The sequence below is a fragment of the uncultured Candidatus Pelagibacter sp. genome (assembly GCF_943788075.1).
Taxonomy (GTDB): Bacteria; Pseudomonadota; Alphaproteobacteria; order Pelagibacterales; family Pelagibacteraceae; genus Pelagibacter.
This window is the reverse complement of record NZ_CALSOW010000001.1, coordinates 1-416,645: the sequence shown is the minus strand read 5'-3', so window position 1 is coordinate 416,645 and position 416,645 is coordinate 1. Positions and strand designations below refer to the sequence as shown.

Sequence of the window (416,645 nt, the reverse complement as noted above, 5' to 3'; positions counted from 1 at the left end):
ATTATCTTATCAAAAACTAAGGAAAGCACAGAGTTTAATGAAAAAATATTAACTGTTAAATTAGAAAAAAAAATTATTTACAAAGAAAATATGATTTTACAAAGCCTATACAAAGCAGCCACAGATGAAGATATTCCACCAAACACAATAATTGAATTTGCAAGAATTTATGGTTTTCAAGTAGACTTTCAAAGAGATATTAGAAAAGAAGATAAATTTCAAATAATGTATGAAATCTTCATTGATAAAAATGATAAAATAATTGAAACAGGAGAAATTCTTTTTGCAAACCTTAAACTAAGTGGTCAAGATAACTCATTATATTATTTTGATAAAAAAAATATTGAAGGTCATTATAATAAAAATGGAAAGAGTGTACAAAAAGCATTAATGAAAACACCTATCAACGGTGCAAGACTATCTTCCTCCTTTGGGATGAGAAAACATCCCATAGACGGATTTAATAAAATGCATAGAGGAACTGATTTTGCTGCACCAAAGGGTACTCCAATTATGGCTTCTGGAAATGGTACAGTTAAAAAAGCCGGTTGGTGTGGAGGTGGTGGAAATTGTGTAAAAATAAAACATAATTCAACATATGAAACCGTCTATGCTCACATGTCTAAATTTGCACGAGGGATTAAAAAAGGTGTGAGAGTTAAACAGGGTCAAACTATTGGATATGTTGGTTCGACTGGAAAATCAACGGGACCTCATTTGCACTATGAAGTTATTGTAAACGGAAAAAAAGTGAATTCTCAAAAATTAAAACTTCCGTCAGGTAAAATTTTAAAAGGAAAAAATAGAGAACTATTTGAGACTAATAAAATAAAACTAGATGTTCTAAAATCAGAAAAAATTATTGGATTAAACTAATTTGAATCAGTTGTTTTTTGAGATTTGGGCTTAATCTCTGCCACAACATTCTTATTTTCATTTTTTACTTCTTCAGATTTATCAGATGTTTCCTGTATTTCTGAGTTGCTTTCTGTAGATTTGCTCTCTGCAAATTTTACTCTTTTATAATTTTCTTGTTCATTCAAAATTCTTGTAAAGTGATCTGCATGTTGAAGATAATTTTCAGATAATATCTTGTCTCCATTAGAAGAGGCCTCTCTTGCCAAATCATTATATTTTTCTATTAATTTTGGAGCATTATGGTTATTTCTACCAGGAGCTTTTCTTTTAAAGTTATCGTTGTTTGAATAATTTGATCCAAATTTTGGTCTATCTCCATTACTTTTAAAATTTCTGTCGTTTCTTCTGAAATTATTTCTTCTAACGTTATTATTGTTTCTAAATGTTACCATATATTTGATTAGTTAAATTTTAGTACTGACAATGCAACGATCATTATTTGCAAGATCCCTAACTGTACTGTTTATATAAAAACCTTTGTTGTTTAATAATTTAATAACTTTACTTTTTTGATCAAAACCAATCTCTAAAATAAATTTTCCATTTTTTTTTAACAGTTCAGATGATTTTTTAACTACTTTTCTGATTACTGATAAACCATCTAATCCACCATCTAGAGCTAATTTGGGCTCAAACTTTAGAACATCACTCTCCAAATATTTTAAATCGCTGTTTTTAATATAAGGGGGATTAGAAACAATCAAATCATATTTGCCTTGATTAAATTTGTCAACATCTGATTTATAAAATTTTACTCTTTCATCCACAAATAGCTTTTTTGCATTTAATTTTGATATTTCTAATGAATTTTTACTAATATCTACTCCTGAACCATAAAAATTTTTTCTTTCTTTTAGAATACTCAAGAGGATACACCCTGAGCCAACTCCAATATCAAGAATTTTTAAATAATTCTTATTCTTGGTAACTTTTAAAATTTGTTCTATTATAATTTCTGTATCAGGACGTGGTATTAAAGTATTATTATTGACATAAAATTCACTTTTCCAAAAAAACTTTTTATTTAAAAGATAGGCTATTGGTTTTCTTGTAGCTCGTTCTTTAACCAGTTTTTTAAAATATTCTAAATTTTCAACATTTAAAACTTTATCATGATTTAAAATTATGTATTCACGATTTTTATCTAAAGCTTTAGCCATTAAAATTTCTGTGTCGAGTTGAGCTGATGGAATAGATTTATCTTTTAAAACCTTAGTTCCCTCTATAACTGCTGACTGAATATTCATTTAATTTAAACTACTTAAACTCTCTTCTTGTGCTTGCAATGTTAATGATTCAATCATTTCATCAAAAGCTTCTCCCTCTAAAAATTCTTCTAATCTATGAAGTGTTAAATTAATTCTATGATCTGTCACTCTTCCTTGTGGAAAATTATAAGTTCTAATTCTTTCAGACCTATCCCCTGTTCCTATTTTTGTTTTTCTATCTTGAGACCTTTCTTGGTCAATTCTTGATCTTTCTAATTCATATAACCTTGACCTTAAAATTTTCATACCTTTTGCTTTATTTTTATGCTGGGATTTTTCATCTTGTTGTGAAACTGATAATCCTGTTGGAATATGGGTAATTCTAACTGCACTATCAGTTGTATTTACTGACTGTCCTCCTGGCCCACCTGCTCTAAAAACATCTATCCTTAAATCAGACTCATTTATTTTTAAATCAACCTCCTCTGCTTCAGGCAATACTGCTACTGTTGCAGCTGAAGTATGAACTCTCCCTTGTGTCTCAGTATCTGGCACTCTTTGAACTCTATGAACTCCACTTTCATATTTTAAAGTTGAATAAATATTGGTTCCTTTTATTGATGCTATAACCTCTTTTAACCCTCCAGCATCACTCCTGGAAATTGAAATTAATTCTAATGCCCATTTTTTTTTATGACTCACTTTTTCGTACATCTTAAAAAGATCTGAAGCAAATAAGCTTGCTTCTAATCCTCCAGTTCCTGCTCTAATTTCTATAATAGCATTTTTTTTATCTGCCTCATCTTTTGGAAGTAAAAATAATTTCAATTTTTTTTCATTTATTTCAAATTCAATCTTTAAATCTGACAATTCAAGTTCGGCCATATCTTTTAATTCTTTATCTGCAGAACTGTCGTTTAAAATTTTTTCTAGATCTTTTTTATCATCATCGTATGATAAATATTTACTGGCATTTTCTATGATTTCGTTAATATCAGAATACTCTTTTGATTTTTCTGCAAATAGTTTTTTGTCTATTTCACCAGAAGACAGATCTTTTTCTAAAGTTGAATGCCTTGACATAAGTTCTTCAATTGTTTTTTTAGGTATCATTATTTTTTTCTAACTCTAAAGCTTTTTTTTCTACTTCAGCTACAACTTTGTCAATTATTTCATTTGTTAAGACTTTTTTACTCTGAACACCAGAAAGATAAAGCATATTGTTACCTTTTCCACCACCTGTAATACCCACGTCTGTCATTGCTGCTTCACCAGGACCATTCACTACACATCCAATTATTGATAGGGAAACTGGAGTTTTAATATGTGATAATTTTTCTTCTAAAATTTTAACAGTGTCAATTACTTGAAATGCTTGTCTTGCACATGATGGACAGGATATAATTTTAACTCCTCTATTTCTTAATCCTAATGACTTTAAAATCTCATTGCCAACTTTTATCTCTTTTACTGGGTCATCTGAAAGTGATATTCTGATAGTATCTCCAATTCCATCTAAAAGTAACGCTCCAAGCCCAATTGATGATTTGACACTTCCAGAAACAAAACTGCCAGCCTCTGTTATACCAAGGTGGAGTGGGTAATCCATTGCTTTTGAAAGCTGGCGGTAAGCTGCAATTGATAAAAAAATATCTGATGACTTTACGCTAACTTTGAAGTTAAAAAAATTTTGATCTTCTAAAATTTTAATATTTCTTAAAGCACTTTCTACCAAAGCTTCTGGGCAAGGTTCTTTGTATTTTTCAAGAATATCTTTTTCTAGTGACCCTGCATTAACCCCAATCCTTATTGAACAATCATTATTTTTGGCAGCAGTTAATACGTCATGAATTTTTTGTTTTTCACCAATATTACCTGGGTTTATTCTTAAACATTTAGCTCCATTTTCAGCAGCCTCAATTGCTCTTTTGTAATGAAAATGGATGTCAGCAATGACAGGTAATTTTACATTTTGCGTTATTTCTTTTAGCGCCTTTGTAGACTGTTCATCTGGACATGAAACTCTTACGATGTCTGCACCTTCTTCGTGAATTGCATTTATTTGATTAATTGTTGCTCTAACATCAGTTGTTAAAGTGTTTGTCATTGACTGAACTGAAATCGGATTGTCCCCACCTATTTTTACATCACCAATATTTATTACTCTGGTTTTTTTTCGATCAATATTTCTGAAGGGCCTGAGGCTCATAAAATTTAGTCTAATTTAAATTCTTTATGCAATACTGCTATAGCTTTTTTTACTTGATTAGTAGCAACTAAAACTGAAATTTTAATTTCAGATGTAGATATTACCAAGATATTTATCTTTTTTGAAGCTAAAGCTTGAAACATTCGATAAGTTATTCCAGGAGTTGTTATCATTCCAACTCCAATTATTGAAACTTTGGATACATTTTTATCGAAAGATAATTTTTTATAGGATATTTTTTTATTCTGTTTTATAAATTTCTCTGTTTTTTTTAAGTCATCTGATTTGATCGTAAATGTAAGATCTGTTTCTTTGCCATTGAGCGAAATATTTTGAACAACCATATCAACATTTACTAGATTTTGAGATAAAGGTTTAAAAATAGACGCTGCAACTCCTGGTCTATCTTTAACTCCCTCAATTGTAATTTTTGCATCATTTTTTGTTGATGAAATTCCAGTTATAATTTGATCACTAAATGCTTTAGCTGAATTTGTGATTAATGTTCCAGGCTTTGAAACAAATGAGGACTTAACTTGTATATTTATTTTATTCAATTTTGCATCTTGTACAGAAGTTGGCTGCATAACCTTTGAACCTAAAGATGCCATTTCTAACATTTCATCATAAAATATTTTTTTAATTTTTTTAGCATTTTTGTACTGTCGAGGGTCTGTCGTATAAACACCATCTACATCAGTATAAATAATACACTCATCTGCTTTAACAAATTTAGCTAACATAATTGCTGTAGCATCTGAGCCACTTCTACCAATAGTTGTTAACCTATAATTTTTATTTATTCCTTGAAAACCTGTGATTACAGGGATACCTCCACTTTTAAGATAGTTTAGTACTTCTTTTGAAACAACTTTATTAATCCTTGCTGCTGAGTAAGGACCTTCAGTGATAATTGGTATTTGCCAGGATAACCAAGATCTAGATTTAAACCCAATATGATTCAACCTTCCAGCTATTAAAGCACAGGAAACTTGCTCCCCTGTAGATAATAAAGTGTCATATTCTGCTTTATCAAAATTATTACTAATTAATTTAGACTTATTAACTAGTTCATTAGTAACACCACTCATAGCAGAGGAAATCACCACTACTTTGTATTTCTTCTTTTTGTAAGAAGATATAATTTTACATACTTTTTTAATTCTATCGATACTTCCTACAGAAGTTCCACCAAACTTTAAAACAACAGTTTTCATTGATCAAATTTATTTATTATAATTTAATAAACAATTGATAAAATACATCTTAGTTGTTATGTCAACTAATTATCTATTATGAGCAGCGTAAATAAAAAAGAAATTGAAAAATTTTCAAAAATGGCAGCTGAATGGTGGGATCCAAGTGGAAAATTTAAGCCACTTCATAAATTTAACCCAATAAGAATTAAATATATAAAAGAAAATATTATTAATAACTTTAAATTAAAAGCTAAAAAAAGACCTTTAGATAAAATTAATATATTAGATATAGGATGTGGAGGTGGACTTCTTTCTGAACCAATGACAAGATTGGGTGCAAATGTGACTGGAATTGATGCATCAAATAAAAATATTACCATTGCAAAGTTACATGCAAAAAAAAATAATCTTAAAATTAATTATTTATGTTCATCACCTGAAAAATTAAAAATTAAAAAAAAATTTGATGTTATTTTAAATATGGAAATAATAGAACATGTTGAAGATATTAATTTTTTCATAAATTCATGCTCCAAACTTCTTAAAAAAGATGGTCTCATGTTTATTGCAACTCTTAATAAAACTTTAAAATCATATATGTTTGCAATAATTGGTGCAGAATATGTTCTAAGATGGCTTCCTATAGGAACTCATGATTGGGAAAAATTTGTAAGACCAGAAGATCTTAAGAAAATATTAAGCAAAAATAATTTAAAGTTAGAAAAGTTAGATGGGATGAATTTTAATATAATAAAAGATGAATGGAGCATTTCTTCAGATACTTCAATTAATTATATTATAAAATCTATCAAACTCTAATTATCTTTGTCATCTACCCATGGTATTACCTGAATATCAATACCTTCTTCCTTAAGTTCCATAAGATCTTTTTTGGTAGCATTTCCATAGATACCTTTGGTTTTTTTTGGAGGGCTATAGTGTATGGATCGGGCTTCATAAGCAAAATTTTCACCAACAAACTTAAAATTTTCTTTAACAAATTTTTGATAACTTTTAAGAGTTTTTTTCACATTTTCATATTTATCTAATTGCAAGTCATTTTTTATATCTTTTTTATTATTCCTTACACTTGGTGCCATAAGTGTTTTATCTACTTTTGCAGAGTTGCAAATATGACAGACTAAAAGATTTTTTTTTTTTAATTTTTCAAATTCTTTAGATGAGGCAAACCAACTATCAAAATTAGTCTCACAATTTGCACATGCCAATTTATATTTGATCATTTGATAGAATTAATAATTATAGTAAAATTTTTAATACAACTAGCTTCTGTAATCTGCATTAATATCAATATATTTTTTTGTAAAATCCATTGTGTAAACAGTAAAACTTTTCTTTCCAGTAAAAATTTCAACATGAAGATCGATATTGTCATTTTTCATATACTCAGAAGTTCTTGATTCATCGTAACCCTGATGTAATTTTCCATCTTGAACAATTTTCGAATTTCCAAATTTAATTGAAAGTTTTTTCAAATTTATCTTTGGTCCAGCTTTACCTATTGCCATAATTATTCTACCCCAGTTAGGATCTTCGCCAGCAATTGCAGTTTTAACTAATGGGGAATTGGCAATTGAAAGACCAATCTGCTTTGCTTCTATTTCTGATTTACATTTTTTAACATTAACCGTCACAAACTTTGAAGATCCCTCTCCATCTAAAACTACCCTTTTTGCCAAATTTAACAAAACACTATTTAACGCCTTATCGAAATTTTGTATCTTTTTGTCATTTATATTTTTAATTTGAACGTTATCTGCTTTACAAGTTGCAAAGATAGTCGCCATATCATTAGTACTTGTATCCCCATCGCAAGTTATGGCATTAAAAGTCGTTGTTATATTTTTTTTAAGTAGCTTATTTAAAATATTATTAGACAGATTAGCATCTGTGAAAATATAAGCTAATGTAGTTGCCATATTAGGATGGATCATGCCTGAGCCTTTTGCTATTCCATAAATCTTAATTTTTTTATTTCCAATTGTACATTCTTCCATTGCTAACTTTGGCTTAGTATCAGTTGTCATAATACCAAGTGCGGCTTTCATCCAAATAAATTTATTTTGTGTATATTTAATTTTATTAATTAAATTTGGAATATGATAAGAAATTTTCTCATAGGGATAAGGTTCCCCTATAGTTCCTGTGCAACCAAACATTATATCTTTTGGAGTAATTTTTTTTGAGATATCCTCATCTTGCTCTTGTTTTTTTGTTAATTCAGATGAAATAATTTCTGACAATTTTTTTAAACTTAAATATCCTTGTTTGCCTGTAAAAGCGTTAGCATTCCGGGTATTAACTAGAAGAGAATAAATTCTTTTGCTGTTTTGATTTTGATTCCATTTAATATTCTCAGATACTATTTTTGACCTCGTATATACTGAAGCATAATTTGCTCCATCTCTAAAATAAAACATAGATAAGTCATCTCTATTATCATTGTACAAATTTGCACTTACTACAGAAATAGACAGACCATCAACATGATCTAGGTCTTGAAAATCGATCATTCTAGCATTTTTTGATTTAGAAGATAAAAAATTTGATAAATTAATTCCCATAGTGTTTAAAATAATTATTTAATTCATATATTAAACAATATAAGTAAACAATAAATCAAATACTCATGTTTAACCCATTAAATTTAATTACAAAATTTATTAAATCTAGCAATCAAAAAGAGTTAGATCGAATTGGTAAAATTGTAAAAACAATAAATTCACTTGAGGATGAATTTAAAAAACTTGATAACTTAGATTTCCCAAAAAAAACTCAAGAATATAAAGAAAAAATTAAGCAAGGAAAAACCTTGGATGAACTTTTGCCACAGGCTTTTGCATTGGTGAGAGAGGCCTCAAAAAGAACTAGAAATGAAAGACACTTTGATGTTCAAATTATAGGAGGAGTTGTTCTTCACGAGGGGAAGATTGCTGAAATGAGAACTGGGGAAGGAAAAACTCTTACAATTTCTCTAGCTGCTTACTTAAATGCTCTAACTGAAAAAGGTGTTCATATTGTTACTGTGAACGATTACCTTGCAAAAAGAGACTCCATAGAAATGGGTCAAATATATAACTTTTTAGGTTTAACATCAGGCTACATCAATAACGATCAAGATGATAATGAAAGAAAGAGAAATTATAATTGTGATATCACCTATGCAACTAACAGTGAACTAGGGTTTGATTATCTTAGAGATAATATGAAATTTTCAGAAAATGAAATGGTTCAAAGAGAACATTCATTTTCTATTGTTGATGAAATAGATTCTTGTCTAATCGATGAGGCTAGAACTCCATTGGTCATATCTGGTTCAGCTGAAGATAAAACTGCCCAGTATCTTGCTATTGACAAACTAGTAAGACAGTTAAGTGATAAAGATTATGAAATAGATGAAAAAGAAAAAAGTATTCTTTTAACTAATGATGGAATTAATAATGTAGAAAGAATTTTTTCTAATGCTGGTATTTTAAAAAATAATAACTTTTATGATCCAGAAAATTTACATCTAGTTCATCATGTTAATCAAGCACTTCGGGCTAATCATTTATTTGAAAAAGGTAAAGATTATATTGTTAAAGATGAAAGCTTAAAAATTATAGATGAACTCACAGGTAGAATACTGGAAGGAAGAAGATTTGGAGATGGTTTACATCAAGCGTTAGAAGCAAAAGAACGAATAAATATTCAAGCTGAAAATCAGACCTTGGCTTCAATAACTTATCAAAATTATTTTAAACTTTACAAAAAAATATCTGGATGTACCGGTACTGCAGCAACTGAAGCTGAAGAATTTTTTGAAATTTATAATTTAACTGTTGTTATTATCCCTACTAATAATGAAATGATTAGAAAAGATTATAATGATCAAATTTTTAGAACTGAGAATGAAAAAAATGACTCAATTGTTGAAAACATTGTTGAGCGTCATAGCGCTGGTCAACCTATTTTAATTTTCACATCTAGCATTAACAAATCTGAAATTTATTCAACCTTGTTAAATAAAAAAAATATTAAGCATGTTGTATTAAATGCTAAAAATCATGAAAATGAAGCAGAAATTATAGCTAATGCAGGTAAAGAAAAATCAGTGATTATAACAACAAGTATTTCTGGAAGAGGTGTAGATATTCAGCTAGGTGGTAAAAAAGGATCTATCGACGAGACTCAACTTAAACAAGATAAAAATAAAATAAAATCTTTAGGTGGTTTATTTGTGGTTGGAACTGAAAGAATGGAGTCAAGAAGAGTTGATAATCAAGCAAGAGGAAGGGCTGGAAGACAAGGCGATGAAGGTAGCTCAATTTTTTATGTAAGTCTTGAAGACGATCTAATGAGAATTTTTGGATCAGAGTCTATGAATAAAATGCTAGAAAAATTGGGACTTAAAGATGGAGAAAGTATAGATCACCCATGGATTAATAAAGCTTTAGAGAGAGCTCAACAAAAAGTTGAGGCTAGAAACTTTGACATTAGAAAAAACCTAATAAAATTTGATAATGTTTTAAATGATCAAAGACATGTCGTATTTTCTCAACGAAAAAATGCAATGAATAGTCAAAGCATATTTGACTATTCTGATGAATTTTTAAAGGAAATAATTGAAGATATCATCAAATTAAAAATACAAAATTTATCAAATCCCAAAAGTAATGAATTTAGTAATCGTCTAAGACTAATTGTTGGTAAAAGTTTTGATGATTCGGAGTTAAAAGAATTAATTTCTGTGAAAGATAGTGATCTAAGGGAAAAAATTATTAATAAATTTTCAAAAACTAGAGAAGAAAGAATAAAAATTTTAGGCGAAGATCATGCAAAAGAAATTGAAAAAAGAATTTTCTTACAATCAATAGATCTTAACTGGAAATCCCATATTCAATATTTAGAACAACTAAGACAGGTAATTGGATTAAGATCTTATGGACAACGAGATCCTTTAATTGAGTACAAAAAAGAAGCTTTTGATTTATTTTCTAACCTCCTTGATAAATTAAAATTAGATTTTGTAACCATTCTAATGAATTTAAAAGTTGTTACAGAGCAACCAGAAGAAACAAAAAATCAATGGTGGATCAAATTAAAAGTGGGAAAAAAATTGGAAGAAACGAACCTTGCTCATGTGGATCTGGTAAAAAATTTAAGCATTGCTGTGGTGCTTTATAAAATTTAGAACAGACTAAAAGCAACAAGCAATAAAACTAAACCTATAATTGTTGAACCAATTAAAATTTTTTTTGATTTTAAGATTTTATCAAAATTATTATTCTTAATTGTAAGTGTGCTTAAATCTTCCGAATTACTAATAAATCCTTGATTTCTTCCAATTTTTAAAAACTTATTTTTTCTTTCATTCATAATTTCTTCAGATGATAAGTCTTTAAAGTAGTTTAAATTTTTTGAAATAGAATCTCTTAAATTATCTAACATTTGATCTTTATCTCTATGAGCTCCACCTAGTGGCTCAGGAATTATCTCATCAATAACTTTTAATTCTAATAAATCTTTTGCCGAAAGCTTCATAGCTTTTGCAGCATCAAGCATTTTTTTAGGATCTCTCCATAAAATAGTTGCACACCCTTCTGGAGAAATTACAGAATAAATTGCATTTTCTAACATAATAACTTTATTTGACGATGCTAAAGCAATTGCCCCTCCAGATCCTCCCTCTCCAATAATAATTGCTAGAGTTGGAACACTAAGTTCCATGCAGCACTCAATTGATTTAGCAATAGCTTCTGCTTGACCTCTTTCTTCTGCTCCAACCCCTGGATACGCTCCTGGTGTGTCAATAAATGATATTATTGGAATATTAAATTTATTAGCTAAATTCATTAATCGAATTGTTTTACGATATCCTTCAGGTCTCATCATCCCAAAGTTTCTTTCAATTCTAGTTTCTAAATTTTCACCTTTTTCTTGACCTATTACTAAAACTGAACTGCCATTAAATTTAGCAAATCCTGTTAAAACAGATTTATCCTCTCCATAAAAACGGTCTCCTGATAAAGAAATAAAATCATCAAACAAGTTATCAATAAAAAACTTAGATTTTGGTCTATCCTCGTGACGAGCAACCATAGTGGTTTGCCAGGGGTCAAGGTTAGAGTAAATATCTTTTAATTTTTCATCAAGTTCAGCTTGTGTACTAGAAATTTTTTGAGTATCTACCTCCGAGAGACCATCTTGATTATATGGGTCTTTTAATTTTTCTATCTCGATCTCTAAATTTTTTATATCAGTTTCAAAATTAAGATAATTTTTCATGAAATGTTTATATTAGAAAGTTAAATTATAAAAAAGGCAATAAAATGTTAATTTTAAATAAATTTTAGCATTATTAATTGACTTCAAATATTTAAACTATACAAATTTTAAATCGGGAGAGACTAACAATATTTTAGCGCCGAAGGAGCAACCACCCCGGAAACTCTCAGGCAAAAGGACCGATCAAAGCATAACACTCTGGAAAGAGATTAATTTCCGCCGAAGGAGCAAAACTCTCAGGCAAAAATACAGATGGGGTAACAAAAGTGCTATGCCAGATAAATATATAAATATTCATACTCTCAAAGTTTCAGAAAGCTTATCAAATTTTGTTAACGAAGAGCTTTTAACAGACACAGGTATTTCATCAGATAATTTTTGGTTAGGTTTTGAGAAAACTGTTAATGAACTTGAACCTAAAAATAGAGAGTTAATTAGCTTAAGAGAAACTTTACAAAAAAAAATTGATGAATGGCATATTAAAAACAAAGGTAATGAAATTAAACTAGATGAATATAAAAATTTTTTACTTGAAATTGGATATTTAAAAGAAGAAGGAGCAGATTTTTCAATAGAAACAGAAAATGTAGATGATGAAATAACAAAAATAGCTGGCCCACAACTAGTCGTACCGATTATGAATGCACGTTATGCTCTTAACGCAGCAAATGCAAGATGGATGAGTTTATACGATAGTCTATATGGAACTGATGTTATAGAACAATCTGAAGATAGTGTGTCTGAAAGATATGATCCTTTGAGAGGAGAGATGGTTATTAAATATTCAAGAGATTTTTTAGATAATCATTTTCCACTTAAAAATCTTAGTTGGCACAAAATTACAAGTATAGCTGTTAAAGAAGGTAAACTAAAAACTCTTAAAGGTGCTGATATATTTGATCTAGCTGAAGAACAAAAATTTATTGGCCATAGAGGTGAGGCCGATAACCCTTCTGCAATTATATTAAAAAATAACAACTTACATATTGAAGTTTTAAGAGATCCAAGAGCTTTTAGCGCTCAACAAGATCATGCAGGAATAAGTGATATAATTTTGGAAGCTGCAGTATCAACAATTTGTGACAACGAAGACAGCGTTGCCGCTGTGGATGCTGAGGATAAAGTTATTTGTTATAGAAACTGGCTCGGTTTGATGAAGGGTAATCTTAAAACACAATTTGAAAAAGATGGTAAATTATTTGAAAGAAAACTAAATCCTAACAGAAGTTATGTTTCGAAAGATGGTAAGGGACTTAAATTACATGGAAGAAGTTTATTATTAGTTAGAAACGTAGGTCATTTAATGACAAATCCATCTATAATTTTAAGTAATGGTAACGAAGTTCCTGAAGGTATTATGGATGCGTTTATCACTGTAGCTGCAGCAATTCATGATTTGAAAAATAAAACAAATTCAAGAACTGGCTCGATCTACATAGTAAAACCAAAAATGCATGGACCAGATGAAACTGAATTTACAGATTTAATTTTTTCCAAAGTTGAGGAAGTATTGGGTTTAAAAAAATACACTTGCAAAATAGGAATTATGGATGAAGAGAGAAGAACATCATCAAATTTAAAAGAATGTATAAGAACTCTAAAAAATAGAGTTTTCTTTATTAACACTGGGTTTTTAGACAGAACAGGTGATGAGATGCACACTTCAATGGAAGCTGGGCCAATGATCAAGAAAGGAGATATGAAATCTTCTAAATGGATTTTAGCATACGAAAATAACAATGTTGATGTTGGATTAAAGTGTGGTTTATCAGGAAAGGCTCAAATTGGAAAAGGAATGTGGGCAATGCCAGATAAGATGAAAGATATGATGGAACAAAAGACAGGACATTTAAAAGCAGGAGCTAATTGTGCTTGGGTCCCGTCCCCAACAGCAGCTGCTTTGCATTCATTACATTATCATGAAATAAATATCTTTGATGAACAAAAAAATATTGAAAAAAGAGAAAAGGCAAAACTAGATGACCTTTTAACAGTACCTGTTGCAAATAGACCAAATTGGTCAGTGGAAGATATTAATAATGAAATATCAAATTCAGCACAAACATTACTGGGCTATGTAGTTAGATGGATTGATCAAGGAGTAGGATGTTCTAAAGTTCCAGATATTAATAATATTGGGTTGATGGAGGATAGAGCAACACTTAGAATTTCATCACAACACATTGCAAATTGGATACATCATGGAATAACCACTAAAATTCAAGTTACAGAAATAATGAAAGAAATGGCGAAAATTGTAGATAATCAAAATAAAGATGATCCAAAATATGTTAAGATGAGTGATGACTTTGATCGATCTTTAGCATTTAAAACAGCATGTGATTTAATTTTCAAAGGTAAAGAGCAACCCTCAGGCTATACTGAACCACTATGCTACATCAAAACAGATTAAAAAAGAAACTTAATCTGAATTAGAATTTAGAGTTAGATCTATTTTTAAAAGCTGAAAATAACGTTCCATCATCTAAACTTTCAATCTCACCACCTACAGGCAATCCTTGAGCTAATTTAGTAACTTTAGCATTAGTATTCTTTAGGCTGTCTTGAATGTAATAAGCTGTAGTTTGTCCCTCAACAGTTGCACTTGTTGCAAGTATAACTTCCTCTATGTTATCTCTATTTACTCTCTCGACTAAAGAATTAATTAAAAGATCTTCTTTTCTTTGACCAACAGAAGAAATGGTTCCTCCTAAAATATGAAAGTATCCTTGAAAAATATTTGAGTTTTCAATTGACCATTGATCAGCAATATCCTCAACAACACAAATCTTTGGTATATTTTTCTTTTAAACTTTCACAATTAACACAACCATTTAAATTAGATTTTAATGAACCACACGAATTACACCTGGTTACATTTTTGTAAACCTGAGCTAATGTGCTAGCCATAGGTTTTACTAATTCATCTCGATTATTAATAAGTTTAAGAACTATTCTTTTAGCTGACTTAGGCCCTAGACCCGGAAGCTTTGAAATTAATTTAATTAATTCCTCAATCTCACTAATATTCTGCATTAATTATAACGGCCATTTGAAACCAGGAATTCCAAAACCTCCTGTGGCTTTTGAAATCTCTTCAGTGGTCTTTGTTTTCAGTTGTGATTTTGCACTATTATGAGCAGCAACAATTAAATCCTCAATTATTGTTTTATCCTCTTTAATAATTTCATTCAGATAATTCAATTTTTTGCATTTCACCTTCACCATCAAGAGTAATTTTAACTGAATTAGAACCTGAAACTCCTTCAGCTTTAATTTCTTTAATTTTTTCTTGGCTTTCTTTCATTTTAGCCTCTAGCTCTTTCGCCTTATCTAAAATCTTTGTAAAATCAGTCATTTTAATCCTCTTTTTTTTCGTTCAACTTAACATCTATAAGTTCTGCATCAGGAAATTTTTCCATTACTTTCTTATAAATTTCTAAACTTTTAACTTCATTCATTAATTCATCTTTTTTATTTTTTTGTTTTTCTTTAACTGACATCTCACCTTTAGATTTACTAAAGTAATTATCCATCTTTCTCCAGTCCATTCATAGAGTTTTGAAGAAAGATCTTTTACAAAATCTTTATCTAAATTATCATTAAAAGAAATTTCAATTCTATTTCTTTCAAATTTTACAAGATTTACATTTTTTTCTAATTCATATTTTAATTTAATTTCTTTTTTTGAAGTACAGACGTTTAGAAGATCATCAAAAGAATTAATTAAATTTTTATCAATAGCTTTTATCTCTGGTTTGGCTTCTGGTTTCTGTTTTTCCTCTTGAGCTATATTTTTTATTTGATCTAACAGTTCTTGAATTATCTTTAAAATTATTGTTGTTTTCTTCTTTGGTTTATGATTATCTCAAATTTTCATTGCTTTCATCTTGATCTAATATTTATTTAACTTAATTGAACTTAAATGCATTAATCTTATTAAAAACATTTCAATTGATAAATGTTGATTAGAAACTATATCTAATTCTTCAAGTGAAGATATTGCAAACTGCCAAAATAAAATTAAAACTTCAGAGTCTACCTGATTAGAAATATCTTTAATTTTTGAAAATTCCTCATCATTAAGAGAAAAATTTGTACTTTCTAAAGATAATGAATTTATATTTTTAAAGTAATAAAGTATCTCTAAAAAATCATTAATAAATACTTTTGGCTCAACTCCTTGATCGTAAATTTTTCTATAGATATTAATAACTTTTTCCTCTTCACCTCTTAATATTAATTCAAATAAGTTAATTAACTGAGATTTATCAAAATATCCAAAAATTTTTTGGGCAGCATTAAGATCTAGTTCTGTTTTTTCATCTAAGCTTAGCAAAGCTCTATCTAATAAAGATAAAGCATCTCTTACAGATCCTTCAGATATTTTTACAATTAATTTTAAAGCTTCATCTGATGCTTTACCATTTTCTTTTTCTTTTATATTTTTAATAAACTCAAATAATTCTGATGATTTAATTCTAGACAAATCAAATCTTTGACACCGTGAAACCACAGTAATAGGTATTTTTTTAATTTCTGTAGTTGCAAAAATAAATTTTAAATATTCTGGTGGCTCCTCAAGAGTTTTTAACAAAGCGTTAAATGCTTGTTTGCTTAACATATGAACTTCATCAATTATAAAAATCTTATATTTTGCTGATGTTGGACCATATCTAGAAAATTCAATTAGATCTCTTACATCATCCACGCCCGTTTTACTTGCAGCATCCATCTCAAGCACATCAATATGGCTAGAGTCTGCAATAGATTTGCAATTATCGCACAAATCTTTCTTTGCACAAATTTTCTATACCATTTAAACAATTAAGTGCCTTTAGCAACAATTCTGGCAGTTGTAGTTTTGCCAATTCCTCTTATTCCAGTGAACAAGATAAGCATTAGGAATTTTATCTGACTTTGATTGAATTTGTTATAGTTTCAGCCACTACTTCTTGACCAATAAGATCATCAAAAGTTTGTGGTCTATACTTTAATGCTAATACTTTAGAGTTATTGTTCATTTAATTTATTTTAAGGAGACTAGAACCTGAATAACTGTCTCTACGACTGCTTCCGTTAGGATCTGGTCGGGTTCAAGCAGCATCCACCTCTAGCCTCCAAAACTATTATAGCAGTTATATTTTCTATTCTACAAGAAAAGATTAATTTTTTTTCTCTCTTAACTTATCAGCCTCAAAAACACCTAAGACGTGAAAATCCTCACAATGAAGGCCCAGCTCCTCTAAAGATTTTTGGACTTTTGGGTCTTCAATATGGCCATCCAAATCACACAAAAAAAAGAATGAATCGAAAGTATTTTTTTCAGGATAACTTTGTAGTTTAGTTAAGTTTACACCATTGATCGCAAATCCACCTAAAGATTGATAAAGGGCGGCAGGCTTACTTTTAAGTTTAAATAAAAAAGAAGTAATATATTTATTCTCTCCAAATTCAGGTTGAGAAATATTTTTACCCATTACTAAAAATCTTGTTAAATTACCACTTTCATTTTCAATATTTTTTTTAACAATATCTAGTCCATAAATTTCAGCACTTAAAGAGGATGCTATTGCAGCTTGCTTAATATCTTTTGGTTTTTGAAATCATTTCTGCAGATCCAGCCGTGTCTGCTCTAATATGCTCAGCTATATTATTTTCTTTTATAAATTTAGAACATTGAGACAAACCTTGTGCATGAGAATACACTTCTTTTATATCACTAAGCTTTGCACCAGGTATGACCTAATAAATTATGTTCTATTTTTTGAAAATGCTCTTTGTATATATTTAGTCTATGTTTGAATATTAAATATTCAATGCCAATATTTCCTGTAATTCTATTAGATTCAGGAATAATTATTTTACAATCTGGTTCAAGACTTGCTTTATTAAAACAATCATCAAATGTTTTGCATGGTGATTATTTCTGCATCTGGATCAACTGCTAATGCAGCTAAATGTGAGTATGCCCCAAAAGTACCCTGAAAATAAATTTTTGCCATTAAACTTTATATTCCATAATTTTTTTTAAGGCTAGATAATCTTCCTCTGTATCAACTCCTATTGGAGAAGAATGCGGCAAGAGCAACATTTATATCAATATTATTATCTAATGCCCTCAACTGTTCTAATCTATTTTCAATTTCATTTTTTGATTGATTTAAGTCTAACAAATTTTTTTAATGTTTCAGTTGAATAGCAATAAATTCCTATATGGTGATAAATATTATCTATTTCTCATCGATGTTCTTAAAAAATTATTTGCCTTCAGAAAACTCTTGATTGTTTAAATTTTTGCTAGTTACAACTTTAACAATATTTTCATTATCTAGAGTCTTTGAGATCTTTCATTTTAGCAGCAAGAGTACCCATATTAGATTGATTGCTAACCATTTTTTTATTTAAGACTTATAATGTCCTCAATATTAATTGCTGGCTCGTCACCTTGTAGATTCATTATAAAATCTACATCTTTTAGCTCTAATTTTTGCAACGCCTCGTAAATTCTATCAGTTCCAGTTTTATGATTTTTGCCTGTTAAAATGGCTCTACCTCCATTTTTGATAACATCATCTACTATTTCTTGATCCTCCGCTGCAACAACAACATCACCAATATTTGCCTCCTGAGCTCTTCTAAATACGTGAGATATAATTGATAAATCATTTATTTTTAACAAAGGCTTTCCAGGCAACCTGGTTGCTGACAATCGTGAGGGTATAATGGTTAATGTTTTCATTAATAATTGAATTAATATTATACCTATTAAATAGAAGTAGAGGCAAATTTATACATTAAATTTTAGTAATTTTTCAATTTATCGTGATATATGTTCCAACATAATATTTAGAAAAATGGATTCTTTTGAAATTAATAAAATAGTAGCTGCTGTGCTAATGGTTGCACTCTTAATCATTGGTATTGGTAAATTATCAAACGTCATATTTCATGTGGAAAAACCTAAAACTCCTGGATATGCAGTTGAAGTGGAACAGGCTACAAAAGTATCATCAACAACAGAGAAAGCTGTAGAAGAAAAAGTTGATATAGCTGCATTGATGGCGATGGGAGATATTGCTTTAGGTGAAAAAGTTTTTAAAAAATGTGCTGCATGCCACTCTATTGTTAAAGGTGGAAAAAATAATATTGGTCCTGCTTTATATAATGTAGTTGGAAGAAAAACTGGAGCAGTTACAGATTATAAATATTCTAAGGCTTTAGCATCATTTGACAAAGAATGGACACTTGAAGAGCTAAACGGCTACTTAACAAAACCTGCTAAATGGATTAAGGGAACAAAAATGGCATTTGCCGGATTAAGAAAAGAAAAAGATAGAGCCTCAGTTATAAAATATTTAAATCAAAATTCAGATAGCCCAATACCACTACCTTAATTTTCCAAAACAATATAATAAAATACTTTTTTGAACATGAACTCTATTAAGAGCTTGTTGCCAAACGTGAGATTTTTTTCCTAAAAAAACTCTCATCAGTTACTTCAGATCCACGAGGCAAACAGTGAAGAAAAATACAATCTTTTTTTGCATAACTCATTAGTTTTGCATCTATTTTAAATTTTTTAAATTGTTCAATTTTTTTCTTTTTATTACCTTTGTCATTAAGAGATATAACTTTATCTGAAAATATAACATCTGCTCCAATAACAGCTTTTTTAGGATCATTATAAATAAATATTTTTTTATTATTATTCTTAACCCAAGTTCTAACTTCTTTACCTGGTTCAAAATTTTTTGGACAACCAATACTAAGTTTAAATGAAAATTTTACAGATGCTGCAATTAAACTGTCTAAAACATTATTGGAGTCTCCAATCCAGCAAATATTTAATTTAGAAATCTGGTTTTTTCTTTATTTCTTCAACAGTAAAAACATCAGATAAAACTTGAGTTGGGTGTGAAGATGGACTTAAGCCATTTATTATTGGAATTGATAAATATTTTTTAAAATCTTCAATCTTGTTATCACTATCTGTTCTTAACATAAAACCATCACCATAAGTTGACAATATTTTAGCTGTATCAGATATACTTTCACCACCTTGACCAAGATGTAATTCATTGGATCTAAGAGTTAAAGTTCCTCCCCCAAGCTGCTTTATTGCTAAATAAAAGCTTATTCTTGTTCTAGAACTTGCTTTTTCAAACATTTGAATAAGCATTTTACCTTTTAATGGAGACCCTCTATCAACCTCTAAAGTGCTTAACTTTTTTCTAAGGTTTTTTCTTTTTTTTGCATCAATAATAATTTTTCTAAGATCTTTTGCGGGTATATCTTTCAAATTTATAAAATGTTTCATTTTAATTTAATTCTGAACAAACTTTTTTTATTATTTTAAGTGATTGGTTAATTTCACTCTTTTTTACATTAAGCGGTGGTAAAATTCTAACTACATTTTCAGCAGCTCTTATTGTTAATAAATTATTATCCATAAGCTTTTTTATAAATATTGCTTGATTTGATTTAAGTTGTATTCCAATTAATAAACCTCTGCCTCTTATTTCTTTGATAATATTTGGATACTCATCTTTAATTTTATTAAGATTTAAAAAAAAATATTTTGAAATATCTTTTACATTTTTTAAAAATTTTTTATTTGAAATTACATCCATTACTGAATTACCAACCGTCATTGCTAATGGGTTACCACCAAAAGTAGATCCATGGGTCCCAGCTGTCATTCCTAATGCAACTTTTTTATTCATTAGAAGTGCTCCTATTGGAAATCCACCCCCAATACCTTTTGCAATTGGAACAATATCTGGTTTTACCTTAGATTTTTCATAAGCAAAGAAATCACCTGATCTTCCAATTCCACATTGAACCTCATCCAATATTAATAAAATATTTCTTTTATCACAAATTTTTCTTAGCTCTCTTAAGCACCAATCTGGAATTACTTTTATACCTCCTTCGCCCATAATAGTTTCAACCATTATAGCTGCTGTATTTTTTGTAATTTTCTTTTTTAAAGATTTGTGATTACCAAAATCAAAATGATCAAAACCAGTTACTTTTGGTCCAAAACCTTCAGTCATTTTTTTGGAACCACTTGCATATATTGCCGCCAAAGTTCTTCCATGAAAACTATTTTTAACACATAAGATTCTATTTTTTTTAGGTTTTCCAATTGAATAGAAATATCTTCTTGCAGCTTTTATTGCTGCCTCAGTTGCTTCTGCACCACTATTTTGGAACATAACAAAATCAGCAAAAGTTTTTTTTGCAAGTTTTTTAGCTAAAATTTCTCCTTCTGGAATTTGAAATGCATTTGACACGTGCCAAAGTTTTTTAGATTGTTTATTTATGGCATTCACCAATTTAGGGTGCGCATGACCCAAAGAATTTACAGCTATACCTTGAACGAAATCTAAATATTTTTTTCCATTAGTTGAATATAAAAAGCTTCCCTTTCCATATTTAAATGAAATTTTTTTTCTATTATAATTTTTTGCTAAATAGCTCATAATTTTAATCAGTTTTTATAAATTTTAATTATTAGATACAAGTTATGATTGAAAATATCTGTAAACCAATTTTAATTTATTTTTGTTGATAACTCTGAGTTTTTGCTTGTTTAATTTCTCAATGTATCAGTATATTGTTGTTTTTATAAACTATTATACAACATATTGATATGAGCTGGAACGAAGAAAAAGTAAACAAATTAAAAGAACTTTGGGGCAAAGGAAACACTGCGAGTCAAATTGCGGAGATTATCGGGGGTATTAGTAGAAATGCAGTGATTGGTAAAGCCCACAGATTAAACCTTTCAGCAAAAATTAAAACAAGAGCAGCTACCTCAAATCAAAATTTTGAAAACTCCTTAGAAGAAAAAAATATTAAAAGCAAAAGAGGGCGAAAAAGTAAATTTAAATCTTTAATTATTGAAAAAGACTTTGAACCAGAAAATCCTAAACAATTAGAAGAATTAGATGAAAGCTCATGTAAATGGCCTATTGGACATCCAGACGAAAAATCATTTTATTTTTGTGGAAGATCTTCATTAAAAGACTTTTCTTATTGTAAGCTTCATCTTTTGTATGCTTATCAACCTAAAGGTAAAAAAGAAGAAGTTGCAGATAAAGAAGAAGTGCCAGAATTTATTGAGAAAAAAATAAAATCTGCCTAAAAACTAATTATTAGTATTTTCTAAATCTTTTTTTATAAATATTTTTCAGTCGAAAATTGCCCACCCTCTCTCCACATGTAGCAATACTTTTTAACTTCCTGATCAAATAACCTAACGCTAGGAACTCCTATATCTGAATTAGTTTTATATTTTCCAGATGTAACATTATCATATTTTAGTAATCTCAATTGATCTCTTGTAAGTAACGGGGTTGGTAGCATTTCAAAAAATCTAGCTGTCAACTCAGCAATTGGCAAAGGGAAAGGTAACAAAATTCTTTTTTTACCAATTAATATCTGTAATTTTTCTAGGAGCTCTTTAAATGTTATAATTTCCGGACCAGTACATTCAATTATTTTTGAATAAATATTTTTAGAAATAACATGATAAATGAGTATCAGTTAAATCAGAACAATGAATTGGTGTAAATTTTGTCTTTCCCTCATAATAAATTGGAAAAGCTGGCAACCTATTTAGTAAGGTCATAAAATTAGTAGTAAAGTTATCATCTACAGAATACACTACTGATGGTCTTAAGATTGTAGCTAATGGGAAATTTTTTAACACATTTCCTTCTCCCTCTAATTTACTTTTTGCATAATCAGAGTCTATTGCATCATTTATTCCTAAAGCTGATAAATGAATAAAATGCTTAAGATTGTATTCTTTACAGAGTTTAGCTAACAATGAAGGCAAAACAGAGTGAATATTTGTAAATGTATTGCCTCTTTTTTTTTCAAACAAAATTCCGATTAAATTTATGCAAATATCTGCTTTTTTAAAAAGACTTCTAATTTTATTTTCATCAAAAATATTAGCTTCTACTACATCAATATAGCCAGCATTAGCCTGGGTTTTAATTATGTAGCTCTTTTGATGAATATTTCTTGTAACAACTGTTACTCTATAGTTATTTTTTGTTAACTTCCTAATTAAGTTTCGACCAATTTGACCACTGCCACCAAAAATTAGACAATTTTTTGCTTTCATTTGAATTCCATTATATATGTTTAGAAATGAGTAATAATATTCAACTTCACAAAAATGATTTACCAGATGATTTAGATTTAGGCAATCTAATAGCTGTTGATGGTGAGTTTATGGGTCTGAATGTCAGACGAGATCCTCTTTGCTTAATCCAGATATCTTCAGGAAATTCTGATGCTCACATAATTCAATTTGATAGGAAGAATTACAATGCTCCAAATTTAACAAAATTACTTGCTGATGAAAATACCACAAAGATATTCCATTATGGAAGAGCAGACATGGCTCATATCAAATATTATTTAAAAACAGAAACTAATAATATTCTTGATACTAAAATTGCATCAAAATTAGCAAGATCATACTCTGATAGTCACTCATTAAAAACATTGATAAAAGAATTTATTAATATTGATATAAGTAAACAGTTTCAAAGTTCAGATTTTGGTGGTGAACTTTCTCCAGCACAACTAAAATATTGTGCTAATGACGTGATATATTTGCACAAAATACATGTAGAATTAAATAAAATATTAGAAAGAGAAAATAGAATAGACCTTTATAAGGATTGCTTAAAATTTTTAAAAACTAGAGTAAACTTAGACTTAGCATTATTTAAGGATGATATCTGGTCCCACTAATGACTAAAAAATTCATACCCCTAGCAAAAAAAGTAATTGATCTTGAAATTCAAGCATTACAAAAGTTAAAAAAAAAAATTGATAATTCATTTAATAAAGCTGTAATCGAAATTGCAAAATGTAAATCTAAAGTAATTTTGTGCGGCGTGGGTAAAAGCGGATTGATAGCAGCTAAAATATCTGCTACTTTATCTTCTGTTGGAACTCCATCTTTCAATTTATCTGCAAGTGACTCCTCTCATGGTGATTTAGGAAGTATTTCAAAAAAAGATATTTTAATTTTAATAAGCTACTCAGGTAAAACTAGTGAGCTTAGAAATATAATTCAATATGCAAATAGAAATAAAATTATGCTGATCGGAATTATGTCAAAAAGAGACTCTATTTTATACAAAGCATCAGATATTAAGCTTATAATTCCTGAGGTAAAAGAGTCAGGTGGTATCGTGCCAACTTCAAGTACTACAGCTCAGCTAGCTTTAGGAGATGCATTGGCAATATCAGCTATGCAATATAAAAAATTTGGTAAATTTGATTTTAAAAAAATACATCCTGCTGGTAGTCTTGGAGCTCAATTAAAAACTGTTGAAGATATAATGTTAACAGGAAACAAAATTCCTTTTGTGAAAGAAAATTTAGATATGAAGAATGCTATCAAAATATTGAGCAATAAAAAACTAGGAGTTTTAATCGTTCAAAATAAACAAAAAAAAACTACTGGTATAATTACTGATGGTCAAATTAGGCGCTACAATGAAAAAAAACAAAATTTAAATGAGATGAATGTTACAAAAATAATGACAAAAAACCCGATAAGCATAGATAAACAATCTCTAGCAGCAAAAGCTTTGGCGCTAATGAATGAAAAAAAAATTACCTCGCTTTGTGTACATGATAAAAAAAACAAGTTTAAAACGATAGGTGTTCTTCATATACATAATATTTTGCAATCAAATATTGATTGATGAAAAAAATAAATTTTTTGAAAATATTATTGATATTAATTTTAATAATATTCACCTGGTTTATTTATTCTAAATATTTTAAAAAAAGTAATAATTTGATATCTGATGTAACAAATACAACTGATGACAATACAAATGAACAAATACAGCTGATATTAAGACTGCTATTGAGGAAGAAGTTATTTACAACTCAAATATAATCAAAGATATAAGTTATACATCCAAAGATTTAAAAGGTAACGAATATATTCTTGTAGCAAAAATGGGTGAAATTGATTTAAATAATAGTGATATTATCTTTCTAACTGATGTCACAGCCAATATCAAATTAGCTAAAAATTCTGAACTTATCATAATCACCTCTAATTATGGCAAATATAACACGATTAATTATGATACAATTTTTTCAAAAAATGTAAAAATAGATTATGTTGACAATATAATAACAGGCGATTATCTAGATTTTTCAATGTTAGACAATTTGCTTATTATTTCAAGAGATGTTGTCTACAAAAATTTAGAAAACACAATGAAAGCTGATGTGCTTGAATATGATATGAAAACAAAAAATACAAAAATTTATATGTATGACTCAAAAAATAAAGTTAACATAAAGAATATGGAATAAGATGGGATTAATAAAAAAATTTAGAATTAAATCTCACAAAAAACCTAGCCCTATAATCTCTTTTGAAAATATAAACCTTTCATATGGAAGTAGATTAATTTTAGATAATATAAATTTTAAAATCAACGAAGGTCAAATATTTGGAATGCTTGGCCCAAATGGAGTTGGGAAAAGCACAATTTTCAATTTAATAACTGGGCTTATTCCACCAAATAGTGGAAAAATTAAATTAAATAATACAGATGTTTTAGATTACCCAATTTATTTAAGAACAAAAAAATTTCATATAGGTTATGTTCCTCAATATGGTGGTTTTTTTAATGATCTAACATTATATCAAAATTTAAAAGCAATCGCTGAAATTGTAATTAATGATAAAGGAAATGAAGATTATAAAATAAATTCCTTAATTTCAAAATTTGAATTAGAAAATTTAAAAAATGTTAAGGCTAAATTTTTATCAGGAGGGCAAAAGAAAAAATTAGTTATTGCTTTATCATTACTGAGTGATCCAAAAGTTCTCCTTTTGGATGAATGTTTTGCAGCACTTGATGTTTTGACAATTAAAATGTTGCAAGAAATAATTGTTAATTTACAAAAAGAGTCAAATATCACAATTTGCATATGTGATCACCAAGCAAGGGACTTATTGGCTTGTGTTGATAAAGCAATGATACTAAGTAACTGTAAAATTGTTGCAGAAGGTTCTCCCCAAGAATTAGTGAATAATATTGATGCTAAGAGTGCTTATTTTGGCGACTCATTTAATTATAAATAAATTTTATGCCCAATCACATCATTGTAAGAAATACGATTAAAAATTTTAGTAAGAGTATAATTGTTTCGGGTGATAAAAGTTTAAGTATTAGATGGGTCTTATTTTCTTCAATCGCAAAAGGTAAATCCAAGGCTTATAATTTACTTTTATCAGAAGATGTTCTGGCTGCAATCAATGCAGTAAAAAAACTAGGTGCTAAAGTAAAATTAAATAAAAATTATTGTACAATTACTAGTAATGGACCAAGAGGCTACAAGTATAAAAAAGACATAACAATTAATTCAGAAAATTCTGGTACTTTGGGAAGATTAATTATGGGTTTATTAATTGATACGCCTCATAAAATTAAAATTATTGGTGACAAAAGTTTGTCTAAAAGAGATTTTAATAGAATTGCAGAGCCATTAAAAAAATTTGGTGCAGATATCAAACTAACGAATAAAGGATTGCCCTTAACAATAAAAGGAAGTGAAAATCCTTTGCCAATTAATTATTTAGAAAACAAAGGTTCAGCTCAAGTAAAAAGTAGTATTATTTTAGCAGGTTTAAAAACAGAAGGTAAAACTTTTATCAAAGCCAAACCAAGCAGAAATCATACTGAGCTTTTGTGCAAATATCTTAAGCTTCCTTTAAAAGTTAAAAAGAAGAAAAATTATGATCTAATAGAAGTTGAAAAAATTAAAAAAATAAAACCTTTAAATTACAAAATACCTTCAGATATAAGTTCTGCTGCCTTTTTTATTGTTTTAACTGCTCTATCAAATAACTCAAAATTGTTGATTAAAAATATAAACATTAATCCATCCAGGATTGGCATAATAACTATTTTAAAAAAAATGGGTGTTAATATTCAGTTTAAGAATAAAAAGAATTATAAAGGTGAGCTTGTAGCTGATATATCAATTATTAGCACAAAAAAGCTAAAAGCAATTAATTGTCCATCCAAATTAAATAGTGGGGCTATTGATGAATTTCTAATAATTTTTTTGGTTGCTGCTAAAGCAAGTGGAGTTTCTTACTTTAAAGATATTGGTGAGCTTAATCAGAAGGAAAGTCCTAGATTGAAATGGGGTGCAAAAATTTTAAGTAAAATGGGAATTAAAACAATAACAACTGATAACTCAATAAAGATTTATGGTAACCCTAAATTAAAAATTAATAAAAAGATTGTTATTAAAGATTATCTAAAAGATCATCGAGTTTTCATGACAAGTGTAATCGCGGCCTCAGCTTTGGGGGGAACATGGAGTATTCATGATAAAGACTCTATTAAAACTTCCTTTCCTACGTTCTTGAATATAATAAATGATTTAAAAAGATAATGATTAAAAGAAAAAATATCATTAAAATTGCAATCGACTCTCCAGCTGCTGCAGGAGCAGGGACATTAGCAAAAGCAATATCCAAACATTACAATCTTTTTTATTTAGATACTGGAAAAATTTATAGAATGATTGCCTATCTAAAAATTAAATTTCCTAAAAAATTTAATCAAAGCTTTATCAAATCTAAAATTAAAACTCTCAAAGTAAAAGATCTTGCAAATAAAGCTTTGCTATCAGATGAAGTTGGAACAGAAGCGTCAATTATTTCAAAAGTGAAAAGTACAAGAAAACTTGTTCATTCTTTTCAATTAAATTTTGCCTATAATCCTCCGAAAAACTATAAAGGATCATGTCTTGATGGAAGAGATATCACTTACAATATCGTACCAGATGCTGATTTTAAATTTTTTATAACAGCAAATGTAAAAACAAGAGCCCTTAGAAGATATAAAGAGCTAAAAAGTCTTAAGAAGGAAATTTCTTTTCAAGACGTACTAAAAAGTATTAAAAAACGGGATAAAAGTGACTATAATCGTAAAATATCACCTTTGAAGAAAACTAAAGATTCAGTGTTGCTAAATACATCGAAACTTACTAAAAGAGCGTGTTTTTTAAAATTAAAAAAAATTATAGACAGGAAAATTAATACTTAATGGAAATATACAAAGATCTTTCAAATCCAGCATCACAAGAATTCGAAAAATTACTTAATAGCCAACTCTCTAAAATCCAAATTGAAGAAGGTAAAATCATAGAAGGTAAAATTAACAAAATTACAGAGAAATTTGTTTTTTTATTTGTTGAAGGCTTAAAAAGTGAACCAGTTCTTGATGTTAATGAACTAAAAAGCATGGGTCTTGGAGAAAAAATAAAAGTTGGTGAAACTATTCCAGTATTATTAGAAAAAATTGAAGATAAACATGGTGAAGTGCTAGTTTCTGCTAGCAAAGCTCAAAAAATTAAAGGTTGGGACAAGCTTGTTGAAGCTTATGAAAAGAATGAACCAATCATGGGTAAAATTACATCAAAATGTAAAGGTGGATGTATTGTAGAACATATTGATACTGGTTCTCTAATGTTTTTACCCGGATCACAAATAAGTGACAAACCATTAAAAGATATTAGTCATTTAATGAATGAGCCTCAAAAATTTGCTTTAATTAAATTAGATAAGATTAGAGGAAATGCTTGTGTATCACGAAGAGAAATAATCTCTTCATTTAAAAAAGAAGACAAAGCAAAAATTATTGAAAAATATAAAGTTGGAGACATCATCAAGGGTGCAGAAGTTAAAGGCTATAGTTCTTTTGGATGTTTCTTTAATGTTAATGGTGAGTTAGATGTTTTAGTTCACTTACAAGAAATTTCGTATTCAAGAGTTAATCATCCAGATGAAGTTTTTAACATTGGTGAAAAACATGATTTAAAAGTAATCACTGTAGATAAAGAAAAACTACAAGTTGGTTGTTCAGTTAAACAACTATCTCCAGATCCTTTTGAACATATTGAAAACTATGAGTTAAATAAAATTTATAAAGTTAAAGTTGTTAAGCTAATGGACTTTGGTGCATTCTGCGAATTAGAGCCAGGACTTACAACACTACTTCACTCAAGTGAGTTAAGCTGGACTAAGAAAAATATTTCAGCTAAGAAAATGTTTAAAGTTGGAGATGAAATAGACTGTATAATCACTGAAATTGATAAAGATAAAAGACGTGTTGCGATCTCACATAGATTAACTCAAGATAACCCATTTGAAACATTTGAAACCAAATATCCAGTTGGAACAATTGTTGAAGGTGAAGTTGTGAATAAAAATGAATACTCACTATTTGTAAAAGTTGAAGATTTAGATATAGATGCATTTTTACACTGCAATGATTTAACTTATCTTAACAATGGTGAAGAAGAGTTAGAAAAGTATAAAAAAGGTGATAAAGTTAAAGTTAAAGTATTAGAAGTAAAAGCTTCTGAACAAAAAATTAGAGTTGGTTTAAGACAAACTCAAGCAGATCCATTTGATTACTTTAACGATAAAAAGAAAAATCAAACTATCACTGTAAAAGTAATTTCCACTGACAACAAAAGTTTAACGGTTAGACCTGAAAATTGTGAAATGGATTTTCAAATTAAAAAATCAGAAATTGCCATCAATGCAGCAGATGCACGACCATCAAGATGGACTGGTGGTGAAAAAGTTGATGTAGCTATAAAAGAAATTCAAATAGATAAGAGAAAAGTAGTTTTAAGTATCAAACTGTTAGAAGAAATTGAGAAAAAAGAAGCTTTAGATAAATATGGATCTGAAGGTTCTGGTAAAAACTTACCTTTCTCATCACTTTCTGATGATTTAAAGAAAAAAGAAGAAGATAAAGAGTAAACAGAAGATTTAAATTGGCTATTGTAAAATCAAAGCTTTTAAAACAACTCTCAGAGAACTATCCCAATTTTCTTAAAAAAGACCTCGAAAAATTTACTAATATAATTTTAAGTGAAATTAAGCGTGCTCTTAAAAGAGGTGATCGAGTTGAGCTAAGAGGTTTTGGAGTGTTTTCAACTAATATCCAAAAAGCTCGTATTTCGAGAAACCCTAAAACAGGCGAAAAAGTAAACACACCAGAAAAGAAAACAATTCACTTTAAAATGTCAAAAGACTTGTTTAAAAAATTAAACCATGAAACATAAAAACATTTTTGTTGCTTGCGATAATTCTAATTTAAATGAAATAAAGAAAATCATAAAACAAACACAGACAAATAAACTCAAAGTTGTTCCAAAATTTGGCCTACAATTTTTTTACTCTAAAAATGGAAGAAAATTTTTAGAAAATTTTAAAAAAGACTTTTGGCTTAGATTTAAAAATTAACGATATTCCACAAACAGCATTATCTGCACTAGACAGTTTAAAAGATCTAAAAAAATGTAAATATATAACTGTTCATGCAAATGGTGGTCTAGAAATGCTTAAGGTTATTAAAAAAAAAGCTAAATCAATTAATAAAGATTTAAAAGTACTTGGTGTTACAATACTGACAAGTTTAAATAACAAATCACTTAAAGAAATAGGACACACAAAGTCTGTGGAACAACTAGTTTTGAAACAAGCTGGACTAATAAAGAAATCAGGTTGTGACGGCTTAGTTTGTTCTGCGCAAGAAGCCAAAATGGTTAGAAAAAAATATAAAAACCTATTTATTGTAACGCCTGGAATAAGATTGCCTGGTGATAGTGCTAACGATCAATCAAGAGTAATGACCCCTAATGATGCTTTTAAAAATAAAGTATCAGGTATTGTAATGGGAAGATCGTTAATAAAAGGAAATATAAAAAAAAATACTCAAAGATTAATTGATCACTTAAATAAATGATCAATGGATCTAAAATCTGTGGGATTTCAGATCTCGATACTCTTGATTTTATAATCAATCACCCTTACCCACCTCTATTTATTGGTTTCATTTGTAATTATAAAAAAAGCTCAAGATATGTTGAGGTTGAAAAGCTTAAATGAATTATTAAAATTAGATAAAAAGAAATCTAATTTTGTAGCAGTTCTTGTAAAACCTGATGGAGATATTCTAGAAAAAATTAAACATCTTCCTTTTGATTATTATCAAATTTATGACTGTACACCTGATGAAATAAAAGAAATTAAACAAAAGTATAATAAAAAAATTATTACTGCTTTAACTATAAAAGATGAAAAGGATGTTGAAAAATATCAATTATTTTCTGAGGTAACCGACATTTATTTATTTGATAGTAAAGGCTATGAAAAAAGTATGGCTTTTGATCACTCACTTATTGAAAAAATAAAGATTAACAAACCATTAATGATAGCAGGAAATATTCAAGTGAATGATAATCTTGAAAATTATAAAAAAATAGCAGATATTATAGATATATCTGGGGGTCTTGAGACTTCTGGGGTAAAAGATAAATCCAAAATAGATATATTTTTAAACAAGGTAGAGCAGGTAAAAAATGAAACTTAAAAAAGGAATTCCTTTAATTGATCAGCACGATCAACATGGCTTTTGGGGTGGTAAATTTGGAGGAAGCTTTATTCCTGAGACTTTAAAAAAGCCTGTAGAAGATTTAACAAATGAATTCAAAAAATTAAGAAAAGATAAAAAATTTTTAAAAAGAAGAGATTTTTATTTCAAAAACTATATCGGAACCCCTACTTCATTCGTAAAGCTTGATAATCTTACAAATCATTTAGGTGGTGCTCAAATTTGGGCAAAGGTTGTTGCTGAGGCTAATGGAGGTGCGCATAAGATATATAATGCAACTGTCCATGCTCTTATTTGTAAAGCAATGGGCAAAAAATATATCGTTGGTGATACAGGAGCAGGTTATGCAGGAAAAATGCTTAGTATGGCTGCTAAAAAATTTGGCCTTAAATGTAAAATATTCATGGGGGCAAAAGATATAAAGAGACAAAAACCTAACTGTGATGCAATGAGAAAAAATGGAGCCGAGATAGTTCCAGTTTATTCAGGTAGTCAAACTTTAGTTGATGCTGTTAGTGAATGTATGAGATACTGGGTGTCTAATTGTGATAATACTCATATGTGTGTTGGAAGCACAGTTGGACCTAATATATTTGTTAAAATCTGTGGTTGGAGTACCGCACAAATCTCCAGAGAACTTAAAAGTACAATTAAAATCAGAATTTAAAAAAATTCCTAATAAATTAAAATTAATTAACTGTGTTGGTGGAGGAAGTTCTGCTTATGGTTTTTGGAGTGAATTTATTGATTATGATAAAAAACAAATTGAATTAATCGGTGTTGAAGCAGGCGGACCTAAAAAGTCAAAACTTCATGCAGCACCTTTAAGTCGAAATGCTAAAATTGGAATTTTACATGGAGCGGCATCATATCTTTGTCAAAATAATGAGGGACAAATTAATGATACAGAGTCTATTAGTGCAGGATTAGATTATCCAGGTGTGAGCCCTATTCATTGTTTTTTAAAAGATACTAAAAGAGCAAGATATACTTATGCAACAGATGAGGACGCTCTTAGTGCACATGTAATGGTTACAAAATATGAAAATTTAAATCCAAGTTTAGAGCCTAGTCATGCTTTTGCAGAAGCTATCAAAATTGCACCTAAATTAAGTAAAGATACAATTATTATTGTTAATTCATGTGGGGATGCAAAAAAAGACAGAGATATTTTGAGAGAAAGATTAGGTAAAAGATAATGGCTTCATTATTAAGTCAAGCATTTCAAAATGCAAAAAGTGAGAATAGACCTGCCCTACTTACCTATACTGTTGCAGGTGATAACACTAAAAAGAAGTCACTAGAAATTCTTAAATCAATATCTAATTATGCAGATATCTGTGAACTAGGTTTTCCTCATAATACTCCAATTGCAGATGGTGGCCAAATTCAAACTAGTGCATACCGTGCAATTAAAAATGGGATTAAAATCAATGATGTTTTTTCAATAGCTAAAGATTTTAAAAAATCAAAAAAAACTAAACCAATTATTTTGATGGGTTACTACAATATGATCTTTCAATACAATGAAAACAAATTTTTAGATAAATGTAAGAATGTAAAAGTTGATGGTTTAATAGTAGTTGATCTACCTTATCCAGAAAATAAAAAATTTGCTGCTAAATGTAAAAAAAGAGAAGTTAATTTTATTCAATTAGTTTCTCCAACAACATCCCCAGTAAGATTAAAAAAAATTATCAAAGATTCTCATGATATGGTTTATTACATTAGTATGCTGTCAACTACTGGAGGAAAGCTTAAAGTTTCACCTAAAAAAATACTTGAAAGATACAGTAAAATAAAAAATCTAAATAAATCTAAAAATATTGTTATTGGATTCGGAATTACTGAAAAAACAATAAAATCTCTTAAAAAAGCTGATGGATTAGTAGTTGGAAGTGCAATTTGTAAAGAAATTTCAAGCTCTATTAAAAAGAGACAAAATCCTGTCACAAATGTTACTAATATCGTGAAGAAGATTAAAAAATAAAATTAAATGAACTGGATTACAAAAATAATAAAAGCAGGTGAAAAGATTAAAACTGCTTTTCACGAACGAGCTTCAAAAGAAGATATCGCAAAAAGTGATTGGACAAGTTGTTGTAGAGGTCCAATTCTTAAAAAAGATTTAGAGCAAAACTTATGGGTTTGTCCTGATTGTAATAAACATCACCGAATTAAACCAAGCCAAAGATTTGATATTTTATTTGGTAAAAATAACTATGAAGTATTTAAAACTCCAATTCCAAAAGATGATCCATTAAATTGGACAGACTCAAAATCATATAAAGATAGATTAAAAGCTGCTCGTAAAAAAACAGGAATGGAATGTGGAATGATGGTTGCATGTGGAACTATCAATAATATAAAAATTACAGCAGTTGCATCTGACTTTGATTTTCTAGGTGCTTCAATGGCTGCTGCTGAAGGGGAAGCTTTTTTATATGGAATTCAGCATGCGATAGAAAACAGAACACCTTTTTTATGTATTAGTGCTGGGGGTGGAATGAGAATGATGGAAAGTTTAATTTCATTATCTCAAATGACTAGAACAACTCTTGCAATCAATGAATTAAAGAAAAATGGTTTACCTTATCTAGTTTGCATTACAGATCCAACAGCTGGTGGTATTACAGCTTCTTATGCAATGTTGGGAGATATTCATATTGCAGAACCTGGGGCATTAATTGCATTCGCTGGTGCTAGAGTTATTCAAGGAACTGTTAAAGAGGAATTACCTGAAGGATTTCAGAAAAGTGAATATGTTGAAAAAACAGGTTTCGTTGATTTAATTGTTGAACGTAAAGATCTTGTATCAAAAATAGGAACTTTATTATCAATATTGTTAAAGCAAAATTCTGTTATAAGTTCTGAGCAAAATGAAACTTCAGAAGATAGTCAGTCGCTTACAAGAGCTGCATCCTAAAGAAATAGATCTAAGTTTAGATCGTATTCAAAATCTCTGTCAAAGATTAGGAAATCCTCAAGATAAACTTAAAGCAATTTCAATTGTTGGAACAAATGGAAAGTATTCAACCATCCAAGCGATGTTTGCTATTTTAAAAGAAGCAAATATTAAATGTAATATTTACACTAGTCCTCATATTAAAAGTATTAATGAAAGATTTGTTTTTAATAATGAAGAACTTAATGATGAAGAGTTAGCAAGTTTGTTTGAAGAAATTGAAAGTGCTAATAATAATGAACCCATTACTTTTTTTGAGATATTGACTGCAGCTTATTTTTTAAAAGCTTCTCAATATCCAGATAATATCAATTTGATAGAAACTGGCTTATTTCATAGGTTTGACGCGACTAATATACTTAAAAATAATCTAGCCAGCATTGTAACTTCAATTGGACTTGATCATTTAGATTGGCTACCTGAAAATGAGCAAACTGTTGAAAAAATTATTTATGAGAAAACTTCAACTCTTTTAAATTCAAATATTATAGTTGCAAAACAAAGTTCTAAAGAAATTACAGATAGTATTAAAAAAACAATATCAAGTAACAGCTCAAATAAGTTTTTTCATAATGAAGATTATAGTTTTACAATAAAAGAAAATGATTTCTTTTATTATGAAGATCAATTAGGTGGAATAAAATTACCAATGCCAAATGTTAAAGGTCAATTTCAATTAGAAAACATCTCAACTGCTATTGCAACGTTAAGAACTATAAAAGATTTTGATATAAAAGATGAACATATCAAACAAGGAATTACAAAAATAAATAGTATTGCAAGATTACAGGAAATTAAATCAGGTAAACTTAAAGAACTTGCAAAAGATCATCAACTTTTTGTTGATGGCTCACATAATCCTTTAGGAGCAAAAGTGTTAAATGAATACTTAGAAAGTTTAAATTGTAACAAACATATCATCTTAGGAATGATGGCCAATAAAGATCATAATGAATACATGAGTTACTTTAAGGATGTTAAAACCTTGACCACTATAGATATTCCTAATCAACCAAACTCCATTAAAGGAAAAGAGCTTAAAGATAAGCTAAATAGCTTCAAAAATATCAATTACCAAGAAAGTATAGAGGATGCTATCAGGTCAATTCCAGTCAAGGAAAACGATATTATCCTAATTACTGGATCTCTTATATCTTGCTGGGGAAGTATTGAATTTAAATTAGATATTTTTATCTAAAAACTCTTTCATGTGGCTTTCAGGAACTCCACCAACTTTTCTATCTACTTCAACACCTTTTTTGTAGATAATAACTGTCGGCACACCTCTAATTCCTGCAGCACTTCCAGTATTAATTCCACCATCTTCGATGTCTGCGTAATAGAAACCAGCTTTATCTTTATATTCGTCTGAAAGCTTAGTCATTACAGGAACAAGAGCTTTACAAGGTCCACACCAAGCAGCACTGAACTGGATAACTGAAATATCTTCGTTTTTTATTTTACTATCAAAATCGTCGTCTTTAAAATCATTAAGCATATTACTGATATAATTGATTCAATTGATTATTCAATGGGCAAAAATAAATTTTTTTGATTTATTAAATTATGCGTCTGAATACTTTTGCTCTAGATTCATCACATAATCATTAATTCCATCAAGAAATTTAAGCTTTTCATCTACTGTTTTGAACGAAAACATCTTATCTTCATTTTCTCTAATCTCATCACACTCTGAATAAAAAGCAGAAATTGTCCACCATTTCTCCTTATTAGTACTTAGAATTCTTGAAGCTATACGTCGTTTTATTTTTTTATGAATTTCTTTTGGTAGAATTTCAGGTGCCTCATTAAATATCAATCCATGACCAAACGTAACCAATCTTTCATCTTCAAATTTATCTAATAGTGCAAACTTTTCTTTCCAATCCCCTGTATGAAATTTAGGAAATAAAGCTTGATCTTTAGCAGACGTAAATCCTCCAGAATAAATAGATTCTTCTGGCTCGATATCTTCTTGTGAAGAAGTTTCCATTTTCTCCTCAGCAGCTTCTCTTAAAATATTGCAAACATCTTGTGAAAACTTTTCATTACTTTTAACTAGTTCAGCTCTTTTTTTAATTAAGTTAGGATCAAGTTTACTATAAGGCTCAACTTTCATTCCAAAACTTGGATCTAAAATTATTGGTGCTTTATTCGATCTAATAGTTCTTAAAAACTTCGGAGACTTTTTCATCTCTTTTTTTAAATCTTCATAATTTAATTTTTGAATGGCCTCAATATCAACTCTAAGATCTACTGCTTGACCCCATTTATAAACTGGATGCATGCAAGCATTAGGGTGAAGTGGTGCACATAAATACAATCGACTTGTTCCATAAAAATACTCATTTAATGTAAATATTTTTTCTTGCTTAACCATGTTCTCGACAATTACTTTGCTACTTGTTTTAAAATATTCTTGCCAAAGGGTTGGCTGTTTTTGTTTAATTAAATCTAAAACCTTAACAGTAAGCTCTGTATCAAATAATGCAGAGTGAGCTCCAGCAGATTCAAAACCATTTAATCTTGCTAAAGACTCCAGCTTCATTGACTTATTTCCTTTTGGATTTAGTTCTGTTTTTAAAACATCATCATCGATTGCAAATGCTGCTCTAACTATATTTAAAGCATCATGACGAACATTTCCCTCTGTATTTGTTAAATAAGGCTTTCTTAAAGATTTAAAAAATTCTTTTCTAATTACTTCATCATCAAAATTAATACTTGAATAACCTAAAAATGTTGCAGGTGACCATTCTCTAAATTTTTGCTCAACCTGAGTTAACATTTCGTAATGACTTAAATTACCTTTAGTTAATAAATCTACATTTGATTTATTAATACAAAGTGCAGTAGCACTTGGAACTCTATCCTGAGGCAGCCTACATCTTGCTTGAAAACGCTCTAATTCTTTGAAGTTTTCATCTAATAATATTCCACCTATTTCAATAATAGTTGCCCAATCTGTCTGAGCAGAATCTGTCTCAATATCCCACACTACGTAATTCAATTTGCTCTCCTTTGTGCATAAAATTGTTCAACTTTTTCTAAAAATTTATTTTGGTAATCTTTTAATCTGTCACCATCTATTAAAAACCTTTGAAACATATTGTCTTTTGTACAAAGCAATATAACTGCTTGAGTAATATTAGATCCATGAACTGTATTATGGGCTAAAGCATAAGCACTACATTGCAAATAATAATCATCAATCCATTCATCTTTTTTTGGCTTATTACTTTGTTTAAAATCAATTATGGTTTCTTTATTTTCATAAACGCCAACACAGTCAGCAGCTCCTGCATATTTACCTGGATAATATAATGTTGCCTCACAACCCCAAATTTCATCAAGTTTATTTCTTAAACCATTTTCAATAATCTGATCAGCCATCATTCGCTCTCTAGTATTATCTCCCAATAAATCTAAATTTAATTTACCAAGCAAAAATTTTTCTAAGTATTCATGCATAGAACTACCCCTGCTACTAGCCTCACGAGTGATAATTTCAGCCTGCTTTTGACCAACCCTTTGCTTCCAAGCTTGAAGAGATGCTTTTTTTTCCTCAGACTCAGTTGCTTTTAATATTGTTGTAACCGATGGCAAGCGTTCTTCATTTACAGAGTAATGCCTTGAGCCATCTACTATTGATCTAGTTGATTTTGGATAAATATATTTATTATTCCACTCCATGTGATTTCTTATATTCGCTATTTTAGAAAAAAAGAAATTAATTATTTGCTTGTTTTGAACGATCAACAAATTTTTCTACATTTTCTGTTTGGACTGCTTTTTCAAGTTGTTCAGGATCTTTAATACTTTCAAGAGTTCTAGTAATTGATCTAGCATCTGTTCCAAACTTATCAACAACAGACATAGCTTCTTCTAATTTTTTTCTAAGAGAAATTATATTATCAAAGTGCTTTCCAAATCTTGAGGTAATTGTTTTTAAGTGATTATAAATTTCGGTAGCACCTTTTTGAACTTTTAAAGATTGAAATCCCATGTGAAGAGATTGCAAGTAAGCTGAAAGAGTATTAGGGCCACAGATTACAACTTTATGTTTTTTCATTAATTCTTGAGTTAATAACTCTTTAGTACTTGGATCTTGGTATTCAGTTAATTCTTTGTATAAGCTTTCCGTTGGAGCATAGACAATTGCAAAATCTGTAGTTTTTGGTGGAACAATATATTTTTCATTAACACTTTTAGCTTTAGCTTTAAAAGCAGTAGCTAATTTTGTTCTAGCATCTGCAACAGCTCTTTTATCTTGCGCGTCATGACCATCGGTAATTGCTTTAAATTTTTCCACTGGAAAATGACTATCAACTGGAACTAAAACATCTCCTTGAAGTTTGATTGCAAATTCAACATTTTCACTGGTATCTTCCTTCATCTTAACATTAGTCATGAATTGTGAGGCAGGCAATAAATCTTTAATTAAAGCATCCAAACTAAACTCTGCAAGAGTTCCATATTTTTTAACACCTGCTAAAATTTTAGTGATCCCCTCTTGGCTTTGATTTAATAATTCAACCTGACTGATTAAAGTTTCCAACTTTTTCATCTACTTTAGTTAAAGCTTCTGTCATATCTTTAGTGACACCTGTTGAAAGATTATTAAATGAAGTCGACATTGTGCCAAGTGAGGTATTAATAGTATTATTTAGAGTATCTTTTAAACTTTGTATTTCAGTCTTTAAATTAGCTATTTCTTCAGCTTCCTTATTTTCATTCTCATCTTTAGGCTTAGATTTGAGATTTAGATAAAGAATTGATGAAGCAATTCCAACTAATAACACTAATAAAACAACTAAAATTATATCCATGATTCTAATAATTTATTTTATAGTAAAAATATGATTAATATATTTAATTATTAAAAACTTACCTCATGGAATTATTCTTAATATTAAAAATTATATTTGTTATAGGAGTCATAATCGCAATTTATGCTGTTGCTAGAAACCTTGATATTATTAAGATTATTTTAATTTATTGGAAAGATCTAATTCTTAGAAAGTAATTTAACTAGTTTTTTAACTTCTAGTTTTTTTACAGATGAGTTTTGATGTCATCATACAAGCCTCTGATTTTAATATTTCTCCATCCTTTAAAATACGAAGATTATTAGCTCTTAAAGTTTCACCAGTTGATGTTATATCAGTGATAATTTCACTTGATCCTGTAAAGGGATAAGCCTCTGTGGCTCCAAGAGAGCTTACTAATTTAAATTGAGTAACCCCTTTTGAAAATAAAAACTCTCTAGTTAAATTTGGATATTTGGTTGCAACTCTTAATCTTTTCTTCTTTTTATCTTTAAATTCAAATGCAATTTCCTCTAAATCAGCAACCGTTTGAACATCAATCCATGGATCAGGAATTGCAACAACTAAAGTTGCTTTTCCAAAATCATATCTTTTAGATACATTGATTTTATTTTGAATATTTACTTCACTCTCTTTTAATAAATCAAATCCTGAAAAACCAAGATCTAATGAGCCATCTCCAAGTCTTTCAACAATCTCTCTTGCATGAAGATATAAAACTTTAACATTTTTTAATTGTTTTATGGATCCTAATAAATCTCTTTCCCCTCTTTCAGAAACTAGATTTAATTTATTTTTTTTAAATATTTTTAAAATATCTTTTCTAAGTCTACCTTTGCTTGGAATACCAATATTAATAATATTTTTGTTCATTAGTAATTTAAATTTAAAGCAGCTCCAACTGCTGCTACTTGATTTTTAGCTCCAAGATCTGAAATTAATTTATCATATCTTCCACCATTAATTATGTTTCTGTTTTTTGATTTAGACTTGATATCAATTTTAAATACCATTCCTGTGTAGTATTCTAATTGTCTTCCAAATGAAGCTGAGAAAACAACATTAAGTTTTGAAATTTTATTATTTGAGATTGGAAAATATTTTTGATCAACTATTAAATTAATCTTATTCTTTTTAAAAAACTTATTAAGTTCACTTGCAGCTTTATTAATTGGGCATTTAATCTTTAAAAACTCTTTAATAATCTTTGATACATTTTCACCCTTTTTTGTGCCTCTTGGATCTCTAATTTTGTTATCAAATCTTTTTAAAATTTCATTAATTGATCTTCCTGCGATAACTTTGGATAGATCTTCTTTTAACATTTTAAAATATCGTTTCTTATCAATCTCAACGATAGTTGGATCTACATCTGAATTAGTTTCTAATCTTTTTAATAGATCATTAAAATATTTCTCTCTCCAAAAATGTCTTGATAATCTTAACTTCCATCGTTTTGGAATATCTAGCTTTGAAATTAACAAATTAAAGATTTCAACATTTCCAATTGTTAATGTTCCTGATGTATATTTAATATTTTGAAGCGATTTTAAAGATGTATTGATAATTTCTTTGTCATCATTCTTTTCATCTTTAGATCCAATGATTTCAAACCCAACTTGGTCTCTAATTATAGAGTCTTTTTTATTTTGTGATTTTCGATAAGCCTGACCACTATAAAAAATCTTCTCTTTTCCTTTTAAATTATTCTCTAAATACCTAAGACATGATGCAATAGTTAAGTCGGGTCTAAGGCAAAGCTCACTTCCATTTTGATCAATAAAAGAAAATATAAACTTTCTAAAGTTTTCACCTGATCTTTGGACAATATGATTAGCCTCAATTACTGAAGGTAAATCAATATACTTAAATCCTTTAGATTTGACTGATCTAAGGATATTTTCAGATAAGTTTTTTGATTTCATTAATTAAATCAGCTTTTGGAATTGTTTGATTATTTTCACCCTTAACGCCTTTAAGGTTTTTAATAGTAACTGTGTTATCATTAAATTCATTTTCCCCACAAATAACGGCAACCGGTAATTCACGTTTATTTGCAAAGGTTAATTGTTTGCCAAGATTTTTTTTACTATCTAAAAAAACTTCAGCATTAATATTATTGTCTCTTAATTGATCCACTAATTCATAATAATTTTTCAAATATTTTTGATCCATGACGCAGACTAAAACAGGTTTTTGATCTTCAACTTTAATTTGATCTAATTGCATTAAAGCAAATAATAACCTATCTACACCAAAGCTTATTCCTGTTCCTGGAATATCAACGCCTCTAAATCTAGATATCAATTTTGCATAAGCTCCACCTGAACATATACTTCCAATATCTACTTCTTTTCCTTTGTTATTAGTAACTTTGAAATTTAAATTAGTCTCTACAATAAAGTCGGAATAATAAGCAAGACCTCTTACAATGGTAAAATTCGTCTTAACTTGATTTAAATTTGATCCATATCCTAATACTTCAAATACATTCTCAAGCTCACTTACCCCTTCTTGAGATAATGGATTTTTTAAAGTTTCTTTTAATTCTTTTAAATCTTTTATTTTTAAAAAATTTAATATTTGTGCAGCTTGATCATCTGATAGATCTGCACCTTTAGTAATAGCCCCACTTTGATCTTTTCTTTCTTTTTTAAGTAAATCTTCAACTCCTTTTAATCCAAATCCAGGCTTATCTAATTTATCAATTGCTCGAATAACTTTAATTTGTTTTTCTTCAGAAATTTTTAATTCATTAATTAATCCTTGAACAATTTTTCTATTACTTACATTGATGGTAAATTGATCTTTGTTTAATCCACAATCAGATAATGTACTTGAAATTAAATTACAAAGTTCAGCATTTGCTTGAGCAGGATTAACATTTCCAACGATATCAAAGTCTGCTTGCATAAATTCTCTGTAACGTCCATTTCCAGCTTTTTCGTTACGAAATACATTTTGAATTGCATATCGTTTATAAATTGAAGGTAGCTCTTGATTGTTTTGAGCAACAAATCTTGCTAGTGGGCTCGATAGATCGTACCTAAGCGTAATACTTTTTTCACCATCTTGAAATGAGAATACATCAGACATAGGATTACTATCGTCTTCTGCAAGAAAAGATCCTATGTTTTCACTAATTTCAAACGAAGGGGTTTCAAGAGCCTCTGCTCCAAACTTGATAAAATTATTCTCAATCGCTTTTAATAGCTTTTTTTTGAGAAGAAGTTTTTTATCCCAACGATCTTCAAAACCTGAAGGTAATCCAGGTACTAATTTATTTTCTTTATTCATTTTTTGGTACCCGGGCTGAGAATCGAACTCAAACTTAAAGTTCCACAAACTTTCGTGCTAACCGTTACACCACCCAGGCATTCCTTGTTTTTATATTATTTTTGTGTGGATTAAAAATTATATTATAAATAAATAGCCTACAGGCTATGGAAACAGATTCTATGAGTGCTTCTTGAAGTCTCTCTGTATGTAATATTTATAATCATGAGCAGTCTTTTAGACAATAATTGTCATTATTCAAGTAAAAATAAAAAGGACGTTAATCTATTTATAGATTTAACGCCCTTTGAAATATTTAAAATTAATCTATTTTTTTTAGATTAACTGCAGAAGGGCCTTTTGGGCCATCTTCTAATGTAAACTCAAGTTTATCCCCTTCGTTTAGATATCTCATGTCAGCTGCTTTAACTGCTGATGCATGCACAAAGGCATCTTTTTCTTTGTCATCTCTTTCAATGAAACCATAGCCTTTTTTACCATTATACCATTTAATTTTACCAGTTAGTGTACTCATCTTATTTCTCAGTCCTTATGTTGTTTATTATTCCATAAAGCTAATTTGATTTTTTAATTATTTCAAGATGAAAAGTGGATGGTGGTGCCTCGGGAAGGATTCGCACCTCCGACACAAGCCTTTTCAGGGCTCTGCTCTACTCCTGAGCTACCGAGGCAAAAATTAACCCCTAAAGATTATTCTACCTTTTGTAAGGTCGTAAGGTGTCATCTCAACTGTCACATTATCGCCTTGCAATACTCTAATTCTATTTTTTCTCAACTTACCAGCAGTATGAGCAGTAACCGTATGCCCATTCTCTAGCTTAACTCTAAACATTGCATTTGGAAGTAGGTCCATGACCTTTCCTTTAAATTCAAGCAAATCTTGTTTAGACAATTTTATTTTCTCCTAATTCTTTTTTTTACAGATTGAGCGTGTCCTGCTAATCCTTCGTAATTTGCAAGTGTTATAACTGAAGGACCAAGACTTTCAATACCCTTTTTAGATAAGTTTATATAGGAAATCCGTTTATAAAATTCATTTACACTTACTCCACTTGAATATTTTGCCGAACCATTTGTTGGTAATATATGGTTAGAGCCAACATTATAATCTGTCATTGCCATAACAGCATATTTTCCTAAACAAACAGATCCTGAACTTTTAATTTTTGGCACAAATGAATTATAATTTTTAACATTTAGCTCCAAATGTTCAGGTGCTATTTTATTTACAACATCAATTATTTTCTTATCAGAACTAATATGCATTAAAATTCCATTACTGGATAAGCTTTGTCTTGCAATAGATGATCGTGGAATTTCTTTTAATTGTTTAACAATTTCATTTTGAACTTTATCTATTAAAGATTTATCTTTTGAAATTAAAATACATTGAGCAAGATTATCATGTTCTGCTTGACCTATTAAATCACTTGCAACCCATTCTGGATTTGAAAATTTATCACAAACAATAGTGACTTCTGAAGGGCCTGCAGTCATTCCTTCAATTCCAACATCACCAAAAACTTCTTTTTTAGCAGCAGCCACATATGCATTACCAGGGCCCACTATTTTATTAACTTTATTTATTTTTTTTGTTCCATAAGCTACAGCTGCAATCGCTGAAGGCCCACCTATTGAATAAATTTCTTTAATTTTACATTTACGTGCCGCATATAATACTGCTGGATTTTGTTTTCCTTTAAATCCAGGATTAATCATTACAATTCTTTTAACACCTGCAACAATTGCTGGAATAGCATTCATTAATACACTTGAAGGGATATGAGGCTGTTGAACCAGGCACATAAATTGCAACAGATTCTAGAGGTATATATTTATACTCAAGTTTATTTTTATACTTATCGACATAAGAAATATTCTTAAATTTTTGAAGTGAGTGAAATTTGTAAATTCTATTGTAAGCAATATCTATTGCTTGCTTCACTTTTTTATCTAGTGATTGTATTGAATTAGAAATCTGTTTTTGAGAGGGGACAATTATAGTATTTTGATTAAATCTCTTTTCATATTTTACTAAAGCTTTGTCTCCATTTTTTCTAACATCTTTAATAATACTTGAAACTGAAACTGAATTAGATTGTACTTTTTTCTTTCTTTGTAAAAGTAAACTATCTAAGACTTTTATCAAAATTTTTATTATTACTATTTAATATTTTCATTAGTCTTTAATTTCGTTTTGATCTTCTAGTCTTACTTCAATTGTTTCGGTAGTCAAAGCAATGTGAGCATTATTGTTAAAAATTAAATTAATTTCATAATCATCTTTATTTTTTAGATAATCAATTGCTATCAATTCTAAAACTAAATCCTCATTTTTTTGATCTATATTTTTAGATTTAACTTTATCCACAAAATCAAACCTACAAATACTATTAATTTTCTTATCTTCCTGATCTGTTTCGATTTTAGTTCTCTCAATTGATAATAAGAAAACTTTATTCTCTGCTAGATACTTTATGCCTGACACCTTTACTTTGGCACCAGCACTACATGCTGAAATCATTTGTAAACCTTCATTATCTGAAGCTATAATTTTTGCTAAATATTTCTTATTCATTAATTAACTCTTCTAATTTTTGCTCCAACTTTTTTCAATTTCTTTTCTATATTCTCATATCCTCGATCTAGATGATAAATTCTATTAATCACTGATTTCCCTTTAGCAGTTAAAGCTGCAAGAATTAGTGAAACAGAAGCTCTTAAGTCGGTTGCCATCAATTCAGCTGCCTCAAAATTAATATTACCAGTAACTTTAGCCTTATTCACATCAGTTGAAATTTTAGCACCCATTCGATTCAGTTCAGCAACATGCATAAACCTGTTTTCAAAAATATCTTCTTTAATTACTGATTGTTTGTTGGCCTTACACAACAATACCATCATTTGAGCTTGTAAATCAGTTGGGAAACCAGGATATGGAGCAGTTTTGATATTGATACTTTTAATTTTTTTATTACCCATAATATGAATTTCATCTTTTTAACTATGATTTTTGCACCTATCTTTTTTAAAGTATTAATTTCTGTTTGAATAATTTTAGGAATAATATCTTTTATTATTAAATTTCCCTCTGTTACAGCTGCTGCAACTAAATATGTTCCAGCTTCTATTCTATCAAACATTATTGAATAAGTAGTTTCTTTAACTTCAAATACCCCTTCAATTTTGACTGAACGCTTGCTAATCCACTTAATATTACATCCCATACTTTTTAAAAAATTAACTAAATCTTTTATCTCAGGTTCAATTGCACAGTTATTTAAAATAGTAGTTCCTTTAGCAAAACTTGCTGCAATTATTAAATTTTCGGTAGCACCCACTGATATTTTTGAAAATTTTATTTTATTTCCAATTAATCCTTTAGGCGCGGTAGCGTGTACATACCCTTGAATAATTTTATACTTAACTCCTAGCTTAGATAAAGCATCCAAATGTATATCAACAGGTCTGGTACCAATTGCACAACCACCAGGTAGAGAAACTTTTGCTTTTCCAAATTTTGCAAGCAATGGACCAAGAACTAAAATTCCTGCTCTCATAGTCTTAACTAAGCTGTAAGATGCAAAACTTTTTGTTTGTTTAATATTATCAATAGCTAAATTATTCTTATTAAAAATAATTTTAGAACCCAACGATTGAAGTAAACTTACCATCGTCTCAATATCTTTTACTCTAGGTAAATTTTTTAGATAAACTTTTTTACTTGATAATAAGGAAGCAGCTAAAATTGGAAGAGAGGCATTTTTTGAGCCTGATATTTTTATTTGTCCTTTGAGCTTTTTGGCTCCAAAGACTTCTAGTTTTTGCATAACTATACTTTAGGTAACGTTACCCCAGTTTGGCCCATATATTTTCCATCCCGATCAGCATATGTCACTTCTGGTTTTTCATTTCCTTTTAAAAAGATAAATTGTGCAACCCCTTCATTTGCATATATTTTTGCAGGCAAAGGCGTGGTATTAGAAAACTCAAGCGTTACATACCCTTCCCAACCTGGTTCTAGAGGCGTAACATTTACAATAATTCCACATCTTGCATAAGTAGATTTACCCAGACAAATAACCAATACATCATCTGGAATTTTAAATTTTTCAACCGTTCTTGCTAAAACAAATGAATTGGGTGGAATAATACATTCTGATGTATTTTTGGTTACAAAGTTTGTTGGTTTAAAATTTTTTGGATCCACTATTTCTGAATTTACATTTGTAAAAATTTTAAACTCATCAGAAACTCTTGCATCATAACCAAAAGAAGACAATCCATAAGAGATGCTATTTCCTCTGACTTGTTTTTCTTCGAAAGGAGAAATCATTTCCTCTTCTTTGGACATTTTTCTTATCCACTTATCTGATAATACTGACATTATTTAGTTTTCTTCTTTGTCTTCTTTTGAAAAAGTTTTCTTTTTTTTAAATTTTTTCTAAGAGCTAAGCTTAAACGCTCATTTTTTTCTTTAGAATTCATTCTTTATCTGGATTAGTAAGGAAATCTAATGTGATAGGTTTAGAGGCATCTAAAGTTTTTGGCTTAGGCTCCTCTACTTTTGGTCCTTCTTTAGCTAAACGTTTAGCTTTTTTTTCAGCAAGCTTCTTTTCTCTTTTAGCTTGCTTCTCCATAAGCTTATTTCCTTTAGTGGATTTATAATCGTAATGAATTCCCATAAAATTTTCCTCAAGTAGATATAAAGCATATTCATCAAAAAATTAAGGCAATATTTTGAAAAAAATGCTTTATTATCAGTAAATATTATTTTGATCATAAGCTCCTATAGATAAATGGTATATCAAGTCATTGGTAATGACTAATTCCCTGGTCAGTACAGGGTGGGAGCACCAAAATTAATTTTTGTAGAAAAGTTTTCTTAAAAAAATTGATAATATAATTAATCCAAAAAAAGCTAAAATTGGCAAATAAATATCTGCTGAAAAAATAATATCTGTTATTCCTGGAACTTCTGAATTTTGATCAATAACTTTTTCTAAACCACTACCAATAGAAACAGCTAAGAAAATTTGAGGTATAATTCCAATCAATGTTGCAAAGAAAAAATTATTTACTTTTACATTAAAAAGAGTGGGTAAAAGACAGCTTAACTGCCAAGGTATTCCTCCTATAAAACGATATATTAACAAATAAATAAATTCAGATTTTTTAAATTTTTGTTCAAGATTTTGAAATTTATTTAAAAATTTTTCTCTAATTAATTCTTTTAAAAAATAATTACCAAATAAATATATAAAAGTTGCACCAATACTTAATCCTAAAACAACAAGGAATGTTCCAATCCATTTTCCAAAAATAAATCCACCCATCAATGCAACAGGAGAACCAAATCCTAAAAATGGAAACACCCACAATATCGTTAGTCCTAGAAAAATTATTGATAGTAAAAATAAATTTGAATTTTTAAGTTCAAAAAAATAAGATCTATTTTCTCTGATAAAATCATAAGACGTTAATTCCTGAAGGCTAAATTTTGAAAAGAAAAAATATAAAAATAAACAAATAGCTGTAAGATAAAATAATCCTATAAATAATTTAATTTTTTTAGCTTTTTCCATTAAATACAATGCTAATTATATAATCTTCTATTTGCTATTTATATATTTAGTTACTATAAAGGGCGAAAATTAATAAATTTTAACCACATTTTATGAAGCGAACATACCAACCATCTAACGTTAAACGAGCCAGAAAACATGGTTTTAGATCAAAAATGAAGACTAAGGGTGGACAAAAACTTTTAGCTAGACGAAGAGCAAGAGGAAGAAAATCGTTAACTGTATCAGTCTAGATAAATGAAAAGCAAAATACTTGCTCTTTCAAAAAACGAAGAATTCAAAAATCTATTAAAACAAAAAAAAATTTCTAACAAATATGTTACGATTTTTTTTGGCAAACTAGCTAACAAAGATGATCAGTAAACTTAATATTAGTTTTGTGACTAAAAAGAAAATTGGGAATGCGGTAAAAAGAAATAAAATTAAACGTAGATTAAGAAATATTCTTAATGAAGCAGTTAAAAAAGTAACATTAAAATTTAACTATTCATATCTTGTTATTGCTAAGTCAACTATGTTAAACAATGAATACAAAAATATAAAAGAAACTCTATTTCAGGATTTAGAAAAAATTAAATAATGAACATTTTCACAAATATTTTAATTAAATTTATAAAAGGCTATAAATTCCTAATTAGTCCACTACTTGGTCAATCATGCAGATATTTACCAACTTGCTCAGAATACAGTATAGAGGCTTTAAAAGAATTTGGTCTAGTTAAAGGAAGTTTCATGAGTTTAAAAAGAATTTTATCATGCCATCCAATAAAGTTTTTAGGAGGTGGAGATGGTTTTGATCCTGTTAAAAAAGAAGTGAAAGCAAAAAAATAATGGATACTAAAAACGTAATTGCAGCTATTTCTTTATCGGCAGCAGTAATAATTTTATATTCACTTTTTTTTGCCCCACCACCAGATTACTAAAGAACAATTGGCAGAAAAAAATAAAACTGAGACAAAATACAGATGCGCCAAGTTTAGACCAAAAAGAAACGGTAACTGAAATAACAAGAGAAGAGGCTTTAAACCAAAGTAAAAGAATTCAATTTGAAAACCAAAATATAGTTGGTTCAATTTCTTTAAAGGGTGCTGCAATCGATGACTTAACTTTTAAAGAATATAATGTCGCTTTAGAGAGTGATGAGAAAGTTAAACTTTTATCACCAAGAAACACTAAAGATGGGTACTTAATAGAAAGTGGATTTATAACTACAGATAAAAATATTGATATTCCAAATTCCAATTCTGTATGGTCAGTATCTAGGAAATAATAAACTAACTAACCAATCCCCTGTTAAATTATCCTGGACTAATAATCAGGGAATTACTTTTGAAAAAGAGATAGCTTTAGATGATAAATTTTTATTCTCAGTCAAACAAAAAGTAATCAATTCTACAAATAAAGAGTATGATTTCTATTCATATGGACAAATAATTAGAAAGCAAATTCCTGATATATCAAATTTTTATATTCTTCATGAAGGACTTTTAGCAACCTTAGATGATGAGCTAATTGAAGAAGATTATGATGATATCCAAGAAGAAAAGTTTTCAAGAACCTCACAAAAAGGATGGCTAGGAATTTCTGATAAATTTTGGATTACTTCATTAATACCCCCAAGCGGTAAAGAATTTAAAACTACATTTGATTACAAAGATAAATTTCGAGCAAATTTTGTAGCAACTGAGCCTCTTGAACTAAAGGGAAATTCCAGCATAGAAGATAAGATGCAAATAATTGTTGCAGCAAAAAGAGTAGATGTAATTGATGGATATGCAGAATCTTTAAATATAGATAAATTTGATTTAGCAATTGATTGGGGTTTTTTATATTTTATCACTAAACCTTTATTTTATGGGATAGATTACTTCTTTAAATTACTTGGAAACTATGGTCTTGCAATTATTGCAATAACGATTTGTATTCGACTTGCATTCTTCCCACTTGCAAACTTTTCATTTAGAAGCATGGCAAAAATGAAAGCTCTCCAGCCTGAAATGGTGAGACTAAAAGATCTACATAAAGATGACAAAATGAAATTGCAGCAAGAAATGATGGCACTTTATAAAAAAGAAAAAGTAAATCCTATGTCTGGATGCTTACCTATACTAGTTCAAATTCCAGTATTTTTTGCATTGTACAAAGTATTGTTTGTAACAATTGAAATGAGACAAATGCCATTTTTTGGATGGATACAAGATTTATCAGAAAGAGATCCTACGTCACTTTTCAATTTATTTGGTTTATTGCCTTATGATGTTCCTTCATTTTTAATGATTGGTGCTTGGCCTATTGCAATGGGTGTATCAATGTTTATTCAGCAAAAACTTAATCCTGCTCCAACAGATCCTATGCAGGCAAAAATATTTATGTTCTTTCCACTTTTCCTAACAGTAATACTGGCACCATTCCCTGCAGGATTAGTAATTTACTGGACTGTTAATAATATTTTAACAATGGCTCAACAAGTGTTCATTATGAAAAGAACTACTATTAAAACAGCCACTTAATGTTGGAAGTCAAAGAAGAAGAGTTAAAAAAAATCCTACCATCTGATGGTCCCTCAATTGATGAAGTAAAAAGATATCTAGAAAAGTACAACGATGAATATATTGTTATTAAATGTGGTGGAAGTGTTTTAGTCGATCAAAACTTATTTAATATTTTTATAAAAGATATTACAACATTAAATAAGTTAGGTTTCATTCCTATAATTGTTCATGGTGGAGGTAAAAGAATAAGCAATAAATTAAATGAGCTTGGAATAAAAAGCGAATTTATTAAAGGACTTCGAGTTACTGGAAAAGAAACTAATTGAAGTAGTTGAGAAAGTTTTAATAGAATTTAATCAAGAAATAGTTGAGGCCCTTGAAAAACAATCTTGTAATAGTGAAACAATAAACTCCAAAATTAATAATATTATTGGTGCAATTAAAGAAAATGATGAATTAGGATTTGTTGGAACACCAACTAAAATTGATCAATCTATTATTGATAAAATTGTAAACGATAAAAAAGTTCCAGTAATTGCGCCATTGGGCTTAGATGAAAATAACCAAACTTATAATATAAATGCAGACACAGCAGCTGGCTCTATTGCAAAAAAAATTGCAGCAAGGAGATTGATTATTATGAGTGATGTTGAAGGTGTTTTGGATAATAACCAAAAACTAATTACAGAAATTAACTCGACTTCAATCAAGGAATTAATTGAAAATGAAACCATTACTGGAGGCATGATACCTAAAATTAACAATTGTTTAGATGTTGCAAGTAATGGAGTTAAAGGTGTAGTAATTATTGATGGTAGAAAAAACCATTCTATTCTTTTTGAACTATTATCAGATAAAGGATCGGGAACCTTGATAAGACAATGAAAGATTTAATCGATATAAAATATTGGATATTTGACCTAGATAACACTCTTTATAGTGGTCAAACTCAGGTTTTTTCTGAAGTAGATAAAAAAATGTCTTCTTTCATCTCTGAAAAATTTAATGTTGATCTTGTAAAAGCAAAAGAAATTCAAAAAAAATATTTCTATGAATATGGGACAACACTCTCAGGCCTAATGAATCATGACAATATTGATCCAAAAGAATTTTTAGAATTTGTTCACGATATTGATATTAGCTGGTTGCCAAAAGATAAAGTTTTAAGAGAAGAGCTGATTAAGATAAAAGAAAAAAAGATTATTTTTACTAACGGATCTCATGCTCACGTTGAAAATGTTACAAAACAACTTGGTATTGATGGATTATTCGATGGAGCCTTTGATATCACCGATGCAAATTATGTGCCAAAACCACATTTAGATCCCTATCAAAAATTGATTAAAAAATTTGATTTAGATCCAAATCAATCAATTTTAATTGAAGATATCGCTCACAACTTAGAACAAGCTAAAAATTTAGGAATGAAAACTTGTTGGTTGGAAAATGAAGAAACTTTTGCTAAAAAAGACTCGGACAAACCATATATAGATTATAAGATTAAGAACTTGCCTTCTTTTCTTCAAGAAATTAATATATTAAAGAACAATTAAATTAACTATCTAAATAAAAAATATGAGTGATATCGAAAAAATAATAAATGATGCGTGGGAAAATAGAGATAACGTAAACCAAGATTCTGAACAAAGTTTAAAAGATACCATCAATCAAATGATTGATGATTTAGATAGTGGTAAAGTTAGAGTTGCGGAAAAAATTAATGGGGAATGGGTTACCCATCAACATATTAAAAAAGCTATTATGTTAAGCTTTAGAATTTATCCAATGGAAAATTTAAATGGACCTTATAGTAGCTGGTACGATAAAGCTCATTTATTAAAAGGTAAGACAGCTGGTTGGACAAAAGAAGATCATGAAAAAGCTGGATTTAGAATGGTACCCAACTCTCCAGTTAGAAAAGGATCTTTTGTTGGTAAAAATGCAGTGCTAATGCCATGCTATGTAAATATTGGAGCATATATCGATGAAGGCACTATGATGGATACTTTTAGTCGTGCTGGTAGTTGTTGCCAAATTGGAAAGAATTGTCATATCTCTGCAGGAAGTGGAATTGGCGGAGTGTTAGAGCCAGCCCAAGCATTACCAACTATTATTGAAGACAATTGTTTTATTGGAGCAATGTCAGAAGTTGTTGAGGGTGTTATCGTTGGAGAAGGATCTGTTTTAAGTATGGGAATGTACATAGGTCAATCTACTAAAATAGTAAATAGAAAAACTGGAGAAATAACTTATGGAAAAATTCCTCCTTATTCTGTGGTAGTACCTGGATCATTACCTGACAAAAATAATGCCTCTGCCCCATCTCTTTATTGTGCAGTCATTATTAAACAGGTTGATGAAAAAACAAGATCTAAAACTTCTGTAAACGATCTTTTGAGAGAATAGATTTATGGCTTCAATTAATGAACTTCAATTAGCTAAGGAGCTAATTAAATTTCCAACAGTAACACCTATTGATGCTGGAATAATGAAGTTTTTAGAAAAAAAACTTAAAATACTTGGATTTAAAACTAAAATTTTAGAGTTTAAAGAGAAGAACAGCAAACCAGTAAAAAATCTTTACGCAAGACTTGGTAATCAAGGTCCAAATTTCTGTTATGCAGGTCATCTAGATGTTGTGCCTGCTGGAAATTTAAAAGAATGGACAGTAAACCCATTTAAACCCTCTGTTAAAAAAGGACACTTAATTGGAAGAGGTGCTAATGATATGAAAAGTTCGATCGCAGCATTTGTCTCTGCAGTGAGTAATTTTGTTGATAATAAAAGAAAATTTAATGGTTCTATTAGTCTTTTAATTACAGGAGATGAAGAAGGAGCAGCAATCAATGGGACTAAAAAAGTAGTCGATTACTTAAAAAAGAAAAAAGAAAAAATAGATTTTTGCTTAGTGGGTGAACCTACAAATCCAAATAAATTAGGTGAAATGATTAAAATAGGGCGAAGAGGAAGTATGACTGGTAGACTTTCAATTATAGGTGTTCAAGGTCATGTAGCATATCCGCAAAGAGCAAATAATCCATCAACTGCACTTGTGCAAATTTTAAATGAACTAAAAAAGATTAAATTTGATAATGGCACAAAAAATTTTCAACCTACAAACCTTGAAATTACTAAAATAGATATTGATAATTCTGCAGATAACGTAATTCCAGGCTTGGCTAATGCTAAATTTAATATTAGATTTAATAACAAACACACCTCAAGTTCTATAAAAAAGAAAATTGATAGAATTATAAGAACAATAAGTTTAAAAAATAAATCAAAATATAAAATTGACTATAGTGTTTCTGGAGAAGCATTTCTTACAAAACCAAATAATACAACTTTTATGATTAGAGATATCATTAAAAAAATTACAAAAATTAAACCTCAATTGTCAACAACTGGTGGTACTTCTGACGCAAGATTTATTAGAAAAATAGCTCCCTGTTTAGAATTTGGTTTGGTAGGTAAAACAATGCATAAAGTAGATGAGGCTGTTTCATTGTCAGACTTAAAAAAACTTACTTTGATCTACTCAAATATTTTACAAAATTATTTTAAGTGAAAACAGGTCTAGTTACCTCTGATACTTATCAAAATCATAACACAGGCGAAGGACATCCAGAACAAATAGATAGAGTTACAGCTATTATTGATAACTTTAAAAAAATTGATAACAAAAAATTAATTTGGAAAAAACCAGCAAAATTTGATCAATCCTTTTTAGTTAACACACATTCTTCTAGATATATTGATCATGTAAGTAAATCATTTCCAGAAAATGGCTTGGCTTTTCTTGATGGAGACACGGTTGTCTCGCCCGGAAGTAAAGAGGCAACAAAAGATGCTGTGGGATCAATAATTACAGCTATAGATGGTGTTCAACAGAAAGAATTTAAAAATGCTTTTTGTGCTGTAAGGCCACCTGGGCATCATGCAGAAAAGGATAAGGCAATGGGATTTTGTATATACAACAATGTTGCAGTTGGCGCTAACTATCTAATTGAAAAATATAATTATAGTAAAGTTGCAATTATTGATTTTGATGTTCATCATGGAAATGGAACTCAAGATATTTTTTATGATAATAAAAAAGTGTTATATATTTCAACACATCAATATCCTTACTATCCTGGATCTGGTTCTGAAAAAGAAACAGGTAAATTTAATAATATTTTAAATATACCGCTTAAAGCTGGCACTACTGCTGAAGAATACCTAAACGCATATGAAAATGTTTTAAAAAAATTGAAAGAGTTTAAACCTGAATTTTTATTATTTTCTGCGGGTTTTGATGCCCATATTGATGATCCATTAGCCCAGCTAAGGTTGAGTTCAGAAGATTTTTATCATTTAACAAAAAGGACATTAGAAATTTCTAAATCAATGTGTAATGGAAATGTGGTCTCAATTCTTGAAGGTGGCTATGACCTTAAAGCTCTTCAAGATAGCGCTAAAAGACATGTGGATGCTTTGATAGAATTTAATTGATAATTCAAATATAAACTCTAAAAAACTTGTATGAAAGCTTATAGAATTAAAAAGTCAGACATCGATAAAAAAGGTAGAGGTCTATACGCTACTAAAGATATTAAAGAAGGTACAAAAATAATAGATTACATAGGTAAATTGATCACCAAAAAACAAACGGAAGAGTCTGATAAATACGATAATAGCAAACCTATATATTTATTTACAATCAATAACAAATACGACCTTGATGGTGATTTTTCATGGAATACTGCAAGATTAATAAATCATTCATGTAGTAATAATTGTGACTATGATGGTAAAGGTTTGAAATTATGGGTGAAAGCTATAAGAGATATTAAAAGAGGTGAAGAACTTACTTGTGATTATGGTTTTGGTTATGATGAAAATTACAAACAATTTCCGTGTAAATGTAAATCTAAAAATTGTTGTGGGTATATAGTAAGAGCAGAGTCAAGATGGCGAATTAATAAAAAATTTGCCATGAAAAACAAAAATAAATTAATAAATAACTCTCATTAAAAAAAGGCCCTCAGGTGGAGCTGGTGGAGCACAAAGAATTCTTCTCTTCGATTTAAAAACTTTATTAAATTTTTTTAAATCCCATTTTTTTTCACCTAAATATTTTAAACAACCAACCATAGATCTGACCTGTTGTTGTAAAAAAGATTGTGACTTAAATTCTATTTCTATTCTATTTTTTGATGATTTAATTTTCACTGATTTGATTGTTTTAATAGGACTTTTTGCATGGCAACTTGAAGATCTAAAAGTAGAATAATCATGAGTTCCAACTAATTTCTTAGCTCCTTTTTTAATTAAATCTAAGTCTAATTGTTTTCTTACGTGCCATCCTCTCTTTTTTTCAATTACAGGAGCACTTATCTGATTAAAGATTATATATTTATAAATCCTTTGTTTTGCAGAAAATCTCGAATGGAATTTATTACTTCTTTTTCTTATTTTTTTAATAGCCACACCTTTATCATTTAAAAAATGATTAATTGATTTTAAAAACTTTGTTAAATCTATAATCTCATTTTTACTATCAAAATGACCAGACTGTTCAATGGCATGTACACCAGTATCAGTTCTGCCTGAACCATTTAAAATTATTTTTTCTTTTAGAAGTTTTGTGAGTTTTTCTTGAATAAGTCCTTGAATAGTCGATCCTTTTTTTTGAATTTGCCACCCTCTAAAATCTGTGCCCACATATTCAATAAGTAATTGATACCTGGCCATTTATATAATTGCACCTTTTTTTATTTGCGAACCAAGCATAAATTCACCAATATTTTGAGGCTTTTTTCCTTGTCTTTGGATCTCTTTAATCTTTACTGTTTGCTTGTCACCACAAACAACCTCTAAGTAATCAGAAACAATTTCCCCTGGCTTTCCAATCCCATTACCAATATCCGCTTTTAAAATTTTGTATCTTTCACCTTTGTATATAAAGAAAGCACCTGGCACAGGATATAAACCATTTATTTTTCCAATAATAATTCTTGCTTCATCATTCCAATTAATTTCACCTTCAGCTTTTTGAATTTTAGATGCATACGTTGCTTTTGAATGATCTTGATCAATAAAACTTGCTTTATCCTCCAAAATATTATCCACATTATCTAATATCTTCTCAGCTGCTATTAATGATAGTTTGTCAGCTATATCACTTGCATTTAAATCATTTTCTAAATTTATTTTATAAGTATTGCAGACTGGGCCTGTATCAAGTTGTTCAGCTATTTTCATAACACTAATACCTGTTTCTTTATCAAGATTCATTATTGATCTTTGTATGGGCGCTGCACCTCTCCATTTTGGCAATAAAGATGCATGGATATTAATAAATCCCTTTTTAGTTAAACTTAAAAATTCTTTAGGAATGATTTGTCCATAAGCAACAACTATTGCAAGATCAGCCTCTATACTTTTAAAGTAATCATATTCTTCACTATTATCTTTTAAATATTTTGGAATTCTAAAATCTAAACTTAACGTTTCGGCAATCCCTTGTATGGGTGATTTATTAATTTTTTGTCCACGTTGTGATTTTTGAGGAGGTTGTGTATATACGTCTGATATTGGATAACCATTTTGATACAATGATTTTAAAATAGGCACAGCAAACATTGGTGTACCCATGAAAACTATCTTTTTTGCCATCAATTAAATTACTGCGGTATTCGATTTTAATTTAGATAGCTTTTTTATAATCATGGATCTTTTTAATTTTGATAGATAATCAATAAATAATATTCCCTCTAAATGATCCATTTCATGCTGAATACATGTTGCAAGCAAGCCTTCAGCTTTCAACAATTGTTTTTTCCCATTATAATCAAGATATTCTACTTCACATTTACTGGGTCTATCTATTTCTGCAAATTGTTCTGGTACAGATAAGCACCCTTCTTCATGTGTTTTTTTAATTGGATCTTTATTTACAATAACTGGATTAACAAAATATCTAGGTTCTCTTTTTTCATCTTTAGCTATATCCATTACAATAATTCTTTTTGGGATACCTATTTGAATTGCTGCAAGACCTATGCCATTAGCATCATACATCGTTTCCAACATATCATCCATTAGATCTTGTTCTTCCTTACCAACATTATCAACAGGTTTTGAAATCTGTCTAAGTATTTTATTTGGTTCGGTTACTATAGTTTTCACAGTCATTACAGATTATTTTATTATAATTTCTAAACTTTTAAAGGAAGAATTTTTAACAAAAGTTTATTTCTAATTAAATCAGTATTTAATTGGTTAAGTGTATTAATTATAAAATAAACTGTATCATCATCTATATCTTCAATTTTTTCTGGTCCAATAACTTCTGTAATTCTTAGTAATGCAGCTCCAATTTCCTCATTATCAATCATTTTTTGAATATCTAAAGGCATCTCTGATTTATTAATTGTATATAAATTTTTATATTTTTTTGGGATCTCAATTCCATCTGATTTTAAAGCCTCAAGAAAAATTATATCTTTTTTGGATAGAAAGTATTTTTTATCTTTTTTTATCTTTTTTAAAAACTTATTTAAATCTTCTTCAATTTTTGATTTTGCATAATCTCCATTAAAGTAATTTATCAATTTAGATTGGTGTAATACTTTGTTGTTATATTTAATTTTTTTATTAATGATTTTATCATTTGTCGCATGTTGTTTATAAAAAGTAGTAAAATTTGAAGGGACATCTGCTTCATCAATCTCTTTTAATAATTTTTTGAGCTCTTCATCAAAAGCGTTTCCTATACCTTCAGACTCAAAAATATCTTTTAGGATTTTTATTAATTGAAGTTTTAGTTTTGGCTCTTCTGATAAAAGTAATCTTTGATACACTAAAGCTTTACCTTCGATGGAAGAAAGAGATTTATAAGACTCTTTTGTATTTAAAAGCTGATTTATATTAAATTGAAATCTTAGATAAAATTCAAATAACTTTTCTTCTGAATAATTTTTATCATGTGTGGCTCTTTCAATGGTTGAAATTTTTTCTATATCTGTAATTTCTACATCTTGAATTTTATATAATAAGTTAGATGATGATAAATACTTCCATATCAACTTGGGCGTATCTTTGTTTGGTTCATATGCAAAATCTGGATTTGTTCGATGAGCTAAATGAAAATCTAAAATAGAATTTTCCGAAACATCCTTATTCGCTTCATCTAAATATCCAAATAAATAATTAATCTTATTTTCATAGTATTCATTTTCAAAACCTAGTTCTTTTTTTAAGTCTAAAATTAATTGAGCTTCCTCATTTTTTCCATAATTAATTAAACAGTATAAATTAAATCTTGATAAATACTCATTTTCTAAAGGTTCTTTAATTTTAGAAAAGATTTCACATGACTTCTTAACATCCGATTTAGATAAATATCTATCAACTATATATTTCATGAGTTCTGGATGTTGGTTTGAAATTTGATTCTTAATAAGATAATTTTCAATTAATTCTAAATCAGAATTTTTAATAAGCCATCTTGTTTTGAATTCAATAAAATCTTTATCTGTAATATTTTGATCTGGATAATAAGCATTTGTTAATAATGAAATATTTAAAATTTCAGAAGCATCTTTTGAAAGATCATGCCTATCAATATTTTTAAAAAGCTTTTTTAATGTTGAACCATCAGAATTTGTCCACATATCTATACTTAAGCCATAATCTTGTGGATCATACAAACCTGCTATTTTTATCGTTTTAGATGTTAAATCACTGTCCAACATTATAGAGTCCTGATTTTTATCAACTTGCATTTTATAAATATTACTTTGAAATTTTTTTTCAGAGTTTCCTGAGGATAAATTTTCTTCTGAAATAGTCTCAGTTTCTTGCTTATCTATATTCCAAATATCTACAGGTTTTTCTTCTGCAGTTGAAAATAAAGGTAACAGTAGAGAAATAATTATAATTGATAAATTTTTCTTATTTAACAATTTTAAAATTTTCATTTGGAATAATTTTTTCTATTTCTTTTTTTGGAGCTGGAAAATCAACTTTACTTATAAAAAAAGCAACTCCCAAAATAACTGCAAGACTAATTATGGTTTTAATAATTATACCAATGATATTGGCTTTGCCTGAACTTGTATTTTGATTGAATTGCATATAGTTTTAATTAATTTCAAATTAAGACATATTTGTGTTTTTTCAATAAAGAAACTTATGAAATCAAAAGAAAATCTTGTATTTTTAGGTATGATGGGATCTGGAAAGAGCTCTATTGGTTCGCTAGTTGCAAAAAAATTAAAAGTTGAATTCATAGACGTAGATAAGGAGGTTGAAAAAGAGTTGGGTGTATCGATATCAAAAATATTTGAAACAAAAGGTGAAGATTATTTCAGAAAATGTGAGGAAAAAATAACTCTTAGAGTATTAAAAACGAATTCAATTGTGGTATCTCTTGGTGGAGGGGCATTTGTGAACAAAGTTATTAGAAAAGAAATTCTCAAAAACCATGTTTCTTTTTGGCTAAACTGGAATCATGAAATATTATTAGATAGAATTAAAAATAGCAAAAAAAGACCCCTCGCTTTCAATGCAACAGAAAATGAATTGATTGATTTAATAAAAAAACGATCTAACATTTATTCTAAAGCATTATATGAAATTAAATGTGATAAAATGTCTAAAAGTGAAATTGTTAAAAAAGTTTTAAGTAATTATGAAGCTCACTAAATTAAAAATTAATACCAAAACTCAAAAATATTCAATTATTATTGGTTCTAATTTAGTAGCCAATGTATCGAAAATTTTAAAAGAAAACTCAATTAATTTTAAACAATGTTTACTCATTATTGACAAAAATATCTCTAAGCAATTTATTTCAAAGATAAAAAAATCTCTTCATACAAAAAAAATTTATGTTCATTTTTTTAAAGCAAATGAAATTAACAAGAATTTTGGTAGTGTTAATAAAATCTTAGATACCTTACTTGACAAAAATTTTTCAAGAGAAGATTGCGTTATATCTATCGGAGGAGGAATTACAGGTGATATAAGTGGTTTTGCAGCTAGTCTATTTAAAAGAGGATTAAAATTTATCAATATTCCAACCACTCTATTATCTCAGGTCGACTCATCGATTGGTGGAAAAACAGGGGTAAACTCTAAATATGGAAAAAACTTAATCGGAAGTTTTTATCAACCCAACTTAGTTATATCAGATGTTAAATTTTTAAAAACATTACCAAAAAGAGAATTAATTTGTGGTTATGGTGAAATTTTAAAACATTCATTAATAGCTAATAAAAGTTTTTATAATTTTTTAGATAAAAACAGTGATAAAATTTTAAAACTTTCATCTCCATTTATTGAAAAAGCTATATACGAAAGTTGTAAAATAAAAAAAAATGTCGTGGAGAAAGATGAAAACGAAAAAGGGCTAAGAAAAATATTAAATTTTGGTCATACATTTGCTCATGCTTATGAAGCTTCTTTAGGTTATTCAAAAAAACTTAATCATGGTGAAGCTGTAATACTTGGTATGCAAAGTGCATTAAATTTTAGTTTAAAAAATAATTTAATTCAAAAAAAAGACTGTGACTCAATCTTAATGCATATTTCAAAAGCAAATTTGCCATCAAAAATAAAAAAATTTTTTAAAATTAAAGATTTAAAAAAAATATTATCTTTTATGACTAAGGATAAAAAAAACAATTCACATAAAATTAATTTAGTTTTACTAAAAAAAATAGGACATCCAATTATTAATAGAGAATACGAAAAAAATAATTTGTCTGAGTTTCTAAAAAGTGAATTAAGAAATTAATATTTGTATTGAGTGAATACACTCTTTTAATTCTTTATCCAAAATTTTATAGATTTTTTTATTACTTTCAATTCTATTCAAGGCCTTCAATTCACTTGAAATCAAAATAATTTTCAAATGATACTTCCCCTCTTGATTGCCTGAATGATTTTTATGAAGAAAAGACTTATCCTCTATTTCAATACTGCCAATATCAATTTGATCAGTAAGTTTCTTTTTTACAATTGCAATTAACTCATTTATATCCATAAACTTAACTTATTATACATCATGAAAAATATTTGCGACTGGAATAATTGTAATGAAATTGGTGATTACAGAGCTCCTGTTGAAAAAGATAATAGTAAAAAATATAGAATGCTTTGTCTAGAGCACGTGAAAGAATTCAATAAAAATTGGAATTATTTTTCAGGAATGAATGATGATCAAGTTTTAGATTTCTTAAAATCAGATATGATTTGGCATAAACCCACACAAAGCTTCAGCTCTTCTGATAATTTCTTCAAAGTTCTTTGGAATAACACTTTAAGAGATGAATTAGATAAAGATAAAATTAACGGTGACTATGATCATATGCGTCAATTTAAATTTAATCACAAAGATATTAAAGCCTTTGGTATATTGGGAATTTCTGTAGGATTGAAGTGGACAAAAGTCCAAGATAAGTTCAAATTGCTTGTCAAAAAATATCACCCAGATATAAATGCTGGTAATAAAAAATATGAAGAAAAACTTAAATTAATTACTTTAGCTTATACGCAGCTTAAAAATACTTATAGAGATAAAATTGACACCAAATCTTAACATTCAACCTGATATAAAAGTTTCATTAAAACAGACTTTTGGAATCGACTCTGAAATGGAAGTAGATGCCTTTTCAAAAAAAAATGAGTACGTTCCTGAAATAGACAAAAGTTACAAATTTGATAGAGACACTACAATGGCAATTATTTCTGGATTTGCCTACAATAAAAGAGTCTTGGTTCAAGGATATCATGGCACAGGAAAATCAACTCATATAGAACAAATAGCTGCTAGGTTAAACTGGCCCTGTATAAGAGTAAATTTAGATAGCCATGTTAGTAGAATAGATTTGATAGGAAAAGATGCAATAGTTCTTAAAGATGGAAAACAAGTTACACAATTTAACGAAGGTATTTTGCCATGGTCTATACAAAATCCAGTTGCACTTGTTTTTGATGAGTATGATGCTGGTAGACCAGATGTAATGTTTGTAATTCAAAGAGTTTTGGAAGCCGAAGGTAACTTTACTCTTCTTGATAAAAATAAAGTTATTAAACAGAATAAATTTTTTAGATTATTTGCTACATCTAATACTGTTGGATTGGGTGATACCACAGGTCTTTATCATGGTACTCAACAGATAAACCAGGGTCAAATGGACAGATGGAATATCGTAACAACGCTTAACTATCTTGGCCTTGAAAGAGAATTAGATATAGTTTTGGCAAAAAATAAAAATCTAAACAATGCAAAAGGTAAGGAAAAAGTTGCTAATATGATAAAAGTAGCTTCCTTGACAAGAAAAGGATTTATTGCAGGTGACATTTCAACAGTTATGAGTCCAAGAACTGTAATGCATTGGGCCGAAAACTCAGAGATTTTTAAAGATACAGGTTATGCTTTTAGAGTAACTTTCCTTAACAAGTGTGATGAAATTGAAAAAAATACTATCGCAGAATATTATCAAAGATGCTTTGGTGAAGAGCTACCTGAGTCGTTGATGAATATTCAAATTTAAATGAGTGATAGGATAACTAGTTTAAAAGAAAAATTTAGAATTGCATTAACTTCGACGGCAAAAGTAATTTCAGATGATTTTGATTTTAAAGATAAATCATCAGAAAATGATAAAAAAAAAGATTTAAATTTAATTGAAATTGACAATCTAACTAAGCCAAGTGATTTTATTAAATTACGTGCTGAAACTGATTCTTCTGCTTTAAAAAAAAAATTTTCCAATGATGCTATTTATAGAAAAAATCTACCATCTAATACATCCTCAAGATCTCTATACAATATAGCAGAAAAAATAAGGTATGAAGTATTAGGTGGCAAAATGCTTAAAGGGATTGAAAAAAATTTTCATCAAAATTACTCACACATAATTAATACAAAAAGAAAAGACCAATTAAAAACGAAAGAAGATGTGTCTGTAACAGAAGCCTTTGAGCTATATATGCTAAAAAACTTTCATCAAATAAAATTAAACCCATTAACAACAAAAATGTTAAATTTTTGGGAAAAAGACTTTGAACAATCAGTAGAAAAACATAAAAAATTTTTAGAAGATAATTTAGAAAATCAAGAGAACTATAGCTCAAGATTTTCTCAAATTTTGGAAGAAATGGATATTTTTCAAAGTGAAGAGGATGAAGAAAAAAAAGAAGAGAATCAAGATCAAGGGCAAGACAATCCCTCAAATGATGATCAGGACAAAGATAAAGAGGATAATAAAGATGAGAATAATGATCAGGAAACCCAAGCCAGTTTAGACGCTGATTATAATGTTGATGAATTTAATCTAGATGAACAACTTTCAGACACTGAGTCAGATGAACAAAGCTCAGAACAAATTGTTCAAAAAACTCTTGATAATATTAATTTAGATTACAAAGTTTTTACAACTCAATATGATGAAATAACAAAAGCCGAGAAATTAGAAAATACAGATGAAGCAGCAAAACTTCGTAAAACATTAGACCAGCAACTAGTAGGGTTTCAAGATGTAATAACCAAACTTGCCAATAAACTACAAAGACAGTTGCTAGCAAAGCAAAATAGGGCATGGAATTTTGACTTAGAAGAAGGGTTACTTGATAGTTCAAAGTTACCAAGAATTATTATGGACCCATATAATTCACTATCATTTAAAAAAGAAAAAGATTTAGATTTTAAAGATACAATAGTAACTTTATTAATCGATAATTCTGGATCAATGAGAGGAAGACCTATTACGATAGCTGCAATATGTGCAGATATATTATCTAGAACTTTAGAGAGGTGCTCGGTTAAAGTTGAGATTTTAGGATTTACAACAAAAAATTGGAAAGGTGGACAAAGTAGAGAGCTTTGGAATAAAAATTTAAAACCCAAAACTCCTGGAAGACTAAATGATTTAAGACATATAATTTACAAAGGAGCTGATACTCACTGGAGACAAGCTAAAAATAATTTAGGACTAATGTTGAAAGAAGGTCTATTAAAAGAGAACATTGATGGAGAAGCTATTTCTTGGGCTTACAATAGAATCAAGAAGAGAAAAGAAGAAAGAAAAATTATGATGGTAATTTCTGATGGTGCTCCAGTAGATGATTCCACTCTTTCAGTAAATTCCGGGGATTTTTTAGAAAAACATCTCAAGAAGATGGTTAAATTCATAGAAACCAAAACTGAAATTGAAGTTTTAGCAATTGGTATTGGTCATGATGTTTCAAGATATTATGATAAAGCAATAAAAATCACTGATGTAAATGAATTAGGGGATGTTATGATATCTCAATTAAGCTCTTTGTTTGAAACTAAAAAAAAATTTCATTAAATATTAAATAAATCTTTATTTTTCCATTTAATAATCACTTCTGCACCACTTCTAGTTTTTGAGTTTCTACAATTGATTGAGGCAAAATTTTTTTCTAAAAGTGTTTTTCCAATAAATAAACCTAACCCCAAACCTGCTTTTGATTTTTCAGTGAGATCTTTTGACCTTAAATATGGTTCTCCAATTTTTGATAGAACATCTTTTGGATAGCCATTGCCATCATCCTCAATAGTAATTTCTGTAATTTCACTATCACTTTTTAAATTTATATAAATTGCCTCTTTTGAAAATTTATTGGCATTTCCAATAAAATTTCTAAGGCCATATACTATTTCTATAGATTTGGTTATTTTTTTTAGATTTGAAAATTGATCATGATTAAAAATAAAATTTTTTTGGCTAATCTCTTTAAATGAAGATATAATTTCACTTAAGTAATCTTTCATAGAAAGATCTTTATCAATGAAATCATCTTCTTCTACAGGATTTAAGGTTAATCGTTTTAAAATTTCATTACATCTTTCTACCTGACTAGACAGCAATTCTATATCTTTTTTAATATCATCTTGATTTTTAAATTGTTTCTCTAAATCATGAGCAATAATCTTAATTGTAGATAAAGGGGTTCCTAGTGAATGAGCTGCTGCAGCGGCCTGACCTCCTAAAGATAAAAGCTCATGTTCAGTAGCCATCACTTCTTCCATTTTTGCTAATGCTTCTCTTCTTAATCTAGATTGTGTTCCAAATGACATTGCTAAATAATTTAAAAAAATCAAAGCAATTATTAAAGCTATTGGAATTGAGTAAAAATAGTATTCACTAACATGAAAATGATCACTAATTGGGGACGGTAATTCTAATGAATAAAATGTAAGTATAAAAATTATGAACACTGTAAGCAATACTAATAAAGAATTAGTTTTAAAACTTAGATTTGATGATGAAAAAATGCTTGGTATTAATAAAAAGATACTAAATGGATTAGCTACTCCTCCTGTTAAATAAAGCAGAGCACCTAGTTGCAAAATATCTATTACTAAAAAGATAAAAGCTGACCTATCTGATAATTGTGTTTTTTTATATATAAAGATTAAAAATAGATTACTTAAAATCCCCAAAAATATTATTAAGTTACAAACGATAAAATTAAAATCAAAATTTAAAAAAAAATAGACAAAGTTAACTGATATTAATTGTCCAACAATACCAATCCATCTTAAACTAATATAAGTTGATTTTTTAAAAAAATGATATTTTGAAGTTTCAAAGAACTTCATTATTAAATATCTAGATTTTGTACATTAATTGCGTTAGAAATTATAAAATCTTTTCTCAGAGCAACATCATTTCCCATTAAAGTGTGTATTAAACTTTGATCTTTCTTAAGATCTTTTGAATACTGTACTTGTAAAAGATTTCTTGTTTCAGGGTCAAGCGTTGTGCTCCACAACTCTTCTGGGTTCATCTCTCCTAATCCTTTAAACCTTTGAATATTCATTTTTGATTTTTCTAAATCTAATTCTTTTACAAACTCTTTTGATCCTCTTTTTAATTTTTTCAACTCTTTGTTATTATTAACAATATAATCCTCTAATTCTTTTTCATCTTTAATATATATTCCTTTTGTTCCTTTATTTATTTTAAATAATGGAGGTTGGGCTAAATATACATGTCCATTTTCAATCAATTTATTAAATGGTTTATTATTAAAAAAAGTTAATAGAAGGGCTCTGATATGGGATCCATCTACATCAGCATCCGTCATAATAATAATCTTTCCATATCTAAGATCTTTTAAATCTATTTCTTGAACCTTTGGATCTAAACCTAATGCATTAATTAAAGTAACTATTTCATTGGATGATATCATTTTTGACAAAGCTTTAGTTCTTTGTTGTTCTGAGCTATCACCATTGCCATTCTTTTTAGTTGCTAAATCCTCAACATAAGTATTCAAAATTTTACCTCTAAGAGGTAAAACTGCTTGATTGGATCTATTTCTACCTTGTTTAGCTGATCCACCCGCTGAGTCACCCTCTACAATAAACAATTCTGTACCATCTTGTTTTCCTATTTGGCAATCAGCCAGTTTTCCAGGAAGGCCACTCAATTCCAAGGCACCTTTTCTTCTTACATTTTCTCGCGCTTTTCTAGCTACATCTCTTGCCATTGCAGCTTGAATAACTTTTGCTAAAATTATTTTAGCAACTGATGGATTTTGATCAAACCATATAGATAATTTTTCATTTACAACAGTTTCTACAATCATCCTTACTTCTGATGAAACTAGTTTATCTTTTGTTTGAGATGAAAATTTGGGATCAGGAATTTTAGTAGATAGTACACACGTTAGTCCCTCTTTAATGTCATCTCCTGAGATCGCCAATTTATTTTTCTTGAGTAAATTGTGTTCATTTGCATATTTGTTAACAACTCTAGTTAATGCGCTTCTAAAACCTAGTAAATGGGTTCCACCATCTTTTTGATAAATATTATTAGTATAAGGAAAAATATCTTCAGCATAGCTTCCATTCCATTTTAAAGAACACTCAAGTTCGATGTTATCTTTTTTTCCTTCTATATAAATTGGTTTTTTAAATAAATCATTCCCATTTTTATTTTGTAGTTTTTCTCTTTTTTCATCAAGAAAATCTACAAACTCAAGTACACCACCATCGAATTTAAACTCGGATACTTTCTCTTTTTTTAAACTAGCATCTGTAAAAATTATTTTAATACCTTTATTTAAGAATGCTAACTCCCTCATTCTTTTTATAAGAATATTTGCACTAAATTTTATAGAGGAAAAAATTTCTTTTGATGGCAAAAATGTTATTTGTGTACCAGTTTCTTTAGATTTTCCAGTAACTTTCAATGGTGCTTTTGCTTCACCATTTTTAAATTCTATAAAATGTTTCTTTCCATCTCTACTTATCTCTAATTGTAATGACTCTGACAAAGCATTAACAACTGAAACTCCAACTCCATGTAGCCCACCTGAAACTTTGTATGAGTCGTGATCAAATTTACCACCAGCATGTAGTTGTGTCATGATAACTTCTGCTGCTGATTTTTTTTCTCCTTTATGCATATCAACAGGAATTCCTCTGCCATCATCATTAACTGTGATGGTTCCATTTGGATTAATTCTTACATTAATATTCTTACAATGGCCTGCTAAAGCTTCATCTATAGAGTTATCAACAACTTCATAAACCATATGATGCAAACCAGTTCCGTCATCTGTATCACCAATATACATTCCTGGTCTTTTTCTAACCGCTTCAAGACCTTTTAAAACTTTAATGGAGTCTGCTTGATATGTATTTTTATTTGTCATTTTTTAAATTTTTGGAAAAAAAAATTATAACATTTTTTATAAAAAATGCTGATTTATCTTCACTTAATTGAGTCAAAATGGGTTAATTAATACTATAAATAAAGGCTTATTTGATGGCGGAGAGAATGGGATTCGAACCCATGAAAGGATTGCTCCTTTACACGCTTTCCAAGCGTGCGCCTTCAACCACTCGGCCACCTCTCCAATTATTTTTCTTTTGAAATCTTGAGAACACCAATAAATGCCTCCTGAGGAATTTCTACTCTTCCAAATTGTTTTGATCTAGCCTTACCCTTTTTTTGTTTTTCAAGAAGTTTTCTTTTTCGGTCTGTAGCTCCACCACCATGAATTTTAGTTAAAACATCTTTTTTAAAACCTTTAATAGTTTCTCTAGCTATTATCTTTCCTCCAATTGCAGCTTGAACAGGTATCATAAAATTATGTCTTGGTATTAAATCTTTTAGTTTTTCACAAACTTCTCTTCCAGTTCTTTGAGCAAAATCTTTATGGATCATCATTGCTAAAGCATCCACTGGCTCAGCATTAACTAAAATTCCAAGTTTTACTAAATCTCCTTCTCTATGTTCAATAATTTCATAATCAAAACTAGCGTATCCACTTGTCATAGATTTTAAACGATCATTAAAATCAAAAACTACTTCGTTTAAGGGTAATTCATAATTTACAACAGCCCTATTTCCTGAATAACTTAAATTGGTTTGTATTCCTCTTTTATCCTGGCACATTTTCATAATTGAGCCCAAATATTCATCTGGGGTAATTATTGTTGCTTTTATCCAAGGCTCTTCAATTAACTTAATTAAAGTTGGATCTGGTAAACTTGATGGATTTTGGAGATCAATTATATCTCCACTATTCATATAAACTTTATATACTACCCCTGGAGTTGTTGTTAACAAGTTTACATCAAATTCTCTTTCTAATCTTTCTGTAACAATTTCTAAATGAAGCAATCCTAAAAACCCACATCTGAAACCTAGTCCTAATGCTGAAGATGATTCAGGCTCAAATGAAAAACTTGCATCATTCAATTGTAGTTTGGCTAAACCATCTTTTAATTTTTGATATTCAGAACTATCTACTGGAAATAAACCACAGAAAACAACAGGCTTACTAGGTTTAAAACCAGGAAGCGCTTCTGTTAAAGGTTTTGCAGCATCACATATAGTGTCACCAACTTTTGTTTCTGATAAAACTTTTATTCCAGTTGTTATAAAACCTATTTCTCCAGCATTTAATTCGTTGATATCTGTAGCTTTTGGAGTAAATACACCTACTTTTTCAACAATATATTCTTGATTAGTTGACATCATTTTAATTTTCATATTTTTTGAAATCTTTCCATCAATAACTCTAACTAGAATAACGACTCCTAAGTAGGTATCGTACCAACTATCAACTAATAAGCACTTCAAATCTCCTAAACTTTCACCTCTTGGGCCAGGTAAAGCTGTAATAATTTGTTCCAAAATATCGTCAATGCCTTCTCCTGTTTTACCCGAACAAGGAATTGCACTTTCTGTATCTATACCTATTACTTCCTCGATTTGTTTTTTTGTTCTATCTAAATCTGAAGCTGGAAGATCTACTTTATTTAAAACTGGTACTATCTCATGATCTATATCTAAAGCTTGATATACATTTGCAAGTGTTTGGGCTTCTACTCCTTGAGTGCTATCAACTATTAAAATCGAGCCCTCACAAGCATAAAGAGATCTACTAACCTCATAACTAAAATCTACATGACCTGGTGTATCAATAATATTTAAGATATAATTTTTACCATCTTTGGCTTTGTAATTAAGCTTTACTGTCTGAGCTTTGATTGTAATACCTCTTTCACGCTCAATATCCATCGAGTCTAAAACCTGCGCCTTCATTTCTCTTTCAGTCAATCCACCACAGCTATGAATAATTCTATCTGCTATTGTTGATTTACCATGATCAATATGAGCAATGATTGCAAAATTTCTAATGTGATCAATGTTTGTCATTACTACGATCTTATTTTAGCGTCTATTTTTGACTCTACTGTAGAGATAATTGATTGATTTATCTTATTTAAATCATCTTCTGATAAGGTTTTTTCAGAAGACTGTATGGTTACATTTAAAGCAATTGATTTTTTATTTTCTGGAATATTGTTACCTTCGTAAACATCAAAAACTTTAACTGATTTAATCAAATTTTTATCCACATTAGAGATAACCTCTATAAGTTCTTGGACAGGAAACCCTTTATCTAGGATAAAAGCAAAATCTCGCTCAGATTTTTGGAAATCAGAAAATTTAAAATTTGTTTTTTGATCTTTTAGTGATTTTTTTGGTTGCTTAATGTTATCTAAAAAAATTTCAAACCCTACCAATGCTTCAACTTTGATATCTATTTTTTTTAGAATACTTGGATGAATATCACCAAAAAAAGCTACTACTTTTTCTTTACCCCTATTTAGAAATACTCTACCTGATTTTCCAGGATGATAATAATTTGGTGTTTCTGTATCAAAATACAATTTATCTTTATCATATCCTGCTTCCATTAAGCTTTGAACAACATCACTTTTAACGTCATAAACATCTACTAATCTCTCTTTTTCTAACCAATTTTGTCTAGAAAATTTTCCAGATTTTAACCCCCCAATTACTGTTTGCTGATCTCCTGGTTTTTCACCAAAAAATGCAGGACCTATCTCAAATATTGATAAATCTTTAAATCCTCTATCTAAATTTTTATTTAAATGAATTATCAAATTAGAAAAAATTGAGCTTCTCAAAACATCTAAATCTGAGCTTATTGGATTAACTATTTTAATTTCTTTATTATTTTCAATAAACAATTGGTTAATCCTGCTATCAGTAAAAGACCATGTAATAGCTTCTAAGTAACCTTTTGAAGCGACAGCTCTTTGTAAAAAATGAAATAATCTTTGCTTTTTATTTAATGTTGGTTTCTCTCGAATCTTTTTAGGTTCAATCAGTTTGATTTTATCATAACCCTTGATTCTAACTAGTTCTTCCACAACATCTATTGACTGAAAAATATCCGGTCGCCAAGTTGGAATTTTTAATTCAAATGATTTTTCGATTTCTTTAACTTCAAATCCAAGTTTATTTAAAATTTTTTCAATTTCTGAATTTTCAATCTTAATACCTGTAACTTTTTCAAATAAAGACGGGTCAAATTTTAAAGATTCTTTTTTATAATCTTTGATTTTTTGAACGTCAAATTGACTTATTTTTCCACCACAAATTTCTTTAATTAAGCCTGCAGCTTTTTCTAATCCTTGCTCAATTGATAACGGGTCTATTCCTCTTTCAAATCTAAATTTAGCATCTGTATCTATATTCAAAATTTTTGATGATTTTCTAATCGATCTTGGAGAAAAGTATGCTGACTCAATTAATACATTTTTTGTATCTAATTCAGTACCTGATCTAGTTCCACCAATTATTCCTCCTAATCCTAGGACACCTGAGGCATCAGATATTACACACATTCCATCTTCAAGTTTATAATCCTTATTATCTAAAGCTTTAAAAGTCTCATTTTTTTTTGAGTTTCTAACAACTATTCCTTTATCAATTTTGCCAACATCATAAGCATGTAATGGTCTATTTAAATCAAACATTACATAGTTTGTTATATCTACAATAGCTGAAATTGGTTTTTGACCTATAGAAATGATTTTTTCCTTAAGCCATTCTGGACTCTCAGTATTTTTAACTCCAGTAATTAAACAACTACCAAATACTGTACAAGCTTGTTCTTCCTCATCTTCAATTTTGACATTAACTGTCTGTTTTTCTTCTTGTAAAAGTTTATTTACTTTTAAATTTTTTAATGTCCCTGAGCCAGCAGCAGCCAGATCTCTAGCTATACCACGTATTCCCAAACAATCTGCTCGATTTGGAGTAATCGATATATCAATCACATTAGAATTGTTTTTTGGAAAATAACTTTTTCCAATTTTGTTTTCAAATTTGTCTAATGGAAGTTCAGTAATTCCATCACTTTCATCTGATATGTTTAATTCTGACTCTGAACATAGCATTCCATATGAGGTAACACCTCGGATTTTACTTACTACTAGTTTCGTTTGATTTTTTGGAACAATCGCACCAGGTGGAGCATAAATTGTAATTAAACCATCTTTAGCATTAGGAGCTCCACATACAACTTTTATAAGGTTTCCCGATCCAATATCTACATCGCAAACTCTTAGTCTGTCTGCGTTAGGGTGTTTCTCTGCTTTAATAATTTTTGCAACTACAAAACTATCAAGTTCACCAGATTGTTTTTCAACACTTTCAACTTCTAAACCAACATCAGTAAGTTTATCTATTATCTGATTTTCATTAAAATCTGTGTCTAGATGATCTTTTAGCCAATCTGTTGTAATCTTCATCTGCTTAAACCTCTATAACTTGAAGGTACATCAATTGGGTCGAATCCAAATTGACTTAACCATCTATAATCACAATCAAAAAAGGCTCTTAAATCATTAATTCCATACTTGAGCATTGCTAATCGATCTATTCCAATTCCAAATGCATAACCTTGAAACTCATCTGGATTAACATTTACATTTTTAAGCACATTTGGATGAACCATTCCACAGCCTAAAACTTCCAACCATTTGTCTCCCTCACCAATAATTATTTTTCCATTTTTTACTTCATAACCAATATCTACTTCGGCTGATGGTTCTGTAAAAGGAAAATGGCTAGGTCTAAATCTCATTTTTATCTTATCAACTTCAAAAAATTCTTTAATAAAATAATTTAAACATCCTTTTAGATGTCCCATATTAATATTTTTATCTATATGTAAACCCTCTACTTGATGAAACATTGGTGCATGAGTTTGATCACTATCAGATCTGTAAGTTCTACCTGGAGCAATTATTTTAAAAGGAGGTTTGTCGTTTAACATAGTTCTAATTTGAACTGGTGAAGTATGAGTTCTTAACAACAGCTCTTTTTTCTCATCTAAATAAAAAGTATCATGCATATCTCTTGCAGGATGGTTGTCAGGGGTATTCAGTGCTGTAAAATTATTATATTCATTTTCAACATCTGGTCCTTCTTCAATACTAAAACCTATTTCTGAAAAAATAGAAGAGATCTCATCAATTACTTGTGAAACAGGATGTATCTTACCTTGAGGGACTGGACGCTCAGGCAATGTAATATCAATTTTTTCTTTTTCTAATTTTTGATTGATCTCTTTTTTTTCAATCTCTTCAATTTTAAAGGCAATTAAATTTTGTAATTCATCTTTTATAATATTTAAATCTGAAGCAAATTTTTTTCTTTCTTCTTCTGGAATTTTTCCAAGTTGTTTAAATTGATTACTGATCAGACCATTTTTGCCAAATAAATCTGTTTTTATTTGATTAATTAAATTTAAATCTAATTGCTCGTTTAGCTTTGCAAGATATTCATCTTTGATTTTTTTAATATCTGACATTTTAAGAGATTATTTCTTCACCTGCGAAAAACAATAGTGAAGATTAATTTAAAGCAGATTGTGCTTTTTGAACAATAGTTTTAAAGGCTTCAGGGCTATCGTAAGCTATTTCTGCAAGTATTTTTCTATCTATTGTAATGCCACATTTGCTAAGACCATTAATGAACTTGGAATAAGTTAGGCCTTCAGCTCTAACACCAGCATTGATTCTTTGTATCCACAAAGATTTAAAATCTCTTTTTTTATTTCTTCTATCTCTATAAGCATATTGCATCGCTTTTTCCATTGCTTGCTTAGCGACTCTGATTGTATTTTTTCTTCTGCCCCATTGACCTTTGACAGCTTTTAAAACTTTTTTATGTTTTGCTTTACTAGTTACGCCTCTTTTTACTCTTGCCATTATTAACCTCTTAAACTGTAGGGCATGTATGATTTAACAATTTTGCTATCTTGTTTAGACATAGTTGTTGTGCCTCTTAATTTTCTTATTTGAGAATTCGTTCTTTTAATCATGCCGTGTCTTTTGCCAGCTTGGGCAGTCATTACTTTACCCTTAGCAGATATCTTAAATCTTTTTTTTGCTGAGCTTTTTGTTTTTAATTTTGGCATAATTCTGCGGTGTTATACAAAGATTGATATAAATTTACAACCTATATTAAGGCCTATAAAGGCTGAATTACCATGATCATTTGCTTACCATCAAACTTAGGGTGCAATTCTACCTTACCAATATCCTTCATGTCCTCTTTGATCTTATCCATCAATTCTTTTCCTAAATGAGAATGTTGTAATTCACGACCTTTGAATCTTACAGTAAATTTTACTTTATCCCCTTTGGCTATAAATTTTTTTGCATTTTTAACCTTAAAATCATAATCATGAGTTTCTGTTACAGGTCTCATTTTAATTTCTTTTAATAAAACAATTTTTTGTTTTTTCTTTGCAATATTTGCTTTCTTTTGAGCATCATATTTAAACTTACCCATATCCATAATTTTACAAACAGGTGGATTTGCATTAGCTGCTATTTCTATTAAATCCAATCCCTGATTTTTTGCCATTGAGATTGCTTCATTGGTATTCATTACACCAAGATTTTCACCATCACTTGCTATAACCTGAACATCAGGAGATGAGATTCTATTGTTAGACCTAGGACCTCTGTCTTTTGTTCTTCTTTGAAAGTAATTTTGTTTAAAATCTGCCACTTAATTTGAGGATGCTTTATTTAAAGCAGAGAAAGTTTTTAAGAATAAATTTAAATCCATATTTTCTTGTTTGTTCGAGTCTAATCTTCTAATCGTTACCGAGTTAGAGTCAACTTCTTTTTTACCACAAATTAATAAAAGAGGTATTTTTGCTAATGAATGATCTCTTATTTTGTAATTTAAATTATGTTTTTTTAAATCAACGTTTGAACTAATACCTGCTTGTTTAATTTTTTTTGATACTTCAATAGCGTAATCATCAAATTCTTCAGATATTGGTATCACAACAGTTTGTAATGGAGATATCCAAAAAGGAAATTTGCCAGCATAATTTTCTATAAGGATTCCTATAAATCTTTCTAAAGAACCAAATAGCGCACGATGAAGCATAACAGGTACTTTTTTAGTTCCATCTTTATCAACATAAGAAGCATCTAATCTTCCTGGTAAATTCAAATCAACTTGCAAAGTTCCGCACTGCCAATCTCTACCAATTGCATCTCTTAGTACAAATTCAATTTTTGGACCATAAAATGCACCCTCACCCTTATTAATACTATATTCTAACTTAGATGCTTTAACTGCTTCAAGTAATGAAGCCTCCGCTTTGTCCCAAACTTCATCTCCACCAACTCTTACGTCTGGTCTATCTGCATATTTTAAAATTACATTTTCAAAACCTAAATCTTTATAAATATCTAAAATTAAATTAGTTACTTCTAAACATTCACTTGTAATTTGGTCCTCTGAACAAAATATATGAGCATCATCTTGAGTGAATGCTCTTACTCTTAATAAACCATGGAGTGCTCCAGATGGTTCATAACGATGTACTTTTCCAAATTCAGTTATACGTAAAGGAAGATCTCTATAACTTTTCAAACCTTGATTAAATACCTGAATATGGCCAGGACAATTCATGGGTTTAATCGCAAATATTTTTTCGTCTGGAGTTTCTGATGTGTACATATTTTCACCGTATTTTTCCCAATGACCAGATTTTTCCCACAATTGTCTATCTAATATCTCTGGTGTATTAACCTCTTTGTAACCAGCAGCATCTTGTCTGCCTCTCATATAATTAATCAATTTTTGAAATAAAGCCCAACCTTTTTCGTGCCAGAATACTGAGCCTGGACTTTCTTCTCTAAAATGAAACAAATCCATTTCTTTACCAAGTTTTCGATGATCTCTTTTTTCAGCTTCTTCTATTCTTTTCAAGTATTCATCTAGATCTTTTTGTGTTGCCCAGCTTGTACCATATATTCTTTGCAACATTTCATTATTAGAGTCACCTCTCCAGTAAGCTCCTGAAACTTTTGTAAGTTTAAAAAATTTTCCAATTTTACCTGTTGAAGAAAGATGTGGTCCTCTACATAGGTCATGCCATTCACCATGAAAATAGATGGACACATCTTCATTTTCTGGGATTGCTTCAATTAATTCTGCTTTATAAGTTTCTCCTTTTTCTTTAAAATGTGAAATAGCTTTGTTTCTCTCCCAAACTTCTCTTTTTGTGATTTCATTTCTATCCACAATTTCTTTCATCTTATTTTCAATTTTTTCTAAATCATCTTCTGTAAAAGGTTCTTTTCTTGCGAAATCATAGTAGAAACCACTTTCGATAACTGGACCAATAGTAACTTGTGTTCCTGGAAACAATTCTTGTACAGCCATTGCTAATATATGTGCTGTATCGTGTCTTATAGTTTCTAATCCCTCAGGATTTTTTGATGTAAAAATTTTTATAGAACAATCTTTTTCTATTAAGAAATCTAAATCTTTTAAATTACCATCAACGCTTATAACCATAGCTTGTTTGGCAAGTGACTTACTAATTTTTTCAGCTACATCTAGACCTGTAACTTTGTCTGGAAATGTTAAGTTATTTCCATCTGGTAATGTAATTATAGGCATTAATTTAATATTCTTTTATACTCTGAATAAGTAGAAAAGCACATTTTTTCAACATTAAATTTTTGAATTATGTTTTTTCTTCCTTCTTTACCTATCGATTGTAATGATGCTTCATCCATAGAAAGTACTTTTAAAATTTTTTTACTTAATGATTTTGTGTTGTTAGACTCGAATAAAAAACCTGTTTTTTCATCAATTACAGTTTCATTTGACCCACCAATATCACTTGCAATTATTGGTTTTTCCATCGATTGAGCTTCAACAGCAACTCTTCCAAAAGCCTCGGGCTCAATTGATGCTGATATCACTATATCTGAAACTTTGTAAGCTAAAGCCATATCATCACAATGATCTATAAATTTTACCTGATTATTTAATCTATGTTGCTCGGTAAGTCTGATAAGTTTTTTTTTATATAGATCTCTACCTTGATTACTTCCAAGTATTACAGCGTAAAAAGCCTGATACCCAAGTTCAATATTTACTAAATTAATAGCTTCTATAAAAACTTCTTGTCCTTTCCATTCTGTTAGTCTCCCAGGTAAAAGAATTATCTTTTTATCTTTTTCTATTTGCCATTTTTTTAATAGTTTTTTTTCATCAACATCTAATTTGGTTGTTGGTTCAAAATAATCAACATTAATTCCTCTGAAGATAACTAAAAGTTTTTTTTTAGCATCAAGATACTTTGTATAATTTTCTTTGATATGAGAAAAAATGAAATTAGACCCTGCTATAATTAAATCAGACCTAACCATTACAGAATTGTAAAATTTTTTAATTTTACTACTAAAATTATAAGTCCCATGAAAAGTAGTAACGAATTTTCTGCCAGTAATTTTGGCTGCAAACAAACATGACCAAGCAGGAGCTCTGCTTCTAGCATGAATAATTGAAATATTTTTAATAAGTATAATGGCAACTAAAGCTAAAAAATTAATAAAAATAATAAGTGGATTTTTACTATGAACAGGAAGTTTAATTATTTTTACTTTTTTTTTGTCAATAAATTTAAGAAGTTCTCCTCCACTAGTGACAATATAAGATTCACAATCATTTTCTGGCAAATAATGAGCGATGTCATAGCAACCTGTTTCTGCTCCTCCATAACCTAATTTTGGTATAACTTGTAAAACTTTTAAATTAGATGACATTTGATATGACTATATAATATTAGAATAAACATATAAACGATTATGACTCACTTCAAATATCACAAAATCTCAAAAAGTAAGAAAATAAGATTTATTTGCAACATTCACAAAGGTGCTCCTTTTATTGTTTTTTTACATGGCTTTATGTCTAATTTAGAGGGAAAAAAACCAAATACTTTTTTAAAATTTGCAAAAAAAAATAAACTTAGTTTTTTAGCTCTTGAATATTCTGGACACGGAAAATCATCAGGAAAATTTACAAATGGCAATATTACAAAATGGAGTAATGAAACTTCAACTCTTATTAAAAAATTTGTAAAGAAAAATGACTTTACTGTCGTTGGTTCAAGTATGGGTGCGTGGTTAGCACTTAAACAATTTCAAAAATTTAAAAGTCAAATAAAAGGATTTTTAGGTATTGGCTCTGCACCAGAATTTTTAGAAAACTTGATGTGGAAAAAATTCACAAAAAAAATGAAGTCTGAAACTATTCAGAAAGGAATATTGCAATTGAAACATGGTAATTATGAATATCCAATTACTTTTCAATTAATAAAAGATGGAAGAAAAAATAAGGTTTTAAACAAAAAAATAAATTCAAAAATAAATGTTACCATGGTTCATGGTCAAAAAGATGAGGTAGTGCCTGTTTCTTATTCAAGAAAAATTTTAAAACTATTTCAAAAAGCAAAAAAAAAATTAGTTATTATTAATAATGGTGATCACAGTTTATCAAGTCAAAGATGGCTTAAAATAATAATAAAAGAGCTTAAACTAATTATTTAACTAACTTCTTTAATAACTTGTTTATTACTAATTGGATTACTTAACTTGCCTAACATTTCTTTTGGACAAACTTGAACAAAATTTTTTAACTCTTCATCATAATTTTCAACTAACATTTTTGATAAATTAGACCCAGTTTCTTCAAAATGTTCTTTGATTAAATCTTTAAGAAATGTTTTCCAATAATCTGTTTCTACATTTTGCCATACAACAGATTCATCATTAACTTTTTTTTCAAATTCTCTTGATTTGTCATAGATAAATGCCATTCCCCCTGTCATACCAGCTGCAAAATTATCACCGACATCACCTAAGATTACTACAGTTCCACCCGTCATGTATTCGCAACCATTTGAATCACATCCTTCAATTACCGTAGTTGCTCCAGAATTTCGAACAGCAAATCTTTCTCCTGCCTGTCCCGCTGCAAATAATTTTCCTGATGTTGCACCGTATAAAACTGTATTACCTATAATAGTATTTTCATTTGAAATTAAATTACTTTCATCAGACAATTTGATTGAAATTATTGCTCCTGATAATCCTTTACCTACATAGTCATTAGCATCTCCTTTAAGAACAAGTTTTAATCCTTTGGCTGAAAAAGCACCAAATGACTGTCCTGCTGATCCCTTGAAATTTAATACTAAAAAGTTTTCATTAAGTTTTTCATATCCATATTTTTTATAAAGGTGATGAGATATTCTAGTTCCAACAGCTCTATTTGTATTTTTAATAATGTATTCTTTTTCTACTTTTTCAGAACTATTTAAAGATTTTTCAATCTCTGGCCAAATTTCTTGATCAAGTGTATCAGGTACGTGGTTTATTTCTTGATTTTCACAATATCTTTTATTGTTACCGTTATCTGCCTGTACAAAAAGTGGGTTTAAATCTAAATCATCAAGATTTGGAGAAGCTTTACTAACCTGCATCAAAAGATCTGTTCTTCCAATTATATCATTCAATGATTTAAAACCTATTTTTGCTAAAATTTCTCGTACTTCAGATGCTATAAAAGTGAATAAGTTAACTACTTTTTCTGGAGTACCTGTAAATTTTTCTCTAAGTTTATCATCTTGAGTACAAACTCCAACTGGACATGTATTTGAATGACATTGTCTAACCATGATACATCCCATCGCAACTAAAGCAGTGGTTGCCACACCATACTCTTCCGCTCCCATCATTGCTGCAATAACAACATCTCTTCCCGTTTTAATGCCACCATCAGTTCTAAGAGTAACTTTGTGTCTAAGATTGTTTAAGGTTAAAACTTGATTAGCTTCTGTTAAACCCATTTCCCATGGTATTCCAACATACTTAACACTAGTTTGTGGCGTTGCACCTGTCCCACCATTATGTCCTGATATCAATATTATATCTGCTTTTGCTTTAGCAACGCCAGCTGCGATTGTTCCTACGCCTGATGAGGCAACAAGTTTAACTCCAATTCTTGCCTTGGGATTTATTTGTTTCAAATCATAAATAAGTTGAGCAAGATCTTCTATTGAATAAATATCGTGATGTGGAGGAGGTGATATTAAAGTAACTCCAGGTGTTGAATGTCTTAGTTTTGCAATCTCATCAGTAACTTTAAATCCTGGTAGTTGCCCCCCTTCTCCAGGTTTTGCACCTTGTGCTATTTTAATTTCAATTTCATTACAATTATTTAAATAATTAACCGTTACACCAAATCTCGCAGAAGCTATTTGTTTTACTCTAGAATTTGCACTGTCACCATTTTCTAGAACTTTAAACCTACTCTCATCTTCTCCACCTTCACCACTACAAGAAGCACCTTTAATTCTGTTCATTCCAGTAGCTAGAGTTTCATGAGCTTCTTTTGAAAGCGCTCCATGTGACATGCTTCCACTTCCAAATCTTTTAAGTATATTTTGTATCGGTTCAACCTCTGAAATATCTATTGTTCCTTTCAATTTTTTTGACCTAAAATCAATTAAATCTCTTAAATTAATTGGCGGTAAATTATATATTCCTTCTGCGTATCTTTTGTATGCTTCATAAGAATTTGATCCTACAGCACTTTGTAATAAATGAATTAATTTTCCTTGATATTGATGTGTCTCTCCATTTTTACGATATCTATATATTCCACCTATTGGCAAAATAGTTTCTGAACTTTCAAACGCCTCTTTATGAATAGATCTAATTTTTTTTTCTATTCCTGTCAATCCAATCCCAGAAATTTTAGATACCACACCTGGAAAATAATCAGCAACAATCGTTCTACTCAATCCAACAGTTTCAAAATTACATCCCCCTCTATATGAACTCAAAACAGAAATTCCCATTTTAGACATGATCTTTAAAAGTCCAGCATTTACAGATTTAATGTATCTTTCCACACATTCATCAAAACTAAATTTTCCAAAAAGTTTTTTTTCATGTCTTTGATATAAGCTGTCAAAAGCAAGGTATGGGTTTACCGTAGTTGCACCTACACCAATTAAGGTTGCAAATGAGTGTGTATCTAATGCTTCTCCAGATTGAACATTTATCGAAACATATCCTCTTAATTTTTTTTCTATTAAGAATGAATTGATTGCTCCTACACATAACAACATAGGAATAGGTAAATTAGTTTCTGATAATCCTTTATCACTCAAAATTAGTTGAGTAACACCCTGTCTTACAGCAATTTCTGCATCTTTTTGGACTTGTTTTATTGCCTCAAATAAAGACTGATCTTTAGAAAAAGTACATTCTATAACTAAAGAATTTTTACCAAAAAAATTAATAAATTTATCAAATTGGGAATTTGATAAAATTGGACTATTTAAAACATAAATATTTTGCTTAGTTAGATTATCAAAATCCAAAATATTACCTAAATTTCCAAATCTTGTTTTTAGACTCATAACCTTATTTTCTCGAAGCGAGTCAATTGGGGGATTAGTTACTTGGCTAAAATTTTGTCTAAAAAAATGATAAAGAGGTCTATATTTATCAGATAGCACTGCAAGAGGAGTATCGTCACCCATAGATCCGATAGCCTCCTTTGCATCTTCAGCCATTGGGTGCAAAATAAGCTCTAAGTCTTCAAGACTCATTCCAAATGTGTACTGTCTTCGTCTTAAATCATCTCCAGAGAATGAATGCTTTTCTCCAGAGATAGTAATTTTTTCATCTAAATCGATAATTTGAGAATTAAAGTGTTTGTATTCTTTAGCTAAATAATCTTTGATTTTGCTATTAGTAAATACTTTTCCCTTTTCAATTCTAACCCCAATTATTTCTCCTGGCCCCAATCTTCCCTTGGTTAAAATTTTTTTCTCATTAAGTTCAATCATTCCTGTTTCTGAACCTGCAAATAATAAATTATCTTTAGTAATTGCGTATCTCAATGGTCTCAATCCATTTCTATCATTTGCAGCGATTACCCATTCATTATCTGTTCCAGCAATAGCTGCAGGCCCATCCCACGGTTCCATAGTACTATTTAAAAAATTAAATAATTGTTGATGATCTCTAGATAAAGTTTTATTTTTTTTAGACCAAGCATCTGGCACTAACATTAATTTTGCTAAAGGTGCTGGTTGACCTGAAATATTTAATAATTCAAAAACATTATCCAATGCAGCTGAATCTGATGCACCCTGTTGAATTACTGGTTTTAAATTTTCTATGTTATCAAAAAGTGGGCTATTCATTTCTTGTTCATGAACTTTCATCCAATTTTTATTACCACGATATGTGTTGATTTCTCCATTATGAGCAATTGCTCTAAAAGGTTGAGCTAGATTCCAACTTGGTGCTGTGTTTGTAGAAAATCTTTGATGAAAAATTGCATATCTTGAAACAAATCTTTCATCTTTTAAATCTAAAAAAAAATCTGAAATAGCTTCTGCTAAAAACATTCCCTTATAAATGATTGATTTTGAACTAAGTGAACAAATATAAAAATTATTTAAAGAAATCTTAAAAGCTTTATTTTCAATTATCCTTCTTGTTTCATAAATTTTTCTTTCAAGATCTTTATTCAACAATTCTGGATTATTTGATTTAAAAAGTACTTGAATAATTTCAGGCATTGTCTGAAATGCTTTTTCACCTAAGACCTTTGGGTTGACTGGAACTTGCCTCCAACCATAAATGCTAAAATCATTTTTGGTTAGTTCACTTTCAACTATTGTTTTACAGCTTTCTTGTGCTGCATAATCATTTCTTGGTAAGAAAATCATTCCAACACAGATTTCTGAATTATCGTGTATGTGACCTGTAACCTCTATTTTTTCTATAAAAAAATCTTTTGGTATTTCTACATGTATCCCAGCACCATCACCTGTTTTTCCATCAGCATCAACTGCTCCTCTGTGCCAAACTGCTTTTAAAGCTTCAATTCCATATTCAACAACTTTACGTGATTTTTTTCCTTCCGTAGACGCAATCAAACCAACACCGCAAGCGTCATGCTCCATCTCTTCAGAATAAACATGGTTTTTTTTTAATATTTCAAAATTTTTTTTATAATTTTCCATTAAGCTACTTTTGACTGTTTTAATTCTTTATTTTCTAAATGCTTTTTAATCGAAGCTGCTGCATCTCTTCCATCTTTTATCGCCCAAACAACTAAAGATGCACCTCTAACTATATCTCCTGCAGCAAAAACCCCACTCAAATTTGTCTCCATTGTATCAAAATCTGTTTTGACAGTTCCCCACTTTGTCACTTGCAGTTCGTTAGAGTCAAATAAAGTTGGTAAATCTTCAGGATCAAAACCTAGAGCCTTAATAACCATATCTGCTTTGATCTCAAAACTTGAATCTTGTTGAACCTCGGGTTTTCTTCTTCCACTTTCATCAGGATCACCTAATTTTATCTGGTCAACAATTAATTTTTCAATTTTATTAGTACCCTTAAATTCCTTAGGACTTGATAACCAAACAAATTCTACACCTTCCTCTTCAGCGTTAGCAACCTCTCTTGCTGATCCAGGCATATTCTCTTTATCTCTTCTATATAAACATTTAACTGATTTTGCTTTTTGTCTTATTGATGTTCTTACGCAGTCCATTGCAGTGTCACCACCACCAATTACAACAATATCTTTTCCCTCTGCATTTAAAATTCCTTTATCAAATAATTCTACTTTATCGCCTAATCCTTTTTTATTAGATGCTGTTAAAAAATCCATCGCAGGAAAAATATTGTTTAAGTCATTACCTGGAAGTTCTACCTCTCTAGCTTTGTAAACTCCTGTTGCAATTAGAATTGCGTCATGTTTTTTTCTTAATTGTTCTAAGTTTGCATCTTTTCCAACTTCAAAATTTTGAATAAACTCAATTCCTCCATCTTTTAAAAGCTTGGTTCTTCTCTCAACAACTTCTTTTTCAAGCTTAAAATTTGGTATTCCATAAATTAATAATCCACCAGCCCTATCATATCTGTCATAAACTGTGATTTTGTATCCATTTTTTCTCAGTTCTTCAGCTGCTGCTAAGCCAGCTGGTCCAGCACCAATTATTCCAACACTTTGATTTTTTTCATGAGAAATATTTATAGGTTTTACCCAACCTTGCTCCCAAGCATTATCGGTAATATATTTTTCCATTGAACCGATGGTTACTGTTCCATGGCCAGACTGTTCAATAACGCAATTTCCTTCACACAATCTATCTTGTGGGCATATTCTTCCACAGACTTCTGGCATATTATTTGTGCTTTGGGATAATTCGTAAGCTTCCTTAAGTCTTCCTTCAGCAGTTAGCTTTAGCCAATCAGGAATATTATTACTTAGTGGACAATGAACTTGACAAAAAGGAACACCACACTGAGAACATCTGCTAGATTGTTCTTTCGCTTTATCGCTAATAAATTCGTCGTAAATCTCATTAAAGTCTTTTTTTCTGACATCAATCTCCCTTTTAGGTGGAGTTTGTTGACCTATTTTTACAAACTTTAACATTTTATCAGTCATAATTTTTATAATTTATGGCAAACTATATATTGTTTTTACTAAATAAAGCTTAAAATAGGTCAGTTATTATGACCTTATTAAGCCATATTAGTTTGAAATTTATGGCATTTTTAATAGTTGCATAGCTAATATGCTTAAATCGAATTGTTTTAAATGAATATTTTTTAAGCTAGTTAGATAAAATGTTTCAGAACATTATAGAAGTTTTAATACTATCAGCCATTCAAGGCATATCAGAATTTTTACCAATAAGCTCTTCGGCACACCTAATATTAGTTTCAAGTTTATATGAATTTAAATCTAGTTCATTATTAATAGATATAAGTCTTCACCTTGGTTCCTTATTTGCAATTATCTATTTTTTTAGAATGGACTTACTAGATGTCAAAAATAACAAAAGACTTTTAAGCCTAATTATTCTTGGATCAATTCCATTAATCATTGTTGGATATATCTTATATTCAACTGGCATCATTTATGAACTTAGAAACATTAAAATTATAGCTTGGACAACTCTAATTTTTGGAATTGTACTATTTATCGCAGACAGAAATCGATTTGATAAAAAAATTTCTTCAAATTTAAATCTTCGATCAATTTTATTTATAAGTTTATTTCAGATTCTTTCTTTAGTGCCAGGGGTAAGTAGGGCAGGTATAACTATTACAGCTGCAAGAATATTGAGATTTAACAGATTAGACTCAAGTAAAATATCATTTTTACTTTCTATTCCAGCTTTAGGAGGTGCAAGTTTTTTAGGATTAAAAGATGTGTTTTCTCAATCAGTTGAGTTTAACTATTTAGTAGTTATTGCAATTGTAGCATCATTTATTTTTTCTTTTGTAACTGTAAAATTTTTTTTAATTTATATAAATAAATTTTCAATGAATGCATTTGTTATTTATAGAATAATAATAGCGTTGATTTTATTTGCTATAATTTATTAAGAATATTTTTTTTGAACCAAAGGCAACAATTGAGATAATAAAACACCACATAGAATAAATAAGCATCCAAGTAAATTATTAATATCTAAGATCTGATTTAAAATGTACCAAGCTGCAATAGTTGCAAATACTCCCTCTAATGAAAAAATTATTGCTGCAGGGGCTGGGGTTATACTTTTTTGAGCATAAATTTGTAATACAAAAGCAAAACCTCCAGATAAAATACCAGCATATAAAATAGAGTTTATTTCCTTCATAATCTCGATGTAAATAAATTCTTCATAAACAAGTGCTATTACAAAAGAGAATAAAGCAACAATTAAAGTTTGCAACGCACCTAGCGTTAGTGGAAGATCATATTTTTTTACAATTATTCCTGTGAAAATTATATGAGTGCTCCAGAATAAAGCCCCAAGAATTACCAAACTATCTCCAAGTCTTACAGTTGCATCATAAAAATTTGTTAATAAATATCCTCCAATTAAACACAAAACTACAGATGGCCAGACACTCCAATGAATTGATTTTTGACTAAACAAAAAAATTATAATTGGTACTAGTGGAACATAAAAAATCGTAAAAAAAGCAGCATTTGCAACATCTGTGTATAGAAGAGCAACCTGTTGCAAAGCTGAGCCTAAAAATAGAGATAATCCAATCAAAAATGAAAGATTAATGAAAGTTTTAGTGTCCGATTTAAACTCAGATTTAAATTTTTTTATTTCAAATAAAAAAACTAATGGTGTGATAGCCAAAAAACCTATGAAAAATCTTACAGCATTGAATGTGAATGGACCAATGTTGTCCATACCAGTATCTTGAGCAATAAAAGTTGTGCCCCAAATAAAAGTACACAGCAAAGCACTTAGTAAAGAGATTGTTTTTGACATAATTTATATTAAACAGCTAACTTATAAGCAAAATTCTTGCCTAGATTTTCTTTAAGATCATTATTAAATCTTGCTGCTTCTGCTCCATCAATAATTCTATGATCATAGGACAAAGATATAGGCAACATTGTTCTTGTTTGAAATTTTCCATTAATGAAGATTTGTTTTTTTTGAGATTTACCTACTCCTAAAATTGCAACTTCTGGAAAATTTATAATTGGAGTAAAAAATGATCCTCCTATTCCACCTAAACTAGTGATGGTCATAGAGCCACCAAATAATTCCTTTTTATCAATTTTTAGATTTCTACAAAGTTCGCTTACTTCTTTTAATTCTTTGCTAAGTAGTGAAATTTTTTTATTATTAACATTTCTAATTTTAGGAACCATTAAACCATTGGGTGTATCAACAGCAATTCCAATATGAAAATATTTTTTTAATGTCATTTTTCCAGTTTCAATTTCATCTATAGATGAGTTAAAACTTGGGAATTTTTTTAAGGACGCAACTAGTGCTTTAATTATAAATGCCAAAGGAGTAATTTTAATCTTTTCTCCTGTATACATATTGGTTAAAGAACTTCTAAAGTTTTCCATTTCCGTTATATCTGCTTCATCATGGTTTGTAACATGAGGTATCGTCGTCCATGAATTAATTAAATAAGTTGAAGATAATTTTTTTACTCTTGGAATATCTTTAATTTCAATTTCTCCAAAATCTGAATGCTCAAATTCATTTTTAATTTTATTTCTCTTATCATCTTTAGTTTCATTAATATTTTTTGGCTTAGATAAAACAAATTTTTTGATATCATTCTCTATAACCCTTCCATCTTTTTCACTTCCTTCAACTTGAGTAATATCTACACCAAGTTCCCTAGCAAATTTTCGGGCTTTTGGGCTTGCAGATGGTACCTCATGAGATGAGGATTGAGCTTGTTTAACAGAAGAAGGTTGCTTTATTTCTGGTTTTATTACTTTAATTTTTTTGAACTCTTTTTCAATGTTTGGTTTTTCTTCCTCACTTTTCTCTGTTTGTGATTTATTTTCTATAATTAATATTAAATCACCTTCTGAAACTTTATCTCCTACCTTTAATTTTAAAGACTTAATTTTACCCTCAAAGTTTGATGGAATTTCTACACTGGATTTATCACTTTCGATTGTTATCACTGGGTCATTTTTTTGAAGAATTTGACCTTCAGAAACCAAAACTTCTATTATCTCAACATCTTTGAAATCTCCAATATTTGGTACTTTGATCTCGGTTTCTGACATTATAATTTAGTGGGTATTGGTTTTTCACCATCAATATTATATTTCTTTATCGCTTCTTTTGCATATTTTGAAGCTATTAATTGTTCTTTAGCTAAAACACTCAAACTATAAGCAACCAAATGTTCTTTATCTACTTCAAAGAATTTCCTTAAATTTTTCCTAGTATCACTTCTACCAAAACCATCTGTTCCTAAAGAATAAAAACTTTTATTAGTATATGGTCTTATTTGATCTGAATTCATTCTCATATAATCTGATGCAGCCATTATTGGCCCCTCAGATTTACCTAAACATTTTTCAACAAATGAAGTTTTTTGTTCTTTGTCTGGGTTTAAAAGATTATATCTTTCGACTTCCATCCCATCTTTTCTTAACTCATTAAAACTTGTCACGCTCCAAATTTCACTATCAATTTGATATTCATTTTGAAGAACTTCTGCTGCTGCCATCATTTCTCGAAGGATAGTGCCTGATCCTAAAAGCTGAATTTTTGTCTTCTTAAACTTATTAAATTCTTTAATCTTATACATCCCCTTAAGAATACCCTCCTCACAATTAATATCTTTTGGCATTTCAGGATGAGAATAATTTTCATTCATCGTAGTAATATAGTAAAAAACATTTTCTTTTTTTTCATGCATTCTTCTTAAACCTTCTCTAAAAATAACAGCTAACTCGTAATGAAAAGTTGGGTCATAAGTTACACAATTAGGTATTGTCGATGCTATTAAGTGGCTATGTCCATCTTGGTGTTGAAGCCCTTCTCCAGCTAAAGTAGTTCTTCCTGCTGTAGCTCCAATTAAAAATCCTCTTGCTTGGCTATCACCAGCAGCCCATGCAAGATCACCAATTCTTTGAAAACCAAACATAGAATAAAAAATATAAATAGGAATCATTTCTATATCGTGGTTTGTATATGCTGTAGCAGCCGCAATCCAAGATGACATTGCACCAGCTTCATTAATTCCTTCTTCTAATACCTGGCCACTCTTATCTTCACGATAAGAGCTTAACTGAGCAGAATCTTCTGGCTCATATTTTTGACCTTCATGAGCATAAATTCCTATTTTTTGAAAAAAACCTTCCATTCCAAATGTTCTTGCTTCATCAGGAATTATTGGAACTAACCTTGGTGAAATATTTTTGTCTCTTAACAAATTTGTAAACATCCTAACCATTGCCATGGTAGTTGACATTTCTTTTTCACCAGTTGAAACTTTCATAAAATCAAAAATATCTTTTGATGGTGCCTTAATTGGTTTTGCATAGGTTGTTCTTTCAGGTAGATAGCCACCTAAATTTAATCTTCTTTCTTTTAAATATTTAATCTCAGGAGATTTTTCATCAGGTTTGAAATATTCTATATTTCTAACTTGCTCATCTGTTAACGGAACATCAAATCGATCTCTATAGTATAACAAATCATCAACATCTAATTTTTTTGTTTGATGGGTTGTGTTCACACTTTCACCTGTCTTACCCATTCCGTATCCCTTGATAGTTTTTGCTATAATAACAGTAGGACTTCCTTGGTTTTTTGTAGCCTTATCATAAGCGGCATATACCTTGTGAGGATCATGACCACCTCTATTTAACCTCCAAATGTCTTTGTCTGACAAGCTTGATACTAATTCTTGTGTTTCAGGATATTTACCAAAAAACTTTTCTCTCACATAAGCTCCATCTCTAGCTTTCATTGCTTGATATTCACCATCAACTGTTTCGTTCATTATTTTAACTAAATGACCTGTTTTATCATTTGTTATCAACGAGTCCCAATATGAACCCCAAATTACCTTAATTACATTCCAACCAGCTCCACGGAAACTACCTTCTAATTCTTGAATAATTTTTCCATTTCCTCTTACAGGTCCATCAAGTCTTTGAAGATTGCAATTCACTACGAATATTAAATTGTCTAGCTTTTCTCTTGCTGCTAGTCCAATTGCACCCATCGACTCAGGTTCATCCATTTCTCCATCACCTAAAAATGCCCAAACTTTTCGACCCTCATCTTTAATAAGCCCTCTGTTAATTAAATATTTCATGTATCTTGCTTGATAAATTGCAAGCATCGGACCTAAGCCCATTGAAACAGTTGGAAATTGCCAAAACTTAGGCATTAACCATGGATGTGGATAAGAAGAAAGTCCACCTGAATTTACTTCTTGTCTAAAACTATCTAATTGTTTTTCATTTAATCTTCCTTCTAAAAATGCTCTAGCATACATCCCCGGAGCACTGTGGCCTTGAAAATAAACTAAATCTCCACCAAATTTATTATTTTTTGCTCTCCAAAAATGATTCATACCAACATCATAAAGAGTTGCAGCAGATGCAAATGTACCTATATGGCCACCTAGTTCTGGAAATTTTTTATTTGCTCTAACCACCATTGCAGCTGCATTCCATCTAATTAAAGATCTAATTCTTCTCTCAATATTTTGATCTCCATTTGATTTAACTTCTGCTTCAGGAGGTATCGTATTTATATAAGGGGTATTTTGAGTGTAAGGAATATTTGCACCCTCACGATAAGCTTTGTTAATTAATTCTTTAATTAAAAAATGAGCTCTTTGATTTCCATCTTTTGAAATAACTGCTGACAAAGACTCCAGCCAATCTTGAGTTTCTAAAGGATCTGTATCTTTACCGTTAGTTGCCTGAATAGTTGATTGTTCTTTCTTTTGAATAGATTGTTGAGTGACTTCAGCCTCATCTTTTTTCACTGCTAAAGCTGCTTCAGCTTGTTTAATAATACTTTCGGTATCTTTTGGAATTGGATTTTCTTTTTTATTTTGTTCTGAAGGAACAATATTTAAGATTATATCTCCTCTCGAAACTTTATCTCCAACTTTAACTTCGACTTTTTCAACCTTTCCAGCAATAGTTGAAGGGATTTCAACACTTGATTTATCACTTTCAATCGTAATTACTGGATCGTTAATGTTTAATTCATCACCTTGTTTTGCAAGAACCTCTATAACTTCAACTTCCTCAAAATCTCCGATATCTGGGACAAGTAATTTTTCACTCATTATTTTAAAGTGTTTTATATACCTATTAATATTATAATTAAGTTTATTTTGACCTGTTATTAGGCTTTTTTATGAAATTCTGTAAAAAAATTGTACAAAAGTTGAATATTTAATTTCTCTCAACACACATAGCTATACCCATTCCACCTCCAATACATAATGTGGCACAACCTTTGCTTTTATTTTGCTTTATCATTTCGTGTATTAAAGTAACTAGTATTCTTGTTCCTGATGCACCAATTGGATGGCCTAAAGCAATAGCTCCACCATTAACATTAACTATTTCTTTAGGAATTTTTAACTCTTTTATTACTGCTATGCTTTGAGCTGCAAAGGCTTCATTTATTTCAAATAAATCAACATCGTCTACACTCCAACCAGCTTTATTTAGCGCTTCTTTAACTGCTGGTATGGGCCCTAATCCCATCAAAGATGGTTCTACACCACATGATGCCCATGAAACTATTTTAACTAATGGTTCTACAGACTTATGTTCAGCTTGTTTTCTTGTCATTAATACTATTGCAGCTGCGCCATCATTTATTCCTGATGAATTTCCAGGAGTAACAGTTCCATTTTCTTTAAAAACAGTTTTTAATTTTTTCAAATCATCTATAATTAAATTACCTCTAGGATGTTCATCTTTATCTAAAACTAAATTTTCTTTTTCTTTATTAATTTGTAATTTGATTATTTCATCTTTAAATTTTTTTCTATTTAAAGCATCTTGAGTTTTTTTTTGAGAATTTAATGCAAAGTTATCTTGTTCATCTCTAGAAATTTCAAATTTATCAGCAACATTTTCTGCTGTTACCCCCATGTGATAATGGTTAAAAGAGTCTATCAATCCATCATTGATCATTGTATCTATTAACTTAGACTCATCTAATTTTTTATTTTCTCTATAGAACAATGAATGAGGTGCTCTTGACATATTTTCTTGACCCCCTGAAACTATAATTTTATTTTCCTCTAATTTGATTGATTGAAATCCTGAAACTATAGATCTTAAACCTGATCCACATACTTGATTTACAATATGTGCAGGTTTAGATACTGGGATACCAGCATGAATGGAGGCTTGTCTTGCTGGGTTTTGACCAAGACCAGAAGTAAGAACATGACCCATAATCACTTCATCAATTTGCTCAGGCTTCAAATTTGATTTATGTATAACTTCTTTAATTGCTAGTGCACCCAATCTATCAGCACTCAAATCTTTTAAAGAACCTTTATATGTTCCAATTGGTGTTCTTAAAGCAGAGGTAATTACAACATCATCTAATTTTTTGCTCATTAATTACTCAACATAATATTTTATAAGTTAAATTACATCAAAAACTTTGATATATTGAAACAATTATTAAATTAGGACCGCTGGCCAAATTGGATAAGGCGCTCGGCTACGAACCGGGAGATTCCAGATTCGAGTTCTGGGCGGTCCACCAAAAAGGAAATTAAAATGTTAGATTGGCTTATAAAAGCATCGTTACAAAAATCAGTTATATATTTTTTTATAATTGTTTTAATAATTTTATTAATCTTAACTTTTGTATTATAAAAAATTATGAGCAAAGAATTTGAGCAAATAAGTATTAAGCCTGGATTTATGAAGCACAATGGAGGTGTTTTATTTAGAACAGTATCTGAAACTGAGTATGAATTTAAATCAACGATTAATGAAAATCATTTAAACGCTGCCAACATAACTCATGGTGGTTATTTATCAGCGTTAATCGATGCTGGAGCAGGGACAGCAGCTCACAGGGCTAGTGGTAATTCACCATGTGTTACCATTTCGTTAGATTTAAAATTTATTGGAGCATCTAAAGTAGGTGATGAAATAACTGGATTTACAAAAATATTAAAAAAAACAAACACACTTATATTTTTATTTTGTGAATTAAGATGTAATGACAAAATTATTACCTCTGCTTCAGGCGTTTGGAAAATTTTAAAGATAAAACCCTCAAATTTAGGTCCTGGTGGTTAATTTATCTTTTCTTCTATAATTCAGGTAGCCAAAAATTAACAACAATAAAATTGCTATTGGATAAATGACTTGTTTGCTTGGCCTACTTGAATTTTCTATTTTAAGTTCACTTATATAATCACCGATTTCAAAGCCACTTTTTTTCGCTAATCCATTCCATTTTAGATTATCAACAATAATTTTATTTTTTTTTCTCACTAAGCTAATTCCATAATCTTCTAGTTTGTACTCTTCTTCAAAAGAATTTTTATCAATCACAAATAATTTATATCTTTCACCATAAGGACTCGGTCTAGTAATTTTAAAACGCACTTCTTTTTTTGGATCTAAAATAACTGAATTAATGTTGTTAATATCTTGGTATTTATATTTTGGATAAAATTTATTAAGAACAAACTCTGGTGAGAGCAATGAAATAGATATCATTAAAAAAATAATTATCTCATACCATTTCAGTTTATTAATAAACCAACCTTGAGTTGCTGATGTAAACACTAATATTCCTGCCAAGGAAGTTGTTATTACAACTAATGCATGCCAAATATTTTCTATTCCAATCAAAAGAAGTTCATGATTAAATAAAAATACAATTGGAAGAATGCCTGTTCTTAAACTATACCAGAAAGCTTGTAGTCCTGTTTTAAGTGGATCACCTCCAGAAATAGCTGCCGCCGCATAAGAAGCTAACCCAACTGGTGGAGTAACATCAGCCATTAATCCAAAATAAAAAACAAATAAGTGAACTGCTATTAACGGAAAAATAAATCCAGACGCATTTCCAACATCTACCAAAACAGTTGCCATTAATGATGCAACAACTACATAATTTGCGGTTGTTGGTAATCCCATTCCTAACAATAAACATAATATTATTGTCAAAAATAATAATATTGTGACATTATCTTTAGCAATAGACTCTATAACTATGATTAAATTTGTGCTTAATCCTGTTGATCCAACAGCTCCAACTATTATTCCGGCTGTTGCTATGGCTATACCAACACCAACCATATTTAAAGCACCTTTTTCAAAACCTACGATAGTTTGATTAAACCATATTTTAAGAGAGTCTTTAGAAAAAGAATTTTTGATGAGCAAATAAATTAAATTAACTAAAATCAAAGAAATCGTAGCATAAAAAATTGAATAAGACGCAGTGAACCTTAAGTAAACTAACATATAAATTAGAACAAAGATTGGAATTAAAAAGTGAAGTCCTGATAAAAATGTTTTTTTTAAATTTGGTACATCTGCATCATCCATCCCTTTTAAATTTAATTTTAAGGCCTCAAGATGAGATATATAAAATAGAGCAATATAAGAAATTATTGCTGGTAAAAAGGCATGTTTTACAACTTCAAAATAAGTAACACCAATAAAACTAGCCATAACAAATGCTGCTGCACCCATAACTGGTGGCATAATCTGTCCATTAACAGAAGATGAAACTTCTATCGCTCCTGCTTTTTCTTTTGAAAATCCAGTTTTTTTCATAATTGGAATTGTAAAAGTTCCAGTAGTAACAGTGTTTGCAATTGAAGATCCTGATATTAAACCTGTCATTCCTGAACCTAGAATTGCAGCTTTAGCTGGTCCGCCTCTCATTTTACCCACCATTGCGAATGCTAGATCTAAGAAATACTTTCCTCCACCAGCTGTTTCTAGAAGTGCACCAAATAATACAAACAGAAAAATAAAATCTACAGAAACACCTATTGGAATTCCAAATATGGCTTCCTGATCCAACCATTGAAAACCAACCAATCTATTAAGTGAAAGTCCACCATGAGAAATTATTTCGGGTGCGTATCTTCCAAAATATGAAAACAATAAGAAACAAATAGCAATTATTACTAGAGGTAAGCCTATTGCTCTTCTTGTTGCCTCAAGCAAAATTATAATACCAAAACCACCAATAATTAACTCAATAGGTAATTTAAAACTATCTCCTATTACAACACTTAATAAAACACCTCCACGATCAACTAACTGATCATAAAAAAAATATATATATAAACAAGAAAAAGCTCCAATAAAACTTATTAAAATATCAAATACAGAAATTTTTTTTTCTTTTGAAATTGGGTAAATTAAAAATGCTAAAGTTAATGCAAAACCAAGATGAATAGCTCTTGCTGGCAATCCTTTAAACATTCCAAAATTAAAAATGAAAGGAAATGGAGATGCATACCAAAGCTGAAATAAAGACCAAATAATTGCAATTGCTGCAACAATCTTTAGGTGTAAACCTGTAAGATTTTTTGTTGGAGACAAATCCTCATTAATTTTATCTTTTACTTTTTCACTAAAGATTTGACTCATAAAAAATATGATACCTCATTATAAAAAAAAGGCCCGATTAAAAATCAGGCCTTTTAATTTAATTAAGATTGTGGATTACATTAATCCAGCTTCTTTGTAGTATTTAATTGCTCCTGGATGTAACGGAGCAGATAAACCATCTTTAATCATATTTTTCTTTTCTAAAAATCCAAAAGCAGGATGTTGCTTTTTAAAATCATCAAAATTTTCAAAAACAGCTTTTACTACTTGATATACTAAATCGTCAGAAACATATGCACTAGTTACTACAGTAGCTTTTACACCAAATGTAGTCGCATCTTTTTTCTGTTTTGTATAAGTGCCTTTAGGAATTACAGCTTGTGCATAATAATCAGCACCATCTATTAAACCTTGAACTTCAGGTCCTGTTAAGTTGATTGGTGAGGCTTTAGCAGCACAAGTGGCAGCTTGTTCCATTGCTCCATTAGGAAATCCTACAGAATAACCAAAAGCATCGATTTTACCATCGCACAAAGCTTTTACTTGTTCAGATGAAGTAAGCTCAGTCGTAGATTTAAAATAACTATTATCTACACCCATTGCCTTCATTAACTCTTCCATAGTTCCTCTTTGACCTGAACCAGGGTTACCAATGTTTACTACTTTTCCTTTTAAACCAGCAAAATCTTTAATTTTTGCTTTTTTTCTTGCCCAAATTTGAAAAGGTTCATTGTGGACTGAAAATACAGCTCTTAATCCACTAAACTGTTTTCCTTCCCATTTACTAGTTCCATTTACTGCATGATATTGCCAGTCAGATTGAGCAACACCAAATTGAAATTCATCGGCTGCAATTTGGCCAATATTATAGTTTGATCCACCAGTTGATGGTGCTGTGCATCTATATGCTTTAGCAGAACCTTTTTTTCTTCCATGCTCAGCACTGATTGCTGATTTGTGTAACATTTTACAAATAGCATTACCTGTTTGGAAATAAACTCCAGTAGGTCCACCAGTTCCTATTGTGAAGAACTCTGCTGATTTTGCAACACCAGTTAAAGACAAAGATGCAGCTAATATCAGTAAAGCACTAGATAAAGATGTAATTATTTTTTTCATTTTTTCTCCCTCTATATCGTTATTTTTATATTACAATTTTAACAGTAATTAATTAGGTATGTATAGCTAGATTTTATATTGAATCTGACCATTTTTTTAACTTATCAACACCTTCAATGATTTTAGGTGCAAAGTTTGCAATATGATTATTATCAATTTTTTGATTATCTTCAATTTTGTCCATAAATTCTTGGCCATCAAAATCAGTAAAGCTCAATCTTGCCAGCATTCGGGTTTGATCAAAGCCAAAATCGGTTCCCGGTAACAAAGCAACACCTGTATCATTCAATATACTGTCACACATTTCTGATGATGAATTAAATTTTTTATTTAAAAACTCCGGCATTAAATAAAATCCTCCTTGAGGTTTATTAATTAGAACTTTATTTGATTTTAAATTTTCATAAACATAATTACCAACTGCACATAATATATTTCTAGATTTATTAATATAATTTGAATGATCATTCTCATATGCTTTTATTGCTGCATACTGAATGGGTGCACTAACAGCTGAAAAAGTTTCACTTGCTAACACATTAATCATATTCTTAATTTCAATTAACGAGTCTGGTACTAAAAAATAACCTAACCTCCATCCACCAGCACCACACCATTTACTTAATCCAGTACTAACAATTGTTTTCTCAGGACAAAAATTAGAAATAGATTGATAATTATCTTTAAAAGTTAATTCTGAATATATTTCATCAGACAAAATAATTAGATTATATTTTTCAGTAATATTTGCTATTTCTTTTAAATTCTCACAAATTTGACCAGATGGATTGTTTGGTGAATTTAAAAATAATAAATAATTTTTATTTTTATCTTTCAAAACAATTTCTTCAATTTCTAAAGCAGTTGGAAACCAATTATTCTCTCTTTTTGTTTGTAGAATTTGTGTTTTATTTCTACCTAATATTGCTTGAGGAGCATATGAAACCCAACTAGGAGCAGGCAATATAATTTCTCCATCAAATATAACATGTAATAAAAACATTAATTCTTTTGAACCAGGTCCAATAATTACACTTTCAGATTTATAGTCATAATTCTTTTTTTTTGATGTGTATTTTGCAACTACATCTCTTAGTTCAGAAAGACCTTGCATTGGCAAATATTTATTTTGGTGTGCATTATCTTGTAGTTCTTTCACAATATCTTCTGGAACTTTAAATGGGGATTGCCCAAAACCAAATTTAAATATTTTTTTTCCTTGCTCTTCTAATCTTCGAGAAGTTTCATTTATAAGCAAAGTTGAAGATGGCTTTAGATCTTTAACTAAATTTTTAAGCATTTTTATTTCGTAAATTACTATTATAGAATTAATCTTAATTATGCTAATCTAAGAAAAGTTAATAGCAAAATGAGAACTTTTTATCGTCCGATTCGGTCATGTTTTAGTCTATTTTTGTTCTTTAGCACCAACAATATCTGGTAGGTAAAAAAAAAAGTACACCAAAAGTAGAAATGACAAAACACAAAATTACTGCTGTTCTAGGACCTACAAATACTGGAAAAACCCACCTTGCTATAGAGACAATGCTCTCATTTGACTCTGGTATGATAGGTTTTCCTTTAAGGTTGTTAGCCAGAGAAGTTTACGACAAAGTAATAAAAAAGATTAGTGTAGATAAAGTTGCCTTAATAACAGGTGAAGAAAAAATTATTCCAGCCAATGCTAAATACTTTTTGTGCACTGTAGAGTCTATGCCAATTGATAAACATTTAGATTTTGTTGGTGTTGATGAAATTCAAATGTGTGCGGATCATGAAAGAGGTCATATTTTTACAGATAGACTCTTAAACATAAGAGGTGAAAAACTTACTATGCTTATGGGTTCAAGTACTATCAAAAATATAATTTCAAAACTAAATGGTGATGTTGAATTTATAAATAGGGAAAGATTGTCAAAATTAACATATGCGGGTCATAAAAAAATTTCGAGAATAAATAGGAAAACAGCAATAATAGCTTTCTCAGCAGAAGAAGTTTATGCAATAGCTGAATTAATCAGAAGACAAAAAGGTGGGGCTGCGATTGTAATGGGTTCATTGAGTCCAAAGACAAGAAACGCTCAAGTGGAACTTTATCAATCAGGAGATGTTGATTTTTTAGTAGCAACTGATGCTATTGGAATGGGTATTAATATGGACTTAGATTATGTTTTTTTCTCTAATCTTAAAAAATTTGATGGAAAAAAATTAAGAAAATTAAATTTATCTGAAATAGGGCAAATTGCCGGTAGAGCTGGAAGATACTTAAATGATGGAAGTTTTGGTATTACAGGTGATTGTAAAGATATTACAGCTGAAGATGTAGAGTTAATAGAAAGCCACAAATTTGAGGAAATTAGAACTTTATTTTGGAGAAACTCAAGCTTAAATTTTAATAATCCTCTTAGTTTGATTAAGTCTTTAGAGGAAAAACCACAGATGGGATGGTTGCGTAAAATTCATGAATGTGAAGATGAAAAAGCCCTTAAATATTTTTTAAAAGATAAAAGTCTTATAAATTTAAATTTTGATAAAAAATTACTCAGTCTTTTATGGGAATGTTGTCAGATACCTGATTTTGTAAAAAAAACATATGGTAATCACTATGAAGTCATAGGAAATGTTTTTAGATATTTGAGTAGTGGAAAACAGCAAATTACTGATGAATTTATGAGATTACAGCTAATAAAACTTGATAAATTAGAGGGAAATGTAGATTCTTTATCAAATAGAATTGCAAATGTAAGAACTTGGTCTTATGTTTCAAATAAAAATAATTGGACAGAAAATCAAGACTATTGGATTGAAAAAACAAAACATTTAGAAGACAGACTTTCAGACAGACTTCATGAAGAGCTTACCAAAACATTTATTGATAAAAGAGCAAGTGTTCTAGCAAGAGGCTTAAAACAGGATATGGAATTCAAAACAAAAATACTTGAAAATAATGATGTACTAATAGATGAACAATTTATTGGTAAAATAAATGGACTTAAATTGATACTAGATTTAAAAAAAGGTGCATTAGAAACAGACATCAAGTCATTAAAAAAAGCAGCCAGACAAACTATTGGGCCAGAGTTAGAAAAAAGAATTCAAACTATTATTGATACAGGGTTAATTGAATTAAATAATGATTTCAAAATTTATTGGAACAATTTTCCGATTGCAAAATTATCTACTGGTCATGATTATTTAAATCCAAATTTTGAATTAATAGTTGATGATATTATTGAACCTATTCAAAAACAAAAGCTAAGTGAGTATATTGGTAAATGGATACAAGATAAAATTAACCTAGTTCTTAAAAGCTTAGTTGATCTAAAAAATCTTAAAGATAAAAATTCATCAATCAAAGCTTTGGCATATCAACTTTATGAAAATAATGGTGTATTAAAAAGAGAGCAAGTTTCTGAATATCTAAAATCTCTTGGTCAAAATGAGAGAAAAATTTTAAGAGAATTAGGAGTAAAATTTGGAAGGTATCATGTGTTTTTATATCAATTAATTAAACCAGAAGCTGTATCAATAAGAACATTATTATGGAAAAATTTTCATCAAAAACATTATAACATTAAGCCGCCAACATTTGGATTAAATTTTTTAGATGACAAAGAGAATAGAAATAGAAATTTTATGCTTTTATGTGGATTTGAAAAATTTGATACTTTGTTTGTAAGGATAGATATTCTAGAAAGATTATTTATGCTAATTATAAATTTATCAAACTCAAAAGAAAATAAAGAAATTAAAATAATACCAGAAATGTTAAATTTATTAGGCTGTAGCAAGGATAATTTTAAAAAACTTTTACAAAAAATGAATTATAAAATATTTGATAAAGATGATGAAACTTATTTTAAATATAACCCTGTTAAAAAATTTAAAAAAAACTTTGTAAAAAAAGTTTCAAATGAAAATCCGTTTAAAATTTTAAAAAATTTAAATCTTAGTTAAATTTCATGTTTTTTAAAAAAGACTCAACTGAAACTGAAAAAAACTTTTTAATTAAAACATGTGCACTATTAATTCATGCAGCTAAAATAGATGAAAAATATACTGAAAAAGAGGAAGAAATTATTAAAAAAACTCTCTTAGAGTTAAATGCTAACAAGGAAAAAATAACTCAAATTATTAATGATGCTAAATCTATTGAAGAAAATTCAAATCAAATTTTAGATTTTACAAGAGAAGTAAAAAACTTACCCGAAAATGATAAAATTAAAATTATAGAAGCCTTGTGGTCTATTATTTACTCAAATGATGAAGCTGATATTTATGAGACAAATTTAATGAGACGTTTGGCGGGCTTACTTTACATTGACAGTTCAACGATGGGCGATATTAAAGATAAGATTAAAAATAGAAAATTATAATGACATATATTGTTAATGATAAATGTATTAAATGTAAATTGACTGACTGTGTTGATGTTTGTCCAGTGGATTGTTTTTATGAAGGCAAAAATATGCTTGTAATTAAACCGGATGAGTGTATAGATTGTGGCGTTTGTGAGCCTGAATGCCCAGTAGATGCCATTAAAGCTGATACTGAACCTGGTAGCGAACAATGGTTAGAAATCAATAAAAAATACTCTGAAGTCTGGCCAAATATAAGTGAAAAAAAAGATCCTCCAACGGATCATGAAAAATTTAAGAATGAGCAAAATAAGTACGAAAAATATTTTAAAGAAAATCTTTAAATCTAAACCTGAAAAAAAAGTGAAAAAAAAAGTTACTATCAAAAAAGTTGTTAAAACAAAAAAAGTAACAAAAGATAAAGTTAAGAAAGCCAAAAAAGTTGTTGCCAAGAAAGCAAAAAAAGTAACCAAAAAAATTACTCCAAAACCAATTAAATCAAAAAAAGCTATAAAAGTCTCTGAACTAAAAGAAGAGACAAAAGTTGATAATCTAAGAATTTCTAAAAGTAACGAAGTAAAACCTGAAATTAAAAAAGTCAAAAAACAAGAAACTGAAAAAAGAGAATATAAAATAAAAGATTATGTTGTTTACCCAAAACATGGTGTTGGTCAAATTACTGAGTTTAAAAAAATTAATATAGGCGGGATTGACGTTGAAACTTACGTTATCAAGTTTGAAAAAGATAAAGCTAATGGAATGGTTCCAGTGAATAAACAATCTCATTTAAGACCTTTAGCAACAATCAATCAAGTAAATAAGTGTATTTCTATATTAAAAAGTAAGCCAAAAATAAAAAGATCTATGTGGAGCAGAAGAGCACAAGAATATGAAGCTAAAATTTCGTCTGGTAAAATTTATGAATTAGCAGAAGTCGTAAGAGATTTAAATAAAGGTGATGATCTTATGGTTGACCAATCTTATAGTGAAAGGCAATTATTTGAAAAAGCTTATGAAAGAATTTTATCTGAGTTTCAGATTGTTTTGAATGTATCTCTAGAAGATACACAAAAGAAACTTGATAAAGCTTTAAAAAGAAACTTGGGTGGTCAAGCTCAACCTGTAGCCTCTGTGCCAAAATCAACTACAACTGAATTGCCTGTTGAAGAACCTATTGCTGATTCAGACGATAATTTAGACGAATAAAAAAAACGCCTCTCATACAGATTGTAATGAGAAGCGTTTTTAGTAAAGATTAGTAAATTACTATCTTTTTCTTTTTTTAGCTTTTTTAGCCTTTTTTGCTTTTTTCTTAGTTTTCTTTGCTGCTTTTTTCTTAGTTTTTTTAGCAGCTTTTTTTCTTTTCTTAGGCATCTTTAGCTCCCTAGTTAAGTTAAACGAATCAAGTTGATTCGCTATTAATATATTTTTATTTTTTTATACAAGTTATGTCAATTCTTTAATTAAAAAGTAAATTTCTAAAAAAATTTTTTTATTTTTGTTTTGTTATGAAAATTTTTTTTATTAATTATGTTAATGTTTATGCGGATAATAATCCAATTTTTAAATATAACTTAATAAAGTTTTTCTAATTGAATTTTATATTTTTCTGTAACTTTTTTTCTTTTCACTTTCATTGTTGGTGTCATTAAACCATTTTCTATAGAAAAATTTTCATCTATTAATTGAATTCTTTTTATTTTTTCTAATAAAGTTAATTTTTTATTTATTTTTTCAATTACATTATTAATTTGTTCTTTTTCTTTTAAAAAATCTTTACTAGGCACTATTAAAGCAACCAAATAATTTTTTTTATCCCCGTAGACCATACATTGATCAATTTCTGGCTCATTAGTAATAATATTTTCAATTTTAGCTGGTGAAATATTATCTCCACCTGCACTTACTATAATATCTTTTTTTCTATCAGTAATTTTTAAATAACCATCCTCAGGATCTATTTCTCCAATGTCCCCTGTATGAAGCCATCCATCAATAATTACTTCATCAGTTTCCTTTTTCTTGTTCCAGTACCCCAACATCACATTTTCACCTTTGACCAAAATTTCTCCATCATCAGCAATTTTAACTTGGTTTCCTCTAAAAGGCGGTCCAACAGTTTCTACTTTTATTTTGTGTATGGGATTACAACTTACTACTGGGGACGTCTCAGTTAAACCATAACCCTGTAATGTAGGTAGCCCTACTGAATTCAGAAATTCTCCTATTTCTTTATCTAATGCACCACCACCAGAAACAAAAGCTTTTAATTTTCCACCAAACTGTTTTTTTATTTTTTTTCGAACTAATATCTCAACCATAAAATTTAGTAATTTCTCTGAAAAAGTCATTTTTTGATTTAATAATTTTTTCTTACCCAATCGTAAAGTCGCTTCAATTAGTTTTGCTTTAAAACCAGTTTGTTTTTTTAAATTGATATTAATTTTATTATAAAGATTTTGATAAAATCTAGGGACGGCTGTCATAATTGTTGGTTTTGCTTCAGATATATTTTCTAAAAGTTTTTCTATTTTTTCTGCATAAAATACTTTTGCCCCAACTGCTATCTGGGCAAATTGTACACAATGTTCATAGGAATGGGATAGAGGAAGCCAGGTTAAAAATATAGGTTTGGAGCTAAACAATGGTTTCATAATTTCACAAGCTCCTACAAGATTATTTAAAATTCCACCATGACTTAAAATTACACCTTTTGGATTTCCACCAGTTCCAGATGTATAAATTATACAAGCAGGAGAAGTTCTTTTCAATTTGTCATTTTTAATTTTATCTTCTTCTAATAAGTCATTATTTAATATGATATTAAAGTCTAAATACTTATCTCTATTTATTATATCTAAATTATAAATTACTTTATTAACTTCATCTAATGTTATGACTTTTTTAATAAATTTTTTTTCGTTAATTGTAATGCTTAGTTTTTTTAGCATCTCATTATTGGAGACTATGACGAGGCTAGGTTCACAATCTTCTATTAAATACTTATAATCCTCTTCTGTGTATGTTGTATAAGCAGGAACAGTAATTCCGCCTGATAACATTATTGCCATATCTGAGATAAACCATTCTGGTCTGTTTTCTGAAACTAAGAGACATCTATCTCCCTCTTTTATGTTTTTTTTAATTATTTTTGATAACTTTAAAATATTTTTTTGTGTTTCCTCCCAAGTATATGTTTTTTTATTCTTTGGGTTTAACCATTGTAAAAAAATGCTTTTTTTGTTTTGTTTTTCTGCTTGATAAGAAAATAATTCAATTAAGTTGTTTGTATTATCTAAATTCATATTTTTTGGTGGGCGAAGAGAGAATCGAACTCTCACTTCTTGCGAAACACGATTTTGAGTCGTGCGCGTCTACCAGTTCCGCCATTCGCCCATTATATCCAATTAATTATATTTAAATAGTATAAGAACTAAATTTATATTAAAACCAAAAAATGTTTCAAACACTTTACAAAAAATGTTTAAATCTAGCTGCACATAAAAGTTCAAATTTTTATTTGGGTCTTGTATCTTTTATTGAAAGTTCATTTTTTCCAATACCACCAGATGTAATGATTGTTCCAATGGTTATTGCTAAAAAAAAAGAGTTCATCAAAATATTCTTAATAGCATCTTTATTTTCAGTTTTAGGTGGTATTTTAGGATATTTAATTGGCTACTTATTTTTTGATTTAGCAATGCATGTTATCGAGTTTTATAATTATGAGGATAAGGTTGAGGATTTGAAATTAAACATGTCTGAGGGAAATGGCTTTCTTGCTTGGTTAAGTATACTTTTTTTAGCAGGCTTTACGCCTTTACCCTATAAAGCTTTTACAATAGCTAGTGGCTTAATTGCTTTCAATCTACCAGTTTTTATAGTTGTTAGTTTAATTTCAAGAAGTCTTAGATTTTTTATCGTTGCTTTTTTATCTTATAAATTTGGAGAATTATTTACTGTATACATGAACAATCATGGATCAAAATGGTTTACTGCTATTGGGATTTTTATAGTTATAATATTTGGATTTGTATATTTTGTTTTAAAATTTAATGGTTAAAAATAGTAAAAATTTATTAATAAAGTTCATTTTTTATGTCAGCATTATTGCTTTAGTATCTGCATTCTTTATTGAATATGTTCTTGGTCATCAACCTTGTAATCTCTGTATATTAGAAAGAATTCCATACTTGTTGGCTATAATAATAGTTTTTCTTAATTATAAATTTATTATATTTGAAAAATTCTTTATACTTTTACTCACAATTATATTTCTAGCTGGTACTACTCTATCACTATATCACTTAGGTATTGAGCAAGGTTTTATTCAAGAGTCATTAGTTTGCGATCTAAAAAGTGGATCAAATTTATTGTCAAAAGAGGAAATTTTAAAGCAATTAAAAGAAAAAAGTGTTAACTGCAAAGATGTAACATTTAAAATTTTTGGATTATCACTTACAAGCTATAATATTTTATTATCTTTACTAATTTGTATTAGTAGTGGAAAAATTTATTTAAATTATGACAAAAATTAGTAAAAAAAAAGTTGAAGAATTTATTAGAGTTGACCATGCAGGAGAACGTGGAGCTGTTAAGATTTATGAAGGACAACTATTAGCCTTAAACACTTTTGTAAAAGATGAGAATCTTAGAAAAACGATTGAAGAAATGAAAGAACATGAAAAAGAACATTGTGAGTTTTTTGAAAATGAAATTAAAAAAAGAAATATCCAACCAACAAAATTTCTACCCTTGTGGGATTTGCTAGGTGTTGGCTTGGGATTTGGTTCAACATTATTGGGAAAAAAAGCTGCTATGCTATGTACTGCCTCTGTTGAGGAAGTTATAGACAAGCATTATTTAAATCAAATTAATCAACTTGATGTTAGCGAAAAAGAACTTAAAAAAAAAATTACAAAATTTAGACAAGATGAAATAGACCATAAAGATATAGCTTATGATAAAGGTGCTACAAAAAAAGGTCCCTACTTATTATTAGATAAAATTATTAAAACAGGTTCAAAAATTGCAATAAATATCTCTGAGAAAATCTAGGCCTCTAATTCAACATCCCAGTATAAATAATCCATCCAGCTTTTATGTAAATAATTAGGTGGAAAATTTTTACCATTTTTGTGCAGATCTTCAGTTGATGGACGATAAGGATGTTGGTTAAGTTTCATATCTGAGTTTTTTAATAATTTGCCACCCTTTTTTACATTACATGCGGAACATGCAGTTACAACATTGTCCCAATTAGTTTCACCACCTTTTGATCTTGGTAATAAATGATCAAAAGTCAGTTCCTCGCCACTGCCACAATATTGACAAGAAAACTTATCTCTCAAAAAGACGTTAAACCTTGTAAAGCTAGGTCTTGTTTGTGGAATTATATAATCTTTCAACGCGATAACACTTGGTAATTGCATGTTAAATGAAGGACTTCTTATAACTCTTTCATAATTACTTACAATTATAACTCTATCTAAAAAAACAGATTTTACAGTATCTTGCCACGACCATAAAGATAATGGATAATAACTTAGTGGTCTATAATCAGCATTAAGAACTAAAGCTGGACACTTTTCTAATGAAACATTTTGTTCAATAAAATTATTCATTAAGTATTTTTAACTTACTTAAACAATTTTATCAATAATAAGAGATGTTAATTTTTTTTTAAAATATAATTAAGAGCTGTACTTGAAGCTTCCATAGGAATATGATGATCACAATTTTTTATCAAAAGTGTTTCAATACTAATATTATTTCTAATTAAAAAATCTTTTGCTTCCAAAAGATGTGTTGAGGGTACAACTTGATCTGCATCACCATGAATCAATAAAGTGTCTGTAGAATTTTTAATTCTAGATTTTAAATTATTTTGATTAATTATTTTTCCAGAAAATCCCACAATACATGAAAATTTTTCTTCAGATGTTAATCCAACATTCAATGACATCATACATCCTTGACTAAAACCTGATAAACATATCTGATTATTTTTTAAGTTAAATTCTTGCTTAATCTCATTAATAAATGCTTTAATCTTCTCTTCAGCTTTGATTGATTGATCCAGTATATAATCTGTGTCATCTTTGGTAAGATCAAACCATTGAAATCCTGATGGATTTATAGGACAAGTTTCATGTCCATTTGGGCAAATAAAAACTGTATTTGGCATATGCCTTTTCCAGTTTAAGGTTAACATACTTATATCCTTACCGTCTCCCCCGTATCCATGAAGCAAAATAATAGCACTCTTTATCTCTATTCCTTCTTCAGGTTTTATTATTATTGAATCTAGGCAAAATGTCATAGTTAATTAATTATGTTTTTTATTTTTTAAAAACAATCTACAGTATTTATATGATTTCAGGAATATTTGTTAAAATCCTTTCTATAACTCTTTTGATAGCAGTAGGTATTGTTTTAATTTTAGGGATTGGAACTCTTTTCAAAGGAGGAGAAACCAGCAAAAAATACTCAAATAAGTTAATGCAACTAAGAGTGATTATTCAATTTGTAGCAATACTTGTTCTGGTTGGGTTTGCTTATTTTTTTAAAAATTAATTGTAAGTTTTTAGCCAATTTATAAATATTTTATCATCAAAGTCTATTGATCCAAAAATTCTAGCAAATTCTTTTCCATCTTTATCTATTAGAATTGAAGTTGGAACTCCACGTAAAGAAAATGTTTTTGCAAGAGTGATTGGTGTATCAAAATATGGTTCTAAATTTTCAATATTTAAATCTTTAAAAAAACTATCAACTTTTTTTTCATTTTCTTGGGATATATTGATTGGAAAAATTTTTAGATTACTCAAATTTTCATTTATTTGAAGTCTGTCTAACGATGGCATCTCTTCTTTACATGGCTCACACCAAGTAGCCCAAAAATTTAATAAAAGTAAATTTCCATTAAATTCTTTAATGTTAATTTTCTTATCATTTTCATCTAAAAAGATAACATTATCATAGACTTTTAGAGTTTTATGAATGACAATATTTTTTATTTCAGATACATCATTAGCAAACACATTAGTTGTCAAAAAAATAAATAATATTAAAAATCTCATGTTAAATAGTTATAATTAAATATCATGGCAAAAAATAAAAACAACCAAGCAATCTGGAATACACGTATAAAAAAAAGTGCATCATCTTTGTTTCAAAAAGTTGGCAATTCAATTGATATTGATAAACGACTTTATAAAGAAGATATTCAGGGATCTATTGCTCATGTAGAGATGTTATTTAAACAAAAAATAATATCTTTCAAAATTAAAAATAAAATTATTTATGGTCTTACAAAGATAGAAAAAGAAATTTCTAATAAAAAATTTGAATTTAATAAAAAATATGAGGATATTCATATGAATATTGAAAAAAGACTTTTTCAAATAATTGGTGAAGAAGCGGGCTATGTTCACACAGCAAGATCAAGAAATGATCAAGTAATTACAGACTTTAAAATTTGGATAAAATCCTCAACTAAAGAAATAAATCTTAATTTAGATAAAGTAATTAAAAGTACATTAAAATTAGCAGAAAGAAATATTGATACTATTATGCCTGGCTTTACGCACCTCAAAAATGCTCAAGCTATTTCATTTGCTCATTATTTAATGGCTTATGTTGAAATGTTTAATAGAGACAAAAAGAGATTCACAAACAATTTGGAAAGCTTAGATGAAAATCCCTTGGGAGTAGCTGCGCTCACTGGGACTTCTTTTAATATAGATAGGAATTATACTAGTAAAAAACTTGGATTTAAAAAACCAACAAACAATTCAATTGATACTGTCTCTGATAGAGATTTTGTTTTAGATTTTTTATATAGTGTCTCTGTTTGTTCAATGCATATTTCAAGAATTGCAGAAGAGCTTATTATCTGGAGTTCAGATGGTTTCAATTTAATTAACCTCTCAGACAAAATTGTAACTGGGTCATCAATAATGCCCCAAAAGAAAAACCCTGATTTATTAGAATATTTGAGAGGAAAATCTGGAAGTAGTTATGGAAATTTATTTTCAATGCTTACAATTTTGAAAGGTCTACCACTATCTTACTTTAAAGACCTTCAGGACGACAAAGAAATTGTATTTAAGTCTAATGATACTTTAATCAACTGTCTTAAAATTTTTGATGAAATATTAAAAAATTCTAGCCCTAACAAAAAAAAAATGATTGAGCTTGCAAACTATGGCTATATCACTGCAACAGATTTGGCAGACTATCTTGTCAAGAATCACTCAATGTCTTTCAGAAAAGCTTATCAAAAAACAGCCTCTGTTGTTAACTTAGCTGAAAAAAAGAAAAAGAAGCTCAATGAACTAAGCTTAGAAGAATTGAAAAAAATTGAACCAAAATTAACTAGCGACGTTTTAAAAGTGTTTGATTTAAAGAATTCTGTAAATTCAAAAAAATCTTATGGAGGAACCGCTTTTGATAATATCAAAAAAATGATAATGAAATATAAGAAACAAAAATGATTAAAAAAATTACCTTTATTTTTCTAGTTTGTTATTTACTAGCCTCTTGTGGAAAAAAAGGAGATCCTGAATACAAAGACCCGGAGCAAAAAGTTGAAAAGATAACAATCCTTAAAAATAAGGCTTAATGAAATACATCAAAAAAAAACTTACAATTGATAAAGTAAAAATAGAAGATATTGCTAAAAAATTTGGTACCCCATCTTATTGTTACTCTTATCTTGAGTTAAAAAAAAATATCAATAATTTTAAAAAGAATTTTAAATCCTTTTCACCCTTAATTTGCTTTGCGATTAAATCAAATACAAATGTAAATTTAATTAAAGAAATTGCAAAATTTGGTCTTGGTGCTGATGTGGTATCTTTGGGTGAATTAATGAAAGCACTTAAAGCTGGAATTAAACCTAATAAAATTGTTTTTTCTGGTGTAGGTAAAACTTCTGAAGAAATTAATTTTGCTATTAATAAAAAAATACTTTTGATTAATGCAGAGTCAAAAAGTGAAATTTTTGAAATAGAAAGAATTGCCAAAATAAATAAAAAAAATGTGTCTGTAGGTATTAGATTCAATCCAAATGTAGATGCTAAAACTTTGAGTCAAATTTCTACTGGTAAAAAAGAAAATAAATTTGGTATTGGTGAAAAAGAATTTTTACAACTAACTAAATATATTAAAAAATCTCATAGTTTAAATTTAAAATGTTTAAGTGTTCATATAGGTAGTCAAATACTTGATGTAAAACCATATGAAAATATGCTCAATGCACTAAATAAAATTATAAAAAAAACTAATCACTCCTTTGAATATATTGATCTGGGAGGAGGAATGGGAATAGATTATAAAAATGATAAGAAGATACTAAATCTAAAAAAATATTCACAAAATATTCAAAAATTTTTAAAAAACCATGATTCTAAAATAATTTTTGAACCTGGCAGATCTATTGTAGGAAATATTGGGACATTAATTTCTAGAATTATTTATATTAAAGAAGGCTATAAAAAAAATTTTATAATACTTGATGTTGCAATGAACGATTTAATGAGACCTGCATTATATAATTCTAAACACAGAATAATTCCAGCTTTAAAGATTGAAAAAAAAGTTAAGAAAATATATGAATTTGTTGGTCCAATCTGTGAAAGTACTGATAAGTTTTTAACTATAAATAATTTTCAAAAATTAGCTGAAAAAGACTTGGTTGTTATTTGTGATGTTGGTGCATATGGAATGTCACTAAGTTCAAATTATAATGTAAGACCTAAGGCAATAGAAATACTGATCAAAAACTCAAAAATTAAAGTTATTAATAAAAGACAGAAGCTTAAAGATATAGTTTAGCTTCTGATAAAAATGATTAGAAACACTATTTTTTCAATTTTTTTCTTTAGTGGAATAATAATTATTTCCATAATTTTTTTACCTACTTTTTTGCTTCCTCAAAAATTTGTTTTATTTGGTGGCAAGCTAATGGGTTATTGGACAAGTTTTTGTCTAAAGTTTTTTTTAGCTACAAAAATAATAATCAAAGGTAGAGAAAATATTGTAAATAATGAGAAGTTTTTTATTGCTGCATCTCATCAATCAATGTTTGAAACCTTTTATCTTCAAACAATTTTTAATTCACCAGTTTTTATTTTAAAAAAAGAATTACTTTTAATTCCAATTTTTGGTTGGTATCTAAAAAAAATTGGCTCAGTATCAATTAAAAGAAATAAGGTTACCAAAGATAACTTGGGGTTTTTTCAAGATATATCAAAAATAATTAAAGATTCGGACAGACCTCTAATAATATTTCCTCAAGGTACAAGGGTTTTACCAGATGAAAGACCCCCTTTTAAAAAAGGTGCATCAAGAATTTATGAAGAATTAAAAATTTCTTGTCAGCCAATTGCAATTAATTCTGGTTATGTCTGGCCAAAAAAAGGTCAAAAAAGCATAAATAAAGTAATTACCATTTCAATCTTGGAACCAATAGTAGCAGGTTACTCTAAAGAGGAATTCATTAAGATTTTAGAAAATAATATTTATGGAGAACTTAATCTGTTAAATTAGCCCTTCATGGGCATCACTACAAATATACTGTCAAAATCTCCTGGATCTTTAATTAAAGCTGGAGAACCGGTATCATTAAAAAATATTTCAACTCTTTCTCCATCTAATTGTGAAGCAACATCAATTAAGTATCTTGAATTGAAACTTATTTCTAAATCGTGGTCAAATTTAACATTTAATGTCTCTTTTCCATCACCACTATTTGTATTGTTAACCGAAAGATCTAATGTATCTTTTGATAAATTAAATTTTACCCCATCTTTTTTATCTAAAGAAACCGAAGCAACTCTATCAACAGAATTCAAAAATAATTTTAAATCTATTTCTAATTTTTTTTGATTATTTTTTGGAATCACCTGAATATAATTGGGAAATTTACCATCAATAAGTTTTGATATTAAAATACTGTTATTTAATTCAAATTTAATTTTTGATTTGATATTAGATACTTTAACATCTCCATCATAATTTTCTAATAAGGAACACAGTTGAAAAATAGTTTTTTTTGGTAGTATGATTGGATCAAAATCAATTTTTTGATCTAATCTTATTTTTGAAATAGACATACGATGACTATCAGTAGCTACAGCAGTTAAATGATTTTTATCTTCGACTTCAGTCTGATGTAAATAAATCCCACTTAAATAATGTCTTGTTTCATCATTAGAAACTGAAAATTTACATTTATTTAATAGTTTTAAAAGCTGCTTAGATTTAATTACAAATTCATTTTGATTAAAATTTTCGTCAGTAAGTGGAAATTCTGTTGCACTAATACAATTTAAATTGAAAATAGATTTTTCTGACTCAACTTGTAATTTGCTTATATCTGACAAAGAAAGGTTTATTTTTTTACCTGACGAAAATTTTCGGATAATATCATACATAATCGAAGAGGTTGTTGTTGTTCTTCCTTCTTCTAACACCTCAACATTATTTAACTGATGAATAAAAATTAAATCCAAATCTGTCGCTGTTATTGTTAATTTTGAATTACTTGCGTCTAATAAAATATTAGACAGTATTGGAAGTGTGCTTCTTTTTTCAATTACACCTTGACAATAATTTAGTGCTTGCTGAAGGTCTTGTTGGTTTACATTAAATTTCATTATCTTTATTATTATATAATATCTGATTTTTAAGTTTATTAATATTGTCTACCATTTCGGGGTCTTTTTCCTTAATTTTCTCAATAGTTTTAACTGAATGAATTATAGTTGTGTGATCTCTATTAGAAAACTCTCTTCCAATTTCAGGTAAAGATTTAGATGTTAGAATTTTAGTTAAATATATAGCAGTTTGTCTAGGTCGGACTAAATATCTAGATCTTCTTGAAGACAACATTTCATTTTTACTTATTTTAAAAAATTTACAAACTGTAGTTTGGATCAAATCTATTGTTACTTTATTTTCAGCTAAATTTAATAAGTCCTTTAAAACAACCTTTGTTTCAGACAAATTTGGAACTTTGTTGTAGATTCTAGAGAATGAAACTACTCTATTGATTGCCCCAACTAACTCTCTAATACTTGCTGTAATTTCTGTACTTATAAAATCTTGTATCTCTTTTGATACATGCAATTGATCTGCATACAGATTATTTAACTCTTCGGTTTTCATTTCAACAATTTTTTTTCTAAGCTCAAGATCTGGTTTTTGAATATCGACTACTAAACCACCAGAAAATCTAGATTTAATTCTATCCTGAATTCTAGATAGTTTGTTTGGAGCCCTATCAGCTGAAACAATTATTTGTGAACCTTTATCTAGTAACGCATTAAATGTATGAAAAAATTCTTCCTGCATTGCTTCTTTGCCACTTATAAATTGAATATCATCAATTAATAAAATATCTGTATTTCTAAAATATTCTTTAAACTTAACCATATCATTAGCTTTGATTGATTTTACAAACTGATACATAAAACGCTCAGCTGAGATAAACATTACTTTATTATTTTTTTTTAGTTCAATTCCAATTGAATTCAAAAGATGAGTTTTACCCATTCCAACACCACCGTAAATGTAGAGTGGGTTATAATGAGATATATTTTCTGAAACTTTTATTGATGCTTCATAAGCAAGCTTGTTACTAGACCCAGTTATAAAATTATCAAATCTTTTATTTGGATCTATTCGATTATATTGAAGATAAGAGTCTTTTATGAACGAAACGTTCTCATTTATGTCCGGTACTTTTTCATTAACATTTGTATTTTCATAATTTTGATTAATATTTTTATCATCAATCTTAAATTCAATTCTAATAATATCTTTTTTATATAAACGTATAATTTGTAAAATTTGATCTATATATCTTGAAGTAATCCAATCTCTAATAAATCTTGTTGGTACAGATAATAATAAATAGTTGTTAAATTCATCTACAAAAGAGATTTTTTTAAGCCAACTTTCATAAACATCTTGTCCTAATTTATTTTTCATTTCTGATTGAATTAATTTCCAATCAAAGTTTTCGGACTTAAAACTATTTAAATTATTTATATTTGTAGATTTGTTCATAACGTGTAAGGAGATCTCAGTTAGAACTAAATAAAAAAATTTGCAACAACTTATTATTTTTTTTAAAAAAAAAATAAAATCTACGATTGAAGATTTAATTTTAAATTAAAAAAGATTAATCTTATTTTTTATTTTAAACTTTTAATTTGAATCAAACATAGATTGAATCATCTACTGATTGAATTATAAAATAATTTTTATTTACCAAATCTAGATATAGTAAAATATTAAAAAATTTTTAGTATATGATGTGAATACTAGAGGTTGTTCTTTAAAAAGAATGTAAAATTTTTAAATCTAGATTGTAGAAATCTTTTTTGTAATCCTAGAAACATTTCTTGAAGCGTTTTGCTTCTTGATGATACCAGTTTTAGCAATCTTCATCAGTTCTGAATTCAATTTTGGCAAGAATTTAATAGCTTCGTCTTTCTTTTTATCATCAATTAGAAGGTTCATTTTTTTTAGAGCGTTTCTAAATCTGCTCTTTCTCGCTTTATTAACTGCTGTTTGCTTAGAAATTCTTCTAATTCTCTTAATTGCTGATTTTGTGTTTGCCATATCCGCAGGGGTATAGCTTGAGAATTTATGGTGGTCAATAAAATAATTGGCTATTTTTGACAAGAATCACAAAAAAAAGTTGATCTATTAGAGATTATTTTTTTCTTTATGAAATCAGAACATCCCACACTTTTACACTGTACCCCTTCTTGCTGATAAACTTTAAATTCATTTTGAAACCCACCCTCTAATCCTGATGTATCTTTAAAATCTCTTATACTTGATCCACCCATACTTATAGCTTTAAGTAAAATTTTTCTACTATTAGTTATAATTTTTTGGCATTCTTTTTTACTTAATAATTTTACTTTTTTTAATGGATTGATTTTACTCAAAAATAAAATTTCACTAGCATATATATTTCCAATTCCAGAAACAAATTTTTGATCAAGTAAATAATTTTTTATATCCTTACTTTTATTTTTAAAAAAACTATAAACATAATTTAAATTAAAATTCTCATCAAATGGTTCAGGACCTAAGTGGCTAAATCTTTTAATTAGGTCAGAATTATTTTTAATAAGTTGAAAAAAACCAAATCTTCTTGGATCGTTATAAATAATCTTGAAATCTTCAAATACCAATTCCACATGATTGTGTTTTTTTGGCAAAAATGGTGAATTATAAAAACTAGCATTTGTATATTTGTTAATTAATTTGTTATGAACTACATGTATAGTTCCCGACATACCTAGATGAATTATGCAATAATTATCTTTTGGCAAATATATAATTATGTATTTAGAAAATCTGTCTACTTTAATTATTTTTTTATTTAAAAAATAAGTACCAAAGTTTAGTGGAATTTTTAGTCTTAAATTTCTATTTCTTATTATTACTTTTTTAACCTTTTTTTGTTTAATCTTTTTATTAAGAGATTGTCTTACAATTTCTACTTCTGGTAATTCTGGCATTTCACACTATATTGAATATATATTTTTTTTTATGCAACAATATCTTCAAAATAAAAAGGGCCTTGTAGAGGGAGTATTTGATCAAGTCTACAATAAATATGACCTTATGAATGATTTTATGTCACTTGGTGTGCATAGGTTATGGAAAAAAAATCTAATAAATATGATGAACCCATCCTTGGGTAAAAATTTAATTGATGTGGCTTGTGGGACAGGTGACATAGGTAAACTCTATTTAGACAGTACCGATAAAAATAGTGAAATTACTTGTGTTGATCCAAACAAAGGAATGGTAACCCAAGGTAAAAAAAAGCTCTCTAATTACAAAAATATTAATTGGGTTATTTCTCCTGCAGAAAAATTACCCTTTGAAGACAATAAATTTGATTTTTATAGTATTAGTTTTGGACTAAGAAACACAAAAAACTTAAACAAAGCGCTTTCTGAAGCATATAGAGTTTTAAAACCAGGCGGAAGATACTTATGCTTAGAATTTTCAAAAATACAGAACTCAAATCTTGATTTTATTTATAAAAATTACTCAAAACTAATTCCAATTGTTGGTCAATTTGTTGTTGGTGAAAAAGAGCCCTATGAATACTTAGTAAAAAGTATAGAGCAATTTATTAACCAAGAAGAATTAATTGAATTAATGAAAAATAATAATTTTCAAAAATGTTCTTACAGAAACTTTTCTGGGGGAATTGTTTCAATCCATAGTGGATGGAAGTACTAATGATCAAAAAACTCATAACTTTATTTAAATTGGGAAGAAAGATTGCCAAGTCAGATATCTTGAACATTGCTTCAAAATTTAAAAAACCACCTGTTGCAATAACGATATTATTTCAATTACTTTCAATTTCATTTGCTAAAAATAATCAGCAAAAATTAAATACAAATGAGGGGGAGAGATTATCTAATTCTCTAGAGTCTATGGGCACCACATTTATAAAGCTTGGACAATTTTTAGCAACGAGACCTGATATTATTGGTGAAGAATTATCAACTAAACTTGAAAATTTACAAGACCGCCTTCCACCTTTTTCTATTAACCAAGCACAGGAAATAATTAAAAAAGATCTTGGCGAAGAAACCTATAATTCAATAATTGATTTAAGTGAACCTGTTGCAGCAGCATCAATAGCTCAGGTACACAAAGCTAAAATTAATGATAATGGAACAATTAAAGATGTAGCAATAAAGATTTTAAGGCCAGATATTAAAAAAACATTTAATGAAGAAATTGATGCAATGATGCTATTTGCTTTTATTGTTGAGTCATTTGTAAAAAAAACGAAAAGATTGAAACTTGTTGAAGTTGTATTTTTATTAAAAGAAATAACAAATCTTGAAATGGATTTAAGATTTGAAGCAGCTGCCGCTAATGAATATTCAGAAAATACTAAAAATGATGCTGGGTTTAAAGTTCCTCAAATTTATTGGAATTTTACTAGTGAAAATGTAATGACACTTGATTGGATTGATGGTGTATCTATAAGAGAGACTGAGGAATTAAAAAATAGAAATTTAGATACAAATAAAATTGCAGAAGACATTATTCAACACTTTCTAAGGCACGCTGTAAGAGATGGTTTTTTTCATGCCGACATGCATCAAGGAAATATTTTCATTGATAATAGTGGTCAAATAGCTCCCATAGATTTTGGTATAATGGGTAGATTAGACAAAGTTAGTAAGAGGTTTTTGGCTGAAATTTTATATGGATTTATTCAAAGAGACTACAGAAAAGTTGCAGAAGTACATTTGATAGCTGGATTAGTTCCAAACAATGTTCCAATTGATGATTTGGCTCAAGCTTTAAGATCAATAGGAGAGCCCATATTTGGGCAAGCAGTTAAAGATATATCCGGTGGCAAATTACTAAAACAATTATTTGATGTAACTGAAAAATTTAACATGCAAACTCAACCTCAATTATTAATGTTACAGAAAACTATGGTTGTGGTTGAGGGTGTTGCAAGGAAATTAAATCCGGATACTAATATATGGACAACGTCTAAACCAGTACTTGAGAGTTGGTTAAGAGAAACAAAAGATCCGATGAACACAATCAAAGATACTTTAAGTAATACATCTGAGGTTGTTAAAAGATTACCAGAATTTCCTGAGATTATGGATAAAGCTAATCAAGCTTTAACATTTTTAGCCAGTGGTCAGATCCCACAAAACTCAAATTCTTACACGGCCTTAAATAATAAGAAATCTGAAATGACTGCTTTTAGAAATCAATCTATTATTGGTTTATTAGTTCTTGTAATTGTAGGGTTATTGGTATTTTAATTCGGCAAATGAAAAATCTGATGGACAAAAAAATTTTGTATATAATTTGTGGTGGAATTTCTGCTTATAAAAGCCTTGAAACAATTAGACTTTTCAAAAAGAATGGAGCAGAAATTAAAACAATTTTAACCAACAGTGCTAAAGAATTTATAACACCTCTTTCGGTTGCATCCCTTTCACAAGGTAAAGTTTATAGCGATTTATTTAGTATCGAAAATGAAACGGAAATGGATCATATTGCTTTATCAAGATGGGCAGATGTGATCTTAATTGCACCAGCTACAGCAAACACTATTTCGAAATTAGCTCAAGGAACAACTGATGATCTAGCATCAACTGTGGTATTAGCATCTAACAAAGAAATTTATTTAGCCCCAGCAATGAATGTTAGAATGTGGGAGCATCAATCTACAAAACAAAACTTAAAAAAACTAATTAATTATGGTTATAAACTTATCGGTCCAGAAATTGGTGAAATGGCTTGTGGAGAGTATGGTGAAGGAAAAATGTCTGACCCTGATAAAATTTCTAACGAAATAAATAATTATTTCTCAAATCTTAAAAAAAATAAAAAATTAAAAGCACTAGTTACAGCTGGTCCAACAAACGAGTACATTGATCCGGTAAGATTTATTACAAATAAATCTAGTGGTAAACAAGGGTATGAAATTGCTAAATCTTTATCTAAAAAAGGTTTTGACACAACTCTTATCTCAGGCCCTACTAATTTGAAAGTTGAAGATAATATTAAACTTATCGAGGTTGAAACTGCAGATGAAATGTTACTAGAAACTCAAAAAAATTTGCCTGCCAATGTAGCGGTTTTTTCTGCGGCAGTAGCTGATTTTAAGATTAATAAAAAATATAAATATAAAATAAAAAAGCAGGAATCATTAAATTTAAATTTAGAAAAAAATGTAGATATATTGAGTTATGTTTCAAACCATAATTCTATGAGACCAGAACTTGTTATAGGATTTGCAGCAGAAACAGATAATATTGAAAATAATGCTGAAACAAAATTAAATAACAAAAATTGTGACTGGATTATTGCAAACGATGTATCCAATAAAAAAATTGGATTTAATTCTGACTTTAATGAAGTAACGATTCACTATAGTGACAAAAACAAAGAAAAACTTGCCTATAAAAAGAAATCTGAAATATCTGATGAAATAGTTGATAGAATAATTAATCAGTTAAATTAATGACAAAAGTTCTTATAAAAAAATTAAACTCATCTGTTGAGTTGCCTGCATATAAAACTAACGGGGCATCGGGCATGGATTTAATGGCTTTTATAAATGATCAAATAACAATTAAACCTCAAAATTCTAGTTTAATCCCAACAGGTATATCTGTTGCATTCCCTAATGAATTTGAGATTCAAATTAGGCCGAGATCTGGTTTGGCTGCTAAAAATAATATTAGTGTTTTAAACACTCCAGGAACAATAGACAGCGATTATAGAGGTGAGATTAAAGTTATTCTTTACAATCATGGTGATGCTGATTTTGTAATAAATAATAAGGATAGGATAGCTCAAATGATTTTAACTCCTGTTATTAAAATGAATTTAGAAGAAACAGATACTTTACCTGAAACAGTTAGAGGAGAAGGTGGATTTGGCTCAACTGGAAAATGAGTTCAAAATTAAGTAAAAATCAACTTGAGAAGTATTCAAGACAGATTATTTTAAAAAATATAGGCATTCTAGGTCAAAAAAAAATTTTTAACTCAAAAATATTAATAATTGGTATGGGGGGATTAGGTTGTCCAGTTGCCGAATTTTTAACCAGATCAGGGGTTGGATCTCTAGGAATTGTTGATCATGATTTAGTTAGTCTTTCCAATATTCATCGACAAACTTTATATGATGAAAAAGATTTAGGAAAATTAAAAGTTAAAGCTGCAAAAAAAAAATTAGCTAACATTAATCCTAAAACTAAAATTAATATTTATAATTTTAAGTTAGATAAAAAGAAATTTAAAAAAATTATTAAAAATTATGATTATATTGTTGATGGTACAGATAATTTTGAAACAAAATTTTTAATAAACGATATAAGTCTAAAGTATAAAAAATTTTTAGTAACTGGAGCTATAAGTAAATTTGATGGTCATATATTTACTTTAGATTTTAATAATAAAAAAAATCCTTGTTTAAGATGTTTTTATCAAGAAGAAACTATTTCTGATGATATATTAAATTGTGAATATGAAGGAATACTTGGGACTGTGGCTGGTATTATTGGCACTATGCAAGCAAACGAGGTTATAAAAAATATTTTAAATATTGGAAAAGATTTAAATGGATATATTTTAATTTTAGATTTTTTAAATTTAAACTTTCGAAAAGTAAAATTTAATAGAAGAAAAAAATGTATTTGTAATTAATGTATAAAATTATTTACACACTATTTTGTTTAATAATTATAATATCATCTTCTTTTGCTGAAGAAACTTTTGTTTCTTTAAAAAAAAATAAAGTTAATGTTCGTTATGGTCCTAGTTTTGACTCAGATATCAAATATGTTTATAGGAAAATTAACTTTCCTTTGAAACAAATAGATAAAAAAGAAAATTTTAGAAGAATAATTGATTTAAAAAATAACAGTGGCTGGATACATATTTCACAATTAAAAAAAAATAATTCTGTTATTACAATGCAAAATAAAGTTTTATTTAAAGAACCAACTTCTTTTGCAAAACCTATAGCTCAAATAGAGAAGGGCAGACTATTAATTATCGATAAATGTCAGGAAAAATGGTGTAAGATCAAATCGAATGATTATCGAGGATGGATTAAAACTAACAATATTTGGGGCTTAATTAACTAAAATCAGCTGATAAAGAACTTATGTTTGCTAAACTTAATTTTGTTGTATGTGAATATTCTTTATGATCTATCCCGATCTCAACTCCAACACCGTCTGATTTGAACTTTTGAATTTGATCGTCACTAAATTCAAAATGTATAAATTGAACTGAAGAAGCTTTTCCCTCTGCAGAAGTTCTGTCAACATCTTCTTCTGGGATTGCTTTAATAGACTGACCATTAATTTTAATAAAAACTTTTTCTTCTATTCCTCCAACCTTGCTTAAAAACGCAGCTCTTGAAACTGGATTATCAATTTCAAACATTAATGTAGCTGTCAGTTCTTTTCCATTGGGTATTAATGGATTATAAGCTGTAAGTTCATCTTTTAATTGTTCATCTCCACCTTTTTCAATGTAAAGCATCTCTTGAACTTGTGCTAACATTGTTTCGTAGCTTTCAAAATAAAAAGTAGCATATGGACCCAGTGCTATTCTTCTATCTTTTTTAAAGTTAACGATATTTTTTCTAAGCTCTTTTCTATTTTTTATGTAGACATCTAAAGGCATAATGTCTTCTTTTAGAATTTCTCTTTTTTCTCTAGGCATAATTATAGTCTATAACTTTTTGCCATTAATTCGATAGGATGTAACGCCTCATCATTAGAAATATTTGTATCAACCTCTAATTGCTTCAAGTGTTTACCTGCAAGTGGACAATCTGAAGCCATATATTTATTATTCTTATTTTTAATTTGTCTTGCCGTTGGTCTTCCAACTTTATTTGCCAAATCATGAGTATCTTTCATCACACCAAACGTACCTCCATGGCCTGCACATCTTTCAACAACATCCAACTTAACATTTGGAATAAGTTTCAGCATATCTCTTGATTTGATACCCATATTTTGTGCTCTTGCATGACAAGCATTGTGAACTGTAACACCACCATCTATTTCTTGTAATCCATCAGCCAAGCCTTCGTTGTTTGCTATATCAACAACGTATTCGTCAATATCCATAGTATTTGATGATAATCTTTTAATATTTTCATCTTTAGGTGATAAAAGTGGCCATTCAAATTTTAACATCAAACCACAACTGGCTGTTAAAGTGATTACTTTATAACCTTTATCGACCCACTCTAATAAATCTTTAGATACTTTCTTTGCTTGTTCCACCACTTTAGGCAGATCTGCTTGTTCTAAAAAAGGCATACCACAACATCCTGGATAAGCCTCTTGAACCTCAACTCCATTCTTTTTTAAAACTTTTAGAGCTGCAACTCCTGTATTTTTTTTATTAAAATTCACGAAGCAAGTAGTATAAATTACAACCTTTCTATCTTTATTTAGAGTTTGAAAATTTATTTGATCTTTATTTTTTTTAAAAAAATTCGAAAATGTTTCTGAATTATATTTTGGTAGTTGAACTCTTTTATCAATTCCAGCAACAATCTCTAAAATTTTTCTAAAAAATTTGTTTTTAATGCTAGAAGCCCAGTTAACTAATTTTGAAAACATGACACCAATTTTCGCATTTCTATCTATTTGGGCTAATTGTGTTGGTACACTCGGCAATTTTCCTAATTTTTTCTGAGCTGTTCTATATCTCAACATCAAGTGAGGAAAATCTAAATCAAAATCATGAGGAGGCACATACGGACACTTAGTCATAAAACACATATCACATAAAGTGCACGCATCAACAACAGGTTCAAATTGTTCACTTTTTAAGCTTTCAACATCCTCATTTTCAGACTCATCAATCATATCGAATAGTTTTGGAAACGAGTCACATAAATTAAAACATCTTCTGCAGCCATGGCAGATGTCAAATGCTCTTCTCATTTCAGCATCTAACTTTTCAGGATTTAAAAAATCAGGATGTTCAAAATCTATTGGATGTCGAATAGGGGCGTCTAAGCTTCCTTCTTTGCTCATAATTTAAATTGAATTTTTTTGAGTATTTAGTGGGCAAGTTAGTGCCCACTAAAGTAATTTATTAGCTAATAGATTCTAAAGTTTTTTGGAATTTACCAGCATGAGATTTTTCAGCTTTAGCTAAAGTTTCAAACCAATCAGCAATTTCTTCAAAACCTTCTTCTCTAGCTGTCTTAGCCATACCAGGGTACATGTCTGTATATTCATGTGTTTCACCTTGTACTGCTGATGCTAGATTAGCTTTTGTTTCACCTATTGGTAAACCAGTAGCTGGATCACCAACTTCTTCCAAGTATTCTAGGTGACCATGTGCGTGACCTGTTTCACCTTCTGCTGTTGATCTAAATACTGATGCAACATCATTGTAACCTTCGATGTCTGCTTTTTGAGCAAAATAAAGATATCTTCTATTTGCTTGACTTTCGCCTGCAAATGCTGCTTCTAGATTTTCTTTTGTCTTTGTTCCTTTTAATGACATTTTATTCTCCTTAATTTAATGATTGAGAACATATAATACTTATAAAATTAAAGTCAATAGTTTAGAATAATTATAATGTATAATTTAAGTTATTGATTTTATTGAATTAATTATGATTTTGATTATCACTCGCAACTTTAATCAAAACTTCTACTGAATTAATTTTTTTTCCAGTAATATTGTTTTTAACATTAATAGAATCAATGTTGCTTTGGTCACAATCTATTAATTCGTGAGTATCCTCATCATAAAAGTGATGGTGAGCTGTTGTGTTTGTATCAAAATAGCTTTTATCGCTATTTATTGCGATCTCTTTAAGGTAGCCTTTTTTTTGAATGGCGTGAACTGTATTATAAACAGTAGCTAAAGATATTTTTTCATTTAAATCTTCTGATATTTTTTTTGCAAGATCATTAATTGTAAAATGAAAAGTTTTTTCTCTATTAAATAATATTTCACAAATTTTTACCCTTTGCTTAGTGGGTCTTAATCCAGCTTCTCTTAATTTATCAATAAAATTGCAGTTTTTTGTCATAATTGTTTATAATAATTCTAAACTAAGAATAAATTATACTGTTTTATTATATTATATTATCATTAAATCAAGTATTAAGGGAACTCAAATTTTATGAAAAAAAACTCATATACCTACAATGACCTCATAACATGTGGAAATGGTGAGCTTTTTGGTCCGGGGAACGCAAAATTACCACTTCCTCCAATGCTTATGTTTGATAGAATAACAGAGATCAATGATAATAATGGCAGTTTTAATAAGGGATCGTTAAAAGCTGAACTAGATATCAAAGATGAGCTGTGGTTTTTTGAATGTCACTTTAAGGAAGATCCAGTCATGCCTGGTTGCTTAGGTCTAGATGCAATGTGGCAGTTAGTAGGATTTTATTTGGGATGGCTTGGAAATCCAGGTAGAGGACGAGCTCTTGGAGTGGGCACAGTAAAGTTTACAGGTGAAGTTATTAAAAGTGTAAAAAATGTTAGGTACGAAATTGATATGAAAAAAATTATGTCGCCTGGTGGGACTACAGTTGGTTTAGCAAATGGTTTGGTATTCGCAGATGATAAAAAAATATATTCAGCAGAAAGTTTAAAAGTGGGGTTATTTAAATAATGAGAAGAGTAGTAATAACAGGTTTGGGGATTGTGTCTTGTTTAGGAAACAATCAAGAAGAAGTTCACCAATCATTATTAAATTCCAAATCAGGAATTTCTTATGCAGAAGAATATAAAGAACATAATCTTAAAAGCCATGTCCATGGCAAACCAAATATAAAATTGGAAGATCACATTGATAGAAAAACAATTAGATTTATGGGCTCAGGTTCAGCTTACAATTACATTGCAATGAAAGAGGCAATTGAGGACTCGGGGTTAGAAGAAACTGAGGTTAGTAATTTTAAAACTGGTATTGTTATGGGTTCTGGAGGACCTTCAATTGAAAATGTAATTTTAGCAGCAGACAAAACTAGAGCTAAAACTCCAAAATTAATGGGGCCATTTATTGTTCCAAGAACAATGGCAAGTACGGCGTCAGCAACACTTGCTGTTCCATTTAAAATAAAAGGAACAAATTACACAATGAGCTCAGCATGTGCTACGAGTGGACACTGTATTGGAAATTCAATGGAATTGATTCAAATGGGTAAACAAGATGTTGTCTTTGCAGGTGGAAGTGAGGAAGTGCACTGGGCAATGACTGCTATGTTTGATGCTATGACTGCATTATCATCAAAATATAATGATGCGCCTGAAACTGCATCGAGAGCATATGACAAAACAAGAGATGGTTTTGTTATCGCTGGTGGTGCAGGAGTGCTTGTACTTGAAGAATACGAACATGCTAAATCAAGAGGTGCGAAAATATACGCGGAATTAACTGGTTATGGAGCAACTTCAGATGGATACGACATGGTGGCACCATCAGGAGAAGGGGCAGTAAGATGTATGCAGATGGCTATGTCTACTACTAAAAATAAAATTGATTATATCAATACTCACGGAACTTCTACTCCAGTTGGAGATATTACAGAACTTAATGCAGTTAAAAATACTTTTGGAGAAAATATTCCTAAGATTAGTTCAACTAAATCTTTATCGGGCCATCCACTAGGTGCTGCATCTGTTCATGAGGCAATCTATTGTTTGATCATGATGAAAAATAATTTTATTGCTGGCTCAGCAAACATCAGTGAGATTGATGAAGAAGCTAAAAAGTTTCCAATAGTTGCAAAAACTGAAACTGGTGCAACTTTAAACACAGTAATGTCTAATAGTTTTGGTTTTGGTGGAACTAACGCTGCTTTAGTTTTTGAAAAGGTTTAAACTATGAGTTTGATGAAAGGTAAAAAAGGATTAATCATGGGCGTTGCAAATGAGAGATCTATTGCTTGGGGTATTTCACAAAAACTTGCTGAAGCTGGTGCTGAACTTGCGTTTACTTATTTAGGTGATGCTCTAAAAAAAAGAGTAATCCCTTTGGCAGAAAAATTAAATTCAAAAACTACATTTAGCTGTGATGTTGAAAAAAAAGAAGATGTAACAAAATTATTTGAAGATGTTAAATCTCAATGGGGTGAAATTGATTTTGTGGTTCATGCAATTGCATTTTCTGACAAGTCAGAATTATCAGGTGAATATTTAAATACATCACGAGAAAACTTTTTAAGAAGTATGTTAATTTCATGTTTCTCATTTACAGAAGTTGCAAAAGAAGCCTCTAAGGTAATGAAAGAAGGCGGAAGTTTAATTACCTTAAGCTATGAAGCAAGCAAAGCTATTCCAAATTACAATGTAATGGGTGTATGTAAGGCAGCTTTAGAGTCTAGTGTTAAGTATCTAGCAAGAGATTTGGGTGCTAAAGGCATGAGGGTTAATGCAATAAGTGCAGGACCTATTAAAACACTAGCAGCTTCTGCCATCGGAGATGCAAAATTTTTATATAAATGGAATGAAGATCATTCTTTCTTAAAAAGAAACGTAGATATCCATGATGTTGGAAACTCAGCATTATATCTATTAAGTAACCTTGCAAACGGTGTTACTGGTGAAATTCACTATGTAGATGCTGGATATAACAAGGTTGGGATGCCAGATCCTAAGAATATTACTTAAAATATAGTTAAATTTAATTAAAAACAAAAAAGACTTAAAGGGAACAATGTATGAAAGGCTATAGATTTATCACAGACGACGATACATCAAAATTTTGTCATCGTGTAACGGAAGCCTTATCAAATGGATGGAAACTATACGGTGAACCAAAAATGACTTTTGATAAAAAACGAGGTGTAATGCGTTGTGGTCAAGCAGTTATCAAAAACTCCCCAAAGAAAAAATATACAAAAAAAATTAGTTTAGCCTCAATATAAAAAACCCCCAGAACTTTTATTCTAGGGGTTTAGAATTTTAGTTTAAGATATTATTCAGCAGCTTGTTTCATAGAAAGCTTAACTTTACCTCTATCGAAACCAATTACTTTAACTTTTACCTCGTCACCTTCTTTGACAACGTCAGTAACTTTAGCAACTCTTTTATCTGCTAGTTCAGAAATATGAACAAGTCCATCTTGTTTTCCTAAGAAATTAACAAATGCACCGAATTCCATAATCTTCATAACTTTACCTGAATAAATTTTATTCAGTTCAGCTTTTGCAGTGATGTCTTTAATAAACTGCATAGCGATGTTTCTAGACTCTTCATCAGGTGCAGCAACTGTTACAACCCCTTCATCATTCACATCAACTTTTGCACCTGATTTTTCAACAATCTCTCTGATTGTTGCACCACCTTTACCAATCACAGCGGCGATATCTTTTTTATCAACTGTAATCTGTTCCATTTTTGGAGTGTGTTGTCCAACATCGGCTCTTGATTCACTTAAAGCTTTATTCATTTCACCTAAGATATGAACTCTTCCATCTTTAGCCTGTTTTAAAGCCTGCTCCATGATTTCAAAAGTAATACCAGTAATTTTGATATCCATTTGAAGTGAAGTAATACCATCTTTAGTTCCAGCAACTTTAAAGTCCATGTCTCCCAAGTGATCTTCATCACCTAAAATATCTGATAGGACACTAAAATCATCTCCTTCTTTGATTAAACCCATCGCAATACCTGCCACTGGCTCTTTAATTGGAACGCCAGCATCCATTAATGCTAGAGATGCACCACAAACAGTAGCCATTGAAGAAGAGCCATTAGACTCAGTAATCTCTGATACTATTCTAAAAGTGTAGGGAAAGGCCTCTTTTGAAGGAAGTGAAGAATTGATTGCTCTCCATGCCAATTTTCCATGACCAACTTCACGTCTTCCAGTTCCAATTCTTCCAGTTTCGCCAACTGAAAAGGGAGGAAAGTTGTAATGAAGCATAAATCTTTCTCTGGACTGTCCATCTAGACTTTCTATTCTTTGTTCATCATCAGAGGTGCCTAAAGTAGTAACTACAATTGCTTGTGTTTCCCCTCTAGTAAATAATGCTGAACCATGAGTTCTTGGTAAAACACCAACTTCACACTCGATAGCTCTTACATCGGCTAAACCTCTACCATCAATTCTTTTTTTATTTTTAAGAATATCAGTTCTAACAATTTTCTTTTCAAGATTTTTTAACTCATCATTAACATTAAAATCAGAATAATTTTCATTATCAGCAAAAAGCTGCTTAGCTTTTTCAGATATTTCTGAAATTTGATTTGATCTATCTTGCTTATCTATTGTCCCAAAAGCTTTGGTTAGATCTTCAGTAAATTCACTCTCAAGTTTTTGCTTAACTTCAGATAAATCTTTCTTTTCAACAGTCCACTCGGGTTTTCTACATTCTTTTGCAAGTTCCTCTATCATTTCAATAACTGGAACAAATCCCTCATGACCAAATTTAACTGCATCTAACATTACTTCTTCTGTTAAACCTGATGTTTCAGATTCAACCATAAGAACAGCATCCTTAGTACCTGCCACAACTAGATCTAAGCTTGAATTTTCTAATTCAGCTTTTGATGGGTTAAGAATATACTTACCATCAATATAACCTACTCTGGAAGCGCCTACAGGGCCCATAAATGGCATTCCTGAGATAGCTAACGCTGCTGAAGATGCAGTGATTGCTAGGATGTCTGGTTGATTTTCTTTATCATATGAAATTACTGTTGGTAGCAACTGAACTTCATTTTTAAACTCACCAGGAAACAAAGGTCTGATAGGTCTATCAATTAATCTTGATATTAATTGTTCACTTTCAGTTGGTCTTGCTTCTCTTTTAAAAAATCCACCTGGAATTTTTCCACCTGCATAATATTTTTCTTGATAATTTACAGATAAAGGAAAATAATCCATATCAGGATTAACTTTTTTTGCCCCTACCACTGTTGCTAAAATAACTGTTTCACCACATGAAGCGATGATTGCTCCGTCTGCCTGTCTTGCTACTTTTCCCGTTTCTAAACTTATTTTCTTTCCTGCTACTTCTATTTCCTTCTTGTATACTTTAAACATTTCATTTCCATTTCGTTTCGTTCGTTTCGTTCCATTCTATCTATCTTGATCTTTATTTTCTTAATCCCAATTTCGACAGTACATTTTTGTAAGAATCCATTTTTGTATTTTTTAGGTATTCTAACAATTTCTTCCTTCTATTTACCGCTCTCAACAATCCAACAGATGAATGTTTATCTTTCTTGAATTGCTTAATATGTGTAGAGAGAGTTTCAATTTTCTCTGTTAGCAAGGCAATCTGTACCTCTGAAGATCCAGTATCTTTTTCGTGCATTGCTAATTCTTGTGCCTTTTTGTTCATGCCTCTTTTTTCCTATTTATTTGTTTGTTTTATTAAGTTTTCTATTTTTTCCGCATACTCAAAAGACTCGTCTTTTCTAAAGAGTAATTTTGGTAAAAATTTCATAACCACTTTTTGTGATAATATTTTTCTGATCAAAAATGAGTATTTTTTTAACACAGCAATAACTTCCTCGGCATTTTTTCCTCCAAGTGGAAGCACATATGCTTTAGCTATTTTCAAATCTTGACTCATTCTCACCTCTGTAACCGTTATAGTATTAGTTTCTAAATTCGGGACCTTAGCCTCATTTTTTATAAAAATCATGCTTAAAGACTGTTTAATCATTTCCCCAACTCTTAGCTGTCTTTGTGATATAGGTTTTCCAATTCTATCCGTCATTAAATCATTCTATCAGTTGATGTTACACTAAACGCTTCTATTGTGTCGTTTTTTTGAAAATCCATATAATCTTTTACAGTAATTCCGCATTCTTGACCGTTGCTAACCTGTTTTACCTGATTTTTTTCTCTAAACAGAGTTCCAACTTTACCCGTATAAATGATTGCTCCATCTCTTATTATTCTAACATCTGAAGCAGTAGAAATTTCTCCCTCCATAACTTTTGATCCTGCAACTTTTCCAGCTCCTGAAACTTTAAATATTTCTAAGATTTGAGCTGTGCCTGTAACAGTTTCTTGAATATCAGGTGATAACAAACCTGACATCTTTTGTTTGATGTAATCTAGAACTTCATAGATAATATTATAAGAAGAAATTTTTATTTTTTCATTTTCAGCTAATTTTTTTGCTTCTTTACTTGGCTTAACATTAAACGCTATTAAAACTGCATTTGAAGCCTTTGCTAATGTAACATCTGTTTCGGTTACCATTCCAATATCTGCTAAGATTATTTTAGGTTTAACTTCATCATGTTTGATTTGACTAATTGCATTCTTAATTGCTTCTGATGACCCATGAACATCTGATTTAATTATCAAATTTAATTCTTCTGCTGAATTATCTGAAAAGGCAGAGTCTTGAGTGGCAAATGTTAGTGGGTTTTTAGTATCTTTGCTTTCTTGTGCTCTATTTTCACTTAAAGTTTTTGCCTCTTTTTCATTATCAACTACAATAAAATCATCTCCAGATTTAGCTGCACCGTTAATCCCTAAAATTTCGACTGGAGCTGATGGGGGTGCTTCATTAATATTTTTTCCTTTATCATCAATTATCGCTCTAACTTTTCCCCATTTCAAACCACTTACAAAAAAATCACCTTTTTTTAAAGTTCCCGTAGTTACTATGATTGTTGCAACAGGTCCTCTTCCAACATCAATTTTAGATTCTAATACAATTCCTGTGGCCTTTGACTCAAAATCAGTTTTTAAATCTAATATTTCAGCTTGTAAAACTATCGCTTCAACTAATTTGTCTAAATTCTTTTTAGTAGTTGCTGAAATTTCGACCATTAAGGTGTCACCAGATAAATCTTCAGCAATTAGCTCATGTTCTAATAACTGGTTTTTTATTTTTTGTGGATCTGCATCTGGCAAATCACATTTATTAATTGCTACGACGATTGGAACATTTGCAGCTTTAGCATGTTTAATAGACTCCACTGTTTGCGGTTTAACGCCATCATCAGCCGCAACAACCAGAACAACAACATCAGTTAATTTTGATCCTCTTGCTCTCATTTCAGTAAAGGCTGCGTGACCAGGTGTATCAATAAAAGTTAGTTTATTAGATTGGCTTTCTATTTGATAAGCTCCGATGTGCTGAGTAATTCCACCAAATTCTCCTGAAACAACATTCGCACTTCTTAAAACATCTAATACTGAAGTTTTACCATGATCTACGTGACCCATTACAGTAATAATTGGTGGTCTATTTTTTAAATTTTCAACTCTGGTAGCTTTAATCTTCTGAATTATTTCTTCAGCTTTTTCTTCTCTTACCGGATTGTGTCCAAATTCTTTTACTAAATACTCAGCAGTATCAGCAGCTAAAGTTTGATTGATAGTTACAGTAACGCCCATTCCAAATAAAAATTTAATAACATTGCTCGATTGTTCGGCCATTCTATTAGCAAGTTCTCTAACCGTAATAGCTTCTGGAATATTTACGTCTCGTTTAACAGGTTTTAAATTTTCTTGAGCTTCCTCTTTAGTTAAATTTTTATTTTCTTTTTGCCTTGCTCTCTTAACAGAAGCTTCACTTCTTGCTCTTGCTTCAATTTCATCACTTAAAGCTCTTGAGACTGTTAATTTTAATTCTCTTTTCTTTGCACCTGCTTTTAATGTTTTCTTATCCTTATTATCATCTCCTTTAAGTCTCTTTGTGGCTCTTTGCTCTGCTAGCTTTCTTCGCTCAAAATCATTTGTTATTGGAGGTGATTTAGGTGCAAACGATGGCTTTACTGCAGCACCCCTGTTAAATGTTGAGGTAGTTTTTGGCTTAAAACCTCCAGGTCTAGACGATCCACCTCTACTTGGAAATTTGCTTGGTTGTTTTTCTATTACTACTGAGTTTTTTCCTTGAGTTTTCGCAATCTCAATATTTTTGAAGGATTTTTTGGCAGTGCCAGATATTGTTAATTTTGTTTTCTTTTCCATAGCTCATCACTCAATCTTTGTAGACAATATTTCTCGCAGACATTACCAACTCATCTGCTTCTTCTTTTGATAAAGCAAAATCTTCCAGGTAACCTTGGATTTTTACTCTTTCACCTTTGACGATATCAAATCCACCTGTTAATTCATCTGATGCTAGATCAGCAAAATCTTCTAATGTAAGAATTTTCTGTTCACCTAAAGTCATCAGCATTCCAGGGGTTAGTCCTTTTAAATTTATTAAAGCATCTTGAAGACCTAATTCTTTAATTCTCTCAGAAATATCCTCTTGGTCTTTTTGATGAAATTCTTTTGCTCTTTCTATTAGAGCTTTTGCTGTATCTTCTTCGATACCTTCAATTTTCATTAAGCTTTCTGCAGTAGTATCTTTTATATCGTCTATTGATGAAAACCCTTCCGCAACAAGTAGTTGACCCAATGTTTCATCTAACTCTAAGTTTTTTACAAAGTTTTCTGTTTTTTCTTTAAATTCAGATTGTCTTCTTTCAGAATCTTCTGCATCAGTCATTATATTAATTTCATAATTTAATAACTTAGTTGCAAGTCTTACATTCTGACCTCTTCTTCCAATAGCTTTACTCAAATTTTCTTCGGTTAAAATTACATCTAATTTTTTCCTTTCAGAATCTACATTTACTCTTTGAACTTCTGCTGGCGATAAAGCATTAGAAACTAAAATTGCTGGATCTTCTGACCAATTTACAATGTCTATTTTTTCACCCTGTAATTCATTTACAACAGCTTGAACCCTAGAACCTCTCATACCCACACAAGCTCCTACTGGATCGAGAGATGTATCAACTGCTTTAACACAAATTTTTGCTCTACTACCTGGGTCTCTTGATGATGATTTAATTTCAATTAGTCCATCGTAGATTTCTGGAACCTCTTGTACAAAAAGCTTTTCCATAAATTTTGGATGCGCTCTTGATAAAAAAATTTGTTGACCTCTTGGCTCTCTTCTTACATCATAACAATAAGCTTTAATTCTATCTCCAGCTTTAATATTTTCTCGTGGTATCATCTCGTTTTTTTGAATGATCGCTTCAGTACGCCCAAGATCAGCAATTACATTTCCAAATTCTAATCTTTTAACAATACCACTTAAAATTGAATCTTTTTTATCAATAAAGTCATTGTATTGTCTTTCTCTTTCAGCTTCTCTGACATTAAAACTAATTACTTGTTTAGCTGTTTGAGCAGCAATTCTTCCAAAATCAAATGATGGTAATGGTTGTAATACCTCATCTCCAACTGCTTTATCTTTGTTGGTCTCATTTAGATTTATAGCATCTTCAAGTTTAATTTCTGTGTTAGAATTTTCTGGATTTTCAGCTACAATTAATTTTCTAAAAATTTCAATATCACCATTATCTCTATTGATTGAAACTTTTATTTCATTTTCCTGACCAAATTTAGACTTAGCCGCTTTTGCAATTCCTGTTTCCATAGAACTAATAATTAGTTCTTTATCAATAGATTTTTCTAAAGCTACCGCTTCAGCAATTCTTAATAATTCTAGTTTGTCTGCTCTTTTATTTAACATGTTTTTGTTTGCTCCAAAAAAAAATGGGCTAATGCCCATTTTGTAAATCCAATAATGTAAGGGCAATATAGTAAAGTTTTTTTTTAATTCAACAGAAACTATTTAGAAAAATGGCTTGTTTTATCAGTTTTTTCCCATGAAAATGAACCGTTTTCATCCGGTGTTCTTCCAAAGTGGCCATAGGCAGCTGTTTTCTCGTATATCGGCTTATTTAAATTTAACATCTCTCTAATTCCTCGAGGACTTAAGTCAAAATTTTCATTTATCTTATCTAAAACAAATTTATTTTTATCTAAATCATTATCAAATAAATCAACGTAAATTGATAATGGTTTAGACACACCAATTGCATAAGCTAATTGAATTAAACACTTGTCTGCAATTTTGGAGGCAACAACATTTTTTGCAATATATCTTGCCGCATAAGCTGCAGATCTGTCTACTTTCGTAGGATCTTTTCCCGAAAAGGCTCCTCCACCATGAGGTGCGGCTCCACCATAAGTATCTACTATAATTTTTCTTCCAGTTAATCCACAATCTCCATCTGGACCTCCAATTACAAAGTTACCAGTTGGATTAACATAAAACTCATCTTCACTAAAACCCTTAAGAAAATTTGATGGAATAGATTGTAGCATATAAGGTCTCAATAAATCTCTAACTTGTGATTGATTAACATCAGCAGAGTGTTGAGAAGATATTACTACTGATTTTACTTTGGTAGGCTTTCCATCTACATATTCAAAGGTAACTTGGCTCTTACTGTCTGGTTCTATATTTTTTAATTTTCCTAACTTTCTATCTTCTGCCATTAATCTTAAGATTTTATGTGAGTAATGAATAGGTGCTGGCATTAAAACATCCGTTTCATTACAAGCATATCCAAACATAATACCTTGATCTCCAGCTCCCTCATCTTTATTTCCAGAGGAGTCTACACCCATTGCTATGTCAGCAGATTGAGAATGAAGATGACTTTCTATTTTTGTTGCTTCTCTCCAGGTAAAACCTTCTTGATCATATCCAATATCTTTTATGCAATTTCTAACTTTTTCAATTAATTCATCTTGTTTTATTTCAGGACCTCTAACTTCTCCTGCTAAAACTACTTTATTAGTTGTCGTAAGTGTTTCGCATGCAACTCTTGATAATGGATCTCCAGAGAGATAACTATCAACAACCATATCTGAAATTCTATCTGAAACTTTATCTGGATGACCCTCAGATACCGACTCACTTGTAAAAAGAAAATTTTTTAAATTACTCATTTTTAAATCTATTAAATGAAAATATTATAAAAATATAGAATAAAATTAATGTTATAAAAATTTTATTTCCATATTTAGAGAATAGTGTTGATTGTATTTTTTGAACTTTTTTAAAGTCAATGTAGCCTGATTTTCCATACTCAACACTTTGTTCAACAATGCCTAAAGGATTAACAATAGCTGCAATTCCATTATTTGCTGAACGTATTAAATATTTTCCACTTTCAATTGCTCTAAAAATGCTATGCGTAAAGTGTTGTTTTGGTCCTATTGATTCACCAAACCATCCATCCTCTGAAATATTAATTATCAAATCAAAGCTTGGATTTTTAAATATTTTACCTGAATATATTACTTCATAGCAAATCAATGGTAATATCTTTAAGGAAAAATCATCTCTTTTTATCTCTATGATTTTTCTCTCCTTTCCATTTGAAAATGATTGATAATTATTTGTAATTACACTTAAACCAAAATTTTTTAAAAAATTTTCAAAAGGTAAAAATTCACCAAATGGAACTAGATTAATCTTGTTGTAAAAATTTAATATATTTAAATTATGATCATAAATAGAAAGGGAATTAAAATAATTAATCTTTTCTTTGATCATTTTTTGACTATTAATCCCAATAAATAAGAAATGATTTTTACTAAAAGTGTTTTCAAACAACCACTTATATTCAATTAATTCATCTTGAGAGACATTAGGCAGAATTCCTTCCGGCCAAATAAATATAGTTTTATCATTTTTTTGCGGCTTACTTATATCAATCAATTCCCTTATAACTGAGATCGGATCAATATTTGAATAAAATCTATCAAGACTAATATTTGAACCTATAGCTCTTATTTTATAATCGTAATTTGTAACTTCTGATGAACTAAATTTTTTTTTGTAGAATGATCCATACGAATAAAACAGAAATGGTAAAATTAGAAAAATAACACACACTCCAATATCTTTTTTTTTTTCTCTCAATATGAAAATTGCAGGACTAGCAAACAGTGAAATACAAAATAAATTAAATCCATAAGTTCCTATTAAAGAGGTAATGCTTAATATTTCTAAATGATTAACAAAACTATAAGCTATTAAGTTCCAAGGAAAACCAGTTAAGATTGAACCTCTTATAAATTCAAAAACTCCTAAAAATAATGAAAAAACAAAAAAAGAACTTACTACTTTTTTAGGTTTTGAAATTATAAAACAGAATGTAGCCAATCCATAAAAAATTCCTAGAAATGAAGGTATCAAAATAATAGTTACAGGAATTAAAAATTTGAAATTTTGATCAAATGTTAATGATATTGATATCCAATATAAGCTTGATAAAAAATAACCAAATCCAAATAACCATCCATAAAAAAAGAAATATTTTTTACTTCGATTAATTTTAGATTTTTTAAATAGGAATACAAAAAAAGCACTAAAAGTAAAAAAATTTATTATCAAGTAGTTGTAAGGAGGTAAGCTTAAAGATGAGGCTGCACCTAAAGTAATTAAAAAAACTATTTCAATGTAATTTTTTTTTATCAATCTAGTTAATCTTTGAAATTACTGATTTATATATTTTTTCTTCTTCACTAAGCATTCTTTTATAATCTTTATCTTTAATATGATCAAAACCCAGTAAGTGAAGAAATCCATGTATAAAAGTTTGTATTACTTTTTCCTTAAAATTTTTAATATTTTGTGATCTGGGTTTATCCATAAAGTTATAACTAATTATCATGTCTCCAATATAAGTTTTTTTAGATATCAATATTTTTTTAGATAAAGGAAATGACAAAATATCTGTAGGCTTATTTTTGTTTCTAAAATTTTTATTTAATTTTTTGATACATCTATTATTTGAAAGAAGTAAAGTGAGGGTTATTTTCTTATTAGGAAATCGATATTTTCTTGGAAAGAATTTACAAATTTCTTTGAAAAAAATTTCTTTTTTTCTAAGTTTTTTTGACCAAGCTTTCTCCTCTGAGAAAACTTCAACACTAATCATTTTTTGAGTAGGCTTTAACTATTTTGGAAACAAGTGGGTGTCTAACTACGTCAGAATGATCAAAATCAACAACAGATATTTCATTTAAATGACCTAATAATTCTTTTGATCTAACTAGGCCGGACATTTTTTTATTTGGTAAATCAATTTGCGTTGGATCTCCATTAACAACTATTTTAGAGTTTTCTCCTATTCTAGTTAAAAACATCTTAATTTGGGTATCAGTTGCATTTTGTGACTCATCTAAGATTGCGAATGAGTTTTTTAAGGTTCTTCCTCTCATAAAAGCGAGTGGAGCTATTTCTATATCACCAATTTCAATCATTCTTTGAATTTTTTCAAAATCAAAAAGGTCGTACAAAGAATCATATAAGGGCCTTAAATAAGGATCAACTTTTTCTTTCATATCACCGGGTAAAAATCCTAATCTTTCTCCAGCTTCAACAGCAGGTCTCGATAAAATTATTCTTTCAATTTTTTTTTCCAACAACATCGTAAGTCCTACGGCTACAGCTAAAAAGGTTTTACCAGTTCCTGCTGGACCTGCTGAAATTATTATGTCACTTTGTCTTAAAGCTCTTACATAATCCTTTTGTTTTTCTGATCTTGGTATAATTGATTTTTTTGGAGTTTTAATTATATCTGTAACATTATTATTTTTAACTTTTTCATTAATCATAAAATTATCTACTGAAGAAACTATATCCTTGTTTTCAATACTACCATTGTTAATAAATTGATTGGATAGAAACTTTATAGCATTTTTAACTATTTCATTTTTTTCAGGATTAGACTTAATTAAAATAGAATTACCTCTAGAATATAAACTTGTTTTAGTGATTTTTTCTAATTCTTTTAAATTTTTATTAAACTCCCCTACCACACCAATCAAGAGTTCATTATCATGGAAAATAACACTTAGAGAATTATTATCAGAGTAAACAAACTTTAATGAAGTATCGACTATTTTTTTTTGTTAAACTACTCAATTTTTATGCTACCTTTTGATTAGAGCTATAATCTCTTTCACCAAACAAAGTACTTCGATTACTTCTATTTATTTTCACAGGCACAATTTTTCCAATGTCATCTTTTTTACCATTAAAAATAACTGATGTCATATATTCAGATCGACCAAAAACTTTGGATTTATCGTCTGTTAAATTTTCAACTAAAACGTTAATTGTTTTACTCTCTATTGATTTATTCATATGCACCTGATTATCATATAACTGGTTTTGAATTTTTTCTAATCTTTCCATGGAAATACTCTTATCAATCAGTTTTAAATCAGCTGCGACTGTGCCTGGTCTTGGGCTAAAAATAAAAGAATAGGAATTTATAAACTTAATCTTTTGAATTAGTTTAAAAGTATCGTTAAAATCTTTTTCTTCTTCACCTGGGTAGCCTATTATAAAATCACTAGAAAATTGTATATTAGAGTTAATTTCTTTTAGTTGATCGTATATTTGATAATATTCATCAATAGTATGTTTTCTATTCATAAGGTCTAAAACTTTATTAGATCCACTTTGAACTGGCAAATGTACCAGTGGCATAAGTTTTTTTGAATGCTTATAGGTTTCAATTAAGTCATCCGACATATCTTTTGGATGGGATGTTGTATATCTTATCCTTTTAATGTTTGGATAATTTTCTATCTCTAATATTAAATCTGACAATCTATACTTTTCATTATTGTAAGCATTAACATTTTGTCCAAGCAAAATTATTTCTTGAGTACCTGACTCTGCTAAATATTTAGCCTCATCTAAAATTTGTTTAAATGGTCTAGAATATTCTGGTCCCCTTGTATATGGCACCACACAAAAATGGCAGAACTTATCACAACCTTCTTGAATTGTTAAAAATGAAGAAATTTTTCCAGAATTATTTTTAATTTTATTAAAATATTCAAATTTTGAAATTGCATCAAATTCTGTTTCTTCAACTTTTTTGTTTTTTTCTATATGATTTAAAATTGTATCATTAATTTTATGATATGCTTGGGGTCCAATAACAAGATCAATGTAAGGTTCTCTTTTAAGCATTTCCTGATTTTCTGCCTGTGCAACACATCCAGCTATGATTACTAGTGGTTTTTTTTTTAATCTAAAAATTTTTTTAACTCTTCCAATTTCATGATAAACTTTTTCTTTTGCTTTATCTCGGATATGACATGTATTTAGCAAATAACAATTTGCATCCTCATAATTTTCTGTTTTTTCATAGCCAATTTTTTTAACTGAGTCATATATTCTATTCGAGTCATACTCATTCATTTGACAGCCAAATGTTTTGATAAAAATTTTTTGTTTCATTAATTAGGATTTTTTCTTTATCCCATACAATTCAAGTTTGTGGTCTACTAATTTGTAACCATATTTTTCTGCTACTTTTCTTTGAAGTTTTTCAATTTCCTCATCCACAAATTCAATAATTTCACCTGACTTAACATCTATTAAATGATCATGGTGTCCTTCATTTAACTCCTCGTATCTTGCTTTTCCACCTTTGAATTCATGCTTAGCTAATATTCCTGACTCTTCAAATAATTTTACAGTTCTATAAACAGTTGCGATGCTTATCTTTGGGTCAATTTTGGAAACTCTGTTATATAATTCATCCACATCAGGATGATCCGATGATTGAGACATCACTTGCGCAATTACTTTTCGTTGATCGGTTAACTTTACACCCTTTGACAAGCATTTTTCTTCAATAGTTTCTGACATATTTAATTTTAACTTATATAAATAGGATTAATCAAATTTTTTTTAATTTTATATTTTTTACATAAATTGGGGATATTTTCATATCTCAAATCTTTTTCATCTTTAAAATCATCAAAATTATAACAGTAATAATCAATATTTTTCGCTACATTAAAGGCTTTAACAACTGATATTGAATTTCTTATACCAGCAAAGCTTCCTGGTCCTTTATTGATGTAAATTTCATTAATTTCTGCAATTTTAAGATTTTTTGAGAAGAGAAAATCCTTAATAATTATGCTTAATTTTTCATAATTAATTTTAGTATTCTCTTGTGTAATATTATAAATACCAGCATTAGTAATGATCATTAAAAAAATTTTTTCATTAGCAACATCTATAATAAGTTTGTTCATTTTTATTCTGTTTGTATGTTCAAATTCTATTTCAGATGAAAATAATATCAAATACTATTCTAGTGATGAAGGTATTTTATCATTAATGTACCATCGTTTTAACGAACATAAATATCCTTCTACAAACATTCAAATGAATGTTTTTAAAAAACAAATGGAAATAGTTAAAAACTCTAATTATGATTTTTCTTATCCAAAAAAATTTGAAGAAAATTTTAATTACCCAAAAATAAATAAGGAAATTCTTATAACGATTGATGATGCATTTTTATCTTTTTATCTTGAAGCATGGCCATATTTAAAAAAAAACAAGATTCCTTTTATCTTGTTTGTTTCAACAGAACCAATTGGGAAGAAGGGGTACATGACTTGGGAACAAATCAAGGAAGTTGAAGCTGAAAAATTTACAGCGATAGGTCACCACTCACATTCCCATGGATATCTTGTTGATAAAGATAATGATTTTTTTATCTCAGATATAAAAAAGGCAAATGAGTTGTTTTTGAAAAATTTAGGATATATACCAAATATATTTTCTTATCCTTTTGGTGAATACTCAAAATTCATGAGGGATTATATTTCTCGAAATTTTGATTATGCTTTTGGTCAGCACTCTGGAGTAATTGATTTAAATAAAGATAAATTTGAACTACCCAGATTCCCAATAAATGAAAATTATGGAAAATTAAAAAGATTTAATTCCATTATAAATTCGTTTCCACTTGAATATGAAAAATTGCTTCCTCTTGAAAAGAAATTATCTGCAGAAATTAATCCACCTGATTTTAAAGTTAAGTTCTTTAAAGAACAAAATAACATTAAAAATATTAATTGTTATTCTAATGAATTAGATAAGTGGGAAAAATCTAATATTATTTTTGATAATGATGTGTTAACCATAAAATTCAGGGGTCCATTTAAACCTAGAAGAGGTAGAATAAATTGTTCTCTTAATGATAATGGAAAATGGAGATGGTTTGGGATCCAATTTCCAATTAAAGAAAACTAAATAAGACTTTCTAAATCAACACTTGAAGGTAATAATTTAGCATCATCAAAATCTTGTAATTTATTCTGCTTGATTATTTTTTGTAATACATCAACATATTGATTTCCTGTCTCAGCATATTTATTAAGGTATTTTGAAAGCTCTATGCTATCTAATGGTTTATTAGAGTCTCTTAATTTAGCTCTAGCTTTTCTAAAACCTTTATAAGTAGAATGAGTGTTTAAATTTCTTTGGTAAGCCCTAACTGATGCTTGAAGGATGTTGAATTTCATAACTTTATGGCCTTCTCCTTCTTTTGCTTCTTTTGGTTTTAAACCCTCTCCTGACCAGGTCCATTGACCAAATAAAGCGTTACCTTCTTGGGCAAATCTAGAAGTTCCCCAGCCTGTTTCTTTAGCAGCTTGGGCAATTGCTAGGGATACAGGTATTTCATCCATTCTTATTTTTAATGTGGATAAATCTTTAGATTTAATACCATATTGTTTATATTTTTTATTAAGCCATTGTTTTTCTGAATTCGTGTTATTGCTTTTATTTATAATATTAAAAAGAGTTTTTCTATCTAATTTAATATTGTTGTTCTCTTGGATAATCAGAGGTAGGACGATTTGAATAAAAAATTCTTTTCTCTTTTTTGTATTTTCAATCATTTTAATTTCTTGAGGCAATAAAGTTAGTGCGACCGGTTTAACTAACTTCTTTTTTCGAACATCATTAAGGTCATAACCAGTATCTTCGAATAACTGCTTGATGGTTGAAGCGCTCAATCTCACAGAGTCAGTCTCTAGATTATTCAAACTGAAAATATCTAACAGTAAATCTTCTTCTTTTAAGGCATCACTTTCTTTTTTATTCTTATCTCTTTTATTAAGTGTATAGGCTAATATTTTTTTTGAATTATTTGTATATTCTTTTGTATTAAAATTTTTATCAGCAAAATTGATCAAAATTGGAGCAATATAAAAAAATGAAACCAGCACAAAACTACTTAAAAATATTCTTGATATAGAATTAATAGTTTGAGTTGGAGAGATAACTTTATTTTTTTTCTTTGGGCTTTCAACAAAAGTTAACTCTAGTTGGCTATTATTATGAGTTGTTATTTTTGATTTTTTTTTTTTACTTACTTTTATTTTCATATCCAAGATTTATATTGCGATAACTTCTTTTACTTCTGGTAAATAATGGCATAGAAGGTTTTGAACACCTTGTTTCAAAGTCATAGTTGAACTTGGGCATCCAGAACAACTTCCCTGTAGTTGAACCTTTACCACCCCATCTTTGAACTCTTTAAATTTAATATCACCACCATCTCTTGCTACAGCTGGTCTTATTTTTTGATCTAAAATTTTTACTATTCTTTCTTCAAGTTCACTTAGATTTGAATTTTTCTCATTTATACTTTCATCAATAACAAATTCTTTTCCTTCAGAATAAAAATCATTAATAAATGAAATAACAATGTGTTTTATTTCATCCCATTCAGTTATTTCTTTTTTATTAATAGAGATAAAATCATCGCCTAGAAAAATTCCCTCTACTCCATTTATGGAGAGCAGATTTCTAACAAGTATATTTTGAGTTTCATCTTTGTTGGTAATTTCATAAGGTCCACTATTAGACACTTTTTTTCCAGGTAGAAACTTAAGCGAATTAGGGTTTGGTGTTACTTCGGTTTGAACAAACATGAATTATATATAGTTGAATATTCAAAAAATTTAAACTTGTTAGTAAATTTTATTTAAAAACCCACTATTTCTTTAATTTTTTCGATCTTTTTTGAAGCTATTATATTTGCTCTTTCAACTCCTTCTAGAAGTATATTATCTAAATACAATTTATCATTAAGTAATTTTTTTATCTCTTCTGAAATAGGTTGAATTTTATCTACAAGAACTTCAGATAATTTATCCTTAAATTCTGAAAAATTTTTACTAGCAAACATTTCTACACTTTTTTCTAAAGAAGAATTTGTTAAGCTTGAATATATTCCTAAAAGATTTTTTGCCTCTGGTCTTTCCTCAAGATCTCTTAAAGTAGTGGGCATTGGCAAAGGGTCTGTTTTTGCTTTTTTAATTTTATTAATAATCATATCTTTATTGTCTGTTAGATTTATTCTACTTAAATCTGATAATTCTGATTTACTCATTTTTCTTGAACCATCTTTAAGACTCATTATTCTTGAAAAGTTTTTTTGGATTAGGGGCTCTGGGACTTGTAAAAAATTTTCTACTTCAAAATCACTATTAAACTTTTGGGCAATATCCCTGCATAACTCTAAATGCTGCTTTTGATCATCACCAACAGGAACATGTGTTGCATCATAGAGCAGAATATCAGACGCCATAAGAACAGGATACGAATAAAGACCTACACTTGCTTTTTCTTTGTCTTTGCCAGCTTTCTCTTTGAATTGAGTCATTCTATTTAGCCATCCCATTCTTGCAACACAGCTTAATATCCACGCACCTTCAGCATGAGCTGGTACTCTAGATTGATTAAAAATTATACTTTTTTTAGGATTTATCCCACTAGCAATAAATGTGGCTACTGTTTCTTGAATATTGCTTCTTAACTCCTTAGGCTCTTGTTTAACTGTGATGGCATGTAAGTCTACAACACAAAATATACAATCATTTGTATTATCATTATTTAAATCTACAAAATTTTTTATTGCCCCTAGGTAATTCCCCAAATGAAGATTCCCTGTAGGTTGCACACCTGAAAAAATTTTTTTACTCATTATATTTTAATAGTTTAGTTTAAAATCGCTTATTTTAAAAGCTTTGATCATATATGAAAAGAATAAATAAAATAATAAGCTCATCATAACACTTAGAATTAAATAAAATGATTTCATATTTTGTTCAAAAGCTAATTGGTCTTTAAAATAAATTAATAAAAAATTAAATAAAACTCCCATGAATACAGAAGCAAAAATTATTTTTATAAATCTTAAAACGAATTCTTTATTAAAATTAAATAAATTATCTTTCTTTAAAAGAATAAATAATAACATTCCATTGATCCATGAGGAAACTGATGTTGCTATGGGGATAATAATAAAACCTATTTCTTTGAAATAATAAAGGCTAATAACTATGTTTAAAGCCACTGACAACAATGAAATATAAAACGGAGTTTTTGTGTTGTGGTTAGCAAAGAAAAAACTAGAAAAAATTTTTATTAATGAAAATGCAGGAAGTCCTAATGCAAAAAAATAAAGTGCTTTAGCTGAATTTTGAACAGCCACTTCATTGAAAGAACCATAACCAAATAAAGCTGAGGTTATATATTCAGAACCAACAACTAAAGCAATTGACGCCGGAATGCTTAGGAATAAACTTAATTCTAAAGCTTTATTTTGAATCAATAAAATTTTATTTTTTTTTTTAGACTGAATATGTTTTGAAAGCTGAGGTAATATCACGACACTAATTGCAATACCTGCTAACGCTAAATTTATTTGATAAATTCTATCTGCATAATATAAATAAGATACAGCACTAGCTTGAAATGAAGCGATTATAGTTCCAACTAAAATATTAATTTGAGTTACTCCAGATGCAAAAATGCTTGGTAAAAGTTTTTTAAAAAAAATTTTAACTTGTTTGTCGACTTTTATTTTAAAATTAAATTTTAAGGAATAAAATTGACCTACAATTTTATACAAAAATAACAGTTGCAAGAGGCCAGCAAACGAAACAGCGTAAGATAAATAATAAACAAGTTCATCACCAAGAAATTTTGAAAAAAATAAAATTATGATTAAAACGATATTTAAAATAATAGGAGCAGCTGAAGCGGCTGCAAATTTATTGTGGGAATTCAGTATTGCTGCAAAAAATGAAGCTATACATATAAATAACAAAAAGGGGAAAGTTATTCTTGTTAGATTTATCGCCAAATTCATTTTACTATCATCATCAACAAAGCCAGGAGCTATCATTGTCACAAATGTAGGCATAAAGATTTGAACAATTAGAACTAAAAAAAATAAGACTAAGAATAAAAGATTAAAAATATTATTAGCAAACTCATTTGATTTTTTTTTTCCTTTTGCTAACTCTGAAGAATAGCTGGGTACAAAAGCTGCATTAAAAGTTCCTTCCGAAAATAACCTTCTAAAAGTATTGGGGATTCTAAATGCTACAAAAAAAGCATCAGCTAATACCCCTGTTCCTAAAAATACTGCAATAAGAATATCTCTTAGATAACCAAGCAACCTGCTTATTATAGTAAAAAAACCAAATGTACCTGTTGACTTAACTATGTTCATAAATCATATTAGTCTTAATTTTACCCTAATTGTACAATTATTATAAGAATATATAGATCAAATATTATAAATAATAAAAATTTTTAAAAAGAGTAAAGATAGAATTAAATTTAATATAATTTAACTAGAATGAAAAAAACTAACATCAATCACTATACAGATAAAGAAGCTCTAGATTTTCATAAAGACAAAAAACCTGGAAAGATTGAGATCATTTCATCAAAAAATATGACTACTAAGAGAGATCTTGCTTTAGCATACTCTCCAGGTGTTGCAGCTCCTGTTAGGATGATTAGTGAAAACCCAGAGACTGCTTACGATTATACAAGCAAAGGTAATTTGGTTGCTGTTATAAGCAACGGTTCTGCAATTTTAGGAATGGGCAATTTAGGAGCCCTCGCATCAAAGCCTGTAATGGAAGGGAAAGCAGTACTTTTTAAAAGATTTGCAGATATAGACTCTATTGATCTTGAAATAGATTGTTCTGATGCGGATGAAATTATTAATTCAATTAAAAACTTTGCTCCAAGTTTTGGAGGAATAAATTTAGAAGACATTGCTGCTCCTGATTGCTTCATTATTGAGCAAAAATTAAAAGAAATTTTAGATATTCCTGTCTTTCACGATGATCAACATGGGACAGCTATTATTACTACTGCAGCATTAATAAACGCATTAGACATAAGTGGTAAATCAATAAAAGAAATTAAAGTGGTTGTTAATGGAGCTGGCGCATCTGCTCAAGCATGTACAGAGTTATTTAAAAACTCAGGTGTACCAAATGAGAACATTATTATGTTGGATAGGAAAGGTGTGATTTATAAAGGAAGGCCTGATGGAATAGATCAGTGGAAATCAAGATATGCAATTGAAACTGATTTGCGGACTCTTGAAGAAGCAATAAGAGGTGCAGATGTTTTTCTTGGTTTGTCCGCTAAGGGCGCGCTTAAAAAAGAATTTGTAAAAAAAATGGCAAAAAATCCTATAATTTTTGCATGTGCAAATCCTGATCCAGAAATTACTCCTGAAGAAATAAATGAAGTAAGAAATGATGCTATTATTGCAACTGGTAGATCAGACTATCCAAATCAAGTAAATAATTTAATTGGTTTTCCTTATATTTTTAGAGGAGCTCTTGATGTTAGATCAAAGACAATAAATGAAGAAATGAAAGTTGCTGCAGCTCAAGCGATTGCAAAACTTGCAAGAGAAGATGTGCCAGACGAGGTTGTGGCTGCTATGGGAGGTGAAAGACCACATTATGGTAAAGAATATATTATTCCTTCTACATTTGATCCAAGATTAATCAGTATAATTCCAGCTGCCGTTGCAAAAGCTGCAATGGATAGTGGGGTTGCGAGAAAAAATATTAATGACTTTGATTTATATAAAGATCAACTGAAACAAAGATTAGATCCTACAGTAACCATTATGCAAGGTATAAACTCTTACATTAAAAAAAATCAAAAAAGAATAGTATTTGCTGATGGTGAGGATGAAAACACACTTAAAGCTGCAATAGCATTTAAAAATTCTAAATTAGGTATCCCAATTCTTGTTGGTAAAGAAGATAAGATAAGAGAACAAATTAAAAATATTGGTTACAGTGATAATTTTGATATTGAAATAGTTAACTCTAAAGATGAAGAAAAAAGAAATAAATATGTAAAACACTTATTTCAAAAATTACAAAGAGAACAAGGATTATTAGAAAGAGATTGTGACCGACTTGTTAGAAATGACAGGGTTATATGGGCAACAAGTATGGTTGCATGTGGTGATGCGGATGGTGCAGTAACTGGAAATACAAGACGGTTTGGAGCTTCTTTAGATAAAATAAAACAAGTAGTTGATGTTAGAGATGGTGAAATCATGTTTGGACTCAATATGGTAGTTCATAAAGGTAAAACTATTTTTGTTGGCGACACCAGTGTTCATGAATATCCAACATCAGAACAAATGGCAGAAATTGCAATTTCAACAGCTAGGGTGGTAAGACTATTTGGTTTTGAACCTAGGGTGGCATTTGTTTCCCACTCTACATTTGGCCAGCCTCTTACAAGCAGAACAAAGCATATTAGAAACGCAGTAGATATATTAAAAGAAAAAAAAGTAGACTTTGAATTTGATGGTGACATGCAGCCAGATGTTGCCTTAAATCCTGAGTATGAGGAATTGTATCCATTTTCAAAAATTGTTGGTAAAGCAAATATTTTAATTATGCCTGGACAACACAGTGCAGCAATATCTTATAAAATGATGAAAACATTGGGAGATACTAAAGTTATTGGACCTTTATTAATTGGGCTTGGATTGCCAGTTGAGATTGCTCCTTTAAGATCTTCAACATCAGAACTTATTAATTTGGCGTCTATTGCAGCTTATTCTGCAGATGTGATTGATTATAAAAAATAATTACTCTTTTTGAATTCTTAGATCTTCTACAAGAATAATGCTTGCTATAACATCTTCTACATCCAATATTTCTTTAGCTTCACTAATTACCAAATCTTTTTCCTCAGAGGTTAATGCAATTCCATAAACATAAATTTTTTTCTTGTAAGTATCTATTTCATAATTAGTTGCTTTAATATTCTTATTTAAAATTATAGCTGTTCTAAGTTGAGAGGTTATCAAAATATCTTTTGCAGATCTTTTAAAGTTAAATTCTTCCTTTATCTTAATATCATTACGAACAGATCTAGCACCTTTTGTCTCCCAAGCTAATTTTGTTAATAATAATTTTTCCTCAGGACTTTCAACTTTTCCTGTTAAAAAAATTCTTCCATCTAATACTTTGGATTTTACTGATAATAGATATTTTTTATCTTTAACGATAATACGTGCAGCTAAATTTTTTTGCATGATCGAGTCGTCCATTTGCGTACCAAGAGTTCGAGGATCTAAAGCAACACTAACTCCTGTACCAAAAACACCTTTTGAAGACACTCCAATACAGCTAGATAAAATTACACTTAATAAAATAAATAATATAAATTTAAATTTCATTTTTTATTTTTAAACAGTAGTTATAAATTTTTTTTTTTGAAATATCTCTATTTTGACTAATAATTTCTGTAACCTCTTTTATAGTTAATTTATTAATCATCATTTTAATGCTTATCATATCTGATTCACTTAATTCTTGTGAATAATTTTTATCAATTTTTTTTTCAGAAATTACTACTGTTAGCTCTCCTTTTAACTCCTTATCAAATATTTCTAAATCATCCACATTTTTTCTTATAAATTCCTCATATATTTTTGAAATTTCTCTACAAAATATTATTTTTCTTCCACTAAAGTTTTTTTTTATTTCAGGAATAATTTTATTCACTTTTTTTGGAGATACAAAAAAAACACATGTTTCATCAAATTTTGATATTTTATTGAAAACGTTAATAAATGCCTGTTTTTTTTCAGGTAAAAATCCATGAAAAATAAATTTTTCTGAAAAACCACTTATTGATACTGCTGTTGCAACAGCTGAAGGTCCTGGAATTGGTGTAATTATAATATTATTTCTAACACATTCATTCACTAGTATTGCACCTGGATCAGAAATGCTGGGTGTTCCAGCGTCTGAAATTAATGAAATTATTTCTCCAGATTTAAGAAGATCTATAATCTTATTTAAATTTTTTGTTTCATTAAATTTATGGTTTGAAATCAGACGTGATTTTATTTCATATCTATCTAATAAAATTCTAGAAACTCTTGTATCTTCACAAAGGATATAAGTTGATTTTTTTAATATTTCTATAGCTCTTAAAGTAATATCTTTTAAATTACCAATTGGTGTTGATACCAAATAAAGACCATTTTCATTATTTTTTATTTGAGATTGTGATTTTATGATCATAATTAAGCTTAAAAAATATTATACTAACATTAAAATGAGTAAATTTATTAAAATTATTTTTTTGGTAGTATTAAATTTTTCTCTATTATTTTCATTTTCCACAAAAGCTTCAGAAAAAATTAAGATTGGCCTCATGGTTCCATTAACAGGCTCAAATAAAGAGTTGGGTCAATCAATTATCAAAGCAGTTAGGTTAGCTGTGAAAGATATTGATAATAATTTGCTAGAAATAATTCCAAAAGACACAGCTTCTAAAGCAAACAAAACACTTAAATCGGCGTTTGAGTTAAAACAAATGGGTGTAAAGATTGTAATTGGTCCTGTTTTTCATGAAAGCATATCTTATCTAGATGAAATAAAAGACATAACTTTTTTATCTTTAACAAACAAAACATTAGATCTTCCAAAAAATGTAATTTCTGCAGGAATAAATTCAACTTCGCAATTCAATACTATAAAAAAATTTATAGAAATAAATAATATAAAAAAAACAATATTTTTAACACCAATTCAAGATTATGAATTTGAAGTTAAAAAAGGAATTAAGGACTCTAGAATTAAAATATTTAAAGAATATGATTATAGTACAGAGCCTACAAAATTGACTAAACAAATTGAAGAAATTACTAATTACAGAGTTAGAAAGCAAAACTTAGAAGATGAAATTTTAAGATTAAAAAAGTCTAATCAATCAAACAAAGAAAAAAAAATTACTAAACTTGAACAAAGATATACTTTAGGAGGCTTAAATTTTGATGCAGTTGTTATTGCAGATTTTGATGAAAGCTTAAAAAGTGTATCTACATCACTTTTATACACGGATGTATCTCCTAAAAAAAAATATTTTATTACGTTAAATCAGTGGTTTGATAAAGCCCTATTAAATGAAACAGATATTCAACCCTTATATTATCCGTCAATTAATCAAGATAATTTTGAAAATTATAAAGATAAGTTTTTTAGTGAGTTTAAAGAATATCCTTCACACTTGGCTTTATTAAGCTACGATCTTGTGGGACTTGTCTATTATTTATCATTAAAAACTAATCTATCTAATTTAAACAAACTTTTTAAAAAGAAGAATTCTTTTAAAGGCAAGATTGGTATTTTTGATATTAAGAATAATAAAATTAATCATCGTTTAAACTTTTATAAGATTGAAGATAAAAAAATTATAAAAATTTTTTAATTTTTTTAAATGCATCAAAACGATGATCTATTTTATATTTTTGTATAGAACCTATTTCACCAAAAGTTTTTCTTTTATTTTTTGGAATAAAAATTGGGTCATAACCAAAACCATTCTTTCCCTTGGGTGTTGTTGATATGTACCCTTCAACTTTACCCGAAACAGATGCTATTACTTTGTTTAGAAAACAAATCGATAATGCACAAATAAATCTAGCTTTAACTTTCTTGTACTTCCAGTTTTTATCTTTTTTTGATAATTCTCTATAAACCTTAGATATTGCTTTTTTAAAATTACCTTTTTTCCCAGCCCATCTAGCTGAATAAATTCCAGGACTTTTGTCTAAAATATCTATCTCAAGCCCCGAGTCATCAGCAAGACAAATTTTTTTTGTTTTTTTTGAAAAATACTTAGATTTTATGATTGAATTTTCTTTGAATGTCAGCCCATCTTCTTTTGGGCTCTTAAGCTTAAATTCAGAGGTTGAGTAAGTTTTGATGTATTTTGGTAATAAATCTTTAATTTCCTTATATTTTCCCTTGTTATTAGTGCCTATAAGCAATTTTGAAATTTTTTTCATTAATATCTAGCAATTCTGAAATTTCTTACCATATAAGCTTTCATGGAAAAAGAAGAAAACCTAAACCCAGAAAATACTTCACCGGAAGTAATAAATGAGAATAATGAAGCTGATAAACAATCAGATGATAAGCAAGATGAAATCAAAGACTCAGAAGAAAAAGTAGAATTATCTTCTGAAGACAAAATAAAAGAATTAGAAGATAAATTAGCAAGAACTTTTGCTGAAATGGAAAATCAAAGAAGAAGGTTTGAAAAAGAAAAAGATGATGCATTTGATTATGGAGGTTTTACATTTGCAAAAGAAGCTTTAAATTTGATTGATAACCTTGCAAGATCAAAATTAATTTTAGAAAGTGATGAGGCCCTTAAAGGTACTGAGGCATTAAAAAAAACCTTAGAACATTTTGATATAATTAATAAAGATTTAATCTCTATTTTTACTAAGAATAACATTAAACCAATTGATTGTATTAATAAAAAATTAGATCCAAACTTACATCAAGCAATGATGGAAATAGAAGATAATCAAAAAGAACCTGGAACTATCGTTCAAGAAGTTCAAAAAGGTTTTATGATAAAAGACAGATTGCTAAGACCATCCCTAGTTGGTGTGTCTAAAAAAAGCGAAAACAAAGATAATAAAAGTGAGGAAAATAAGGAAAATTTAGACAAATAATTACATTTGTTGAACTTGTAGAATTAATATTAACACATATATGAAAGAGAGTATTTAAGTTATGAGCAAAATTATTGGAATAGATCTTGGTACAACAAACTCATGTGTATCAATTATGGAAGGAAGCCAGCCTAAAGTATTAGAAAATGCTGAAGGAGCAAGAACAACCCCTTCTGTTGTAGCTTTTACTGACGATGGAGAAAAACTAGTTGGTCAACCTGCTAAAAGACAAGCTGTAACTAATCCTGAAAATACAATTTTTGCTGTTAAAAGACTTATTGGAAGAAATTTTGAAGACCCGACAGTAAAAAAAGATATAGCCGCAGCTCCTTTTAAAATAGTTAACTCTGAAAAAGGTGATGCTTGGATTGAAGCAAAGGGAGAAAAATATTCACCTTCACAGATATCTGCTTTCATTCTTCAAAAAATGAAAGAAACAGCTGAGAAATATTTGGGACAAGAAGTAACTAAAGCTGTAATAACAGTTCCCGCATACTTTAATGATGCACAAAGACAAGCAACAAAAGATGCTGGTAAAATTGCAGGTCTAGAAGTTTTAAGAATTATTAATGAACCTACTGCAGCATCACTTGCTTATGGATTAGATAAAAAAGAAAATAAGAAAATTGCAGTATATGATTTGGGTGGAGGAACATTTGATGTTTCTATTCTTGAATTAGGAGATGGTGTATTTGAAGTTAAGTCAACTAATGGAGATACTTTTTTAGGTGGTGAAGATTTTGATAACACAATTGTTGAATACTTAATTGCAGAGTTTAAAAAAGATAACGGTATAGATTTAACATCAGATAAGCTTGCACTTCAAAGGTTAAAAGAAGCTGCTGAAAAAGCTAAAATTGAACTTTCTTCAGCTGAACAAACAGATATAAATTTACCATTTATTACTGCAGATAAAACAGGTCCAAAACATATTAATTTAAAAATGACTAGAGCTAAACTCGAAGCTCTTGTTGAAGATTTAATCGCTAGAACATTGCCACCTTGTAAGACAGCCTTGAGTGATGCTGGTATATCAGCGAGTGATATAGATGAAATTGTTATGGTTGGTGGAATGACAAGAATGCCAAAAGTTTTAGCTGAAGTTAAAAACTTTTTTGGAAAAGATCCAAATAAAAGTGTTAATCCAGATGAAGTTGTAGCTATGGGTGCAGCGATTCAAGCTGGAGTACTTCAGGGTGATGTAAAAGATGTGCTTCTTTTAGATGTTACTCCATTATCTCTTGGTATTGAAACTCTAGGAGGTGTATCAACTAAATTAATAGAGAAAAACACAACAATACCAACAAAAAAAAGCCAAGTATTTTCTACAGCAGAAGACAATCAGCCTGCAGTTTCTATTAGAGTGCTTCAGGGTGAAAGAGAAATGGCGACTGATAATAAAATGTTGGGAAACTTTGAGTTAGTCGGTATAGCTCCAGCACCAAGAGGAGTTCCTCAAATTGAAGTTACTTTTGATATTGATGCTAACGGTATAGTCAGTGTTTCAGCAAAAGATAAAGGAACTGGTAAAGAACAAAAAATTCAAATCCAAGCTTCAGGTGGATTGAGTGGAGAAGAAATAGAAAAAATGGTTAAAGATGCAGAGGCTAATAAAGAAGAAGATAAAAAGAAAAGAGAGTCTGTAGATACTAGAAATCAAGCTGACACTTTAATTCATTCAACCGAAAAGAACCTTAAAGAGCACGGCTCTAAAGTTACAGATGCTGAGAAAAAAGCAATTGAAGATGCTTCATCTGATTTAAAAGAAGCTCTAAAGGGAGCTGATAATGAAGATATTAAGAAAAAGACAGAAGCGTTGGTTCAAGCATCAATGAAATTAGGTGAAGCTATTTATAAAGCTCAGGAAAAAAAACCAGATTCACCTGATAATAGTGAAAATAATGATGAAGGAAAAAAAGACGATAACGTAGTTGATGCAGATTTTGAGGAAGTAAAAGAAGAGAGTAAAGAAGAAGGCAAAGAAGAAGATAAAGAAAAAAGCGCTTAAGACTATCAACGACTATTATCTCAAGGTAATTTATGTCTAAAAGAGATTTCTATGAAGTTTTAGGTGTTGGTAAAAATGCATCTCCTGATGAGCTAAAATCAGCATATAGAAAACAAGCTGTTAAATATCATCCTGATAAAAATCCAGGGGATAAGGTTGCAGAAGATAAGTTTAAAGAAGCTAGTGAAGCTTACGGAATTCTATCAGACAAAGAAAAAAAACAAAATTATGATAACTTTGGACACGCCGCCTTTGAAAATGGTGGTGGAAGACAAAGTGGTGGCTTTGGAGGTTTTGGTGGCGCAGATTTTTCAGATATTTTTGAAGATTTTTTTGGAGATTTTGGTGGGGGCGGAAGATCAAGAAAAAGAAGTTCTAATAACAGAGGCTCAGATCTAAGATATGATTTATCAATTACACTTGAAGAAGCTTACCAGGGCAAAAAACAAGATATAAAATTTTCAACTACAGATAAATGTAATACTTGTAAAGGTAATGGCTCAAAACCTGGTCATTCTCCTGATAGATGTACATACTGTGGAGGAAATGGAAAAATCAGGTCTAATCAAGGCTTTTTTACAGTACAACAAACATGTCCGCAATGTAATGGTAATGGTGAGGAAATTACAAATCCTTGTAATGATTGTAATGGACAAGGAAAAAAGCAAGCATCTAAAAAAATATCCGTTACAATTCCTAAAGGCGTTGATGATGGAACGAGAATTAGATTAGCAGGTAAAGGCGAAGCTGGAAGTAGAGGTGGTACAACGGGTGATCTATATTTGTTTATTAATGTTCACTCCCACGATTTATTTAAGAGATCAGATGAAAATTTATTTTTTGAATTTCCAATTTCTCTTGCAGATGCTGCTTTGGGAACCACCATTGAAATTCCAACTATTGATGGAGGCAAAGCTAAAATAAAAATTCCTGATGGAACTCAAAATGGTAAACAATTCAGATTAAAAGGTAAAGGAATGCCTTATATGAGAAGAGGTGATTTTGGTGACTTGTATGTTCAAGTAAAAACAGAGGTGCCTGTATATCTAAATAAAAAACAAAAAGAATTACTAGAACAATTTAGAGAAATTGAAAACGATAAATCAAATCCAAGTATTAAAAAATTTTTTCAAAAAGCAAAAGATTTCTGGAAAAATTAAAAGACTAATCTTCTAAAAAAGGTTAATATTTAGAGGAATGAAAAAAATTAATTTAGCGATTTCAGGTTGTATGGGAAGAATGGGCCAGCAACTAATAAAGTCTTCCAAAAAAAATAAAAATTTTAGACTAGTAACACTTACAGAGAATTGGTTAGTTAACAAAAAATTTAATGGAGTTAAACCAGAATTAAATTCTGATAAAGCATTTAAAAATATAGATATAATTATTGATTTTACAGTTCCTGATTGCACCCTAGAAATACTAAAAATAGCAGCCAAACTCAAAAAAAAAATTGTAATTGGAACAACAGGCTTCAATAAAAACCAAGAAAATGAAATTAAAAATTTTCAAAAAAAATACCTATCTTAAAAGCTGGAAATATGAGTTTGGGTGTAAATTTGTTAATGTATTTAACTGAAATTGCTTCTAAATCTTTGAATGATGAATATTTAAGTAAAATATTTGAAGTGCACCATAAACACAAGAAAGACTATCCATCAGGCACAGCGTTAATGCTTGGAAAAGGAATTGCTGATGGTAAAAATAAAAACTTATATAGTTTAATTGGTAACAAATTTTTAAATAAAAAATCTTTTCCATATGGGAAAAAAATTAATTTTAATTCAATAAGAAAAGGTGAGATTATTGGAGAACATGAAGTAAAATTCTCAAGTGGTAAAGAAATAATTACACTAAACCATGAAGCTTTTGATAGAGCGCTTTATTCGGATGGAGCTTTGACAGCTGCCAAATGGTTGATGAAAAAAAGACCGGGATTATATTCTATGAGAGATTTGCTCAATTTTTCATAATGAATGAAGGATCAAAAGCAAAAATAATAATTAAGATTCTAAATAAGATTTATCCTAAAACACCAATTCCTCTTAAAAGTAAAAATACTTTTACGCTGTTGATTTCTGTACTTCTTTCAGCGCAATGTACTGATGTAAACGTTAACAATGTAACAAAAGATATATATCCAAAACATTATAAACCAGAACATTTTGTTAAATTAGGAAGAAAAAAAATTGAAAGATTGATAAAAAAAATTGGTATTTTTAGAGTTAAAGCTAAAAGTATTTATTTAATGTCAAAACAAGTTTTAGAAAAACACAACGGAAAAGTCCCTAAAACCTTTGAAGAACTAGAAAAATTACCTGGTGTGGGTCATAAAACAGCTAGCGTAGTGATGTCTCAAGGTTTTGGATATCCAGCATTTGCGGTTGATACTCATATTCATAGACTTGCACAAAGATGGGGACTAACAAATGGAAAAAGTGTAGTTGAAACTGAAAAAGATTTAAAGCGTATATTTCCTAAAAAAACTTGGTCTAAACTTCATTTACAAATAATTTTTTATGGAAGAGAATATTGTAAAGCAAGAGATTGTTATGGTTTAACCTGTAAAATATGTACTACTTGCTACCCAAGTAGAAAAAAACCTGTTATTACCCAAAAAGCTTAGTATGAAAATTTTAGGAATAGGAAATGCGATAGTAGATGTCATTTGTAAAGTAGATGACAGTTTTATTGATAAAAATAATCTCACAAAAAGTACAATGAAATTGTTTTTTGATGAAAAAGAATTCAAAGATCTATTAACTAATCTTAAAATTGAAAAAACTGTTTCTGGAGGTTCTGTAGCAAATTCTATAGTTGGGTTGGCTCAACTTGGTAACAAGGTAGGTTTTATTGGAAAAGTTTCTGATGACGACTTTGGTAGACAAATACGAGCAAGGTTTAGAAAAAGAAAATGTAGAGTATTTTTACTCAAAAAAGAAAGAAGAATTACCGACAGGTACTTGTTTAATATTGGTTACTCCAGATTCTGAAAGGACGATGTGTACATTTCTTGGAACAGCAGGAAAAATTAATGAAAATGATGTTAGCTCTGAAGCTATTAAAAAAAGTGAATTAATATTTTTAGAGGGTTATTTGTGGGATGAGGGAGAGCCTAAAAAAGCATTTGATAAAGCAATTAATAATGCGAATAAAGTAGCAATGTCGCTTTCTGATCTATTTTGTGTAGATAGACATAAATCTCATTTTTTAAACTTAGTAAAAAATAAACTAGATATAACTTTTGCAAACGAACAAGAAATTACGTCATTAATTGAAGCAAAGAATTTTAACGATGTTATAGATTTTTCAAAACAGCTTAATAAGTTAATAGTTGTAACTCGAGGTGAAAAAGGATCGGTAGCAATTAATGGTGAGGAAATTTTTGAGTGTGATATAAAAAAAAATCTAAAAATTGTTGACCTTACAGGTGCTGGTGATTTATTTGCTGCTGGATTTCTTCACGGATATATTAATGGGTTATCAGTTAAAGAATGTTTGGAACAAGGTACTGAATTGTCATCAAAAGTAATACAACAAATCGGTGCAAGACTTTAATTTTAACTTTTTTTTCTTTTAAAACTTCCCTTGCCTTTTTTGGGCTTAACTACTTTTGGCTTATACTTTTTTGTAAATAGGTTTTTAGCTATTAGATTTTTCTTATTTGATTTGATAACCATTTTTTTTACTAACAATAAATTCATTATCATTAAAAGTATTTAAAATTTTTTTTCTTAATCGATAAATATGTGTCTCGACCGTATGAGTTTCTATATCAGATTGATAACTCCACACCATTTTTTGCAACTCATCAATACCAACAGGTTGATTTGAATTAGACAAATAAATAATCGTATTGATTTCTTTTTCAGTTAATTTTAATTTTGTATTTTGTATTAACATTTCCCTTGAATTTAGATCTATAATATATGATTTAACTTTAACCTGGGATTGATTATTAAATTGAAGTTTTAAAAATTCGATATTTATTTTTTCTATTAATTTAAAAATTTTAATTGGTTTGTTTTCTAAAACAAATTGATTTTCAATATCTAGATAATTTTTACTGGATATAATTAAATAATTATTATGATTTTTTACTTCTTTGTTCAAAGAGCTCTCGCTATCAATAAAACAGATCTTAAAATTAAGATCTAAACTAAGTTCTTCAAGAATGTGATATAATGGAGTAAACTTGTATATTATTAAATTCTGCACGTTCATAAAAGAAAGAATATGACAATTTTAATTAAAAATAAACATACTCTTCAAATAGATCAATTTAAATTTAGATGTTGTATTGGAAAAAGAGGATTAACAAAAAATAAAAAAGAGGGTGATAAAAAAACACCAAGAGGAACTTTTGGGATTGAAAATCTTTATTATAGGAAAGATCGTTTAGAAAAACCACTTACTTCTCTAAAATGCATCAAAATTGAAAAAGATATGGGTTGGTGTGATGATATTTTTGTTCCAAAAAAATATAACAAAATAATTAAAATCGACAAAAAAATTAAACATGAAAAGTTAAATAGAAAAGACCATAAGTACGATTTGCTAATTCCAATAAAATACAACTTCAAAAAACCTATTTCTGGTTTGGGTAGCTGCATATTTATTCACTTAACTAAAGATTATAAGCCTACAGCTGGATGTGTTGCTTTAAAGAAAAAAGATTTTTTGATTATGCTAAAATTAATCAAAAAAAATTCAAAAATAAAAATTTTTTAATATCTCTTGCCAAAAATACTTGAACCAATTCTTACATATGTTGAAAAATGTTTTGCTGCTTTAAGAAAATCTGAAGACATCCCCATACTTAATTCATTAAAACCTGAATTCTTATTTAGTTGGTTCATCTCATCAAAGCAGTTTTCTGGATCAATATTTACTGGAGGAATACACATCAAGCCAATTAAATCTAAACCAATCTCCTTACAGTATAAAATTAGTTGGTTAATATCATTTTTATTAATACCCGATTTTTGATTTTCATCACCAATATTAACCTGTAAAAATATTTTGATTTTTTTATTTATCTTATTTTGTTCATCCGCAATTTTTTTAGCCAAGTTTTTCACTATCTACCGAATGGATATAATCAAATATTTGAACAGCAAATTTCACTTTATTTGTTTGCAATTTACCAATCATATGTAATTTTATATTTGAATTTATCTTTTTAATTTCTGTCCATTTTTCAATTGCTTCCTGGACTTTGTTTTCACCATAATCTATATGGCCATGTTCTATAAGTGGTAAAATTTTATCAATTTTAAAAGTCTTTGATACAGCAATAATTTTGGGATTATTATTGATATTTAATTTATTAAGATAAGTATTAATATTATTCTCAATATCTAATAAATTTTTTACAGTATTATGCATACAAATATGATTAGTAAATATTACTTTATAAATAAATTTGATACAAATATTATCAATAAACAAGACAAGCAAACTGTTATTATCTATAGGAACTATACTTTAAATATAAAAAATAAAGATCTCATTTTAAAAATCAAAAATCATTGTAAAAAAAGAGGAATAAAATTTTATTTATCTAATGACATAAAACTTGCAATTAAACTTAATTTAGATGGAGCATATATTCCTTCTTTTAATAAAAACACAAATCACTTAGCTTACTCTTATAAAAAAAATTTTAATATCATTGGATCTGCACACAACCTTAAAGAAATAAGAATAAAAGAAAAACAGGGTGTTCAAAAAATTTTTTTATCTTCTTTATTTAAAAAAAACAAAAATTTTCTAGGAATTAATAAATTTAAGATACTATCAAATTTAACTAAATTAAATGTTGTTGCTTTAGGTGGGATTTCTAAAAGTAATCTTAAAAAACTTAATTTTTTAGATCAATCAGATTTTGCAGGTATATCTTATTTTGAATAAAAAAAAGGCCCCTAAAAAGGGGCCCTTTTAATAATTTAAATCTAAATTAAATTAGAATGCAAATGAAAGACCTACGTTCCATTTTGATTGCTCTGATAGCCTGAACCAGTAACATTTTCAGCATTGTTTGCTAACAGAAGCTGTTAAACCACCAGTAGTGTATGAAACTGAAATTTGTCGAACTCTTCGTCAGTACTTGACCAGTTGTTTCATGAGTTTCAGATCCGTAAGAAACTGAAAGTTCATCACTTACTGTGTAAGAAAGTTTGTAAGAACTTTGTTCCTCATTAGATGCACTAGTTATGTCATAATCATTAATTGACATAGCAGCTGTAACTGGACCAAAAGCAAATGAAGCTTTCATAGTGTTACATCAGCACCGTTGTACCAGCAGTATTACCTCAACTTCACCAGCACCATAACTTAACTGATAAACCTTCAACACCAGTATAAGTTAAAGCATAACCAATGTTGCTTCTTCACCAGCTGAACTTCCAGTGTATGAAAGTTGTACAGCTAAACCATCAACCATATGACTGGTAAAGTCCAAGTAAAGTTTTAGCCTGCACTTGCATTTGTTGGTCCTAGTGTATAAGCATGAAAGTGTTATCCCAGATATCACCAGCAGCTGTAGTGTCTATAGTGTTTTGCGCACTTGAAGCACCTTCACCAGCAAATGTAATTGTTCCCATTGCATCTGAACATACAGTGATTGAGTGACTGATCAAATGGACTGTCCAGCGTGTTAGCTAGCTCAGCGTTATCACCTTGGTCTAAGATGAAAGATAAAGATACATTCATACCATTATCCATTTCACCACCACCAGTGAAAGTTAATTGGTTACCCATAGCCATTGTTTTACCACCTTCAGTACCAGCGTGGTTACTCATTGTCCATGAAGCAGAACCAGCAACTGACATTTCGCCAGCGTATACTGAAGTAGCAACTAAAGAACCTGCTAATGCAGTAAGTCCTATTTTTTTAAAGTTGTTCATATTAATTACTCCTTATTGTTTAATTGTTATTATTAATAATAAACGCTGTGTGTTTACCATTTAGATCAATAATTTTCCTAAAAAATACTATTTTATTGAATAAATTTAAATGTGTTGTATTTTTACATCATCTTTTTTATGAAATTGATATAAAATTACTAATCTCTAGAAATTTATGATGTATAAGCATGAAAAAATGAATTCAAAATACTATTTTATCAAAATCTTTAAAATCTTAAGTTTTGTAACTTTATTTGGCTTTTTTCAATATGGTTGCAATGGAAAACTACCTGGTGGTGATGCTAGAAAATTTCCTGATGATCCAAAATTAAGAGTTAAACAAAATCTTGAGGAAGGGCGTGGATTTAAATTAAATGATATGCTTAAATCAGGATCTAAAGGAGGAGTTTTTGAATTTGCAAGCTCAAACGAACTTTGGAGAGCTTCTCTTGATGTAATTGATTTTATGCCACTTGCTTCTGTAAATTATAGTGGAGGAATTATCATTACTGATTGGTACACGAATGAAAGAATTCAAAATGAAAGTATAAAAATTACAATTCGTTTTCTAACCAACGAAATTAGATCGGATGCATTAAACATTAAAATTTTTACAAGAAAATGTAAAGAAAGTTTAATTAACTGTAAATATATTCAATCTAACAAGTCATTAGTTGCAGAACTTAAAAAAGAAATATTAAAAAGAGCAACTAAGTTTCAAATAGAAGACAAAGAAAAGAAAAAAAAGAAAAAATAAATATATTTTAAATCATAGTGGCAATAATAAATAATTCAAATTGTGGAACGTTATAATTTTAAAGAAATAGAAACCAAATGGCAAAAGATTTGGGATCAAGAAAAAAAATTCTCAACCAAAGTAGATAAAAATAAAAAAAAATTTTATTGTCTTGAAATGTTTCCATATCCATCTGGAAAAATTCATATGGGACATGTGAGAAATTATACTATTGGTGATGTGTTGGCTAGATACAAAACCTTGCAAGATTTTAATGTGCTGCACCCTATGGGATGGGACTCTTTTGGTATGCCAGCTGAAAATGCTGCTAGACAAAATAAATTAGATCCTAAGACATGGACTGAAAAAAATATTTCAGTTATGAAAAGTCAATTAAAAAAACTAGGGCTATCAATTGATTGGGATAAAGAAATATCTACTTGTTCACCTGATTATTATAAACACCAACAAGAATTTTTTTTAGAACTTTATGATAAAGGATTGGTCTACAGAAAAGAAAGTTACGTAAATTGGGATCCAGTTGATAAAACAGTTCTAGCCAATGAACAAGTAATTGATGGCAAAGGGTGGCGTTCAGGTGCAATAGTTGAGAGAAAAAAACTTAACCAATGGTTTTTCAAAATTACTAATTTTTCCAAGGAACTTTTGGAAAGTTTAGACAGCCTAAATAATTGGCCAAATAAAGTAAAAGTTATGCAAAAAAATTGGATTGGAAAATCCTATGGTTGTGAAATTAAATTTAAGATTAAGTCTGACAGAGAAATTGATGAAATAAAATGTTACACTACAAGACCGGACACTTTATTTGGTATGTCTTTTTTAGCACTATCTATTGATCACCCTATTGCAAAATTTTATTTAAATGATCCAGAATTTATTAAATTTAAGACAGAATGCTCTAAAACTGGTACCACAGAAGAATCGATTGCAGCAGCTGAAAAACTGGGTTTTAAAACTGATTTATTGGCTATTAATCCTCTGGATGAAAATAATAAAGTTCCCGTTTATTTTGCAAACTTTGTTTTAATGGATTATGGCTTAGGTGCTGTATTTGGTTGTCCTGCGCACGATCAAAGAGATCTAGATTTTGCTAATAAATATAATTTAAAAGTTACACCAGTTGTTAGACCTGAAAAAGATAAAGATTTGTTAATTGATAAAAAAGCTTTCACAGACTCTGGCTATTTATTTAATTCAAAATTTTTAAACGACTTAAAAGTACCAAATGAGTCAATAGATAAAACAATAGATTATTTAGAAAAGAATAATATTGGTAAAAAAAAAATAAATTATAGATTAAAAGATTGGGGAATATCACGACAAAGATATTGGGGGTGTCCTATACCAATAGCTTATGACGAAAATAGCAATCCAATAAAAATACCAAAAGATATGCTTCCTGTTGAATTACCTAAAATTGATAAACTTAGTTCTATTGGAAATCCTCTTGATGAAATGTCTGAGTGGAAAAATATAACTATTGATGGAAAAAATTATACTAGAGAAACGGATACACTTGATACATTTGTAGACTCTTCATGGTATTTTCTAAGATTTTGCTCACCTCAGAAACAAGATTATGGATTTAATATTGATGAAGTAAAATATTGGATGCCAGTAGATCAATATATTGGTGGAGTTGAACATGCAATTCTACACCTTTTGTACTCTAGGTTTTTTATGCAAGCTTTATCATATCAAAATAATACATTTGACATTAAGGAACCATTTAGCGGTTTGTTTACGCAAGGTATGGTTTGCCACGAAACATATAAAGATAAAAATAATAATTGGATAAGTCCTGATGAATTAATTTCTAAAGATGGAAAAAAATTTTTAAAAGATACAGAAGAGCTTATTAAAGTTGGTGCTTCAGAATCAATGTCAAAATCGAAAAAAAATACTATTGATCCTGAAAAAATTATAAAAGACTATGGAGCAGACTCTGTGAGATTGTTTATACTATCTGACAGTCCTCCTGAAAAAGATGTACAGTGGTCAGACGAGGGAATAAAATCATCTTATAAATTTATTCAAAAATTATGGGTTTTAAATCAAAAAATTATTGAAGAAATAGAAGTCAACCATCCATCTAATTCAAATAATGATTTGGAGAAAATAACTAATAAATTTCTTAAAGAAGTTACTCAAAATATTGAAAATTTTGCATACAATAAAATTATTGCTAATTTTCATGAAATTTATTCGTCTCTAAATAAAGTAATTTTAAATAAAGTTGAAAAAGAAAAATTGGTTGAAAATTATAAAAAAATATTAATAGCTATCAGTCCTGTGATACCTCATTTTTCAAACGAATGTATGACAATGTTAAACACTAATGAAAAAATATTGTGGCCAAAAATAAATGAAAAATTTTTATTAGAGGAAAATATTAAATTTATAATTCAGTTTAATGGCAAAACTAGAAAAATTATAATTTCAAAAAAAGATACTAGTGAGGATTTGTTATTAGAAAAAATTAAAGAAGATAGTAAATTAAATGAGTTTTTAGATAATAAGAATATTCAAAAAAAGATATTTATCCCTAACAAATTAATTAATATAATAACTAACTAAAATGATAAAAATAAAAATTATATTCATATCTTTAATATTTTTATTAGCAAATTGTGGTTTTAGCCCAATATATATGAAAAATACAAATGATAATTTTTCAATTGAAAATGTGATTTATAATGGAGATAGAGATCTTAATAATTTTTTAAAAACTGATTTAAAAAAATATAAAAATGCAGATGCAAGTAAGAAAATTTATATTGAAGCTATAAGTGAATATAAAAAAATCATTTTAACTAAAAACACAGCAGGTAAAGTAACAAACTACAAATTAGTGGCAAAAGTTACATTTTTAATAAAATCAACTAATAGAAAAATTAATATTACTGAAGAAAGAATTATAAAAACTTTGGATGATAAATTTGAAGAAGCAAGAAAAGAAAGGGCTATTAAACAAAATTTTGCCTTATCAATATCCAATAAGCTTTGGTCAGAACTAGTTATTAATTAATGATTTTAAAAAATTATGAAATTAATAAGATTGAAAATATTAATCATTTTATATTATTTTATGGAAAAAATGAGGGCTTAAAAAATGAAGCTCTTAATATCTTAATAAAAAATAAAAATAATATTTCAAATTACGATGAAAAAGAAATTCTAGATAATGAAAATAATTTCATTGAAAGTATTTTATCAAAATCTCTTTTTGAACAAGAAAAAACTGTTGTTATTAAAAGAGCTACAGATAAAATTTTAATTATAATCCAAAATTTGCATTTAAAAAAATTAGAAGAAGTCACAATTATCTTGAACTCTGAAAATTTAGATAAAAAATCAAAATTAAGAACTTTTTTTGAAAAAGATAAAGAATTAATTTGTGTTCCTTTTTATCCAGATAATGATCAAACATTATCAAAACTAGCATATAATTTCTTAAGAGATAAAAATATTTCAATTTCACCTTCAAATATAAACTTAATAGTAAATAAATGCAGTGGAGAAAGAGAAGCACTTTTTAATGATCTTCAAAAAATTGAGTATTTTGTTAAAAATGGAAAAAAAATTAATGATAAAAATATATCGAAATTAATTAATTTGAGAGAAAATCATGGCATATCAGAACTTATTGATAATTGCCTAGTGCAAAACAAAAAGAAAATAATAAACATTTTAAATGAAAATAATTTTAGTAATGAAGACTGCATTATGATTATTAGATTTTTTTTAATAAAAGCAAAAAAATTGCTTACGTTATCATCAACTTTTGAAATTAATAAAAATATGGAACTAACAATATCCTCTGCAAAACCACCAATATTTTGGAAAGAGAAAGAAATAACAAAGCAACAGATTCAAAAATGGAGTCCTAAAAATATTAAACAACTTATCTACGCATTAAATGAAACGGAATTACAAATTAAAAAGAATATAAATAATTCAATAAATTTAATTACAGATTTTATTTTAAGCCAATCTTCAGCAGAATTTAATAGTTAGATTTGATTATATCTATAATTTTATTTAACTGATCTAGGTCTTTATACTCAAAAGAAATTTTTCCTTTATTTCTCATATTGTTTTGTATTTCTACATTTAATCCAATTTTATTGGATACAGAAAGTTCAAGAGCAATAATATTTGTATCTTTTGTGGTTTTTGACTTTTGCCTTTCTTTTTAAACAATTGAACAAATTTTTCTGCTTGTCTTACAGATAATTTTTTTTCAATAATTTTATTCGCAACAAAAGAAGCATTTTCTAATCCAACTAAAATTTTTGCATGACCAGCAGTTAATTTTTGTGTCTCCATTAGTTTTATAACTTCGACTGGTAAGGTTAATATTCTTAATGAATTGGTTATATAGCTCCTACTTTTACCTATAAATTTTGATACTTTTGCCTGATCATAAGAAAATTCATCTATCAATCTTTTATAACCTTCGGCTTCTTCTAAAGGGTTTAAATCATGCCTTTGAACATTTTCAACTATTGCAAATTCTAAAGATTTTAAATCATCGGCCTCTGTGATTACGACAGGAACATTGTGAATACCTGCTCTCTGTGCTGCTAACCACCTTCTCTCACCAGCTATTATTTCAAACTTTGAATTTTCATTATTTGATTTTCTAACTATGATCGGCTGTATCACTCCTCTTTCTTTTATAGAATTTGTTAAATCCTCTAAGTTTTGCTCATCAAAATTCTTTCTTGGTTGATATTTGTTTGGTGTTAAGTCACTTACCGCTAATTGATTTTTTTGAACCTCTACTTTAGTTTCGCCAATTAATGATGACAAACCTCTTCCAAGACCCTTTTTAATTTTATCCATTAAGCAGCACTCCCAATTGTTGACTCTTGATTTATAAATTCATCAGTAAAACTAAAATAAGATTTACTTCCAATACAAGATTTGTCATAAATTAAAACTGGCATCCCATGTGAAGGTGCTTCTGACAATCTCACATTCCTTGGAATTACTGTTGAGTAAACTTTTTCATTAAAATAATCTCTAGCTTCCTTTTCAACTTGTGAAGAAAGTTTATTTCTTTTGTCATACATGGTCAAAAGAATCCCTCGGATTTTTAAGTCTGGGTTTAAACTTACTTTTATCCTTTCAATAGTTTTCATCAATTGGGTTAATCCCTCAAGAGCAAAGAATTCTGTTTGCAAAGGTACCAAGAAGTGAGTTGGAGCAGACAAGCGCCATAACTGTAAGAAGACTTAGGGAAGGGGGACAATCAATTATAACATAATCATATAATCCTCTAGAATTGTTTAAATAAGCGCTTAATTTAGCTTTTAATATGAAAGCTCTATTACTATCATCAGCTGTTTCAACTTCAAGTCCTGATAAATCTACATTGGATGTGATGATATCTAAATTTTCAAACTGTGTCTTCTTGATTATATCGTTAATCTCTCTAGTTCCATTCAATACACCATAAATTGTGTCACTTGAGTTATCTACATTAGATAATCCAAGACCTGTTGTGGCATTTCCTTGAGGATCTAAATCAATAACTAAAATTTTTTTATTAAGTTGAGTCAATCCAGCTGCTAAATTTATAACGGTTGTTGTTTTTCCAACCCCACCCTTTTGATTTATTACTGAAATAATTTGCATTTAATTTTTGTTATATCTTTTTTTATTTTTCTTAGTAATTTTTTTTATATTTAATAAAAATGAATCCTCATTAGTTAAACTTTTTTTTTCTATGTACTCTAAATCCCAATCATTTTTAGATTTTTCAAATATTTTTTTTCCACTCTTTCCCATAAAAAAAATTAAATTTTTATATTTTGAAAAATTTTCATAAACTAAATCTAAAACTACTGGCATTGGCTTGAAAGCTCTTGACATTATAGTGCCTGTTTCTAAATTTTTTATTTCAAAAATATTTTTTTGAAAAATTTTTGTATTTAAATTTAGTTTTTCTGAAACTTCCTCTAAAAAACGGCTTTTATGGTAGCTTTTTTCATAAAGGTGCACATTCATACTATTTTTCATGTTTTTAAGTATAATTGCTACTACAATTCCTGGCATACCAGCTCCTGAACCTAAATCTGTAGTTGTATTGCAATTAAAGTCAACAAAATCAATAATTTGTGCAGAATCAATAATATGACGCTCAATTATAGACTTTTTTGATGATGTTTTTTGGCTGATTATGTTAATTTTTTTATTTTTTTCAATAATCATGGATATATAGTTTTCAAAGTCCAAAAATGTTTCACGTGAAACATTTAAGTCATTAAGTTTAGAGTATGAATTTAAAATTTCTTGATCCATTAAGCTATATGCTTAATAGACTTTCTTTTAACGTGTGACAACAAAATATATACAGCAGCTGGAGTAATTCCATCAATTCTCAGTGCTTGTCCCATTGTTTTTGGTTTTATTTCTTTAAATTTAGCTTTTACTTCATTTGACAACCCTGAAAGGCTATCATAATTAATTTTATCAGGTATTATAAGGTTTTCATCTCTTTTAAAAGCCAAAATATCAGCTTTTTGCTTTTTTAAATAACCTCTATAATGTGCATTAATTTCAACCTGCTCATCTATTTCATTTGCTAAAAAAAGGTATATCAGGCCATATTTCTCTAATTTTGATCATATCAACCCCTTTTTGAGTTAATATTTCATTAGAAGATCTTAAAACTCCATCTTTTGCTATTTTTACACCAAATTTCTCAGCTTTATTTGGTGATATAGTTGATTGACTCCATTTTTACATTTATTTGACTAATTTTATCGAATTTATCTAAATATAAGACTTTTTCTAACATCACCAATTAACCCTATCTCTATTCCTTTGGCAGTTAATCTTTGATCTGCATTATCAGATCTAAGACTTAATCGATATTCTGCTCTTGATGTAAACATTCGATATGGTTCAGCAACACCTTTGGTTACTAAATCATCAATCATTACTCCTATGTAAGCATCAGATCTATCAAGAATAAAAGGTTCTAATTTTTTAAAAGATAGAGCAGCATTTATCCCAGCTATAAGACCTTGAGCTGCCGCTTCTTCATATCCTGTTGTTCCATTAATCTGACCAGCAAGGTAAAGATTGCTAATCTTCTTAGTTTCAAGTGTTAAAAACAGTTCTCTTGGATCTATATAGTCATATTCTATGGCATATCCTGGTCTTATAATAGATACATTCTCTAAACCATTGATATTATTACATATTTCTTGTTGTACTTCAGCTGGAAGTGATGTTGAGATACCATTTGGGTAAATTGTATGGTCATTAAGCCCTTCAGGCTCTAAAAATATCTGATGTCGACCCTTATCAGCAAATTTTACGATTTTGTCTTCTATCGATGGACAGTATCTTGGTCCAACACCTTGTATGCTACCAGAGTACATAGCACTCTTAGATAAATTTTTTTCAATAATTTTATGAACCTTATCGTTAGTATAAGTCATACGACATGAAACTTGTTTGTTAATATTTTTTTTAGTTAAGAAAGAAAAAAAATAAGGATCATCATCTGCAAACTGTTCTTCTAAATTTTCATAATTAATTGTTCTTGAATCAAGTCGGGGAGGGGTTCCTGTTTTTAATCTTCCTATTTTAAAATTATATTTTTCTAATTGTTCACTTAATCCTGTTGAAGGTTTTTCATCATATCTTCCAGCAGGTGTTCTTTCATCGCCTATATGTATCAAACCATTTAAAAAAGTGCCCGTTGTTAGTATTAGCTTAGAACATAAAACTTTTTTACCTTCTTTAGTTATAAAGCCAGTTATTGTATTTTTATCAAAAATAAACTTTATTACAGGATCAGAAAAAATGCTTAAATTACAGTAGTTTACAAGTTTTTCTTGCATATATTTACGATATAATGATCTATCAGATTGAGTTCTTGGTCCTCTTACAGCTGGACCTCTACTTCTGTTTAATAATCTAAATTGAATACCTGATTTATCTGCAACCTCACCCATAACACCATCAAGAGCATCTATTTCTCTTACCAAATGACCTTTACCCAAACCACCTATTGCTGGGTTACATGACATCTCTCCAATTGTTTCTATCTTATGAGTAAATAGAGCAGTGTTAACACCTAGTCGTGCAGAAGCTGCAGCTGCCTCACATCCTGCATGACCACCACCTATTACTACAACATCAAATGATAAATCATTTTTCATAAGCTAAATTTATAACTGATTATTATATTTACAAGGTGACGTATAGTTTTGCTTAAATAAGCTTAATTATCAACGTTTTTTAGTAAAAAAGGCTTAAAAACAAGGAAAATAGGGTATTATTTACCTATACAGAAATCGTTGAAAATACTGCCTAATATCTCCTCAACATCGACTTTTCCAACAATCATACCAAGATGTCTAGTAGCTAACCTTAAATCTTCTGCAGCTTTATCAAAATCTTCAACTTCATTTTTTTTATTAAAATTTTTAAGATGCTCTAAACATTGTTCAAGATGTTGTCTGTGTCGTTCTCTTGTAATTAAAATATCATCACTTGTTATAAATTTATTTTTTAAATTATTTTTTATTTTTAAAATTAATTCATCAATGTTTAAATTTTCTTTAATTGAAATTAATACATGATTTAATTTTTTGATTTCTGGATCAATATCTCCTTCTAAAAGATCTGATTTATTTATTACTAAAATTGCATTTTGATCTAACAAACCCTTCAAAACATCAGTAAAATCAAGGTTTTTAGCATCAACAACTACCAACTTTAAATCAGCTTCTTCTGCTCTATTTAAAGATAATTTAATACCTTTCTTTTCAATTTCATTTTTAGATTCTCTTATCCCAGCAGTATCAGAAACAATTACTGGATAACCATCTATGTTAAGATGAGTTTCAATTACATCTCTTGTTGTTCCTGCAATCTCTGAAACTATTGCAACATCTCTATTTGATAGATGATTTAGTAGACTAGATTTACCTGCATTAGTGGGTCCAAGAATTGCAATCTTAAAACCTTCTCTAATTCTTTCTCCAACTTTTTGATCATTTAAAATTTTTTCAATATTTTTTAAAACATCATCAGAACTTTTTTTAATTTCTTTCAAAATATCATTTGGTAAATCTTCATCTGGAAAATCTATTTTAGCTTCAACGTGTGATAAAATTTTTAAAAGTTTTTCTCTTAAAAAATTAAATTGATCAGCAGATTTTCCATTCATAATTTTAATTGCTTGCTGTCTTTGAATTTCAGTTTCAGAAGAAATTAAATCTGCAATGCTCTCTGCTTTAAGTAAATTTATTTTTCCATTTTGAAATGCAAGTTTTGTAAACTCACCTGGTTCTGCTAAACGACAATTTTCAATATTTGAAATAGAAGTGTGAAGAGCATCAATACAGCCTTGCTTCCATGTACCTGTATTTCAGCCATATCTTCACCTGTGTAGCTCTCAGGCCCAGGAAACCATAGTATTATGCCTTCATCAATTAGCTCAGAAGTGTTGATTTTATTGATTTTTCTAAGTGTTGCCACCCGTGGTTTTGGGACACTTTTGCCAGTTAATAATTTAATAGCTTTGGAAGTTTCTTGTCCTGAAATTCTTATAACAGCAATTCCAGATATCCCTGGTCCAGAAGATAATGCATAAATAGTCATCAATATTTTATAAATATACACCTTACATGAACGAATAAATATTATAAATTTATAATTATTGTATTTAAAAAAATATTATTATGAAGTCAGATGAAGTATTATTTAACGAGGCTAAAGCGCTTCATTTAAAAGGAGAAATTATAGATGCCCAAGAAATTTATTTACGGCTACTAAAAAAAAATTCAAACAACAGTAATTTATTATTTTTACTTGGAACCACATATGTGCAACAAAAAAATTACCAAAAAGGAAAAAGCTATTTAGATGTATCCATTAAAATAAATAGTAATTTTCCAGAGAGCTATAACAGTAGAGGAATAATTTTTGCAGAAGAGGGTGAATATCAAAATGCAATAAAAGATTATGATAAAGCCTTATCATTAAAACAAGATTATTTTGATGCTAATTTAAATAAAGCAGTTGCTTTAAGAAATATTTCTAAATTCGATGAGTCAATAAAATATTTAGAAATTTGTATTAGATTAAAACCTAATGATTCTAAAATTTACAATAATTTTGGAAATTTGTGTAAAGATTTAAAAAAATATAACACTGCAAAGAAATATTACACCGAGTCAATTAGATTAAATAAAAATTTTGCTGAAGCTTATAATAATAGAGGTGAATTATTTCAACTAAATTTTAATGAATTTGAAAAAGCTATTCAAGATTTTGATAGTGCTATAAAAATAAATAAAGATTTAGATTACATAAAAGGGAAAATATTACATGCTAAAATGTCTTTACATGATTGGAGTACTTATAATGAAGACTTAAAAACAATAAAAAATGAAATAAAAAATAAAAAAAAAACAATTTACCCATTTGCACACATGTCATTAATAGATGATCCTGGGCAACAAAAAATTATTACAGAACTATATTTAGAGAACAATAATTTAACTCCATCAAAAGTAAACATTAACTTAAAAAATAAAAAAATAATTATAGGATATTTTTCAGCTGAATTTCATAATCATGCTGTAATGCATTTGATGCTAGATGTTTTTAAAAATCACAACAAGTCTGAATTTAAAATTTATGGATTTAGTATTGGTCCTAAAAAAGATGAATGGACTAAAAAAGTAAAAGTTTATTTTGATGAATTTATTGATGTATCATATATGTCTGATACTGAGATAAAATCATTAAGCAAAAAACTCAAATTAGATATTGCAATTAATTTAACTGGTCATACCTTTAATGCTAGAAATAGTATTTTCTTTAATCAGGTGGCACCAAAACAAGTAAATTATTTAGGTTACCCTGGCACAATGGGTTCAAAGTTTTATGACTACATAATTGCAGATAAGATTGTCATACCTGAAGAAAATAAAAAATATTTTTCTGAAGAAGTAATATATTTGCCTAATTGCTATCAAGCAAATCAAGAAAAAATTGAAGTTTCTAATAAAAAATTAAATAAAAAAGATTTTGGGCTACCGCAAGATAAATTTATTTTTGGATGTTTTAATAATAGCTACAAAATAACTCCTTTAATTTTTAAGAGTTGGATGAATATTTTGAAAGATTATGAGTCTAGTGTTTTATGGTTATTGCAAGACCAAAAATTGGGAAAACAAAATTTATGGGAAGAGGCTGAAAAACAAGAAGTAAATAAAGAAAGGATTATATTTGCTGAAAGGCTTCCAGCGAAAGAACATTTGAAAAGAATTGAATTAATAGACTTATTCCTTGATACATTTCCTTACAATGCTCATACAACTGCTAGCGAAGCCATTAGAGCAGGAGTTCCTATTTTAACTTTAAAAGGGAAATCTTTTCCCTCAAGAGTTGCTAGCAGTATTCTAATAAATATTGGTCTAGAAAAACTAATTGTCTCAAATTTAAAAGATTATGAGACGAAAGCTATATCTCTAGCAAAAAACTATAAAGAGATTGAAAGTTTAAAAAACCATTTAGCTCAGGAGAAAAACTTAAGTAAATTATTTGATAGTAAAGTTTTCACTAAAGATTTAGAAAAAATCTATAAGAAAATAATAAATTAATTATTGTATTTTTAATAACTAATCTTAAAACAGAATGATATTTTCTAAGCAGGTTTATTCATTGAATTAAAAAACTCAGCATTATTTTTTGTGTCTTTTAATTTTGAATTAATAAATTCTATAGCATCCATAGTTCCCATGGGGGCAATAATTCTTCTAAGAACATTCATTTTTTGAAGATCATTTTTATCAAATAATAATTCTTCTCTTCTTGTTCCAGATTTTGTTATATCAATTGCAGGATAAATTCTTTTATCAGCTATTTTTCTATCAAGAACAGTTTCGCTATTTCCTGTTCCCTTAAATTCTTCAAAAATAACTTCGTCCATTCTGCTACCTGTATCAATCAAAGCAGTTGAAATAATAGTTAAAGATCCACCTTCTTCAATATTTCTCGCTGCACCAAAAAATCTTTTTGGTCTTTGAAGCGCATTAGCATCTACACCACCAGTTAAAACTTTTCCAGAACTTGGGATAACAGCATTATAAGCTCTTCCTAATCTTGTGATTGAGTCTAATAAAATAACTACATCTTTTTTATGCTCAGTTAATCTTTTTGCTTTTTCAATAACCATCTCGGCAACAGCAACATGACGCTGAGCCGGTTCATCAAAAGTAGAACTAATAACTTCACCTTTCACTGTTCTTTGCATGTCGGTAACTTCTTCTGGTCTTTCATCAATCAACAAAACCATCAAATAGCTTTTTGGATAATTTTTAGCAATTGAGTTTGCAATACTTTGTAAGATCATCGTTTTACCTGCTTTAGGAGGTGAAATAATAATAGATCTTTGTCCTTTTCCAATTGGGCTTACAAGATCGATTAGTCTAGGTGTTAAATCTGGTTTTTTTTCAATTTTTGTTGTCTCAACTTCCATCACCATTTGTTGATCTGGATAAAGAGGTGTTAAGTTATCAAACGCAATTTTATGTCTCGCTTTTTCTGGTTCCTCAAAATTAATTTTGCTAACTTGAAGTAAAGCAAAATATCTTTCACCTTCTTTAGGCGCTCTGACTGGTCCTTCAACAGTATCTCCTGTTCTTAAACCAAATTTTCTTATTTGACTTGGGCTAACATAAATATCATCTGGTCCTGGTAAATAGTTTGACTCCATTGCTCTTAAAAAACCAAAGCCGTCTTGTAATAATTGCAGAACACCTGCTCCGGTGATCTCTTCTTTTTCTGCAACTTTTTTTAAAATAGCAAAAAGAATTTCTTGCTTTCTTAATGTACTGGCATTCTCAATACCTAGTTCTTCAGCTTGGGTAATAAGTTGTTCAGATGATTTTAAGTTTTAACTCTTGGATGTTCATGATTTTTATTATTAAGGACTCTAAAGATAATGTGAATATATATACTAAAATTGTTATTTCAACCCTAGATTGGTTTAAAAATAACTATAAAAACAATAAAAATTAGCATTATTGTAGGAACTTCATTAATTATTCTAAAAAATTTTGAAGATCTAGTATTGGAATTATTTTTTAAAGATACAAGGCACTTCCCAAGATAATCATTATAAACTGATAATAAAATAACTAGGACAATTTTTATTTGCATCCAAAGTTGAGAAAATATTTCTAGCCCATTTAAATAAATTAAAATAAACCAAAAGTCCAAGTTAAAAGCATCGCAGGACGCATTATATAATAAAAAAGTTTTCTTTCCATTACTTCAAAAATATCTGTAGCTTCTTTTTTTTCTTTGTTCTCAACATGATAAACGAAAATTCTTGGGAGATATAAAAGACCAGCCATCCATGCGATAACAGCTATCAAATGTAAACTTTTAAATAATAAATAACTATTCATAATTTAAACATGGACATTTAGTAAATTGATTGGGACATTGTATCTTTGGAGGAAAAAGTTCTCCATTAAAATTATAATCTTGTTTTTTAATAATTAAATTAGATATCGCCTTTATATAATTTTCATTTACACCTAATGCTGGCACTCTTGTATAATTTTTACATCCATTTTTGTCAGCCAATTCCTTATATTCTATATCTAATTCAACTAAAGTTTCTGAGTGTTCAGATACAAACGCTACAGGTACTAGAACAATGTGTTTTTCCAGTTTTGAATTTTCTATAATTATATCTTCTGTGGACGGACCTATCCATTTTAGAGGACCAACGCGACTTTGATAGCTTAATATCCAATCAAGATCTTTAATTTTTAATGACTTAACAATTTTATTAACTGATTGCTCTACTTGCCACTGATAAGGGTCACCTTTTTTTATATTTTTTTCTGGTAAACCATGTGCGGAAAATATCAATTTGAAATTTTTAAGATTATTTATCTTTTTTAATATTTCTTCTTTATGTGCTAATATGAAGTTATCATCTGTAGGATAACAGCAGATTGTGCTTGTTTTAATTTTAAGATTATTTTTTTTACAAACATCCTTCCACTCTTTAATTGATGATCCTGATGTGGCTGCAGAATATTGTGGGTATAGAGGCATTAATATAATCTCATCTGGATTAAAGTTTTTTACATGTTTTACAACTTCCTCCGCTCTAGGATGCCAACACCTCATAACAATAAAACATTTATATTCTGATTTTTGATCATCATTATTAAGTTTTAATTCTAGTGCTTTTGATTGTTCTTGCGTTAATCTTAAAATAGGGGATGACCCACCGAGCTCTTGATAAATTTTTTTAGCCGTCGGTGCTCTTCTATTGGAGATCAATTTAGCTAAAGGATATCTAAAAAAAGATGGTAAATTTAATATTGCAGGATCATTAAATAAATTAAATAAAAATGGCTCAACATTTTCTAATTTATCGGGCCCACCTAAATTAAAAAGTATTACAGCTTTTTTCATTGATAATTTTTTACTGTATTCACCATATGTTCAAACATATTGGGATCTGTTTCGGGTAAAACTCCATGTCCTAAATTAAAAATATAAGGATGATCTTTAAAAATATCTAAATATTTAATTGTTTCTCTTTTAATTGTTTCTTTATCTGTAAGTAATATTTTGGGGTCTAGACCACCTTGAATTGGAATTTTTATGTCCTGCAAAATTTTTTTTGGGTCAACATTATAATCAATGCCAACTGCATCTGGTTTTACAATGTTACAAAATTCTTTATAATTTTTAATTTCTCTAGGAAAACAAATAACTGGGGTATTTAGTGATTTTACATAATTGACTAGGTTTAAAGTGGGTGAATAGATATAATTTGGTAAATCTTTTTCTTCCAACAAACCTGCCCAACTATCAAATATTTGTATTACATTTGCACCATTATCAATTTGATTTTTAATATGTATTTTTAGAAATTTTTCTAAAATTAATAAGATTCTGTTTATTAAAAAGTCATTTTTAAAAAAATCCTTCTTTAAGCTTTTTTTTGGAGATTGTTGGTTGATGATATAGACTAATAAAGTCCAAGGTGCCCCCACAAAACCTATAATGTTTTTGTTTTTTACAATATTGTCTAAACTTACTTTTCTAATCGCTTTGTAAACTGGATAAATTTTTTGGACAAAATCAATTTCATCTAATTTTGACATTTCATCAATATTTACTTTACCAAGTTTTGGGCCAAAACCTTTTTCGAATTCAACTTTTTGATTTAAACCATATGGCAACATTAAAATATCTGAAAAAATTATCGCAGCATCTAAATTAAATCTTTTCAAAGGTTGTAAAGTTATTTCTGAGGATAAATTTTCATTTAAACATAAATTGATAAAATCTGGATTTAATTTCCTTATATCTCTAAATTCAGGTAGATATCTTCCTGCTTGTCTCATTATCCAGATTGGATTTAACTTAGTATTTTTATTTATTATTACTTCGTGTAGAGGGGTCATATTAAAAATATATAAATATTTATTGTATTAGTATTATGTGTTGTGAATAATGAAGATAAGTTTTTTTAAACATTTTATTAACAACTTAATAACAATTAATAGTTAATAATATTGTTAAAATTGAAGCTTTTTTAATTTTTATCCAATAAATTGTATAATTTTATACATATATTTATTAATGTTAATAAAAACCTTATTTTACAATAATAATTAAGCAATATTTAAATTGTGCAAATTTAGTAAAATAATACAAATTTACTAACAATTTATTCATGAGTAATACATATCAAATTTATCTTATATCTGACTCAACGGGAGAGACATTAGACCGAATTTTTTTAGCGTTAAAAGCCCAATTTAAAAATATTGAATACAAAGTTCATTCTTATTCTTTTACCAGAACAGAAAATCAAATTTTAAAAATTTTGGAGGATGCCAAAATAAATGAAAACTCGGTGATACTTTATACAATTGTAGATAACAATTTAGCTAAGTGTTTGGCTAATGCTAGTGATAGAAAAAAAATACCTTGTTTTGGCGTTCTAGGAAATTTAATTTTAAACTTTTCTAAAATACTTAATCAAAAAGCATCTCATGAACCGAGCGGCCAGCACGTACTTAACGAAGAATATTATGATAGAATAGAAGCTATTCAATTTACAATGAATCACGACGATGGAAACTTGTTAAATGATATAGAAAAATCAGATATTGTTTTAGTGGGTGTGAGTAGAACAAGTAAAACACCAACATCAATTTATCTCGCGAACAAAGGTTTTAAAACATCAAACATACCATTGGTAAATGAAAATTCTTTACCTAAGAAATTAAGAGAAAATCCACAAATAACTTGTGTTGTTGGTTTAAACACTGAACCAGAACGTTTAGTTGATTTAAGAAAAAATAGAATGAATTCTTTAAAAGAAACAGAAAATACCAAATATACAAGTATAGACAATATTAAAAAAGAAATTATAGATGCAAAAAAAACTTTTCAAAAATACCGATGGCCATCAATAGATGTAACAAGAAAATCAGTTGAAGAAACAGCTGCATCGATAATAAAAATTCACGATATATATTTAAACAATGTTAAATAAAATTATTCTTGCTTCCAAAAGTAAAGTTAGAAAAGAAATATTAGATAAACATAAAATAATATGTGAGGTAAAACCATCAAACGTAGATGAAGATCTTGTTAAAGTGGCACTTATTCGTGATCTAGCTTCACCAGAAATTATCTCAAAAAATTTGGCTGAACTGAAAGCTAACAAAGTTAGTTTGAGTCAAAAAGATAAAATGGTTTTAGGTGCTGATAGCGTGATAGATTTAGAGGGTGAATTAATATCTAAGCCTGAGACTAGAGAAGATGCTTTAATAATTTTAAAGAAACTCAATGGAAAAACACATAATTTAATAAGCTCAGTTTGTATTTCAAAGAATGGATCAATGGTATGGAATTATACCGACAAGGCCGAATTAACTATGAAAAATTTTTCAGAAGAAAGTTTGAAAAATTATTTATCAAAAATATCAGATGAAGCTTTATTTGCTTATAATGTCTATCAAATCGAGGGCGAGGGAAAAAGTTTATTTTCAAATATTATTGGAGATAAAGATACTATAATGGGCTTGCCAGTTATTAAAATTAAGAAATATTTAGAAAATTACCAATGAAAAAATTTTTAGTAATAGGAAATCCAATTGAACACTCGTTGTCTCCTGTTTTACACAATTATTGGATTAAGAAAAATGGTATCGATGCAATTTATGAAAAGAAAAAACTAAATGATGGAAGGATTAGACTTAATTATTTCACAAGTTAAAGAAAAAAAAATTAATGGTATTAATGTTACCGTACCATTCAAAAAAGCAGTCATTCCTTATCTTGAAGAACTAAGCACCGAAGCTCAAAATACACAATCAGTTAATACTATTTATTTAAAAAATAACAGAGTAACAGGGCATAATACAGATATATTCGGTTTTGAAACGAGTATTCAAAAATCAAAATATAATCTTAACAACAAAGAAGTTTTAATTTTAGGGGCTGGAGGGGTAGTTCCCTCAATAATTTTTGCTTTAATTAAAATGAATGTTTCAAAAATAAGAATATGCAACAGAACAAAAGAAAAAGCAGAAAACTTAAAAAAAATTTTTAAAAATATAGAAATATTAGAATGGGGAGAGTCTTCAAATTTTGATATGATTATTAATGCTACAAGTTTAGGTTTAAAAACGACAGATAACTTTAATCTTGATTTTTTATCAATTTCCGAGAATAAATTTTTTTATGACGTTATTTATAATCCTGTAGAGACTAATTTTTTAAAGATTGGTAGAAAATTAGGTAACACAACTTTAAATGGAAAATTAATGTTTATTTATCAGGCCCATTTAGCTTTTAAAATTTGGCATGGACTTGAGCCAGATATTGATGAAAACGTTACCAAACTATTAGATAAATGATCAAAATTGGAATTTTAGGCGACATAGGTTCTGGTAAAAGTTTCGTTGCACAAAATTTTGGTTATCCCGTTTTTAATGCAGATTATGAAGTTGCTAAATTATATAAAAAAAACAAAAACGTTTTTAATAAGTTAAAAGCAAAATTACCAAAATATATTTACTCATTTCCAATTAAAAAAATAGAAATTTCTAATGCAATTCTAGGTAATAAAAATAATTTAAATAAAATAGTTAAAATTGTTCATATAGAAATAAGAAATAAATTGAATAATTTTCTCAAAAAAAACAAAAATAAGAAAATTGTAATTTTAGATATTCCACTATTATTAGAGAATAAAATTAATAACAAAAAAGATATATTGGTTTATGTGCAATCTAAAAAAACACATATTTTGAAAAGATTAAAAAAAAGAAAAAATTTCAATCAAAGAATTTTAAAAATATTTAGAGCTATTCAATATTCAACTATTTATAAAAAGAAAAGAGCGCACTTTGTTATTAAAAATAATTTTACCAAGAAATCTGTTAATGATGGTATAAACAATATTCTAAAAGAAATTACATAAATGAAAGAAATAGTCCTAGATACAGAAACAACAGGTATATCAATAAGAGAGGGACACAGAATTGTTGAAATTGGCTGTATAGAACTTGAAAATTTGGTACCAACGAAAAATAAGTTCCATTGCTATTTAAACCCAGAAAGAAAAGTTTCAGAAAAGGCATTAGAAGTTCATGGTTATACAGATGAATTTTTAGCCACACAAAAAAAATTTAGTGATATTGGTGAGCAATTTCTGGAATTTATACAAGACAAGAGACTTATTATTCACAACGCTGATTTTGATCTGGGTCATTTAAATAATGAATTGGCTATATTGGGAAAAAAAAAGATTGATAATGAAATTGTCGATACCTTAATTCTAGCAAGAGATAAATTTCCTGGATCACCTGTTAGTTTAGATGCTCTTTGTAAAAGATACAGAGTAGATAATTCAAAGAGAACCCAGCATACCGCATTAATTGACTGTGATTTGTTAGCCAAAGTTTACATTAATTTAATTGATCAAAAAGAACCGACATTAAATTTTCAAACAGATGAAACAAAAATTGATCAAAAAAATAGTACAGTAGTAAATTATTTTAAAAAAGTTATTTCACCAACAGCCGAAGAATTAAAAAAACACAAAGATTATTTAAAAAATAATTTAAAAAAAAATTTCTTCTAGTTCAATCTTTGATTATAAAGTTGTTCAAAATCAATTTTTTTCTCAAATTTAACATCTGGATACCCTGAATTATGAAGTAAATTTAAAAATGATTTTTCTAACTCAGGATAAATTTCAATTTGAACATCACATAGTATTATCTTTTCCAAGTCCTTTTTTTCCTTAATCTCATTATTTATTTCTACAATAGTTGAATAATTTATTTCAAAATAAGATTTTTTTTTATTTTCTTGTTTATCTTCAAATTTTAAAATTGTATTTACTTCAATCATTTTATTCTTTAGTGCCTTAGAGTTTATATCAATATTGAGTTGATACTTTGATATATAATCTTTTACAAAAATGTGAGTTTCAATATCAGGAGTTTCACTGGACATATCCTTAATATACTTGCCAAGAATTTTATATTTTGCTGTCATCTTCTTCTTCTATATCTTCAAAGTCTCCATCAATGAAATTATTTTTTTCGGTTTCTTTTTTTTTATTTTTAAATTTACCAAAAAATTTTTCCAATAAAAAATTTCTAGAAATAGGAAATATTATTAAAAATCCAATAACATCTGTGGCAAAGCCAGGAATGATCAGTAGAAGAGCAGCGAAAGCAATTGCTGCCCCTGTAATCATCTCATATGTTGGTGATTTATTCTTACTTATCTGTTCAAATCCAGATTTAAGAGTATTTAAACCTTCATATTTTGCATAGTAAACCCCAACAATTGCCGTAGTAAATATGAGTAAAATAGTAGTAATTGCACCGATTTGAGAACCAATTTTTATCAGAAGAAATATTTCAGTAGCAGGAATTAAAATTAGAGATAATAAAATTAGGTTCATTTGTCCATAATCTAAATTGCTAGTTGAAATTAATCAACATAGTAATTACTATAATAATAATGAATTATAGTTTCGAGTACATAGATATCATTCTGCTTGCAATGATTGCTGGTTTTATTTTTTTAAGATTAAGAGGAATTCTTGGTAAAAGAACAGGATTTGAGGGAAAAGCCCCAGCTCAATTTGATAAAATTTTAAAAGAAACAGTTGTTAAACAAGTTCCAAAACAAGCCAATGTTTTTGATGAAGAAGCACAAAAAGAATTTTTAAAAGGTGCACAAATTGCGTATGAAACTATAATTACCGATTTTAGCGATAATGATAATAAAATAACGACAAGTAAACCGTTACTTAATAAAGATATCTATAATCAATTTAACGAAGCTTTAAAGGAAAGAAATTCTAGAGGATATTATGCAGAAATCACTTTTATAGGCATTAATTCAGCAGTCATTAAGGAGCATAAAAAAGAGGATAAAATTCTAAATGTAACGGTAAATTTTATAGCTGAGGTTATTACTTGTATAAAAGATAAAAATAAAAAAATTATTTCTGGTGATCCTGAAAAAATTAAAAAAATTTATGATACATGGGTATTTTCAAGAGACATGACATCAGCTAACCCTAATTGGCAATTAGTTGACACCCTAACATAATTGACAGACAAAATTTCAGACAAAGATAAAAAAGATTGGGAAAATTTTATTTCCAGTGAGGATAAACTTCCAAATAAAGACAATAAATTTAAAGAAAAAAAAATTTTAAAAATAAAATCTCTTGATTTACACGGACAATCTCTTGAGGAAGCAAATAAATCTATCGAAGACTTTATTATTAGATCTTATGAAGATAAAATAAATAAATTGATAATTGTTACAGGAAAAGGTCTTCATTCGAATAATCAAAAAAACCCATATGTTTCAAAAGACTTGAGTATCTTAAAATATTCAGTTCCTGAATTTATTAGAAAAAACAAAGAAATAATGAAAAAAATTATAGAAATTAAAGATGCAGAAATAGAAGATGGTGGGGCTGGAGCATTTTATATATATTTAAAAAAAAAATGATTATTTGGCTTGCGTCATATCCTAAGAGCGGGAATACATTGTTAAGATCAATGTTAGCAGCATACTTATTTTCTGAAGATGGAAATTATAATTTTAATCTAATTAAAAATATAAAACAATTTCCCCACGGTGGTTTTTTTTTAAAGATGGGAATTGATATAAACAATCAAAATGAGACAATTAAAAATTATATTAAAGCTCAAGAGGCTTTCAATAAAAAAGATGCAATTCAATTTTTAAAAACACATAGTTTTCTTTTTAACTTTAATAAAAATTATCCTTTTACAAATTTTGATAACACTCTAGGGGTAATTTATATTGTAAGAGATCCAAGAAATATTGTAACATCTTTATCCAAATTCAAAAGTTTAACATTAGATAACTCAGCAGATTTTATGATAAAGGGAACGGGCGATGGTTTGGTTTGGACAAATAATTGGGCTGTTAATTATCATAGTTGGAAACTATTTAAGGAATATGAAAAGTACCTGCTTATAAAATATGAGGATTTGATTACCAATCCAGATTTAACTTTTCTTAATGTCTTAAAATTTATTTATAGAATTAACAAATCTAATTTTGAATTGGATAAAAAAAAATTTGAAAACGTAATTAAAACAACAAGCTTTGAAAATATGCAAAATTTAGAAAAAGAAAAAGGTTTTAGCGAGACGTGGGTAGATGAAAAAACTGGTAAAAAGATACCTTTTTTCTACTTAGGACCTAAAAATAATTGGAAAAAAAATTTAGATATTAAAATTGTAAAAAAATTAGAAAAAGCTTTTAAATTAGAAATGGAAGAACTTGGTTATTTATAATTTTATAATATAAATTTTGATAGATCTGTATCTTTTACCAAATTATCTAAATTTTTATCAATATATTCTTTATTAATAATAATTTTTTCCCCAGAGCGATCAGTTGCTGTGAAACTTATCTCGTCTAAAATTTTTTCTATTATTGTGTGTAATCTTCTGGCACCAATATTTTCTACAGTTGCATTTACTTCAGATGCAATATTTGCAATTGTATCAATCCCATCGTCTGAGAATTCAAGCTCAACATTTTCAGTTTTCAATAATGCAACATATTGTTTGATTAAACTAAAATCTGGCTCTCTAAGAATTCTTTTAAAATCATCACTAGTTAATGCTTCCAGTTCAACTCTTATAGGCAATCTACCTTGTAACTCAGGAAGTAAGTCCGAAGGTTTTGCAAGCTGGAAAGCACCTGATGCAATAAATAAGATATGATCAGTTTTAATCGGTCCATGTTTAGTATTAACTGTAGTACCCTCTATCAAGGGTAATAGGTCTCTTTGAACACCTTCACGAGATACATCTCCTCCAACTCTATCAGTTCTTGCAGAGATTTTATCAATTTCATCCAAAAAAACTATACCATTATTTTCTGTTGATAGTTTTGCGGCCTTAACAATTTTATCCTGCTCAATTAATTTATCAGATTCATCATTAATTAAAATTTCATGTGATTCTTTTACAGTCATTTTTTTCTTTTTTTCTTTGTTGCCCATAGATTTACCAATCATTTCTCCAATGTTAATCATCCCAACATTAGCTCCAGGCATTCCAGGAATTTCAAAAGAAGTGTTATTTGATCCAGTATCGCTTACAGCAATTTCTATTTCATTATCATCTAGATCACCATTTCTTAATCTTTTTCTAAAACTTTCTCTTGTTGCTAAACTGGCTTTTTTACCAACTAAAGCATCTAAGACTTTTTCTTCAGCAGATTTTTGTGCTTGAGCGTGGACTTCTTTCCTCATTTTTACTTTTTCCATACTAATAGCTATTTCAATCAAATCTCTTACTATCTGTTCAACATCTCTTCCAACGTATCCAACTTCAGTAAACCTTGTAGCTTCCACTTTAACAAACGGCGCTTCCGCTAATTTTGATAATCTTCTAGAAATTTCTGTTTTACCAACCCCAGTTGGCCCAATCATTAAAATATTTTTTGGCAAAACTTCATTCTTCATTTCACCTTTTATTGCTTGTCTTCTCCATCTATTTCTTAAAGCAACAGCAACTGCTTTTTTTGCTTTGTTTTGTCCAACTACAAATCTATCTAATTCAGAAACTATTTCTCTTGGAGAAAGTGAACTCACTAAAGAACTTTCTTCTTTATCTTTTTTATCCCTCGGAACTAAAGGAGTTACGTTAGTTTTTTCCATTATATCTTTAGAACCTTGATATTATCATTTGTAAATACACAAATTTCAGAAGCTACTTTAATTGCTTTTTTTGCAATTTCTTCTGCACTTTTATCTGTCTCCATCAAAACTTTTCCAGCAGCTAAAGCATAATTTCCACCTGAGCCTATTCCAATAACATCTCCCTCAGGTTCTAAAACATCTCCAGTTCCAGAAATTATATAGCTATTATCTTTATCACCAATGGCCATCAAAGCTTCTAATCTTCTCAAGTATTTATCAGTTCTCCAATCTTTTGCCAATTCAACGGCAGCTCTTGATAGATTACCAGCATGTTTTTCAATTTTTGCTTCTAGTCGCTCAAATAGAGTAAGTGCATCTGCAGTTGATCCTGCAAATCCTGCTACTACATCTCTTTTTTCAATTTTTCTAATTTTTGAAGCTGTGCTTTTGACAACAGTATTTCCCATACTAACTTGTCCATCACCAGCAACAACTACTTCATTATTTTTTCTAACTAATACAATTGTTGTCATGATTGATAAATGGTTATTATTTTAAATACTTCAAGTGTTCATACTAATATTGATATAGACTGATTATGTATGTATACCTTTAAAAATTATGTCTAGAAAAGGAAAAGTATCTCGAAAAACTAAAGAAACCAGTATTAGCGTTGAAGTTAATATAGATGGCAAAGGTAAATATCAAATCGATACAGGTATTGGTTTTTTAGATCACATGCTTGAGCAACTTTCAAAGCATTCTTTAATAGATTTAAAAGTTAAAGCAAAAGGAGATACTCACATTGATCTTCATCACACTACTGAAGACACAGGTATTGCAATTGGAGAAGCTTTAAAAAAAGCTGCTAAAAAATTTGTTGGAATAAAAAGATATGCCCACAGAGTTATTCCAATGGATGAAACTTTAACTAGAGTTGCAATTGATGTTTCAAACAGACCTTATCTAATTTGGAAGGTAAAATTAAAAGTTGAGAAACTAGGTGAAATGGATACAGAATTATTCAAAGAATGGTTCCAAGCATTTTCTCAATCTGCAGGCATTACGATGCACGTTGAAAATATTTATGGAGACAATAGTCACCACATCATAGAATCTTGCTATAAAGCATTAGCAAGATCATTGAGAGAAGCATTAGAGATGGACCCAAGAAGCAAGAAAAGTATTCCATCCACTAAAGGCTCACTATAAGTTTAATGAATGTCACGATTGTTGATTATAATTCGGGTAATATAAGCTCAGTAATAAATTCCTTTAAAGAAGTTGCTAAAGACAAGGTTAATATCGAAGTGACCTCGGATTTAAATAAGATTAAATCAAGTGATAAAATAGTTTTACCAGGGCAGGGATCGTTTAAGAGCTGCTTTGATGCATTAAATAGCATAAATGGCTTAGTAGAGACACTCAATGAGTTTGCAATAACTAATAAAAAACCTCTTCTAGGAATTTGTGTTGGTTTGCAGATGTTTGCAGATCTTGGTTATGAAGAAACTGAAACAAAAGGACTTGGTTGGATTTCAGGAAAAGTTTCAAAGATCAATAATCAAAATAATAAATTCAAACTCCCACACATTGGTTGGAACGAAATTAGTATTGTTAAAGAAAGCAAAATTTTTAAGGATATAGAAGATAAATCACATATGTATTTTGTACATAGCTATGAATTTGTTCCAGAAGATAAAAGTGTAATTTCAGCTACTACAGATTACTCTTCAAATATTGTCTGCTCTGTTGAGAAAGAAAATATTTTTGGAACACAATTTCATCCAGAAAAGAGTGATAAAATTGGACTTAAAATAATTGCTAATTTTATAAATTTATAAAATGAAGATTTTTCCTGCAATTGATATTAAAGACAAAAAATGTGTGAGGTTGATCAAAGGAGATTTTGATAATAAAACGGAATACAAAATGTCTCCAATAGAACAGGCAGGAAAATATAAAGACCATGGATTTAAAAATTTGCATGTAGTTGATTTAGATGGGGCTTTGACTGGTGAAACAGTTAATCTTGATATAATTCATAAAATAGTGAGTAAATTTGATCTTAAAATTGAAATTGGTGGAGGTATCAGAAACTTTGAAAGTATTCAGAAATACACTGATATTGGAGTTGAAAAAGTTATTTTGGGCAGTGCAGCTATAAAAGATAAAAATTTTTTAAAAAAAGCTTGTGAAAAATTTCCAAATAAAATTGCTTTAGGGCTTGATGCAAAAGATGGATATTTGTCTGTCTCAGGTTGGAAAGAAAATTCAAACCAATTAACTTTAGATTACTTAAAAGAAGTGAATGACTTTGGTACAAGCAGGTTGATTTATACCGATATCAATAGAGATGGGATGAAACAAAGCCCAAATTTTTTTGAAACCACTAAGGTTGCTGAAAAATCTAGTTGTCCTGTAATAATTTCTGGTGGAGTTTCCTCAATTGATGACATTAAAAAAGCTAAGGAACTAAATAACAAGAATATTGAAGGTATTATAGTTGGTAAAGCTATATACGATGGTGATATTAAACTAGAAGAATTAGCAAAAGAAGTAGATGCTTAAAAATAGAATAATACCTTGTTTAGATGTAAAAAATGGACGTGTTGTCAAAGGTATTAATTTTGTAGATTTAAAGGATGCTGGAGATCCAGTTGAACAAGCAAATATTTACTCAGATGGTGGAGCTGATGAAATTTGCTTTTTAGACATTACTGCCTCCAATGAAAATAGAAATACTATTTATGAAGTAGTAGAGAAGACTTCCAAGAAATGTTTTGTTCCTTTGACTGTTGGGGGTGGCATTAGAAGTGTTGATGATATTAATAGATTATTAAACTGTGGTGCAGATAAAGTATCAATTAACACTGCTGCAGTTCAAAATCCAGAAGTAGTAGCTGAAAGCTCAAAAAAATTTGGATCTCAATGTATAGTCGTTGCAATAGATGCAAAAAAAAATTTTGATAACTGGGAAATTTTTACTCATGGTGGAAGAAATAATACAGGGATTGATGCAATAAAATTTGCAGAAAAAATGGAAAATAGTGGAGCAGGAGAATTATTAGTAACATCAATGGATAGAGATGGTACCCAAGTAGGTTATGATATTGAATTGATGTCTAAGATATCTTCCAGGGTAAACATTCCTGTTATTGCTTCTGGAGGTGTCGGCAATCTTGATCATTTAGTTGATGGAATTAAATTAGGAAATGCGAGTGCTGTTTTAGCTGCATCTATATTTCACTATGGAAAACATTCAGTAAAAGAAGCCAAGGAATATCTGGATTCAAAAGGAATTCCTGTTAGAATTTAGTATGCTTAGTACATTAGAAAATTTAATAAATCTTGCTAGAGAAAGAAAATCAGTTCCTAAAGAAGGATCTTACACAAATAAGTTACTTACAGACAAAGTACTTTGTAAAGCAAAAGTTTTAGAAGAAGTTGATGAATTAATTGAAGCCATTGAAGAAGATACAAATAAAATACACGAAGCTGCAGATGTTTTTTATCATTTGTTGATGTACTTAGAAGCCAATGATGTAAAAATTGAAGAAGTTATGCAAGAATTAGAAAAAAGAAAAAAATGAGTTATGATGATAGCAATATCTTTGCAAAGATTTTAAGAAAAGAGATACCTTGTAATAAAATTTATGAAGATGACTTTGTTTTATCTTTTCATGATATTAATCCTCAAAAAAAAATTCATGCCTTGGTAATCCCAAAAGGAAAATACGTTGATCTGGATGATTTTAGTTCAAATGCTACTTCTGAGGAGATAGTTGGGTTGATTAAAGGTATAAATATAGTTGCTAAAAAGCTATGTATTTCAACAGAAGTAGGTAAAGGCTATAGAGCACTCACCAATATAAGTGATGATGGTGGTCAAGAGGTTCCACACTTGCACTTTCATTTATTTGGAGGTGAAAAAATTGGAAAAATGGTTGAGTGACACAAGAGGTTCAAAGAAATTATTTAGAAATAAATTCAATTCAAAATCTGAAAGAAGTAATTAAACCTAATGGAGATTATTCTTTAAATTTGTTAGAACCAATTAATTTTCAGTTAAATAAATTTTTTTATAAAAATATTGGAAAAAATCATAAATGGATTGACCGATTAGTTTGGACAGAAGCTCAATGGATAGATTATGCTTCTAATCAAAATGTTAAAACATATGTATTTAAATTTAAAGATGATTTAGCTGGTTTCTTTGAACTGATATTTCATGGTGAAAAAAGAGAAGTTGAGATTGCTTATTTTGGATTATTAGAAGAATTCCAAAATAAAAAGCTGGGATCTTATTTATTATCTCAAGCAATCCAAAAATCTTTTAATAGAGGTATTGATAGAGTTTGGGTTCACACATGTTCTTTAGATCACAAAAATGCTCTAAATAATTATATAGCTAGAGGTATGAAAATATTTAAAACCGAAACTATAAAAATTTAGTTTTGGGCAGGCAGTTTAAATAAATCTTTATCAACTTTGTGATTTTTTTTAATTGAGGAAAGATAAGTAACATTTACATTTTGATAGATATCTTTTGTTTGCCACCCAACTAAATCAAAGTTCTCATTATCAAAAAATATATTTATTTCATTCTCTTCTTCTACGATTTCAAAATTTATAAACGTTTCACCTAATTTTTTTTCTTTCAAATTTTCTATTTTTTGAATTAAAAAATTTTTATCCAATATTAAGTTAAGTGATGTTTTATTTAAAGGATATCTATAAAAACTAGTAAGGGTTTTAATTACTAATGATTTGCCATTAGAAACTAATATTTTATTATTTTTCTGATATTTACAAAATATTTTTTTTGGATACTGAATCGTGCAATTTCCAATTTCTACTTTTCCATTAATATTTTGTTCAAAATCAAAATTTAAGTTTTTGGTATTTTGCAAATTTTCTAATATTTTATCCTTATTGCTTGCTTGTACATTGGATATTAAAATTAAAAAAATAGAAAATAGAAAGTGTTTAAACATTAAAGCACATCTCTTTTACCAACATGATTTGCTTTACTTACAACTCCATCAGCTTCCATCATATCAATAATTCTTGCTGCACGATTGTAACCAATCTGAAGTTTTCTTTGTAAAAATGATGTTGAGGCTTTCCCTTCTGATCTAATAATATCTAATGCTTGCGAATACAGTTCATCTTTATCCCCTTGACTTTGGTTATCACCAATTTCTTTCTCATCAGCAAAATTTAATATTTCATCTATATAATCTGGTTCTGCTTGAGTTCTTAGAGATTTATTAACTTTTTCAATTTCATCATCAGACACAAAGGGCGCATGTATTCTTACTATTTTATTAGCCGATGACATGTAAAGCATATCCCCCTTACCCAACAACTGTTCAGCTCCTTGTTCTCCAAGAATAGTTCTACTATCTATTTTTGAAGTAACTTGAAAAGATATTCTTGTAGGAAAATTAGCTTTAATAGTACCAGTAATAACATCAACGCTTGGTCTTTGAGTTGCCATTATTATATGAATACCAGCTGCTCGAGCCATTTGAGATAATTTTTGAATATAATTTTCTATTTCTTTACCTGCAACTAGCATCAGGTCAGACATCTCATCAACCACAACCACTATATAAGGCATTGGAAGTTTGTGTTTGTATTATAGCCATCTATATTCCTCACACCCTCTTTTGTCATTAATCTATATCTGCTCTCCATTTCTTTAACCACCCAACCTAGAACTGAGGCTGCTTTTTTAGCTTCAGTAATTACTGGACAGAGTAAATGTGGAATTCCTTCATAAGTTGATAATTCAAGCATCTTAGGGTCAATCAAAATAAATTTACATTTTTCTGGCGTATGTCGATAAAGAAGAGATAAAATAATTGTATTAATACAAACTGATTTTCCAGAACCTGTAGTTCCAGCAATAAGAAGATGAGGCATAGAAGCTAAATCACCAACAACTGGTTTGCCAGAAATATTTTTACCAAGTGCTATAGGTAATTTAATTTCTTTTTTCTTGAAGTCTGCATTAGCTAAAATTTCACTCAAATAAACATTTTCTCTTATGTTGTTTGGAAGCTCAATCCCAACAGTATTGCTCCCAGGAATTGTAGCTATTCTCGCAGATTCTGAGCTTGTATTTCTTGCTATGTCATCCGATAGATTTATTATTTTAGAAACTTTTACTCCAGCCGCAGGTTCAAATTCATTAAGAGTAACCACAGGACCATGACTAACTTTTTTTATATTTCCACTAACTCCAAAATCCATTAGTATTTTTTCTAAAAATTCTGGATCATGAGTTTCATTTTTTTCAAAATTCTCCCTTTCTTTTTTTGTTGGGATTTTTAATAAATCAAGACTTGGAAGTTTAAATTTTATCTTTGTCTCAGATTTATTTTCACTTTTAATAAAAGGGAGATCTTCTTGAATAAGGTTTTTAATCTCATCTTGTGGAATGTATTCATTAATTATTTCACTTCTATCTGTATAATTTTTGGTATTTTTTTTATTAATAAAAGCATAAGTTTTTTTAATAAATTCAAAAAATTTCTTTGGATTAAAATTAATACTAATTAAGAAAAAAATTATAGTAATTAAAATTAAAATATAAAAAAAAATATTTTCATTAATTGATATAATATGCCCAAGAAATGATTGATTTAGATATTCTCCAACAAACCCACTATTACCATTTATATATAAAGAATACGAGTCAGAATAATAGTAATTAAAAAAAAGTGCTCCAAATATTAAATATAAAGTTGTAAAAAAATTATTTTCAATGAATAAAAAAAAATCTTTTGATTTTAAAATATTAATTCCTGTAATTATAAATGTAAGTGGAATTAAATAAGACACTAATCCAACTGACTGAAAGAATAAATCAGATATAAAACTACCTTGAAAACCCATCAAATTTTCAATTTTTGTATTTTCAGGAAAAATGAAATTTGGATCATTTGGAGAATATGTAATCAGGGCTAAAAATAACATTACACCCATTAAAGAAACCAAAATCCCAAATATTTCTGCCAATCTTTTAAGGGCGAAATTAAGCAGTAAATTAGCAGTTTTTTTAATATTCATATAAATGAATCAATTTAATCACTTTGTATCATCTAATTTTTATTGTTAAAATTAAAAATATTATGACAGTTTGTATACTTGGTAATAGCTTAACAGCCTTAACTTTAGCAAAAACGCTTGTTAACTCTAAAATTAATGTTGATCTATTTTTTTATAAAAAAAATTTTAATATAGATGAGTCCAGAACCATTGGCATCGCAAGGAATAACATCAATTTTTTTAATAATAATATAATTAATATTGATAAGATTATTTGGAAGTTAAAAAGAATAGAAATCTTTTCTGATAATTTAAAAAAAGAAAGACTAATAAATTTTAAAGCAAATGAAGATCATCTTTTTTCAATAGTAAAGAATAATAAATTGTATCAATTATTAGAGAAAGATTTGTCAAAAAATAAATTTTTTAAGTCAAAATTTTCAAATCAAAAAAATATATCTTTTTTAGATAAATACGAACTTATAATAAATTGTGATTCTACAAATTTTATTACTAATCGATATTTTAGTAAAAAAATAATTAAAAAATATAATAGTTATGCATATACGACTATTATAAAACATGATCAAATTTTAAATGATACAGCTTTTCAAATTTTTACAAAAAAAGGACCTTTAGCTTTTTTACCAATTTCAAATAAAGAAACTTCTGTAGTTTATTCTGTTCATAATTCTAAAAATCAAAAAAAAGAATATATTGAACAATTAATAAAAGATAAAAATTTTAAGTATAAAATTAGGAATATAGAAAAAATTGAAAGTTTTGAGCTAAAGTCATTAAACCTAAGATCTTATTACCATAAAAATATATTAGCATTTGGAGATTTGTTGCATAGAGTCCATCCTCTGGCGGGCCAAGGTTTTAATATGACTATTAGAGATACTAAAATTCTTTTAGAGATTATTAAGAAAAAGTTAGATCTAGGCTTGTCACTAGATGGCTCTGTTAACTCAGAATTCCAAAAAAAAATAAAACATAAAAACTTTATTTTTTCAAGTGGAGTGGACCTAATTCATGAGTTCTTTAATTTTGAGAGACAAATGAAATCTGATCTTTTAAGCAAGTCTGTTAAAATTATTGGTAATTACCCATTTATTAACAAAATGTTTACTAAGATTGCCGATAGAGGTATTTTATTTTAATCTATTGAAGAGTTGTATTGTTAAAAACATCATACGTATAAGTACTCAAAATCTCTGCTATTTTATTTTTTCTCATTTTGAGGTTTTCTGCTTCTAATAATACTTGTTTTTCTTCCAGCGAAAATGGCGAGGCCATTGCTAAAGCATTTATAGTTTCATCTAAACTTTGTTTTTCGAGTTCTTTCCAATTTATTATAAAGCCTCTCTTTTCAAATAAAGATTTAAGATCTTTAAAAATTAATTCTAAATCAGAAAATTTAATTTGTTCTTTTTTATCATTAAGATCTGAATCAAAATCATTAAAATCAACTTCATATTCTCTATATTTTTTATTAGATTTAATTTCTTGGATAAGATTAAATCTAATTAAACCTTTTAATTCAATTGCATATCTCCCATCCTCTGTTTCCTTAAAACTTGTTATTTTTCCCATACAACCAACTTTGTGCAAAACAGGAGGCGTGTATTCATCAATTAATTTTTTGGGCTGAATCATCCCAATAAATTTGTTTGATTTCATACTGTCATTAATCATATCTACATATCTTGGTTCAAAAATATTTAATGGAACAGTTGTTTTAGGAAAAATAATAAAATTACTTAAGGGAAAAACTGGAATTATTTTTGGAAAATCATTCATTGTATATTAATAACAAAAAATTTATTAATCATCTATAGTATTTATTAATATGATATTTTGGATAGCATCATACCCTAAAAGTGGTAACACTTGGTTGAGAACATTGATTAGTGCTTATTACTATTCTAAAGACGGTATATATAATGAAAATTTAATTAAAAATATTGGTCAATTTCCTGAAAAAAAACACTTTCAAGGATTTAATTATTTGTCACAAGTTGCAATTGATACCACTAGATTTTGGTTAAAAGCCCAAGAAAAAATTAATGAAGATAAAAAACTAAGATTCTTTAAAACTCACAATGTATTTGGATCAATTAATGAGACGAAATTTACAAATAAAGAAAACTCCATTGGATGTATTTATATAGTTAGAGATCCTAGAAATGTAATTACTTCTTTAAAAAATCATTATGAGTTAGATTATCCAGACGCATTGTCATGGATGCTAAATCAAAAAAATTTATTCATGATTATGAAAATTTAAGAGAATATGGTGATTTTCAATTTATAAGTTCTTGGGAAAATAATTATAAATCTTGGAAATCTCAAAACGAAATACCAGTGAAAATTATTAAATATGAAGATTTAATGAATAAAACTTATGTAGTTTTTACAGAAATAATTAAGTTTATTAATAAAATAACAAAAGATAGAGAAAAAATTAGTAAATTGAAAATTAAAAATTCTATAAATTCTACATCTTTTCATAAGCTTAAAAACAATGAAAAAAAATTTGGTTTTTCAGAGTCTATTAAATCAAAAAAAGATAATAAACAAATTCCATTTTTCTTTTTAGGACCAGATAATAATTGGAATAAAATTTTAGATGATGAGCTTAAAAATAAACTTAATAAAGTTTTTAATAAAAATTTAAAAGAATTATCTTACATTGAATATCAGCAATATAATTTGTTTCTTGCTTAATTTTAAAAAAGCTACTATTTTCTAATTTATATAATAAGCGGGCATAGCTCAGTGGTAGAGCGTCTCGTTGCCAACGAGAAGGTCGAGGGTTCGACCCCCTTTGCCCGCTCCATTTTAAGATTTAAATGATAAAAAATAAAAATCTTGATATAGAATTTTTTAATTCTAAATTCATAAATCAAAAGATGATAAATCAGATTGAATTTTGTAAAAAATAATTTGTAAGATAATATATTAAAAGAGGCAAAAAAAATTTTAGAGGATTTAAAACCAAAATTTAAAATTCTACTAAATGTTAAAATTAGTATAAAAAGAGGATGTTCAGAATTTTATGATATATTTCCAAAATTTAAAATTATTGACGAAAAAGATAAAGATTTTATGAATTTTAATGACGATTGGAAAAAAATTGAGGAAAATTTCGAAGTAAATGAAAATTTTAATACTATTAAGTTCAACAATTCTATTCCTGGTTTATCAATATCAGATTTTTTAATAATTAATCAGTGGTTGAATTATGCAAAAAACATTGGTGATTTAAGTTATAAAAATGTTGATATAGAATTTTTTAATTCTAAATTTATAAATCAAAAGATGATAAATCAGATTGAATTTCGTAAAAAAGAATTTACAAAACAATATAGTAATGACTGATTTAACAAAAAAAAAATGTGTACCTTGTGAAGGTGGGGTAATTCCTTTTGATATATCTGAAATACACAAATATCAAAAAAAAGTAGATGGTTGGGAAGTTATTAAAAATAATAATGATATTTTTTTTCTATCTAAAAAATTTAATTTTAAAAACTTTTTAGATAGTCAAAGCTTTATTAATCATGTTGGTAAAATCTCTGAAGATGAGGGGCATCACCCAGACATATCATTTGGCTGGGGATATGCAGAAATTAAAATTACAACTCATGCAATAGAGGGATTGTCTGAAAATGACTTTATCTTAGCAGCAAAAATAGATCAGTTAATCAATGCCTAAAATGTCTTGTTCTAGAAAATACTAAAATTGTTCCAGTTTCGTTTGCAAATTTAATTATCTCCTTGTCTCTAATAGACCCAGAGGGTTGTATAACTGCCGTAACACCCGATTGAACTAATTTTTCAATTCCATCTACGAATGGAAAAAATGCATCTGATGCAGCAACGATTTCGTTATTTGTATTCATAAATTTATTCATTTTATTTATTGCAATTTGACAGCTATCCAGTCGACTTGGTTGGCCAGATCCAATTCCTGCTGTTGCGCCATTTGCTGCAAGTACTATTGCATTAGATTTTACGTACCGACAAATATTAAATGCAAAAATAAGATCTTTCATTTGTTTTGAAGTTGGTTTTTTTTTAGAGACAATTTTAAAATCTTTTTTACTAAACTTTTTTAAATCTTCTGTTTGTATTAATAATTCCTCATTAGAGGATACAAATCTTAATATTTCTTTAAAAGAATAATTTGTAGCATCAATTAATCTTAAATTTTTTTTCTTCTTTAATAATTTTAGAGCATCTTTATCAAAACCATTTGCGATAATTACTTCAAGAAATAATTTATTTAATTCTGACGCTAAATTTTTTTTAATTTTAAAATTACATGATACAATCCCGCCAAAAGCACTAATAGGATCACAAGCAAGAGCAGATTTGTAGCTTATAAGAGGATTTGTATTTATTGAAACTCCACATGGATTAGCGTGCTTTACTATGACGGTTCCAATGTTTTTTGGAAGCGATTTTGAAATAGTTAAAGCTGAAAATATATCATTATAATTATTATAACTTAGTTGTTTTCCATGAATTTGATTTAGGTTTAAAGAACTATTTTTTGAATATATTCCACTTTCTTGATGTGGGTTTTCCCCGTAACGGGGAGTTGCAATAAGATTAGTATGAAAAACTTTCTTTTTTGGAAAAATTATATTATTTTTTTTATTAAAATAATCAGAAATAACAGAATCATAATAAGCTGTTTCTGTGAAGGCAATTCTGGATAATTTTTCTCTAAATCTTAAGGATGTAGAGCCTATATTTTCTCTTAATTCATCAATTAGCTCTTCATATTGATTAGATGAAGTAATAACTGTCACATCCTGATAATTTTTAGCTGCTGATCTGACCATTGTTGGACCACCAACATCAATGTTTTCAATTATCTTATTGTGATTATTTGTATTTTTTAATGTTTCTTCAAATGGGTAAAAGTTTACAACCACTAAATCTATATTCTCAAAATTATTATCTTTTAAGTTTTTCAAGTGAACTTTGTTATTTCTTTTGTTTAAAATTCCCGCATGTATTTTGGGATGAAGAGTTTTTACCCTACCTTCTAGAATTTCAGGCGAATCAGTAAATTCTGAAACTTCTAAACATTGAAATTTTAATTTTTTAATTTCTTTATATGTGCCGCCTGAACTAATAATTTTTATATTATTTTTTTTTAAAGATGTAAGAAGTGGCTTTAAATTCTTTTTATCTGATACAGAAATAAGAGCTGTTTTTATTTTTTTCATTAAAGTTTAGTAATTTCCCATTTTATATTTTGAATTTTATCTTTACACACTCCTGATATACATATGTTTTGATTTTCTTTGTATGAATTTTTAATACCTAAATATAATCCATTATCAATGTTTATATCAAAATTTTCACAATTGAATTTCCAACCTTCGTCTCCCAACTCTATTAGGATTGATTTATTATCCTGAGTTTTCATTACTTTTGAGCTTGGATCCAGGTGAAATCTTATATCAAATTTAATATCTTCAGATTTTTGTTTTCTTAATAATTTATCAAAACCAACAAATTTCATTTGCTCTGGGTAAAATTCTATTTCCCTTTTATGAATAGTTTTAAACTTTTTTAGATAACCATCATGTGACCCTGATATTTTCCAATAATTGTCTTCAAAAACAACATTTTTCTCAATTATTTTAATACTTTCTTTGACCAATATATTTGATTTATTCAATTTTCTATAAGCACAAGAAGAATGATCTTCGATTGTTAAAGTGCTTTGTAAAGCTGTGCTTTTTGAGAGTTTATATAGTTTGTGTTCTTTATTAGCAAAGTAACCAGAGTTTGTTATCAGCTTTTTACCATCTGAGAAAATTTCAAATGAAAGAGCTCCTGATTGATAAAATTTTGAATAATTACCACTAGGACTTTCACCTATATCCATTGTTAATATAATTTTTTTATTTTTAAGAATAGCATAACCAGCAATTTCTTTATTTTCATTTTTAAATACATATCCAAATCTTTTTAGATATTGATCAAACTCATTATTATTGGAAACATAATTGCCGTTAAAAAGAATATCTTGATTAATGTTTTGCCAAATAAAAGCATAATTTTGGCCAAGATAATATATTATTTCATCAATATATTCCGGAATTGTGTTTTGTGACTCTTTAAACCACTCTCTAATAATTATAAAATATTTTAAGTAAAAAATAAGTTGTTTTATATTTCTAGATTTAGGAAAACCATTATTATTAATAGATGATTTTATTATTTTTTTTAAAAGGTTTAATCCATTATTAAGATATTTGTTATTATCTTTATACGCTAGTCCTGTTAAAATAATAGCCGCACACCCAATAACTTTGTTTTCAACTTCTGACAAATTTTTTATTTCATTTAAAAGATGATTTGTTTGTTTTTGAACACTCTGATTAAATTTTTTTTTGAAATTTTCATCACAATCTTCATAAGTTAATTGATGGTTAGATAACCATGAAATTATTCTTTTGGAAGTAATATCAAAATCCCAACTTTTTTTACTATATTTGTCGTTTTTATTAATCCAATTATTAATAACAGTTTGAGTCATCTTTTTTGATGATTTTAGATCTAAACTAAAGAACCAATAAAAATTATTTAATTTTTCAAATTCATTATAATTTAGATTGTTTTGCCAAATTTCTTCTAAAGCAAAATCTTCAATTTTATATTTTTTTTTTTGATATTTTATTATTGAAGATAGTAGGTGGGGACTTGGTTTATATTCAAAAGTAAGATCATTGGTTATAGAAATTCTTTTATTATAAAAATTAGAGTTTTGATAAAATTCTTTTATATTTTTTTTTAAATCAAAATAAATTTGCCTTAAGCTATTAGTAAAATTATTAATGATCATTAACTTATTTTAATTTTAATAAATCAATATTTTTTTTAATATCTCCATTATTACTTTTGAATACAGTTGTTCCTGAAACAAGTATGTTGGCACCAGCCTCAATTGCTGATTGGCAATTATCAAAATTAATCCCTCCATCAATTTCAATATCAAAAAGCATATTTTTTTCAGATTGAATTTTTTTTAGTTGTTTAATCTTATCCAGGACCTCCGGCATAAATTTTTGACCTCCAAATCCTGGATTTACGCTCATTATTAAAACCAAGTCTATTTTATCAAGGTAGTTTATAATTAGATCAATTTTGGATTTTGGATTAAGTGAGATACCAACTTTTTTATTTAAGTTTTTTATCTTTAAAATAGATTCTTCTAGATTATCTGTTGCCTCAGGATGAATTGTAATAATATCAGCCCCAGCATCTGAATATGCTTCAATGTACTTGTGAACAGGTGATATCATCAAATGAACATCAAATTGAATTGAGCACTGTTTCCTCAAGGCTTTAATCACTGGAGGCCCAATAGTAAGGTTTGGAACAAAATGACCATCCATAACATCTACATGAATCATATCTGCACCACCTTCTTCAAGTCTTTTAATTTCATTGCCTAATTGACTGAAGTCAGCTGATAAAATTGATGGTGAAATTTGTATTTTTTTCATTGATTGCTAAAGCTATTAGTATCAATTTTTAAAATTTAATTGAATTAAATAATTGATAAATTTGTTTGGAAATTTCACTTTCGAGTGGAAAGGATAGCATACCCATTACAGAATAGCCTAAGACCCAAGGCATAAAGTAAAACCTAATCATATAAAAGAACCAAGCAACATATAATGGAACGAGAGGTGCTATAATGAAAGAAGGGGTTATAGGTTTAAATATTTTTAAAAGAGGATTAGTGTATTTTACAAATATTTTCATAAAGAAGAATTCTGAGTCTTCTTTTTGAAAAATATTCATCGCAACTCTTCCTATTAAAGTCCACATAATTACTCCAAGCAGGTAATCAATAAAGTAGACTAAGGGATGAAAATTTGCTGACATTGATAAATTTATATTTGAAAAAAGATTGAATTTAAAGGGGCGAAATTAATCGCCCCTTAAATTAAGATTTGATGGCTCTATTTACCAGTAACAGTTCTACCAGTTGGTATTCGAACTTCATCAACCATTTTTTGAGTTGCTTTATCTGGTGCTTGAGTCATTAAACTCACTACAACCATAGCAACTAAACTAACACCAGCTCCAAAGATACCAAATGTTAACTGAGTAAGTCCTAAGAACCCACTTCCTCCAGTTCGTACCCAAACTAGGTACCAAATAGCAGAAGCAAGACCTAAAACCATACCAGCAATAGCACCTTCTCTGTTAGCTCTCTTCCACCATACACCAAGTACAAGCGGGAAGAACAAACCAGACATCGCAAAGTCAAAAGCCCAGATAACTGAACCCAAGATTCCTTGGATTTCCATTGCTGCAATAGTTGCTCCAGCAAAACCAATTACTACAAGTAATACTCTTGCAACAAGAAGTCTTTTCGCAGTCTCTGCTTTTGGATCTATCATCTTATAATAAACATCATGAGAGATCGCATTAGCAATTGCTAGAATTAAACCATCAGCAGTTGACATTGCAGCAGCCATACCTCCAGCAGCAACCAGTCCTGAAATTACATATGGTAATCCAGCTATTTCTGGTGTTGCTAATACTACAGCTTTACCGCCCATGAAAAACTCGTTTAATTCAAGAGTTCCATTTCCGTTAAAGTCACTGATGAACATCAAATTAGCTTGATTCCAGTTTTGGAACCAATCAATTGATTGAACTTCAGCAAATGATTTACCAATAATACCTGTAGATAAAGTTGGATCAATCAACGACAGTTTAGATAGTGTTGCTAACATTGGCGCAGAAGAATACAGAAGGAAGATAAAGAATAAAGACCAACCCACTGATTTTCTAGCTGCTTTTACACTTGGAGTAGTAAAGTATCTCATCATCACGTGTGGCAATGAAGCTGTTCCCATCATCATCGCTAGTGCTAACGAAATAAACGCCCAAGGCGTTGCATTTACTGCAGAGTGTGCTTTAGTTATTCCAGCTAACCCTTTAGGTACCGTTGCTAGATCAGCAGCAGAGTTTTTAACAAAACCAAACTGTTGTTCTAACTCACCAATTCTAGCTACTTCATCAGCTAACATAAAGTGAGGAAAGAAACCCGCACCCATTTTGTTACTGATCCAAAAAATTGGAAGTAAGTAAGCTATAATTAGTACGATATATTGTGCAACCTGTGTCCAAGTTACCGCTCTCATACCCCCTAACATTGAACAAAGTAAAATACTTATTAGTCCAATATATACTGCGTATTTAAAGTCGATATCTAGAGCAACAGATGCAATAGTACCTGTAGCGTTAATCTGAGCAGTCACATAAGTGAATGATGCAACAGTTAAAACTATTACTGCACATAGTCTCGCTAAATTACCACCGTATCTTGTACCTACAAAATCTGGAACTGTGTAACATCCAAATTTTCTTAAGTATGGTGCTAATAAAGTTGCAACTAATATGTAACCACCAGTCCAACCAACAAGTAGTGCCATATATCCATAACCTTTAAAGTAAATACCACCTGCCATTGCAACGAATGAAGCACCAGACATCCAGTCTGCTGCTGTCGCCATTCCATTGAATACAGTAGGCACTTGTCTTCCAGCTACGTAATACGCATCTGCTTGTGCTGTTCTTGATAGATAACCAATTAATGCATAGATGAATATTGTAAAAGCAACAAAAGCAACACCTATTGCTTTTGCAGACATACCCATCTGTTCACCAATTGCCATTAAGATTATAAAACCTATAAATCCTCCAGTATAGATTCCATAAACTTTTGGCAAATTGTCTATAAATTTACCTTTAATCATTAATCATCTCCTCTTTCGTTGAAGCCGAATTCTTCATCGATTTTCTCTTGCCTATTAGCAAACCAGAAACACAAGATTACAAAAATTCCAAGAGATCCCTGACATGTAAACCAATATGTCCATGGATATCCGAAAGGTCCAGTAACCTCATTCATTTCAGCTGCAAAAAGGAAGATGCCAATTGAGAAAACAAACCAAATTGCCAATGTTACGAATAACAATGACCTGGTTTTTTCCCAGTGTTTTTGTGCGTTTGACATTTATACCTCTCTTTTAGTTATAACTAATTAAAACCATAACCATTCTAAGAGTTTTGAAAAGATGAAAAATGCGCATAATTGGTACTTATTTACTTACTTTTTTGAAGTATAGTGAATAAAAATAAAATTTTTATGCAAAAATATAAACTTTCTTGGAAAGATTTGTCATTTAAAGATTTTAAAGTCTATTTGTTTGCATTGTTTAAAGCGTTCATTCCAAAAAAAAAAATTAAAAATTTAGATGATTTAGAATTCTTCATTCAAACCAAATCAGCATGGGTAACACAGGTTACTTTATATAGTTATTTAAAAACCAGAATGGGAACCAGATATGTCCTTCATTTCGATAATGATGTCTTCATGTCATCTCTTAATATTGCTAAATGGAATATTTATTCTGTAGCTTTACAAGATTTAACTTTTTTTACATTTTCATATTTAAAAGTTAATTTTAATTATCAAGATTTCAATCAAGCTAAAGAAATTTTTAATAAAATTCTAGATGATGAAACATCTAACAAGATGCCACTTGCTGTAATTGAGGATGCAAAAAAAACTTTTGATGAAAGATTAGAAAATTTAGATTGGGAGACTTATTATAAAGATCTTCCTTTTAATCCAAGTGCATTATCATTATACAAGTGGGCACCAATAGCTGAAGAGCTTAAGACCTTAGATAGAAAGATAGTATTAAATTCGATGATCTTAAAGTGGGATATTATTAGAAACGAATTTGAAAAGTTAATAGAATTTTAAATATTTTTTCTATTATCAACTAAACTCTTAACAACGCTTGGGTCAGCTAATGTTGTTGTATCACCTAATTGACCATGTTCGTTTTGTGCAATCTTTCTTAAAATTCTCCTCATAATTTTACCTGATCTAGTTTTTGGGAGTCCTGGGGTAAAATGAATTAAATCAGGAGTAGCAAGGGGGCCAATTTGTTTTCTAACCCATAATTTTAAATCTCTTTCAAGATCACCTGTTTCTCTTTCACCCACATTTAATGTTACGTAGCAATAAAGTCCATTACCTTTAATATCGTGGGGATATCCAACTACTGCTGCTTCAGCAACTTTTGGATGAGCAACAAATGCACTTTCTATTTCAGCAGTTCCTAGATTGTGACCAGAAACAATAATTACATCATCAACTCTACCTGTAATCCAATAGTAGCCATCTTTATCTCTTTTACATCCATCTCCAGTAAAATATTTTCCATCAAATTGTGAAAAATAGGTATCGATAAATCTTTGATGATCTCCGTAGACGGTTCTCATTTGCCCAGGCCATGATTGAGCAATACACAATCTACCTTCTCCTGGACCTTTTATTTCTGCACCTTTTTTATCTACAAGAACTGGTTTTATTCCATAAAATGGTTTAGTGGCGGATCCAGGTTTTAGATCAATTGCTCCAGTTTGAGGAGCGATCATTATTCCACCTGTTTCTGTTTGCCACCATGTATCAACAATTGGGCATTTAGAATTTCCTATAGTTTTATAATACCACATCCAGGCCTCAGGATTAATTGGCTCACCAACTGTACCTAATAATTTTAAGGATTTTCTTGAAGTTTTTTTAACTGGATTATCTCCTTCACGCATTAAAGCCCTTATAGCTGTGGGAGCAGTGTAAAAAGTATTTACTTTATATTTGTCAATAATTTTCCACCATCTTGAGGAATTTGGATAATTAGGTATTCCCTCAAACATAACTGTAGTTGCTCCATTAGCAAGTGGACCATAAATTATATAACTATGACCGGTGACCCATCCAATATCAGCTGTGCACCAGTAAATATCTTTTGGTTTATAGTTAAAAATATATTGATGTGTCATTGAAGCATAAACCATATAACCACCGGTCGTATGTAAAACTCCTTTGGGCTTTCCGGTTGAACCCGATGTATATAAAATAAACAAAGGATCCTCTGCATTCATTTCTTCAGGTTCGCAGTTATTTGAAACATCTTTAATTAAATCGTGATACCAAACATCTCTTTTATTATCCCAGTTGATGTAGTTTCCAGTTCGTTTAACAACAATACATTTTTTAACATTTGGACAACTCTCTAATGCTTCATCCACTGTATATTTAAGTGGAATAGTTTTTCCTCCTCTAACACCTTCATCAGCTGTTATTATATATTCAGACTCACAATCATTTACTCTTCCAGAAATCGAGTCAGCTGAAAATCCACCAAAAATAATTGAGTGGACTGCACCAATACGAACACAAGCTAGCATTAAAATTGCTAGCTCAGGAATCATCGTTAAATAAATTGTAACTCTATCTCCTTTTTTTATCCCCAATTTTTTTAAGCCATTTGCTGCTTTAGAGACTTTTTCATGAAGCTGTTTATAGGATATTTTTTGGCTGTCCTTAGGATCATCTCCAACCCATATTATTGCCGTTTTATCTTTTTTATCTTTTAAGTGTCGATCAATACAATTTGCAGAAGCATTTAAAGTTCCATCTTGGAACCATTTAATCTTAACTTCTTTAGAACTGTATCTAACATCTTTAATTTTATTGTATGGTTTTATCCAAGTAATTCTTTTTCCTTCTTTTCTCCAAAACTCATCATTATTTTTAATAGATTTTAAATATTTATCTTTATATTTAGCTTTTGTAGCTAAACTATTTTTGACCCATTGAGGTTTCGTTTTAATTATAAGTTCTTTTGAATTTTCTTTTGCAACTTTCTTAAAAATTTTTTTTTTAACTTTCGTTTTTTTTGTTACTTTCTTCGTAACTCTTTTTTTAACTTTAGTTTTTTTTGTTACTTTCTTCGTAACTCTTTTTTTAACTTTAGTTTTTTTCTTTTTTTTTATTGGCATGAAATTTTTTTATAATTAAACTTTACTCATGTTATTTAATATTTTCCAGCTTTTAGAGTCTATGGGCATTACAGATAGTCTGCTCTGTTTGATAAGAGCTAAATGGCTTAATTCCTTATGATTTTTGATACTTTCAAGGGTAACAGGTTTGGATAACTTTTCTTTAAATTTTACAGTAACAGCTACAAAACGACCTGATTTATCAGTTTTATCTATGTATGCTTCCTTGATTATCTCTACAATTCCAACTATCTCTTTTCCAATATTTGAATGATAAAAAAAACAAAGATCATTTTTTTTCATACTTTTTAAATTTTTAGCAGCTTGATAATTTCTAACACCATCCCAGGGCGCACCTTTAGCTCCCGCCTTTTTTTGTTGATCAATTGACCACACATCTGGTTCAGATTTCATTAACCAATACTGCATTATAGTCTTACTCCTGCTCCTTTAAGAAATGCTGCTTTTTCATCTAATTGCCATCTTGGTTTTGCTGGATGATCTAAATTATCAAATTGTTTTAATTTAAATTTTTCTAAACCAACCATTGCAATCATAGCTGCATTATCTCCACAAAATTCAATCGGTGGAAATATGCTCTGATAATTTTGTTCCTCACAAAGCTTAATTAACATAGATCTAATTCTTTTATTGGCTGCCACCCCTCCTGCAACTACAAATATTTTTTCTTGTAGATCGTTTTGTTTTTCAAATTCAGAAAAGGCAATCTTAGTTTTTTTATATAAAATTTGTTCAACTGTTTTTTGAAAAGAAGCAGCCAAATCAAATTTTTCCTGATCTGTTTTAATATTTTTTGTTATTCTCAAAATAGCTGTTTTAAGACCTGCAAAAGATAAATTGCATCCTCCTTTGTTAAAAATAGGCTTTGGTAAATCATATTTATTTGGATTACCTTTTTTTGCCAAAACTTCTATTTGTGGCCCTCCAGGAAATTCAATTCCTAAAAGTTTAGCAGTTTTATCAAACGCTTCACCTAAAGCATCATCAATAGTAGTTCCTAATCTTTTATATTTGCCTAAACCTTGAACATTTAAAAATTGTGAATGTCCGCCTGAAATCAATAAAAGTAAATATGGGTAGTTAAGCTCTGAATTCAGTTTTGGACTTAGCGCGTGACCTTCCAGATGATTAACAGCAATGAATGGTTTTTCCAATGCAAAAGCAAAAGCTTTTCCAAAACTTAAACCAACAGACAGGCACACTATTAGACCTGGACCAGCCGTTGAGGCCACTGCATCAATCTCCTCTATTTTTCTACCACTATCATTAATTGCTTTTTTAACAATCCAATCAATTTTTTCCATGTGAGATCTTGCAGCTAGTTCAGGAACAACACCCCCAAATTCTTTATGAACATCAACTTGGCTTGAAACAATATTAGATAAAACTATTGGTATTCCATGTTCATTTTCAGTGATTATTGATGCTGCTGTTTCATCACAGCTAGATTCAATTCCAAGAATTAAGGGTTTTTTACTCATTCAAATAGTTTTTATTAACTGTACAATCTCAATACAAGTAAGAAATATATTTATTTATGAATAAGAAAATAATTATTGGATCTAGAGGCAGCAAGTTAGCATTAATATATGCTCAAAATGCTAAAGATAAGATTGTTCAAAATACAAATTTAAATAATGAAGATGTTGTAATCAAAGAAATAACTACAAAAGGAGATCAAGTTCAAGATATAAGATTATCTGAAGTAGGTGGAAAAGGTTTATTTTCAACAAATATAGAAAAAGAACTTCAAGATAAAAAAATTGATATAGCTGTTCATGCATTAAAAGATATGCCAGCAATTGAAACAGATGGTTTAAGAACTAATGTATTTTTAAAAAGAAATGATCCAAGAGAAATATTGATAACTAATGACAAAAAAAAACTTAAGGAATTAAAAGGTAAAGCTTTAATTGGAACTTCATCTTACCGAAGAGAATTTCAAATTAAAAAAATTAGACCTGACCTTGACTGTAAACTTATCCGAGGCAATGTTGATACCAGAATTAAAAAACTTAATGATGGTTTGTATGATGCAATTATACTGTCTTATGCAGGAATTCAATCTTTATCAATAGAAAATAAATTGCAGAAGTTTTTTCAACTCAAGAAATAATCCCAAGTGCAGGGCAAGGAATTATTTCACTTCAATGTCGAAACGATGATAAGGATGTTATTTCAATTTTAGATAAGGTTAATGATCAAAAAACATTTTTAAGAGCAGCTGCTGAAAGAAATGTTCTTAAAGTTTTAGAAGGTGATTGTGAAACAGCTGTGGGGGCTCATTCTATTATTCAAGGGGATGAAATTGTTTTAGAAGCAGAGCTTTTTTCTTTAGACGGTAGTCAGAGATTTTATGAAAAAAAATCTTCAAAAATTGAAAATGCAGAAGAACTTGGTAAAGAGGTTGGGCAAATATTGAAAAAAAAATCAAATAATTCTTATAAAAAATAATATGCACATTTTATTAACTAGACCCTTAGAAGATTGTTCAGAGATGATTGTAAAATTTAAATCGCTAGGAAACCAAGTATCACATCTTCCATTATTAAGAATAGATAAGGTAAATTATGAACAGATTAATTTTTCAGATTTTAAAGGGATTATCTTCACAAGTGCAAATGCTGTAAGATTTTTAAATCACAAAAGTATTGATAAAAATATTTTATGTTTCTGTGTTGGAAGTGCTACCGAGAATGTAGCTAGAAGTGTTGGTTTTCAAAATGTAATTGCAGCCGAGGGTAACGTTGAAAATTTAAAAGAGTTAGTTTTTCAGAACTTCAATCAGAAAGATGGATCTTTAGTTTATATAAGCGGTGAAACAGTTTCAGTTGATCTTGATCAGCAACTATTGAAAGAAGGATACGATATAAAAAGAATTATTAATTATAGGACTACTCATAACCAAAACTTTGATGATAAATTTGTGAGTGAATTAATGCTTAAATTGCCAGACATTGTTTATGTTTATTCTCAAAATAGTGCCCTAAGTTTACTAAATTTTATCAAAATACATCAGTCCGAAAATCTTTGGATGGATACGAACTTAATGTGCATTGGTGAAAAAACCTCGTCAATATTGAATGAAATTAAGTGGAAAAAGATATTTCTTTTTAATCCTGGAGAAGAAGAGTTTTTGTTATATAAAATTTAACTATGCAAATAATAAACAATTTTTCTGACATATTTTCTTCAGTCTGGAAACAAGGAATTCTTGGTGTTGATATTTTCCAAATATTAATTGGAATTGGAATATTTTTTATTTTTTTAGTTTTTAGAGGCTTAATTAGTAAGCTTATTATTAAAAAATTAGAAATAATTTCGAAAAGAACAACCAATAAATTAGATGATACTTTTGTTCATGCCTTAGTTGGACCTGCAAGATTTTTACCAATTGTTCTTGGATTTTTTATTGCGAGTTATTACATGACTTTTTCAAGTGAAGGTCGAGAGGTTGTAGACACTATTAACAGAACGTTAATTACAATATTAATATTTTGGGTTATTCATCAAATCATTGAACCCATTTCTTACATTTTAAGTGGACTAGATAAACTTTTAACTAGAGAGTTAATTGGATGGATTATTAAATCTCTTAAAATTTTAATTTTTATATTAGGGCTTGCGGCAGTTTTGGAATTATGGGGAATAAAGATTGGACCAATTATTGCAGGGCTTGGCTTATTTGGTGTGGCAGTTGCATTGGGTGCTCAAGATTTATTTAAAAATTTAATTTCAGGAATTTTAGTATTAGTTGAAAAAAGATTTAAGATAGGTGATTGGATCGCTGTTGAGGGTATTATAGAAGGGATTGTTGAGAAGATTGGATTTAGATCAACAACAATTAGAAAATTTGATAAGTCACTAGCGATTATTCCTAATTTTCAATTTGCAGAAAACGCTGTTGTAAATGTGAGCGAAACTTCAAATTGGTTGATCAGTTGGATAATTACTCTTCAATATGACACAACAGTTGATCAGTTAAAGACAGTTAGAAATGAAATTGAAGCATACATTAATAAAAGTGACGACTTTGATGTAAACGTTGGTGTTGCAGTTAGAATTGATAAATTTTCTGATAGCTCTATTGATATGTATGTCCGATGTTTTACAAAAACTAACAGTTGGAATGAAATGCTTTCTGTTAAAGAAAGACTTGCAATTGAGATTAAGCAAATCGTAGAAAACAATAAAGCAGCTTTTGCTTTTCCAAGTCAGTCGATTTATATCGAGAAAAAATGATAGCGATTTTTTATTTAGTTTTACAAATTTTAAAACTGTATTCTTATGTCGTTATAGCAAATGTCTTAATAAGCTGGTTGATTGCTTTTAATGTTTTAAACACACAAAATAGATTTGTTTATTCAATTTTAGAAATGACATATCGATTAACTGATCCAATATTATACAGAATTAGACGTTTTTTACCTAATTTAGGCTCACTTGATATATCCCCAATAATTCTTCTTTTATTGATTTGGTTTATTGAAATGTGTATGAAGCTCTACATTGCCCCAATGATTTTTTAGGAAATATTTATGATTTTAATAGATGGAAAAAAAATAGCTGCAGAACTAAGAGAAGAGCTTAAACAAGAAGTAGTAGAGTTAAAAACTAAATATAACAAAGTTCCTGGGTTAACTGTAATTTTAATTGGAGATATGGCCCCAAGTCAAATTTATGTTCGAAATAAAGAAAAATCAGCAAATGAAGTAGGTTTAAAATCTGAAGTGATTAGATATCCAGATACAGTTGAAGAAAAAACTATTTTAGAAAAAATTGAAGAACTAAACAATGATGAAACTATATCAGGAATTTTAGTTCAACTTCCGCTTCCAAAACACATTGATAAACAAAAAGTAATAGAAACAATTGCTCCATCAAAAGATGTGGATGGTTTTCATCCAATGAACGTTGGAAACTTATCTTCAGGTTATGAAAGTTCAGTGCCTTGTACTCCACTTGGATGTTATTTAATGATTAAAAAAATTGAACCAAATTTAAGTGGTAAAAAAGCAGTTGTAGTTGGAAGATCAAATCTAAACGGCAAACCAATGACACAGCTTCTTCTTAAAGAAAATTGTACTGTTACAATTACGCATTCAAGAACAAAAGATTTAAAAGCTGAATGTTTAGAAGCTGACATTATAGTTGCAGCTGTGGGTATTCCAGAGCTTGTAAAAGGGGATTGGGTTAAAAAAGATGCTATCGTAATCGATGTCGGGATTAATAAAACAGAAAATGGTTTAGTGGGTGATGTTGCGTTTGATGAAGTTTCAAAAGTTGCTAAGGCACTTACGCCTGTTCCAGGTGGAGTAGGACCTATGACAATTGCTTGTTTATTAAAAAACACAATAGATTGTTTTAAAAGATCACAAAAATAAACACTTTTTCGTTAACAAGTTTTATTGTCTCAAATTGATAAAACTTAATTAATTTCTTTTTTTATTTGATAAAGTTTTCTAATGAAAAAACCCCCCTATGAATATCGAATTGGATTGATAATGATATTATTAACAGCTGTTCCAATAGGCGCAACTCAGTTAGGCTGGTATTTGTATGGAAAACAAGTTGGTTTTGATTTTGGTATGATAGCTGGAACTTTCTCTGTAATTTTAGCAGGGTACCTTATGTATCAAAAAGGTTGGCGTGATGAGGATGAGGATTAATTTATGGAAAAGATAATATTTTTTGGATTGGCGCTACCCATACTTGGTTTTGTGATTTATTTAGGTGGAACTGCAATTATGAAAGGTTTTAAAGCTAAAGTTGAGAATAGACCTGAAAAACCTGAAGAAGAGGAACAAATAGATCAGCAACCAAATGTGGATAATCTTAGTAATGAAATCACAAAGTTAAATGAATTACTCCAAAGTGGTGTGCTTACTCAAGAAGAATTTGAAAAGGCAAAAAAAAAATTATTAGATAACTAATTTTAATCTAATATTTTTTTTATAGAGTTAATTTCTCCAATTTTAAAAGTTATAGCGTCTTCTTTTTTAAAACCAAATTTTTGAGCATTTTCTTTAAATCGAATAAGTGGTTCCATTACAGGCTCAAGAGACAAAACAAAAGTTCCCCAGTGCATTCCCAATACTTTTTTACTTTTTAAATCTTGTGCAACATTAAGGGCCTCCTCAGGAGTGGTGTGATAAATAGATTTGTCAAACATTGGTCTAAAATCATAAGCGCCAATATTAATCATTGTAATATCGATTGGGCCATATTTTTCACCAATCTCTTTATAAATATTTCCATAACCTGTGTCACATGCAAATAAAATTTTTATATTCTTATATTGAATTAAAAAATTGCCCCATAAAGTTTTGTTAGTATCAGTTAGACTTCTTTTCGACCAATGTACTGCTGGTAAGAAAGTTATTTTTAAATGATCATTAATTTTAATTTCCTCATACCAATCCATTTCATTTACATCTTTGTATTTTTTAAAATATTTTCCTAGTTTTAGAGGAAGTAAAACCTTTGCATCTTTATAAGGAAATCTTCTAATGGTTGACATATCTTGGTGGTCATAATGATTGTGAGTAAGCAGAAATACATCTGTTTTTGGAATATCTTTTAATTGAATAGCTGGCTCAACATATCTTTTTGGACCAAATATCAAAGGTCCTGCGTTTTTTGAAAAAACTGGGTCTGTAATAATTGTTGTTTCACCTAATTTAATTAAGAAGGTAGCATGTCCTATCCACGCAATATAATCATCATCTTTAAATTTCTCTAAATTTTCTTTAACAATTTTTTTATCAATGACATGATCTTTTGGAACAGTGATATCAATTTTCTTTTTTTCTTTAATAAATGTTCTATAGGAAAATTTTACATCATTTGTTCTAACTGGAGATCCCTCAGGATTCCTAAAGGTTCCATCTGGCAAGTGATGATAAGGTAGTTTTTCCATTGCAATTAGCTCTATATTAAAAAAAAGAATGATAAATAGAAATGATATTAATTTTTTCATTATTTCTTTTAAAATCTTTCTCAAGTTTAGTTGTTAGTTTTTTTCCATTAGCCATAAAGCTCTTTCTACTAAAAAATAAATTTTTCCATTATCTGGATGAACTTGAATGTCTCTAATTCTTCCAATTTTATTTTTAAAAATAATTTCTTCTTTTACGTTTGATAAATCATTAAAGATTAATTTTCTTAATGATTTGTCTTTTAGTGAAGTGATTAGGGCATGTCCATTCCACTCACTAAATTCTTCTCCTTTATAAATTGTGATTGCGCTAGCTGCAATTGAAGGCACCCAGTATTGAATAGCTTTAGTAAAGCCAGGCTTCCATTTTGGCCCAATCTTACTACCTGAATAGTTTTTTCCACCCCATCCTAATATCTTCCAACCATAGTTTTCACCTTTTTTAGCTTCACCAAACCAGTCACCACCTCTTGCACCATGGTTGCTTAAATAAATTTTTTCATCATAGGGAGATAATGTTAATCCCTGTGGGTTTCTAACACCTATTTGATAAATTTCTGGTAACCAATCAGATTTCCCCTCAAACTTTGGATTATCTTTTGGAATACTACCATCTGTATGAATTCTTATAATGCTTCCAGGATGTTTTGTAGGATCTTGTGCAATCATTCCCAATCCTCTCTCACCAGCGGATGCATAAAGATATTTACCTTTAATCGCTAACCTAGAGCCAAAATGATAGCCCGAGTCTATAGGAGGATTTGCTTGAAATATATTTTTAAATTTTAATTCCTTTTTATTTAATGATGCCTTAGCAATTGAAGTACTTGTTTTTCCATTACCTCTATCTTCAGAATACGAAACCCAAAGATAATTGTCTTGGTAAATAATATCTAATAATCCACCTTGTCCAACATTTAAAAAATTTAAGTTATGTTTAACTTCAAAAGTATTTTTTGAATCAATATTAACTACTTTTATTTTTCCATCTTTCTCAGTTACAATTATTTCATCATTGCTAATAAACGTGGAACCCCAAGGTTCATCTAATTTTGTAACTTTGGTTAAAGAATAATCATCAGAATAACTTACTGAAGAAAAAAAAAGAAAAAAAATTAATAAAAAATATTTTATCACTCTAAGATAGTTTTGATCTACCACCGTCAACTGCAATAATTTGACCCGTTATCCACGAACTGTCTTCAGAAATTAAAAACTTTGCAAGAGACGCAGAATCTTTTCCTTCACCCAATCTTTTTAGTGGATGAGCTTTTGCAATACCCTCTGCTATTGTACTATTTTTTAGCATTGGCTCAGCAATTTTTGATCTTGTTAAACTTGGAGCAATACAATTCACTCTTATGTTTGGGGCAAATTCTGCTGCTAGTGATACCGTTAAACCTTCAACAGCAGCTTTAGCTGATGCAATAATTGCATGGTTTGTAAACCCTCTTTGAGCTGCTACTGTTGAAAATAAAACAATAGAACCCTTGTTTTTTTTTAAACTTTCTTGATATCCTTTTATGGCTTCAACAGCTGAATAAAGATTTAATTTCATACATTTATTAAAATCTTGTTCAGTAACCATTCTTAATGGCTTCAAATCAATTGAACCCACACAGTATGCAATTCCTTTTATCTCAGAAACGTCTGCTTTAACTTTTTCAATAAAACCTTCTTCTAAAACATCAGCAACAGTGAATGTGCAACCTAATTTTTCTGAAATAGAACTTACTTCACTTTCATTTCTTGCAATTAAGTGAATAGCATTTCCAGAATTTTTTAATTGTTCAGCTAGACTTGAACCAATAGATCCTGTCGCACCAAAAATTAGATATTTTTCTGACATAAATTTTTTAATTAGTTATATTTAATTATGAAATTATTTTTTATACTTGGTAATCAGTTATTTCCATTAAAATACTTAGACCGCTTCAAAAAGGATCATGTGTTTTTTATGGCTGAAGATAATGGATTATGCACTTATGAAAAACATCATAAGCAAAAAATCCTATTATTCCTATCTTCTATGCGATCTTATGCGGATAGTTTAAAGAAAAATAAATTTAAATTAGATTATTTAAAAATTGAAGATAAAGATTTTAAAGACGATTATTTTAAGAAGTTAAAAAAAATTATATCTAAAAATAAAATAACTAAAATTTCAAGTTTTGAAGTAGAAGATAAATTTTTTGAAAAAAAAATTAAACAGTTTTTAAAAAAAGAAAAAATTGATTGGAATATTGTTCAGACCCCAATGTTTTTAAATTCAAGAGATGAATTTAAAAATTATTTGGGAAAATCAAAAAAGCCATTTATGGCAACATTCTACAAAGAGGTTAGGAAAAAATCTGGAATTCTAATGGGTGCAGATGGAAACCCTATTGGTGGTAAGTGGAGTTTTGATGAAGATAATAGAAATAAATTACCCAAAGATATTTTAATTCCAAAATTTCCAAAAATTAATGAAACTACTCATACAAAAAAATTAAAACCAATAATTGAAAAATTATTTAAAAATCATCCTGGAAGTACAGATAATTTTTGGCTTGCAACAGAATATGAAGACGTTGTTAAACTCTTAAACTTTTTTATAAAAGAAAAATCTAATTTATTTGGCGATTACGAAGATGCTGTAAACCAAAATGATAATATCTTATTTCACAGCGCTCTAAGCCCTTATATTAACTTAGGCTTAATAACCCCTGAATTTATTATTCAAAAAATTTTAGATTTTGATAAGAAAAATAAGATAAGAATGAACTCGCTTGAAGGATATATCCGTCAGGTAATTGGATGGAGAGAGTTTATGCGAGGAATTTACCAAGGTTATTCTGAAAAAATGGAAACTAGAAATTTCTTTAAACAAAATAGAAAAATGAAAAACTCTTGGTATGAAGGAACAACTGGCCTTCCACCCTTAGACCATGCAATTCAAAATGCAGTTAATCATGGATGGTCTCATCACATTGAAAGATTAATGATTTTATCTAACATAATGAACCTTTGTGAAATTAAGCCCATAATTGTTTACAAATGGTTTATGGAAATGTTTGTAGATTCATCTGACTGGGTAATGGTTCCAAATGTTTATGGGATGGGTCTATTTAGTGATGGTGGAATTTTTGCAACCAAACCTTATATCTGTGGATCTGCTTATTTTATGAAAATGATGGATTTTAAAAAAGGGGATTGGTGTAATACGATGGATGGATTGTATTGGAGGTTCATTGATCGAAATAGAAAATTTTTTTTAACAAATCCAAGATTATCAATGATGGTCCGTATCTTTGATAAAATGAAAGATGAACGAAAAAAGTTGATTTTATCTGAAGCGGATAAATTTATAAAGTTGAATACTGTATAATGTATATTTCTATTACAGGCATCAAAGTAAGAGGTTTTTTTGGTATGTTGAAATTTATGAGGTATTCGATGCCAAGTTTCACTGCAGCAAAAAAAGCAAATGGAAATTTTTTTTGTGAAGCAAAAAAGATTAACGGATATCATCACACTCTAACAGCTTGGGAGAATAAGAGTAAAATGATAGATTATTTAAAAGGCAAGCATCACGCATTAGCAATGAAGAATTTTAGATATATTGGAACCGGTTCTGTTCATGGGTATGAGGATAAGATTATACCAAATTGGGATGATGCAATAAAAAAATGGAAAGAAAATTTTAAAGAAATTTAAATTGAAAAAAGAAAATCTACCTTCAAAAATCTGTCCTGTTTGTAAAAGACCATTCGTTTGGCGTAAAAAATGGAAGCTAAATTGGGAAAGGGTAAAGTATTGTTCGAAGAAGTGTTCTAAGTGATTTACTTATCTTTATTTATTGTATCTTTATTAGCTGCAACCATTTTACCATTTTCATCTGAGCTTACATTAGCAGGGTTAATGGCCACATCAAATTATGAAAATTCATTTTTGCTAATCGTTGCTAGTTTTGGGAATGTTCTGGGATCTGTAATTAACTGGGCTTTAGGATTTTATTCAAGAAATCTTACTTCAAAAAAATGGTTTCCATTCAAGGAAGCAAAAATAGAAAGGTCATCAAAATGGTTTACCAAGTTTGGTAAATGGTCATTATTATTTGCTTGGGTGCCTATTTTAGGTGATCCACTAACTTTAGTTGCAGGTTTATTGAGGATTAGATTTTTGGATTTTATTATTTTAGTAGCTATTGGAAAAGTAAGTAGGTACCTTGTTATTTTCTATTTGATTGGTTAAGAAATGAATATAATAGTTTTGCAACACATAAAAATTGAAGACCCAGGTTATATAAAAGATTTAATGTTAGCTGATGGTTTAAAATTAACCACCATAGAGCTAGATGAAGGTGAAAAAATTCCAAAAGATCTAAGTAAATTTGATGGAATGTTTTGTATGGGTGGTCCAATGGATACCTATATGGTAAAAGAATATCCTTGGTTAATTGAAGAAAAAAAAGCAATTAAAGAATTTGTTATCAACTTAAAAAAACCTTATTTAGGATTTTGTCTTGGTTGCCAGTTGTTAGGCGAAGTAGTGGGTGGTAAAGTGGTTAAATCAAATCCAGCAGAAATTGGTATTATGGATATCAATTTTTCAAAAGAAAAAGATCAAGATAAATTATTTTCTGAATTTCCAGAAAAAGTTAAAAGCTTACAATGGCATTCTTATGAAGTTCAAGGTATAGACTATAATAAAGACATAACTTTATTAGCATCATCACCTATAACCAAATACCAAATTTTTAAATATCAAAATCATGCTTACGGAATTCAATTTCATATAGAAATTAAAGATACTACAGTCAATGAGTGGGGACGTGTTCCAGAATATAAAAAAGCTCTTGAAGATCAATTAGGTGATGGTGCTTTAGAAAAATTTGATAATGCTGCAAAAGATAATATGGTTGATATGAATAATTATTCCAAAATTCTTTATGAAAATTTTAAAAAAATATAATGAATAATAAATTTTTTGAATGGGCTGGGGTTGTTACAGCAATTTTATACTCATTATTTGTTGCATTAAATATTGGAATAGAATTTCTTGGCTTCTGCTTATTACTATTATCTGCGATTTTAATTGGAATTTGGGCTTACAGAGGAGACCATAAAGGAATATTTTTGTTGCAATTTTTTTATGCAACAGCTGGTATTATTGGAATGATACGTTGGTTTTAATTTAAATTGTAAAATCTTTTTAAAGAGATAGATAAACCCGATGTCTGAGATATTTATTCAAACTTTCTTTCTATATTTTATAGTAATTGACCCTTTAGGAAATACTCCATTATTTTTAAGTATAACTCAACACATGGAGGCAAAACAAAAAATTAAAGTTGCATTTAGCGCAACTATAATTGCAACTATTATATTGTTGTTTTTTGCATTACTTGGAAGCTCATTGTTAAGTTACCTACATATTTCTTACCCAGCTTTTACAATAGGAGGAGGGATTATTTTGCTAATAATTGCAATAGAAATGTTATTTGACAAGCGTCAGCAAAGAAAAGGAGAAGACATAGATCTTAATTCTGATAACGTGAGCGTTTTTCCTTTAGCAACACCTATTATTGCAGGACCGGCAGCCATAACTTCGGTAATTGTTTCTGTTTCAGATATTGGAACTAATTTTACAAATCAAACAGCAGGAATGTTGTCATTAGTAATTGTATTATTATTAACTTTTGTAATTTTTTTTATAGCTTCAAAATTTTCTAAATTAATAAATAAAAAAATAATTGGTGTTATCTCAAGAGTGGTAGCTATTATTCTTGTTGGATTAAGTGTGCAGTATATTTTGGATGGTATTAAAACCTTTTTAGCCTAATTAAATTTAGCAATAATTTTTGGAATATAATTTTTAAAATTAAAAAAGCCTTTATTGCAATATTGCCAAGAAAATTGATCTAACTTTCTATACAAAAATTTGATATTTTTTAAATTATTGTTCTGAATAAAGTCTAAATTTTCACCAACAGTTGGATAAAGGGCATAAGCTTTTTCAGTAATATTCTTTAAATCATCAACGTTAATAATTGCACAATTAATTGATTTTTCATTTAATCTTGTTTTTTGATCTTTTAATAAATTAGCTTTAAATTTCAATACTTGTTCACTTAATTTAATGGCTCTATTTGTATCATTTAAAACTAACAAAATTTTTTTAAATTTATTTTCTTTAAAATCAGAAAATTCAAAAGTCATATTATTCTCAAATACTAATAAAGTTTGATCCTCTAAAATTTCAGAATTTAAAAATTCTTTTTTATTTATTGGATAAGTTTTATCACTAAATATTGGTCTGGCATTTTCATTAAGTTTTATGTTTTTAAATCTATTGTTAGTAAATTTATTTATATTCCATTCACTTGCCAGATAATGTTTGCCTTGAGTTTGAATGCCTGCTACCCATCTCCAACCAAGAGTATTTGATGCAGCGTCTCCATCGTAAAGATGTTGTAAAAAAAACTCAGCTCCCAGTTGCCATGGTAATTCTAGAGTAAATATCCAGATGCTTGCAAACCACATTCTTGTATGGTTATGAAGATAATTATTTTCCTTTAGCTCATTCACCCACTGATTAAAGCATTCTAAATCAGTTTTCCCTTCAATTGCATTTAGATAATTTTGATTACTTTTAAATTCATTTCTAAGAGTATTTAATTCCATCAAATAATCTGACCAAACATTTGGTCTTAACTCTAGCCAACCTTTCCAATAAGTTCGCCACAATACTTCCTGAATAAATTTTTCATTTTTTGCAAATGAAAATTTTTTAAGAGATTTATCAATTACTTCTAATTCATTTATTGCTCCGTGTGATATGTATGGAGATAGACAGGAAATGTTTGATCTATTGCTGGGTCCTAAATCAAAATTTCTTAGCTTAGAATAATCAGTTAAATTTTTTTCTACAAAATTATTTAATTTATCAACGGCCTTAGCCCTTGAGGCCTCAAACATCATACTAAATTATTTGGATTTTTTTCTTTTTAGACCCAATTTATCACTGTGCCTTAATCTTAGAATCACAATTGCAGCCGCAATAAGAACTATTGCAACAGCCTCATAAACTAATGCTGTTGGGTCCATTTCTTTTCCTTGCAGTATTATAAATCTAGCAAGGGCCGTGATGGCAATTAATAGTGGTAGAGTTATGCTGATTGACTGTTGATCCCAAAATACTCTTACCATTGCCAGTACTTCTAAATATAAAAACATTAAAAGCAAATCAGCTAATGTTACTGACTGGTTAAGAAACATATTCTTTATTTCCATACCGACAGCAATTACTGTGCTAATTAAAATAATACACATTAATGCAAGTTGTAAATTTTTTGCTATTTTTTCCATTATTTATCTTTACTAAATGGGAGCCATTTTTCAAATACCGATTTAGACGGTCCATCATAAGGAATAGAATAAGAGCTAGGATTAGGGCTAGTTAAAACTTCAATTCCTTTCGAAAATACAAAAATGAATACTACGACAAAAACAATTACCATTATTTTAAAAGGGTCAAAGTTTTTGGTTTTAAAAACGCTGCTAGATTTTTCTTCTGCTTTATGAAAATGTTTAAAGGTCATGTATACTGCAAATATTAAACCAATATGTGCAATATAAAGCCCCGCCCAACCAAATGCAAAAGTTGTATAAGAAAAAATATATAAGCTAAAAACTGTTGTCCAAATAAAACTTAAAACTAATAAAATTTGCAATCTTACAGATCTTGGCAAAGATCTTAGATCATTTTTACTGTCATCAAACAAGATATTTGCTGCATCTACCATCCAGTTTTTTAGTGATTCCATAAAACTAAGTTATAATTTTTTAAAATTATAACAATTGTTAAATTGTCCTAAATATTAGTTTAAATTTGCTTTAATAACGTTTTCTAATTGAATTGAGCTTTGAGCACCTGAAATAAAATCTTTTCCTATCTCAAAAAAAGGAACGCCACTGATATTTTTCTCCCTAGCTATAGATAGTTTTGAATTTATAAGTTCAATATTTTTTTCATTAATGAAATCTTGGAAAATATTTTCTGCAATATTATATTCCTTAGCAATATCAACTAAAATATTGATATCTCCAATATCGAGTTCATCAATAAAATATGACTGATATATTTTTTCTTTAACTTCATTCTGTAAATTGAATTGTTCACTTAAAATAATTAACAAATGGGAAAGTACAGTATTTGGAGTTTTTTTAATTTTATCTAAATTAAAATTAATGCCTGACTCATTTCCTTTTAATCTCATATTTTTATACATAGGTGCAGCATAATTTTTCCCACCAAATTTTATTTCTAAATATTTATCTCTAGAAATTCCCTCAGTTGGCATATCTGGGTTTAGTTGAAATGGAGTATGTTTGATATCAAACTTTACTTCTGGAAATTTTTTTAAGGCTGTACTCAAATTTCTGTGCCCAATGAAACACCATCCACAAATAGTGTCTGCAAAAACATTTATTTTCATCGATTTAAGAACGAAGTTTTTTTTTATGAAAATTAATAAATCTTTCAACATTTGATTTATTAAATGTCTTATTTTCTTCAAATGAAACTTTTTTCATTGAATATGCAGAACTTTTTGTTTGTCTGGACTCTATAATTACATTTCCTTTATAAAGTTTAAGTCTAACTGATCCATTCACTTTATTCTTTCTAAGATCTACAATTTTTTGAAGCTTAAATCTTTCTTTTGAATACCAATAACCGTTGTAAATTAACTCAGCATATCTTGGCATCACCTGATCTTTTTTATGCATAGTTTCTTTATCAAGAGTAACAGACTCAATTGCCCTATGTGCATACATTAACAATGTACCACCTGGAGTTTCGTATACCCCTCTAGATTTTATTCCAATAAATCTATTCTCAACCAAATCAACTCTTCCAATTCCATTTTTTCCTCCAAGCTGATTGAGTTTTTCTAATAGTTTTGCAGGAGTTAGTTTTTTTCCATTTATTGAAAATGGATCACCATTTTTAAAATTGATAGTTACAAAGCTTGGTTTATTAGGAGCTTTTTCTGGTGATACTGATCTTTGAAAAATAAATTCTGGTGCTGAATTTTTTGGATTTTCTAAAACTTTGCCTTCTGTTGAAGTATGAAATAAATTATCGTCTATTGAAAAAGGAGGGGCTCCTTTTTTATCTTTTGGAATAGATATTTCATGTTTTTTGGCATAATTGATTAGATCTGTTCTAGATTTTAATTTCCAAATTCTCCATGGCGCAATGATTTTTATATTTGGTCCAAAGTAATGATATCCCAATTCAAATCGTACTTGATCATTCCCTTTTCCAGTTGCTCCATGTGAAACTGCATAGGCTTTAAATTTTTTAGCAACTCTAATTTGATCTTTTGCAATAAGTGGTCTTGCTATTGATGTACCCAATAAATAAACACCTTCATAAATTGCGTGACCTCTGATCATTGGATAAACATAATCTTTAACAAATGTATCTTTTAAATCTTTTATTATAATATTTTTAACACCAAATTTTTTTGCGTTATTTATAATTTTTTTTCTATCAATTTCTTGTCCAACATCTGCGGTATAACAAATTACTTCTGCATCATAATTTTCCTGAAGCCATTTTAATATTATAGAAGTATCAAGACCCCCAGAATAGGCTAGAACAATTTCTTTTTTGATTTCATTTATATTTAACTACAAGCTTTTTTTGTAGAATTATAAGCTTTAGTAAATCCTAGCAATGAATAGTGATCAATTGTTTGAGATCCTTTTTGATTATATCCAGTTATCATTATTCGAGAACCTTTTTTCATTCTCTTAATCATTCTGAATTCTATCTTAGTGTCAGTCGATCCAAGCAAAACCTTGTTCTTTGATATCAAATTTGAATTTATTCTTTCCTGATTGAGCAACTACTGAGTTATTTTTATTAAATTCATAACCTCCAGTAACACTCACTTCATCAATTATTTTTTCAGTGGGCCTAAAAGCAATAAATAATTTTGCATCTCTCTTATTTGATTTTGGAGCTTGTAAAATGGGAGATGATTGAGCAAAGCATACTTTGCCATTTGTATCAGTTACAACCATTGCTTCCCAGTCTTTATATTTTCCAATTTTTTTTATCTCTTCAGCCGAGATCTGACTGAAGTAGCTAACAAAAAATATTGATACTAATAATAAAATTTTTTTAATTATGGACATGGATTTGGATAAATTGTTTGAACGTTATTAATTTCTTTAATGACATCATCAGATAATTTTATGTTTACACTTTCTATATTTGTTTTCAACTGCTCCATGGTGGTTGCTCCAATAATAACAGAGGTAACAAAAGGCTGAATTTCTAAAAATTTTAAAGACATTTGAGCTAAATCGAGACCATACTTTTTAGCAATTTCATAATAAGCATCAACTGCTTTTTCTGTATTTGGTTTTGCATATCTTGTCCAAAAATTAGGATCTCTCTCAATCCTAGAATTTTTAGGCAATTGATTGTTTCTATATTTTCCAGATAAATATCCACTAGCTAAAGGTGAATATGCTAAAAGACCAATTTCATCCCTGATAGACATTTCCGCCAATCCTACTTCATAGGTTCTATTTAACAAGCTGTAAGGATTTTGAATAGACATCATTCTAGGCAAATCTTTTTCTTTAGATAGCTCTAAATATTTAGAAACACCCCATGGTGTTTCATTTGATAAACCAATTTTTCTAATTTTTCCTTCATCTACAAACTTTTTAAGGTTACCAAGAACATCTTCAAATTTATTCCATTCGCCATTTTCCTTATGTTCATATCCAAGACGACCAAACATATTTGTATTTCTTTCAGGCCAGTGTAGTTGGTAGAGATCAATATAATCTGTTTGTAATCTTTTTAAGCTGTCATTAACTGCTTCGGTCATTTTATCTATACCATAATTATTTCCACCACCTCTCAAATAAGCTCTCATGGGACCAGCAACTTTTGATGCCAAAATAACCTTGTCTCTCTTTTTTGATTTTTTGAAACCAGTTACCAATTATGATTTCAGTATGACCATAAGTTTCCTCTCTTGGAGGAACAGCGTATAGTTCAGCGGTATCCCAAAAATTAACACCTTGGTCTAAAGCGTAATCCATTTGTTCAAAACCCTCTTCTTGAGTGTTTTGCTCACCCCAAGTCATAGTACCGAGACAAATTGTGCTTACATTAAGATCAGTATTACCTAATTTTTTATAATTCATAATGGTTTTATGTTTAATTTCGATATTTTTAATCTTTTAAGGTATCTTGAATAATTAGTAAAAGACTATTATATATCACTCATCATGGAATTTAATAAAAACGGAATTTTGAACAGAGCTAAAGCAGCTCAACAGTCAACAGTTGTAATGGATGAAGGCTTAAGAGCCTACATGTTAAAAGTTTATAATTACATGGCAACTGGAATTTTATTAACAGGAATAGTTGCACTTATAACATTTAAAATGTCAGTGGTGACAAATGATGCTGGATCTATAGTTGGTCTAACATCAGTGGGTAATGCAATCTATATGTCTGGATTAAAATGGTTGGTTATGTTGGCACCTTTAGGAATAGTTTTTTATATGAGTTTTGGAATTAATAAAATGAGTGCTTCAAAAGCTCAAATAACTTTTTGGATTTTTGCGGGATTAATGGGCTTATCATTATCTTCGATTTTATTAGTTTACACTGGTATGAGTGTAACAAGAGTTTTCTTTATATGTTCAGCAACTTTTGGTGCAATGAGCATTTATGGTTACACAACTAAAAGAGATTTAACAAAATTAGGTTCATTTTTAATGATGGGCTTAATTGGAATAATTATTGCTTCAATAGTTAATATATTTTTGAAATCTTCAATGATGTATTTTGTGATATCAATCTTAGGTGTTTTAATTTTTGTTGGTTTAACTGCTTATGACACTCAAAAAATTAAAAACATGTATGCTGCAAGTGATACAGGTGAGATCATGGGAAAAAAAGCTGTGATGGGTGCTCTTACACTTTACTTGGACTTTATAAACTTATTTATAATGTTGTTAAGATTATTCGGACAAAGAAGATAATTTTATTTTTGTAATTTTTTCCAATTAGTATTCTCTAATAATAACTTAAGGTCAAAAGAGTTTTTTAAAATTTTTCCATTGGTATCTGTTATTAAATATTTAAGATTTTTATTTTTAGGCTTAAAGTTTTTACAAATTTTATATAAAGCATTTTCTGCAGCATTTTTAAAAACACTAAAGCTAACCTGTTTACTAGAGATACTTAAGCCATAATCTTTCCATGATCCCTCTGAGACCATTTTTGCATATAAATCTAAAATAATCTTAAGTTCATTCCTTTCAAAAAATTGTTTTTCTTCTAATTGTTTGTGAGGATTATTGACAACTAGTTTTAAATTGTTAGGCATCAATTTTGTGTTTGTTAATTAATGGTATCTGAAAACCTGTAAAAATAATAGTTATTGGCAACATTCCCCAGACTTTGAAGTTAACCCAAAACTCCTCAGTTTGTGTCCTCCAAATACATTCATTTAATATTGCTAGACCAAAGAAAAAAAACATCCATCTTTTATTCAATAATTCCCAACCAATATCAGTTAATGGAATTGATTTACCCATAATTTTTTTTAAAACAGGTTCATTGGTAAAATACTTTCCAAAAAATAAAGCTAAAGCAAACAAAATATTAATGATTGTTGGCTTAACATAAATAAATATAGGATCATTGAAATAAATTGTTAATCCACCAAAAAATGTGATTAAGATACCACTTATTAGCGGCATCATTGGAATTTTTTTTTCAAAAAACCAAACAACAATTAACGCAATTAAAGTTGCAACTATAAGTGGAGGAATAGCAACCGATAAATTTTTATCACTATTGTAGTAATAGAAAAAAAATATAGCTAATGGTCCAAAATCTGTAACAAATTTTAAAAAAGATTTATTCACTTGAAAGATATTAGCATATTTGCCACATCACAAAACATTAATATTTTAAGCATTGATTTTTATTTTTAAATACCCATACTAATAGCAATGCCAATTCAAAAAGCTAAATTCTCTATTGGAGACATTGTAAAACATAAACACTTCGAATTTAGAGGGGTAATATATGATGTAGATTTTGAATTTAATAATTCTGAAGAATGGTATCAATCTATCCCAAAAAATGTAAGACCAAGAAAAGATCAGCCTTTTTATCATTTGTTAGCTGAAAATGACGAGATAACTTATGAAGCTTATGTTTCAGAACAAAATCTTCTTATGGATGACTCAGATGAGCCAATAAAACATCCTCTAATTGAAGAGATTTTTTCAGGCAAAAAAGGCTCTAGCTATTTTAAGATGTCTAACTAAATCAATCATTTTTCAAACACATTTAGCTCAAATCAAGGCCATATATATTAATTAATTTTACCTATATTCTGATCAAGGATGTTAAATTTTAATTTCAAGTTATTGTCTCCCTCTGCATTCTTGATCGGAAATCCTTTTCATAATAAACATCATTAATTAATTATGTTTAAACTTTTTACATCCAAACAAAATTTTTCAAATAACATCTAAAGCTCCAAAATATATTTTATTTTTATTTGTTATTGTACTTTCTGTGGGATTAACTGAAGCACTAATTTTGTCCCCTGAAGATTATAAACAAAGTGATGCTGTAAGAATTATGTATGTTCATGTTCCAGCAGCTTGGATTTCGTTAGGTATTTTTTCTTCTATAACTTTTTTATCCATTAGTGGATTTATTTTTAAAAATAAAAACTTTTTTTTAATATCTAAAAGTCTAGCTCCCTCTGGGTTTGTTTTTAATGTTATTGCATTAGTTACAGGAGCTATTTGGGGAAAGCCAACATGGGGAACCTGGTGGGCATGGGATGCTAGAATTACTTCAATGTTAATTTTAGCATTATTTTATGCAATGTATTTAATTTCATGGAGAATTTACGAAAGTGAAGAAAAAGTTTTTAAGATCACAACTTTTATTACAATACTGGGCATAGTTAATATTCCTATTATCAAATACTCAGTAGACTGGTGGAACACACTTCATCAACCAGCCTCTATAAATATTTTATCAAAAAGCTCAATTCACTCATCTATGCTTTTTCCTTTGCTAATAATGACTGCGGCATTTGCTCTTTTTTCATTGCTAATTTTCTTAATGAAATATAATACAGAACTGATAAAAATTAAAAATAAAGGCTTAGATAGATTATGATAAATGAATTACTTTTTATGAATGGATACGGAATTTATGTATTCTCTGCTTTCATCTTTACGCTTTCGAGTTTTGCAACTCTATATTTTGTTACAAAAACTCAATTTGTCAAAGAACAAAACAAATTTGTTGCTAAGTTTGGATCACTTAATACAGACAAAGCTAAATCTGCAAAATCACAAAGAATTAACAAAGAAATTTTAGCTAACGCCTCAAATAATTAACTTTTGAGCCATGTATGGTCGCAAAGTTAAATTAAGATTCTTATTCATAGTAATAGTTTTAATTACTTTAATATTAACTGTTTTTTTGATTTTAAAATCACTTGAAGAAAATGTTGTTTATTTTCAATCTCCTTCTGAAATCAATTTGTCTGCAGAGTTAAATAAAAAAAAAATTAGGATTGGAGGCATGGTTAAAAAGGACTCTATTTCTGTAAATGCTAATGAAATCAACTTTATAATTACAGATTTTAAAAATGAAATAAATGTTACTTATGCAGGTGCAATACCAAATCTTTTTGAAGAAGAAAAAGGAGTAGTAGCAGAGGGCATTTTAAAAGACAGAAATTTTTTTTCTGCCACAAAAATTTTAGCTAAGCACGATGAAAATTATATGCCTCCAGAAGTAAAAGCGGCATTAGAGGAGAAATAAATTGCTTTATAGCACTATTGGATATTATTCATTAATTTTAGGCTTGGGAGTGAGTTTGCTTATTATTTTTTTTTCAGTCAAAAATTTTCAAAATTCTAAAACCATAAGTGTAAACATTTTGTCGTTTACATTTTTACAATTTTTTTTAGTTGTAGTTAGCTTTTTGAGTTTGATTATCTCTTTTGTATTATCTGATTTTAGTAATGAAACGGTATTTAATAATTCACACACCACAAAACCTTTCTTTTATAAAATAGCAGGTACCTGGGGAAATCATGAGGGCAGTTTATTATTATGGTTGCTTGTACTTACACTTTTTATTTTTATCTTTATTTTAAAGACTAAAAATCAACCTATAAAATACAAGCTTTTAACTTTAATATTTCAGCAAATAATAATTATAGGTTTTTTCCTTTTTTTAATTGAGACATCAAACCCATTTAATTATCTATTTCCAATCCCAGTAGAAGGTTTGGGGCTCAATCCAATATTGCAAGATCCAGCTTTAGCAATACATCCCCCAATTTTATATTTAGGTTATGTTGGTTCATCAATTATATTTTCATCTGCTTTAGCAGCAACAAGTCTTAATCTAGTTTCTAAAAAATGGGCATCTCATATTAAAAAATGGATTCTTGCTTCTTGGGTATTTTTAACTCTGGGAATTTTGTTGGGATCTATCTGGGCTTACTATGAATTAGGTTGGGGAGGGTTTTGGTTTTGGGATCCGGTTGAAAATGTTTCCTTAATGCCATGGCTTGCTTTAACCACTCTTTTGCATTGTATATTAGTTCTCGAAAGAAAATCTATTTTATCTTCATGGGTAATAATTCTTTCAATAGCAACATTCACTTTAAGCATGTGTGGAACATTTTTAGTTAGATCGGGCATATTAAATTCAGTACATACATTTGCAAATGATCCAGAAAGGGGATTATTTATTTTAATTTTTTTATTTATTTTAATATTTATTTCTTTATTTATTTTTTTCTTTTTTAACAAAAATGAGGAAAAAATTTCCCATAGTTTTTTCTGGTTAAGTAAAGAAACTTCAATTTTAATTAATAATTGGTTTATGATGTATTTTTTATCTGTTGTACTAATAGGAACAGTATATCCAATATTTCTTGATGTGATAACTTCTGAAAAAATATCAGTCGGGCCTCCATTTTATAATAAATTATTAGTCCCATTTTTGATACCATTTTTGTTGATGATGGCTATAGGTCCAAGATTGAAATGGATTAAATCTCAATTAGAAGACAAAATATATCTTATTATTTTATTAATCATTTCCATTTTATTAGCCTATCTAATTCTTAAAAATTTTAGCCAAAATATTTTAATTAATACAGTTTTGATATCGAGCGCATTTTATTTATTTTTTATTTCTTTACGAGATTTTTTTGTTGATAAGCTTAAAAATATTTCTCAAAATATTGCTCATTTTGGATTTAGTATATTTATTTTAAGCATCTTATTTAATAATCTTTTTTCAAGTGAAATAATTACAAATTTAAAAGTTGGAGAAACGTTCGAAAATTCTGAGACCAAAATAGTTTTTGAAAGTGTTAATCAAAAACAAGAAACAAACTACAAATCTATTATAGCAAATTTTAATATCCAGAATTCAAATGGAGAGATAGATAAATTTTCACCAGAACTAAGAATTTATAACCAACCAATAATTGTAACTAGTGAAGCTGACATTAAAACAACTCTTATGGAAGATAGGTTTATTGTAATCAATTTAGTTCAGAATCAAAATTTTTTTAATGTTAGGTATCAAGTCAAACCTTTTATGTTATGGATTTGGTTATCAGTGATATTGATATCAATAGGGGGTTTGTTAAGCTTTTTGAAAAAAAGATCATGAAAAAAAAATTATTACCTTTTTTTGTTATCTTAATTTTTGGAATTATTTTCATTATTTTTTATAAAGGCTTAGAAGATACAAATATCTATACCCCTAACTTAAATGTGAAAAAAGATATACCAATCTTCAATTCAAAAGATTTTTATTCTGATAAAATTTTAAAATCATCAGATATATTTGAGTCTAATAAAATTTATTTGTTTAATATTTGGTCCTCATGGTGTGTGCCATGTCGACAGGAACACCCACTATTAATGACGCTATCACTAAATGATAAAATAAATATTATTGGATTAAACTATAAAGATAATAAAAAAAATGCTGTAAATTTTTTACAAGAGCTAGGAAACCCTTATAAAAAAATATTTATAGATGTAGATGGTATCAAGGCTATAGAATGGGGAGCTTATGGAGTTCCCGAGTCATTTTTAATTTATAATAATAAGATTATTAAAAAATATATTGGACCCTTAAATCAAAATTCAATTAGTGAAATCAAACAATTAATTAAATGAATATTTTAAAAGTATTTTTAATCTTTTTTTTCTTAATTCATCTAAATTCTGTAAAAGCAGATGATCAAGATGAAAGAAACCAGATAACTAAAAATTTACGTTGTTTAGTCTGCCAAGGACAATCTGTTTATGATTCAGACTCTGAATTTGCTAACAGTTTAAAAATTCTAGTTAAACAAAAACTTAATGAAGGATTATCAGAAAATCAAATTTATGATTATTTGAAAATTAAATATGGTGAATGGATTTTGTATGATCCTGAGCTTAACAAAAATACATACATACTATGGTTGCTGCCAATATTGATATTTTTAATAGGAGGTGTAATAGTCTTTAAAAATTTTTTTAAAAAAAAGAAAGACCAATTATGAATTTAAAAGATTGTTATAATTTTGAGGACTTTAGAAAATTAGCAAAAAAAAGATTACCATCACCCATATTTCACTATATTGACGGTGGTGCAGACGATGAGTCTACTCTTAAAAGAAACACTGATGCTTTTAACGATTGTGACCTAATTCCTAATGTCTTGGCTAGTGTAGGTAAACCAGATTTATCAACGACTGTTTTTGGAAAAAAAATTGATATGCCAATATTTTTATCTCCAACTGCTATGCAAAGACTTTATCATCATGATGGTGATAAAGCTTCAGCTCGTGCAGCTGAAAAGTTTGGAACTTTTTATAGTATGTCTACAATGGCAACAACACAATTGAAGAAATTGCAGGAATTTCAAAAGGTCCAAAATTATTTCAACTTTATGTTCATAAAGATCAATCAATCACGGATGATTTAATTGAAAGATGTAGAGTATCTGGTTACGATGGAATGTGTCTGACTGTCGATACTTTAGTTGCTGGAAATAGAGAAAGAGATCACAGAACAGGTTTTACCACTCCTCCAAAACTTACTATTCAAAGCCTAATGAGTTTTGCAATGAGACCTGAATGGGTTTTTAATTATTTCACACATAAAAAATTTGAATTATCTAATGTTGCAAAGAAGACAGATAAAGGAACCAATATTGCAAAGTCAGTAATTGAATATATTAATGAACAATATGATCCGGCTATGAATTGGAAAGATGCAGAGTATTGTGTTAAAAAATGGAATAAACCATTTGCTTTAAAAGGTGTGATGTCAGTTGAAGATGCAAAAAGAGCAATTGATATTGGTTGTACCGCTATTATGATTTCTAATCATGGAGGAAGACAATTGGATGGCTCAAGATCTCCATTTGATCAGGTCAAAGAAATTTCAGATGCTGTTGGTGATAAGCTTGAAATTATTTTAGATGGTGGAATTAGAAGAGGAACGCATGTTTTAAAAGCATTAGCTGCTGGTGCGACTGCATGTAGCTTTGGTAAAATGTTCTTATTTTCATTGGGTGCGGGAGGCCAACCAGGTGTTGAACGTCTTTTGCAGAATATGCATGATGAAATAAATCGAAATATGGTATTAATGGGGTGTAAAAATATTAAAGAGTTAAATAGAACAAAACTAATTTATAGAAAATAATTTATAAGGGGAAATAGAATATGAAATTAGCAGCAAGTCTTAATCGTTTGGGTACAGAATCAGCATTTAGTGTTTTAGCGGAAGCTAAAAAATTAGAAGCAGCAGGAAACCCAATGATACATTTGGGACTGGGTCAACCTGATTTCAAAACTCCTAAGCATATTGTAGAGGCTGCAAAAAAAGCTTTAGATGACGGACATCATGGGTATGTTTTATCCAATGGAATCATAGAATGTAGGCAAGCTGTAACAAGATGGATAAAAAAACGTTACAACGCTGACGTAGATGCTGAAAGAATTACAATTATGCCGGGGGGCAAGCCTACCATGCACTACGCCATACAATGCTTTGGGGAGCCTGGAGCAGAAATAATTCATCCAACTCCTGCATTCCCAATTTATGAGTCTATGATTAATTATACTGGGTCTACAGCAGTTCCTTACGATTTGACAGAGGACAAAGATTTAAAATTTAGTGCAGATAAAATTTTATCTTTAATAACCGATAAAACTAGATTGTTAATTTTAATAAATCCAAATAACCCAACAGGAAGTTTTGTTGAAAAATCAGAAGTAGATAAATTAGCTGAAGGATTAAAAAAACATCCACACGTTACTATCTTGAGTGATGAAATTTACAGTAGACAAATTTTTGATGGTAAAGAAATGCCAACTTTCTTCAATTATCCAGAACTAAGAGATAGATTAATTGTTTTAGAGGGTTGGAGTAAAGCTTATTCAATGACTGGCTGGAGATTGGGTTGGAGTTTTTGGCCAGAAAAATTAATTGAGCATATAAACAAACTATTAATTAATAGTGTTTCATGTGTTAATGCAGCTGCTCAATTTGCAGGAGTAGCTGCTTTAGATGGACCGGATGACTCTATTAATCTAATGATGGAAAAATTTACCCAAAGAAGGAAGTTAATTCACGAAGGTTTAAATAGTCTGCCAGGTGTTGAGTGTAGTTTACCAGGAGGGGCATTTTATGCTTTCCCAAAAGTTATAGGAACCGGAATGGATGGTTCAGAATTTTGCAAAAGAGCAATGCATGAAGCAGGCGTTGCAATAGTTCCTGGAACTGCATTTGGAAAAACTTGTAAAGATTATGTGAGATTTAGCTTTGCTGCATCTCAAGACAATATTTCTAATGCTCTAGAAAACATTAAAAAAATGCTAGGATAAATGTAAAAGTATGTCTGAAATTGCTTTACCCAAGATTGAAAAATCAATTATAGATAAAAAAAAAGAAATTGTTAAGAAACTTTCAAAACTTACAAATTCAGATAACGTTTTAAGTGAAGCAGATGAACTAAGACCTTACGAAACTGATGCGCTTTCAGTTTATACTCAAACACCATTAGCAGTAGTTTTGCCAGAAAATACTGAACAAGTGAGTGAGATTTTAAAGTACTGTCATGAGGAAAACATAAAAGTTGTACCTAGAGGAGCAGGCACGGGTTTATCTGGCGGTGCTTTACCATTACAAGACGCAATTCTTTTAGGTCTTGGAAAATTTAATCAAATTTTAGAAATTGACTATCATAATAAGTGTGTTGTTACACAGCCAGGAGTTACCAATCTTGGAATAACACACGCAGTACAACATAAAGGTTTTTATTATGCTCCAGACCCGTCTAGTCAACTAGCTTGTTCAATAGGTGGAAATGTAGCTGAAAATTCAGGAGGAGTTCATTCATTAAAATATGGAACAACTACAAATAATATACTTGGTGTTGAAATGGTTATGATGGATGGAACGATTTGTAGACTAGGTGGAAAATCTTTTGATCAAGAAGGTTACGATCTTATGGGATTAATTTGTGGCTCAGAAGGATTGTTAGGAGTCGTAACAGAAGTTACAGTTAAAATTTTAAAAAAACCTGAAGTAGTTAAAGCAGCATTAATTGGCTTTTCTACAATTCAAGAAGGTGGAGACTCTGTATCTGAAATTATTTCAAGTGGTATAGTGCCAGCGGGCATGGAAATAATGGATAAAGCTTTAATAGAGGCAACAGATAATTTTAGTAAAGCTGGATATCCAAGAGATGCAGAATTATTATTAATTGTAGAACTAGATGGAACAGAGTCTGAGGTTAATGAATTAATTAAAAAAGTAGAATTAATTTGTAAAAAAAATAATTGTTCTAGTCTTAAATTAAGCAAAAATGAAAATGAAAGGCTTTCGTTTTGGGCGGGTAGAAAAGCTGCTTTTCCAGCGTGTGGAGCCATGGCACCAGATTATTATTGTATGGATGGTTCAATTCCAAGAGGAAAATTAACAGAAGCTTTATTAGAAATTAAAAGATTATCAAATAAATATAATTTACCAGTTGCAAATTGTTTTCATGCAGGAGATGGTAATCTTCATCCACTAATCATGTTTGATGGAAATGATAAAGATCAATTAAGAAAAACAGAAGAGTTTGGATCAGAAATTTTAAAAACCTGTGTAAAACTTGGTGGAGTGATAACTGGAGAGCATGGTGTTGGAATTGAAAAAAGAGAGTTGATGTGCGAAATGTTTAACGACGATGATATTGAACAACAGCTCAACATAAAAAAATCATTAGATGAGAAAAACTTGTTAAATCCTGGAAAAGTTTATCCAATTCTTAGAAAATGTGCAGAGGAAGGAAGGGTTCATGTCCACAAAAATAAAGATAAATTCCCAGATCTTCCAAGATTCTAATAATACTTATTATCCAAAAAACGAACAAGAAGTTTCAGAATTAATAAAACAACTATATAAATCAGACTCTCCAACTGAAATTATAGGAACTAATTCAAAAAATTATATCGGAAACAAAACGCAATCTGCAAACACTACTTCATTGTCAAAATTATCGGGAATTATCGATTATAAGCCTGAAGAACTTTACATCAAAGTAAAAGCTTGCACCCCTTTAGAGGAGATTGAGAAAGTATTGAGTAAAAACAATCAAGAGCTAGCGTTCGAGCCAATTGATTTTGGATTTATTAAAGACGGAATTTCTAACAAAGGAACTATGGCAGGTTATTTATGCTGTAATTATGCTGGATCTAGAAGATTTAAGGTAGGCAGTGTAAGAGATCATGTATTAGGTTTTAAAGGAGTTAATGGAAAAGGAGATATAATAAAATCAGGTGGAACAGTTGTAAAAAATGTTACAGGATATGATTTATCAAAACTAATTGCTGGATCATTTGGAACTTTAGTTGCTTTAACTGAAATTACATTAAAGGTTTTACCTAAAAAAGACTCTTCAAATACCGTCGCAGTTTATACTGATGAAGCAAGCAAAATATTTGATTTATTTAATAAATTATCAAGTTCAAGCAGTGAAATTTCAGGAGCTGTTTATGTTCCAGAGGAACCAAAAAATGAGGATTTTATCAAAAATAAAAATGATGTTTTTAAATTTAATGATCTTAAATTAAATACTTCTTTTTTAGCTTTTAGAGTTGAGGGAGATAAAATTTCTATTGAAGAAAAAATTAAAATTTTAAAAAAAGAGTTAAATTTAAAAGATTTTGATTATTCAGTTTTAGATATTTATCAGTCTGAACTTTTTTGGAAAAAAGTAAATAACTTAGAGATTTTTCAAAAAACAAAAAATAATATTTTAAGATTAGTAATTCCACCTTCTCATGGTGCTGAATTATTAAAATCTCTTGAAAAAAAATACAAATATTATGTTGATTGGTGTGGGTCATTATTCTGGATTGAAGTTCAATCAAAAAAAGAGGAAAAAATTAAAGATTTAAAAAAATTAGCTAATGATTTTGGTGGTTATTTGACTATTGTTAAAACATCCTCAAATTATGATTATGGAGAGCCAATTTTTACAGTAGATAGTATTCGCCTAATGATTTCAGAGAAAATAAAAAAAAGTTTTGATCCAAAAAGAATTTTAAACCCTGGAAAGATGTATAGAGGTGTTTAATGCAAACTAATTTTACAGAAAAACAATTACAAGATAAAGACAATTTAGCAACAGAGAAAGTTTTTAAAAAATGTGTTCACTGTGGGATGTGCAATGCAACATGCCCAACTCACCAACTTTTAGGAGATGAACTTGATGGACCAAGAGGACGGATTTATCTAATTAAAGACATGTTGGAAAATAATAGAAAACCAACTGAAAAAGTAGTGAAGCATATTGATAGATGTTTATCTTGTTACAGTTGCATGACCACCTGTCCATCTGGAGTTAATTATATGCATATTATTGATCATGGTAAAAAGTATATAGAAAAGAATTACGACAGATCTTTTTTTGACAAAATGATAAGATATTTTTTGTCTGTTACTCTTCCAAATACTAGAATGTTTAGATTATCAAGTTTCTTAGTAAAATTAAGCAAACCTTTTAAATTTTTAATGCCATCAAAAATAAAAGATATGATGGAATTGATGCCTACACATTTTCCAAAAAAACAATTAGCAGTTAAGGAGCTTTACAAAGTTAAAGGCAGAACAAAAATAGCAAGAGTTGCACTATTAACGGGATGTGTCCAAAAAGAAATTTCACCTCAAATTAATGAGGCTACTATAAGATTGTTAAACAGACATGGTGTTGAAGTTGTAGTTCCAAAAAAAATTCGTTGCTGTGGATCATTAAACCACCATTTAGGAAAAGAAGAAGATGCACATCAGGATTTTAAAAATAATATTAATACTTGGTACGATGAACATCAAAAAGGTAATTTAGATGCTATTTTATCAAACACATCAGGCTGTGGAACCACCATGAAGGATTATGGGTTTATATTTAGAGATGATAAAGAATTAAGCAAAAAAGCAAAAATAATATCCGGATTAACTAGAGATATTTCAGAATATATTTTTGAAAGTTTAAAACTAGATATTAAAGAAAAAAATAAAAAATATAAAGTTGCTTACCACTCAGCTTGCTCGATGCAACATGGTCAAAAAATTCATTCTCAACCAATGGCTTTATTAGAGAAAACTAATAATGAAATATTAGAAATTCCAGAGGGCCATATTTGTTGTGGTTCAGCAGGAACATATAATATTTTGCAGTCTAAAATTGCAAAACAATTGCTATTAAAAAAAGTTAATAATATTGAAAGTTTAGAGCCTGATTTTATCTCAACAGGAAATATTGGTTGTATTACACAAATTTCTCATGGTACAAAAGTTCCTATTCTGCATACAATTGAAGTTTTAGACTGGTATACAGGAGGTCCAAAACCTGAGGTATTACAAAGGAATTAATTATGAAAAAAATATTAGTTACAAGAAAATTACTTAAAGATTGTGAAGACAAAGCTCAAAAAGCATTTGAAACTAAACTAAATTCAAATGACGAGTTATATTCCCAGGATAAGTTAATTGAGCTAAGCCAAGGGTGTGATGCTGTATTAACATCTTTGACTGATAAAATGGATGAAAACACAATTAATAAGCTTCCAGATACGGTAAAGGTTATATCCAATTTTGCAGTCGGTTTTGGAAATATAGATTTAGAGGCAGCTAAAAAAAGAGGAATAGCAGTAACCAATACACCTGAAGTTTTATCAGATGCTACAGCAGAGATAGGAATTCTTCTTATTTTAGGAGCATGTAGAAGAGCAGCCGAGGGAATAGAAGCTGCTAAGGAGAGTAACTGGAAATGGTCTGCTGATTATCTTATTGGAAAACAGCTGACAGGTACAAGACTTGGTATTTTAGGAATGGGACGTATTGGACAAAAAATTGCAAATATTGCAAGATCTCTTGGAATGATAATTCATTATCATAACCGTTCAAAACTGAATGACGAAAAAGAACAAGGTGCGATTTATCATGATAATATTAAAAGCCTCTTTTCAGTATCAGATGTTTTATCAATTTGTTGTCCAGCAACCAAAGAAACTGAAAACTTAATTAATAAAGAAACAGTTGAATATTTTCCAAAAGGAGCGGTTATTACTAACGTTGCAAGGGGAGATATAGTTGACGATGAAGCATTAATTGATGCTTTAAATAGAAGAAAAATTTATGCAGCAGGCTTAGATGTTTATAAAGGTGAACCAAATTTAAATCCAGGTTATTTAAAAATTAAAAGTGCTTTTATTTTACCTCATCTTGGAAGTGCAACTAAAGATACTAGAACTGCGATGGCTAATTTAGCAATAGATAATATTGATGAGTTTTTCAATACAGGCAATTGTAAAAATAAAGTAAATTAAATCTTTATTCATGAATAAACCTGTTTTAGCTAAATCAAAAGCTATTACAATTTTTACAGTTTTTGCTTTAGGTTATTTTATCTCAACTTTACTTAGAGCAATTACAGCAACTATTTCTCCAGAATTAGTTTCAGAATTTAATCTTACCTCAGGTGAATTAGGACTTCTTGGTGGAGGATATTTTTTAGGATTTGCAAGTGTACAAATTCCCTTAGGATATTTGCTAGATTCTAAAGGTCCTCGAAAAATACTGTCATATTTTTTATCTCTATCAATCGTTGGGTTGATTTTATTTGCAACAGCTCAAAATTTAACAATGCTTCTAATTTCAAGAGTTTTGATTGGAGTTGGGGTTGGAGCATGCTTGATGGGACCATTAACAGCTTATCGAATTTGGTTTCAAGACGAAACACAACAAAGAGCAAATTCATGGATGTTAATGGTTGGTGCAATAGGAATGCTATCATCTAGTCTGCCTGTTCAATATTTTTTACCTTTAGTTGGATGGAGAGTTATATTTTTATCTTTAGCTCTATTAACATTTGCTTGTATCATCTTAATAATAATTTTTATTCCTAAGTGGCAGACAAAAAGTGTTGAAAATGAAAAATTTAACGAGAATAAACTAAGTACCGTTTGGAAAAATCCTTTGTTTAAAAGTTTAATCCCAATGGGTTTTTTTAGTTATGGTGGTTTATTTGCTATACAAACATTGTGGGCTGGACCATGGATGGTAAAAGTTTCAGGCTACACTCCTAATGAAAGTGCACAAGGATTGTTTCTAATTTATTTTTCGATGTTGGTTTCTTTTTTGTGCTGGGGTTATTTTGTGCCTAAATTTTCAAAAAATGTGAATGACGCTATTAGGTTATTGAGAATTGGAGCTCCATTAAACCTAATTATACTTGCGCTAATAATTTATTTAGGTCCAAAAGCTGGATCAATTCATTGGGCGTTATTTATTGTAAGCTCCATATTTTTATCTTTAACACAGCCAGCAGTTGGAATGGCTTTTTCACTTAAAAATGCAGGCAAAGCTCTTACGTCTTTTAATTTATTAATTTTCATTGGAGCTTTTTTTATACAGTGGATTATTGGAATTATAATAGATATGGGAATGAGTTTTAACTATTCTGAAATAAACTCATTTAAGTTTGCTATGTTGTTTGTTTTAACAACATCTTTATTTTCTTACTTATTTTTTTTAAAAAAAGTAAAATAAACTATCTTAAATGTTTGTAAATTGTAGTTCTAGAAACACCTAGTTTTCTAGAAGCAACAGAAATATTATTTGTTTCTAAAAAAGTTGATCTAATTAATATACATTTTTCTCTTTTAATTTTTGTATCTTTGCAATTTTTACATGAATAGGTTTTTTCAGTTTTATTGCTATCTAGAACTTTATTTTCACTAAAGTTCTGACTTTTGATCACAAAAACTGATGATCCTAGATGATCTGTTATTTTTAGTATTTTATTGTTTAATATGTCAGCCGCTATTGATGAAAATGAATTTGTAAAAATGTTATTAAAATTTTCATTTTTCAAATCAACTAAACCATTAAGCATGATTTTGGCATTTCTATTTGCTCCTACAATTACACCATCACCATTAATTGCCAACATCCCAACGCTTGTTGTCGTCAAATATTCTTGTCTTGGATGAAAGGATAGAATTAATTCGTTAGAAAATTTTTTAATAAATAATTTTGTTTCAATACTTCTGGTTGCTAATTTAACTAAAGCTAATGTATGTTGCTCTCTTGATTTTGAGTCTGTTGAAGCATCAATTATACCAATTGTTTTGCCATCATAATTTATTATAGGACTTGCAAAACATGATATTTTTTCATGAGCAACAAAGAAATGTTCTTTACCTGATACTATAGTGGGCTTTTTAAGTTCAACTGACAATCCTAAGCCGTTAGTACCACAAATTTTTTCTGCCCATATAGAACCAGGTATTACTGATTTCCCCACATCTGTTTGCAGACAGGTCTTGTCGTAAATTGTGTCTAAAACCAAACCTTTATCATCCGAATAAGCAACCATAAAATTTGTTCCAGCAATTTGAGAATATAAAAGTTCTATTTCAGGAATAACTATTTTTCTGAGAGATACATTTTGCTCTTTGATTTGTTTTAGTTCAGTTGAAGAGATTACACTTTGTTTCGGACTGTTAAATGGATTCAAACCTTCAGCTATACATCTTGACCAGCTATCAGAGATGTCCCCATTCATTTGATGTGAGTTCATTCCTCTCTTTTTAAGAATATTTTTATACTCTTTATTGACCAATGCTAAATTTGTCATGATTAAACTTTAGGTCTATTTATAGCATTCAACAACCAACCATAGGTTGTATTTGTAAAGTTTTTGAACACTTAAAACTCCTAACGACTCCTTTTAGGGAAGCTTTTTGAATAAGCTTATCAAAAAATTAAGGAGAGAGATTAATGAAAGCACAAGTTTTACATAAGTATGACCCGGAAATGAAAGAAAAAGTATGGGTAACAGAACAAGAAATGCCTGACCCAAAGTTAGAAAAATCATCAGATGTAATTGTTAAAATAGGTGCTGCGGGAGTATGCAGAACTGATTTACACATTGTTGAGGGAGCATGGAAACACATTCAAGATCCAAAAGGAGATTTATTACCAATGGTAATGGGCCATGAAAATGCAGGTTGGGTTGAGGAAGTTGGAAAAGATGTAACAGGATTTAAAAAAGGTGACCCAGTAATTTTGCACCCAATTATTTCTGGAACAGATGGAACTTGTTTAAACTGCAGAAGAGGTTTAGATCAACATGCTGATGAAGGGTCGTTTCCAGGACTTAATATTAAAGAGGGTGGTTATGCAGAATTACTTAAAACAAGTGTTAGAAACTTAATTAAGCTTCCAACAGTGTTAGCTCCTAAGGATGTGGCCCCTTTTTCAGATGCTGGATTAACAGCGTATAGGGTTGTTAAAAAAGCAACTAGACATTTATTACCAGGTCAAAACTGTGTAATCATAGGTGCTGGTGGATTAGGTCATATTGCAATTCAATGTTTGAGAGCAATGTGTGCTGCAAATATTATTATTGTTGAAAAATCTAAAGCTGCATTAGATCATGCAATGCCTTTAGGAGGTGATGAAGGTGTTTTAATTGATGGCAATGAAGTTGAAAGAGTTTTAGAACTTACCAAAGGTAAAGGTGCTGAAGCTGTAATTGATTTTGTTGGTGAACATGGCTCTACAAAGATGGGTCTTGATATGACTTCAGGTGGTGGATTTTATTATATCGTTGGCTATGGTGAGGAAATCAAAATCTTGGCTGTTGATGTAATTATTTCAGAAAAAAACATAATAGGAAATTTAGTGGGAACGTGGTCTGAGTTATATGAGCTTATGGAATTAGCTAACAAAGGTTTAGTTAAGTTGTCCATGCAAGAATATAAATTAGGCGATGCTAATAGAGCGCTTCATGAACTTAACGAAGGCAAAGTTAAGGGACGAGCTGTTTTAGTTCCGTAACAACGTAAAGGGGAGAGTAAAATGAAAATAATAAAAACTTGCCTAAGTGCTGCGATATCAAGTGTTTTGATATTCAGCCCTATGGCTTATGCTGATAAGTGGAGTGATCAATTTCCACATATCAAAGCTACTGGAGATATTGCTGGTGATTGTTCTTATGAAAAAATTTCTAAGAAAAATTACAAAGGAAAAACTCTTAAAATAAATACACACGCTGTTCCAGTAATTGGACAACCAACGGCTCTACATGCTGAACAGTTTGCTAAGTTAACTGGAGCAAAAGTTGATGTAACACACACACCTGCTGGTGATTTGTATGCAAAAGCTATGGTTCCTTTTAAAGCTGGTCAAGCTCCATACGATATCGTATTTGGTTTTTCTAACTTTATTAATGACTGGAGACAATATCTAGCGCCAGTTCCTAAAAAGTACATGAACTCTACAGAGATGAAAGACGTAACCAAATCTCACGTAGGTGTTTCTTCTTGGGATGGAACTATGTATCAATACCCAGTTGACGGTGACAGACATTATCTAAAATACAGAAAAGACGTAATAGATAATCCTGAAATGCAAAAAAAATATAAAGCAGATACTGGTAAAACTTTAAAAGTTCCTACAACTTGGAAAGAATATGGCGAAATGGCCAAATACTTTAACGGTTGGGATTGGGATGGAGATGGAGAAAAAGAATACGGTTCAGCTGAAGTAATGAAAAAAGACGACTTAATGTTTGCAGCTTTTTTCAGTAGATCTGTTGCGTACGCTAAAAATCCAAGAACTCCAGGTGGTTTCTTTTTTGATTTAGAAACTATGAAGCCAAATATTAACAATCCAGGATTTGTTGAAGCTTTGACTGATTGGGTAGAGGCTACTAAGTATGTTCCTCCAGGAGGAATTAACTTTGGACTAGGTGATGAAATTGGATCATTTGGTGGTGGTCAAACACTATTTAGTTTTTCATGGGATGATGCTTTCATCGCAGCGATGCAAGATGATAGTCCTATTAAAAACAAAGTAGGTGCGGCTCCTCTTCCAGGTTCTGATAAAGTTTGGAACAGAGTATCTAATAAATGGGAAAACCAATATAACCAAGCACCATACATTGTGTGGGGTTGGGCTGTAGGTGTTGCTAAGAAAAGTAAAGTGCAAGAGATGGCGTTTGATTATCTTTGTTTCTTTTCTAACGGAGCAAATCACCAGGCTGACTTAGCAATTGGTAATTTTGGGGTTAATCCATTTAAAAACTCTGATTTCGATCCACAACTTTATATTAATACTATGGGTTGGGATGCAGACATCGCTAATAGTTACACTAAGACACTTAAAGATATGGAAAAAAGTAAAAATAGAGTTTTCCCTTTAAGAGTTAGAGGTGTGTTTGAGTTCACTAGTGCAGTTGCTACTGGAACTTCAAAAGCGCTTGCGGGACAATTATCTCCACAAGAAGCTTTAGATGAAGTTGCTAAAGAGTGGGAAGCAATTGTTAGCAGAGTAGGTAAGAAGAACGTTCAAGAAGACTACGCTGTTGGTGTTAAAATGGAAGACAACAAGTTATAATATTAACTTTTAGTTTGTATGTGACCGCTTTTTATTAGCGGTCACATATAGTACAATCAAATATCAAAATCATGAATTTTAAACACAAATATGTTTTTTTATTCCCAGGGCTATTTGTACTTATAGGAATATTAATATTTCCAATAATCTTTGTTGTTCGGTTGAGTTTATCAGGTTGGAATAGTTACAATGGTTTAAATTTTATTGGTCTTGAGAACTACGTTAGATTATTCACTGATGATCCTAGATTTTGGCAATCATTTTTTAGATTAAGTTTTTTATCTGTTACGACAGTTATCCTTCAATATGTAATTGGATTTGCACTCGCACATATGGTCTGGAAGGATATTAAGTTTCAAAGATTTTTCAGAGTTTTATTTTTAATACCAATGATGACGACACCAGTTATCATGACAGTAATTTGGAGAACATTTTTTCATGAATCTTTAGGTCCAGTTAATGATATTTTGTCAAATTTTGGTATGTCACCCAAGTGGCTTACGGACCCTACTCTTGCAAAAATTACAGTAATTATTGTAGAGGTTTGGCAGTGGACACCGTTTATGTTTTTGTTGTTATTAGCGGGTCTTTTATCACTTCCAAAAGAACCATTCTTAGCAGCCGCTATTGATGGAGCAAGTCCTATCAGAAAATTTATTTATGTAACATTTCCTTTAATGGCACCAATTTCTATTGGAGCTATCATTATTAGATTAATTGAAGCTTCAAAGATAATGGATACAGTTTATGTATTAACCTCTGGGGGTCCAGGTACCTCGACTGAAACATCTAGTTTTTATATCTTTATCAAGGGATTAAGAGAATTCCAGATGGGTTATGCGGCCTCAATGTCATTCACTTATTTAATTATAATGATCATAAGCTTAACTTTTATCGCAAAAGGATTAACTAAATTATTACTAAAAGATTAGACATGGGAAAATTATATAAATTTTTAAAATACTCTTTCATAACCATTTGGACAGTTTTTGTAGTAGCACCTTTTCTTTGGGCGCTTACAACTTCTTTTAAGGATTTTAATTCTGTAAATGGTGGTGCCACATATATTCCTTGGGTTGATTTTGAACCAAAATTAGAAGGTTGGAAGGTGTTAATTAAATCTCCAGCAAATGGTGGAGTTGATATAATTGAGCCTTACTTTAATAGTTTATTTGTAACATGTACAGCAAGTCTTATTAGTATAGTGCTTGGAACTTTATCAGCTTATGCACTTTCTAGATTTACATTTAAAGCTGGTTTTGTAAAAAATAATGATATTACATTCTTCTTTATTTCTCAAAGAATTATGCCGCCGATAGTTTTATCAATTCCTTTCTTTTTATTTTTAGGTGCAATTAATTTACTAGATAGTTTGATTGGATTAATAGTTGTTTATATTGTTTTGTTAATGCCAATAGCAGTTTGGATTATGGTTGATTTTTTTAATAAAGTTCCAAGGGAGATTGATGAAACAGCATTGATTGATGGATGTAATCCTTATCAGGCATTTTTTAAAGTAGTCTTGCCTAATTCAGTTCCAGGTTTAATTGTTGCCGGAATGTTTTGTATAATTTTTGGTTGGATTGATTTTTTCTTTGCATTCATTTTGACTTTTACCGAAGTGCAGTTATTGCCAGTTAAAATTGTAGCTTTAAACTCATCCATTACACCTTGGTGGAGCTTGTCCGCCTCCGCCTTAGTATCAGTGGCACCATTAATAATTGTAGCGTTTATCGTGGAAAGATATTTATCAAAAGGTAATTTGTCAGGAGCTATTAAATAATGAATTTAATTGCTGAAAATTTATTGTACAAACCTGATGAACAGTTTCATTTAAATGAAGTGTCTTTTAATTTCAAAAAAGGAAATATTTACACCATTCTTGGAAGAACTTTATCAGGCAAAACTACATTATTAAAAACTATAGCTGGATTATTGACCCCTGATAAAGGTGCAATTCAATTTGAAGATAAAGATTTCTTGAAGGTGCCAGTCTGGGAGAGAAATGTGGCTATGGTTTATCAACAATTTATTAATTATCCTCATCTTAATGTTTTTGAGAACGTTGCTTTTCCGCTAAAACAAAGGAAAGTAGACAATCAAGAAATAAATGATGTAGTTTTAAAATCGCTTAAATCAGTTGGTTTGGAAGGCTATGAAAAAAGAAAAATTCAAGAATTATCTGGCGGTCAACAGCAAAGAGTTTCTTTAGCAAGATCTTTAGTGAAGAATGCAAAGATTTTATTGTTAGATGAACCTTTGGTTAATTTAGATTACAAATTAAGAGAACAATTAAGAGAAGAATTTAAAAATATTTTTTCTCAAGGCTTATCTGAAGAGAGCATAGTAATATTTTCAACAACCGATCCAAGAGAAGCCATGGAGCTTAATGGTGAAGTTATTGTCCTTGATGAAGGAAAGGTTCTGCAAGTTGGTCCTGCAAAAGAAATTTTTGAAAATCCAAAGACACTAAAAGTTGCAGAAATTTCTAATGATCCCCCAATGAATATTTTAACAGCAAATATAGAGTCTAATAAAATTAAGTTTGAAGGAATAGAGATAGATATTCCCAATCATTTATCTAATTTAAAGGATAATAATTTTAATTTAGGTGTTAGAGCTTCTGATATTGAATTGAACGAAAAAGGTTTTGAATTTGAAGTAGAGCTAGCTGAGATTAGTGGTTCTGAAACTTTACTTCACCTTACAAGAGGTGATACTAAACTCATTACTTCAATAGAAGAGGTTATGAATTTTAATATTCATGATAAAGTAAAAATTAGTTTTAATATAACGAAAGTTTATGCTTTTAATGAGAGCGGAATCTTAGCCTCATCACCTTTTGGAGGATCGTATGTCTAAAATTGATTTAAATAATATTTCTCATTCCTATAATCCAAACGATCCAAACCCTGTTTATGCACTGAACCCATTTTCTATGACTTGGGAAAATGGAAAAAGATATGCAATTTTAGGTCCATCAGGCTGTGGAAAAACAACAATGTTAAATATTGTGTCAGGTTTAGTTAGACCTTCAGCTGGTAATATATTGTTTGATGATAAAGATGTAACTGATCTTAAAACAGAAAGTAGAAACATAGCTCAAGTATTCCAATTTCCAGTAATTTATAACACAATGAGTGTTTATGAGAATTTAGCTTTTCCATTAAAATGTAGAGATTTTTCTCAGAGTAAAATTGACGAAAGAGTTAAATCTGTTGCAGATACTTTAAATTTACAATCTTTTTTAAATTCACCTGCAAGAAAACTTACAGCTGATCAAAAACAATTAATATCTCTTGGCAGAGGACTTGTTAGAGAAGATGTGGCAGCTGTTTTAATGGATGAACCGTTGACTGTTATTGATCCTGATTTAAAATTTAGATTAAGAAGAAAACTTAAAGAGATAAATGAAGAGTTTAAAACAACATTAGTTTATGTAACTCACGATCAAAATGAAGCAATGACTTTTGCTGATAACATTATAGTTATGAGTGAAGGTGAGGTTGTTCAAGCTGGAACCCCAAAAGAGTTATTTGAGAGACCTAATACTACTTTTGTAGGATACTTTATTGGTTCACCAGCAATGAACTTGTTTGAGACCGAAGCATCTTCAAATGATAGCGTTAAGATTAACGATACAATAATTAAAACGAATACTAATTTAACTAACTTAAAAGATAAAAAGATTAAATTAGGAGTTAGATCTGAATTTATTAAGATTGCTGATAATCAAAAAGAAAACTTAATAGACGTTGATGTAGATAAAGTTGAAGATCTTGGAAACTACAAACTTTTAACCGCTAAAATGGGAAATTTTACTATTAAATCCAAAATTAACAGAGAAACTGAAGTGCCTTCTAGCAATGTAAAATTACATATTCCAGCTGAAAAATGTTGTGTTTATGAAAATGAAAAATTAATATAGTTAAATTATTCTACCTAAGATTGTATTTTTCCCTAAAATGATACGGAGGCAATCTGCGCACTTATTTTAGAAAGACTCTAATATAATTTTGTGATTAACTTATCAAAGTTAATTAACTTAAAAGGAGAGAACAAATGATTAAAAATAAAAAATCATTGAAGGGTTCAAAAACACCTTCAAGACGTAAGTTCTTCAAAGCAGCAGCAGCAACTGGTGCGGCAGCAGCAACAGCTGTGGCAATGCCTAATGTAGCTTTTGGTGCTCCATTAACTTTAAAGATGCAAGCAGCTTGGCCTTCAGGCGCTAACATCTTTTTTGAAATGGCAGGAGATTACGCAAAAATGGTTAGCGACATGTCAGGAGGAGAACTAAAAATTGATCTTCAACCTGTTGGAGCAATTGTAAAAACTTCAGAAATTGGACAAGCAGTAAGTTCAGGTGTAGTTGATATGGGTCACTGGGTGACTGCATATTGGTACGGTAAAAATGCTGCAGCTTCACTTTTTGGAACTGGTCCTTCATACGGAATGTCATCTCAAGAAGTTATGGGATGGATGGAGTATGGTGGAGGAAGAGCATTATACGAAGAAGCAGTTAAAAGTGTAGGATTTAACTACACTGGTTTTTTTCATATGCCTATGCCGGCTCAACCGTTTGGTTGGTTTAAAAAGAATGTAACAAAAGTATCTGATGTTAAAGGTATGAAGTATAGAACAGTTGGTCTAGCGACTAACGTTTTAACTGCTATGGGAATGGTTGTAAGACAATTGCCAGGTGGTGAAATCCAGCCAGCTATGAAAACTGGTTTGATTGATGCTGCAGAGTTTAACAACCCTACATCAGACTCACAGTTTGGAATGCAAGATGTCTCTAAACACTATCACTTAGGAAGTTTCCACCAATCTCAGGAAATGTTTGAAATTCCTATGAACACTAAGAGACTAAATAGCCTTTCACCTGCTCATCAAGCTATCTTGAGAAATGCTGCTTATGCTGCTAACTCAGATAACTACTTCAAAGCACTAGTTAGATATTCGCAAGATCTAGCTAAATTGATGAATGAGCATAAGGTTAATGTTTACCAAACATCTGACGCTATCTTAGCTGAACAGTTAAAAGGTTGGGATAAAATCGTTGGTGAGTTTTCTGCTAAAGATGCTTTCTTTAAGAAAGTAGTGGATTCTCAAAAAGCATACGCTAAGAGAACAATGAAGTATCTGTTGATGAATCAACCGAACTACAAATTAGCTTATGAAAATGAGTTTGGTCCAATTGCAAAAGTTAAAATTTAATTAACTTTTTATAAATTTAAAAAAGGGGGTTGAAAAACCCCCTTTTTTTTTAATAAAATTAATATATTTTTATATGATGAAATTTTTCATTAAATTTGCTGACACTTTAAGTACCTCGATGGGTAAAGCTTTTTCATGGTGTATTGTAATTTTAATGGGTGGAACAGTTTATGAAGTGGTAATGGCTTACGTTTTTAATGCGCCCACTTTATGGAATTTTGATTTTAGTATGCAAATGTACGGTGCAATCCTTATGATGTCTGGTGCATATTGCCTTGCAACGGAAGCGCATGTAAGAGGTGATGTTATTTACAGATTGTTTAGTCAAAGAACTCAAGCTTGGATAGATCTAGTTCTTTATTTTTTATTTTTCTTCCCAGGTGTTATTGCTTTAGCTTTTTATGGATATGAGTATGCAGCTCTTGCATGGAAAATTAAAGAAACTAGCTGGAGTAGCCCTGCACAAATTCAAATTTATATGGTTAAATCAATGATACCAGCAGCGGGTGTATTGCTAATCATTCAAGGTATTAGTGAAGTATTTAGATCAATTATATGTATTCAAACAGGTCAATGGCCAGCAAGGCTTGTTGTTGCAGAAGAAACAGAGCAAGTGCTTATGAGGGCAGCTCAAGATGAGGATAAAAAAAATGTTATTTAGTCTGACAAATCCAGAAGTAGCAATTTTGATGATGGGCATATTTTTGTTTGCTGTTCTTCTAGGATTTCCAATTGCTTTTACACTAATGGCAATGGGAATTGGGTTTGGTTATTTTGCTTATTACGATGCTACGATGATGGAGCACATATTTGATAATAGAATATTCCAATTATTTGTTCAAAATACTTATACGGTAATGGACAACAACGTGCTCACTGCAGTTCCATTATTTTTATTTATGGGTTACCTTGTTGAAAGAGCTGGGATAGTTGCAAAACTATTTTTTGCAATAAGACTAGCTGCACACAGACTTCCCGCATCAATGGCAGTTGCTGCTTTAATAACTTGTACATTATTTTCTACTGCAACAGGTATTATTGGTGCTGTTGTTACTTTAATGGGATTACTTGCGTGGCCAGCAATGGTTAAAGCTGGTTATGATAAAAAATTTGCATCAGGAATTATTTGTGCAGGTGGATGTTTAGGAATTTTAATTCCACCAAGTATTATGTTGATTGTCTATTCGGTAATTGCACAATTATCCCCACTAAGATTATTTGCTGCAGCAATATTTCCAGGTTTAATGTTAGCTGGTCTTTATATTGCCTATGCAGTTACTAGAGCTTGGATAAATCCCTCAATTGCACCAAAACCACCTGCTGAAGATATTCCACCAAGAGCAGAAATTTTAAAAGAGGTTTTAGTTTCTTTTGTCCCATTATTTGGATTAATAATGTTAGTGCTTGGAACAATTTTAGCAGGAATAGCAACACCCGCAGAAGCAGCAGCAGCCGGAGCATTTGGAGCAATATTATTGTCTTGGTTTTACAAAACTCTAAAATGGCAAAACTTTAAAGAGTCTGTATTTTTAACAGCAAAAACTACTGCAATGATCATGTGGTTATTTATTGGATCTTGGACTTTTTCTTCAGTATTTTCTTATTTAGGTGGCCATGAAGTATTTGAACATTTCTTTACGTCAATTAATATATCAACTTGGCAGTTTTTAGTAATAACTCAAATCATAATATTTCTTTTAGGTTGGCCATTAGAGTGGACAGAAATTTTAATTATTTTTGTTCCAATATTTTTACCTTTATTAGAAGTATTTGGTGTTAATCCATATTTCTTTGCAATGTTAATAGCGCTTAACTTACAAACATCTTTTTTAACTCCCCCAATGGCAATGTCAGCTTACTATTTAAAAGGTGTTCAAAAAAGTAATGTAGAATTAATGGAAATTTTTAGAGGAATTATGCCATTCTTAGCTATTGTAATTTTTGCAATGTTTTTAATGTATATGTTTCCAGGAATTGCATTATGGTTACCCGAAACATTATTTGCAGACTAGATAAAAATGATAGATATACTTTCGCTAAAAGTTGAAGAGATTGTCGCTAAAATAAAAGATGCTCAACTGACATCAGTAGAAGTTTGTCAAAAATATATTGAAAGAATTAATAAATTTGAAAAAGATGTAAAAGCTTGGGTTCATTTAGATAAAAAGCTGTTACTTGAAAAAGCAGAAGAGGCTGATCAACATAGAAGGTCAGGTAAACCAACAGGTCCATTGCATGGAATCCCTGTTGCACTAAAAGATATTATAGGAACAGTTGATATGCCAACTGAATGTGGAACTCCAATTAGAAAAGGTAAATCTTACTCCCAAAATGCTGAAATAGTAGACTTACTTATTTCTGCAGGAGCAATAATTATGGGTAAAACAGCCACTTCTGAACTTGCTTATCTTGGTCCTTCAAAAACTACAAACCCCCATGATCATTCAAGAACTCCAGGTGGTTCTTCAAGTGGATCAGCTGCATCAGTTGGATCTTTTATGGCCCCATTATCAATAGGTTCACAAACAGGAGGATCAGTTATTAGACCTGCATCTTATTGCGGTGTTGTTGGTTACAAACCATCATATGGATTAATTTCAAGAAATGGAGTTTTAAAAACATCAGAGAAATTAGATCATATTGGAGTATTTGGAAGATCTGTTGAAGATGTTGCCTTGCTGGCAAAAGTTTTGATTAAAAAAGATAATCATGACAAAGCGACCATTTATTATTCAAGTGAAGATATGTTTAGTGAAACAAAAAAAGGACCCTTGTTTGAACCAAAATTTATCTTTTACAAAACAGATCATTGGAAGTTAATTGATAAAAAATCTAGACAAGCATTCGAATATTTTATTAAATCTTTTAAAAAGAACATTGAAGTTTTTGATACACCTTCATATTTCAAAGATATTCATAAATACCATCAGATAATTCACGAAACTGATTTAGCAAATAACTTTAGTCTTTATTACAAAAAATATAAAAAAAAATTATCTAAATATATGCAAGATGCAATTGCAAAAGGTAATAAGCATTCAGCTAAAGAATATGCTGAAGCTGTAGATTTTATGAAAAGAAGTTACGACTCTTATGAAGAAGTATTTGAGGATTATCATGGTGTTTTAACACCTTCTAGTCCAGGTGTAGCTCCCAAAGGTTTAAAAAGTACTGGTACGGCAGAATTCAATAAGGTTTGGTCATATCTTGGCACCCCATGTATCTCACTACCATTGTTGCAAGGTGAAAATGATATGCCTTTAGGAGTGCAACTTGTAGGGGCCCGTTATGATGATCATAGATTTTTAGGTGTTGCTAATTGGTTAGAAAAGGAATGTAATAAATAAAATGCAAAAATTTACAACACTACTTGGTTCTTTACTTGCTGCCTCTTTTTTAATTGGTTTAGCAACAACTTTGACACGATCTACAATGATAGGTTTTTTTGATGTGTTACCAGTTTATATATTAATGGCTATTGCAATATTTATGATGGTCTATGAAGCATTCTTCGACAAAAAATAGTTTTTAATTAAAAAAAATTGTCTAACAAAAAAAATAATTTTTTAGCTTTCTCTCTTTTATTTATTCAGCCCATTTTTATGGCATCTAATTTAATAGTTGCCAGAGGTGGGGTTGAGTATGTTCCTCCAATTTCATTGGCATTCTGGAGATGGACTGTGGTTGTTCTATTACTTTTGCCATTTACATATTCATTATTAATCAAAAATTCAAAAATAATTAAAAAAGAGTTTAAAAGACTTTTCTTTTTAGGTGCAATGGGATGTGGTGTTTGTGGAGCGTTCCCTTTTTTAGCTGGAGAAACAACAACAGTTACAAATATGGGAATTATTTATACTTCTTCACCTATATTTATTATTATGATTTCAGCAATTTTTTTTAATGAAAAAATTAATTTTATTAAAATTATTGGCTTAGTTTCTTGCTTAATTGGGGTTTTTGCAATTATTATTAAGGGTGATTTAAATTTATTATTAAATTTAAATTTTACAATAGGTGATCTATGGATGTTGGCCGCTGCTATTGGTTGGGCTCTTTATTCTATTTACCTTTTTTATTGGAAGTCAGAATTACCAATTTTTCAAAGATTTACATTAGTTGCCTTTTTTGGTGCAATTAGTTTATTACCTTTTTACATAATTGAAGAGGTTGTTGTTCAAAGAACTATATTTAATTCACAATTTTTTTTATGGGTTGTGTTTGCTGCAATATCGCCAGGGATAATTGCATTTACTCTTTATACTAAAGCTCAAAAGAGTTTAGGTGCATCGTTAACTGGTTTTACACTTTATATTTTCACAATTTATGCTGCAATTTATGGGTTTATGTTTTTTAATGAAAAATTAGAATCTTTTCATTATTTGGGTACTGTTTTAGTATTCTTTGGTGTTTATTTAGCAAAAAAAAATTATGAAACTAAAACGTAGGAATTTTTTTTTGGAATTTATTATTGGAATAATTGTTGTTTATGTATCAGTATTAATTCTGCTTTTTATTTTTCAAAGAAGTTTAATGTACCATCCACTAGAGAATAATTACTCTGGAGATAAATTGGAAGTTGAAGTAGAGAAAGTTAAGATTGCAACTTCTGACAACATAAATTTACTTGGTTGGTTGCATAAAAAAGATTTTAAGAAATTTAAAACAATAGTTTATTTCCATGGTAATGCTGGGACACTTGAAAATAGAATTCATAAATTGAACCACTTTAAAGATATAGATGTTAATTTTTTAATAATAGCTTGGCGAGGTTTTAATGGAAACAAAGGAAAACCCTCCGAAGAAGGACTTTATATAGATGCAAATAGCACAATTTTATGGCTTAAAGAATTAGGTTTAACAGAAGAAAACATAATACTTTATGGAGAGTCGCTTGGAACTGGTGTTGCAATTGAGATAGCTCAAAGTAAGGATTATGCTGGTTTAATTCTCGAGACACCTTTTACATCAATGGTGGAAGCTGCAAAAAACTTTTATCCATATATTCCAGTGTCCTTTTTATTAAAAGATAAGTATGACAATCAAAATAAAATCAAAAATATAAATATACCAGTTTTAATTATGCATGGCGAAGTTGATCAAATAGTTCCTTTTTGGATGGGTAAAAAAATTTATGAAATTGCCAATCAACCAAAATATTCTCATTTTACAAAATTTGACGATCATATGATGGAATATGACGAAAATCTTTTGTTTGCGTTAAAATCCTTTATAAAAAGTTTAAATTAAGCCACATTCTAAACAAATATAGTACAAATTCTTTTTTTAGATTTTATAAGTGAGAAAAACACTATTAATACTTATTATTTTTCTATCTTTTAAAAATTTTGTTTTAGCAGAAGAAAATAAGTCACTGATTGATAATTTATTTCATATAGATCAGATGAACTCACATGATGAAAATTTTGCTCTATATTTTAAAACCAGAGAGAAGGCAATATTAGCAAGAGGGGAAAACAGTAATTACATAAATGACTTTCCTAAAGATCTTTATATGTACGATTATGAAAAAAAAATTTCATATCCATTGATTTCTTATGAGTGGTTTCCCAAAAGAGCAAAATATTTCCTTGAAGAATATGACTTTCCTGTTTTTCCTGATGATTTTGCTTATTATTTATTAAAAGATAACAAAACATTAGTAATGATAAGTGCTGTGAAAAGTTTAAATGCAAATTTTAAATTTGATATTAGTGAAAAAAAATTAGAACTTTATCCAAACAATGGAAAATTTGACTTTATTATTTCATCTATAGCTAAAAATTGTGGACATGATAATTTTAAGGAAAATTATAAGTGCAGCTTCTATAAACCTTTAATTTCAAGTACTTTAATCAATTAATTTGAGTAAAAGCATCGGCAAATTTTTCTGCTTCAAAAATTTGTAGATCATCCTCTTTTTCTCCTAAGCCCAGAGCAATAATTGGAAGCTTATATTTTTTTGCAACAGCTAAAAGAATTCCTCCCTTAGCTGTACCATCTAACTTAGTCATTATTAAACCTGTTATTGGAATAATTTTATTAAATTCCTCAACTTGATTAATTACATTTTGACCTGAAGTAGCATCTAAAACTAAAATCACATCATGAGGAGCCTTAGGGTCTATTTTTTTTGTTACATTTGCAATTTTTTTATACTCCTCCATCAAATTTTTTTTATTTTGTAATCTTCCAGCTGTATCAATTAAAACTTGATTAAAGTTATTTGCAATTGCTTCTTCTATTGCTTTGTATGCAACAGATGCTGGATCTGCACCTTGTGAGGATTTAGTTATCTCAACCTCTACTTTGTTTGCCCAATTTTCTAATTGTTCAATAGCTGCAGCCCTAAAAGTATCTGATGCTGCAAGCATAACTTTATTTCCATTAGCCTTTAAAATTTTACTAATTTTTCCAATGGTTGTTGTTTTACCAACCCCATTAACACCTGAAACTAATGTTGCATTAATTTTTTCTTTTTTTTGAAAAAAAGATTCATTTTCAAGAGGTTTCATTAAAGAAATAATATACTCTTTTAAGATTGTGCTTATTTCCTCAGCAATGTCTTTTTTTGGATCAATTTTACTATCTGAGATTATTTCCTTTATTTCTGAAGCAGCAATAACCCCGACATCTGATTGAATTAAATATTCCTCAATTTTATCTAATGTTTTGTCATCTATTTCTTTTTTTACAACTATATCTCTTAAACCAGATGTTAAGGCAGATGCGCTTTTCTTAAAACCAGATTTAAATTTATCAAAAATTCCCATTAAATATTAATCTCAATATTCTTAATATCTGAGACAGGTCCTTTCATATGAATACTATTATTTTCATCAATTGATATTGATAATCTACCAAGTGCAAACTCAATATCAGTTGTTTTATCAGTTAGTTCATTAATATTTGCTGCCACAGCAGTAGCACATGCAGCTGTTCCACACGCTTTTGTAAGACCAGCTCCTCGCTCCCAAACCTTAACTTTAATTAATTTTTTATTAATAACTTGTGCAAGGGTGACATTACATTTTTCTGGAAAATATTTATGATTTTCTATCTCAGGTCCAATTTTTTTTAAATTATAGTCTTCAATATTATCTACAAAAAAAACAACATGGGGATTTCCTACATTTACAGAAGTACCACCTATATGTTCGATATTATTTTTGTTAACAATTTTAATTTTTAAATTTTTTGTATCTAAATTTTGATCTAATGGAATTTCATTCCAATTAATTTTTGGAACTCCAATTTCAGTTTCTACTAAATTATCACCTAAAATCTGAGATTTTAATGCACCAGAAGAAGTCCAAAGTATAATTTCTTTATCATTATTTTCTTTTGATAAAAGATCAGCCACACATCTAGTGCCATTCCCACATGCACCAGAAATGCTTCCATCTGAATTATAGAACTCTAATCCAGCATCTTTCTCATTATTTTTTTTAATAAATATTAGCTGATCACATCCAATAAAATTACGATCACATATTTTAACAATCTGATCTTTGGTTAGATTATAATTTTGACTTCTTTGATCAATAATCACAAAATCATTGCCTAAACCATCCATTTTAAAAGCTTTAATATCCATATATAGATATTTAACTTATTTATTGACTTTTTGAACCTCTATTATAGGTTGTCCTCGTTTCCGCAAAAACATTAACTTTGCGGTGTCTTTGGAAACAAAGAGATCGACACTAGTCAGCGAGGCTTCGCCCACTAGTGCGATTACTGCTGTGCGTAATAATTATGTTTGAAAATTTAACAAGTAAATTCGAAGAAATTTTTTCTTCTTTAAAAAAAGCCCCTTCACTTGATGAAGCTCAAGTAGACGAAGGCTTAAAAGGCATCAGGCAGGCTCTATTAGAGGCCGATGTTACCTTAGAAGTAGCTAAAGAATTTATCGAAAATGTAAAACCAAAAGTTTTAGGTCAAGAAATTATTAGGTCAACCTCTCCTGGAGATATGGTTGTAAAAATTGTTTATGATGAATTAGTTAATCTTTTAGGTGGATCAAATAATGAGATAAATCTTAGTGCTGTGCCGCCAGTTCCTATGATGCTTGTTGGATTACAAGGTTCGGGAAAAACAACAACTACTGCAAAATTAGCTAAATATTTAGAGGCCAATAAAAAGAAAAAAGTAATGATGGTCAGTCTTGATATTTATAGACCCGCTGCGCAGGAACAACTTAAATCACTTGGGGAACAAAATAACATTTTAACTTTGCCTATTATTGAAGGTCAGCAACCGACAGATATTTGTCAAAGGGCAATTAGTGCAGCCAATTTAAATGGAGCTGAGATTATTTTATTCGACACTGCTGGTAGAACTCAAATTGATTTACAAATGATGAGTGAAATTAAGCAAATTGAAAATGTTATAAATCCTACAGAAACTTTTTTAGTTGCAGATTCTTTAACTGGACAAGTTGCTGCATCAGTTGCTAAAGAGTTTAAAAATACTGTCAATCTTTCAGGAATAATTTTAACTAGAGCAGATGGAGATGCAAGAGGTGGTGCTGCAGTTAGTATGAAATATGTTTCTGATGTCCCAATTAAATTTTTAGGTATTGGTGAAAAAATTGATAATCTTGAAGTATTCCACCCCGATAGAATAGCTAACAGAATTCTTGGAATGGGAGACATAGTATCTCTCGTTGAAAAAGCTGCACAAGATTTAGGTGAAGAAAATATTAAAAAAGCAGAGGAGAATTTAAAAAAAGGCCAATTTTCAATGCAAGATTATCTAACTCAGTTGAGACAAATGAAAAAAATGGGAGGTATTGAGGGCATAATGTCTTTTATGCCTGGTGTTTCAAAAATGAAATCTCAAATGGACTCAGCTGGAATTGATGAAAGTATTATTACAAAAAATGAAGCTATTATTTTGTCGATGACTAAAAGAGAAAGAGAGAACCCAAAACTTATTGATGGTTCTAGAAAAAAAAGAATTGCTAATGGCTCTGGCACAGATCCAGCCACTATCAATAAATTGCTAAAGCAATTTAAAATGATGTCTGAAATGATGAAGAAGATGTCAAAAGGAAATCTGAAAGGTATGTCTGATAAAGGGATACCGCCAGAGCTATTTAATCAATTAAAATAATAAAAAGGAGAAAGAATGTTAAAACTAAGATTATCAAGAGGTGGAACAAAAAAACGACCCGTTTACAAAGTTGTTGTAGCAGATAGTCGTTTCGCAAGAGACGGAAGATTTATTGAGAAAGTGGGATTTTTTAATCCTCTTTTACCTAAAGATAAAAAAGAAAGAGTTGGTCTTGAAGCTGAAAGAATTAAGTATTGGTTAGGTCAAGGTGCTCAACCAACAACTAGAGTTGCTAGAATTTTAGGTGAAAACGAATTAATGCCAATGCCTGCAAATGGTAACAATCCTAAAAAAGCTGTTCCAAAAAAAGAGAGAAAAAAAGAAGGTGAAGAAGCTCCAGCAGCTCCTAAAGCGGCACCAGCAGCAGAGGCTCCTAAAGAAGAAGCTCCAGCAGCAGAAGCGGCACCAGCAGCAGAGGCTCCTAAAGAAGAAGCTCCAGCAGCAGAAGCGGCACCAGCAGCAGAGGCTCCTAAAGAAGAAGCTCCAGCAGCAGAAGCGGCACCAGCAGCAGAGGCTCCTAAAGAAGAACAAAAATAATTTAAAAAATTATTTATGTGGCAAGCTCAAGTGTTTACACTTTATCCAGAAGTTTTTCCTGGGCCTTTATCAAAAGGCCTATATGGAAAAGCTTTATCTAAAAATTTATGGAATTTAAATATTGTAAACATTAGAGATGCAGCTGAAGACAAACACAAAACAGTTGATGACACTCCCTATGGAGGAGGTTCTGGGATGCTTTTAAAAGCAGATATTCTAGCAAAATCTTTAGATAAAAATAAAATTGAAGGTGAAAAAGTAATTTATTTATCACCAAAAGGTAAAAAATTTGATCAAAATTATGCTCGAGAATTATCAAATGAGAAATCGGTATCTTTCATTTGTGGTCATTTTGAAGGTGTTGATGAAAGAGTGCTATCTACTCGAAACATAGAGGAGATAAGTATTGGAGACTATATTTTATCAGGAGGAGAAACAGCAGCATTTGTTGTGATTGACAGCATATTAAGACTTTTGCCTGGAGTTTTGGGCAATGAAAACTCTAGGGTTGAAGAAAGTTTTGAAAATGGTTTATTGGAGTACCCACAATACACAAAACCTCAAATTTGGGAGGAAAAAGCTGTTCCAGAAGTACTATTATCTGGTGATCACAGTAAAATTAAAGACTGGCGTTTATCTCAATCTGAGGCTATAACACGCGTCCGAAGACCAGATTTATGGCAAAAATATAAGAAGAATTAACTTGATAAATATTGATATGAAAACAATTGAAGAAATAAACCAACACAACGTTAAAAAAATACTATCAGAGAAAAAAATTCCAGATTTCTATCCAGGAGATGTAGTTAAAGTTGGTGTTAGAATTACAGAAGGTAAAAAAGAAAGAATTCAATATTTTGAAGGTGTTTGTATTGCTAAAAAAAGTAGAGATTTAAATTCTTCTTTTACAGTTAGAAAAATTTCTTTTGGAGAAGGTGTTGAAAGAACTTTCCCATTATATGGAACACTTATAGATTCAATTAAAGTAATAAGATCAGGAAAAGTAAGAAGAGCTAAACTTTACTACTTAAGAGATAGAACTGGTAAATCAGCAAGAATTGCAGAAAAAATAAGAAAGAAAATTGGGATAGATGTTGATGCAAAACCTGAGACTGTAACAGAAGAAAACGTTGCACCAGTTGCAGAAGCTCCTAAAGAAGAAACTCCAGCAGTAGAAGCAGCACCAGCTGCAAAAGTTCCAGCAGAAGAGGCTTCAAAAGAAGAACCAAAATCAGAAAGCCCTTCAGAAAAAAAATAATTTTTTTTTCAATGTCCACTACTCTTTACGATAAAATTTGGAATGATCACTTGGTTGATCAACAAGATGATGGAACAGCCTTATTATTTGTTGATAGACATTTAGTTCACGAAGTAACAAGCCCTCAAGCTTTTGAAGGTTTAAGAAATTCAAATAGAAAAGTTAGACACCCTAATTTAACTTTAGCTGTAGCAGATCACAATGTACCTACGACAGATAGAACAAAAGGAATAGCTGATGCAGAGTCTAAAATACAAGTTGATACATTAGAGTCTAACTGTAAAGAATTTGGAGTTCAACTTTTTGGAATGGATGACAAACGTCAAGGGATAGTGCATATAATTGGACCTGAACAAGGTTTTACTCAACCTGGAACAGTAATAGTTTGCGGTGATAGTCATACAGCAACACACGGTGCTTTTGGGTCACTAGCATTTGGCATTGGGACATCTGAAGTTGAACATGTTTTGGCAACACAAACACTAGTTCAAAAAAAAGCAAAAAATTTTAGAATAAATGTTAATGGTCAATTACCTTTAGGTGTGACATCAAAAGATGTAATACTTCAAATTATTGGAAAAATTGGAACAGCTGGTGGAACAGGTTCAGTCATTGAATATGCCGGTGATCTAATTAGATCCTTAAGTGTTGAGCAAAGGATGACTATATGCAATATGACAATAGAAGGTGGAGCAAGAGCAGGCTTAATAGCACCAGACGAAAAAATATTTAATTACTTAAAAGGAAAACCTATGTCTCCAAAAGGAGATAATTGGGAAAAAGCTTTAAATTATTGGAATACTCTTCAAACGGATGCAGATGCAAGTTTTGATCAAGAGTTGAGTTTAAATGCAGGTGAAATTTTACCAATGATTACTTGGGGGACTTCTCCTCAAGATGTAATTACTATAGATGACAAAGTTCCTAACCCTCAAAGTGAAAGTGATGAGGATAAAAAAAATTCTATTGAAAGAGCTTTAAAGTACATGGGTTTAAAACCAGATATGGCTGCTAAAGACATTAAAATAGATAAAGTATTTATAGGAAGTTGTACAAATGGCAGAATAGAAGACTTAAGAGAAGCAGCTAAAATTTTAAAAGATAAAAAAATATCATCACATGTGAATGCAATGGTTGTGCCAGGCTCTGGTTTAGTAAAAGAGCAAGCTGAGCAAGAAGGTTTAGATAAAATATTTGTAAACTCTGGTTTTGAATGGAGAGAGCCAGGTTGTTCAATGTGTTTAGCAATGAATGCTGATAAATTAAAACCTGAAGAAAGATGTGCCTCTACTTCAAACAGAAATTTTGAAGGACGACAAGGAAGAGGTGGCAGAACTCATCTAGTTAGTCCTGGTATGGCAGCAGCAGCAGCAATATCTGGAAGCCTAGATGATGTGAGGAAGTATCAAAACTAATGCAAAAATTTAATACATTAAAAAGTGTGCCTGCATATCTACCGATAGTAAATATTGATACAGACATGATTATTCCAAAACAGTTTTTAAAGACAATTAAAAGAACTGGACTTGGAAAAAATTTATTCTTTGAAATGAGATATGATGATCAAGGTAAAGAAATTAGTGACTTTATTTTAAATCAAAATCCTTACAATGGTTCAAAAATTCTAATTGCAGGAAAAAATTTTGGATGTGGCTCTTCAAGAGAGCATGCACCTTGGGCACTATTAGATTTTGGGATAACTTGTGTGATCAGCTCTAGTTATGCAGATATATTTTATAGTAATTGTTTTAAAAATGGAATTTTACCTATAATTCTAGAAGAAGAAAAAATTAAAGAATTATCAGAATATGCAAACAGAAAAGAGGAAATTTCAGTTGATTTAAATCATGAAAAAATAGTTTATGGAAATAACGAAATTAAGTTTGATGTAGACCCGTTTAAGAAAAAGTGTCTGCTTGAAGGATTAGATGATATTGCTCTTTCTTTAAAAAAGTCAGATAAAATTGAAAACTTTGAAACAAATCTAAAAAATCAAAAACCATGGATTTTTAATGATTAAAGTTAAAAAAAGAAAAATACTTTTATTGCCAGGTGATGGTATTGGCCCCGAAGTTATTGGTGAAGTAAAAAAAATTATTAATTGGTTTAATGATAACAAATCTTTAGATTTTGAAATAGATGAAGATCTAGCCGGTGGTTGTTCGTATGATAAACATGGAACACCTATAACCGATGAAGTATTTTACAAAGCTTTAGAAAGTGAAGTGATTATGCTAGGGGCTGTTGGAGGTCCTAAATGGGATAATTTAGAATTTTCAAAAAAACCTGAAAGAGCATTACTAAAACTTAGAAAAGAATTAAAATTATTTGCAAATTTAAGACCTGCTATTTGTTTTGAACAATTAGTTGATGCATCAACATTAAAGCCAGAAATCGTATCAGGATTAGATATAATGATAGTAAGAGAATTGACTGGTGGAATATATTTTGGCGAGCCAAGAGGAATTAAACCAATAGATAATGGTGAGAGAAAAGGAATTAATACTCACACATACACAACTAGCGAAATTACTAGAGTAGCAAGAATTGCTTTTGATTTAGCTAAAAAAAGATCTAACAAAGTTACTTCGTGTGAAAAATCAAATGTAATGGAAGCGGGTCAGCTTTGGAAAGAAGAAGTTCAAGAGCTTCACGACAAAGAATATAAAGACGTGGAATTAAGCCATATGCTTGCTGATAATTGTGCAATGCAGCTTTTAAGAAACCCAAAACAATTTGACGTGATAGTGACTGACAATTTATTTGGTGACATGCTTTCAGATCAAGCTTCAATGCTTACAGGATCTTTAGGACTTCTGCCATCTGCATCTTTGGGTGCAAAAAACAAAGATGGTGAAATGAGAGCTATGTATGAGCCTATTCATGGATCAGCACCAGATATTGCAGGCAAAGGAATAGCAAATCCGATTGCATCAATATTAAGTTTTGCAATGGCTCTTAGATATTCATTAGATCTAGATAATGAAGCAGATGCTTTGGAAAAAGCAGTTCAAGACGTACTAAATGATGGTCTTAGAACAAAAGATATTCTGTCTGAAGGTATGAAAGAGACCTCAACTTCTGAAATGGGTGACGCGATAATTTCAAAATTGCAATAATTCTAGAATTATTCTAAAGTTCCCGAATGCCAAATTATACAGCACCTGTTGATGACATGTTATTTCTCTTTGAAAAATTAAGAGATAACAAAAATTATAATGAACTTGAAAAATATAACGAAGTCAGTTCAGATCTAGTTAAAGATATTTTAGAAGAAGCAGCAAAAATTAACCAAAATTTAATTTTACCTCTTGCAAAAATAGGAGATGAAAATCCTGCTATTTTAGAAAATGGAGTAGTTAGAACCCCTCCAGGATATAAAGAGGCTTACCAAAAATACATAGAAGATGGGTGGACCTCATTATCATGTGATCCAAAATATGGTGGGCAGGGCATGCCAAAAACAGTTAGTGCATTCTTTGATGAAATGCTTTCGTCAGCAAGTTTATCTTTTAAATTATATAGTGAACTAAGCATTGGAGCTTACAACTGTATTAATCATCATGCGCCTAAAGAAATTAAAGACAAATATTTGCCAAAAATAGTTGAGGGCAAATGGAGTGGTACGATGTGTTTAACGGAACCAGTTTGTGGAACAGATTTGGGATTATTAAAAACAAAAGCCACCCAACAATCTGACGGCACTTACAAAATTAGTGGTCAAAAAATATTTATTACATCAGGTGACCATGATTTAACTGAAAATATAATTCATTTAGTTTTAGCAAGATCAACAGACTCTCCAGCCGGAACGAAAGGTATAAGTTTATTTTTAGTTCCAAAATTTGTTGTAAATGAAGATGGAGCCATAGGTCAAAGAAACGGAATATCGACAGGATCTATTGAAAGTAAAATGGGTATCAAAGGATCAGCCACATGTGTTTTAAATTTTGATGAGGCAACAGGTTACATGATTGGTTCAAAAGACAAGGGTCTTAATGCTATGTTTACAATGATGAATTTAGAGAGAATTGTTGTTGGCATTCAAGGCTTAGGTATTTCAGAGATAGCATACCAAAATTCTTTGGCTTACGCTAAAGAGAGAAAACAAGGAAAAACTAATAATACAAAATCTACAAATGGAGCAGATTTTATAATTGAACATGCGGATATAAGAAAATCATTATTAAATATGAAATCTATAATTGAGGGAGAAAGAGCTCTTTGTTTTTGGCTCTCACAACAAACAGAGGTTAGTCTTTATCATCCAGATGATAAAATTAAACAAGAGGCTTCTGATTATGTTTCCCTAATGACCCCCGTTGTAAAATCATTATTTACTGATTTAGCAATGGAAATAACTAATGATGCTATGCAAATTCATGGAGGGTATGGATACACAAAAGATCAAGGAATTGAACAATTATATAGAGATAATAGAATTACTCCAATCTATGAAGGAACAAATTCGGTTCAAGCAGCTGATTTAGTTTTTAGAAAACTTTCAAATAAAAATGGAAATATTGTTCAAAAATTTTTAGATATGGTTAAAAGTGAATGTGATAGCAAAAATGAGAAAGTGAAATCATATACTAAAGAGTTAAATTATTACTTAGATATTTTGCATAAATTTACAGGTTGGATTGAAGATAAAATTAAAATTGAAAAAGACGATGTTAGCGCAGCTGCAAATGATTATTTAAAAACGCTTGGCTATGTATCAATAGCATATTCGTGGATTAAGGTACTCGAAGTAAGTTTTACTGATTATGAAACTAACAAAGAGTTTTATGAGGATAAAATAAACACAGCGAAATTTTATTTTGATAAAGTTTTACCAAGAGCTGAATTTCATTACAAATCTGCAATATCTGGAAGTGCAAATATAATGAATTTTAAATTTAATTAATCATGAGTAGTTACGATACAAATTTAGACAAAAATAAAGCCAATCATATTCCTCTTACTCCATTAACATTTTTAGAAAGAGCTAAAGATGTTTACCCTAATTATGAGGCAATAGTTTATGAAGATAGAAAATATACATGGATTGAAGTTTATCAAAGAGCTGTAAAATTTGCGAGTGCATTGTCAAAAATTGGAATTAGTAAAGGGGACACTGTCTCATTTTTAGCATTTAATACTCCTGAAATTTTTGAGGCACATTATTCAGTTCCAATGACAGGTGGGGTTCTAAACACTATCAATGTCAGATTAGACGCAAACACTATAGCTTATATTTTAGATCATAGTGAAGCCAAAGTATTAGTTGTAGATAGACAGCTTCATGTAGAAGTAAAAAAAGCTTTAAAAAAAATTAATAAAAAAATTATTGTCATAGACATAAATGATAAACATGCAGATCAGTCGAAGTTAGAAAAAATTGGTGATCTGGAATATGAGGATTTTTTAAATACAGGTGATGAAAATTATGATTGGAAAATGCCAGAAGATGAATGGCAAGCTATATCTTTAAGCTATACTTCAGGAACAACAGGAAATCCCAAGGGAGTTGTTTATCATCATAGAGGTGCATACTTGATGTCTACTGGAAGTTCGGTTGCTTGGAATATGCCAAATAGGCTTAATTTCCTTACAATTGTCCCTATGTTTCATTGCAATGGCTGGTGTTATCCTTGGACTATCCCAATGTTGAATGGAAGAACTGTTTGTCTTAGGAACATAGATGTTAAAAAAATCTTTGAACTAATAGATAAGTATAACGTAACTCATTTTGGTGGTGCGCCAATTATATTAAACATGATTACAGGAGCCCCAGAAGCTGATCGAAAAAAACTTAAAAACAAGGTTTATGTATTAACAGCAGGAGCTCCTCCACCAAGTATAATTTTTAAAAAAATGAAAGATCTTGGTTTTGAGGTAATGCATGTTTATGGCTTAACAGAAACTTATGGTCACGTCACACAGTGTTCTTGGAATGATGAGTGGAATAGTTTTGATGAAGATAAACAGAACGAAATTAAAGCAAGACAAGGTGTCAGATATCCAAATACTGAAGGAGTAACAGTAATGGATCCTGAAACAATGAAAGAAGTTCCACAAGATGGAAAAACCATTGGTGAAATCATGATTAGAGGAAATATTGTAATGAAAGGCTACTTCAAGGATAAAGCCGCAACCGACAAAGCAATGGCTGGTGGCTGGTTCCATACAGGTGATTTAGCAGTAATGCACCCAGATGGATATATTAAGATTCAGGATAGATCTAAAGATATTATTATTTCTGGAGGTGAAAATATTTCATCTATTGAAATTGAAAATACACTTGCAAAACATCCATCAGTATCCATTGCTGCGGTAGTTGCAAAACCTGATGAAAAATGGGGAGAAGTTCCTTGTGCATTTATAGAAATGATTCAAGATAAACCGACTACAGAAAAAGAATTAATAGACTTTTGCAAAGAAACCTTAGCAGGGTTTAAAGTACCTAAACAAGTTATTTTTTGTGAATTGCCAAAAACATCAACAGGAAAAATTCAGAAATTTGAATTAAGAAAACAGTTTTAGGAATTTATTTGATATTCGAACTAGAAAATAAAAGTGTTCATGCATCAAATGCTGGACGAGAATTAGATCATAAAAAAGAAACTATTATTTTTCTTCATGGTAGTGGTCTTTCACATATCGTTTGGTCTTTAGTTGAGCAATTTTTTTCTAACAAAAACTTTAATGTATTATCAATTGATTTGCCTGGACATGGTAATTCAGAGGGTCCTTGTCTTCACACAATTGAAGAGATTGCTGACTGGTTAGAAAAAGTATTTGTGAAATTAAAATTAGAGAAAGTTATTTTGATTGGTCACTCCCAAGGATGTTTGGAGATGCTTGAATACTCAAATAAATATAGAAGTAGATTAAAAAAATTAGTCTTTATAGGGGGATCTTATAAAATGCCTGTAAATAGAGACTTAATAGACTTAGCATTAAATGGGGATACAGATGCTGTTAAACTAATGATGAAGTGGTGTTACGAAGGTTCAAAAAAATTTATAGGTGGAAATCCTATTAAAAGAATAATCCAATCTCCAAAAGATATTAGTGAAATTTTGGGGGTAGATCTTGTTGCTTGTAACAATTATATGAATGGGTCAAATGCCGTCAAAACAATTGATTGTGCTACAATGTTTGTCTTTGGTGCATTAGACAAAATGGTTAACATTGAGATTGGAAAAAAATTCGCAAATATGGTTGATAATTCAACTACTCATGTAGTTAATGGATGTGGTCATATGATAATGATTGAAAAAGCTTTTGAAATACGAGAAAAGGTTTTGGAATTTTTACAAAAATGAAAAATTATTCAATAGCAAAATCTAGAAGACTTAGAAGTACTCCCTATACTTCCAGAATAGAAAAACAGGGCGTAACCGCTTACACAGTCTATAATCATATGTTGTTACCTGCTGCATTTGGATCTATTGCAGACTCTTATGAGCACTTAAAAAAAGATGTTCAAGTTTGGGATGTTGCAGCTGAACGACAAGTTGAAATTCAAGGAAAAGATTCTGCAAAACTTGTTCAGTTGATGACTTGTAGAGATTTGTCAAAATCGAAAATTGGAAGATGTTATTATTGTCCAATTATTGATGGGTTAGGAAATTTAGTGAACGATCCAGTAGTTTTAAAATTAGCAGAAGATAAATGGTGGATATCGATTGCTGACTCAGATGTAATTTTTTTTGCAAAAGGTTTGGCATCTGGGTATAAATTTGATGTTAAAATTATTGAACCAGTTGTTGATATTATTGCTGTTCAAGGCCCTAAATCTTTTGACTTGATGGAGAAAGTGTTTGGAAAAATAATAAAAGAACTAAAATTTTTTGGTTTTAGCTTTTTCGAGTTTGAAGGAGTACAGCATTTAATTGCTAGATCAGGATGGTCAAAACAAGGGGGATATGAAGTATATGTTCAAGATACTAAATCAGGACAGAAATTGTACGACCACCTATTTGAGGCAGGAAAAGAATTCAATGTTAAACCAGGTTGCCCAAATTTAATTGAAAGAATTGAAAGTGGACTGCTTTCGTATGGGAATGATTTTGATAATAACGATAACCCCCTAGAATGTGGATTTGATCAATATGTTTCATTAGATAGTGAGATCAATTTTTTAGGAAAGGAAGAATTAAAAAGAGTTAAATTAGATGGGATTAAAAAAAAACTTATGGGTATTAAGTTTGATGCTAAAGAAATTAATCTGTCAGGATCATTAGATCTTAAAGATGAAGATGGTAATATTATCGGAGAATTGAGGTCAGCGTGTTATTCTCCTCATTTTGGAAAAGTTATAGGAATAGCCATGATGAAAAAGTCTTATTGGGAAGTATCTCAAAGCGTTAAAGCTGAGATAAACGGTAATATTTGTAACGGAAACGTTTGCGATTTACCTTTCATTTAGTATAAACTTCAACAAAATCATGAATATAGCGATCGTTGGAGCCACTGGTAATGTTGGCAGAAAAATATTGGAAGTTCTGGAAAAGAAAGAACTTGCTATAGATAATTTATATTTATTAGCATCATCTAGAAGTGCTGGATCTAAAATTAGTTTTAATGGAAACGAGCATGAAGTAATCGATTTAGAAACTTTTGATTTTTCAAAAGTAAAAATTACCTTTTTTGCAGCTGGAGGAAAAATTTCAGAAAATTTCGCTGAAATTGCAGCTAAGCATTCTTTGGTAATTGATAATTCAAGTTTTTACAGAATGGACCCGAATGTTCCATTAATAGTGCCTCAGGTAAATTCAGATCATTTAAACGATATAAAGAAAAATATTATTGCAAATCCAAACTGCTCAACTGCACAACTCGTTATAGCACTAAAACCTTTGCATGATTTATTTAAAATTAAAAGAATAGTTGTTTCAACATATCAATCTGTTTCAGGGGGAGGTAAAGCTCCAATGGATGAATTGATAGAACAAACAAAACAAGTTTTACAGAACACTAAAGTTGAATCTAAAAATTTTACAAAACAAATTGCTTTTAATGCTATTCCTCACATAGATGTATTTGCAGATGATGGCTATACAAAAGAAGAGCTTAAAATGACAAATGAAACAAAAAAGATTTTAGATAACGATATAGATCTAACTGCTACTTGTGTAAGATTGCCTGTATTAGTCTCTCACTCAGAGGCGGTTAATATAGAATTTGAAAAATCTTTTACATTAGAAAAAGTTAGAGAAGCTTTAGATAATTTTGAAGGTTGTAAAGTAGTTGATGAGAGAGCTGATGGAGGTTATTCAACGCCTTTAGAGGCTGAGGGAAAAGATGAAACATTTATTTCAAGAATAAGAGAAGATAAAACTGTGACTAATGGTTTAAATATGTGGATTGTATCAGATAATCTTTTAAGAGGCGCAGCCCTAAATGCTGTAGAGATTGCAGAAACATTAATTAAAAATAATTTTTATGGAAAATAAAAATCCATTATCTCCACACATACAGATTTATAGGTGGCACATCTCATCTCTAGTATCTATTTCACATCGAATAACAGGAATTATTAATATCGTTGCGATAACACTAATTTGTATTTGGGTTTCTTTATTAACTTTAGGAGATGCAAACTACAATTTTATAAATCAATTTCTAAATTCTATTTTTGGTAAATTTATTGTTCTGGGATTAGTTTGGTCTTTTAGTTTTCAAATGTTAAGTGAGGTCAGACATTTAATAATGGATATGGGTTATGGTTTTGAATTACAAACAACTCGTATATCAGGTCTGATGGTTATTTTTGGATCATTTCTATTAACTATTTTGATTTATTTAATGGGTAAAAATTTTATTTAATATGAATTTAGCAACAAAAAAATGGGTTTTCCTTAAGATATCATCTGTAATTTTATTACCTTTAATGTTTTGGTTTATTATTAATTTTGTAAATGTTTATGACAATGACTATTTAGAGGTCGTAAAATTTTTTACTACCCCAGCCTCTAAGTTTTTATTTAGCTTGTTTATTATTTTTGCTTATTTTTTTTCTTCATTAACTATAAGTGAGGTTTTTGAAGACTATATAGCTGATGATAAAATCAAATATGTCGCAAACAGACTATTATTTATTTCTGCTATAATCATTCCAATATTAACAATTATTTTTTTATTTAATCTTAACTAATGAGTTCTTACAAAATTATTGATCATGAATATGATGTTGTTGTTCTTGGAGCAGGTGGATCTGGTTTAAGAGCTGCTGTAGGTTTAAGTGAGGCTGGATTAAAAACAGCATGTATTTCAAAAGTTTTTCCAACAAGAAGTCACACTTCTGCTGCTCAAGGTGGTATTTCAGCTGCTTTAGGAAATATGGGCGAAGATGATTGGAGATGGCACATGTATGACACTGTTAAGGGTGCTGATTGGTTAGGTGATCAAGATAGTATTGAGTACTTATGCAAAGAAGCTCCAAAAGCAGTAATAGAGTTAGAAAAATATGGTGTTCCATTTAGTAGAACTGAAGAAGGTAAAATTTATCAGAGACCTTTTGGTGGAATGACAAAAAATTATGGTAATGGCATAGTTCAAAGAACTTGTGCAGCAGCGGATAGAACAGGTCATGCAATATTACATACTCTCTATGGACAAGCCTTAAAACATAACACTGAATTTTTTATAGAATATTTTGCTTTAGATTTGTTGATGAAAGATGGAGAGTGCAAAGGATTAATAGCATGGAATCTAAACGATGGAACAATTCATAGATTTAGAGCACATACAGTAATTGTTGCAACAGGGGGTTATGGAAAAGTTTACTATTCAGCAACATCAGCACACACATGTACGGGTGATGGAAATGCAATGGTGTTAAGAGCTGGCCTACCTCTGCAAGATATGGAATTTGTACAATTTCATCCAACAGGAATATATGGTCATGGTACTTTAATAACAGAAGGAGCTAGAGGTGAAGGGGGTTACCTTACAAATTCAAAAGGGGAGAGATTTATGGAAAGATATGCTCCTAACGCAAAAGATTTAGCATCAAGAGACGTAGTAAGTAGATCAATGTCTATTGAAATTAACGAAGGAAGAGGAGTTGGAAAAGACCAAGATCATGTTCATTTAAATCTAAGCCATTTAGATAAAGAAATTATTGAAAGCAGATTGCCAGGAATTACTGATGCTGCAAGATTATTTGCAAATGTTGATGTTACTAAAGAACCAATTCCAGTTGTACCTACTGTTCACTATAATATGGGAGGCATTCCAACAAATTATAAAGGAGAAGTTCTAACAGTGAATGGTTCTGAAAAAACTGTTCCTGGATTAATGGCAATTGGAGAGGCAGCATGTGTCTCTGTTCATGGAGCTAATAGATTAGGTTCTAATTCTCTTATTGACCTAGTAGTGTTTGGTAGAGCTGCAGCAAAAAGAGCTGCTGAATTAGTTAAGCCAGGAACACCCCATGAAGAAATTGGTGAGTCTGAAACTCAAAAATGTTTGGATAGATTTGATAAACTTAGAAATGCAAAAGGTGATAACAGTACAGCAGATCTTAGACTTGCTATGCAAAAAACTATGCAAGCTAAATGTGCAGTTTTTAGAACTGAAAAAAATCTTAAAGAAGGAGTTGATGAAATCAGAAAAACTTATGATGGAATGGACTCTATTTCAGTCAAAGATAGATCTTTAGTATTTAACACTGACCTAGTAGAAACTTTAGAATTCGATAATCTTATAAGACAAGCTATAACCACAGTAGATTCTGCATACCATAGAAAAGAAAGTAGAGGGGCTCATGCGAGAGACGATTATCCAAAAAGAGACGATGAAAAATTTATGCAACACACATTAGCTTGGTGTGATGGCAAAAATACAAAAATAAGTTATAGAGAAGTTCACAAATCTACTTTAACTAATGAAGTACAATACTTTCCTCCACAAGAAAGAGTGTATTAATGGTTCAAATAAATTTACCTAAAAATTCTGAAGTCACTAAAGGTAAATATTATCAAGATAAAACTGGTTCAAAAAATTTAAGAAAAGTTAATGTTTATAGATGGGATCCATCTACAGAGGAAAACCCAAGATTAGATTCCTATGAGGTAGATATGGATAATTGTCCTTCAAAAGTTTTGGACATTCTTAATAAGATAAAAAATGAAATTGACCCAACATTAGCTTACAGAAGATCATGTGCACATGGAGTTTGCGGATCTTGCGCTATGAACATGGGAGGTAAAAATGGTCTTGCATGCACTACACCTCATGCAGAAATCGATGGTGATATAGATATTTATCCTTTACCGCACTTAAAAGTTAAAAGAGATTTAATCGGTGATCTTGATGGACTTTACAAACAATATCAATCAATTGAGCCTTGGTTAAAAAATAATTCAACTAAAGAAAAGACTGAAATAGTACAATCAAAAGAAGAAAGATCTAAACTTGATGGTGCCTATGAGTGTATTATGTGTGCGTGCTGTTCAACATCTTGCCCGAGCTATTGGTGGAATGGAGATAAATATCTAGGTCCTGCAGTTCTTCTTCAGGCTTATAGATGGATCATAGATAGTAGAGATGAAGAAAGAGAAGAAAGATTAAAAAAAGTTGCAGATGAATTAAAACTTTATAGATGTCACACTATTCTAAATTGTACAAATGCTTGTCCAAAAGGCTTGAATCCAGCAAAAGCAATTGCTGAATTAAAAAAAATGATTGCTACAGCTAATGTTTAAATAGACTAACAAGCTTTTTTGATTTAAAAGACCGTATTCATGAAATTAATAGAGCACTTTGTTGGGGGAAAAATTATCCCTGGTTCATCTGATAAAAAGGGTAAAGTCTATAATCCAGCAACTGGAGAGCAAGAGTCCGAAGTAAGACTTGCTTCAAAATCTGACTTGGATAAAGCTGTTGAAGTTGCAAAAAAAGCTTTTGAAACTTGGTCATTAAAACCTCCTCTTCAAAGAGCTAGAGTAATGTTTAAATTTAAAGAATTAATAGAAAAAAATTCTGATGAACTTACAAAATTAATAGTTTCCGAACATGGTAAAGTTTATGATGATGCACAAGGCTCATTAACTAGAGGGTTAGAAGTTGTTGAATTTGCATGTGGAATTCCTCATTTATTAAAAGGTGAATTTTCAGAAAATGTTGGAACTAATGTTGATAGCTGGTCAATGAGACAGCCATTAGGAGTAGTTGCAGGTATTACACCTTTTAATTTTCCAGCAATGGTTCCAATGTGGATGTTTCCAATAGCTATAGCGTGTGGAAATACATTTATACTTAAGCCATCCGAAAAAGATCCTTCATGTGCAATTAAATTAGCACAACTACTTACAGAAGCAGGACTTCCAGATGGAGTATTTAACGTTATTAATGGAGATAAAGAGTCGGTTGATGCAATACTAGAAAACAAAGATGTAAAAGCGGTAAGTTTTGTAGGATCAACTCCTATTGCTAAATATATTTATGAAAACTCAGCTAAAAATGAAAAAAGAGTTCAAGCATTAGGCGGAGCTAAAAACCATTTAGTAGTTATGCCTGACTGTGATTTAGATGGAGCTGTAAATGGATTAATGGGTGCAGCGTATGGTTCTGCTGGTGAAAGATGTATGGCTCAATCTGTTGCAGTAGCTGTAGGAGATATAGGTGACGAATTAGTCTCAAGATTATCAAAAAAAGCTGAAGCTTTAAAAGTTGGTCCGGGCATGGATAAAACATCTGAAATGGGACCTTTAGTTACTAAAGAGCATTTAGAAAAAGTTAAAAGCTATGTAGACCTTGGTGTTGAAGAAGGAGCAAAACTGGTTGTAGATGGTAGAAACTTAAAACTTCAAGGTTATGAAAATGGTTTTTATATTGGTGGCTGTTTGTTTGATCATGTTTCAAAAGATATGAGAGTTTATAAAGAGGAAATATTTGGCCCAGTGCTTTCAGTTGTTAGAGTAAAAACTTTTGAAGATGCAGCTAAATTAATTAATGATCACGAGTATGGTAACGGAGTCAGTATCTATACTAGAGATGGAGATGCAGGTAGAACTTTTGCAAGTAAAATTCAAGTCGGCATGGTTGGTATTAATGTTCCAATTCCGGTTCCAATGGCATTTCATAGTTTTGGAGGATGGAAAAGATCTTTATTTGGAGATAGTGCGATGCATGGCATGGAAGGAATAAAATTTTATACAAAATTAAAAACAGTAACATCAAGATGGCCATCAGGTATTCGTTCAAATGCGGAATTTGTAATGCCAACAATGAAATAAGGAAAAAAATGAGTAAAATATCTTTAATTGGTGCGGGTCAAATAGGCGGAACGTTAGCACATTTAATTGGAACAAAAGAGTTAGTAGATGAAGTAGTTTTGTTTGATGTCGCTAGCGGAATAGCAAAAGGAAAAGCGCTTGATATAGCCCAATCTTCATCAGTAGATGGTTTTAATGTAAAATTTTCAGGTACAGATGACTATAAAGATATTAAAGACTCAGATGTAATTATTATTACTGCTGGAGTACCAAGAAAGCCAGGTATGAGCAGAGATGATTTGTTAGGGATTAATTTAAAAATTATTAAACAAGTAGCTGAAGGAATTAAGCAAAATGCTCCTAACGCTTTTGTTATATGTATTACTAATCCTTTGGATGTCATGGTTATGGCATTTCAAAAATTTTCTGGTTTACAGGCTAACAAGGTTGTTGGGATGGCTGGAATTTTAGATAGTTCAAGATTTAAATTATTTTTATCTTTAGAATTAAATGTTCCAGTAAAAGAAATAGATGCAATGGTAATGGGTGGACATGGAGATACTATGGTGCCAATGCCTAGATTTACAAAAGTTTCAGGAAAACCTTTACTTGATTTGGTAAAAGAGGGAAAAATTTCTCAAGAAAGATTAGAGGAAATAAATCAAAGAACTAGAGATGGTGGAGCTGAGATAGTTAAATATCTTGAAAAAGGATCTGCATTTTATGCTCCTGCAGCATCAGGAGTTCAGATGGCAGAGGCATATTTAAAAGATGAAAAAAAATTACTACCATGCGCAATTCAATTAAATGGAGAGTATGGTGTGAACAATGTTTATGCGGGCGTACCAGTTATTATCGGAAATGATGGGGTGGAAAAAATTGAGCAAATTGATTTAGATGATAAAGAAAAAAAAGAATTTATGCATTCTATTGATGCAGTTAAAGCTCTTTGGGAAGCAGCATCTAAAATAGATCCTGATCTTTCTAAGTAATAATGAACATTCACGAACATCAAGCAAAACAAATTTTAAAGAAATATGGTGCGACTGTTCCAGAAGGTGTATTCGCACTTTCAGTTGATGAATTAGTAGAAAAAGCAAAATCATTAAATACAAAAAAATATGTTTTAAAAGCCCAAATCCATGCCGGTGGTAGAGGTAAAGCAGGAGGTGTAAAAATTTTAGACACTATTGAAGAATTAAGTGAAGCAGCAAAAGAACTAATGGGAAAAATTTTGGTAACTCACCAAACAGGTCCTGAGGGAAGAGAAGTTAAAAGATTATATGTAGAAGAGTCTTCAAATATAGATAAAGAATTTTATTTATCTTGTTTAGTTGATAGAGCTAGTTCAAAAATAGCTTTTATATCTAGTGATCAAGGTGGAATGGATATTGAGGAAGTAGCAAGCAATACTCCTGAAAAAATTATAACAACTAAAGTTGATATAAATAATGAAATCTCAGATAAAGATTGTGAGGAGATAGTTAAGATCTTCAGCTTAAGTAACAGTTCAAAAATACAAGCAATTTCACTAATAAAATCAATTTATCAAATGTTTATAAACACAGATGCAAATATGGTTGAAATTAATCCACTAATTTTAACTAAAGAAGAAAAAATAATCTGTTTGGATGCTAAAGTAAATTTCGACTCTAATGCTTTATTTAGACATCCAGAAATTATTGAACTAAGAGATTTAAATGAAGAAGATCCAACAGAGATAGAAGCAAGTAAACATGATCTAGCTTACATTAAGTTAGATGGAAGTATTGGCTGTATGGTTAATGGAGCAGGATTAGCTATGGCAACTATGGATATAATTAAATTATATGGAAAAGAGCCAGCTAACTTTTTAGATGTAGGTGGTGGAGCCTCAAAAGAAAAAGTTTCTGCTGCTCTAAAAATAATTCTGTCAGATAAAAATGTTAAAGGAATTTTAGTAAATATTTTTGGTGGAATAATGAGATGTGATGTTCTTGCTCAAGGAGTTGTTGATGCAGCAAAAGAAATAAACATTAATGTTCCACTAGTTGTTAGGCTTGCAGGAACAAATTTTAAAGAGGGAAAAAAGATATTAGATAATTCAGGATTAAAATTAATATCAGCTGAAAATTTAGATGATGCAGCAAAAAAAATTGTTGAGGCAATAAAATAACATGTCTGTTTTAGTAAATAAAAAAACAAAAGTAATTTGCCAAGGTTTCACGGGTGCTCATGGCACTTTTCATTCTGAACAAGCAATAAAATATGGAACTAATTTAGTTGGTGGAGTAACTCCTAAAAAAGGTGGACAAAAACATTTAGATCGACCTGTTTTTAATAGTGTTGTTGAAGCAAAAAATAGCGTAGGTGCAGATGCAACAATGATTTATGTACCTGCTAAATTTGCTGCTGCAGCTATAATTGAAGCAATTGATGCATCAGTGGAATTAATTGTTTGCATTACTGAAGGCATCCCAGTTCAAGATATGCTTAAAGTAAGACAAAAATTAAATGGATCAAAGAGCAGATTGATTGGACCAAATTGTCCAGGAATAATCACACCGGATGAATGCAAAATTGGAATCATGCCAGGAAATATTCATAAAAGAGGATCAGTTGGAATCGTATCAAGATCTGGAACACTTACTTACGAGGCAGTTGCACAAACAACTGAAAATGGTTTAGGTCAATCAACTTGTATTGGTATTGGAGGTGATCCAATTAATGGAACAAATTTTGTTGATTGTTTAGATTTGTTTTTGAATGACGAAGAAACAGAGTCTATCTTAATGATAGGAGAAATTGGGGGTACAGCAGAGGAAGAAGCTGCAGAATTTGTTAAAAATCACAAAATCAAAAAACCTATTGTTGGTTTTATTGCAGGAATTACGGCCCCTCCAGGACGGAGAATGGGTCATGCAGGAGCTATTATTTCAGGAGGAAAAGGTGGTGCTGAAGATAAGATTGAGAAAATGGAAGAATCTGGGATTACTGTCGCTAAATCGCCATCAATAATTGGAAAAACTTTATTTAATAAATTGTCAAATTGAAAAATAATATTAGAGGATTATATTAAGTAAATAGATGTCATCATCAAAAAATCTTGAATACGAAAAAACTTCATTTTTAAACAAATCTAATAGTGCATTTATTGAACGAATGTACCTTAAATTTGTTAATAAAGATGCAGATTTACCAGATAGTTGGAAAGACTATTTTGAAGGAATTGGAGAAGAATTAAATATTATTGCAAAAGAAATTAATGGCCCTTCTTGGGGGCCTAAAAAAAATACAATAGATATTGATGAACTTCAAAAAAAAATTGATCAAGAAGATCATAATTTCAATGGCAACGTTTCTGAGAATGGTAGTGTAAATTTAAATTCATCTGGATCAAACGAAGACTCGATAAAAGCTGTCTCAATGATTAGGTCATATAGACAACGAGGACATCTTATTGCTAAACTTGACCCACTTGAATTGATTCAATCAGATTATTTAGACGAGCTTCATCCAGAGTCTTTTGGTTTTAAAAAAAATGATTATCAAAAAAATATTTATCTTGGTGGAGTAATCAACAAACAGAATTCAAATATTAAAGATATATTAAGTTTTTTAAAAAAAACTTATTGTGGACCAGTTGGTTATGAATATATGCATATATCAAATCCTACTGAGAGAAAATGGTTTAGAGATAGAATTGAAAAATCAGAAGATAATTTAAATTTTACTAAAAATGGTAAAGAAGCAATTTTAAACAAATTAATTCAAGCTGAAGGTTTTGAAAAATTTCTTCATACAAAATATGTTGGGACTAAAAGGTTTGGATTAGATGGAGGTGAAAGCTTAATACCTGCTTTAGAACAGATTATTAAGATTAGTGGTCAGTCACAAGTAAAAGAAGTTAAGATTGGTATGTCACATAGAGGGAGACTAAATGTTTTAGCCAACGTATTACAAAAGTCATATAAAAGAATATTTAATGAGTTTGCTGGAGAATTTGCAACTTCATCAGATGAGGGTGCAGGAGATGTAAAATATCATTTAGGTGCTTCATCTAATAGAGAGTTTGACGGAAATTCAGTTCATGTGAGTTTAACTGATAATCCATCACATTTAGAGGCTGTTAATCCAGTTGTGCTTGGGCAAACTAGAGCAAAACAATATTTTCACAAAGATAAACAAAGAAACAAAGTAATACCAATTTTAATTCATGGTGACGCAGCATTTGCTGGCCAAGGTGTTGTAGCTGAATGTTTTGCAATGTCCGGATTACCTGGTCACAATACTGGTGGTACAATTCATATAATAGTTAATAATCAGATAGGATTTACTACTAGCCCAAGATTTGCGAGATCTTCACCATATCCTTCTGACATAGCAAAAATGGTCGATGCTCCAATAATTCATGCTAATGGAGACGATCCAGAAGCAGTTGTTTATGCAGCTAGAATAGCAACCGAGTTTAGATTAAAGTTTAATAGAGATGTAGTTGTAGATCTGATTTGTTATAGAAGGTTTGGTCATAACGAAGGAGACGAACCAGCATTTACCCAACCTCTAATGTATGAAAAAATTAGATCTCATCCCTCTACAATAAAAGTTTATGGAAAAAAACTAGTAGATGAAAATATTATATCAAGTGAAAGTTTAGACAATTCGATCAAAACTTTTAAAAATTTGCTTGACGATCAATTTAAAAATGCAAAAGATTATAAACCAAAAATTGCTTGGTTTGAAGGTACGTGGTCAGCTTATAAGCCTGAAAAAGGAAAAGATAAAAGAGGGGTAACAGGTGCAGATACCAAAAAGCTATTAGAAATTTCAGAAAAAATAAATTCATCTTCTGATGAATTAAATTTACATAAAACAATAGTCAAAATATTAAATATTAGAAAGGAGTCCGTTAAAAAAGGGCAAAATATTGATTGGTCTACTGCTGAAGCTTTAGCATTTGGATCTTTATTAGAAGAAGGATATCCAGTAAGATTAGTTGGTCAAGATTCTGGGAGAGGAACTTTTAGTCAGAGACATTCAGTTTTAAGAAATCAAAAAAATAATAGTCGATACGTTCCTTTGAATAATATTTCAAACACCCAAAAACAATTTGAAGTTGTTGATAGTTTTTTATCAGAATTGGCAGTTTTAGGATTTGAGTATGGTTATAGTTTGGTTGAACCTAATACTCTTACCTTATGGGAGGCACAGTTTGGTGATTTTGCAAATGGTGCACAGGTTGTAATTGATCAATTTATTGCATCAGGAGAGAGAAAATGGAGAAGAGCCTCTGGATTGGTAATGCTATTGCCTCATGGTTATGAAGGTCAAGGTCCAGAACATTCATCTGCTAGATTAGAGCGATTCTTACAGTTGTGTTCTAATGATAATATGCAAGTTATGAATTGCACAACACCTGCAAATTATTTTCATGCCCTCAGAAGACAAATGCATAGAGATTTTAGAAAGCCCTTAATCATGATGACACCAAAATCTCTACTTAGAAATAAATATTGTGTTTCAAATCTTGAAGATTTTAGTAAGTTGAATTCTTTTCATAGGATACTTTGGGATCATGCAATAGATCCACAAACCAAAGGTTTTATAAAATTAAAAGAAAGTTCCAAAATTAAAAAAGTAATTATGTGTTCAGGAAAAGTTTATTTTGATTTATTAGAAGCTAGAGAAAAATTAAAAAAAGACGATGTAATTTTATTTAGAATAGAACAACTTTATCCATTTCCAGCAAAAACTCTTGTGAAAGAGCTTAAACCATATGCTGAAAAAGCTAAGTTTTTTTGGTGCCAGGAAGAGCCTAAAAATATGGGCGCTTGGTTTTCGGTCAGAGATTATATCCAATGGACATTAGATACTATTAAGGCTAATAATAACGAAATTTCTTATATAGGAAGAAGCCCTGATGCATCTCCAGCAACCGGATATGCGAAGAGGCACATTTCTCAACAACAAGAAATAATTAATAAGGTTTTTGAATAATTAGAAATGAGTGAAAAAATTGTAGTTCCTGTTCTTGGTGAGAGTATTACTGAAGCAACAGTAGCAAAATGGTTAAAAAACAGTGGTGACGCAGTTGAAGCAGATGAGCCAATTGTAGAGCTTGAAACAGATAAAGTTAATCTTGAAGTACCATCGCCAGTAAAAGGTATTTTAACTGAAATAAATTCAAAAGATGGCTCAGTGGTAGAAGTAGGAGCATTGCTTGGTTCAGTATCAGAAATTGGATCAACGGGAACAGTTAAAAAAGAGGAGGCTAAAAAAGAAAAACCTATTCAAAAAGAAGACAACGTAATTAAATTAGACCCACTTAAAAAAGAACCAAAAATTTTTGAGGAAGAAATTAAAAAAAATGATCAAGACGAACCATTAGTTTTAACTGATGAGGTTATAGAAGAAGAAACTCCAAAAGCTAAAAAAGAAAAATCTGAACCTAAATCTAACGTAGAAAGTCAAACACTTTCACCAGCTGTTAGAAAAATTGTTGTAGAAAACAAAATAGATATTAATTCAGTTCAAGGTTCAGGAAAAGATGGAAGAGTTCTAAAAGGTGATCTAATAAGTTTAATGGGAGTCAATCCACAGCCTTCGGAAAGAAAAGCAAAGTATGGTCAAGAAGAAAGAATTAAAATGACCAGACTAAGACAAACGATAGCTAAGAGATTAAAACAAGCCCAAGAAAACGCAGCTTTGTTAACTACTTTTAATGAAGTTGATATGACGAATATTATGGAAATGAGAAAAGAAAATCAGCAAGATTTTCAAAGTCGATATGGAATAAAATTAGGTTTTATGTCTTTTTTTGTTAAAGCATGTGTTGTAGCATTAAAAAATTTCCCAGCTGTAAATGCTGAAATAGATGGTGAAGAAATAATTTATAAAAATTATTATAATTTAAGTTTTGCTGTAGGAACTGAAAAAGGTTTAGTTGTTCCTGTATTAAGAGATGCTGATGAATTATCATTTGCTGAAATTGAAAAAAATATTAAAGAAATTTCAGAAAAAGCAAGAGATGGAAAATTAACTATTGAAGATCTTCAAGGAGGAACATTTACAATTAGTAATGGTGGTGTTTATGGATCAATGTTATCAACGCCAATTCTTAATCTTCCTCAATCTGGTGTTCTTGGAATGCATAATATTGTTGAAAGACCTGTTGTTGTTGATGGAGAAATAAAGGTTAGACCTATAATGTATTTAGCTTTGTCATATGATCATAGAATAATTGATGGCAAAGAGTCAGTTTCATTTTTAAAAATGGTTAAAGAAAATTTAGAAGACCCTAGAAGGTTGTTCTTGGATATTTAAATGTCAGAAAAATTTCAAGCAGTAGTAATCGGAGGAGGTCCTGGTGGATATGTTTGTGCTATTAGGCTTGCTCAGCTTGGATTAAAAACAGCTTGTATTGAGTCGAGAGGATCTCTTGGAGGAACATGTTTAAATGTTGGATGTATACCTTCAAAAAGCTTGTTAAATCTATCTGAGGAGTTTCATAAAGTTCAAAATTTATCCAGTAAAGGGATTGAAGTTGGTGAAGTTAAGCTGAATCTTGAAAAAATGATGAAAAGTAAAGATAAAGCCGTCACAATCCTTACTAAAGGCGTCGAGTTTTTATTGAAAAAAAATAAAGTAGCTTATTATAAAGGAACTGGAAGCTTTAAGACTAAAAATGAAATCTTAATTAAAGACGATCAAAATAAAGAAACTATCATTGAAGCTGAAAAAATAGTGATAGCAACTGGTTCTGTGCCAGTATCTTTACCCGGAATAGAAATTGATGAGAAAGTAATTGTATCTTCAACAGGTGCCTTAAAACTTGATAAGGTTCCAAAAAAAATGGTTGTTGTGGGTGGTGGTTATATTGGACTAGAAATGGGTTCAGTATGGTCAAGGTTAGGGGCAGAAGTAGAAGTAGTAGAATTTTTAGATCACATTACCCCTGGCATGGATAAAGAAATTTCATCAGAATTTATGAAGATTTTAAAAAAACAAGGCATCAAATTCAACATGCAAAATAAAGTTGAAGCTATCCAATATAATAAAATAGGAGCAGTTGTTTCAACAGTTGATAAAGAGGGTAATAAAAATAATTTTGATTGTGATGTTGTGCTTATTTCAGTTGGAAGAAAAGCGAATACCAATGGTTTAAACCTAGAAGCTGTTGGAGTTGAATTAGATGAAAGAAAAAGAGTTAAAACAGACAATACATTTGAAACTAATATTAATAATATTTATGCAATAGGTGATGTTATAAGTGGACCTATGCTTGCTCATAAAGCAGAAGATGAAGGAATTGCAGTAGCAGAAAATATTGCAGGTCAATCAGGTCATGTCAATTATGATACAATTCCTGGTGTTGTTTATACAACACCAGAAGTAGCATCAATTGGTAAGACAGAAGAACAATTAAAAGAATTAAACACGAAATATAAAATTGGTAAATTTTCATTCATGGCAAACTCTAGAGCAAAAGCCATAGATGACGCAGAAGGGTTTGTTAAAATTTTAGCAGACGAAACTACAGATAAAGTTTTGGGTGCACATATTATTGGACCTCATGCAGGAGAGCTTATTGCAGAAATAGGTGTTGCAATGGAATTTGGTGCAAGTTCTGAGGATATTGCAAGAACTTGTCACGCTCATCCCACATTTTCAGAAGCTGTTAAAGAAGCAGCATTATCAGTAGATAAAAGAGCAATACACTCTTAAAATCCTATATTATCCTATAAGATTTTTAAATTATCTTTTAGTACCAATGAGAATAATCAATTATTAAAAAAATTCTTAAATTTATAGTAAACGCCGAAAGGATAATATTTGACCCATTTTAGCTATAAAAAATTTGAATTTTAAAAATTAAAAAAATATAAATGCAGCATGTTAAAATATATCTTAATACCATTACTAATTATTTTAAACTCATGTGGCACTATTATTAATGATGCTAACGTGCCAGTATCACTTTCCTTTAGTGATGGAAGTTCAGGAAAATGCAAACTATCAAATAAAAGAGCACAATATTTAGTTGATGTTCCATCTACAACAATGATTAGAAGATCTGATGATGCATTAGAATTTGATTGTGAAACAGCAAATGGTATGTACGGTTGGGGAAGCATTCCAAGTAGTATAGAAGGTGAAAAGGTAGCAGCCAGTGTTATTTTTTTAGATTTAGGTATAACAGATGCAATAACAGATAAATCAAGAACTTATCCAGCTAGTTTTGTAATCCCAGTATCTTCAACTGGAAAAGGATTATTTGATTAATGAAGGTTATTGACTTTTGAGATTGATTTAAAAGAATTTCTAAACCATTATAAATAGAAAAGAATAGTTTTATTCTTTTTTAACTAATCTTTAAATAAATACTCTCTTTAAGTATCATTATTAATAAATTTTCATATTATTAAGAAATGAAAGTACCGATTCTTTTACCAAATATATTTAATCATCCTTTTACCTACGAAAGTGATATTAATTTAAAGGTAGGTGATTATGTTGTGGTACCTTTTGGTAAATCTAAAATTACAGGAGTAGTTTGGGATGAATTTGAAAAAAAGAATAATAGAAATTTTAAGATAAAGAATGTTTTAAAAAAACTAAATGTAACACCTTTAAAAAAAACAACTATAAAATTTCTTAATTGGTTTTCTGAATACAATATAATTCCAAAAGGAATGGCCTTAAAATTGGTTTTATTGAGTAGCAATGCTGTAGAAAAAATTCAAGAAGATGTTTTCAAAATTTTTGATACGAATATCAAAAAAAATTCAATAAAGCTTTCTGAAGAGCAAAACAAATCTCTTAAAAAAATGAATGTTTCTAATCAAAAATTTAGAGTTCATGTTCTCCAAGGAACAACCGGTTCAGGAAAAACTATGGTCTATTTTGAAGCTCTTAAAGACATAATAAACAAAGGTTTTCAGGGCTTAATTTTATTACCAGAGATTGGCTTAACAGGTCAATTTGAAAAAAAATTTATAGAATTTTTTGGTTTTACCCCAGCAGTTTGGCACTCTGGTATTACAAAAAAAAAGAAAGAAATTATTTGGAGTGGAATTGCAAATGGAGAAATCAAAGTTGTCATAGGTGCTAGATCATCATTATTTTTACCATTTAAAAAACTAGGTTTAATTATTGTGGATGAAGAACATGATCAATCTTACAAACAAGACGAGGGTGTTACTTATAATGCAAGAGACATGGCTATTTCAAGAGCGTCATTTGAAAATATCCCTATCAATTTAATTACAGCCGTTCCATCAATTGAAACTTATGAAAATATTAAAAAAGGTAAATATAGTATTTCAAAATTAGAAAAACGTTATCAAAATGCCTCATTACCAAATTATGAAATAATTAATCTTAATGAAACAAAATTAGAAAAACAATCTTGGCTTTCAAAAAAAATAATTGAGAAAGTAAATTTTCATCTTGATAAAAATGATCAAGTATTATTTTTTTTAAATAGACGAGGGTTTTCTCCACATGTACTTTGTAACAAATGCTTCAATAGTTACTCGTGTCCTAATTGCTCAATTAATTTAGTTTATCATAAAAAAAAGAATAATTTATTGTGCCATTATTGTGGCTTTAAATCTTCTTTAAAAAGAACTTGTGTAAAAGATGGAGATTGTGAATTTATTTTTAGTGGTCCCGGCGTTGAAAGGATATCAGAGGAAGTTAAAAAAAACTTTCCATTAAAAAAAATTGAAATTTTTTCAAGTGATACAATGAATAAAAAAAGTTCTAGTGAAAAATTAGAAAAAATAATTAACAATGAAGTTCAAATTTTAGTTGGAACTCAGTTAATTTCAAAAGGCTTTCATTTTCCAAGCCTTAATTGTATTGTGGTAGTTGATATTGATCTTTCCTTACAAGGACATGATTTAAGAGGAGCTGAAAAAAACTTACAATTATACCATCAACTTTCTGGACGAGCAGGAAGAACAGGGAAACCTGCAACTGTGTATTTTCAAACTTATAATACTAATACTAAAATGATTTCTGATTTAACAAATAGTAATCCTGATATTTTTCTTGATAGAGAATTGGATATTAGAAGACAAAACAAACTTCCACCATTTCAAAGATTTATCTCTTTAATTTTAACAGGTGACAATGAAGCAAAATTAGAAAAAGAAGCTTTTTATTTTAAAAATTTTATTGAAAAAAAAATTAATGGAAGAGTTCTAGGACCGGTTAGTGCACCAATTTTTAGATTAAAAAGAAAATTTAGAATAAGAATGTTAATTAGGGGCTCAAAATCTCTTAAATTACAGAATTCAATTGCTGAAATTATCCCAAATTACAAATTTTCATCAGGAATAAAACTTTCAGTTGATGTTGATCCAATAAACTTCAATTAACCTTTAAAAAAAGGACTTTTAAACGAATGTGCTACTTGAAGACATAAGGGTCATATGCTAATTAATGCGTGATTTTAAAATAATCTTCAACATAACAGAGGTACCAAGTTGAGCAAAAATAAGGGATTTTCAATAACTTCAGCTGAAAGATATTCTTTAGCTTTGTATGAACTTGCTAGTGAAAACAACGTTCTTTCACAAGTTGAAGACCAATCTTCATCTATCTTAAAGTTGATTTCCTCTAGTAAAGATTTTTCAAATTTGATTAAGGATCCAACAAATAATCAAGATGATCTTTTAAAAGTTATTTATAGCATTTCTGATAATAATAAATTTGAGGAGTTTATTAAAAAAATTTTTAAGTTTTTTAGTTACAAAAAGACGTTTGTTTTATGTAGGACAAATTTTAAATAGTTTTATTGAAACATGTTCTAAAAAAAGAGGAGAATTAAAAGCTGAATTAAAGTCTGCAAAAGAACTATCTAGTGATGAAATTTCTAAAATCACAGATGAGCTTACTAAAAACTTTAGTTCAAAAATAAAATTAAACTACAAACATGACGAAAGTTTAATAGGAGGCTTAGTAGTACAAGTTGGAAGTACTATGGTGGACACCTCAATTAAAAATAAATTACAACAAATCGAAAACAGAATGATAGAGGCATAAATGGAAATAAATCCTTCAGAAGTAACAAAGATACTAAAAGAACAAATTAAAAACTTTGGTGATAAAGCAGAAGTAACCGAAGTTGGGCAAGTACTATCAGTAGGAGATGGTATCGCTAGAATTTATGGTCTTGATAATGTTCAGGCTGGAGAAATGGTTGAGTTTGCTGATGGATCTAAAGGTATGGCCTTAAACTTAGAAAGTGAAAACGTTGGGGTTGTAATTTTTGGAGATGACAGAAATATTAAAGAAGGTGATACAGTTAAAAGAACTGGAAATATTGTTGACACTCCAGTTGGAAAAGAATTATTAGGTAGAGTTGTTGATGGATTAGGAAATCCAATTGATGGCAAAGGTCCATTAGATAAAAGTGTTAAAAAAAGTAGAGTTGAAGTTAAGGCTCCTGGAATTATTCCAAGACAGTCAGTTAGTGAACCTATGCAGACAGGTCTAAAATCTATCGATAGTTTGGTTCCAGTTGGAAGAGGTCAACGTGAATTAATTATTGGTGACAGACAGACTGGTAAAACTGCAGTTGCAATCGATGCAATTATCAACCAAAAGAAAATCAATGAGTCTGGCGATGAGAAACAAAAACTTTATTGTATTTATGTTGCGATTGGTCAGAAAAGATCAACTGTAAGACAAATTCAAAAAACACTAGAAGAGGCTGGAGCAATGGAGTACACAACAATCGTTGCTGCAACAGCATCAGACTCTGCACCACTTCAGTTTTTAGCACCTTACACAGGGTGTACAATGGGTGAATATTTCAGAGATAACGGAATGCATGGATTAATTATTTATGATGATTTATCTAAGCAGGCTGTAGCTTATAGACAAATGTCTCTATTATTAAGAAGACCTCCAGGACGTGAAGCTTACCCTGGTGACGTATTCTATCTTCACAGTAGATTGTTAGAAAGAGCAGCTAAGTTAAGTGATGAACATGGTGGAGGTTCGTTAACAGCACTTCCAATTATTGAAACACAAGGTGGTGATGTATCAGCATTTATTCCAACCAATGTGATTTCAATTACTGATGGTCAAATTTTCCTAGAAACTGAACTTTTTAACCAAGGGATTAGACCAGCAATTAACGTTGGACTATCTGTCTCTAGAGTAGGTTCTTCAGCACAAACAAAAGCGATGAAAAAAGTTTCTGGATCAATGAAATTGGAATTAGCCCAATATAGAGAAATGGCTGCTTTTGCTCAATTTGGTTCTGATTTAGATGCTTCAACACAGCAACTTTTAAACAGAGGTTCAAAATTAACTGAACTTCTTAAACAAAAACAATATTCACCAATGACAGTAGCTGAACAAGTAATTTCAGTTTTCTGTGGTGTTAAAGGTTACTTGGATGATATTGAATTAAAAGATATTGCTGAGTTTGAAAACAAAATCATTGAAAAATGTAAGTCTGATAAACCTGAAATAATTGATTCAATTCAAAGTTCAGGCAAACTTGAAGATGATAAAGAAAAATTACTAATCGAAGTAATTACTCAATTAAAGGAAAACTTTAAATCTTAATTCATTATGGCAAGTTTAGACGACCTTAAAAAAAGAATAGCTAGTGTAAAGTCTACACAGAAGATTACAAAAGCTATGAAGATGGTAGCGGCAGCAAAACTTAGAAGAGCTCAAGAAAGTGCTGAGAAGGGAAGGCCTTATTCAGAAAAAATGAATAATATAATTCTAAATCTTTCTAGTGGGATTTCGGACAAAGAAAATGCTCCAAAATTATTATCTGGGTCAGGTAATGATAAAGTGCATCTTTGTGTTGTGATGACTTCTGACAGAGGTTTATGTGGTGGTTTTAATTCAAATATAATTAAAAAAGCCAAAAGTTATTTTGCAAAACTTGCAGAAGATGGAAAAGAATTAAAGATCATCACTGTAGGTTCAAAGGGTAATGATCAACTTAAAAGAGCTTACGGTGATAAAATAATTGCAAATATTTCATTTAAAGATTCTAAACACACTAATTACTTTGATGCTGATAAAGTTGGCAAAATGGTAATTGAAAAATTTGGTGCTGAAGAGTTTGATGTTTGTACTGTTTTTTATAACCAATTTAAAAATGTAATTACGCAAATTCCTCAAGCACAACAAATAATTCCATTAAATGTTGAAAATTCAGAGGAAGATAAATCTGAGGACAGTTATGAGTTTGAACCAGATGAAGATGAGATTTTAAGCAATTTATTGCCAAAAAATATTTCAACACAAATATTTAAGGCAATGTTAGAGAATTCAGCTAGTGAACAGGGCTCAAGAATGAGTGCAATGGATAATGCAACCCGAAACGCAGGTGAAATGGTTGATAAGCTTACTATTCAGTATAATAGAAGTCGTCAGGCAGCAATTACTAAAGAACTAATAGAAATCATATCAGGAGCAGAGAGTTTATAATTATGAGCAAAGGAAAAATCACACAGATCATTGGAGCAGTAGTAGACGTAAAATTTAATGAAGATCTTCCAGAAATTTTATCAGCATTAGAGTGTAAAAATGGAGACAATAGACTAGTTTTAGAAGTTGCTCAACATTTAGGAGAATCTACTGTTAGAACAATTGCAATGGATGCTACTGAAGGGTTAAAGAGAGGTGACGAGGTTACAAATACTAAAGCACCTATCCAAGTTCCAGTAGGTCCAGAAACATTAGGAAGAATTATAAACGTTATTGGTGAACCTATTGATGAAAGAGGTGAAGTAAAAACGAAAGAAAAGTGGCCGATACACAGATCAGCTCCTGAATTTAGTGATCAGTCAACAGAAACAGAAATATTAGTTACAGGAATTAAGGTAGTAGATTTATTGGCACCATATGCAAAAGGTGGAAAAATTGGTCTATTCGGTGGAGCTGGAGTTGGAAAAACAGTTTTGATTATGGAATTAATTAACAACGTTGCAAAAGCACATGGTGGTTTCTCAGTTTTTGCTGGTGTTGGGGAAAGAACTAGAGAAGGAAATGACTTATACCATGAGATGATAGATTCAGGTGTAATCAAGAAAGATGGAGCTGGATCTAAAGCTGCACTAGTTTATGGACAAATGAACGAACCTCCTGGAGCCAGAGCCAGAGTTGCTCTTACAGGATTAACTGTAGCTGAGTATTTTAGAGATCAAGAAGGACAAGACGTTCTTTTTTTTGTAGATAACATTTTTAGATTTACACAAGCAGGTTCAGAGGTGTCAGCCCTATTGGGAAGAATACCATCAGCTGTTGGTTATCAGCCTACACTTGCAACTGATATGGGTAACCTTCAAGAAAGAATTACTACAACTAACAAAGGATCAATTACATCAGTACAAGCAATTTATGTACCAGCTGATGACTTAACTGACCCTGCGCCAGCAACTTCATTTGCTCACTTGGATGCAACTACCGTTCTTTCAAGACAAATTGCAGAGATCGGTATTTATCCTGCAGTTGACCCACTTGATTCTACTTCAAGAATTTTGGATCCTAGAATAGTTGGTGATGAGCATTATAGAGTTGCAAGAGAAGTTCAAAAAATCTTACAAACTTATAAATCTTTACAAGATATTATTGCCATTTTAGGTATGGATGAATTATCTGAAGAAGATAAATTAGTTGTAGCTAGAGCTAGAAAAATACAAAGATTCTTATCTCAACCATTCTTTGTTGCGGAAGTATTTACTGGATCTCCAGGGAAACTAGTTGATTTAGATTCAACAATAAAAGGTTTCGCTGCAATTTGTAAAGGTGATTATGATCATCTTCCAGAAGCAGCTTTTTATATGGTTGGAACTATAGAAGAAGCGATAGAAAAAGCTGATAAAATGGCCAAGGAAGCTGCTGCTTAATGAGTGAAGAGTTTAAGATAGAGATAGTAAATCCAGAAAAATCTTTTTTGATTAAAGAAGATGTTTCAGAGGTTGTTGTACCTGCTTTTGAAGGTGAGATGGGAATACTGAAAGATCATATTTCTATCATTTCATTTTTAAAGCCAGGTATTATTAAGATTTTATCAAAATCTGGAGATGAAAATTATTATGTTGAGGATGGGATTGTTGAATTTAAAAATAATAACTTATCAATTCTAACTAGCTCAATATTTAATCTTACAGATTTAGATAAATCTAAACAGCAAGATTTATTAAAATTAGCTGAAGAGGATGCAAATAATCCTGAAATAAATGACCAATCTAAGTATTTAGTTGATCAAAAAATTGAAGTATTAAAATCTATTAATTAATAATTTTTTTAACTTTTTCTTGAAGCTCTTTATAAACGTGTAGTTTAAAATCGACTACAACTTCTGTGATTTGATCAAGATCTATCCATTTCCAATCTAAAAACTCTGGGTTTTTAGTTTTAATATTAATCTCTTTTTCATCTCCAACAAATTTCATTAAAAACCATTTTTGTTTTTGGCCTTTATATTTACCTTTCCAAATAATTCCTAGTAAACGATCAGGAAGTTCATAGGTAATTGTGCCATCTAATTCTTTAATTAACTCAACACTTTTAACACTAGTTTCTTCTTCTAGCTCTCTGAAGGCTGCTTTTAAAAAATCTTCTCCTTCATCAACACCCCCTTGAGGCATTTGCCAAAATTTTTTTGCATTATCAATTCTTCTTGCAACAAAAACTTTATTTTCATCATTTAATAAAATTATTCCTACCCCAGTTCTTAGCGGTAATTCGCTGAAATTTTTATTCATGTTAACCGTTTAGTAGTTTTATGGCGTAATTTAATTGATTATCTGTATCAGTTTTAATTCTAAATTCATCACCTTCTTCATTCACTTCAATATCTGGTCTTACTCCAACCTCAGATATAGATTTTCCAGAAGGCAGGTAATATTTTGAAACTGTTAATCTTATAGCTCCCTTATTTTTTAAGGGAATTATTGATTGTACAGATCCTTTACCGTAACTGTTTTCACCAACTATAATTGCTCTTTTATGGTCTTTAAGAGCACCAGCCACAATTTCTGATGCTGATGCAGAACCATAGTTGATCAGCACTACTAAAGTTTTTCCTTCAGTAATATCTCCTTTACGTGCAAACCATTTTCTGTTGTCTGATTTTTTTCTACTTTTTGTTGATACTATTTCTCCATTATCAAGAAAGAAGTCAGAAATTTTTATTGCTTGAGATAATAACCCTCCAGGATTATTTCTGAGATCTAATATGAATGCTTTTAAATTTTCATTCTCTTTTAATTTTTTAATTTTTTTTTTAATTTGATTACTACTATTGTCGTTAAAAGAGGTTAGTCTGATGTATCCAATATTATTTTCCAAAAGGTCTGATTTAACAGATTGAACTTCAATTATTTCTCTTGTTATGTTGAAGGTGAGAGCTTTTTTTACTCCACGACGCCTTACTGTAAGCTCAATATCAGTACCTACCAAGCCTCTCATTAGATCAACCGCTTCACTCAATGATTTTCCTTGAACCTGAACACTATCTATTTTTACAATAAAGTCTCCAGCTTTAATTCCTGCTTTTGATGCAGGAGTATCATCTATAGGAGTAATAACTTTTACAACACCAGCTTCCATACTGACTTCAATTCCAAGGCCACCAAACTCACCTCTTGTTTCTGTTTGCATTTCCTGAAATATTTCTGGTGACATATAAGATGAATAGGGATCAAGTGACTGAAGAAGACCATTGATAGCTGAGTCCATACTTTCAGACTGATTAATTTCATCTACATATTCTTTGTTTATTTTTTCGAGAACTTCACCAAATAGGTCAATTTTTTTATAAATATCTATTTCGGCTGAGTTTATTGAATGTGAGAAAATAAAAGATGATAAGAAAATTATCAAATAAAGTTGAATTTTTTTCATATAATAACTTTTTCTTTTGGAATTAGTTCTGACCAAATTTTCTCAAGCTCATAAAACTTTCTTTTTTCTGGATGAAAGATATGTACAATTAAATCAATACCATCAACCAGTTTCCATTCATTACTTTCTTTACCTTCTATTTTTGAATTTTTAATGCCATTAGCTTTTAACTTTTCTAAAACTTGTTCAGATAAAGATTGAATATGTCTTGAAGAAGTACCGCTTGCAATTATCATATAATCAGCCATCGAACTTTTATCTTTAAGATCAATAGTGACAATATCTTGTGCTTTGTTGAGATCCAGTGTGTTAATTACCACTGATTTAAGATCTGAAATTTTATCCATTAATTACAGTTAGACTATCAAATTTTTCTTAATTGAGAAGATGAAATGTTGACTTTTTTAAACTCTACAAAAGTAAGAGTTTTATTATTGAGTCTCTTAAATGTCTTTGATTTTAAAGAATTTTTTTTATAACCATGACGATCAAATACAACGATATTACATTTTTGTGAAATTAATTTTGATTTATACCATTTGTGAAAGTTAATTAGGTTATCTGCTCCCATTAAAAAAAAAATTTCAATATTTTTATTTTTTTTAAGATGGTTTATTAAGTCAATAGTCTTATTAGATTTAATAATATTTTCATAAAATTTTACTTTTATAAAAGAGTTTAATCCTATTATTTTTTTACAATCTTTTGTTCTTTTAGATATCGGTGTTTTGCTTTTAGTTTTCAGAGGATTTTTTTTAGTAACTGCCCAAATAATTTTTTCAAGTTTAAATCTTCTTTTAGCTTCCTTGGATATTGCCAAATGACCTTTGTGAGCTGGATCAAATGAACCTCCTAAAATTCCAATTTTCATTTTCTATATATAATTTATTTTCTTATTTTTCCTTTACTTGATATTTCGTATTTATATGAAACTAATTGCTCTAAACCAACAGGGCCTCTTGGAGGAATTGTATTTGTTGATATACCCACTTCTCCACCAAACCCAAATTCACCACCATCTGCAAATTGTGTTGATGTATTGTGCATTGCAATAGAGCTTTTAACATTTTTTAAAAACTTACTAGCTGTTTTTTTATTTTTAGTAATAATTGAGTCGGTATGCATCGTTCCATATTTGTTTATATGATTGATAGCTTCATCAGAACTTTTAACAACTTTAACTGATACAGCAGCTGTTAAATATTCTGTAGACCAATCTTTTTCTTTAGCTGGATAAACTTTACCTTTGTAATTTTTTCTTATGATATTGTCGCCGTATATTTTACAATTCTCATTCTCAAGTCTTTTTAAAATTGGATTACAAAATTTTTTAACTATTTTTTCATGAAGTAAAATAGTTTCAGTTGCACCACAAATAGCTGTATTTCTTAATTTTGCATTATAAATGATATTTGATGCCATATTTAATTCTGCATCTTTATCAATGAATGTGTGGCAGATACCTTCCAGGTGGCCGATTATAGGGACTGTTGAAAACTCTTGAACTCTTTTAACTAAATTTTTTCCTCCTCTAGGAATTATTACATCAATGTATTGTTTCATTTTTGAAAGCATAATGTCGACCATTTTTCTATCCGTAGAGTCTACAAATTGAATATAATTTTCATCAACATTATGTTTTTTAAGAGCTTGTCGAAATAATTTTGCCAATATTCTATTGGTGTTTATAGCTTCTGATCCACCTTTTAGAATTACAGCATTACCAGATTTAAAACATAGACCTGCTACATCAGATGTTACATTGGGTCTACTTTCAAAAATAACACCAATTACACCAATTGGTATTGTTACTCTTTTTATATTTAATCCGTTTGGTCTACTCCATTTTTTTAGAGTTACGTTTACAGGATCTTTTAGTTTTGAAATTTTAATGACAGAATCTTTGATATTTTTGAGTTTTACTTTATCAATTTGAAGTCTGTTAATTAGATTTTCTTTAATTCCTTTACTTTTAGCAAATTTAATATCTTTTAAGTTTTCTCTTAAAATCGATTTATTTTCTCTATCAAGTAATTTAGCGTAAAGAATTAAAACTTTATTTTTAGTATCTAAATTAATTTTTTTTTCAGAAGCCTTTCTGCTTTTAATACCTATTAAGTTCATTATTTTAATCATTCTAAATTTCTACCATATCATCTTTGTGAATAACTTCTGATTTTGCAACGTAACCTAATAATTTTTCAATTTGATTTGAATGATGACCCATAATTTTAACTATTTCGTCAGATGTAAAGGAACTTAAACCTCTTGCACATTCGTTGTTTTTTTTATCTAGGATTTTTACATGATCCCCTTTGCTAAATTTTCCTGAGATTTTTTTAATTCCAGCAGCTAATAAGCTTTTTCCTGATCTTAAAGCTTTTTTCGCACCATCATCAATTATAATTGATCCTTTTGGTGCAACAGAACTTATGATCCATTTTTTTCTAGCATCAAGCTTTGAAACTTTAGAATTAAACCATGTACAATTATTTTTTTCATTAATCATTGAAATAGGGTTTAAGTTTAGTCCATTTGCTATAACCATATTACAGCCTGCTAATTGACAAATTTTTGCTGCTTCAATTTTAGTTTCCATTCCACCACTACCATATTCATTAACACCCTTAATATTAATTTCTTTTAAATCTTTTTTTAAATTATTTACATTTTTGATTAATTTTGCATCTTTATAAATTTTTGGATTTTTTGTGTAAAGACCATTTACATCTGAAAGAAGAATTAAAGTGTCAGCATCTGAAATTTGTGCAACTCTAGACGCCAGTCTATCATTATCACCATATTTTATCTCAGTTGTGGCTATTGTATCATTTTCATTAACGATTGGAATAAAACCTAAATCAAATAAATTTTCAAAAGTTCTTTTAGCATTTAAAGATCTTCTTCTTTCTTCTGTATCTTCAAGGGTTAATAGAATTTGTGATATATTTAGCTTATATTTTGTAAATGTTTGAGAAAATAAGTTCATCAGCTCGATTTGTCCGATTGAAGCTATAGCTTGGCTCTTATCAAGTTTAATTGTTTTTTTATTTATATTCATTTTTTTACATCCAAGCGCTATTGCACCTGAACTTACAATCACTACTTTTTGATTTTTATCTTTTAATTTTTTGATATCTTTTGCAAAACTAGAAAGCCATTTTTTTCTAATCTTTTTATTACTATCAACGAGAAGTGAAGATCCTATTTTGACAACAATTATTTTAGAATTTTTAAGAGACATATGACAATAGTTTAGCTTTAATTTTAGATATAGAGTCTTTTTCTAATGTTGTCATAGTCATTATTTCACAGCTTTTGTCTTTTGAGAAATAATCAATTACATCTTTGACGGTATCTTCATCTACTAAATCTATTTTATTAAGCACTACAAGCTCTTTTTTATCAATTAATTTTGAGCTGTAACTTTTTAATTCATTTTTAACTTGCTCGTAAGACTCATTTAAATCTAAGTTAGTAATATCTATAAGATGCAATAATGATTTGCATCTTTCTATATGTTTTAAAAACTGTATACCAAGACCAACGCCTTCATGAGCTCCCTCTACAAGCCCTGGAATATCTGCAATAGTAATTTCCTTATCATCATAAGACGCAACTCCTAAATTCGGATTTAAAGTAGTAAATCTATAATTTGCGATTTTTGGATTTGCGTTTGTTATAGCAGCTAACAAACTTGATTTTCCAGCATTTGGTAAGCCAATTATTCCAATGTCAGCAATTGTTTTTAATTGAAGCCAAACTGTAAACTCTTCTCCAATTCCACCTTTGGTAAATTTTCTAGGGGCTCTATTTGTAGAACTTTTAAACCTAGTATTTCCAAGTCCACCTTTACCACCAATAGCAACAACAAACTCTTCTCCTCTTTTATTAAAATCAAATAGTAAAGTTTTATTGTCTTCTTCAAAAACTTGAGTTCCAAGAGGCACTTTTAAAAATGAGTCGTCACCCCCTTTTCCTGTACGATTTTGTCCAGCACCATTTTCTCCTCGTTGTGCCTTATGATGTTGTTGATATCTATAATCTATAAGTGTGTTAAGATTTTCCTCAGCTTTTAAAATTATTGATCCACCTTTTCCCCCATCACCTCCATCGGGGCCTCCATATTCAACATATTTTTCTCTTCTGAAGCTTGGTGAGCCATCACCACCGTTTCCAGCTTTAATATAAATTTTTACTTGATCTAGGAATTTCATAATACAACATCTATTTAAGTTGTACTATTAATTGGGCTTTACTGAAACGAAAGTTCTATCTGCTTTAGATTTTTTGAATACAACTTTACCTTTTACAACTGAAAAAATAGAATGATCTTTACCCATTCCTACATTTTCGCCAGGAAAAATTTTAGTTCCTCTTTGTCTTACAATTATATTTCCAGGTATTACTGTCTCACCACCATACTTTTTAACACCAAGTCTTCGCCCAGCACTATCTCGTCCGTTTCTCGATGATCCACCTGCTTTTTTTGTTGCCATAACTTACCTAATTTATTTATTTACCACTTCTGTTTTTGGTTTAACTTCAGCTTCAACTTTTTTAGTTGGTTTAACCATTTTTTCTGCCTCAGATAAAACTTTACCATCTTTAGAAAAAATTTTGTTAATCCTAATCATTGTGTGTTCTTGTCTATGACCATTTTTTCTTCTTGAATTATGTCTTCTTCTTTTTTTGAAGATTAAAATTGTTCTGTCTTTACCATTTTTGATTAAATCAGCTTCTACTTTAGCACCTTCAACATGTGGAGTACCTATCTCTATAGATTTATCATCTCCATATGCAAGTATTTCGTTGAATTCTATCTTAGACTCAGGTTTTGAGTCTGGTAATTTTTCAATTTTCAGGATTTCACCAGCTTTTACTTTATACTGCTTTCCACCTGTTTTTATTATAGCGTATGACATAGTAAGAATTTAAATTTAAGTTACCGCAATATAGTTGTAGCAAGGTTTTAGTCAAGTCGAATTAACTAGAAATTATCCTTTAAATCTCTCAATTTTGAAAAGGATTCAACGTTTTTTGCTCTTAAAAATATATTGCATTCTATTTCATCTTTGACACTAGAGGGGATAGTGGGCAGATTTTTTTTAAGCTTTTCATTAATTATTGATATTTTATTTTGTAAATTTACATTTTCAGGCTCATGTTTGATGCAAAACTTAGAGTTTTGAAGTGTGTATTCATGTCCACAATAAATTTTAGTGTCCTCAGGAAGGCTTTTTATTTTTCCTAAAGAGTTAAACATTTCTTGATGAGTGCCTTCAAAAATTTTTCCACAACCAAGAGAAAATAGTGTGTCACCAGTAAAGATTAGTTTTTCTCTAAAAAAATGAAAACTAATATGACCTGTTGTATGGCCAGGTACATGAATAATTTTTGCCTCAAAGTTATCAGCTTTCCAAATTTGACCATCCTCAACTAAAACTTGGATCTTTGGAATTCTATTAGCATCATCTTTATAGCCAACTACGATTGAATTATATCTATTTTTTAGATCTATGTTTCCTCCGATATGATCAAAATGATGATGTGTATTTAGAATATATTTTAGAGCAATATTTTCTCTTTCAATAAAATTAATAATTGGTTCAGCTTCACTTGGGTCAATAACACATGCTGTATTATTAGATTCATCAATTATTAAATAACTGTAATTATCTTTTAAGCAGGGAATTATTTCTATTCTCATATTATTTTTCAATTAAAAATATACCGAGATCAGCAAATAAATTTTTAATACCTAAATTAGTATCACTAATTGAGGATATGTTTTCATTGTTTAGAGCTATCGATTTGAAAATTTTAAAATTTCTAGATTTTACAAAATGAACAAAATCTTTAATTGTACACATATGTAAATTCGGAGTGTTGTACCACTCATCAGGCAATGTTTTGGTTATAGGCATTGTTCCTTTAGTTAATAAATGAAGTCTAATTTTCCAATAACCAAAATTGGGTATGGTAACTATTGCTTTTTTTCCAACTCTTAATAATTCATTTATTACTAGTTCAGGATTTAAAAATGCCTGAAGTGTTTGACTTAAAACAACATAATCAAAAGATTTGTCAGGAAATTGCATTAAATCTTTCTCAGCATTTCCCTCAATTACCGTTAGACCTTTTGCTATACATTTTTGTACCTTATCTTTTGAGATTTCTAATCCTCTAATGTTAATATTCTTATTATCTTTTAAAAATTTCATTAGAGTGCCATCTGCACATCCAACATCTAAAACTTTTTTATCTTTTTCAATTAAATCAGCAATAACTTTAAATTCATTTTTCATAACTAATTATCTGTATAAGATTTTTCTAAAAAATTTTTAAGAGCACTAAGAAAGTCTGGAACATCAAGCAAGAAAGAGTCATGTCCTTTGTCTGACTCGATTTCAACAAAACCCACATCAGCACCAATAGAGTTTAAAGCAATTACGATATCTTTATTTTCCTGAGTAGGGTAAAGCCAATCTGATGTAAAAGATATTATGAAAAATTTAGCTTTGGTTTCTTTAAAAGCATCTGATAAATTTCCGTTAAATTGTTTAGCTAAATCAAAATAATCCATAGCTCTTGTGATATAAAGGTAACTATTTGCATCAAATCTATCTACAAAAACTGAACCTTGATATCTCAAGTAACTTTCAATTTGAAAATCAGCGTCAAATCCAAATTTAAGATCTTCTCTTTCTTGTAATTTTCTACCAAATTTTTCTTGGAGGCCTTTTTTTGAAAGATATGTGATATGCGCAGCCATTCTTGCAACTGCCAAACCTTTATTGGGTATAGTATCTTTAGAATTATAATCTCCTCCATTCCAATTAGTATCTGCAGCAATCGCTTGTCTCCCAAGTTCATTAAATGCAATATTTTGTGCTGAATGATTTGAGGTACACGCAATAGGAATTACAGTTTTAGCCTTATCTGGAAAATTACTAATAAATTGTAGAACTTGCATTCCACCCATTGATCCTCCCACAATAGAAAAAAGTTTTTCTATACCAAAGTGATCTAGTAAATTATTCTGAGCATTTACCATGTCATTAATCGTGATTACAGGAAAATTAGTACCAAAAACCTTTTGTGTATTTGGATCTTTGTGACTTGGCCCAAATGAGCCGAGGCATCCACCAATCACATTTGAGCAGATTACAAAATATTTGTTTGTATCAATCGCCTTATCAGGACCTACAGCATAAGACCACCAGCCATCTTTATTTGTAATTGGATTTAAGCCTGTTACAAATTGGTCTCCTGTAAGTGCATGAAAAACTAAAATAGCGTTATCTTTTTCTTCATTTAAAGTTCCATAGGTTTCGTATGCAATTGGAAAATCATTAATTGTTTTTCCACAATCGAGTTTAAGTGGTTTTTTAACTATTAAAGTTTTTAAGTTTAATTCCTTATTCATAATAAAAGCCATTATTTGAATTGAGAGAAAAAAAACAATTTTAGCGGTTTTTTTTAAGCGCTCGCAATTCAGTTAAATCAGCGCATAAATTTTGTACTAGATGTTATTTATTATGTCAATTTTTTTAAAAAATGTCTTATTCTATGTAAAAATTTATAATTTTATCTATAAAGAACTCATAAATTAAAAATATGACCACTCCAAAATTTAAAAATTTTAATATTGAGCCTTACAAACCTGGTAAATCCAAAATTAAAAAACTAAAAAAAATAATTAAATTATCAGCAAATGAGTCAGCTTTGGGAATGAGCTCTAAAGCAACCAAGATAATATCTAATAAAGGGTTAAATTTAGAGAGATATCCAGATGGTAAATCTTATAGTTTAAGAAAAGAAATATCAAAAAAATTTAAATGTGATCCAGATAAAATTATATGTGGAGCAGGTTCAGATGAAGTTATTCAAATGATCTGTCAATTATTTTTAAAGCCAAAAGATGAAGTTGTAGTTCCAGAATACAGTTTTCTAATGTACAGAATTTATGCAAATATTGTTGATGCAAAGGTTAAATTTGCTAAAGAAATTAACTATAAAATTTCAAATATTGAGATACTCAAAAAAGTAACAAAAAATACAAAAATAGTTTTCCTTGCTAACCCTAATAATCCCACTGGAACTTATTTGACAAAAAAAGAGATACTAGAACTTAGAAAAAAATTGAACAAAAATGTTTTATTGGTGGTAGACGATGCTTACGCAGAATATATGATAAATTCTGACTACAAATCAGGATTAGATTTGTTTAAAAACAAAGATAATGTTTTTGTATTAAGAACATTCTCTAAAATATTTGGACTAGCTTCCTTACGGGTTGGGTGGGGATATGGATCCAAAAAAATAATAAATGCATTAAATGTTATAAAACCTCCATTTAATGTTAGTCATATCGGACAAATGGCAGCAACTGAGTCACTTAAGGATCAAAAGTTTATTAAGCGCTCAATAAAACATAACTTATATTATGCAGAAAAGTTAAAATCCTTTCTTGAAAAATACGAAATTTTTTCAAATCCAATTTCTGCAAATTTTTTATTTTTAGATTTTGAAAAATGCAAATATACAGCAAGATATTTTTATGAAAGATTAAAAATAAAAGGAATTATTTTAAGATCTACAGAAGATGGTTATCACATTAAAAATAAATTAAGATTAACTATTGGATCTAAAAATGAAAATTTAGCATTTATGAATGCTGTGAAAAAAATATTAAATTAATATGAAAAATATTTTAATTATTGGATGTGGTTTATTGGGATCATCTTTGTTGAGAAGAATTCAAAAAAAGAAGATGGCTGACAAGATTTATATTTATGAGAAATCAAAATCTAATATTACAAAAATAAAAAAATTAAAACTACCAGGAATAATTATAAAAAAATTAGAGGATGGAGTTGTAAAAGCAGATTTGATTATTTTATGTACACCAATGAATGAATATAAGAATCTTATTCTTAGAATGAACAAATGCTTATTATCCAAAACTATTATAACTGATATAGGTTCTTCAAAAATAGAGTCTTCAAAGATTATTAAAAAATTTTTAAGAAAAGATATTTCCTGGACACAAAGTCACCCAATAGCAGGATCTGAAGTAAGTGGACCAGAGCATGGAAGGCAGGATATATTTGAGGATAAATGGTGTGTTTTGATAAAAGAGAAAAGTACTAAGAAAAATCATTTAAGTATACTAAATAAATTTTGGAAAAAGATTGGATCAAAAATAGTTGTTATGAGTCCAGAAAAACATGATAAAATTTTTTCTATAACTAGTCACCTCCCACACTTGATTGCATACAATTTAGTAAAATCAGCACAAGACTTTGAAAAAATACAAAATTATGATTTGATTAAATATAGTGCAGGTGGGTTACGAGATTTTTCAAGAATAGCAGCCTCAAATGAAATTATGTGGAGAGATATATTTTTTAACAATAAAAATAATATTTCAAAAGCCATTGATCTATTTATCAAAAACTTAAATTCTTTTAAAAAAGATATTAATTCAAAAAATAATAAATCAATCTTAAAAAAATTAATTCAAACTAAAAAAGTAAGAACAAAAATTATTAAATTAAAGCAAGATGTTAACAAACCTGATTTTGGAAGAAGTTAATATTTTATAGAGGATATTTTTTTTATAGACAGGCTAGCTGTTCTTTCAATTCTCTCTATTGTTTTTATTATTGGCATAATTAATACTTTTTTTTCTGGACCATAAGCGTGAATTAATTGTTTAGAATTAATGCACACGGCAACATGACCTTTCCAAAAGATTACATCACCTTTTTTAAATACTTTTCTTTTTAATTTTTTTCTTGAATATTTGATTTGGTCTTTTGTATCTCTTGGATAAAAGGAATTATTATAATAATAAAATAGCTGCAATAAAGCTGAACAATCAATTCCATTGTAAGTTTTGCCACCCCAAACATACTTAGTTTTTAAAAATAATCTTAATATTTTAACAAAATTCTTTTCTATGTGATAAATCTTTTTTGTATCTTTTTTTTTTAACCATTTATTTTTATCAAATTGTAAAAAATTTTTATTTTCATGAATTATCGAAAATTTTGATGCAAAAGGTAAAAAAGATTTCGTTTTATTATTAGGTTTACTATAAATAAAAGCTTTTAAACTATAAACTTTGTGTGATGGCTTATAGTTTTTTACATAATTTTCATTTTTGATATAGCCAACATAATTATCAAATAAAGATTTTATTTTTATCCAATCTTTATTTTTAGATAAAATTTTAAATTTTTCTCCATATAGAATTTGTGAGGTAACTTCTGAAAATCTAGAAGTTGTTTTATAAATATTTGAATATTCCTTCTTATAAAAAAAATTATTTTTCACTAAGTTTTATTTTATCTTTAATAAACCATAAGCAAATCAAAGATGGGATAACCATAATAGCTGTTAGAATAAAAAACGTACCCCAATCGCCATTTAACCAATCAACTAAAGCTCCAGATGATGATGCAAGAGTAGTCCTTCCTGCAGTTCCTATAGAAGCTAGTAGGGCGTATTGGGTTGCTGTATAGGTTCTATCTACAAGTAGTGAAATAAAAGCTACAAAAGCAACTGTTGCAAAAGCTGCTGCTATATCGTCAAAAATTACAGCAACTGCAAATAACCACTCTGATTTTCCACTCCACGCTAATGCTGTAAACAATAAATTAGTTGTAGCCATTAAAATACCAGCAAGAAACATTGCTTTTAAAACTCCTGATCTAATTACAAATAGACCACCTAACAATGTAAAGATAACTGTTGTAACCCAGCCCAAAGTTTTTGAATAAATAGCAATATCACCTTTAGAAAATCCAATTTCCTTATAAAAAACTATAGACATACGACCCAAAAATGCCTCACCTATTTTAAATAAAAACACGAAACCTAAAATACCTATTGCAATTGAAAATCCATTTTTTTTGAAAAAACTTATTATGGGACCCCCTAGGGTTCCACTTATCCAAGCAATTATATTTGTAATAAGATTTTGTGATCCAAGTTTACTCTGAATTAGTTGGTCAGTTTTTCTTTGATTAACCTTCCTGGTACTTGAAGCAACTTCATGAACAAACATAAGCCCAATATTCATTAAGATTACTACAATTCCCAAAATTAAAAATGTTGATTGCCAGTAATTAGCTATGCCAATATTTTGAAAGTATTCTGCGGTAAATAAAGCTATTACACCACCTAATTTATATCCACTCCACCAACCAACAACTGCCATTGCAGCACCAGCAGCCATTGATTTACCCTCATTTTCACCGATCTGTTCAATTCTTAAAGCGTCCACAGTTATGTCCTGTGTTGCTGATGCAATGGCAATGATTAAACCAATTGTAATTAATAGTGCAAGATTTTCTGTTGGGTTTATTAAACTCCAAACAATCAAGCAGATCAAAATTGCAGTTTGCATTAAAACTATCCAGCCACGTCTATGACCAAGTTTTTTTGTAAGATAAGGAATTTGAAGTCTGTCTATTAGAGGTGCCCATAAGTAATTAAATGCGTATACCCCAAATATTAATCCTGCCCATCCTACTGTAGATCTACTTAGACCTTCTTCTTTGAGCCACAAACTCAAACTACTGCCTATTAAAACCCATGGAAAACCAGAGATGGCTCCAAGTAGTAGTATTCTTGTCATTCTTCTATCAAAATAAACCGAAAAAGTTTCTGATAGAGATTGTTTTTTTATTTCAATCATTTTAACTTCTCCAAAAAGATGGCAAGAATAATACTAATATTGCAAATAGCTCAAGTCTACCTAAAATCATACCAATTGTTAAAATCCATTTAGAAATATCAGGTAAAGATGAAAAATCTCCATTAGGACCTATAATAGGACCCAATCCTGGTCCAACATTTGAAATTGATGTAGCAGCCCCTGAAATTGCAGTAATAAAATCAAGACCTGTTAAAGACAGCAGGGCAGCAAGCACAAAGAAAATTACAAAGTAAAAATAAATAAAGGAAATTATTGATGCAATAAACTTGTCATCAACTGAGCTTTGATCATATTTAATTACGAATACACCTTTTGGATAAATAATTTTTTTGAGTTGAATTGCTATAAATGAATATAGAATTTGAATTCTAAAAATTTTAATTCCACAAGTTGTTGATCCAGCACATCCACCTATAAACATTAGTGCCAAAAACAAAGTGATCGGAAAACTACCCCAACTATCGTATTCAGAATTTACATAACCAGTTCCTGTTAATATAGAGATGCTATTAAAAAAAACTGATCTTAAATTAAAATTTTCATAATTATTTAACAATAAGTACGCAGATAACAATAAAATTGCTGTAATAACAATTTTAAAAAAAGTTTTAATTTGTGTATCTGTTAAAAAAATTTTTTTATTCCCACTTATAAATTTAATGTAAGCTATAAATGGTATACTTCCTAAAATAATGAATATCATAGAGGCTATCTCAATTGGAATACTATTAAAATAACCAATAGATTGATTGTAATTTGAAAAACCGCCTGTGGCTATTGTGGTCATAGAGTGAGTTAAGCTATCAAATTTACTCATCCCAAATAACCAATAAGTCATTCCACACAATATGGTTAAGCCTGAGTAAATATAGATTAATCTTAAGGCTATCTCCTTAGATTTTGGAAGTATTTTTTCTGATGAATCATTACTTGATATTTTAAATAATTGCATTCCACCAACGTTCATTATTGGCATTAAGGTGATGGCCATAACAATAATACCGATGCCTCCCAACCATTGTAATATAGCTCTCCATAACAAAATTGCTTTTGGTGTAAACTCTAGATTTGAAATAATTGTAGATCCAGTGGTTGTTATTCCTGACATACTTTCAAAAAATGCATCAGTCACTGATAGTTCTATTGTCGAAAATATAAATGGTAAAGATCCAAAAATTGCTATACTCAGCCAAGAAAGTGCAGTGAGTAGAAATGCCTGTTGTAAATTTAATTTTTTATCGTGGTCTAAGTTTGATAAAAAAAACAAAGTTCCAAAAATTATTGTGACAATTGATGCCCCAAAAAATGATGAGTCTATTTCAGAGTAAGCAATTTGAGCTATAATAGGAATGAACATTGATACTCCAAGTATTATTTGCAAAATCCCCAGTGTAAAAAAAACAGTTTTATAATTAGACATTTTGAAAGAACATTATTTTATGGTAAATAAATTTCAACTCTATAAGAATTAGTAAAACCACTGATTTAAGATTTTTAGAAGCATAATTCATGATTAAAAAAGAAAATTTAGACAAAACTAGTGCTTGGCCTTTTGTTGAAGCAAAAAAATTACTGCGAGAGAGAAAATCTTTCATAGAAAAAAAAGGTAAAATTATTCTTCAAACAGGTTATGGTCCTAGTGGTCTTCCACATATAGGAACATTTGGTGAAGTTGCAAGAACTTCCATGATGGTAAATGCCTTAAAACAGTTGTCAGATTTTCCAACTGAAATAATTACATTTTCCGATGATATGGATGGTTTGCGAAAGGTTCCAGATAATGTTCCTAATCAAGAATTATTAACCAATAATCTTCACAAGCCATTAACTCAAGTTCCTGACCCATTTGAGAAATTTGCTAGCTTTGGTGAACATAACAACGAAATGTTAAAAAATTTTTTAGATAGTTTTAAATTTGATTATAATTTTCAAAGCTCTACATCACTTTATAAAAGTGGATTTTTTAACCCAACACTTAAAATTATTTTAGAAAATTATGAAGGGATTATGAATATTATCATTCCTACATTAGGCAAGGAGCGTCAACAAACCTACAGTCCTTTTTTACCTATTTGTCCAGAGACAGGACATGTTTTAGAAATTCCTGTCATCGAAATTAACAAAGAAAAATCAAATATAATTTTTGATAATAAGGGAAAAAAATTAGAGGTAAGCGTCTTTAATGGTAATTGTAAATTACAATGGAAAGTAGATTGGGCAATGAGATGGTATGCTTTAGATATTGACTTTGAGATGTATGGAAAAGATCTAATAGAAAGTGCAATTTTATCTACTAAGATAATAAATCTATTAGGAAAGAGAAATCCATCTGGCTTTGCTTATGAGTTGTTTTTAGATGAAAAAGGTGAAAAAATTTCCAAATCAAAAGGAAATGGAATTACAATTGATCAATGGTTGGAGTATGCATCACCAGAAAGTTTATCTTTATACATGTATCAAAATCCGAAAAGAGCAAAAAAATTATATAAAGAAATAGTTCCTAAGGCTGTTGATGAGTATTTAGATTGTATTGAAAAATCAAAAAAACAAAATGAACTTCAGTTATTAATGAACCCAGTTTGGCACGTTCATAATGGTAAAATTCCAACAGAGGAAATGATTATGACATTTTCAATGTTGCTGAATTTAGTAGAAACCAGTAATGCAGACAGTAAGGATTTGTTATGGAAGTTTGTTAAGAAATATAAATCAGATATTTCTGAATCAAATTTTCCAATTTTTGATGGTCTAGTTGGTTACGCAATAAAATATTTTAACGATGTAATTAAAGCTCAGAAAAAATACAAAACACCAAATAGCTCAGAAAAATTAGCTCTTGAGGCATTGGTTAAAACTCTTGAGAAGTGTACAGATGAAATGTCGCCAGAAGATATTCAAACTTTGATTTATTCTACAGGAAAAGAAAATGGTTATGCAGATAATCTAAGAGACTGGTTTAAATTAATATATGAGGTAGTTTTTGGGGATGAAAATGGACCCCGAATGGGATTTTTTATAAGCTTTTTTGGTGTAAAAGAAACCAATGAGTTGTTAATAAATAAATTAAAATAATGTTCTCTAAACTAAGATCACTGATATTTAAAGTAGATCCAGAAAAAGCACACACTCTAGCAATAAAGTCATTAAAATTTAATTTAGTTCCAAACGTATTTGATGAAAATAAAAATGACCCTATATTTCAAACAAAAATTTTTGATAAAGATTTAGATAACCCAATAGGAATGGCAGCTGGCTTTGATAAAAATGCCGAGGTATATAACTCATTATTTAAATTAGGATTTGGATTTGTAGAAGTTGGAACAATTACTCCTTTGAAGCAATATGGGAATCCCAAACCTAGAGTGTTTAGATTAGTAGAGGATGAAGCATTAATTAATAGACTAGGTTTTAATAATCAGGGTGCTGAAATTATTAAACAACGCACTAAACGTAACAAAAAATTAGGCTTGCTAGGTATTAATGTTGGTCCCAATAAAGACTCTAGTGATAGATTGAATGATTATCTAATTGGATTAAAGACTTTTTATGATGATGCAGATTATATAACTATCAATATTTCTTCACCTAACACTGAAAATTTAAGAACATTCCACGAAGGTGATAAATTACAAGATTTACTCAAATCTATTGAAGAGGAAAGAAAAAATTTAAAATCAAACATTCCCATTGCTGTTAAAGTTTCACCAGACATAAGTGAAGATCAAGTGAATCAGATCTCAGGAATTCTTTTAGAACATGAAATAAAAGCAATAATTGTTTCAAACACATCAGAGGCTACGAGAGATAAACTTAGTAATATTCAAAGACATCAAAAAGGTGGTTTATCTGGAAAACCAATTGAGAAAAAATCTAATGTTTTAATAAATAAATTTTACAAATTATTAAAAGGTAAAATTAAAATAATAGGTGTTGGCGGAGTTGACTCTGGTCAAGCTGCTTATGATAAATTTTTAGCTGGAGCAGATCTTGTTCAGCTATATACAGGAATGGTTTTTAAAGGTCCAAATATTGCTGGAATTATTAAAAAAGACCTAAAAGAATTATTAATCAGAGATGGAGTTAAAAATTATACTGAAATTATAGGAAATAAAACTCTATCTTAAATGTATTAAACTTGACGCATTACCCATCTCCCCTTATATAGGCACTATTATTATGTCAAAAAAATGTGAATTAACTGGTAAAATCCCAATGAAGGGTCACAATGTTAGTCATGCTAACAACAAGACTAAGAGAAGGTTTTTGCCTAATTTAAAAAAAGTAAAATTCACAAGTGAACTAATGAAGAGAAGTTTAAAATTAACTGTGAGTAACTCCGGTGTTAGATCTGTTGATAAAAAAGGTAGCTTTGATGAATTTCTTAAAGCTGTTAAAAATAAAAATTTATCACCAAGATTAAAGAAATTAAAAAAAGGCATATTAATAAAATCCCCTTTTAAGAAAAAGCCTGTAGCTAAATCTGCTTAATGAACAAACTATTTATTACCCTATCAATTTTGATGGGAGTAGTTGTTTTATCCTCTAATTATCTTGTACAATTTCCGATAAATTATTATGGTTTAAGTGAAATTCTTACTTATGGAGCTTTTAGCTATCCAGTAGCTTTTTTGATTACAGATTTAGCCAATAGATTTTATGGTAAATTTGTAGCTAGAAAAATTGTATATTTTGGTTTTTTTATAGGGATTATTTTTACTCTTTTATTCTCAACTGATTTTGCTGATTTAATTTCTATAAGAATAGCAATTGGATCTGGAGTTGCTTTTATAACAGCACAACTATTAGACATTCAAATTTTTGATCGTCTAAGAAAAAAGAAGTGGTTTATAGCGCCTTTAACTTCATCTTTTATTGGTTCAACAGTCGATACTTTTTTATTTTTTTCAATATCATTTTATGCAACGGGAGTTCCTTGGATAACATTATCATTAGGTGATTTAGCAGTGAAATTATTTGTATCATTAGTAATGCTGATACCTTTTAAAATTTTACTTACAGTTACAAGCCAATCTAAATTTAATACAAAAATTTATAAGATAAGATTTTGTAAGCTAGCTTAGCTACAAGAAAGTTATATGAGTTAAAACCTTTTATGGGCGATAATTCATTAATATCTGCACCAACAATTTTTGAATTTTTTGCAGCAATTCTAATAATATTTAAAGTTTCATCCCATAATAATCCACCAGGTTCGGGAGTTCCAGTTGCAGGCATTATACTTGAGTCTAGACCATCAACATCAAATGTTAGATAAACAGTTTTGTTTTTTATTAATTTCTTAAATTTATTAAGATTCCATTTGTTTTTATCTTTGGCCCAAAAAATATTAATCCTAGATGAGTTTTTCTTTAAAAATGGAATCTCACTTTTAGATATATTTCTTATACCAAAAGAAATTAATGAAACATTTGAATAGTCCAAACATCTTTTTATTGCCGAAGCATGTGAAAATTTTTCTCCATTATAGCTTTCTCGTAGATCTGCATGAGCATCAAAATGTAGAAGACAAATATCTTTATATTTTTTTACAAAAGGAGCAATACACCCGGGTGTAATTGAGTGTTCACCACCAAAAGTCATAGGAAAAAGTTTTTTATCTAAAATTTCCTTATTAATTTTAGACATTTTTGAGAGGGCTTTTCTAATGTCTTTGTTAATCTTGAAAGGTCTTAAAGTTTTAATACCTATTTTTTTGTATGGTTCACAGTTTAATTCTTCATCGTATAGCTCTACTTGATGAGAAGCTTTAATAATTTCCTTGGGTCCGTTTTTAGTTCCCCCACCGTAACTAACAGTTTTTTCAAGTCCAAAAGGAACTACAACAACTTTTTCTTTGAAATCAACTTTATTGTCAATTCCTAAAAATCCATTTTTATTAGAAAGATATTTCAATTTTATTTAAAAATTTTTGTAAAGTTTTTTCTATCTCTATTTTTCCACTCACCTTTATGATAAGCATCACTCGCAATTAAAGGTAATACGCTTGTTGCTTCTGCAAATACCATTTGTTCTTTTGTAATATCTACTTTACCCCAAGAACTTGCTTCTTTTAAAGTTGAGCTACTACAAGCACCATCTCTTGAGTCAGCCACAGTAATTTGTACAGCATATTTATGCATATCAACTTCTTTACCTAATAGCTCAGCACAAATTACAGTATCTTGTATAAAATTTTTTGGCACACCTCCACCAATCATAAATAGACCTGACCCTTTAGATTTAATTTTTATTTCAGTAAGCTCTCTGAATTCTCTTACAGAATCTATGGTCATGTGTTGTTTTGGATTTTTTTCTTGATGAATCACCAGACCAAAACCAGCACTTGAGTCTGTAAAGGCAGGACAAAAAATTGGTACATCGTTATCAAAAGCTGTTTCAATTAAAGAGTCTTTCTTTTTTGAATTTTTTTTTAAATATTTTCCCATTTCATAAATAAATTCTCTAGAAGTGTAGCTTCTTGGATCTAGCGTATCAGCAATTTCACATATAATTTTGTCACACATTTGAAGTTCTTCTTCATCTATATAAGTGTCATATATTCTATCTATATAATTATTTCTTAATTCAGTATCGTCTTGGAATTGCGAACCTTGATAGTGCTTAAACCCAAGTGCTTCAAAAAAATCCATATCAACAATAGAAGCACCTGTTGCAACAATTGCATCAACCATATTATATTTAACAAGATCCTTATAAATATTCATACATCCGGCAGCAGAGGTTGAACCAGCTAAAGTTAAGAATATTGTACAATCATTATCTTTTAACATATCATTATAGATATTAGCTGCATTAGCTGTTTCTCTTGATACAAAGGACATCTTTTCCATTGAAGAGATTATTTTTCTAGAATCAAATGAGGTGATGTCAATGTGCTCAACAGGATTTTTTAAAAAATCTTTTTTACTATTATGACCTGGGTTTTTATGATCTGACATTAAGCAACCAAATTAGCTTTGTTAATGTCTTTGCCATACATTGTCATGATTGGTTTGTCTTCAACTTCAAAGATTTCATCTGAATAATAACCATTAAATTGAGTTCTAAATGTTAAACCATAAGCACCCAATTGACCAAGCTCAATGTAATCATTTTCCTTAATATTATTAGGAAGAAGAAAAGGACCTTTCATATAATCCATGCTATCACAAGTTGGTCCAAAAAAATCAAAAGCAGTTAATTTTTTTGATATTATTTTATTTGAATTATCTTTAATCATTTTAGATGGGAAGACTATATTTGGTGTTCCTGCATCAAATAAAGTTCCATAGGTACCATCATTAATATACAGTTTTTGTTTTTTTCTTAAATTAACTCGTACAATTGTAGAACCACTTTCTGCAACTAAGGCTCTTCCTGGTTCACAAATAATTTCAGGTAACTTTTCAAGTTTTAAGTTTTCTAATCCTTTTTTAATTTCATTAAAATAGTTATCCATAGATTGAGGTATTAGGTCAGGATAAATTGTTGGAAATCCCCCACCAACATTAATGTAATCAGGCAAAATTTTTGTTTTTTTAATTATATTTCCAATTTCATTAATACCTTTTGAATATGAAATTGGATGCATACATTGTGAACCAACATGAAAACTCAGTCCAATTTTTTTTGCATGTTGTTTAACTAATCTTAATAATCCAGCGGCCTCTGAGTTTAATGCACCAAATTTTTTTGATAAATCTATTTCAGCATGTTCATTAGAAACTGCAACTCTTACAAATAATTCTAAATCTTTTGCATTATTTGTACTTTCAATTATTTTTATTAACTCATCCTTAGTATCTAATGAGAATGTTTTAACTCCATAATTAAAATAAGCTTCTTTAATACTTTCTCTACTTTTAACCGTATGCATATAAGAGCATTTTGCTGTTTGGCTAAAATTTCTAATACTTTTAATTTCTTCTATAGAAGCGACATCAAATTGCTCTACACCACTGTCTATAATTGTTTGAATTACAGCAGGATGTGGATTTGTTTTAACTGCATATAAGATTTTACCAGGAAATTTTTTTTTAAAATATGTTACTGCAGATAGAATAGAATTCTTTCTTATACAATAAATCGGTTTCTCAGGTTTCAGCTGATTTATTATTTGTTCAACTGATTTAAATTTTTGCATTTAAAATGCCTCCAAAAAAAATTTAATAAAAAAAAGCTTTTTATTGCTAAAAAACTTTAAAATTTCCTCCTATTAAGCCCATAGATTAATAATGTAAAGCAAATAATAGGCATTGAATTATGTCAGTTAATCTCCATATTAGATTAATGAAAGAACAAGTAGTCCTTAAAAATATCAACGATTTTGAGAACAAATCTCTACTTATAGTTGATGATGATAATCCGTTTAGGGAGAGATTAGCTAGAGCAATGGAGAAAAAAGGTTTCGAAGTTACTCAAGCAGAAAGTGTACAAAAAGGCGTGGAGTCGGTTAAAGCTAAGAAACCTGGATTTGCGGTTGTAGACCTAAGACTTGGAGATGGAAACGGACTAGAGGTTGTAAAAGAAATTCAATCTACTAACAATGAAAGCAGAATAATTATGCTAACTGGTTATGGAAATATTCCAACTGCAGTAGCAGCGATTAAAGAAGGTGCCATTGATTATCTTGCTAAGCCAGCTGATGCAGAAGATGTTGAAAAAGCTTTACTTGCAGATCCTACAAAAAAAGCTGCTCCTCCAGAAAATCCCATGTCTGCAGATAGAGTGAAATGGGAACATATACACAGAGTATTTGAGATTATGTAATAGAAATGTTTCTGAAACTGCAAGAAGATTAAAAATGCACAGAAGAACTCTTCAAAGAATTCTCTCTAAAAGATCCCCTAGATAAAATTTCTTATCTTTAAAATTTGTTTCGTTATTAAAGCTAAAAGCACAATTTTAAAAATTTCTGCTAGTAGAAATGGTTGAGCACCTAAGGCTATAATTGGTTTGTCCCAGCCAATAAGAGTTCCTAACCATAATAATCCTAATATATAAATAGTAGAGGTTGCTATTACAAGTTTAACTAAAACCATTAAAAAATTATCTCTATCATTAATTTTTGAGGCTAAATATCCTGCAGTTAAAAAACCTATCAAATATCCCATAGTTGGACCTGTAAAATAAACCAATCCAACACCCTTTTCAGGAGAATTTGAAAAAACAGGCAAGCCTAAAATTCCCTCAAACAAATATAATCCTATACTAGCAAGACCAATTTTGTATCCAAGACTAATACCTAAAAACAAAACCACAAATGTTTGCATAGTCATTGGAACTGGATAAAAAGGTATTTTAATTTTAGCTGAGATAGTTAGAGCTACTGATCCAAGTATTATTGCTAACACTGATTTTATTAATTTAGATTGAGATATATTTTTAGTTAGCTCCATAAAAAAATAATACTATCAAACTCTAAAATAATCTAGATAAAATTAATGAACTAAAAAAAAGTAAATTTTTTTATATACAGATTTTAATACGACTGTAATATTTAAGGATATCTAATGGATAAAATTCAAAAAACAGATCATTTTTACCTTATTGACGGCTCAGGATATATTTTTAGAGCTTATTACGCGCTACCCCCATTAACTAGAAAAAGTGATGGATTGCCAACTGGAGCAGTAAGTGGCTTTTGTAGTATGCTTTTCAAACTACTTGAAGACTCAAAGTCAGATCAAAATTTACAAAAACCAACACATTTTGCCGTAATTTTTGACTCTGCAAGAAAAACATTTAGAAATGAAATTTATAGTGACTATAAGGCTAATCGCTCAGAAGCACCTGATGATTTGGCTCCTCAATTTGAGTATATCAGAAAGTCAGTGCTAGCTTTTAACTTACCCTCAGTCGACCTACCTAATTATGAGGCAGATGATTTAATTGCAACTTATGCTGAAAAAATATTAAAGAAAGGTGCTAAAGTTACAATTGTTTCATCAGATAAAGATCTGATGCAATTGTACAAAAAAGGAGTTCGTATTTTTGACCCTATGAAAAATAAATTTATTTCAGAAGAGGATATTCTCACAAAGTTTGGAGTTGATGCTTCAAAAGTAATAGATGTACAATCTCTAGCAGGTGATAGCAGTGATAACGTTCCTGGAGTTCCAGGCATAGGAGTTAAAACGGCTGCAGAACTAATTAATAAATATGGAACTTTAGAAAAACTTTTAAAATCAGCAGGTGAAATAAAACAAAATAAAAGAAGAGAAACATTAATTGAAAATAAAGATAAAGCTTTGATTAGTAAACAGCTTGTGACTTTAATGAAAGATGCTCCAATTGACAGAGAATTGAGAGAGTTTAAGTTAAAAGAAATAGATAAAGATAAGCTCTATACATTTTTGAGAGAAATGGAATTTAATCGGCTTTTGAGTTCAGTCATATCTGCATATGGTGAACCAAAATTATCAAGTAAAATAAGTGAAAAAAATCATCAGTAAAGCAACAAGCAATTAATAATAAAAATTATCATTTAATTAAAACATCTAATGAAATTGATGAATGGATAAAAGAAGCTGAAGAAGCAGGAGAGGTTGCGGTAGATACTGAAACAAATTCTCTAGATCCTCATCAAGCAGATTTAGTAGGTGTTTCACTATGTTCTAAAATTGGTAAAGCTTGTTATATTCCAATTGGACATAAATCATCAAAATGTATTGATAAAAATATTGTCATAAAAAAACTAAAACCTTTATTAGAAGATCCAAGTGTTAAGAAAGATTGGTCAAAATATTAAGTTTGATTTTATAGTTTTATATAAACAGGGAATAACAATTTCATCAATGGAAGACACAATGCTAATGTCATATGTGTTGGATGCAGGAAAAAATAGACACAACATGGATACGCTATCTGAAATTCATTTAGGTCATAAAACAATTTCTTTCAAAGAAATAGTTGGAACAGGAAAAAAAGAGATAAATTTTAGTGATGTTGAGATTGATAAAGCAAAAGATTATGCAGCCGAAGATGCAGACATAACTTTTAGATTATACAAAAAGTTTATCAAAAATTTGAAATTAGAAAAAATGGTTAATATTTACGAAATATTTGAAAAACCATTAATTAAAATTCTTGCATTTATGGAGATGGAAGGAATTGAAGTGGATAGTAAGTTTCTTAAAATCACTTATCTTTAAAATTTGAAAAAAAGATTAAGACCTTAGAAAAAAAAGTTTTTAAAATTTCTAAAAAAGAATTCAATATTGCATCACCAAAACAATTAGGAGAAATAATTTATAATGATCTAAAAATTGCAGGCTTAAAAAAGACTAAAAAAGGAAGTTTTGCAACAAGTGCAAGCGTTTTAGAGGATTTAGCTTTTAAAGGGCATGAGTTTCCAAAATTAATTTTAGACTGGAGACAAGTATCAAAACTAAAAAATACTTACTCAGACTCTCTGCCAGAGCACATTAATCCTTCAACAAAAAGAGTACATACCTCTTTTTTATTAGCAGCTACTACAACTGGAAGATTAGCATCTAGTGATCCAAATTTACAAAATATTCCAATAAAATCAGAAGATGGAAAAGATATTAGAAAAGCTTTTTCTGCTAAAAAGGATCATTTATTAATTTCTGCAGATTATAATCAAATTGAAATGAGAATTTTAGCAGATCTTGCAGATGTTAAAGAACTTAAAAAAGCTTTTAAAAATAATGAAGACATACATTCTTTAACAGCTAGTCAGATTTTCAACATAGATATTAAAAAAGTAAATCAAGACCATCGGAGAAAAGCTAAAGCAATAAATTTTGGAATTATTTATGGAATTTCACAGTATGGTTTAGCAAAACAGATTAATGTTTCAAATTATGAAGCAGAAGAATTTCTGAACGCATATTTTGCTAAATTTCCAGAAATAAAAGTATACATGGATAACACAATCAAGTTTTGTAGAAAAAGTGGCTATGTAAATAATATTTTTGGTAGACGATCTCATTTTAATGGAATTAATGATAAAAATTTTAATGTAAGAAATTTTCAAGAGCGAGCTGCAATTAACGCACCTATACAAGGATCTGCTTCAGAAATTATGCGTTTAGCTATGATAAGATTGGATAGAAAAATATTAGAACAAAAAAATATCAAATCTAAAATGCTTTTACAAATTCACGATGAATTAATCTTCGAAGTACCAAAAAAGGATGAAAAAATAATGGTCAAACAAATAAAAGAAGAAATGACCAGTGTTGCACAAAGCGATTATCATTCATTTTCAACTCCACTAACTGTTGATGTTAATGTTGGAGAGAATTGGGGAATGCTTCATTAATTTTATTAGATTGCCCAATTTAGAACAATTTAGTATTTTTATATAAGTAATGCACAAACAAACAATAGCCTTAATAGATGATGATCGAAATATCCTTACAAGTTTAAGTATAGCTTTAGAAAAAGAAGGTTTCAAAGTTCAAACTTATATTGATGGCGAAAGTGCATTAATTGGTTTAACTAGAACACCTCCTGATTTAGCAGTAGTTGATATAAAGATGCCTAAAATGGATGGAGAGGAATTACTGAAAAAGCTTAGAAAAAAAACATCATTACCAGTAATTTTTTTGACATCCAAAGATGATGAAATTGATGAGCTGTTAGGATTGAAACTTGGAGCAGATGATTTTGTAAAAAAATCTGGAGGTTTCTCAATTAAAGTTTTGATTGAAAGAATTAGAGTTCAGTTAAGAAAAAAAGATTCTAATAATGTTTTGGAGGAAAACAAAAATTTGATTTCACATGGAAGACTAAAATTAGATCCGTCTCAACTTGAATGTGAATGGAACGATAAACAGTTACCGGATAAACTGACCACAACAGAATTTTTAATTGTTAAAGAGTTAGCAAAAAGACCAGGAATTATTAAAGAACGGGCACAATTAATGGATATTGCTTATAGAGAAGATACTGATATCGAGGATAGAACTATTGATAGTCATGTTAAGAGAATTCGAAAAAAATTTAAAAAAGTAGACCCTGATTTTTCAGCTATTGAAACTAGATATGGTAGTGGATATAGATGGAATGTTAGCTAATGTTTAGTAAATACTTAAAAAGTCTATCTATATTAAAAAAATTTTTATTTATAAATTTTATAATATTTACAATTATTAGCTTATTTACATTTGTTTATCTGAATAATGTACAGCCTAATCTAATTAAAAAGAAATCAGTAAAGCACTTAAGTGTTATAGATAATACAATTAATACTCTTATAAGATTAGATGTAAAATTTAATGCTGAAGATTGTAGAAAATTTTTATTTTCAACACGTTTTATATTTCAAAATCTTGATAGAGTAATTTTTTTTGATAATGATTTAAATATAGTAGGTGATACAGATACCTTAGACCTTGATCCAAGATCTTTTTCTACAAGAATAGATGAAATTGAATTTGAAAATTTAGATGAAAATGAAAATAATAGAAACTATAAAAATAAAAATAATAATGTAACTGAATCTAAAAATTTATCTCTCAAAAATATTTTAAATAAATATTTAAGTTCTGATCATTATGGAAATTCACATACATTCATAGATGAGGATCTTAATCAATTTAAATTAATTACAATTAAAAATGTAATCAAGGATAGTTCAAATATTGGATACATTGCTATTACAGAAAATGCTAATGATATAAAAATAGCTACTGATGAGAGGAAAGCTTTTGTTCTTAGAACAGCGATTGCAGTGGGTTTTGTAATTCTAATTTTCTCTTTTGTTTTAAGTAGGTATTTTATTAAACCAATTCAAAATCTCGTAAGTTATACAAAAGTTATTAAAGATAAAAGTCAAATTAAAACAAATATTGAAAGTTTGAAAAGTCGTAATGATGAATTAGGACTTTTATCAAATTCACTTGACGATATGACAATTGAGCTTCAAAAAAGAGTTGCTCATGCAGAGAATTTTTCTACAGATCTAGTTCATGAAATTAGAAACCCATTGGCATCTCTTAAAAGTGCTTCGGAGATACTTCAAGACTCTAATAATTCAGAACAAAGATTGAAACTATTAAATATTCTTAGCCATGATGTTTTAAGAATTGAAAGACTAATAACTGATTATTCTCAGATGCTAAAAGATGAAGTAGCTCTCAGTAAAGAAAAGATGAAAAAAATTAATATAGAGCCAATTATTCAATCAGTTGTTGAAGATTATAATAATATCCAAAAGGTTAAAAAAAATATCAAAATTAATTATGAAAATAATGGTAATGGAAAATATATTATTAATGGTATTGAAAATAGAATCGAGCAAATAATCGCTAATCTATTAGATAATTCAATTTCATTTTGTAAAGAAGGTGAAAATATTTTTGTAAATATATCAGATACTCAGATAAAAAAATTTTGGTAAAGATTATTGATGATGGCCAAGGATTTAAAGAGAACGATACTTCAAAAATATTCAAAAGATTTTATAGCAATAGACCTGATAAATTTGGAGAACATTCAGGTCTAGGATTAAATATAGTGAAAAATTTAGTTGATCTTCATGATGGTGAAATTGTAGCATCAAATCGATTAGATAGGGATGGTGCAATTGTAGAAATAAAATTTCCAAGTGTCTAATCTTAACTTGATTTGTCTTTCGTTAACTGTATAAAACTTTTTCATGGAAGATTATAAAGTTAAAGATATATCATCAGCTGAATTTGGTAGAAAAGAGATCTCAATAGCTGAGAGTGAAATGCCAGGATTGATGGCATTAAGAGAAGAATATTCAGAAACTAAACCTTTAAAAGGTGCAAGAATTATTGGTTGTTTGCATATGACTATTCAAACAGCTGTATTAATAGAAACATTGGTTGCTTTAGGTGCCGAGGTGAGATGGTCTTCATGTAACATATTTTCAACTCAAGATCATGCAGCTGCAGCAATCGCAAAAGCTGGGATACCTGTTTATGCTTGGAAAGGTGAGACTGAGGAAGAATATCTTTGGTGTATAAAACAAACGATTGTTGGAAAACCTGATTGGAAGCCAAATATGCTTTTAGATGATGGCGGTGATTTAACTGCAATAATGCATAATGAATATAAAGATTTAATGAACGATATAAAAGGAGTTTCGGAAGAAACTACTACTGGAATAAAAGCGTTAAATAAGATGGAAAAAGATAATTCTCTTTTAGTACCAGCGATTAATGTTAACGACTCAGTTACTAAATCAAAATTTGATAATTTGTATGGTTGTAGAGAAAGTTTAGTTGACGGAATTAGAAGAGCAACAGATGTAATGATGTCAGGAAAAATTGCAATCGTAGCTGGTTTTGGAGACGTAGGTAAGGGAAGTGCTGCATCACTTAGACAAAGTGGAGCGAGAGTTTTAGTTACTGAAGCAGATCCAATCTGTGCATTACAAGCTGCAATGGAAGGATATGAAGTTGTTCTGATGGAAGAGGCTATTAGTAGAGCTGATATCGTTGTAACAGCCACAGGAAATAAAGATATTGTTACTGCTGATCATATGAGAGATATGAAAGATAGAGCAATTTTGTGTAATATTGGTCACTTTGATAATGAAATTCAAGTTGAAGCTCTTAAAAATTATAAATGGAGTGAAGTTAAACCACAAGTTCATGAAATAGAATTGCCAAGTAAAAAAAGAATTATTTTATTAGCAGAGGGAAGATTAGTTAATTTAGGTTGTGCAACTGGACATCCAAGCTTTGTTATGAGCGCTTCATTTACAAACCAAGTAATTGCACAGATAGAGCTTTGGAATAATCATAAAAATTACGAAAATAAAGTTTATGTACTTCCCAAACATTTAGATGAAAAAGTTGCAACTCTTCACTTAAAAAAAGTTGGTGCTAAACTTACTAAATTATCTAAAGAACAAGCAGATTACATAAGTGTTGGGACTGAAGGTCCATTTAAGCCAGATGCCTATCGCTATTAAAAATGGCATAATAGATATATCTTTAGAAGAGACGACCAAAGGATTAGCTAAAAATTTTTCCAATTATCTGACAGGTGGTGAAGTAATCTTTTTATATGGAGAAATGGGAGTAGGTAAAACTACTTTTGTAAAATATTTGATTAATCAATTTCAAATAAAAAAAAAATTACAAATTACAGAAGTAACAAGTCCAACTTTTAATTTACTTAATGAGTATGAGACAGATGGTTTAATTATAAAACATTATGACCTATTTAGATTGAAAGATAAGTCTGAAGTTATAAATTTAGATCTATTTGATAAAAATCAAAATACAATTACACTTATTGAGTGGCCAGAATTAATTAATAAAGAAAACTTTAACAAGACTATAGATTTAATTTTTAACTACGAAAATGAGTTAAATAATAGATCTGTTAAAATTGATGGTTTAGACTGATTTTTTATATGAAACTTTCAAAAGATTTTAAGGAAATTAAAGGAGATGCTTCATTTAGAAAATTTTATAGAAATACTAAAAAAAATTCAATTATAGTATTTTCAAATAGAGAAAAAATTAAAAATTTATTAATTTATGATTCAATTAATAAAATCTTAATCAAAAACAATATAATCGCTCCCAAACTTTTAAATCAAAATTACAAAAAGAATTATATTGAAATACAGGATCTTGGAAAAAAAACTATTTATCAAAATTTTAAGAAATAAAAAAAATCAATATTTAATATTTAAAAAAGTAATTAATATTTTAAATAAAATTCAATTAGTTAAAGATAAAAAAATAAAAAATTTTAGAAATAAATTTTACCTGATCAAAGATTATAAAAGTAAAATCTTATTAGATGAGGCAAATTTATTTAGTTACTGGTATGTTCCAAAAAAATTAAATAAAAAAAAAATCAATATATTCAATAGTAAATTTAATAAAGAAATTAAGTTGGTATTATCAAAACTAAATTTTAAAAATGATACTTTTGTTCATAGAGATTTTCATGTTTCAAACTTAATCATTAACTCCAAAAATCAAATTGGATTAATTGATAATCAAGACGCTCTTATTGGAAACAAAGCCTATGATTTAGCGTCCTTAATTGATGATGTTAGGTACAAAACATCCAATTCATTAAAAGATAAAGTTTATAACTATTATTTAAACACTAATAAAAAAATTGATGCAAATAAATTTAAAAATGATTTTGATATTTTGTCAGTTCTTAGAAATTTAAAAATTATTGGAATATTTATGAGATTGGCAGAAAGAGATAAGAAAAAAAAATATTTAAAACTTATTCCATATGCCTGGAATATGATTGATAACAGAATGAGTAAAAATAAAGACTTAATAATTTGAAGTTGTTGTTAGCAACTATTTCCCTAAATTTATAACTAAATAAAATGAGAATTAATACAGCCTTAATTTTATGCGCAGGATTTGGAAAAAGATTAAATCCGCTAACACTAGATACTCCCAAACCTTTGATCAAATTAAACAATATTACAGTGCTTGAAACTTGTATTAATCTAATCGAAAGCTTGGGTATACAGCAAATTATTCTCAATACCTTTTATCTAAAAGATCAAATTCATGATTTTATAAATAATAAAAAATTTAAATCTAAAATCACAATTATTGAAGATGGAGAGAATATTCTTGATACAGGTGGTGGCATAAAAATATGATGAAACATACAAGTGAAGATAATGTTTTAATATTTAACCCAGATACAATATGGAAGAAAGATTATCTAAATAAAATTATTGAAATGGAAAAGATGTATTTTTCCAAAAAAATAAAAAATATACTTTTATTAGTAAAAAAGGAATTAAGTTTTGATAAAAATTTAAATGGTGATTTTGATCTTAAAGAAAATTCAATTATAAAAAATAATGAGAATAAATTTATTTATACAGGTTGCCAAATTATGAATAAAAAACTTCTTTCTGATTATAAAGATAAAAATTTTTCAATAACAAATGTATGGAACGATCTAATTGAAAAAAAAGAACTATATGGATTTGAGACTGATAATGATTTTTATCATTTAACTGATCTTGAAACTTTTAAAAAACTACAAGATCTTTAGCTCTTTCTTGATCTAAGTATTTGCACTCTGTGATTTTATTATCTTTATCTAAATTTATTAATAGTGGATTTCCAGTTGGAATTTCCAATTTAGATATTTGATTTTCATCTAATTTAAATAAATATTTACATAATGCTCTAATCGAATTTCCATGTGCAGATACTAAAATATTATTATTTGAAATTTTATTTTCAATTTCCTGTTTATAAAACTTTAATACTCTTTCATAAGTATCTTTAAGAGACTCAGTGTCAGGAATTCTATCAATTGGGATTTCTTTATAGGTATCAATATTAATAGGGTGATAAGGATTATTTCTATCTAATGGATCAGGTCGCAAATCCCATGAACGTCTAAATTGATGAACTTTTTCTTCACCAAGTTTTACTTTCATTTCATCTTTATTTAAGCCTGTAAGCGCTCCATAATGCCTTTCATTTAATTGCCAAGCTTCTTTTGAAAGCTTTTTTTCACCTAATATTTCCTTTATTAATTTTAAGGTATTTTTTGCCCTTAATTGAAAGGATGAATAGATAAATATCGATATTGATATTTTGCAATTTTATTAGTTCACCTGCTTTTGTTGCCTCTAATTTACCATTTTCGGTTAAATCTACATCGACCCAACCGGTAAATTTCTTTTCGAGATTCCATACACTTTGACCATGTCTAACTAAAATTAAATAACTCATTTGTTAATCTCTTAATTTAATTTATAAAATATAGCCACTAATTTAATGATTAATTTTTTTTCAAATTATAAATTCATTTTTTATATATCTAATTTCATTTTGCTAGTTTTATATCTATTTCCCGGTAGTCTAATAGGATGCTTTTTATATAACGACTGCCAATTACAACCTCAATTGACTAAGGATTTTTTAGTTTCTACAAACCATTTATACGCTTTTGGTTTATTGTCTATAATTGGTTCATTTACTTATAATAATTCTAGTAAATTGAATTTTTTAAATATTTATTTAATTTTACTTTCGATAATTTTGGAAATATCACATATATTTATTCCAATAAGAAGCTTTGAACTATCTGATTTATTTGGAAATTTACTTGGAGTAATAATTGTCTTAATAATAAATTATTTTTATAAAAAGTATGAAAATTCTCAAAATTAATTTATTATTAATATTATCATTTCTTGTTTCGGCTTGTTCTTCGATCCCATCTAATACATCAAATAGTTGTTCGATATTTAATGAAAGATATTTATGGTTGAAACATGTAAATAAATCAGAAAAAAAATGGGGAAGTCCTATTTATTTACAACTTGCTTTTATTAAAATGGAGTCAGATTTTGATTGGCTAGCAAAACCACCAAGACAAAAACTTTTTAAAGTCATTCCTTACAAAAGACCATCAACTTCGTTTGGATATTCTCAAGCTGTGAATGGCACTTGGGAACAATATAAAAAGGAGACAGGAAATAAACTTGCAATTAGAAGTAGGTTTAAAGATAGTGTTGATTTCATTGGGTGGTACACTAATAAATCGAGCACGATTTTAAAAATACCAAAAAATGATGTTTTTAAACAATACCTTGCTTATCATGAAGGTTGGGGAGGTTTTAAGAATTACAAAGATAATAAAAAAGTGATAAATTTAGCAAAAAGAGTTGAGAAGCAGTCTAATGTTTATAAAAATCAATTAATAGAATGCAGTAGTTCACTTAATAAAAATAAATATATTATTTTTTAGATAATTCTTTTTTTAGCTCTAAATCAACTGAGTCTATTCTTTTGGTATTTTTAGCAAGTGTTAAATACATTGTTGGCGTCACATAAAGAGTAAAGAAAGTAGAAATTATCATCCCTCCAAGAATAGTTGCTCCCACAGCTAGTCTAGAGGCTTCACCGGCCCCTGGCCCAATATTTCCAATTACTAAAGGGATCATTGCTATCATGGTGCTTATAGATGTCATCATAATAGGTCGAAATCTTAATTCACAAGCTTCTTTAACTGATTCTTGTATCTTTTTTCCAGTTGTTCTTATTTGATTTGCATAATCAACAATCAAGATACTATTTTTAGTTGATATACCAATCAAAATCACGAGAGCGATTTGAGAAAAAATATTTATTGAGCTGTTTAAGAATAGAATAAAAACTAAACCACCAAAAACAGCCAATGGTACAGTTAACATAATTATAAATGGATGAACAAACGAATTGAATGTAGCAGCCATTACCAAATAAGCAGTAAGTAAACCAAGAGCAAAAATTATATAAAGCTCATTAGTAGTTTCTTTAACCTCCTCAGACTCACCTTTCCAAGTAATTTGATTTGTAGGTGCTACTTCTGCCATTATATTTTCTAAATATTCAATTGCTTCAAATAAAGAATAATTTTCATTTATATTTGCAGAAATTGTTACTGCTCTTTGTCTATTGTATCTTGCTAGAACTTTTGCTGAGCCTTCCTCCCTTAGGTCAACCAAATTTGATAATGAAATTAATTCTCCAGTTGTTCCAGATCTTACAAAAAGTTTACTTAAACTATCTTTATCTTTTCTATCAAATAAATATTGTTGAAGAATTATAGGATATTCTTTGCCCAATTTATTAAATGTGGTAACTCTTTTACCTCCATATAATGTTTCCAATGTTTGGCCAATCGATCTAGTTGATATTCCTAAATCTTTAGCTTTATTTTTATTGATAACTAATTTTACCTCTGGTTTATTTCTATTAAAGTCAGACTCAATTCTTGATAATCCTCTATTTCTTCGAAGTTTACTAATTACATCATTTTGAATATCCTCCAATTCTTCATAGGTACTTCCAAGAATAACCATTTGAATTGGTTTATTATAATTAGATACTCTTATAGCTTGAGGTGAAATTGGAAATGCTAATGTTTGAGGTACAGTTACTATTTTACCAATAGCTTGTCTCATTATTGTTAACGCACCCTTATCTCGTTTTTTCCAATCTTCAAGTAAAGCAATAATAATAAAACTATTAAATGAATTTGCAGAGCTTCCAAATCCTGGAACTCTCATTATGAATTTATCATAAGGGCTATTCTCTGCTTGAAGTAATGGAAGCAATCTTTTTTCTACTACTTGTGCTTTTTCTTGTGTGTAATCAAAAGAACTTCCTTCATCTGTAAACCCAATAACCAAATAAACACCTCTATCCTCTTTTGGAAGAAGTTCTTTAGTTGTATACATGAACAAAGCAACAGATCCTGCAATGATTAAAATAATAAAAGTTATTATCGTTTTCTTTTTATTTAACCAATAATTTAATGTTTCTTTATAAAAATTAGAAAAACCAAGGAAAAAAATATTAAATTTTTTAACAAAAAAACCAGAACTTATTTTTTTATCTAAAAATTTACTACCTAGCATTGGCGAAAGTGTTAATGCAACAAATGAAGAAACAACAATAGAAAATGATAGAGCAATAGCAGTTTCTCTAAATAAAGTCCCAGATATTCCTTTAATAAAAATCAATGGAATGAAAACAGCAAGTAAAATTAAAGTTGTTGCAATAATTGCAAAGGTAATTTGTTTTGAACCTTTGTAAGCTGCAACTAATGGACTTTCACCATTTTCTATTCTTCTATATATTGCATCTGTCATAATAACTGAGTCATCAGTAATAATTCCAATCGCAAGTATAAAACTAAGAAGTACAAAAATATTTATTGATAAATCAAATAGATAAATACCTAAAAATGATGCGATTAAGCTTACTGGCAGGGCTACAGCAGGAACAATCACTGCTTTTATATTTCCTAAAAATAGATAAATTATTATTACAACTAAAATAAATGCAATTGCTAAAGTTTTGTAAACTTCATCAATAGCAGCCTTAACATATGTGGCTCTATTGAATGAAACTTCTAATTTTAGACTGTCGGGTAAAGTTTTTCTAACTTCTTTAATTTTTTTCTGAATTTCATTTGACAGCTCAACAGTTGAGGCACCACTTTTTGCATAAATTCCTATACCAACTGTTTTTTGATTTAAATTATTTTTGCTTTGAGATTTAAACAATGTTTTTTCAGAAACAGGACCTAATTCTACGTTTGCAACATCTGATAATCTTACAATTTGATCCTTAGTGTTTTTTATGGGTAAAAATTTTAATTCATCAATATTTGTGTAAGACTTATCTAAGTTAATTGTCAAATCTATATTATCTGCTTCTAAAGTTCCCGCAGGTAAGCTTATATTTTCATTTCTGAGTGCATTTTCAACTTCTTGAATAGTCATGTCATTTGCGGCTAATTTGATGGGATCAATCCAAATTCTAACGCTAAGCTCTCTAAGTCCTCCAAGTAGAATTCTTCCAACTCCTTTTACACTTGAAAAAGCATCCACTAAATATCTATCTGCATAATCTCCAAGTTCTAAATCGGACCAGGTTAAAGAAGAAACTGAAAGCCACATTGTTGTTGTGAAACCAGCTGCCTGCTTTAATATCTGTGGGGCGTCTGCTTCTGAGGGGAGAGCATCAACTATTCTTGCTACTCTTTCCCTTATATCATTTGCAGCATCATCAAGTTCAATATCTGTATCAAACTCAATATTAATGCTACTTCTTCCATTTTCAGACTTAGAGTCAATATTCTTTATTCCTTCTGCACCTCCTATAACATCTTCTATTACTTGAGTTATTTCTTGATCAATAATTGGAGCTGATGCAGATTTATAATTAACTTTTACTTGGACTACAGGTGGTTGCAAACCATCAGGTAATTCCCTAACTGGTAGCTCAGAATAAACAAATAAACCAAATACGATAAGTATTAAAGATAGAACCCAAGCTACAACTGGTCTTCTAATACTTAGTTCAGTTATATACATTTAATTATTTATTTTTATTCTCTTCTTTTTTTGAATCAGTTTTCTTAAAGATATTTAATTTTTTAATCCAATCAAACTTGCTTTTTTTCTGTTCTGTTTTCGCTGGTTTGTCTTTTTTTTTCCAATTTGATGACTTTGGCTTTGAACCATATTTAATTGGTTTAATTTTACCATTAGGTCTTGTTTTCTTTAGACCTTCAGCAACTACTGTATCACCATTTTTAAGGCCAGATTTGACTTCTACAATACCTTGTTTTCTTAAACCAATTTCTATCTCAGTTTTTCTTACAGTATTTTCTTTGTCAACTTTGTACACATATACATTATCGCCCTCCATAAGAAGACTAGTATCTAAAATACTTAATGAATTTCTTCCATTGTAATTAATGGAGACTTCTAACAATGAGCCAGATAAAAGTTCATTGTTAGGATTATTAAGTTTAATTCTTACTGGTAGCGATCTTTTATTAGTGTTAATTCTGCTTGCAGTTGACTCTACAATTCCTGAATATTTTTTAAGATTATTTCCAGAAAATTTTATATCAACATTTTGATCTTTTTTTACATAGGGTGCAAAGGTTTCAGGTATGTCAACATCAACAAATAAAACAGAGGTGTCTTCTAAGTTTAATATAATAGAACTCTTCGATACATCAATATCATTCGAAAAATCTCGCTTACCAATAATGCCATCAAAAGGAGTTATGATGTTTCTATTCTTAAGTTTAGCAATTATATCTCCAGCTTTAACTTTTGTGTTATATTCAATAGGTTCTAAAATTTCATATTTTTCAATATTGTAAGACTTGATCTGAGTAGGTACAGCGGTACCAAATGTTTCAATTGTGTTTTGAAATAATTTCTGCTCAACAACTTTTACAATTATTCCTGGTGGAGGTCTTTTGCTAAATTTTTTCTTGAAATAATTTCCAACCATTGTTCTTGCAACAATCACAGCTGTAATTATGAAAAAAAATATTATTACTATTGAAATTATTTTCGTTGATCTTTTCATGTTTTTAAATTCTTCCGTACTCTGACCATGAGCCATCGTAGATTGTTGGCATATATTTATCATTTATTAATGAATAAGCCATAGCCAATACGCTTGCGGTTACTCCAGAACCACATGAAAATATTAGGTTTTTATCAGGGTCAAAGTTTAATGACTTAAATTTTTCTAAAATTTTATCTTTGTCAACAAACGTATGATCATCATTTATTAATTCTCCAAAAGGTAAGCAAAAAGAATTTTTTATTGAACCACTTCTTACGCCTTTTCTCGGTTCTACTACCTTACCTTCAAATCTTTCTCTGCTTCTTGCATCAATAACATTGAAATCATTTTTATTAATATTTTCATCTATCTCTTTTATATTTTTTACAAGCTCTTTATTTTCCTCGCATAAATAGATTGAATTTTTAGTAATTACCTTATTATTATTTGTGATTTTATTTTCTATTTTCCATTTTTTTAATCCTCCATCAAGAACATGAACAAGTTTTGGATCATGTCCAAAGTAAATTAAATTATACCAACACCTACATGAACTTATTACGTCAGAATTATCATAAATTACAATTTCATCTTTATTTTTAATACCCATATCTCCCATAATTTTTTTCCAAGAGTTTACATCGGTTAGCATGTGGGGTAGGTCTGTATCTATTTTTGAATTTTTATCTAAATCAAAAAAAATTGCATTTGGTATATGGTCTTTATTGTATTCTTCAAGACCATTTCTTTTTGCTTGTGGCATATGCCAAGAGCAATCAATAATTTTAACATCATTAATATTTTCTTTTAACCAATTTGTATCAACTAATGACATATTATTTCTTTTCTAAATATTTTTGATGATATTCTTCTGCGGGACAATAATTTTTTACATGAGAAATTTTGGTTACAATTTTTCCTGAAAGTTTAATATTTTCTTCTTTAATTATTTTTTCCGAAATTTCTTTTTGTTGATCATTTAAATAAAATATTTCACTTCTATATTGGGTACCAAAATCTGGGCCTTGAGAGTTTAAAGTTGTTGGGTCATGAATTTCAAAAAAATATTTTAATATTTCTTCATAAGAAATAATTTTAGGATCAAAGTCTAATCTTACAACTTCTGCATGATTAGTTGTTCCCGTGCATACATCTTTGTAAGTTGTTTCGTTACTATTGCCTCCACAATAACCTACTTCAGTTTTTATAACTCCATCAAGTTTACTAAACTTAATCTCTGGTCCCCAAAAACATCCTAAACCTAAAATTGCTATTTCCATTGATAATTAACTTAATTAATTTAAAGTTAATCATATGTTGTCTAAAAATCAATTGGGCTTTTTCTACATGTTCATTTCAGTATGTGCATTTTCATTGATGGACGTGATAGTTAAGTGGTCGGATGAATATCCGGTCGGTGAAGTGTTATTTTTCAGAGGATTTTTTGGAATAATACCACTTTTATTTCTTATACCAAAAAATAGATACTTTGACTTTTATAAAACTAATCGTGCGTTTCTTCATTTAAAAAGATGCCTAGCAGGTTTAGTAGCTTTGATTTCTATATTTATAGCCTTAAGAAATTTACCTCTTGCAACAGTTGTTAGTATTTCTTTCGCTGCACCAATATTCACAACTATTTTCTCGATATTTTTGTTAAACGAGAAGGTTGGATTTTATAGATGGTTAGCAGTTTTAGTAGGTTTTGTTGGTATTATAGTTATTTCTGAACCAGGTTTTAGCTCTTTAAATCTTTATTACATATATCCAATTATTTTTTGTTTAGGTTTATCTTATGTTGCTATTTCAATTAGAAAATTATCTACAACAGAACCAGTCTGGCTAATTAGTTTTTTCTTTTCATTTTCTATAATGATTTTAAGTTTTTTCACTTTTTATCAAAATTGGATTTTTCCAAATTTGAAAGATCTACTATTACTTTCAATGATAGGAATATTAGGAGGTTTAGCAAATTTATGGTTATCTCAATCTTACAAGCTTTCAGAAGTAAGCTTAGTGTCTCCATTAAAGTATTTAGCTTTAATTTTTGCAATAATTTTTGGTTATTTTATCTGGAACGAAATACCTACTTCAAAAACTTTAGTAGGAGCTTTGCTTGTAATTTCTTCTTCATTTATAATATTTAAAAGAGAAATGACTCTTAAGAAGAGAGTTTCGGTTGCCAGACATGAGTAAAACACCTACTTATTGGAACACTGCTAAAAAATATTTATCTAAAAAAGATAAAGTTATGTCATCTTTGATTGAAAAATATAAATCTCCATCAGAAACAATATTGACTTCTAGAAAAGATGTTTTTTATTCATTGTGTAAAAGTATTATTGGACAACAAATCAGTGTTGCGGCAGCAAACTCAGTTTTTTTACGGTTTAAAAAAAAATGTAAAAATAAAATTAATGCTAAAACTGTTAATACCTTATCTTTTGCTCAATTAAAAACATGTGGCCTCAGCAAACAAAAAGTAAAAGGTATTCAAAGCCTATCTAAACAAATTCTAAATAAAACCTTTAATCCAAGACTAATATCCAAAATGTCAGATGAGGAAGCTATTTTGTACCTTTCTGAATTAAGACAGATAGGAAGATGGTCTGCTGAAATGATTTTATTATTTACTTATAATCGATCTAATATATGGCCAGTTCAAGATATAGGTTTGTTAAGAGCTATTTCAAAGAACTATAAAAAAAAATATTTACCACCTGAAAGTTATGTAAAATTATTGAATAAAAAGTTTTCACCATATTGTTCTGTTGCAACCTGGTATTTATGGAGAAGTATAGATCCTGAGCCTATTCAGTACTAAATCCCTCTATCACTTGCATATGTCTCACTGTTGTATGTTTTGCAATATCCCATCCAGCTAAATATTCTTTACTATTGTGACATTCTATAGCTTTTTTAAAGCTTGGAAACTCCCACACAACAGTTCTTACAAAATCATCTCCTTCAAATGTTTCATGTTTTCCACCTCGCACAAGTGGAACTCCCCCAAAACTTTTAATAATTGGCGTTACTACTTCTGCATATTTTTTTAAATTGTCTTGATTTTCAACTTTTAGATACAAACTGATCCAATAGCTTTTCATGATTTCTCCCTTTTAAAATATCTTAGTTATGATAGTAAAATTTATGGCAGATAAATTAATTATCACATTTGATGAGTATAACAAAATTGTTGAGAAATTGGCAATTGAGATACACAATGAATATAAACCAACAGTTTTAGTTGGTATAATGAGAGGTGCAGCTCCAATTCTAGATATTCTTTCAAGAATTTTAAAGTTACCAATAGCTTATATTGTTATTCAAAGCTACTCGGGAGACGGCATGGAAGATAAACAAGGACAGCTAATGTTTGCAAGGGAAATAAGCTCTTTAGCAGAAAATAAAGATTATAATAAAGTACTTTTAGTTGATGATCTTTCAGATACAGGTTTAACCTTAAATAAAAGTATAGAGTGGCTAAAAAATTATGGTCCTACTAAAGATTATATTAGAGAAGTAAAAACAGCTTGTTTATGGAAAAAGAAATCTTCAACTTTTGAACCAGATTTTTGTCCAGTGAGACTGGATACAGACCCATGGATTGTTCAACCAACCGAACACTATGAAGAGCTATCTATAGAAGAAATTATTAAAAGAAATTAATAAATAGGGCTAGAATTCACTAGCCCTATTAAATTTTAAATTAAGCAACTGCAAAGCTTATAACACTAAGTATTGCAATAATAAATATTGCTGGTGAAGTAGTTGAGAACTTACCAGTAAATAATTTAATTAAAGCATAAGATACAAAAGCTAAAGCAATACCGTTACTAATACTATATGTTAGAGGCATCGCAATCATTGCAAGAATTGCTGGAGCAGACTCAGCAATATCATCCCACTCTATATCTGTAATATTTCTTACGAAAAGAACAGAAACAAAAAGTAAAGCCGCACCATCAATTTGCTTTGGTAAGCTAGTTGCAAGCGGAGCAAAGAATATGCACGCTAAGAACAATAATCCAATTACTAGTGATGTCATACCAGTTTTTCCTCCAGCTTTTACACCAGCTCCAGATTCAACATAACTTGTAACTGTTGAAGTTCCCATCATAGCACCAGCAACTGTACCTACACTATCAGCTAACATAGCTTTATTAATATCTTTAACTTTTCCTTGTTTATCAACTTTTCCAGCTACATTCGCGACAGAAGTTAGAGTTCCAGCTGTATCAAAGAAATCTATAAATAATAAAGTAAATATTACTGTAGACATACCCGCAGTCATTGCAGCAGACAAATCAAAATCAAAAAGATATGTCATTGGTGGTGGAGAACTAGCAATACCATTAAAGTTTGCAAGTCCAGCAGCCCAAGCAATAATACTGAATACTAAAATTCCTATAATAATATTTCCTTTTATATTCATTTTTTCCATTACGATTATTGCTATGAATGTTGCGCATCCTAACAATACCAAAGGATTACTAAGATCACCAAGTCTTACAAGTGTAACTGGATCATCAACAACTACTTCCATAATCTGCAATCCAATAATTGCTAAAAATAAACCAATACCAGCTCCGATTCCTAACTTGAGACTTTTTGGTATAGAATTTATTAACCAAGCTCTAATAGGTGTTAGTGATATAATTAAAAACAATACTCCAGCAACAAGAACAGCACCTAAAGCTTCTTGAGGTGTGTATCCCATTCCTGCACAAACTCCAAAAGCAACAAAAGCGTTGATACCCATTCCTGGTGCAAGTCCAATTGGCCAAGTTTTTCCATAAAAAGCCATTATAAAACATGCAAGTGCTGTTGCTAATATTGTTGCGGTATATACTGCGCCGAAATCAAAGAAACCTTTTTCGGGTCCGGCAAACTCTCCCGATAAGATAAATGGATTTAAAAACATTATATAAGCCATTGTCAGAAACGTAGTAGTTCCTGCAATTACCTCTGTTTTAAAATCTGTTTTGTGTTTTTTATAATTGAAATAATTTTCAAGCATTTGTCCTCCTAATAATGGACAGATATTTGATTCTATTAATAAATACTTGTTTAAACTTAGCTTTATTCACAAAATACAACTTAGAAGATTATATTTATGCCACATTTACGATGTTATTATTAATCTATGCATAAATTAAAATTATTTTTAATTACATTTATTATGTTCGTCATGATTGCCGGATGCCAAACAATTAAAGAAAAAACAGATGCAATTGTTGAAAAAGAAAATGAAAAATTAAGCAAATATATCAGTAAGCCTGCAAGCGTTTTGCAAATGGATTTAGGGAAGCCAGATGAAGATTTTAAAAACGCAAAAGGAAATTATGAATTAATTTATAATACAAGAAAATATGGAATTCCTTGTGAGAGAAGATTTGAAATTAATCCTGATAAAATTGTAATTGGATTTGTATCTAACGGTTGCTTTTAATTAAGTACTTGCGAGGAAATGATCCCCGCAAGTAAGGTAAACTTATTTAATTTCTATAAGTTTCTTTTTTTTGTGTTCTGGAATAATTCTTTCACAAGAAATTGTCAAAAGACCATCTTTCAGCTCAGCACCATTTACTTTTACATCATCGGCTATGGTGAATGATCTTGCAAATTGTCTTTGAGAAATCCCTTTATGAATAATTTCTCCATCAACATTATTTTCTTCCGATTTATTAACTAATTTTGTTCTTACTGTTAATAAATTATCTTCGAACTCAACCTCAACATCTTTTTTATTAAAACCAGCTAACGCAACCTCAATTGCATAGTTATCCTTTCCAGTTTTTCTAATGTTGTATGGTGGATAATTTGATTGCATGGCCAAATTTCCATTTCCAAGCATATTTTCAAATTGATCGAACATATCGTCAAAACCAATTGAAAAAGGTCTTAGAGAGTTAAAGATAGATAGATCCTTACTTGTCATAATATTCTCCTTTTTAGTTAAGCAAGTTATTTATGTAAGTCCCATTAGGCGACTGACAAATATATATGGAGATTAGTTTTAATATTTCAAGATCTAGAAAATTAAATTTTTTTTGATATTTTTAAAGCAAAAGCATAATCAATTGTAATTTCCTCAATAGCTCCATCTCTTCCAGATTTTCCTCCATGTCCTGCGTTCATTTCTGTTTTTAAAAGAAGTAAATTATTATCGGTTTTGTATTCTCTTAATTTTGCAGTAAACTTTGCAGGTTCATCAAATAAAACTCTATTATCACTTAAACTTGTGGTGATTAGTATATGAGGATAGTCCATTTTTTTAATATTATTATAAGGTGCATAAGAAAATATATAATCAAAATGTTCTTTGTTATCTTTAGCATTTCCAAATTCATCAAACTCTCCAATAGTTAAAGGAAGAGAATGATCAAGATTTGTTGTAAGTGAATCTACAAATGGTACAGCCATAATAATTCCTAGAAATAGTTCTGGAGCTTGATTGACAACAGCGCCCATTAGTAAGCCCCCTGCAGATCCACCCATACCTATTATATTCCCTTTTGATGAATATTTCTTATCAATTAGGTATTTTGCAGCATATATATAATCTTCAAAAGTATTTTTTTTATTAGTAAGTTTTCCTTCTTTCCACCACTTCATTCCTTTTTCCATACCACCTCTAATATGTGCAGTTGCCCAAATAATATTTCGATTAATTAAACTTAATCTGGTTGAGGAAAAACTAGGACTCATTGAACTGCCGTATGAACCATACCCATAAAGTAATAAGTTGGCTGAGCCGTCAATTTTAGTATTTTTATGTCTGGTGATTGTTAAAGGAACCAATCTTCCATCATGTGATTTGTATTCTTTTCTTTCAACTATGTAGTCATTAGGGTTGTGCCCTGAAGGTATTTCTTGTTCTTTAACAAGTTTTTTTGATTTGTTTTGTAAGTTATACAAATAAACTCTAGAAGGAGTTTTTGGAGATGAATAGCCAAGATATACATCGCTAGTATTTCTATCTCTTTGCACTAAAGAAACACCAGGTACATAAATATTTTCATCAGAAAATAATAACTCTTCCTCAATCCCTGTTGAAATATTTCTTACATATAATTTATCTAATGCATTAGAGGTTTCAGATCTAATAATCCAGTCTTTTAAAAAAGTTAAACCACCTATTAAGACTTCATCCCTTGCTGATATAAACGTTTTCCATTTTTGATTTTCTAGGCTATCTGAAATATCAATTTTAAAATCTTCTGCACCTTTATTAGTATGATTATAAAACTTTCCATCCCAAGAACTTACAGAATATAGGATGCCTTTTTCTCTTTTCATTATTAGTTTGGGTTTAGGATTCTTTTCTTCAATACCAAAATAATATTGCTCAGAAGTATTGTGATCAGATGTATTAATAAAATAATACTTTTCGTCTGAACTTAGGCCAATACCTACAGTGAACGCTTCAGTTTTTTCTTCAAAAATTAACTGATCTTGAACCTTAGAATTTCCAATTTCATGCCTATAAATCTTTCTTGCACGATGATTTTCATCAAGTTTAGAATAAAAAATAAATTTGTCGTCTATGCTAAAAGTTATTCCTCCTGAAGTTTCTGGAATTTCTTTTGAAATTATTTCATTGCTTTCAATATCTCTTATATAAATTGTATAATATTCTGAGCCTTTAGTGTCTAAGGAATAACCTAAATATTTATCATTATTGCTTACTTCTAAATCTCCAACTCCAAAATATTCTACACCTAGATTTTTTTTTTCTTTATCTCCGTTCCATACTTCTTCAATTTTATCTGAATTAATTTTCTTTCGAAGTTTTATTGAATAATTTCCAGTTTTAGTTGTTTTAGTCCAGTATTCATATGTATGATCTTTGTATGGAAGAGACTCATCTTCTAATTTTATTCTTCCTTTAATCTCATCAAATAATTTTTTTTGTATAGGTTTTGTGTTTTCTAAATGATGATCAGTATATTTATTTTCCTCTTCAAGATAATCTTTTACTTCAGGTAATAGTTTATTTTTATCTCTAAGCACCTCTAAAATATTTTTTTGATGTATCCAGCTATAATTATCTTCCCATGTAACATCATGGCACGATTTTAATTCTGGTTTTTTTTTAAGATATGGTATTTTCATTGTTAAGGAAATATATGAATATAATAATTTATACAGTATTAATTTTAGTAGCTTTATATTTTTTATTAAGGTTTTTTGCCGCTATAAATTCAAAAAAAATATCACAAAGTCTTAGAATATTATTGTTTATTGGCTTAATAGCCATTGCAATTTTGTTTGCTGTCGCAGGCAAATTTTTATTAACTTTACCTCTAACGCTTGCAAGTTTAGCTTTATTAAAACTAAAAGGTTTATCTTTTTTTCAACTTATTTCACTGTTTAGATTAATTCAAACACTAAGAAATTCTGGAAGATTTTCATTCAATGATAATGTCGTATCCAATGCCAACACAATGACTACTTCAGAAGCATATAAAATATTAAATCTTAACCCGTCTGAAAAAATTACAAAGGAAATTGTGAATAAAGCATATATTAAGATACAAAAAAAAATTCATCCTGATATCTCACCCGAAACTTCAAGGCTTTCATCTATAGTTAATGAAGCAAAAGAGATCGTTTTAAATGATATATCTTAATTGATTAGGTCTTTACTAAATTTTTTTTTTATATAAATTTTACTTATGAGTAAAATCAACGGTATATACGCAGCCTCAATGTCTGTTATTAACGATGATTTAACTTTAGACGTAAAAAAAACAATTCAGCATGCTGAGACGATTATTGATCAAGGTTGTCATGGAGCTGCAATTTTTGGTAGTACAGGACAAGCTCAGTTGATATCAATTAGTGAGAAGATAGATTTATTCAATCATCTATCTGAAAGCAAATATAAAGAAAAATATATAATTGGAACTGGTTTAAATTCTTTAAGTGAAACTATAAATTTGATGAGTGTAGCCAGGTCTTTAAATTTTAAGAAATTTTTAATTATGCCACCAGCATTTTATAAATATTCAGATCGTGATGTTATTAACTTTTATACAAAAATTATTGATGCACATCCAGAGTGTGAAATAGTGCTTTATAATTTTGAAAAATTAAGTGGATACAAGTTTAATGTGGAGTGTGTTAAGGAATTGGTAAGATTATTTCCTAAACAAATTATTGGTGTTAAAGATAGTTCATATAATCTTTTTGAAAATCTAAAAATTGAAAATTTTTCAGTTTTGCCGGGATCAGAATCTAAGCTATTGAAAGGTTTAGAGCTTGGGTGCTCTGGAATAATTACAGCCACATGTAATGTGACCTCGGCATTAGCAAGAAAAGTGTATAATGACTTTGTTGATAAAAGAGAACAAACAGTTAATCAAAAACTTTGTGATGTTAGAAGTGTGTTTGAAAAATACAATTTGATATCTGGACTCCATGCTTTTTATTCAAAAAATGATTTAATTTATAAAAATATTTTACCACCGTTATCGATTTTAGACTCTAATGAAGAAAAGGAGCTAATTGATAATTTAGAAAAATTAAATTTTTCTACAAAATCAACAATGGCTGCTTGAAATGCAATTAGCTAGGTTTCTTAATAATGTATTTAAGAAAGATGGTTTTATTTTGGAAGATGCCTACTCAAAAAATTATATCATTGGGTTACCTAAGAGCGATAAGCCAATAAAAGTTAAAATTTTAGATAAAAAACTTCATTATAAATTATTATTTCAGCCAGATTTATACTTTGGAGAAGCCTATACCAATGGAGATATAACAATAGAAAATGGAAGTTTAAGTGATTTTTTAGATTTGGCTCTAATGAATTTTGGAAGAAATGAGCTTAATTTTTTTAGTTATTTAATTAATAGATTGAGGGGATCTTATAGATTTTTAACTAACTTTAATTTTATTAAAAAATCTAAAATGAACGTATCACATCATTATGATATTTCAGATGATCTTTATGATTTATTTTTAGATCCTAAAAGGCAATATTCGTGTGCATATTTTAAAAATGAGAATGACACACTTGAAGAAGCTCAAAATAATAAAATTCAACACATAATAAAAAAATTAAATATAAAACCAGGTCAGAAAGTTTTAGATATAGGTTGTGGCTGGGGGTCTTTAGCAATCGATATTGCTAAAACTGTTAATTGCAATGTTACAGGGATAACCCTGTCTGAAAATCAATTCAATTATTGTAATAAAAAAGCAAAGAAACTTAATTTAGAAAACAAGATAGCATTTAAGTTAATAGACTACCGACAGCTCAATGAAAAATTTGATAGAATAGTAAGTGTTGGAATGTTTGAACATGTTGGGAGAAAGTTTTATAAGAAATTTTTCAAACAATTAGATAAATTACTAACGGATGATGGGATATCTTTGGTTCATACAATAGGATCTGTAAATCCACCTAGAGACCCACATCCATGGATAACAAAATATATTTTTCCAGGGGGGTATACCCCTAGTTTGAGTGAAGTGACCACTCCAATCGAAAAAGCTGGGCTAATTGTTTCTGATATTGAAGTTTTAAAACTTCATTATTCACACACATTAAGACACTGGAAAGAAAATTGTAATAAGAACAAAGATAAAATTATTCAAATGTTTGATGAAAAATTTTTTAGAATGTGGGAGTTTTATTTAGCAGGCTGTGAAATGGCATTTAAGTGGGGAGATCAGGTTGTATATCAATTTCAACTTACAAAAAATTATACTTCTACCCCAGTAACAAGAGACTATATTTATCAATAATTTATTGATAGAAGCAACAATCTTTTGAAATGAAAAAAATAAAAAAAAAATCAAAAAAAAATAAAACTAAAGTAAAAAAAAAATTTAAAAAAAGATATAAATTTACTTCTAAAAAAGTAAAAAAGATAAAAACAAAAACTAAATCTCGAAATACAAATAAAACAAAAAAAAAAATTAAAAATAAAAGAGTTTCAAAAAAACAAAATTTTATTTTAAAAATAATAAATTTTCAAAATTCTTTAAAACCCCAAGTAAATTTAAAAATTAATTTTAGTGTTGAAAAATATATCCAGGCTTTTTTTGATAAAATAGCTAATACAATTTTTGAATATAAAGAAGCTAAAAAAGATGAGGCAAGAAGACTAAAACTAGAAAAATTAGAAAAAGAAAGACAAGAAAAAATTAGTCTTGAAAATGAAAGACAAAAACAGAAGAAATTAAAAATTAAGCTTCAAGAACAGACTTTAAGAGATGAGGTAAAATTAGACAGACTAAGAGCGAAGGATATAAAAATTTTTCTTAGAAAAGAACAGGCTTTATTAAGAATAGAGCAAGCTGAAAAACAAAAACAATTCTTAAAAAAATTAAGATTAGAAAAACAAATTGAAAAATTTAGAATTAGAGAAGTTAAAGAATTAGAAAAACTTGAAAAGATATCCCTTAGAGAAAAACGAGATGATTATGCTGGTCTTCAGCAGCGGATAGAAAAACTAAAAGAAAAATATAGAATAATTAGAGACCAAAAAATAAAAGAAAGAGTAGAGGCTCTTGGAGTAAAATTACAAGGTGATGAAGATAGAGAAACGCTTCTACAAAAAGAAAAAGAGTACACAATAGCAAGGCAAAAAATCGAATTTGCACTTGAAAGTTTTTATCGTAGTGCAAGTAGTCTAGTGTTTCAGTTAAATAAAAGACATATCACAAGGCACATGTCTATTTTTAGATGTATTGATAAAAGATTTGAAACAGGAGAGATTTATGTAAAATGGGATGAGTCTTCTGATGAAGAATGGCTATTATTAATTTATATTAAAAACAATTCTCCAGATGAGGGAATAGTTATTGAAGATAAGACAAATCCTGAAAAAAATATTTCTCATGAATTTAAAAATAATGAAATATTTAAAGCATCAGACACAATGGTTGACTCTCTCACACAGCTTATTGCTAGAAAAAGGTCTAAAAATAGCAATTAAATTATCTAAATTAATTAGGTAATATAATTTTTATGATTTTTGGAACAATTACAATGGTAATTCTATATCTAATCTTAAGGTATATTCTTGCTTGGATAACATATTTTAATAATTTTGATCCAAGACTTGGAAATTCTACATGGCGCTGGAGTTATGATTATCATGTAGTTGGTGAAAGAGACATTTCAGACCTAGATGATAAAGATTTTGTAAGACTAAGAAGAAAAAAAAATAAGATTATTAGTCTAATGTATTCTGTAGTAATGATGATGTTTATTGCCTCAATGTCTTTATTAAGTAAAATTTTATTATTTTTTACAAGTTAACTCTTTAGTTGTTTTTTGTTTTTTAAATATAAAAAATAGGCAATAACTTCATAAGTAATGTTAAAAATTTGAAAAATTATTGGGAGTTTAAAGAATTTATATAAAATTTTATATTTTGGAATTTTTTTCCAAACAAAAAGAAAAGCTTCCGCTCCCTCAATAACTCTATCCCCATCTTTAACGTGTAATCTTCTTAAAAGCTCTTTATCTTTTTTAGATGTTTCTTTTTCAGCATTTGAATTATTGGTAATATCAATCCAATCAATTTCCTCAACCTTCTCTTTTTTGTATAGATTAATTTCAGATCGACAAATTTTACATGAATCATTGAAATAAACTTTCATTATTAAACATTACATCTGAGATTAAATATTGTACATGCGTAAAATCATCCATTGAAAATTACATACAAACAACTATGTACTGTCTATGAGTAATTTTTTTGAAAAATCAGACTTAACCAGAAAAGATGTAGACGAGATTGTATCTGAAACTTTAAGAAATTGTGATGATGGGGAAATATATTTTGAGAATTCAAAGTCAGAGTCAATTCTATTAGATGATAATAAAATTAAAAGTTCAAATTATAGTTCTGATCTTGGTTTTGGATTCAGGGCAGTATCTGATGAGGTAGTTGCTTATTCTCACTCAAATGAAATATCAAAAGAAGCATTAAATGATTCAGCAAAAAATTTAAAATCTACTCTTCAATCAATTAAAGGAACTTATAATCACGAAATACCAAAAAGTAATAATAAATTTTATGATGATATTAACCCTATCGAACAAAAAACGCTAGATGCAAAACTAGAAGTTTTAAATAATGTGAATGATTATTTGCGAAAAAAAGATTCAACTGTAAAGCAGGTTACTGCTAGCTTTAGTGGAGAGCAAAAATCTATCGAAATAATTCGATCTGGTGGAGAAGCTTTAACAGACGTTCGTCCTTTAATCAGATTTAACGTCTCTGTAATGCTTGAAAAAAATGGAAGAAAAGAAACAGGAGTTTATGGAATAGGCGGAAGACAGTCTTATGATGAGTATTTAAAAAATGATAACTGGAAAAATGTTTGTGAGGAAGCGTTAAGAATTGCTTCAGTTAATTTAGATAGTAAACCAGCTCCAGCAGGTGAAATGAAAGTTGTTTTAGGCCCAGGTTGGCCTGCTATATTAATTCATGAGGCTATTGGCCATGGATTAGAGGGTGATTTTAATAGAAAAAAAACATCTGCATTTCATGATTTGATGGGTCAAAAAGTTGCCAGCGAGGGAGTTACAATTGTTGATGATGGAACTATTGATAAAAGAAGAGGTAGTTTAACTATTGATGATGAGGGAACTCCTACAGAAAGAACAGTTTTGATTGAAAATGGGATTTTAAAAAATTTTATGCAAGACAGATTAAATGCAAGGCTGATGAAAACCAAATCTACAGGCAGTGGAAGAAGAGAAAATTATAAACACATTGTGTTGCCAAGAATGAGAAATACAATGATGTTGAGCGGAAAACAAACTCAAGATGAAATGATTAAGTCAGTTGATAAAGGAATATTTGCCGTTAGTTTTGGAGGAGGACAAGTAGACATTACATCGGGTAAATTTGTTTTTAATTGCACTGAAGCTTATGAAATAATTAATGGTAAGATTGGCTCACCTATTAAGGGCGCAACCTTAATCGGAGATGGTCCTTCAATTTTAAAAGAAGTGTCAATGATTGGAAATGATATGATGATGGATCCAGGTATTGGAACTTGTGGTAAAGCGGGTCAAGGGGTACCGGTTGGAGTTGCACAACCTTCAATATTAATTGATAAAATGACTGTGGGTGGAACAAAACTATAACATCATGATCAAAGATGAAGAGTACTTAAAATCAAAGGCTTCCTACTGTATAGATCTAGCTAAAAAACTTGGGTCAACAGATGTAAGTGTAACTATTGGAAATTCAATTTCTGAGACAGTAAGCTTTAGAAATAAAGTGTTAGATGAGTCCAATAGATCTGATAGTTTAGCAATAAGCATTGAGACTTATTTAGGTAAAAAAAAATCATCAATATCTTCCTCAAATTTATTAGATGAGAACTTAAAAACATTAATTGAAAAATGTTGTGAAACTACAAAAATTACTCCTGATGATGAATTTAATTCTCTTCCTGATAAAGAGTTATTAGCAAAAAATATTAAAGATCTAAACTTGTATGATCAATCTCATATAGAAAATGATAAAAAAATAAATTACCTGAAAGAGTTAGAAGAAACAGCTTCAATTGATAAAAAAATTATAAATACAGAGTCAGGCTTTACAGAAAATAAATCAAACTTTATTCTAGCTAATAGCGATGGTTTTTGTAATGGTTATAAATCATCTTCATTTACAGCTTCTTGTGTTACGGTTGCAAAAAATGAAAATAGTATGGAAAGAGACTATGAATTTACAAGTAAATGTCATTTAAATGATATTTCTAATCCATCTGAGCTTGGAAAGAGTGCTGCTGAGCAAACTATAAAAAAACTTAATCCTAAAAAAATTGGTAGCGATAAACTAAGTATTATTTTTGATAGAAGAATTTCAAAAGGATTCCTTAGCTCTTTTTCAGGAGCTATTTCAGCTTCATCTATTGCAAGGGGAACATCGTTCCTTAAAGACAAATTAAACCAACCAATTTTTTCAAATTCAATTAATGTTATTGATAAACCTGATCTAATTAAGGGCATGGGTTCAAAGTGTTTTGATTCTGAAGGAGTTAAAACAGATACATTAAAATTAGTAAGTAATGGAGTTCTAAATAATTACTTGGTGGATACCTACAATGGAAAAAAATTAAACTTAAAATCAAATGGAAGAAGTGGTGGAAGCACTAATCTTTATTTTGAAAATGGAAGTGTTAGTTATGATGATTTACTAAAAAGTCATTCTAAAATTTTATACGTCACTGAAACTATAGGCCATGGAACAAATCTTGTAACAGGTGATTACTCAGTAGGTGCCACAGGTTTTTTAATTGAAAATGGAGAATTTAAGTATCCAGTAAACGAAATAACAATAGCAGGAAATTTTAATGAAATGTTTAAAAAAATTACACTGGCAAACGATTTAGATTTTAAATACTCAGTTAATTCACCTACCATGATGATTGATGATATGACCGTTGCTGGTAAATGAACAGATATTGTGTAATTGGCTCAGGAATATCGGGCGCAACTATTGCTAACCTTTTAAGTAGAAAACATTCTGTTGATTTATTTGATAAAGCAAGAGGGCCAGGTGGCAGGTCTTCTTTTAAAAGATTAAATAAAACAAAAGGATTTGATCATGGAACGCAATATATTTCACCTAAAAGTTCAGCTTTTAAAAAGTTTATCAACATTTTGATAAAAAAAAAAATATTAAAAAATTGGGGTGGCAATCATCTATTTCTAAATAAAGTTAAAAAAGAAAATAAAAATCATTTAAAGATTATAGGTAAAAAAGGAAATAATGATATTAGCAAATATCTTTTAAAAAATATCCAATGCTATTTTCAAACAGAATTAAAGAAAATTGACTATAAGGAAAAAAAATGGGTCCTTACTTTTTCTGATGGTAATAAAAAAATTTATGAAAAATTAATTCTAACTTTTCCATTTGCTCAATTATCAAAGCTGTCAAAAAAATTTATAAAAGCTCCATTCATCAAAAGGAAAGTTAAAATGGACGCTAATATTACAGTTATGCTAGTAATAAAAAAAACAAATAAAAATGTTAGTAGTTATTTATTTGATGACAAAATTTTGGGTTGGGCTGCAAAAGAAAATAGTAAAAAGAGATTTAAAAGTAATCAAGATTTATGGACTTTACAAAGTACTCATAATTGGGCAAATAAGATGATTAATAAAAATAGAGAAAAAAAAAATATAAATTCTAAAATTCTTATTAATCATTTCTTTAAACTCACAGGTATTAAAAAAACTAAAGTATTATTTTCCCTTAATCATGGATGGAAATATTCATCAAATTCAAATCCTCTAAATATAAAAAGTTATTGGAACTCTTCATTAAATTTAGGAGTATGTGCAGATTGGTTTGTGGGACCAAGACTTGAAGCAGGATGGATAAGTGCCAATGATCTTTACAAAAAAATTGTTAAATAAATTTAGTCAAATTTTTTAACTTTATATTCCCAATTTCCCATTTGAGAATAGGCAACTTTTAGAATTAATGCATTTTTTTTATCGAACCAAATATCAAAATTTAACCTCTTATCTTTAGGAATAGACATGTCTTTTGAAGTTAATTTAAAGTGTTCTGTTTCGTATGTTTTTCCATATAATTTAATTTTTTCTTTACCAATAAAGGTAACTATTTGTTCTTTAATACTTCCAGAAATCGGACTTATCTGAGAGTTTGTTTGAAGAATTTTATGACTCCACCAATTTCCAATCACATTCTCTATTGATGCGCTGCCTGTATATGATGAACCTTTAATTTCATATCTATTTTCATTTTCATTTAAATTTAATTGAACATATTTATCTTTTTTATTTTGACGTGTCTTCGAGTTAAAGGAAATCAATTTATCTTTAATATATTTTTCTTCTCCAAAACTTTCAATTTCAAAAATAGTGGCCCCAAATAATTTAACAGTAAATTTTAATTGATTTGTAACAGTAGTATTGTCTGAATCTTTTTTAAAAAAATAGTAATTGTAACCAATAACTTCACCATCCCTTAAAATTTCCATTTCTATTTTGTTAAACTTATTGTAGTGAGCCATGTGAGCACTACTGTTAAATGAATAGATTAAAAGAAAAATTAAGAATAAAAATTTTTTCATAAAATATCATTTTAATAGACTTTGAGGTTAAAAGAAATAATTTAATAAATAATGTTTTTAAAAATTAAAAATATTCCAAGCGTATCTTGGAGCTCAGATAAACCGCTTAATTTAAAACCAAAGATATCCACGTCTTTTTTTCTTTGTTTTGGGTTAACCTTGTTTGGTTTAGGTGAAGGCTTGTTAATTGTTTCTGCTTCGGGTGCATCTCCATGGAGTGTATTGGCTCAGGGTTTGTATTTAAATTTTGGTTTTTCTGTTGGTACCATAACTATTTTTATTAGTTTTATTGTTTTATTACTTTGGTTTCCATTAAATCAGAAGCCAGGAATTGGAACTATTTTAAATGCATTGATAATTGGACTGATGATTGATGTTTGTATTAGATATGTCCAAGCTCCAGAAAACTATATTTATCAAATATTGTTAGGTGCTTTTGCTGTATTGACAGTGGGAATTGGAGGGGGAATTTATTTAGTTGCAAACTTAGGAGCAGGTCCAAGAGATGGATTGATGATTGGTCTTCAAAAAAAAACAAACCTGCCTATAGCATTAGTTAGAGCAGCACTTGAAATAACAGTTATGTCTATTGGTTGGTATCTAGGGGGCACTGTTGGTGTTGGAACTTTATTGTTCGCATTTGGAATTGGACCTTGTGTTGCTTTAGGATTATTTTTAGTTAATAAATTATTTAATTAAGCAGCAGTTCCAGATTTCTCACTTCTTTTTCTATCATGAGGATTAAGAATAGCTTTTCTTAATCTTAAAGATTTTGGTGTAATTTCAAGAGCTTCATCAGTATTTAGCATACTTAATTGTTCAGCAATTGACATCTGTCTTACTGGAGTTAATACAACATTTTCATCTGTACCTTGAGTTCTCATGTTAGTTAATTGTTTACCCTTCATAACATTTATGATCATATCACCAGGTTTTGGAGTTAATCCCACAATCATTCCCTCATAAACAGGGTCATTATGAGTTACAAACATTTCGCCTCTAGCCTGAAGGTTAAATATTGCAAACGCTACAGCCTTTCCGGTGGACATTGAAATTAGAGCACCATTTTTTCTGCCATCCATTTCACCTTCAAACTTTCCATATCCATGAAAAATTCTATTAATTACACCAGTTCCTTTTGTTAAAGTTAAAAATCTACTTGTGTAACCCATTAAGCCTCTTGTTGGTGCATGAAACACTAATCTTTTTTTATCTTTTCCAGTATCTTTTAAATCTAAAAGTTTACCTTTTCTTCTATTCATAGAGTCAATTATTTTTGAAGAATATTCTTCGTCAAGATCAACAGTGATTTCTTCAATAGGTTCGAGCTTATTACCAGCCTCGTCTTTTTGATATAGTACTTTTGGAGGACTTACAGTCATCTCAAATCCTTCACGTCTCATTTGTGTAAGTAAAATTTCGAGCATTAATTCACCTCGACCACTTATTACAAACGAGTCTACATTTGCATTTTGAGAAAAAGTAATACCAACATTATTCTGGGCTTCTGAAACTAATCTATCTCTAATTTGTGTACTTGTAAGTTTTTTTCCTTCAGTTCCAGCTAAAGGTGAACTGTTAACACTTATAGTAATAGACATAGTAGGGGGATCTATTGGAGTTGCTGGAATTGGGTCATTTAATTCAGGATCACAAATTGTATCCGCCACGTTTGCTTTCTCTAAACCTGCAATTACTACAATGTCTCCTGCTTCACCTATTTCAATAGGAACTTTTTTAGTCCCTTCGTATCTAAAAATTTTTGTTAGTTTACCTTCGTCTACTTTTTCACCTTTAAGGTTAATTGCTTTGATAGGTTGGTTAGCTTTTGCAGTTCCTTGAGATATTCTTCCAACCAAACTTCTTCCTAAAAAACTGTCTGCATAAAGCAAAGTAGACAGCATAGCAAAAGGCTTTGTTTTATCTAATTCAGCTGGTTTGACGTGTTCGATTATTAGATCTAATAGTGGGTGAAGATTTTCTCTAGGACCATCAACTTCTTTGCTTGCCCAGCCCGATCTTCCACTTGCATATAAAACTGGAAAATCTAATTGTTCTTCATTAGCATCTAAACTTACAAACAAATCAAAAGTTTCATCTAATACTTCATTAGCTCTTTGATCAGCTTTATCTAATTTATTAATTACAACGATTGGTTTTAATCCTTGCTTAAGTGCTTTAGCTAATACAAATTTTGTTTGAGGCATTACACCTTCTGCAGAATCTATCAGTAGTAATGCACCATCAGCCATACTTAATACACGCTCAACTTCTGCAGCAAAATCTCTGTGACCAGGTGTATCTATAATATTTACTCTAGAATCTTGCCAATTAATTGAAGCTGGTTTTGCTAGAATAGTGATTCCTCTCTCTTTTTCTAACTCACCAGAGTCCATCAATCTCTCATCAACAACTTCGTTATCTCTAAATGAACCACTTTGCTTCATGAGATTATCAATCATGGTAGTTTTGCCATGGTCAACGTGTGCAATGATGGTGATGTTTCTGATGTTATTGCTCATAAATTGTGGCTCTTATACATTAATTCTTTGATTTGAAAACTTAAAAAAAGACAGCAATTACTTGGTAAATAGACTTTAATGAAGAATTCATTTCTTGTGATTGTTTTAAAAACATATAGATATCGCAATAAAATTAGAAGGAACACAGAATCAAGATCAACACTTCTAAATCATTAAATGGAAAATTTTAAATTACTTAAAATAGAAGATTCATTAAAAAATTCATTACAAAAAATGAATTTTACAAAGCCAACTCCTATTCAAGGCATGGCAATACCTGCTGGCCTTAGAAGGAAAAGATATTTTAGGAACAGCACAAACTGGAACAGGGAAAACTTTAGCTTTTAGTATTCCTTTAATTAATAAATTGATTTTAGATAAAAATGCTTTTGCACTAGTTATGTGCCCAACAAGAGAGCTCGCTACTCAAGTAATGGAGGCAATTAAAAGCATTATAAGCGATAAAATAAATATTAAATCAGCTTTACTCATTGGTGGTGAGTCGATGCAAAAACAGCTTAGACAGTTAGGTAATAGATCTAGAATAATAGTTGGAACTCCAGGAAGAATTAATGATCATCTAAAAAGAAAAAGCTTAAATTTATCAGCCACAAAGTATTTGGTTTTAGATGAAACTGATAGAATGTTAGATATGGGATTTACCCCACAAATTGAAATGATTTTAAAATTTGTTCCAAAAGATCATCAAACACTATTATTTTCAGCAACTTTGCCTCAAAATATTTTAAGAATTTCAGATAGATACTTGAGTAAACCTGAAAGAATTTCCACAGGAGCAACTTCTGTTCCAATTGCAAAGATTAAACAAGAAACTCTTCAAGTTTTTAAAGAAAATAAGTACGATGAATTAATTGATCAATTTTTAGCCAGAAAAGGTTCTATCCTAGTTTTTGTTAAGACTAAAAGGGGTGCCGATAAGATGGTTAAAAAACTTAAAGAAGAGGGGCATTCGGCTGATGCTATTCATGGAGATCTCCGTCAAAGCAAAAGAGATCGTGTTATTAATTCTTTTAGAAAAGGATTGAAGAGAATTTTAATTGCAACAGATGTTGCTGCTAGAGGGTTGGATATCCCTCTCATTCAACATGTAATTAATTATGATCTGCCTCAAGTTCCGGAGGATTATGTTCATAGAATTGGAAGGACTGCTAGAGCAGGATCTGAAGGGTCTGCCTTAACTTTTTTGACACGCCTGATGATAGATCAATGTGGAATTCTATAAATAAGTTAATTGATCCAAATTTTAAATCAGCACCTAGTGGCTTAAGAAGAGACTCGAAAAACAAAAGAAGAGGTAAGGGGCCAAATAATAAAAAAAGAAAAGCTCGAGATGAAAAAAGATCTTTTGGAAAAGGTAGACAGGAAAGATCTTCAAGTTTTAGAGATAAACCTAAATCTTTTAGCAAAGATAGATCAGATAGACCTTCAAGAGATGGAGAGAAAAAAAGTTTTGGTTTTAAAGGGAAATCAAGTTTTAGAGATAAACCTAAATCTTTTAGCAAAGATAGATCAGATAGACCTTCAAGAGATGGAGAGAAAAAAAGTTTTGGTTTTAAAGGGAAATCAAGTTTTAGAGATAAACCTAAATCTTTTAGCAAAGATAGATCAGATAGACCTTCAAGAGATGGAGAGAAAAAAAGTTTTGGTTTTAAAGGGAAATCAAGTTTTGCAAAAAAAAATAATATAAAACCTTCAGGTTTTACAAATAATCCAAAGTATTTTGGAAAAAAACCTTCAGAAAACTCATCTACAGAAGATGAAAAAAAAAGCTTTGGATTTAAAGGTAAGAAAAAATTTAAAAGCAGAAATAGTAGACCTAAAAACTTTAGTTTTAAAAAACATAGTAAAAAAAGAATTAAATCTTAAGACTTTTTAGTCTTTTCTTTTTTTTGCTTTCTTTTTTCTTTGAGACTTAATTTTGGTTTTTTACTAGCACTACTGAGTCTTTGAATGATTTTCCGCTATATCTTTTTGACATATTTTAATCTTATAACATCTTAATAAAAAAAAAGGGCAGTAAAAACTGCCCTTTTTGAATTTTGTTTGAGTAGTATGGGGATTACATTCCCATTCCACCCATTCCACCCATGCCGCCCATTCCACCAGGCATACCACCAGGCATTCCGCCTCCAGCATCTTTTTCTTCTGGCTTATCAGCAATCATGGCTTCTGTAGTTACAAGTAACCCAGCAATTGAAGCAGCATCTTGTAAAGCTGTTCTTACAACTTTAACAGGATCTATGATACCTTTAGAAAACATATCAACGTACTCTTCATTTTGAGCATCATATCCTTGGCTCTTTTTATTTTGTTCTAATAGTTTTCCAACTACAACAGAACCATCAACTCCAGCATTTAAAGTTATTTGTCTAATAGGAGCCTGTAAAGCTTTGGCTACTAGTGCAACACCAGATTTTTGATCATCTCCTTTAACTTTAAGAGAGTCTAGACTTTGTGAAGCATATAAAAGCGCACAACCACCACCAACTACTATTCCTTCTTCAACAGCAGCTCTAGTTGCATTTAATGCATCTTCAACTCTATCTTTTCTTTCTTTAACTTCAACTTCAGTTGCACCACCAACTTTAATAACTGCAACACCACCTGCTAATTTAGCAAGTCTTTCTTGAAGTTTTTCTCTATCATAATCAGATGTTGTCTCATCAACTTGTTTTTTAATTGAATCACATCTAGCAGCGATATCAGATTTTTTACCACTACCGCTAACGATTGTACTGTTATCTTTATCAACTTTAATCTTTTTACAAGATCCAAGGTCTTCAAGTTTAACGTTTTCAAGTTTAATTCCAAGATCTTGAGAGATTACTTGGCCACCAGTTAATATAGCAATATCTTCAAGCATAGCTTTTCTTCTATCACCAAAACCTGGAGCTTTAACAGCAACAACTTTTAGTCCACCTCTTAGTTTGTTTACAACTAAAGTAGCTAATGCTTCTCCCTCAACATCTTCAGAGATTATCATTAAAGGTCTACCTGATTGTACAACAGCTTCTAATAATGGAACCATTGGTTGTAAGTTAGTTAATTTGCTTTCATGTAATAAGATGTAAGGATTATCTAACTCAGTTGTCATTTTATCACTGTTAGTAATAAAGTATGGAGATAGATATCCTCTATCAAACTGCATACCTTCAACAACATCAAGTTCAGTATCAATTCCTTTTGCTTCTTCAACAGTAATAACACCTTCGTTTCCAACTTTTTGCATTGCTTTTGCAATCATTGTTCCGATTTCTTTATCACCATTAGCAGAAATTGTTCCAACCTGAGCAATCTCATCACTGTCTTTAACTTTTTTTGCAGAAGAGATTAAGTTTTCTTTAACATGTTCAACGGCTGCATCAATTCCTCTTTTAACATCCATTGGATTCATACCAGCAGTTACGTATTTAACTCCTTCTTTAACAATAGCTTGAGCTAAAATAGTTGCAGTAGTTGTACCATCACCAGCTTCTTCATTGGTTTTGCTAGCAACTTCTTTAACCATTTGAGCACCCATGTTTTCAAATTTATCTTCAAGATCAATTTCTTTAGCAACAGAAACACCATCTTTAGTAATTCTTGGTGCACCGTAAGATTTATCCATTACAACATTTCTGCCTTTTGGACCTAAAGTAACTTTAACGGTATCAGCTAAAATATTGACACCTCTCATCATTGCCGCTCTTGCTTCAGCGTCAAATTTAATTATTTTTGCCATTTTACTTTCTCCTTTAAATTAAATTATTTACCTGAAATACCCATAATGTCTGACTCTTTCATTATGCTGTATTCTTTACCATCAATTTTGACTTCAGTTCCTGACCATTTGCCAAATAAAACTTTGTCACCAACTTTAACATCCATTGGAATTAATTTTCCATCTTCTGTTTTAGCTCCACCACCAACAGCAACTACTTTTCCTTCTTGAGGTTTTTCTTGTGCTGTATCTGGGATGATTATTCCACCAGCAGTTTTTTCACTGCTATCTAGAACTTCGATTAATACTCTGTCATGTAACGGTTTAAACTTCATAAATTCTCCTTATTAAATATGAGCCTCATATAGATACTGACCTAGCTTTTTCAAGCTAATATGAAAAATAAGTTATGAAAAATCCTAGGAAATTAAGGATTTTATGGTTTATACCTTAAATTATGACTAAAAATTTAGATTCTGAAGGTTTGAAGTCCATAGCTGAAAATTATGATCTTTTTTATATAGATCTATGGGGAGTAATGCATAATGGCATAGAACTTCATGAAGGTGCAATTTACACTCTTAAAAAATTATTAGAGATAAATAAAAATTTTGTTTTATTAACAAATGCACCAAGACCCATTCAGCCAGTTAAAGAATTTTTAGAAAAAATGGGTATGGAGAAAAGTTTAGAAATAAAGTTTTTACTTCAGGAGAAGCAGCACTTAATTATCTTAAAAAGTTTTATCTTTAAAAAAATTTTATCATATTGGTCCACCTAGAGATTTTGATTTATTTAATGACTTTAAAGACAATAAATCCAAAGATATTAATGAAAGCCAATATCTTTTATGTACTGGTTTATTTGATGATTATGATCAGGATTTAAATTATTATAAAGATTTATTAGAAAATCATATTGATAAAAAAATGATTTGTACAAATCCAGATTTAATAGTTGATAAAGGAAATGAAAGAGAGTTGTGTGCAGGATCGGTTGCTATGGTATTTGAAAAAATGGGTGGAGAAGGTTGTTTATTTTGGTAAGCCCTATCCAGAAGTTTATAATCAATCAATAGACAATAAAAATAAAAAAATTTTATCAATTGGAGACAACCTTAATACAGATATCAAAGGTGCAAATCTTTTAAATTATGACTCTTTATTAATTTCAAATGGAGTACATAAAAATGAAATAAAAGATAATGGAATAGAAAAAGTATCAAAACAATATGAGTCAATTGTAAACTTCATGCAGTCAGATTTAAAATGGTAAGATTATATAAAAATTTTGATATTAGAAAAATCATAAGAGGATCAATAATTTTAATTGGAAATTTTGATGGAGTACATTTAGGGCATCAAAAATTATTTAAGTTAGCTAAATCATATAAAAAAAAATATAATTTAAAAATTGGTGTGATTAATTTTGATCCAATGCCAAAAATGTTTTTTAATAAATCCTTAAAAAATTTTAGATTATCTAGTATTGATCAAAAAGTAAATTTATTAAATAATCTTGGAGTTGATTTTATTGTAACAAAAAAATTTGATAAAACTTTTTCAAAAACAAAATCAATCAATTTTATAAAAAATATTTTATCAAATAAATTAAAAGCAAGATTTATATTTGTTAGTAATAATTTTAGATTTGGAAATAAAAGAGAAGGAGATGTAAAATTTTTAATTCAAAATGAAGAAAAGTATAATTATCAAGTTATTAAACCAAAACCTCTTTTGATTAATAAAAAAATAGTTTCATCTTCTTTAATTAGAAGTTATTTAGAAAAAGGTTTCTTAGAAAGAGCCAATAAATTATTAAGATAGAAAATGGTCTATTGAAGGGATGGTTCAAAAGGGCAGACAAGTTGGAAAAAAAATTGGTTTTCCAACATGTAACATAGATATTAAAGATTATGTCTTAGCTAAACCAGGCGTGTATGCAGTAAGAGTTTTAAGAAAAAATAATTTAAAATTTTAAAAGGGATAGCAAATCTTGGTTATAGACCAACATTTAATCAAAAAAAAATCTTACTAGAGGTTCATTTGTTTAATTTTTCTGGAAATCTTTATAATAAGCACTTATCAGTTGAGTTTTTAAAATTTATAAGAAAAGAGAAAAAATTTAAAAATATTAATAAGTTAAAGATCTCAAATTAAATTAGATTTAAAAATAGCAAAGAGAGCATAATGAGTAATTCACAAATTAATCTTCCAAAGACAGCTTTTTCTATGAAGGCTAATTTACCAGTAAGAGAGCCAGAAATCTTAGAATATTGGAAAAAAATTAATTTATATCAAGAGCTTAGACAATCTAGCAAAGGTAAAGAAAAGTTTGTCTTACATGATGGTCCTCCGTATGCAAATGGCAATATTCATATGGGTACTGCTTTAAATAAAATTTTAAAAGATATCATAGTTAAATTTCATCAAATGGATGGAAAAGACTCGATATATGTTCCAGGATGGGATTGTCATGGTTTACCAATTGAGTGGAAAATAGAAGAGCAATATAAAAAGAATAAAAAAAATAAAAATGAAGTTCCAATAGTTGAATTTAGAAAAGAATGCAGATCATTTGCAGAAAAATGGATTGAGGTTCACAAAGGACAATTTAAACGACTAGGTGTTATAGGTGACTGGGAAAATTATTACTCTACAATGAGTTATGATGCAGAAGCTCAAATTGTAAGAGAATTAGGAAAATTTTTAAAAGAGGGTAGTTTATACAGAGGGTTCAAACCTGTTTTGTGGTCTACAGTTGAAAAAACTGCACTTGCTGATGCAGAAGTTGAATATCAAGATCATAAATCAGATACTATCTATACATCTTTTCCAGTAAAATCTTCTAATTTAAAAGAACTTGAAGGAAGTGAGATTATCATTTGGACAACAACTCCATGGACTATACCGGCAAATAAAGCTTTAGCTTATAACGAAGCTCTTGATTATGTATTGATACAATTAAATGATGATGGTGATTTTAAAAATCGAAAGATAGTAGTAGCGGAAGCCTTATTAGATTCTGTTATAAAAGAATGTTCTAATAAAAGATTATAAAGAAATTAAAAAATTTAAAGGAAAAGATTTTAAAGACACAATCTGTAATCATCCTTTTTTCAATTTGGGATATGAATATGATATTCCAATGTTGGAGGCAAGATTTGTAACAACAGAACAAGGAACAGGTATTGTGCATTGTGCACCAAGTCATGGACCTGACGATTTTAACTTATGTTTAAACCATGGAATTAAAGCTATTGAAACAGTTGATGGTGATGGAAAATATACTAAGAACGTTCATTTATTTGAAGGCAATCATATCTTTAAAGCTAATCCAATTGTTATTGAAAAACTTAAAGAACAAAAAAAATTATTAGCAAATGGTGAGCTGACACATTCATACCCTCATTCATGGAGATCTAAGGCTCCATTGGTTCATAGAGCAACACCACAATGGTTTATATCAATGGAAAGTCATAAATTGAGAGAGACAGCTTTAAAAGCTCTAGATGAAACTACTTTTTATCCTAGCAAAGGAAAAGAAAGATTAAGATCTATGATTGAAACTAGACCTGACTGGTGTGTTTCAAGACAGAGAGTTTGGGGAGTTCCTCTTCCAATTTTTGTTAATAAAAAAACTAAAGAGATATTAGTTGATGATGAAGTTAATGAAAATATAGCAAATATATATGAAAAAGAAGGTTCTGATTGTTGGTTTTCAGATAACCCACAAAGATTTTTAGGTGAAAAATATAAGTCAGAGGATTATGAAAAGTTAAGTGATATTGTTGAAGTGTGGTTTGATAGCGGATCTACTCATTCGTTTGTTTTAGAAAAAAGAGAAGATTTGAAATGGCCAGCATCAATGTACCTAGAAGGTTCAGATCAACACAGAGGATGGTTTCATTCATCGTTACTAGAGTCTTGTGGAACAAGAGGAAAAGCACCATTTGAGTCAATTTTATCACATGGCTTTGTTGTAGATGGAAAAGGATTAAAAATGTCTAAATCTCTTGGAAATGTAATTGCTCCTGAAGATATTTTAAAAAAATATGGTGCTGATATTCTAAGAATTTGGGTAGCTTCATCAAACTATGCAGAAGATTTAAGAATTGATCATTCAATTTTAGATCAACATGCCGACTCTTATAGAAAAATTAGAAATACTTTTAGATATTTACTTGGAAATCTTAATGATAATTTTGAAGAAATTAATTTAGAAAAAATAAATTTATCTGAACTACCTGAATTAGAACAATTTATGCTTCATAAAATTTATTCTTTAAATGAAAATTTTAAAAATTATTTTAATAATTATGATTTTCATAATCTATACAAAGAGTTACTAAATTTTTGTACTGTGGATTTATCAGCATTTTATTTTGATATTCGAAAAGACTACTTTATATTGCGATTCTAAAGAAACTAATAAAAGAAAATCCACAATTATTTTGCTAAATATTATTCTAAACTCATTATTGAAATGGTTTGCTCCAATTCTTTCATTTACTACAGAAGAAATATATAGATTAATATTAAATGATAATAAAAGCATTCATTTAACAAAATTTATAGAATTTCCAAAAAGTTTTAATAATGAAAATTTAAATCAAAAATGGTTAGAGCTTATTAAAATCAGAAATGTTTGTAATATCAGTATTGAGGAAAAAAGAGCAAGTAAAGAAATTGGATCAAGTTTAGAGGCAAGCTTAAAAATCAATTTAGATAAAAAACTAAATGACATTTCAAAAGATGTAGATTTTTCAGAACTTTGTATCACTTCAAGTGCAGAAGTTTTTATTTAGAAAATTCTGAAATAAAAGTTCAAACTACGAAGGCCGAAGGTTCAAAATGTCAAGTATGCTGGAAAATTACCAGGAATGCTTGTTCAAGAAAAACTTGCCCAAAACACTCTGAATGATATTTAAATTTTTAAGTAAAAATTTTTATATTAGTTTTTCGATAGTATCTTTAATATATTTTTTAGATAGGCTATCAAAAATATACGTTATTCAATTAGATAAGAATAATCTTGGATCAGACATCTTCAATTCTGCTTATTTAAATATTGTGTTAATTTGGAATAAAGGAATTGCCTTTGGACTGCTCTCATTTAATGAATCACACTTTATATAATATATTAAGCTTAATAATTTCAATAATAGTTGTGATATTAGTTATAATGTCGCTTAAAAAGTCATGGTTTTAAAAGATATTCGTTGTTAATGATAGTTGGGGGAGCGCTAGGTAATTTGCATGATAGAATTTTTTTTAATGCAGTACCTGATTTTATAGATTTTCATGTAGGAAATTTTCATTGGTTTATTTTTAATGTATCAGATATATTTATTACATTAGGTGTGATTGGCATGATTGTTTTAGAATTAGTAGAAAACAAAACTGAAAAAACAAAATAATGATGAAAAATATCAAGTTTTTAATTTTAATGATTTTAGGTACTATTATCCTTTCAAATTGTGGTTTAATGCAGCAAGCATTTGACCCACAGAATAAAAATACATCTGAAGAATTTTTAATTGAAAAAAAATCTCCTCTTTCTATGCCCCCAAGCTTTGAAGAATTGCCTGTTCCATCAAACGAAAAAATAGATCAAGAAAGTCAAATTAATAATATCGAGTCATTAATTACTGAAAACAATAATAATGAAAAATTAGAAACCACTGATTCCGATAAAGATTTTGAGCAGTCAATACTTGATAAAATTAAAGATAATTAATGCTCACTCAAAATATAAGTTTTAAAAACTTTTTAATAAAAAAAAAAATATTATTCACAAAAAAAAACTTAAACTTAATTTTAAATGAAAAAAACCAATTAATTCGTTCACTTTCAAAATCTTATAAAGATAGCTTCAGTAAAAAAAATACAAAACATTTTAATAAAAAATTTGACTATCGAATCATAGGAATGGGAGGATCTACTCTTGGAGCTCAAGCAATTTATGATTTTTTAAAAAAAAAAATAAAAAAAAAATTCACATTTGTTGATAATTTAAATGCTTTTGAAAATAAAAAGATAAATAAGAATCTTAATAATTTAATTATATCAAAATCAGGAAATACAACTGAAACTATTGTAAATGCAAATATTTTAATCAAAAAGAAAGATAAAAATTTATTTATAACAGAAAAAAAAAAAAGTTATTTGAGTTTACTTGCACAAAAATTAAAAGCAGAGGTTGTCGATCATAATAATTATATAGGAGGAAGGTATTCTGTTTTGTCTGAGGTTGGTATGCTACCGGCAGAATTAATGGGGCTAAACTATAAAGACTTCAGACAATTAAATGATTTAGTTAAAAATAAAATTTTTATGAAGCAATTAATTTCGAATGTAGATGCTACAATTTTTTTTTTAAAATCTAAAAAGTTTAATTCGATTGTTATTAATTATGATGAGCAATCAACTAATTTATTTAATTGGTACCAACAATTAGTAGCTGAAAGCCTTGGTAAAGACAAAAAAGGTATACTTCCTGTTATTTCTGTAATGCCAAAAGATAATCATAGCGTGATGCAATTATATCTAGATGGTTTTAAGAATAATTTTTTTACATTTTTTTATTCACATGAAAATAACTCTCCCAAAATGAATAATGAAACAATTTTGTTAGAGCAAAAGTATTTAAAAAATAAAGACATTAACCAAATTATGTATGCTCAAAAAAAAGCTACAGAAACTGTTTTTAAAAATAAAAATATTCCATTTAGGAGTTTTGAAGTTAGAAAAAGAGATGAAAAAACACTAGGAGAGCTTTTTTGCTTTTTTATACTTGAAACAATATTAATTGGTAAAGCTCTAAAGATTAATCCATTTGATCAACCAGCTGTAGAACTTATAAAAAAAGAAACTAAGAAAATTCTGCTCTAAAAGTAAGATCCAAATATAACCTTCGAAATACCATATTTTTTTTCATCAATTAATTGAAAATTTTTTGGAAATTCATCAATTTCTTTTTTATGTCTATGAATAATAATTATACCATTATCTTTAAGTATTCTATTTTCAATTATTGTATTAAGAATATTTTCTAAAGCCTTTTCTTTGTAGGGTGGATCTAAAAAAATTATATCATATCTTAATTTTAGACTTTTAAACTCAAACTTATTTAGAATATCATTTTCAATAATTTCATAATTAATTTCTGATTTTAAATTATTAATATTTTTTTTGAGAATGGGCAAAACACCCTCGTACTTTTCTATAAATGTCACATGACCTGCTCCTAGAGAGAGACACTCAATACCAAAAGAACCTACTCCAGAAAATAGGTCTAAAACGTATGCTTTTTTTATTTCAATCGAAAACTTGTTTGAATGATTAATTATGTTGAATATAGATTCTTTTGTAAGATCTTTTAAAGGCCTAGTTTCTTTATCCTTGGGTTCAAGTAGTTTTTTCCCCTTGAATTTTCCACCTATGATTCTCATTTATCAATAACTTTAAAACCAATATCTCCTCTATAAAACCCACCATCCCAATCTAATTTTTTTATACATTGGTGCACATCATCCCTAGCTTGTAAAAAATCATCAGAGAGAGAAATAAAATTTAGCACACGTCCACCAATAGCATATATTTTTTCATTTTCCTTTTTAGTTCCAGCATGAAATATAAAATTGTTTTCATCTAGAGTAAAATTTTCAAGATTATTTATTAAGATATTCTTTTGATAGGTATCTGGATATCCTTTTGAACACAACACAACACATAAACTTTTTTTATTAGTCCACTCAATATTTATATCTTCAAGTTTTTTATTACAACAAGCCTCAATTATTTCCACTAAATCAGTTTTTAGTTTAGGAAGAATAGTTTGACATTCAGGATCGCCCATTCGAACATTATATTCGATTAGATAAGGTTCATTTTCAACAATCATTAAACCAGCATATAAAAAACCCTTATATTCAGTTCCAAGATTTGAAAGTCCTTTAAGAGTAGGTTTAATAATTTTACTTAAAATTTTATCTTCTAAATCATTACTTATTAATCGAGAAGGTGAGTAGGCGCCCATACCACCAGTATTTTTACCATTATCTCCTTCAAGAACTCTTTTATGATCTTGTGCAGTTTCAAAGCTTTTAATAGTGGTCCCATCACTAATTATAAAATAACTCATCTCTTCACCTTTTAGAAATTCTTCTATAAGAACATTTTTAGCTTCTCCAAATTTTCCATCAAATATTTCCTCGACTGCCATGAAACTTTCTTGTTCGTTATTGCAAATATATACCCCTTTACCTGCAGCAAGGTTGTCTGCTTTAATCACATTTGGATATTTTGTATTTTCTAAAAATTTTTTTGCATCAATTTTATTTTCAAAAATGCCAAAATTGGCAGTTGGAATATTATATTCTTTACAAAGTTTTTTAGTAAAAATTTTAGAACCCTCTAGTTGAGAAGCAATTCTGTTAGGTCCAAATACTTTTATGTCAAACTTTTCTAAATAGTCTACAATACCATTCACCAAAGGTTGTTCAGGACCAACAACTACTAAATCTATAGAATTGTCTTTAATAAATTTATGTAATTTATCAAATTCATTAATATCCATTTCAATGTTGGTTGCAATTTTTGAAGTTCCAGCATTTCCAGGGATACAAAAAATTTCATTTATAACTGAAGATTTAGATACTGTTGCTGTTATTGCGTGTTCTCTGCCACCACTCCCTATAATTGCAATTTTCATATTAATATTTATATATCTTATAAATGAAAAATAAATTAGCTAAATTAAAATATATGCCCAATAATTTTAAAATTATTGAAGAAGGTGACCATGTAATTTGTGCTATCTCAAAAAAAATAATTCCTTTGGAAAATTTAAATTATTGGAATGTTGAGAAGCAAGAGGCTTATTTTTCTTATGTTGAGTCTTCTATTAAAAGAGAAAAAGACAATAATTAACTTTTCCATCGATCATGCGTCCAAATCCATTGATCAACATTTTTTAAAATCATCTTTTCGAGAACTTGATTTAGAAACTCAGTAATTTGTTGGATCGATTTCGTTTTACCTACTTTGATTGGTTTTGAGATATAAATTTTAAAGTAATTTGATTTTTTTCTCTCTATATAGATAGGTACCAATTCGCAATTATATTTTTTTACTAGTTGAGCAGGGATAGTTGTAGTTGTTGCCAAATTATTAAAAAATTTTACTTTTTCACCTTCTCTCACTCTTTGATCTATCATTAAAGCTATTGATTTACCTTCAATCAATTTTTTAATTATTTCACGGCTACCAGCTCGACCTTTTTTAATTTGGTTTTTACAAATATATTCTTTTCTAATTTGTTCCATCGTTTTATTCAAAAAAATATTATTTAAAGGCCTATAGATAGCAGCAAGGTCAATTCCTGCTTTTTCAATTTCCATTGCCATGAGTTCAAAATTATTAAAATGACCTGAAATAAACACTGCCTTTTTATTATTTTTTTTTAAATTTTCTAAATGTTCTAAACCATCTATCGACACATATTTTTTTAATTCATCATTTCTAAATTTTTTTAAATAGACGTATTCAGCAAAAATCCTTCCATAATTACCGAGTACATTAGAAGCTATTTGAGATGGATTATCAGAGTGTTTAATATTTGCTTTTTTAATATTTTGAATGATTATTTTCTTTGATCTAAATATTGGACCTATTGTTCTTCCAATAAAAAAACCTAAATTAGATGAAAGTCGATATCCTATTAGTTGAAAAAAAAAGAATAAAATTTTGATTAATATGAACTCTAAAAAATAAGCTATTTTCTTCATAATTTTGATATTAGAATTTTTTTTAATTTCTCTTTATCTTTAATTTCTAACTTAATTTTCAAAAATTTAATATTTTTTCTTTGAGCTTTATTTAATCGAAAAAAATCTTTTTCTGTTGTTACTAACGTTAAATTATCTCTGCTAGCGTTATATTTTAATTTTTTTAGATCAATATTTGAAAATTTATGATGATCAGGAAAAATTATTTTTTTACTAATATTAAATTTAGATTTAACTAAAGTTTGTTCAAACTCATGTGGATTTCCTATACCACAAAACATTAAATATTTTTTTCTCAAATTAAATTTTTTTAAATTTAATGGTTTATATTTTCCTTCAAATATTTGTAAATTTTTATTAATAGATTTTAATTTTAATAAAAGTTTTTTATTTTTTTTTTCTCCACTTAAGAAGATTAAATCATAATTTTTTATTACATTTAAATTTTCTCTTAAGGGTCCTGCTGGAAGCATATACTCATTTCCGAGTGCATATTTAGAATTAAAACATGCAATCTTTAAATCATAATTGATGTTTTTTTGTTGTAAACCGTCATCTAGAATTGCTACTTGATATTTTTTTTTTGAAGCAGCTGAAAGTGCATTTTCTCTTTTACTCGATGATATAATTTTACCTCTATTTTTTAATAAATTCATTTCATCCATCTGATTTTCATAATTTTTTTTTATGAATACTGTCCTAAATTTTTTTCTAAGAAGTTCGTTTATTTCTATTGCTAATGACGTTTTGCCTGTTCCACCAATAAATATATTGCCAATACATATTGTTTTAATTTCGAAGGTTTTTTTTATAGAAAATTTTTTTATAGAATTAATTAAAAAAGTGATAGCTGAAAAAGGATAAAGTATTAATGAAATAAAATTTTTTGTTTCCCAAAATTTAGGTTTTATTAATTTCATATTAAGTATTTATTTATATAAAATAAATTTTTTTCAAGAACATCATTTCCTATTTTAATAATTTTTTTTATATTTTTATTTGGGGTTTTGTTTTTTAATTTTTTTAATATTAAATTTTCCATTTTTAAAATATCAGAAGAAAATGATGACATTTTAAGATTATTTAAAAAAGCATATATTTCTTTGAAGTTTTTAACATTAGGCCCACTAATTATATAATTTCCTAATCTTGCAGGCTCAAGAGGATTTTGACCACCATGTTTTATTATTGATCCACCTACAAAAGATACATTTGTTAAATTGTAAAATTTAGAAGACTCACCATAGCTATCGACCAGATATATATCAGTATTTTTCTGAATTTTTTGATTTGAAGAATGTGAAATGCAACTAAGATTGAGTTTATTTAAAGCCTCTTTAATTTCATTGGTTCTACTAATATGCCTCGGAATTATTATTGTAATTAATCTTTTTTCTTTCTTTTTAAGTTTCTTGTGTAATTTTCCAATTAATATTTCTTCATTGTAGTGAGTGCTAGCAGCACACCAAACCTTAAAGTCTCTGAATTTATTTTCTAATAATTTGGTTACATGATCTTGATTATTTTTTTGACCATAATATTTCAAATTACCTGCTATCTTAATATTTTTAACTTTTAATAATTTTAAATATTTTAAGGTTTCTAAGTTTTGGGGTAATGCTAACGATATTCCCCCAAATACTTTTTTAGCAAATTTTGGAAAAATCTGCCATTTGTTAAAACTACGTTCTGTAATTCTCGCATTCATAATTATGATTGGAATATCTTTCAAATATAAATTCTTAAACATATTAGGCCATATTTCTGAATCTATAAAAATTGCAAGTTTAGGTTGCCAATAATTAATAAATCTCTTTACTATATAATTATTATCTAATGGAAAATATACATGTGATGTTTTTTTTAACTTTAGTTTGTTAAAAATTTTTGCTGAACTAGTAGTTGATGTTGATAGCAAAATATTTTTTATTTTGCTATTTTTTTCTAATTTTCTTATAATTGGGATAATACTCATCAGTTCACCAACACTTGCTGCATGTATCCAAACTTTTTTATTATTTTTTTTTTGAGAATAAATACTAAATTTTTCTCCAACTCTTTTTAAATCTTCCTTACCTTTTAATATTCGGTAAATAATGATTATAGGTGATATGATGATAGCTAGAGTTGTAAGTATATTGTAAAAAAAATACATTAATGCTCTTTAATTTGTCGTTCATAAAAATTCTTGTAAACTTTTGAGTTTATTAAAAGTGTTTCATGATTTCCTGAGTCAATTATTTTACCATTATCGACGACATATATTTTGTCCGAGTTAAGAATTGTTGATAGTCTGTGAGCAATTACAATTGTAGTTTTGTTTAAAGTTAATTGACCTAGCGCTTGTTGAATCTTGTCTTCAGTTTCGGAGTCTAAAGATGATGTGGCTTCATCCAATAATATTATTTTACTTTTTTTTAGAAAAGCTCTTGCTATTGACAGTCTTTGTTTTTCTCCGCCAGATAATTTTACTCCATTCTCTCCAATCATAGTTTGATATTTGTTCTCTAAATTGTTAATGAATTCACTGCACATTGATTGTTCTGCTGCTTTATACACTTCTTCGTTAGTTGCTTCTGGTCTAGCGTATTTAATGTTATTTAAAACTGTATCGTCAAATAAAGTAGTATTTTGGTCAACAATTGATATTTGGTTTCTTAAGGACGCTAAATTAAATTTTGATATATCTTGATCATCTAAATGAATAATACCATCAGTTGGAGCATAAATTCTTGGTATCATGTTTAATAATGTTGATTTACCTGATCCACTATGACCAACCAATGCTGTCATTTTACCACCAGTAAAATTTGCATTAACATTTTGAAGGACTTTGTTCTCCGGATTAGATTTATATGTGAAGTCAACATTTTCAAAAATTATATTTCCCTCTGAAATATTAAATTTATCCTTATCTTCATTTAAATTAATTTCATTATTAATATCTATAATAGGAAGAATTCTGTTAGCAGCTGCCAAACCTTGTTCAATTGCAACATTGACTTTAGTAAGTGTTTTTACAGGCTGATAGGCCAGCATCATAGCAGCAAGAAATGAAAAAAAATTATTTATAGCTAACTCACCACTAATAATTAATTTTCCAGAATAAAATATCAAAATAGCAATCATTATACCTGTTAATATTTCCATCACAGGTGTAGATCTAATATAAACAGCTGAAATTTTTGCTGACTTTTCTTTTAAATCATTAACAAATTTTTCAGACCTCATATTTTCAAAATTTTCTCTTTGAAAAATTTTTATAATTTTATGATTTTTAAAAAGATCAATTAAATATCTATTTAAATCCCCTGACTTTTCTTGTGCTTGAGTTGAAATTTTGCTCATTCTTTTCCCCACAATTTTTGCAGTGATTGAAGCTAGTGGAATCATAATAATTGCTATTAATGATAGTTTCCAGTTTTGGAAAAACATTACACAAAGTAAACCTATTAATGTAAGACTGTCTTTAAAAATACTTAAAAATGCATCTGCCAACATTTTAGTTATTTGATCAACGTCAAAATTTAAATTTGAGATATATTTACCCGAATGATTACTTTCGATAATTTCAGTATCTGCTTTAATGAAAGATGTTAGCATGTCTGTTTGTAAATTTTTTTTTACTTCTTCTGAAACATTAATCATAAGAAGTTTTGCCACATACAGAGAAATACCTTTGGCGGCAAAAGCAAAAATAATTGCAATTGGAATAAGGATAATCAAAGTTTGATCTTTGTTAATGAATATTTTTTCTATTGCTGGATCTAAGAGCCAAGCAGTTGAAGAAGTACTTATGGCAACAACAATTGAAAATAAAGCAGCTAATAAGATTTTACCAATAAATTTTTTTGTATACTGTTGATAAAGTCTTTTAAAAATTTTTGCTTTCATCATTTTCTATATTAATTTCCCAATAAGAATATTGATAAAAACTATAAGCCCTAAAAAATTATTACTTTTGAATTTAGATAAACAATCAATCGATTGATTGATATTTAGTTTTTTCACCTGAAATACTAGTAAATGTAAAATGGGGATAATCATAAATAAGAAATAATAAATTTTAAATTTCATTAATATTCCTACTAAAAATAAAGATGAGATAAATAAACAGTACGAAATAAACAAAAATTTTTTTGGATCATTTTTAAATTTTATTGAAGTTGATTTTACACCTATAATTTCATCATCTTTAATATCTTGAAATCCATAAATTGTGTCGTAGCCTAGTGTCCAAAATATGGCTCCTAGGTAGAATATAAATGGAATTATTGAAACAGCATTTGCAATTGAAATCCAAGCTAAAATTAATCCATAATTAAATGTAATACCTAGAAATAATTGAGGCCAATAAGTAATTCTTTTCATTAATGGATAAGTAAAAGCTAAGGGCATTGAAATTAAAGCCATCAAAATCACAAAATCATTAAAATTAATTAATACTAAAAAAGCAATACCACATAAAAGTAATGCATAAGCAGATGCAAGTTTTATAGATACCTTGCCTGAAGCGATGGGTCTATTTTTAGTTCTTTCAACTTTTTTATCAAAATTTTTATCTGCTATGTCGTTCACAATGCACCCAGCAGATCGCATTAGTATTGAGCCAGAGAAAAAAAGTGCAGAATAAAAAAAATAATTTATTAAATCTGAATTAAAATCATAAACTATTGTAAGTCCCCATAAGCATGGCCAAAACAAAAGCATAAAGCCAATTGGTCTTTTTAATCTTGTAAGTTCAATAAATAACTTTATTTGGTTCATAATTTACTTGTAAATAACAAAGGCTAGATTCATAATCAAACTGATTCGCATGAATATAGATTACACAGTCACAGCCCTTATGTTTCCAGCCATTCCCTTGCTAATGAGCATCTATAGTAATAGATTTCATTCTCTTAGTAAGCTTATTAGAGAGCTTCATGATGAGCATGTTTATGAAAATCATGTTCCCAATGAATGGAAAAAACAATTTATAAATTTGAGTGGACGAATTACTCTTCTTAGATGGACAATCATGTTTGGTGCGTTTGGATTTTTGTTTAATATGATGACCGTACTAGGTCTTTATCTAAATGAAATATTTATTGCTAGATTAATTTTTGGTTCTTGTTGTTTATCCATGATTATTTCAATTTTATTTTTTATCAGAGAAATTCATATCTCAACTAATGCACTTAAACTGCATATGGCTGATATGGATGTAAAACTTGATTAAGGAAGTATAACTGCAGGGCCTAAAATTTTTCTACCCTCTAAATCTTTATGAGCCTCAATAACCTGATCTAATTTATATTTTTTAAATATATTAATTTTAACTTTTCCAGATCTGATTTTTTCAAACATGATTTCTGATGCTTCATCAAGCTCTTCTTTTGTAGATAAGTATTGCTGCATGGCAGGTCTTACAAGATACAAGCCTTTTGGTTGGAGCATTTTAGGAACATTAATATCTGATAATGGTCCTGAAGCATTTCCAAATGAAACCATCATTCCTCTTATCGCTAAACATTCAATTGATCCATCTAAAGTATCTTTACCAACACCATCGTAAACTACTGGAACACCTTTGCCATCTGTAATCTCTAAAACTTTTTTAGCAAAATCTTCTTTATTATAATTAATTACATGATCGTAACCATTCTCTTTTGCAACATTAATTTTTTCATCTGATCCAACAGTTCCTATTACAGTGCACCCTAAACTTTTAGCCCACTGACCAAATATTTGACCAACACCTCCAGCTGCTGCATGATATAAGAATTGTCTGTCCTGATTTTACAGGAAATGTCTTGTGCAATAGATAAAAGGTAGTTAAACCTTTTGTCATTAAAGTTGCTGCAACCTCAAGATCAATACTATCTGGAACTTTTACAAGATTTTTTGTTGGATAATTTCTGTGTGTTGAATAAGAACCTAATGGAATACCAGCGTAAGAAACTTTGTCACCAATTTTAAAATCTTTTACACTCTCTCCGACATCAGTAATAATACCAGCACCTTCTAAACCTAAACCAATTGGTAGTTTTAATGGGTACAAACCTGATCTATGGTAAGTGTCTATATAATTAAGACCAATAGCTTTTTGTTCAATTGTTACTTCGTTAGGCTCTGGTTTATCTAAAGTAATATCTTTAAGTTGCAAAACTTCAGGTCCACCTGTTTTATTAATTTCTACAGCTTTCATAATTTATTTAACAAATGTATCATTATGATAATCTTGAACTGCTTGCAAGATCTCAGCTTTAGTATTCATTACAAATGGCCCGCCTCTTGCAATTTCTTCGTTAATTGGCTTCCCGGAAATCAGTAAAAATTTTGCATCCGATTTAGCTTTTACAGTTAAATCTTCACCTCTAGTTAATAATATCAAGGTGCTATCTTTAACACTGTCATGTTCATTATTACCAACTTCAATTTCACCATTAATTAAATAAATAAAAGTATTATGAGTAGATGGTAATTTAAAGTTAAACTTTTTGTCTTTATTTAATTCAACATCAAAATAAACTGGCTCAACGTTATGACCCTTAACAGGACCTTCGGCATTTTCAAATTTACCAGCTATGACTTTAATTTTTTTGTCTTCATCTTCATGAACACTCATTTTATCTGCATCAATATAAATATATTCAGGTTTACTCATTTTTAATTTAGCAGGCATGTTTACCCATAATTGAAAACCATGAAGCTTACCTTCTTTCATTGCTGGCATTTCAGAATGAATTATTCCACTTCCTGTTTTCATCCACTGAACATCACCTGCAGACATTCTACCTTCACCACCAGTACTATCTTTATGTTCAAAATCTCCAGCAAGCATATAGGTTACTGTTTCAATTCCTCTGTGAGGGTGGGGTGGAAAACCTGCAATATAATCTTCACTATTTTCTGATCCAAATTCATCTAACATTAAAAATGGATCAAAGTAATTTGGCTCAACACCAATACTTCTTTTTAGTTTTACCCCAGCACCATCTGATGCTGGAATAGGGTCTATGATTTTACTTACTTCAATATTATTCATAGACTGAAAGTAGTTAATATATTTTTAATTTCAATGTTACTTTTTGTTGTGTGAACCATCACAAAATGGTGCATTGTTAGTTTGTTTGCATGCACAAAAAAACATTTTTTTTGTTTCTTCTGCTTTGTATGCAACTGGAGTAAACTCAGTTCCTTTATGTGATCCATCACAAAATGGTTGTTTTTTTGATTGTCCACATGAACACCAATAATAAGATTTATCTTTTTCAACTTCCACAGCAAGTGGTCCTTCCCCAGCTTTTTGGCCTTTAGTCATTTTTACCTTTCGATTAATTTGACTTGTATCTAATACTTTGTTATAGATTGCGCAAGAACGCAAAATAATCATACTAGTATATAGAATCATACCATGAAAAACTTAATAGAATGTCCAGCAGAAAGAGCAATTTACTTTTTAGGAGGTAAATGGAAAATTAGAATTTTGTTTACTTTATTTAATAATAAAAAAGTTAGATTTAATGTTCTTAAGAAAGGTTTAAAAACTATAACTCAGCAAATGTTATCTAAACAACTAAAAGAATTAGAAACTGATGGTATTGTTAATAGAAAAGTTCATAAAGTAGTGCCTCCAAAAGTAGAGTATTCACTTACTGAATTTGGCTTATCAGTAATTCCTATTTTAAAATCTTTTTCAGATTGGAATAGAAGAAATACAAGAACTATTGCATTAAAACTCAATAAAAACTTTGAAGAAAACAGATTAAGATAAAATTTATTCTTTTGACAGTCTAATTGATTTATGGTTAAATTGTTTAGCGCTGATTTAAGTTAAATTGCAGAGCGCTTTAATAAATCCTGCTAAAGCGACGAACACTTCAACCACCGCTTTAGCCGGTGGTTTTTTTTTGAAATTTTCTCAAAACTAAAACCGGGTATTTGAACCTTATTGTGCACCCAGCATTTGCTTAAGCACTAAAAAGGAGAGAAGAACTAATTTTTTATCCTCTTAGTTTTAAATTAGTTTCTTTTCTCCATTAACTTGGAGAAAAAATGACAAAAAATATACTTAATGAAAGATTGGATAAAGGACCTGTAATTTGTGCTGAAGGTTTTTTATTTGAAATTGAAAGACGAGGATACATGGCATCTGGTGAATTTGTGCCAATGGTTTCTCTAGATCATCCAGAGGTTCTTGAAAATTTACATAGAGAATTTCAACATGCAGGATCAGATATAGTTGAAGCATTTACTTATAATGGTCATAGAGAAAAGATGAGAGTTATAGGTAAAGAAGATTATTAGAACCACTGAATAGATCTGCTTTAAAAATAGCAAAAAAAGTTGCTTTAGATACGCCTAAAGGATCTCAGCCAAATTTAATGGCAGGAAATATTTCTAACTCAACATTTGGAAAGAAGATGATAAGCAAGCTCAAAAAGAAGTTGAAAGCATGTTTTCAGAAATGATTGGTTGGGCTGTTGATGAAGGTGCAGATATGTTAATTGGTGAAACTTTTTATTATGCTGAAGAGGCTTTTAAGGCTCTTGAAGTCATGAAAAAAGCTAATCTTCCAACAGTGCTAACCATATCTCCAATGGGTGAAAATAAAATGAGAGATGGCATGTCAGTAGTTGATACATGTAAAGAGTTGGAGCAAAGAGGAGCAGATGTAGTTGGTTTAAATTGTTTTAGAGGTCCAGCAACAATGTTGCCATTCTTAAAAGAGATTAGAAAAGCAGTTAAATGTCATGTTGGTGCTTTACCAATTCCATATAGAACAAATGAAAAGTTTCCAACTTTTTTTAATTTACCTGATAGAGATGATTGTGGTTGTCCTTCGCCGCATGGAAGAACATTTCCAACAGCTCTAGATCCACATTTTTGTAATAGATATGAAATAGGTCAATTTGCAAAATGGTCAAATATTTTAGGCATACATATCTTGGTGTTTGTTGTGGTGCTAACCCAATGTTAATAAGAGAAGTAGCAGAGTCCGTTGGTCTAAAAGTGCCTGCAAGTAAATACAGAGAGAACATGGAAAATCATTTTATGTATGGAAAAAATAAAAGAATTCCAAAACATATGACGGACTATGGAGACAAGGCTTAATTTTAATTAGAATTTATATTGGGTAGCAGATCTTTTAAGTTTTTGATTTCTAACTTTGGTTTGTAATCAAGATTATCAAAAATATTATTATTTCTGTTTACCCAAATAGAATTATAACCATAATTTCCACCACCTGATACATCCCAAGTGTTAGCACTTAAAAAAGCAACTTCATTTTTTTGAATATTATATTTTTTAATTGGCATATCGTAAACTTTAGAGTCTGGTTTATAAATGCCAACTTCTTCTATTGAAAAAAGATCATCAAATAGATTATCTAAATTATTATCTTTTAACTAATTCATTAAGAAGGGCAGGTGTACCATTTGAAAGAATTGCAAGTTTTAAATTTTTCTCTTTAAGTTTTTTTAAAACTTCTGGTACTTCAGAAAATGGAGATAGAATTTTATAAAGATCTAATAGTTCATTTCTCATTGAAGAGTCTATCTCAAATGCTTTCATAGATTTATCCAAACTATCTTCAGTTATTTGCCAAAAATCTTTGTGTCTTTTCATTAAACTTCTAAGCCAAGTATATTCTAGTTGAGTAGTTCTCCAGTAATTTGCAAAACCTTCCCACTTATCACCAATTTTATCTTTACATTTCTCTGCAGCTGAATTGACATCAAATAAAGTTCCGTATGCATCAAAAATTATTGCTTTAATATTTTTCATAATTAAACTTATCTTAATGAGTAATATTAGATTATTTTATCGTGAAAGTTTATCACTTAATTTAACTTCCACACTTGATAAATCACAATCTCATTATGTAAGTAAGGTTATGAGAATTAAAGAAAATGAAGTTTTCTCTTTATTTAATGAAAGTGGTGAGTGGGAAGCAAAAATTTTAGGTATTTCAAAAAGTATTGTTGAGTTTAATGTTACAAAACAATTAAGACAAAAAGAGAATTTTAAAGAGTTGTGGTTAGCTTTCTCACCAATTAAATCGAATTACTTTAACTTTATGATTCAAAAAGCAACTGAATTAGGAGTTACAAAATTTTTACCTATTATTTTTGATCGAACAATTGTTAGAAAAATAAATAAAGAGAGATTAGAAAAAGTTATTATAGAAGCAGCTGAACAATCTAATAGAATCAAGTCCCTAGATATTGAAGAGCTCACAAACTTAGAAAATTTTTTAGATAAAAGATATGGACTTGATATTTACAGATCTTAATGCCTCTAATAATAAAATTGATCTAAAGAAGACTGTACATCAAATCCTACATGTGTAATTATTGGCCCTGAAGGAGATTTTTCAGAGAATGAAAGACAAGAGATTCTTAAATTATAAAGGGGTTCAGCCTATAAAAATTAATGAAAACATTTTGAGATCAGAAACGGCAGTAATTTCTGCTATATCGATCATAAATTACGCCATTAATTGATATTTTGTCGCGAAAACTAAAGTGTAATTTTTTAAAAGACGATCTATATAGTGTCTAAAAATGAAAAAAATTTTATATATATTTCTATCTGCATTTGCTGCTTCAAGTGCTTTAGCTAACCAACCTAAAGACTGGCAATTAGGTTTTCAAGACCCTGCATCTGATGGAATGAGAGATATTGTTAACTTCCATAACAATCTTTTGCTTCCTATCATTATAGCAATCAGTGTATTTGTTTTATTCTTAATGGTTTATGCTTGTATTAGATTTAGAGCTTCAAGAAATCCTAACCCATCTAAAACAACTCACAATGTTACAGTTGAAATTTTATGGACTTTAATTCCATGTTTAATTTTAATTGTAATGGCAGTTCCTTCTTTTAAAATTTTATACAAACAAGACACTATTCCAAAAGCAGACGTTACTGTTAAAGCAATAGGCTATCAGTGGTATTGGGGATACGAGTATCCAGATGAAAATATTATTTTTGAATCATATATGATTGAAACTAAAGATTTAAAAGAAAATCAGCCGAGACTATTAACTGTAGATCATGAAGTTGTAGTGCCGGTAAATAAAGTAATTAAAGTTTTAATAACAGCAAATGACGTGCTTCATGCATGGGCCTTACCATCTTTTGGAGTAAAAAGAGATGCTGTTCCTGGAAGAATTAATGAAACTTGGTTTAAAGCAGATAAAGTTGGAACTTATTACGGACAATGTTCTGAACTTTGTGGAATTAAACATGCTTTTATGCCTATAACTGTAAGAGTTGTTTCTGAAGAGGATTATGCAGAGTGGCTAACAGGTGCAAAAATTAAATTTGCAAAAGAACCATTATTAGAAAATGAAAATATAAAACTAGCGAGCAACTAATATGTATACACAAACAGCATCACACGACGATCATCATACTCCAACTGGTTGGAAGAGATGGGCTTATTCTACTAACCATAAAGACATTGGAACAATGTATCTAATCTTTGCAATTGTTGCAGGTGTTATTGGTACAGCGTTCTCAGTTTTAATGAGAATGGAATTGATGCATCCTGGTGACGGGATTTTAGGTGGTAATTATCATTTATATAACGTGCTAGTTACTGGACATGGTTTAATCATGATTTTCTTTATGGTGATGCCAGCAATGATTGGTGGTTTTGGAAATTGGTTTGTACCTATTATGATTGGTGCGCCTGACATGGCCTTTCCAAGAATGAATAACATTTCATTTTGGTTATTGCCTACTTCATTTATTTTATTAATACTTTCAATATTTATGGATGGCCCTCCAGGTCAAACAGGAGTTGGTGGTGGATGGACAATATATCCTCCATTATCATCTAAAGCTGGACAGCCAGGACCTGCAATGGATTTTGCAATTTTAAGTTTACACTTAGCTGGAGCTTCATCAATTCTAGGTGCAGTAAACTTTATTACTACAATCTTAAATATGAGAACCCCAGGAATGACTCTACATAAAATGCCTTTATTTGCTTGGTCTATCTTGGTAACTGCATTCTTATTATTACTATCATTACCAGTTTTAGCTGGTGCAATTACAATGCTTTTAACAGATCGAAATTTTGGTACCGCTTTTTTTGATGCGCAAACAGGAGGAGATCCTGTTCTGTTCCAACACTTATTTTGGTTTTTTGGTCACCCTGAAGTTTACATTTTAATCTTGCCCGGCTTTGGAATGATCAGCCATATTATTTCAACATTCTCAAAAAAACCTGTTTTTGGTTATTTAGGTATGGCTTATGCCATGGTTGCAATTGGTATTGTTGGATTTGTTGTATGGGCTCATCACATGTATACAGTTGGACTGAGTACAGATACTAAAGCTTACTTCTTAGCTGCAACGATGATTATTGCAGTTCCAACTGGAATTAAAATATTTTCATGGATTGCAACGATGTGGGGTGGATCTATTACATTTAAAACACCAATGGTGTGGGCATTAGGATTTATATTTTTATTTACAGTTGGTGGAGTAACAGGAGTTGTTCTTGCAAATGCTGGTGTTGATACTGCAATGCATGACACTTATTATGTAGTTGCTCACTTCCATTATGTATTGTCTTTAGGTGCAGTATTTGCGATCTTTGCAGGGTTTTATTATTGGTTTAGTAAAATGTCTGGATATGAATACTCAGAATTTTTAGGACAATTACATTTCTGGCTAACTTTCATTGGAGTTAACTTGGTATTCTTTCCACAACACTTTTTAGGATTAGCTGGAATGCCCAGAAGATATGCAGATTATCCAGATGCATTTGCTGGTTGGAATTACATATCATCAATTGGATCATATATATCTGTTATTGGTCTTTTAGTATTTTTTGTAAATCTTATTTGGGCTTTTTCTAAGAAAAAAGCTGCAGCCCAAAACCCTTGGGGAGAAGGAGCCACAACATTAGAATGGACAGTCCCATCACCTCCAAACTTTCATACTTTTGAGGAACTACCTAAGTTTGAAGATGAAGAAGGTATTGAAAAATCTACTAGTTAATAATTTTTAGATTTTTAAACTGAGAATTAATGATTAAGTCTAAATTAAAGAATAGAAACTTAAGTCAGGAAGACGTTTTTAATTTTTCTGAACTTTTTAAACTAATGAAGCCAAGAGTAATGTCGTTAGTTATCTTTACGTGTGCTGTTGGTTTATTAATGGCACCAAACATTGTTCCAACAAAAGAGGCTATTGTTGGAATTATACTAGTATCAATTGGTGCTGGCGCTGCTGGTGCATTAAATATGTGGTATGAGTCTGATCTAGATGCATTAATGACCAGAACATGTTTAAGACCAATACCAACAGGAAAAGTTAATAGAAACCAAGCTTTGGTTTTTGGAATTACACTTTCAATATTTTCAGTAATTGCTCTAGATTTTTTTGCTAATAGAATATCGGCAGGTTTATTGCTGTTTACTATTTTATTTTATGTGCTTGTTTACACAATCTGGCTAAAGAGAAAAACACCACAAAACATAGTTATTGGTGGTGCCGCAGGTGCTTTACCTCCAGTTATAGGCTGGACTATAGCAACAAATTCTCTTTCATTAGAACCAATTACATTTTTTTTAATAATTTTCTTTTGGACTCCATCTCATTTTTGGGCATTGAGCTTATATAAATCAGATGATTATAAAAAAGCTAAAATACCAATGCTTCCTTTAACAAATGGAGTAGAAAGTACAAAATTAAATATATTTATATATTCACTAATCATGCTTCCTGTGATTGTTTTACCTTACTCAATTGGTTTTGTTAGTTTGGTATTTTTAATTCCATCTTTAATTTTAACTTTATATTATAATTATTTATGTTTTGAACTTTACAACTTTAAAAAAAATAAATTTAATGCAAAGAAAGCAAAAACTATATTTGGATATTCAATTTTATATTTATTTATGATATTTGTTCTTTTTTTAATAGATAAAATCTTATGATGATACCTGACAAAAAAACTAAAAAGAAAAACATTTTAACTGCAGTAGCAATATTGGCATTTATGGTTTTTTTATTTTTTTTCACTCTTTATAATGTGGGAGTTTTTGATAGGCAAATATGATGAAGAAAAAAACTTTAACACCAGTTCTGCTAGGAGGAATTTTTTTTCTAATGCTTGGTCTTTCTTTTGCAGCAGTTCCGCTTTATGACATGTTTTGTCGAATAACAGGCTTCGGTGGAACAACACAAGTATCTAAAGAAGCTCCAAATATTGTACTAGATAAGGTTGTAAGTGTTAGATTTGATACCAATGTGAATAATCTTACTTGGGATTTTAAAGCTAAATCGAATGTGATTGATGTTAAAGTTGGTCAAGTTAATAGAATAGAGTTTGAAGTTGAAAATTATGGCGATGACACGACTTATGGAGTGGCAAGTTTTAATGTTTCACCAGCAAGTTTTGGTAAATACTACAGTAAATTAGGTTGCTTTTGTTTTGAAAAACAAGCTCTTAAAGCTGGTGAGAAGGCTACCTACGTGATGACTTTTTATTTAGATCCTGAACTTGTGAATGATCCAACTACAAAAAATCTACAAGATGTAACTATGTCGTACACTTTTTTCTCGACAGATTACTATAAACAATCATAATCACGAAAAATGTCAGCTGAAAAAAAACACGATTACCACTTAGTAGACCCAAGTCCTTGGCCTATTTATGTTTCATTCTCTTGCTTAGTATTAGCAATTGGAACAATATTTTATATGCATAACGATGTTTCATGGGGTATGTACCTTGGCCTAGCGTTAGTTTTATATGGTGCGTACATGTGGTTTAGGGATGTTGTAATAGAAGCAGAGCATCAAGGTCATCACACACCTGTTGTTCAAATTCATCACAGATATGGAATGACTTTATTTATTGCATCAGAGGTAATGTTCTTTGTTGCATGGTTCTGGGCATACTTTGACATAAGTTTGTTCCCAAATGAATTTGTTGGAAACGTTTGGCCACCAAAAGATATAGAAACTTTTGATCCTTGGGATATTCCATTAATAAACACACTTGTTTTGCTGCTTTCTGGAACAACAGTGACTTGGTCACATCATTCGTTGATAGAAGGTGATAGAAAAGGATTTATTCAAGGTTTAACGCTAACAGTTATTTTAGGCTTCTTTTTTACTTTACTTCAAGCTTATGAATATCATCATGCTACTTTTGATTATTCTGGCCATATTTATGGAGCTGTATTTTATATGGCAACAGGTTTTCACGGGTTTCATGTTATCATTGGAACAATATTTTTAGCAGTGTGTTTAGCTAGAGCTAAAAAAGGACATTTTACAAAAGAGCATCATTTTGGATTTGAGGCAGCTGCATGGTACTGGCATTTTGTAGATGTTGTTTGGCTTTTCTTATTTGCTGCAATATATGTTTGGGGAAGTTAATAATTAACTCTTGAAGAACAAGTTTCTATTTTCAGTTTTTGTCTATTTCATTATTTTAGTTTTAGTATCATTAGGTTCTTGGCAACTTTACAGATTAGATTGGAAATTAAATTTAATATCAGAAATTAATAATTCTTTAAAAAAAGATCCAGTTGAACTGTCAAAATCAAATAAGAAAAATTATTTGAGAATAACAACTTCAGGTACAGTTGATTTTGATAAGCAAATTTATTTATATAATTTAAATGATAGTGGAAAACCTGGATTTGAAGTAATTAATCCTATTTTAATAGGTAATGAAAATTATTTAATTAATAGAGGTTGGATACCCTTTGACAAAAAGGATAAAGCAGAGATTAACGTTTTAGATACAAATAGTATAATTGGAACATTAAAAACTCAATCAAAAGCAAACTCATTTAAACCCAATAATGATATTAATGAAAATTATTGGTTTACTTTAAATAGAGATGATATTTTTTCATATACTGGAAAAAATTTTTCTAAATATATAATATATTTAAATGGAGATTATAAAGCTCCCAAACCCAAAGTGATTACATCTAACATTTCAAACAACCATAAAAAGTATGCAATTACTTGGTTTTCAATGGCGATTTCAATTCTTTTAATATATTTATATTTTAGGAAAAAAAATTATTAGATGAAATATATAAGCACCAGAAATAATAAAAAAACGTTTGAATTTAAAGATGTTTTTATAAAAGGACTGGCAGATGATGGTGGTCTATTTATCCCGGAGTCACTAAGAAAATATAGTGAAACAGAAATTAGTAGTTTTAAAAACCTTGAATACAACGATTTAGCAAAAAAAATTATCTCTACTTTCATTGGTGATTTCATGAGCGAAAATGATTTAAGTAATATCATTGATAAATCATATTCAGTTTTTAGAAAAAAGAATGTTGTTAATCTTATAAAAGTTGGTGATAGATCTGTGCTAGAGTTGTTTCATGGGCCTACGTTAGCTTTTAAAGATGTTGCAATGCAACTTTTAGGAAATTTTTATGAGTATTACCTTAATAACGAAAATCAAAAAATTAATATTGTTGTAGCAACTTCAGGAGACACTGGGGCAGCAGCAATTGATGCTATTAAGGGTAAAAAGAATGTTAATATTTTTGTTCTTCATCCACATAATCGTGTCTCATCAGTTCAAAGAAAATTAATGACAACCGGAAAAGATGAGAATGTATTCAATATTGCAATTAATGGGAACTTTGATGATTGCCAAAATTTAGTCAAATCAATGTTTGCTGACAAGAACTTTTCAAACGAAATTAAAATGTCAGGAGTGAACTCTATTAATTGGGCAAGAATAATTGCACAGAGTGTATATTACTTTTATAGCTATTTTTTAATAGAAGATAAAGATACGCCTATAAATTTTTCAGTTCCTACAGGAAATTTTGGAGATGTTTACGCTGGATACTTAGCGAAAAAAATGGGCCTTCCTATTAACAAATTAATTGTTGCAACTAATCAAAATGATATTTTACATAGAGCAATTTCAAGAGGAAGTTATGAGGTAGCAAAAGTTGCAGAAACCATTTCTCCAAGTATGGATATACAAATCGCAAGTAATTTTGAAAGACTTATCTATGATCTAAATAATGGTGACGACTCACTAACTGCTAAAGCAATGAATGATATTAAAGAAAAAGGAAAATATAAAATAGACCAAGAAAAATTGGATAAAATTAATACAAATTTTTTATCCTCTAAAATGAGTGAAGATGAAATTTTAAAAACTATTGAATTAGTTTATAAAAAATTTAACGTAGTTTTAGATCCTCATAGTGCAATAGGCTATGGAGCTTTTGATAAAGTGAATATAAGTGGCAATAATATAGTTTTAGCTACAGCTCACCCTTGTAAATTTCCTGATGCAATAAAAAATGCTATAGATTTAAATGCTGAATTGCCAAAAGAACTAATGTATATTTTGAACGAAAAAGAAAACTATAAAATTATTGATAATAATGTTGATGAAGTAAAAAAACACATCAAAGAAAGAATTTAATGAATATAAAAGAAAATGATAATCTACCAAATTCTGAAGTTTTTATTTTAGAAGATGGAGAGCCAGTTAAAAAAAATATTGAAAATTTATTTAAAAATAAAAAAATAGTAATATTTGGTCTTCCAGGTGCATATACCTCGGTATGTTCTGCAAAACATTTGCCTGGATATGTAAATATGTTTGAAAAATATAAAGAAAAAGGAATTGACCAAATTATTTGTATTTCAGTAAATGATCCATTTGTAATGAATGCGTGGGGAAAAGAGAACAAGGTAGGTGGCAAAATTTTAATGATGGGAGATCCTTTTCTAAATTTTACTAAGGCAATAGGTGCAGATGTAGATAAGAGTGCAAGAGGTCTAGGTATTAGATCAAATAGATACACAATGCTAGTTGATGATATGAAGGTTGTCAAATTACAGGAAGAAAAAGATACAGGTTCTTGTGAAATTTCAGCAGCCGAAAATTTTTTAGAATTAGTTTAAGCTTGCTGCTTTTTTGGCCAGTAGGTCAACTTTTTCGTTAATTATGTTTCCGGCATGAGCTTTAACCCAATTCCATTTAACATTTAAATTTTTATTTAAATTATAAAGTTCGATCCATAGATCTTTATTTTTTACATCTTCTTTTTTCGAAGTTTTCCAATTGTTTAGCACCCACTTATTAATCCACTCAGTAATTCCAAGTTTCACATATTGAGAATCTGTATATATTTCAATTTGCTCATTTCTTTTCATTTCTTTCAAAGCATTAATTGGAGCTAAAAGCTCCATTCTATTATTTGTGGTATGTCTTTCACTTCCACTTATCTCTTTACTTTCGCCATCTTTAATTATTATTGCTGCCCAACCTCCATCTCCAGGGTTTTTTAAGCATGAACCATCTGTATAAATCTTAATCATTAAATCAAATAATCTTTATATGTGAGCAAGCTATTGTGTGTAATAAGCTTTTGATAATATTCATTAGGATCTTTAATGTTTATTAATGCAGTTTTAGGTGTATTTGAGTAATCATAAAGTCTAGTTAGCAAATATCTCATTGCAGCACCTCGACACAAAATATTTAATGATTTTTTTTCTTTAATAGAAATTTTTTTAATACTTTCATACCCCTTAATTAAACTTTTTATTTTTAGTTTATCGATTTTAAATTTTGACCTTTTTTTATCAAAACATAGTGCATTTATACAAATAGCTAGTTCGTACATAAAATAGTCATTTGCAGCAAAATAAAAATCAATAACTCCTGAAAGTTTATTATTTTTAAAAAAAATATTATCCATAAACAGATCACCATGAATAATCCCATTTGGTAATTTATTTGGCCAATTTTTCTTAATATATTTTAGATTATCTTTTAAAAATTTTTCTAGATTACTAAACTTATTAGATTTAAATTTTATACTTTTAAGCAAAGGGTCTAAATTTTTGATACCCATTGAATTTTTTCTAGATATTTTCATATTTTTAGTAATACAGTGCATTTGTGCAATTATTTTACCAACTTCAAAACAGTTTTTTAAACTAAGTTTATTTTTATCTTTACCTTGTAGGAAAGAAACAATGCAGGCTGTTTTATTTTTTAATTCTATTAAATAGCTTCCATTATTACTTTTTAAAGGTTTTGGACAATTAATCTTAGAATAATTTAATTGATCCATTAGTTTCATGAAAAAAGGGATTTCTTTATTCGAAACTCTTTTCTCAAAAATCGTTAATATAAATTTTTTATTTTTTGATTTTAATAAATAATTTGTATTTTCAATTCCTTTCTTAATACCTTGAAAACTAACTATTTTTTCAATATCAAATTTATTATTTATAACAGAAATATCTTCTTTATTTATTTTTGTATAAACAGCCATTTAATTTAATTTTTTTGGGATTTTAAATACTACGTCTTCTTTAATTATTTCTACTTCATCTATCTTAATAGTAAATCTATTTCTTAAATCATCGATAAAATTATTCACTAATATTTCAGGAGCTGAAGCACCAGATGAAATACCAATCGTGTTTGAATTTTCAATTTTATCATAAGGTATTTCGCTTTCTGAGTGGATTAACATTGAATTTTCACAGCCAGATTTTTTTGCAACCTCCACAAGTCTAACCGAATTTGATGAATTTCTACTACCTATTATAAAAAACATATCACAATTTTTTGCTATGTTCTTAACAGCCGTCTGTCTATTAGTTGTAGCATAACAAATATCTTCTTTTTGAGGTTCTCGAATATTTTTAAACCTACTCTTCAAAATTTGAATAATTTCTTTTGTATCATCGACGGAAAGAGTTGTCTGGGTAACAAATGCAATTTTTTTATCATTTTTATTAAAATAATTTTTTGCTTCATCTTCGTTTTGTATAAGATCAATTGATCCATCAGGTAATTGACCCATAGTTCCTATAACTTCTGGGTGATTTTTATGACCAATTAGAATTATATGGTATCCAGCTTTATATAAATTTTCAGCCTCTCTATGCACTTTAGAAACTAATGGACATGTTGCGTCCACATAAGTCATGTTATAATTTTTTGCATCTTCAGGTATTTTTTTTGGTACACCATGAGCTGAAAAAATAACTGGTCTTGATTTATCTTTTATTTCTTCAAGCTCTTCAACAAAAACAGCTCCTTTTTTCTTTAGGTCATCAACAACAAATTTATTGTGAACTATTTCGTGTCTAACATAAACTGGCGAACCATATTTTTGAATTGATTTTTCAACAATTTCTATTGCTCTTTCAACGCCTGCACAAAAACCACGGGGAGCTGAAAGTAAAATATTAATATGTTTATTTCTCATTTTTTTCTAAAAAATATTCCAGCAATATATGTGGAAAGGTTAAAGACGCCAAACCTATAAAGATTATTTTTAAAATTGCACTATCTAGATTGTATGAATTATTCAGTAGATATAGTGCAAAAAAAGAAAAAACAGATGTTAAAATTGTTAAAGGTAAGGCCTTTATAACAAATAATCTAAATCCATTAATTACACTATTTGGGTCAAGCTCTATAGCCAATGAAATTGAATGTCTAATCGAATGTAAAAAACAAAAATAAATAGTAAAAGCTAAAAGTGGAGATAAATAGTAATTTAATATTAAAATTGAAAAATAATCTAAAAAAATTATAAATTTTTTAATTTCAAAATTATTCGACAATAGAAAAATACTAGATAATGTACTGCAGATTATTCCTATTTGAATTAGTTTATTTGTTTCAATAAAATTTAAACTTAAATAAAATATCTCATTATCAATTAATAATAATTTAAAAATCTCTATAGTTTCCTGAAAATGAAAATACAAAGGAGCAAGTATAATTAAAAATCCTTTAAAAAAATAAAGCATTTGAGTTAAATAAGATCCATCATTTATTAAAAATTGCGTATCCTCTTTACCAAAGTGGTAGGAGGCGATTATTAAAAAAAGAGTCAAAGTCATTGATGGCAATAGTATCCAGGTAGCTATGACTGCTGCTGAAATTAAAATATATGTAATATAAAATATATAATTTGATTTTATATTAAATAACTCAAGCAGTTTTTTTCCCTTAATATGGTCTAATGAACCATGGGAAACACCTATAATTAAAATTAAAAGTAAACACAAAATTGATGAAATATTGAAATTACTATACCTTAAAAGTAAAATACAAAAAGTATTTACAACAAAGAAAAAAATAAATGAATGATTTAGATTTATTTTTTTTATTCTATTTTTCATGTTAAATTAATTCTTTTAAAAATTTCCACTTAGGCATTTTAAGAATAACTTCTAAATCTTCAAAAAAATTGCTTTTATTTGATAAAAAATTAATAGCTGTTTTGGGTTTTGAATTAAAAACTCTGAAAAATATATTACTCATTTCTGTAGAATTATTTTTAAGAACTTTTAATAAGATTTTATCTAAAAAATCATATTTTGAGTTAATCTTAAATAGATTTATATTTTTAATATTTTCTATGTTTTCTCTTATATATCTGCTCTGTTCTTGAATATTTAGGAAAGTGTAACCTGTACTTAATCTAGTCATACCACCTGCTGAACCTATGTAAATTTCATTTAATTTATTTAAGTTTTTTTGTCTAAAAAGTGGGATTGCACCAGTTTCTTTGAAATTAATTTTACAGTTTTTGATATTAAGGTGTTTACTCAAATAATCATCGATTTGCTTATCATAATCTTTAAGCCTTTCATCATTTAGTTCGGATATCCATGTAGTTTCAACTAATGCATTTCTTTTTGTAAATGGTAGCGTATAAAAAAAATGAACTTTGTTTCTTTGATCACAAGCAAAATCCATTAAATTAAATATTTCATCATCAAAAAAATCTCTATCAGTTTCTATTTCAACTCCACAAAAATGCTGCCACAAATCATTATGTTTATTTTTAAAATTAGGCACACTACTAAATACAAGTGAATTTGATTTATCTAGTTCATCAATACTTTTAAAAAAATAAATATTTTTATTTGATTTAAGTTTTGAAAGTATTTTTTCATAAAACATACCACTATCAATTGTCTGGTATGGGGTAGATTGGCAATCTACATATTTCGTTTCATCTGGAGTATTTATTGTAAAATTATTCCAGCTTTTTTTAATACAGTCATCGAAATTATGTGAAAAAATCTTCCAAAAAGACCAAGTTTTATCTCTTTTATACTCTTCTCTTGGCTCAATTATTGCTAAAGTTTTATTTTTTAACTTATCATAAATTTCTAGCTCATACGCTAATGAGAGACCTGCGCAACCTCCACCTATAATTATATAATCAAATTCTTTCATCTAAATTAATTTCTTCATTAATTAAAATATGATCGTGTTCAATATTGTCATCGTTCTTACTTATAAGTGATAACTTAATTAAGTCAAAAATAGATAATAAAGTTTCAATTATTTTTTCAATGTTAGAGACATAAATTTTTCCAGATTTTTTATAATCTATTAAATTTTTTTTTTTTAGAATTTTATAACCTATTTTTCTATAAACTCTTCTTGCAACTAAAATAGCAAAACGAAAAGTAAAAGGGATTTCTTTAATTGAATAGAACGAATTTCTATAATAACTTTCTGAAAGTTTGATTGTAGATCTTATTTCTTCAAAATTAAGATTTATGTAAGATCTTCCAAAATTAAGGTCCTCTACAACATCCCTAGATATATTTGTTAGTTGCATGGCTATACCAAGATCAATAGCTGATTTTAATGAGCTTTTTTTATTTACTCTTAAAATTTTAGCCATCATTAAACCAACAGTTCCTGCTACCCTATAGGAGTATAGTAATAAATCCTTTTTTTTATTCAATTTTATATCTTTTTGAATATCAGAATTTATTCCATCTAGTAGATCATGAACAACTTTTAATGGAATATCAAACTCATTTATGAGTTGCCACATATTCTTAATAATTGGATCATCAAATTTATGATTATTAAAATTATGTTGAAAATCAAAAAATTTTATTTTTTTTATCTCAATAGTTTCATTGCTATCTGCAATGTTGTCAGCAACTCTGCAAAAATCATACAAAGCTGAACATTTTAAATAAGTTTGTTTGGGCAAGAAAAAACCTGCCCAATTAAAAGATTTTGCGTATATTGATAAATAACTCTGTTCTGACATTATATGATTTTATCTAATACTTTTGCGGAAGACAATACACCTGGCACACCTGCCCCAGGGTGTGTTCCTGCTCCAACAAAGTAAAGACCATCATATACCTCTGATTTATTATGAAATCTAAAGTATGCTGATTGAGTAAATTTTGGCTGGATAGAAAAACCAGAACCATATTTTGTATTCAGATCTTTTTCAAAGTAATCTGGTGTAAGATAAAAATCTTCGATAATATTTTCACTAAGATTAGGCATCAAATCTTTTTCCATTTTATCTATCACTAATTTTTTCATTTTTTCACCTTCAATATCCCAATTAATTTTGGATTGGTTGTTAGGGACAGGGACTAGGACATAAAAACAGTCATTGCCTTCAGGAGCCATCGATTTATCAGTCGCTGTTGGTCTATGAAGATAATAGCTAATATCCTCATTTAATTTTTTTTTATCAAATATATCATCTAGATGTTCTTTATATTTATTACCAAACTTTATTGTGTGATGCTCAACATTTTCATATATTTTTTTTGTTCCAAAATAGTACACAAATAATCCCATAGAATATTCCATACGATTTTTTTTCCAATTAAATAGAATTGAATCATTTTTATTTTGACCCAACAATTTTTCATAAACAGCAGGTGGATCTGCATTGCAAATCACATTATCAGTATCTATATTGATTTGATTATTTATTTGAACACCAGAAATTTTATTATTTTTTGAAATTATTTTGGTAACTTCGCTTTCTTTTAATATCTTTATACCCACTTCATTCATTAATTTTTCGTAACCTTTTATTATATTTCCAGTTCCACCCATTGAGTAATGTATCCCCCATTTTTTTTCTAAGTACAAAATTAGTCCATATATAGAGGTTGTTGAAAATGGGTTTCCTCCAACTAAAAGAGGGTGCATACTTAGCATTCTTCTTAATTTTTCACTTTGTATGTATGAAGATACCAATGAATAAACCGATTTATAGCTTTTAAGTTTTAAAAGTGCAGGTAATTGTTTCATCATTACAAATGGTTTATCAAAAGGAACATCTGCAAGCTCAGTAAAACCTTTGTCAAAAATTTTTTTTGTAAAATTTACCAATCTTTCATAACCTTTCACATCAACCATGTTTATTTTTTGAATTTGACTTTCCATTTCTGCTTCATTTCCAGAGTAATTAAATTTTGTTTTATCTTCAAAAATGAATTGGTACCAAATTTTTAGTGGAGTAAGTTCAATATAATCTTTAGGATCTTTTTTGAATAAATCAAATAACTCGTTTATTAAATAAGGTGCTGTTATAACAGTTGGTCCACCATCAAACGTAAAGCCATTTTTTTTAAATACTCTTGCTCTGCCACCTAAATCAGGATGTTTCTCTACTAGTGTAACTTGATGACCTTTAGCTTTAAGCCTTAGAGCAGCTGCTATTCCACCAAACCCAGAACCAATAACTATAGAATTCATTTTAATAATTTATAGTTTTTTAATAAAATTGTAAGAATATTATGAGTTAATCTTTTTTAACTCTTCTTTAGTTTCATCTAAGTTTTTTTGAAATACTGCGTCAAGTTTAGATTTATCGACAGAAGTTGTGATAATCTTTTTCACTGAATCCACAGCAATTTTAATTGACGCATCTTTAATTTCTTTAATTGCTGTTTCCTTCATTTGGCTTATTTTATTTTCAGCTAAATTTTTCTTAATTTCTGATGATTTGTGAAATTTATCATTTAGTTCAATAATTAATTTATCTGAATCTTTTTTCGCTTCATCCAAAATTTCATTACTAACCGTTTGTGCTGTATCTAACTTATTTTGGGCATTATCAAGCAATGTCTTCGCCTCAGTTCTTAGTTTTTCACTTTCATCAATTTCGTTTTTAATATCAGAGATCATTTTATCTAACATCTCAGTGATTTTTTGAGGAATTTTTAAATAAATTAAAGCTCCAAAAAAAATAACAAAAGAAACTGCTACCCAAAACGTTGCATCAATTGCCATAATACTTATCTCCACTTCTTTTAGATAAATCATCTACAATTGCTGATATGCTGCTGTTATTCACTTCAGCACCAATAAGTTTTTGGATTAATTCTGATGAAGTATCTATAGCTATTTTATTAATTTTTTCAGCTGCACTATTTTGTAGTTCTTTTATTTCATTTTCTGCTTTACCAATTTCATCATCAATTTGTTTATCTAGAACCTCTTTTTTTGAGCCAATGTCTTTTAATGTCTTTTCTCTTGCTAGATTGAAAATGTTCTTTGCTTCCAGCTTACTTTTTGAAATAATTTCTTCATATTCCTTAAGCTTTTCTTCACTATTTTCTCTTTGTTTCTCTGCAGCCTCAATATTCTCTAAAATTTGCGATTTTCGAGACTCTAAGTTGTCACTAATTTTTGGAAGTATAAATTTTGATAAAATTATATACAAAATTCCAAAGGTTAGTGTTAACCAAAAAATCTGCGAAATCCAAAATTCAGGATTTAATTGAGGCATACCTCCGCTTTCAGCTGCAAAAGCTTCCAATACCAAAAAGAAGCTAAAAAATATTGACTGAAAATATATTTTTTTAATCATCAAATTTAAAATGCAAATAGAATGATTAACGCAACTACTAATCCAAATAATCCTGTTGCTTCTGCAAGTGCAAAACCTAAAAGCAAGTTAGGAAATTGTTTTTGTGCTGCTGATGGATTTCTCATTGCACCAGACAAATAATTTCCAAAAATTATTCCAATACCAACACCGGCACCAGCTAAAGCTATTGCTGCCAAACCTGCCCCGATCATTTTTGCTGCTTCTAATTCCATTATATCCTCCTATGTTAATTAATGGTGTAAATTTAATGCATCATTTAAATAGATGCAGGTTAAAATTGCAAAAACATAAGCCTGAAGAAAAGCAACTAGTATCTCTAAGCCTGTTAATGCAACCGAAAAACTCAGTGGAAGCCATCCACCAACTATTCCAAGACTTATTACAAAGCCTCCGAAAACTTTCATCATTGTGTGACCTGCCATCATGTTAGCAAATAATCTAACTGATAAACTAATTGGTCTACTTAAGTAAGAAATTATTTCAATAATCACGATCAGTGGTAGTAGTACTGCAGGGACACCACTTGGTACAAATAATTTTAAATATCCAAAACCATGTTTCATAAATCCAATAATAGTTACACCAATAAAAATAAATGAAGCTAAAACAAATGTTACAATGATATGACTAGTTACAGTAAAAGTATAAGGTATCATCCCAAACATATTACAAAACAGCACAAACATAAAAAGTGAAAATATAAAAGCAAAATAGGGTTTTGCTTTAAGACCTGCAGTATCGCTTATCATTTTTGAGACAAAAGTATAACTAAGCTCTGCTAAAAGTTGAATTTTATTTGGTATTAATGAATTTTTTTTTGATCCAAGATTAAAAATTATTAATATTGCTACTGAACTAATAATCATAAACAAACTTGCATTTGTAAATGAGATGTCAAATGTGCCTATTTTGATGTCTGGTCCAATTCTGTGCACATTGAATTGGGTCATTGGATTTGATGCCATAAAATTTTATCTATTTTTGCATATTTTTTGCAGACCTAATTACGTTGGTAATACCAGCAACCACACCTACAAAAAAAAATATTAATATAAACCAGGGTTTAGTACCAAAGGTCTTATCAAAAATAAACCCAATAATTGTCCCTACAGCAACAGCAGATACTAATTCTGTGCTTAATTTAAAGGCTGTTCCAATAGAAGATGGATTATCCTTTTTATTGTACAAGTTTTTCTTTGAAATCTTGCTTTTTGCAATCTCTAGGCGAGTTTTAAACGGATCTTTTGACATCTATATAGTTTAGGCGACCATACTCTCTGCTTTTTGCAAATCAACAGCTACTAGTTGACTGATACCTTTTTCTGGCATTGTTACTCCATAAAGTCTGTTCATTTTAGACATCGTTAAAGCATGGTGAGTTACAATAATAAATTTTGTATTTGTAATTTTAATTAGTTCCTCAAGTAAATTACAAAATCTTGTAACATTTGCATCATCAAGGGGAGCATCCACTTCATCTAACACACAAATGGGAGATGGGTTAGTTAAAAAAACTGCAAAAATTAGTGATAAAGCAGTAAGCGCTTGCTCACCACCAGAGAGCAACGTTATTGACTGAAGTCTTTTGCCTGGAGGACTGACTAACATTTCTAGTCCTGCTTCTAGTGGATCATCCGAATCAACTAATTCTAATTTAGCATTTCCTCCATTAAAAAGTTTTGTGTAAACTTCGTTAAACTTTCTATTAACTTTTTCAAAAGCCTCAATTAATCTTTCTCTTCCTTTTTGATTCAGTTCATTGATACTATCTTTTAATTTCATTATTGCTGTCACTAAATCAGAACGATCTTGTTCCATTTTTTTAATTTCATCTTCATATTTACTAGTTTCTTCATCAGCTTTTAAATTAACAGATCCCAAACTTTCTCTTTCTTGCTTTTTTTTGTCTAAAGCATCTTCTTGATCAATCGTCACTGGCAATTCTTCAGCCCCAAATAGGTTAGAATTTTCTAAAATATTATCTTCAGATAAACTCAATTCAGAATTTATTCTATCCAATAAATCATTTTTTCTTTTTTGGAGACCCTCTATGGTTGCTCCTGAACTTGCTTTTCTTTCTCTAATTTGAATAGATTGTTCTTGAATTTCATTTAACTCATTTCTTAACGTTTCAATTTTATTATCAGTCTCTTCAATAATTACATCATTATCAATTTTTTCTTTATCAGAAATTCTTAAATTCTCAGAAATTTGACCTTTTCTTTCTGCTTGAACTCTTGGTTGATTATCAAGCTCTTTTAATTGAGCTGAAAGTTTATTTTTTCGCTCAATTAATTCAGCGACCATTTTTTCGGAATTTGATAGCAAGTTTTTCCAACTTTCAATTTCAGTTTCAATAGTTTTTATTCTTTCATTACGCTTAATTGACTCATTTTTGATTGATTGATTTTTACTATAAGCGTCAGCATATTTCTCTTGAAGTTGTTTTATATTTTTTGATTTCTCATTTACACTTAATAGTTCTTTTCTACTTTTCTCATTTTTTAAATCATTTAAAAAATTATCAAGCTCAATATTGCATCTGTCTAGTAATGTAACTGCTTGATTAATTTCATTACTATCAATTAATTCTTTAGCTCTATTAATTGAGTTTTGAACGTTTGTAATTGGACCTATACTTATACTAACAGTTCCTTCAGCGATATTATTTACGACTTCATCTACAGATTCCTGTTCTTTTTTAAGTTCTTTTTTTGCATTTTCTAAATCTTCATTAGATAGTTTTTCAGTTTCAAAATATTTAGAATCTATTTCTATTAAATCTGCTTTTTCTTCTTTAAGTCTTTTTTCATTTGAATTTGCGTCTATAATTATTCCTCTTTCTCTATTTATATCTTCATCCAGAGTTATTATTGATTTATTAATAGACTCTATTTCATCTTGTATTCTAGTATTTTCTTCATCTAAGCTTTGTAGTTCAAGGTTCAGCCTTTGTATTCTAGACAAATTTTCAATATTTTTTTCTCTTAAAGGAGATACTTTTTCCGTAGCTGTTTTAATTAAATTTTCAAGCTCAGCTATTTTGTTATTAAATCCCTCTACTTCTCCTCCTGCTTCATTATTAATCTCATTTTCAATTTTTATCTCTTTATCAATTTCTAATAGTTTTAAGTAATACAACCCAGCTTCAATCTTTTTAATTTCTTCAGATATTAATTTATATTTTGTAGCTTCCTCTGCTTGTTTTTGAAGGTTGGCTAACTGTTTTTCTTGTTGTCTTCTTAATTCATCTGCTCTTTTAAGGTTATTTTCTGCAGCTCCCAATCTTAGTTCGGCTTCATGTCTTCGAACATGCAACCCAGAAATTCCTGCTGCCTCTTCTAAAATAGCTCTTCGATCGGTTGGTTTTGCAGTAACTAAAGCTCCGATACGTCCTTGACTAATCATAGAGGGTGAGTGAGCGCCAGTTGATAAATCTGCAAAAAACATTTGAGCATCCCTTGCTCTTACCTCTTTGTCATTAATATAAAATTTAGAACCTTTATCTTTTTCTATTTTTCTTCTGACATTTATTTGATCTAGATCACGGTATTGAACGGGTCCTTCGTTATTTTTGTTTTCTACATTAATTGAAACTTCTGCAATATTTTTTGAAGCTTTATTAGAAGTGCCATTAAATATTACATCTTCCATTCCAGAGCCACGCATACTCTTTGCAGATGTTTCTCCCATTACCCATCTCAAGGATTCTACAATATTAGATTTTCCACATCCGTTTGGACCCACAATTCCTGTAAGACCTTCTTCAATTAGAAAATTGGTTTTATCTGCAAAAGATTTAAATCCATTTAATTGGATTTTTTTAAACTCCATGCATTAACTTATATCAGTTTTTCTAGAGCTTTTTTTAAATTTTTATAATTTAGAGTTTTTTCAAATTTTTGATTATTGATTATTATCGTAGGAGTAGCATTTACTTTAAATTTTTTAACTCCATCTATTCGGTCATTTAAAACAAAATCTTCTATTTCTTTGTTATTTATGCATTTTTCAAAATTTAGATCAAAGCCTTCACTAATTAGAAATTTTTGAAGATTTTCATTTGCTTCTTCTACCGAACTACCCTTTACCCATTTTTGCTGGTTGGCATATAAACTATTCAAAATAGACGAATCACCATCATTTTTACATTGTGAAACTTTAGAGGCATTAAAAGCCGCAACATCTAGAGGAAAGTGTCTGAATTCAATTTTAGCTACACCTGTATCAAGGTATTCTTTTTTTAATTGAGGATACACATCTTTGTGAAAACTCGCACAGTGGCTACAGGTTAAAGATTCAAATGCGATTATAGTTATTTTTGCATCTTTGTTGCCAACAAATATTCTTTTTATTTCCTCCGCATTAATACTTGAGATAGTGCTTAAAAATATAAGTATAAAAGCTGAAATTTTTTTCATTTTTTTTTAAATACCTTGGTTAGTTCGATAAGTGATTTTTTTATTTTATCATTTTTAACATTATTGATCTTATCTTGATATTTATTAATTGTGACATTTTCTTGTTTAATTTCAGATTGGGTAAAATTATTTTGTTTATCATCAAAACTTATAAATTTAAGTTTTTCAACCACCCCATAACCAAAAAAGCTATTCATCTTATCCATTATGTCTTTTTTTGAATATTCCATATCAACCTCATGGCCCCTTTTAACCATTATTAATAAAGTACTAACACCAAACTTATTTGAATTTTTAAATGTTTTTGGGTAACAAACTTTAAATAAATCCCCACCAACTATATATTTCCAATTATTTAAAGTTTCAGAATAAATATGTCCTTTTTTATTTATAATTTTTTTTACATTCTTTGGCAAAGTGTCTTTAAATGATCTTAAGCCTTGAATGGTTTTATTTCTCTGCTTAGTATTATCTTTAAATTGCATATGAAAGAATTAATAATAACAAATAAAATTCTTAATTGGTATGATATTCACAAAAGAACATTACCTTGGAGAAAAAAAACTTCTTTAAAAAAAAAGCAATATTACACCTTAGTTAGTGAGTTTATGCTCCAGCAAACACAAGTTGTAACAGTAATACCGTATTTTAATCGGTTTATTAAAAATATTCCAGATCTAGAAACTTTAGCCAATTTTGAAAATCGAAAACTTATTAAGCTTTGGGAGGGTCTTGGTTATTATTCAAGAGTTAGAAATTTAAAAAAAGCTGCTAAAATTGTAATTAAAGATTTTAACAAAAAATTACCTGAAAATTTTTTAGATTTAAAATCACTACCTGGTATTGGAGACTATACTGCAAGTGCAATATTAGCTATTGCATTTAACAAACCTTTTATTCCATTAGATGGGAATGTGGAAAGAGTTTTAAAAAGATATCTATACTTAAAGAAAGAAAATCAAATACAAAAAAATAATTTAATTGAAAGTAAAAAAATTTTAGGAACCTCAATTAGATCAAGTGATTATGCTCAGGCGCTAATGGAATTAGGTGCAATAATTTGCAAACCAAAAAAGCCCCTTTGTCAAAAATGTCCTATTTCAAAAAATTGTAAATCCCTTGCTAAACAAGATTTTGTTTTAAAGAAAATTAAAAAAGATAGCAAAGATAAATACTTTTTACTTAAAATTTATAAAAAAAATAATAAATATTTATTGGTTAAAAATAGAAATTTTAATTTTTTAAAAAATTTCAACATTTTTCCAATGGAAGAATTAATTAGACCTAAAAATTTTAACCAAAATTTAAATTTTAAAATGTCAAATATGAATATGAATATTAAAATTAAAAATAATAAAGTGATTAAACCAATTCCGTTTTCTTATTGGATTGATCCTAAAAAATTAAAAAACCATACATTGCCGACTTTTACAAAAAAAATTTTCACATATTTGGAAAATCATAAATGAAAAAAATTGTAATTATAGGAGCGGGTATTTCAGGTCTATTTGTTGCAAACTTATTTAAAGAAAATCTTGATTACCAGGTAACCATTTATGAAAAAAATACATTAATCAATCTAGATGATGGATATGGAATACAGCTATCAACAAACAGCATCAAACTTCTTAATAGAATTGGATTTAATACTCTAGAAAGTAAAGATAGATTTAACCCTGAAAAAATTGATTTTTATGAAATTAAACAGGAAAAAAAAATATGTGACCTAAATATTTCAGAGTTTAACTCTGAAAATTGTAAGTACACAACTCTCAAAAGACCTAAATTAGTTGAATTTTTAAAAGATAGATTGGAAGACAATATAATTAAGTATGACCATAATATTGAAAAAATTGAAAAAAATAATAATCAAATAATTTTAACTTTTAACGAAAGCATTAAAGTAATTTGTGATCACCTAATTATTTCTGATGGTGTATTTTCCAAAGGTAAATCTCTTATTTCTAATAATAAAATAAAACCTGCCTATAATAATTCAATTGCTATTAGGGGCAATATTTCAAGAAAAAACATTAATAATTTAAATGAAAAAAATATTTCTTTATTTATGGGGAACAATTTTCATTATGTGATTTATCCAACAAATAACGATAGTGAAGCTTTTAATTTTATTGGAGTTTTAAAATATAAATTAACAGCAAATGAGCTTGATAATTATGGACTTTTAAAAGAGAAAGGTTTTATTCAAGGTATTAAAGATAAATTACAAAATAAAATTTCTGCAAATATTTTGGATAATCTTAATGATATCAAATGCTTTCCAGTTTTTGTTAGCAAAGGCTACCTTAAACCAGGCAACAATATCTCGTTAATTGGAGATGCTTTTTTTGCCTTTCCGCCTTCATTTGCACAAGGAGCCTCTCAATCTATTGAGGGTGGTTATGAATTATTCAATGATATTGTAAATAATAAGAACGATTTTTACAATAACAGACTTGTAAAAGTTAAAATGATAAATAATAGATCAAAGCTTAATCATTTCACCTTTCATTTATCAAATCCAATAATTGTATTTTTTAGGAATGTTATTTTAAAAATTTTAACAAAAAATAAATTTTTTCTATCAAGTTATTTGGGTAAAATTTATAAAAATTAATTTTTAGCAATTAATCTTTGTCTCAAGTAGTCAATAGGATGTGTTCTTCCATTAATATCACAATGCCAATAAGTCCAACCATTACAACTTTCAGCACCTAGAATAGTTGCCGCAACTTTATGAATAGATCCTTCTGTTTGTTCATGCTTAATGCTACCATCAGCCATAATTCTTGCAGAGATTTTTTTCTTATTATCAAAAATGCTAGTACCTGGCTTGATTATTCCAAGTTCCACTAAAGAGCCAAAAGGAATTCTTGGTTTTGATCTATTATTCTTAAGCGTATCAAGTAATTCATTCTCTATCGGCTTTGTATTTTTTAACCTTTGTTCTGCTACTTTAAAATAACTTTTTTCTTTCTCTATACCACAATAGTTTCTACCCAATTTTTTTGCTACAGTTGCTGTAGTGCCAGAACCTAAAAATGGATCTAAAATCATGTCATTCTTATTTGATGATGCTAATAAAACTCTGTGTAGTAGAGACTCTGGTTTTTGTGTTGAATGTATTTTTTTACCATTTCTTTTAAGTCTTTCAGAACCACTGCAGATTGGTAGATTCCAATTAGATCTCATTTGCAGATCATCATTTAAACATTTTAATGATTGATAGTTGAAAGTATATTTTGATTTTTCACTCTTTGAAGCCCAAATTAAAGTTTCATGAGCATTTGTAAATCGTGTTCCTCTAAAATTAGGCATTGGGTTATTCTTATTCCAAATAACATCATTTAAAATCCAAAATCCTAAATTTTGAATTGCAGTTCCTACTCTAAAAATATTGTGATAACTACCTATGACCCAAATAGCTCCATCTTTTTTCAAAATTCTTTTGCACTCAGCTAACCATGCATAGGTAAATTCGTCATATTTTTTAAAATTTTCAAAATGATCCCATTTATCATTCACAGCACTTACTTTAGATCGATCAGGCCTTGTCAGCACACCTTTTAACTGCAAATTGTAAGGAGGGTCAGCAAAAACCAAATCAAAAGTTTCGCTCGGAATTTTTTTCAATTCCTCAAGACTATTTCCATTAATAATTTTATTCTTAAAATCAGTTGTCATTTGTATAAAATTATTAGACTCCAAATGGATTCTGGGGTCAACCTGAGATTGAATTATTTGGATTCGATTTGTGCTAAATAAAAAATAGCTAACTAGATATTGTGTGTCCTGAGCTTAGAAATAGGAGAGAACGTTTTTCTATGGTGCTTATTAATACCGAGTTTTTTAATTGCCTTTAAATGTTGTTTAGTTCCATACCCAAAATTTTGCTCCCAACCATATCCATTATTATTGATTGCTAGTGTAGTTATAAATTTATCTCTAGCGACCTTGGCTATAATGGATGCTGCAGAGATAGAAGCAACTTTTTGATCTCCTTTAATTACAGCTTTTAAATTGTAATTTTTTAAATCAGGAACTTTATTTCCATCTATTAAAACTTGCGTTGGTTTTTTTTTAAGTTTTTTAATTGCTCTTTTCATAGCAAGCAAACTTGCTTGCAAAATATTGATTTTATCTATTTCTTTAACTGATGCTTTGCCAATAACCCAGATAGAATTTTTTTTGATATATTTTGATAATAATTCTCTTTTATCTTTTGAAATAGTTTTGGAGTCTTTTAGTAATTTTCTATCTATTTTTTCATTTAATATTACTGCTGCCGCATATACTGGACCTATTAAACTTCCTCTTCCAACTTCATCGACACCAGCTATAATTTTCATCTAAATTATTATAAAGTGATAAATTAAAAACCCAACCAAAACTCCTTTTATAAAAGATATCCAAAGCAAACCATAATTAGAAATATTAAATATCTTTTTACACCATGAAATTAAATTTTTATGTTGTTCAATCATGTAAAATCAAGTGACAATTTTCATTTCATTAATTTTCTGTTTAATTTTTTTTAAATCTTCCCAAGAATATTTTTTATTTTCTGGAAATCTCATTAGATAAGATGGATTATATGATATTATTAAGGGATAGGATTTATTCTTTAGTATTGTTTCTTTCCATTTTCCTCTTTCAGATGATATTTTACTATTAATTCCCGTTACAGCTTCCATAGCTGAACTACCCATTAAAATAATAATTTTTGGATCAATAATTGAAATATGTTCTTTTAAAAAAACTGAGTATCTTCTAATTTCTTGAGTAGTAGGTTTGCGATCTTCAGGAGGTCTAAAATTTATTGCATAACAGCAATAAATATTTTGTCTTTTTATTTCAATCGCAAGTAACATTTTATTTAATAGTTCTCCTACCTCACCCTTAAATGTTGTGCTGGTTTTATCTTCTTCAGCTCCCGGCGCTTCTCCAATCAACATAATTGAACTGTTTATGTTTCCATCTCCGAGGATAAGATTTTGTGAATTATCTTTTAAATTACAATTTTCGATTGAATTAATTTGTTTTTTTAACTTTTCTAGGAGTTCAGCTTTATTAGTTTGATCGTTATTATTACTTTTTTCAATGATATTAAATCTATTTATTGGCTTATTATTAAATACAAAATTTGGCTCTATAGTATCTATTAATTGTTCGTCTAATTTGCCTTTTTGATTTATCAATTTTTTAATCATACAATGATTTAATGTTTAACAAACTAATAAAAGTAATAGTTGTTTTTGGATTATTCTATCAGACCCCTCTATATTCTAAAAGTGCTAGTTTTAACGAATTTAATTCAAGAGATTTATCAAATTATTTTTCAGGAATAATTGCGTTTGAAAATAAGGATAATTCTGATGCATTAAAATTTTTTAATACATCTAAGGTGCTTCTTAACAAGCATGATGCATATTTAAAACGATATACTTTCTCTTTAGTTCTAGAGAATAAAGTTGCCCAGGCTATTAATGTTATCAAAAATAATAGTAAGGATGAAAATTTAGATTTTTTTGAGGCTTATCTACTTTTAATAGTAGATAATTTAAAAAAGAATAATTTAAATCAAGCAGAGAAATACTTGAATTTAAGTTTACAATTTCAAAATGAAAATAGATTTAATTTAGTAATATTTGAAACATTAAGACAATATCTTTACACTTTTAAAAATAAAAAAATTTTATTTAACAAAAAAAATTTTGGCAATATCTCTATCATAAATCAAGCATTTCAAAGATGTTATCTGAAAAAAGAAAATACCAGATCATCTTTTCTAAACTTAATAAATAATCCTGAAGGAGATTATTCAAGATACATATTTTTTTATATTAATTATTTAATTGAAAATGATCAAATTGATGAGGCCAAGGCAGTTTCTGATCAGCTTGAATACATAAATTCTACACTTCTATTATCTCAAAGCAAAAGCTGGCTAGAAAATAATAACTTTAAAGAATTTAGTAAAATCTTCTCATGTAATAATCATAACAATATTGTCAGTGAGTTTTTATTTTTGATCTCTAACTTATACTCATCTCAAGATGATATTAAAAAATCCAATTTTTATTTAAACCTTTCAAATTATTTAAATCCAAAATTTATTTTAAATTCAACACTTGTAGCTGAAAATTTTTATCTAAATGAGGAATACGAGAAGGCTAAAAAAATATTAAAAAATTTCGACAAGAAATATGAATTTTATTATTGGTTTAGAGTAAAAAAAGAAGCTCAAATAATTATTAAAGATAAAGGCTATGATGAGGGCATCAATTATTTAAGCTTAAAATTTAGTAAAATTAAAAACCCAAATGTTAAGATGGTTTTTGATATCGCAAATTTTTATAAAAATTCAAAAAATTACAAAAAAGCGATTGAGTATTATACTGAAATCATCTCATCTTTGGATGATAATTCAGAAATTAAATCTGATTTACTTTATAGACGAGGTGGAAGTTATGAACGACTAGGTAATTTTCAAAGAGCAGATGAAGATTTAAAATATTCACTGCGAATTAATCCAGATGATGCTTATGTTTTAAATTACTTAGCATATTCATGGTTAGAACGTGATTATAAAATAGATGAAGCAATGAAAATGTTAGAAAAAGCATATGCTTTAAGAAGTAATGATCCTTATATTACAGACTCGATAGGGTGGGCATATTATTTAATAGAAAATTATACTGAGGCAGAAAAATATATAAAAAAAGCTGTTGAATTAATGCCTGAAGATCCAACAGTTAATGATCACTATGGTGATATTTTATGGAAATTAAATAGAAATATTCAAGCAAGATATTTTTGGAACTACGTCTTAAGTTTAGATGATACAGATGAAGACATTAAGAAAAATATAAACATAAAAATTTTAGAAGGTCTCAATAATTCTTAATGAAAACTAATAAAGTAAAATCATTTGCTAAAATTAATTTAGCTTTACATGTAACTGGCAAGTTAACCATCCTACACAAAATTGAGAGTGTTATTAAGTTTATAGAGTTGCATGACACAATCTTTATAAAAAAAATTAAAAGCAATAAACACAAGATTTCTTTTAATGGTAATTTTTCTAAGAATATAAAAAAAGATAATACAGTTAATAAATTATTTGAAATTTTAGAGGAAAAAAAAATATTAAATAATAAAAAATTTGAAATTAAGATAAAAAAAAATATCCCACAGGAAGCTGGCCTTGGAGGGGGATCTATGAATGCTGCTACAATTTTAAATTTTTTGATTAAAAAAAACTTTATTCAGATTAATCAAAAAAAAATTTTACAAATTACAAAATTAATTGGCTCTGATGTAATTTTGGGTATTAATCCAAAGAGCACAATTTTATCATCAAATGGCACTATTAAAAAATTTATAAAAACTTCAAACTTCAATATTTTGCTTGTTCGTCCAAATTTTGGATGTTCTACAAAAAAAATTTATTCAGGAGTAAAAAAATTTAGTAAACCTGTATTTGATAATTCTAAAAAAAAAATGATGAATTTAAAATCTTTATTGAAATATGAAAATGATCTAGAAAAAGTTGCATTTTCAAAGTACCCAAAACTAAAAATATTAAAATCTTATTTAGAAAATTTAAACCAACCTTTATTTGTAAGAATGACTGGGTCTGGTTCAGTATTAGTTGCTTATTACCAAAAAAAACAAGATTGTGAATTAGCAAAAGTTAGATTTAAAAGAAAATTTAAAAATTATTGGTGTAATGCATCAAAAACTATATAAATTTTATTTTTTTGTGTTATATGAAAACAATATTGGGGCGTAGCCAAGTGGTAAGGCACTGGTTTTTGGTACCGGCATCCTAGGTTCGAATCCTAGCGCCCCAGCCATATATGGATAACTTTTTAGATAAAATTTTTTTTAGATCCCGTAATCTTGATTACATAAGTCAAAATCTTATAAATTTAACAACCCAAACACCTGCTAAAAGAATATTTGAAGCACTTAATACTTATTCGGAGAGTAGCGAGGTAAGATATGTTGGTGGCTGTGTTAGAAAAGTTATTAAAAAAGAAACAGTCGATGATATTGATTTAGCTACAAATTTAGTACCCAGTGAAGTTTGTGATGCTCTAAAGAAACAAAATATTAATTTTTATGAGACTGGTATTCAGCATGGAACTATTACTGCTATAATTGACGACCATAAGTATGAAATTACTTCTTTAAGAAAAGATGTATCAACAGACGGAAGGCATGCAAAAGTAGAATTTTCCTCTGATTGGAAGGAAGATGCGGCAAGAAGAGATTTTTCAATAAATTCAATATATTCAGACAAAAATGGAAATTTGTTTGATCCTTACAATGGTAAAAAAGATCTTGAGAGTGGAAATATTAATTTTATAGGAGAATCAGAAAATAGAATTAAAGAAGATTATTTACGTATTCTTAGATATGTCCGTTTTTTTATAAATTATTCAAATCATGGCCATGACCTTAATATAATTAGAAAAATAAAAAAAAATATTGGTGGTGTTTCAAAATTATCATCAGAGAGGTTGTTAGATGAATTTAAAAAACTTACAAAATCTAATGCTTTCTTAAAAATATTTAATGATAAGATTAGTTTGGAGCTTATAGAGATTATCTTTCCTCAGCTAAAAAATTTAGAAAATTTTAAGAAATTAAATTCTCATGCAATTCACAATCTTGTTAAGGTAGATTTTATTTTTCTATTATCACTATTGATAGTTGATGGGTCAGATAATACTGATTATTTTCTTTATAAATTTAATATCTCTAAAAAAGATCAAAAAAGATTAAAATCAATTGATTTTTTCTATAAAGAAAATGTAAGTATAAAAAATTTTAATGAAAAGAATTTTAATAAAATTTTTTATTACAATGGCAAGCAATCTGTAATTGATATTATCAATTACAAACTATTTACATCCTCAAAAGTTGAAAAAAAATTACTTAAATTAATAGAAATTTATAAAGATAAAGTTACTCCAACTCTTCCAATTGATGCAAGCATACTTATGACTAAATATAATATCGCTGAGGGGAAAATGTTGGGTAGTAAACTAAAGTTGATAGAGGAAACATGGGTTCAAAATAGTTTCCAAATTTCAGAAAAACAAATCCAAAAAATTATTAAAAGTTAAATATATTTAACGTCTTTTATTTCAAAATTTTTAACTCCAGCAGGAGTTGTAATCTCGACTAGATCATTTTTATTTTTCCCAATTAAACCTTTGCCAATCGGCGATTGAAAAAAAATTAGTTTTTGTTTTAAATCAGCTTCGTCTTTTCCAACAATTTTGTAGCTAATTTTTTCACCATTATCTAAGTTTTCTAAAAATACAGTAGATCCAAAGATTATTTTGCCCTCATTATTTAATTTTGTAACATCTATGACATTAGCTCTTGCAATAATATCATTGATTTCTGTTATTCGTCCTTCGCTGTGAGACTGCTCTTCTTTAGCGGCATGATATTCTGCATTTTCTTTGAGATCTCCATGTGATCTTGCTTCTGCAATTGCAGCCACTATTTCTGGTCTTTTTTTTTCTTTTAAAAAAACTAATTCTTCTTTTAGTTTGTTCAAACCATTTAATGTTATTGGCTCTTTATCCATTTTTATTTCCACTTAGCTATTGGTGGTAACGACATTAATATACCTTCTACGTTTCCACCTGTTTGTAAACCAAATTTTGTACCCCTATCATATAATAAATTAAATTCAGCGTATCTTCCTCTTTTAATATACTGCATCTCTTTATCTTTTAAAGTCCATTTTTTTTTAATTTTTTTTTCAATAATATTATTGAATATCACTTGAAATGTTATTCCAACATCTCTTACAAATTTAAAGTCTCTTTCAAAATTATCTTTCTTATAATCAAAAAAAATTCCGCCGATTCCTCTTGCTTCATTTCTATGTGGTAGATAGAAATATCTATCACACCATTCTTTATATTTTTTATAATAAGTCTTATTATGACGATCACACAATTTTCTTAATGATAGATGAAAATTACTTTCTTCTTTTTTATCTTTAATTGACGGTGTTGCATCCATCCCACCACCAAACCAATTTTGAGTTGTACAAATATATCTAGTATTAAAATGCATTGCAGGAATATGAGGATTTTGCATATGCATTACTATCGAAATCCCAGAAGCCCAGAATCTTGGATCTTTACTAGCTCCAGGAATATTTTTTTGGAATTTTTTTGGAAATTTTCCATAAACTTTTGAAAAATTTACTCCTACTTTTTCAAAAATTTTTCCATTTGTAATAATCCTATATTCACCACCACCCTCATCTTTTTCTTTGCTTCTTCGCCATAAGGTTGATTTAAATTTTATTTTATTTTTTTCTAATCTGCTAATGTCATCACAGATTGCATTTTGAAGTAACTTAAACCAATTACTTACCAAGTCTTTTTTAATTTCAATATCCATTTTATAATAATTTAGTTTGTCTTAAGCTTTCTGACAAAACAATCGCTACAGAAGAAGCAATATTTAAAGACCTAGCATTTTTGTTCATAGGTATTGTTAGTCGATCACTAATTAACTGGTGAATGTTTTCTGGTACACCAGCACTTTCTCTACCGAATAGTATTGTATCATCTTTTTCAAATTTAAACTTTAAGTATGATATAGAAGCTTTTGTTGTCATTAGTATTATTCTATGATTCTTTTTTGCCTCAAAAAATTTATTTGCACTTTGATATATCTTAATCTTATCTAAATCCATGTAATCCATTACTACTCTTTTGAACCTTTTATCATTTAGATGAAAACCACACGGTTCAATAATTTCAAGTTTCGCCCCTAAACAAGCGCATGTTCTAATTATTGCTGCTGTATTTTGAGGTATATCTGGCTCATAAAGTGCAATTTTAGGTCTTAGAATTGTTGAATTCTGTGTCATTCTTTCAGTAGTAAAATTATTATTTTATATTATATGAATTCGTATATTAAGTATTTTTAAATCAATAATAGACAATATAAACAACTAATTCATATGTCAGATAAAAAACCAGAAAGACGAGATTTTTTATTTACTGCCTCATATGCTGTGGGAGCAGTAGGCGTGGCTGCAGTTGTTTGGCCATTAGTTGACCAAATGAATCCAGATGCCTCAGTAAAAGCACTAGCAAGCACAGAAGTTGATGTAAGTTCAGTTAAACCTGGAAATACTATAACCGTGCTTTGGAGAGGAAAACCAGTTTTTATTAGAAGAAGAACTCAAGATGAAATTTCAGAAGCTAGGTCAGTTAAAATGGAAGATTTAATCCATCCTGAAAAAGATGAAGATAGAGCTAAAGATCCAGAGTGGTTAGTTATGCTTGGTGTTTGCACTCATTTAGGCTGTGTCCCATTAAATGATAAAGGTGATTATGATGGTTGGTTCTGCCCGTGTCACGGTTCGCATTACGATACATCTGGTAGAATTAGAAAAGGTCCTGCACCTTTAAACATGGAAGTTCCAAAATACGAATTTGTTAATGCTAATACAATTAAAATTGGATAATTAATATTATGAGTGATCACGAATACACGCCTACATCAAAAGTTGGAAAATGGTTTAATGACAGACTTCCACTTTTAACTTTAGCAAATCATTTAACAGATTATCCCACACCAAAAAATTTGAACTACTGGTGGACATTTGGAGGAATTCTAACTTTTTGTTTAATAACTCAGATTGTAACTGGTTTAACACTTGCAATGCATTACATAGCTCATGCTGACATGGCTTTTGAAAGTGTTGAGCATATAATGAGAGATGTTAATTATGGTTGGTTAATAAGATACATTCATGCAAATGGTGCATCAATGTTTTTTTTAGCAGTTTATATTCATATATTTAGATCTTTATTTTATGGATCTTATAAATCTCCAAGAGAAATTATTTGGATAATTGGAATAATCATTTATCTACTAATGATGGCAGCTGCATTTATGGGTTACGTTTTACCTTGGGGTCAAATGAGTTTTTGGGGAGCAACAGTTATCACAAATTTATTTAGCGCAATTCCATTAGTAGGTGAAGGAATTGTTACTTGGTTATGGGGTGGTTATTCTGTAGACAATCCTACTCTAACCAGATTTTTTACACTCCATTATTTAATTCCTTTTTTAATTTTAGGCCTTGTTGTTTTGCATATTTGGGCACTTCATGTTCCTGGAAATAACAACCCGGTTGGAATTGATATAAAGAAACCTTCAAAGGATACGGTGCCGTTTCATCCATACATTGTTATTAAAGATGGATTTGCATTACTAATGTTTATGATTGTTTTTGCCTTTTTTGTTTTTTATTCACCAAATATTTTGGGCCATGCTGATAATTATATAGAAGCTAATCCAATGGTAACCCCAGCTCATATTGTTCCTGAATGGTATCTTTTACCTTTTTATGCAATTTTAAGATCTGTGCCTGACAAGTTACTTGGAGTTGTAGCAATGCTATCAGCTATTTTAATATTAGCTGTACTACCATGGTTAGATACTTCAAAGATAAGATCTGCAGTGTTCAGACCTTTGTACAAGCAGTTCTACTGGATACTTGTAGCTGATGTTTTAATTCTAGGATACATGGGAGCTATGCCAGCTGAAGGGCTTTACTTATTAATTGCAAGAGTAGCTACTGCATATTATTTTCTTCATTTCTTAGTGATTTTACCAGTTTTAGGATTTAAAGAAAAAACATTGCCTATTCCACTAAGTATAACTGAACCTGTTCTTGGAGGCTCTCCAAATTTGGCAATGGCTAAAAATAAAGAAAGTATAGATAAATAAAGTGAAGAATTTTATTAAATTATTTTCAATTATAGTCTTATTTTTTTTTACATTTACTCAATCACAATCAGCAGAAAAAGTTGATTATTTAAAAACTGACTGGAGTTTTAAGGGACTTTTTGGTAAATTTGACAGAGGTTCACTTCAAAGAGGTTATCAAGTTTACACAGAAGTCTGTGCTTCTTGTCACTCAATGAAATATCTAAGTTATAGAAACTTAGGAGAAAAAGGTGGACCAGAGTTCTCAGAAGCTGAAGTCAAAGCTATAGCAGCTTCATTTGAAGTAATAGATGGGCCAAATGCTGATGGTGAAATGTTTGAAAGGCCAGCAAAATTATCTGATAAATTTGTAATGCCATACGAAAATGTCAAAGCAGCTCAAGCAGCTAATGGTGGTGCTTATCCTCCTGATATGTCGGTTTTAGTTAAAGCTAGAGGAGGTGGGGTAGACTATATTTATTCTTTACTTCAAGGATATGAAGATGCTCCAGCTGGAATGACTTTAGACGAAGGTGTTCATTACAACAAATATATGTATGGAAATAAAATCAGAATGTCTGCTCCACTGTCAGATGATCTGATTGAATATGGAGATGGAACGAAAGCAACTGTTGAACAAATGTCAAAAGATGTCACTACATTTTTAATGTGGGCAGCTGAACCACATTTAGAGTCTAGACACCAAATGGGATTTAAAGCAATTATTTATTTGATTATTTTAACTATCTTAGTTTATTTTAGTATGAAAAAAATATGGTCACGTGTTGAATCTGAAGTTTAATACATCACCATCTTTAACAATATAATCTTTACCCTCTAGTCTCATTTTTCCATTAGTCTTCGAATTGACCCATCCATCATTTGCTATGAAATCTTCATAGGAAACTGTTTCTGCTCTTATAAAGCCTTTTTCAAAATCAGTATGAATTTCACCAGCAGCTTTGGGTGCTGTACAGTTCTTTTGTATAGTCCACGCTCTTGTTTCTTCTGGACCAGATGTAAAATAGGTATCTAATTCTAAAATTTTATAACCTTTTTGAATCAACATGCTTAATCCAGTTTCTTTCAAACCAATCATTTCCATATAGTTTTTTCTTTCTGAAGATTCAAGTTCATTGATTTGATTTTCTATATCAGCAGACACAATTAAAGTATTTTCCTCACCAAACTTTTCTATAAAATCTTTTGTATATTGATTACCTTCTTGAACACTTTGTTCGTCTACATTACATACAAATATTTTTGGTTTAATTGATAACAAACCACTCTGATTAAGTTGCTTGGTCTCAAATTGAGATTTTAGAATAGAGATATCTTTGTCGTTATTAATACAATCTAGTGCTACTTCTAATATCTTTAAGCTGCTCCTCGTCAACGTTTTTCTTATTATTTTTTTCTAATCTCTTTTGAATTGACTCCAAATCGGCCAACATCATCTCTGTCTCAATAATTTCCAAATCTCTGATGGGATCTACAGTTGGGTTGACATTTTGAATATCATCAGAGTCAAAGCATCTAATCATATGAATGATTGCATCCACCTCTCTAATATGTGATAAAAATTTATTACCTAATCCTTCACCTTTTGAAGCACCTTTTACTAATCCAGCAATATCAACAAATGAAATAGTAGTATTTATGATTTTTTTTGATTTTGAAACTTTTGATAGACTATCCAACCTTTCGTCAGGAACAGGCACAACACCAACATTTGGATCTATTGTGCAAAAAGGAAAATTTGCTGCTTGAGCTTTACTAGAGTTTGTTAAAGCATTAAATAAAGTAGATTTACCAACATTGGGCAAACCAACAATTCCACATTTAAAACTCATTATTTATTATTGTTTACTGTGCTAGAAAATAAATCTAATTTTTTTTCAACCAATATAGAAATTGAGTCATTTATATGATTTGAGATTTTTTCTATGCCAGTCAATTCATCTTCATCAAAATTTTGAAGAACAAAATCTCCAACTTCCATATTCTCTTTTGGTTTACCAATACCAATTCTCACTCTTGAATAATCTTTACCTATAAATTTATCAATAGATGCAATTCCATTATGTCCTGCACTGGATCCACCAAATTTAGCTTTAATTTTTCCAAACTCTACATCTAAATCATCATGAAAAACAATTACATCTTCTGCGTCTATTTTAAAATATTCAATAAGTTCTCTAATACAAATTCCAGAATTATTCATAAATGTTAGTGGTTTAATTGCATAAACTTTTTGAGTACCAACATTTCCAGTTGTTAGTAGTCCTTTAAACTTTGGTTTTTGTTTTGATAAACCAAATTTTTTATTAATAGAGTCTATAATTTTAAAGCCTACATTATGTCTATTATTTTCACTATCTGGTGTTGGATTGCCTAGGCCTACAAATAAAAGCATTTTTTAATGGATAGTAAATTTTAACTTTGACAGGTTATTTCTTTTCTTCAGCAGCTTTTTTGTCTTCACCATCTTTTGCTTCGCCATCTGCTGCTGGTTTTTCACCATCTGCTGCTTCTGATCCTGCTTCACCTTCTGCAGCTTCTGCTTCAGCAGGTTTTTCAGGCTCCTTCATAACTGTTGGAGCAGCCAGTGTTGCAATAACAAAGTCTCTTCCTCTAATAGTTGGAACCACATCAGTTTCTAAGTTAATTGATGATATTTTAAAACTTTCACCAATATCAACTCCATCTAGATCAATTACTAAACTTTCAGGAATTTTTTCACTAGGACATTTTAATTCTACTTTTCTTCTAACTATGTTCAAAACCCCACCTCTTTTTAAACCTGGAGATTTTTCATGATTAATGAACTGTACAGGTACTTCTATTCTTATTTTTACACCTGGAACAACTCTTAAAAAATCTACATGGATTGGTTCATCAGAAATTACATGATATTTGATTTCTCTTGGTAGAACGTTTTGAGGTTTACCATCAACATTTAAAGTTACTACATTTGAAAGAAAATTTTCTTTTTCAATTAGAGATTTTAATAATTTTTTAGATATCGATATTGTTTCATTTTGAGCTTCACCGCCATAAATTATAGCTGGCACACCACCATTATTTCTAAGCGAACTAAGTTCACCCTTAGTTTTGGTATTTCTAATGTTTGCGTCTAATGAAATCATAAAATCATGGGTTTTTAGCCCAAGTTCTTTAATAACTCAAGGTAATTATTTAAATAAATCTGAAACTGATGTTGAATTAGATATCCTTTTTATTGCCTCTCCCATCAAGCCTGAAATTGGCAGAACTTCGATGTTTTTAACACCTTTAATTTTATTATTGTTATCAATCGTATCTGTGATCACAAGATTTTTAATTACAGAACTTTTAATTTTTTTAACAGCCTCTCCACTTAAAACTCCATGAGTTATGTAAACATAAACTTCTTTTGCACCTCTATCTTTAAGAGCTTTTGCAGCATTAACAATTGTGCCACCTGAATCAATTATGTCATCAACTATTACACATGTTTTTCCTTTAACATCACCAATTACATTCATAACTTGCGATTGACCTGGTTTTGGTCTTCTTTTATCTACAATTGCAAGTCCCACATTTAAAAGTTTACCCAAGGCTCTAGCTCTTTCAGTACCCCCAACATCCGGCGCCACACAAATAATATTTTTACTTTTTATCTTTTTTTTTACATGTCTTGCAAAAATAGGAGTAGCAAATAAGTTATCAACTGGGATATCAAAAAATCCTTGAATTTGACCTGCATGCAAATCTACGGTCACAACTCTATCTGCTCCAGCTTTAGTGATCAAGTTTGACACAAGTTTTGCTGAGATTGAAGTTCTTGGAACAACTTTTCTATCTTGTCTAGCATAACCAAAGTATGGAATAACAGCAGTTATATTCTTTGCAGATGATCTTTTTAATGCATCTATACAAAGTAAAAGTTCCATAAGATTATCGTTAGCAGGTGATGAGACTGATTGAATAATAAAGATACTATTTCCTCTAATATTTTCATTTATTTCAACATAAATCTCACCATCAGAAAAATTTCTGATACTGGAATTTACCAATTTAGACTTTAAATATTTTGCAATATTTTTGCTAAGAGGTTTATTGCTATTACCGGATAATAATTTCATTAAAAATCTAATTAAGCATAATTATTGAAATATTTCTACCATAATCATTATGTTTTAATTTTAAAGCTCTTCTTGCACTGAAAAATTTATTTTTTATATCAAAAGTATCAATTTTTAAAACATCTATATGCTTAACCTTTATAATTTTGAGCGAAGTATATATATAATTAGTTAAATCAAAGTATAATTTATTTTTTTTTCTCTTAAAAAATTTAATATTTTTTTTATCTCTTTTTATAAATTTCTTCTTAAAATCATCTTGAACTTCATAGTTTTTTGCAGAAATAGTTGGACCAATAACTGCTGTAATATTTTCTAATCTACAACCTTTTTTGATCATAAATTTAATCACTCTATTTATTATGCCTTTAAATGCGCCTTTCCAGCCTGCATGAATTGCTGCTATCATCCTTATTTTATTGTCATAAATTAATATTGGCGCACAATCAGCTGTTAAAACAGCAATAGGCAAGTTTTTTTGATTAGTAATAATAGCATCAGCTTTAGGTTTCTTTTTAATTTTATACTTTTCATCAATAAATATAAATTTATTGCTATGAAATTGGCGGACTAAAAAAATATTTTTTGCATTTTTGCTAATTTTTTTTCTAACTTTAAGTAAATTTTTTTTAATATCTTTTTTATTATCTAATGATCCAGGCCCACAGTTTAAACTTTTGTAAATGTTTTTAGAATAACCACCAATACTATTAAAAAAGCCATGTTTTAAATTTAATAATGTTAATTTTTTTGATCTAATCAATTTCAAAACCTGTTTTAAATTTATTTGTTTTCTTTTTTATAAGCATTACTTTAAAAAGTTCGCCCATTTGTTTTTCATCTATAAGTCGTCTAATTCTATAAAATAAGTCTGATTTTTTTGAAAAAGGTATATTTTCACTTATAATTTCTGCTCTTTGGACTATTCCCATACTAGTTAAAAATTTTTTTTGATTAGTGATTATGGAATTTAAATCATCAAATTGATCTATAAATTTTTTATATAAATTAAAGTTGATATTATAAGTTATATCTGAGTCCCCAATATCTTCTAAAATACTTGAAAATTTATGATTATTTATTGCTTGTAGTGTTTCACGCATTTTAAAATTTAAATATCCATAATCAATTATTAGTATTCCGCCGTCATTTTTTTTAATTAAATTACAAATATTATTTAAATATTCAAATGACCCTGGTGAATATTCAATAATTTCTTGATCTTTTGAAATTTCAAAGTTTAATTTTTGTTCAATAATTTTTATATCTGTTGATTGCTCTTTAAATTCAGCTTTTTCTTCTTCTTTTAAATCAACAAATCTCTCAACCCAACCCTCTTTTTTTCTAAAAAATTGTTTAATTGGAAGTGCATCAAAAAACTCATTGGCTAAAAATATTGTAGGAAATGAATTGGTAATTTCTATATTTTCTATCCATGTTATTTTTTCAGACTCTAAATTTATTTGTTGTTTTTTTTTTAAAAATTCACTTTTTTCATGTATTTGAAAATTACAATTAAGAAAACATTCTGGAAAATTTTTTAGTGTTTCGGCTATAACCTTCATCATTTCACCATTCCCAGCTCCAAGCTCAACCAAATTAAATTTTTTTGGTGATCCGATACTTTTCCAAAAAGTTACTACCCAAATAGCAATTATTTCTGAAAAAAGTCTTGTAATATTTGGAGCAGTAATAAAATCACCCTCTTTTCCAAAGGGGTTTTTCTTCATGTAATACCCTTTATCTTTATCGTAAAGCGCAAACTCTATAAATTGATCTAAGGGTAAATCTTTATTATTTGTTCTCATTTTTAAGATAAAAAAGAATTATTCCGGTTGCAGCAAATACCAAACTAATTATTTGGCCCATAGTTAAATTCAAAATTAAATAACCTATTTGTTCATCAGGAACCCTGAAAAATTCTACAAAGAATCTAAACAGAGAATAAAAAATTAAAAATAATCCTGAAATTAAACCAGGTTTCTTTAAATAATTCTTATTAATAAAATAAATTAATATTAAGAATAAAATTATACCTTCTAAAATAGCCTCATATAATTGTGAAGGGTGTCTAGATAAATTATCTACTTTAATGAAAATAACAGACCAAGGTACGTCTGTAGTTGTTCCATAAAGTTCTGAATTTATAAAATTAGCTAATCTTCCAAAAAAAATTCCAATTGGTGCAACTAATGATACTTGATCCAAATAAGAAAATATATTTTGATTATTTTTTTTGGCAAAAATATAACTTGAGGCAATCACTCCTAGCAACCCCCCGTGAAATGACATTCCTCCTTGCCAAATCTTAAAAATATCTAAAATATTTTCAGAGTAATAGGAAAAATTATAAAATATAATATAACCTAATCTTCCACCTAAAATTATTCCAATGATAAGGTAAGTAATATAGTCATCAAATTTTTCACTTATATCTGAGTTTTTGATAAATACTTTTTTGCATAAGGTCCAGCCAATTACAATTCCTAAAATATAGGCTAAAGAATACCATCTGATTTCAAATGACATAATTTGAAAAGCAACTGGGTCAAAATTATTGATGAACATTTTAAATAATACTTATAATGTATATCTTAAATATGAAAAATTCTAAATTTATAATTGATAAACTGGGTAAACTTTTTGAACAAGGGATAATTTCGTCAAAAGATCTTAGTTCAGAGCTTTTTAATATTTTAAAATCTAAAAGAGATGAAATTGTTTTTAAGATGAAGCTTGTAAGTAAAGATGAATTTGAGGTTTTAACCAAACGAGTCGAAAATTTAGAAAATAAAATTAAAAAACTAGAAACAAAAAAAAAAGCTAAACGGGTAAAAAAATCTTAACAGATAATCCGTTCATTTTAGATTTATCAAGTGTTATACTGCCTCCATGAGATCTTATGATATCTGATGCAATAGAAAGCCCCAAACCTACGCTTGATTTTGAATCTGCTCTACCTTTGTCAATTTTATAGAAAGGTTTGAACACATTTTCATGTTCTTTATTAGGAATACCGGGGCCGTCATCATCAATTGTGATAAATAAATTTGTATTTTTTTTATGAAGTTTGATTTTGACCTTGCCTCCATATTTTAAAGCATTATCTATTATATTATTTAGACATCGATTAATTAAATTTTTTCTACCATTTATATAAACCCTAGGTGTTAAATCATTTTCAATATTTTTATTATTATATTTATTAACAACCTGATCTATCAATTCTGATAAGTTAAACATTTCATTTTTTTCAATATAGGATGAGCTTGTAAATTGAAGGTATTCATTAAGCATTTTTTCCATTTCGTTAATATCTTCAGCTAATTTATTGGCTAAATCCTTATCTTCAATAAAAGCAATTTGTAATTTCATTCTTGTAAGAGGGGTTCTCAAATCATGACTTATTCCAGATAGCATTTCATTTCTTTGATTTAAATGTCGAAGAATTCTTTTTCTCATCATTTCAAACTCATGTCCTGCTTGTCTAATTTCCATAGCACCAGATGGCCTAAACTCCTCTAACTCCTCACCTTTGCCAAACCTTTCTGCGGCACGTGCAAGATTAGTAATAGGTCTAGTTTGGTTTTTTAAAAATATTAATGAAATCATTACCATTATAATTGCTGGAACAGTTATCCACAGTGCAAAAATTCTTGCTGACGAACTTGAAACTCTATCTTTAGGGACTAAGAATTTAAAATATCCATCTTCATATTTAATTCTTATATCAATTAATTCCTTATAATTGGTTGTATTAAACCAAAACTCACCAAGATTAAAGTTAGACTTTAATTCTCTTCGCAGGGTTCTATCAATTGGACTAAACCATCTTTCGTTATATTGATAATCAAACGTTTGGTTATTAACTAATTCTATATTTAGATCTAAAAATAAAGAGAAAGTATTTTTTAATTCATCTTTGATAATTTCTTCATTATCATAGACTTTAACAAACGTACTAATTTCGTTGATTAATGCTCTAGTCATTCCTTTATTGGTTTTAATCCAAAGGCTATCAAAAAACACAAAAGTTATAATTAATTGAAGAACTAAAACAGGAACAGCTACAATTAAAAGTGCCCGATAAAATAATCGTTTAGGTAATATTTTTTTTAAAAAATCACTCAATCCAAAGAACATATCCAGCACCTCTTATTGTTTGTAAATATTTTGGATTCTTAGGATCAATTTCAATTTTTTTTCTTAATCTTGTAATAATTACATCTATAGATCTCTCTTTATCTAATTCAATTAATTGACCAATATCTTCTCTTGAAAAAGTTTTCCCTGGATTATTAATCATTCTTTCTAAAATTATTTTTTCTGTATTATTAATTTTAAACTCTTTATCATCTTTTAAAATTAAAAGTTTGTTTAAGTCAATTTTAACATTTTCAAACTCGATAATTCTAACTTGTTCAGTTTTGATTGTTTTGTTTAAAATATTTTTAATTCTAAGTATCAATTCTTTTGGCTCAAATGGTTTTGGTAAATAATCATCAGCTCCAATCTCTAAACCTTCAATTCTTTCACTTGCTTCACCTTTAGCAGTTAAAAGAATAATAGGAGTATCTAGTTTTTTTTTATGGTCTTTAATAAATTCAAGTCCATTTTTTCCTGGCATCATTATATCTAAAATAATTAAATCAAATTTAATAATACCAATCTTTTCTGATGCATTTTCTGCACTATCCGCAGTTGTAACTAAGAAATCATTTTCATTTAAATATTTTTTAACTAAAGATCTTATTCCATCATCATCGTCAACAACAAGAATATGTGCAATAAATTTATCCATTTATAATTTTACTTAAAACATTGTCAAAATTGATTACTTCCTCTGAACTCGAATTAAGTAATGCATTGTAAATTCTTTTTTTTTGCAAATCGAAAATTTCATTAAATATTTTTTTTCCTTTTTCATTTAAAAAAACATGTTTTACTCTTGTATCTTGATCGTCTTTTTTAAAAGTTACTATTTCTAATTTAATTAAATCTTTAAGAACTCTATTGAGGCTTTGTTTTGTTACTTTTAACCTCTTTAAAAGCTCAGAAATCGAAATACCTTGGTACATAGACAATAAATGAATAACCTTATGATGAGCTAAACCAATAGAATACCTGTCTAATACTTTTTTTGCGTCTGAAAATGTTTCTCTGTAGCTAACAAATAATTTTTCAATTAAATCTTTTAGCTGCTCATCTTTTAAATATAAAAGTTCTTTCATTATAGGTAAGTTATATTGACATATTAAAGATACAAAGATAATTTTCACTTATAATTTAAAAAATTTCATACATGGTACCTTACGATAAAAGAACTGGAAAAATTTGGTATAATAGTGAGCTAGTTGATTGGGCTGACGCCAAGATACATGTCCTAAATCATGGACTTCATTACGCTAGTTGTGTTTTTGAAGGAGAGAGAGTTTACGATGGTTCAATATTTAAATTAGAGGAACATACTTCAAGACTTTTTTATTCAGCAAAAAGAATGGGTATGACAATTCCTTATTCTGAAAAAGAAATAAATGATGCCTGTAATAAAATTATCTCAGTTCAAAATGTAGAAAATGGTTATGTAAGACCTACTATTTGGAGAGGTAGTGAGATGATGGCAATTTCAGCACAACAAACAAAAATTCATGTTGCTATAGCTACTTGGGAGTGGGGCTCTTATTTTGATCCAAAACTTAAAGTGGAAGGAATCAAACTAAATATTTCTAATTGGCGAAGACCTGCTCCAAATACAATTCCTTGGGATACAAAAGCTTCAGGTCTTTATATGATCTGTACTTTATCAAAACACGAAGCAGAAAAAGAAGGGTACACCGACTCATTAATGTTAGATCATGATGGAAATGTTGCAGAAGCAACTGGTGCAAATATTTTTTTCAAAGATAAAAATGGAGAAATTCACACGCCTATTCCAGATTCTTTTTTAGACGGAATAACAAGAAGAACAGTAATTGAGATAGCAAAATCTAAGGGTATTAAAGTTCATGAAAGAAAAATAAATCCATCAGAACTTTCTAACTTTGTTGGATGTTTTTTAACTGGTACAGCTGCAGAAGTCACTCCAGTGTCTTGTATTGCAGAAAATCAATTTAAAGTATGCGAAACTATAATTGATTTAAATGAAAGTTATCAAGCCTTGGTAAGAAAGAAAAAAGCCGCTTAATCTTTGTTGTCTTCTGATATTGCGTGATCTATTCCCTTACGCATATAATCATAACCAGTAAAAAGAGTTAAAAATGCAGAAAGCCAAAGAAGAATAATACCAATAGTTTGAGCATTATAATCTTGAAAATTAATAATTTTATTCCCTGTTTCACCCGATAGTAAAAAAGCAATTGATACCATCTGCAAAACAGTTTTTAATTTTGCAAGATTAGATACTGGAAGTTTTATTTGTCCTTTAGCTAAAAATTCTCTTAATCCTGAAATTAAAATCTCACGAGTAAGAATAATTATTGCTGCTATAACTTCATAATTTCTAATAGTGCCATCCATTACCAATAAGATTAAAGCTGTTGCTACAATAATTTTATCTGCAATTGGATCTAATAACTCACCTAATTTAGACTCTTCACCAAGCATACGTGCCAACATTCCATCTAAAAAATCAGTGAATGAAGCAACAATAAACAATATTAATGCAGTTAAATCTCCATAAAAACCAGGTAGATAAAAAGCCAAGACAAAGAAGGGGACAATTATAATTCGTCCAATTGTTAATATATTTGGAATTTTTTTTAAGCATAATTATTCGTGAAAAAAGTTATATATCTTTTTTGCAACTTTTTCCTCAACACCTTCTACAGATTTTATCTCATCAAAACTAGCTGACTCAACAGATCTAGCTGAACCAAAATGGTTTAATAATGCTCTTTTTCTAATAGCTCCAATGCCATCGATTTGATCTAGCAATGATTTTGATAATCCTTTGGCTCTTTTTGCTCTATGGGAGGTGATTGCAAATCTATGCGCTTCATCTCTAAGTCTTTGCATGAAGAATAAAGTTGGATCATTTTTTTCAAATTTAAAACTTTTACCATTAAAGAAGAAAGTTTCATCTCCGCTGTTTCTAAATTTACCTTTCGCAATAGCAATCATCGGGAGATCATGAAGACCCAATTCATCTAACACCTCTTTAGCTGAGGAATATTGCCCCTTTCCACCATCAATTAGAATTAAATCAGGAAGCGTTAAATAATTTCCTTTTTCTAAAATTGCCCTTTTAAACCTTCTAGATAAAACTTCTTTAAGCATAGCAAAATCATCTTGTTCAGCTCCTTTTGTTTTAATATCAAATTTTCGATATCTCTTTTTAACAAAACCTTCGTTTCCAAAAGTAACCATGGCCCCAACACTATTTGTGCCTGAAATATGACTGTTGTCATAAACCTCAACTAAATTGATTGAATTTTTTAGATTGAATTTTTTAGCCACTCCCTCGAATAAATTTTTATTATTATTTGTTTCATAAAGCTTCCTGTTTAATGACTCCTTTGCATTTTTTTCAGCCATTGCCACAACTTTTGCTTTTGTTCCCTTTTTAGCTGTATTGATAGAAATAGTATTTCCTTCTTTTTTACTCAAAGTTTCTTCTATTAGTTTCTTATCTTTTATGTCGCTGTTGATAATAACTAACTTAGGAACAGTTTTATTTTCATAAAATTGCATTAAGAAAGAAGACATGATTTCCGACACATCTTGATCAGGATCGTGTTTAGGAAAGTATGCTTGATTACCCCAATTTTGTTTTGATCTATAAAAAAATACTTGAATACAAGCTTTGCCAGATTCTTTGTACCCAGCAATTACATCAGCATCAACTAAGTTTGCTTCATTAATTCTTTGAGAGGATTGAATTATATTTAAAGATTTTATTCTATCCCTATAAATTGAAGCTTTTTCAAAATCGAGTTCATCACTAGCAGCCTCCATTTCTTTAGAAAGATTTTTTTGTATATCTCTTGATTTACCGGATACAAATTGAATTGCTTGATCTACTGTTTTTTTATAATCAGATTTATCTATATAACCAACACATGGTCCAGAACATCTTTTAATTTGATAAAGTATACATGGTCTTTTTCTATTTTTAAAAGTTCCATCATCACAAACTCTTAGCTGAAATATTTTTTGGAGCATTTTAATTGTCCAGTTGGCAGTACCTGCAGATGCGAATGGACCAAAATAAAACCCTTCTTTTTCTTTTTTACCTCGATGCTTCATTACTCTAGGCCATTGTTCTTTTTGCCCAATAAATATAAATGGAAAAGACTTGTCATCTTTAAGTAAAATATTAAATCTTGGCTTATGTTTTTTGATTAAATTAGCCTCTAAAAGTAAGGCTTCACTTTCATTTGCTGTAGTTGTGATCTCTAATTTAAAGGTTTGAGATAACATTCTTTCAGTTCTTATTATGTGATTTTTTTCAGCTACATAACTTTTTAATCTATTGGGTAGGTTTTTAGCTTTTCCAACATAAAGAATGTCATCTTTATGATTGAGCATTCTATAAACACCAGGACTTTTAGGAATTAGTGGAAGTTCTTTTTTTATTACTTCTTTTCCAAGTTCAGAGCTTTTCATGACTTCTTTTTTTGGTAATTTGAATACCAACAGAGGCACATTCTTTAATTATTTCTAATTTTTCTATCTGCAGCATTATTTTTCCAATACGCTTATCTTTAAACAAAACATCAAAAACATCCTCTGCAAGCGTTTCTAAAAAATTATAATGTTTATTCTTAGTAAGTTTTTTGATTAGTTTTACTACCTGACCATAGTTTACAATTGATTTTATATCTTTATCACTTGTTGGTTTTTTATCCTCATAATCAATCTCTAAGCTAAATTTTACTTTTTGTGGTTTTTCTTTTTCAAAATCATAGTAGCCAAGTTTTAAATCTAAAGTTAATTCTTTAATAAGAATTTTTTTTTCGTAATTAAATAAGCTTTTGTTTTTATCTATTTTTACAACTTTAAAATTATTCTTTTTCATACCTAAATTTTTGATTCTATAAATTTTATAATTTCTGGATGATAGTAATCAAAACAAGAATAAGAAACTAGTTGATGTCCAGCACCTTTTTTCTTCATTTCTTTATATAATTTCTTGTCAATTTTAATGAACTTCTTTTCACTTGTTAGTTTTTCTTTTCCTTCAGGCCAAGCTTCTTCCCATCCACCTTTCATCTTATCTTTAATTCCACATTTTTTACCATTAACAACAATATCTTTTCCAGTATGACCAGGGGTATCGATCCATTGTATACCTGGAATATTACCCAAATCTTTTTTCATCCAGATGCTATTACTTCTCCAATCGCCTTCACCATCTACTGGGCTATGAAAAACCAATGCATCAATTTTTTTAAAACTTTTTAATTCATCAATCTGCATTTTTCGAAGAGGAGTGCCAGGTCTTCTATCCCAGCAATTAGGCATAAAAGCAATCGTTGCATTGAAATCATCTGGGTGAAGACCTTTGTGTCTTAGGGTGTCTATGCCACCACAAGATAAACCCGACATAAAAATCTGATTTCTTGGAGTTCCTTTGGAAACTAATTCATTAATCAATTCTTTATTAACATCGGCTCTTTTTGGAATACCCCAATCTTTCATTAAACAATCATACCAAGGTTGATGAAAAGCTCCTTTGAATTTCCACCCACATTTATGACCATCAGCACCACCAGCTTTATGCAATCTTCCATTGAGCATTAATACTAATTCTTTGCCCTTAATTTTTGTTCCAGAAATTTTACCTAAATTTTTTGGAATATGATTTTTACACTCACCAGAATATTGTCCTTCTTTGACTATCCACCCTCCTTTATTAAAAATCATTATAATTTTATTTGCTGGATCAGGGATTTTAGTTCCCTTGATTACTTTTACCTTTTTTCCATCACTATAAATAAATGCATCACCATTTACATGACCACTTTTACATTCCCTTGCGTTAGCAATTGTGCTTAAACTCAATAAAATAAAAATTGTTAAAAATAATTTTTTCATTCTTTTCCTCCCATAATATCTGGTGTTTGCCAGTTTAAGTTTTGACCACTATCAATTGCTAACACTTGTCCTGTAATTGAACTGTTTTTGATAAAAAAGTCAACTGCATTACAAATTTCATTTACATCCACTTGTTTTCTTAAAGGGGTTGCTAAATACTGTTTTTTAAAGTGTTTATCACTTTGTCTTTTATTTTTAATGGTTGGACCAGGAGCAATCCCATTAACTCTTATCTTAGGAGCAAGGCTCATGGCAGTAGTTTTAGTTAAAGTATAAAGGCCAGTTTTACTTATTGTGTAAGAAAAGAAAAAAGGGGTTAATTTAAATACTCTTTGATCTATTATATTAATAATATTGTTATTTTTACCCTTAATATTTTTTGCAAATTCTTTAGACAATAATGCAGGTGTTCTTAAATTTGTTCTCAAATGTTTGCCCCAACTATCAGTAGTAAAATTTTCCAATTTATCATTTTCAAATAGGGATGCGTTATTAATCAAACAATCAAAATATTTTAATTTTGATTTTGCATATTTGACTATTTTATTAACATCAACTTCTTTACTTAAATCTCCTTTAACTAAGTAAATTTTAGTGCCGTTTTTTTCTAATTCTTTCCTTAAGCTTTCAGCTTTAGATTTTGATTTATTATAATGGATTAATATTTCTTTATTGGGACCAGATAATTTTTTTGCAATTGCGGCACCAATTCTAGTAGCACCTCCAGTAATTATTATTTTATTTGCTTCCATTTTTTTTTACCTTTTTGTGCTCTTGTACCCGGTAGTCCCATTGTGGATCTACCTTTTGGATAAATTTTATTTTTAGAACTATATTTTTTTACCTTTGGATTTAAAGTAATTTCTAGTTCAGAAGCCTCTAGTTTTCTAATTTCATCTCTAATTTTTGCAGCTTCTTCAAATTCAAGGTTAGTGGCAGATTCTTTCATTCTCTTATTAAGAGCCTTTAGGTGTTTTTTAAGATTTCCACCTATATTTTCATCAGTTCCAACTTTGACGTAATCTTTTTCATAGACACTCTCTAAAACATCACCAATTTCTTTTTTAATGCTGGTTGCATCAATTTTGTGTTTTTTGTTATAAGCAACCTGAATAGATCTTCTTCTATCTGTTTCTTTAATCGCATTTTTGATACTCTTTGTCTCTTTATCTGCATAAAGAATAACTCTACCGTCTAGATTTCTAGCAGCTCTTCCAATTGTTTGTATTAATGAAGTTTCTGATCTTAAAAACCCTTCCTTGTCTGCATCTAAAATTCCAACTAATGCACACTCAGGTATATCAAGTCCTTCTCTTAAAAGATTAATTCCAACCAAAACATCAAATACACCTAGTCTTAGATCTCTCATGATTTCAATACGCTCTAAGGTGTCGATATCAGAGTGCATATATCTTACTTTAATACCATTTTCATGAAGGTATTCAGTTAAGTCTTCAGCCATTTTTTTTGTTAAGGTAGTTACCAGTACTCTATAATTGTTATTGATTACTTTTACGCATTCATGCATTAAATCATCAACTTGGTTTTTAGCAGGCTTTATTTCTACTGGAGGATCAATCAACCCTGTTGGTCTAATAACTTGTTCTACATATTTATTTTTTGTTTGTTTTAACTCCCAAGGACCTGGTGTTGCTGATACAAAAACAGTTTGAGTTCGCATTGCATCCCATTCTTCAAATTTAAGTGGTCTATTATCCATACAAGAAGGTAATCTAAACCCATATTCTGCAAGATTACTTTTTCTAGATCTATCTCCTTTGTACATTCCATTTAACTGAGGAACTGTTACGTGACATTCATCAACAAAAATTAATGTATTATCTGGAAAATATTCAAACAGAGTTGGAGGAGGCTCACCTGGTTTTCTACCAGATAAAAACCTTGAGTAGTTTTCAATTCCAGCACAAGAACCAGTTGCTTCGATCATTTCTAAATCAAATTTAGTTCTCTCCTCTAATCTTTGCGCCTCGAGTAATTTATTTTGTTCTTTGAATTTTTTTAATGTTGCTTCTAATTCTCTTTTAATTTTAATTATAGCTTGCTCAATTGTTGGTTTTGGAGTGATGTAGTGACTATTTGCATAAACTTTAATAACATCAAGTTCATTTACCAAATCTCCTGTTAAGGGATCAAACTCTTCTATTTTTTCTAGCTT

General features: G+C 29.1%; 468 protein-coding genes, 7 tRNA genes, 13 pseudogenes and 2 riboswitches. Of the genes and pseudogenes, 257 read left to right on the top strand and 231 right to left on the bottom strand.

Annotation, left to right across the window (positions count from 1 at the left end):
* Window positions 1-876: M23 family metallopeptidase (locus tag Q0X98_RS02440; RefSeq protein WP_297681061.1), on the top strand; the 876-nt coding region annotated here is incomplete at its 5' end.
* Here the strand turns inward: Q0X98_RS02440 and Q0X98_RS02435 are convergent.
* From Q0X98_RS02435 to Q0X98_RS02415, 5 genes are read right to left on the bottom strand one after another with little or no spacing between them, the layout of a single operon-like run.
* On the bottom strand, window positions 873-1,310 hold the full coding sequence (locus tag Q0X98_RS02435; protein WP_297681060.1) for a DUF4167 domain-containing protein: 438 nt from the start codon (window positions 1,308-1,310) through the stop codon (window positions 873-875). The genes Q0X98_RS02440 and Q0X98_RS02435 overlap by 4 nt on opposite strands.
* Before the next feature lie 12 nt (window positions 1,311-1,322).
* A complete protein-coding gene (gene prmC / locus Q0X98_RS02430) occupies window positions 1,323-2,165 on the bottom strand; it encodes a peptide chain release factor N(5)-glutamine methyltransferase (RefSeq protein WP_297681058.1) in 843 nt (280 codons plus the stop codon).
* Window positions 2,166-3,239, bottom strand: coding sequence for a peptide chain release factor 1 (prfA, locus tag Q0X98_RS02425; protein WP_297681056.1), 1,074 nt, complete (start codon window positions 3,237-3,239; stop codon window positions 2,166-2,168). It abuts the gene before it with no gap.
* Window positions 3,229-4,335, bottom strand: coding sequence for a flavodoxin-dependent (E)-4-hydroxy-3-methylbut-2-enyl-diphosphate synthase (gene ispG / locus Q0X98_RS02420; protein WP_297681054.1), 1,107 nt, complete (start codon window positions 4,333-4,335; stop codon window positions 3,229-3,231). The genes prfA and ispG overlap by 11 nt, the downstream gene beginning before the upstream one ends.
* Window positions 4,336-4,340: 5 nt before the next feature.
* Entirely contained in the window at window positions 4,341-5,552 is a 1,212-nt protein-coding gene (locus Q0X98_RS02415) for an aspartate kinase (protein ID WP_297681052.1), read from the bottom strand.
* A gap of 78 nt (window positions 5,553-5,630) precedes the next feature.
* Between Q0X98_RS02415 and ubiG the strand changes: the two genes are divergently transcribed.
* The gene (ubiG, locus tag Q0X98_RS02410; RefSeq protein ID WP_297681050.1) at window positions 5,631-6,353 is read left to right on the top strand and encodes a bifunctional 2-polyprenyl-6-hydroxyphenol methylase/3-demethylubiquinol 3-O-methyltransferase UbiG; all 723 of its coding nucleotides are present in this window, start codon (window positions 5,631-5,633) and stop codon (window positions 6,351-6,353) included.
* Here ubiG and Q0X98_RS02405 read toward each other — a convergent pair.
* Window positions 6,350-6,778, bottom strand: coding sequence for a DUF1178 family protein (locus Q0X98_RS02405; RefSeq protein ID WP_297681048.1), 429 nt, complete (start codon window positions 6,776-6,778; stop codon window positions 6,350-6,352). The two genes, ubiG and Q0X98_RS02405, sit on opposite strands and share 4 nt — an antisense overlap.
* A gap of 39 nt (window positions 6,779-6,817) precedes the next feature.
* The gene (gene argJ, locus Q0X98_RS02400) at window positions 6,818-8,119 is read right to left on the bottom strand and encodes a bifunctional glutamate N-acetyltransferase/amino-acid acetyltransferase ArgJ (protein WP_297681046.1); all 1,302 of its coding nucleotides are present in this window, start codon (window positions 8,117-8,119) and stop codon (window positions 6,818-6,820) included.
* Window positions 8,120-8,184: 65 nt separating this feature from the next.
* Here argJ and secA point away from each other — a divergent pair.
* Together secA and Q0X98_RS02390 are read left to right on the top strand one after the other, a co-directional pair.
* Window positions 8,185-10,554 (top strand): annotated as a pseudogene (gene secA / locus Q0X98_RS02395) (preprotein translocase subunit SecA); the annotation flags it as partial.
* Between the two features lie 68 nt (window positions 10,555-10,622).
* The gene (locus tag Q0X98_RS02390) at window positions 10,623-10,721 is read left to right on the top strand and encodes an SEC-C metal-binding domain-containing protein (protein WP_297681109.1); all 99 of its coding nucleotides are present in this window, start codon (window positions 10,623-10,625) and stop codon (window positions 10,719-10,721) included.
* Window positions 10,722-10,724: 3 nt separating this feature from the next.
* Here the strand turns inward: Q0X98_RS02390 and Q0X98_RS02385 are convergent, their stop codons facing one another.
* Window positions 10,725-11,822 (bottom strand): acetyl-CoA carboxylase carboxyltransferase subunit alpha, encoded by a 1,098-nt coding sequence (locus tag Q0X98_RS02385; RefSeq protein WP_297681044.1) that lies wholly within the window; start codon window positions 11,820-11,822, stop codon window positions 10,725-10,727.
* Between the two features lie 103 nt (window positions 11,823-11,925).
* A riboswitch (glycine riboswitch) is annotated at window positions 11,926-12,014 on the top strand.
* Between the two features lie 79 nt (window positions 12,015-12,093).
* On the opposite strand from Q0X98_RS02385, the gene Q0X98_RS02380 reads away from it, so the two are divergent.
* On the top strand, window positions 12,094-14,235 hold the full coding sequence (locus Q0X98_RS02380) for a malate synthase G (RefSeq protein WP_297681042.1): 2,142 nt from the start codon (window positions 12,094-12,096) through the stop codon (window positions 14,233-14,235).
* A gap of 19 nt (window positions 14,236-14,254) precedes the next feature.
* Here the strand turns inward: Q0X98_RS02380 and recR are convergent.
* The 9 genes and pseudogenes from recR to Q0X98_RS02340 form a co-directional block, all read right to left on the bottom strand.
* Window positions 14,255-14,858 (bottom strand): annotated as a pseudogene (gene recR / locus Q0X98_RS02375) (recombination mediator RecR).
* A gap of 3 nt (window positions 14,859-14,861) precedes the next feature.
* Window positions 14,862-15,026: a YbaB/EbfC family nucleoid-associated protein gene (locus Q0X98_RS02370; RefSeq protein WP_297681040.1), complete on the bottom strand. Its 165-nt coding sequence runs from the start codon at window positions 15,024-15,026 to the stop codon at window positions 14,862-14,864.
* On the bottom strand, window positions 15,010-15,180 hold the full coding sequence (locus Q0X98_RS02365; RefSeq protein ID WP_297681038.1) for a YbaB/EbfC family nucleoid-associated protein: 171 nt from the start codon (window positions 15,178-15,180) through the stop codon (window positions 15,010-15,012). The genes Q0X98_RS02370 and Q0X98_RS02365 overlap by 17 nt, the downstream gene beginning before the upstream one ends.
* A 1-nt stretch (window position 15,181) precedes the next feature.
* Window positions 15,182-15,501: pseudogene (locus tag Q0X98_RS02360) on the bottom strand (hypothetical protein).
* 216 nt (window positions 15,502-15,717) lie between these two features.
* On the bottom strand, window positions 15,718-16,611 hold the full coding sequence (gene dnaX, locus Q0X98_RS02355; protein WP_297681036.1) for a DNA polymerase III subunit gamma/tau: 894 nt from the start codon (window positions 16,609-16,611) through the stop codon (window positions 15,718-15,720).
* A gap of 376 nt (window positions 16,612-16,987) precedes the next feature.
* Complete coding sequence (locus Q0X98_RS02350; protein ID WP_297681034.1) at window positions 16,988-17,302, bottom strand: hypothetical protein; 315 nt, start codon at window positions 17,300-17,302, stop codon at window positions 16,988-16,990.
* A gap of 103 nt (window positions 17,303-17,405) precedes the next feature.
* Window positions 17,406-17,531, bottom strand: coding sequence for a prephenate dehydratase domain-containing protein (locus Q0X98_RS02345; protein WP_297681032.1), 126 nt, complete (start codon window positions 17,529-17,531; stop codon window positions 17,406-17,408).
* Between the two features lie 13 nt (window positions 17,532-17,544).
* A complete protein-coding gene (locus tag Q0X98_RS07465) occupies window positions 17,545-17,682 on the bottom strand; it encodes a hypothetical protein (protein ID WP_338140424.1) in 138 nt (45 codons plus the stop codon).
* A gap of 540 nt (window positions 17,683-18,222) precedes the next feature.
* Window positions 18,223-18,564, bottom strand: coding sequence for a hypothetical protein (locus Q0X98_RS02340; protein WP_297681029.1), 342 nt, complete (start codon window positions 18,562-18,564; stop codon window positions 18,223-18,225).
* Window positions 18,565-18,679: 115 nt separating this feature from the next.
* Here Q0X98_RS02340 and Q0X98_RS02335 point away from each other — a divergent pair, with 115 nt between their 5' ends.
* Entirely contained in the window at window positions 18,680-19,219 is a 540-nt protein-coding gene (locus Q0X98_RS02335; protein WP_297681028.1) for a cytochrome c family protein, read from the top strand.
* A gap of 46 nt (window positions 19,220-19,265) precedes the next feature.
* Here Q0X98_RS02335 and Q0X98_RS02330 read toward each other — a convergent pair whose 3' ends face one another.
* Genes Q0X98_RS02330 through Q0X98_RS02320 form a run of 3 tightly spaced genes read right to left on the bottom strand, consistent with a single transcriptional unit; the run spans window position 19,266 to window position 21,310 of the window.
* Window positions 19,266-19,625, bottom strand: a complete 360-nt coding sequence (locus tag Q0X98_RS02330; RefSeq protein WP_297681107.1) for a hypothetical protein — start codon at window positions 19,623-19,625, stop codon at window positions 19,266-19,268.
* A gap of 49 nt (window positions 19,626-19,674) precedes the next feature.
* The gene (locus tag Q0X98_RS02325; protein ID WP_297681026.1) at window positions 19,675-20,142 is read right to left on the bottom strand and encodes a hypothetical protein; all 468 of its coding nucleotides are present in this window, start codon (window positions 20,140-20,142) and stop codon (window positions 19,675-19,677) included.
* A gap of 1 nt (window position 20,143) precedes the next feature.
* On the bottom strand, window positions 20,144-21,310 hold the full coding sequence (locus Q0X98_RS02320) for an aspartate aminotransferase family protein (RefSeq protein WP_297681024.1): 1,167 nt from the start codon (window positions 21,308-21,310) through the stop codon (window positions 20,144-20,146).
* Window positions 21,311-21,480: 170 nt separating this feature from the next.
* Here Q0X98_RS02320 and Q0X98_RS02315 point away from each other — a divergent pair, with 170 nt between their 5' ends.
* A complete protein-coding gene (locus Q0X98_RS02315; RefSeq protein ID WP_297681022.1) occupies window positions 21,481-21,975 on the top strand; it encodes a GcrA family cell cycle regulator in 495 nt (164 codons plus the stop codon).
* A 32-nt stretch (window positions 21,976-22,007) separates the two neighbouring features.
* Here the strand turns inward: Q0X98_RS02315 and Q0X98_RS02310 are convergent, their stop codons facing one another.
* Window positions 22,008-22,196: a hypothetical protein gene (locus tag Q0X98_RS02310; protein ID WP_297681020.1), complete on the bottom strand. Its 189-nt coding sequence runs from the start codon at window positions 22,194-22,196 to the stop codon at window positions 22,008-22,010.
* A 151-nt stretch (window positions 22,197-22,347) separates the two neighbouring features.
* On the bottom strand, window positions 22,348-22,965 hold the full coding sequence (locus Q0X98_RS02305) for a complex I NDUFA9 subunit family protein (RefSeq protein WP_297681018.1): 618 nt from the start codon (window positions 22,963-22,965) through the stop codon (window positions 22,348-22,350).
* A 26-nt stretch (window positions 22,966-22,991) separates the two neighbouring features.
* On the opposite strand from Q0X98_RS02305, the gene Q0X98_RS02300 reads away from it, so the two are divergent.
* The 16 genes from Q0X98_RS02300 to Q0X98_RS02225 all read left to right on the top strand — a co-directional run bounded on the left by Q0X98_RS02300 (window position 22,992) and on the right by Q0X98_RS02225 (window position 35,478).
* A complete protein-coding gene (locus Q0X98_RS02300) occupies window positions 22,992-23,603 on the top strand; it encodes a ribonuclease D (protein WP_297681016.1) in 612 nt (203 codons plus the stop codon).
* Window positions 23,603-24,568, top strand: coding sequence for a KpsF/GutQ family sugar-phosphate isomerase (locus Q0X98_RS02295; protein WP_297681014.1), 966 nt, complete (start codon window positions 23,603-23,605; stop codon window positions 24,566-24,568). Before Q0X98_RS02300 ends, Q0X98_RS02295 begins: the two co-directional genes overlap by 1 nt.
* A gap of 262 nt (window positions 24,569-24,830) precedes the next feature.
* Window positions 24,831-25,196: a hypothetical protein gene (locus tag Q0X98_RS02290; RefSeq protein ID WP_297681012.1), complete on the top strand. Its 366-nt coding sequence runs from the start codon at window positions 24,831-24,833 to the stop codon at window positions 25,194-25,196.
* 1 nt (window position 25,197) lies between these two features.
* Window positions 25,198-25,974, top strand: a complete 777-nt coding sequence (locus tag Q0X98_RS02285) for an ATP-binding cassette domain-containing protein (RefSeq protein ID WP_297681010.1) — start codon at window positions 25,198-25,200, stop codon at window positions 25,972-25,974.
* Between the two features lie 5 nt (window positions 25,975-25,979).
* Complete coding sequence (gene aroA / locus Q0X98_RS02280) at window positions 25,980-27,296, top strand: 3-phosphoshikimate 1-carboxyvinyltransferase (RefSeq protein ID WP_297681008.1); 1,317 nt, start codon at window positions 25,980-25,982, stop codon at window positions 27,294-27,296.
* Window positions 27,296-27,952, top strand: a complete 657-nt coding sequence (gene cmk / locus Q0X98_RS02275) for a (d)CMP kinase (RefSeq protein WP_297681006.1) — start codon at window positions 27,296-27,298, stop codon at window positions 27,950-27,952. The genes aroA and cmk overlap by 1 nt, the downstream gene beginning before the upstream one ends.
* On the top strand, window positions 27,952-29,679 hold the full coding sequence (locus Q0X98_RS02270; protein ID WP_297681004.1) for a S1 RNA-binding domain-containing protein: 1,728 nt from the start codon (window positions 27,952-27,954) through the stop codon (window positions 29,677-29,679). The genes cmk and Q0X98_RS02270 overlap by 1 nt, the downstream gene beginning before the upstream one ends.
* A gap of 14 nt (window positions 29,680-29,693) precedes the next feature.
* Window positions 29,694-29,984: an HU family DNA-binding protein gene (locus Q0X98_RS02265; RefSeq protein WP_297681002.1), complete on the top strand. Its 291-nt coding sequence runs from the start codon at window positions 29,694-29,696 to the stop codon at window positions 29,982-29,984.
* Window positions 29,974-30,165, top strand: coding sequence for a hypothetical protein (locus Q0X98_RS02260; protein ID WP_297681000.1), 192 nt, complete (start codon window positions 29,974-29,976; stop codon window positions 30,163-30,165). Before Q0X98_RS02265 ends, Q0X98_RS02260 begins: the two co-directional genes overlap by 11 nt.
* Entirely contained in the window at window positions 30,128-30,667 is a 540-nt protein-coding gene (pyrF, locus tag Q0X98_RS02255) for an orotidine-5'-phosphate decarboxylase (protein ID WP_320415263.1), read from the top strand. Before Q0X98_RS02260 ends, pyrF begins: the two co-directional genes overlap by 38 nt.
* Before the next feature lie 126 nt (window positions 30,668-30,793).
* On the top strand, window positions 30,794-31,294 hold the full coding sequence (locus Q0X98_RS02250) for a phosphoribosylanthranilate isomerase (protein WP_297680999.1): 501 nt from the start codon (window positions 30,794-30,796) through the stop codon (window positions 31,292-31,294).
* Window positions 31,284-31,982 (top strand): pyridoxal-phosphate dependent enzyme, encoded by a 699-nt coding sequence (locus Q0X98_RS02245; protein WP_297680997.1) that lies wholly within the window; start codon window positions 31,284-31,286, stop codon window positions 31,980-31,982. Before Q0X98_RS02250 ends, Q0X98_RS02245 begins: the two co-directional genes overlap by 11 nt.
* On the top strand, window positions 31,921-32,514 hold the full coding sequence (locus tag Q0X98_RS02240) for a hypothetical protein (protein WP_297680995.1): 594 nt from the start codon (window positions 31,921-31,923) through the stop codon (window positions 32,512-32,514). Before Q0X98_RS02245 ends, Q0X98_RS02240 begins: the two co-directional genes overlap by 62 nt.
* Window positions 32,514-33,305 (top strand): tryptophan synthase subunit alpha, encoded by a 792-nt coding sequence (gene trpA, locus Q0X98_RS02235; protein ID WP_297680993.1) that lies wholly within the window; start codon window positions 32,514-32,516, stop codon window positions 33,303-33,305. The genes Q0X98_RS02240 and trpA overlap by 1 nt, the downstream gene beginning before the upstream one ends.
* A gap of 6 nt (window positions 33,306-33,311) precedes the next feature.
* Window positions 33,312-34,241: an acetyl-CoA carboxylase carboxyltransferase subunit beta gene (locus Q0X98_RS02230; RefSeq protein ID WP_297680992.1), complete on the top strand. Its 930-nt coding sequence runs from the start codon at window positions 33,312-33,314 to the stop codon at window positions 34,239-34,241.
* Complete coding sequence (locus Q0X98_RS02225; RefSeq protein WP_297680990.1) at window positions 34,195-35,478, top strand: bifunctional folylpolyglutamate synthase/dihydrofolate synthase; 1,284 nt, start codon at window positions 34,195-34,197, stop codon at window positions 35,476-35,478. The genes Q0X98_RS02230 and Q0X98_RS02225 overlap by 47 nt, the downstream gene beginning before the upstream one ends.
* Here Q0X98_RS02225 and Q0X98_RS02220 read toward each other — a convergent pair.
* From Q0X98_RS02220 to Q0X98_RS02130, 19 genes and pseudogenes are all read right to left on the bottom strand, one after another.
* On the bottom strand, window positions 35,461-35,778 hold the full coding sequence (locus Q0X98_RS02220) for a thioredoxin domain-containing protein (RefSeq protein ID WP_028036230.1): 318 nt from the start codon (window positions 35,776-35,778) through the stop codon (window positions 35,461-35,463). The two genes, Q0X98_RS02225 and Q0X98_RS02220, sit on opposite strands and share 18 nt — an antisense overlap.
* Before the next feature lie 66 nt (window positions 35,779-35,844).
* The gene (locus Q0X98_RS02215; RefSeq protein WP_297680987.1) at window positions 35,845-37,290 is read right to left on the bottom strand and encodes an exonuclease domain-containing protein; all 1,446 of its coding nucleotides are present in this window, start codon (window positions 37,288-37,290) and stop codon (window positions 35,845-35,847) included.
* Window positions 37,287-37,973: a hypothetical protein gene (locus tag Q0X98_RS02210; RefSeq protein ID WP_028036228.1), complete on the bottom strand. Its 687-nt coding sequence runs from the start codon at window positions 37,971-37,973 to the stop codon at window positions 37,287-37,289. Before Q0X98_RS02210 ends, Q0X98_RS02215 begins: the two co-directional genes overlap by 4 nt.
* A gap of 37 nt (window positions 37,974-38,010) precedes the next feature.
* Window positions 38,011-38,847, bottom strand: a complete 837-nt coding sequence (locus Q0X98_RS02205) for a DNA recombination protein RmuC (protein WP_297680984.1) — start codon at window positions 38,845-38,847, stop codon at window positions 38,011-38,013.
* On the bottom strand, window positions 38,813-39,109 hold the full coding sequence (locus tag Q0X98_RS02200; protein WP_297680982.1) for a hypothetical protein: 297 nt from the start codon (window positions 39,107-39,109) through the stop codon (window positions 38,813-38,815). Before Q0X98_RS02200 ends, Q0X98_RS02205 begins: the two co-directional genes overlap by 35 nt.
* A 179-nt stretch (window positions 39,110-39,288) precedes the next feature.
* Window positions 39,289-39,982 (bottom strand): annotated as a pseudogene (gene hisG / locus Q0X98_RS02195) (ATP phosphoribosyltransferase).
* Window positions 39,982-41,034, bottom strand: coding sequence for an ATP phosphoribosyltransferase regulatory subunit (locus Q0X98_RS02190; RefSeq protein ID WP_297680978.1), 1,053 nt, complete (start codon window positions 41,032-41,034; stop codon window positions 39,982-39,984). The pseudogene hisG and the gene Q0X98_RS02190 overlap by 1 nt, the downstream one beginning before the upstream one ends.
* The gene (gene hisS, locus Q0X98_RS02185) at window positions 41,012-42,406 is read right to left on the bottom strand and encodes a histidine--tRNA ligase (protein WP_297680977.1); all 1,395 of its coding nucleotides are present in this window, start codon (window positions 42,404-42,406) and stop codon (window positions 41,012-41,014) included. Before hisS ends, Q0X98_RS02190 begins: the two co-directional genes overlap by 23 nt.
* A gap of 4 nt (window positions 42,407-42,410) precedes the next feature.
* Window positions 42,411-42,485, bottom strand: a tRNA-His gene (locus tag Q0X98_RS02180).
* A 222-nt stretch (window positions 42,486-42,707) separates the two neighbouring features.
* Window positions 42,708-42,920, bottom strand: a complete 213-nt coding sequence (locus Q0X98_RS02175) for a cold-shock protein (RefSeq protein ID WP_271496110.1) — start codon at window positions 42,918-42,920, stop codon at window positions 42,708-42,710.
* An 82-nt stretch (window positions 42,921-43,002) separates the two neighbouring features.
* Window positions 43,003-43,077: transfer RNA gene (locus Q0X98_RS02170), tRNA-Phe, on the bottom strand.
* A gap of 5 nt (window positions 43,078-43,082) precedes the next feature.
* A complete protein-coding gene (gene infA / locus Q0X98_RS02165; RefSeq protein ID WP_023649077.1) occupies window positions 43,083-43,298 on the bottom strand; it encodes a translation initiation factor IF-1 in 216 nt (71 codons plus the stop codon).
* Between the two features lie 2 nt (window positions 43,299-43,300).
* The gene (gene hisD / locus Q0X98_RS02160) at window positions 43,301-44,170 is read right to left on the bottom strand and encodes a histidinol dehydrogenase (protein WP_297680970.1); all 870 of its coding nucleotides are present in this window, start codon (window positions 44,168-44,170) and stop codon (window positions 43,301-43,303) included.
* Window positions 44,136-44,555, bottom strand: coding sequence for a histidinol dehydrogenase (locus Q0X98_RS02155; RefSeq protein ID WP_297680968.1), 420 nt, complete (start codon window positions 44,553-44,555; stop codon window positions 44,136-44,138). The genes hisD and Q0X98_RS02155 overlap by 35 nt, the downstream gene beginning before the upstream one ends.
* A 30-nt stretch (window positions 44,556-44,585) precedes the next feature.
* Window positions 44,586-44,984 carry a DUF2948 family protein gene (locus tag Q0X98_RS02150; RefSeq protein ID WP_297680966.1) on the bottom strand — a complete coding sequence of 133 codons (399 nt, stop codon included), beginning with the start codon at window positions 44,982-44,984 and terminating at the stop codon, window positions 44,586-44,588.
* Window positions 44,984-46,236 (bottom strand): annotated as a pseudogene (gene murA / locus Q0X98_RS02145) (UDP-N-acetylglucosamine 1-carboxyvinyltransferase). The gene Q0X98_RS02150 and the pseudogene murA overlap by 1 nt, the downstream one beginning before the upstream one ends.
* 2 nt (window positions 46,237-46,238) lie before the next feature.
* Complete coding sequence (gene dcd, locus Q0X98_RS02140; RefSeq protein WP_297680964.1) at window positions 46,239-46,793, bottom strand: dCTP deaminase; 555 nt, start codon at window positions 46,791-46,793, stop codon at window positions 46,239-46,241.
* 97 nt (window positions 46,794-46,890) lie between these two features.
* Entirely contained in the window at window positions 46,891-47,091 is a 201-nt protein-coding gene (locus tag Q0X98_RS02135) for a hypothetical protein (RefSeq protein WP_297680962.1), read from the bottom strand.
* Window positions 47,092-47,268: 177 nt separating this feature from the next.
* Window positions 47,269-47,991, bottom strand: coding sequence for a VTT domain-containing protein (locus Q0X98_RS02130; protein ID WP_297680960.1), 723 nt, complete (start codon window positions 47,989-47,991; stop codon window positions 47,269-47,271).
* A gap of 92 nt (window positions 47,992-48,083) precedes the next feature.
* On the opposite strand from Q0X98_RS02130, the gene rpmH reads away from it, so the two are divergent.
* The 13 genes from rpmH to Q0X98_RS02065 are packed head-to-tail and all read left to right on the top strand — an operon-like array spanning window position 48,084 to window position 55,499.
* The gene (rpmH, locus tag Q0X98_RS02125) at window positions 48,084-48,224 is read left to right on the top strand and encodes a 50S ribosomal protein L34 (RefSeq protein WP_008545591.1); all 141 of its coding nucleotides are present in this window, start codon (window positions 48,084-48,086) and stop codon (window positions 48,222-48,224) included.
* A gap of 4 nt (window positions 48,225-48,228) precedes the next feature.
* Complete coding sequence (locus Q0X98_RS02120; protein ID WP_297680956.1) at window positions 48,229-48,354, top strand: hypothetical protein; 126 nt, start codon at window positions 48,229-48,231, stop codon at window positions 48,352-48,354.
* Window positions 48,344-48,571 carry a ribonuclease P protein component gene (gene rnpA, locus Q0X98_RS02115; protein ID WP_297680954.1) on the top strand — a complete coding sequence of 76 codons (228 nt, stop codon included), beginning with the start codon at window positions 48,344-48,346 and terminating at the stop codon, window positions 48,569-48,571. The genes Q0X98_RS02120 and rnpA overlap by 11 nt, the downstream gene beginning before the upstream one ends.
* Window positions 48,571-48,822 (top strand): membrane protein insertion efficiency factor YidD, encoded by a 252-nt coding sequence (yidD, locus tag Q0X98_RS02110; RefSeq protein ID WP_297680952.1) that lies wholly within the window; start codon window positions 48,571-48,573, stop codon window positions 48,820-48,822. Before rnpA ends, yidD begins: the two co-directional genes overlap by 1 nt.
* A 55-nt stretch (window positions 48,823-48,877) precedes the next feature.
* Window positions 48,878-49,261 carry a membrane protein insertase YidC gene (gene yidC / locus Q0X98_RS02105; RefSeq protein ID WP_320415262.1) on the top strand — a complete coding sequence of 128 codons (384 nt, stop codon included), beginning with the start codon at window positions 48,878-48,880 and terminating at the stop codon, window positions 49,259-49,261.
* The gene (gene yidC, locus Q0X98_RS02100; RefSeq protein ID WP_297680950.1) at window positions 49,215-50,501 is read left to right on the top strand and encodes a membrane protein insertase YidC; all 1,287 of its coding nucleotides are present in this window, start codon (window positions 49,215-49,217) and stop codon (window positions 50,499-50,501) included. The genes yidC (Q0X98_RS02105) and yidC (Q0X98_RS02100) overlap by 47 nt, the downstream gene beginning before the upstream one ends.
* Window positions 50,501-50,809, top strand: coding sequence for a hypothetical protein (locus tag Q0X98_RS02095; protein WP_297680948.1), 309 nt, complete (start codon window positions 50,501-50,503; stop codon window positions 50,807-50,809). Before yidC (Q0X98_RS02100) ends, Q0X98_RS02095 begins: the two co-directional genes overlap by 1 nt.
* A complete protein-coding gene (argB, locus tag Q0X98_RS02090; protein WP_320415261.1) occupies window positions 50,790-51,368 on the top strand; it encodes an acetylglutamate kinase in 579 nt (192 codons plus the stop codon). The genes Q0X98_RS02095 and argB overlap by 20 nt, the downstream gene beginning before the upstream one ends.
* Window positions 51,365-52,036, top strand: a complete 672-nt coding sequence (locus Q0X98_RS02085) for a pyrimidine 5'-nucleotidase (protein ID WP_297680946.1) — start codon at window positions 51,365-51,367, stop codon at window positions 52,034-52,036. Before argB ends, Q0X98_RS02085 begins: the two co-directional genes overlap by 4 nt.
* A 22-nt stretch (window positions 52,037-52,058) precedes the next feature.
* Entirely contained in the window at window positions 52,059-52,889 is an 831-nt protein-coding gene (gene dapD, locus Q0X98_RS02080) for a 2,3,4,5-tetrahydropyridine-2,6-dicarboxylate N-succinyltransferase (RefSeq protein ID WP_297680944.1), read from the top strand.
* Window positions 52,890-52,893: 4 nt separating this feature from the next.
* Window positions 52,894-54,051 (top strand): succinyl-diaminopimelate desuccinylase, encoded by a 1,158-nt coding sequence (gene dapE, locus Q0X98_RS02075; RefSeq protein ID WP_297680942.1) that lies wholly within the window; start codon window positions 52,894-52,896, stop codon window positions 54,049-54,051.
* The gene (locus Q0X98_RS02070; RefSeq protein WP_297680940.1) at window positions 54,048-54,977 is read left to right on the top strand and encodes a histone deacetylase family protein; all 930 of its coding nucleotides are present in this window, start codon (window positions 54,048-54,050) and stop codon (window positions 54,975-54,977) included. Before dapE ends, Q0X98_RS02070 begins: the two co-directional genes overlap by 4 nt.
* Window positions 54,978-55,007: 30 nt before the next feature.
* Window positions 55,008-55,499, top strand: coding sequence for an SET domain-containing protein-lysine N-methyltransferase (locus Q0X98_RS02065; RefSeq protein ID WP_297680938.1), 492 nt, complete (start codon window positions 55,008-55,010; stop codon window positions 55,497-55,499).
* Here the strand turns inward: Q0X98_RS02065 and truA are convergent.
* Genes truA through Q0X98_RS02040 form a run of 5 tightly spaced genes read right to left on the bottom strand, consistent with a single transcriptional unit; the run spans window position 55,479 to window position 59,606 of the window.
* A complete protein-coding gene (gene truA, locus Q0X98_RS02060; RefSeq protein WP_297680936.1) occupies window positions 55,479-56,219 on the bottom strand; it encodes a tRNA pseudouridine(38-40) synthase TruA in 741 nt (246 codons plus the stop codon). The two genes, Q0X98_RS02065 and truA, sit on opposite strands and share 21 nt — an antisense overlap.
* Complete coding sequence (gene fmt / locus Q0X98_RS02055; RefSeq protein WP_297680934.1) at window positions 56,220-57,143, bottom strand: methionyl-tRNA formyltransferase; 924 nt, start codon at window positions 57,141-57,143, stop codon at window positions 56,220-56,222. It lies immediately after the preceding gene.
* Between the two features lie 3 nt (window positions 57,144-57,146).
* Window positions 57,147-57,662: a peptide deformylase gene (gene def / locus Q0X98_RS02050; protein WP_297680933.1), complete on the bottom strand. Its 516-nt coding sequence runs from the start codon at window positions 57,660-57,662 to the stop codon at window positions 57,147-57,149.
* A 23-nt stretch (window positions 57,663-57,685) separates the two neighbouring features.
* Window positions 57,686-59,449, bottom strand: coding sequence for a hypothetical protein (locus Q0X98_RS02045; protein WP_297680931.1), 1,764 nt, complete (start codon window positions 59,447-59,449; stop codon window positions 57,686-57,688).
* Window positions 59,424-59,606: a hypothetical protein gene (locus Q0X98_RS02040; RefSeq protein ID WP_297680929.1), complete on the bottom strand. Its 183-nt coding sequence runs from the start codon at window positions 59,604-59,606 to the stop codon at window positions 59,424-59,426. Before Q0X98_RS02040 ends, Q0X98_RS02045 begins: the two co-directional genes overlap by 26 nt.
* Window positions 59,607-59,663: 57 nt before the next feature.
* On the opposite strand from Q0X98_RS02040, the gene Q0X98_RS02035 reads away from it, so the two are divergent.
* The gene (locus tag Q0X98_RS02035; RefSeq protein WP_297680927.1) at window positions 59,664-60,176 is read left to right on the top strand and encodes a shikimate kinase; all 513 of its coding nucleotides are present in this window, start codon (window positions 59,664-59,666) and stop codon (window positions 60,174-60,176) included.
* On the top strand, window positions 60,163-61,269 hold the full coding sequence (aroB, locus tag Q0X98_RS02030) for a 3-dehydroquinate synthase (RefSeq protein ID WP_297680925.1): 1,107 nt from the start codon (window positions 60,163-60,165) through the stop codon (window positions 61,267-61,269). Before Q0X98_RS02035 ends, aroB begins: the two co-directional genes overlap by 14 nt.
* Here aroB and Q0X98_RS02025 read toward each other — a convergent pair.
* Window positions 61,258-61,518 (bottom strand): BolA family protein, encoded by a 261-nt coding sequence (locus Q0X98_RS02025; protein WP_297680923.1) that lies wholly within the window; start codon window positions 61,516-61,518, stop codon window positions 61,258-61,260. The genes aroB and Q0X98_RS02025 overlap by 12 nt on opposite strands.
* A gap of 21 nt (window positions 61,519-61,539) precedes the next feature.
* Here Q0X98_RS02025 and Q0X98_RS02020 point away from each other — a divergent pair, with 21 nt between their 5' ends.
* The 3 genes from Q0X98_RS02020 to Q0X98_RS02010 are packed head-to-tail and all read left to right on the top strand — an operon-like array spanning window position 61,540 to window position 64,831.
* Window positions 61,540-62,073, top strand: coding sequence for a DnaJ domain-containing protein (locus Q0X98_RS02020; protein WP_297680921.1), 534 nt, complete (start codon window positions 61,540-61,542; stop codon window positions 62,071-62,073).
* Window positions 62,057-63,031, top strand: a complete 975-nt coding sequence (cobS, locus tag Q0X98_RS02015) for a cobaltochelatase subunit CobS (protein WP_028036198.1) — start codon at window positions 62,057-62,059, stop codon at window positions 63,029-63,031. The genes Q0X98_RS02020 and cobS overlap by 17 nt, the downstream gene beginning before the upstream one ends.
* Window positions 63,032-64,831 carry a cobalamin biosynthesis protein CobT gene (locus Q0X98_RS02010; protein ID WP_297680918.1) on the top strand — a complete coding sequence of 600 codons (1,800 nt, stop codon included), beginning with the start codon at window positions 63,032-63,034 and terminating at the stop codon, window positions 64,829-64,831.
* On the opposite strand, the gene Q0X98_RS02005 is transcribed toward Q0X98_RS02010, so the two are convergent.
* The 11 genes from Q0X98_RS02005 to Q0X98_RS01955 form a co-directional block, all read right to left on the bottom strand.
* Window positions 64,828-66,108, bottom strand: coding sequence for an ActS/PrrB/RegB family redox-sensitive histidine kinase (locus Q0X98_RS02005; RefSeq protein ID WP_297680916.1), 1,281 nt, complete (start codon window positions 66,106-66,108; stop codon window positions 64,828-64,830). The two genes, Q0X98_RS02010 and Q0X98_RS02005, sit on opposite strands and share 4 nt — an antisense overlap.
* A gap of 2 nt (window positions 66,109-66,110) precedes the next feature.
* Complete coding sequence (locus Q0X98_RS02000) at window positions 66,111-68,171, bottom strand: DNA gyrase subunit B (protein WP_297680913.1); 2,061 nt, start codon at window positions 68,169-68,171, stop codon at window positions 66,111-66,113.
* A gap of 114 nt (window positions 68,172-68,285) precedes the next feature.
* Window positions 68,286-68,375, bottom strand: a tRNA-Ser gene (locus Q0X98_RS01995).
* Window positions 68,376-68,377: 2 nt separating this feature from the next.
* Window positions 68,378-70,177, bottom strand: coding sequence for a translation elongation factor 4 (lepA, locus tag Q0X98_RS01990; protein ID WP_297681098.1), 1,800 nt, complete (start codon window positions 70,175-70,177; stop codon window positions 68,378-68,380).
* Between the two features lie 11 nt (window positions 70,178-70,188).
* Complete coding sequence (gene pheT / locus Q0X98_RS01985) at window positions 70,189-72,597, bottom strand: phenylalanine--tRNA ligase subunit beta (RefSeq protein WP_297680911.1); 2,409 nt, start codon at window positions 72,595-72,597, stop codon at window positions 70,189-70,191.
* A complete protein-coding gene (gene pheS / locus Q0X98_RS01980) occupies window positions 72,594-73,661 on the bottom strand; it encodes a phenylalanine--tRNA ligase subunit alpha (protein WP_297680909.1) in 1,068 nt (355 codons plus the stop codon). Before pheS ends, pheT begins: the two co-directional genes overlap by 4 nt.
* A gap of 43 nt (window positions 73,662-73,704) precedes the next feature.
* On the bottom strand, window positions 73,705-74,061 hold the full coding sequence (gene rplT, locus Q0X98_RS01975; protein WP_297680907.1) for a 50S ribosomal protein L20: 357 nt from the start codon (window positions 74,059-74,061) through the stop codon (window positions 73,705-73,707).
* A 2-nt stretch (window positions 74,062-74,063) separates the two neighbouring features.
* The gene (rpmI, locus tag Q0X98_RS01970; protein ID WP_297680905.1) at window positions 74,064-74,270 is read right to left on the bottom strand and encodes a 50S ribosomal protein L35; all 207 of its coding nucleotides are present in this window, start codon (window positions 74,268-74,270) and stop codon (window positions 74,064-74,066) included.
* A 53-nt stretch (window positions 74,271-74,323) separates the two neighbouring features.
* On the bottom strand, window positions 74,324-74,869 hold the full coding sequence (infC, locus tag Q0X98_RS01965) for a translation initiation factor IF-3 (protein ID WP_028036189.1): 546 nt from the start codon (window positions 74,867-74,869) through the stop codon (window positions 74,324-74,326).
* The gene (gene thrS, locus Q0X98_RS01960; RefSeq protein WP_297680900.1) at window positions 74,870-76,786 is read right to left on the bottom strand and encodes a threonine--tRNA ligase; all 1,917 of its coding nucleotides are present in this window, start codon (window positions 76,784-76,786) and stop codon (window positions 74,870-74,872) included.
* A complete protein-coding gene (locus tag Q0X98_RS01955; protein WP_297680898.1) occupies window positions 76,786-77,940 on the bottom strand; it encodes a glycosyltransferase family 4 protein in 1,155 nt (384 codons plus the stop codon). Before Q0X98_RS01955 ends, thrS begins: the two co-directional genes overlap by 1 nt.
* A gap of 42 nt (window positions 77,941-77,982) precedes the next feature.
* Between Q0X98_RS01955 and Q0X98_RS01950 the strand changes: the two genes are divergently transcribed.
* Window positions 77,983-78,726 (top strand): alpha/beta hydrolase, encoded by a 744-nt coding sequence (locus Q0X98_RS01950; protein WP_297680896.1) that lies wholly within the window; start codon window positions 77,983-77,985, stop codon window positions 78,724-78,726.
* Here the strand turns inward: Q0X98_RS01950 and gltB are convergent.
* Both gltB and Q0X98_RS01940 read right to left on the bottom strand, forming a co-directional pair.
* On the bottom strand, window positions 78,723-83,228 hold the full coding sequence (gene gltB / locus Q0X98_RS01945) for a glutamate synthase large subunit (protein ID WP_297680894.1): 4,506 nt from the start codon (window positions 83,226-83,228) through the stop codon (window positions 78,723-78,725). The two genes, Q0X98_RS01950 and gltB, sit on opposite strands and share 4 nt — an antisense overlap.
* Window positions 83,228-84,667, bottom strand: a complete 1,440-nt coding sequence (locus tag Q0X98_RS01940) for an NAD(P)-dependent oxidoreductase (protein ID WP_297680892.1) — start codon at window positions 84,665-84,667, stop codon at window positions 83,228-83,230. Before Q0X98_RS01940 ends, gltB begins: the two co-directional genes overlap by 1 nt.
* A gap of 182 nt (window positions 84,668-84,849) precedes the next feature.
* Here Q0X98_RS01940 and Q0X98_RS01935 point away from each other — a divergent pair, with 182 nt between their 5' ends.
* Entirely contained in the window at window positions 84,850-85,614 is a 765-nt protein-coding gene (locus Q0X98_RS01935) for an undecaprenyl-diphosphate phosphatase (protein WP_297680890.1), read from the top strand.
* On the opposite strand, the gene Q0X98_RS01930 is transcribed toward Q0X98_RS01935, so the two are convergent.
* From Q0X98_RS01930 to Q0X98_RS01915, 4 genes are all read right to left on the bottom strand, one after another.
* Window positions 85,611-86,504: a DMT family transporter gene (locus Q0X98_RS01930; RefSeq protein WP_297680888.1), complete on the bottom strand. Its 894-nt coding sequence runs from the start codon at window positions 86,502-86,504 to the stop codon at window positions 85,611-85,613. The genes Q0X98_RS01935 and Q0X98_RS01930 overlap by 4 nt on opposite strands.
* A gap of 8 nt (window positions 86,505-86,512) precedes the next feature.
* On the bottom strand, window positions 86,513-87,781 hold the full coding sequence (locus Q0X98_RS01925; protein ID WP_297680886.1) for a 2-oxo acid dehydrogenase subunit E2: 1,269 nt from the start codon (window positions 87,779-87,781) through the stop codon (window positions 86,513-86,515).
* Window positions 87,781-90,819 carry a pyruvate dehydrogenase (acetyl-transferring), homodimeric type gene (aceE, locus tag Q0X98_RS01920; protein ID WP_297680884.1) on the bottom strand — a complete coding sequence of 1,013 codons (3,039 nt, stop codon included), beginning with the start codon at window positions 90,817-90,819 and terminating at the stop codon, window positions 87,781-87,783. Before aceE ends, Q0X98_RS01925 begins: the two co-directional genes overlap by 1 nt.
* A gap of 109 nt (window positions 90,820-90,928) precedes the next feature.
* Window positions 90,929-92,116, bottom strand: a complete 1,188-nt coding sequence (locus tag Q0X98_RS01915) for an acetyl-CoA C-acetyltransferase (RefSeq protein WP_297680882.1) — start codon at window positions 92,114-92,116, stop codon at window positions 90,929-90,931.
* 74 nt (window positions 92,117-92,190) lie between these two features.
* Between Q0X98_RS01915 and Q0X98_RS01910 the strand changes: the two genes are divergently transcribed.
* Together Q0X98_RS01910 and Q0X98_RS01905 are read left to right on the top strand one after the other, a co-directional pair.
* Window positions 92,191-92,267: transfer RNA gene (locus Q0X98_RS01910), tRNA-Arg, on the top strand.
* Between the two features lie 119 nt (window positions 92,268-92,386).
* Window positions 92,387-92,812, top strand: coding sequence for a PaaI family thioesterase (locus tag Q0X98_RS01905; protein WP_297680880.1), 426 nt, complete (start codon window positions 92,387-92,389; stop codon window positions 92,810-92,812).
* Here Q0X98_RS01905 and Q0X98_RS01900 read toward each other — a convergent pair.
* The 3 genes from Q0X98_RS01900 to Q0X98_RS01890 form a co-directional block, all read right to left on the bottom strand.
* Window positions 92,795-95,134, bottom strand: a complete 2,340-nt coding sequence (locus Q0X98_RS01900; RefSeq protein WP_297680877.1) for a TRAP transporter permease — start codon at window positions 95,132-95,134, stop codon at window positions 92,795-92,797. The two genes, Q0X98_RS01905 and Q0X98_RS01900, sit on opposite strands and share 18 nt — an antisense overlap.
* Before the next feature lie 75 nt (window positions 95,135-95,209).
* Window positions 95,210-96,214 carry a TAXI family TRAP transporter solute-binding subunit gene (locus Q0X98_RS01895; protein WP_297680875.1) on the bottom strand — a complete coding sequence of 335 codons (1,005 nt, stop codon included), beginning with the start codon at window positions 96,212-96,214 and terminating at the stop codon, window positions 95,210-95,212.
* Window positions 96,215-96,287: 73 nt separating this feature from the next.
* Window positions 96,288-97,514 (bottom strand): aminotransferase class I/II-fold pyridoxal phosphate-dependent enzyme, encoded by a 1,227-nt coding sequence (locus Q0X98_RS01890; RefSeq protein WP_297680873.1) that lies wholly within the window; start codon window positions 97,512-97,514, stop codon window positions 96,288-96,290.
* Window positions 97,515-97,687: 173 nt separating this feature from the next.
* Between Q0X98_RS01890 and Q0X98_RS01885 the strand changes: the two genes are divergently transcribed.
* Genes Q0X98_RS01885 through Q0X98_RS01870 form a run of 4 tightly spaced genes read left to right on the top strand, consistent with a single transcriptional unit; the run spans window position 97,688 to window position 101,778 of the window.
* Window positions 97,688-100,171: a helicase-related protein gene (locus Q0X98_RS01885; RefSeq protein WP_297680871.1), complete on the top strand. Its 2,484-nt coding sequence runs from the start codon at window positions 97,688-97,690 to the stop codon at window positions 100,169-100,171.
* 5 nt (window positions 100,172-100,176) lie between these two features.
* Window positions 100,177-100,590, top strand: coding sequence for a TerB family tellurite resistance protein (locus Q0X98_RS01880; protein ID WP_297680869.1), 414 nt, complete (start codon window positions 100,177-100,179; stop codon window positions 100,588-100,590).
* Complete coding sequence (gene fdxA, locus Q0X98_RS01875) at window positions 100,590-100,916, top strand: ferredoxin FdxA (RefSeq protein ID WP_297680867.1); 327 nt, start codon at window positions 100,590-100,592, stop codon at window positions 100,914-100,916. The genes Q0X98_RS01880 and fdxA overlap by 1 nt, the downstream gene beginning before the upstream one ends.
* Window positions 100,858-101,778 carry a CarD family transcriptional regulator gene (locus Q0X98_RS01870; RefSeq protein ID WP_297680865.1) on the top strand — a complete coding sequence of 307 codons (921 nt, stop codon included), beginning with the start codon at window positions 100,858-100,860 and terminating at the stop codon, window positions 101,776-101,778. Before fdxA ends, Q0X98_RS01870 begins: the two co-directional genes overlap by 59 nt.
* A gap of 368 nt (window positions 101,779-102,146) precedes the next feature.
* On the opposite strand, the gene Q0X98_RS01865 is transcribed toward Q0X98_RS01870, so the two are convergent.
* Window positions 102,147-103,877: a long-chain fatty acid--CoA ligase gene (locus Q0X98_RS01865; protein WP_297680863.1), complete on the bottom strand. Its 1,731-nt coding sequence runs from the start codon at window positions 103,875-103,877 to the stop codon at window positions 102,147-102,149.
* A 6-nt stretch (window positions 103,878-103,883) separates the two neighbouring features.
* A tRNA-Leu gene (locus Q0X98_RS01860) sits at window positions 103,884-103,968 on the bottom strand.
* 61 nt (window positions 103,969-104,029) lie between these two features.
* Between Q0X98_RS01860 and Q0X98_RS01855 the strand changes: the two genes are divergently transcribed.
* From Q0X98_RS01855 to Q0X98_RS01845, 3 genes are read left to right on the top strand one after another with little or no spacing between them, the layout of a single operon-like run.
* On the top strand, window positions 104,030-104,635 hold the full coding sequence (locus Q0X98_RS01855; RefSeq protein ID WP_297680862.1) for a YqaA family protein: 606 nt from the start codon (window positions 104,030-104,032) through the stop codon (window positions 104,633-104,635).
* On the top strand, window positions 104,628-105,110 hold the full coding sequence (locus Q0X98_RS01850) for a disulfide bond formation protein B (RefSeq protein ID WP_297680860.1): 483 nt from the start codon (window positions 104,628-104,630) through the stop codon (window positions 105,108-105,110). The genes Q0X98_RS01855 and Q0X98_RS01850 overlap by 8 nt, the downstream gene beginning before the upstream one ends.
* Window positions 105,097-105,630, top strand: a complete 534-nt coding sequence (locus Q0X98_RS01845; protein WP_297680858.1) for a demethoxyubiquinone hydroxylase family protein — start codon at window positions 105,097-105,099, stop codon at window positions 105,628-105,630. Before Q0X98_RS01850 ends, Q0X98_RS01845 begins: the two co-directional genes overlap by 14 nt.
* Here the strand turns inward: Q0X98_RS01845 and Q0X98_RS01840 are convergent.
* Both Q0X98_RS01840 and Q0X98_RS01835 read right to left on the bottom strand, forming a co-directional pair.
* The gene (locus Q0X98_RS01840) at window positions 105,627-106,196 is read right to left on the bottom strand and encodes an HNH endonuclease (protein ID WP_297680857.1); all 570 of its coding nucleotides are present in this window, start codon (window positions 106,194-106,196) and stop codon (window positions 105,627-105,629) included. The genes Q0X98_RS01845 and Q0X98_RS01840 overlap by 4 nt on opposite strands.
* Before the next feature lie 47 nt (window positions 106,197-106,243).
* Window positions 106,244-106,894, bottom strand: coding sequence for a dienelactone hydrolase family protein (locus Q0X98_RS01835; protein WP_297680855.1), 651 nt, complete (start codon window positions 106,892-106,894; stop codon window positions 106,244-106,246).
* A gap of 50 nt (window positions 106,895-106,944) precedes the next feature.
* Here Q0X98_RS01835 and Q0X98_RS01830 point away from each other — a divergent pair, with 50 nt between their 5' ends.
* Window positions 106,945-107,148 carry a twin transmembrane helix small protein gene (locus Q0X98_RS01830; protein ID WP_297680853.1) on the top strand — a complete coding sequence of 68 codons (204 nt, stop codon included), beginning with the start codon at window positions 106,945-106,947 and terminating at the stop codon, window positions 107,146-107,148.
* On the opposite strand, the gene Q0X98_RS01825 is transcribed toward Q0X98_RS01830, so the two are convergent.
* The gene (locus tag Q0X98_RS01825; RefSeq protein WP_297680851.1) at window positions 107,145-107,654 is read right to left on the bottom strand and encodes a TlpA disulfide reductase family protein; all 510 of its coding nucleotides are present in this window, start codon (window positions 107,652-107,654) and stop codon (window positions 107,145-107,147) included. The two genes, Q0X98_RS01830 and Q0X98_RS01825, sit on opposite strands and share 4 nt — an antisense overlap.
* A 24-nt stretch (window positions 107,655-107,678) precedes the next feature.
* On the opposite strand from Q0X98_RS01825, the gene argH reads away from it, so the two are divergent.
* The 4 genes from argH to Q0X98_RS01805 are packed head-to-tail and all read left to right on the top strand — an operon-like array spanning window position 107,679 to window position 111,126.
* Window positions 107,679-109,070, top strand: a complete 1,392-nt coding sequence (gene argH, locus Q0X98_RS01820) for an argininosuccinate lyase (RefSeq protein WP_297680849.1) — start codon at window positions 107,679-107,681, stop codon at window positions 109,068-109,070.
* On the top strand, window positions 109,067-109,198 hold the full coding sequence (locus Q0X98_RS01815; protein ID WP_297680847.1) for a hypothetical protein: 132 nt from the start codon (window positions 109,067-109,069) through the stop codon (window positions 109,196-109,198). Before argH ends, Q0X98_RS01815 begins: the two co-directional genes overlap by 4 nt.
* Entirely contained in the window at window positions 109,198-110,412 is a 1,215-nt protein-coding gene (gene lysA, locus Q0X98_RS01810; RefSeq protein WP_297680845.1) for a diaminopimelate decarboxylase, read from the top strand. Before Q0X98_RS01815 ends, lysA begins: the two co-directional genes overlap by 1 nt.
* Window positions 110,413-110,424: 12 nt before the next feature.
* Window positions 110,425-111,126, top strand: coding sequence for a lysophospholipid acyltransferase family protein (locus Q0X98_RS01805; protein ID WP_297680843.1), 702 nt, complete (start codon window positions 110,425-110,427; stop codon window positions 111,124-111,126).
* Here Q0X98_RS01805 and dnaN read toward each other — a convergent pair.
* The 4 genes from dnaN to mutM form a co-directional block, all read right to left on the bottom strand.
* Complete coding sequence (gene dnaN / locus Q0X98_RS01800) at window positions 111,123-112,235, bottom strand: DNA polymerase III subunit beta (protein WP_297680841.1); 1,113 nt, start codon at window positions 112,233-112,235, stop codon at window positions 111,123-111,125. The genes Q0X98_RS01805 and dnaN overlap by 4 nt on opposite strands.
* Window positions 112,225-113,649 carry a chromosomal replication initiator protein DnaA gene (gene dnaA / locus Q0X98_RS01795; protein WP_297680839.1) on the bottom strand — a complete coding sequence of 475 codons (1,425 nt, stop codon included), beginning with the start codon at window positions 113,647-113,649 and terminating at the stop codon, window positions 112,225-112,227. The genes dnaN and dnaA overlap by 11 nt, the downstream gene beginning before the upstream one ends.
* 297 nt (window positions 113,650-113,946) lie before the next feature.
* A complete protein-coding gene (gene rpsT / locus Q0X98_RS01790; protein WP_297680837.1) occupies window positions 113,947-114,207 on the bottom strand; it encodes a 30S ribosomal protein S20 in 261 nt (86 codons plus the stop codon).
* Window positions 114,208-114,257: 50 nt separating this feature from the next.
* Window positions 114,258-115,121, bottom strand: a complete 864-nt coding sequence (gene mutM / locus Q0X98_RS01785; protein ID WP_297680835.1) for a bifunctional DNA-formamidopyrimidine glycosylase/DNA-(apurinic or apyrimidinic site) lyase — start codon at window positions 115,119-115,121, stop codon at window positions 114,258-114,260.
* Window positions 115,122-115,152: 31 nt separating this feature from the next.
* Here mutM and ubiE point away from each other — a divergent pair, with 31 nt between their 5' ends.
* The 6 genes from ubiE to Q0X98_RS01755 are packed head-to-tail and all read left to right on the top strand — an operon-like array spanning window position 115,153 to window position 120,265.
* A complete protein-coding gene (ubiE, locus tag Q0X98_RS01780; protein WP_297680833.1) occupies window positions 115,153-115,857 on the top strand; it encodes a bifunctional demethylmenaquinone methyltransferase/2-methoxy-6-polyprenyl-1,4-benzoquinol methylase UbiE in 705 nt (234 codons plus the stop codon).
* Complete coding sequence (ubiB, locus tag Q0X98_RS01775) at window positions 115,857-117,425, top strand: 2-polyprenylphenol 6-hydroxylase (RefSeq protein ID WP_297680831.1); 1,569 nt, start codon at window positions 115,857-115,859, stop codon at window positions 117,423-117,425. Before ubiE ends, ubiB begins: the two co-directional genes overlap by 1 nt.
* Window positions 117,426-117,433: 8 nt before the next feature.
* On the top strand, window positions 117,434-118,633 hold the full coding sequence (gene coaBC / locus Q0X98_RS01770; RefSeq protein WP_297680829.1) for a bifunctional phosphopantothenoylcysteine decarboxylase/phosphopantothenate--cysteine ligase CoaBC: 1,200 nt from the start codon (window positions 117,434-117,436) through the stop codon (window positions 118,631-118,633).
* Window positions 118,633-119,070, top strand: coding sequence for a dUTP diphosphatase (gene dut, locus Q0X98_RS01765; protein WP_297680827.1), 438 nt, complete (start codon window positions 118,633-118,635; stop codon window positions 119,068-119,070). Before coaBC ends, dut begins: the two co-directional genes overlap by 1 nt.
* On the top strand, window positions 119,067-119,822 hold the full coding sequence (locus Q0X98_RS01760) for a HesA/MoeB/ThiF family protein (protein ID WP_297680825.1): 756 nt from the start codon (window positions 119,067-119,069) through the stop codon (window positions 119,820-119,822). The genes dut and Q0X98_RS01760 overlap by 4 nt, the downstream gene beginning before the upstream one ends.
* Entirely contained in the window at window positions 119,822-120,265 is a 444-nt protein-coding gene (locus Q0X98_RS01755; protein ID WP_297680823.1) for an SH3 domain-containing protein, read from the top strand. Before Q0X98_RS01760 ends, Q0X98_RS01755 begins: the two co-directional genes overlap by 1 nt.
* Here the strand turns inward: Q0X98_RS01755 and Q0X98_RS01750 are convergent.
* The 4 genes from Q0X98_RS01750 to Q0X98_RS01735 all read right to left on the bottom strand — a co-directional run bounded on the left by Q0X98_RS01750 (window position 120,258) and on the right by Q0X98_RS01735 (window position 123,198).
* On the bottom strand, window positions 120,258-120,851 hold the full coding sequence (locus Q0X98_RS01750; protein ID WP_297680820.1) for a DUF3501 family protein: 594 nt from the start codon (window positions 120,849-120,851) through the stop codon (window positions 120,258-120,260). The genes Q0X98_RS01755 and Q0X98_RS01750 overlap by 8 nt on opposite strands.
* Before the next feature lie 2 nt (window positions 120,852-120,853).
* A complete protein-coding gene (locus tag Q0X98_RS01745) occupies window positions 120,854-122,185 on the bottom strand; it encodes a heterodisulfide reductase-related iron-sulfur binding cluster (RefSeq protein WP_297680818.1) in 1,332 nt (443 codons plus the stop codon).
* A 61-nt stretch (window positions 122,186-122,246) separates the two neighbouring features.
* Entirely contained in the window at window positions 122,247-122,663 is a 417-nt protein-coding gene (locus Q0X98_RS01740; protein ID WP_023649160.1) for a rubrerythrin family protein, read from the bottom strand.
* A gap of 106 nt (window positions 122,664-122,769) precedes the next feature.
* The gene (locus Q0X98_RS01735; protein WP_297680815.1) at window positions 122,770-123,198 is read right to left on the bottom strand and encodes a transcriptional repressor; all 429 of its coding nucleotides are present in this window, start codon (window positions 123,196-123,198) and stop codon (window positions 122,770-122,772) included.
* A gap of 93 nt (window positions 123,199-123,291) precedes the next feature.
* Here Q0X98_RS01735 and fabA point away from each other — a divergent pair, with 93 nt between their 5' ends.
* Genes fabA through Q0X98_RS01715 form a run of 4 tightly spaced genes read left to right on the top strand, consistent with a single transcriptional unit; the run spans window position 123,292 to window position 126,049 of the window.
* The gene (gene fabA / locus Q0X98_RS01730; protein ID WP_297680813.1) at window positions 123,292-123,792 is read left to right on the top strand and encodes a bifunctional 3-hydroxydecanoyl-ACP dehydratase/trans-2-decenoyl-ACP isomerase; all 501 of its coding nucleotides are present in this window, start codon (window positions 123,292-123,294) and stop codon (window positions 123,790-123,792) included.
* Window positions 123,792-125,003, top strand: a complete 1,212-nt coding sequence (fabB, locus tag Q0X98_RS01725) for a beta-ketoacyl-ACP synthase I (protein ID WP_297680811.1) — start codon at window positions 123,792-123,794, stop codon at window positions 125,001-125,003. The genes fabA and fabB overlap by 1 nt, the downstream gene beginning before the upstream one ends.
* Window positions 125,004-125,006: 3 nt before the next feature.
* A complete protein-coding gene (locus tag Q0X98_RS01720) occupies window positions 125,007-125,792 on the top strand; it encodes an SDR family oxidoreductase (protein ID WP_297680809.1) in 786 nt (261 codons plus the stop codon).
* A gap of 50 nt (window positions 125,793-125,842) precedes the next feature.
* Window positions 125,843-126,049 carry a DUF1737 domain-containing protein gene (locus Q0X98_RS01715; RefSeq protein ID WP_297680807.1) on the top strand — a complete coding sequence of 69 codons (207 nt, stop codon included), beginning with the start codon at window positions 125,843-125,845 and terminating at the stop codon, window positions 126,047-126,049.
* 50 nt (window positions 126,050-126,099) lie between these two features.
* Here the strand turns inward: Q0X98_RS01715 and pnp are convergent, their stop codons facing one another.
* From pnp to Q0X98_RS01655, 12 genes are all read right to left on the bottom strand, one after another.
* Window positions 126,100-128,172 (bottom strand): polyribonucleotide nucleotidyltransferase, encoded by a 2,073-nt coding sequence (gene pnp, locus Q0X98_RS01710; protein ID WP_297680805.1) that lies wholly within the window; start codon window positions 128,170-128,172, stop codon window positions 126,100-126,102.
* Between the two features lie 52 nt (window positions 128,173-128,224).
* A complete protein-coding gene (rpsO, locus tag Q0X98_RS01705; RefSeq protein ID WP_023649167.1) occupies window positions 128,225-128,473 on the bottom strand; it encodes a 30S ribosomal protein S15 in 249 nt (82 codons plus the stop codon).
* A 12-nt stretch (window positions 128,474-128,485) separates the two neighbouring features.
* Window positions 128,486-128,854, bottom strand: coding sequence for a 30S ribosome-binding factor RbfA (gene rbfA, locus Q0X98_RS01700; protein WP_271484009.1), 369 nt, complete (start codon window positions 128,852-128,854; stop codon window positions 128,486-128,488).
* Window positions 128,854-131,070: a translation initiation factor IF-2 gene (gene infB / locus Q0X98_RS01695; RefSeq protein WP_297680797.1), complete on the bottom strand. Its 2,217-nt coding sequence runs from the start codon at window positions 131,068-131,070 to the stop codon at window positions 128,854-128,856. Before infB ends, rbfA begins: the two co-directional genes overlap by 1 nt.
* A gap of 10 nt (window positions 131,071-131,080) precedes the next feature.
* On the bottom strand, window positions 131,081-132,673 hold the full coding sequence (gene nusA, locus Q0X98_RS01690; protein ID WP_297680795.1) for a transcription termination factor NusA: 1,593 nt from the start codon (window positions 132,671-132,673) through the stop codon (window positions 131,081-131,083).
* A gap of 59 nt (window positions 132,674-132,732) precedes the next feature.
* A complete protein-coding gene (metK, locus tag Q0X98_RS01685; RefSeq protein WP_297680793.1) occupies window positions 132,733-133,902 on the bottom strand; it encodes a methionine adenosyltransferase in 1,170 nt (389 codons plus the stop codon).
* On the bottom strand, window positions 133,895-135,439 hold the full coding sequence (gene lnt, locus Q0X98_RS01680; RefSeq protein WP_297680791.1) for an apolipoprotein N-acyltransferase: 1,545 nt from the start codon (window positions 135,437-135,439) through the stop codon (window positions 133,895-133,897). Before lnt ends, metK begins: the two co-directional genes overlap by 8 nt.
* Window position 135,440: 1 nt before the next feature.
* Entirely contained in the window at window positions 135,441-135,902 is a 462-nt protein-coding gene (gene ybeY, locus Q0X98_RS01675) for an rRNA maturation RNase YbeY (RefSeq protein ID WP_297680789.1), read from the bottom strand.
* A complete protein-coding gene (locus tag Q0X98_RS01670; protein WP_297681096.1) occupies window positions 135,895-136,785 on the bottom strand; it encodes a PhoH family protein in 891 nt (296 codons plus the stop codon). Before Q0X98_RS01670 ends, ybeY begins: the two co-directional genes overlap by 8 nt.
* A 109-nt stretch (window positions 136,786-136,894) precedes the next feature.
* Window positions 136,895-138,223, bottom strand: a complete 1,329-nt coding sequence (miaB, locus tag Q0X98_RS01665) for a tRNA (N6-isopentenyl adenosine(37)-C2)-methylthiotransferase MiaB (protein WP_297680787.1) — start codon at window positions 138,221-138,223, stop codon at window positions 136,895-136,897.
* 3 nt (window positions 138,224-138,226) lie between these two features.
* Window positions 138,227-138,637 (bottom strand): Fur family transcriptional regulator, encoded by a 411-nt coding sequence (locus Q0X98_RS01660; protein WP_297680785.1) that lies wholly within the window; start codon window positions 138,635-138,637, stop codon window positions 138,227-138,229.
* 8 nt (window positions 138,638-138,645) lie between these two features.
* Entirely contained in the window at window positions 138,646-139,032 is a 387-nt protein-coding gene (locus tag Q0X98_RS01655; RefSeq protein ID WP_297680783.1) for a peptidase M22, read from the bottom strand.
* On the opposite strand from Q0X98_RS01655, the gene Q0X98_RS01650 reads away from it, so the two are divergent.
* On the top strand, window positions 139,025-140,041 hold the full coding sequence (locus Q0X98_RS01650) for a polysaccharide deacetylase family protein (protein WP_297680781.1): 1,017 nt from the start codon (window positions 139,025-139,027) through the stop codon (window positions 140,039-140,041). The genes Q0X98_RS01655 and Q0X98_RS01650 overlap by 8 nt on opposite strands.
* Here Q0X98_RS01650 and Q0X98_RS01645 read toward each other — a convergent pair.
* From Q0X98_RS01645 to murJ, 4 genes are read right to left on the bottom strand one after another with little or no spacing between them, the layout of a single operon-like run.
* Complete coding sequence (locus Q0X98_RS01645; RefSeq protein ID WP_297680779.1) at window positions 140,038-141,180, bottom strand: glucosaminidase domain-containing protein; 1,143 nt, start codon at window positions 141,178-141,180, stop codon at window positions 140,038-140,040. The two genes, Q0X98_RS01650 and Q0X98_RS01645, sit on opposite strands and share 4 nt — an antisense overlap.
* 9 nt (window positions 141,181-141,189) lie before the next feature.
* The gene (locus Q0X98_RS01640; protein WP_297680777.1) at window positions 141,190-141,729 is read right to left on the bottom strand and encodes a NifU family protein; all 540 of its coding nucleotides are present in this window, start codon (window positions 141,727-141,729) and stop codon (window positions 141,190-141,192) included.
* Window positions 141,730-141,782: 53 nt separating this feature from the next.
* Window positions 141,783-142,784 (bottom strand): tryptophan--tRNA ligase, encoded by a 1,002-nt coding sequence (trpS, locus tag Q0X98_RS01635; protein ID WP_297680775.1) that lies wholly within the window; start codon window positions 142,782-142,784, stop codon window positions 141,783-141,785.
* Window positions 142,785-142,790: 6 nt separating this feature from the next.
* Window positions 142,791-144,320: a murein biosynthesis integral membrane protein MurJ gene (murJ, locus tag Q0X98_RS01630; RefSeq protein WP_297680773.1), complete on the bottom strand. Its 1,530-nt coding sequence runs from the start codon at window positions 144,318-144,320 to the stop codon at window positions 142,791-142,793.
* A 129-nt stretch (window positions 144,321-144,449) separates the two neighbouring features.
* Here murJ and Q0X98_RS01625 point away from each other — a divergent pair, with 129 nt between their 5' ends.
* Window positions 144,450-146,735 (top strand): NADP-dependent malic enzyme, encoded by a 2,286-nt coding sequence (locus Q0X98_RS01625; protein WP_297680771.1) that lies wholly within the window; start codon window positions 144,450-144,452, stop codon window positions 146,733-146,735.
* On the opposite strand, the gene Q0X98_RS01620 is transcribed toward Q0X98_RS01625, so the two are convergent.
* A complete protein-coding gene (locus tag Q0X98_RS01620; RefSeq protein ID WP_297680769.1) occupies window positions 146,736-147,329 on the bottom strand; it encodes a BON domain-containing protein in 594 nt (197 codons plus the stop codon).
* Window positions 147,319-148,182, bottom strand: a complete 864-nt coding sequence (gene rsmI, locus Q0X98_RS01615) for a 16S rRNA (cytidine(1402)-2'-O)-methyltransferase (RefSeq protein ID WP_297680767.1) — start codon at window positions 148,180-148,182, stop codon at window positions 147,319-147,321. The genes Q0X98_RS01620 and rsmI overlap by 11 nt, the downstream gene beginning before the upstream one ends.
* 34 nt (window positions 148,183-148,216) lie before the next feature.
* On the opposite strand from rsmI, the gene Q0X98_RS01610 reads away from it, so the two are divergent.
* On the top strand, window positions 148,217-149,371 hold the full coding sequence (locus Q0X98_RS01610) for an ABC transporter substrate-binding protein (protein ID WP_297680765.1): 1,155 nt from the start codon (window positions 148,217-148,219) through the stop codon (window positions 149,369-149,371).
* Here Q0X98_RS01610 and rdgB read toward each other — a convergent pair.
* On the bottom strand, window positions 149,355-149,957 hold the full coding sequence (gene rdgB, locus Q0X98_RS01605; protein ID WP_297681094.1) for an RdgB/HAM1 family non-canonical purine NTP pyrophosphatase: 603 nt from the start codon (window positions 149,955-149,957) through the stop codon (window positions 149,355-149,357). The genes Q0X98_RS01610 and rdgB overlap by 17 nt on opposite strands.
* Window positions 149,958-149,993: 36 nt before the next feature.
* On the opposite strand from rdgB, the gene Q0X98_RS01600 reads away from it, so the two are divergent.
* The 8 genes from Q0X98_RS01600 (at window position 149,994) to Q0X98_RS01565 (ending at window position 156,195) form a co-directional block, all read left to right on the top strand.
* Window positions 149,994-150,629: a nucleotide exchange factor GrpE gene (locus Q0X98_RS01600; protein WP_297680764.1), complete on the top strand. Its 636-nt coding sequence runs from the start codon at window positions 149,994-149,996 to the stop codon at window positions 150,627-150,629.
* Between the two features lie 61 nt (window positions 150,630-150,690).
* The gene (dnaK, locus tag Q0X98_RS01595; RefSeq protein WP_297680763.1) at window positions 150,691-152,637 is read left to right on the top strand and encodes a molecular chaperone DnaK; all 1,947 of its coding nucleotides are present in this window, start codon (window positions 150,691-150,693) and stop codon (window positions 152,635-152,637) included.
* 32 nt (window positions 152,638-152,669) lie between these two features.
* A complete protein-coding gene (gene dnaJ, locus Q0X98_RS01590; protein WP_297680761.1) occupies window positions 152,670-153,797 on the top strand; it encodes a molecular chaperone DnaJ in 1,128 nt (375 codons plus the stop codon).
* Window positions 153,798-153,834: 37 nt separating this feature from the next.
* Window positions 153,835-154,167, top strand: a complete 333-nt coding sequence (locus tag Q0X98_RS01585) for a hypothetical protein (RefSeq protein WP_297680759.1) — start codon at window positions 153,835-153,837, stop codon at window positions 154,165-154,167.
* Window positions 154,168-154,202: 35 nt separating this feature from the next.
* Window positions 154,203-154,610, top strand: a complete 408-nt coding sequence (locus Q0X98_RS01580; protein ID WP_297680757.1) for a dihydrodipicolinate reductase C-terminal domain-containing protein — start codon at window positions 154,203-154,205, stop codon at window positions 154,608-154,610.
* The gene (gene nth / locus Q0X98_RS01575; protein ID WP_297680755.1) at window positions 154,610-155,263 is read left to right on the top strand and encodes an endonuclease III; all 654 of its coding nucleotides are present in this window, start codon (window positions 154,610-154,612) and stop codon (window positions 155,261-155,263) included. Before Q0X98_RS01580 ends, nth begins: the two co-directional genes overlap by 1 nt.
* A gap of 1 nt (window position 155,264) precedes the next feature.
* Window positions 155,265-155,630, top strand: coding sequence for a PfkB family carbohydrate kinase (locus Q0X98_RS01570; protein WP_297680753.1), 366 nt, complete (start codon window positions 155,265-155,267; stop codon window positions 155,628-155,630).
* Entirely contained in the window at window positions 155,515-156,195 is a 681-nt protein-coding gene (locus Q0X98_RS01565) for an adenosine kinase (RefSeq protein WP_297681093.1), read from the top strand. The genes Q0X98_RS01570 and Q0X98_RS01565 overlap by 116 nt, the downstream gene beginning before the upstream one ends.
* A 102-nt stretch (window positions 156,196-156,297) precedes the next feature.
* On the opposite strand, the gene Q0X98_RS01560 is transcribed toward Q0X98_RS01565, so the two are convergent.
* On the bottom strand, window positions 156,298-156,750 hold the full coding sequence (locus Q0X98_RS01560; protein ID WP_297680751.1) for a winged helix-turn-helix domain-containing protein: 453 nt from the start codon (window positions 156,748-156,750) through the stop codon (window positions 156,298-156,300).
* A 96-nt stretch (window positions 156,751-156,846) separates the two neighbouring features.
* Here Q0X98_RS01560 and Q0X98_RS01555 point away from each other — a divergent pair, with 96 nt between their 5' ends.
* Window positions 156,847-157,368 carry a L,D-transpeptidase family protein gene (locus Q0X98_RS01555; RefSeq protein WP_320415260.1) on the top strand — a complete coding sequence of 174 codons (522 nt, stop codon included), beginning with the start codon at window positions 156,847-156,849 and terminating at the stop codon, window positions 157,366-157,368.
* On the opposite strand, the gene Q0X98_RS07430 is transcribed toward Q0X98_RS01555, so the two are convergent.
* Window positions 157,365-157,709, bottom strand: coding sequence for an alanine racemase (locus Q0X98_RS07430; protein ID WP_320415252.1), 345 nt, complete (start codon window positions 157,707-157,709; stop codon window positions 157,365-157,367). The genes Q0X98_RS01555 and Q0X98_RS07430 overlap by 4 nt on opposite strands.
* A complete protein-coding gene (locus Q0X98_RS07425) occupies window positions 157,702-158,025 on the bottom strand; it encodes a hypothetical protein (protein ID WP_320415251.1) in 324 nt (107 codons plus the stop codon). Before Q0X98_RS07425 ends, Q0X98_RS07430 begins: the two co-directional genes overlap by 8 nt.
* 6 nt (window positions 158,026-158,031) lie before the next feature.
* Between Q0X98_RS07425 and Q0X98_RS01545 the strand changes: the two genes are divergently transcribed.
* Window positions 158,032-158,550, top strand: coding sequence for a thiamine phosphate synthase (locus Q0X98_RS01545; RefSeq protein ID WP_297680749.1), 519 nt, complete (start codon window positions 158,032-158,034; stop codon window positions 158,548-158,550).
* Window positions 158,551-158,680: 130 nt separating this feature from the next.
* On the opposite strand, the gene Q0X98_RS01540 is transcribed toward Q0X98_RS01545, so the two are convergent.
* Entirely contained in the window at window positions 158,681-158,914 is a 234-nt protein-coding gene (locus Q0X98_RS01540) for a hypothetical protein (protein WP_297680748.1), read from the bottom strand.
* A gap of 302 nt (window positions 158,915-159,216) precedes the next feature.
* Complete coding sequence (locus Q0X98_RS01535; RefSeq protein ID WP_297680746.1) at window positions 159,217-159,546, bottom strand: hypothetical protein; 330 nt, start codon at window positions 159,544-159,546, stop codon at window positions 159,217-159,219.
* Window positions 159,547-159,742: 196 nt separating this feature from the next.
* Here Q0X98_RS01535 and Q0X98_RS01530 point away from each other — a divergent pair, with 196 nt between their 5' ends.
* The 4 genes from Q0X98_RS01530 (at window position 159,743) to Q0X98_RS01515 (ending at window position 164,320) form a co-directional block, all read left to right on the top strand.
* Window positions 159,743-160,303 carry a DUF3576 domain-containing protein gene (locus Q0X98_RS01530; RefSeq protein WP_297680745.1) on the top strand — a complete coding sequence of 187 codons (561 nt, stop codon included), beginning with the start codon at window positions 159,743-159,745 and terminating at the stop codon, window positions 160,301-160,303.
* Window positions 160,304-160,345: 42 nt separating this feature from the next.
* A complete protein-coding gene (gene leuS, locus Q0X98_RS01525; RefSeq protein WP_297680743.1) occupies window positions 160,346-162,880 on the top strand; it encodes a leucine--tRNA ligase in 2,535 nt (844 codons plus the stop codon).
* 73 nt (window positions 162,881-162,953) lie between these two features.
* Window positions 162,954-163,331 carry a hypothetical protein gene (locus Q0X98_RS01520; RefSeq protein ID WP_297680741.1) on the top strand — a complete coding sequence of 126 codons (378 nt, stop codon included), beginning with the start codon at window positions 162,954-162,956 and terminating at the stop codon, window positions 163,329-163,331.
* The gene (locus tag Q0X98_RS01515; protein ID WP_297680739.1) at window positions 163,331-164,320 is read left to right on the top strand and encodes a DNA polymerase III subunit delta; all 990 of its coding nucleotides are present in this window, start codon (window positions 163,331-163,333) and stop codon (window positions 164,318-164,320) included. The genes Q0X98_RS01520 and Q0X98_RS01515 overlap by 1 nt, the downstream gene beginning before the upstream one ends.
* Before the next feature lie 96 nt (window positions 164,321-164,416).
* Here the strand turns inward: Q0X98_RS01515 and Q0X98_RS01510 are convergent, their stop codons facing one another.
* The 8 genes from Q0X98_RS01510 to Q0X98_RS01475 form a co-directional block, all read right to left on the bottom strand.
* Entirely contained in the window at window positions 164,417-165,151 is a 735-nt protein-coding gene (locus Q0X98_RS01510; RefSeq protein ID WP_297680737.1) for a ParB/RepB/Spo0J family partition protein, read from the bottom strand.
* Window positions 165,151-165,450, bottom strand: coding sequence for a ParA family protein (locus tag Q0X98_RS01505; RefSeq protein ID WP_297680735.1), 300 nt, complete (start codon window positions 165,448-165,450; stop codon window positions 165,151-165,153). Before Q0X98_RS01505 ends, Q0X98_RS01510 begins: the two co-directional genes overlap by 1 nt.
* 16 nt (window positions 165,451-165,466) lie before the next feature.
* Window positions 165,467-165,946 (bottom strand): AAA family ATPase, encoded by a 480-nt coding sequence (locus Q0X98_RS01500; protein WP_297680733.1) that lies wholly within the window; start codon window positions 165,944-165,946, stop codon window positions 165,467-165,469.
* Window positions 165,947-166,612, bottom strand: coding sequence for an RsmG family class I SAM-dependent methyltransferase (locus Q0X98_RS01495; RefSeq protein WP_297680731.1), 666 nt, complete (start codon window positions 166,610-166,612; stop codon window positions 165,947-165,949).
* Window positions 166,612-166,821, bottom strand: coding sequence for a hypothetical protein (locus tag Q0X98_RS01490; protein ID WP_338140422.1), 210 nt, complete (start codon window positions 166,819-166,821; stop codon window positions 166,612-166,614). The genes Q0X98_RS01495 and Q0X98_RS01490 overlap by 1 nt, the downstream gene beginning before the upstream one ends.
* Window positions 166,822-167,082: 261 nt before the next feature.
* Window positions 167,083-168,486 carry a tRNA uridine-5-carboxymethylaminomethyl(34) synthesis enzyme MnmG gene (gene mnmG / locus Q0X98_RS01485; RefSeq protein ID WP_297680729.1) on the bottom strand — a complete coding sequence of 468 codons (1,404 nt, stop codon included), beginning with the start codon at window positions 168,484-168,486 and terminating at the stop codon, window positions 167,083-167,085.
* A gap of 116 nt (window positions 168,487-168,602) precedes the next feature.
* Entirely contained in the window at window positions 168,603-169,643 is a 1,041-nt protein-coding gene (mnmE, locus tag Q0X98_RS01480; protein WP_297681087.1) for a tRNA uridine-5-carboxymethylaminomethyl(34) synthesis GTPase MnmE, read from the bottom strand.
* Window positions 169,625-169,933, bottom strand: coding sequence for a hypothetical protein (locus Q0X98_RS01475; RefSeq protein ID WP_297680727.1), 309 nt, complete (start codon window positions 169,931-169,933; stop codon window positions 169,625-169,627). The genes mnmE and Q0X98_RS01475 overlap by 19 nt, the downstream gene beginning before the upstream one ends.
* Window positions 169,934-170,013: 80 nt before the next feature.
* On the opposite strand from Q0X98_RS01475, the gene Q0X98_RS01470 reads away from it, so the two are divergent.
* The gene (locus Q0X98_RS01470) at window positions 170,014-171,942 is read left to right on the top strand and encodes a tetratricopeptide repeat protein (protein ID WP_297680726.1); all 1,929 of its coding nucleotides are present in this window, start codon (window positions 170,014-170,016) and stop codon (window positions 171,940-171,942) included.
* 44 nt (window positions 171,943-171,986) lie between these two features.
* Here Q0X98_RS01470 and rho read toward each other — a convergent pair whose 3' ends face one another.
* The 4 genes and pseudogenes from rho to hemE form a co-directional block, all read right to left on the bottom strand.
* Window positions 171,987-173,213, bottom strand: coding sequence for a transcription termination factor Rho (gene rho, locus Q0X98_RS01465; protein ID WP_338140423.1), 1,227 nt, complete (start codon window positions 173,211-173,213; stop codon window positions 171,987-171,989).
* 107 nt (window positions 173,214-173,320) lie between these two features.
* Window positions 173,321-173,700: pseudogene (locus tag Q0X98_RS01460) on the bottom strand (CopD family protein).
* A gap of 46 nt (window positions 173,701-173,746) precedes the next feature.
* Window positions 173,747-174,781: a ferrochelatase gene (gene hemH, locus Q0X98_RS01455; protein ID WP_297680724.1), complete on the bottom strand. Its 1,035-nt coding sequence runs from the start codon at window positions 174,779-174,781 to the stop codon at window positions 173,747-173,749.
* Window positions 174,778-175,782: a uroporphyrinogen decarboxylase gene (gene hemE / locus Q0X98_RS01450; RefSeq protein WP_297680722.1), complete on the bottom strand. Its 1,005-nt coding sequence runs from the start codon at window positions 175,780-175,782 to the stop codon at window positions 174,778-174,780. Before hemE ends, hemH begins: the two co-directional genes overlap by 4 nt.
* 272 nt (window positions 175,783-176,054) lie before the next feature.
* Here hemE and Q0X98_RS01445 point away from each other — a divergent pair, with 272 nt between their 5' ends.
* The 5 genes and pseudogenes from Q0X98_RS01445 to dnaQ all read left to right on the top strand — a co-directional run bounded on the left by Q0X98_RS01445 (window position 176,055) and on the right by dnaQ (window position 179,480).
* A complete protein-coding gene (locus tag Q0X98_RS01445; RefSeq protein ID WP_297680720.1) occupies window positions 176,055-176,882 on the top strand; it encodes a pyruvate, water dikinase regulatory protein in 828 nt (275 codons plus the stop codon).
* A complete protein-coding gene (locus tag Q0X98_RS01440) occupies window positions 176,872-177,459 on the top strand; it encodes a Maf family protein (RefSeq protein ID WP_297680718.1) in 588 nt (195 codons plus the stop codon). The genes Q0X98_RS01445 and Q0X98_RS01440 overlap by 11 nt, the downstream gene beginning before the upstream one ends.
* A pseudogene (aroE, locus tag Q0X98_RS01435) lies at window positions 177,456-178,251 on the top strand (shikimate dehydrogenase). Before Q0X98_RS01440 ends, aroE begins: the two are co-directional and overlap by 4 nt.
* Complete coding sequence (gene coaE, locus Q0X98_RS01430; RefSeq protein ID WP_297680714.1) at window positions 178,248-178,817, top strand: dephospho-CoA kinase; 570 nt, start codon at window positions 178,248-178,250, stop codon at window positions 178,815-178,817. The pseudogene aroE and the gene coaE overlap by 4 nt, the downstream one beginning before the upstream one ends.
* The gene (dnaQ, locus tag Q0X98_RS01425; RefSeq protein ID WP_297680712.1) at window positions 178,818-179,480 is read left to right on the top strand and encodes a DNA polymerase III subunit epsilon; all 663 of its coding nucleotides are present in this window, start codon (window positions 178,818-178,820) and stop codon (window positions 179,478-179,480) included.
* Here dnaQ and Q0X98_RS01420 read toward each other — a convergent pair.
* Complete coding sequence (locus Q0X98_RS01420; protein ID WP_297680710.1) at window positions 179,477-179,899, bottom strand: protein-export chaperone SecB; 423 nt, start codon at window positions 179,897-179,899, stop codon at window positions 179,477-179,479. The two genes, dnaQ and Q0X98_RS01420, sit on opposite strands and share 4 nt — an antisense overlap.
* On the bottom strand, window positions 179,883-180,314 hold the full coding sequence (locus tag Q0X98_RS01415) for an FxsA family protein (protein ID WP_297680708.1): 432 nt from the start codon (window positions 180,312-180,314) through the stop codon (window positions 179,883-179,885). The genes Q0X98_RS01420 and Q0X98_RS01415 overlap by 17 nt, the downstream gene beginning before the upstream one ends.
* A gap of 59 nt (window positions 180,315-180,373) precedes the next feature.
* On the opposite strand from Q0X98_RS01415, the gene Q0X98_RS01410 reads away from it, so the two are divergent.
* The 3 genes from Q0X98_RS01410 to Q0X98_RS01400 are packed head-to-tail and all read left to right on the top strand — an operon-like array spanning window position 180,374 to window position 182,199.
* The gene (locus Q0X98_RS01410) at window positions 180,374-180,970 is read left to right on the top strand and encodes a Tim44/TimA family putative adaptor protein (RefSeq protein WP_297680706.1); all 597 of its coding nucleotides are present in this window, start codon (window positions 180,374-180,376) and stop codon (window positions 180,968-180,970) included.
* Window positions 180,971-181,381, top strand: coding sequence for a Smr/MutS family protein (locus tag Q0X98_RS01405; RefSeq protein WP_297680704.1), 411 nt, complete (start codon window positions 180,971-180,973; stop codon window positions 181,379-181,381).
* A complete protein-coding gene (locus tag Q0X98_RS01400) occupies window positions 181,378-182,199 on the top strand; it encodes a sulfotransferase domain-containing protein (protein WP_297680702.1) in 822 nt (273 codons plus the stop codon). Before Q0X98_RS01405 ends, Q0X98_RS01400 begins: the two co-directional genes overlap by 4 nt.
* 2 nt (window positions 182,200-182,201) lie before the next feature.
* On the opposite strand, the gene hslU is transcribed toward Q0X98_RS01400, so the two are convergent.
* Window positions 182,202-183,575 (bottom strand): ATP-dependent protease ATPase subunit HslU, encoded by a 1,374-nt coding sequence (gene hslU, locus Q0X98_RS01395; protein WP_297680700.1) that lies wholly within the window; start codon window positions 183,573-183,575, stop codon window positions 182,202-182,204.
* Entirely contained in the window at window positions 183,575-184,090 is a 516-nt protein-coding gene (gene hslV / locus Q0X98_RS01390; protein ID WP_023649225.1) for an ATP-dependent protease subunit HslV, read from the bottom strand. Before hslV ends, hslU begins: the two co-directional genes overlap by 1 nt.
* A gap of 88 nt (window positions 184,091-184,178) precedes the next feature.
* Between hslV and hisB the strand changes: the two genes are divergently transcribed.
* Genes hisB through Q0X98_RS01355 form a run of 7 tightly spaced genes read left to right on the top strand, consistent with a single transcriptional unit; the run spans window position 184,179 to window position 188,012 of the window.
* Window positions 184,179-184,769, top strand: a complete 591-nt coding sequence (gene hisB, locus Q0X98_RS01385) for an imidazoleglycerol-phosphate dehydratase HisB (protein ID WP_297680697.1) — start codon at window positions 184,179-184,181, stop codon at window positions 184,767-184,769.
* Between the two features lie 5 nt (window positions 184,770-184,774).
* Complete coding sequence (hisH, locus tag Q0X98_RS01380; protein ID WP_297680695.1) at window positions 184,775-185,401, top strand: imidazole glycerol phosphate synthase subunit HisH; 627 nt, start codon at window positions 184,775-184,777, stop codon at window positions 185,399-185,401.
* A 1-nt stretch (window position 185,402) separates the two neighbouring features.
* Window positions 185,403-186,128 (top strand): 1-(5-phosphoribosyl)-5-[(5-phosphoribosylamino)methylideneamino]imidazole-4-carboxamide isomerase, encoded by a 726-nt coding sequence (gene hisA, locus Q0X98_RS01375; RefSeq protein WP_297680694.1) that lies wholly within the window; start codon window positions 185,403-185,405, stop codon window positions 186,126-186,128.
* Window positions 186,121-186,876 (top strand): imidazole glycerol phosphate synthase subunit HisF, encoded by a 756-nt coding sequence (gene hisF / locus Q0X98_RS01370; RefSeq protein ID WP_297680693.1) that lies wholly within the window; start codon window positions 186,121-186,123, stop codon window positions 186,874-186,876. The genes hisA and hisF overlap by 8 nt, the downstream gene beginning before the upstream one ends.
* Before the next feature lies 1 nt (window position 186,877).
* Complete coding sequence (gene hisE / locus Q0X98_RS01365) at window positions 186,878-187,150, top strand: phosphoribosyl-ATP diphosphatase (RefSeq protein ID WP_297680692.1); 273 nt, start codon at window positions 186,878-186,880, stop codon at window positions 187,148-187,150.
* On the top strand, window positions 187,147-187,512 hold the full coding sequence (locus tag Q0X98_RS01360) for an HIT domain-containing protein (protein ID WP_297680691.1): 366 nt from the start codon (window positions 187,147-187,149) through the stop codon (window positions 187,510-187,512). Before hisE ends, Q0X98_RS01360 begins: the two co-directional genes overlap by 4 nt.
* Window positions 187,509-188,012 (top strand): GNAT family N-acetyltransferase, encoded by a 504-nt coding sequence (locus tag Q0X98_RS01355; RefSeq protein ID WP_297680690.1) that lies wholly within the window; start codon window positions 187,509-187,511, stop codon window positions 188,010-188,012. Before Q0X98_RS01360 ends, Q0X98_RS01355 begins: the two co-directional genes overlap by 4 nt.
* Here the strand turns inward: Q0X98_RS01355 and Q0X98_RS01350 are convergent.
* A complete protein-coding gene (locus Q0X98_RS01350; RefSeq protein WP_297680689.1) occupies window positions 188,009-188,554 on the bottom strand; it encodes an outer-membrane lipoprotein carrier protein LolA in 546 nt (181 codons plus the stop codon). The two genes, Q0X98_RS01355 and Q0X98_RS01350, sit on opposite strands and share 4 nt — an antisense overlap.
* Window positions 188,554-190,637, bottom strand: a pseudogene (locus Q0X98_RS01340) (DNA translocase FtsK 4TM domain-containing protein). Before Q0X98_RS01340 ends, Q0X98_RS01350 begins: the two are co-directional and overlap by 1 nt.
* A 62-nt stretch (window positions 190,638-190,699) precedes the next feature.
* On the opposite strand from Q0X98_RS01340, the gene Q0X98_RS01335 reads away from it, so the two are divergent.
* On the top strand, window positions 190,700-191,779 hold the full coding sequence (locus tag Q0X98_RS01335; protein ID WP_297680686.1) for an FAD-dependent monooxygenase: 1,080 nt from the start codon (window positions 190,700-190,702) through the stop codon (window positions 191,777-191,779).
* 1 nt (window position 191,780) lies between these two features.
* Here the strand turns inward: Q0X98_RS01335 and Q0X98_RS01330 are convergent, their stop codons facing one another.
* Window positions 191,781-192,419, bottom strand: a complete 639-nt coding sequence (locus Q0X98_RS01330) for an LON peptidase substrate-binding domain-containing protein (protein ID WP_297680685.1) — start codon at window positions 192,417-192,419, stop codon at window positions 191,781-191,783.
* 49 nt (window positions 192,420-192,468) lie between these two features.
* On the opposite strand from Q0X98_RS01330, the gene Q0X98_RS01325 reads away from it, so the two are divergent.
* From Q0X98_RS01325 to Q0X98_RS01305, 5 genes are all read left to right on the top strand, one after another.
* Window positions 192,469-192,906, top strand: a complete 438-nt coding sequence (locus Q0X98_RS01325; protein ID WP_297680684.1) for a sulfotransferase domain-containing protein — start codon at window positions 192,469-192,471, stop codon at window positions 192,904-192,906.
* Complete coding sequence (locus Q0X98_RS01320) at window positions 192,861-193,346, top strand: sulfotransferase domain-containing protein (protein ID WP_297680683.1); 486 nt, start codon at window positions 192,861-192,863, stop codon at window positions 193,344-193,346. Before Q0X98_RS01325 ends, Q0X98_RS01320 begins: the two co-directional genes overlap by 46 nt.
* A gap of 37 nt (window positions 193,347-193,383) precedes the next feature.
* Window positions 193,384-193,458, top strand: a tRNA-Gly gene (locus Q0X98_RS01315).
* A 269-nt stretch (window positions 193,459-193,727) separates the two neighbouring features.
* Entirely contained in the window at window positions 193,728-194,000 is a 273-nt protein-coding gene (locus Q0X98_RS01310) for a hypothetical protein (RefSeq protein WP_297680682.1), read from the top strand.
* Entirely contained in the window at window positions 193,993-194,337 is a 345-nt protein-coding gene (locus tag Q0X98_RS01305; protein WP_297680681.1) for a 4a-hydroxytetrahydrobiopterin dehydratase, read from the top strand. The genes Q0X98_RS01310 and Q0X98_RS01305 overlap by 8 nt, the downstream gene beginning before the upstream one ends.
* On the opposite strand, the gene purH is transcribed toward Q0X98_RS01305, so the two are convergent.
* The 6 genes from purH to Q0X98_RS01275 form a co-directional block, all read right to left on the bottom strand.
* Window positions 194,327-195,862 (bottom strand): bifunctional phosphoribosylaminoimidazolecarboxamide formyltransferase/IMP cyclohydrolase, encoded by a 1,536-nt coding sequence (purH, locus tag Q0X98_RS01300; protein ID WP_297680680.1) that lies wholly within the window; start codon window positions 195,860-195,862, stop codon window positions 194,327-194,329. The two genes, Q0X98_RS01305 and purH, sit on opposite strands and share 11 nt — an antisense overlap.
* Window positions 195,862-197,490: a heparinase II/III-family protein gene (locus Q0X98_RS01295; RefSeq protein ID WP_297680679.1), complete on the bottom strand. Its 1,629-nt coding sequence runs from the start codon at window positions 197,488-197,490 to the stop codon at window positions 195,862-195,864. Before Q0X98_RS01295 ends, purH begins: the two co-directional genes overlap by 1 nt.
* Window positions 197,491-197,494: 4 nt before the next feature.
* Window positions 197,495-198,154, bottom strand: coding sequence for a ribulose-phosphate 3-epimerase (gene rpe, locus Q0X98_RS01290; RefSeq protein ID WP_297680678.1), 660 nt, complete (start codon window positions 198,152-198,154; stop codon window positions 197,495-197,497).
* 28 nt (window positions 198,155-198,182) lie between these two features.
* The gene (locus Q0X98_RS01285) at window positions 198,183-198,539 is read right to left on the bottom strand and encodes a YggT family protein (RefSeq protein WP_297680677.1); all 357 of its coding nucleotides are present in this window, start codon (window positions 198,537-198,539) and stop codon (window positions 198,183-198,185) included.
* 77 nt (window positions 198,540-198,616) lie between these two features.
* Window positions 198,617-200,425 carry a sodium:solute symporter family protein gene (locus tag Q0X98_RS01280; RefSeq protein WP_297680676.1) on the bottom strand — a complete coding sequence of 603 codons (1,809 nt, stop codon included), beginning with the start codon at window positions 200,423-200,425 and terminating at the stop codon, window positions 198,617-198,619.
* Window positions 200,425-200,685 carry a DUF4212 domain-containing protein gene (locus tag Q0X98_RS01275; protein WP_297680675.1) on the bottom strand — a complete coding sequence of 87 codons (261 nt, stop codon included), beginning with the start codon at window positions 200,683-200,685 and terminating at the stop codon, window positions 200,425-200,427. Before Q0X98_RS01275 ends, Q0X98_RS01280 begins: the two co-directional genes overlap by 1 nt.
* A gap of 111 nt (window positions 200,686-200,796) precedes the next feature.
* Between Q0X98_RS01275 and Q0X98_RS01270 the strand changes: the two genes are divergently transcribed.
* A complete protein-coding gene (locus tag Q0X98_RS01270; RefSeq protein ID WP_297680674.1) occupies window positions 200,797-201,441 on the top strand; it encodes an esterase in 645 nt (214 codons plus the stop codon).
* Here Q0X98_RS01270 and acs read toward each other — a convergent pair.
* The 3 genes from acs to tsaD are packed head-to-tail and all read right to left on the bottom strand — an operon-like array spanning window position 201,438 to window position 205,030.
* Complete coding sequence (acs, locus tag Q0X98_RS01265) at window positions 201,438-203,528, bottom strand: acetate--CoA ligase (protein WP_297680673.1); 2,091 nt, start codon at window positions 203,526-203,528, stop codon at window positions 201,438-201,440. The genes Q0X98_RS01270 and acs overlap by 4 nt on opposite strands.
* Window positions 203,529-203,543: 15 nt before the next feature.
* Window positions 203,544-203,957, bottom strand: a complete 414-nt coding sequence (locus tag Q0X98_RS01260; protein ID WP_297680672.1) for an EVE domain-containing protein — start codon at window positions 203,955-203,957, stop codon at window positions 203,544-203,546.
* The gene (gene tsaD, locus Q0X98_RS01255) at window positions 203,957-205,030 is read right to left on the bottom strand and encodes a tRNA (adenosine(37)-N6)-threonylcarbamoyltransferase complex transferase subunit TsaD (protein WP_297680670.1); all 1,074 of its coding nucleotides are present in this window, start codon (window positions 205,028-205,030) and stop codon (window positions 203,957-203,959) included. Before tsaD ends, Q0X98_RS01260 begins: the two co-directional genes overlap by 1 nt.
* Before the next feature lie 56 nt (window positions 205,031-205,086).
* Here tsaD and hemC point away from each other — a divergent pair, with 56 nt between their 5' ends.
* The 8 genes from hemC (at window position 205,087) to Q0X98_RS01215 (ending at window position 209,482) form a co-directional block, all read left to right on the top strand.
* A complete protein-coding gene (gene hemC / locus Q0X98_RS01250; RefSeq protein ID WP_297680668.1) occupies window positions 205,087-205,665 on the top strand; it encodes a hydroxymethylbilane synthase in 579 nt (192 codons plus the stop codon).
* A 158-nt stretch (window positions 205,666-205,823) separates the two neighbouring features.
* Complete coding sequence (locus Q0X98_RS01245) at window positions 205,824-206,003, top strand: hypothetical protein (RefSeq protein ID WP_297680666.1); 180 nt, start codon at window positions 205,824-205,826, stop codon at window positions 206,001-206,003.
* Between the two features lies 1 nt (window position 206,004).
* Window positions 206,005-206,703, top strand: coding sequence for a uroporphyrinogen-III synthase (locus tag Q0X98_RS01240; protein ID WP_297680664.1), 699 nt, complete (start codon window positions 206,005-206,007; stop codon window positions 206,701-206,703).
* A gap of 2 nt (window positions 206,704-206,705) precedes the next feature.
* On the top strand, window positions 206,706-207,791 hold the full coding sequence (locus Q0X98_RS01235) for a mechanosensitive ion channel family protein (protein ID WP_297680662.1): 1,086 nt from the start codon (window positions 206,706-206,708) through the stop codon (window positions 207,789-207,791).
* Window positions 207,788-208,078, top strand: a complete 291-nt coding sequence (locus Q0X98_RS01230; protein ID WP_297680660.1) for a YggT family protein — start codon at window positions 207,788-207,790, stop codon at window positions 208,076-208,078. Before Q0X98_RS01235 ends, Q0X98_RS01230 begins: the two co-directional genes overlap by 4 nt.
* A 9-nt stretch (window positions 208,079-208,087) precedes the next feature.
* Window positions 208,088-208,933: a bifunctional methylenetetrahydrofolate dehydrogenase/methenyltetrahydrofolate cyclohydrolase FolD gene (gene folD, locus Q0X98_RS01225; RefSeq protein ID WP_297680658.1), complete on the top strand. Its 846-nt coding sequence runs from the start codon at window positions 208,088-208,090 to the stop codon at window positions 208,931-208,933.
* Between the two features lie 81 nt (window positions 208,934-209,014).
* Window positions 209,015-209,218, top strand: a complete 204-nt coding sequence (locus Q0X98_RS01220) for a hypothetical protein (protein ID WP_271483938.1) — start codon at window positions 209,015-209,017, stop codon at window positions 209,216-209,218.
* A 3-nt stretch (window positions 209,219-209,221) separates the two neighbouring features.
* Window positions 209,222-209,482, top strand: a complete 261-nt coding sequence (locus Q0X98_RS01215) for an SHOCT domain-containing protein (protein WP_297680654.1) — start codon at window positions 209,222-209,224, stop codon at window positions 209,480-209,482.
* A 2-nt stretch (window positions 209,483-209,484) separates the two neighbouring features.
* On the opposite strand, the gene Q0X98_RS01210 is transcribed toward Q0X98_RS01215, so the two are convergent.
* From Q0X98_RS01210 to Q0X98_RS01200, 3 genes are read right to left on the bottom strand one after another with little or no spacing between them, the layout of a single operon-like run.
* Window positions 209,485-210,528: an MBL fold metallo-hydrolase gene (locus Q0X98_RS01210; protein WP_297680652.1), complete on the bottom strand. Its 1,044-nt coding sequence runs from the start codon at window positions 210,526-210,528 to the stop codon at window positions 209,485-209,487.
* Between the two features lie 33 nt (window positions 210,529-210,561).
* Window positions 210,562-211,623 carry a PQQ-dependent sugar dehydrogenase gene (locus Q0X98_RS01205; RefSeq protein ID WP_297680650.1) on the bottom strand — a complete coding sequence of 354 codons (1,062 nt, stop codon included), beginning with the start codon at window positions 211,621-211,623 and terminating at the stop codon, window positions 210,562-210,564.
* 1 nt (window position 211,624) lies between these two features.
* Window positions 211,625-212,335: an SDR family oxidoreductase gene (locus tag Q0X98_RS01200; RefSeq protein ID WP_297680648.1), complete on the bottom strand. Its 711-nt coding sequence runs from the start codon at window positions 212,333-212,335 to the stop codon at window positions 211,625-211,627.
* A 27-nt stretch (window positions 212,336-212,362) separates the two neighbouring features.
* Between Q0X98_RS01200 and Q0X98_RS01195 the strand changes: the two genes are divergently transcribed.
* Genes Q0X98_RS01195 through Q0X98_RS01165 form a run of 7 tightly spaced genes read left to right on the top strand, consistent with a single transcriptional unit; the run spans window position 212,363 to window position 216,309 of the window.
* Window positions 212,363-213,853, top strand: coding sequence for a cryptochrome/photolyase family protein (locus Q0X98_RS01195; RefSeq protein WP_297680646.1), 1,491 nt, complete (start codon window positions 212,363-212,365; stop codon window positions 213,851-213,853).
* The gene (locus Q0X98_RS01190; RefSeq protein WP_297680644.1) at window positions 213,853-214,182 is read left to right on the top strand and encodes a hypothetical protein; all 330 of its coding nucleotides are present in this window, start codon (window positions 213,853-213,855) and stop codon (window positions 214,180-214,182) included. Before Q0X98_RS01195 ends, Q0X98_RS01190 begins: the two co-directional genes overlap by 1 nt.
* Before the next feature lies 1 nt (window position 214,183).
* Window positions 214,184-214,306 carry a DUF2256 domain-containing protein gene (locus Q0X98_RS01185; protein ID WP_297680642.1) on the top strand — a complete coding sequence of 41 codons (123 nt, stop codon included), beginning with the start codon at window positions 214,184-214,186 and terminating at the stop codon, window positions 214,304-214,306.
* Entirely contained in the window at window positions 214,303-214,719 is a 417-nt protein-coding gene (locus tag Q0X98_RS01180) for a YqaA family protein (RefSeq protein WP_297680640.1), read from the top strand. The genes Q0X98_RS01185 and Q0X98_RS01180 overlap by 4 nt, the downstream gene beginning before the upstream one ends.
* A gap of 3 nt (window positions 214,720-214,722) precedes the next feature.
* The gene (locus tag Q0X98_RS01175) at window positions 214,723-215,439 is read left to right on the top strand and encodes a type 1 glutamine amidotransferase (RefSeq protein WP_297680638.1); all 717 of its coding nucleotides are present in this window, start codon (window positions 214,723-214,725) and stop codon (window positions 215,437-215,439) included.
* Window positions 215,439-215,660, top strand: coding sequence for a hypothetical protein (locus Q0X98_RS01170; RefSeq protein WP_297680636.1), 222 nt, complete (start codon window positions 215,439-215,441; stop codon window positions 215,658-215,660). The genes Q0X98_RS01175 and Q0X98_RS01170 overlap by 1 nt, the downstream gene beginning before the upstream one ends.
* Window positions 215,661-215,700: 40 nt before the next feature.
* Window positions 215,701-216,309, top strand: a complete 609-nt coding sequence (locus Q0X98_RS01165; protein ID WP_297680634.1) for a MarC family protein — start codon at window positions 215,701-215,703, stop codon at window positions 216,307-216,309.
* On the opposite strand, the gene Q0X98_RS01160 is transcribed toward Q0X98_RS01165, so the two are convergent.
* The 8 genes and pseudogenes from Q0X98_RS01160 to Q0X98_RS01125 form a co-directional block, all read right to left on the bottom strand.
* The gene (locus Q0X98_RS01160; RefSeq protein ID WP_297680632.1) at window positions 216,306-217,448 is read right to left on the bottom strand and encodes an FAD-binding domain-containing protein; all 1,143 of its coding nucleotides are present in this window, start codon (window positions 217,446-217,448) and stop codon (window positions 216,306-216,308) included. The two genes, Q0X98_RS01165 and Q0X98_RS01160, sit on opposite strands and share 4 nt — an antisense overlap.
* Before the next feature lie 6 nt (window positions 217,449-217,454).
* A complete protein-coding gene (locus Q0X98_RS01155; RefSeq protein ID WP_028036046.1) occupies window positions 217,455-217,835 on the bottom strand; it encodes a phosphate-starvation-inducible PsiE family protein in 381 nt (126 codons plus the stop codon).
* A complete protein-coding gene (locus tag Q0X98_RS01150) occupies window positions 217,835-218,293 on the bottom strand; it encodes a UbiA family prenyltransferase (protein WP_028036045.1) in 459 nt (152 codons plus the stop codon). The genes Q0X98_RS01155 and Q0X98_RS01150 overlap by 1 nt, the downstream gene beginning before the upstream one ends.
* A gap of 54 nt (window positions 218,294-218,347) precedes the next feature.
* Entirely contained in the window at window positions 218,348-218,965 is a 618-nt protein-coding gene (locus Q0X98_RS01145; RefSeq protein WP_297680628.1) for a DsbA family oxidoreductase, read from the bottom strand.
* Between the two features lie 4 nt (window positions 218,966-218,969).
* A complete protein-coding gene (locus tag Q0X98_RS01140) occupies window positions 218,970-220,151 on the bottom strand; it encodes an argininosuccinate synthase (protein WP_297681085.1) in 1,182 nt (393 codons plus the stop codon).
* An 11-nt stretch (window positions 220,152-220,162) separates the two neighbouring features.
* Window positions 220,163-220,264, bottom strand: a complete 102-nt coding sequence (locus Q0X98_RS01135) for a hypothetical protein (RefSeq protein WP_297680626.1) — start codon at window positions 220,262-220,264, stop codon at window positions 220,163-220,165.
* 52 nt (window positions 220,265-220,316) lie between these two features.
* Window positions 220,317-220,676: a hypothetical protein gene (locus Q0X98_RS01130; RefSeq protein WP_297680624.1), complete on the bottom strand. Its 360-nt coding sequence runs from the start codon at window positions 220,674-220,676 to the stop codon at window positions 220,317-220,319.
* Window positions 220,667-221,705, bottom strand: a pseudogene (locus Q0X98_RS01125) (aldo/keto reductase). Before Q0X98_RS01125 ends, Q0X98_RS01130 begins: the two are co-directional and overlap by 10 nt.
* Before the next feature lie 84 nt (window positions 221,706-221,789).
* On the opposite strand from Q0X98_RS01125, the gene Q0X98_RS01115 reads away from it, so the two are divergent.
* Window positions 221,790-222,551 (top strand): Bax inhibitor-1/YccA family protein, encoded by a 762-nt coding sequence (locus Q0X98_RS01115; protein ID WP_297680618.1) that lies wholly within the window; start codon window positions 221,790-221,792, stop codon window positions 222,549-222,551.
* Between the two features lie 2 nt (window positions 222,552-222,553).
* On the opposite strand, the gene Q0X98_RS01110 is transcribed toward Q0X98_RS01115, so the two are convergent.
* Window positions 222,554-222,898, bottom strand: coding sequence for a DUF2794 domain-containing protein (locus Q0X98_RS01110; RefSeq protein ID WP_297680616.1), 345 nt, complete (start codon window positions 222,896-222,898; stop codon window positions 222,554-222,556).
* Entirely contained in the window at window positions 222,891-223,442 is a 552-nt protein-coding gene (locus Q0X98_RS01105; protein ID WP_028036038.1) for a septation protein A, read from the bottom strand. Before Q0X98_RS01105 ends, Q0X98_RS01110 begins: the two co-directional genes overlap by 8 nt.
* An 87-nt stretch (window positions 223,443-223,529) precedes the next feature.
* Between Q0X98_RS01105 and hspQ the strand changes: the two genes are divergently transcribed.
* The 14 genes and pseudogenes from hspQ (at window position 223,530) to Q0X98_RS01030 (ending at window position 236,682) form a co-directional block, all read left to right on the top strand.
* Complete coding sequence (hspQ, locus tag Q0X98_RS01100) at window positions 223,530-223,850, top strand: heat shock protein HspQ (protein ID WP_023649273.1); 321 nt, start codon at window positions 223,530-223,532, stop codon at window positions 223,848-223,850.
* A gap of 190 nt (window positions 223,851-224,040) precedes the next feature.
* Complete coding sequence (gene ccmC / locus Q0X98_RS01095) at window positions 224,041-224,721, top strand: heme ABC transporter permease CcmC (protein ID WP_297681083.1); 681 nt, start codon at window positions 224,041-224,043, stop codon at window positions 224,719-224,721.
* The gene (locus Q0X98_RS01090; RefSeq protein ID WP_297680611.1) at window positions 224,718-224,945 is read left to right on the top strand and encodes a hypothetical protein; all 228 of its coding nucleotides are present in this window, start codon (window positions 224,718-224,720) and stop codon (window positions 224,943-224,945) included. Before ccmC ends, Q0X98_RS01090 begins: the two co-directional genes overlap by 4 nt.
* Before the next feature lie 10 nt (window positions 224,946-224,955).
* A complete protein-coding gene (ccmE, locus tag Q0X98_RS01085; protein ID WP_297680609.1) occupies window positions 224,956-225,375 on the top strand; it encodes a cytochrome c maturation protein CcmE in 420 nt (139 codons plus the stop codon).
* 169 nt (window positions 225,376-225,544) lie between these two features.
* Window positions 225,545-227,251, top strand: coding sequence for a heme lyase CcmF/NrfE family subunit (locus Q0X98_RS01080; protein ID WP_320415250.1), 1,707 nt, complete (start codon window positions 225,545-225,547; stop codon window positions 227,249-227,251).
* Window positions 227,248-227,766, top strand: a complete 519-nt coding sequence (locus Q0X98_RS01075; protein ID WP_297680605.1) for a DsbE family thiol:disulfide interchange protein — start codon at window positions 227,248-227,250, stop codon at window positions 227,764-227,766. The genes Q0X98_RS01080 and Q0X98_RS01075 overlap by 4 nt, the downstream gene beginning before the upstream one ends.
* Window positions 227,763-228,137, top strand: a complete 375-nt coding sequence (locus tag Q0X98_RS01070) for a cytochrome c-type biogenesis protein (protein ID WP_297680603.1) — start codon at window positions 227,763-227,765, stop codon at window positions 228,135-228,137. The genes Q0X98_RS01075 and Q0X98_RS01070 overlap by 4 nt, the downstream gene beginning before the upstream one ends.
* Window positions 228,134-229,284 (top strand): annotated as a pseudogene (locus Q0X98_RS01060) (alpha-hydroxy acid oxidase). Before Q0X98_RS01070 ends, Q0X98_RS01060 begins: the two are co-directional and overlap by 4 nt.
* Window positions 229,285-229,304: 20 nt before the next feature.
* Window positions 229,305-230,468, top strand: a complete 1,164-nt coding sequence (locus Q0X98_RS01055) for an aminotransferase class I/II-fold pyridoxal phosphate-dependent enzyme (protein ID WP_297680599.1) — start codon at window positions 229,305-229,307, stop codon at window positions 230,466-230,468.
* A gap of 10 nt (window positions 230,469-230,478) precedes the next feature.
* Window positions 230,479-231,975, top strand: coding sequence for an FAD-linked oxidase C-terminal domain-containing protein (locus Q0X98_RS01050; RefSeq protein ID WP_297680597.1), 1,497 nt, complete (start codon window positions 230,479-230,481; stop codon window positions 231,973-231,975).
* Entirely contained in the window at window positions 231,929-233,209 is a 1,281-nt protein-coding gene (locus Q0X98_RS01045) for an FAD-binding protein (protein ID WP_297680595.1), read from the top strand. Before Q0X98_RS01050 ends, Q0X98_RS01045 begins: the two co-directional genes overlap by 47 nt.
* On the top strand, window positions 233,209-234,504 hold the full coding sequence (glcF, locus tag Q0X98_RS01040) for a glycolate oxidase subunit GlcF (protein ID WP_297680593.1): 1,296 nt from the start codon (window positions 233,209-233,211) through the stop codon (window positions 234,502-234,504). The genes Q0X98_RS01045 and glcF overlap by 1 nt, the downstream gene beginning before the upstream one ends.
* 2 nt (window positions 234,505-234,506) lie before the next feature.
* Complete coding sequence (locus tag Q0X98_RS01035; protein WP_297680591.1) at window positions 234,507-235,460, top strand: D-glycerate dehydrogenase; 954 nt, start codon at window positions 234,507-234,509, stop codon at window positions 235,458-235,460.
* Window positions 235,461-235,470: 10 nt separating this feature from the next.
* Window positions 235,471-236,682, top strand: coding sequence for an MFS transporter (locus tag Q0X98_RS01030; RefSeq protein ID WP_297680589.1), 1,212 nt, complete (start codon window positions 235,471-235,473; stop codon window positions 236,680-236,682).
* Between the two features lies 1 nt (window position 236,683).
* Here the strand turns inward: Q0X98_RS01030 and Q0X98_RS01025 are convergent, their stop codons facing one another.
* Window positions 236,684-237,772, bottom strand: coding sequence for a GAF domain-containing protein (locus Q0X98_RS01025; protein ID WP_297680587.1), 1,089 nt, complete (start codon window positions 237,770-237,772; stop codon window positions 236,684-236,686).
* Between the two features lie 143 nt (window positions 237,773-237,915).
* Between Q0X98_RS01025 and Q0X98_RS01020 the strand changes: the two genes are divergently transcribed.
* The 14 genes from Q0X98_RS01020 to Q0X98_RS00955 all read left to right on the top strand — a co-directional run bounded on the left by Q0X98_RS01020 (window position 237,916) and on the right by Q0X98_RS00955 (window position 251,620).
* Window positions 237,916-238,977 (top strand): NAD(P)-dependent alcohol dehydrogenase, encoded by a 1,062-nt coding sequence (locus tag Q0X98_RS01020; RefSeq protein ID WP_297680585.1) that lies wholly within the window; start codon window positions 237,916-237,918, stop codon window positions 238,975-238,977.
* 21 nt (window positions 238,978-238,998) lie between these two features.
* Complete coding sequence (locus Q0X98_RS01015) at window positions 238,999-240,537, top strand: ABC transporter substrate-binding protein (RefSeq protein ID WP_297680583.1); 1,539 nt, start codon at window positions 238,999-239,001, stop codon at window positions 240,535-240,537.
* Window positions 240,538-240,608: 71 nt separating this feature from the next.
* Window positions 240,609-241,469, top strand: coding sequence for a sugar ABC transporter permease (locus Q0X98_RS01010; protein WP_297680581.1), 861 nt, complete (start codon window positions 240,609-240,611; stop codon window positions 241,467-241,469).
* 2 nt (window positions 241,470-241,471) lie between these two features.
* On the top strand, window positions 241,472-242,320 hold the full coding sequence (locus tag Q0X98_RS01005) for a carbohydrate ABC transporter permease (RefSeq protein WP_271491558.1): 849 nt from the start codon (window positions 241,472-241,474) through the stop codon (window positions 242,318-242,320).
* On the top strand, window positions 242,320-243,399 hold the full coding sequence (locus tag Q0X98_RS01000) for an ABC transporter ATP-binding protein (protein WP_297680577.1): 1,080 nt from the start codon (window positions 242,320-242,322) through the stop codon (window positions 243,397-243,399). Before Q0X98_RS01005 ends, Q0X98_RS01000 begins: the two co-directional genes overlap by 1 nt.
* A complete protein-coding gene (locus Q0X98_RS00995; RefSeq protein WP_297680575.1) occupies window positions 243,392-244,465 on the top strand; it encodes an ABC transporter ATP-binding protein in 1,074 nt (357 codons plus the stop codon). Before Q0X98_RS01000 ends, Q0X98_RS00995 begins: the two co-directional genes overlap by 8 nt.
* 134 nt (window positions 244,466-244,599) lie before the next feature.
* On the top strand, window positions 244,600-245,757 hold the full coding sequence (locus Q0X98_RS00990; RefSeq protein WP_297680573.1) for a TRAP transporter substrate-binding protein: 1,158 nt from the start codon (window positions 244,600-244,602) through the stop codon (window positions 245,755-245,757).
* Between the two features lie 76 nt (window positions 245,758-245,833).
* Window positions 245,834-246,418 (top strand): TRAP transporter small permease subunit, encoded by a 585-nt coding sequence (locus Q0X98_RS00985; RefSeq protein WP_297681079.1) that lies wholly within the window; start codon window positions 245,834-245,836, stop codon window positions 246,416-246,418.
* On the top strand, window positions 246,408-247,769 hold the full coding sequence (locus tag Q0X98_RS00980; protein WP_297680571.1) for a TRAP transporter large permease subunit: 1,362 nt from the start codon (window positions 246,408-246,410) through the stop codon (window positions 247,767-247,769). Before Q0X98_RS00985 ends, Q0X98_RS00980 begins: the two co-directional genes overlap by 11 nt.
* A gap of 6 nt (window positions 247,770-247,775) precedes the next feature.
* Window positions 247,776-249,104 carry an amidase gene (locus tag Q0X98_RS00975; protein ID WP_297680569.1) on the top strand — a complete coding sequence of 443 codons (1,329 nt, stop codon included), beginning with the start codon at window positions 247,776-247,778 and terminating at the stop codon, window positions 249,102-249,104.
* Window position 249,105: 1 nt separating this feature from the next.
* Window positions 249,106-249,282 carry a hypothetical protein gene (locus Q0X98_RS00970; protein ID WP_028036020.1) on the top strand — a complete coding sequence of 59 codons (177 nt, stop codon included), beginning with the start codon at window positions 249,106-249,108 and terminating at the stop codon, window positions 249,280-249,282.
* 17 nt (window positions 249,283-249,299) lie between these two features.
* Window positions 249,300-250,205, top strand: coding sequence for a DMT family transporter (locus tag Q0X98_RS00965; RefSeq protein WP_297680565.1), 906 nt, complete (start codon window positions 249,300-249,302; stop codon window positions 250,203-250,205).
* Between the two features lie 10 nt (window positions 250,206-250,215).
* Window positions 250,216-251,007 carry an alpha/beta hydrolase gene (locus tag Q0X98_RS00960; RefSeq protein WP_297680563.1) on the top strand — a complete coding sequence of 264 codons (792 nt, stop codon included), beginning with the start codon at window positions 250,216-250,218 and terminating at the stop codon, window positions 251,005-251,007.
* A 49-nt stretch (window positions 251,008-251,056) separates the two neighbouring features.
* Complete coding sequence (locus Q0X98_RS00955) at window positions 251,057-251,620, top strand: hypothetical protein (RefSeq protein WP_297680561.1); 564 nt, start codon at window positions 251,057-251,059, stop codon at window positions 251,618-251,620.
* Here Q0X98_RS00955 and ftsY read toward each other — a convergent pair.
* Together ftsY and dapF are read right to left on the bottom strand one after the other, a co-directional pair.
* Window positions 251,613-252,530 (bottom strand): signal recognition particle-docking protein FtsY, encoded by a 918-nt coding sequence (ftsY, locus tag Q0X98_RS00950; protein WP_297680559.1) that lies wholly within the window; start codon window positions 252,528-252,530, stop codon window positions 251,613-251,615. The two genes, Q0X98_RS00955 and ftsY, sit on opposite strands and share 8 nt — an antisense overlap.
* Window positions 252,530-253,354, bottom strand: coding sequence for a diaminopimelate epimerase (dapF, locus tag Q0X98_RS00945; protein ID WP_297680557.1), 825 nt, complete (start codon window positions 253,352-253,354; stop codon window positions 252,530-252,532). The genes ftsY and dapF overlap by 1 nt, the downstream gene beginning before the upstream one ends.
* Before the next feature lie 161 nt (window positions 253,355-253,515).
* Between dapF and ffh the strand changes: the two genes are divergently transcribed.
* The 31 genes from ffh (at window position 253,516) to atpC (ending at window position 287,143) form a co-directional block, all read left to right on the top strand.
* Window positions 253,516-254,874, top strand: coding sequence for a signal recognition particle protein (gene ffh, locus Q0X98_RS00940; RefSeq protein WP_297680556.1), 1,359 nt, complete (start codon window positions 253,516-253,518; stop codon window positions 254,872-254,874).
* 15 nt (window positions 254,875-254,889) lie between these two features.
* Window positions 254,890-255,411: a 30S ribosomal protein S16 gene (rpsP, locus tag Q0X98_RS00935; RefSeq protein WP_297680554.1), complete on the top strand. Its 522-nt coding sequence runs from the start codon at window positions 254,890-254,892 to the stop codon at window positions 255,409-255,411.
* A gap of 15 nt (window positions 255,412-255,426) precedes the next feature.
* On the top strand, window positions 255,427-256,113 hold the full coding sequence (gene trmD, locus Q0X98_RS00930) for a tRNA (guanosine(37)-N1)-methyltransferase TrmD (RefSeq protein WP_297680552.1): 687 nt from the start codon (window positions 255,427-255,429) through the stop codon (window positions 256,111-256,113).
* 16 nt (window positions 256,114-256,129) lie between these two features.
* Window positions 256,130-256,669 (top strand): 50S ribosomal protein L19, encoded by a 540-nt coding sequence (gene rplS / locus Q0X98_RS00925; RefSeq protein WP_320415249.1) that lies wholly within the window; start codon window positions 256,130-256,132, stop codon window positions 256,667-256,669.
* A gap of 11 nt (window positions 256,670-256,680) precedes the next feature.
* On the top strand, window positions 256,681-258,084 hold the full coding sequence (gene leuC / locus Q0X98_RS00920) for a 3-isopropylmalate dehydratase large subunit (protein ID WP_297680550.1): 1,404 nt from the start codon (window positions 256,681-256,683) through the stop codon (window positions 258,082-258,084).
* On the top strand, window positions 258,084-258,689 hold the full coding sequence (gene leuD / locus Q0X98_RS00915; RefSeq protein WP_297680548.1) for a 3-isopropylmalate dehydratase small subunit: 606 nt from the start codon (window positions 258,084-258,086) through the stop codon (window positions 258,687-258,689). Before leuC ends, leuD begins: the two co-directional genes overlap by 1 nt.
* Window positions 258,682-259,788, top strand: coding sequence for a 3-isopropylmalate dehydrogenase (gene leuB / locus Q0X98_RS00910; protein ID WP_297680546.1), 1,107 nt, complete (start codon window positions 258,682-258,684; stop codon window positions 259,786-259,788). Before leuD ends, leuB begins: the two co-directional genes overlap by 8 nt.
* A gap of 26 nt (window positions 259,789-259,814) precedes the next feature.
* Window positions 259,815-261,578, top strand: a complete 1,764-nt coding sequence (locus Q0X98_RS00905; protein WP_297680544.1) for an acyl-CoA dehydrogenase family protein — start codon at window positions 259,815-259,817, stop codon at window positions 261,576-261,578.
* 2 nt (window positions 261,579-261,580) lie between these two features.
* On the top strand, window positions 261,581-263,197 hold the full coding sequence (locus Q0X98_RS00900) for a long-chain-fatty-acid--CoA ligase (RefSeq protein ID WP_297680542.1): 1,617 nt from the start codon (window positions 261,581-261,583) through the stop codon (window positions 263,195-263,197).
* A gap of 8 nt (window positions 263,198-263,205) precedes the next feature.
* On the top strand, window positions 263,206-263,982 hold the full coding sequence (locus tag Q0X98_RS00895; RefSeq protein WP_297680540.1) for an alpha/beta hydrolase: 777 nt from the start codon (window positions 263,206-263,208) through the stop codon (window positions 263,980-263,982).
* Window positions 263,979-265,088 carry a dimethylsulfoniopropionate demethylase gene (locus Q0X98_RS00890; protein WP_297680538.1) on the top strand — a complete coding sequence of 370 codons (1,110 nt, stop codon included), beginning with the start codon at window positions 263,979-263,981 and terminating at the stop codon, window positions 265,086-265,088. The genes Q0X98_RS00895 and Q0X98_RS00890 overlap by 4 nt, the downstream gene beginning before the upstream one ends.
* A gap of 19 nt (window positions 265,089-265,107) precedes the next feature.
* A complete protein-coding gene (locus tag Q0X98_RS00885) occupies window positions 265,108-266,115 on the top strand; it encodes an aspartate-semialdehyde dehydrogenase (RefSeq protein WP_297680536.1) in 1,008 nt (335 codons plus the stop codon).
* Window positions 266,105-266,488, top strand: coding sequence for a succinate dehydrogenase, cytochrome b556 subunit (sdhC, locus tag Q0X98_RS00880; RefSeq protein ID WP_297680535.1), 384 nt, complete (start codon window positions 266,105-266,107; stop codon window positions 266,486-266,488). Before Q0X98_RS00885 ends, sdhC begins: the two co-directional genes overlap by 11 nt.
* Window position 266,489: 1 nt before the next feature.
* A complete protein-coding gene (gene sdhD / locus Q0X98_RS00875) occupies window positions 266,490-266,816 on the top strand; it encodes a succinate dehydrogenase, hydrophobic membrane anchor protein (RefSeq protein ID WP_297680533.1) in 327 nt (108 codons plus the stop codon).
* Window positions 266,816-268,591, top strand: a complete 1,776-nt coding sequence (gene sdhA / locus Q0X98_RS00870) for a succinate dehydrogenase flavoprotein subunit (protein ID WP_297680531.1) — start codon at window positions 266,816-266,818, stop codon at window positions 268,589-268,591. The genes sdhD and sdhA overlap by 1 nt, the downstream gene beginning before the upstream one ends.
* Window positions 268,591-269,370: a succinate dehydrogenase iron-sulfur subunit gene (locus Q0X98_RS00865; protein ID WP_297680529.1), complete on the top strand. Its 780-nt coding sequence runs from the start codon at window positions 268,591-268,593 to the stop codon at window positions 269,368-269,370. The genes sdhA and Q0X98_RS00865 overlap by 1 nt, the downstream gene beginning before the upstream one ends.
* A 39-nt stretch (window positions 269,371-269,409) precedes the next feature.
* Window positions 269,410-270,903 carry a CoA-acylating methylmalonate-semialdehyde dehydrogenase gene (locus Q0X98_RS00860; protein WP_297680527.1) on the top strand — a complete coding sequence of 498 codons (1,494 nt, stop codon included), beginning with the start codon at window positions 269,410-269,412 and terminating at the stop codon, window positions 270,901-270,903.
* A gap of 8 nt (window positions 270,904-270,911) precedes the next feature.
* Complete coding sequence (gene mdh, locus Q0X98_RS00855; RefSeq protein WP_297680525.1) at window positions 270,912-271,874, top strand: malate dehydrogenase; 963 nt, start codon at window positions 270,912-270,914, stop codon at window positions 271,872-271,874.
* A gap of 2 nt (window positions 271,875-271,876) precedes the next feature.
* Window positions 271,877-273,037 carry an ADP-forming succinate--CoA ligase subunit beta gene (sucC, locus tag Q0X98_RS00850; protein WP_297680523.1) on the top strand — a complete coding sequence of 387 codons (1,161 nt, stop codon included), beginning with the start codon at window positions 271,877-271,879 and terminating at the stop codon, window positions 273,035-273,037.
* A gap of 1 nt (window position 273,038) precedes the next feature.
* On the top strand, window positions 273,039-273,914 hold the full coding sequence (gene sucD / locus Q0X98_RS00845; RefSeq protein WP_297680521.1) for a succinate--CoA ligase subunit alpha: 876 nt from the start codon (window positions 273,039-273,041) through the stop codon (window positions 273,912-273,914).
* A gap of 34 nt (window positions 273,915-273,948) precedes the next feature.
* On the top strand, window positions 273,949-276,858 hold the full coding sequence (locus Q0X98_RS00840) for a 2-oxoglutarate dehydrogenase E1 component (RefSeq protein ID WP_297680520.1): 2,910 nt from the start codon (window positions 273,949-273,951) through the stop codon (window positions 276,856-276,858).
* A gap of 6 nt (window positions 276,859-276,864) precedes the next feature.
* Entirely contained in the window at window positions 276,865-278,184 is a 1,320-nt protein-coding gene (gene odhB / locus Q0X98_RS00835; protein WP_297680518.1) for a 2-oxoglutarate dehydrogenase complex dihydrolipoyllysine-residue succinyltransferase, read from the top strand.
* On the top strand, window positions 278,185-279,585 hold the full coding sequence (gene lpdA / locus Q0X98_RS00830; protein ID WP_297680516.1) for a dihydrolipoyl dehydrogenase: 1,401 nt from the start codon (window positions 278,185-278,187) through the stop codon (window positions 279,583-279,585).
* 168 nt (window positions 279,586-279,753) lie between these two features.
* A complete protein-coding gene (locus tag Q0X98_RS00825) occupies window positions 279,754-280,143 on the top strand; it encodes a hypothetical protein (RefSeq protein ID WP_297680514.1) in 390 nt (129 codons plus the stop codon).
* 146 nt (window positions 280,144-280,289) lie between these two features.
* Window positions 280,290-282,245, top strand: a complete 1,956-nt coding sequence (gene priA / locus Q0X98_RS00820; protein WP_297680512.1) for a primosomal protein N' — start codon at window positions 280,290-280,292, stop codon at window positions 282,243-282,245.
* A 108-nt stretch (window positions 282,246-282,353) separates the two neighbouring features.
* Window positions 282,354-282,659: a F0F1 ATP synthase subunit delta gene (locus Q0X98_RS00815; RefSeq protein ID WP_297680510.1), complete on the top strand. Its 306-nt coding sequence runs from the start codon at window positions 282,354-282,356 to the stop codon at window positions 282,657-282,659.
* Window positions 282,631-282,912 (top strand): ATP synthase F1 subunit delta, encoded by a 282-nt coding sequence (gene atpH, locus Q0X98_RS00810; protein WP_297680508.1) that lies wholly within the window; start codon window positions 282,631-282,633, stop codon window positions 282,910-282,912. Before Q0X98_RS00815 ends, atpH begins: the two co-directional genes overlap by 29 nt.
* Window positions 282,913-284,448 (top strand): F0F1 ATP synthase subunit alpha, encoded by a 1,536-nt coding sequence (gene atpA, locus Q0X98_RS00805; protein WP_271487867.1) that lies wholly within the window; start codon window positions 282,913-282,915, stop codon window positions 284,446-284,448.
* A gap of 6 nt (window positions 284,449-284,454) precedes the next feature.
* Complete coding sequence (locus Q0X98_RS00800; RefSeq protein ID WP_297680505.1) at window positions 284,455-285,330, top strand: F0F1 ATP synthase subunit gamma; 876 nt, start codon at window positions 284,455-284,457, stop codon at window positions 285,328-285,330.
* Between the two features lie 2 nt (window positions 285,331-285,332).
* On the top strand, window positions 285,333-286,751 hold the full coding sequence (atpD, locus tag Q0X98_RS00795; protein WP_297680503.1) for a F0F1 ATP synthase subunit beta: 1,419 nt from the start codon (window positions 285,333-285,335) through the stop codon (window positions 286,749-286,751).
* Window positions 286,751-287,143 carry an ATP synthase F1 subunit epsilon gene (atpC, locus tag Q0X98_RS00790; RefSeq protein ID WP_297680501.1) on the top strand — a complete coding sequence of 131 codons (393 nt, stop codon included), beginning with the start codon at window positions 286,751-286,753 and terminating at the stop codon, window positions 287,141-287,143. Before atpD ends, atpC begins: the two co-directional genes overlap by 1 nt.
* On the opposite strand, the gene Q0X98_RS00785 is transcribed toward atpC, so the two are convergent.
* From Q0X98_RS00785 to Q0X98_RS00730, 12 genes are all read right to left on the bottom strand, one after another.
* On the bottom strand, window positions 287,136-287,612 hold the full coding sequence (locus tag Q0X98_RS00785; RefSeq protein WP_297680499.1) for an RNA pyrophosphohydrolase: 477 nt from the start codon (window positions 287,610-287,612) through the stop codon (window positions 287,136-287,138). The genes atpC and Q0X98_RS00785 overlap by 8 nt on opposite strands.
* Window position 287,613: 1 nt before the next feature.
* Window positions 287,614-288,753: a S41 family peptidase gene (locus tag Q0X98_RS00780; RefSeq protein WP_297680497.1), complete on the bottom strand. Its 1,140-nt coding sequence runs from the start codon at window positions 288,751-288,753 to the stop codon at window positions 287,614-287,616.
* Window positions 288,750-289,100, bottom strand: a complete 351-nt coding sequence (rsfS, locus tag Q0X98_RS00775) for a ribosome silencing factor (protein ID WP_297680495.1) — start codon at window positions 289,098-289,100, stop codon at window positions 288,750-288,752. Before rsfS ends, Q0X98_RS00780 begins: the two co-directional genes overlap by 4 nt.
* 17 nt (window positions 289,101-289,117) lie before the next feature.
* Window positions 289,118-289,624 (bottom strand): nicotinate (nicotinamide) nucleotide adenylyltransferase, encoded by a 507-nt coding sequence (gene nadD, locus Q0X98_RS00770; RefSeq protein ID WP_297680493.1) that lies wholly within the window; start codon window positions 289,622-289,624, stop codon window positions 289,118-289,120.
* Window positions 289,625-289,638: 14 nt separating this feature from the next.
* Complete coding sequence (locus tag Q0X98_RS00765) at window positions 289,639-290,889, bottom strand: glutamate-5-semialdehyde dehydrogenase (protein WP_320415248.1); 1,251 nt, start codon at window positions 290,887-290,889, stop codon at window positions 289,639-289,641.
* A gap of 1 nt (window position 290,890) precedes the next feature.
* On the bottom strand, window positions 290,891-291,997 hold the full coding sequence (proB, locus tag Q0X98_RS00760; protein WP_297680489.1) for a glutamate 5-kinase: 1,107 nt from the start codon (window positions 291,995-291,997) through the stop codon (window positions 290,891-290,893).
* Window positions 291,987-292,970 carry an Obg family GTPase CgtA gene (gene cgtA, locus Q0X98_RS00755; RefSeq protein WP_297680487.1) on the bottom strand — a complete coding sequence of 328 codons (984 nt, stop codon included), beginning with the start codon at window positions 292,968-292,970 and terminating at the stop codon, window positions 291,987-291,989. Before cgtA ends, proB begins: the two co-directional genes overlap by 11 nt.
* A 27-nt stretch (window positions 292,971-292,997) precedes the next feature.
* Window positions 292,998-293,252: a 50S ribosomal protein L27 gene (rpmA, locus tag Q0X98_RS00750; RefSeq protein WP_008544325.1), complete on the bottom strand. Its 255-nt coding sequence runs from the start codon at window positions 293,250-293,252 to the stop codon at window positions 292,998-293,000.
* A 12-nt stretch (window positions 293,253-293,264) separates the two neighbouring features.
* Window positions 293,265-293,678: a 50S ribosomal protein L21 gene (gene rplU, locus Q0X98_RS00745; protein WP_297680480.1), complete on the bottom strand. Its 414-nt coding sequence runs from the start codon at window positions 293,676-293,678 to the stop codon at window positions 293,265-293,267.
* 65 nt (window positions 293,679-293,743) lie between these two features.
* Entirely contained in the window at window positions 293,744-294,463 is a 720-nt protein-coding gene (gene gloB / locus Q0X98_RS00740; protein ID WP_297680478.1) for a hydroxyacylglutathione hydrolase, read from the bottom strand.
* A gap of 1 nt (window position 294,464) precedes the next feature.
* A complete protein-coding gene (gene metW, locus Q0X98_RS00735; RefSeq protein WP_297680476.1) occupies window positions 294,465-295,061 on the bottom strand; it encodes a methionine biosynthesis protein MetW in 597 nt (198 codons plus the stop codon).
* A 2-nt stretch (window positions 295,062-295,063) separates the two neighbouring features.
* A complete protein-coding gene (locus Q0X98_RS00730) occupies window positions 295,064-296,182 on the bottom strand; it encodes a homoserine O-acetyltransferase (protein WP_297680474.1) in 1,119 nt (372 codons plus the stop codon).
* A 191-nt stretch (window positions 296,183-296,373) separates the two neighbouring features.
* Between Q0X98_RS00730 and hisC the strand changes: the two genes are divergently transcribed.
* Together hisC and Q0X98_RS00720 are read left to right on the top strand one after the other, a co-directional pair.
* Window positions 296,374-297,456, top strand: coding sequence for a histidinol-phosphate transaminase (gene hisC / locus Q0X98_RS00725; RefSeq protein WP_297680472.1), 1,083 nt, complete (start codon window positions 296,374-296,376; stop codon window positions 297,454-297,456).
* A gap of 1 nt (window position 297,457) precedes the next feature.
* On the top strand, window positions 297,458-298,354 hold the full coding sequence (locus Q0X98_RS00720) for a prephenate dehydrogenase/arogenate dehydrogenase family protein (protein ID WP_297680470.1): 897 nt from the start codon (window positions 297,458-297,460) through the stop codon (window positions 298,352-298,354).
* Here the strand turns inward: Q0X98_RS00720 and Q0X98_RS00715 are convergent.
* From Q0X98_RS00715 to Q0X98_RS00705, 3 genes are read right to left on the bottom strand one after another with little or no spacing between them, the layout of a single operon-like run.
* The gene (locus Q0X98_RS00715) at window positions 298,351-299,097 is read right to left on the bottom strand and encodes an NlpC/P60 family protein (RefSeq protein WP_297680468.1); all 747 of its coding nucleotides are present in this window, start codon (window positions 299,095-299,097) and stop codon (window positions 298,351-298,353) included. The two genes, Q0X98_RS00720 and Q0X98_RS00715, sit on opposite strands and share 4 nt — an antisense overlap.
* A complete protein-coding gene (locus tag Q0X98_RS00710) occupies window positions 299,087-300,463 on the bottom strand; it encodes an MFS transporter (protein ID WP_297680466.1) in 1,377 nt (458 codons plus the stop codon). Before Q0X98_RS00710 ends, Q0X98_RS00715 begins: the two co-directional genes overlap by 11 nt.
* 1 nt (window position 300,464) lies before the next feature.
* Window positions 300,465-301,904, bottom strand: coding sequence for a TrkH family potassium uptake protein (locus Q0X98_RS00705; protein WP_320415247.1), 1,440 nt, complete (start codon window positions 301,902-301,904; stop codon window positions 300,465-300,467).
* 89 nt (window positions 301,905-301,993) lie between these two features.
* On the opposite strand from Q0X98_RS00705, the gene Q0X98_RS00700 reads away from it, so the two are divergent.
* The 4 genes from Q0X98_RS00700 to Q0X98_RS00685 are packed head-to-tail and all read left to right on the top strand — an operon-like array spanning window position 301,994 to window position 305,565.
* Window positions 301,994-303,556, top strand: coding sequence for a lysine--tRNA ligase (locus Q0X98_RS00700; RefSeq protein WP_297680461.1), 1,563 nt, complete (start codon window positions 301,994-301,996; stop codon window positions 303,554-303,556).
* Window positions 303,556-304,608, top strand: a complete 1,053-nt coding sequence (locus tag Q0X98_RS00695) for a quinone-dependent dihydroorotate dehydrogenase (protein WP_297680459.1) — start codon at window positions 303,556-303,558, stop codon at window positions 304,606-304,608. The genes Q0X98_RS00700 and Q0X98_RS00695 overlap by 1 nt, the downstream gene beginning before the upstream one ends.
* Before the next feature lie 52 nt (window positions 304,609-304,660).
* Window positions 304,661-304,972 (top strand): 50S ribosomal protein L28, encoded by a 312-nt coding sequence (gene rpmB / locus Q0X98_RS00690; RefSeq protein WP_028035965.1) that lies wholly within the window; start codon window positions 304,661-304,663, stop codon window positions 304,970-304,972.
* Entirely contained in the window at window positions 304,972-305,565 is a 594-nt protein-coding gene (locus Q0X98_RS00685; protein WP_297680457.1) for a queuosine precursor transporter, read from the top strand. Before rpmB ends, Q0X98_RS00685 begins: the two co-directional genes overlap by 1 nt.
* Here Q0X98_RS00685 and speB read toward each other — a convergent pair.
* From speB to Q0X98_RS00670, 3 genes are read right to left on the bottom strand one after another with little or no spacing between them, the layout of a single operon-like run.
* Complete coding sequence (speB, locus tag Q0X98_RS00680) at window positions 305,522-306,397, bottom strand: agmatinase (protein WP_297680456.1); 876 nt, start codon at window positions 306,395-306,397, stop codon at window positions 305,522-305,524. The genes Q0X98_RS00685 and speB overlap by 44 nt on opposite strands.
* Before the next feature lie 2 nt (window positions 306,398-306,399).
* Window positions 306,400-307,443, bottom strand: a complete 1,044-nt coding sequence (locus tag Q0X98_RS00675) for a deoxyhypusine synthase (protein WP_297680455.1) — start codon at window positions 307,441-307,443, stop codon at window positions 306,400-306,402.
* Window positions 307,443-308,627 carry a type III PLP-dependent enzyme gene (locus Q0X98_RS00670; RefSeq protein WP_297680453.1) on the bottom strand — a complete coding sequence of 395 codons (1,185 nt, stop codon included), beginning with the start codon at window positions 308,625-308,627 and terminating at the stop codon, window positions 307,443-307,445. Before Q0X98_RS00670 ends, Q0X98_RS00675 begins: the two co-directional genes overlap by 1 nt.
* A gap of 146 nt (window positions 308,628-308,773) precedes the next feature.
* Between Q0X98_RS00670 and Q0X98_RS00665 the strand changes: the two are divergent.
* Window positions 308,774-309,338: pseudogene (locus tag Q0X98_RS00665) on the top strand (ActR/PrrA/RegA family redox response regulator transcription factor).
* Here Q0X98_RS00665 and Q0X98_RS00660 read toward each other — a convergent pair.
* Window positions 309,331-309,882 (bottom strand): biotin transporter BioY, encoded by a 552-nt coding sequence (locus tag Q0X98_RS00660; RefSeq protein ID WP_297680451.1) that lies wholly within the window; start codon window positions 309,880-309,882, stop codon window positions 309,331-309,333. The pseudogene Q0X98_RS00665 and the gene Q0X98_RS00660 overlap by 8 nt on opposite strands.
* 114 nt (window positions 309,883-309,996) lie before the next feature.
* Here Q0X98_RS00660 and Q0X98_RS00655 point away from each other — a divergent pair, with 114 nt between their 5' ends.
* The 13 genes from Q0X98_RS00655 to Q0X98_RS00595 are packed head-to-tail and all read left to right on the top strand — an operon-like array spanning window position 309,997 to window position 318,484.
* Window positions 309,997-310,938 carry a 5'-3' exonuclease H3TH domain-containing protein gene (locus Q0X98_RS00655; RefSeq protein ID WP_297680449.1) on the top strand — a complete coding sequence of 314 codons (942 nt, stop codon included), beginning with the start codon at window positions 309,997-309,999 and terminating at the stop codon, window positions 310,936-310,938.
* Between the two features lie 11 nt (window positions 310,939-310,949).
* Entirely contained in the window at window positions 310,950-311,234 is a 285-nt protein-coding gene (locus Q0X98_RS00650) for a hypothetical protein (RefSeq protein WP_320415259.1), read from the top strand.
* Window positions 311,206-311,637, top strand: a complete 432-nt coding sequence (locus Q0X98_RS00645) for a hypothetical protein (RefSeq protein WP_297680447.1) — start codon at window positions 311,206-311,208, stop codon at window positions 311,635-311,637. Before Q0X98_RS00650 ends, Q0X98_RS00645 begins: the two co-directional genes overlap by 29 nt.
* 14 nt (window positions 311,638-311,651) lie before the next feature.
* Window positions 311,652-312,773, top strand: a complete 1,122-nt coding sequence (locus Q0X98_RS00640; RefSeq protein WP_320415258.1) for a DNA polymerase — start codon at window positions 311,652-311,654, stop codon at window positions 312,771-312,773.
* Between the two features lie 49 nt (window positions 312,774-312,822).
* Window positions 312,823-313,530, top strand: coding sequence for a response regulator transcription factor (locus Q0X98_RS00635; RefSeq protein ID WP_297680445.1), 708 nt, complete (start codon window positions 312,823-312,825; stop codon window positions 313,528-313,530).
* Window positions 313,530-314,855, top strand: coding sequence for a HAMP domain-containing sensor histidine kinase (locus Q0X98_RS00630; protein ID WP_297680443.1), 1,326 nt, complete (start codon window positions 313,530-313,532; stop codon window positions 314,853-314,855). The genes Q0X98_RS00635 and Q0X98_RS00630 overlap by 1 nt, the downstream gene beginning before the upstream one ends.
* Window positions 314,849-315,070, top strand: a complete 222-nt coding sequence (locus tag Q0X98_RS00625; protein WP_297680441.1) for a sensor histidine kinase — start codon at window positions 314,849-314,851, stop codon at window positions 315,068-315,070. Before Q0X98_RS00630 ends, Q0X98_RS00625 begins: the two co-directional genes overlap by 7 nt.
* Window positions 315,071-315,113: 43 nt before the next feature.
* Window positions 315,114-316,400: an adenosylhomocysteinase gene (gene ahcY, locus Q0X98_RS00620; RefSeq protein ID WP_297680439.1), complete on the top strand. Its 1,287-nt coding sequence runs from the start codon at window positions 315,114-315,116 to the stop codon at window positions 316,398-316,400.
* Window positions 316,384-316,839, top strand: a complete 456-nt coding sequence (gene tsaE / locus Q0X98_RS00615) for a tRNA (adenosine(37)-N6)-threonylcarbamoyltransferase complex ATPase subunit type 1 TsaE (RefSeq protein WP_297680437.1) — start codon at window positions 316,384-316,386, stop codon at window positions 316,837-316,839. The genes ahcY and tsaE overlap by 17 nt, the downstream gene beginning before the upstream one ends.
* 8 nt (window positions 316,840-316,847) lie before the next feature.
* Window positions 316,848-317,108: a hypothetical protein gene (locus Q0X98_RS00610; RefSeq protein ID WP_297680435.1), complete on the top strand. Its 261-nt coding sequence runs from the start codon at window positions 316,848-316,850 to the stop codon at window positions 317,106-317,108.
* Entirely contained in the window at window positions 317,071-317,751 is a 681-nt protein-coding gene (locus tag Q0X98_RS00605) for a phosphotransferase (protein ID WP_297680433.1), read from the top strand. Before Q0X98_RS00610 ends, Q0X98_RS00605 begins: the two co-directional genes overlap by 38 nt.
* A gap of 44 nt (window positions 317,752-317,795) precedes the next feature.
* Complete coding sequence (locus tag Q0X98_RS00600) at window positions 317,796-318,080, top strand: sugar phosphate nucleotidyltransferase (RefSeq protein WP_297680431.1); 285 nt, start codon at window positions 317,796-317,798, stop codon at window positions 318,078-318,080.
* Complete coding sequence (locus Q0X98_RS00595; RefSeq protein ID WP_297680429.1) at window positions 318,077-318,484, top strand: hypothetical protein; 408 nt, start codon at window positions 318,077-318,079, stop codon at window positions 318,482-318,484. Before Q0X98_RS00600 ends, Q0X98_RS00595 begins: the two co-directional genes overlap by 4 nt.
* Here the strand turns inward: Q0X98_RS00595 and Q0X98_RS00590 are convergent.
* A pseudogene (locus Q0X98_RS00590) lies at window positions 318,462-319,176 on the bottom strand (2,3-diphosphoglycerate-dependent phosphoglycerate mutase). The gene Q0X98_RS00595 and the pseudogene Q0X98_RS00590 overlap by 23 nt on opposite strands.
* A 421-nt stretch (window positions 319,177-319,597) precedes the next feature.
* Between Q0X98_RS00590 and Q0X98_RS00585 the strand changes: the two are divergent.
* Window positions 319,598-320,197 carry a lytic transglycosylase gene (locus tag Q0X98_RS00585; protein ID WP_297680427.1) on the top strand — a complete coding sequence of 200 codons (600 nt, stop codon included), beginning with the start codon at window positions 319,598-319,600 and terminating at the stop codon, window positions 320,195-320,197.
* On the opposite strand, the gene Q0X98_RS00580 is transcribed toward Q0X98_RS00585, so the two are convergent.
* Genes Q0X98_RS00580 through msrA form a run of 4 tightly spaced genes read right to left on the bottom strand, consistent with a single transcriptional unit; the run spans window position 320,187 to window position 325,592 of the window.
* Window positions 320,187-323,315: an efflux RND transporter permease subunit gene (locus Q0X98_RS00580; RefSeq protein WP_297680425.1), complete on the bottom strand. Its 3,129-nt coding sequence runs from the start codon at window positions 323,313-323,315 to the stop codon at window positions 320,187-320,189. The two genes, Q0X98_RS00585 and Q0X98_RS00580, sit on opposite strands and share 11 nt — an antisense overlap.
* Window positions 323,316-323,319: 4 nt before the next feature.
* Entirely contained in the window at window positions 323,320-324,393 is a 1,074-nt protein-coding gene (locus tag Q0X98_RS00575) for an efflux RND transporter periplasmic adaptor subunit (protein ID WP_297680423.1), read from the bottom strand.
* On the bottom strand, window positions 324,335-325,147 hold the full coding sequence (locus Q0X98_RS00570) for a rhodanese-like domain-containing protein (protein WP_297680421.1): 813 nt from the start codon (window positions 325,145-325,147) through the stop codon (window positions 324,335-324,337). Before Q0X98_RS00570 ends, Q0X98_RS00575 begins: the two co-directional genes overlap by 59 nt.
* Window position 325,148: 1 nt before the next feature.
* Window positions 325,149-325,592, bottom strand: coding sequence for a peptide-methionine (S)-S-oxide reductase MsrA (gene msrA, locus Q0X98_RS00565; RefSeq protein ID WP_297680419.1), 444 nt, complete (start codon window positions 325,590-325,592; stop codon window positions 325,149-325,151).
* A 34-nt stretch (window positions 325,593-325,626) separates the two neighbouring features.
* Here msrA and Q0X98_RS00560 point away from each other — a divergent pair, with 34 nt between their 5' ends.
* A complete protein-coding gene (locus Q0X98_RS00560; RefSeq protein WP_297680417.1) occupies window positions 325,627-326,508 on the top strand; it encodes a DMT family transporter in 882 nt (293 codons plus the stop codon).
* Complete coding sequence (locus Q0X98_RS00555; protein WP_297680415.1) at window positions 326,501-327,136, top strand: DNA-3-methyladenine glycosylase 2 family protein; 636 nt, start codon at window positions 326,501-326,503, stop codon at window positions 327,134-327,136. The genes Q0X98_RS00560 and Q0X98_RS00555 overlap by 8 nt, the downstream gene beginning before the upstream one ends.
* On the opposite strand, the gene Q0X98_RS00550 is transcribed toward Q0X98_RS00555, so the two are convergent.
* Window positions 327,123-327,419: a DUF1330 domain-containing protein gene (locus Q0X98_RS00550; RefSeq protein ID WP_297680413.1), complete on the bottom strand. Its 297-nt coding sequence runs from the start codon at window positions 327,417-327,419 to the stop codon at window positions 327,123-327,125. The two genes, Q0X98_RS00555 and Q0X98_RS00550, sit on opposite strands and share 14 nt — an antisense overlap.
* 28 nt (window positions 327,420-327,447) lie before the next feature.
* Here Q0X98_RS00550 and Q0X98_RS00545 point away from each other — a divergent pair, with 28 nt between their 5' ends.
* Entirely contained in the window at window positions 327,448-327,981 is a 534-nt protein-coding gene (locus tag Q0X98_RS00545) for a phosphoribosyltransferase domain-containing protein (protein ID WP_297680412.1), read from the top strand.
* A gap of 40 nt (window positions 327,982-328,021) precedes the next feature.
* On the opposite strand, the gene Q0X98_RS00540 is transcribed toward Q0X98_RS00545, so the two are convergent.
* A complete protein-coding gene (locus tag Q0X98_RS00540; protein WP_297680410.1) occupies window positions 328,022-329,332 on the bottom strand; it encodes an NCS2 family permease in 1,311 nt (436 codons plus the stop codon).
* A gap of 171 nt (window positions 329,333-329,503) precedes the next feature.
* Between Q0X98_RS00540 and Q0X98_RS00535 the strand changes: the two genes are divergently transcribed.
* Complete coding sequence (locus Q0X98_RS00535) at window positions 329,504-329,764, top strand: hypothetical protein (RefSeq protein ID WP_297680407.1); 261 nt, start codon at window positions 329,504-329,506, stop codon at window positions 329,762-329,764.
* 42 nt (window positions 329,765-329,806) lie between these two features.
* Here the strand turns inward: Q0X98_RS00535 and Q0X98_RS00530 are convergent, their stop codons facing one another.
* Together Q0X98_RS00530 and Q0X98_RS00525 are read right to left on the bottom strand one after the other, a co-directional pair.
* Window positions 329,807-330,253, bottom strand: coding sequence for an Hsp20 family protein (locus tag Q0X98_RS00530; protein ID WP_297680405.1), 447 nt, complete (start codon window positions 330,251-330,253; stop codon window positions 329,807-329,809).
* Window positions 330,254-330,354: 101 nt separating this feature from the next.
* On the bottom strand, window positions 330,355-332,430 hold the full coding sequence (locus tag Q0X98_RS00525; protein WP_297680404.1) for a S9 family peptidase: 2,076 nt from the start codon (window positions 332,428-332,430) through the stop codon (window positions 330,355-330,357).
* Between the two features lie 14 nt (window positions 332,431-332,444).
* Here Q0X98_RS00525 and Q0X98_RS00520 point away from each other — a divergent pair, with 14 nt between their 5' ends.
* From Q0X98_RS00520 to Q0X98_RS00500, 5 genes are read left to right on the top strand one after another with little or no spacing between them, the layout of a single operon-like run.
* Window positions 332,445-332,948 (top strand): molecular chaperone DnaJ, encoded by a 504-nt coding sequence (locus tag Q0X98_RS00520; protein WP_297680402.1) that lies wholly within the window; start codon window positions 332,445-332,447, stop codon window positions 332,946-332,948.
* A 45-nt stretch (window positions 332,949-332,993) separates the two neighbouring features.
* A complete protein-coding gene (locus tag Q0X98_RS00515) occupies window positions 332,994-333,878 on the top strand; it encodes a dihydrodipicolinate synthase family protein (protein ID WP_297680400.1) in 885 nt (294 codons plus the stop codon).
* 1 nt (window position 333,879) lies between these two features.
* Window positions 333,880-335,070: a cyclopropane-fatty-acyl-phospholipid synthase family protein gene (locus Q0X98_RS00510; protein WP_297680398.1), complete on the top strand. Its 1,191-nt coding sequence runs from the start codon at window positions 333,880-333,882 to the stop codon at window positions 335,068-335,070.
* 29 nt (window positions 335,071-335,099) lie between these two features.
* Window positions 335,100-336,266 (top strand): hypothetical protein, encoded by a 1,167-nt coding sequence (locus Q0X98_RS00505; protein ID WP_297680396.1) that lies wholly within the window; start codon window positions 335,100-335,102, stop codon window positions 336,264-336,266.
* 32 nt (window positions 336,267-336,298) lie between these two features.
* The gene (locus Q0X98_RS00500; protein WP_297680394.1) at window positions 336,299-336,592 is read left to right on the top strand and encodes a hypothetical protein; all 294 of its coding nucleotides are present in this window, start codon (window positions 336,299-336,301) and stop codon (window positions 336,590-336,592) included.
* On the opposite strand, the gene Q0X98_RS00495 is transcribed toward Q0X98_RS00500, so the two are convergent.
* Window positions 336,589-336,936, bottom strand: coding sequence for a DUF393 domain-containing protein (locus tag Q0X98_RS00495; RefSeq protein WP_297680392.1), 348 nt, complete (start codon window positions 336,934-336,936; stop codon window positions 336,589-336,591). The genes Q0X98_RS00500 and Q0X98_RS00495 overlap by 4 nt on opposite strands.
* An 85-nt stretch (window positions 336,937-337,021) precedes the next feature.
* Here Q0X98_RS00495 and Q0X98_RS00490 point away from each other — a divergent pair, with 85 nt between their 5' ends.
* The 3 genes from Q0X98_RS00490 to Q0X98_RS00480 are packed head-to-tail and all read left to right on the top strand — an operon-like array spanning window position 337,022 to window position 340,723.
* Window positions 337,022-338,434, top strand: a complete 1,413-nt coding sequence (locus Q0X98_RS00490) for a metallopeptidase TldD-related protein (protein WP_297680390.1) — start codon at window positions 337,022-337,024, stop codon at window positions 338,432-338,434.
* Window positions 338,435-338,438: 4 nt separating this feature from the next.
* The gene (locus tag Q0X98_RS00485; protein WP_320415257.1) at window positions 338,439-339,755 is read left to right on the top strand and encodes a metallopeptidase TldD-related protein; all 1,317 of its coding nucleotides are present in this window, start codon (window positions 338,439-338,441) and stop codon (window positions 339,753-339,755) included.
* On the top strand, window positions 339,752-340,723 hold the full coding sequence (locus tag Q0X98_RS00480; protein ID WP_297680386.1) for an NAD(P)-binding protein: 972 nt from the start codon (window positions 339,752-339,754) through the stop codon (window positions 340,721-340,723). Before Q0X98_RS00485 ends, Q0X98_RS00480 begins: the two co-directional genes overlap by 4 nt.
* A 2-nt stretch (window positions 340,724-340,725) precedes the next feature.
* On the opposite strand, the gene Q0X98_RS00475 is transcribed toward Q0X98_RS00480, so the two are convergent.
* Window positions 340,726-341,406, bottom strand: a complete 681-nt coding sequence (locus Q0X98_RS00475) for a DUF6134 family protein (protein ID WP_297680384.1) — start codon at window positions 341,404-341,406, stop codon at window positions 340,726-340,728.
* 51 nt (window positions 341,407-341,457) lie between these two features.
* Here Q0X98_RS00475 and Q0X98_RS00470 point away from each other — a divergent pair, with 51 nt between their 5' ends.
* On the top strand, window positions 341,458-342,105 hold the full coding sequence (locus Q0X98_RS00470) for a hypothetical protein (protein WP_297680382.1): 648 nt from the start codon (window positions 341,458-341,460) through the stop codon (window positions 342,103-342,105).
* Here the strand turns inward: Q0X98_RS00470 and typA are convergent.
* A complete protein-coding gene (typA, locus tag Q0X98_RS00465) occupies window positions 342,102-343,928 on the bottom strand; it encodes a translational GTPase TypA (RefSeq protein WP_297680380.1) in 1,827 nt (608 codons plus the stop codon). The genes Q0X98_RS00470 and typA overlap by 4 nt on opposite strands.
* Window positions 343,929-344,105: 177 nt before the next feature.
* Between typA and Q0X98_RS00460 the strand changes: the two genes are divergently transcribed.
* The 3 genes from Q0X98_RS00460 to Q0X98_RS00450 are packed head-to-tail and all read left to right on the top strand — an operon-like array spanning window position 344,106 to window position 345,815.
* Window positions 344,106-344,276, top strand: a complete 171-nt coding sequence (locus tag Q0X98_RS00460; protein WP_297680378.1) for a hypothetical protein — start codon at window positions 344,106-344,108, stop codon at window positions 344,274-344,276.
* Complete coding sequence (locus Q0X98_RS00455; RefSeq protein WP_320415256.1) at window positions 344,206-345,171, top strand: DEAD/DEAH box helicase; 966 nt, start codon at window positions 344,206-344,208, stop codon at window positions 345,169-345,171. Before Q0X98_RS00460 ends, Q0X98_RS00455 begins: the two co-directional genes overlap by 71 nt.
* Window positions 345,156-345,815 carry a hypothetical protein gene (locus Q0X98_RS00450; protein WP_297680377.1) on the top strand — a complete coding sequence of 220 codons (660 nt, stop codon included), beginning with the start codon at window positions 345,156-345,158 and terminating at the stop codon, window positions 345,813-345,815. The genes Q0X98_RS00455 and Q0X98_RS00450 overlap by 16 nt, the downstream gene beginning before the upstream one ends.
* Before the next feature lie 193 nt (window positions 345,816-346,008).
* Here Q0X98_RS00450 and groL read toward each other — a convergent pair whose 3' ends face one another.
* Together groL and groES are read right to left on the bottom strand one after the other, a co-directional pair.
* A complete protein-coding gene (groL, locus tag Q0X98_RS00445) occupies window positions 346,009-347,670 on the bottom strand; it encodes a chaperonin GroEL (RefSeq protein ID WP_297680375.1) in 1,662 nt (553 codons plus the stop codon).
* A 23-nt stretch (window positions 347,671-347,693) separates the two neighbouring features.
* Window positions 347,694-347,984, bottom strand: coding sequence for a co-chaperone GroES (groES, locus tag Q0X98_RS00440; protein WP_008546060.1), 291 nt, complete (start codon window positions 347,982-347,984; stop codon window positions 347,694-347,696).
* 122 nt (window positions 347,985-348,106) lie between these two features.
* Here groES and Q0X98_RS00435 point away from each other — a divergent pair, with 122 nt between their 5' ends.
* From Q0X98_RS00435 to Q0X98_RS00385, 11 genes are all read left to right on the top strand, one after another.
* Window positions 348,107-348,430 (top strand): hypothetical protein, encoded by a 324-nt coding sequence (locus Q0X98_RS00435; protein WP_297680361.1) that lies wholly within the window; start codon window positions 348,107-348,109, stop codon window positions 348,428-348,430.
* A 239-nt stretch (window positions 348,431-348,669) separates the two neighbouring features.
* Window positions 348,670-348,924, top strand: a complete 255-nt coding sequence (locus tag Q0X98_RS00430) for an HAD hydrolase-like protein (RefSeq protein ID WP_297680359.1) — start codon at window positions 348,670-348,672, stop codon at window positions 348,922-348,924.
* On the top strand, window positions 348,918-349,475 hold the full coding sequence (locus tag Q0X98_RS00425; RefSeq protein ID WP_297680357.1) for an FAD synthetase family protein: 558 nt from the start codon (window positions 348,918-348,920) through the stop codon (window positions 349,473-349,475). The genes Q0X98_RS00430 and Q0X98_RS00425 overlap by 7 nt, the downstream gene beginning before the upstream one ends.
* A gap of 19 nt (window positions 349,476-349,494) precedes the next feature.
* Window positions 349,495-349,629 carry a riboflavin kinase gene (locus Q0X98_RS00420; RefSeq protein ID WP_297680355.1) on the top strand — a complete coding sequence of 45 codons (135 nt, stop codon included), beginning with the start codon at window positions 349,495-349,497 and terminating at the stop codon, window positions 349,627-349,629.
* A complete protein-coding gene (locus tag Q0X98_RS00415; RefSeq protein WP_320415255.1) occupies window positions 349,623-349,808 on the top strand; it encodes a riboflavin kinase in 186 nt (61 codons plus the stop codon). The genes Q0X98_RS00420 and Q0X98_RS00415 overlap by 7 nt, the downstream gene beginning before the upstream one ends.
* Before the next feature lie 30 nt (window positions 349,809-349,838).
* On the top strand, window positions 349,839-350,708 hold the full coding sequence (locus Q0X98_RS00410; RefSeq protein ID WP_297680353.1) for a class I tRNA ligase family protein: 870 nt from the start codon (window positions 349,839-349,841) through the stop codon (window positions 350,706-350,708).
* Between the two features lie 64 nt (window positions 350,709-350,772).
* Entirely contained in the window at window positions 350,773-352,071 is a 1,299-nt protein-coding gene (locus tag Q0X98_RS00405) for a class I tRNA ligase family protein (RefSeq protein WP_338140421.1), read from the top strand.
* On the top strand, window positions 352,034-352,456 hold the full coding sequence (locus Q0X98_RS00400) for a class I tRNA ligase family protein (protein ID WP_297680351.1): 423 nt from the start codon (window positions 352,034-352,036) through the stop codon (window positions 352,454-352,456). The genes Q0X98_RS00405 and Q0X98_RS00400 overlap by 38 nt, the downstream gene beginning before the upstream one ends.
* A 420-nt stretch (window positions 352,457-352,876) precedes the next feature.
* Window positions 352,877-353,068 (top strand): signal peptidase II, encoded by a 192-nt coding sequence (locus tag Q0X98_RS00395; RefSeq protein ID WP_297680349.1) that lies wholly within the window; start codon window positions 352,877-352,879, stop codon window positions 353,066-353,068.
* On the top strand, window positions 353,068-353,388 hold the full coding sequence (locus Q0X98_RS00390) for a DUF3035 domain-containing protein (RefSeq protein WP_297680347.1): 321 nt from the start codon (window positions 353,068-353,070) through the stop codon (window positions 353,386-353,388). Before Q0X98_RS00395 ends, Q0X98_RS00390 begins: the two co-directional genes overlap by 1 nt.
* Entirely contained in the window at window positions 353,388-354,542 is a 1,155-nt protein-coding gene (locus tag Q0X98_RS00385) for a glucose-6-phosphate isomerase (RefSeq protein ID WP_297680345.1), read from the top strand. The genes Q0X98_RS00390 and Q0X98_RS00385 overlap by 1 nt, the downstream gene beginning before the upstream one ends.
* Here Q0X98_RS00385 and rsmD read toward each other — a convergent pair.
* Window positions 354,539-355,102: a 16S rRNA (guanine(966)-N(2))-methyltransferase RsmD gene (gene rsmD, locus Q0X98_RS00380; RefSeq protein ID WP_297680343.1), complete on the bottom strand. Its 564-nt coding sequence runs from the start codon at window positions 355,100-355,102 to the stop codon at window positions 354,539-354,541. The genes Q0X98_RS00385 and rsmD overlap by 4 nt on opposite strands.
* Window positions 355,099-356,364 carry a phosphoribosylamine--glycine ligase gene (gene purD, locus Q0X98_RS00375; protein WP_297680341.1) on the bottom strand — a complete coding sequence of 422 codons (1,266 nt, stop codon included), beginning with the start codon at window positions 356,362-356,364 and terminating at the stop codon, window positions 355,099-355,101. The genes rsmD and purD overlap by 4 nt, the downstream gene beginning before the upstream one ends.
* Window positions 356,365-356,387: 23 nt before the next feature.
* Between purD and Q0X98_RS00370 the strand changes: the two genes are divergently transcribed.
* Window positions 356,388-356,582 carry a DUF2093 domain-containing protein gene (locus Q0X98_RS00370; RefSeq protein ID WP_297680339.1) on the top strand — a complete coding sequence of 65 codons (195 nt, stop codon included), beginning with the start codon at window positions 356,388-356,390 and terminating at the stop codon, window positions 356,580-356,582.
* On the opposite strand, the gene Q0X98_RS00365 is transcribed toward Q0X98_RS00370, so the two are convergent.
* Genes Q0X98_RS00365 through ubiA form a run of 5 tightly spaced genes read right to left on the bottom strand, consistent with a single transcriptional unit; the run spans window position 356,579 to window position 362,206 of the window.
* On the bottom strand, window positions 356,579-357,439 hold the full coding sequence (locus Q0X98_RS00365) for a lysophospholipid acyltransferase family protein (protein WP_297680337.1): 861 nt from the start codon (window positions 357,437-357,439) through the stop codon (window positions 356,579-356,581). The genes Q0X98_RS00370 and Q0X98_RS00365 overlap by 4 nt on opposite strands.
* The gene (gene lpxK, locus Q0X98_RS00360) at window positions 357,436-358,359 is read right to left on the bottom strand and encodes a tetraacyldisaccharide 4'-kinase (RefSeq protein ID WP_297680335.1); all 924 of its coding nucleotides are present in this window, start codon (window positions 358,357-358,359) and stop codon (window positions 357,436-357,438) included. Before lpxK ends, Q0X98_RS00365 begins: the two co-directional genes overlap by 4 nt.
* On the bottom strand, window positions 358,356-359,594 hold the full coding sequence (locus tag Q0X98_RS00355) for a glycosyltransferase N-terminal domain-containing protein (protein WP_297680334.1): 1,239 nt from the start codon (window positions 359,592-359,594) through the stop codon (window positions 358,356-358,358). Before Q0X98_RS00355 ends, lpxK begins: the two co-directional genes overlap by 4 nt.
* Complete coding sequence (locus Q0X98_RS00350) at window positions 359,594-361,336, bottom strand: ABC transporter transmembrane domain-containing protein (protein ID WP_297680332.1); 1,743 nt, start codon at window positions 361,334-361,336, stop codon at window positions 359,594-359,596. Before Q0X98_RS00350 ends, Q0X98_RS00355 begins: the two co-directional genes overlap by 1 nt.
* Window positions 361,337-361,339: 3 nt before the next feature.
* Complete coding sequence (ubiA, locus tag Q0X98_RS00345) at window positions 361,340-362,206, bottom strand: 4-hydroxybenzoate octaprenyltransferase (protein ID WP_297680330.1); 867 nt, start codon at window positions 362,204-362,206, stop codon at window positions 361,340-361,342.
* 49 nt (window positions 362,207-362,255) lie between these two features.
* Between ubiA and Q0X98_RS00340 the strand changes: the two genes are divergently transcribed.
* Window positions 362,256-362,660, top strand: a complete 405-nt coding sequence (locus tag Q0X98_RS00340) for a DUF2721 domain-containing protein (protein WP_297680328.1) — start codon at window positions 362,256-362,258, stop codon at window positions 362,658-362,660.
* Here the strand turns inward: Q0X98_RS00340 and Q0X98_RS00335 are convergent.
* Genes Q0X98_RS00335 through Q0X98_RS00320 form a run of 4 tightly spaced genes read right to left on the bottom strand, consistent with a single transcriptional unit; the run spans window position 362,657 to window position 364,745 of the window.
* On the bottom strand, window positions 362,657-363,130 hold the full coding sequence (locus tag Q0X98_RS00335) for a zinc-binding dehydrogenase (RefSeq protein WP_297681067.1): 474 nt from the start codon (window positions 363,128-363,130) through the stop codon (window positions 362,657-362,659). The two genes, Q0X98_RS00340 and Q0X98_RS00335, sit on opposite strands and share 4 nt — an antisense overlap.
* A gap of 19 nt (window positions 363,131-363,149) precedes the next feature.
* Window positions 363,150-363,629 (bottom strand): alcohol dehydrogenase catalytic domain-containing protein, encoded by a 480-nt coding sequence (locus Q0X98_RS00330; protein ID WP_297680326.1) that lies wholly within the window; start codon window positions 363,627-363,629, stop codon window positions 363,150-363,152.
* A 3-nt stretch (window positions 363,630-363,632) separates the two neighbouring features.
* Complete coding sequence (locus Q0X98_RS00325; RefSeq protein ID WP_297680324.1) at window positions 363,633-364,469, bottom strand: pirin family protein; 837 nt, start codon at window positions 364,467-364,469, stop codon at window positions 363,633-363,635.
* A gap of 36 nt (window positions 364,470-364,505) precedes the next feature.
* Window positions 364,506-364,745: a CDGSH iron-sulfur domain-containing protein gene (locus Q0X98_RS00320; protein ID WP_297680322.1), complete on the bottom strand. Its 240-nt coding sequence runs from the start codon at window positions 364,743-364,745 to the stop codon at window positions 364,506-364,508.
* Between the two features lie 93 nt (window positions 364,746-364,838).
* Here Q0X98_RS00320 and Q0X98_RS00315 point away from each other — a divergent pair, with 93 nt between their 5' ends.
* The 4 genes from Q0X98_RS00315 to Q0X98_RS00300 all read left to right on the top strand — a co-directional run bounded on the left by Q0X98_RS00315 (window position 364,839) and on the right by Q0X98_RS00300 (window position 366,538).
* Entirely contained in the window at window positions 364,839-365,198 is a 360-nt protein-coding gene (locus tag Q0X98_RS00315; protein ID WP_297680320.1) for a helix-turn-helix domain-containing protein, read from the top strand.
* A 152-nt stretch (window positions 365,199-365,350) separates the two neighbouring features.
* A riboswitch (SAM riboswitch) is annotated at window positions 365,351-365,415 on the top strand.
* Between the two features lie 64 nt (window positions 365,416-365,479).
* Window positions 365,480-365,731, top strand: coding sequence for a homocysteine S-methyltransferase family protein (locus Q0X98_RS00310; RefSeq protein WP_297680318.1), 252 nt, complete (start codon window positions 365,480-365,482; stop codon window positions 365,729-365,731).
* 148 nt (window positions 365,732-365,879) lie between these two features.
* Window positions 365,880-366,404, top strand: a complete 525-nt coding sequence (locus tag Q0X98_RS00305) for a homocysteine S-methyltransferase family protein (protein ID WP_297680316.1) — start codon at window positions 365,880-365,882, stop codon at window positions 366,402-366,404.
* Window positions 366,398-366,538, top strand: a complete 141-nt coding sequence (locus tag Q0X98_RS00300; protein ID WP_297680314.1) for a hypothetical protein — start codon at window positions 366,398-366,400, stop codon at window positions 366,536-366,538. Before Q0X98_RS00305 ends, Q0X98_RS00300 begins: the two co-directional genes overlap by 7 nt.
* A 2-nt stretch (window positions 366,539-366,540) precedes the next feature.
* Here Q0X98_RS00300 and Q0X98_RS00295 read toward each other — a convergent pair whose 3' ends face one another.
* Together Q0X98_RS00295 and Q0X98_RS00290 are read right to left on the bottom strand one after the other, a co-directional pair.
* Complete coding sequence (locus tag Q0X98_RS00295) at window positions 366,541-366,774, bottom strand: hypothetical protein (RefSeq protein ID WP_297681065.1); 234 nt, start codon at window positions 366,772-366,774, stop codon at window positions 366,541-366,543.
* A 49-nt stretch (window positions 366,775-366,823) separates the two neighbouring features.
* Window positions 366,824-367,213, bottom strand: coding sequence for an HAD-IA family hydrolase (locus tag Q0X98_RS00290; RefSeq protein ID WP_297680312.1), 390 nt, complete (start codon window positions 367,211-367,213; stop codon window positions 366,824-366,826).
* 16 nt (window positions 367,214-367,229) lie between these two features.
* Between Q0X98_RS00290 and Q0X98_RS00285 the strand changes: the two genes are divergently transcribed.
* The 10 genes from Q0X98_RS00285 (at window position 367,230) to Q0X98_RS00245 (ending at window position 375,364) form a co-directional block, all read left to right on the top strand.
* Window positions 367,230-367,721 (top strand): RsmE family RNA methyltransferase, encoded by a 492-nt coding sequence (locus Q0X98_RS00285; protein WP_297680310.1) that lies wholly within the window; start codon window positions 367,230-367,232, stop codon window positions 367,719-367,721.
* A 57-nt stretch (window positions 367,722-367,778) separates the two neighbouring features.
* Complete coding sequence (locus Q0X98_RS07420; protein ID WP_320415253.1) at window positions 367,779-367,838, top strand: hypothetical protein; 60 nt, start codon at window positions 367,779-367,781, stop codon at window positions 367,836-367,838.
* 154 nt (window positions 367,839-367,992) lie between these two features.
* The gene (gene coxB, locus Q0X98_RS00280) at window positions 367,993-368,808 is read left to right on the top strand and encodes a cytochrome c oxidase subunit II (RefSeq protein ID WP_297680308.1); all 816 of its coding nucleotides are present in this window, start codon (window positions 367,993-367,995) and stop codon (window positions 368,806-368,808) included.
* A 1-nt stretch (window position 368,809) separates the two neighbouring features.
* A complete protein-coding gene (ctaD, locus tag Q0X98_RS00275; protein WP_297680306.1) occupies window positions 368,810-370,444 on the top strand; it encodes a cytochrome c oxidase subunit I in 1,635 nt (544 codons plus the stop codon).
* A 29-nt stretch (window positions 370,445-370,473) separates the two neighbouring features.
* Window positions 370,474-371,385 (top strand): heme o synthase, encoded by a 912-nt coding sequence (gene cyoE, locus Q0X98_RS00270; protein ID WP_297680304.1) that lies wholly within the window; start codon window positions 370,474-370,476, stop codon window positions 371,383-371,385.
* Window positions 371,386-371,503: 118 nt separating this feature from the next.
* Window positions 371,504-372,037, top strand: coding sequence for a cytochrome c oxidase assembly protein (locus tag Q0X98_RS00265; protein ID WP_297680302.1), 534 nt, complete (start codon window positions 371,504-371,506; stop codon window positions 372,035-372,037).
* Window positions 372,038-372,046: 9 nt separating this feature from the next.
* Window positions 372,047-372,835: a cytochrome c oxidase subunit 3 gene (locus Q0X98_RS00260; RefSeq protein ID WP_028036472.1), complete on the top strand. Its 789-nt coding sequence runs from the start codon at window positions 372,047-372,049 to the stop codon at window positions 372,833-372,835.
* A 10-nt stretch (window positions 372,836-372,845) separates the two neighbouring features.
* Entirely contained in the window at window positions 372,846-373,499 is a 654-nt protein-coding gene (locus Q0X98_RS00255) for an SURF1 family protein (protein ID WP_297680297.1), read from the top strand.
* The gene (gene thrC / locus Q0X98_RS00250; protein WP_297680295.1) at window positions 373,500-374,879 is read left to right on the top strand and encodes a threonine synthase; all 1,380 of its coding nucleotides are present in this window, start codon (window positions 373,500-373,502) and stop codon (window positions 374,877-374,879) included. It abuts the gene before it with no gap.
* Complete coding sequence (locus Q0X98_RS00245; RefSeq protein WP_297680293.1) at window positions 374,879-375,364, top strand: peroxiredoxin; 486 nt, start codon at window positions 374,879-374,881, stop codon at window positions 375,362-375,364. The genes thrC and Q0X98_RS00245 overlap by 1 nt, the downstream gene beginning before the upstream one ends.
* Here the strand turns inward: Q0X98_RS00245 and rnhA are convergent.
* The 15 genes from rnhA to Q0X98_RS00170 are packed head-to-tail and all read right to left on the bottom strand — an operon-like array spanning window position 375,356 to window position 388,024.
* Window positions 375,356-375,781: a ribonuclease HI gene (gene rnhA, locus Q0X98_RS00240; RefSeq protein ID WP_297680291.1), complete on the bottom strand. Its 426-nt coding sequence runs from the start codon at window positions 375,779-375,781 to the stop codon at window positions 375,356-375,358. The two genes, Q0X98_RS00245 and rnhA, sit on opposite strands and share 9 nt — an antisense overlap.
* On the bottom strand, window positions 375,781-376,746 hold the full coding sequence (locus tag Q0X98_RS00235; RefSeq protein WP_297680289.1) for a homoserine kinase: 966 nt from the start codon (window positions 376,744-376,746) through the stop codon (window positions 375,781-375,783). Before Q0X98_RS00235 ends, rnhA begins: the two co-directional genes overlap by 1 nt.
* Window positions 376,747-377,691: a 4-hydroxy-3-methylbut-2-enyl diphosphate reductase gene (gene ispH, locus Q0X98_RS00230; protein ID WP_297680287.1), complete on the bottom strand. Its 945-nt coding sequence runs from the start codon at window positions 377,689-377,691 to the stop codon at window positions 376,747-376,749.
* Window positions 377,681-378,616, bottom strand: coding sequence for a Brp/Blh family beta-carotene 15,15'-dioxygenase (locus Q0X98_RS00225; protein ID WP_297680285.1), 936 nt, complete (start codon window positions 378,614-378,616; stop codon window positions 377,681-377,683). Before Q0X98_RS00225 ends, ispH begins: the two co-directional genes overlap by 11 nt.
* 1 nt (window position 378,617) lies before the next feature.
* Window positions 378,618-379,682 carry a lycopene cyclase family protein gene (locus Q0X98_RS00220; RefSeq protein ID WP_297680283.1) on the bottom strand — a complete coding sequence of 355 codons (1,065 nt, stop codon included), beginning with the start codon at window positions 379,680-379,682 and terminating at the stop codon, window positions 378,618-378,620.
* A complete protein-coding gene (locus tag Q0X98_RS00215; protein WP_297680281.1) occupies window positions 379,669-380,520 on the bottom strand; it encodes a squalene/phytoene synthase family protein in 852 nt (283 codons plus the stop codon). The genes Q0X98_RS00220 and Q0X98_RS00215 overlap by 14 nt, the downstream gene beginning before the upstream one ends.
* Window positions 380,520-381,980 carry a phytoene desaturase family protein gene (gene crtI, locus Q0X98_RS00210; RefSeq protein ID WP_297680279.1) on the bottom strand — a complete coding sequence of 487 codons (1,461 nt, stop codon included), beginning with the start codon at window positions 381,978-381,980 and terminating at the stop codon, window positions 380,520-380,522. Before crtI ends, Q0X98_RS00215 begins: the two co-directional genes overlap by 1 nt.
* A 39-nt stretch (window positions 381,981-382,019) precedes the next feature.
* On the bottom strand, window positions 382,020-382,550 hold the full coding sequence (locus tag Q0X98_RS00205; RefSeq protein WP_297680277.1) for an ATPase: 531 nt from the start codon (window positions 382,548-382,550) through the stop codon (window positions 382,020-382,022).
* The gene (locus Q0X98_RS00200) at window positions 382,507-383,097 is read right to left on the bottom strand and encodes a F0F1 ATP synthase subunit B (protein ID WP_297680275.1); all 591 of its coding nucleotides are present in this window, start codon (window positions 383,095-383,097) and stop codon (window positions 382,507-382,509) included. Before Q0X98_RS00200 ends, Q0X98_RS00205 begins: the two co-directional genes overlap by 44 nt.
* Before the next feature lie 5 nt (window positions 383,098-383,102).
* Window positions 383,103-383,330: a F0F1 ATP synthase subunit C gene (locus Q0X98_RS00195; RefSeq protein ID WP_006997791.1), complete on the bottom strand. Its 228-nt coding sequence runs from the start codon at window positions 383,328-383,330 to the stop codon at window positions 383,103-383,105.
* Window positions 383,331-383,348: 18 nt separating this feature from the next.
* Window positions 383,349-384,083, bottom strand: coding sequence for a F0F1 ATP synthase subunit A (locus Q0X98_RS00190; protein WP_297680250.1), 735 nt, complete (start codon window positions 384,081-384,083; stop codon window positions 383,349-383,351).
* 10 nt (window positions 384,084-384,093) lie between these two features.
* Window positions 384,094-384,369, bottom strand: a complete 276-nt coding sequence (locus Q0X98_RS00185) for an AtpZ/AtpI family protein (RefSeq protein ID WP_297680248.1) — start codon at window positions 384,367-384,369, stop codon at window positions 384,094-384,096.
* A 9-nt stretch (window positions 384,370-384,378) separates the two neighbouring features.
* Window positions 384,379-386,952, bottom strand: a complete 2,574-nt coding sequence (locus Q0X98_RS00180; protein WP_297680246.1) for an AAA family ATPase — start codon at window positions 386,950-386,952, stop codon at window positions 384,379-384,381.
* An 8-nt stretch (window positions 386,953-386,960) separates the two neighbouring features.
* Window positions 386,961-387,539 (bottom strand): thioredoxin domain-containing protein, encoded by a 579-nt coding sequence (locus Q0X98_RS00175; protein WP_297680245.1) that lies wholly within the window; start codon window positions 387,537-387,539, stop codon window positions 386,961-386,963.
* Window positions 387,536-388,024, bottom strand: coding sequence for a DUF721 domain-containing protein (locus Q0X98_RS00170; protein ID WP_297680243.1), 489 nt, complete (start codon window positions 388,022-388,024; stop codon window positions 387,536-387,538). The genes Q0X98_RS00175 and Q0X98_RS00170 overlap by 4 nt, the downstream gene beginning before the upstream one ends.
* Here Q0X98_RS00170 and Q0X98_RS00165 point away from each other — a divergent pair, their 5' ends adjacent.
* Window positions 388,025-389,008 carry an A/G-specific adenine glycosylase gene (locus Q0X98_RS00165; protein ID WP_297680241.1) on the top strand — a complete coding sequence of 328 codons (984 nt, stop codon included), beginning with the start codon at window positions 388,025-388,027 and terminating at the stop codon, window positions 389,006-389,008. It begins immediately after the preceding gene.
* Complete coding sequence (locus Q0X98_RS00160) at window positions 389,005-390,156, top strand: salicylate 1-monooxygenase (protein WP_297680239.1); 1,152 nt, start codon at window positions 389,005-389,007, stop codon at window positions 390,154-390,156. Before Q0X98_RS00165 ends, Q0X98_RS00160 begins: the two co-directional genes overlap by 4 nt.
* On the opposite strand, the gene Q0X98_RS00155 is transcribed toward Q0X98_RS00160, so the two are convergent.
* The 3 genes from Q0X98_RS00155 to Q0X98_RS00145 form a co-directional block, all read right to left on the bottom strand.
* Complete coding sequence (locus Q0X98_RS00155) at window positions 390,153-391,223, bottom strand: DNA methyltransferase (protein WP_297680237.1); 1,071 nt, start codon at window positions 391,221-391,223, stop codon at window positions 390,153-390,155. The genes Q0X98_RS00160 and Q0X98_RS00155 overlap by 4 nt on opposite strands.
* 92 nt (window positions 391,224-391,315) lie before the next feature.
* On the bottom strand, window positions 391,316-391,888 hold the full coding sequence (locus Q0X98_RS00150) for a ribonuclease HII (protein WP_297680235.1): 573 nt from the start codon (window positions 391,886-391,888) through the stop codon (window positions 391,316-391,318).
* 141 nt (window positions 391,889-392,029) lie between these two features.
* Window positions 392,030-392,749 carry a uracil-DNA glycosylase gene (locus Q0X98_RS00145; protein ID WP_297680233.1) on the bottom strand — a complete coding sequence of 240 codons (720 nt, stop codon included), beginning with the start codon at window positions 392,747-392,749 and terminating at the stop codon, window positions 392,030-392,032.
* A gap of 11 nt (window positions 392,750-392,760) precedes the next feature.
* Here Q0X98_RS00145 and Q0X98_RS00140 point away from each other — a divergent pair, with 11 nt between their 5' ends.
* From Q0X98_RS00140 to Q0X98_RS00125, 4 genes are all read left to right on the top strand, one after another.
* Window positions 392,761-394,446: a tetratricopeptide repeat protein gene (locus Q0X98_RS00140; RefSeq protein WP_297680231.1), complete on the top strand. Its 1,686-nt coding sequence runs from the start codon at window positions 392,761-392,763 to the stop codon at window positions 394,444-394,446.
* Complete coding sequence (locus Q0X98_RS00135; RefSeq protein WP_297680229.1) at window positions 394,446-395,291, top strand: 4-(cytidine 5'-diphospho)-2-C-methyl-D-erythritol kinase; 846 nt, start codon at window positions 394,446-394,448, stop codon at window positions 395,289-395,291. Before Q0X98_RS00140 ends, Q0X98_RS00135 begins: the two co-directional genes overlap by 1 nt.
* A 33-nt stretch (window positions 395,292-395,324) precedes the next feature.
* A tRNA-Gln gene (locus Q0X98_RS00130) sits at window positions 395,325-395,398 on the top strand.
* A gap of 3 nt (window positions 395,399-395,401) precedes the next feature.
* Window positions 395,402-396,676 (top strand): CCA tRNA nucleotidyltransferase, encoded by a 1,275-nt coding sequence (locus Q0X98_RS00125; protein WP_297680227.1) that lies wholly within the window; start codon window positions 395,402-395,404, stop codon window positions 396,674-396,676.
* Here Q0X98_RS00125 and greA read toward each other — a convergent pair.
* From greA to Q0X98_RS00110, 3 genes are read right to left on the bottom strand one after another with little or no spacing between them, the layout of a single operon-like run.
* Window positions 396,673-397,149 (bottom strand): transcription elongation factor GreA, encoded by a 477-nt coding sequence (greA, locus tag Q0X98_RS00120; RefSeq protein WP_297680225.1) that lies wholly within the window; start codon window positions 397,147-397,149, stop codon window positions 396,673-396,675. The two genes, Q0X98_RS00125 and greA, sit on opposite strands and share 4 nt — an antisense overlap.
* A gap of 2 nt (window positions 397,150-397,151) precedes the next feature.
* Window positions 397,152-397,979: an oxygen-dependent coproporphyrinogen oxidase gene (gene hemF / locus Q0X98_RS00115; RefSeq protein ID WP_297680223.1), complete on the bottom strand. Its 828-nt coding sequence runs from the start codon at window positions 397,977-397,979 to the stop codon at window positions 397,152-397,154.
* Between the two features lies 1 nt (window position 397,980).
* Window positions 397,981-398,454, bottom strand: a complete 474-nt coding sequence (locus Q0X98_RS00110) for a tRNA (cytidine(34)-2'-O)-methyltransferase (protein WP_297680221.1) — start codon at window positions 398,452-398,454, stop codon at window positions 397,981-397,983.
* 93 nt (window positions 398,455-398,547) lie between these two features.
* On the opposite strand from Q0X98_RS00110, the gene petA reads away from it, so the two are divergent.
* From petA to Q0X98_RS00095, 3 genes are read left to right on the top strand one after another with little or no spacing between them, the layout of a single operon-like run.
* Window positions 398,548-399,057: a ubiquinol-cytochrome c reductase iron-sulfur subunit gene (gene petA, locus Q0X98_RS00105; protein WP_297680219.1), complete on the top strand. Its 510-nt coding sequence runs from the start codon at window positions 398,548-398,550 to the stop codon at window positions 399,055-399,057.
* Between the two features lie 8 nt (window positions 399,058-399,065).
* The gene (locus tag Q0X98_RS00100) at window positions 399,066-400,328 is read left to right on the top strand and encodes a cytochrome b N-terminal domain-containing protein (protein WP_028036502.1); all 1,263 of its coding nucleotides are present in this window, start codon (window positions 399,066-399,068) and stop codon (window positions 400,326-400,328) included.
* A 1-nt stretch (window position 400,329) separates the two neighbouring features.
* The gene (locus Q0X98_RS00095; protein ID WP_297680215.1) at window positions 400,330-401,109 is read left to right on the top strand and encodes a cytochrome c1; all 780 of its coding nucleotides are present in this window, start codon (window positions 400,330-400,332) and stop codon (window positions 401,107-401,109) included.
* On the opposite strand, the pseudogene ychF reads toward Q0X98_RS00095, so the two are convergent.
* The 7 genes and pseudogenes from ychF to lgt all read right to left on the bottom strand — a co-directional run bounded on the left by ychF (window position 401,086) and on the right by lgt (window position 407,002).
* Window positions 401,086-402,160: pseudogene (ychF, locus tag Q0X98_RS07460) on the bottom strand (redox-regulated ATPase YchF). The gene Q0X98_RS00095 and the pseudogene ychF sit on opposite strands and share 24 nt — an antisense overlap.
* A complete protein-coding gene (gene pth / locus Q0X98_RS00085; RefSeq protein ID WP_297680213.1) occupies window positions 402,160-402,723 on the bottom strand; it encodes an aminoacyl-tRNA hydrolase in 564 nt (187 codons plus the stop codon). The pseudogene ychF and the gene pth overlap by 1 nt, the downstream one beginning before the upstream one ends.
* 34 nt (window positions 402,724-402,757) lie before the next feature.
* Window positions 402,758-403,456: a 50S ribosomal protein L25/general stress protein Ctc gene (locus Q0X98_RS00080; RefSeq protein WP_297680211.1), complete on the bottom strand. Its 699-nt coding sequence runs from the start codon at window positions 403,454-403,456 to the stop codon at window positions 402,758-402,760.
* Between the two features lie 45 nt (window positions 403,457-403,501).
* Window positions 403,502-404,434 (bottom strand): ribose-phosphate pyrophosphokinase, encoded by a 933-nt coding sequence (locus Q0X98_RS00075; protein WP_297680209.1) that lies wholly within the window; start codon window positions 404,432-404,434, stop codon window positions 403,502-403,504.
* 7 nt (window positions 404,435-404,441) lie between these two features.
* Window positions 404,442-405,197, bottom strand: a complete 756-nt coding sequence (gene pgeF / locus Q0X98_RS00070) for a peptidoglycan editing factor PgeF (protein ID WP_297680207.1) — start codon at window positions 405,195-405,197, stop codon at window positions 404,442-404,444.
* Window positions 405,190-406,242: an SAM-dependent methyltransferase gene (locus Q0X98_RS00065; RefSeq protein ID WP_297680205.1), complete on the bottom strand. Its 1,053-nt coding sequence runs from the start codon at window positions 406,240-406,242 to the stop codon at window positions 405,190-405,192. Before Q0X98_RS00065 ends, pgeF begins: the two co-directional genes overlap by 8 nt.
* Complete coding sequence (gene lgt / locus Q0X98_RS00060) at window positions 406,229-407,002, bottom strand: prolipoprotein diacylglyceryl transferase (protein WP_297680203.1); 774 nt, start codon at window positions 407,000-407,002, stop codon at window positions 406,229-406,231. The genes Q0X98_RS00065 and lgt overlap by 14 nt, the downstream gene beginning before the upstream one ends.
* Window positions 407,003-407,034: 32 nt before the next feature.
* Here lgt and Q0X98_RS00055 point away from each other — a divergent pair, with 32 nt between their 5' ends.
* Entirely contained in the window at window positions 407,035-407,280 is a 246-nt protein-coding gene (locus tag Q0X98_RS00055) for a hypothetical protein (RefSeq protein WP_297680201.1), read from the top strand.
* Here Q0X98_RS00055 and Q0X98_RS00050 read toward each other — a convergent pair.
* The 3 genes from Q0X98_RS00050 to Q0X98_RS00040 are packed head-to-tail and all read right to left on the bottom strand — an operon-like array spanning window position 407,258 to window position 409,665.
* The gene (locus tag Q0X98_RS00050; RefSeq protein ID WP_297680199.1) at window positions 407,258-408,577 is read right to left on the bottom strand and encodes an ATP-binding protein; all 1,320 of its coding nucleotides are present in this window, start codon (window positions 408,575-408,577) and stop codon (window positions 407,258-407,260) included. The two genes, Q0X98_RS00055 and Q0X98_RS00050, sit on opposite strands and share 23 nt — an antisense overlap.
* Window positions 408,558-409,235 (bottom strand): response regulator transcription factor, encoded by a 678-nt coding sequence (locus Q0X98_RS00045; RefSeq protein WP_297680197.1) that lies wholly within the window; start codon window positions 409,233-409,235, stop codon window positions 408,558-408,560. The genes Q0X98_RS00050 and Q0X98_RS00045 overlap by 20 nt, the downstream gene beginning before the upstream one ends.
* Window positions 409,228-409,665 carry a MarR family transcriptional regulator gene (locus tag Q0X98_RS00040; RefSeq protein WP_297680195.1) on the bottom strand — a complete coding sequence of 146 codons (438 nt, stop codon included), beginning with the start codon at window positions 409,663-409,665 and terminating at the stop codon, window positions 409,228-409,230. The genes Q0X98_RS00045 and Q0X98_RS00040 overlap by 8 nt, the downstream gene beginning before the upstream one ends.
* Window positions 409,666-409,736: 71 nt before the next feature.
* On the opposite strand from Q0X98_RS00040, the gene Q0X98_RS00035 reads away from it, so the two are divergent.
* A complete protein-coding gene (locus Q0X98_RS00035; RefSeq protein WP_297680193.1) occupies window positions 409,737-410,618 on the top strand; it encodes a branched-chain amino acid aminotransferase in 882 nt (293 codons plus the stop codon).
* On the opposite strand, the gene pgsA is transcribed toward Q0X98_RS00035, so the two are convergent.
* The 6 genes from pgsA to Q0X98_RS00005 all read right to left on the bottom strand — a co-directional run.
* A complete protein-coding gene (gene pgsA, locus Q0X98_RS00030; RefSeq protein WP_297681063.1) occupies window positions 410,615-411,187 on the bottom strand; it encodes a CDP-diacylglycerol--glycerol-3-phosphate 3-phosphatidyltransferase in 573 nt (190 codons plus the stop codon). The two genes, Q0X98_RS00035 and pgsA, sit on opposite strands and share 4 nt — an antisense overlap.
* A gap of 15 nt (window positions 411,188-411,202) precedes the next feature.
* Window positions 411,203-413,038: an excinuclease ABC subunit UvrC gene (gene uvrC, locus Q0X98_RS00025; protein ID WP_297680191.1), complete on the bottom strand. Its 1,836-nt coding sequence runs from the start codon at window positions 413,036-413,038 to the stop codon at window positions 411,203-411,205.
* Entirely contained in the window at window positions 413,025-413,450 is a 426-nt protein-coding gene (locus Q0X98_RS00020) for a dihydroneopterin aldolase (protein ID WP_297680190.1), read from the bottom strand. Before Q0X98_RS00020 ends, uvrC begins: the two co-directional genes overlap by 14 nt.
* A 2-nt stretch (window positions 413,451-413,452) precedes the next feature.
* Entirely contained in the window at window positions 413,453-414,469 is a 1,017-nt protein-coding gene (locus Q0X98_RS00015; RefSeq protein WP_297680188.1) for a hypothetical protein, read from the bottom strand.
* Window positions 414,466-415,221: an SDR family oxidoreductase gene (locus Q0X98_RS00010; RefSeq protein ID WP_297680186.1), complete on the bottom strand. Its 756-nt coding sequence runs from the start codon at window positions 415,219-415,221 to the stop codon at window positions 414,466-414,468. The genes Q0X98_RS00015 and Q0X98_RS00010 overlap by 4 nt, the downstream gene beginning before the upstream one ends.
* The coding region (locus tag Q0X98_RS00005) for a helicase-related protein (protein ID WP_297680184.1) at window positions 415,203-416,645 on the bottom strand (1,443 nt) is incomplete at its 5' end. The genes Q0X98_RS00010 and Q0X98_RS00005, both read right to left, overlap by 19 nt.

Excerpts from the sequence above, each read along its gene's own strand:
- Q0X98_RS02435 (WP_297681060.1), bottom strand. The coding sequence starts at position 1,310 with ATGGTAACATTTAGAAACAATAATAACGTTAGAAGAAATAATTTCAGA.
- prmC (WP_297681058.1), bottom strand. The coding sequence starts at position 2,165 with ATGAATATTCAGTCAGCAGTTATAGAGGGAACTAAGGTTTTAAAAGAT.
- prfA (WP_297681056.1), bottom strand. The coding sequence starts at position 3,239 with ATGATACCTAAAAAAACAATTGAAGAACTTATGTCAAGGCATTCAACT.
- ispG (WP_297681054.1), bottom strand. The coding sequence starts at position 4,335 with ATGAGCCTCAGGCCCTTCAGAAATATTGATCGAAAAAAAACCAGAGTA.
- Q0X98_RS02415 (WP_297681052.1), bottom strand. The coding sequence starts at position 5,552 with ATGAAAACTGTTGTTTTAAAGTTTGGTGGAACTTCTGTAGGAAGTATC.
- ubiG (WP_297681050.1), top strand. The coding sequence starts at position 5,631 with ATGAGCAGCGTAAATAAAAAAGAAATTGAAAAATTTTCAAAAATGGCA.
- Q0X98_RS02405 (WP_297681048.1), bottom strand. The coding sequence starts at position 6,778 with ATGATCAAATATAAATTGGCATGTGCAAATTGTGAGACTAATTTTGAT.
- argJ (WP_297681046.1), bottom strand. The coding sequence starts at position 8,119 with ATGGGAATTAATTTATCAAATTTTTTATCTTCTAAATCAAAAAATGCT.
- Q0X98_RS02390 (WP_297681109.1), top strand. The coding sequence starts at position 10,623 with ATGGTGGATCAAATTAAAAGTGGGAAAAAAATTGGAAGAAACGAACCT.
- Q0X98_RS02385 (WP_297681044.1), bottom strand. The coding sequence starts at position 11,822 with ATGAAAAATTATCTTAATTTTGAAACTGATATAAAAAATTTAGAGATC.
- Q0X98_RS02380 (WP_297681042.1), top strand. The coding sequence starts at position 12,094 with ATGCCAGATAAATATATAAATATTCATACTCTCAAAGTTTCAGAAAGC.
- Q0X98_RS02365 (WP_297681038.1), bottom strand. The coding sequence starts at position 15,180 with ATGACTGATTTTACAAAGATTTTAGATAAGGCGAAAGAGCTAGAGGCT.
- Q0X98_RS02350 (WP_297681034.1), bottom strand. The coding sequence starts at position 17,302 with ATGGGTAAAAATATTTCTCAACCTGAATTTGGAGAGAATAAATATATT.
- Q0X98_RS02340 (WP_297681029.1), bottom strand. The coding sequence starts at position 18,564 with ATGAAAACATTAACCATTATACCCTCACGATTGTCAGCAACCAGGTTG.
- Q0X98_RS02335 (WP_297681028.1), top strand. The coding sequence starts at position 18,680 with ATGGATTCTTTTGAAATTAATAAAATAGTAGCTGCTGTGCTAATGGTT.
- Q0X98_RS02325 (WP_297681026.1), bottom strand. The coding sequence starts at position 20,142 with ATGAAACATTTTATAAATTTGAAAGATATACCCGCAAAAGATCTTAGA.
- Q0X98_RS02320 (WP_297681024.1), bottom strand. The coding sequence starts at position 21,310 with ATGAGCTATTTAGCAAAAAATTATAATAGAAAAAAAATTTCATTTAAA.
- Q0X98_RS02315 (WP_297681022.1), top strand. The coding sequence starts at position 21,481 with ATGAGCTGGAACGAAGAAAAAGTAAACAAATTAAAAGAACTTTGGGGC.
- Q0X98_RS02310 (WP_297681020.1), bottom strand. The coding sequence starts at position 22,196 with ATGCTACCAACCCCGTTACTTACAAGAGATCAATTGAGATTACTAAAA.
- Q0X98_RS02305 (WP_297681018.1), bottom strand. The coding sequence starts at position 22,965 with ATGAAAGCAAAAAATTGTCTAATTTTTGGTGGCAGTGGTCAAATTGGT.
- Q0X98_RS02300 (WP_297681016.1), top strand. The coding sequence starts at position 22,992 with ATGAGTAATAATATTCAACTTCACAAAAATGATTTACCAGATGATTTA.
- Q0X98_RS02295 (WP_297681014.1), top strand. The coding sequence starts at position 23,603 with ATGACTAAAAAATTCATACCCCTAGCAAAAAAAGTAATTGATCTTGAA.
- Q0X98_RS02290 (WP_297681012.1), top strand. The coding sequence starts at position 24,831 with ATGGGTGAAATTGATTTAAATAATAGTGATATTATCTTTCTAACTGAT.
- Q0X98_RS02285 (WP_297681010.1), top strand. The coding sequence starts at position 25,198 with ATGGGATTAATAAAAAAATTTAGAATTAAATCTCACAAAAAACCTAGC.
- aroA (WP_297681008.1), top strand. The coding sequence starts at position 25,980 with ATGCCCAATCACATCATTGTAAGAAATACGATTAAAAATTTTAGTAAG.
- cmk (WP_297681006.1), top strand. The coding sequence starts at position 27,296 with ATGATTAAAAGAAAAAATATCATTAAAATTGCAATCGACTCTCCAGCT.
- Q0X98_RS02270 (WP_297681004.1), top strand. The coding sequence starts at position 27,952 with ATGGAAATATACAAAGATCTTTCAAATCCAGCATCACAAGAATTCGAA.
- Q0X98_RS02260 (WP_297681000.1), top strand. The coding sequence starts at position 29,974 with ATGAAACATAAAAACATTTTTGTTGCTTGCGATAATTCTAATTTAAAT.
- Q0X98_RS02245 (WP_297680997.1), top strand. The coding sequence starts at position 31,284 with ATGAAACTTAAAAAAGGAATTCCTTTAATTGATCAGCACGATCAACAT.
- trpA (WP_297680993.1), top strand. The coding sequence starts at position 32,514 with ATGGCTTCATTATTAAGTCAAGCATTTCAAAATGCAAAAAGTGAGAAT.
- Q0X98_RS02230 (WP_297680992.1), top strand. The coding sequence starts at position 33,312 with ATGAACTGGATTACAAAAATAATAAAAGCAGGTGAAAAGATTAAAACT.
- Q0X98_RS02225 (WP_297680990.1), top strand. The coding sequence starts at position 34,195 with ATGAAACTTCAGAAGATAGTCAGTCGCTTACAAGAGCTGCATCCTAAA.
- Q0X98_RS02220 (WP_028036230.1), bottom strand. The coding sequence starts at position 35,778 with ATGCTTAATGATTTTAAAGACGACGATTTTGATAGTAAAATAAAAAAC.
- Q0X98_RS02210 (WP_028036228.1), bottom strand. The coding sequence starts at position 37,973 with ATGGAGTGGAATAATAAATATATTTATCCAAAATCAACTAGATCAATA.
- Q0X98_RS02205 (WP_297680984.1), bottom strand. The coding sequence starts at position 38,847 with ATGAAAAAGTTGGAAACTTTAATCAGTCAGGTTGAATTATTAAATCAA.
- Q0X98_RS02200 (WP_297680982.1), bottom strand. The coding sequence starts at position 39,109 with ATGGATATAATTTTAGTTGTTTTATTAGTGTTATTAGTTGGAATTGCT.
- Q0X98_RS02190 (WP_297680978.1), bottom strand. The coding sequence starts at position 41,034 with ATGAAATCAAAAAACTTATCTGAAAATATCCTTAGATCAGTCAAATCT.
- hisS (WP_297680977.1), bottom strand. The coding sequence starts at position 42,406 with ATGAATAAAGAAAATAAATTAGTACCTGGATTACCTTCAGGTTTTGAA.
- Q0X98_RS02175 (WP_271496110.1), bottom strand. The coding sequence starts at position 42,920 with ATGAGTACACTAACTGGTAAAATTAAATGGTATAATGGTAAAAAAGGC.
- hisD (WP_297680970.1), bottom strand. The coding sequence starts at position 44,170 with ATGAATGCTATTCCAGCAATTGTTGCAGGTGTTAAAAGAATTGTAATG.
- Q0X98_RS02150 (WP_297680966.1), bottom strand. The coding sequence starts at position 44,984 with ATGAATAAGAAATATTTAGCAAAAATTATAGCTTCAGATAATGAAGGT.
- dcd (WP_297680964.1), bottom strand. The coding sequence starts at position 46,793 with ATGTCAGTATTATCAGATAAGTGGATAAGAAAAATGTCCAAAGAAGAG.
- Q0X98_RS02135 (WP_297680962.1), bottom strand. The coding sequence starts at position 47,091 with ATGGGAATTCATTACGATTATAAATCCACTAAAGGAAATAAGCTTATG.
- Q0X98_RS02130 (WP_297680960.1), bottom strand. The coding sequence starts at position 47,991 with ATGGAAAAAGCTAAAAAAATTAAATTATTTATAGGATTATTTTATCTT.
- rpmH (WP_008545591.1), top strand. The coding sequence starts at position 48,084 with ATGAAGCGAACATACCAACCATCTAACGTTAAACGAGCCAGAAAACAT.
- Q0X98_RS02120 (WP_297680956.1), top strand. The coding sequence starts at position 48,229 with ATGAAAAGCAAAATACTTGCTCTTTCAAAAAACGAAGAATTCAAAAAT.
- rnpA (WP_297680954.1), top strand. The coding sequence starts at position 48,344 with ATGATCAGTAAACTTAATATTAGTTTTGTGACTAAAAAGAAAATTGGG.
- yidD (WP_297680952.1), top strand. The coding sequence starts at position 48,571 with ATGAACATTTTCACAAATATTTTAATTAAATTTATAAAAGGCTATAAA.
- Q0X98_RS02095 (WP_297680948.1), top strand. The coding sequence starts at position 50,501 with ATGTTGGAAGTCAAAGAAGAAGAGTTAAAAAAAATCCTACCATCTGAT.
- Q0X98_RS02085 (WP_297680946.1), top strand. The coding sequence starts at position 51,365 with ATGAAAGATTTAATCGATATAAAATATTGGATATTTGACCTAGATAAC.
- dapD (WP_297680944.1), top strand. The coding sequence starts at position 52,059 with ATGAGTGATATCGAAAAAATAATAAATGATGCGTGGGAAAATAGAGAT.
- dapE (WP_297680942.1), top strand. The coding sequence starts at position 52,894 with ATGGCTTCAATTAATGAACTTCAATTAGCTAAGGAGCTAATTAAATTT.
- Q0X98_RS02065 (WP_297680938.1), top strand. The coding sequence starts at position 55,008 with ATGAAAGCTTATAGAATTAAAAAGTCAGACATCGATAAAAAAGGTAGA.
- truA (WP_297680936.1), bottom strand. The coding sequence starts at position 56,219 with ATGGCCAGGTATCAATTACTTATTGAATATGTGGGCACAGATTTTAGA.
- fmt (WP_297680934.1), bottom strand. The coding sequence starts at position 57,143 with ATGGCAAAAAAGATAGTTTTCATGGGTACACCAATGTTTGCTGTGCCT.
- def (WP_297680933.1), bottom strand. The coding sequence starts at position 57,662 with ATGACTGTGAAAACTATAGTAACCGAACCAAATAAAATACTTAGACAG.
- Q0X98_RS02045 (WP_297680931.1), bottom strand. The coding sequence starts at position 59,449 with ATGAAAATTTTAAAATTGTTAAATAAGAAAAATTTATCAATTATAATT.
- Q0X98_RS02040 (WP_297680929.1), bottom strand. The coding sequence starts at position 59,606 with ATGCAATTCAATCAAAATACAAGTTCAGGCAAAGCCAATATCATTGGT.
- Q0X98_RS02035 (WP_297680927.1), top strand. The coding sequence starts at position 59,664 with ATGAAATCAAAAGAAAATCTTGTATTTTTAGGTATGATGGGATCTGGA.
- aroB (WP_297680925.1), top strand. The coding sequence starts at position 60,163 with ATGAAGCTCACTAAATTAAAAATTAATACCAAAACTCAAAAATATTCA.
- Q0X98_RS02025 (WP_297680923.1), bottom strand. The coding sequence starts at position 61,518 with ATGGATATAAATGAGTTAATTGCAATTGTAAAAAAGAAACTTACTGAT.
- Q0X98_RS02020 (WP_297680921.1), top strand. The coding sequence starts at position 61,540 with ATGAAAAATATTTGCGACTGGAATAATTGTAATGAAATTGGTGATTAC.
- Q0X98_RS02010 (WP_297680918.1), top strand. The coding sequence starts at position 63,032 with ATGAGTGATAGGATAACTAGTTTAAAAGAAAAATTTAGAATTGCATTA.
- Q0X98_RS02005 (WP_297680916.1), bottom strand. The coding sequence starts at position 66,108 with ATGAAGTTCTTTGAAACTTCAAAATATCATTTTTTTAAAAAATCAACT.
- Q0X98_RS02000 (WP_297680913.1), bottom strand. The coding sequence starts at position 68,171 with ATGACAAATAAAAATACATATCAAGCAGACTCCATTAAAGTTTTAAAA.
- pheT (WP_297680911.1), bottom strand. The coding sequence starts at position 72,597 with ATGAAGATTACAACAGATTGGCTAAAAGATCATCTAGACACAGATTTT.
- pheS (WP_297680909.1), bottom strand. The coding sequence starts at position 73,661 with ATGTCAGATATTAAAAAAATCAAAGATGAATATCTTGCAAAGCTAAAC.
- rplT (WP_297680907.1), bottom strand. The coding sequence starts at position 74,061 with ATGGCAAGAGTAAAAAGAGGCGTAACTAGTAAAGCAAAACATAAAAAA.
- rpmI (WP_297680905.1), bottom strand. The coding sequence starts at position 74,270 with ATGCCAAAATTAAAAACAAAAAGCTCAGCAAAAAAAAGATTTAAGATA.
- thrS (WP_297680900.1), bottom strand. The coding sequence starts at position 76,786 with ATGCCTATAATTACATTACCAGATGGAAATAACTTAACATTTCCAGAC.
- Q0X98_RS01955 (WP_297680898.1), bottom strand. The coding sequence starts at position 77,940 with ATGTCATCTAATTTAAAAGTTTTACAAGTTATACCAAAATTAGGTTAT.
- Q0X98_RS01950 (WP_297680896.1), top strand. The coding sequence starts at position 77,983 with ATGACTCACTTCAAATATCACAAAATCTCAAAAAGTAAGAAAATAAGA.
- gltB (WP_297680894.1), bottom strand. The coding sequence starts at position 83,228 with ATGGAAAATTATAAAAAAAATTTTGAAATATTAAAAAAAAACCATGTT.
- Q0X98_RS01940 (WP_297680892.1), bottom strand. The coding sequence starts at position 84,667 with ATGACTGATAAAATGTTAAAGTTTGTAAAAATAGGTCAACAAACTCCA.
- Q0X98_RS01935 (WP_297680890.1), top strand. The coding sequence starts at position 84,850 with ATGTTTCAGAACATTATAGAAGTTTTAATACTATCAGCCATTCAAGGC.
- Q0X98_RS01930 (WP_297680888.1), bottom strand. The coding sequence starts at position 86,504 with ATGTCAAAAACAATCTCTTTACTAAGTGCTTTGCTGTGTACTTTTATT.
- Q0X98_RS01925 (WP_297680886.1), bottom strand. The coding sequence starts at position 87,781 with ATGTCAGAAACCGAGATCAAAGTACCAAATATTGGAGATTTCAAAGAT.
- aceE (WP_297680884.1), bottom strand. The coding sequence starts at position 90,819 with ATGAGTGAAAAATTACTTGTCCCAGATATCGGAGATTTTGAGGAAGTT.
- Q0X98_RS01915 (WP_297680882.1), bottom strand. The coding sequence starts at position 92,116 with ATGAGCAAAAAATTAGATGATGTTGTAATTACCTCTGCTTTAAGAACA.
- Q0X98_RS01905 (WP_297680880.1), top strand. The coding sequence starts at position 92,387 with ATGAGCAAAGAATTTGAGCAAATAAGTATTAAGCCTGGATTTATGAAG.
- Q0X98_RS01900 (WP_297680877.1), bottom strand. The coding sequence starts at position 95,134 with ATGAGTCAAATCTTTAGTGAAAAAGTAAAAGATAAAATTAATGAGGAT.
- Q0X98_RS01895 (WP_297680875.1), bottom strand. The coding sequence starts at position 96,214 with ATGAAAAAAATAATTACATCTTTATCTAGTGCTTTACTGATATTAGCT.
- Q0X98_RS01890 (WP_297680873.1), bottom strand. The coding sequence starts at position 97,514 with ATGCTTAAAAATTTAGTTAAAGATCTAAAGCCATCTTCAACTTTGCTT.
- Q0X98_RS01885 (WP_297680871.1), top strand. The coding sequence starts at position 97,688 with ATGACAAAACACAAAATTACTGCTGTTCTAGGACCTACAAATACTGGA.
- Q0X98_RS01880 (WP_297680869.1), top strand. The coding sequence starts at position 100,177 with ATGTTTTTTAAAAAAGACTCAACTGAAACTGAAAAAAACTTTTTAATT.
- fdxA (WP_297680867.1), top strand. The coding sequence starts at position 100,590 with ATGACATATATTGTTAATGATAAATGTATTAAATGTAAATTGACTGAC.
- Q0X98_RS01870 (WP_297680865.1), top strand. The coding sequence starts at position 100,858 with ATGAAAAATTTAAGAATGAGCAAAATAAGTACGAAAAATATTTTAAAG.
- Q0X98_RS01865 (WP_297680863.1), bottom strand. The coding sequence starts at position 103,877 with ATGAATTTAGATAATACAAACAACTTAATTGAATTATTTTCTTATCAA.
- Q0X98_RS01855 (WP_297680862.1), top strand. The coding sequence starts at position 104,030 with ATGTTTCAAACACTTTACAAAAAATGTTTAAATCTAGCTGCACATAAA.
- Q0X98_RS01850 (WP_297680860.1), top strand. The coding sequence starts at position 104,628 with ATGGTTAAAAATAGTAAAAATTTATTAATAAAGTTCATTTTTTATGTC.
- Q0X98_RS01845 (WP_297680858.1), top strand. The coding sequence starts at position 105,097 with ATGACAAAAATTAGTAAAAAAAAAGTTGAAGAATTTATTAGAGTTGAC.
- Q0X98_RS01840 (WP_297680857.1), bottom strand. The coding sequence starts at position 106,196 with ATGAATAATTTTATTGAACAAAATGTTTCATTAGAAAAGTGTCCAGCT.
- Q0X98_RS01835 (WP_297680855.1), bottom strand. The coding sequence starts at position 106,894 with ATGACATTTTGCCTAGATTCAATAATAATAAAACCTGAAGAAGGAATA.
- Q0X98_RS01830 (WP_297680853.1), top strand. The coding sequence starts at position 106,945 with ATGATTTCAGGAATATTTGTTAAAATCCTTTCTATAACTCTTTTGATA.
- Q0X98_RS01825 (WP_297680851.1), bottom strand. The coding sequence starts at position 107,654 with ATGAGATTTTTAATATTATTTATTTTTTTGACAACTAATGTGTTTGCT.
- argH (WP_297680849.1), top strand. The coding sequence starts at position 107,679 with ATGGCAAAAAATAAAAACAACCAAGCAATCTGGAATACACGTATAAAA.
- Q0X98_RS01815 (WP_297680847.1), top strand. The coding sequence starts at position 109,067 with ATGATTAAAAAAATTACCTTTATTTTTCTAGTTTGTTATTTACTAGCC.
- lysA (WP_297680845.1), top strand. The coding sequence starts at position 109,198 with ATGAAATACATCAAAAAAAAACTTACAATTGATAAAGTAAAAATAGAA.
- Q0X98_RS01805 (WP_297680843.1), top strand. The coding sequence starts at position 110,425 with ATGATTAGAAACACTATTTTTTCAATTTTTTTCTTTAGTGGAATAATA.
- dnaN (WP_297680841.1), bottom strand. The coding sequence starts at position 112,235 with ATGAAATTTAATGTAAACCAACAAGACCTTCAGCAAGCACTAAATTAT.
- dnaA (WP_297680839.1), bottom strand. The coding sequence starts at position 113,649 with ATGAACAAATCTACAAATATAAATAATTTAAATAGTTTTAAGTCCGAA.
- rpsT (WP_297680837.1), bottom strand. The coding sequence starts at position 114,207 with ATGGCAAACACAAAATCAGCAATTAAGAGAATTAGAAGAATTTCTAAG.
- mutM (WP_297680835.1), bottom strand. The coding sequence starts at position 115,121 with ATGCCAGAATTACCAGAAGTAGAAATTGTAAGACAATCTCTTAATAAA.
- ubiE (WP_297680833.1), top strand. The coding sequence starts at position 115,153 with ATGCAACAATATCTTCAAAATAAAAAGGGCCTTGTAGAGGGAGTATTT.
- ubiB (WP_297680831.1), top strand. The coding sequence starts at position 115,857 with ATGATCAAAAAACTCATAACTTTATTTAAATTGGGAAGAAAGATTGCC.
- coaBC (WP_297680829.1), top strand. The coding sequence starts at position 117,434 with ATGAAAAATCTGATGGACAAAAAAATTTTGTATATAATTTGTGGTGGA.
- dut (WP_297680827.1), top strand. The coding sequence starts at position 118,633 with ATGACAAAAGTTCTTATAAAAAAATTAAACTCATCTGTTGAGTTGCCT.
- Q0X98_RS01760 (WP_297680825.1), top strand. The coding sequence starts at position 119,067 with ATGAGTTCAAAATTAAGTAAAAATCAACTTGAGAAGTATTCAAGACAG.
- Q0X98_RS01755 (WP_297680823.1), top strand. The coding sequence starts at position 119,822 with ATGTATAAAATTATTTACACACTATTTTGTTTAATAATTATAATATCA.
- Q0X98_RS01750 (WP_297680820.1), bottom strand. The coding sequence starts at position 120,851 with ATGCCTAGAGAAAAAAGAGAAATTCTAAAAGAAGACATTATGCCTTTA.
- Q0X98_RS01745 (WP_297680818.1), bottom strand. The coding sequence starts at position 122,185 with ATGAGCAAAGAAGGAAGCTTAGACGCCCCTATTCGACATCCAATAGAT.
- Q0X98_RS01740 (WP_023649160.1), bottom strand. The coding sequence starts at position 122,663 with ATGTCATTAAAAGGAACAAAGACAAAAGAAAATCTAGAAGCAGCATTT.
- Q0X98_RS01735 (WP_297680815.1), bottom strand. The coding sequence starts at position 123,198 with ATGACAAAAAACTGCAATTTTATTGATAAATTAAGAGAAGCTGGATTA.
- fabA (WP_297680813.1), top strand. The coding sequence starts at position 123,292 with ATGAAAAAAAACTCATATACCTACAATGACCTCATAACATGTGGAAAT.
- fabB (WP_297680811.1), top strand. The coding sequence starts at position 123,792 with ATGAGAAGAGTAGTAATAACAGGTTTGGGGATTGTGTCTTGTTTAGGA.
- Q0X98_RS01720 (WP_297680809.1), top strand. The coding sequence starts at position 125,007 with ATGAGTTTGATGAAAGGTAAAAAAGGATTAATCATGGGCGTTGCAAAT.
- Q0X98_RS01715 (WP_297680807.1), top strand. The coding sequence starts at position 125,843 with ATGAAAGGCTATAGATTTATCACAGACGACGATACATCAAAATTTTGT.
- pnp (WP_297680805.1), bottom strand. The coding sequence starts at position 128,172 with ATGTTTAAAGTATACAAGAAGGAAATAGAAGTAGCAGGAAAGAAAATA.
- rpsO (WP_023649167.1), bottom strand. The coding sequence starts at position 128,473 with ATGAACAAAAAGGCACAAGAATTAGCAATGCACGAAAAAGATACTGGA.
- rbfA (WP_271484009.1), bottom strand. The coding sequence starts at position 128,854 with ATGACGGATAGAATTGGAAAACCTATATCACAAAGACAGCTAAGAGTT.
- infB (WP_297680797.1), bottom strand. The coding sequence starts at position 131,070 with ATGGAAAAGAAAACAAAATTAACAATATCTGGCACTGCCAAAAAATCC.
- nusA (WP_297680795.1), bottom strand. The coding sequence starts at position 132,673 with ATGGGCATTAGCCCATTTTTTTTTGGAGCAAACAAAAACATGTTAAAT.
- metK (WP_297680793.1), bottom strand. The coding sequence starts at position 133,902 with ATGAGTAATTTAAAAAATTTTCTTTTTACAAGTGAGTCGGTATCTGAG.
- ybeY (WP_297680789.1), bottom strand. The coding sequence starts at position 135,902 with ATGATTAGTGTTGAAGTTTTCTCAGAGGAGAAAGCTTGGTCAAAAAAA.
- miaB (WP_297680787.1), bottom strand. The coding sequence starts at position 138,223 with ATGAAACAAAAAATTTTTATCAAAACATTTGGCTGTCAAATGAATGAG.
- Q0X98_RS01660 (WP_297680785.1), bottom strand. The coding sequence starts at position 138,637 with ATGTCAGAAACTATTGAAGAAAAATGCTTGTCAAAGGGTGTAAAGTTA.
- Q0X98_RS01655 (WP_297680783.1), bottom strand. The coding sequence starts at position 139,032 with ATGAACAAACTTATTATAGATGTTGCTAATGAAAAAATTTTTTTAATG.
- Q0X98_RS01645 (WP_297680779.1), bottom strand. The coding sequence starts at position 141,180 with ATGAAAATAAAAGTAAGTAAAAAAAAAAAATCAAAAATAACAACTCAT.
- Q0X98_RS01640 (WP_297680777.1), bottom strand. The coding sequence starts at position 141,729 with ATGTTTGTTCAAACCGAAGTAACACCAAACCCTAATTCGCTTAAGTTT.
- trpS (WP_297680775.1), bottom strand. The coding sequence starts at position 142,784 with ATGAGTAAAAAAATTTTTTCAGGTGTGCAACCTACAGGGAATCTTCAT.
- murJ (WP_297680773.1), bottom strand. The coding sequence starts at position 144,320 with ATGAACATAGTTAAGTCAACAGGTACATTTGGTTTTTTTACTATAATA.
- Q0X98_RS01625 (WP_297680771.1), top strand. The coding sequence starts at position 144,450 with ATGAAAAAAACTAACATCAATCACTATACAGATAAAGAAGCTCTAGAT.
- Q0X98_RS01620 (WP_297680769.1), bottom strand. The coding sequence starts at position 147,329 with ATGAAATTTAAATTTATATTATTTATTTTATTAAGTGTAATTTTATCT.
- rsmI (WP_297680767.1), bottom strand. The coding sequence starts at position 148,182 with ATGATCATAAAATCACAATCTCAAATAAAAAATAATGAAAATGGTCTT.
- Q0X98_RS01610 (WP_297680765.1), top strand. The coding sequence starts at position 148,217 with ATGAGTAAATTTATTAAAATTATTTTTTTGGTAGTATTAAATTTTTCT.
- Q0X98_RS01600 (WP_297680764.1), top strand. The coding sequence starts at position 149,994 with ATGGAAAAAGAAGAAAACCTAAACCCAGAAAATACTTCACCGGAAGTA.
- dnaK (WP_297680763.1), top strand. The coding sequence starts at position 150,691 with ATGAGCAAAATTATTGGAATAGATCTTGGTACAACAAACTCATGTGTA.
- dnaJ (WP_297680761.1), top strand. The coding sequence starts at position 152,670 with ATGTCTAAAAGAGATTTCTATGAAGTTTTAGGTGTTGGTAAAAATGCA.
- Q0X98_RS01585 (WP_297680759.1), top strand. The coding sequence starts at position 153,835 with ATGAAAAAAATTAATTTAGCGATTTCAGGTTGTATGGGAAGAATGGGC.
- Q0X98_RS01580 (WP_297680757.1), top strand. The coding sequence starts at position 154,203 with ATGTATTTAACTGAAATTGCTTCTAAATCTTTGAATGATGAATATTTA.
- nth (WP_297680755.1), top strand. The coding sequence starts at position 154,610 with ATGAATGAAGGATCAAAAGCAAAAATAATAATTAAGATTCTAAATAAG.
- Q0X98_RS01570 (WP_297680753.1), top strand. The coding sequence starts at position 155,265 with ATGAAAATTTTAGGAATAGGAAATGCGATAGTAGATGTCATTTGTAAA.
- Q0X98_RS07425 (WP_320415251.1), bottom strand. The coding sequence starts at position 158,025 with ATGCATAATACTGTAAAAAATTTATTAGATATTGAGAATAATATTAAT.
- Q0X98_RS01545 (WP_297680749.1), top strand. The coding sequence starts at position 158,032 with ATGATTAGTAAATATTACTTTATAAATAAATTTGATACAAATATTATC.
- Q0X98_RS01540 (WP_297680748.1), bottom strand. The coding sequence starts at position 158,914 with ATGAAAGCTTCATTTGCTTTTGGTCCAGTTACAGCTGCTATGTCAATT.
- Q0X98_RS01535 (WP_297680746.1), bottom strand. The coding sequence starts at position 159,546 with ATGAACAACTTTAAAAAAATAGGACTTACTGCATTAGCAGGTTCTTTA.
- Q0X98_RS01530 (WP_297680745.1), top strand. The coding sequence starts at position 159,743 with ATGAATTCAAAATACTATTTTATCAAAATCTTTAAAATCTTAAGTTTT.
- Q0X98_RS01520 (WP_297680741.1), top strand. The coding sequence starts at position 162,954 with ATGAAAAATACAAATGATAATTTTTCAATTGAAAATGTGATTTATAAT.
- Q0X98_RS01515 (WP_297680739.1), top strand. The coding sequence starts at position 163,331 with ATGATTTTAAAAAATTATGAAATTAATAAGATTGAAAATATTAATCAT.
- Q0X98_RS01510 (WP_297680737.1), bottom strand. The coding sequence starts at position 165,151 with ATGGATAAAATTAAAAAGGGTCTTGGAAGAGGTTTGTCATCATTAATT.
- Q0X98_RS01505 (WP_297680735.1), bottom strand. The coding sequence starts at position 165,450 with ATGAAAACTATTGAAAGGATAAAAGTAAGTTTAAACCCAGACTTAAAA.
- Q0X98_RS01500 (WP_297680733.1), bottom strand. The coding sequence starts at position 165,946 with ATGCAAATTATTTCAGTAATAAATCAAAAGGGTGGGGTTGGAAAAACA.
- Q0X98_RS01495 (WP_297680731.1), bottom strand. The coding sequence starts at position 166,612 with ATGGATCAAGAAATTTTAAATTCATACTCTAAACTTAATGACTTAAAT.
- mnmG (WP_297680729.1), bottom strand. The coding sequence starts at position 168,486 with ATGAAAAATGATTTATCATTTGATGTTGTAGTAATAGGTGGTGGTCAT.
- Q0X98_RS01475 (WP_297680727.1), bottom strand. The coding sequence starts at position 169,933 with ATGACTATTTATGCATTATCTTCTGGACCAGGGATATCTGGAATTGCT.
- Q0X98_RS01470 (WP_297680726.1), top strand. The coding sequence starts at position 170,014 with ATGAAGTCAGATGAAGTATTATTTAACGAGGCTAAAGCGCTTCATTTA.
- hemH (WP_297680724.1), bottom strand. The coding sequence starts at position 174,781 with ATGAAAAAAGCTGTAATACTTTTTAATTTAGGTGGGCCCGATAAATTA.
- hemE (WP_297680722.1), bottom strand. The coding sequence starts at position 175,782 with ATGACCCCTCTACACGAAGTAATAATAAATAAAAATACTAAGTTAAAT.
- Q0X98_RS01445 (WP_297680720.1), top strand. The coding sequence starts at position 176,055 with ATGAGTAATACATATCAAATTTATCTTATATCTGACTCAACGGGAGAG.
- Q0X98_RS01440 (WP_297680718.1), top strand. The coding sequence starts at position 176,872 with ATGTTAAATAAAATTATTCTTGCTTCCAAAAGTAAAGTTAGAAAAGAA.
- coaE (WP_297680714.1), top strand. The coding sequence starts at position 178,248 with ATGATCAAAATTGGAATTTTAGGCGACATAGGTTCTGGTAAAAGTTTC.
- dnaQ (WP_297680712.1), top strand. The coding sequence starts at position 178,818 with ATGAAAGAAATAGTCCTAGATACAGAAACAACAGGTATATCAATAAGA.
- Q0X98_RS01420 (WP_297680710.1), bottom strand. The coding sequence starts at position 179,899 with ATGACAGCAAAATATAAAATTCTTGGCAAGTATATTAAGGATATGTCC.
- Q0X98_RS01415 (WP_297680708.1), bottom strand. The coding sequence starts at position 180,314 with ATGAACCTAATTTTATTATCTCTAATTTTAATTCCTGCTACTGAAATA.
- Q0X98_RS01410 (WP_297680706.1), top strand. The coding sequence starts at position 180,374 with ATGAATTATAGTTTCGAGTACATAGATATCATTCTGCTTGCAATGATT.
- Q0X98_RS01400 (WP_297680702.1), top strand. The coding sequence starts at position 181,378 with ATGATTATTTGGCTTGCGTCATATCCTAAGAGCGGGAATACATTGTTA.
- hslU (WP_297680700.1), bottom strand. The coding sequence starts at position 183,575 with ATGGAAAAAACTAACGTAACTCCTTTAGTTCCGAGGGATAAAAAAGAT.
- hslV (WP_023649225.1), bottom strand. The coding sequence starts at position 184,090 with ATGACAACAATTGTATTAGTTAGAAAAAATAATGAAGTAGTTGTTGCT.
- hisB (WP_297680697.1), top strand. The coding sequence starts at position 184,179 with ATGTCTAGAAAAGGAAAAGTATCTCGAAAAACTAAAGAAACCAGTATT.
- hisH (WP_297680695.1), top strand. The coding sequence starts at position 184,775 with ATGAATGTCACGATTGTTGATTATAATTCGGGTAATATAAGCTCAGTA.
- hisA (WP_297680694.1), top strand. The coding sequence starts at position 185,403 with ATGAAGATTTTTCCTGCAATTGATATTAAAGACAAAAAATGTGTGAGG.
- hisF (WP_297680693.1), top strand. The coding sequence starts at position 186,121 with ATGCTTAAAAATAGAATAATACCTTGTTTAGATGTAAAAAATGGACGT.
- hisE (WP_297680692.1), top strand. The coding sequence starts at position 186,878 with ATGCTTAGTACATTAGAAAATTTAATAAATCTTGCTAGAGAAAGAAAA.
- Q0X98_RS01360 (WP_297680691.1), top strand. The coding sequence starts at position 187,147 with ATGAGTTATGATGATAGCAATATCTTTGCAAAGATTTTAAGAAAAGAG.
- Q0X98_RS01350 (WP_297680689.1), bottom strand. The coding sequence starts at position 188,554 with ATGTTTAAACACTTTCTATTTTCTATTTTTTTAATTTTAATATCCAAT.
- Q0X98_RS01335 (WP_297680686.1), top strand. The coding sequence starts at position 190,700 with ATGACAGTTTGTATACTTGGTAATAGCTTAACAGCCTTAACTTTAGCA.
- Q0X98_RS01330 (WP_297680685.1), bottom strand. The coding sequence starts at position 192,419 with ATGAATGATTTTCCAAAAATAATTCCAGTTTTTCCCTTAAGTAATTTT.
- Q0X98_RS01325 (WP_297680684.1), top strand. The coding sequence starts at position 192,469 with ATGATATTTTGGATAGCATCATACCCTAAAAGTGGTAACACTTGGTTG.
- Q0X98_RS01320 (WP_297680683.1), top strand. The coding sequence starts at position 192,861 with ATGGATGCTAAATCAAAAAAATTTATTCATGATTATGAAAATTTAAGA.
- Q0X98_RS01310 (WP_297680682.1), top strand. The coding sequence starts at position 193,728 with ATGAATTTTAATGACGATTGGAAAAAAATTGAGGAAAATTTCGAAGTA.
- Q0X98_RS01305 (WP_297680681.1), top strand. The coding sequence starts at position 193,993 with ATGACTGATTTAACAAAAAAAAAATGTGTACCTTGTGAAGGTGGGGTA.
- purH (WP_297680680.1), bottom strand. The coding sequence starts at position 195,862 with ATGAAAAAAATAAAAACAGCTCTTATTTCTGTATCAGATAAAAAGAAT.
- Q0X98_RS01295 (WP_297680679.1), bottom strand. The coding sequence starts at position 197,490 with ATGATCATTAATAATTTTACTAATAGCTTAAGGCAAATTTATTTTGAT.
- rpe (WP_297680678.1), bottom strand. The coding sequence starts at position 198,154 with ATGAAAAAAATACAAATTTCACCATCAATTTTATCAGCTGACTTCAGT.
- Q0X98_RS01285 (WP_297680677.1), bottom strand. The coding sequence starts at position 198,539 with ATGTCAGCAAATTTTCATCCCTTAGTCTACTTTATTGATTACCTGCTT.
- Q0X98_RS01280 (WP_297680676.1), bottom strand. The coding sequence starts at position 200,425 with ATGATTAAAGGTAAATTTATAGACAATTTGCCAAAAGTTTATGGAATC.
- Q0X98_RS01275 (WP_297680675.1), bottom strand. The coding sequence starts at position 200,685 with ATGTCAAACGCACAAAAACACTGGGAAAAAACCAGGTCATTGTTATTC.
- acs (WP_297680673.1), bottom strand. The coding sequence starts at position 203,528 with ATGCCAATAAAAAAAAAGAAAAAAACTAAAGTTAAAAAAAGAGTTACG.
- Q0X98_RS01260 (WP_297680672.1), bottom strand. The coding sequence starts at position 203,957 with ATGCAGTATTGGTTAATGAAATCTGAACCAGATGTGTGGTCAATTGAT.
- tsaD (WP_297680670.1), bottom strand. The coding sequence starts at position 205,030 with ATGAGTAAAAAACCCTTAATTCTTGGAATTGAATCTAGCTGTGATGAA.
- hemC (WP_297680668.1), top strand. The coding sequence starts at position 205,087 with ATGAATAAGAAAATAATTATTGGATCTAGAGGCAGCAAGTTAGCATTA.
- Q0X98_RS01240 (WP_297680664.1), top strand. The coding sequence starts at position 206,005 with ATGCACATTTTATTAACTAGACCCTTAGAAGATTGTTCAGAGATGATT.
- Q0X98_RS01235 (WP_297680662.1), top strand. The coding sequence starts at position 206,706 with ATGCAAATAATAAACAATTTTTCTGACATATTTTCTTCAGTCTGGAAA.
- Q0X98_RS01230 (WP_297680660.1), top strand. The coding sequence starts at position 207,788 with ATGATAGCGATTTTTTATTTAGTTTTACAAATTTTAAAACTGTATTCT.
- folD (WP_297680658.1), top strand. The coding sequence starts at position 208,088 with ATGATTTTAATAGATGGAAAAAAAATAGCTGCAGAACTAAGAGAAGAG.
- Q0X98_RS01220 (WP_271483938.1), top strand. The coding sequence starts at position 209,015 with ATGAAAAAACCCCCCTATGAATATCGAATTGGATTGATAATGATATTA.
- Q0X98_RS01215 (WP_297680654.1), top strand. The coding sequence starts at position 209,222 with ATGGAAAAGATAATATTTTTTGGATTGGCGCTACCCATACTTGGTTTT.
- Q0X98_RS01210 (WP_297680652.1), bottom strand. The coding sequence starts at position 210,528 with ATGAAAAAATTAATATCATTTCTATTTATCATTCTTTTTTTTAATATA.
- Q0X98_RS01200 (WP_297680648.1), bottom strand. The coding sequence starts at position 212,335 with ATGTCAGAAAAATATCTAATTTTTGGTGCGACAGGATCTATTGGTTCA.
- Q0X98_RS01195 (WP_297680646.1), top strand. The coding sequence starts at position 212,363 with ATGAAATTATTTTTTATACTTGGTAATCAGTTATTTCCATTAAAATAC.
- Q0X98_RS01190 (WP_297680644.1), top strand. The coding sequence starts at position 213,853 with ATGTATATTTCTATTACAGGCATCAAAGTAAGAGGTTTTTTTGGTATG.
- Q0X98_RS01175 (WP_297680638.1), top strand. The coding sequence starts at position 214,723 with ATGAATATAATAGTTTTGCAACACATAAAAATTGAAGACCCAGGTTAT.
- Q0X98_RS01170 (WP_297680636.1), top strand. The coding sequence starts at position 215,439 with ATGAATAATAAATTTTTTGAATGGGCTGGGGTTGTTACAGCAATTTTA.
- Q0X98_RS01165 (WP_297680634.1), top strand. The coding sequence starts at position 215,701 with ATGTCTGAGATATTTATTCAAACTTTCTTTCTATATTTTATAGTAATT.
- Q0X98_RS01160 (WP_297680632.1), bottom strand. The coding sequence starts at position 217,448 with ATGATGTTTGAGGCCTCAAGGGCTAAGGCCGTTGATAAATTAAATAAT.
- Q0X98_RS01155 (WP_028036046.1), bottom strand. The coding sequence starts at position 217,835 with ATGGAAAAAATAGCAAAAAATTTACAACTTGCATTAATGTGTATTATT.
- Q0X98_RS01150 (WP_028036045.1), bottom strand. The coding sequence starts at position 218,293 with ATGGAATCACTAAAAAACTGGATGGTAGATGCAGCAAATATCTTGTTT.
- Q0X98_RS01145 (WP_297680628.1), bottom strand. The coding sequence starts at position 218,965 with ATGAAAATAAATGTTTTTGCAGACACTATTTGTGGATGGTGTTTCATT.
- Q0X98_RS01135 (WP_297680626.1), bottom strand. The coding sequence starts at position 220,264 with ATGATAACTGGATATAATCAAAAAGGATCTCAAACAATTGATCACTAT.
- Q0X98_RS01130 (WP_297680624.1), bottom strand. The coding sequence starts at position 220,676 with ATGTCCATAATTAAAAAAATTTTATTATTAGTATCAATATTTTTTGTT.
- Q0X98_RS01115 (WP_297680618.1), top strand. The coding sequence starts at position 221,790 with ATGGAATTTAATAAAAACGGAATTTTGAACAGAGCTAAAGCAGCTCAA.
- Q0X98_RS01110 (WP_297680616.1), bottom strand. The coding sequence starts at position 222,898 with ATGCCTAACAATTTAAAACTAGTTGTCAATAATCCTCACAAACAATTA.
- hspQ (WP_023649273.1), top strand. The coding sequence starts at position 223,530 with ATGCCAATTCAAAAAGCTAAATTCTCTATTGGAGACATTGTAAAACAT.
- Q0X98_RS01090 (WP_297680611.1), top strand. The coding sequence starts at position 224,718 with ATGATAAATGAATTACTTTTTATGAATGGATACGGAATTTATGTATTC.
- ccmE (WP_297680609.1), top strand. The coding sequence starts at position 224,956 with ATGTATGGTCGCAAAGTTAAATTAAGATTCTTATTCATAGTAATAGTT.
- Q0X98_RS01075 (WP_297680605.1), top strand. The coding sequence starts at position 227,248 with ATGAAAAAAAAATTATTACCTTTTTTTGTTATCTTAATTTTTGGAATT.
- Q0X98_RS01070 (WP_297680603.1), top strand. The coding sequence starts at position 227,763 with ATGAATATTTTAAAAGTATTTTTAATCTTTTTTTTCTTAATTCATCTA.
- Q0X98_RS01055 (WP_297680599.1), top strand. The coding sequence starts at position 229,305 with ATGAAATTAGCAGCAAGTCTTAATCGTTTGGGTACAGAATCAGCATTT.
- Q0X98_RS01050 (WP_297680597.1), top strand. The coding sequence starts at position 230,479 with ATGTCTGAAATTGCTTTACCCAAGATTGAAAAATCAATTATAGATAAA.
- Q0X98_RS01045 (WP_297680595.1), top strand. The coding sequence starts at position 231,929 with ATGTCCACAAAAATAAAGATAAATTCCCAGATCTTCCAAGATTCTAAT.
- glcF (WP_297680593.1), top strand. The coding sequence starts at position 233,209 with ATGCAAACTAATTTTACAGAAAAACAATTACAAGATAAAGACAATTTA.
- Q0X98_RS01035 (WP_297680591.1), top strand. The coding sequence starts at position 234,507 with ATGAAAAAAATATTAGTTACAAGAAAATTACTTAAAGATTGTGAAGAC.
- Q0X98_RS01030 (WP_297680589.1), top strand. The coding sequence starts at position 235,471 with ATGAATAAACCTGTTTTAGCTAAATCAAAAGCTATTACAATTTTTACA.
- Q0X98_RS01025 (WP_297680587.1), bottom strand. The coding sequence starts at position 237,772 with ATGACAAATTTAGCATTGGTCAATAAAGAGTATAAAAATATTCTTAAA.
- Q0X98_RS01020 (WP_297680585.1), top strand. The coding sequence starts at position 237,916 with ATGAAAGCACAAGTTTTACATAAGTATGACCCGGAAATGAAAGAAAAA.
- Q0X98_RS01015 (WP_297680583.1), top strand. The coding sequence starts at position 238,999 with ATGAAAATAATAAAAACTTGCCTAAGTGCTGCGATATCAAGTGTTTTG.
- Q0X98_RS01010 (WP_297680581.1), top strand. The coding sequence starts at position 240,609 with ATGAATTTTAAACACAAATATGTTTTTTTATTCCCAGGGCTATTTGTA.
- Q0X98_RS01005 (WP_271491558.1), top strand. The coding sequence starts at position 241,472 with ATGGGAAAATTATATAAATTTTTAAAATACTCTTTCATAACCATTTGG.
- Q0X98_RS01000 (WP_297680577.1), top strand. The coding sequence starts at position 242,320 with ATGAATTTAATTGCTGAAAATTTATTGTACAAACCTGATGAACAGTTT.
- Q0X98_RS00995 (WP_297680575.1), top strand. The coding sequence starts at position 243,392 with ATGTCTAAAATTGATTTAAATAATATTTCTCATTCCTATAATCCAAAC.
- Q0X98_RS00990 (WP_297680573.1), top strand. The coding sequence starts at position 244,600 with ATGATTAAAAATAAAAAATCATTGAAGGGTTCAAAAACACCTTCAAGA.
- Q0X98_RS00985 (WP_297681079.1), top strand. The coding sequence starts at position 245,834 with ATGAAATTTTTCATTAAATTTGCTGACACTTTAAGTACCTCGATGGGT.
- Q0X98_RS00980 (WP_297680571.1), top strand. The coding sequence starts at position 246,408 with ATGTTATTTAGTCTGACAAATCCAGAAGTAGCAATTTTGATGATGGGC.
- Q0X98_RS00975 (WP_297680569.1), top strand. The coding sequence starts at position 247,776 with ATGATAGATATACTTTCGCTAAAAGTTGAAGAGATTGTCGCTAAAATA.
- Q0X98_RS00970 (WP_028036020.1), top strand. The coding sequence starts at position 249,106 with ATGCAAAAATTTACAACACTACTTGGTTCTTTACTTGCTGCCTCTTTT.
- ftsY (WP_297680559.1), bottom strand. The coding sequence starts at position 252,530 with ATGGGAATTTTTGATAAATTTAAATCTGGTTTTAAGAAAAGCGCATCT.
- dapF (WP_297680557.1), bottom strand. The coding sequence starts at position 253,354 with ATGGATATTAAAGCTTTTAAAATGGATGGTTTAGGCAATGATTTTGTG.
- ffh (WP_297680556.1), top strand. The coding sequence starts at position 253,516 with ATGTTTGAAAATTTAACAAGTAAATTCGAAGAAATTTTTTCTTCTTTA.
- rpsP (WP_297680554.1), top strand. The coding sequence starts at position 254,890 with ATGTTAAAACTAAGATTATCAAGAGGTGGAACAAAAAAACGACCCGTT.
- trmD (WP_297680552.1), top strand. The coding sequence starts at position 255,427 with ATGTGGCAAGCTCAAGTGTTTACACTTTATCCAGAAGTTTTTCCTGGG.
- rplS (WP_320415249.1), top strand. The coding sequence starts at position 256,130 with ATGAAAACAATTGAAGAAATAAACCAACACAACGTTAAAAAAATACTA.
- leuC (WP_297680550.1), top strand. The coding sequence starts at position 256,681 with ATGTCCACTACTCTTTACGATAAAATTTGGAATGATCACTTGGTTGAT.
- leuD (WP_297680548.1), top strand. The coding sequence starts at position 258,084 with ATGCAAAAATTTAATACATTAAAAAGTGTGCCTGCATATCTACCGATA.
- leuB (WP_297680546.1), top strand. The coding sequence starts at position 258,682 with ATGATTAAAGTTAAAAAAAGAAAAATACTTTTATTGCCAGGTGATGGT.
- Q0X98_RS00905 (WP_297680544.1), top strand. The coding sequence starts at position 259,815 with ATGCCAAATTATACAGCACCTGTTGATGACATGTTATTTCTCTTTGAA.
- Q0X98_RS00900 (WP_297680542.1), top strand. The coding sequence starts at position 261,581 with ATGAGTAGTTACGATACAAATTTAGACAAAAATAAAGCCAATCATATT.
- Q0X98_RS00890 (WP_297680538.1), top strand. The coding sequence starts at position 263,979 with ATGAAAAATTATTCAATAGCAAAATCTAGAAGACTTAGAAGTACTCCC.
- Q0X98_RS00885 (WP_297680536.1), top strand. The coding sequence starts at position 265,108 with ATGAATATAGCGATCGTTGGAGCCACTGGTAATGTTGGCAGAAAAATA.
- sdhC (WP_297680535.1), top strand. The coding sequence starts at position 266,105 with ATGGAAAATAAAAATCCATTATCTCCACACATACAGATTTATAGGTGG.
- sdhD (WP_297680533.1), top strand. The coding sequence starts at position 266,490 with ATGAATTTAGCAACAAAAAAATGGGTTTTCCTTAAGATATCATCTGTA.
- sdhA (WP_297680531.1), top strand. The coding sequence starts at position 266,816 with ATGAGTTCTTACAAAATTATTGATCATGAATATGATGTTGTTGTTCTT.
- Q0X98_RS00865 (WP_297680529.1), top strand. The coding sequence starts at position 268,591 with ATGGTTCAAATAAATTTACCTAAAAATTCTGAAGTCACTAAAGGTAAA.
- Q0X98_RS00860 (WP_297680527.1), top strand. The coding sequence starts at position 269,410 with ATGAAATTAATAGAGCACTTTGTTGGGGGAAAAATTATCCCTGGTTCA.
- mdh (WP_297680525.1), top strand. The coding sequence starts at position 270,912 with ATGAGTAAAATATCTTTAATTGGTGCGGGTCAAATAGGCGGAACGTTA.
- sucC (WP_297680523.1), top strand. The coding sequence starts at position 271,877 with ATGAACATTCACGAACATCAAGCAAAACAAATTTTAAAGAAATATGGT.
- sucD (WP_297680521.1), top strand. The coding sequence starts at position 273,039 with ATGTCTGTTTTAGTAAATAAAAAAACAAAAGTAATTTGCCAAGGTTTC.
- Q0X98_RS00840 (WP_297680520.1), top strand. The coding sequence starts at position 273,949 with ATGTCATCATCAAAAAATCTTGAATACGAAAAAACTTCATTTTTAAAC.
- odhB (WP_297680518.1), top strand. The coding sequence starts at position 276,865 with ATGAGTGAAAAAATTGTAGTTCCTGTTCTTGGTGAGAGTATTACTGAA.
- lpdA (WP_297680516.1), top strand. The coding sequence starts at position 278,185 with ATGTCAGAAAAATTTCAAGCAGTAGTAATCGGAGGAGGTCCTGGTGGA.
- Q0X98_RS00825 (WP_297680514.1), top strand. The coding sequence starts at position 279,754 with ATGTTAAAATATATCTTAATACCATTACTAATTATTTTAAACTCATGT.
- priA (WP_297680512.1), top strand. The coding sequence starts at position 280,290 with ATGAAAGTACCGATTCTTTTACCAAATATATTTAATCATCCTTTTACC.
- atpA (WP_271487867.1), top strand. The coding sequence starts at position 282,913 with ATGGAAATAAATCCTTCAGAAGTAACAAAGATACTAAAAGAACAAATT.
- Q0X98_RS00800 (WP_297680505.1), top strand. The coding sequence starts at position 284,455 with ATGGCAAGTTTAGACGACCTTAAAAAAAGAATAGCTAGTGTAAAGTCT.
- atpD (WP_297680503.1), top strand. The coding sequence starts at position 285,333 with ATGAGCAAAGGAAAAATCACACAGATCATTGGAGCAGTAGTAGACGTA.
- atpC (WP_297680501.1), top strand. The coding sequence starts at position 286,751 with ATGAGTGAAGAGTTTAAGATAGAGATAGTAAATCCAGAAAAATCTTTT.
- Q0X98_RS00785 (WP_297680499.1), bottom strand. The coding sequence starts at position 287,612 with ATGAATAAAAATTTCAGCGAATTACCGCTAAGAACTGGGGTAGGAATA.
- Q0X98_RS00780 (WP_297680497.1), bottom strand. The coding sequence starts at position 288,753 with ATGAAAAAAATTCAACTTTATTTGATAATTTTCTTATCATCTTTTATT.
- rsfS (WP_297680495.1), bottom strand. The coding sequence starts at position 289,100 with ATGGATAAAATTTCAGATCTTAAATCAGTGGTAATTAACACACTGGAT.
- nadD (WP_297680493.1), bottom strand. The coding sequence starts at position 289,624 with ATGAAAATTGGAATTTTAGGAGGTTCATTTGATCCAGCTCACAAAGGT.
- Q0X98_RS00765 (WP_320415248.1), bottom strand. The coding sequence starts at position 290,889 with ATGATTAAAATAATGAACTTAATAGGTATTAAAAGCAGAAAGGCTTCT.
- proB (WP_297680489.1), bottom strand. The coding sequence starts at position 291,997 with ATGTCTCTTAAAAATTCTAAAATAATTGTTGTCAAAATAGGATCTTCA.
- cgtA (WP_297680487.1), bottom strand. The coding sequence starts at position 292,970 with ATGAAATTCCTAGATCAAGTAAAAATTTATATTAAAGCTGGAAACGGT.
- rpmA (WP_008544325.1), bottom strand. The coding sequence starts at position 293,252 with ATGGCAACAAAAAAAGCAGGTGGATCATCGAGAAACGGACGAGATAGT.
- rplU (WP_297680480.1), bottom strand. The coding sequence starts at position 293,678 with ATGTCATACGCTATAATAAAAACAGGTGGAAAGCAGTATAAAGTAAAA.
- gloB (WP_297680478.1), bottom strand. The coding sequence starts at position 294,463 with ATGAGAATAGAAATAATTCCCTGCTTAAAAGATAATTACAGTTATTTA.
- metW (WP_297680476.1), bottom strand. The coding sequence starts at position 295,061 with ATGAAAAATGAATTTAAAGTTATTGCTGATTTAATTGAAAAAGATAAA.
- Q0X98_RS00730 (WP_297680474.1), bottom strand. The coding sequence starts at position 296,182 with ATGAATAAGGAATTAAACTTAAAAACTTTAATAGTTAAAAAACCACTT.
- hisC (WP_297680472.1), top strand. The coding sequence starts at position 296,374 with ATGACCACTCCAAAATTTAAAAATTTTAATATTGAGCCTTACAAACCT.
- Q0X98_RS00720 (WP_297680470.1), top strand. The coding sequence starts at position 297,458 with ATGAAAAATATTTTAATTATTGGATGTGGTTTATTGGGATCATCTTTG.
- Q0X98_RS00710 (WP_297680466.1), bottom strand. The coding sequence starts at position 300,463 with ATGATTGAAATAAAAAAACAATCTCTATCAGAAACTTTTTCGGTTTAT.
- Q0X98_RS00705 (WP_320415247.1), bottom strand. The coding sequence starts at position 301,904 with ATGTCTAATTATAAAACTGTTTTTTTTACACTGGGGATTTTGCAAATA.
- Q0X98_RS00700 (WP_297680461.1), top strand. The coding sequence starts at position 301,994 with ATGATTAAAAAAGAAAATTTAGACAAAACTAGTGCTTGGCCTTTTGTT.
- Q0X98_RS00695 (WP_297680459.1), top strand. The coding sequence starts at position 303,556 with ATGTTCTCTAAACTAAGATCACTGATATTTAAAGTAGATCCAGAAAAA.
- rpmB (WP_028035965.1), top strand. The coding sequence starts at position 304,661 with ATGTCAAAAAAATGTGAATTAACTGGTAAAATCCCAATGAAGGGTCAC.
- Q0X98_RS00685 (WP_297680457.1), top strand. The coding sequence starts at position 304,972 with ATGAACAAACTATTTATTACCCTATCAATTTTGATGGGAGTAGTTGTT.
- Q0X98_RS00675 (WP_297680455.1), bottom strand. The coding sequence starts at position 307,443 with ATGTCAGATCATAAAAACCCAGGTCATAATAGTAAAAAAGATTTTTTA.
- Q0X98_RS00670 (WP_297680453.1), bottom strand. The coding sequence starts at position 308,627 with ATGCAAAAATTTAAATCAGTTGAACAAATAATAAATCAGCTGAAACCT.
- Q0X98_RS00660 (WP_297680451.1), bottom strand. The coding sequence starts at position 309,882 with ATGGAGCTAACTAAAAATATATCTCAATCTAAATTAATAAAATCAGTG.
- Q0X98_RS00655 (WP_297680449.1), top strand. The coding sequence starts at position 309,997 with ATGGATAAAATTCAAAAAACAGATCATTTTTACCTTATTGACGGCTCA.
- Q0X98_RS00635 (WP_297680445.1), top strand. The coding sequence starts at position 312,823 with ATGCACAAACAAACAATAGCCTTAATAGATGATGATCGAAATATCCTT.
- Q0X98_RS00630 (WP_297680443.1), top strand. The coding sequence starts at position 313,530 with ATGTTTAGTAAATACTTAAAAAGTCTATCTATATTAAAAAAATTTTTA.
- ahcY (WP_297680439.1), top strand. The coding sequence starts at position 315,114 with ATGGAAGATTATAAAGTTAAAGATATATCATCAGCTGAATTTGGTAGA.
- tsaE (WP_297680437.1), top strand. The coding sequence starts at position 316,384 with ATGCCTATCGCTATTAAAAATGGCATAATAGATATATCTTTAGAAGAG.
- Q0X98_RS00610 (WP_297680435.1), top strand. The coding sequence starts at position 316,848 with ATGAAACTTTCAAAAGATTTTAAGGAAATTAAAGGAGATGCTTCATTT.
- Q0X98_RS00600 (WP_297680431.1), top strand. The coding sequence starts at position 317,796 with ATGAGAATTAATACAGCCTTAATTTTATGCGCAGGATTTGGAAAAAGA.
- Q0X98_RS00595 (WP_297680429.1), top strand. The coding sequence starts at position 318,077 with ATGATGAAACATACAAGTGAAGATAATGTTTTAATATTTAACCCAGAT.
- Q0X98_RS00585 (WP_297680427.1), top strand. The coding sequence starts at position 319,598 with ATGAAAATTCTCAAAATTAATTTATTATTAATATTATCATTTCTTGTT.
- Q0X98_RS00580 (WP_297680425.1), bottom strand. The coding sequence starts at position 323,315 with ATGTATATAACTGAACTAAGTATTAGAAGACCAGTTGTAGCTTGGGTT.
- Q0X98_RS00575 (WP_297680423.1), bottom strand. The coding sequence starts at position 324,393 with ATGATAAATATATGCCAACAATCTACGATGGCTCATGGTCAGAGTACG.
- Q0X98_RS00570 (WP_297680421.1), bottom strand. The coding sequence starts at position 325,147 with ATGTCATTAGTTGATACAAATTGGTTAAAAGAAAATATTAATGATGTT.
- msrA (WP_297680419.1), bottom strand. The coding sequence starts at position 325,592 with ATGGAAATAGCAATTTTAGGTTTAGGATGTTTTTGGGGACCAGAGATT.
- Q0X98_RS00560 (WP_297680417.1), top strand. The coding sequence starts at position 325,627 with ATGTTGTCTAAAAATCAATTGGGCTTTTTCTACATGTTCATTTCAGTA.
- Q0X98_RS00555 (WP_297680415.1), top strand. The coding sequence starts at position 326,501 with ATGAGTAAAACACCTACTTATTGGAACACTGCTAAAAAATATTTATCT.
- Q0X98_RS00550 (WP_297680413.1), bottom strand. The coding sequence starts at position 327,419 with ATGAAAAGCTATTGGATCAGTTTGTATCTAAAAGTTGAAAATCAAGAC.
- Q0X98_RS00545 (WP_297680412.1), top strand. The coding sequence starts at position 327,448 with ATGATAGTAAAATTTATGGCAGATAAATTAATTATCACATTTGATGAG.
- Q0X98_RS00540 (WP_297680410.1), bottom strand. The coding sequence starts at position 329,332 with ATGCTTGAAAATTATTTCAATTATAAAAAACACAAAACAGATTTTAAA.
- Q0X98_RS00535 (WP_297680407.1), top strand. The coding sequence starts at position 329,504 with ATGATTGCCGGATGCCAAACAATTAAAGAAAAAACAGATGCAATTGTT.
- Q0X98_RS00530 (WP_297680405.1), bottom strand. The coding sequence starts at position 330,253 with ATGACAAGTAAGGATCTATCTATCTTTAACTCTCTAAGACCTTTTTCA.
- Q0X98_RS00525 (WP_297680404.1), bottom strand. The coding sequence starts at position 332,430 with ATGAAAATACCATATCTTAAAAAAAAACCAGAATTAAAATCGTGCCAT.
- Q0X98_RS00520 (WP_297680402.1), top strand. The coding sequence starts at position 332,445 with ATGAATATAATAATTTATACAGTATTAATTTTAGTAGCTTTATATTTT.
- Q0X98_RS00515 (WP_297680400.1), top strand. The coding sequence starts at position 332,994 with ATGAGTAAAATCAACGGTATATACGCAGCCTCAATGTCTGTTATTAAC.
- Q0X98_RS00510 (WP_297680398.1), top strand. The coding sequence starts at position 333,880 with ATGCAATTAGCTAGGTTTCTTAATAATGTATTTAAGAAAGATGGTTTT.
- Q0X98_RS00505 (WP_297680396.1), top strand. The coding sequence starts at position 335,100 with ATGAAAAAAATAAAAAAAAAATCAAAAAAAAATAAAACTAAAGTAAAA.
- Q0X98_RS00500 (WP_297680394.1), top strand. The coding sequence starts at position 336,299 with ATGATTTTTGGAACAATTACAATGGTAATTCTATATCTAATCTTAAGG.
- Q0X98_RS00495 (WP_297680392.1), bottom strand. The coding sequence starts at position 336,936 with ATGAAAGTTTATTTCAATGATTCATGTAAAATTTGTCGATCTGAAATT.
- Q0X98_RS00490 (WP_297680390.1), top strand. The coding sequence starts at position 337,022 with ATGAGTAATTTTTTTGAAAAATCAGACTTAACCAGAAAAGATGTAGAC.
- Q0X98_RS00485 (WP_320415257.1), top strand. The coding sequence starts at position 338,439 with ATGATCAAAGATGAAGAGTACTTAAAATCAAAGGCTTCCTACTGTATA.
- Q0X98_RS00480 (WP_297680386.1), top strand. The coding sequence starts at position 339,752 with ATGAACAGATATTGTGTAATTGGCTCAGGAATATCGGGCGCAACTATT.
- Q0X98_RS00475 (WP_297680384.1), bottom strand. The coding sequence starts at position 341,406 with ATGAAAAAATTTTTATTCTTAATTTTTCTTTTAATCTATTCATTTAAC.
- Q0X98_RS00470 (WP_297680382.1), top strand. The coding sequence starts at position 341,458 with ATGTTTTTAAAAATTAAAAATATTCCAAGCGTATCTTGGAGCTCAGAT.
- typA (WP_297680380.1), bottom strand. The coding sequence starts at position 343,928 with ATGAGCAATAACATCAGAAACATCACCATCATTGCACACGTTGACCAT.
- Q0X98_RS00460 (WP_297680378.1), top strand. The coding sequence starts at position 344,106 with ATGGAAAATTTTAAATTACTTAAAATAGAAGATTCATTAAAAAATTCA.
- Q0X98_RS00450 (WP_297680377.1), top strand. The coding sequence starts at position 345,156 with ATGTGGAATTCTATAAATAAGTTAATTGATCCAAATTTTAAATCAGCA.
- groL (WP_297680375.1), bottom strand. The coding sequence starts at position 347,670 with ATGGCAAAAATAATTAAATTTGACGCTGAAGCAAGAGCGGCAATGATG.
- groES (WP_008546060.1), bottom strand. The coding sequence starts at position 347,984 with ATGAAGTTTAAACCGTTACATGACAGAGTATTAATCGAAGTTCTAGAT.
- Q0X98_RS00435 (WP_297680361.1), top strand. The coding sequence starts at position 348,107 with ATGACTAAAAATTTAGATTCTGAAGGTTTGAAGTCCATAGCTGAAAAT.
- Q0X98_RS00425 (WP_297680357.1), top strand. The coding sequence starts at position 348,918 with ATGGTAAGATTATATAAAAATTTTGATATTAGAAAAATCATAAGAGGA.
- Q0X98_RS00420 (WP_297680355.1), top strand. The coding sequence starts at position 349,495 with ATGGTTCAAAAGGGCAGACAAGTTGGAAAAAAAATTGGTTTTCCAACA.
- Q0X98_RS00410 (WP_297680353.1), top strand. The coding sequence starts at position 349,839 with ATGAGTAATTCACAAATTAATCTTCCAAAGACAGCTTTTTCTATGAAG.
- Q0X98_RS00395 (WP_297680349.1), top strand. The coding sequence starts at position 352,877 with ATGATAGTTGGGGGAGCGCTAGGTAATTTGCATGATAGAATTTTTTTT.
- Q0X98_RS00390 (WP_297680347.1), top strand. The coding sequence starts at position 353,068 with ATGATGAAAAATATCAAGTTTTTAATTTTAATGATTTTAGGTACTATT.
- Q0X98_RS00385 (WP_297680345.1), top strand. The coding sequence starts at position 353,388 with ATGCTCACTCAAAATATAAGTTTTAAAAACTTTTTAATAAAAAAAAAA.
- rsmD (WP_297680343.1), bottom strand. The coding sequence starts at position 355,102 with ATGAGAATCATAGGTGGAAAATTCAAGGGGAAAAAACTACTTGAACCC.
- purD (WP_297680341.1), bottom strand. The coding sequence starts at position 356,364 with ATGAAAATTGCAATTATAGGGAGTGGTGGCAGAGAACACGCAATAACA.
- Q0X98_RS00370 (WP_297680339.1), top strand. The coding sequence starts at position 356,388 with ATGAAAAATAAATTAGCTAAATTAAAATATATGCCCAATAATTTTAAA.
- Q0X98_RS00365 (WP_297680337.1), bottom strand. The coding sequence starts at position 357,439 with ATGAAGAAAATAGCTTATTTTTTAGAGTTCATATTAATCAAAATTTTA.
- lpxK (WP_297680335.1), bottom strand. The coding sequence starts at position 358,359 with ATGAAATTAATAAAACCTAAATTTTGGGAAACAAAAAATTTTATTTCA.
- Q0X98_RS00355 (WP_297680334.1), bottom strand. The coding sequence starts at position 359,594 with ATGTATTTTTTTTACAATATACTTACAACTCTAGCTATCATCATATCA.
- Q0X98_RS00350 (WP_297680332.1), bottom strand. The coding sequence starts at position 361,336 with ATGATGAAAGCAAAAATTTTTAAAAGACTTTATCAACAGTATACAAAA.
- ubiA (WP_297680330.1), bottom strand. The coding sequence starts at position 362,206 with ATGAACCAAATAAAGTTATTTATTGAACTTACAAGATTAAAAAGACCA.
- Q0X98_RS00340 (WP_297680328.1), top strand. The coding sequence starts at position 362,256 with ATGAATATAGATTACACAGTCACAGCCCTTATGTTTCCAGCCATTCCC.
- Q0X98_RS00330 (WP_297680326.1), bottom strand. The coding sequence starts at position 363,629 with ATGAAAGCTGTAGAAATTAATAAAACAGGTGGACCTGAAGTTTTGCAA.
- Q0X98_RS00325 (WP_297680324.1), bottom strand. The coding sequence starts at position 364,469 with ATGAATAATATTGAAGTAAGTAAAATCATAGACCCTATTCCAGCATCA.
- Q0X98_RS00320 (WP_297680322.1), bottom strand. The coding sequence starts at position 364,745 with ATGACTAAAGGCCAAAAAGCTGGGGAAGGACCACTTGCTGTGGAAGTT.
- Q0X98_RS00315 (WP_297680320.1), top strand. The coding sequence starts at position 364,839 with ATGAAAAACTTAATAGAATGTCCAGCAGAAAGAGCAATTTACTTTTTA.
- Q0X98_RS00310 (WP_297680318.1), top strand. The coding sequence starts at position 365,480 with ATGACAAAAAATATACTTAATGAAAGATTGGATAAAGGACCTGTAATT.
- Q0X98_RS00305 (WP_297680316.1), top strand. The coding sequence starts at position 365,880 with ATGTTTTCAGAAATGATTGGTTGGGCTGTTGATGAAGGTGCAGATATG.
- Q0X98_RS00300 (WP_297680314.1), top strand. The coding sequence starts at position 366,398 with ATGTTAATAAGAGAAGTAGCAGAGTCCGTTGGTCTAAAAGTGCCTGCA.
- Q0X98_RS00290 (WP_297680312.1), bottom strand. The coding sequence starts at position 367,213 with ATGAAAAATATTAAAGCAATAATTTTTGATGCATACGGAACTTTATTT.
- Q0X98_RS00285 (WP_297680310.1), top strand. The coding sequence starts at position 367,230 with ATGAGTAATATTAGATTATTTTATCGTGAAAGTTTATCACTTAATTTA.
- coxB (WP_297680308.1), top strand. The coding sequence starts at position 367,993 with ATGAAAAAAATTTTATATATATTTCTATCTGCATTTGCTGCTTCAAGT.
- ctaD (WP_297680306.1), top strand. The coding sequence starts at position 368,810 with ATGTATACACAAACAGCATCACACGACGATCATCATACTCCAACTGGT.
- cyoE (WP_297680304.1), top strand. The coding sequence starts at position 370,474 with ATGATTAAGTCTAAATTAAAGAATAGAAACTTAAGTCAGGAAGACGTT.
- Q0X98_RS00265 (WP_297680302.1), top strand. The coding sequence starts at position 371,504 with ATGATGAAGAAAAAAACTTTAACACCAGTTCTGCTAGGAGGAATTTTT.
- Q0X98_RS00260 (WP_028036472.1), top strand. The coding sequence starts at position 372,047 with ATGTCAGCTGAAAAAAAACACGATTACCACTTAGTAGACCCAAGTCCT.
- thrC (WP_297680295.1), top strand. The coding sequence starts at position 373,500 with ATGAAATATATAAGCACCAGAAATAATAAAAAAACGTTTGAATTTAAA.
- Q0X98_RS00245 (WP_297680293.1), top strand. The coding sequence starts at position 374,879 with ATGAATATAAAAGAAAATGATAATCTACCAAATTCTGAAGTTTTTATT.
- rnhA (WP_297680291.1), bottom strand. The coding sequence starts at position 375,781 with ATGATTAAGATTTATACAGATGGTTCATGCTTAAAAAACCCTGGAGAT.
- Q0X98_RS00235 (WP_297680289.1), bottom strand. The coding sequence starts at position 376,746 with ATGGCTGTTTATACAAAAATAAATAAAGAAGATATTTCTGTTATAAAT.
- ispH (WP_297680287.1), bottom strand. The coding sequence starts at position 377,691 with ATGAGAAATAAACATATTAATATTTTACTTTCAGCTCCCCGTGGTTTT.
- Q0X98_RS00225 (WP_297680285.1), bottom strand. The coding sequence starts at position 378,616 with ATGAAAAATAGAATAAAAAAAATAAATCTAAATCATTCATTTATTTTT.
- Q0X98_RS00220 (WP_297680283.1), bottom strand. The coding sequence starts at position 379,682 with ATGAAAGAATTTGATTATATAATTATAGGTGGAGGTTGCGCAGGTCTC.
- Q0X98_RS00215 (WP_297680281.1), bottom strand. The coding sequence starts at position 380,520 with ATGTCAGAACAGAGTTATTTATCAATATACGCAAAATCTTTTAATTGG.
- crtI (WP_297680279.1), bottom strand. The coding sequence starts at position 381,980 with ATGAATTCTATAGTTATTGGTTCTGGGTTTGGTGGAATAGCAGCTGCT.
- Q0X98_RS00205 (WP_297680277.1), bottom strand. The coding sequence starts at position 382,550 with ATGATTTATCTAAAAGAAGTGGAGATAAGTATTATGGCAATTGATGCA.
- Q0X98_RS00200 (WP_297680275.1), bottom strand. The coding sequence starts at position 383,097 with ATGATTAAAAAAATATATTTTCAGTCAATATTTTTTAGCTTCTTTTTG.
- Q0X98_RS00195 (WP_006997791.1), bottom strand. The coding sequence starts at position 383,330 with ATGGAATTAGAAGCAGCAAAAATGATCGGGGCAGGTTTGGCAGCAATA.
- Q0X98_RS00190 (WP_297680250.1), bottom strand. The coding sequence starts at position 384,083 with ATGGCATCAAATCCAATGACCCAATTCAATGTGCACAGAATTGGACCA.
- Q0X98_RS00185 (WP_297680248.1), bottom strand. The coding sequence starts at position 384,369 with ATGTCAAAAGATCCGTTTAAAACTCGCCTAGAGATTGCAAAAAGCAAG.
- Q0X98_RS00180 (WP_297680246.1), bottom strand. The coding sequence starts at position 386,952 with ATGGAGTTTAAAAAAATCCAATTAAATGGATTTAAATCTTTTGCAGAT.
- Q0X98_RS00175 (WP_297680245.1), bottom strand. The coding sequence starts at position 387,539 with ATGAAAAAAATTTCAGCTTTTATACTTATATTTTTAAGCACTATCTCA.
- Q0X98_RS00170 (WP_297680243.1), bottom strand. The coding sequence starts at position 388,024 with ATGCAATTTAAAGATAATACTAAGCAGAGAAATAAAACCATTCAAGGC.
- Q0X98_RS00165 (WP_297680241.1), top strand. The coding sequence starts at position 388,025 with ATGAAAGAATTAATAATAACAAATAAAATTCTTAATTGGTATGATATT.
- Q0X98_RS00160 (WP_297680239.1), top strand. The coding sequence starts at position 389,005 with ATGAAAAAAATTGTAATTATAGGAGCGGGTATTTCAGGTCTATTTGTT.
- Q0X98_RS00155 (WP_297680237.1), bottom strand. The coding sequence starts at position 391,223 with ATGACAACTGATTTTAAGAATAAAATTATTAATGGAAATAGTCTTGAG.
- Q0X98_RS00150 (WP_297680235.1), bottom strand. The coding sequence starts at position 391,888 with ATGAAAATTATAGCTGGTGTCGATGAAGTTGGAAGAGGAAGTTTAATA.
- Q0X98_RS00145 (WP_297680233.1), bottom strand. The coding sequence starts at position 392,749 with ATGATTAAAAAATTGATAAATCAAAAAGGCAAATTAGACGAACAATTA.
- Q0X98_RS00140 (WP_297680231.1), top strand. The coding sequence starts at position 392,761 with ATGTTTAACAAACTAATAAAAGTAATAGTTGTTTTTGGATTATTCTAT.
- Q0X98_RS00135 (WP_297680229.1), top strand. The coding sequence starts at position 394,446 with ATGAAAACTAATAAAGTAAAATCATTTGCTAAAATTAATTTAGCTTTA.
- Q0X98_RS00125 (WP_297680227.1), top strand. The coding sequence starts at position 395,402 with ATGGATAACTTTTTAGATAAAATTTTTTTTAGATCCCGTAATCTTGAT.
- greA (WP_297680225.1), bottom strand. The coding sequence starts at position 397,149 with ATGGATAAAGAGCCAATAACATTAAATGGTTTGAACAAACTAAAAGAA.
- hemF (WP_297680223.1), bottom strand. The coding sequence starts at position 397,979 with ATGGATATTGAAATTAAAAAAGACTTGGTAAGTAATTGGTTTAAGTTA.
- Q0X98_RS00110 (WP_297680221.1), bottom strand. The coding sequence starts at position 398,454 with ATGACACAGAATTCAACAATTCTAAGACCTAAAATTGCACTTTATGAG.
- petA (WP_297680219.1), top strand. The coding sequence starts at position 398,548 with ATGTCAGATAAAAAACCAGAAAGACGAGATTTTTTATTTACTGCCTCA.
- Q0X98_RS00100 (WP_028036502.1), top strand. The coding sequence starts at position 399,066 with ATGAGTGATCACGAATACACGCCTACATCAAAAGTTGGAAAATGGTTT.
- pth (WP_297680213.1), bottom strand. The coding sequence starts at position 402,723 with ATGCTTTTATTTGTAGGCCTAGGCAATCCAACACCAGATAGTGAAAAT.
- Q0X98_RS00080 (WP_297680211.1), bottom strand. The coding sequence starts at position 403,456 with ATGATTTCATTAGACGCAAACATTAGAAATACCAAAACTAAGGGTGAA.
- Q0X98_RS00075 (WP_297680209.1), bottom strand. The coding sequence starts at position 404,434 with ATGAAATTATTATCCGGTAATAGCAATAAACCTCTTAGCAAAAATATT.
- Q0X98_RS00065 (WP_297680205.1), bottom strand. The coding sequence starts at position 406,242 with ATGAGAACAAATAATAAAGATTTACCCTTAGATCAATTTATAGAGTTT.
- lgt (WP_297680203.1), bottom strand. The coding sequence starts at position 407,002 with ATGTTCATCAATAATTTTGACCCAGTTGCTTTTCAAATTATGTCATTT.
- Q0X98_RS00055 (WP_297680201.1), top strand. The coding sequence starts at position 407,035 with ATGAAAAATTCTAAATTTATAATTGATAAACTGGGTAAACTTTTTGAA.
- Q0X98_RS00050 (WP_297680199.1), bottom strand. The coding sequence starts at position 408,577 with ATGTTCTTTGGATTGAGTGATTTTTTAAAAAAAATATTACCTAAACGA.
- Q0X98_RS00045 (WP_297680197.1), bottom strand. The coding sequence starts at position 409,235 with ATGGATAAATTTATTGCACATATTCTTGTTGTTGACGATGATGATGGA.
- Q0X98_RS00040 (WP_297680195.1), bottom strand. The coding sequence starts at position 409,665 with ATGAAAGAACTTTTATATTTAAAAGATGAGCAGCTAAAAGATTTAATT.
- Q0X98_RS00035 (WP_297680193.1), top strand. The coding sequence starts at position 409,737 with ATGGTACCTTACGATAAAAGAACTGGAAAAATTTGGTATAATAGTGAG.
- uvrC (WP_297680191.1), bottom strand. The coding sequence starts at position 413,038 with ATGAAAAGCTCTGAACTTGGAAAAGAAGTAATAAAAAAAGAACTTCCA.
- Q0X98_RS00020 (WP_297680190.1), bottom strand. The coding sequence starts at position 413,450 with ATGAAAAAGAATAATTTTAAAGTTGTAAAAATAGATAAAAACAAAAGC.
- Q0X98_RS00015 (WP_297680188.1), bottom strand. The coding sequence starts at position 414,469 with ATGAAAAAATTATTTTTAACAATTTTTATTTTATTGAGTTTAAGCACA.
- Q0X98_RS00010 (WP_297680186.1), bottom strand. The coding sequence starts at position 415,221 with ATGGAAGCAAATAAAATAATAATTACTGGAGGTGCTACTAGAATTGGT.